The following is a 461,373-nucleotide window of genomic DNA, read 5'->3' on the forward strand; positions in this document are numbered from 1 at the left end:
TCAATATACCAACCTGGTACATTATTACTTTTCATGTCATCTTCCCATTCTTCCGGTACACCTTTACCTTTACGAACTGACTCCATGATTTTGAAGGCTAATGATGGGTCTAAACCTTGATAGATTAAATATACCATGATGTCATCACGACAACCGATAACTTCACTCAGCGTACATGTACCGTTATAAATTAACTCGTTTGCATTACCAAGCCATACGTCTGTACCATGTGATAGTCCAGAAATTTGGACTAACTCAGAGAATGTCGTAGGTTTCGTCTCTTCTAACATCTGCCTTACGAATTTCGTACCAAACTCTGGTATACCAAGTGTACCTGTTTTACAGTTAATTTGTTCTTCCGTTACCCCTAACGTTTCTGGCCCAGAGAAAATTTTCATTACTTCCGGATCGTCTGTCGGAATTGTTTTCGGGTCAATACCACTTAAATCTTGTAGCATACGAATAACAGTCGGATCATCGTGTCCTAGTATATCAAGTTTCAATAAATTATCATGAATGGAGTGAAAATCAAAGTGTGTCGTTCTCCACTCAGCCCCTATTGAATCCGCCGGAAACTGAATTGGTGAGAAATCAAAGATGTCCATGTAATCTGGCACAACGATAATCCCACCTGGATGCTGTCCGGTTGTACGTTTTACGCCTGTACATCCTGCTACTAAGCGGTCAATCTCCGCATTTCGAATCGTTAAATTATGATCGTTTGCATAACCTTTTACATATCCATAAGCAGTTTTTTCCGCAACTGTACCTATTGTACCCGCACGGTATACGTAATCTTCACCGAACAGTACTTTCGTATAGTTATGGGCACGCGGTTGGTATTCCCCGGAAAAATTCAAATCGATATCGGGTACCTTATCTCCTTTAAATCCAAGGAACGTTTCGAACGGAATATCATGTCCATCTTTCACGTATGGAACATTACATGCAGGACACTCTTTATCCGGCAAGTCAAAACCAGAACCTACAGAACCATCATTAAAGAATTCTGATTGCTTACACTTCGGACATACATAGTGTGGTGGTAATGGGTTTACTTCTGTAATTTCCATCATCGTTGCAACGAATGATGAACCTACCGATCCACGCGAACCTACTAAATATCCGTCTACTAACGATTTTTTCACAAGCTTATGTGAAATTAAATAAATTACGGCAAATCCATGCCCAATAATACTTTTTAATTCTTTTTCTAAACGCGCTTCTACAATTTCAGGTAACTCTTCACCATAAATGCTACGCGCCATTTTATAACTCATGTCACGCGTCTCATCATCTGCACCTTCAATTTTCGGTGTATATAGATCATCTTTCACTGGATGAACATCACCAATTAATGATGCAACCTTTTGTGTATTCGTTACAACAATTTCTTTCGCTATGTCTTCACCTAAGAATGAAAAACACTCTAACATTTCATCCGTTGTACGGAAATGTACAGGCGGTAATGAATGTCGGTTTAACGGATTGGCTCCGCCCTGCGAACTGACTAAAATTTTGCGATACATCGCATCCTCTGGGTCTATATAATGCACGTTTCCTGTAGCAACAACTGGTTTATCTAACGTCTCACCTAGTTTTACTAAGTTAGAAATAATTGTTTTTAATTGCCCCTCATCTCGAACAAGTTCACGCTCTACTAAATGACGTAACACCTCTGGAGGCATTACTTCAATGTAATCATAGAACTGCGCAATTTCTTCTACCTCTTCAGGAGCTTTTTGCATCATCGCCTCAAACACTTCACCTTTATCACAAGCCGTTCCTACTAAAATTCCTTCACGATATTTTTTTAATAGTGACCTTGGTACTCGTGGTACACGGTAAAAGTAATTTAGGTGAGAATAGGAAACAAGTTTATATAAATTTTTCAATCCTACATCTGATGTCGCAAGTAACGTCATATGACTTGGACGTCCACGCTTATACGCATCCCCTTGCCCCATGCTATCATTTAATTGATCGTGATATTCAAATCCCTTTTCAATCACATCTTTTAACATTTTCACAAGTAAGTATCCCGTTGCTTCTGTATCATAAATCGCACGGTGATGTTGCGTTAATTCAATATCAAGCTTTTTACACATCGTATTTAATCGATGGTTTTTCATTTCCGGGAATAAGAATCTTGCAAGTTCTAACGTATCAATAACAGGATTATTCGTTTTTTCTAGTCCAGCCTTTTTAAAACCTACGTTAATAAAACCCATATCAAAACTTGCGTTATGAGCAACAAGTGTATGGTCGCCCATCCATTCTTCAAACTTTTTAAACACTTCGTCCACTTCTGGTGCATCCGTTAACATATCATCTGTAATACCTGTTAATTCAATAATCGTCGCAGATAATGGTTGATGTGGATTTGCGAAAGATTCAAAGCGGTCAATAATTTCGCCACCTTTTACTTTTACAGCCGCTAACTCGATAACTGTATCATATACAGCTGATAAACCTGTCGTCTCAACGTCGAAAACAACATACGTTTCCTCTGCAAGTAAACGATGCGCTTCGTTATATGCAATCGGTACACCATCATTAACTAAATTCGCCTCAACACCATATATAACTTTAACCCCAGCCTTTTTACCCGCAGAATATGCCTCTGGGAAAGACTGCGCAACAGCGTGGTCTGTAACAGCAATCGCCTCATGTCCCCATTTACCTGCTTGGGCAACAAGTCTAGAAACAGGAGTAACAGCGTCCATTTGGCTCATCGGTGTGTGAAGATGCAGTTCTACACGTTTTTCACCTTCTGGCGCTTTATCTTTACGAGACGGTCCTGTTATTTCATTTATATCATTTGCAATCATTACTAAATCTCGAACGAATGTATCATTTTGAACAGAACCACGCGCTTTCACCCACATTCCTTTTTTCAAGGATTGCAGCATTGGAATATCTTCTTTGTCACGCGAGAACATTTTGATCATAATTGAATCCGTATAGTCTGTTATTTTTAAAGTTAATAACGTACGGCCGCTACGTAGCTCTTTCGTTTCTACATGAAAGACATACCCTTGAACTGTTTTTCTTCTTTCCTCATCTTGAATTTCTCGCATCGGTGTAATCTCTTCATCCGGCTTAATAAGATATCCGAGTACAACCGGTCCTTCATGCACAACGCTACTTTCTTCAGCTTGCTTCTTCGCCATTTCTTCCATAGCTTGTATAACACGTTCACGATCTTCTTGCTGCGTTTGCTCACGAAACTTTTGCATTTCTTCTGTATTTTGCTGTATATGTGTGTCTAACTGAAAACGCGGGAATCCAAATGTTTCGTATTGATCCCCTACTGGTTTCGCAACGTTTTTCTTTAAAGCAGTAGATTCCAGCTCATTATTCACATTTATTAGCAACTTCACTCCATTCACCTGCGGAAGCTGCTTTTTTAAGTAAGCAAACATAGGTGAAAATGTAATTCGTTCCGTACAAAGTGGCCAATACGCCCTCACTTCTTCTTCTGTAAATTGTTTATTCTCTGTTTCTAATGCAAATGTTGTTCTTGCAATATGAGAAAATGATTGCTTAAGCTTTGTTTCTAGCAATTCATATAATTCTGTAGGCAAAATACGTGGCACTTGTAAATCAAAATGCCAACTTTTATTCGCTTTATCAATAACGAGCCTTTCAATACCACCACCTTGTAAATATTGATTTATAAGGTCGTCTGGTATTTGCAACTGCTGGAGCAAAATTTGAAATCGCTCTTGTTGTTCATTTGTTAAAGACATAAGCACTCTCCTTCCATTTGCTATTATAAATTGAAACGTACTACAAAGAAAGATTTCTCACTTCTTCTTTTACAAAATACGTTTACAAAGAAAGAGAAGGTACCTCATTACGAGGTACCTCTTCTTATTTTAAAATATTTGCAATATATGTTTGAAGTTCTTCTACTTTCACTTCTTCAGACTCGCCTGTAGCACGTACTTTCACTTCTACAATACCTTCGTCTGCTTTTTTACCAACTGTCACGCGAACTGGAAGGCCAAATAAATCTGCATCCGCAAATTTAACACCTGCACGTTCTGCACGATCATCTAGTAATACTTCGTACCCTTGCTCTTGTAATGAGTTGTAGATGTTTTCACCCATTTCACGTTGCGCATCAGATTTCATATTTACTGGAATTACATGCACATGGAATGGTGCAACAGCTTTTGGCCAAACTAAACCGTTCTCATCATTAAACTGCTCTGCGATTGCTGCCACTGTACGAGATACACCGATACCGTAACAACCCATAATAAGTGGTTGTGTTTTTCCGTTTTCATCTAGGAATGTTGCGTTCATTGCTTCACTATAACGTGTTCCTAATTTGAATACATGACCAACTTCAATTCCGCGTGCGAAAAGAATTGTTCCATTTCCGTCTGGAGATTGGTCTCCTTCTTGAATGAAGCGTAAATCTGTATATTGACTTACTTTAAAGTCGCGTTCTGGATTTACATTTACATAATGGAATCCTTCTTCGTTTGCTCCTGAACATCCGTTAACAATTGATGCTACAGCATGGTCAGCGATAATTTCGATATCACCTGTTACACCAATTGGTCCTAGAGAACCAACTTCACAGTTTAATAATTCTTTCACTTCTTCATGAGAAGCAAGCTCAACAACTGAAGCGCCGTATACGTTTTTCACTTTTACATCGTTTACTTCATGATCACCACGAACAAGTACAACTACTAATTTCTCATCTACTTTAAATACCATAGACTTAATGCACTTGTCAGCTTCAATGTTTAAGAATGCAGATACTTCTTCAATTGCTTTTTGATCTGGTGTTGCTACTTTTTCAAGTGCCTTTTCTGCTTCATCACTCTTCGTATACGTAGCTACCACAGGAGCCATTTCGATGTTTGCTGCATAATTAGATGTATCAGAGTATGCAATTGTATCTTCACCAACTTCAGATAATACCATAAATTCATGCGTATCTTTTCCGCCCATTGCTCCAGAGTCAGCAATAACTGCACGGAAATTCAAGCCACAACGAGAAAAAATGTTAGAGTATGCTTTGTATAAGCGATCGTATACTTCATCTAAGCTCTCTTGTGTAGCATGGAAAGAGTATGCATCTTTCATTAGAAACTCTCTTCCACGTAATAAACCGAAACGAGGTCTTTGTTCATCACGGAATTTTGTTTGAATTTGGTACAATGTTAACGGTAATTTTTTATATGATTTCACTTCATCACGTACAAGATCCGTAATTACTTCTTCATGTGTCGCTCCTAATGCGAATTCACGAGCGTTACGATCTTTCATACGCATTAATTCAGATCCGTAAGAATACCAACGGCCTGATTCTTGCCATAATTCTGCAGCTTGCATCGCTGGCATTAATAATTCTACAGCTCCTGCGCGCTCCATTTCTTCTCGAACGATACGTTCTACTTTGTGTAGTACTTTTAATCCAAATGGTAGAAAACTATAAATACCAGAAGCATTTTGACGCATAAAACCTGCACGAAGTAATAACTGATGACTCTTAATCTCCGCATCAGCTGGAACTTCACGTAATGTAGGACTGAATACCATACTTTGTTTCATTTATTCGCACCTCTTCATTTTACTCTTACACGCAGTAAAACCCCTCACCTCGAGTTAGGTGAGGGATTTTATTCTACGAGCTCTATTTCATTATAAGTTTCACTTTATTTTACAAGAAAAACTTACGAATGTCATTCCAAGTTACAACTAACATAAGTAACATTAATAATGCAAAACCAATAAAGTGAACCATTCCTTCTTTTTGGCGGTCAATTGGTTTCCCTCGTAACGCTTCAATTAAGAAGAAGAACAAACGTCCACCGTCTAAAGCAGGGACTGGTAGTAAATTAAATAAACCAAGGTTAATACTTAAAACTGCTGCTAAACTTAATACACGCGTAAATCCATAATCTACAACTTGATCTGTTAGATTATAAATTCCTACTGGACCTGACAACTCATTAATAGAGAATTGACCAGTTACTAATTTCACAAGTGAATCAAAAATTAGTTTTGTCCATTGGTATGTTTGTTCAAATCCTGATTTAATCGAACCCATTACTGTTTTCTCTACTGGAGAGTAAACACCAATTCTACCTACTTCGTCTTTTCCTTCTTTATCAAGCGTTGGCGTTACTTTTACATTAAACTGTTCACTATCACGCTTTACTTGTAACGTAATTTCTTTATTTGGGTTTTCACGTACAATGGTAACAACATCTTTCCATGTACTTGTGTTTTTCCCATCGATTGCTTGAATTGTATCATTTTCTTTTAATCCAGCTTGCTCGGCTGCACTATTCTCCATTATTTTTCCGACCATTGGCTTGTCAACAGGAACACCTTGTACAAATCCAAGAATCACAAAAATAACAAATGCTAAAATGAAGTTCATTGCAGGACCTGCAAAGATTGTTAAGGCACGTTGACCCAATTTTTTGGAGCCGAATTGCCTATTATACGGAGCAATTTGTATTTCTTCACCAGCAGTAATAATACGAGCCTTTTCATTCACTCGGAATGTTTGAAGCTCTTCCTCGTACTCTTCATAGCCCGAAATCGTTAAATTATGCTCTAAATCAGCTTGTTCGACTTCAATGACACGAACATTTGGATACTTTTCATATCCATCAAAAACTAATTTCGCAACTTCGTCTTTTTCATTTAATACAAGGCCAACCTTTTTTCCAGGCTTTAACTCAACTGTGTCTGCATCTTCGCCAGCCATTCTTACATAGCCGCCAAGGGGCAGTAATCGAATCGTATACACCGTTTCATTCTTTTCAAATGAGAATATTTTCGGACCAAAACCAATCGCAAACTCACGGCATAAAATACCTGCTCTTTTTGCGAAATATAGATGCCCTAGCTCATGGAAAAATACGAGTGCACCGAAAATTAATATAAAGGCAATCGCTGTATTCAATTCCATAACCACCTTTGCTAAATTTGTTCCATCACAAACCGTCTTGTGGCTGCATCAATTTCCAGAATTTCCTCTAAGCTCGGACGTGCAATGACATTGTGATGGTTCATTGCTTTTTCAATGAGGTCTTCCACTGTTAAGAAACCAATTCTCTTTTGCAGAAAAGCTTCAACAGCTACTTCATTCGCTGCGTTCATTACAGCTGGCATACTTCCACCTGCTTTTCCAGCTTCATACGCAAAACGTAGGCAACGGAATCGTTCTTGGTTCATTTTCTCAAAATGTAACGTCCCTATTTCCCATAAGTTTAACTGTTTTGTGTCTGTTAGAGGCAATCGATCAGGATATGTAAGCGCGTATTGAATTGGTACTCGCATATCAGGTGAGCCAAGCTGTGCCATTACACTACGATCTTCAAATTCAACCATAGAATGGATAATACTTTCTTTATGTAAAACAACATCGATTTGCTCATAAGGGATACCAAAAAGCCAATGTGCTTCAATTACTTCTAGCCCCTTATTCATCATTGTAGCAGAATCAATTGTAATTTTCGAACCCATTGACCAGTTTGGATGTCGAAGCGCATCTTCTACGGTCACATGATGCAATTCATCTCTCGTTTTATCACGGAAACTTCCACCGGAAGCCGTTATAATTAGTCGAGAAATTCTTTTTTCATTTTCACCATTCAAACATTGAAAAATAGCTGAATGTTCACTATCTACCGGAAGTAACGAAACATTATGTTTTCGTGCTGCTTCCATTACAAGATGCCCTGCAGTTACTAACGTTTCTTTATTTGCAATTCCAATTGTTTTTTTCGCCTCAATTGCACGAAGTGTTGGTAACAACCCTACGCTACCTACAACAGCATTTACTACAATCTCCGCATCTGGATGTAATGCTACTTCTAAAAGCCCTTCACTACCATACACAACTTTTGTATTACCAGAGACAGCTTGTAATTTTAAAACATCTTCCTCTCTTTGCACAGAGACGATTTGCGGAGAAAATTCTTGAATTACATTTACTGCGTAGTCAATATTTTTCCCTACAGAAAAAGCAACGAGACGGAATTGGTCTGGGTGCGAGCGTAATACATCTAAAGTTTGTGTACCAATTGATCCGCTTGCACCTAATAAACTAATGTTTTTCATGACTCCAACCCCTCGTTCATTTATTAATTGTATTGTAATAAGAAGTAGAGAATTGGTAAAACAAATAACCAACTATCTGTTCGATCTAATATACCACCATGTCCAGGTAAAATTGTACCTGAATCCTTTACGCCATAATGACGTTTAAATGCAGACTGTACTAAGTCACCAATTTGTCCAAAAATAGAAATGATAATTGTTAACACAATTAAAATCCCTACATTAGCCTCAACAGGGAAGAACATATTGTAAACGAGTGCCACAACAATTCCACAAACGATGCCACCTAATGAACCTTCAATCGTTTTATTCGGACTAATTTCTGGCCACAATTTCCTCTTTCCTAATGCCTTTCCTACGAAATATGCGCCTGAATCAGTAGCCCATATAACAAATAATGCACAAAACACATATTTAATTCCTAATATTCTCGTTTCATTCAAATATAGGAATCCCATTCCAACATATGTTGTTGCCATTAGTAAAAATGAAGCATTGTCAAAAGTAAATGTATTCTTAGAAAGGACTGTATATGATAAAAGTAATAAAACAATCACAAATGTGATTTCTAATTTACCTAATCCAATCTGAGTAAACAGTTCTGATGCACTACTTGGAATTAAAATAATCCATAATAATACTGCAGCTAAAACTGTTGGTATTGAAATAAGCGTAAGCTTATTCATACGAATTAATTCATATAAACCTATAGAAGCAAGTGCATACACTAAAACCGTAAAAGGCACGCCACCGTAAATTACGATGGGAATGAATAGCGCGGCAGCAACCACTCCAGTAATAATTCTCTGTTTCACTACCAAACCCTCTCTTTCTACACGCCTCCGAATCTGCGCCCTCTATGCTGAAAGTCTGTAATCGCATTTAGCAAATGTTCCTCGGTAAAATCTGGCCAATACACATCTGTAAACCAAAATTCCGAATATGCAATTTGCCATAACATGAAATTACTAATACGTAGCTCTCCGCTCGTACGGATTAACAACTCTGGGTCAGGTAAAGAACTCGTCATTAAATAAGAAGAAAGCATTTCTTCACTTACATCTTCAACACGAATTTTTCCTTCCTCACTATCTTTCACCATATGTTGCACAGCAGAAACGATTTCATCTCGACTTCCATAGTTTAACGCGAAATTAAGAATTAATCCCGTATTCTCTTTCGTATCTTCCATGGCCTTTTCCATCGCTCTGCGTGTATGCGTAGGAAGACGATCTTGTTGTCCTATTACTCGGACTTGTACGTTCTCTTCAATCAATTCTGGTAAAAATGTACCTAGAAATTCTTCTGGAAGCCTCATTAAATAGTCAACTTCCTTTTTCGGTCTTTTCCAGTTCTCAGTTGAAAAAGCATAAAGAGTTAATACTTTTACATTAAGTTTGCTTGCAAATTTTGTAATTTTCTTTACAACTTGCATGCCTTCATGATGTCCCGCAATACGAGGCATCGCTCTCCTCTTTGCCCATCTTCCATTACCATCCATAATGATGGCAATATGTTCTGGGATGTATCCTTTTTTCACTTTTTCAACGAGATGATCAAACGATGCGACCTTTTTATTTTTAAAAAAAGGAAAGTTTTTAAACATCATTCATACCCTCCAGCAAGCAGACGTATGCCTAAAAGTGTAAAAAGACCCCCTTAAGAAGAGGGTCATATTTGCGAAGGTATCGCTATTACACTTCCATGATTTCTTTTTCTTTGTTTTTTGCGATTTCGTCAACTTTTGCAATATATTTATCTGTTTCTTTTTGGATATCTTCAGTATATCCTCTTAAATCATCTTCTGTAATATCGCCAGCTTTTTCAAGCTTCTTAAGATCATCGTTACTGTCACGACGTACATTACGAACAGCAACTTTTGCTTCTTCAGCATATTTTTTCACAACTTTTACAAGATCACGACGACGCTCTTCTGTTAATGCAGGGAATGCAATACGAATTACAGTTCCATCATTAGAAGGATTTAAGCCTAAATCTGCTTTTAAGATTGCTTTTTCAATATCACCGATAGAAGTTTTATCATAAGGTTGAATTACAAGTAAACGTGCTTCTGGAACTGTAATGTTCGCTAATTGCACAACAGGTGTTGGTGCACCATAGTAATCAACTTGTACCTTATCTAATACAGACGAGCTTGCACGACCTGCGCGAACTGTTGCCAATTCACGAGAGTAAGCAGCAACTGCTTTTTCCATTTTTTCATTTGAAGACTTCAATACTTGTTGTCCCATATTTATTTCCCCCTTACAACTGTTCCGATATTTTCGCCTAAAACGGCACGTTTAATGTTACCTTTTTCCATAACCGAGAATACAATTAATGGAATATCATTGTCCATACATAAAGAAGAAGCTGTTGAATCCATTACACCTAAACCTTCTTTTAATACATCTAAGTAAGTAAGTGTTTCGTATTTCGTAGCTGTTGGGTCAAGAGATGGATCTGCATTATATACGCCATCTACATTGTTTTTCGCCATTAAGATAACGTCTGCTTCGATTTCCGCTGCACGTAGTGCTGCCGTTGTATCTGTAGAGAAATATGGGTTACCTGTACCTGCTGCAAAGATCACAACACGTTTTTTCTCTAGATGACGAATTGCTTTACGACGAATGTAAGGCTCTGCTACTTGACGCATTTCGATTGAAGTTTGAACACGAGTTTGAATTCCAATGTTCTCTAGGCTATCTTGAAGAGCTAATGAGTTCATAACTGTTGCTAACATACCCATGTAATCTGCTCCAGCACGATCCATTCCCATTTCACTTCCGATTTTTCCACGCCAAATGTTTCCGCCACCAACAACAACAGCAACCTCTACATCAAGTTCTGCAATTTCTTTCACTTGTTCCGCAACTGATTTAATAACAGATGGGTTAATTCCAAATCCTTGTTCGCCAGCTAACGCTTCTCCGCTTAGCTTTAATACGACACGATTATATTTCGGTTTACTCATAATGAACCTCCAATTGCTTACATCTTTATTTTAAAAAAGGGAACACAATGTGTTCCCTAATCTTTATTAGTTGCTACCTTTTACTTGGTTCATTACTTCTTCAGCAAAGTTATCTTCGCGTTTTTCGATACCTTCACCAACAGCGTAGCGAACGAATCCTTTTAATGTTCCGCCTTTAGACTCAACGAACTGACGAACTTTCATATCAGGGTTTTTAACGAATGCTTGGTCAAGTAAGCAAATTTCTTCGAAGAATTTGCCTAGACGGCCTTCAACCATTTTTGCAACGATTTTTTCAGGCTTACCTTCGTTTAAAGCTTGTTGTGTTAATACTTGACGCTCATGCTCAACTTCTTCAGCTGTTACAGCATCGCGGTCGATGTATTTAGGGTTAACTGCTGCGATGTGCATTGCTACATCTTTAGCAGCTGCTTCATCAGTAGAACCTTCAAGAACTGTTAGAACACCAATGCGTCCACCCATGTGTAGGTAAGCACCGAATGCATCTGCATCAGTTTTTGTTACGATTTCGAAACGACGAAGTGTAAGTTTTTCACCAATTTTAGCGATTGCTTCGTTGATGTGCTCTTCTACTGTTTTGCCGCCTTCGATTGTTTGAGCCATAGCTTCTTCAACGTTAGCTGGTTTGTTAGCTAATAAGTGAGCAGCTAATTCTTTAATTAATGCTTGGAAACCTTCGTTTTTCGCAACGAAATCAGTTTCAGAGTTTAATTCTAAGATTAAACCTTCGTTACCGTTTGTTTCGATGAAAGTTAAACCTTCAGCAGCGATGCGGTCTGCTTTTTTAGCAGCTTTCGCAATACCTTTTTCACGTAAGAAGTCAATTGCTTTCTCCATGTCGCCATTAGTCTCAGTTAAAGCTTTTTTGCAGTCCATCATACCTGCGCCTGTTTTTTCACGAAGTTCTTTTACCATTTGTGCAGTGATTGCCATATTTTTCATCCTCCTAAAATATGTATTTATACCTTTTGTAAAGGTGTTTATACCTTAAAAAAGGTGATAAAAGGCCGAACCCCTTATCACCTTTCCAAATTTGTTACGCAGTAACAGTTTCTTCACCTTGTTTTGCTTCAAGGATCGCGTCTGCCATTTTAGATGTAAGAAGTTTTACAGCACGAATTGCATCATCGTTTGCTGGGATAACGTGATCGATTTCGTCTGGATCACAGTTTGTATCAACGATACCGATGATTGGAATGTGTAATTTGCGTGCTTCAGCAACTGCAATACGCTCTTTACGAGGGTCTACTACGAATAATGCACTTGGAAGACCTTTCATATCTTTAATACCGCCTAAGAATTTCTCAAGACGCTCTAACTCTTTTTTAAGTTGAACAACTTCTTTCTTAGGAAGTACTTCGAAAGTACCATCTTCTTGCATTTTTTCGATGTCTTTAAGACGCTTGATACGCTTTTGGATTGTTTGGAAGTTTGTTAAAGTTCCACCTAACCAACGTTGGTTAACGAAGTACATACCAGCACGAGTTGCTTCTTCTTTAATAGCTTCTTGTGCTTGTTTTTTAGTACCTACGAATAAGATGTCTCCGCCTTCAGCAGCGATGTCACGCATCGTTCTGTAAGCTTCCTCAACTTTTTTCACAGTTTTTTGTAAGTCGATGATGTAGATACCGTTACGCTCTGTGAAAATGTAACGCTTCATTTTTGGGTTCCAACGACGAGTTTGATGTCCGAAATGAACACCAGCTTCAAGCAATTGCTTCATAGAAATTACTGACATAATATAGTTCCTCCTAAATGGTTTTTGATATCCTCCGTTTACTTCATCTCTAAGCGAAACTACAAACGTAGCACCAACACTTAAATCAGTAAACGTGTGTACTTTGTACTGACACCACTGCTTACTATATCATACTGAAATATTACAATCAAGTCGAAAATGCGAACAATGTAAAACTTTCTTTGTTCACACTCGAATTCTAGTATTACCAACCTGTATTTCCTTTAAGCAAAAAAATAAAATTCAATTCATAGCTTTTCCGTAAAATACGATTATGACGCTATTTACAAACAACATCAATCTTTTATACACAAAAAAACTCTCCTCAAAAAATGAGGAGAGTTTTATAAATTAGTTTGTTTTTAATTTAGCAAGTTCCTGTAGAAACTTGTCGTTTAGCACTTTAATGTATGTTCCTTTCATACCTAAAGAGCGAGACTCAATAACACCAGCACTCTCTAATTTACGAAGTGCATTTACGATTACAGAACGAGTAATTCCTACGCGATCAGCAATTTTACTTGCAACAAGTAAACCTTCTGTTCCATTTAATTCTTCGAAGATATGCTCGATTGCTTCTAACTCACTGTAAGATAATGAGCTAATCGCCATTTGAACAACAGCTTTACTACGTGCTTCCTCTTCGATTTCTTCTGCTTTTTCACGTAAGATTTCCATACCTACTACAGTTGAACTGTATTCAGCAAGGATTAAATCATCGTCTAAGAACTCTTGACCAAGACGAGCTAACACTAATGTGCCTAGACGCTCACCGCCACCAACGATTGGTACGATTGTAGTTAAACCTTGACCGAATAATTCTCTATTTTCTACTGGGAATGCTGTGTAAGCACTGTTTACATCTAAGTTTGAAGATGTTTCTGTAATGTTGAATAAGCTTTGCGTGTATTCTTCCGGGAATTGACGCTCTGCAAGCATTTGTTTCATACGCTCATTCTCAATTTGTTGGTGAATTGCATAACCTAGTAATTTACCACGACGGCTTACTACGAATACGTTCGCTTCGATTACTTCACACATTGTGTCAGACATTTCTCTAAAGTTTACAGGCTTTCCTGCTGCGCTCTGTAATAACGCATTTAATTTTCTTGTTTTTGCTAATAATTCCATTTCAAAAGTTCCTCCTACATGTTACTTACATATTTTTTCATCACTTGGAAACTAGGGCGAGTCACCTGATGACACTATTACAAAATAAACTGGCTCACATCTTTATTTTTAGCAATCGTTGCTAATTTCTCCTCAACGTATTGAGGTGTTATCGTTATTTTCTCTAACGTAATTTCAGATGCTTCAAACGATAAATCTTCAAGGAGTTTCTCCATAATCGTATGAAGTCTTCTTGCTCCAATATTATCTGTATCCTGATTAACTTGATAAGCAATCTCAGCAATCTTACGAATAGCTTCGTCTGAAAATTCAATTTCTATACCTTCAGTCGCTAATAAAGCCATATATTGTTTAATTAACGCATTGTCAGGCTCGATTAATATTTTAACAAAATCATCTGTCGATAATTTTGTTAATTCTACTCGAATCGGAAATCTCCCTTGCAGTTCCGGAATTAAATCCGACGGTTTAGACATATGAAACGCTCCAGCTGCAACGAATAAAATATAATCCGTTTTTACTGATCCGTATTTTGTCGCAACATTCGATCCTTCTACAATTGGTAAAATGTCACGTTGCACACCTTCACGTGATACATCTACGCTATTCGACTGCTTACCAGCAATTTTGTCAATTTCATCGATAAAAATAATCCCGAGCTGTTCAGCACGATAAACAGCCTCTTGTGTAACTTCATCCATATCAATTAAGCGCTGTGCTTCCTCATTTGTCAAGAGTTTTCTTGCTTCTTTCACAGAAAGTTTACGTTTTTTTGTTTTTTTCGGCATAAAACTTCCTAATGCATCTTGGAAATTCATCCCCATTTGTTCCATGCCAGTTCCTTGTAACATATCGAACATGGAAGACTGTTGCTCAGTCACTTCAATCGATACAATTTCATCTTCAAGAAGTCCTGCAGCAAGCTTTCTTTCCACATCTTGACGTTTCTTTTCGATTTCAACATCTTCCTGTGCATCAGATGTTTGATTCGAATTTTGAGCACCGCCAAATAGCATTTCTAATGGGTTTTTAAATCCAGATTGTTTCTCCGGACTCGGCACTAAAATTTCAACAAGACGTTGATTCGCTTGTTCTTCTGCTTTGTCTTGTACTTTAATTACCATTTCTTCTTTCACGATACGAACTGACGTTTCCACAAGGTCACGTACCATTGATTCTACATCTCTACCTACATATCCAACTTCTGTAAATTTGGTAGCTTCAACCTTAATAAAAGGTGCTCCAACGAGTTTCGCCATTCGTCGTGCTACCTCTGTTTTACCAACACCTGTCGGTCCAATCATTAAAATATTTTTAGGCGCAATTTCATCACGTAGATTTTCAGCTAATTTACTTCGACGATATCGATTTCTTAAAGCTACAGCAACCGCTTTCTTCGCATCTTTTTGACCGATAATGTATTGATCTAATTTTTCCACAATTTGACGCGGAGTAAAATGTAAATGCATATAAAATGCCTCCCTTACGATTCTACAATTCTTCCACAATTATATTGTGGTTTGTATAAACACAAATATCGCCAGCAATGTCTAAACTCGCTTTCGCAATTTGCTTCGCTGTTAAATGTTCACTTGCATATTGCTTTAAAGCACGACCTGCAGAAAGCGCATAATTCCCACCAGATCCAATCGCTAAAATACCATCATCCGGTTCAATCACTTCTCCTGTACCTGAAACAAGAAGCATAGTTGTTTTATCCATGACAATGAGCATCGCTTCTAGCTGACGTAACATTTTGTCGCCACGCCATTGTTTTGCCATCTCAACTGCAGCACGCTGCAAGTTCCCATTGTACTCTTCTAATTTCCCTTCAAACATTTCAAAAAGAGTAAATGCGTCAGCAACGGAACCTGCAAAGCCAGCTAAAACTTTCCCTTGGAAAAGTTTACGGACTTTACGAGCTGTATGTTTCATTACAACTGCATTTCCCATTGTCACCTGACCATCTCCAGCCATTGCACATTCTCCATTATGATGAACTGCAAATATCGTTGTAGCGTGGAAATTTCCCATAGAAAAAACTCCTTTATATGTTTTTATAGCTTTAAAAGCAATTTATGCCCGCGGGTGATGCTTCATGTAGACCGAACGCAATCTTTCTTTAGAGACATGCGTATAAATTTGTGTCGTCGACAAATTCTCATGACCTAGTAGCTCCTGTACAGTACGTAAATCTGCCCCTTCATCTAACATGTGTGTAGCAAATGTATGCCTTAACATATGGGGACTTATCCGCATTGTCAGTGAAGCCTTCTTAATGAGTTCGTTTAATACATAGCGTACCCCTCGACTTGTTAGCGGCGTGCCTTTCGCATTTAAAAATACCATATGAGAGTGTTCTTCAGTTTTGTGAGCTAACTGTTTTCTCCCGTTCTCTATATAAGTAATTAAAGCATCTTGCGCATAGCTTCCGAACGGAATATACCTTTGTTTTTTCCCTTTTCCCATTACTAAAATTGTTCCCACCGCGAAGTCAATATCGGTAAGTTGTAAATTGACACATTCGCTCACACGGATTCCAGTCGCATACATCAACTCTAATAAAGCTTGATTCCTTTGACCTAGCGGCGTTTCCGTATCAGCAACTTCAAATAATTCCTCTAATTCTTCAGCATATAAAAACTTTGGGATTGACAATTCTTTTTTGGGGAGTGACGCAAGTGCAAACGGATTATCTTTCCGATAACCTTCACGCATCAAAAAACGATATAAACTTCGTAAGCTTGATACTTTTCTTGCGACAGATTTACGGGCTAACTTTTCATCGTGCAACGTCGTTAAGTACAAACGAACATCCGCGTATGTAACATCTAAAAAAGAGGATATGCCTTCTCGCTCCATAAATTGCACAAAATGTTCTAAATCATTTTGATAACTTGCAATTGTATATTTTGAATAATTTCTTTCAATTTGTAAATATCCAACGAATAATTGTAACAATTTCTTCACATTCACACAATTCACCTCAATAAAGGCTACTAAATCGTATCACAACTTAGTAGCCTTTGCAAGAAATTTAACTAAATATTTACAAAATTTTGAATTGTTTCTAAAGCGCGTGTTGCATATGCTTCATTTCGTTCTGCTTTCCTCTTAATTTTCTTCTCCAACGGTGCAAACAAACCGAAGTTTGCATTCATTGGCTGGAAGTTTTTCGCGTTTGTCGCAGTAATATAATTCGCCATACTTCCCATTGCAGTTACAGGCGGTAATACAACCGGTTCTTCACCTTTCACAAGTCGAGCAGCGTTAATACCCGCTAGTAATCCTGACGCCGCTGATTCAACATATCCCTCTACTCCAGTCATTTGACCTGCGAAGAATAAATCATCACGTTGTTTATATTGGTATGTTGGACGAAGCAAGTTAGGTGAATTAATAAACGTATTACGATGCATTACACCATAACGTACAATCTCTGCGTTTTCCAGTCCTGGAATCAACTGTAACACTTCTTTTTGTGGTCCCCACTTTAAATGCGTTTGGAAACCTACGATGTTGTATAACGTTCCCGCTGCATCATCTTGACGTAACTGAACAACAGCATATGGCGTTTTCCCTGTTTTCGGATCTTCTAATCCAACAGGTTTCATCGGTCCAAATACTAACGTCTGTCTTCCTCTACTTGCCATAACTTCTACTGGCATACAACCTTCAAAGAAAATTTCTTTTTCAAATTCTTTTAAAGGTACTGTTTCAGCAGCAATTAAAGCCTCGTAAAAACGGTCAAATTCCTCTTCCGTCATTGGGCAGTTTAAATATGCAGCTTCACCTTTATCGTAACGAGACTTTAAATATACTTTATTCATATCAATGCTATCTTTCTCAACAATCGGTGCTGCAGCATCATAGAAATAAAAATAATCTTCACCTGTTAATTCTTTTAATTGTGCAGCAAGATCAGGAGACGTAAGTGGACCTGTCGCGATAACAGTAGGACCTTCTGGAATTTCAGTAATTTCCTCATTCATCACAGTTACGTTCGGATGGTTTTTCACATACTCCGTTACCTTTGCCGCAAATTCATGACGATCTACAGCTAAAGCCCCTCCTGCTGGTACAGAGCACTCATCAGCTGCACGAATAATAACAGAGTCCATTAGACGCATTTCTTCTTTAATAACACCAACAGCGTTTGTTAATGTGTTTGCGCGAAGCGAGTTACTGCATACTAACTCTGCAAATTTATCTGTGTGATGAGCTGGCGTTTGCCTTACTGGTCTCATTTCATATAATTTTACTTGGACACCACGTTTTGCAATTTGGTAAGCTGCTTCACTTCCTGCAAGACCTGCGCCAATGACGTTTACTACTTGTGTTGTCATATTTATCACCTTTCCTTTTCTTCCCGAAAAAAATGTGAGCAGTTACGCTCACATTTGTTGTTCTTCTTCATAATCACACGAAATACATTGTACTTGCACGCCTTTTTTCAACTTCTTCTCTACAAGCATACCTTCGCACTTCGGACATTTACGACCAATTGGTTTATCCCAAGATACAAAGTCACACTCTGGATACGTACCGCATCCATAGAAAAGACGTTTCTTTTTATTACTACGGCGTTCAATAATTTGACCTTTATCACACTTCGGACAAGTAACACCGATTTCTTTCACAATCGGTTTTGTATTACGACAATCTGGGAAATTCGAACAAGCCATAAATTTCCCGTATTTACCCATTTTAAAGACCATTGGGTGATCACACAGTTCACAATCTTCCCCAGCTGGTTCATCTTTAATTTCCACTTCACGCATTTCTTTTTCCGCTTTTTCTAAACGCGGTTCAAAACCTACGTAGAAATCATCAACAATTTTTACCCAATTCGCATTTCCTTCTTCTACTTCATCAAGACTTTGCTCCATGTTAGCAGTAAATTCAATGTTAATAATTTCTGGGAAAAACTCTAAAATAAGTTCAATTACTATTTCACCAAGTTCAGTTGGAACGAAGCGTTTATTATCCAAACCTACGTATCCACGTTTTTGAATCGTTTCAAGTGTCGGCACGTAAGTCGACGGTCTTCCAATTCCAAGCTCTTCAAGTGTTCTTACTAGACGAGCCTCTGTATAGCGCGGCGGAGGTTGTGTAAAATGTTGCTTCGGTTCTAAATCCTTAGAAAATACCGTTTCCCCTACTTCTAAAGGTGGCAACATTTTATCCTTTTCTTCAGCCCCGTCATCTTTCGACTCTACATACACTTTCATAAATCCTGGAAACTTTACAACCGATCCACTTGCACGGAACTGAACATTGTTATTAATGAGTCTAGCTGTCACAGTATCCATTATAGCAGACGCCATTTGACTTGCAACAAATCGCTCCCAAATCAGTTTATACAACCGAAGTTGATCACGACTTAAGAAACTCTTTAGTTCCTCTGGCCTTCTCATTACCGAAGTAGGACGAATTGCCTCATGCGCATCTTGCGCGTTCGACTTTTTCGTTTCTTTCTTCTTTTCTGTCCCTATGTATTCCGCACCAAACGCCTCAGTAATGTAAGTACGCGCCTCTGTTTGAGCTGTTTCTGAGATACGTGTTGAGTCAGTTCTCATATACGTAATAAGACCTACAGTCCCTTGCTTTCCAAGATCTATACCTTCATACAATTGCTGCGCGAGCATCATTGTTTTCTTTGCTCGCATGTTTAACTTACGAGCTGCCTCTTGTTGCAAGGAAGATGTTGTAAACGGTAATGCAGGATTACGTTTTCGCTCTTTTCGCGTTACATTTTCAACTGAAAACGCATTATCTTTCATCTGTTCAATTATTTCATTCACTTGCGTTTCATTCGTTAATTGAACTTTTTCACCATCTACACCGTAAAAACTTGCTTCAAATGTGTCTTTCCCTTTCACAAATTCTGTCTTAATTGTCCAGAATTCTTCAGGCTCAAAGATTTGAATTTCTTTTTCACGTTCGATAATTAAACGAACTGCTACAGATTGTACGCGTCCTGCACTTAATCCTTTTTTTACTTTCTTCCATAATAAAGGACTAATATTGTAACCAACAAGACGATCTAGTATACGCCTTGCTTGTTGTGCATCTACTAAATCCATATTAATCGCACGAGGATGTTTAAATGATTCTTTTATTGCATCTTTTGTAATCTCATTAAACACAACTCGGCAATCTGATTCAACGTCCACATTTAACGTATTGGCTAAATGCCAAGCAATTGCTTCCCCTTCGCGGTCTGGATCGGCCGCGAGATAGACTTTCTTTGCTTTTTTTGCCGCTGATTTTAAATCTTTTAAGACGGGACCTTTACCACGAATGGTAATATACTTCGGGGTGAAGTTGTTCTTTACTTCTATCCCCATTTGGCTTTTAGGTAAATCGCGAACGTGTCCCATAGACGCGACAACTTTGTATTTTTTCCCTAAATATTTCTCAATGGTCTTCGCCTTAGAAGGCGACTCCACGATTACGAGGTAATCTGACATGCTAGTGCCTCCTTAAGAGGTGGATTCAAGTCTTCATCAATCTTATTGATTTCTCTTGTTTTTGTCAATCAAGAATGAATATACCATACAGTGCCTATCTACCATTTGTCAATAATTGTTTAATAAAAACATAAAAATATAAGGTTAATTTAAAACCTCTTCCAAGATATCTTCTGCATTTCTTACTAGTTTCGCTCCTTGTTGAATCAGATGATTCGTTCCTGATGCACTATCTATAAATATAGGTCCAGGAAGTGCAAATACCTCTCTATTTTGCTCTAAAGCAAGGTCCGCAGTAATAAGTGTTCCACTTCTTGATTTCGCTTCTACAACTAAAACACCCTTACTTATACCACTAATAATCCGGTTCCTTTTTGGAAAATACCATTTTTTCGGTGCATAGTGCGGCGGATACTCCGTTAATAACAATATATATTCATTCCACGTTTCATATAAATGTCTATTCTCTTTTGGATACATATACGATAATCCATGTCCTAGTATTGCAATAGTCGGGCAATGCCGTCTTACTGTAATTTCATGAGACATTGTATCTATCCCTCTTGCAAACCCACTGACAATAAGCCATTCCCTTTCTAATAATGGGTGTAAAATAAATTTTAAACTCTCATGTCCATATAAAGTCGGTTCTCTCGTTCCAATAACCGCTAATTTATTCGCTTTATTGAGAAAATCCTTCTCTCCTTTTCCATATAACACAAAGGGGGGATCTTGTATTTCACGTAATAATTGTGGATAATCTTCATCCCATATAGTCATATAAAAGATTCGATTTTTCTCTAAATAAGATATATATTGCGGGAGATTTGAACTTTGAAGAAAATTTACTAATTCTGAAGATTTTTTCGAGGATATTCCAGTGTAGTATTCCATTTGTTTTGTATTAAACGTGTATATTCCCTTCAATTCAGGATCGACATATAGTAGTCTTTCCATCGCCTTCCAATGATCCGCTAAAAAATAATGAAGATGTAACAATCGTTCTCTTTTCATCTTAATTCTCCTTACCCATAATTTTTATTATGTAAACAAGAATTACGTAAAAAGACACCTTCAAGCAAGAAGGTGTCTTTCAACAGATTAGTAGTTTTTACAAGTCTCAAATAGACCTTTTTCTTTTAAGACAGAGATTAGCGTTTCGCCCATAACCGCTGGAGTTTCCGCTACTTTAATACCACAAGCTTCCATCGTTTTAATCTTTTCTGCAGCAGTTCCTTTACCACCAGAAATGATTGCACCAGCATGGCCCATACGTTTGCCAGCAGGCGCTGTTTGGCCACCAATGAAGCCTACAACAGGTTTTGTCATATTAGCTTTCACCCATTCAGCTGCCTCTTCTTCTGCTGTACCACCGATTTCACCAATCATAATTACAGCATGCGTTTCTTCATCTTCATTAAATGCTTTTAACGCATCAATAAAGTCCGTACCGTTAACTGGGTCTCCACCGATACCTACAGCAGTAGATTGGCCAATACCTTCTTGTGTTAACTGATGTACAGCCTCATACGTTAATGTACCAGAGCGAGATACGATACCTACATGGCCTTTTTTATGAATATACCCTGGCATAATACCAATTTTACATTCATCAGGCGTAATAACACCAGGACAGTTTGGTCCAAGTAAACGTGTATGTTTACCCGCCATATATCTCTTTACGTTTACCATATCTAATACAGGAATTCCTTCAGTAATACATACTACTAAATCGATTTCTGCATCAACTGCTTCCATAATTGCATCAGCCGCAAAAGCGGGTGGAACGTATACAACTGAAGCGTTTGCGCCTGTTGCTTTCACTGCATCTTCTACAGTATCAAATACTGGTACACCTTCAATATCAGTGCCACCTTTACCTGGCGTTACACCACCGACAATTTTCGTACCGTATTCAATCATTTGTTTTGTGTGGAATAAACCTTGAGAACCTGTAATACCTTGAACAATAACTTTTGTATCTTTATTAACTAATACGCTCATTTTTCTCCCCCGCTTTCTATTAGCCCACTAGTGAAACAATTTTTTGTGCACCGTCTGCCATAGATTCTGCTGCAACAATATTTAAGCCAGACTCATTTAAAATTTTCTTACCTAACTCGACGTTTGTACCTTCAAGACGTACAACTAAAGGCAATTCAAGACCCACTTGTTTCGTCGCTTCAATAACACCTTCTGCGATAACATCACACTTCATAATGCCACCAAAAATGTTAACGAAGATACCCTTTACATTTTTGTCAGAAAGGATAATTTTGAATGCTTCTGTAACTTTTTCAGCTGTTGCACCGCCACCAACATCTAAGAAGTTAGCTGGATCGCCATGGTAATGTTTAATGATATCCATTGTAGCCATCGCTAAACCTGCACCATTAACCATACAACCGATATTTCCATCTAAAGGAATGTAGTTTAAGTCATATTTAGAAGCTTCAATTTCTTTTGAATCTTCTTCATCAAGATCACGAAGTTCTAAAATGTCTTTATTGCGATATAAAGCATTAGAATCAAAGTTTAATTTCGCATCTAATGCCATAACTTTACCGTCACCTGTTGTAACAAGTGGATTGATCTCCGCGATAGAGCAATCTTTTTCGATAAACGCACGGTATAAGCCCATCATAAACTTCACAGTTTGTCCTACAAGCTCTTTTGGAATATTAATGTTAAATGCGATTCGGCGCGCTTGGAAGCCTTGTAAGCCTACTGCTGGATCAATATATTCTTTAAAGATCTTTTCAGGTGTTTGCTCTGCTACTTCTTCAATCTCTGTTCCACCTTCTTCAGATGCCATTAAAACAACTTGAGAAGTTGCACGATCTAAAACTAGACCAACATAGTATTCTTTTTTAATATCGCAACCTTCTTCGATAAGTAAGCGTTTTACTTCCTTACCTTCAGGACCTGTTTGATGTGTCACAAGTGTAGTTCCTAAAATGCTCTCTGCATATGTACGAACTTCATCTAAATTTTTTGCAACTTTTACTCCGCCAGCTTTGCCGCGTCCACCAGCGTGAATTTGTGCTTTTACTACACATACATCCGTTCCTAATTCTTTCGCTGCTTCTACAGCTTCTTCTACTGTAAATGCAACCTTCCCGTTCGGAACGCTAACCCCATAGCTTCTAAGGACTGCCTTACCTTGGTACTCATGGATATTCATGGTCCCATCCTCCCCTGTTTTCCTGTTTTACTCGAAAAGTTTTTTAATGTTTAAAAAACATTACATTGCCATTGTATAAGATGATTGGCACGCTGTCTACAATAAAGTGTCAGAAAACTGAAATCGCTTTATTCTTTTTTGGAAATAATAATGTTCATATACCAAAATAAAAAAATAAGCTGCATATTCGCAGCTTATTTTTGAATCATATCTTTAATTGGTGCAAACGATTTCCGATGTTCTTCTAATACTCCATGCGCTTCAATCGCTTCTAAATGTTGTTTTGTTCCATATCCCATATGTTGTTCAAATCCATATGCAGGATACTTTTCTCCAAGCTCTTTCATCATACGATCTCTCGTTACTTTCGCAATAATGGATGCAGCTGAAATAGAAATACTTTTCGCATCACCTTTAATAATGGATGTTTGCGGAATTGGTGTAGGAAGTTTCATCGCATCAATTAATAAATATTCTGGTGCACAAGATAAATTCGCAACAGCATCTAACATCGCTTGTTTCGTCGCTTGATAAATATTTATCTCATCAATAATTTGCGGTGATACAATTCCAACTCCAATTGCAATTGCTTGTGCTTTAATTTCATCATAAAAACGCTCTCGCTTCGCCTCACTCAGCTTTTTCGAGTCATTTAACCCTGGAATATAAAAATCTTCCGGAAGGACAACAGCTGCAGTCACGACAGGCCCAGCTAGCGGCCCACGCCCTACTTCATCTATACCCGCGATAAGTGTGAGCCCTTTTTCACGTAATGCAATCTCGTACTTGGACATTTCGAAAAACTTTTCTTTTTCTTTCTGCGCTAACTCTTTTTGTTTATGCCACTTCAAAATGAGCTTTTGTATTCCTTTTCGCTCGTCTTTCATTAATATTTGGAAGCGGTCATCTTCTTCACTCATTATTTCATGCAGTAAACGTTCCGCTTCTTGAATAGTCACTTTTTGCATTCATGCCACTCCCTTTATATACAAAAAAGAAAAGACGTACAAACGCACGTCTTATACTTCTTCTACTTTTTCTGCATCTTCTGTCTGCTCCGCAAACTCTTCTGGTGTTTCAAACGTCATTTTCCCAAGTTTTCCACCACGAAGCTCACGAAGTATAAGCTCAGATGTTTTATCATAATCAATCATTCCGCCGCCCATTAAACAGCCTCTATTTTTTCCAATTGCATCGAATAACTCCACAATATCTTCTGGAATTTCATTTAAATTATATCGATCTTTCAAACGTTCTGGATAATGTTTTTCCATAAAACGTAAAGCGTAAACAGCAACATCTTGTAAATTTAAAATTGAATCTTTAATTGCGCCCGTTGTCGCTAAACGAAGACCCACTAATTGATCTTCAAATTTAGGCCATAAAATACCGGGTGTATCTAACAGTTCCATTTCCTTCCCAACTTTAATCCATTGTTGAGCTGTTGTCACACCAGGACGATCTCCTGTTTTAGCAATATTTTTCTTCGCCAACTTATTAATTAACGTAGATTTACCAACATTCGGTATACCTACAATTAATGCACGAATTGCTCTCGGTCTAATACCTTTTGCAACCATTTTATCAAATTTTTCTTTCACCAACACTTTACAAGCCGCAGCAATTTCCTTCATACCTTGTCCAGCTTGTGCGTTAATTGAAATTGCCATCTGGCCTTTTTCTTTAAAATATGCGATCCACTGCTTTGTTAAACGATCATCTGCCATATCCGCTTTATTTAAAACAACAAGCCTCGGCTTATGTGTAATAATCTCATCGATCATTGGATTTCGAGAAGATAAAGGTAATCGAGCATCTACAAGCTCAATTACAACATCAATTAACTTTAATTTCTCTGTTACTTGGCGTCTAGCCTTTGCCATATGTCCCGGGAACCATTGAATTACCATGTTGCCACCTTCTTTTTCTTTTATTTCACAATACGAGCATCTTTTAACGGCCAATATAGTATATTTGCTTTTCCAATCACTTGGTCCATTGCAATTGTACCAATCGAACGGCTATCTTTACTAAAGCGACGATTATCGCCTAAAACAAATAATTGACCTTCTGGAACAGTTTTCTTCCCTGTCATTTCTTCAAGAGTAAAATCATATGTAAGCGGTCCGTCAGCAATTTGTTTTTTCTGCTTGTCTAAATACGGCTCCTCATAAGCCTTTCCGTTAACATATAGTTTATCATTACGATACTCTATTTCATCACCTGGCAGGCCGATAATGCGCTTAATATAATCTTTATCCTCCGTCGCTCGGAATACGATAATATCAAATCGCTTCGGATCTCCTATGTGATAACCAATTTTATTGACAATCATTCGATCGCGATCATGTAAAGTAGACGCCATCGATACTCCATCTACGAGAATTGGCGCAAAGAAAAACTGTCTAATAACACCCGCTAATACAACAGCAATCAAAATTGCTTTGATCCATTCCCAAAGTGAACTCTTTTCTTTCTTCATGCATTTCCCCTCCACGATTATGTAAGCTGCTCGTATTATATCAAAATTTTATATAGATTGGAAAAAGGGAGCTTGTGTATTTACAAGCTCCCATACATGTCTTATCGAATTTCTTTAATACGTGCTTTTTTACCGCGAAGGTTACGTAAGTAGTATAACTTAGCACGACGTACTTTACCACGGCGAAGTACTTCAAGTTTCGCGATTCTTGGCGTGTGAACTGGGAATGTACGCTCAACACCTACACCGTAAGAAATCTTACGAACTGTGAATGTTTCACTGATTCCGCCACCACGACGTTTAATTACAACACCTTCGAAAAGCTGAATTCTTTCACGAGTTCCCTCAACTACTTTTACGTGTACACGTAAAGTGTCTCCAGGACGGAATGAAGGAAGGTCAGTTTTTAATTGGCCTTGAGTAATTTCTGCGATTAATTGTTGCATATTAAATTCTCTCCTTTAAACAGATGCTCTTATAAAGTCTTAATAAATTACAGCGGAACATCGTTAATACGGCCACTGATTTCAGTAGCACAAGTGTTATAATAGCATATTGCTAGGACTGTTGCAATAGCAAATATATCAAGCCCTTACTTGTCTTCTTTAATCTGTTCTAGCCATTTCGCTTCTTGCTTAGATAATTCTCGTTCTTCCAGTAAATCCGGTCTACGCGTGTACGTACGACGTAGTGATTCTTTGTGTCGCCATTCATCAATATTTTTATGATTTCCTGACATTAGTACATTCGGTACCTTCATACCACGAAAATCAGCTGGACGTGTATAATGAGGATGTTCTAATAAACCTGTACTAAACGAATCCTCGACTTGTGAAGCATGATTTCCTAGCACTCCCGGTAGGAGACGCACGACACTATCAGTAATAACCATAGAGGCTAACTCTCCGCCGGTTAATACGTAGTCACCGATAGAAATCTCATCTGTCACGAGATGCTCACGAATTCGTTCATCGTACCCTTCATAATGACCACACACAAAAATAACATGCTCTTCTTCAGCAAGTTCTTCTGCCTTCTTCTGCGTAAAACGCTCTCCTTGTGGACACATTAGGACAACTCTCGGTTTACGGTCTGTTTCCTTCGTTAACTCTTCCACTGCGTCAAAGATAGGCTGGGGGGTTAATACCATCCCAGCGCCACCGCCATACGGATAATCATCTACGCTATTATGCTTACTCGTTGTATAATCGCGGAAATTGACAACACGAAGCTCTACCGCTTCTTTTTCTTGTGCTTTCTTTAAAATTGAAGATCCAAACACACCCGTAAACATATCTGGAAACAATGTTAAAATGTCAATTTTCATTATAATAACCCTTCCATTACATGAATGGTTACTAATTTATTCTCAATATTAACTTGAAGTACAACATCATCAATATAAGGAATTAATAGATCTTGACCTTTTGGACGTTTAATTACCCAAACATCATTTGCACCAGGAGATAAAATTTCTTTTATTGTTCCTAACGCTTCTCCTTCTTCCGTTACAACACTGCAACCAATAATTTCATGGTAGTAGTATTCGCCTTCAGCTAGTTCGCCTAACTGCTCTTCTGGTACTTTTATTAAAGAACCTTTAAACTTCTCTGCTTCTTCTACATTGTTGTATCCTTCAAATGTTAATAGATCAAATGTCTTATGTTGACGATGAGAAGTTACTTTTACCGGAAGGTAGTCTGTACTTTTCTCATTACTTATGTATAACGTGTTTCCTACTTTATATCGCTCTTCTGGAAAATCAGTACGAGAAATAACACGAATTTCTCCTCTTACGCCATGAGTATTTACAATTTTCCCTACGTTAAACCATTTTGTCATAAATAGTATGTCACCCCTGGTTTCTATATAAATTAAGCATCTCCATTTCACATATGGAACATGCAACTTCTCTTTAAATGTTAAAAAAGGGAGAGGAAATAACTCCTCGCCCTTTTTACGTTTATTGAATTTCCAGTGTTACTTTTTCATCATTATGATGTCCCACTGAATACAAGAGCATTCGAATTGCTTTCGCAACTTTCCCTTGCTTTCCAATGACTTTTCCAACATCCTCAGGATGTACAGTTAATCGATACTTTATCTCTCCGTTGTAAAGTTCCTGTGTAACTTTTACATCTTCAGGATGATCGACAAGAGGCTTGACAATCGTCTCGACTAACTTCTTCATAGTCATTGCCTCAATTACTTACCTTGTTTAGATAAGTGGAATTTCTCCATGATACCTTGGTTAGAGAATAAGTTACGAACTGTATCAGATGGTTTAGCACCATTTCCTAACCATTTTAATGCTGCTTCTTCGTTGATCTTAACTTCAGCTGGTTGAGCAACCGGATTGTAAGTACCGATTTCCTCAATGAAACGTCCGTCACGAGGAGAACGAGAATCTGCAACAACTACACGATAGAAAGGAGTTTTTTTAGCTCCCATACGTTTTAAACGAATTTTAACTGCCATTTATAAAGCACCTCCGAATTTATTTCACACAGATAATTATATTAGCAAAAAGACTATTGCTTTGTAAAGTATTTTTTCTTAACAGAGCCATCTTTTTTCCTTACATGAATGGAAACTTCAATCCACCTAGTCCTTTTTTCTTACCTTTTTGCATTCCCGTCATCGTTTTCATCATCTTTTTCATATCATCAAATTGCTTGATTAAACGATTGATCTCTTGTACCGTTGTACCGCTACCTTTGGCAATGCGCTTTTTGCGACTAGCATTGATTATTTCCGGTTGTTCTCGCTCTAATTTAGTCATAGAACGAATAATTGCCTCAATATGCCCAATTTGTTTTTCATCAACTTGCGCATTTTTCAGCCCTTTAATTTTATTTGCACCAGGAAGCATTCCTAACAATTCATCAAGCGGTCCAAGTTGACGCACTTGTCCAAGTTGTTCTAGGAAATCGTCAAGCGTAAACGAAAGCGTACGCATTTTTTGCTCAAGTTCTTTTGCTTTCTCTTCATCAACTGTAGCTTGCGCTTTTTCAATTAATGTTAAGACGTCTCCCATCCCTAAAATTCGGGATGCCATACGCTCTGGATGGAACGCTTCAATCGCATCTAGTTTTTCACCCATACCAGCAAATTTAATCGGTGTATTTGTTACCGCCTTAATAGATAATGCCGCACCACCGCGCGTATCACCATCTAATTTCGTTAATACAACACCTGTTAAACCTAACTGTTCATGGAAACTTTGTGCAACATTTACCGCATCTTGTCCCGTCATCGCATCGACAACAAGGAAAATTTCATCCGGTTTCGCAACTTCTTTCACTTTCGCTAATTCATCCATTAGTTCTTCATCAATATGCAGGCGACCTGCTGTATCAATTAAAACATAATCGTGATGATCTTCTTTTGCTTTTGCAATCGCTTGTTTCGCAATTTCAACAGGACTTACTTGATCTCCTAAAGAGAATACAGGCATGTCCAATTGCTTCCCTAATGTTTCAAGCTGTTTAATCGCTGCTGGACGGTAAATATCCGCTGCAACAAGCATCGGTTTACGATTATGCTTTTTACGAAGCAAATTCGCAAGCTTACCTGTCGTCGTTGTTTTACCCGCACCTTGCAGACCAACCATCATTATAACAGTCGGTGGCTTATTAGCAACAGCAATTTTGCTTTGCTCTCCGCCCATAAGTTCTGTAAGTTCTTCCTGTACGACTTTAATTACTTGTTGTCCAGGCGTCAAACTTGTCATTACATCTTGTCCGACAGCACGTTCAGACACACGCTTTACAAAATCTTTTACTACTTTAAAGTTAACGTCCGCTTCTAAAAGAGCTAGACGAACTTCTCTCATCATTTCTTTCACATCGGCTTCAGAAACTTTTCCTTTGCCGCGGATTTTTTGCATTGTCTGTTGAAGTCGGTCGGCTAATCCTTCAAATGCCATATTGCCGCCCTCCTAATCTAATTTTTCGATAGCTTCAACAACTTGTTTCATTTCTTCATTCACATGCTCTTCTTCGCTGATTAGCTGTTTTAGCTTTGCAACAAGTCGCTGTCGCTCTTGAAACTTTTGAAGTAATACTAATTTATCTTCATATTCTTCAAGCATCGCTTCAGTCCGTTTAATGTTATCATACACGGCTTGGCGACTTACATCAAATTCTTCCGCAATTTCACCAAGAGATAAATCATCTAGATAATAAAGCGACATATAACTTCTTTGTTTTTGCGTTAACAACGATTGATAAAAATCAAATAAATAGTTCATTCTCGTTGTTTTCTCGAGCATGTTGGATCATCCTTTGTTAAGTGATTTCCCTTTACATCAATTAGTTTACATGGAGTACAAAAGAGTGTCAAGTTTTTTTCTTAACATCACATATTTTTATAGAAAAAGAAGCGGAAAATACCGCTTCTTTCACTTACACTTCTTCTGTTTCTACTAAGTTCGCAAATAAACCATACACATATTGTTCTGGATCAAACTGCTGTAAGTCATCCATTTGCTCTCCTAATCCAACGAATTTCACCGGTACATCCATTTCGTTACGAATCGCTAATACAATACCACCTTTAGCAGTTCCATCTAACTTTGTTAAAACAATACCAGTAACATTCGTTGCTTCACGGAATGTTTTCGCTTGACTTAAACCGTTTTGTCCTGTTGTTGCATCAATAACAAGTAATACTTCGTGAGGAGCCCCCGGTACTTCACGCTCAATTACACGCTTCACTTTCTCTAACTCTTTCATTAAGTTTACTTTGTTTTGTAAGCGTCCTGCTGTGTCACATAGTAACACATCTACTTTACGTGCTTTCGCGGCTTGTACAGCGTCATACATAACCGCCGCTGGATCAGATCCTGACCCTTGTTTAATCACTTCTACACCAACGCGATCGCCCCATACTTCTAATTGTTCAATCGCTCCCGCGCGGAATGTATCTCCTGCCGCCAATAGGACAGACTTACCTTCTGATTTGAATTTATGTGCTAGTTTACCAATCGTCGTCGTTTTTCCTACGCCGTTAACACCGACAAATAAAACAACTGTTAATTGATCCTCTTGCATATTAATTTCGTTACTAAACTCACTGTCACCTTTGTAAATTCCTACTAACTTTTCTGAAATAACAGCTTGTACTTCTTTTGGATCTTGGATGTTACGACGTTGCACTTCTTCTTTCAATTGATCAATTAATTCCATTACCGTCGAAACTCCGACATCTGCACCAATTAAAATTTCTTCTAATTCCTCAAAGAAATCTTCATCTACTTTACGATAACGATAAACTAAATCATTTACTTTATCTGCAAACGAATTTCTCGTTTTTTCTAATCCATTTTTAAATTTCTCTGTTACCGTATCTGTTTGTTTTGAAATTTTTTCTTTTAATTTTTTAAAAAAGCTCATACTGTCCCATCCTTCCTAATTACTTGCAACTAGTTCTTCTCCATCATCTAAACGAACCGAAACAAGTTTAGATACCCCTGACTCTTGCATTGTTACACCGTACAATACGTCAGACTCTTCCATTGTACCTTTTCTATGTGTAATGACAATAAACTGTGTCTCATCACTAAATCTCTTTAAATACTGCGCAAAACGGGCAACATTCGCCTCATCAAGAGCCGCTTCTACCTCATCTAATACACAGAATGGGACTGGGCGCACTTTTAAAATACCAAATAACAGCGCAATTGCTGTTAAAGCACGCTCTCCACCAGAAAGTAAACCTAAGTTTTGCAGTTTCTTCCCTGGCGGTTGCGCTACAATATCAATACCAGTATTTAATAAGTCCTCTGGATTCGTCATGACTAAATCCGCTCTACCGCCTCCAAATAATTCAGAGAATACCGATTGAAACTCCATTCGAATTCCTTCAAACGTAGTAGAAAAGCGTTTTTTCATTTCTTCATCCATTTCAGTAATAAGTTGGTGCAATGTCGTTTTCGCTTCTTCTAGGTCATCTTTTTGCTCTAGTAAGAATGTATGACGCTCTGCTACACGCTCATACTCTTCAATTGCCCCTAAGTTCACGGTGCCTAGCTCTTCGATGGATAATTTAATTAGTTTCACCTTTTTACGTGCATCCTCTGCAGGCATCATCATTGTATACTTCAGTTTTGCTGCTTCAAATGAAATCGTATATGTTTCACGTAAATGTTGTAATCTATTTTCTAACTCTACATCAAGTCGGTTTATTTTTACTTCTTGATTTTTCAGCATCTCAAGAATGTATTTATGTTTACCTGTTGTTTCTTTCAGATTACGTTCTAAATGTTCTACTCTCTCTTGTAACGATACGCGTTGTTCACGACGAGAGCGAATTAACTCTGAAGTTTGATTACGATCATATGCTTTCTTCTCAATCATATTCGTAATCTGTTCTTCACCACTTGAATTAGATGTCATTTCTTGTTTTAAGAATGCTAAATCCTCTTTCGTTTTGACAAGCGTTGCATCCGTTTCTTCTTTTTCCTTCGTCAATCGTTCAACTTTTTCTTTTTGATTAGATAAGCGTTGTTGCTTTTCAGCCGCCAACACTTTTAACTCAGTCATTTCCTTTTGCACTTTTTCTTTCGAAGAATGCTGCTCACTTTTTTGTTTTGTTAAAGCGACAATTTTGCTATCTAATTCCGTAATCTCCGCTTGAAGCGTTGCTAAAATCTTTTCTAGCTCTTCTTTACGTCCCTGTATTTTCACTTGATCTTGTAAGAATCCTTCAATCTCTAAATCGTAAATAGATAAACGATCATTAATACGATGTTCTTCTAATTCTAAGCGACTAATTTCTTCTCTTAATTTCTGTTCATCTACACGCTCTGCTTCTACACTTTGCCTTAGTTCGCGTATTTGCACTTCTTTTTCTTGAATCTCTTGCTTTACTGCTTTAACAAAGTTTTCTAACTTTGTCGTTTTTTCTTCCATATCAGTTAACTTGTTCGTCCACTCTTCTAGCTCACGTTGACGTCCTAATAAAGAAGATTTCGCCTGTTTTACCGCTCCACCAGTCATAGAACCGCCAGGGTTCACTACATCACCTTCGATTGTTACAATGCGATATCGGTATTGCAGTTGTTTCGCCAACTCATTCGCCCCACGTAAATCTTTCGCAACAATAACAGTACCTAATAAATTTGAAACTACATTTTCATATTTATTGTTATATTGCACAAGTTCTGCCGCCACACCTACAAACGATGGGTGTTGATTTACAATACGTAATTGTTCAAATGATAACGATCTACTTTTAATAACAGCTTGCGGTAAAAATGTTGCTCGTCCATGTTTATTTTGTTTTAAAAACGTAATTGCATTACGAGCATGTTCTTCTTTTTGTACGACAATATGCTGCATCGCTGCACCTAGAGCAATTTCCATTGCAATTTCATATTCTTTCGGTACCGTTAGCAGTTCTGCAACAGCACCCTCGATACCTTGCAACCTATCTTCTCTAGCTTTTAATACTTCACGTACCCCTTGATAGAAACCAGAGTAATCCTCTTGCATCTCTTCTAGCATTTCTTTTCGAGAACGTGCCTGTTGTACAAATTGATACGCTTGATACAGTTTTGTTTCATTTTCACTATACTGCGTCTTGCATTTCCCAAGTGCAGCTTCTGTCTTGTGTATATTCGAAAGGATACCAGCTACTTTTTCTTTCACTTGTTCATAACTTTCCACAAGTTTCGTCTTTTTCGCTGTAATTTCCATGCGTATTTCTACATATTTCGCATTTTCTTCATCGAGGCGTTCATTTTTTGAGTTTTGTTGTTTAGATTGTTCTTCAATCATAGATAACTCATTACGATGACTAGCTTGTTGATTTAAAAGTTCAATATAGTCACCTTTTAAATTCTCAATTTGTTCCTCTAAATTGTCAGCAAAAGTTGCAAGCAGTAGCTCATTATCATGCAATTTTGTCTCCAACTCTTTTACTTGATTTACAAATTGCATCAACACTTCTGTACTGGATTCAATTTCACCATCATAACTTGTAGCTTTCTCTGTTAATTCAACAATTAACTGTTCGAGTTGTGCACAGTGCGTCGTTGCATTTTGTTTTCTCTCTTTTAATAACTCACGCTGTCCTTCTAACTTTTCTAGCTCTTTACTAGAAAGAAGCAGTACTTCTTGTAAGGAATCTACAGACTCATCTACTGCTTGTAATTGTCCTCGTAATTCCTCAAGCTCTTCTTCACCTTTTTGTAAATGCGTTGACATTTTAGCTTCTTCGTTTTTATTATGCCCAAACTGATTTCGAAGCGCTTCCCATTTCTCATGTAATTCTTCAATTTCATGTACAATAAGCGCCGCTTCTACTTTCTCTAATTCTTCTTTTTTCTCGAGATAATCTTTCGCAATAGAAGCTTGTCTTTCTAAAGGTTCTACTTGACTACTTAATTCGTGAATGATATCTTGTACACGATTTAAGTTTTCTTGTGTGTCTGCTAATTTCACTTCAGCTTTCTTTTTACGAAGTTTGTATTTCAGCACTCCCGCAGCTTCTTCAAATACACCACGACGTTCTTCTGATTTACTACTTAAAATTTCTTCAACTTTCCCCTGGCTAATAATCGAAAAAGCTTCTCTACCCATACCAGAGTCCATAAATAAATCGATAATATCTTTCAATCTACATGATTGTTTATTAATATAAAAATCACTATCACCTGAACGAGATACACGACGCGTTACACATACCTCATTATATTCAATCGGTAAACGTTGATCTTCATTATTTAAAGTTATTGTTACTTCAGCAACATTAACTGCTCTTCTCGTATCACTGCCTGCAAAAATAATATCCTCCATCTTTGCACCACGTAATGATTTTGCAGATTGTTCACCAAGTACCCAGCGAATCGCATCAGTAATATTACTTTTCCCACTTCCATTAGGTCCTACTACAGAAGTTACACCTGGGACAAAATCAACAGATACACGCTCAGCAAAAGACTTAAACCCTGCTATTTCTAATCTTTTTAAAAACACGAAAGGCCTTCCTCCTATTCTCCGTTGTTATAACTGTTGTCTATACAAAAACAAGCTATTATACGGATTTCCCTTCCCTTTATTCACAAACAAAAAGAAAGTTTCATTCTATGCATAAGGAATCCCCCTCATTCAAAGGGGGATTCCTTATAGTTGTTCTTTTAATTTTTTCAATGCTTCTGCAGCAGCTTGTTGCTCTGCTTCTTTTTTCGACTTGCCACTACCAAGACCTAAAGCCACGTTATTTAACGTAACACGTGACACAAATTCTCGATTGTGGGCCGGTCCTTTTTCCTGCAAAATTTGATACTCAATATTGCCACTACCATCACGCTGAATCAACTCTTGTAATTGACTCTTATAATCCATCACATGAGAAAAAGCACCTTCATTAATTTTAGGGTATACAATTTCTTTTAAGAATCCCCATACTGTTTCTAACCCTTGATCAAGATAAAGGGCACCAATAAACGCTTCAAAGACATCCGCTAATAAAGCTGGTCGTTCACGTCCACCTGTCATTTCCTCACCTTTTCCTAATAAAACAAGGCTACCAAATGACAACTCGTTTGCAAAACGAACAAGAGATGGTTCACATACAATAGCTGCACGTAGTTTCGTTAACTCTCCTTCGCTCATTGTCGGATATTTTTGAAACAGATACTGTGACACAGTAAGTTCCAATACTGCATCTCCAAGGAATTCGAGACGCTCATTGTCTTCATGCGGTTTTTTTCGATGCTCATTCACATACGATGAATGCGTAAATGCTTGAATCAATAATTTTTCATCTGAAAACGTAATACCTATCTCTTCTTGAAATACTTTAAACGCTTCACGATATTTTGTTTCGTATTTTTTTTCTCTATGTTTTCGGTACGGCATAGGTCCCTCCAGATATAAGCCGAGAAGCCCCGCTAAAAAACGGGACTTCACTTAAGCATTATAGATGACTCTCTATGTAAGTCACAGCATCGCCAACAGTAGCAATCTTTTCAGCATCTTCATCAGAAATTTCCATTTCGAATTCATCTTCCAATTGCATTACAAGTTCTACTACATCTAGGGAGTCTGCGCCTAAATCTTCTTTAAAGCTCGCAGCTGGTACTACTTCAGTTTCTTCTACACCTAAACGATCAACGATGATTTTTGTTACACGCTCTAAAACATCTGCCATTCCATTCACCTCCCCTCAAATATTATATTAAATATTGGACAAAAAAACTAGTTGAAATCGATTCTTTTATTACATTACCATTCCGCCATCAACATTTAACGTTTGCCCTGTAATATATTTGCTTTGATCAGAAGCAAAAAACGTTACAGTATTTGCGATATCTTGCGCTTCACCAAACTGAGCTGCAGGAATTAACTTTAACATTTCGGCCTTTATATTTTCATCTAATACATCCGTCATATCAGTCGCAATAAAACCTGGAGCAATTGCATTTACAGTAATATTACGGCTCGCTAATTCTTTTGCTGATGTTTTTGTTAATCCAATTACACCCGCTTTAGCAGCAACATAGTTTGCTTGTCCTGGATTACCTGTTACTCCAACAACAGAAGCGATATTAATAATACGGCCATGACGCTGGCGCATCATATATCGAGATACTGCCTTCGTACATAAGAATACACCTTTTAGGTTTGTATTAATAACTGTATCCCATTCTTCTTCTTTCATACGCATTAATAAATTATCTTTCGTTACACCTGCATTATTTACAAGAATATCAACTTGTCCAAATGTATCTACAGTTTGTTTCACCATATTCGTAACGTCTTCAGCATTTGCAACATCTGCTCTTACTGCAATTGCATCCGAACCTAATTTCTTTATTTCATCAACTACTTCATTTGCCTTTTGCTCATTACCAGCATAATTTACTACAACATTTGCCCCTTGTTTCGCTAAATCAATCGCAATCGCACGACCAATTCCACGTGAAGCGCCAGTTACTAATGCTACTTTCCCTTTTAACATCAGTTTTCTCCTCTCAAATTTGAAATGGTATCTTTTAATGTCTCTTCATCATATATCGCATATGCTTTCACTGATGAATCAATTGACTTCATAAGTCCAGCAAGTACTTTCCCAGGTCCAATCTCAATAAATGTATCTACCCCTTGACGCACCATATTTTCAATGGACGGGTACCATAAGACAGGCGAATAGAGCTGTTCAATTAGCTTTTCTTGAATATGTGCACCACTTGTAATAACGTCTGCTGTTACATTTGCGATAACAGGAATATTCGTATCTTGAATTGTAATTTCATTTAAGACACTTTGGAACTTCTCCGCTGCTGGCTTCATAAGCGAAGAGTGGAACGGTCCACTTACCTTAAGCGGAATTGCTCTCTTTGCACCATTTTCTTTCGCTCTTTGAGAAGCAATCTCGACTCCTTGCTTTGTTCCAGAAATCACAATTTGCTTCGTACTATTCATATTAGCGATTTGTACTGCATATCCTTCACTCGTTACTTCTTCTGTAACTTGTTTCAGCATATGTGGATCAGCACCTAAAATAGCCGCCATTGCACCTTCTCCGCCAGGAACAGCTTCTTCCATATATTCCCCACGTTTCCTTACAGCATATACAGCGTCTTCAAAAGTTATTGCACCCGCTGCTACAAGAGCGCTATATTCACCTAAACTATGCCCTGCAACAAAGTCTGGTGTAATATCATACTCTTTCAAAGCTGTCAAAATAGCAAAACTCGTTGTTAATAAGGCAGGCTGCGCATTTGTCGTTAACGTAAGCTTTTCCTGTGGCCCTTCAAAAATCACTTCTGAAAGTGAATCTTGCAACACCTCATCTGCTTTTGCAAACACATTTGCAACCTCTTTATTATTCTCCGCTAACTGTTTACCCATTCCAACTGCCTGTGAACCTTGGCCCGGAAAAAGAAATGCTAGTTTTCCCATTTCAAATCCTCCTCTTATTGGAGTGGCTCTTTCTCCATTACGCTTGAAATAGTAGGAATAACTTCTTTCGCTACCATTTCTCTCGTTTGACGAATCGCACTAAATATTGATTGGTCATTGGAAGAACCGTGAGCCTTAATGACAGGAGCTTTCAATCCAAATAATGCTGCTCCTCCATACTCCGAATAATCCATTTTATCTTTTAATACCATAAGTTTTGGCTTTAATACCGCTGCCGCTAATTTGCTCGTAAACGAACTCATTAACTGCTCTTTTAACATAGAAAATAACGCAAGTGCTGTTCCTTCTAATGATTTTAGCGCTACATTCCCTGTAAAACCATCACATACAACAACATCTGCTACACCTTGCAATAAATCTCTTGATTCAACGTTCCCAACGAAATTAATTGGGGCATCCTTAAGCATTGCAAAGACTTGTTTTGAAAGCTCGTTCCCTTTGCCATCCTCTGTTCCAACATTCAAAAGTCCAACGCGAGGATTTTTAATTCCTCTTACTTTCTCAGCGTATACAGATCCCATTACTGCATATTGATATAAATGAATTGGTTTTGCATCAACGTTCGCTCCAACATCTAACATAACAAAACCTTCTCCATCAACAGTTGGCATTGTAGGGGATAAAGCTGGTCGCTCAATTCCTTCCATACGACCTACAACAAACAATCCAGCCGCCATTAAAGCTCCTGTACTACCCGCTGATATACAAGCATCGGCTACGCCGTCTTTCACTTGCTGCGCTGCTAGTACCATTGAAGCTTGTTTTTTTCGACGAACCGCTCTTACTGGTTCATCTGTCGATTCGATTTTTTCATCTGTATGAAGTATAGTAATTCGTTCTTCACTCGTTAAGTATTGACGAATTTCCTCTTCTTTCCCTACTAACGTAATATGTAAATCAGAATATTCCTTAATAGCTTTCATTGCTCCTAATACGACAGCCTTTGGAGCATGATCGCCGCCCATTGCATCTATTGCGATTTTCATAAGTTGTTACCTTCCTCACTATAATTACTAGATCGATACATTTCAAAAGTGCCTGTAAAAACAAGTTCTTCTCCAACAAAGCTACGCACTTTGACAACGGTCCGTCCTTTATCATTCTCTACATCTTCAACGCGCGCTTTTGCAACAACACGCTCTCCTAATTTTACAGGACGAATGTATCGAATGGTAGACTTTGCAGTTAAAGCTAATTCTTCATCAATAACCGCAACAGCTAGTGAGTTTGCTTGTGCAAACAAATGATGCCCACGGGCAATCTGATTTCTTTTAAATACGTGTTCTACCTTCACTTCGAAGATAGAAATCGCATGTCTATCTAATTCTATATCGATAATTTCTCCGACAACCTCTTCTAACGGTAAAGATTTCACATCTTCTTCATGTTGCTTTGTAGCTACATGTTTAATTCTTTCTCTTAATTCAGGAATAGATAATTCCATACGATCAAGACGTACGGTTTGTATACTCACTTGAAATTTTTCCGCTAAATCTTCATCCGTAATAAAAGGATTCGTTTCTATTGTTTGTTGTAATAATTCTTGTCTTTCTTTTTTACTTCTTCTTTTTTTCATACCGCACCATCCATTTTTATGACTAGGTACTAACAGTAGTATATAATCATTAAAAGTAGAATGCAACAAAAACTTTCGTTGCCTCCCTTTAATCGAGCTTCTCTCCTTGGAACACACCTGTCCCGTCAAGATAAGTACGCAGCGAAGCATACTGATCATTATGCCAAAACGCTTCTGACTCTACTAGTAACGCCGCATCTTGTCTAGCTGTTTCTAACGCTCGATAATCATGTACCATATCAGCAACCTTGAATTCTGGTAAACCACTTTGCTTACTTCCAAAGAAATCTCCAGGACCTCTTAACTCTAAATCTTTTTCTGACAATACAAATCCATCATTCGTTTCGGTCATAATACGCATTCGCTCTTTTCCCGTTTCCGATTTTGGATCCGCGATTAATAAACAATATGATTGTTCACTACCACGCCCAACACGTCCCCTGAGCTGATGGAGCTGCGATAAACCGAAACGCTCCGCATCATATATAACCATTACAGTCGCATTCGGTACGTTCACACCTACTTCAACAACTGTTGTCGACACAAGAATTTGCACTTTATTTTCACTAAATTGTCCCATTATCTCTTCTTTTTCTTGAGATGAGAGTCTGCCATGCATTAATCCGACTTGACATTTCCCTTGATAATGATGAGTCAGCATACTATGTAAGTCGATCGCATTTTGTACATCAAGTTTCTCAGATTCTTCAATAAGGGGACAAATAACATATGCTTGTCTTCCTTTTTTTATCTCCTTCTCTACAAAACCGAGAACTCGATCTAACATATCATGTTTTGCCCAGTATGTTTCAATTACCTTTCTACCAGCTGGCATCTCATCGATTATAGAAACATCCATCTCTCCAAATGCAGTAATTGCTAACGTACGCGGAATTGGCGTCGCCGTCATAAATAAAACATCCGGACTTTCACCTTTCTCCCTTAAAACCCGTCGCTGCGCTACACCAAATCGATGTTGTTCATCAGTAATAACGAGACCTAACCTATGAAAGATAACTTCATCTTGAATTAAAGCATGTGTTCCAACAAGGATATCTATTTCTCCTTGTTCTAATTTTGCCAAAATCTCTCGACGCCTTACACCTTTAACAGAACTGGTTAACAATTCAACCTTCATACCAAAGTGCGAGAACGTCTCTGCGAGCGATTGATAATGTTGCTCTGCTAAAATTTCTGTAGGAACCATTAAAGCACCTTGATAATGTGCTAACTTCGCTGCATAAAGGCCAATCGCTGCAACGACTGTTTTCCCAGAACCTACATCACCTTGCAACAGACGATTCATCCGATAAGGAGATGTCATATCTTTCATAATTTCATCTACTACCCGACGCTGTGCACCAGTTAAAGGAAACGGAAGAGCATCGACAAACTCTTGCAATTCTGCTGAAGGAATTTCTTTTTTCGTCCCTTTCGAATTTTCCCTCTCCATTTTCCGTAATGTTTGCATTTTTAGCTGAAATAAGAAAAACTCCTCATATACAAAACGGCGACGTGCTTGCTTTAAATCTTCCTGTCCTGCTGGAAAATGCAATGCCCGAAGCGCTTCATAACGCGGCAATAATTTATATCGACTTAGCAATCCATCAGGTAACACTTCAACTATAGATTCCCCATACTCCTTGAAAGCTTGGGCAATAAAACGACGCATTTGTTTTACTGTAAGTTTCCCTTTCACTGAGTATACAGGCTCTACTTCTTGTTGACGTACAACTGGTCCAAAATGAAGCTCTGATACCGCAATCGTTTGACGGTGCTGATCCCATTTACCAGTAATCGTTACCGTTTCATCTAAATTTAACTTCTGCTTATAGTACGGCCTATTAAAACATACAGCTGTAATTAAATAACGACCGACGAGGACACGAACCGTAAGACGCGACTTCTTTTTCCCATAATATTGCAGTAAAGGAGCACTATGAACTTTTCCCTCAACTGTTACCCGTTCATCATGCTTTACTTCAGCAAGATCTTTCATCGCATAATCTTCATAACGGTACGGAAAATGTTCTAATAGATGAGAAACTGTATAAATTCCCATCTCGTGTAGTAATTCAGATGTTTCTCCTCCGATTCCCTTTACATCCGTAACAGGAACTTGTACAACTTCATTCAAGATTCTCACGCTCCGTCACATTATTTTCTTTGATTCATTCTGTTCATACTATTGACATCTGTAATCGCTCTCTTTCACCCTATATATTCTATCATAGGCATTCTAAGAGAAACTACTCAAATCCCTCGTAAGCAACACGAAAGAAAAGAGCCTCACTATTAGCAGCAAGGCTCTTTTTTATCTTCAATATGCTAGCCTTTTGAATAAAAACTAGTAATGAACTTCATATTACTACTTCTTATCCATTAGCAAGTAAGTAATCCATTTATTTTCAAAACGAATTTTTTCTTATTCTACAGAGAAGATGAACGAATACACCGGTTGGTTTCCAACATGTACTTCTACTTCTGCATCTTCAAAGTTCTCTTCTACAAATTCAACTAACTCAGCTACTTCTTCGTCAGTTGCATCTTCACCTTGTAGAATCGTTACAATTTCAGAATCTTCATCAATAAGTGCTTCTAGTAATTGCTTTGCAGCTCCTACTTTTGCAGCATTTGTTGATACGATTTTTCCATCTGCAATACACATGAAATCATCTTTTTGAATTGGTACACCATCAATTTCCGTATCACGTACAGCATACGTAATTTGACCGGTTTTCACATGAGATAAAGCTTCTTTCATGTTTTCTTCATTCTCTTCTAACGTTCCAACTGGATTAAATGCTAACATTGCAGCCATACCTTGAGGAACTGTTTTCGAACGAACTACAATCACTTCTTGATCAACAACTGACGCTGCTTGTTCTGCTGCCATCACGATATTTCCGTTGTTCGGTAAAATAATGATTTTTTCAGCGTTCGCTTCTTCAATCGCCTTCACAATATCCTCCGTACTTGGATTCATCGTTTGGCCACCTTCGATCACTTTCGTCGCGCCAATGCTCTCAAATAAAGTTTTGATACCAGATCCCATAGCTACAGTTACGATACCGTACGGTTGTTTCTCTTTAGACTGGCTAGTCGGCTCAGGCATCATAGTAGGCTCATCTAATAAAGCAGTATGCTGTTCACGCATATTTTCTACTTTAATCTTAATTAAACTACCATAACGTTGTCCATAATTCATAGGATCTCCAGGATGTTCCGCATGAATATGAACCTTAACAACCTCATCATCTGATACAACAAGTAGTGAATCTCCGTACACGCTAATATCTTCACGGAATTTTTGTTCAGAGAAATTATGTTCTTTCATTTTTTCAGGCTCTAATTTCACCATGAATTCCGTACAATATCCATACTTAATATCTTCTGTACTCAATTGGCTTTGTACACTACGGTGATGTTCTGCGCGTACCATGTCATTCATAGATGGTTGGGCAGACACATTAGAAGAAATCGTTTCTCCTTTTAAGTCAGCTAAAAATCCTTCGTATACAACAACAAGACCTTTACCACCGCTATCTACAACGCCAACTTGTTTTAATACAGGTAATAAATCTGGCGTACGATTTAACGATGCATTCGCTTCTTTCACAACGTCTTCCATAAACAAAACAAAGTCGCGCTGTTTTTTCGCAACTGTCACTGCATATTTACCCGTTTCTCTTGCAACCGTTAAAATCGTTCCTTCAATCGGTTTCATAACCGCTTTGTAAGCCGCTTCTACCCCAGCATCTAAAGCTGCAGCAAAATCAACTGTTGTTAATTCTTCTTTTTGTTCAATGGATTTAGAGAAACCACGGAATAACTGAGATAAAATAACACCAGAGTTACCACGAGCTCCCATTAATAATCCTTTGGCTAAACTTACGCCGACTTTACCAGCATGCTGTGAAGGATTCGCTTTCACTTCACGTGCGCCTGAAGTCATTGATAAGTTCATGTTTGTACCGGTATCGCCATCTGGAACTGGAAATACGTTTAATGCATCAACAAGCTGAACATTATTTGTTAAATTATTCGCTCCTTGCATGATCATTTGTGATAAACGTTTCCCATCAATTTTTTGAATTGACACAGATTTTCCTCCTTAATGCACATTACAAGTTTATTACTTTAACTCCTTGTACGTAGATGTTTACAGAATCTACTGCTAGTCCTACAGTTTGATCTAATGTATATTTCACTTTCGTCTGCACGTTATGTGCTACTTCTGAAATTTTCGTACCATAGCTCACAATAATATACATATCAATATGTACTTCATCTTCATCTTTACGAACAATAACACCTCTAGTGAAGTTTTCTTTTCGTAAAATGTCTGTTAAACCATCTTTTAACTGATTTTTTGATGCCATACCTACGATACCGTAGCAATCTACTGCGGCACCTCCAGCAATTGTTGCAATTACATCTGTACTAATATCAATTTGACCATACTTTGTTTTAATTTCAATTGACATCTCGTTTCCCCCTTCATAAATGGTGAAAGTGAGCTAGACTACTTTAGTTACTATCATATAATCTTTTTAAAGAAAATTCCATCGTTCTTTCTTTTCACTCTCATATTTTATGTTTTAAATCACATTTTTTATGATGAGCAAAATAGTCCATTGTTATTATACAACATGTACCACTATAATATGTCAAGCAATTTTTCTTGATTTCGACTTTTCATCATCGACATATGGTGTCAAGTAATTTTTCTTGATTTCTTTTTTCTACGGTGTTGCATTCTCTTTTTAGTTGTGTTAAATTATAGTAGTGTTTTTAGCATCGCAAAAAAGACTAACATTGAAAAATTACGTATGGTAAGGTATCAAGGGAGGGAAATATAAATGGCTCGTGTTTGTGCTATCACTGGAAGAAAAGCTCGTTCTGGTAATTCTCGTTCTCACGCAATGAACGCTACAAAACGTAAATGGGGCGCTAACCTTCAAAAAGTTCGCGTACGCATCGACGGAAAAGTTCAACGTGTTTACGTTTCTGCTAGAGCATTAAAATCTGGCAAAATCGAACGTGTTTAATAATAAAAAAAAGAGCCGATAGGCTCTTTTTTTACTATGACAATGGAAAAAGCACCGGTAATAGGTGCTTTTTTTAATCTTTTTTGAAGGTATTTAACATGGCACGAACAATTCCACCAAGAAATTTAGGTAACTTAATTGTATAAAATCTCATGGTTTCCCTCCTAATCCCCATTACTCCACTTGTTCACTATATGATGTAAGGAGCAAAATTGTTTCTTTAATCAGTGCTTCTTATCACCATTAATATGCCAGAAGTAAATGAAAAAGTACCTTTTTCCTCAAGGAGTTCATTACTAATACAAAGTGTTGATCCCCATTCTATTGTTTTATTAGTTAGAGGATACTTAAAACCAAGTAATGTAATACCTTCTACTATTTCAGTAACCGGCACAAAAGATACATAAGGGAAATTTTTATTTTCTTCAATTATATGTGTACCCACTTTTTTCACGCTTATTTCATTTTTATTGTCTACAATACACATTTCTATCCCTACTTCTAACCCTCTTAAAAGCATCTGTATATTTGCTAAACCGTGATCCAGCCTTCCACCGGTGGCACCAAAAATACGAATCAATGTCGGATTTTGTTCCAACGCCCAGTTAATCGCAATTTCTAAATCTGTTTGATCTTTTTCACGAGGAACAATATGTAAGTCATTTGTTTGCTGGCCCATCCATACTAATTCCTCTTCAGTAACTGAATCGTAATCTCCAAACGCAACAGCTGGAGTAATTCCTCCTTTTAATAAACGATATACTCCTCTATCAACTGCCGCCCACACTACTTTCTCATTTTCATATCGAGAAAAATCTGCACAATATTCCGCAGGTCCACCCGCTAAAATATGAATAATCATATTTCCTTCCCCTTCTATTGTAAAAAGGCAATCTGCCATTCGGTAGATTGCCTTTTTACATATTTTTTCTCTATCCTTTATAAATAGTGAAAACTTACTACACTAGAAGTTTCACTGGGATAAAGACTCGTTCATTCATTATCCACGAATGACACGAATTGCTTCACCGCGGTCTTTTTGATTGTATACTGCTGATCCAGCTACAAGTACATTTGCTCCTGCTTCAACACAAAGTCTTGCTGTTTCAGCATTCACACCACCATCAACTTCAATTTCTACTTCTAGATTGCGCTCTTTAACCATTTCTGCCACTTGTTTAATTTTCGGTAATACAGAATGAATAAACTTCTGTCCACCAAATCCTGGATTTACTGTCATAAGTAATACCATATCTATATCTTCTAATACATGCTCAATCGTTGAAACTGGCGTATGCGGATTTAATACAACTCCCGCTTTAATGCCATGAGATTTAATTAACTGAATTGTACGATGCAGATGAGGGCAAGCTTCTACATGAACAGTAATAATATCCGCTCCCGCTTTTGCGAAAGTCGGGATATAGTTATCAGGATTTTCAATCATTAAATGTACATCTAATGGTAACGATGTAATCGGACGGATAGCTTCTACAATTAATGGTCCAATCGTAATATTTGGTACGAAATGTCCATCCATTACATCGATGTGAATGTAATCCGCTCCGCCTTTTTCTACATCTTTAATCTCTTCCCCTAATTTTGAAAAATCTGCTGATAAGATCGATGGTGCAATTTTAATCATAACTAATACCTCGGCTTTCTCTCTCTAATTTCTTCTACGAATTGTTTGTAATTTTTATAACGATATTCTGTAATTTTTCCTTCTTCAACCGCTGTCTTCACAGCACATTTCGGTTCAGAAAGATGTGTACACCCTCTAAATTTACAGTATTGGCTCGCTTCTTTCAACTCCGGAAAACAATATGTAAGATCTTCTACCTCTATATCTATGAAATCAAGTGAACTAAAACCAGGTGTATCTGCAACTAGTCCGCTTCCAACCGCAATTAATTCCACGTGTCTTGTCGTATGTTTCCCGCGTCCTAAATGCGAGGAAATATCATTCGTTTTCAGTTCTAACTCTGGACGTAAAACGTTAAGCATAGAAGATTTTCCAACACCAGATTGCCCTGCAACGACAGAAATACAACCTTCTAAGAATGGTTTTAAAATATCAATACTTTCCGATGTATTTATAGAAGTAAATAATACATCATATCCCATCTCACGATAGTCATTTGCATAAGATTCAACAGTCTCTCTCATTTTTTCATCCACTAAATCCATCTTACTAATGCAAATAATCGGCTTAATGTTATGATATTCAATCAGCACTAAAAATCGATCTAATAGTCCCGGATTAAAATCTGGTTCTACTGCAGAGAAAACGAGAATTGCTTGATCAACATTAGCGATAGGAGGCCTAACAAGTTCATTTTTCCGATCAAATACTTCAAGCACATATCCTTCAGTTGGATTATCTGCTTGAAAAACAACTTGGTCTCCTACCAGTGGTGTAATTTTATTTTTTCTGAACACACCACGCCCGCGACATTGTGTAATCCCTTCTTCATGCTGCACATAATAAAATCCACTTAGAGCTTTTACAATTTTTCCTTCTGGCATATAATTCTCCTTTATTTTGTATAAAGTGAAGCTGTCATTAATATTGAATGGCTTAAAATTCTTTAAATACTTATTTCAAAACCCGTCATATACAAGTTAATATATTTAATCTACCATCAAATTTAAAATATTATTTATAACAGTATCACTTTTATAACTTTTTGAATCATATATTTTTGCCTGTTATACAGTCCACTATATGTAGACAGCATAACAGGCAAGAGTAATACATTCCATCCCCTCTAGAAAGAAAATGGAAGTCATTATTATTGAGTTGGGTATGGTACTTCTTTGTCGATAATCGTTACACCATCTCGTACAATTTTATAGTGTCCTTTTGTACCTTCTTGAATTACAAATTCTAAAGAAATAGTTGCCGACTCTGAAATTGTTCTAGTTTCAATTGGTCTATCCATTTTTTGTTGCATATCTTCTTTATAAATTTCTATTGTTTGCGGTTTTTTCTCACCAATTATAGAAGACTCATACGGAATAGAAATATTATCCACTTTCACTGTTTTCGTTACTTTCGGCTTAGGCCCCTCTGAGATGATAATCGTCACTTTATCTCCTTCTTTTAACGGCGTTCCTGGTTTTGGAGATTGCGAAATTACAAGTCCTTTATCAACAGTATCGGAATACTCCCGTTTTATATCTGGAGTTAGTTTTCTCTCATTCAAATAACCATTTACGCTATTTTCAGTCCATCCTGAAAAATCACCTGGTCTAATTTGATAAGGACCTTTACTTACCCAAATTTTCAGTTCTTGTTCCGCCTCTACTACCATTTGATCAGGCGTCGGAATTTGCTCTACGATTTCACCTTTTGGCCTATCATTTTCAATATAATTTATTGTAACTTGTTTATATTTTTCTTCTAATTCATTCCTTATACTCTCAAAATCTTTTCCTGTGAGATCACTCATCTTACTTTTCTTTTTTCCGCCTGATTGATAGATAGTAATTTTAGAGTTTTCTTTCACGACTCTACCTGCCACAGGATCTGTTTTTATCACATCACCGGATTCAACATCATCTGTATATACAATGTTAGGTTCCGTAACCTCAAAACCCTTTTCAACTAATTTATTTACTGCTGTCGTATACTTCATACCAGCCACATCAGGGACTTTTACATCTTTTGGAATAAAGAATCCCGGAATAACAGTAAGCGCTAACGTTATTCCAATTGCTAAAAGTAAAAATGTCGTAATTAAAACTTTGATCCATTTATTACTTCGTTTTTTCTTCTTATTTAATTCCGTTTCTTCTTTTCTTTTCTGTTCATCCACTTTACTTCCTTTTAAAACAATTGTTTCATCAGTTACATTTTCAAATAATTGTTCTTGTTGAATAATAGGAATCGCTTTTGTCGCTTCCATATCTTCCGGTATGTAAAATGGCTGCTCATTTATCCTCTCTGGATATAGCGCAGTTTCAATATCTCGTTTCATCGCATTGGCAGATTGATATCGGTGAAACGGATCTTTCGCAGTTGCCTTTAATATAATATTTTCGACACTTTGCGGAATATTTTCATTCCATCTCTTTGGAGACGGAATTTCACTTTGTAAATGTTTTAAAGCTATAGCAACAGCAGATTCGCCAGAAAACGGTTGTCTTCCTGTTAACAACTCAAACATAACGATCCCTAGGGAATAAATATCTGATTGTTTATTTGCTATCCCGCCGCGTGCTTGTTCTGGTGATAAGTAATGCACCGAACCGAGTACCGAATTTGTATGTGTAATTGTTGTTGCACTTGTAGCTGTCGCAATTCCAAAATCTGTTACTTTTATTACTCCATCAGCTCGAATTAAAATATTGTGCGGTTTAATATCACGGTGCACAATTTCAAAATGATGGGCGTGTGCCATGGCGGATGTTAACTGCTCCATAATATCAAGAGCTTCTCCTATAGGTAACATCCCTCGCTCAATTATGTATTGCTTCAATGTTTGTCCTGGTACATACTCCATTACAAGATAATATATACCATCTTCTTCTCCGACATCATACATATTCACAATATTTGGATGCGACAACGTTGTAACAGACTGCGCTTCTCGATGGAAACGTTTAATAAACTCTTCGTTATTTGAATAGTCGAGTCTTAATATTTTTACCGCTACATCTCGGCCAAGTATATCATCATGAGCTAAATACACATTGGCCATTCCACCACCACCAATCATTTTTAGCAGCTTATAACGGTCATTTAAGCGTTTTCCAATCAGCACGTTGCACTTCACCTACTTTCGTTTGTCGAACCCGCATAATCAATAAGAACAAGGGTGATATTATCTTCCCCGCCACGATCATTCGCCAATTGAATGAGACGTTGTCCCTTAGTTTCAAGCTGTTCATTTAACTGTAAAATTTGTTGCATATCAGCAATAGAAACTTTGTTAGATAACCCATCAGAGCAAAGAAGTAACTGATCATCTTCCTCAAGCACCAATGTTTTAACATCTAATCCGACTTTTTCTTCTGTTCCTAATGCCCTTAACAAAACATTCTTTTTCGGGTGATATTCTGCGTCTTCTTTTGAAATTTCCCCATGTCTCACAAGTTCATTTACAAGTGAGTGATCTTCCGTTACAAGCGAGATTTCTCCCTCTGATACCATATAACAACGACTATCTCCTATATGACCTATTGTCACAAAGTTTGGCGTACAAATCGCTATTATAAGTGTTGTTCCCATACCATTACATTCTACATGTTGCTTAGAGTACTCATATATACGCTCATTAATAATCCCAACACTCGTATGTAACCACTCTTCTACTTTTTTGGGTTCATTCATATTATGCGTTTGCTTCCAATAATCATGGAATAATTGAATGGTCATCGAGCTAGCTACATCACCAGCTCGATGACCTCCCATTCCATCTGCTACTACCGCTAAAATATTTCCATCTAAATTGTGAAAAACTCCCGCACTATCTTCATTATGTTGACGAACTTTTCCTTTATCCGATAGAAACACGGCTTTCATCTCGTCACCTCGTCTCTTCTTTACGCTCCTTCGCACGTAACTGACCGCAGGCTGCATCAATATCATGACCTTGTTCACGGCGAATTGTTACATTCACTCCACGATCTTTTAACGTTTTTTCAAATAAGAAAATTTGTTCACGTGGGGTACGTACATAATCACGTTCAGGTACGTAGTTTACCGGAATTAAGTTTACATGACATTTTACACCTTTTAAAAGCGCAGCAAGTTCTTCAGCTTGCTCAACTTGGTCATTTTCTCCTCCAAATAAGCCATATTCAAACGTAATACGACGCCCTGTTCTATTTACATAGTATTTAACAGCTTCCATTAAGTCTGGTAGCTTATAAGCACGGTTAATCGGCATTAATTTTGAACGTAACTCTGTATTTGCAGAATGCAATGAAATCGCAAAATTAATTTGCATATCTTCTTCAGCGAACTTATAAATTTTTGGAACAATTCCACTTGTTGAAACTGTCATATGTCTTGCACCAATATGAATTCCTTTTTCATGGTTTACAATGCGTAAGAATGACATTAAGTTGTCGTAATTATCAAACGGTTCTCCAATTCCCATAACAACAAGCGAACTTACACGTTCTTCTGTTTCATCAAGTGCACGTTGCACTTCTACTACTTGCGCTACAATCTCTCCAGCCTCTAAGTTTCGTTTTAACCCACCAAGTGTAGATGCACAGAACGTACAACCGATACGGCATCCGACCTGTGTTGTTACACAAATAGAATTTCCATATTCATGTCGCATTAACACTGTTTCAATAGAATAACCATCATATAATTGGAATAAGAATTTAATTGTTCCATCAGAAGATGTTTGTTTTACCAATGTATTTAAAGTAGTAATATCAAAGGAATTCGACAATTTATCGCGTAATCCTTTAGAAAGATTCGACATGTCGTCATAATTTTTTACACGTTTTTTATATAGCCAATCAAAGATTTGTCCTGCACGGAATTTAGGTTCTCCTTGTTCCTTTAACCAATCTTGCATTTCATGAAGTTGTAAAGAATAAATTGATGGTTTTTTCGTTTCTAGATTTTTCTTTTGTTTTCTCACAGTCGTTTCCACGATGCTACACCTTCTTCCTTAAACAAGCAATATAAAAGCCATCTGTTGCAAAATAGTGCGGTAAAATTCGTACTTGACCTTCATCAATATACGGATTTAACTTTTCTGGCATGCGATCTTTTATCGTAGTATCCCATTCAAATTCAGGATGCTCTTGTAAAAATTGCTTTATTACTTGTTCATTTTCTATTTTTTCTATTGTGCACGTACTATAAACAAGGCGACCACCTTGCTTTAACAACGGTGCTATTTTTTCTAGTATTGCAAGTTGAATCGTCGATAATCTTTCACTATCGCCTTTATTTTTCCCTAACTTAATATCTGGTTTACGTCTAATCACACCAAATCCAGAACATGGTGCATCTACTAATATTTTATCAAATGTTTCATTCGCAAAGTGTTCTTGCACTTTTCTAGCATCTAGTGCTTTTGTTTCGACATTTTCTAGACCAAGTCGCTCTGCTTGTTGTTTAATTAAACGTACTTTGTGTGCATGTAAATCAAGAGACATAACTTGACCTGTTCCTTTTAATCGCTCTGCAATGTGCGTTGTTTTTCCGCCCGGAGCAGCACAACTATCAAGAACTACATCTCCCTCATTCGGTTCTAAAGCGCGTGCTACAAGCATAGAACTTTCATCTTGAATAGAAAGAAAACCTTTTTTGAACGCATCTGTATGCGCTACATTCCCTCTTTCAATTTGAATCGCATCCTCTGATAAATCGCCGCGCTTCGCTTCTATACCTTCACTAGCCAATAGCTCAATTGCTTCTTCTACTGTTATTTTATCCACATTTACACGCGCTGTTGGTACTGGGGGTAACATGTTTACTTCACACATCTTCTCTGCTGTCTCTAAACCATATTCAGAAGCCCAGTCTTGCACAAGCCACATTGGATGACTTGTTGCGATTGCCAAACGTTCTACTGGATCCTTGATTTCATCTACAGAAGGTACCCCTTCTCTCTGAATCGAACGTAATACCCCGTTTACCATACCAGCAATCCCTTTATGCCCGCGACGCTTTGCAATCTCAACTGCTTCATGAATAGCCGCTCTTTCAGGCACTCGGTCTAAATAAATCATTTGGTATAAAGATAAGCGAAGTAATACTCTTACCCACGCCTCAACCTTCTTTTTTAAAAAAGGCTGTAAATAATAATCTAATGTGTCACGACGTTGAATCGTTCCATATACAATTTCAGTTAACAAACCAATATCTTTTCTATCAATTGCATTTTTTTCAATTAGATTATTTAAAAGTAAGTTACTGTATGCACCACTTTTTTCTACTTGAATTAAGCCATCAAGAGCTAATTCACGAACATTTTGTCTCATGCATTTTCTCCTAACTTCGTTCCAATTTCAGGTTTTGTGCCACGTAAAAATTGCGAACAACTCATACGTTTTTTACCAGAAGGTTGCAATTCAGTGATTTTAACAGCTGTCTCATTCCCTGTTGCAACAACAAATCCATCTTCTTCAAGAGCTACTATTGTACCTGGTTCAGCTTTCTCTGCAATAGAGACCTTCTCTCCCCACCATACTTTAATAACTTGTCCTGCCAAAGTCGTATAAGCAACTGGCCATGGATTCAATCCGCGAATGTGATTGTATACTTCTTCACCTGTTTTTGTCCAATCAATTTTCTCTTGCTCACGTTTTATATTATATGCAAACGTTACTTCTTCTTCGTTTTGTTTAATCGGTTCTAACTTACCTTGGATTAATAAAGGTACTGTTTTAGATAGAAGGTGTGCCCCTGCTTCACTTAACTTATCGAATAAAGAGCCTGTCGTTTCACGCTCTTCAATCTCCACTTCTACTTGCGTTAAGATATCACCAGCATCCAATTTCTCTACCATATACATAATTGTAATACCCGTTTTTTCTTTACCTTCCATAATTGCATAATGGATTGGTGCACCACCACGAAGTTCAGGTAGTAAAGACGCGTGGACGTTAATACATCCATACTTCGGTGCTTCTAAAATTTCATTTGGTACAATCTGACCGAAAGCAGCTGTTACAATTAAATCTGGCTCTAATGCCAAGACTTGTTCATATTCGTCTTTTTCACGAATTCTTAATGGTTGTAACACTGGAATACCATGTTTTTCTGCTTCAACTTTAACAGGTGTAGGTGTTAATACTTTTTTTCTACCTACCGGACGATCAGGCTGCGTCACAACACCTATTACATCATAGCCATCTTCGATAAGACGACGAAGCACCGGCACTGAAAAGTCCGGTGTTCCCATAAATACTACTTTTATCATTAAAAAACCGCTCCTTTTAATACCTATTCTAATTCGTTTTCCTCATAATATCTTGTCACTTTCGATGTAAATAACACACCGTGTAAATGATCGATTTCATGTTGAATGGCACGTGCTAAAAATCCTTCTGCTTCTAGTAAAAATACTTTACCTCTGCGATTTTGCGCACGTACTTTAATATAATCCGCACGTTCCACTTCACCATAAAGTCCCGGGAAGCTTAGACAACCTTCGGGACCTACTTGTTCACCACGTTTTTCTAATATCGATGGATTGATTAACTCGATTTTCCCCGTATCATCATCGATATCAACTACCGCTACTTGCAAGCTTACACCTACTTGAGGCGCAGCTAAACCGACTCCGTCCGCAATTAACATTGTTTCATGCATATCTTTCAACAATTTCACTAACTTTTTATCAAAGTTAATTACTCTTTCGCATGGTGTTTCTAACACTTCATTTGGATGCTTTACTATTTCTAAAACTGCCATATTTCCCTCCGCTACATTAACATTGTTGGATTAAAATCAATTGAGATTTGTAGCTCTTTTTGCATTTCTGCTTGATAATGTTCATTTACCATTTTGAGCACGTTCTTTAAGTTTGGTTCCCGTTTGTATTTTATCATGCATTGATAACGATATCTATCTTTTATCCTTGGAATTGCTGAAGCAACCGGTCCTAACACCATCGCTTGCTGCGTGCAGTGCGCCCGTAAATGACCGACAATTTTTTCCGTCACTTGCACTGCCTTTAATAATTCTGGATGAGATACTGTTACAAGTACAACATAGTAATACGGTGGATATTGTCTTGTTCGTCTCATTTGCATTTCTTGGTCAAAAAACACATCATAATGTTGGTTCTTTGCTAACTCTATACTGTAATGTTCTGGCGTATACGTTTGAATTATAACTTCCCCTGGCAATTCATGTCTGCCTGCTCGTCCACTTACTTGCGTCAATAACTGATACGTCTTTTCACTCGCTCGAAAATCAGGTAAGTGAAGCATCGTATCTGCAGTTAAAACCCCGACAAGCGTTACTTTAGGAAAATCTAATCCTTTCGCAATCATTTGTGTTCCAAGTAGTATATCTGCTTTTTCTTCCCCGAACGCCTTTAATAATTTTTCATGCATTCCTTTGCGACTTGTCGTATCTACATCCATTCGAATGACTCGTGCCTCTGGAAATAGTTTTGTAATTTCTTCCTCTACCTTTTGTGTACCTGTACCAAAGAAACGAATATATGTACTTTGACAAGCAGGACACGCAGTCGGCATATTCTCTTCGTGACTGCAGTAATGACATTTTAAACGATGGTTCATTTTATGATATGTCAGCGAGATATCACAATGCGGACATTGTACAACATACCCACAATCACGGCACATAACAAATGTAGAATGACCTCTTCTATTTAAAAAGAGCACCATCTGTTCTTTCTTTTCTAATCGATCTGCTATTTTTTCATGCAATGCTTTCGAAAACATGGAACGATTCCCGTCACGAAGTTCCTCACGCATATCAACAATCTCTACTGTTGGTAAAGCTTGTTTATTCATACGTTTTTCCATCGTTAGTAATTCATACACACCTTTTTTCGCTCTTGCAAACGATTCAAGTGTCGGTGTTGCACTACCAAGAACGATAGGACATTTATGATATTGTCCCCTCCACACAGCTACATCCCTTGCATGATACCTCGGATTATCTTCTTGCTTATAGCTCGATTCGTGCTCCTCATCAATAATAATAATCCCTAAATTTTCAAAAGGTGCAAATACGGCTGAACGTGCACCAACTACAACCTTCACTTCTTTTCTTAAAATCTTACGCCATTCATCATATTTTTCTCCAACAGACAGCGCACTATGAAGAACCGCAACTTGCGAGCCAAATCTACCTTTAAAACGATCTACCATTTGAGGCGTTAGTGCAATTTCAGGAACAAGCACAATAGCTTCTTTCCCTTTCGTAAGCACCGCTGCTATAGATTGTAAATATACTTCTGTTTTTCCGCTTCCTGTAACACCATATAGTAAAAATGGATTGTAAGTTTCATTTGTAATTGATGATAAAATCGGTGTAATAACTTGCTTTTGTTCCTCCGTAAGTGGGAATGGTTTCGTTTGTTCAAAATCATCATCGTCATACGGATTTCGGTACACTTCCACATACTTTTCTGAAATTAGCCCCTTTTTAACAAGTGCTTTAATCGGAGCGTCTGTTATTTGCAACTCTTCTGTTATTACTTTCAACGGCACACTTTTATAATTTTCCACAAAATAATAGAGTACATCTTGTTGTTTTTTACTTTTCAGTTCAAATGCTGCTAATTCCAATTTATCTTCTGACAACTCCGGTTGAACGACTCTTTGTTTCTTCTTTTGCACTTTATCTTTTACCTGATAAACAACTTCAATCGTGCCATTTTTAATTTCTTGTTGAATCGTGCGGTATAGATGCGGCTGCGTCTCAATCGCTTCCCAATCTATCGCCTCTTTGTCCTGAAATAAAAACAGTAGTTCAGGTGCTACTTCTTCTTGTTTACGAAGTTGTAGACGCTTTTTATACGTAGCTTTTATCGCCGTTGGAAGCATGACTTGAAAGGCTGAAATCATATAACATAACGTTTCGCTTGTAAGCCAATATCCAAGCTTTAATAATTCCTCGTTTAAAACTGGTGTTACATCTAATATTTCATGGATTGTCTTTAGCTTCTTACTTTCTACTTCAGCCGAATCTTTGATTCCAATAATAAATCCTTGCAATTTCCTTGGGCCAAATGGAACTACTACACGCATGCCTGTCTGGACAATATCTTCCCACTTTTTAGGGATAATATAATCAAATGGTCGATCTGTCTGACGTGCAGGTACATCAACAATTACACTTGCAAATTTCATAGACGATCATCTTCTAACATCATTTCAATTTGCTTTAATATTTCACGAGCAACCTCTTTCTTCGTTAAAAGCGGTAACTTGATAACTTCTCCATCTTTTCTATACATTGTTACAATGTTTGTATCTGTACCAAATCCAGCTCCTTGTGCCTTTACATCGTTCGCAACAATCATATTCGCATTTTTCTCACGTAATTTTTTTGTTGCGTATTCCTCTACCTTTGTCGTTTCAGCCGCAAAACCGATAAGTAACTGTTTATCTTTCATCTCACCTAACGTTTTTAAAATATCTACTGTTCTCTCGAGTTCGATTACAGCATCACTATTTTTCTTTTTCATTTTATTATCATGAACATATTTCGGGCGATAATCTGCCACTGCTGCTGTTTTAATGACAACATCTACGTTTTGATACTGTTGCAGAACTACTTCTAACATATCTTGTGCAGATTCCACTTGTACCGTATTTACATGTAATGGTGGGTTTAATGCTGTCGGTCCCGAAACAAGTATGACATCAGCACCTAAGTTCGCTGCCACTTCCGCAATTGCATATCCCATTTTCCCAGAAGAAAAATTAGTCATAAAACGCACTGGATCAATCTTTTCACGAGTTGGGCCAGCAGTTATTAATATTTTTTTTCCTTGCAATGGTTTTTGTTCTGAAAAAGCCTCTTCTAACCGTGCAATAATTGCTTCCGGTTCTTCTAGTCTTCCCTTCGCAACATAACCACACGCTAAAAAACCTTCTCCAGGCTCAATAAATGTATATCCTAACGTTTTTAACGTCATCATATTTTTTTGTACAATTTTGTTTTCATACATATGCACATTCATAGCAGGTGCAATCCACACTGGGGCTGTAGTAGCTAACAAAGTAGTTGTAATCATATCGTCTGCAATACCACCAGCTAACTTCCCAATACAATTGGCAGTAGCAGGTGCAACAAGTACTACATCTGCCCAATCAGCTAAATCGATATGTGCAATAACAGCCGAGTCTTTCTCATCGAATGTATCTGTATATACGTCATGGCGAGAAAGTGCTTGAAATGTAAGAGGCGTAACAAACTTCATTGCAGACTCACTCATCATTACTTTTACAATAGCACCAGCTTGTGTCAATTTACTAGTTAACGCAGCCGCTTTAAAGACCGCAATGCCTCCTGTTACACATAGAAGTATCTTTTTCCCTTTTAGCATATGGCTCGTCCTCTTTCTTTTTCAAACTTATAATACTGAAACAGAATTCCCAGCTCATCAGTACCAATATTTCTTCCCTATCGTAAAAAAATAACAACCTACTTGTAAATAGGTTGTTACCGTTACATAGAAAATTATAAAGTCTATGTTTTAATTTGTCGAAAAGAATGTCTTAATCGATGATTTTGTCTTCGCTTGGTACATATTTTAATACTTCTGCATCGATTTCTTCTAATGATTTACCTACACATTTATGAGAAACAGGTTGCTCGATAACACAGTTATCAGCAAGTTGCATTTCACGCGCACGTTTTGCAGCTACTGTTACAAGTGTATATTTAGAATCGATTTTTGTTAATAATGAATCAATTGATGGATTTAACATAATTATAGACCCTCCGTCATTTCTTTATAATATTTTGCTACTCTTTCGCGGCGGCAATGTTCACCAACCACAATTGCTTTAATTCTTTCACAAGCTAATTCAACTTGATCGTTTTCTACAACATAGTCGTAAGCGTCCATCATTTCGATTTCTTCTTTCGCTACCGTTAAACGATTTTCAATAACATCTTCAGTTTCTGTACCACGGCCGACAATACGGTTCTTTAGTTCAGATAAACTTGGAGGTGCTAAGAAAATAAATACACCTTCTGGGAAAGCTTTCTTAACTTGAATTGCTCCTTGCACTTCAATTTCTAAGAATACATCTTTTCCTTCTTGTAATGTTTTTTCAACATAGTCAATCGGTGTTCCGTAATAATTACCTACGAACTCAGCCCACTCAAGTAATTTTTCATTACGAATCATTTCCTCAAACTCTTCTCTCTCTTTAAAGAAATAATCCACACCATCTACTTCACCTTCACGTGGCTTACGTGTCGTTACTGAAATGGAGTACTGAAAACGTGTATCCTCATGACTAAACAGCTCTTTTCGAACCGTTCCTTTACCAACCCCAGAAGGTCCTGAAAGAACGATGAGCAATCCTCTTCTGCTTCTCATAAATATGTAAAACCTACCCTTCCTCACTTAAATCTTCTTTATTATTCAAACGATGTGCAATCGTCTCTGGCTGAATTGGACTTAATACCACATGCCCATCATCCATAACAATAACCGCCCTTGTTTTTCTCCCATACGTAGCATCAAGCAAAGCATTATGTTCGCGTGCTTCCTGTACTGTTCGTTTAATAGGAGCTGACTCCGGACTTACAATAGCAATAATTCGATGAGCAGATACAATATTTCCGTATCCAATATTTAAAAACCGCATGGCCATAGTTTGCGCCTCCTAGTAAGTCTATCCGATTTCTCCACCACGTATAACTTTATATATTTTTTGAAAGCTACTCAATATTTTGTACTTGTTCACGAATTTTTTCAAGGTTATTTTTCATTTCTACAACATATTTTGAAATTGTTAAGTCATTTGCCTTAGAACCAATCGTGTTAATTTCTCTATGCATCTCTTGCACGATGAAATCCATTTTCCTTCCAACAGGCTCTTCAATCTGCAGTGTTTCACGAAATTGCTCTAAATGACTTTGCAAACGAACTAACTCTTCGTGAATATCACAACGCTCTGCAAAGATTGCGACTTCTGTTAACAATCTTTGTTCATCTAGATCTTGATTATGTAATTCTTTTAAGCGATTTTCTAATCGTTCACGATATTTTTGTGTAACAATTGGTACATGCGGAATAATTGCATTTACACAATTGTGAATCTCTTGTAAACGATACGCTATATCTTTATGTAATCGTTCTCCTTCGCCATCTCTCATCGTTTTTAACATATGAGCAGCTTGGCGAACAGCCTCATATAAACCGTTCTCAAATTGTTCATTTACATTTTCTACTTCTTCAATCGCTGTTACTTCTGGCATTTCCATTAATTGCTGAAGTGTAATAGAATCTTGTAATTGAAATTTTCCTTTTATATCTTCCATAATCGATTGGTACTGCTCAAGAAGCGACCAATTCACACTTAATTTTCTTTCAACAAGCCCTTCACCCGTTATACTAATAGACACTTCAATGCGTCCACGCCGAACTTGTTCTGCAATTATTTTACGAATTTTGTCTTCAAATATCATCATTTGCTTCGGAAGTCGAATACTCATCTCTAGAAAACGGTGGTTCACCGATTTCATTTCTACTGTAATTTGAAAAGTATCATTTTCTACTTTTGATCTTCCAAATCCTGTCATACTACAAATCATTTTTATCACATCCAAGCCATGAAATAACTCAATGAAAAAGGTAATAGAGACAAGGCTCTACTACCTTCTGTAAATTATATCACATTTTCATATCATTGACTATTTCAAGTTTAATCCCTTCTTATATAATATTGGCTTTTCCTTCTTCCCCTTTTTCCCTGTTAATAAAGAACCTACTAGTAAGAAGGTCGGAATTGATGACAAACCTCCAATTAACAACCAATCTCTCGCTTGTATTGGCATTGTACTAAAGATCGGTTGTAGCGGTGGGTAATATATAACCACTAACATTAACAGTAAAGAAATGATAACCGCTCCTACTAAATACACGTTCCCAAATGGATTACGGTGGAAGATAGAATGTTCACTTCGGCAATCAAATACATGAATAAGTTGTGCAAGCACCAACGTCGCAAACGCCACAGTTTGTGCATATTTCAGTTCATTTGGATGTTGATTATATGCAATAATAAACGCCACTAACGTCACTGCTCCAATTAAAAAGCCACGACTTATAATTTTCCAGGCAAGCCCTCTAGCAAATACACCTTCTTTCGGATGACGCGGCGTTCTCTTCATCACGTCTCCTTCCGCCTTATCCAATCCTAATGCCATCGCCGGTAAACCGTCAGTAACTAAGTTCACCCATAAAATTTGAATGGGGACCATCGGCAACGGTAATGCAAGTAACATTGCAAATAGCATGACTAAAATTTCTCCTACGTTCGATGCTAATAAATAACGAATAAACTTACGTATATTCTCGTATATATTTCTACCTTCTTTAATCGCTGATTTAATCGTAGCAAAATTATCATCTAGCAAAACAAGAGAAGAAGCTTCTTTCGCAACGTCTGTCCCTGTAATTCCCATTGCTATCCCAATATCCGCTGTTTTTATAGCCGGAGCATCGTTTACTCCATCACCTGTCATCGCTACTATATGCCCTTTATTTTGCAACGCCTTAACAATTTTCAATTTATGTTCAGGTGATACTCGAGCAAATACATATGTGTCTTCTACAACACTTTCTAGTTCCTCTACATCCATATTCGCGAGTTCTACTCCTTCAACAACACGTCCACCAGGTGGTAAAACCCCTAATTGTTCCGCAATTGCCATTGCTGTCACTTTATGATCTCCTGTAATCATCACTGTTCGAATACCAGCTTCTCTGCACTCTTTTACAGCCTGTTCTACCTCTGGTCTTGGCGGATCAATCATTCCCTGTATCCCGACCAACATAAAATCTTTTTCAACGTCTCTTTCATGTTCAATAGAATCTGTTACTTTTAATGGCTTAAATGCAACCGCAATGGTTCGAAGCGCTTGACTACCTAAACTATGAATAGCCGCCTGTACTTCTTTTCTATACAACTCACTTATCGGTTGTTGCTTATCCCCCCATAAAATCGTTTGACTCATTTGCAAGAGGACATCTGGTGCTCCCTTCGTAACAAGAAACTTTTTCCCCTCTCTATCTCGCACAATAACACTCATCATTTTTCGAGTTGAATCGAATGGAAATTCACGAATAATTTCAAATTTCCCTTTCAGTGCCTCACGCGTTATCCCCGCTTTCATTGCTGCAGCTACTAGTGCTCCCTCAGTTGGATCTCCATCTAATACATACGCCTTTTTCTTTTGAATAATATTTGCGTTATTACATAGTGAACCAAATGTGAGTAGTTGATACAATGCTTTCGTTTTAGCTGGATCGCATTCTTTTTCACCTTTCAAAAAAGAGCCATTAGGTTCATACCCTTGCCCCGTCACTTTCCATAACTCTCCACCTGACCACATATGTGTTACCATCATTTTGTTTTGCGTCATTGTTCCTGTTTTATCACAGCATATAACAGAAGCACATCCTAACGTTTCTACCGCTGGTAACTTCCTTACAATTGCTCTCTTTTTAATCATACGCTGTACACCAAGCGATAAAGCTACTGTAACGATTGCTGGTAATCCTTCAGGAATAGCAGCAACAGCTAGCGACACGCCTGCTAAAAACATATGATACACTTCATTCCCTTGATACACACCGGCTAATACGACAAGCGCTGTCAAAATAAGAGCCACAATAATTAATATTTTCCCGAGTTGCTCTAATCTTCTTTGCAGTGGTGTTTCCATTTGCTCTGCATTTTGTAACATATTTGCAATTTGGCCCATCGCTGTATTCATACCAGTTGCTACAACGACCCCTGTTCCAGCTCCTCGTGTAATCATCGTACCCATAAAAGCCATATTTTTTTGATCACCAATTGAAACATCTTGCCCCTGCAGAGCTTCTACCTTCTTCTGCACAGGTACTGACTCTCCTGTCAAAGCTGATTCTTCGATATATAAACTTGATGCCTCAACAAGACGTACATCCGCCCCAATACGATCACCACTAGAAAATTTAATGACATCACCTAAAACAAGTGCTTTAGACGGTGCTTTTACCCACTTTCCATTCCGCATTACAGTAACTTGCGGGGCGGCTAGCTCTTTTAAAGCTTCCAGTGACTTTTCAGCCTTTCTTTCTTGAAAAAAGCCAAGAATACCATTGATAATAACAATCGCAACAATCGCAATAGAATCAATGTATTCACCTAAAAAAGCCGAAACTATTGTTGCACCAAATAAAACAAGTACCATAAAATCTTTAAACTGCGCCAAAAATACCATCAGTGCAGAAGGCCTTTTGGCTTCATCTAATTCATTTGTACCAAATTTTTTTATTCGCCCTTCTGCTTCCTTCTCTGTAAGTCCAACCTTCACATTCGTATTCGTTCTTTCTTCCACTTCGTGTGCGCGCATTCCATACCAGTTCATCCCGCTATCGACCTCCTGATTCCAGACATACTCTATTGAAAGCTTATTCAGCCTCGTCCAAAAAAATGCTATAATTAACTTTTAGTTAGAAAGGAGTGTTCATTTATGGCATTCGATGGATTATTTACAAGAGCAATTACACATGAAATTGCAAATTCTCTTTACACAGGAAGAGTTTCCAAGATATACCAACCTTCAAAATACGAGATTTTATTACATATTCGAGCAAACGGAAAAAATCAAAAACTGATTCTTTCCGCTCATCCGACATATGCACGTTTACACTTAACAAATCAAAATTACGATTCACCTGCACTTCCGCCAATGTTTTGTATGCTTCTCCGCAAGCATCTAGAAGGTGGTTTCATTGAAAAAATTGAACAAATTGATTTAGAGCGCATTATTCAAATCACCGTTCGTAGCAGAAATGAAATTGGTGATGAATCGCTAAAAACATTAGTAATTGAAATAATGGGACGACATAGTAACATCATTTTGGTAGACACAAAAACAAACAATATTTTAGATAGCTTAAAACACGTTTCTTTAGCAGTAAACCGCCATCGAACTGTATACGCTGGAGCTGAATATATTGCACCACCAGCACAACATAAAATTAACCCACTTCAGATTGAAACAAATGATGAATTTATTAGACCGCTAGACTTTCTATCTGGAAACATGGATAAACAGCTTGTAGGCACCTTTACGGGAATATCGCCGTTATTCGCAAAAGAAGTAGTGAAAAAAGCAGGTATGGTAAATGAAAAAGCATTAGCGGACGCATTTTTCTCCATACAAAAACCATTACTAACTCATACATATTCACCAACAATGACTACTTCAAATGGGAAAGAATTCTTTTATCTTTTCCCTCTTGCACACTTGCAAGGAGAAGATAAGATATTTTCATCTGTTAGTGAATTGCTAGACCGTTTCTTTTTCGGAAAAGCAGAGCGCGACCGTGTAAAACAACAAGCTTATGATTTAGAGCGCTTTATGCAAAACGAAAAAAATAAAAATGAGAAAAAACTCATTAAACTAGAAAAAACATTACAAGATGCCGGAAAAGCAGATAAATATCAACTATTTGGAGAACTACTTACAGCCAACATGTACGCTTTGAAAAAAGGGGATAAAGATATTGAAGTCGTTAACTATTACGACGAAAATGGCGGAACTGTAAAAATTACATTAGATCCTTTAAAAACACCATCTGACAATGCGCAACGCTATTTCCAAAAGTACCAAAAAGCGAAAAATTCAGTTGTTGTTGTAGAAGAACAAATCGAAAAAACAAATGAAGAAATTCTTTATTTTGATAGCTTACTTCAACAAATGGAAGCTGCTTCTTCAAAAGATATTGAAGAAATTCGTGAGGAATTAGCTGAAGAAGGTTATATGCGCAATCGTAAAGCAAAAAATGCTAAGAAGAAACCAACTAAACCGGTATTGGACAAATATTTAGCTAGTGACGGAACAGAAATTTTCGTCGGTAAAAACAACAAGCAAAATGATTATTTAACAACGAAGTTTTCCCGTCGTGATGAAATTTGGTTACATACGAAAGATATCCCTGGGTCTCATGTTGTCATTCGTTCTCTTGAACCTACCGAAGAAACTGTGTTAGAAGCTGCTAAAATCGCTGCCTATTTCAGTAAAGCAAAAGATTCTAGTTCTGTTCCTGTAGATTTCACCAAAATACGCCATGTCAAAAAACCGAGTGGTGCAAAACTTGGTTTTGTTACGTACGACAATCAGCAAACCGTATATGTAACACCGGATGCTGATACTGTAATGAAACTAAAAGCGTAAATAAAAAATGCGTTGCTTATAAGCAACGCATTTTTTACATTCGTTCACACTAGTTCATATACCCATTCACTAATTCATAGCATCTTTCTTTTGTCATCTTGTATTTTTCATCTGCAGCTTCAATATATTTCATCGTTCCATTATTTTCATCCGTAGCAATGGCTTTAACCTTACTTTCCTTTTCTTTAACCCATGCAACTTGTTTCGTTTTCAACGACTGAAACGCATCAGCTGACATCGTATTTTTTAATGTACTGTAAATTTCATTTAGTTTATTATCCCACAGTTGATAATTTCCTTCTATTTCATTTACTATGTCATTTGTTGACATAACATTTGTATGTTTTTCTTCGTTTTCTAGAGCTGCTAACTCATTTAAAACCTTAGTTTTACCTACTGCTGACGAAGTTTCTTTTTTTGAACTAGTAGACGTACTAGCATCATTCCCTTTAACTGTTTCTTGCTCTTGAACAAAATCTTTTTTCGTTACCTTTTCTTGCTCTTCATCATCTACATTATGAGCAATAACCGAGTTTTTGGCGTCGACAGCAACTACTTCATTACTTTCTTTAAAAATATATTTCTTATTTCCACTATTCTCTTCTCTAACAAAAGAGACATTCTTGAAACCTTGTACTCTAAGAAGTTCTTTAGCTTCTTCTTTAGTTAACTTTAAATCTACTGGGGTATTTGATGACCATCTATCCATTAACCATTTTCCATCGGTATACACGAAAACAAATTCCCACATCTCCGCTTCATTCCCCATATCATTTGCAAGAGTAAGCGTCTCAATCTTTAAAACATCATTTTTCTGTGAATAAGTTGTCCTCACGTCCGGCTCAATATGAATCGGAAATGGTAACATATCTGTTTCCCTTGATCTATTAAATGTATCAAGCAATCCTGGAAGCGCCTTCTCCACAAACTTATCTGAAACTAATCCCTTAACGCCTTTTTTAGCTGTAGCTAAATCTCCAGGATTATTTCGGCTCCATCCATTTTCTTTTTCCATCTCACTAAATGCATCTGCTATTGCATCTACACTCTTTCTTACAATCTTTTTCACTTCTTTTTCTGTCACTTCTGGTGCTTCCTCAAGCTGTTCAATCGTTTCATTTACTTGAACTTTATTTTCACCTTTTTCACAACCTGCTACAACTAACATACTAGCCACCAAGCAACATGACATTACTTTACTTAATTTCTTCATGTATTCACAATCCTTAACTCTATTTATTCGTTACGTATCGTTACCTACCAGAAAATACATAACAACCCCTTATTATACCAATTAATATTATTTATTTATATAAAAAATATAATATTATAATTAAAAGGATTATCATGTGCAAGTTTACATTACTCTAAAAAATTTTGACATATTTATTTTATATTTGTCTAGTTTTTTTGACACACAACTCCCTCTCCTCTTTTATTATAAATAAACATACTGGCACAATTCTTGCTTTATTAATATAAAAAGGAGGAATTAAAATGAATATAAGAATAACTAATATCCAAAAACAACTACATAATTACGGAATTGACGGGTTACTCATTACAAAAAAAGAAAATCGTCAATATGTAACTGGCTTTACAGGTAGCGCTGGCGTCGTCTTAATCTCTGCGGATAAAGCTGTTTTTATAACTGATTTTCGCTATGTAGATCAAGCGAAATCACAAATAAAAGATGCTGAAATTATTATGCATAAAGGAAATTTAGAAAAAGAAGTTGCACATCAAGTATCGAAATTAAACATTCAAAAACTCGGAATTGAAGAAAACAACATGACATTGCAACAATATAAAAACTTACAAAAATACGTGCATGTGGAAATGATTCAAGTGTGCGAAATCATCGAAAATATTCGTATTATTAAAGACACGCCTGAAATAGAAACAATGAAAATCGCAGCTAATATTGCTGACGAAGCATTTCACCACATCATTACGTTTCTAAAACCAGGAATAAGTGAAAATGATGTACGAGATGAGTTAGAATTTTTCATGCGTAAAAAAGGGGCTACCTCCTCATCATTTCAAATCATTGTAGCTTCTGGCGTTCGCTCTTCACTTCCTCATGGAGTTGCATCAAATAAAATAATCGAGCGAGGCGACATCGTTACATTAGATTTCGGTGCACTTTACGATGGATATTGTTCCGATATAACTCGTACTGTAGCAATCGGAGAACCATCAGAAGAATTCAAAAAGATATACAATGTTGTACGAGAAGCGTTAAAACGTGGGACGGAAGCAATTAAACCTGGGGAAACTGCGAAAAGTATCGATGATATAACGAGAGATTACATTACTGAGCATGGATACGGCCAATATTTTGGACACTCTACTGGTCATGGTCTTGGGTTAGAAATACATGAACCTCTTCGTCTATCCCAAGAAAGTAAGGCTACTTTAGAAGAAGGTATGGTCGTTACAGTTGAACCTGGTATTTACATACCAAACTGGGGCGGTTGTAGAATTGAAGATGATATTGTCATCACAAAAGACGGATATGAAGTTATTACAAAATCAAATCGGGAACTAATTGTGATTCCTTGTTAAAAACATGACCTTTTTAAAAGGAGTTTTTCTCTGCACATAGAATTCTTTCTCTGGAGTCATCGTTTAAAGAGGGGGAATTTAAATTGAATTTTGTAATTGATAAAATAGATGGTTTGCAAGCTGAATTTTCCAAACTTGTTTCCATGATGAATTACGCTCGCTATACAACAATGCAAGCGGTGAAAGGTTTAACAATTGAAGAACTTGATTATTTATATGATGAGGAAGCAAACTCAATTGGTATGCTTTTGTACCATATGGCTGCTATTGAATTTTACTACCAAATTCATACTTTTGAAGACCGTGAACCAACGGAAGCTGAATTAGAACGGTGGTTACCTGCTATTGAGTTAGGAGCTCTTGGCCGCGAGAAAATAAAAGGAAACTCTATAGAATTTTACATAAACACATTACAAGAAGTACGTTCCAAAACGATCGAGACTTTTCAATCGTTACCTGATGAATGGCTATTTAAAACGACAGACTTTTGGTATGACAAACCAGCAAATAACTACTTTAAGTGGTTTCACGTATTTGAAGATGAAATCAATCATCGCGGACAAATTCGTTTAGTTAAAAAGATGCAAAAATCTCATTCAGTAAAATGAGAAAATGCCACCGAATAAGGGTGGCATTTTCTTTTATTCATTAGCGAATAGCTTTTCATTTACTTTTTTGGCGACTACCGCTACCAACATTAAAATGCATATTAAATATATCAATTTCGCAATAAATAACCAGCCTTGAAACATTACAATTCCATCTATTATCTCATTTCCTTTCAATAACAAAAAAGGAATCGTGCTAATTATAATGACAAACTCGATGCTGAAAACAATTTTCTTTTTTCGGCTATACGCTTTCCATTCATCCCAGCGATACATAGGAGCAAATATCAATACTCCTATACATAATATAATTGGTACCCATTCACTTTTAAGAAATTGCCCTGAAATAACTGATAATAATAAACAAACGAGCACACCATAATAACCTATTTTCTTTCTCATTCGTACTCCCCCATTCTACTTCTCCTTTAATATGTAACTTGCTACGCTTATAACAATTCTTAGAAAAACAACAACGACAATTACAAGATAAAGACCTTTTGCAGAAGACATCCATTCTTGAAAAATAGACATTTTCTCCATTTGCTTCTGCCCCTCTATTAAAATAATCCCTGCGATAAATGAACAAATAACAATAATGACTATCATAAATCCGATACTTTTCTTACTATATTGTTTCATATCATCCCAGTTATATAACAGTATAAATACAAACCCGAAAACAGGTATAATACTGATCCATTCATTACTTGTAAACGGATTCAAAATGATTAATAGACTACAAGAAAGGATGAATCCCCAAAACCCATTTTTTTTGCGCATAAGCCCTCCCTAAATTTCATGTTTAGGATTAATTGTGTTGTAACATCAATTTCCACTTATTACCATTACAGTATATGAAATTTCACTTTTTTTCTTTTTCCTATACTCACATACTTTTACTGCTTTCATACAATAAACTACACGAATGCCTAAAGGATGTGAATGTTATGGGAGTTGAATTAACGCTATTGCACGCTCTCTATATTCTTTGTTTACTCACTATTATTACTTTTTTTATTCTCCGGAAAGATACGACGATTATTTGTATCGTTTTTATCTTTTTATTAGCATTAACCGCTACAAGTTCTATCCCTCTTGCCATTAGCGGTATTTTTCAAAGTTTCATTTACGCCATTACCGAGCTATTACCAACTATATTAATCATCTCCATTATCGTATCAATAAGCAATCTACTCGTTCATACTGGCATAAATGATACGATGATTTCACCATTTACAAAGATGATTCGTACCCCTACCCTCGCCTACTGGATTATCGGCCTTTTAATGATGACAATTTCTTTCTTCTTTTGGCCTTCTCCAGCTGTCGCCTTAATGGGGGCTATTTTATTACCCGTCGCTGTACGCGTCGGCCTTCCGCCAATTGGGGTTGCCATTGCTATGAACTTGTTCGGACACGGTATCGCCTTATCTGGTGACTTCGTTATTCAAGGTGCACCGAAATTAACAGCGGATGCTGCTGGTCTTCCTGTTTCCAGCGTTGTTTCTGCCAGTGTTCCGCTCGTTATCGTTATGGGCATTGTGACAACTTCCGTCGCATTTTTCTTCTTACGAAAAGAATTTCATACAGGCTTATCGATGCAAGAATCTACTCCATCAACTGAGTCTTCTAAAACGCTCACTTCATTATCTTCTCGGACAAAAAAATGGCTCGCTATTTGTATTCCGGTCGTATATGCCATCGATATCCTTTGCATGATTCAATTTAAACTACAAGGAAGCGATGCAACTGCACTTATCGGCGGGACAACTGTTATTATGATTATCATCATTTCCCTTATCGCCTACAAAGGTAATGGACTAAATAAAACGACCGATTATTTTATAGAAGGGCTCCAATTTGGATTTAAAATCTTTGGTCCAGTTATCCCAATTGCTGCACTCTTTTATTTAGGAGATAGCGGCTTTGTAAAAATTATCGGGGACTATTTACCGAAAGGTTCACACGGAATCATTAACGACTTAGGAATCGCTTTGTCTCAAACTGTTCCTTTAAATCAATATGTATCGGCGGGAACATTAACTATCGTTGGTGTCATAACAGGATTAGATGGATCTGGCTTTTCTGGTATATCACTTGCTGGTTCAATTGCCAATCTTTTCGGAACAGCACTTGGGCATGGAACAGCTACATTAACAGCACTCGGGCAAATTGCTGCAATCTGGACCGGAGGCGGGACTTTAATTCCTTGGGCGCTTATTCCTGCCGCTGCCATTTGTAAAGTAGATCCATTTGAACTTGCACGCCGAAACTTTTTACCGGTTGTGATTGGCTTAATCGTCACCACCATCGTTGCGATGTTTATTCTATAAAGTAAGCAAGTGTTCTCTTGCTTACTTTTTTATTGTGAAATCAATCATTTATTACGGACTTTCAAAAGGGATTATGTATATGTTAGCGAAGTTATATTAGGAGAGTATTTATTTCAAAACGTTTACGAGAAACAGATTACTTCCATTCGAAAAGGGGACATAACTATGAATGAATTGATTTTCGTCTTATTAATTTGTCCGTTACTTATCTTTATCGTTTCTGTTATCGGAACACGCAAGACGAAAACGTATTACGTAATGCCGATTGTAACGTTTGCTAGTTTTTTAATAATAGGTGTTATCGCCTTTACTCCAAAATTTTTCTTTTGGGTTGGCATGTATAGTATTTTCTCATTTATTGTTTCTTATATGACTCTATTGTTTGTAAGAGGGTATGAGATTGTAGAAAGCACTAAGTAGTTCTTAGTAAGGCGATTGTAATATGATTTTCTTTGATATTGATGGGACTTCACATGAAATTTTAGCAATGATATAAAAAAACGACCGCGTTCCCCCGCGGTCATTTTTTTCGTGTTACGCTGTGATCCAAGCTTCATTCGCTGGATTTTTACGCCACTCTTGTAATTTTTTCGTTTCAGCTTGTCCGATCATACCTTTTTCTGCTGCTACTTCAGTTAATGCACTGTAGTCGCTTAAAGAGTATGATGCTACGTTAGCTGCTTCTAGTTTTTCTTTTCCTGATTCTAGCTCGTATGTGAAGATTGATACGATTCCTAACACTTCACATCCAGCTTCGCGAAGTGCTTCTACACATGTAATTGCACTACCGCCAGTTGAAATTAAGTCTTCTACTACTACTACTTTTTGACCTTTTTCAGCTTTTCCTTCGATTTGGTTCCCTTTACCGTGACCTTTTGCTTTACTACGTACGTAGCACATTGGTAAATCCATACGATCGCTTACCCATGCAGCGTGCGCAATACCAGCAGTTGCTGTTCCTGCAATAACTTCTACAGTTGGGAAGTGCTCTTTAATTAACTCTTCTAATCCAGCTGCAATCGCTTGACGTACTTTTGGATAAGATAAAGTTAAACGATTATCACAATAAATTGGTGATTTCATACCTGAAGACCAAGTGAATGGATCATTCGGTTGTAAAAATACTGCTCCAATTTCTAATAAATGCGATGCGATTTCTTTTTTCATACTGTTACACCTTCCCACTGTTGTTTTACTGTTTTATACGCTTCAAGCGGATTTTCTGCTTTTGTAATACTACGTCCAACTACGATGTAGCTTGAGCCAAGTTCCCTCGCACGTTTCGGTGTTGCTACGCGCACCTGGTCATTTACATCATCGCTTGCAAGACGAATCCCCGGTGTTACTGTTACAAATTCATTTCCGCATACTTCACGTAATTTTGGAACTTCAAGTGTTGAACAAACAACGCCATCAAGTCCACTTTCTTTCGTTAGTTTTGCATAATGAGCAACCGCTTCTTCTAACGTTTTCTCAATGCCGATCTCTTTTTTCATCATAGCTTCCGAAGTGCTTGTTAGTTGTGTAACTGCAATACAAATCGGTCTCTCTTTTCCTTCTTGCTTACCTTCCTCTAATCCCTCAATCGCAGCTTTCATCATACTGCTTCCCCCAGCAGCATGAACATTTACCATATCAACATCTAGACTAGCTAGGCTACGCATAGCGCTTTTTACTGTATTCGGAATATCATGAAGTTTTAAATCTAGGAAGATCTTATGCCCTTTTTCTTTTAAGTACGTAATAATCGCAGGGCCTTCTTTGTAAAATAACTCCATACCAACTTTGACAAATAACTCTTCCCCTTCAAAGTGGTGTAAGAATTGTTCTACATCTTGTTTCCCTGGAAAATCTAGTGCAACAATTAACGACTGTGACATGTTTGCTTCCAGCTCCTTCCTTGACATTCCGAAATGTGATCAAATCCTAATTCATCTAGTAATGCTGGTAACTCTTCAATAATTGTCGGACAAACGAACGGATCGATAAAGTTCGCTGTTCCAACTGCAACCGCACTTGCACCAGCATAGAAGAATTCAATTACATCTTCCGCCGTTTCAATACCACCCATTCCAATAATCGGAATGTTAACCGCTTGACTTACTTCATGTACCATACGAATTGCTACCGGCTTAATCGCAGGCCCTGATAGTCCGCCCGTACGGTTTGCTAAAATTGGTTTTGCAGTTTTTAAATCTAGACGCATACCAAGCAATGTATTAATCATCGTTAAACCGTCTGCACCCGCATTTTCAATTGCTTTTGCAATCTCCACAATGTTTGCCACGTTCGGTGACAATTTCACATATACCGGTACTTCAGAAACCTCTTTTACTCGCTTCGTTAAATCAGCAGCAATTTCAGGATTCGTACCAAAAGCGATACCACCCGTTTTTACGTTTGGACAAGAAATATTTAATTCTAGCGCATGAACATTAGGTGCCTTTGAAATTTCCTTCGCAACTGCTACATAATCCTCAGCTTGTGAGCCAGCAACATTTGCAATAATCGGAAGATCAAATTGCTCGAGAAAAGGTAATTCAGAATTCATTACCTTTTCTAATCCAGGATTTTGAAGCCCGATTGCATTTAGCATTCCGCCTGGTGTTTCCGCAACACGAGGCGTTGGGTTTCCGTAACGAGGCTGTTCTGTTGTCGCTTTAATCATAATTGATCCAAGTACACTTAAATCATAGAACTGTGCATACTCACGACCAAATCCGAAGCAACCAGATGCTGGGATGATTGGATTTTTTAATGATAACCCTGGTAATTCAACTTGCAATCTGTTCATAGTACAACCTCCCCAATTGGAAATACTGGTCCGTCGCTACACACCTTCTTGTAAGAATGTCCACTCGGATCTGCTTGTAAATGACATACACATGCGAAACATGCTCCAATGCCACAGCCCATACGCTCTTCTAATGAAATGTAGGCTTTTCTCTCTTTATAGCGTCCTTCTAATGCACGAAGCATCGCTAAAGGTCCACATGAGTATAGAATGTCAAAGTCGATTCCATAGCTATCAATTACATCTGTTACAAAGCCTTCTGTACCATGCGTACCATCAACTGTTGCAACATACGTATCACCAAGCTCTACGAATTTCTCTTCATAGAAGACAACATCTTTCGTTTGGAAACCTAAGATGTGAATAACGCGTACTCCCTTTGCTACAAGACGCTGTGATAATTCATATAGTGGTGGTACACCAATTCCCCCTCCAACTAATAGAGCCGTTTGTCCAGCTTCCGCTTCTTCTACAGGAAAACCATGTCCAAGTGGTCCTAACACATCTACAAGTTCACCTTGTTTTCTTTTCGCTAATGTTTTTGTTCCTTGTCCTTCCGCACGATATAGCATTGTAAATTCGTTCTTATCTTGATCGACATTACAAATACTAATTGGGCGGCGCAGAAGGGGCGTAATACCCTCTGCTACCTTAATGTGTACAAACTGCCCTGGATCGTTCATTTGCTGCACTAGATCCCCTTGAAGTACTAATTCGTAAATGTTTTTTGCGATTTCTTTTTGGTTAACGACGATCATATTTTGCTTTTGCATCATGCATGTACCACCTCGTGACGCTTCGTTTGCGTAATTTCTTTCATTGAATGAGCTGAGAATGTCATAGATTCTAGTACTCGTAAGATTGCTCTCGTTGTATCCAGTGATGTTAAGCAAGCCACACCATTTTCTACTGATTCACGGCGAATGCGGAAACCATCACGCGCTGGTTGTTTGCCTTTTGTTAATGTATTGATTACAAACTGTGCTTTTCCTTGACGGATAATATCTAGTAAGTTGTATTCTTCAGAATCAATTTTATTTACAACTTGCACTGGAATGTTTTGCTCTGCTAACGATTGTGCTGTTCCAGCTGTTGCTAATAAGTTATAGCCGATTTCGTGGAAACGTTTTGCAATTTCCATTGCTTCTTCTTTATCTTTATCCGCTACAGTGATGATTACTGATCCGTGCGTTGGGATGTTAATTCCTGAAGCAACTAACCCTTTGTATAATGCTTTTTCAAGTGTTAAGTCTTTCCCCATTACTTCCCCTGTTGATTTCATTTCAGGTCCTAATGTTGTATCAACTGAACGTAGCTTCGCAAATGAGAATACCGGTGCTTTTACATACACTTCTTTCTCTTCTGGGTGATAACCAGTTCCATATCCTTGTTCTACAAGATCTTGACCTAAAATAACTTTCGTTGCAACATTGGCCATCGGTACGCCTGTAATTTTACTTAAGAATGGTACTGTACGGCTCGCACGTGGATTTACTTCAATTACATACACTTCATCTTTGAATACTACAAACTGAATGTTTAGTAATCCAACAATGTTTAAACCTTTTCCAAGTGCAATTGTATGTTCAATAATTTGTTCTTTCAGTTTTGCAGATAAGCTTTGTGGTGGATATACTCCGATTGAGTCACCAGAGTGAACTCCAGCGCGTTCAATATGTTCCATAATACCTGGAATGAATACATTCTCACCGTCTGAAATTGCATCTACTTCAATTTCTTTACCAACCATGTAACGATCGATTAATACTGGGTGATCTGCGTGAACTTTAACCGCATTTTTCATGTAGTGCAGCAGTTCTTCTTGACGATATACGATTTCCATCGCGCGTCCACCTAGTACGTAAGATGGTCTTACTAATACTGGGTAACCAATTTTGTCAGCGATTGCTACCGCTTGCTCTACAGTCGTTGCTGTTTTACCAACTGGTTGCGGGATACCAAGCTGTGTTAGAGCTGCTTCAAACTTATCACGATCTTCTGCACGGTCTAAATCTTCAAGTGATGTTCCTAAGATTTTCACACCGTGAGCCTCTAATTTAGCAGCTAAGTTAATTGCCGTTTGTCCACCGAATTGGACGATAACACCTTCTGGCTTTTCTAAATCGATAATGTGCATTACATCTTCGATTGTTAATGGTTCAAAGTATAATTTGTCAGAAATACTGAAGTCTGTTGAAACTGTTTCTGGATTGTTATTAACAATAATTGCCTCATATCCAGCTTCTTTAATTGCCCATACAGAGTGAACTGTTGCATAGTCAAACTCAACACCTTGACCGATACGGATTGGACCAGATCCTAGAACTACTACACTCTTACGATCTGTTCTAACCGATTCATTCTCGTCACCATATGTGCTGTAGTAGTATGGTGTTGCAGATTCAAACTCTGCCGCACAAGTATCTACCATTTTATAAACAGGAGTTATATTGCTTTCTTTACGCATATCGTAAATTTCACGCTCTGTTTTGTTCCAAGCATTGGCGATGTAATGGTCACTGAAGCCCATTTCTTTCGCTGATTGTAATACTTCCATATTTCCTACATTTGCTTTTACTTCGCGTTCCATATTTACGATATTTTCAACTTTTTGTAAGAAGAAGAAGTCCATTTCACACCAATTGTTGATTTCTTCTTTCGTTACACCTTGACGAATTGCTTCTGCTACAATAAACAGTCGCTCATCATCCGCTTTTATAATGCGTTTTTTCATTGTCTCTTTATCAAGCTCTTTTAAATGCTCTAACTCTAAGTGATAAACACCAAGTTCTAAAGAACGAATCGCTTTTAATAATGATTGCTCTAAGTTACGTCCGATTGACATAACTTCACCAGTTGCCTTCATTTGTGTACCCAGTGTTCTGTTCGCTGATTCAAACTTATCAAATGGCCAGCGTGGAATTTTTGAAACAACATAGTCTAATGCTGGTTCGAAACAAGCATATGTTTTTTGTGTTACTGGATTTATAATTTCATCTAATGTTAAACCGACTGCAATTTTTGCCGCTAGCTTCGCAATTGGATATCCAGTTGCTTTAGATGCTAGTGCAGATGAACGACTTACACGTGGGTTTACTTCGATTACATAATATTGGAAACTATGTGGATCAAGTGCAAGCTGAACGTTACATCCACCTTCAATTCCTAATGCACGAATAATTCGTAATGAAGTGTTTCGTAACATTTGATATTCACGGTCACTTAATGTTTGGCTCGGTGCTACAACGATAGAATCACCTGTGTGAACCCCAACTGGATCGATATTTTCCATGTTACATACTACAATCGCGTTATCATTTGAATCACGCATTACTTCATATTCAATTTCCTTACAACCAGCAATGCTCTTTTCTAATAAACATTGTGTTACCGGACTATGTTTTAATCCACCTGATACGATTTCAATTAGTTCTTCTTCATTACTACAGATTCCGCCACCTGTTCCCCCCATTGTAAATGCTGGGCGAACAATAACTGGATATCCAATTTCTTTTACAAATTCATATGCTTCCTCTAGCGTATGAATAATGGTACTAGATGGAATTGGTTCATTTAATTCCTGCATTAAGGTACGGAATAAATCACGATCCTCCGCTTGCTCGATTGCTGATAATTTTGTTCCTAAAATTTCAACTCCGCACTCTTCAAGTATGCCTGATTTCGCAAGTTCAACAGCCATATTCAGGCCTGTTTGACCACCTAATGTTGGTAAGATTGCATCTGGACGTTCTTTACGAATGATACGGCTTACGAATTCTAGTGTTAATGGTTCTATATATACTTTATCTGCTGTTGCAGTATCTGTCATAATTGTTGCTGGGTTAGAGTTAACAAGGATTACTTTGTAACCTTCTTCTCTAAGAGATTGACAAGCTTGTGTACCAGAGTAGTCAAACTCTGCTGCTTGCCCAATTACAATTGGTCCTGATCCGATTACTAAAATTGTGTTAATGTCTAGGCGTTTTGGCATAACTCTTCCCCTTCTTTCTTGAAGTTTTCAATCATTGCTAAGAAATCTTCGAATAAATCGTTTGCATCTTCTGGTCCTGCAGAAGCTTCTGGATGGTATTGCACTGTAAATGCTGGGAACTTCGTATGACGAAGACCTTCTACAGTTCCATCATTTAAAGCAACATGTGTAATTTCAAGTTCCGTATTTCCAACTGATTCTTCTTCTACTGCGTAACCATGGTTTTGAGATGTAATTGCTACTTTTCCAGTTGCAAGATTTTTTACTGGATGATTTAAACCACGGTGACCGAATTTTAACTTACTTGTATTCGCACCAGATGCTAGCGCAAATAATTGATGTCCTAAGCAAATTCCGAATAAAGGAACTTTACCGATAATGTCTTTTAACATTTCAATTGCTTCTGGTACATCTTTTGGATCCCCAGGTCCGTTACTTAACATAATTCCATCTGGGCTAAGACGTAAAATCTCTTCTGCTGTTGTATTGTAAGGTACAACAATTACATCACAGTCACGCTTATTTAATTCTCGTAAAATGCCATGTTTCATTCCGAAGTCTACAAGGACAACTCGGTGTCCACGGCCTGGACTTGGGTATGGATCTTTCGTTGATACGCGTTTCACATGATCTGTAAAGACAGTTGCTTTCAATTGGCTAACGATGTCCTCTACATCCACATCCATATTGCAAATACGTCCACGTAATGTACCGTATTGACGAATTTTTCTCGTTAATTTTCTCGTATCAATTCCTGCTAATCCTGGGATATTTCTTTCTTTTAAGTAATCATTTAACGAAATTTCATTACGGAAGTTTGATGGGTGATCACAAATTTCATTTACGATTAAACCATTTACAGATGGGTGAATCGATTCAAAATCGTCACGGTTGATGCCGTAGTTTCCGATTAATGGGTACGTGAATGTTACGATTTGACCGCAATATGATGGATCAGATAATGTTTCTTGATATCCAGTCATTCCTGTTGTAAATACAACCTCACCTGACTTTTCGATTTCTCCTCCGAAACCTTTTCCAATTAATACTGTTCCATCTTCTAAGATAAGTTGTCTTTTCATACTAATGCACTCTCCTTTTGCCATGCGATCTTACCACCAACGATTGTCATTACCGGCCATCCTTGGCACTTCCAACCTGCGAATGGTGTATTTTTTCCTTTTGATAAGAATGTTGTTGGGTCAATCTCTTCTTCTTGTTCTAAATCAATGATTGTAATATCAGCTGTTCTACCTTCTTTCAGGCGACCTGCTTCTAAGCCGAATGTATCAGCTGGCTTTTCTGTTAAGAATTGAATTAACTGCTCTAATGTAATAATTCCTTTTTTCACAAGGTTTGTGTATAGAAGTGGGAATGCTGTTTCAAAACCAGTAATTCCGAATGGTGCTCTTTCAATTCCTTGTGCTTTCTCTTCCGCTGTATGCGGCGCATGATCAGTTGCGATCATATCAATTGTTCCATCTAATAAACCTTCAATTAGTGCTGCGTGATCTTCTTTTCCACGAAGCGGTGGATTCATTTTAAAGTTAGGATCAGCTGATGGGATATCATCTTCACATAACACTAAGTGATGAGGTGTTACTTCTGCTGTTACTTTAATTCCAGCGCGTTTCGCATCTCGAATTACACGTACAGAACCTTTCGTACTTACGTGACATACGTGATAGTGACAATCTGCCGCTTCAGCAAGCAGTATATCCCTTGCAATATGTACAGATTCACATACTGATGGGATACCGTTTAATCCGTGTTTCTCAGAAAACTTCCCTTCATGTACACAACCTTTATTAATAAGAGTATTCTCTTCACAGTGCGCAACCACTGCCATATTTAATTTCGCTGCACGCTTCATAGCAGCTAACATCATGCTAGCATCTTGTACGCCTACACCGTCATCAGTGAAAGCAAATGCTCCAAGTTCTTTTAATGTTTCGAAATCTGTCATTTCAGAACCAGCTTGGCGTACTGTAATTGCTCCGTATGGTAGTACGTTGACATGCGCTTTTTCTTGAATACGATTTTGCAAGTCTTCCATATGTTCTCTGCAATCTGGTACTGGGCGTGTATTTGGCATTGCACAAATTGTAGTGAATCCACCTTTTGCCGCTGCTAGTGTACCTGTTTCAATTGTTTCTTTATGTTCACCACCTGGTTCACGAAGATGTACGTGTACATCTACTAATCCAGGTGCGATTAACTTTCCGTTCACATCGATTACTTCAGCATTATCTGCCGTAATATTTTCTGCTACCTTAGCGATTTTACCGTCTTGTACGAGAAGATCTGTTGCTACGATTTTTCCTTTTTCATTCATATAACGACCATTTTTAAACAAGTAATTCATGTTTCATTCCTCCTAATACATTTGGTAAGGCGCGTTTTAGTACAGCCATTCTTACGTAAACTCCATTTTCCATTTGTTTAAATATGCGTGAACGCTCACACTCAACAAGTTCACTTGCAATTTCAACATCACGGTTTACAGGAGCTGGATGCATAATAATGCTTCCTTCTTTCATACGTTTTTCTCTTTCCACTGTTAATCCGTGTTTCTCATGATACTCTTTCATAATGTCTGTTTCATAATGATCATGACGCTCATGTTGTACACGAAGTAACATCATTACATCCACTTCTGGAACAAGTTCATCTAATGGTTTGTATGTTCCAAATGTGCTGTCTTCATCTTTCCACTCTTCTGGACTTGCAAAGTAAATTGTTGCACCCAGTTTCGTTAATGCTTCTGCATTAGAACGTGCTACTCGGCTATGACGAACATCTCCTACTATCGCAATCTTTAATCCTTCAAATCTTCCAAACTCTTGTTTAATTGTAAGAAGATCGAGTAGGCACTGCGTTGGATGGTTTCCACATCCATCTCCAGCGTTTAAGATTGGGATATTCACCTGATCTTTTAGTTCATCGAAGTAGCGATCTTGCTCATGGCGGACGATCACCGCTTTTGTTCCGATTGATTCTAGTGTTCTTATCGTATCGTATAAAGTTTCTCCTTTTTGTACGCTAGATGCATCAGCTGAAAAGTTTAAAACTTCAAGTCCTAATCTCTTCTCAGCAACTTCAAAGCTAAATCTCGTTCTCGTACTATTCTCAAAGAACAAGTTCGCAACAAAAGTTTGCTCTGTCGTTTTGCTCTCTTTTCCATTCGCGAAATCTTCTGCGTCTTGTAGGATTTCTGAAATTTCTACTTCCGATAATTCACTCATCGTTAACAAATGGCTCATCGTCATCCCTCATCTTTCTGATTTTTATGTTACCACTTTTGTATTTTTATAACAACTTTTGCATAAAAATACCCTAGTCATTTGAGACTAGGGTGCAAGGAAGAAGCCACCCTTTCCGGTCTCACAGGACTGAATTAAAAGGTTATTATGAAGCAATCTGCTTAGATTGTTTTATTTGTTTCGTTTCCGGTAGTAGTAGATTTAATAGTACACCTACAATTGCTGCTAGTGCCATTCCTTCTACTTGGAACGATTCTCCTACATGAAGTACCGCTCCACCAATACCGATTACTAGTATTACTGATGCAATCATTAAGTTTCGTTTGTCACTTAGGTCTGTTTTATCATCTACCATCATGCGTAATCCGCTTGATGCGATTACACCGAATAGTAAGATTGATACTCCGCCCATAACCGGTGTTGGTATGGAGTGAATCAGCGCGGAAATCTTACCGATAAAACCAAACATGATTGCGAATACTGCTGATCCGATGAATAAGTATACGCTGTAAGCTCTCGTAATTGCTAGCACACCGATGTTTTCACCATACGTTGTATTCGGTGGTCCACCTATTAGTGATGCAATCAATGTCGCTATTCCATCACCGAAGATTGAGCGATGTAAACCTGGTTTTTCAATTAAATCTCTTTTAATAACATTTCCAAGTACAATTTGATGTCCGATATGTTCTGAAATTGTTACTAGTGCTACTGGTACCATCAAGAGTACAATCTTCCACGAAAACTCCGGAGTATATGTTACAAATGGTACTGTGAAATCTGGTACAACAAACCATTTCGCCTCAGCTACCGGCTTTAAGTTTACTAGCCCTTGGAAGTAAGCGAAAATATATCCGCCGATAATGCCCAGTAACACTGGTATGATACTGAAAAACCCTCTTCCGAATATAGAGCAGATAATTGTAATTGCTAATGTTACTAATGCTACTGAAAAGTGTGTAAAGCTATATTTGCCATCCGCACCGTTCATCGCCATGTTAACTGCTGTATGTGCTAAAGCTAGACCGATTACCATTACGACTGGACCAACTACGATTGGCGGAAGTAATTTCATAATCCACTCTGATCCTGACTTCTTAATTCCGAGTGAGATTAAGATGTACACAAGTCCTGCAAACAAACCACCGAGCATTGCTGCTCCAGGTCCACCTGCTGTTTTCGCTGTTATAATCGGTGCGATAAAGGCGAATGATGATCCTAGATAGGCGGGTACTTGACCTTTCGTTATAAGAAGAAACGCTAGCGTTCCTAATCCACTTGATATTAATGCTACTGACGGATTCAATCCTGTTAAAAACGGAACAAGCACTGTTGATCCAAACATCGCGAACAAATGTTGTATACTTAAAAATAACCATTTTCCCGGTTTCGGTACTTCATTAACGTCTAACACTGGCTTTTGTTCCATTGTTACATCCTCCTTCAGTTTAAATCTTTGCAATAAAAAAACTCTTTGTGCCTGTGCACAAAGAGTCCTACACTTTCGTATGCCAAATTTGACATATGAAAGCCAAGACCCTTTGGCAGCCTCACAGGACTACATTTAAAAGGGCTTTACTTATCGTATATGCTTACTCGATCTTGTTGATCTGTCTCTTGCAAATCAACTTCGATACGCTCTTCACTTGATGTTGGAATGTTCTTTCCTACATAATCAGCGCGAATTGGTAGTTCACGATGACCTCTATCAACAAGAACCGCCAGTTGGATTTGTGATGGTCTACCTAAATCCATAAGAGCATCCATTGCTGCTCGAACTGTTCTTCCTGTATATAATACATCATCCACCAGGATAACTTTTTTCTTCGTAATATCTACAGGGATATCAGAACCTTTTACAAGTGGTTCTTCATTTTTCGATTGTAGTGTTAGATCATCACGATATAACGTAATATCTAGCTCTCCAACTTCCATTTCTTTTCCTTCAATTTGACCAATTCGTTCTGCCAAACGTTGTGCAATAAAAATTCCACGAGTTTTAATTCCGACAAGAACACAATTATCGACACCTTTATTTCGTTCCACGATTTCATGACTAATTCGTGTTAAAGCGCGGCGAATCATTTGGTCATCTAAAACGACAGCTTTCTCTTGCATGCTCTACACCTCCAAGCTTTTTTTCTTGCGTGAGAGTAATGGTATAAAAAAAGTCCTCTCAGCGTGTGCGAGAGGACTTTTGAAAAAGGGTACAGCATACCCTATGTATTTCAAACCGTTACCTTCTCAACCTCACGGGGCTGTGTTAAAGGATCATTATTTAACTGTTGTCAGTATCTCAGTTTTCTTATGATTTGTCAATACTATTTCCGTAAAATATTTAATGCGTCTTCAAACACTTCTGGAATCGGTGCCTCAAACTGAATATATTCACCAGTACGAGGATGGTCAAACCCTAAAATACCTGCGTGAAGTGCTTGTCCATTCATGTCTAATGTTTTCTTCGGACCATACTTCGGATCTCCTGCAAGTGGATAGCCAATATATTTCATATGAACACGAATTTGGTGCGTACGTCCCGTTTCTAAGCGACATTCTACAAGTGTAAAATCTTTAAAGCGTTCCAACACCTGGAAGTGCGTAACAGCATTCTTACCATTTTCATCAACTGTCATGCTTTGACGTTCTTTCTTATCGCGACCAATTGGCGCATCGATCGTTCCTTTATCATGCGGTATCACACCGTGTACAATCGCTTTGTAACGTCTTGTTACTGTTTTTGCTACAAGTTGATTTACAAGTGACTCATGCGCCACATCATTTTTAGCAACCATTAATAGTCCAGATGTATCTTTATCAATACGATGCACGATGCCAGGACGCATTACACCGTTAATACCTGATAAATCCGTACAATGATGCATAAGACCATTTACAAGCGTACCGCTTGTATGCCCTGGAGCTGGATGTACAACCATACCACGTGGCTTATTAACAACGAGTACATCTGCATCTTCATAATAAATTTCTAAGCTCATATCTTCTGCTTGGATATCTAATTCTTCTGGATCAGGAATCGTTACTGTAATTTCATCGTTTTCTTTAACTTTATAATTCACTTTTACCGACTTTCCATTAACTGTAACGACATCATCTTTAATCCATTGTTGTACTTGTGAACGTGACCATTCACTGTTTATTTCTGCAACGAATTTATCAATTCGCTCACTTTTTTGTTCTTCTGCAACTGTTACTTGTACTACTTCACTCATTCAATTACTCCTTCGTTTTCTTGCCTTCTAATAATGTTTGAATAATAATTAATACAACACCAATACATAATGCTGAATCAGCTATATTAAATACTGGATAGTTGTACGAGAAAATATACACGTGAATGAAATCCACTACTTCTTGTCTAAATACACGATCAATGAAATTACCAATTGCTCCGCCTAATATTAGACCTAATGAAATCCCTAGAAGTTTGTCTGTTTTCGCATATTTTTGCATATAAATTACGATAAATACTACAAAAACGACTGTAATAATGTAGAAAAACCACATTTTATTTTCTAAAATCCCCCAGGCAGCTCCTCTATTTCGATGTGATGTTATGTATAATACATTATCGATAATCGGAATGCTCGTACCCAATTCCATGTTCTTTACAATTAGCCATTTCGATATTTGATCGATGGCAATGACAAATAACGCTATTACATAATATATCATTTTCATTTCCCCCACAAAGACAGTGTACCTCAAAATTTTAGCATAGCTGCAACCTTTTCACAATGAACCTTTATAGAAGAATAAAATAAATTAAAAAAAGGTAATATAATATCGTTGTGCGCATTCATACATTTACTTTTTCATAGAAAAATTCATGAATGGTACGGGCAGTCGGCATCGTCTTCATTTGTTTTACCGAAATTGCTCTCCCCGTTTCTTCACAAATACCATACATATCTATTTCCATTTTAAATAATGCACGTTCTACATCTTTTAAGTCCTCTTTTATATCATGTAATAGGAGTTTTTTCTTTATCTCTTCCTTAATTTCATATCCAAGCTCTTCGCTAAACTCTGTATCATATTTGTACATGACCTCTTTAGCTAGCCTCTCTTGTAACTCTTTTCGCATCAATTGCAATTCTTCTTTGATTTCCATATACATTTCATTCACGTGTACATTCCTCCCAGCTGCAATGTACGATTAGTGTGTCCGAAATTTCTATGCTTACCTCACACACATTTTTCCTTCATAGGAAAGAGAGTGAAAGTTATTTTAATATATCATCAATAAAAAAACTGACTGTACTTACGCACAGTCAGTTTTTTATTATTTTACATAGTTTTCTTTAACAACTGTTGCACAACGCTCACATAATGTTTCATGTTCAGCGTCTTTACCAATTGTTTCTGAAACTACCCAACAACGTTCACATGTTTCACCAGTTGCTTGAGCAACAACAACCGCTGTATGCTCATACTTCGGCGCATCTGCTGGCGCTTCTTCCATCATACCACCAAGTTTATACTCAGAAACGATGAATAATTGCTTTAAGTCTTCGCTAATAGACTCTAACATAGTTTTCATTTCTACAGTCGGATATAGCGTAATACTTGCATTTAATGACTTACCGATTACTTTCTCATTACGAGCTACTTCTAACGCTTTTAATACGTCATCACGCAGCGTCATAAATGCATCCCATTTTGTTTTTAATGCTTCCGCACCATCTAATTGTACAGCTTCTGGCATATTAGTTAATTGTACACTTTCTTCTGTTACACCCGGAATATATGGCCATACTTCATCAGCTGTATGCGGTAAGATTGGTGTTACAAGTTTCGTCAATGCAACAAGAACATCATATAATACAGTTTGAATTGCACGACGATCTTCATGGTTTGCACCTTCAATGTATAAAATGTCTTTTGCAAAGTCTAAGTAGAATGAACTTAAATCAATTGTACAGAAGTTATGAATTGCATGATACACAGCAGCGAAGTCGTATGTTTCATATGCTTCTTTTACTTTTGTAATTAGGTCATTTAATTTCACTAACATGTAACGATCTACTTCACGAAGTTCAGCTACAGCTACTGTATTTTCACTTGGCTTAAAGTCATCTAAGTTTCCTAATAAGAAACGGAATGTGTTACGGATTTTACGATACACTTCTGCTACTTGTTTTAAAATATCATCTGAAATACGTACATCAGATTGATAGTCAACAGAAGATACCCATAAGCGTAAAATATCTCCACCTAATTGATCCATAATTTTCTTCGGTACGACGATGTTTCCAATCGACTTACTCATTTTACGTCCTTCACCATCTAATACGAAACCATGGCTTAGTACGCCTTTATATGGAGCTTTACCTGTTACAGCAACTGCTGTTGATAATGAAGAGTTAAACCAACCACGATACTGGTCTGATCCTTCTAAATATAAATCAGCTGGACGTTGTAAGTCTTCGCGCTCTTCTAATACCGCTTGGTGAGAAGAACCTGAATCGAACCATACATCCATGATGTCTGTTTCTTTACGGAATTCACCATTTGGGCTACCTGTATGTGTAAATCCTTCTGGTAATAGATCTTTCGCTTCACGCTCGAACCATACGTTAGAACCGTGCTCACGGAATAAATCTGCTACATGGTTAATTGTTTCATCTGTAATAATTGGATCACCATTCTCTGCATAGAATACAGGGATTGGCACACCCCATGCACGCTGACGAGAAATACACCAGTCACCACGGTCACGAACCATATTATGAAGACGAGTTTCTCCCCATGCTGGTACCCATTTTGTTTCCGCAACAGCTTCTAATAATTCTTTACGGAACGCTTCAATAGATGCAAACCACTGTGCTGTCGCACGGAAAATAATTGGTTTTTTCGTTCTCCAATCATGTGGGTATGAATGCGTAATGAATGTTAGTTTCAGTAACGCGCCTACTTCTTCTAATTTTTCTGTAATTGGCTTGTTAGCTTTATCATAGAATAGGCCTTCAAATCCAGGTGCTTCATTTGTTAATACACCTTTATCATCAACTGGGCAAAGTACTTCTAATCCATACTTCTTACCAACAACGAAGTCATCTTCCCCGTGTCCTGGTGCTGTATGAACACAACCTGTACCTGCATCTGTTGTTACGTGATCTCCTAGCATAACTAATGAATCACGATCGTAGAATGGATGTTTTGCAACTGTGTACTCAAGTTCGCTACCTTTTACCGTTTTCACAACTTCAGCATTTTCCCACTCTAACGTTTTTGCAACTGTCTCAAATAGTTCAGAAGCAATAATATATTTTTCATCATTTACTTTTACAATAGCGTATTCAAGTTCTGGATGAACAGAAATACCTAAGTTTGCAGGTAACGTCCAAGGTGTTGTTGTCCAGATAATGAATTTCTCATCACCTTCTAATACGTTCTTTCCGTCTTTTACAGGGAATGCTACGTAAATAGATGCTGATTTTTTATCTTGGTATTCAATTTCAGCTTCTGCTAAAGCTGATTCACTCGTTGGAGACCAGTAAACTGGTTTTTGCCCTTTATAGATATAACCTTTTTTCGCCATATCACCGAACACTTTAATTTGTTGCGCTTCATAAGCTGGCTCTAAAGTAATATATGGGTTATCCCAATCAGCACGTACACCTAAACGCTTAAATTGTTCACGTTGACGTTCTACTTGTTCATATGCATACTCTGCACATAACTTACGGAACTCAGCAACTGTCATTTCTTTACGCTTTACACCTTTATTTGTTAAAGCTTGCTCAATTGGTAAACCGTGTGTATCCCAACCTGGTACATATGGTGCGCAGTAACCAGTCATGGATTTATAACGAACAATAAAGTCTTTTAACACTTTATTTAATGCATGTCCCATATGAATGTCACCATTCGCATATGGAGGTCCATCATGCAGTACAAATAAAGGACGACCTTTCGTATGTTCTTGTACCTTTTCATAAATATTCATTTCAGCCCACTGTTCTTGCATTGCAGGCTCACGTTTTGGTAAATTCCCACGCATTGGGAACTCTGTTTTTGGCATTAGTAATGTATTTTTGTACTCCATGCTCAATTCCTCCTTACATGTATAAAAGAAACACTTAAAAAACGGAATAAAAAAGAGACCTTCTCATCCCAAAAAGGGACGAGAAAGTCTCCCGCGGTACCACCCTAGTAGATCCTATACGTATGTATACAATCCTCTTTATATTCTTAACGCGAATATACGCCTACGCTTACTCTATTGGTTCAGCGCGGAACTCCAGGGTGATATTCCCATTATCTCCTTATCCTGAGCTTACACCATCCTCAGTTCGCTATATAAGGTATGAAAAAGGTACTTATCCCTATCTTCGTTTTTCTTAATAAATATGTTGTTTAAAATTATATGTAATAATGAGAAAAACGTCAAGCTTACACTGTTTCTTCTTTTTTCAACAGTTCATCTACTTCGTCTTCTAACTCAATTAGTTTATCCCAATCATCGTTGTTTAACATTTCAAGCTGTGTTTCTAATAACATACGGAAACGAGTGCGGAATACTTTCGCTTGTTTCTTTAGCTCTTCAATATCAAAAGCAACTTTTCTTGATTTTACTAACGCTTCGTTAATAATACGGTCTGCATTCTTTTCAGCTTCACGTACGATTAATTTTGCTTCTTTTTGCGCATTACGTTTTACTTCTTCCGCTGCTTCTTGTGCAACGATGATAGATTTGTTTAACGTATCTTCAATATTAGAGAAATGATCTAACTTCCCTTCTAATTGCGCAACTTTTTCTTCTAAAGCTTTTTTCTCACGAATGACTAATTCATAATCTTTGATAATTTGATCAAGAAACTCATTTACTTGATCTTCATCATAGCCACGGAATCCGCGACCAAATTCTTTGTTATGAATATCTAATGGTGTTAACGGCACAACGCCACCTCCAAGTAGTTATCTAAATTTCCTCTTTCAATTATATCTTTTCTTCGACAAAATAGGAGAATTTCCTTCTAAAAAACCAATCATTTTAGTATACCATACAAAATTCTCCATTTGTCGCGCTTTGTTCTACCTTCTACAGAAAACAATTTACTTCGTCCATATCCTCTCACTGAAAAAACATCTCCTGGATAACATTCATAAGAAGTTTGCTCCACTGTTTTCCAATTAACTTTTACTAAACCATTTTTTATGAAAGGTTGTACTTTTTGTCTGGATATATGTAACATTTCAGCTAACATAACATCTAAACGAAGTGAAGAAACCGTTCCAGATTTCTCTCCCCACGTTTCTTGCATCTGTATAATTTTTTCTCCTTGCACTGATGATAAGGAGACTTTCACTTTCGCTATAGATTGTAAGTTCATCTCAATATAAGATACAACTTCTTTCGCGACTACAATTTGGGCACGATCTTCTTGAAGCAAAATATCACCACATTTTTCTCTCGTTAAACCAAGAGACATAAATGTACCTAATATTTGCCTATGTTCTAGCGTATAAAACTTGGAAGGATAGTCAATTTCCAATACTTCCACTTGAAATTCCTCTTCATTCATTACTAGATAGTCCGGATAAATGAGTGCTCTCTTACGCTCTGCATAAGGCGTTGCACCATCAAACTGTACAGCAACATCCCCTTGTCCTATTACCATAGTGACAATTTGTTGTTGTCTTGGATCAAGGAAGTCTGTTAACTTCACTTGATGGTACTCCGCTGCTCGCTTCCACTCTAACACCTTATCCACAAAGACCTCTTCATCGGGTCTGAAATGTTCATAGATGCTCATTTATTTAACCTCTTACTATAAGAAATAGTTGAATATACTTATTAAACCATTCGTAGCAAGCTTTAACGTGAAAATCGCAACGAGTGGAGAGATATCAATCATACCAAGCGGCGGAATAAATCTGCGAAATGGGTCTAAATACGGTTCACAAATACGCGCAAGAATATCTCCGAAGGTTGATTCCTTTGCACCTGGGAACCATGATAGGAGAATGTAAATAATAAGTGCCCACGAGTAAATCTCGATAGCATAAACTAAAAGCCTTAAAACTGTTTCCATGGCGTATTACCACCTCTTTATATTTGTGTCTTCTTCTTCACCGAACAACTCTGAAATTGCACCAACAATATCTACATTTTCAGGTGTACACATAAATGTTTTCGGTCCTATTTTTTGAATATCCCCGCCTATAGCGTATACAGTACCACTTAAAAAGTCAACGATACGTACAGCTTGATCAGTAGACATTCGTTGTAAATTAATCACAACAGCTCGTCTACCTTTTAAATGGTCCGAAATCCCTTGCGCTTCCGAATATGTGCGTGGTTCTAATAAAACAACTTTTGAAGATTGCTTTGCCGTTTCAATGCTCACAACATTTTGTTTCGGTTGCGCTTTTGGAAACGTAACATCTTGTTGTTCTGGCGGATCTTGCTGCTTCTTCATGTCTGTTTGCTCCTTTTCATAACTATATTGAGCTGCTTCTTTTTCTTCCGGTGTATCAAAAAAGAAGTATTTTACTTTTGACCAACTCATAATAAGATTCTCCTTCCTTTTACGCTTTTCCTACTAAAATCGTCCCCAAACGAATATATGTAGCACCTTCTTCAATTGCAATCGTGTAATCATTAGACATTCCCATTGATAATTCTTTACATGGCGCATGTAATAATTCTAGCTCCTGCACCTCTGTTTGTAGCATACGTAACTCCTTAAAACAGCGTCTGATTTCGTCCTCTTCTTCTGTAAACGGAGCCATTGTCATTAGTCCAACCACTTCAATCTTATCTAATTCTTGCAAACTTTGAATGAAAGAAACGGTTTCTTCTATTGCCAATCCTTGCTTTGATTCTTCAGATGATGTTTTCACTTGAATAAAACATTTCACTTTCTTATCAGCACGTTTTTGAATTTCTTTTGCAAGTGAAAGTCGATCTAACGAATGTAAATAATCAATTTCATTAATGATTTCTTTTACTTTTCTCGTTTGTAATGATCCAATAAAATGCCAATTCACTTTTGAACCGAAATGTTCGTACTTCTGTAAGAAACTTTCATTTCTATTTTCACCTAAATCGCTAATTCCAGCTTCAATTACTTCGTTTGTCTTTTCAATTCCTACCGTTTTTGTAACTGCAACGAGTTTAATATCTTGCAAAGAACGTCCCGCTCGTGCACAAGATTGTTTAATTTCTTCGTTTACAGTTGTTATTTTTTTTTGTACTGTCACTTGCTTTCTTCCTCCTTAAAACCTATGAAACTCAACATTCTCCCTGTCTTACCTTGATCACGACGATGAGAGAAAAATAGTTGTTCTTCACAGCTTGTACAAAGAGATGACATTACAATATTCTCTTCTTTTATGCCTACTTGTACACATAATATACGATTAATTTCTTTTAAATTAATTGCGTACTGCCCATCGGAAATTTTTTTATAAGGGACAGAACCGTTTACTACTTGCTCTGCTGCTGTTAACACTCTATCATCAACAACGTAACAACAAGACCCAATTGCTGGTCCAATTGCAACATGAATTTCATCGCTTGAAATCCCTTCTGCATTCCATTTTTGAATCATTTCCTTTGCAATCTCTTTTACAGTCCCTTTCCATCCAGCATGCGCAAGTCCTATCATACCATGTGATGGCGCATAAAAATAGAGTGGAACACAATCCGCGTAACATGATGTTAGAAGAACATCATTATTAGTCGTATAAATGCCATCTGTTTTTGAAATGCCGTCTTCATATGAATAGACGCCACTTCCTTTTTCCTGTTGTCCTACTTTTTCAACATGATGATCATGAACTTGTTCAGAGCAAATCCAGTTTTCTAATGGTTTTTGTAACTTATTTGCTAAAATGCGTCTGTTTTCATGAACGTTCTCCACGATATCATTCACATGTAATCCTAAATTCATCGCATGAAAGGAGCCCGTACTTACCCCACCATCTTTTGTCGTAAATCCAGCAGTAATGTTTCCAAGTTCTTTCCACGCTTGTAAATACAGTATACCGTCCACATATTTAAATGGTTCTCTCATAACAAAGCGGCTCCTTTTAATTAAAATAACATAAAAAAGCATGGTACTTCCTGTCTATTTTACCATACTTTTATTTTTTCATAATGCCAACAGAAAAAAAAGAGGAATTTGTAATATTCTTTATGAAATTGTCGGTGTTTGTATTGATTCTGTTACAGAATTAACAGGATTTACTCTAACAAGTATGACATCTTCCCCAATTTTCATAATTTCCTCCCAAGGAATTACAATTTCTACATCCTTCCCAAAGATCCCCAACATACGTGCCTGTTTGGAAATAATAATAGACCCGATCTTCCCTGTGTTCATATCAATTTCAATATCTCCAATATTCCCAAGCCTTTTTCCATCTGAAACATTTATTATCTCTTTCATCTGCAACTCCGAAATTCTTATCATTTTCATTCTCTCCCTTATATATGACGAATTGAAAAAACACTGTTTCTCAAATTAACAGGAAGCACCCTCTACTAATCCCATATTATTTTCATTATATGAACACAGCTTCCCTACTATGAGCGAGGACAAACTATATTACATATAAAAAGGTTTCACCATAAATGGTGAAACCTTATCCTTGGATCGTTTTATTCATTTGTTTAATAGCTGATTTCTCTAAACGTGACACTTGTGCTTGAGAAATCCCAATTTCTTCTGCAACTTCCATTTGTGTCTTTCCTTGAAAGAAACGTTTTCGAATAATCATTTTCTCACGATCATTTAAACGCTTCATCCCTTCTTTCAGTGCTAACTCTTCAACCCACTGCTCGTCCTTTTGTTTTTCATCACTTAACTGATCCATTACAAAGATAGGATCTCCCCCATCGTTATAAATCGGTTCAAATAATGAAACTGGATCTTGAATCGCATCTAATGCAAAAACAATTTCTTCATGAGTCACTTCAAGCACTTTTGCAATATCCATTGCTGTTGGTTCTTTTGAATTTTCTGCAATCAATTTCTCTCTTACTTGTAACGCTTTATACGCAATATCTCGTAATGATCGAGATACACGAATCGGATTATTATCACGCAAATATCTGCGTATTTCCCCAATAATCATCGGCACAGCATACGTTGAAAATTTTACATTTTGGCCTAAATCAAAGTTATCAATGGATTTCATAAGTCCGATGCAACCAACTTGAAATAAATCGTCAACATATTCTCCTCTGTTATTAAATCTTTGGATGACGCTCAGTACAAGACGTAAGTTTCCATTCACTAATTTCTCTCTTGCGCTTATCTCTCCACTTTGCATTTCACGAAATAATTTACGCATTTCATCATTTTTTAGTACGGGAAGTTTAGCTGTATCAACACCGCAAATTTCTACTTTGTTTCTCGTCAAAGTGTTCCCTCCTATCGGGAGTTGCTGTACAGTGTAAAGTATTTCCTTTGAAGGGGATTTTATGCATGCGGTTTTCTCTTCATTTTTCATTTTCGTTGTCTCTTCTCATACAACGAAAGAGAATAAGACCAGCCTAGATAACGGCTGGTCTTATTCTTTACACCATTTTATTAAATTCTTTTCTTAATCTTTTTATGATTCTTTTTTCTAAACGCGAAATGTATGACTGTGAAATCCCAAGCATATTTGCCACATCTTTTTGCGTCTTTTCTTCTTCTCCAGCAAGCCCAAACCGAAGTTCCATAATTTGTTTTTCACGATCATTTAATTGATGCAATGCTTTCATTAGAAGATGACGATCTACAGTAGCTTCTAAATCTTTTGTAATAATATCATCATCTGTACCTAATACATCTGATAGCAAAAGTTCATTCCCATCCCAATCGATGTTAAGCGGTTCGTCAAAAGAAACTTCTGAACGATTTTTATTATTCCGGCGCAAATGCATTAAAATTTCATTTTCTATACAACGTGAGGCATATGTTGCTAATTTTATTTTCTTTTCCGGATTAAATGTATTCACTGCTTTAATAAGGCCGATTGTTCCTATACTAATCAAATCTTCAATATTTATCCCTGTATTTTCAAACTTTCTTGCTATATATACAACTAACCGTAAGTTGCGTTCAATCAGTAACGATCTTGCTGCCTGATCTCCTTTTGGCAATTTATTCAAAAGAACTTCCTCTTCTTCTTTCGTCAACGGTGGTGGCAACGCTTCACTTCCACCGATGTAATAAATTTCATCGGTCTTAATTCCTAATTTCAGCAATACTTTATACCAAAGGTATACTAAATAAAATTTTAATTTCATCATATTATCCCGCCTCCCATTATTAAGCAATGACCATTTTTTGCGAAATTAACATTTTCGGATGCACAATACATTGATACTCTCCATTGGTTGACAACTGTTGTGTATTTAATCCAATCAATACTTTGCTGACTACAATAGAACTACCTTCATGATAAATTTGCACACTGTCTGGCTTAATTGCCCATAAAAATTGATTCTCTACTCCTACTGCTCTGAAAGGAATTAAGCGTAATTTTGTCGCCCATCCAGAATCATTTTCTGGTATTTGAGGAATCTCTGTTTTGGAATAAATTTGTTCTGTTAACCAAGCTGGCAAGCAATGCTCTAATGATGAAATATGCATAATCATAACGGGTGTTTTTGTTAACGGGTCGTAAAGTTGGTTTCCACTATCAATTAAACCTGCGAGTTCTAGTTCCTCTTCAGCTAATTGAATTTTCAATTTCACAATTTGATCATAGTGTATTTTTGTAACCTCTACGCTTTCAATACGCTTTTTAGAAAAATAATAAATTACTGGAAAACCAAAAACAACAAACAACCAGCTAATTGGATCACCGTAAGAAATTGATTGAGATTGAACCAACCCATTTACCATTTCATTCGTTTGCAAAAAGAAATGAGTGCCAATTAACCCTCCGCCAACCATAAAGGTTACAAAGTAAAAAGTAAAAACAGTTTGTGCATAGTTTCTAAACGTTGTAAACCCAAATGCTGTATACACAATAAGTAACGAATACAGTAGTTTCATAATTGGATGTGTCATCATAGAAGCAAAAGGAGTAAAGGCAAAAATAACAATGGTTGAACCTATAAATGCCCCTAACACAAGCCTCCATCTTTTGATCTTCTTTTTTAACACGGTAGCTGTTAATAAAAGTAAAAGAAAATCAATGCAGGCGTTTAACAACCAAACAACGTCGGCGTAAACAACCAAACAATTCACCTCTTTTTTTAAGTTGAGACTAGTATAATGCATATCCAATAGGAAAGTGTGTCAATTTGCGGAGGTGTTTTTTTGTTATTTTGTGCTTTCTAGACAGAATCTGTCGGTAAAAAATAAAAGTATATGTTTCATAGAATAGAATACTATACTTTTTTACTTACATATAAAGTGAAACTTTAATTAGCCCTCACCAATCAGGCTTTTACGGGCAGCCAAGCACATAGCTGGATAAATCGAAATATATAAAATAAAAAAAGACCTGCTTAGCAGATCTTTTCCCTGTATAAAACAAAAAAGGAGCATGAAAGCTCCTTTTCTTTTATCGTCTACGACGGTTACGTAAAAATGCTGGAATATCGATATCATCTGAATCTGAATGACGCTCATGAACAACCGGCTCTTCACGCTTCATTTCACGTTTTACTTCACGTTGTTTTGAAGGTTGAGCTACTGGCTGTTGCTGTTGTTGCGTATGATTCGCAGTCGGACGGATAATTGGTTTTGGTGGCTGCGTCGAAGCACTATCATCAAAACCAGTTGCAATTACAGTTACAACGATATCATCTTTTAATCCTTCATTAATAACAGAACCGAAGATCATATTTACTTCTGGATCTGAAGCTGAAGCTACAATGTCTGCCGCTTCTTGTACTTCATATAAGCTTAAGTTAGCTCCACCCGTAATGTTCATGATAACACCTTGAGCTCCATCAATAGATGTTTCTAATAATGGACTAGAAATCGCTTTTTTCGCAGCTTCAGCAGCACGGTTTTCTCCATTACCAGAACCAATACCCATTAAAGCAGAACCTCTATTAGACATAATTGTCTTTACGTCTGCGAAGTCTAAGTTAATTAAACCTGGTGTTGCAATTAAATCAGAAATACCTTGAACACCTTGACGTAATACGTTATCTGCTTCACGGAACGCTTCTAACATCGGCGTATTTTTATCAACAATCTCTAATAAGCGATCGTTTGGAATTACAATAAGTGTATCTACATTTTCTTTAAATGCCGCAATACCAGATGCTGCTTGTGTTGCACGCTTACGTCCTTCAAATGTAAATGGACGTGTCACAACACCAACTGTTAATGCACCTAATTCTTTTGCAACTTGAGCAACAACTGGAGCTGCACCAGTTCCAGTTCCGCCGCCCATACCAGCAGTTACGAAGACCATATCTGCACCACGAAGTGCTTCTTGGATCTGTTCTTTACTTTCTTCTGCAGCTTTTTTCCCTACTTCAGGGTTTGCACCTGCACCAAGTCCACGTGTTAATTTTCCACCAATTTGCATTTTTGTTTCAGCTTTTGATAGATTTAATGCTTGTGCATCAGTATTCACAGCGATAAAGTCTACACCTTGTACACCGTGTTCAATCATACGGTTTACAGCATTGTTTCCGCCACCGCCGACACCGATAACTTTTATATTCGCTAATTGATCTTGAGTAGTATCAAACTCTAACATGTCGAAATCCCCCTAGAACCTCATTTTTCGTGTCCAATTTTAATCCCATAAATAACGGAATACACGTTTTACTTTTGACATCATACGTTCATCATTTTGATTATTATTGTTTTGATTACGAGTTTTTTGTTTCGCAGGTTGCTGTTGTACCGGCGTTGGTGCTGGTGCTGATACTGCTTCAAAATGTTCTTGCTTTTCCTGCACATTTTTCCCACGTAATTTAGCTTTTTGATAAGAATGTTTAATTAATCCTACTCCACTTGTATATTGGGGCTCACGCACACCAATATAATCAGGAGTCGCTATACGAACATTTTCATGTAAAATATCATATGCAAGATCAAGAACACCCGGCATAGAAGCAATTCCACCAGTTAGTACATAGCCAGAAGCTACTTGCTTTACTCCTAACTTACGCACTTCATCTTGAACAAACATTAAAATTTCCTCTACACGAGCCTCTATTATATCCGATAATTCCAACTGAGAATATTGTTCTGTTTGATCGCTTCCCATAATAGGAACCGTAAACATCTCTTCTTCAGATGCTGTATCATAAAAAGCATGTCCATATTTCAACTTAATTTGATCTGCATTTTCTGTTGAAGTTTTCAACCCAATCGCAATATCCTTCGTTATATGGTCTCCACCTAACGGTAATACGCTCGTCGCTTGTAACTCTCCATCTTTAAAAATAGATAAAGTTGTAGATCCTCCCCCCATATCAACAAGGGCTACTCCTCTATGTTTTTCATCTGAAGATATAGCAACTGTTGCAGCCGCTAAAGGTTGAAGACAAATATCAACTATTTCAAGACCTGCTTTTTCTACACAACGAAGTAGGTTATGTAGTAAAGTTCTCGAGCCTGTTATAAGTGTACCTTCCATTTCTAATCTTACACCGATCATCCCACGTGGATCGTTAATCTCGTCAAGACCGTCTACGATGAACTGTCGAGGTACCACATCAATAAACTCACGTTCTGGAGCAATTGACACAACTTGTGCTGCATCTAGAACGCGTAAGACATCTTCATTCCCGATTTCACGATCTTCATTTGAAACAGCGACTACTCCGTGACAAGGAAGTAGCTGTACCTGGTTTGCATTGACACCTACTACAACTTGCTCAATGTGGATTCCCACCATGCGCTCAGCTTGTTCAATTGCTTTTTTAATTGATCGAACAGTCTCGTCTATATCAACTATCGATCCCTTCTTTAAACCATTTGATTTTACATTTCCAACACCAATAATGTTTAAGCTGTCATTAACCATTTCACCAATGATGACTTTAACATTGGATGTACCGATGTCAAGACTAACATATATTTCATTGCTGTTCATTCTTTGGCACCTCCTTCTTTATTTATACCATACAACTCAATATATGGAACAACAATCGCAACTTTACTATTTATAAGAAAAATATTCAACGTCTTTATACGTTTCCCTTTTTTAACCCTATATTTTTCTTATTTTTATTTAACATTCATTTAAGAATATCGCAGTAAACTGTGAATAACTGCTTATCTTGAAATAATTCTATTTCAAGTGTAAAGATTACCGCCAAGTATAAGTCTACACTAAGATGTACTCATAGAAAAGTGAAACTTGTACCAATCCTAGTATGAAACTAAGAATTTTTACATCTTTTTCATCAAATGAACCATTCTTGTAAATTCAGATGCATCAAGTAGAACGTTCGTTTCGTTTTTTCTACAGGAACGTAGTAAAAACTATCGTTCTATTCTTTTTTTTCTTCCGCTCCTAATTCTTTCGTATATGCCCCTACTTCTAAATCAATTAATACCTTTTTACCCGGCTCAATTGTTTTTAAGATAAGCGGATAAGCTTCCATACGCTTTGCGAAATTTTGAATCGTAGTGCTCACTTCGTACCCTTCGTTCATATATAAAGTAAGGTGATCTTCATTCGCATTCGTCGGTGAATAACGAATTTCAGAAATAGACCTTAAAATAGTTGGTGTTAATTTTTCAAGCTCAGCAATTAACTCCTTCATTTTTTCCTCTTTAAAAGGTTCAAAAATTGGTGCTGCAACAGGAAGTTTTCCGTTCGGAAGTACATCGAGTGTTTTCCCGTTCTCTAGTAACGGTTGTAATTTCCCATCTTTGTTTATATAACCAATCGTTAAATATTCTTCAATATGAACATCAATTTTATTTGGAAAACGTTTTTTTACATTTACTGCTTTAATTTCTTTTCGTTTCGTTAGGTTTTCTTCTGCTTTATGTGCTGTCACTCGGAAATAACTTGTATCATACGTCACACCTGATTCCTGCATCACTTGTTCATCTGTCATATAATGATTTCCAAACACACTTATCTTTTTGATATTGCTTAGTGGAGACCGAAAATAAATTAAAAAGAGCACTAATAAAAATAAAATTGATATGTATAAAATCAACCGATGATTAACATTTTTCTTGTTTTTCTTCTGTTGATTTTTTAACTTTGGTACACGATCCTGTAGTTTAATCACTTTACTATTTTTCATGTACGATCCCCCTACGTAACATAAAAAACGGCATGTTCCTCATGCCGTTCTTATCTTCTTATTATAACATAAATGATAATGAGCGGAACGAATAACCGTTATCTTCCAATGATTTCTACTTCTGTATGCATTTCTACGCCAAATTTATCCTCGATTGTTTGTTTTATTAATGCAATTAAAGATAAGACATCTTGCGCACTGGCTCCCCCAGTATTAATAATAAAATTCCCATGCATTTCAGAAATTTGAGCTCCGCCTATTTGATAACCACGAAGCCCCGCCTTTTCTATTAAGTCTCCTGCAAAGTATGGGATTGGATTCCGAAATATGCTTCCTGCACAAGGATGATTCCACGGCTGTGTTTCACGGCGGTAGTCTTTATTCTTTTGCATGACGCTTACGATTCCCTCACGCTCTCCTACCTGCAATTGAAACTCAGCTTCCAAAACAATACCAGGACGTTTCGTTTGCAATACAGAAGTACGATAGGAAAACTCCATTTCTTCATGTGTTAACCAATTAATTGTTCCGTTTTCAAACAAAATAAGAGCTTTTGATAATATGTTTGATATATCCGATTTATGTGCTCCTGCATTCATATACACTGCACCACCAACACTTCCTGGAATACCACTGGCAAATTCCAGGCCGGATAACCCTTGACGACTAAGTAAAGTTGATAATTTAATAAGGGGATACCCACCACCAACTCTTACTCTATGTTTTTCGACTTCTAAGTGGTCTAATCCTTCTCCTAAACGAATAACGACACCTTCTATACCTAGATCAGATACAAGAAGGTTCGAACCTCGACCAATTACAGTCCACTTTGTTTTATATTTTTTTACTAACTGCAACGTTTTTTCAATACTGGCAACATGCTTTGGCACAATTAAAATATCAGCTGGTCCACCTATTTTCATAGTGGTATAACGCGCTAACGCTTCATTTACTAACACGCGACCAACATTTGCTTCTATAAGCTCATTTACTAATTGCTCCATAAACAATCTCCCCCATACTAAGTATCCTTATTACAGTAGTATGCAGGGCGTTCACCTAACGTTATTTTTTTACAAGCTTATTCATTACTTCATACAGCTTATTTGCTGCATCTGGAATACCTAATTGCCCCGCAGCCAGCTTCATATTTTGTAATGTTTGTGCATCTAATAAAATCTCATCAATATCACGAATAAGCATTTCTGCTGTTAAATCTTTTTCAAGCAACATTTTTGCTGCTCCTTTATCGACAACGGAACGTGCATTCTTTTCCTGATGGTTATTTGTTACGTAAGGACTCGGTATTAACACACTTGGCTTACCTAACGCGGTTAATTCAGCAAGTGTTGTGGCCCCCGCTCTTGAAACAACAAGATCTACACCTGTAAGTACCTCTGGCATATTATGAATGAAAGGTTTAATAATAACATTATTCGGATTCCCTTTTTGCTTCACTGCTTCCATCACTTTGTCATAATGAACTTCACCTGTTACATACAATATTTCGTAACTTTTATTTCCAAACTGTTCAATTGCCTCTACGAAAGCATCGTTAATCGGTCTAGCCCCACGACTTCCACCAAAAATAAGTACCGATTTTTTAGGAAGAGATAAACCTACTGAACGTTTTCCTTTCATTCCATTCTGATCCATCACTTCTGATGCTCTTGGATTTCCTGTCATCACCACTTTTGACTGTGGAAAATGTTCTGCAGCCGCTTCAAAACAAACCGCAACTTTATCAACATAGCGGCTTAAAAATTTATTCGTTACACCAGGTACACTATTTTGTTCATGTACAATGGTTGGAATACCTAATTTTGCTGCAGCATATACAACTGGTCCACATACATATCCACCCGTTCCAATCACAATATCCGGATTAAAACGACGAATATATCGTTTACTATCTTGTACACCCTTTAGGAAACGCATCACCGTTTTCACGTTATCTAACGATATTTTACGCTTAAATCCACTTATAACAATAGATTGAAACGGTATGCCTGCTTTTGGAACGATCGTGCTCTCTAATCCACTCTCCGTACCAATATATAAAAACCTTGCTTCCGGATTTAATTTTTTTATTTCTCTTATTAGAGCAAGAGCCGGATAAATATGACCTCCAGTGCCCCCACCACTTACTAATACACGCACTACTAACTCCTCCGCTTCTCTTTTCTTATTTCAGTCGTATTTATTTCTATATACATCATGTTTCTTCGCGCACATACGAAAAACCCTGTCTTATAAAACAGGGTTTAGTAGCGAGAATGGCGACTTATATTTAATAATACACCTACTGCCATTAACATTAATGTCAAACTTGATCCACCATAACTTAAAAACGGCAAAGTAATACCTGTTACAGGCATCAATCCTGTTACAACACCAACATTAATCATTACTTGAATCGCAATCATCGCCACAATACCTACTGCTAAAAACGTACCATATAAATCTGGCGCTCCTAAAGCTATACGAATCCCACGCCATAATAATAGACTAAATAATAATAACACAAATGAACCACCAATAAAACCTAATTCCTCGGATAAGATTGCAAATATAAAGTCTGTTTGCGGTTCAGGTAAATAAAGAAACTTTTGTCTACTTTGTCCAAGTCCAAGCCCGAATAATCCACCAGGTCCAATTGCGAGTAACGATTGAATAATTTGAAATCCACTTCCAAGCGGATCTGACCACGGATCTAAATATGATGTAATACGCTTCATTCGATACGGTGCTGATGCAATTAGCCCTACAAATCCTGCTACACCAAGCAAACCAAACATTGCAAAGTGAAAGACCCTTGCTCCCGAGATAAATATCATAATAATACATGTCCCAACCATTACCGTTCCTGTGCCAAGATCTGGCTGTAACATAATCATCCCAAAAGCAAGAAATACAAAACTAAGAGCTGGTAGTAAACCACGTTTAAAAGAGGTAATTAATTTTTGTCGTTCCGCTAAAAATTTTGCTAAGAAAATAATCATCGCAAACTTCATAAATTCTGACGGTTGAATGGAAAATGCCCCGATTCCAATCCAACTTCGCGCTCCTCCTCGAACAAGTCCTACCCCAGGAACAAGAACAAGAATAAGAAGAATGAAGCAAACTAGCAAAATTACTTTTGAATACGTACGCCACACCCAATAATCAATTTTCATAATTAAAAACATAGCCACTACACCAATACTTGCAAATAGCAATTGCCTTTTTGCAAAAAAGAATGAGTCCCCCATTTTATAAGAGGCCCAAACCGCACTCGCACTATACACCATAACCATTCCGATTGTTAACAACGCAAGTGTAACGATGATGAGAATAAAATCAGGCGTTTTCTTCATTAGCCATAAACACCACCTCTTTAGGCAGAAACTTTTGCCCTATGTAACAAAACATCAGTAGGTGTTAGCCTACTGATGTTTTGATTTACTTTATATAAGTTTATGCACAGCTTGTATAAAAATGTCTCCTCTTTCTTCAAATGTTTTAAATTGATCCCAGCTTGCACATGCTGGAGAAAGAAGAATTACATCGCCATCTGTAGAATGAGCATAAGCTTTCACTACCGCTTCACCTAAAGTATCGACACTTTCAATTGTATCTAATCCCGCTTTTTCTGCAGCTCTTACTAATTTGGGAGCTGTTTGTCCAAATGTCACAATTGCTTTTACATTTTTGAAATACGGAATTAAATCATCGAATTCATTTCCACGATCAAGCCCACCTGCTAATAACACAATCGGTTGTGTAAACGCAGATAAAGCTTTCTCAGTCGCTAACATATTCGTTGCTTTTGAGTCATTATAAACCTTACGATTGTTAATAGTTGTTACATATTCTAAACGATGTTTTACACCTGTAAAACGTTTTAACACCGCCGTAATCGCTTCATTAGAAACACCTAATAATTTTGCGATACTCATCGCTGCTAAAATATTTTCTAAATTATGTTGACCAGGTAAAACGATATCGCCTACTTCAACAACTTTTTCACCTTTAAAACAAAGAGCATTCTCTTTTATACACGCACCATCTTCAATTTCTTTCGTTGTCGAGAATAGTACTTTTTGCCCTTTACTATAAGCAGATAAAGCCATTACATCTGCATCATCTGCATTTATTACACTATAATCATTTTCTGTTTGGTTTTTAAAAATATTTGCTTTTGCTAAACCATATTCCTTCTTCGTCCCGTGATAATCTAAGTGGGCCTCAAATAAATTTAAAAACGCAGCAATTTTAGGTTGGAACAATTCTACTCCCATCAGTTGGAACGATGAAAGTTCTGTAACTACAACTTCATTTTCTTTTGCATCCTTTGCTACTTCACACGCTACAGTTCCTATGTTCCCTGCAATTATAGGATGCTTTTGTCCTTCTTTTAGCATTTCAAATGCAAGCATTGTCGTCGTCGTTTTACCGTTAGACCCCGTAATCCCAACAAATGGTGCTTCTGAAATACGATATGCTAATTCAACTTCCGTAACAATTGGAATTTGCTTTTCTGTCGCAGCAACTAATATTGGATTAGAGTACGGGATTCCTGGGTTTTTTACTACAAGAGAAATATTTCTCTCTAACAATTCTAAAGGATGACCACCGCATACAACGTCCATTCCTTTTGCTTGTAATTCTGCAGCAAGTACATTATCTGCTAAAGGCTTTCCGTCATTTACAATAACATTTGCCCCTAATTCTTGTAACAACGTAGCTGCTGCATAACCACTTTTTGCAATGCCTAATACAAGAATATTTTTATTTTGAAATTCAGTTACAGTTTTCAATTACATCCACACCCCGATATAAATTCCTAACACAGCTAATAAAAATCCTACAGACCAAAACGTCACAACAACACGCCACTCTGACCAACCACATAATTCATAATGATGGTGTAATGGACTCATTTTAAAAACACGTTTTCCTGTTGTTTTAAACGAAATGACCTGAATAATAACAGATAAAGTTTCCATTACGAATACTCCACCAATGATTACAAGTAGTAATTCTTGTTTTAATAAAATCGCTACAGCTGCAATGGCTCCACCTAAAGCTAAGGAACCTGTATCTCCCATAAACACTTTCGCTGGATTTGCATTGAATACTAAAAATCCAAGTACAGCTCCTACAACTGCCATACAGAATATCGCTACTCCAAATTGCTCTTGCGCTACTGCAATAATACTAAACGCTCCAAATGCAATAGCAGCTGTTCCTGATAATAAACCATCTAAACCGTCAGTTAAGTTAACTGCATTTGATCCACCAATAAGCATAAATAATACAAGTACAAAATACGCCCAACCTAGTTCAAACTTAACATCTGTTCCCGGAATCATGATGTATGTGTGGAACGCTTGCCCTTTTCCAATTAAAAAGAACGCAATAGCAATAACAAGCTGACCTACTAATTTTTGTTTTGATGTTAAACCAAGATTTCTCTTCTTAACTACCTTTATGTAGTCATCTAAAAATCCAATCAATCCGTAACCAAATGTCACTAATAATAATAACGAAACCTCTGCACCTAAATGATTAAACTTAATCGCCATAATAAGTGAAGTTACCATCATAGATACATATATGACAATACCACCCATTGTAGGTGTCCCTGATTTTTTTTGATGTGACTTTGGTCCCTCATCACGAATACTCTGTCCGAACTTTAATTTCCTTAAAAATGGAATAAACAATGGCGAAAGGGCAACAGAAATTAAGAATGCTACCCCAGCCGTTACTAATAAACCTTGCTCAAGCACATGTAGTCCTCCTCTCACGTTGTTACTCTTCGTTGTTTAAACGCTCTGTAATTGCTTCTTTAGCGACTTCACGATCGTCAAAATGATGAACGTCTTTACCAATAATTTGATACGTTTCATGACCCTTACCAGCAATAATTATGATATCTTCAGCTTTCGCATTAGTAATTGCATGGTATATCGCTTCTTTTCTATCAATAATTACTTCATAATTATTCCCATTTGCACCTTGCACCATATCATCTAAAATAGCCCCTGGCTCTTCACTTCTTGGATTATCTGAAGTGTAAATTGCATGAGTTGCATATTTTGTTGCAACACTTGCCATGATTGGTCTCTTTGTTCGATCTCTATCTCCGCCACAACCGACGATACAATATACATCGCCTTTTGCAAACTGTTTTGCTGTTTTTAATACATTTTCTAAGCTATCTGGTGTATGTGCATAATCAACAATAACTGTATAATTTTGTCCACCATCAACTACTTCAAAACGTCCTGGAACTCCAGCTAGTTGCTTTATTACATCAATAACCGTTTCTAAACTTACACCAGAAACAAGTCCTGCCGCTGTTGCCGCTAGTACGTTATATACATTAAATTTCCCAATCAATTTCATCGTAACATTTACACTTTCATACGGTGTTACAAGCGTAAATGTAGTTCCACCACTCGTCATAACGATATCTTTGGCCATAATATCACTTGTTGTATCAATTCCATACGTTACAACAGTTGCCGCAGTACTTCTCATATATTCCGCAGTTACAGCATCATCGTTATTCAGTACCGCGTACTTTTCACGATTATGATTATAACTATTGCCAAGTTGTGCAAATAGCAACCCTTTTGCATGTTTATATTCTTCCATCGTTTTATGATAGTCTAAATGATCTTGTGTTAAATTTGTAAACACTGCTACATCGTAATCACATCCGTGTACACGACCAAGATCTAAAGCATGTGACGAAACTTCCATTACTGTACTATCTACACCGTGCTCAACCATTTTTGAAAATGTGTGTTGAAGTGTTAGTGCATCTGGTGTTGTATTTTTCACCTCAAATGTTTCATCACCAATTTTCATATTAATCGTTCCAATTAGCCCTGTTTTATGACCATGTGCGCGCATAATCTCATCCATAATATGCGATGTTGTTGTCTTTCCATTTGTACCTGTAATTCCAATTAAATGTAACTTGTGTGTTGGTTGACCATAAAAATAATCAGCTAAAACCGCTAACGAACGAAAAGTGTTTTTCACAAGTACAACTGGAACGTCAACATCAATTGGTCTTTCCGCAACAATAGCAGCCGCTCCTTGTGCCGCTGCTTGCTTAGCAAAATCATGGCTATCAACCGTATATCCTTTCATACATACAAATAAGCTTCCCTCTTTCACTTTACGTGAATCAGCTTCTATAGATGTGATTTCTGGATTTTCTTTTGGAACAACTGGAAAATCATGCAAACATGATAAAAGTGTATGCAACTTCATTTCACTAAACCCTCTCTACATTGTGTATTTATCTCTTTTTTAATAAGCAACACGTTACCTCCTAATTATGTAAAATAGGAGGTAAGTGCTACTGTGTCTAATAAATAGACCTATTTATAATTGAGGCTCTTACAGCCTCAAATTAAGTAACTCTTCTATAAAGAACTCACTTCCACCAATTGTACCATAAAACGTACTAGGTTACCTTTAATTCCCGAAGTAAATTCTAATTTTTGAGCCTTCTTTCACTTTAGCTCCTGCTTCTGGCGATTGTTTAATTACTTTCTCCCCGTCTCCACTTATATCAAGCTTCAAATCGACGAGTTGTGTCTGTAAGTCTTTCTTTTTCATACCAATTAAATTCGGAACTTCCACAGTTGGTGTATCGCCCCATTTATATTCTCTCTCAACTTGTTCTTGTCTCGGTTTCACTCCCATAACAGGAAGTGCATCCCGAAGAATATTCCCAACAATTGGAGCTGCTACTACTCCACCAAATTGCGTAACACCTTTCGGATTATCAACAGCAACATAGACAACAATTTCCGGATCATCTGCTGGAGCAAAACCGATAAAAGATACTATATAATTATTCTCTAAATATTTACCATCTTTCACCTTTTGAGCCGTACCTGTTTTTCCACCTACACGATACCCATCAATGAAAGCACCTTTACCAGATCCCTTTGCTACAACATTCTCTAATGCATACCGAACTTTTTCTGAAGTTTCCTTGGAAATAACTTTTCTTTTTTCCACAGGTGTCTTTTTACTTACAACTTGATTATTTTTCGGATCAATAAATTCCTTAGCTATATACGGTTGATACAATGTCCCACCATTTACAGCCGCTGCTACTGCTGCTACTTGTTGAATTGGTGTTACAGAAACCCCTTGACCAAATGAAGTAGTTGCTTGCTCGACTGGACCAACCTTATCTAAATTAAATAAAATCCCACTACCTTCACCTTGCAAATCAATTCCGGTTTTCTGTCCAAAGCCGAAATTACGAATATATTTAAACAATCGGTCTTTACCAAGACGATCACCAAGTTCGATAAATCCTGGGTTACAAGAGTTTTGAACTACTTCTAAAAACGTTTGGCTACCATGGCCTCCCGCTTTCCAGCATTTCAATCTAGCTCCACCCACTTCAGCTGCTCCATCATCATAAAATGTATCTTTCTCTAAGTCTACTAAATTTTCATTCAAGGCTGCGGCTAACGTAATGATCTTAAATGTTGAACCAGGCTCATACGTACTCCATACTGGTAAATTTCTATTATACACTTCTGGAGAAACACTTTGAAAATCTGCTGGATCAAAGCTCGGCCGACTCGACATGCCTAAAATTTCACCATTTTTCGGATTCATTGCAATCGCAATCATACCATCTGGATTATATGTCGACTCCGCAATATTCATTTCTCTTTCCATAATTCTATTAATACGTGCGTCAATTGTTAATCCTAAATTCAAACCAGCTTCTGGTTTTTTGAAATCATCGCCAACATTAGGCATCCTTTGTCCTTTTGCATCTGCAAAAAAACGCACATGACCTTCATCACCATTTAGCTCTTTATCATAATATTTTTCTAGTCCCATAAGACCTTGGTTATCACTACCAGCAAACCCTAATACATGTGATAAAAAGTTTCCAAATGGATAGTACCGGATAGAGTCCTCTGCGATATAAACACCTTTCAAACTTAATCCTCGTACCTCTTTCGCTTTATCATGTGATATTTTCCTTCCGCCTTTATCTAACCTTACAATTGATTCTTTTTTTGTAATCCGCTTATAAACCTCATCTTTTTCCACACCTAATACTGCAGCTAACTTCTCTGCAGTCTCTGCTGGTTTTTCAATTTGCCTCGGTACAACAAAAACAGTTGGTGCACTTTTATTCGTAGCAAGTTCCACACCATTCCGGTCTAAAATTTTCCCACGTTCAGGTTCAAAAGTAATATTACGACTCCATGAATCCTTCGCACGATCCGTTAACATATTGCCAAGAAAAAATTGCACATATCCAAGACGAATATCGATGATAGTGAAAATAAGTATACCTGATATGAGTATAAAAATAAGTCGTTTTCTAACTGTTACATTTGATACACGCATATTGGAACAAGCCTCCCTTACGCCTAGCTTGTTCCAATATATGCTTGTACTTATTTAATTAGAACTTCTTCTCTTTTACCATTACTGTTTTTCTGCTTCTTGTTGTGGTTCAAGTGGCGGTACAAGTGTTACACCTAACTCTGTACCAGGTTGCAACAATGTTCCTTCTGCCACACTTTGTTCAGTTACGTATCCGGTACCAGTAGGTTTTAGGTTAAGCTTTAATGTTTTTGCTAAATTCATAACATCACGCAGTGCCCAGCCTTGTATATTTGGCATTGTAGGTTTATCTCCTACTAAGAAGACTCGATCACCTTTTAATGTTTGCTCAGTTGCTTTCGGCACTTGCTGCTGCACTTTCCCTTCACCTAATACGATTGGACGAAGTTTTGCTTTATCAATTGCTTTTTTCGCTTCTTCCATCGTTTTCCCTGTTACATCCGGAACGACAGTTTGTTGTTCTTTCACATATTTTTTCGGGTCTTTTATTTCATTTGGCTTAATCTTTAAATACTCTAAACTATTTTTAGTTACATATTTAAAAATATCAGCTAAAGGCTGTGCGCCATTCTCATCATCTTTCAATTTCGGCTGTTTTACAGCTACATACACAACAAGTTGCGGATCGTCCATAGGTGCCATCCCTAAGAATGAGAATATATAATTCTCTCTTCCCGTCATATAGCCACCTTTGCCATCCGGAATTTGCGCTGTCCCTGTTTTACCACCAACTGAATATCCATCGATTTTATAAGCAGTTCCTGTTCCTTTCGGCGATGTAACAACGCGTTCTAATAACTGTCTTACTTGCGCTGCTGTTTCTTTCGTAACAGGTTTTCCCACTTCTTCTGGCTTATGTTCTAATTTTACTTCGCCTGTTATTGGATCTACAATTTTATCAATTGTATAAGGTTTCATCATTTTTCCATCATTTGCAATAGCAGTTGCAGCTTGTACAAGCTGTATTGGCGTTACAGTAGAACCTTGTCCAAAAGCTGTTGTTACTTGCTGTATTTGCTGATCGAATCCAATTGTATTTGAACCTTCACCAGGTAAATCAATGTTCGTTTTTTCATCTAATCCAAAACTATGAATATATTTTCGGAAACGTTCGGGGCCAAGTTTTTGATCCCCTAAAATTGCAAACGCTACGTTGGAAGAGCGCTCTACCCCTTCATCAAATGTGATAGATCCCCATCCAGCGCCGCCGTTATGATCTTTTATTTTTCGGTTTCCGACTTGATATGTACCAGACTGATAATAATCTTGTCCTTTATACACACCTTCATTAATAGCTGCTGCTAGCGTGAAAATTTTCATTGTTGATCCAGGTTCAAATGCATTTGCAATTGCATCATTGAAGAAATATTTAATTTGACGATCATTTGGATCATAACTAGGTTTACTAGACATCGCTAATATTTTCCCTGTTTTTGGATCCGCAACAATCCCTATTAAACTTTCTGGATCGTAATGCTTACTTGCAGCTTTCATCGCATCTTCTAAGTAACTTTGAATACGCTGATCTATCGTTAAATACGCGTTATCTCCGTTTTTAGGTGCCTCTACGTTCACTTTCCCACCGTCAAGAGACACACCTTTACGATCACCTGTATAAGCTACTTTTCCGTTAGAAGCACTTAAATACTTATCTAAACTTTTTTCTAAACCAAATTGCCCTACCGAAGTTCCCTCTTCATTCGGTTTAGCATGACCTATAACGTAAGATGCAAAATCACCGTTCGGATACACTCTTGCATTTTCAGTAATAAAAGATATGCCTGGCAATTTCAATGCTTCTATTTGTTCCTTCTGTTCTTTCGTCAAATCTTTACCTAGCGTTCCAAATTCGACTTGATTTTTATCTTTTTTATTTAACGTGGCTAAAATCTTCTCTTCGTCTTTTCCGAGTACTGCCGCAATTTTCTTTGCAGTATCCTCTTTATTTTCAACATGATTCGCACCTTTTAATTCCGCTACAAGTTTATAAGAGTTTGCATCTTGCGCTAATACATGACCGTTTTGATCATAAATCGTCCCGCGATTTGCTTCCAGAACTCCTGTTTTACTATGTTTTTGCTTAGCAAGTGCATCCAAATCATGATTATGAACTGACCCTGTTGCTTGTATGTAAAAAAAACGGGCTAACAATAGCAAAAAGAGCAGGAGGAATAAAATCATAAAATACCCTGCTCCCTTATTGGTATGAAATTTAGTCATATTTCTCTTCATTTTCCCTTCACACCTATTGCCTTATTTGAGGCCCTTCACATTATTCGCATTAATTTCTAGCCCGTGTTTTTTTGCAACTTCAGCGATTCGTTCATAGCGACTTAACTTCTCTACTTCAGCCTGTAACTCTTGATTTTCTTTTTGCTGCTGTACAATTTTTTGTTCTATCGTCGCTGCTTCTACATTAACTTGATAAAGGCCTGCTTTATTTCCAATAAACGCTACACAGGCATACAATAAAAAGCCAATAAATGCTACATACAACAGTTTTTCGATTCTTGTAATCTTCGCTTTAGCTTTTGGCTGAACCATCTGCTGTGGGGGCGTTTGAATCTGTACCTCTTCTTGCACTTGTTGTTTGTACTTTACAGCTAAGTTACTCATACCTCTCTCCCCTTTTTATCGTTTTTCAGCGATTCTCAATTTCGCAGAACGCGCTCGATTATTTTCTTCTAACTCTATATCAGAAGGTAAAATCGGTTTTCTTGTAATAAGCTTTAATTTTGGCTTAAATTCATCAGGAATAATTGGTAATCCTGGTGGCAATTGTGGCGTTGTACTATTTCGTTTAAACGTCGTTTTACAAATACGGTCTTCTAAAGAATGGAATGTTATAACACTAACTCTTCCGCCCGGCTTGACCATCTCAATTGCAGATTCCAACGCTTCTTCAAATACTTTCAATTCATCATTTACCGCAATACGGATTGCTTGGAACACTCGCTTCGCAGGATGTCCACCGGTTCTACGAGCAGGAGCTGGAATACCCTCTTTAATTAGTTCTACTAATTCTCCTGTCGTTTCAATAGCTTTATTCTCACGATACGCTTCAATTTTCCTTACTATTTGTTTTGAAAATTTCTCTTCACCATACTGGAAGAAAATTCTTACAAGTTGCTCATATGACCAGCTATTTACAACATCATATGCTGTTAATGGAGCATCTTGATCCATCCGCATATCTAACGGTGCATCATGATGATAACTAAAGCCACGCTCTGGTGTATCTAATTGTGGGGATGAAACACCTAAATCAAATAAAATACCATCTACTTCTGTTATACCTAATTCCTGTAGTTTTTCGGATAAATAACGGAAATTACTCTTTACTGTTATGAACTGCTCACCGTATGAAGAGAATCTTTCTTTCGCATTTTGAATCGCTATCTCATCTTGATCAAACGCGATTAATCTTCCACCTTCAGTTAATTGGGATAATAAATAAGAACTATGTCCTCCCCCCCCCAGTGTACAATCTACATATGTACCACCTGGCTTTATATCTAAGCCGTCTACCGTTTCCTTCAAAAGCACTGTTACGTGTTTAAACATTGTTGCACCTACTCTTTTTCCAATTAATTATGTTGAATGCATCTCCTCCTCCAAACGCATATTTCACGATTAGAGAACGAAATACTATGAAAGAACGACTCATTTAACTTGCCTACAAAGGCAGCATACTATACAAATCGCTATTTTCTTTTATTATATACTAAATTTTATCATCTTTTGCGGGAATTTAAATAAAAAACTGTCGAAAAAGATGATAATACGTTTACATTTTGTGCTATTTTGTCATATATTTAAGTATCCTGCATAATTATGATATTCACCGTTTTTAAAATTAATAATTCAGAAAAATTTCACTTCACAGTAAATTCAACAGGACAAAAATAAAATCCTGCTCCTAAGAGCAAGATTCTATAGTTTTATAACATGATGTTTTCCGTCCCAAGAAAACGGTTTTTCCATTACACGATCAACGAAATCCAAACCGAACTGATTTAAATAGTAACATATATTCCACACACGCTCTTGCGGCGCCCCTAATGGACGAAGTGCAAATTGTATGCGACGGAATTTATTTAGCTGTACTTCATGTTTTTTCTCAACATTTCTTTTCAACATTCTTTCCAACAGTTCAATTTGTTCATTAATTTTGAATTCATTTTTCCCTGCAAACGCACTTAATCCAGGATCTATTTTCTTCACAAACTGTTGTAATGACGTATGGATATCAATTATTTCTTTTTTCGCCTCTACAAATCGATCATCTATCGGTTCCTCTATTTGATTAGATAACCAGTTTTCACGCAACTTATCTACGTTATTTAAAAACGGATCACTGTCTTGCAATTGCAAATCGTATAAATCTGTCGCTATATCCCTCTCTACATAAGTGATTGTAATACGCGGAACGACAGGCGGCATTTGGAAACCGATCGTATGGAAAACTTGTTGCAATTCACTCCAGTAAGCTAATTCCCCTGGTCCTCCAATAAACGCGAGCGTAGGAAATAGATACTCTTGCATAAGAGGGCGCGTTACAACATTATTACTAAAGCGTTCCGGACTTCTTTCCATCTCTTCCATCAATTCCTCATATGAAAAGGAATACGCTCCATCCTTCCCTACAAACTTCCCTTGATCATCTTCAAGTAATACTCGCTCATTATCAATTTCCATGAATATATGTACTGCATTATACTTCGTTTCAATAATCGGTTTATATCCTAATTCTTTAATTATTTCCTGTTGGTTATGAAGCCCCTCTTGCACTTCTTTATACTTACCTATAATTTGCTTGAAAAACGGCACTTCTAATTTTCTTAATTCAGGATGATGTGAATCAACAAGAATTAAACCAGAATTAACGAACATTTTCATAATAAGATGGGCAAAGAAATCTACATACGTATTCGATTCCCCCAAAGAATCATCAATAAATTGCAGTACATCCTTTGTAAAATTCGTTTCAGGGTATGTTTTGAAAATTTCTTCAATCCACTTTCTACAGTCTTCCAAAGAAAGCTCGGACTCTGAAGCACTCGCCTTTTTCGGATTACGATCATGAAAAATAGTCTTTTTTATTTTTTTATTCTTCGTTACAAAAGTATGATTAATTTCATCCATATCATGGTCTTCACCAGCAATCCAGAAAACAGGAACAACTTTAACACCTAAACTTTCTTCCTTTTCCCTCGCAAGCTGTAAAACTGAAATGATTTTATGAATTGTATAAAGTGGTCCAGTTAATAACCCGGCTTGTTGTCCAGCTATCACAACATATGTATTTTCTTCTCCAAGCGCTTTTACATTTTGAATCGTAGCGTCTCCCGCTTGTAATTTTGTATTATATTCTAATAAATGCGCTACTAAATCTTGGCGTAAAAACTCCCTCTCACGCAAATCATGTACACGCTGTTTAAAAGCATCTTCTGTTAACATATAGTCAAAACACGACTGTATCTCTTTTTTACCGTTCATATAGTCCGCTACAACACCTTGTTGCGGAACAGAGATTTCTTTTATCTCCATATAATTCTTCCTTTCGTATCCTGTTCTCTCACCAATCCACATTGTAGTCAATGTTGCACGTAAAAGCAAAGAATTACACTTATTCTTTTACTTCTAATCCTTTTATTGCATCGAACAAAAATTGAAGTGTCGGAACGGATCGTTGCTGTTTCTTAGCTTCCTCTAATACATATCCAACAATCGCACCAATTTCCGTTTGTCTATTCGCCCTTACATCTGCCAGCATAGATGATGTATTATGAGACGTTCTTTCACATACGTGACGTACCATTTTCCATACCATTTCTTTTTCTTCTTTAACAAGAAAAACGACTTCCTGAAATACTTGCTCCATCAATCGATAAAAAAACGGGTTCGTAATCAACTCTCCGTTCTGGACTTGTAATAATGCTGTCAATGGATTGATACATACATTAACTACTAATTTTTTGTGCATGACATCCTTCCAATCATCTTCTATTTGAATCGGAAAATGAGGAAATGGAAAGCACTTAAATATTTTTTCAAAATGTATAGACTGGCCGTGCACGATTCCAAACTTCGTTACACCTATCCCCGTATGATAAACGGTATGTCTTGCTTCTTTTTTTGCACCATGCTCAACAATCCCAACTGCAATATTTTCATTCCCTATTTTCTGCATAGCATGAAGATGCGACATTCCGTTTTGCAAAAAGATTAATGAGGATTCCCCTCGCACAAAAGGCAGTATGTCAGTTATATGATATTGCTTAACAGCAATAAATATATAATCTAGCTTCTGGTCTAGCATACTTTCTATTGGCAAAACAGGCGGGAATACGGTTTCACGTTTTTCCTCACTCATACAAGTTACACCCGTTATATTCAATTCCTCAGCCTGTTTAGCTGTCCTTGTAAACAACGTAACATCTTGATTACTTTTTTGTAAATAAAATGCATATAACAGACCGATAGCTCCTGGTCCCACAACTCCGATTTTCATTTTCACACAAGGAACTCATATAAATACGATACACAAGTCCCTTTTCCCTCCCCCTTTTTATCCCGCAAACGCCTGATTGGTACGGAATCATAATTAACTAAAGGTGAACAAATCCCACCGATTACAGTTTCACTTTATCTTTCTCAATTCCATGAACACAGTTTACAATTTCATTGCTCTTTACCAAACAAATGCAACCTCTTCTTTCAATATGTATATACTACCTATTAATATGCTTCTACTCTTAGTTTAGCAAATCCTCAAAAAAATAATAAAAGAAATATACTATCTTCTTCATAAAAATAAAAAAATGAGTTATAATATTATTATAAATATTTTTACTTTTCTGCATTCAACGAGACAAGAAAAGGATGTGATGTTATGGGATTCCCAAAAGTTGAGCGCTTGCTCATCAATTATAAAACATTAGACGAATTTAAAAAATTTAAAGGTTGCGGAGCTCAAGAATTATCCATGCTAGAAGAATTACAGGCAAACATTATTGAAAACGATAGTGAATCTCCATTTTACGGCATTTATTATGGCGGATCACTAATTGCACGTATGAGTCTATATATGAAAAGGAACGGCGGGGAACCATTCGAAATTACAGGTACTTACCTAGAACTCTATAAACTTGAAGTGTTACCAACTTTCCAAAAACAAGGATTCGGAGAAATGCTTGTAAATTATGCGAAGGGGCTACAGTTCCCAATTAAAACGATCGCACGTATCCATTCAGCTGGTTTTTGGGATAAATTAAATTTCCAGCCTGTATCAGTACCTGATGGTGATTTTTATGTTTGGAACCCAGAAACAAATTTGAATACAATTACAAATGAAGAGTCTGCATAAGAAATAAAAAAAACAGCTACATAGCAGCTGTTTTTTTATTTCTTTAACTTTTCTAATTTCCCATTCGAACGAGCGCTATTTCTTTCTGCTACCATTACACTTCTTTTTTGATCGATATAATCAAGCAACGTTCTATACTCTTCCTCATATACTGATAATCGCTCCAAAAGACTCTCTCTCTCTGTTTGTAACGATTCAATTTGCTGTTGTAACACCATTAAAGAGTTTTCATCTTTATAATTTTGCAAGAAATCAATAACATCATTCAATGTAATTGACATAGGCTCTACTACCTTTGTCTCTTTTACTTCATAATTTTCTACTTTACGTAGTTGCTTCGCTTCTTCAATACGTTCTTTGTATTGCTTTCTAACGTAAGAATTCCATCTAAAGCCACATGCTGCTGGTGTACGAGATAAATGTCTTCCCACTTCTTTAAAGGCAGATAATTGCGTTCCACCTTCTTGAATATGCCGGAGTACTACTTCTGCCAGAAGCAAATCTTCATCATCAGTCCAAGCATCTTGTCTTGTTGTCGCCATCTCTCTAGTCCTCCCTATGCATTTTTTATTAAGCATATGCAGTTACTAGAAAAGATAGAATACAACAAATAAAGAATAAGACAAAAAAAAATAAACGTAGAAGATATCTTCTACGTTTATTTTCCCGCAATTACTTGCTGATTACTTCTTTACCTTTGTAAGTACCGCATGCTTTACATACACGGTGAGCTAATTTCGCTTCACCACAGCTTGGGCACTCTACCATACCAGGTACTGATAATTTGAAATGCGTACGACGCTTTCTTTTTACTGTTTTAGAAGTTCTTCTAAAAGGTACAGCCATTCTTCCCACCTCCTTAAAAGAAATAGTTATTTTCATATGAAGGCCTAAACCAGTCTTCCGATTATTTGTCAAAAAACTTTGCAAGTCCTGCTAATCGTGGATCAACAGTCTTTTCTTTGTTTTCTTCCGAAATCACTTGCCAGTCTTGACCTTGCATCGGTGCTCCACCAGAAACATCATCACTGAAAATTTGCATTGGAATCTCCAAAAGTATATTTTCCTTGATTACGGGCAGTAAGTCAAGTACTTCTCCTTCTAAACAATGAATTTCAGCTTCAGTTTCAAATTCTTCTTGTGAAGTTTGGAACACCTCAGTTGTTTTAATGTCAAATGGTAATGTCACATCTACTAAAGAGCGAGAACATGGTAAAACCATGCTTCCAGTTATATGTAGATGGAACGTAAACTTACCGGAGCCAAAATCAACTCTTCCTGTTACATGAGCAGGATTAATTTCACGAATATCTTTCTCGACCTCTTGTAGCTCACTTACATCTACCATCTCATCCAATGTCAATCCTTTATTTCTCAATTTATTCAATTGATGGATGGACCATTTCATATCATATCACCTCAAGGCAACAAACAAAATTATAGCTAGCCATTTTATATTTGTCAATGTTTTTTCTTTACACTATAATGAAGTCATCATAGTAAATAATATATAGAGTATCACGTTTTTGAAAAAGATGCTACATCGAAAGGAGAGATTACCATAAAAGCCAGTGGTATTGTTGTTGAATATAACCCTTTTCATAACGGTCATGATTATCATGTGCAACAAACAAAAAAGTTAACACACGCCGATATTACAATCGCTGTTATGAGTGGCCCTTTTTTACAGCGTGGTGAGCCAGCACTCCTATCCAAATGGTATCGTACCAAAATGGCCTTATCATGCGGTGTAGACCTTGTTGTAGAGCTTCCATACGCCTTCTCAACACAAAAGGCTGAAACCTTTGCAAATGGCGCTATTTCTATTTTAAACGCCCTGCGTGTTTCTGAAATTTGTTTCGGTAGTGAAGATGGGCAGATTGAAAATTTTCATAATACCATCTCTGTGCAAAAAAATGAAGAAGATACTTTTAATCGTCTTGTAAAGCAATTTATGAATGCAGGTAACAGTTACGCAAAAGCTACATCTGAAGCCTTCCTACACATTTTACCATCCGAAAAAAACATAGACATGTCACAACCGAATAACATATTAGGATTCCAATACATGAAATCAATTTTCTTACAAAATAGTTCTATGCAAGCACAAACGATAAAAAGATTCGCATCTCATTATCATGATGAAACATTTAGCGACCAACACATTGCAAGCGCAACCAGTATTCGTAAACAACTTTTTAGCGAAAATAGTTCTTTTACAGAAATTGAGCCTTTTATCCCAAAAGCGACTGCTTCTCTTTTAGCAAGTTACAAACAAAACTACGGGATATTACATAATTGGGAACAATACTTTTCATTTTTCAAATACAAACTCATGACGATGTCTCCAGAAGACTTACGACATATATATGAAATAGAAGAAGGTTTAGAGCATCGTATTTTATCAAAAATACAAAACAGTTCCTCCTTCCATTCATTCATGGAAGCATTAAAAACGAAGCGTTATACATGGACTAGATTACAAAGAGCTTGTACACACATTTTAACAAATACAACAAAAGAAGAAATACATAGCGCAAATATAGAGCAGCATGCACCGTACATTCGTCTACTAGGCATGTCACAAAAAGGACAAACTTACCTTTCAAAAAACAAGAAAAAAATAGAACTTCCCATCCTTACCCATACAAAAACATTTGACCATCCTACTTTACATATAGAGCGAAAAGCCAATTCTGTATATTTCTCCATCATGCAAGAACCATTACGAACACAACTACTAAAACAAGATGCAACACACCATCCAATTCGTTATGATGAAACAACTGCAAAATTTCTATAAAAAAACCTCTCTTTTTCAGAGAGGTTTATTTTTTCTCGCCCATTTTTTCCAAATACAGCAATGCGTCATCCAGCGTATCAACTGGTACAACTTTCATTTTTGTTTTAATATCTTTCGCAGCCTCAAGCGCATCTTTATAATTCGATTTCTCCGCACCTTTTTCATTTGGCGCAAAGAACACTTCAGCACCAGCATCACTTGCAGCGACCACTTTTTGCTGAATACCACCAATCGGACCAATTTCTCCCTTTTCATTTATCGTCCCTGTTCCAGCTATTTCATGCCCTCTTGTTAAATCATCTTCCACAAGTTGATTATATATTTCTAATGTAAACATTAGGCCTGCCGATGGTCCGCCTATTTCATGAGAATCAATTTTCACTTTCGGATCTACCACTAATTCTCTTTCAGTAACGATAGAAACCCCTATACCAACACGCCCATTTCCATTCGGAATAGTCTTTACATTTAAATTTTCTTTTAACTGTTTTCCATTCCTCTTGTACTCAATATTTACTGCTTCCCCTTCTTTTTTTCCTGTCATATATTCAATAAATTGCTCCGTCTTTTCAAATGTTTTTCCGTCGACAGCTATGATGACATCTCCAGGCTTAAGCTTTCCTTCTGACGGCATCCCTTTCGCTACTCCTGCAACCAATACACCTTTATTTTCAAAAGAAACAGTACGGTTTGCACGTTTATAAGCATTATAGATTGCTGCATTTTGCGAATCTTTCATCGCATAATTTTGGCGAAATTGATATTCTTCATCACTCTCACCTTTTTGCAATATTTCTTCCGCTTTTGAAATATGTGTATATTTATTAAACTGTGCCGCTATTAAATTCACCACATTTGCTGGTCCCATTGAAACCGTAACAAGCATAAAATCACCGGATTCTTTCGTTCCACCCTCAACTTGAACGTAAGGCTCTAATTTTGCCGCCATTCCTGGTTTTGTTACATAATACGGTAAACGTACGTAAACAAGTAACATCGCCAATATAACCCCTATTAAAATTGCATATATAAACCGAAAACGCTTAAACATTATGTTTCTCCTTCCACTGCTCAATTAATAAATAAATATTTGCAACATGTTTTTCCGCCTCTACTTCTCCAACTCGAATAATGTCTTCAATGTTTGTAAAAGCACGTGAACTAAATTGTTCTACAGCTGGTCGCATCATTAAATCCGATGCAATTTGTCGATTCATCACCAGCTCATGTTGCATAATTTCAATACTCTGCATAATTACATCATAAATAGACGTAACCTCTCCATTCACTTTAATCGGGGATACATCAACAGCAATAACAATATCGGCACCTAACTCTTTCACAACCGATACTGGAATGCGATCAATCACTCCGCCATCCACCAATAATCGTCCATCTATTTTTTCTGGTACAAACACTCCTGGTACAGATATGCTAGCTCTCACAGCCTCTGCAACAGGACCACTTGTAAAAACTACTTTTTCCCCCTTCAAGATGTCAGTAGCCACAACAGCCGTCGGGATATCTAACTCTTCTAAATTTTTATTATATGTAAACATTTTAATCATATCTTTGACACGTTTTCCAGCAATAAATCCCATTTTCGGAACTGTAAAATCTAAATAATATTTCCTCTTAAAAACATTTGCCAGTTTATACAACCTTTCAACGTTTGAGCTAGCTGCATAAAACGTACCTACTAAAGCCCCCATACTACTTCCTGCAATCATATGAATCGGTATACCATTTTCTCTTAAAACTTTTATAACACCAATATGCGCAAACCCTTTTGCGCCCCCAGATCCAAGAGCTAAACCAATTTTCGGTTCTTTCATTTTTCTCACCCTTTAATTTTTTTCATTCCTTTTTCATACTTATGGTCTAAATGCACTACGTATCCACGTATACTGAAATGAACGTTTTTTGGGACAAAGGGGGATTTACTTACATGTATGAAAAATGGAAAACGACTTTTCTTACCATATCAACACTGTTTTTAACCTTTTCTCTTGTACTTCACCCCCAAGCTGCTTTGCAAGCTTCCATTCGAGGGTTAAATATATGGTGGGAAGTTGTATTCCCTTCACTTTTACCGTTTTTCATCATTGCGGAACTTCTAATTAGTATTGGTGTTGTAAAATTTATAGGTGTTATATTAGAACCACTCATGCGACCACTTTTTCGCGTTCCAGGGATAGGCGGATTTGTTTGGGCAATGGGAATGGCTTCAGGATTCCCTGCTGGCGCCAAATTAAGCGCTAGACTGCGTAAAAGTAATCAGCTAACACAAATCGAAGCAGAACGCCTCGTATCTTTTACAAACTCATCTAATCCACTTTTTATTTTTGGAGCTGTTTCTATCGGTTTTTTCAATAATCCGAAATTAGGAATCGTATTAGCTGCTGCACATTATTTAAGTAACTTTGCCGTCGGGTTATTGATGCGTTTTTACGGCAATAACAATATTTCCACGAAGGATCAACATCCTACTAAAAAACGTCCTTTTCAAAACCCTTTTTCAGTCCTCCACGAGACGCGCATGCAAGAAAAAAGACCAATAGGAAAAGTACTTGGGGACGCTATCGTTTCTTCTATTCAAACGTTACTTATGATTGGTGGATTTATTATTTTATTCTCTGTTTTAAATAAAATGATTACTGTATTTCATATTACAGCAGCACTTTCTTTTATTATGCAACATATTTTATCATTCTTCCAACTAACTACCGAATTTAGTATTCCAATCTTATCAGGCATTTTTGAAATGACACTCGGTAGTCAAATGATTAGTCAAATAAATGAAACACCCCTCCTGCAGCAAGCTATGGTAACAAGCTTTATTTTAGCATTTAGCGGCCTTTCTATACAGGCACAAGTTGCTAGCATATTAGCTGAAACAGACATCCGATTTAAGCCCTATTTTTTCGCACGAATTATCCAAAGTATTCTTGCTCCTATTTTTACTTTTATATTTTGGAAACCATTTTATGAAAAAGCAAGCTCTTTTACACCTATGCAAAAAGATATCCCCGTATTTTTATCGAATTCTTCTATACTGCATGAAATTTGGACATCTTTTGTACACTATGGACCGATTTTTACTTTATTTTGTTTATATGTATATGTTATCTTATTATTTTTTCGTAGCAACAAAGAAAAACCCCGTTCACTTTAACGGGGTTTGAAACTTTTCTTTTAAAGCACGTTCTACAACAGGAGGTACAAGATCTACTACGCTTCCTCCATATCTCGCAACTTCTTTTACAATGCTTGAGCTTAAAAATGAATATTGGTTGTTTGTCATAATAAAAAAGGTTTCAATATTTTCATCTAATTTTCGATTCATAGAAGTAATTTGCATCTCATATTCAAAATCAGAAACCGCTCGTAACCCACGCAAAATCGCATTTGCATTACGCATTTTCGCATACTCCACTAATAGTCCACTATGTGAATCTACTTTTACATTCGGGATATCCTTTGTTGCTTCTCGAATTAAATCTAAGCGCTCTTCAACTGAAAAGAACGGTTTTTTTGACGAGTTGTTTAAAACTACTACGTATACCTCATCAAATACTTTTGCTCCCCTTTTAATAATATCCAGATGCCCAAGGGTAATTGGATCAAAACTTCCCGAAGAAATAGCTATACTAGTCATTCCGTCCCCTCACCTTCATACTTATAAATCGATATTGCTGTAATCCCATAATTTTCAGCTCTTACTTTTACAAGACTCCCTATAGAATCAGGTAAAACCACATCATTACCATGCTCTGACATAATTAATCCATCTCTATGTAGCAATCCATGTTGATCCATCACACTAATTAAAGATACAATTTTTTGATCTTTATATGGAGGATCAATTAATATAAGATCGAATGATATTTCACGTTTTATAAGGGCCTTTACCGCACGTTCTGCATCATTTCGATATACTTCAGCTTGTTCCTGTATTCGACAACTTTCTAAATTTTGATGGATTACTTTTATCGCTTTATTATCTCGATCAACAAAAATCGCTTTATCAATTCCTCTACTTATAGCCTCGATTCCAAGACCACCACTACCGCCAAATAAATCAAGAGCGATACCACCATCAAAATAAGGACCTATCATATTAAAGATTGATTCTTTTACTTTATCTGTCGTTGGACGTGTTGTATTACCTGGCACCGCTTTTAGTGGATGCCCTTTACATTTTCCTGAAACTACTCTCATCTGTTGTCACTACCTTTATTTCAATCTATCGAGCAATTATAGAAAACCTTTCTCCCTTCGGTAACCGCTACCAAACTATACTATTCCATTCATTTCTCAACGAACAATAGGAGAACTTTGGCTTAAAATAACCGCTCTGCATTTTTATGTATTCATCTCACCATGTGCTAACACGAACCCATTATGTACATTCGTTTCACTTTATCTTTTTTATCCTATCATAAAATAAAAAAAAGAAAAATAAAAAGCCAAACATAAAATTTAATTTCATGATGTATATCTTCATTTAGATTGGACATAAATAATTATAACAACATCACCTTCGATGTTGTTGCCAACCGCGGAGAAGACTTACGTTTCCCCATAAGTTCTTCCTCCGGTTTCTCCTCTCCCTTTTCCTTCTTACTAGTACATGCTAGTATAAGAAGGGCCCTGCTTTGCAGGGTTTTTTTCTTTGTCTCCTTTTCATTTAAAAAGTGAGATGATACAGTAAGTAAAAGAAAGAGGAGGAAAAAATATGATTCAACGCTTTATAGAACTCGGAGAAGGCTACTCTGATTTATATGAATTACTTGAAATTGCCAAAGCAAATCAAGAACGTATAACACATATGTTACAATTTGAAACGATTAAAAATGAAAAAAAAGTGTGCTCACTTGTTGTAATATTAAAACCAACTACTACTGGTGATTTCCAACCATTATACATATGTCGCGAAGGCATTCCTGTACTTGAAAACAAAAAAAGTAAACGCGTCATTTTATTTGAAGAAACGGCAGAACAACTAGGAAGAAAAGTGACTACCTTTACGGTAAAACCATCCACAACTTTCCCAGAAAAAGAACTGTTTTTCAATCATTTAATTGGTATTTTACGAATGAATAATTTCATTCCTCCAATGAAATAAAGTGTTATTTCAAGTAAAAAAAATCCCCTGCTAAAATTAGCAGGGGATTTTTTTATTAGCTATAATCGTATTCTTTTGCCCGATCAGGACGTGAATTTTCAAATTCCGTTTTTAAATACGGGCGGTACGACTGTTCTATCTTCTTCACAAAAGGAAGTTTGTTCAACTTTTGCATCATATGCTCAATTTGTTCCATATCACAATATACTACTGCGTATTTTAAGCGTTTTGATATGTAATGTATGTTACCATATTTCCTTAAAATCTTGGCATGTTTCAATGAATGTAAATAAACAATCATACTTTGTCGTTGCCCGAACATAATCTTCTCCATCTTCTCCTTTTAAAAACATATATTTTATGAAAACCAATCAGAAATTTATGACATTACAGGACAAACTCTGTATACGTTTTCTTCTATCTTCTAAAAAACGGGGTAATTTACCCCGTTTTACAGCCGCAACCTCCGCCGGTACCACAACCGCCACCACAGCCACCAGCATCAAAAAATGGATTTCCTGTTGGAACTTTGATGGAAGAAGACACCTCCGAACCGATTGCTACACTAACTTCATCTAACAACTTTTGCAAAGTCGTTTCTACTCGTTTAAAAGTTGCAACCTTATCATGTAAGTCTACAGAACGCTTTAACTCCCTCATTTTCGTCGAAACGAAAGTATAATCAGGATGGTATTTACCAAAACGTTGCACTTCTTCATATCGTTCTTTCATCGCTGTAAATTGCTGAATTAACGTCTGAACTTCCATATCTTCATGCAATTCTTTATAACACTTACGATAGTCTTCTGCTATATCTGAACAGATAATCGCTTTTGCAAGCTGCTCTGCCTTATCTAATATCAATACGCTTTCCAGCGTCGCTACAATCATGAGAGACACCTCCGAATATTCATCATACCACATTTAGAATAGAACTACTAATTGAAGTGTCTCACTAAACAGAAAGATATCATTCTAACTATTTCCCATATAATTCTAGCACATACTTATACATTAATATGTTCCGCAATATTATATTTCAGAACATCCCATTTCCCACTATTTTCTTTCACATAACTAATACATGCATTTTTTAATGGCGTCTTAAACGAAACATCTTCCGGTGCAATTGCATGTAAAATTGCTTTTATCGCATGTGAATGCGCTACAATGATAATACGTTTGCCAGAATGAGTTTCTGCAACATCTTTTACAGCAACAAAACAACGCGTTACAATCTCTTCATCTTGCTCCATACCTTCTACTTTACCTTCTGCAATTAACTCCCTAACAGTCGCAACTGGCTTCCCAGAAGCTTCACCAAAATTACGTTCAACAAATCGCTCATCTAATAAAATCGATTGCAATCCTGTAGCCGCTGCAATTTCCTTAGCTGTTTCGTGCGCTCTAATTAATGGGCTACTTATAATTACATCCCATGCTTCCGCTTGCAAAGCAGCTGCACTTTGACTTGCTTGCTTCTTTCCCACTTCGTTAAGTGGAATATCTTCACGTCCTTGAATAATCTCTTGAAAATTCCAATCAGTTTGTCCATGTCGTACTAAACAAATTTCCGTCATGCTCATGCTGCAACTCCTTTTTAAATAATCCGCTTCTATTGTATCAAAAGTTCTGCATGACGGACATAGTTTTCCCTTCCAATTATGTTGTATTTTGCTGCTTCATATACTGAAACATATCGATCATAATGGAGGCAACTGCCAATTGATTTTGGAATTTCTCAACTTTATCTGGTATCGTTTTTTTGAAATGCTGCATAGCCGCTAACTCAAATGCCTCTTTTTCTTCAGGGTTTCGCGTTAGTTTTCTATACCAGTACGGTTGCTCCCTAATATAGCGAGATAAATCCTCATCAGCCTTTATAAACTCCATAATTTCTGCTCTCATCCGCTTTCCCCCTAATCCTTCTGAAAGAAAAATGGATTATTTTCGGAAGTACTTTCTTCTTGCCGCGCGGGCTTCCCTTGAAATTGTTGAAAAACTTGTTGCACACTACCAATAGCACTCGTCACATTAGCTAAATGGTGTTGCATCTGTTCCACATCTAGCTTTTTAAAGAAAGAAAGCATTTGTCCCATCACATCAGCAGTTTTTTCCTCTTCAGTTCGATTATCTTTTTCTTGTTTATTTTCTTTTACCGAAGAAAAAGCTGGCGCTCCATCAGGCCTAAAAGTTGCCCATATTGGATCTTCTTCACCAAGTAAGTACCATTCTTCATAAAACTGTTGCCAAGTTTTGTGACCACTTCTAACCTCATGAACCATTTTAGGGTGATGGTTTACAAACTCTTTAAACTGTTGAACCGATGGATGTAACGGTCCTTTTGTTGTTGGCATAATCCTCACCTCTTCATGTATATCTACTATATAGTAAGAAAAAAAAGGCACATGGTTCGCCTATTTTTAGACGATTCATGCACCTTTTTATCCTGCTATTTGCATACGGGAAGATTCTGACCTACACTTCAGTGAATATGAAGTACTTAAACGGGAGGTGTCCCTTACACAACTTGAAATTTCACTTTATTTTCGAATAAAGTTTTGTGTATAAAACTTATCGTATACCCCAACACCTAATCCTGTAAATTGTTCATTTAATACATTCTTTCTATGTCCTTCACTATTTAACCAACCTTGCACCGCCGCAATTCCATCACTATGTTGCGCCGCTATGTTCTCACCAGCAAGTTGAAATCCTACTTTCCCACGCTGCAAACGATCTCCTAACGTACCTAATGTAGGTGAATCGTGTGAAAAGTAATTATTATCCTTCATATCTTTACTATGACCTATAGCCACCTCTGCTGTTTGTTGATCCCAAGCTAATAACGGTAACTTATGACGACTTCGAATAATATTTGTTAAATCAAAAATTTGTTGCATATTCCCATTCTCTATTTGTTTCATTTTATCTGGAGTCAATGGTTGTTCTGCTAGTAATTCACCTGAATAAACAAGCTGATACGGTCTTTGGCGTAATAACGTTTCGTCATCCATATAACGAACACCAACAAGCTCATGTGTAAAATGATCAAAATATAATTGTGCCCAGCCATCTTCTACAGGTATTAATGGTTGTTCCATCACTTCCGTGTCAGATAACTCAAATTGATAACTATTCTTCCCTCTTTTTAACGAAATCTCATGGGAGAGTGGATTCTTTTTATACACTTCTTCATACTTTTCATTTATATAATAAGGCGGCACCTTAACTTGCTCACCAGCAACATACGCCGTTACAACTTTTCGTTCTGCAACCCCAAATTGCACATACTGAGTTAAATCTTGATTGTATACCCACCATTCATATCCGTAAGCAGATGGCTCTATCCGAGATGGTTCGCCCCATTTTGCTAATAAATTTTCAGAGTCCCCACCAATCATATTTAAAACAGTATCGGAAGAGTCTTCATTTACTTGTTTTTTCTTTTTCACAATTTTATTTTCTTGCTTTGATTGAGATGGGGTTAATATATATTGTGAAACGAGTAATTTCCCGTATAAATCAACAGCTAAAATTAAAAATGTAATCATTACGATACGCAATAATTTCTTCAATCGATATACCTCCTGCACAAAACATAAAATTGAGATATACACAAATCCTTTTCTTTCCTTTTTTGTGTGTACCGTACTCTTTTCACTATATCATATTTTCGCAAAAAAAGTCTGGATTCTCCCTTTTCTCTCAATATGAATTGCACTTTCTTATTATTCATACTATTATAAAAATAATGATGTAACATGAAAAGAGGAGGTATTATATGCAATTTACAAATACGAAATTTAATGGGGCAGTCGTTGATTTAACACTATTAACTGAGATTATGGAAAAGAACCACTTTGTACTTGCTGGACAGTGGGATTATGAACGAGTTACATACGATTATAAATTTGAAATATTAAATGATATTTATTATTTGCGCGTACTAGGTTTGGCTGTTGAAGGTGATGTTGGTAGCAGACACGCTGAAATAAAGCTACTTCCTCCCTTATTAGGAAAACATTATTATCCTCACGGCGTTGAATATGGTGATGGTGAAACTTTCCCAACGAATGTACTTCAAAAAAGCGAACAACTCCTACAAAATATCGAAAAAGAGTTAAAAGAATTCCAAATCATTGAATAAAATAAAAGTGAGTGCATCAATATGATGCACTCACTTTTATTTCGTTTGTAAATAAGGCGGCAATTGTTGCAACTGCTCTTTATCCTTTTCACGCTCTCGACGCGCCCATCGAAAGAATACATAACCGATAATTGTGCCATACACTATTTCCTGGACAATTTTCATAATGATGCCGCCTGTTTGTTGGTCTTGTACGACTGGCATCCAGTGTAAAAATTCTGGTCCCGTTATATTTAAATCTGATAAAGTTCCCGCTGGTACACAAAGTTCCATCGCCTTCATCCAAGCAGCCGGATCCGTATACGTTGCAAATAACGGTGCAGTCGCAAAAATGATTAACGCGCAAGCTGGCGTTAATAATATTCCGTTAGCAAACATATAACCAAGTTTCTTTATATCACTTAACGTTTGATATTCTGGTAATGGATTTAGCATCGGCCACCACATCATGATTGCCGTAAAGAACAATATAGCGAGACAAATAGGATGAGCAATTTGACTTTGTTTTACTGCATCAAAAACAACTGGTAAATGATAAAAAGAAAACAGGCCATTAAATACAAACAATGCAATAAGTGGCTTAGCAAATATCTTTAATATAATTTGAACGAACTTAAAAGAAGTAATATAACGATATAACCAATTTGGTATACCTAGCAACAATAACGGTGGAACTGCAATATACATAACTGCCATTTCAAACATATGTGCACTAAATATAATATGACCAATTAAATCAATAGGCCCTCCCTTTACAAAGTACAAAAGAACAATTCCAGTCGTAAAATAAAAAATTTGCTTCTTACTTACCTTCGTCGCATTTTCAAATCGCATTCTATATGGCCCAATAATTAAAAAGTACCCAATAAGAATCGCAAGCATAAATAATAAAAAGATTGGACTCCATAGAGCTTGAAAACCAAATATCCACAAGTTACTCATTGTCACACCCACCTTCTGAAGGTTACCCTTTCACATAATATGAAGAGGGAGCTGTGACAACACAAGCTCCCTTATTTTTCACTTTTCAAATCCACACAATTGTCATAAAAGCTAAAATTGTAATTAACCCGATTAACAGACCCGAATAAAGAAAGAAACTTGCCGCTTCATGCCCTTTATGACTCATATGCATAAAATAATACAATTGAAAAATTACTTGTACCACTGCTAATAGTAAAATAAATGGTACTGAGAAAGTCGGACTAAAAGTTTTCGGATATGCTACAGCTACAAATGCAACTAATGTTAAAAAAATCATTAATGCAAACGTAATAACTTGATGTTTCATTTCCTCCGCGCTTTTTCTCTTTCGATAAACAAGATCAACTTTAGGATTATTCATTTGCTTTATCGCCATTGTTTATCCCACCATTCCCATTAAATATACTACAGTGAAAATAAACACCCAAACTACGTCAATAAAGTGCCAATAAATCGATGCAACATAAAACTTCGGTGCATTGTATAAATTTAGACCTCTCTTCGCATTTCTAAAGATTAATGTTAAAATCCAACACAATCCAAACAATACGTGGAGTCCATGCGTACCAACAAGAGCATAAAACGCGGAACCAAACGCACTACTTCTCATAGTATGCTTAAATTCATGCGTATAATGATAAAACTCATATATCTCAAACCCTAAAAACCCTAAACCTAGCAACACTGTTACTAATAGCCAAAGTTGCATTTTCTTAAAGTTAAAATTTTTCATATGATACATCGCATATACGCTCGTTAAGCTACTCGTTAATAAAAGCATCGTCATAATGAAAACGAGCGGCATTTGGAACATCTCTTGAGATGTTGGTCCACCATTTGTAGAATTCTTTAACGCTAAATATGTGCCAAATAAGGAAGCGAACAATACTGTTTCGCCTCCAAGAAATAACCAAAAACCGACAAACTTATTTTTTCCCTCAAGGGTTGCTTTTTCAGGCTCTGCTGGAAATGTTTCATTCGTTAATTTTTCATCTACATGCATTATGCCTTGCCCCCCTTATCTTCTAAATCTTCCTTATGAATATGATATCCATGATCATCGATTACTGAACGTAGGAACATTGTACCGAATGTAATGATTAAACCAATAATTGCTACTAATAACCAAAACTTATCTTTTCCACCCTGCATATACATTGCACCGAATGCCGCTATAAACAATCCTAAAGAAATGATAAATGGTGAAAACGATGGATTTGGCATATGAATATCACCAACTGGTTCCGCCGCTGTCATCTCTTTATTCCCTTCACGTTTTTCAATCCAAAACGGATCTAACCCGCGAACAAATGGTAATTGTTTAAAGTTATATTCCGGTGTAGGTGCTGGCATTGTCCATTCTAATGTACGTGCATCCCACGGATCACGACCAGCCTTTTCTTTTGATACTGTTGTTTTGATTACATTGAATAGAAGAACAATCGTTCCAAGAGCCATAAATACCGCTCCAATAGAACTAATCATATTCCCCATTTCCAACCCTTGACCTTCAAGATATGTGTAGTAACGACGTGGCATACCAATCAATCCAAGGAAATGCTGAATGAAGAACGTTAAATGGAAACCGATAAAGAATAGCCAAAATGTTATCTTTCCTAACGTTTCATTCAATACTTTATTAAACATCAGTGGCCAATAATAATGAGCTCCTGCAAGTAAACCAAATACAACACCGCCGACGATTACATAATGAAAGTGCGCTACTACGAAATAGTTGTCATGAAATTGATAATCAGCAGGTGCAGATGCTAGCATAACACCTGTAACTCCTCCCATTACGAATGATGGAATGAAAGCTACTGCCCACATCATTGGTGTCGTAAAACGAATACTTCCACCCCACATCGTAAAGAGCCAGTTGAATATTTTAATACCGGTCGGAACCGCAATCGCCATTGTTGCAACTGAGAAAATAGCATTTGCAACTGGACCAAGCCCGACAGTAAACATATGATGCGCCCATACCATAAATCCTAAGAATCCAATTAATACTGTCGCAAACACCATCGATGAATAACCAAATAATCGCTTTTTCGAAAATGTCGCGAAGATTTCTGAGAATATTCCGAAAGCTGGGAGTATAAGAATGTATACTTCTGGATGACCGAAAATCCAGAATAAATGCTCCCATATAATTGTATTCCCGCCCAATGCTGGATTAAAGAAACTTGTTCCAAATAAACGATCTAACATTAAAAGTCCTAATCCTACAGTTAACGGCGGAAAAGCGAATAATATTAGCGAAGATGTTACAAATGTCGTCCATGTAAACATCGGCATACGCATATACGTCATTCCTGGCGCACGCATATTAATAATGGTTACAAGGAAGTTAATACCTCCAATTAATGTACCAATACCGGAGATTTGCAAGCCGAGTACATAAAAATCAACACCATGGCCTTTTGAGGCTAAAGCTAAAGATGCATAAGATGTCCATCCTGCATCAGGTGCTCCACCTAAAAACCAACTTAAATTTAAAAATACTCCACCAAAGAAAAATAACCAAAATCCAAGTGAATTCAAAAACGGGAACGCTACATCACGTGCACCAATTTGAAGTGGTACAGCGGCGTTCATAAATGCAAACACGAGTGGCATAGCTGCGAGGAAAATCATTGTTGTACCGTGCATCGTTAATACTTGATTATAAGCATCCCCAACAAGAAAAGCGTTGTTAGGAATCGCTAATTGAAGGCGAATAAATAGAGCTTCTATTCCGCCTATTATAAAAAACAATCCACCTGCAATTAAATAGAGAATGGCAATCTTTTTATGGTCTACTGTCGTTAAATAATCCCATATGACAGCACCCATCCCCTGTTTTTTTGCTACAGAACTCACGTTTTCAACCTCCCCTTCGCGAATAATCCCTCTTTACTTTTCAACTTTTAACGTTTGTAAGTATGCATTTAATGCATCAATTTGATCATCCGTTAAGTTGCCATATTTACCAGTCATTTTATTTCCTGGTTTCATATTTTCAGGATCTTTCAGCCATTTTTTTAAGTTTTCTTCATTGTTTTCGGCAATACCGGCAACCATATCGCGATCCGCAAAGTTTGCTAAGTTTGGTGCGATACGAGCGGAAGGTGGTCTACTATCATTAGATCCAACTGCGTGACAACCAATACAGCTTTTATTAAATATTTCTTGGCCCTCTTGCGCCTTTGTTGAAGCTACTTCCTTCTTCCCATCAATCTTCTTCATATCAGCAAGCCACTTTTTGTACTCGCTTTCATCCAAAGCTTTCACTTTGAATTGCATTAAAGAATGTGATGGGCCGCAAAATTCTGTACAAAAACCATTATAAGTGCCCGATTTATCTGCCTTTAACCACATTTTGTTCACATTATCTGTATTTGTATCCATTTTCCCAGCTAAAGATGGAACCCAAAACGAATGTTTAATATCGGCACCCTTCAAATTCAAATACACTTTCTTACCTGTGGGGATGACTAAATCTTGAGAAGTGACTATTTTTTCTGATTTATAAGAAAATTCCCACCAATAAAGATTCGCTGTTACATCAACAACGATAGTATCTTTATCAATATTCTTTTTCTCCATCGCACTTACATCAGCAAGTTTGAATGTATATGTAACCGTCGGAACAGCTAAGATTAACAAAAGAATAATCGGAATAACTGTCCATATAATTTCTAGCTTGTGATTCCCTTCAACTTGCTCCGGAATATAATCTTCCTGACCTTTCTTTTGTCGGAAACGCACAATTACATATAAGAAAATAATAGTAACTACTAGTACTACTCCTACCATGATCGCAGTTGCTAGTAAGAGCAAATCATATTGCATTTTTGCTACTTCTCCTTGCGGAATTAAAGTAGATTGAAAGGCTTTACCGCATCCCCCTAACAGTAAAGCCAGCAGTGAAACGAACGAAAGCAGTCGCCACTGTTTCTTCATACAAACAACCCCCACTTTCCTTGTGAATTAGATTGTACTTTATAGTTAAGTAAAGTAAATCTCAACGTAAAGAAATCCAATTATGTCGTTGTCTTAGAAGAATGTAACTACAATCATTGATACAAATAAGATTGTTAAATAATTTAGGGAATAAACAAACATTTGTACGGACCATTTGATGTCATCTTTCTTACGGAAGCCATAAAATCCTAAAACGATCCATCCGATGTTTAACAATGTTGCAATTACCATAAATGTTATCCCTAGTCCACTCATATAAAATGGTAGTGGTAATAAACATACTGTCCAAATCATAATTTGGCGTTTCGTAATTTCAAATCCATGAACTACAGGAAGCATTGGAATTCCTGCATTTCGATATTCATCAACACGTTTCATTGCTAATGCAAGGAAATGTGGGATTTGCCAAATAAACATAATTAAAAATAACATCCAAGCAATTGGATGACCTAAAGATGGATCGATTGCTGCCCATCCAATTAAAGGTGGAACTGCACCAGATATACTACCTACAACAGTATTTAGTGTATACTTTCTCTTTGTCCATAAACTATATAGAACAACATATGTGAAGGCACCAATAAATCCCATTAAAACTGCCATTGGTGTTGTTAATAATAAAAATACAAACCCAAGAAGTAATATAACTAGTCCAAATGTAAGTGCAAATCCTGGTTTATACTTTCCAGTAACCGTTGGACGGGTCTTTGTTCTTTCCATTAATGGATCGATGTCTCGATCAATGTAGTTGTTTAAACAACATACCCCTGCCATAACTAATCCAGAACCAACGATTGTAAAAAATAACTTATCCAAATTGTCCATTACACTTAATCCATTAAAGTGTAATGCCAACCAAAATCCTGTAAATACAGTAAGTGTATTTGAGTTTACAATCCCCATTTTAACGAGTGCTTTTAAATCTTGTAACCGAGTTGTTTCCGGTACACTTGTAACAGCAGACTCATCATGCAGCTCACTTGTTGCATGGTTCATCACTTTAACCCCCTCTTAAAACTTTCATCTTTCTTTTTGCGCCTATTTCGTATGAAATATTTCGCTTCTATATAGCAATATTATTACAGTAGAAATATTGTTAATCCATTCTACTACTAATCTACGCCCATACTCCAATATATTAAATCATATTTCCCGAACATTTTGTGAAGAAAACATGAACTTTTTGTGTCGAATATAAAAACTTAATTCTTACTTGTCCTTATCATAACATGATGTTACCTTCTATCATAAACTTTTTTGTCATATTTAACACGTATTCTCCCCATTTCTTTTCAAAACAGCCTGTTTTTCACCTAAAAATTCCCTTATACATCCTATTTCCACACCCATTTTCTCTCCCCTGTCTTCCCCCGCCATTTCTTTGCTATTTTATTATTTTTTATATATCATAGGAACTAGCGCGTTTTATTCTATACATAATGGAATGAAAATATTTCGCAATAACTTCATAGCAGAAAGATGGTGAAATAGATTGCAACGCTTTATTAAATGGTTAGCAGTCATTACGAGTCTTGATTTATTAATAGTTTTACTAGGAGGCGCCTTAGTTACAAAAACAGGTTCTGGCCAAGGGTGCGGTAAATCATGGCCACTTTGTAACGGTGAATTTGTTCCATCTAATTTATCAATGGAAACTATTATTGAACTAAGTCATCGCCTTACATCAGGATCAGCAGGAATTCTTGTCACACTCCTTTGTATTTTGTCCTGGAAATATTATAAACATGTGCGCGAAACAAAAACGTTAGCAATTTTATCCTTCGTATTTTTAGTTGCACAAGCATTAATGGGAGCTGCAGCAGTTGTTTGGGGACAAATGCCAGCTGTACTGGCTATCCATTTCGGTATTTCCTTAATTTCATTTGCTTCTGTCATTTTATTAACGTGTCTTATCTTTGAAATCGACCAGAAATTTGATGCACGTTCACTTATTATGGACAAAAAAATGAAATTTCATATTTATGGTGTAACAATTTACAGTTATATTGTCGTCTACACAGGCGCTTTAGTACGTCACGAACGAGCTAGCTTAGCCTGCCCAGACTTTCCTTTATGTAGCAAAAATAGACCTATGCCAACTCAACTACATGAATGGGTTCAAATGGGACATAGAGTTGCAGCGATGTTAATTTTCGCTTGGATACTATACGCGATGATTCTCGCTATTCGCCATTACAAGCAGCAACCTGTCGTATACTGGGGATGGATCATTTCATTTATCCTTGTTACACTTCAAGCGATCGTAGGAATTTTAGTCGTATTTACAAATGCTAATTTAGTAATGGCATTATTACATTCACTATTCATTTCTTGCTTGTTTGCTGTACTATGCTATTTAGTTATGTTAGGTACAAGAAGTAAAGCGAATGCAAAAGAAGCTGAATCAACTTCTGAACAAACAAAATAAATTTAAATTAAAATACCTTGCCGAATTGGCAAGGTATTTTTTGCGATAAAGTGAAACTTTAATCAGTGGGGGTTTTCTTCATCCCCACTGATTATTAGCCCGCACCAATCGGGCTTTTATGAGCAGCCCGACCCCCACCTAACTTCTTTGCTTTCACTGAATTTTAAGGTGGGGGCTTACTGCCCGCAAATAGCGGGATAAAGAAAAAGAGCTGCATTTACACAGCTCTTTTCTATTTTAGTGATCTAATTCAATGAGTAAGTCACCCGTTTGAATTGCATCTCCATCGTTAACATATACTTTTTTCACTTTACCATTGAACGGCGCTTGAACTGTCGTTTCCATTTTCATCGCTTCTGTAATTGCCATAGAATCGCCTTTTTTCACTTCATCGCCTTCTTTTACAACTACTTTAATAACCGTTCCTGGCATTGTTGCACTAATGTGGTTTGGATTTTCACGGTTTCCTTTCACACGTTGTGCCACTGTTGCTTTCACACTTTCGTCTTTCACAACAATCTCACGTGGTTGACCGTTAAATTCCAAGTAAAGAATACGATTTCCATCTGGCTGAGGCTCTCCGATTGATACTAGTTTAACCATCAATGTTTTACCTTGTTCGATTTCCACATTGATTTCTTCACCAAGTCTCATACCATAGAAGAATGTCGGTGTATCAAGTACAGACACACTTCCATAAATCTCAGCAACTTTTTCGTAATCCATAAATACTTTTGGATATAATGCATAGGCAACGACATCAAAAATCGTCACTTCGCGTCCAAGCTTATGGAATAGCTCTTCTTTTAACGCGTCGAAATCTACTGGCTCTAATAATTCACCCGGTCTTACTGTTAATGGCTCTTTCCCTTTTAAAATAATTTCTTGTAACTTTTTCGGGAAACCACCATAAGGTTGTCCTAAATCTCCTGAGAACATTTCAACAACAGATCCTGGGAAATCCATCGAATGCCCACGCTCTAAAACATCTTGTTCTGTTAAGTGATTTTGAACCATAAATAATGCCATATCACCGACAACTTTAGATGATGGTGTTACTTTCACAATATCGCCAAACATGTCATTCACACGGCGGTACATTACTTTCACTTCATCGAAGCGATCTCCTAAACCAACCGCCTTCGCTTGTTGTTGTAGATTACTATACTGTCCGCCTGGCATTTCGTGCATGTATACCTCTGTATGAGGAGCATTCATACCACTTTCAAACGGTGCGTAGTATTTACGGACATCTTCCCAGTAATGAGATAGTTTTTCTAATGAATCTACGTTAACGTCCGGCTGTCTTTCGTTTCCGCCTAACGCATAGTATAGCGTGTTTGCGCTTGGTTGTGACGTTTGACCAGCCATAGAACTTACTGCTACATCGACAATATCAACACCTGCTTCAATTGCCTTTGTATACGTTAATATACCATTTCCACTCGTATCGTGTGTATGCAAGTGAATCGGAATCGATACCGTCTCTTTTAGTGCAGAAACTAAATCATATGCCGCATTAGGTTTTAATAAGCCTGCCATATCTTTAATTCCTAATATATGTGCTCCTGATGCTTCTAACTCTTTTGCTAAGTTTTTATAGTAATTTAAATCATATTTACTACGTAATGGATCATGAATATCTCCTGTGTAGCACATTGTTGCTTCTGCAATTTTACCAGTATCTCGCACAGCATCAATCGCAACTCTCATACCTTCTACCCAGTTTAAGCTATCAAAAATACGGAATACATCAATTCCAGCTTGAGCAGAACATTCCACAAATTTTTGAATTAAATTATCTGGATAGTTTTTGTAACCAACTGCGTTTGAAGAACGAAGTAACATTTGGAATAAAACGTTTGGCATTTTTTCACGAAGATCTAGTAATCGTTCCCATGGATCTTCCTTTAAGAAACGATATGCAACATCAAACGTTGCACCGCCCCACATTTCCGCTGAGAATAGGTTCGGTAGCATTCTCGCTGTCGGCTCTGCAATTTGATGTAAATCTTTTGTACGAATACGCGTCGCCAGTAATGACTGATGTGCATCACGGAATGTTGTATCCGTCAAAAGTACACGCTTTTGATCTTGTACCCATTTTACTAATCCGTCCGCTCCACGCTCATCCAAAATTTGTTTCGTTCCATTTTGAATCGGTTCTGAGTGTAATACATTCGGTATACGAGCATCCGGGAAAATTGGTTTCTCTTTTTTCCCTACTCCTGGGAAGCCATTTACTGTTACTGTCCCAATGTAATTTAACATTTTCGTTCCGCGGTCTTTACGTTTCGGGAATAGGAATAGTTCAGGTGACGCATCAATAAATGAAGTGTCATATTCTCCTGATAAGAAGTTTTTATGTTTTACTACATTCTCTAGAAATGGAATATTTGTTTTAATACCACGAATACGGAATTCTTTTAAGTTACGTTCCATTTTCGCAGCAGCTTGTTCAAAAGTAAGTGCCCATGTTGTAACTTTTACAAGTAAAGAATCATAGTACGGTGTAATAACAGCACCTTGGAAACTATTACCTGTATCAAGACGAACACCGAAACCACCACCTGATCGATATGCCATAATTTTCCCTGTATCCGGCATGAAATTATTTAATGGGTCTTCAGTCGTTACACGAGATTGGATCGCAAATCCATGTACAACTACTTCCTCTTGCTTCGGAACACCTACCATTTTACTATGTAATGCATGTCCATCAGCTATTAAAATTTGTGATTGAACGATATCCACTCCTGTGATCATTTCTGTAATCGTATGTTCAACTTGAACACGCGGATTTACTTCTATGAAGTAAAACTCATCACCTTTTACAAGAAATTCTACTGTTCCTGCGTTTAAATAATTTACATTTTTCGTTAACTTAACAGCAGCATCACAAATACGCTGACGCAAATCATCTGAAAGTGACACACTAGGTGCAATTTCTACCACTTTTTGGTGACGACGTTGTACAGAACAGTCTCGCTCGTATAAATGAACAACATTGCCCTCTTCATCTGCTAAAATTTGAACTTCTATATGTTTAGGTTTTTCAACGAATTTTTCAACGTACACTTCATCATTACCAAAGGCTGCTTTCGCTTCTGATTTCGCTCGATTATACGATTCTCTTAATTCTTCACTACTACGTACAATACGCATACCACGACCGCCACCGCCAAGGGAAGCTTTAATAATAATCGGGTAATCATACTTTTCAGCAAATTCTCCGACTTCTTCTACTGAATTTACTGGCCCATCACTACCAGGAATAACTGGAATTTGTGCTAGCTGCGCTTGTGTTCTCGCTTTCACTTTATCTCCAAACATATCTAAATGCTTACTCTTTGGACCAATAAAGATAATCCCTTCTTCTTCACAACGTTTTGCGAATTGAATATTTTCTGACAAGAAACCATATCCAGGGTGGATTGCATCTACATGATTACTTTTCGCAATCTCAATAATGCCCTCAATATCTAGATAAGCATCAATTGGCTTTTTCCCTTCCCCAACTAAATAGGACTCATCGGCTTTATAACGATGATAAGAACCACTATCCTCTTTAGAATAGATTGCAACTGTTTTTAATCCAAGTTCCGAACAAGCTCGAAACACACGAATTGCAATCTCTCCACGGTTAGCTACCAATACTTTTTGAATACGTTGCAGCTTTGTCATGATTTTCCCCCTCTACTTTCCTACCACTCTAGAGATAAAATATATACACACCATAAAGAGCGTGAAGTTCTTCACTTTCTACATTATATTATACTTAGAAAGCTTCACTTTATTTTTATCCATCATACCTTATTTTTTAATAAATGATAAGTTTTCTGATCAATTTGTTTCACAAAAATAGTATAGCATACCTCTTCCTTTTCTAACAACTTAATTGTATATCACATTTGATTGAATGTGATATATTTTTTAATGTATATACCAATTAATGCATCCTATTCGATGTTTCTTGAACATAAAAAAACACATCGCGCTCTAAAGCACAATGTGTTTTTTATTTTACTACAACAAGACGCGGTCCATCTTGCTCTCTTTCTTTCATTATCTCATTTTGTTGTTTCTCTTGTCGTTTTACATGACTAGCAACATTTAATAATATACCCATCGCAATTAGATTAGCCAATAAAGAACTACCACCATAACTAATAAACGGTAAAGGTACTCCTGTAAGTGGTATTAATCCAGACATACCACCAACATTAACAAAAGTTTGTATCCCAATTAAACTTGCAATTCCGATTGCAATTAAACTTCCAAATGGATCTTTACACTTTTGTGCTACTCTAAACGAACGAATGATAATAAGTAGTAAACAGATTAAAATAATAGCTACACCTATAAAACCTAGTTCTTCAGATATAATCGCCATAATAAAATCCGTTTGCGGCTCTGGTAAGTAGCCATACTTTTGTATACTATTTCCTAGTCCTCTACCATTTAACCCACCTGAGGCAATTCCAATAAATGAATTTATTAATTGAAATCCATCTTTTTGCGGATCGCTAAATGGATCAAGAAAAACTGAAAATCGAGCTTTTTGGTATAGACTTAATTTATAGTTTCCGATAAAATACAACGCCGGAATCCACACGACAGATGTTAATAAAAATCTTTTTATCCACAAGTTAACATTAACTCCTGAACAGAAGAACATAATTAACACTGTTCCACCTATTAATATGTCAGTCCCTAAGTCATTTTGTAATAAAATTAATACCATCGATCCACCGACAACAAATATAGGAGGTATTATCCCTTGAAAAAAAGGGGTTTGCCTCTCTTGTTTCTTAGCAAAAAAACTTGCTAGCGTAATAATAACTGCTATTTTTACAAACTCAGCTGGTTGTATACCTAGTATCCATCCTTTTGCCCCATTGATTACCTTACCGAAAAGGAAAGCTGCTGTTAGTAATCCAATACTCCCTAACCCCATCGCTGTAAGAACTATTTTTTTCCTCCACAATTTGTAAGGGATTATAACGACAATCACAAGCATTACCGTTCCAATAGCCAGAGCAACTAATTGTTTTTTAAAAAAGTGATCTGCTGGCCAGTTATATTTCGACGAAATCGCGACAATGGAACTAGAACTATATACCATTATAACTCCCAACACACATAAGATAACAAGAGGAAGTAATAATGAATAATCCATTGATTTCCATACTCTTTTCATTTCATTTCCTCTTTCTGTTTCAATTTAATTATTGTTGTATTCCATATGTACATTGATTCTTCCTGCTTTATTATACAAATAAAAAGCCCAAACTATTTCAGTTTGAGCCCCCCTATTTGAACCCGTTATTGTTGTTTGTTCGTAAATGCTTCATGAAGTGCAGATAACTCACGTTCAAGCTCTCCTAACATTGCTTTCCCTTGTTCTTCTGCAATAAGACCAAGGCGAACTGCAAAATCGACCTCGCGGGATAGTCCAAACATTTGTGTGTCTAACACTTCTTCATATAATGGACATTGCGGCATTGTAAGATTGTCCATTTGCACCTTAATAAGTCTTAAAATCTTCTCCGCATCCGCTTGTAGAAGGGCTAGTGCCTTTTCCTGATGATTTGATACTGTCTCAGACGCCAAATTGATTCCCTCCGTTTCCGTCCTACTCTCTCCTATCTATTAATATTAGCGATAGTTTTAGTAAATTGCAATAGAAACATTTTTTGTGACAACCGTGTCTAATGCTATTATACTGAAAAGTGGGAGTATAACACAAATGGGGGAACAACAATGAGCGAAATTTTATTTATTAATGGAAAAGTTCGTTTTCCAATCACTATCGATCCAACTGTTTGGATCTTTGATGATCGAAAAGTAGATTTGACAACTTACTTTAATGAAACAAGAGAAAACACTTCAGAACTAGAAGCTTATTTAAAAAACACTTCAGAGCATTGGGATCGCGAAATCCGTGATGGTGCTGCGTTTCCACCGATACAACAAAGTGTAAAGAAATATAAAAAAGAACAACTAATTACTGGAACGTTCGGTATACCATTTCATCCATTTCTTGCTAACGCCGAAATTTCAGAGGACGCTACGCAAGTCGAAATTGAAACAGTAGATCAAACAATAATACTTCCATTAGAAACTGTAGAAAATGCTATTCTTGGTTTTTCAAAAGAAGGAAAGCCATTAAAAGAGGATGGACCTGTTCATCTATATTACAATGATGGATCTAATAGACAAAATCCAATCCGTAACATCCGTAAATTCACCATTATTTAACATGTATACTTGAAAGAAAAAAGGAGTGAGCTTCAGCTCACTCTTTTTTATAATAAATCTGCTGCTAGTTGAGCTAAATTAGACCGCTCCCCTTTAACAAACTTTACATGACCACTAATACGTTGCTCTTTAAACTTCTCTACAACATATGTTAAACCATTATTATATTCATCCAAATACGGGTGATCAATTTGCTGAGGATCTCCCATTAATACAATTTTACTTTTTTCTCCTACCCTTGTTAATATCGTTTTCACTTCATGCTTCGTTAAATTTTGTGCTTCATCAATTATAATGAACTGATCTGGAATACTTCTCCCACGTATATAGGTAAGGGCCTCTACTTCAATCGAACCCATTCCAGCTAAAATAGCATCTAACTCTCCTGGCTTTTTCGTATTAAATAAATACTCTAGATTATCAAAAATCGGCTGCATCCACGGTCTTAACTTTTCTTCTTTTTCTCCTGGTAAATAACCGATATCTTTTCCGACTGGAACAATTGGCCTTGCAACGAGTAGTTTTTTATATAGCCCTAAATCTTCCGTTTGCATGAGTCCTGAAGCCAGCGCGAGTAATGTTTTTCCTGTACCAGCTTTCCCCGTTAACGTTACTAGCGGAATATCTTCACGAAGCAACAATTCTAACCCCATAATTTGCTGCACATTTCGTGGTCGTATCCCCCATACTTGTTCATTGTGAAAAATAAGTTTCTTTACCTTCTTACCTAAATGATCCACAATGCCAAGTGCTGAACTAGATCCCCCTAATGCATCTTTCATTACTACAAACTGATTTGGATAAAATGGGTGATTCGCAATTTCGGATAAAGGCAATTCACCTTTTTCATAAAAATAATCTAATTGCTCTTTTGATATATACCCTTCTAAAAATCCTGAATATATATTATCTACTTCAATTACACGATCACTTAAATAATCTTCCGCCTTCAAACCAATTGCATCAGCTTTTACCCTTACGAGCACGTCTTTACTTACTAAAATAACAGACTTCCCGTCCTCTTTTTCTTGTTCTTCTAAAGATAGATTTTTTGCTACAGCTAAAATTCGATTATCATTCGTTTTTTCTACAAAAATATCTTGTAGTTGAACAAATGAACGATGATTTAATTCAATACGAAATGTACCGCCGTTTTCTAACGGAATACTTTCATGCAGCTTTCCTATTTCACGAAATTTGTCTATTAACTTAGATACATAACGAGCGTTTCGTCCTACTTCATCCATATAACGTTTTTTCGAATCAACCTCTTCTAATACAACTGCTGGAATCACTACTTCATTTGTTTCAAATGAAAAAATAGATAAAGGATCCTGCAAAAGTACATTCGTATCTAACACATAAATTTTATCCAACCTGTTACCCCCTGACTCCACTTTTAAATTTGTAGAACAAGGGTTTCATCCATAAAATATGGACGAACCATTGTTATAATTATATGTACCGTATAAACGAGGTAGAATCGAAATTCATAGCCATTAAACCTTTTATTTATTTTTTATTCATTTCTATTCAATATATTACTTTTAATTATAATTATTAACATAAAATCACAATAACCGATTACAAAAGTTAATATCTGAATTTCTTATTTATCACATTTATAATTCTTTTATTCCTACTAACACTTGGTTATCCAACTTTTTCGCTGCGCGAATATCATATGTTTTTTCATACGTTGGTTCAGTTGCAAGTTTCGCTCCATAAAACATAACATCACGTACTTCTTGTACATTTACTTCTATTACAGTTAATTTTAGAGGAATGCCTTCCATTCTATCAGTCAAGATTTCACCTGCACCACTTATGGAAAATACGGATTCGTTCGCCATTATAGTCAATACTAGCCCAGTACTATGCCGTATATTTTCCACAATACGTGAACGTTGATCTACTGCAAATCGAATACTAGTTTTACTCACTGCATACACCCAAGAAATAGCACTTACGTTAGGAACTTGTTTTTCGAAGTCTGTTGTTGCTACCATAACAATACATTCTTTACGTAACGTTTGTACTAAATCATCTGTTAATGTAGGATCTACTACATTCGCCATATTTCCACCTCCAAATATAATTAACATATCCTTATCATAACTTATTTTTCGAATTGCGAAAATATTATTTTTTCCCGCTATTATTCAAAAATATTACACTTCCATGATATACTTATACTGATAGAATTCGTATTGAGGTGACGAAATGAGAGTCAAATGTATGATTTGTGATAAAAAAGATATGTTAGATGATGAAAATCCTATGGCAAAAAAACTGCGTAACCGCCCTATTCATACATATATGTGCATGGAATGTTCGGAACGAATTGCAGAACGTACGATGGAACGTCATGCAAGCGGTAATTTCCGATTATATCGTGATAAAAAAGTCGAAGACGATTGGTAAAATGTAAATAAGTCCTTAATCATATAGATAAGGACTTATTTATATTTTTCAGGTTCACGATTCATTTGATCCAAAAAGCAATCAATAGCTTCTAATGGAAACCTGGCAGATTTTTTTTCTCCATTCATTTCATATGTAATCAAATACATTTCTTCGTTCTTTTTAACTTCCACATTCTTTAATTTATGTTCATCATATATCATATTTTGAAATAACAAATACGTTTCTTTTGCAGCACGATCATCTGGACGTGCTTCAGCAACTGTTTTAATCGTTAACCAATTATATAACGCATCTTGTACTGATCGCATAAAAGTTCGCCTCCTCACCCAGCATTTTGTTGTCTTGCTTGACGTAAACGCAACCTATAAATCCCAAGTACAATTGCCGCTACAACAAGGCCCTCTCCAACAGGTAAAAAAACTGCAAAAAAAGTTAAAACTGTACACCCAATCGCTAACGATATATATATCACTATATTTTTTATTATTGATAGTTTTCTTGCAAAACCTAAATTATACACAAGTGCACTTAATATAATAATGATACCATATAGCAACCACATCCCTAGTTCTGGATTTTCATCAACTTTACATAATTTCGCAAAAAACGACATTCTTTCTAACATCATTCATCCCCCTTTCTCACAAAAAACAAATTTTATTTATGTACTTAATACAAGAGTAACCTGCAAAAAAAATACTGTCCACAAAAAAGAGTAAATATTCCAAAAATAAATACAATAAAAAAACAGCTACCCCTCAAAGGTAGCTGTTCTATTATTTTACGCTTCTACAGATTTCTTTTTCTTAGCAGCTCTTTCGCGCTCGCTCTTATCAAGAATCTTTTTACGTAGACGAATTGATTCTGGAGTTACTTCACAGAACTCGTCATCGTTTAAGTACTCTAATGACTCTTCTAAAGTCATTAAGCGTGGTTTTTTCATTGTTGAAGTTTGATCTTTCGTCGCAGAACGAATGTTAGTTTGTTGTTTCATTTTTACAACGTTAACTGTTAAGTCATTCTCACGAGTGTGTTCTCCAACAATCATACCAGCATATACTTCTGTACCTGGTTCAACGAAGATTACACCACGGTCTTCAACTTGCATAATACCGTATTGTGATGCTTTTCCTGTTTCAAGTGAAACTAGAACACCTTGGCGACGTCCACCAACTTGTCCAGCGTGTACTGGTTGGTAGCAATCGAATGTATGGTTTAAAATACCGTAACCACGAGTTAATGTTAAGAATTCTGTTGTGTAACCAATTAAACCACGTGCTGGAACCATGAAAGTAAGGCGAACTTGACCGTTTCCGTTATTCACCATATCTAACATTTCACCTTTACGTGCACCCATAGATTCCATAATAGAACCAGTGTATTCTTCAGGTACATCGATTTGCACGCGCTCTACAGGCTCACATCTTACGCCATCAACTTCTTTAATAATTACTTCAGGCTTAGATACTTGTAGTTCATAACCTTCACGACGCATGTTTTCAATTAGGATAGATAAATGTAATTCCCCACGTCCAGATACGATCCACGCATCAGGAGAATCTGTATTATCTACACGTAAACTTACATCTGTTTCTAATTGTGAACGAAGACGCTCTTCAATTTTACGAGATGTAATGAATTTACCTTCACGACCTGCAAATGGGCTGTTATTTACAAGGAATGTCATTTGTAGTGTTGGCTCATCAATACGTAATAATGGTAAAGCCTCTTCATGCTCAACCGGACATACCGTTTCACCTACGTTAATGTCTTCCATACCTGAAACAGCTACTAAATCTCCAGCTTTTGCTTCTTCAATTTCTTGACGTTTTAATCCAATGTAACCAAATAATTTCGTTACACGGAATTGTTTTACAGTTCCGTCAACTTTCATTAATGCAACTTGTTGTCCTACCTTCATTGTACCACGGAATACGCGTCCAACCCCGATACGACCAACATAGTCATTGTAATCAAGAAGTGCTACTTGGAATTGAAGTGGCTCTTCGCTGTTATCAACTGGTGCTGGAATATGTTCAATAATTGTGTCAAACAATGATTTCATATTCTCTTCTTGATTTGCTGGATTTGAATCTAAGCTTGCTGTTCCGTTCATTGCTGATGCAAATACAACTGGGAACTCTAATTGATCTTCGTTTGCACCAAGTTCGATGAATAAGTCAACTACTTCATCAACTACTTCATCAGGGCGAGCGAAGTCACGGTCAATTTTGTTTACAACAACGATTGGAGTTAAGTTTTGCTCAAGAGCTTTCTTTAAAACAAATCGTGTTTGTGGCATACAACCTTCATATGCATCAACAACAAGTAGAACACCATCAACCATTTTCATGATACGTTCTACTTCTCCACCGAAGTCAGCGTGACCAGGTGTATCTAAAATGTTAATTCGTTTATCTTCATAGTGAATCGCAGTATTCTTCGCTAAAATTGTAATACCACGTTCTCTTTCTAGATCGTTTGAGTCCATTGCGCGTTCTTCAATATGTTCATTCGCACGGAACGTCCCCGCTTGACGTAATAACTGGTCAACAAGTGTTGTTTTACCATGGTCAACGTGGGCAATAATTGCTATATTTCGTAAATCTTGTCGTTTTTTCAACATGTCCAACTCCTAATGTCTTTTTAATCCTTCTCTATTATAAGAGCGAAGGGGATACAATGGCAATCAAAATAAAATCAAGAATGAAAATATAGTTGTATTCTTACTTTTGTGAAAGTAAAATGAAATTGGAGGGTGAAGAAATGGAACACATTCAATATCGCTTTTTATTAACTGCAATTATCGGTGTTATTTTCTTAATCGGTATCGGCATTATGGTTGCTGAAAATAGTCCCATCGGTATTATTATTTGCATTATCGGCACATTTGTTACAGTTGGATACGGTTTTGTAACAAAAAGAAAAATGCGTAAATCGTAATAACGTCAAAAAGTAAGAAGCGCTTATTCAGCCTCTTACTTTTTTTGTTACTCCGCTATAAATCGTAACACCTCTTCATACACTCCTGGTTTTGCAACTAATACGCTGCTCTTCTCTACGATAGAAAGCGGTGATCCAGAAAATGTTGTCACCTTGCCTCCAACTTCCTCTACAATTATCTGTCCCCCACCAAAATCCCATGGTGATAATCTCGGCGTTACATATGCATCTATTCTTCCTGTTGCAACGTATACCATCTCTAACGCTGCACAACCATATGATCTCGTGCCTCTTGCTTTCTTAACCAGTGCCATCATACTTTCCTTATTAAGCAATGGATTGTCGGTAAGCCATATCGCATTTAAAGCTACAATACCTTGCTCTACAGTTCCTTTTTCCAATAAAGGTATTGGTACTTCATTACAAAATGCTCCAGCTCCCTTTACCGCATGGTATAATTCAGCATGAACTGGATCATAAATGAGTCCAACCTTTCCGATACCGTTCTCATAAATTCCAATTGAAATTGCGAAATTTCTTTTTTGATGAACAAAGTTCATCGTGCCATCAATTGGATCAATTAACCAAACAACCCCATCAGAAGAAGTTATCTCATCTCCATAACCTTCTTCTCCTAAAATATTATGGTTCGGGAATGTTTCTTTAATTTTCCCAATTAAAAACTGTTCTATTTCTCGGTCCATATTTGTTACTAAATCAGCTGCATTGGATTTCGTTTCTATAATAAGCGCTTTTTCCATTGATGCCATTAAAAACTCTCCTGCATCTCGAATCCACTGTTTGGCGTGTGCATCGATGTCTTTCCATACTTCTTGCATGTTTAAACACTCCGATCTATACTGTTCACAGAAAAAACGAACCCTTTATAAGGTTCGCACCAACTAATTTTTTATACATATACTATTATTACGCTTCTAAACGGATCATTTCAAGTCTTAACACTTCTAACTTTTGTACACACTCTTCTTTTTTCAGTTTATCATTTTCCATCATCGCATCATATAAAGTTGCTAATTCATAATCTAGCTCCAAACGTAGCACCGGTATTCTCTTTTCAGCATCTGTTCTCTTTAACGCATTAATCACCTGTCTCATATTATTTGCCTCCTCCCAATATTCGTCTGCCCTCGGACTAGAATTAATTAAATTTTCTGATTTTTTGTTTTATACTATACTATGTTGGATAAATCATCTATGCAACAAAATTATATTTTTTTATTTAAATTTTTTTGTGCTGTTTTTTTTATGAATAGTACAAGCTATGCTAAAATAAAAGCAAAATAGGAGTTGGAGGAACAATCATGACACTACAAACATTCAAGTCAACTGATTTTGAGGTCTTTACAGTTGATGGTCTCGAAGAACGAATGAGTGCAATTAAAACGAACATTCATCCTAAGCTGGAAGCTTTAGGGGAACAGTTTGCAACGTATTTATCCAAACAAACTGATGAGAACTTTTTTTATCATGTAGCAAAACATGCACGTCGCAAAGTCAATCCACCAAACGATACTTGGGTTGCTTTTTCAACAAATAAACGCGGTTATAAAATGCTGCCACATTTCCAAATTGGGTTATGGGGTACTCATGCCTTCATATACTTTGGTTTAATCTATGAGTGTCCACAAAAAGTGGAGACGGCTCACGCCTTCTTAGAACATTTAAATGATTTAAAAACAAATATTCCAAATGACTTCGTTTGGTCCATTGACCATACTAAACCAAGTGTAAAATTACATAAAACCCTTGAAACAGAAGACTTACAAAAGATGATTGAGCGTCTAGCTACTGTGAAAAAAGCAGAATTATTAGTTGGTATTCATATATCACCAGAGGAGTTTTCAGCAATGACCAACGAACAATTCCTTGCTAAGATTGAATCTACGATGCAATCACTCCTTCCTCTATATGCACTTTGTAATCGATAGTAGAAAACGGACAATTTATATTGTCCGTTTTTAGTTGTTATCACATTATATCACTTCAGTTTTCATTTTTCAAAATATTTTTACATTTTCACAAGCTTTTGTTCTTCAGTTTCTTTCGCCCTTTGAATCGCACGGTATATAGAATATCCACTTACTTCTTGAAACTCTTTATCAATTTTCTTCTCTTCTGCTTTAGATGGAACAATCTCTTTAAAACGACGATATAATCCCATTAATTCTTCTCTTATAATTCCTTTTTCGTATGCTTTCTCAATTGCTTCATAAAACTTCACAATTACAACCATTTCCTCATTTGACCAATCATAATCTAACGGATATTGATATTCCATTTCGCACCTCATTTATCATTTCTTCTTATTTCAATATGCTATCTTAAAGGGATTTTTTTCTTCTTCACTATAGCCACTTTGCATTATACACTATTTATTCATTGTGATGGAATTGTCTTCCTCTATAAGTTAATTGGAAATAACTATTTAACATACTCACTGTAAAAATATTTTTTTCTATACATCTATAATTATTGGTGATATAATGCTTTTGTTTTATAGAAAATAAAGTGAACCTACCATCTCAAAAATGCTTTTGTGATTGGCAGAAAAACAAGTCTCATTCTAAAAAGCACTTAACTTTTTTAGAACAAGATTATATAAAACAAACTCTAATAAATATTATGAAAAAGAAGGGGTGTATAGATTGTCCCAATACGAAACACCATTGTTTACCGCTTTAGTTGAGCACAGTAAGCGAAATCCAATTCAATTCCATATTCCTGGTCACAAAAAAGGACAGGGCATGGATCCTACATTTCGCGAATTTATTGGGCATAATGCATTAGCAATTGATTTAATTAATATTGCGCCGCTCGATGATTTACATCATCCAAAAGGTATGATTAAAGAAGCACAAGATTTAGCAGCCGCTGCATTTGGTGCAGATCATACTTTCTTTTCTATTCAAGGTACAAGTGGTGCAATAATGACAATGGTGATGAGCGTGTGCGGTCCTGGTGACAAAATCCTAGTGCCACGAAACGTGCATAAATCAGTAATGTCAGCTATTATTTTCTCAGGTGCAAAACCGATTTTCATGCATCCTGAAATCGATCCAAAACTTGGTATTTCACACGGAATCACAATTCAATCTGTCAAAAAGGCACTTGAAGAGCATTCAGATGCGAAAGGCTTACTTGTTATTAATCCAACATACTTTGGCTTTGCTGCGGACTTAGAACAGATTGTCCAATTAGCGCATTCTTATGATATCCCTGTACTAGTTGATGAGGCTCATGGTGTTCATATTCATTTTCACGATGAATTGCCGATGTCAGCGATGCAAGCCGGTGCAGATATGGCAGCAACAAGTGTTCACAAATTAGGAGGATCTTTAACGCAAAGTTCTATTCTTAACGTGAAGGAAGGCCTTGTGAACGTAAAACATGTTCAATCTATTATTAGCATGCTTACGACGACATCAACTTCTTACATCTTGTTAGCATCCCTAGATGTTGCTAGAAAACGTCTTGCTACAGAAGGAACAGCACTCATAGAACAAACAATACAATTAGCGGAACAAGTTCGTGATGCTATTAATGCTGTTGAGGATCTTTACTGTCCTGGGAAAGAAATGCTAGGTACGGATGCTACTTTTAACTATGATCCTACAAAGATAATTGTATCTGTAAAAGATTTAGGTATTACAGGACATCAGGCTGAAGTATGGCTTAGAGAGCAATATAACATTGAAGTAGAACTCTCAGATTTATACAACATACTATGTCTTGTCACTTTTGGGGATACAGAAAGTGAGACAAATACACTTATTGCAGCATTACAAGATTTAGCAGCAACATTTAGAAATAAAGCCGATAAAGGTGTTCAAATACAAGTAGAAATTCCAGAAATTCCAGTGCTAGCACTTTCTCCTCGAGATGCTTTTTATTCGGAAACAGAAGTCATTCCGTTTGAAAATGCAGCAGGTCGTATTATAGCTGATTTCGTTATGGTTTATCCGCCAGGGATTCCAATCTTTACTCCGGGGGAAATTATTACACAAGATAACTTAGCGTATATTCGTAAAAACTTAGAAGCAGGTTTACCTGTACAAGGTCCTGAAGATATGACATTACAAACATTACGTGTGATTAAAGAGTACAAGCCTATCAGTTGATAGGCTTTTCTTTCACCCTTTTTCCCTTTTCCCATACGATATTAAGTAATGTAACGTATAGGTGGGGATACGATTATGATTGTAATAGGCCGTTCTATTGTACATCCTTATATCACAAATGAATATGAGCCATTTGCAGCTGAGAAACAACAAATTTTATCGATAATGGCAGGAAATCAAGAAATTTATTCCTTCCGAACATCTGATGAACTCAGCTTTGATCTAAATTTGCGAGTGAGTATTATTACTTCTGCATTAGAACTTTTTCAAAGTGGATTTCAGTTTCGCACATTTCAACAATCCTTTTGCAACCCCCAGTATTGGAAAAGAACGTCACTTGGAGGATTCGAGCTACTACCAAACATACCCCCTTCCATTGCCATACAAGATATTTTCAAAAACGGAAAACTATATGGAACTGAATGTGCCACCGCTATGATCATTATTTTTTACAAAGCTTTACTATCATTATATGAGGAAGAAACTTTCAACCGTCTCTTTGCAAACCTTTTACTTTATACATGGGACTACGATCAAGATTTAAAGCTCATAACAAAAACGGGTGGTGATCTTGTTCCAGGTGATCTCATTTATTTTAAAAATCCACAAGTGAATCCAGCTACGATCGAGTGGCAAGGAGAAAATGCAATCTATCTAGGAAATTTCTTTTTTTACGGACATGGCGTAGGTGTAAAAACAAAAGAAGAAATTATATACTCATTAAATGAGCGACGAGTCCCTTACGCTTTTATTTCAGCTTTCTTGACCGATACTATTACCCGTATTGATAGCCGTCTTATGAGCCACTACGCTTCTCCTAGCACTCCACAGACATCGATAGGGTTTATTCCGATTAGAGATGATGCAATCGTTGCAACAGTTGGTCATACAACTACAATTTATTAAAAAAGCGCCTACATATACATATGTAGGCGCTTTTTCTTATTTAAGCTTTTGTATGTTCTTTATGGTCACATTCGCAATGAGATCCACATTTCCCGTATAGTACTGTTGATTTTTCATCTTCAAAATGTCCGATTGTTCCTTCACATACTTGGCATACGATTGTTCCCATTTTTCATTTCCCCCTGAGTTTTAATAATAATCTACTTATTTATAATTAAGCTTTCGCCTTATCTCTATTAGCACATTCACAATTTGTACCACATTTTCCGTAAAGCACTGTCGTTTTTTCATCTTCAAAATGACCGATTGTTCCTTCACATACTTGGCATACAATTGTTCCCATTTTTCATTTCCCCCTAAGTTTATGGTCCTAAAAACTTTTAGCTGTCCATTTCCTATCAATTATTGGGCTTTTGTATGCTCTGTGTGATCACATCCGCAAGATCCACATTTCCCGTAAAGTACCGTTACTTTTTCATCCTCGAAGTGTGCAATTGTACCTTCACAATCTTGACATACGATCGTTCCCATTTTTCATTTCCCCCTAAGTTTATAATCCCAAAAACTTTTTTGTAACCGCTTAACTTTCTGTCTTCATTTTAATATGTTATACTTTTTACGTCAATAGGTTTTTAGTATAACACATTAAATATTTTAAATTTAAATTAGTATGCGATATTCAAATAAAAAACAGCCATATTTATACGTACGACTGTTTTACATTAATTATTCTTCATACTCCGCATGCAAAGAAGTAGATGGGACTAAAAATTTGAAAAACTGAGCTAACTCTACCGCTTCCTCTTCTGATCCTAATTTAAAAATCTCCTGTATATGTTGAACATTTTCTACATCATCTCGCCCAAGTAAAGTAGACCTTCCTGTTTGCATGCAAACAATGAGTGGCTTTCCAAAAAACATATTTGTATAAATAACACCAAAATCATAACGAGTATCATGTGTCATAAACCCCAAAAATCGTACCTTCACACTTTCATGCTCATCATACAATTTTTCAAACATCGGTTTCCACCTTTCTCCATCACCTTTCATTAGTATATTAAACAAAAAAAGGAATACTCCTTTTAATTGTCAAAAAATTCAGTAGGATGTAGAATAATAGTATTCTACTAAGGTTAGGGGGAACTTATATGCAACATGCCTTTATTACGCTTGTACCTAAATCCAATCAACAATCTGTTTCAATAGATGAAATAAAACAACTTTTTCATTACTATCAAACAGTTACTTCCAAAACTGGTGTTCAAATTAATTACGCTTATACAAATACCGCTTTTCCTTATGAAATTTTAGATACATCAGCAACAACATTAAAACTACAATCTACTCACGATCGATATGACTCCATTTATGTTGGTGTTGGTATTGAAAAGGAACAATCTTATATTCAGATTTCTTTACCACCTAATGCAACATTTGGTGATAAAGGAAAAGCAAATGAATTTTGCCGTTTTCTAGCGAAGAAATTAGAAGGAGAATTACAATTATTTAATGGAAGAACGATGTATTTCTATAAACGTTAATTTAAAAAATAGAAAATATGATTAAGAAAAGTATGCAATTTGAACACGTAAGGAATAATGACTGCTTTCTAGTTTGCAATACAAAATAAGCGATTACATATGCTAAATAAAGAAATACAAAAAATAGAATGACTTTGTAATGCAACTTATCACCATTTGATAATGCTAATACAACAGAAAAACCACTCCATAATAATAAATGATAAAATATAACATGCAATATTCTCATGAAACCTTCTCCTTTGACATGCTCTATTTTATTAATATATGGGATTAAGTTTGAATCAATTACTTATTATACGAAAGCGTATATATGGCTTTTGGATTAATATATGTTCTAACGATTCAATTAAAGTATTATATATTCATTCGACAAGTACATATAAAGACCTTGCAAGCCATTTTTTATTAAAATAAAAAATAGCCCATCTCTTTAAATAAGAGATGGGCTATTTTCATTACTTAAATTATTTTACAATGTGAATTGGCATTCCAAGAGCAACTTCAGCTGCTTCCATTGTGATTTCACCTAATGTTGGGTGAGCGTGGATTGTTTGAGCGATATCTTCTGCTGTCATTCCAGCTTCGATAGCTAAACCAATCTCAGAGATAATATCAGAAGCGCCTGCACCTGCAACTTGAGCACCTACAAGAAGACCATCTTCTTTACGTGTTACAAGTTGTAGGAAACCGTCAGTGCTGTTTAATGATAATGCACGACCGTTAGCAGCGAATGGGAACTTAGATACAGCTACTGTCATTCCTGCTTCTTCAGCTTGTTTCTTAGTGTAACCAACAGATGCTAATTCTGGATCAGTGAAGCATACTGCAGGAATTCCGATGTAATCGATTGCTGATGCATGGCCACTAATTACTTCAACAGCTACTTTACCTTCGTAAGAAGCTTTGTGAGCTAATGGTGGTCCAGGAACGATATCACCGATTGCATAGATGTTTGGTACGTTTGTACGACATTGCTCATCGATTTCGATGATGCCGCGGTCAGTCATTTTAACTCCAACTTGCTCAAGACCGATTTCTTGAGTGTTTGGACGACGACCTACAGTTACTAATACGTAATCTGCTTCTACAGTTTGGATTTCACCTTTAACTTCAAAGCTAACTTTTACGCCAGTTTCTGTTTCTTCAACGCCTTTAGCCATAGCTTTTGTATGGATATTTACGTTACCTTTCTTTTGAAGAGCACGTTTAACAACAGAGCTCATAGCTTTTTCGAAACCAGCTAAGATTTCGTCGCCAGCTTCTACTACAGTAACTTCTGTACCGAAGTTAGCATATGCAGTTCCTAATTCCATACCGATGTAACCGCCGCCGATTACAACAAGTTTTTTAGGAATTTCAGGTAAGCTTAAAGCACCTGTAGAGTTGATAACACGTTTAGAGTATTTGAATCCTGGAATTTCGATTGGTGTAGAACCAGTTGCAAGAACAGCATTTTTAAACGTATACGTTTGTGCTGCATCTTCAGTCATTACGCGTAATGTGTTAGCATCTACGAAGTAAGCTTCACCGCGAATGATTTCAACTTTGTTACCTTTAAGAAGGCCTTCAACACCGCCAGTTAATTTCTTAACTACGCCGTTTTTCCATTCTTGAACTTTTGTAAAGTCAACTTTTACGTTCTCTGCAGTAATACCCATGTCATCAGAATGCATTGCATTCTCATAACGATGACCTGCATTGATTAACGCTTTTGAAGGAATACATCCAACGTTTAAGCATACGCCACCAAGGTTAGCTTTTTCGATAATTGCTACCTTTTGACCTAATTGTGCTGCACGAATTGCCGCAACGTATCCACCAGGACCTGCACCAACAACGACTGTATCTAATTCAATTGGGAAATCTCCTACTACCATTGTTATTACGCCTCCATTACTAATAATTGTGGGTCATTCAATAGACGTTTAATTTGGTTTAATGCTTTTTGAGCAGTTGCGCCGTCAATTAAACGATGGTCAAAGCTTAGAGATAATGCTAATACTGGAGCTGCAACGATTTCACCGTTTTTCACAACTGGCTTCTCAGCGATACGGCCGATACCAAGGATTGCTACTTCAGGGTGGTTGATAACTGGAGTGAACCATTGTCCACCTGCAGAACCAATGTTTGTGATTGTGCAAGAAGCACCTTTCATTTCAGCCGGAGCTAAACGACCATCACGTGCTTTACCAGCAAGATCATTGATCTCGTTAGAAATAGTGAAGATAGACTTGCGATCTGTATCTTTAACAACTGGTACTAATAGACCTTTGTCTGTATCAGCTGCGATACCGATGTTGAAGTAATGTTTATGAACTACTTCTTGAGAAGCATCATCTAAAGAAGTGTTTAACATTGGGTATTCGCGTAATGCAGATGTTAAAGCTTTAACAACGTATGGAAGGTAAGTTAATTTAATACCTTTGTCAGCTGCAACAGCTTTGAACTTCTTACGGTGAGCAACAAGCTCAGTTACATCAACTTCATCCATTAATGTTACGTGAGGAGCTGTATGCTTAGAGTTAACCATTGCTTTTGCAATCGCTTTACGGATACCACTCATTTTCTCACGAGTTTCTGGATATTCACCAGCTGGGATTGGTTGTGCTTTTGGTGCTTCTTCTTTCGCTGCTGCTGGAGTAGCTTCTACTGCTGCTGGAGCCTCAGTTGCTGCTACTGCTTGTCCACCATTTGCAAATGCATCGATGTCAGCTTTTACGATACGGCCGTTCTTACCAGAACCAGCTACTTTATGAATGTCTACGCCGTTTTCACGAGCATATTTACGAACAGATGGCATAGCGATTACGCGCTCATTTACTACTTCTGCAGTTGCTGCTGGAGTAGCTTCCGCTGCTGGAGCTTCTACTGCCGCTTCTTCAGCTTTTGGAGCTTCATCATGATCGTCACCTTTAAATTTAAGGTTTTCGTATCCAGGAGCATCAAATTTAATTAATGTATCTCCTACAATTGCAACTGTTCCTTCTTCTACAAGTACTTCAAGTACTTTACCTTTAACAGGAGAAGGGATTTCTACTACTGCTTTATCATTTTGTACTTCAAGAAGTACATCGTCTTCGTTTACTTCATCGCCTGGTTTAATAAACCATTTTACGATTTCACCTTCGTGGATACCTTCACCGATATCTGGTAGTTTAAATTCAAATGCCACGGAATTCAGCCCCCTGATTCATTTCATTATTATGGAATATGTACAAAAGAAACCAGCATGTGCTGATTTCTTTTGCACATGAAAAACTAAAAATTAGAAGTTCATTACTTTGTTAACAGCTTCAACAATATCTTTATGGTTTGGTAACCATACGCTCTCAGCTTGAGAGAATGGGAATACTGTATCAGCAGCTGCAACACGTACAACTGGAGCTTCTAAGTTTAAGATTGCACGGTCGTTAATTTCCGCTACAACGTTAGCTGCAATACCAGCTTGTTTTTGTGCTTCTTGAACTACAACTACGCGGCCTGTTTTTTCAACAGAAGCGATGATTGTTTCGATATCTAATGGTTGAACTGTACGTAAGTCAACTACCTCTAAAGAGATACCTTCTTTTTCAAGTTCTTCAGCAGCTTTTAATGCAGCATGAACCATAGCACCGTAAGCGATAACAGATACATCTGTACCTTCACGTTTGATATCAGCTTTACCTAAATCAATTGTGTAGTCGCCTTCTGGTACATCTTGACGGAATGAACGGTACAATTTCATATGCTCTAAGTAGATAACTGGATCGTTGTCACGAATCGCAGAGATTAAAAGACCTTTTGCATCGTATGGAGTAGATGGAATAACAACTTTTAGACCAGGTTGTTGAGCCACTAATCCTTCTAAGCTATCAGCATGTAGTTCAGGAGTATGAACACCGCCACCGAATGGAGAACGAATTGTTACTGGAGCAGTCCAACGTCCACCAGAACGGTAACGCATACGAGCTAATTGACCAGAAACTGAATCCATTACTTCATAAATGAAACCGAAGAATTGGATTTCTGGAACTGGACGGAAGCCTTCTAATGCAAGTCCAACTGCAAGTCCACCAATACCAGACTCTGCAAGTGGAGTATCCATTACACGATCTTCACCGAATTCAGCTTGTAAACCTTCAGTAGCACGGAATACACCGCCGTTTACACCAACGTCTTCACCAAACACAAGTACGTTAGGGTCATTTTTCATTTCAACGCGTAAAGCATCAGTGATTGCTTGAATCATTGTCATTTGAGCCATGGCTTACTTCGACTCCTTTTCTTTGTAAATTTCATATTGTTCAGCTAAGTTGTAAGGCATTTTTTCGTACATGATTTCCATTAAATCAGTAACTTTTTGTTTTGGAGCTTGGTCAGCCTTAGCAATTGCTTGTTTGATATCTTCTTTTGCTTCTTCGATTACTTTCTCTTCAACTTCTTGAGACCATAGGCCTTTGTTTTCTAAGAATGCACGGAAGCGTACGATTGGATCTTTTTGTTCCCATTCGTTCTCGATATCTTTTGTACGGTAACGAGTTGGGTCATCACCAGCCATTGTATGTGGACCGTAACGGAATGTTAAAGTCTCGATTAAAGTAGGACCTTCGCCGTTTACTGCACGCTCACGAGCGAAAGCAGTTGCTGCGTATACAGCTAATGGATCCATACCGTCTACTTGAATTCCGTAAATACCTGCTGCTACTGCTTTTTGTGCTACAGTTTTAGCTGCAGATTGCTTTTCTACTGGAGTAGAGATTGCATAACGGTTGTTTTGTACAACGAAGATTGCTGGAGCTTTGAATGCACCCGCAAAGTTCATACCTTCGTAGAAGTCACCTTGTGAAGCACCACCGTCACCAGTGTAAGTAATTGCAACAGATTTTTTACCACGTAGTTTCATACCTAACGCAACACCAGCAGTTTGGATGATTTGCGCACCGATAATGATTTGTGGAGCAAGTGCATTTACATTCTCAGGCATTTGGTTACCCATGAAATGTCCACGAGAGAATAAGAATGCTTGGTATAATGGTAAACCGTGCCATACTAATTGTGGCACATCACGATATCCTGGTAAGATGAAATCTTCTGCTTCAAGTGCGAAATGACTTGCTAATTGAGAAGCCTCTTGTCCAGCTGTTGGTGCGTAGAAACCTAAACGTCCTTGACGGTTTAAAGAAATAGAACGTTGATCTAGTACGCGAGTATACACCATACGGCGCATTAATTCTTTTAATTGATCATCAGATAATTCAGGCATAGCTGCTTCATTCACAACTTCGCCTTTTTCATTTAAAATTTGTAATGTCTCAAATTGAGCTGCGATAGCTTTCATTTGCTCATCAACATTAAATAGGGTCTTTTTTGTTTTAGTACCCATTCCGTTCACCTCTTCCTCTCTTGAACCATATTCTGAAACGCTTTCACTATCTATTAGCTAGACTGAAAACGCAACAATGTAAACCAACAAATTTATCTGTCGGTTGAGAATAATTTTGTGTACCTAACAATCTGTACTAATGTTTTTTCAGAAACATATTAATACAATCTTGATCACGTTTTTTAGTTTACAACTATTCTAATTACGATGTCAATTACTTTGGTTACGTTTTTTTATAAATAATCTGCAGGTTTCTTCTACACAAACGTGTTTTTATTTTTCACATCTGTATTAGTAAGCATTAACCTACTGTTATATTATTCCCTTTTCAACTTATTTTTTCTCTTAGAATAATATGTAAACGATTTAATTCTCTTTAGTTTTTCTCTCTTCTTAGCAAAAATATACAAACTCTTCTTCCTTTTATAGGTAATTACCCATACATTTCTACTCTTCCCTCCATACATTATAGTAACCGCAGTGTTAGCGGGAAATGATAAAGGAGGTCATCTCATGTACGGATACTCATATTGCTATCCAACTTGTTCAAATCCTTCCTACGGTTATGGCGGTTCTTGTGGCGGGTCTGGACGCGGCTTCGCCTTAATCGTTGTGTTGTTTATTCTTTTAATTATCGTTGGTGCTGCTTGCATTCGCTAATGTAAAATGAAACAACTATGGAAAGAAACAGACGGCTTTGCCGTCTTTTCTTTTTATTACATACATAAATATTCTATAGTAAAACACTTTCCAAAGTGCTTCCCTACTTGTCGATGACTTTTTCCACCTCCTTTGGTAGACTAAAGAAGAAAGGAGAGATTACATATGCTTACAATGAAAGATGTAATTCGCGAAGGAGATTCTATTTTGCGCAACGTTGCAGAAGAGGTATCAATGCCGGCGAGCGAAGAAGATACAACTGCCCTTAAAGAAATGATTGAATTTGTAATAAATAGCCAAGATCCTGAAATGGCTGAAAAATATAGTTTGCGCCCTGGAATCGGATTAGCTGCTCCACAAATCGGTATTTCAAAGAAAATGATTGCGGTTCATGTAACTGATACGGACGGTACGTTATATAGTCATGCATTATTCAACCCAAAAATCATTAGTCATTCTGTTGAACGTACATATTTACAAAGCGGGGAAGGCTGTCTATCAGTAGACCGCGAAGTACCTGGTTATGTCCCTCGTTACACAAGAATTACAGTGAAAGCAACATCTATCAACGGTGAAGAAGTAAAATTACGTTTAAAAGGTTTACCAGCAATTGTATTTCAGCATGAGATTGACCATTTAAATGGTGTTATGTTCTATGACCACATTAATAAAGAAAATCCATTTACTGCTCCTGACGATTCAAAACCTCTAGAGCGATAATAAAAAAAGGCGGAAGTTAATCTTCCGCCTTTTTTTATGAAATGGGTTCCATATTCACTTATAGCAATCCAGCCCATTTTAATCCATGATATATGCCGTCTTCACTAACATCCTTTGTCACATGATTTGCAAGTTTTTTCAAGTCTTCATGACCATTACCCATCACAATACCTGTCCCAACTGCTTCGATCATTTCTAAATCATTTAAGCCATCTCCAAATGCATACACTTGTTCACGGTTAAATCCTAATTTTTCAATGAATTTCTCAATTCCTTTTGCCTTCGAACCACCATTCGGAATAATATCCATTGAATATGCATGCCAGCGAATAAAATGAAAGTCTGGGTAATGATTAATAAACTTTTCCTCTTCATTCACTTCACAGAAAAGAAGTGTTTGATAAATATTACGTTTCTCATAGAAATCAGGTTCATATGCCGGATGCTCAAAATTTAAGCTTCCAAAACCTTCTTTCACATAATCATGATATTCCACTGATGCTCTCATTTCTTGATGATCCAGATATACAAGTGGATATCCTTCTTGTTTTGCAAACTGAGTAAACTTATGTAAGGCAGCTGGATGTAACGGGTTATTAAATATTACCTCATCTTCAAATACAACGTACTGTCCATTAAAGCTAACATAATTATGTATATTGAGTTCCTCACGAATATCTTCAAACATAAATGGCGCACGTCCTGTCGCAATTGCTACATGCACACCTTTTTCTTGTAAATGTCTTACTGCATCTCGTGTAGATTGCGGAATCTTCTTATCGTGATCTAATAATGTTCCATCAATATCAAAAAAGACAATTTTATCATTCATTTGTCAAAATCCTTTCCGTTACTCTATATTCCTATTTTGATTATCACTTTTCAAATTCTAAAAAAAAGTATAACATATTAAACATCTGTGAAGAAAGCGTTCACTTTCTGACCTTATTTATCAAACCTGCATATATATATTAGTAAAAAATGTGGATACTTGTTCGTATGAATTTTCTTTTCTATTCTTTCTCATACTATACCTATAACTAACGGCTACTAATCGTTACTATAGAATAACTTTTCCTGTATGAGAAAGGACAAGATTCAACATCCACTTTTGTCTTCTTTCTTATGTCAGAGACGGAGTTTTCACTAGTAATATGCATGTTTAAAATAAGGAAAGGAAGGAGTAATCATGCTGAAGAAGCTGAAGAAAAAGCTCAAGCGTTATTTAAAAGATCTAGTCCGTAAAAAGACAATCGCTTAAATTGTGCCCATTTCGGGCTTTTTCTTCATTCTCATTCGAAAAAACATGAAAATCGTGACTGTTTGCTTTATAATAAGTAACAGATAATGCAAAACATAGACAAGGAGAGGTTTTCCAAATGATTTTTAAAGTATTTTATCAAGTAAAATTGACTGAGGTTCCAGTACGTGAAAATACAAAAGTTTTATATTTAGAGGCTACGTCTGAAAAGGATGTTCGTAAGAAATTAAATAAGTTCGCATATAATATCGAGTTCGTTCAGTCTGTTACTGGTGCTCATCTTGAATATGAAAAAGAAAACGCTGATTTAACATTAGCGGAAATCGTATAGTCATATGAAATTTCTAAAGAATGATCAAGCTGCCGTTTTTGCTTTAGGTGGACTTGGTGAAATCGGTAAAAATACATATGCTGTTCAATTTCAAGATGAAATTATTATTATTGATGCTGGAATTAAATTTCCAGAAGACGAACTCCTCGGAATCGATTATGTAATACCAGATTACACTTATTTTGTGCGAAACGAAGATAAAATTAAAGGATTATTCATTACACATGGTCACGAAGATCATATCGGTGGAATTCCTTACTTATTACGTCAAGTAAACATCCCGATTTATGGTGGAAAATTAGCAATTGCACTAATTAAAAACAAATTAGAAGAGCACGGATTACTTCGTAAAGCAAAACTTTATGAAATTCAAGAAGATGATGTTATTAAATTTAAAAAGACATCTGTTTCCTTCTTCCGTACAACTCACAGTATCCCAGATTCATACGGAGTTGTTGTGAAAACACCTCAAGGACAAGTTGTTCATACTGGTGATTTCAAATTTGATTTCACACCAGTCGGTGAACCAGCAGACTTAACAAAAATGGCTGAAATCGGAAAAGACGGTGTACTTTGTCTCTTATCTGATAGTACAAACAGTGAAGTTCCAAACTTTACAATGTCTGAGCGCCGTGTTGGTGATAGTATTCAAGATATTTTCCGCAAAGTAGAAGGTCGTATTATCTTCGCAACCTTTGCATCAAATATCCATCGTCTACAACAAGTTGTTGAAGCAGCTGTTGAAAACAATCGTAAAGTGGCTGTATTCGGTCGCAGTATGGAAGCAGCGATTGAAATCGGACAAAACCTTGGTTATATTCGCTGTCCGAAAGATACATTCATAGATACATCTCAACTAAACCGCCTACCAGCTAATAAAGTTGTTATTTTATGTACAGGTAGTCAAGGTGAGCCAATGGCAGCACTTTCACGTATTGCTAATGGTACTCATCGTCAAATTCAAATCATTCCTGGCGACACAGTTGTTTTCTCTTCTTCTCCAATCCCTGGTAATACAATTAGTGTAAGTCGTACAATTAACATGTTGTATCGTGCTGGTGCTGATGTAATCCACGGAAAACTGTCAAACATTCATACGAGTGGACACGGTGGACAAGAAGAACAAAAACTAATGCTTCGTCTAATTAAACCGAAGTATTTCATGCCAATTCATGGTGAATATCGCATGCAACGTATGCATATGAAGTTAGCAAACGATTGTGGTATTCCAGAAGAAAACTGTTTCATCATGGATAATGGAGATGTTCTCGCTCTTCGTTCTGATGAAGCAAGCGTGGCTGGTAAAATACCATCTGGCTCTGTCTATATTGACGGAAATGGTATTGGAGATATCGGTAATATCGTATTACGCGATCGTCGTATTCTTTCTGAAGAAGGACTTGTTATTGTAGTTGTAAGCATTGATATGAAAGAGTTTAAAGTTGCAGCAGGACCTGATATTATCTCACGTGGTTTCGTGTATATGCGCGAAAGTAGTGATTTAATTAATGATGCTCAAACATTAATTACAACTCATTTAGAAAAAGTAATGGAGCGTAAAACAACACAATGGTCTGAAATTAAAAATGAAATTACAGACACATTAGCACCATTCTTATATGAGAAAACAAAACGTCGCCCAATGATTTTACCAATCATTATGGAAATATAAGAAAAAGGACAATACCTTCATGGTATTGTCCTTTTCTCTTATCTTAAAAAGTGTTTAAAACGATCTACTTCATCGTCATGACCAATTACAATTAATATATCTCCCGCTTGAATGTTTTCCGTAGCTCGAGGAGATACAATAACTTCTTTACCACGTTTAATCGCTACAATATTCAATCCAAACTTCGCACGAATATCTAATTCGATTAAAGAATGACCATCAATTTTTTTATTTGCAATAATCTCTACAATACTATGCTCATCTGATAGCTCAAGATAGTCTAATACATTACTTGATGCAATATTATTAGCAATCCTTTTTCCCATATCACGCTCGGGGTGCACAATGTGGTCTGCACCTATTTTACTTAACACTTTTTCATGGTAATCATTTTGAGCTTTTACAGTAATATTTTTTACACCTAACTCTTTCAGAATTAATGTTGTTAAAATACTTGAATTTAAATTGTCTCCAATAGCAACGACTACATGATCAAAATTACGAATACCAAGACTTTTTAATACCATCTCATCTGTTGAATCTGCAATTACAGCATGTGAAGCTATATTTGCAAACTCATTAATTTTATCCTCATCTGAATCAATTGCCATTACTTCCATACCTAATTGAGCGAGTTCTCGGCAAATACTTCCACCAAAACGTCCAAGCCCAATGACAGCAAATTCTTTCTCTTTTTCACCCACAGGAATTCCTCCAATAACATCGAATACTATGTATTTTTATTGTAACATACTTTAGATTTGCTACAAAAACCTGTATATCATTCTTATTTTTGTTTTTGCATATAAAAATACTGTTGTAAATAAAATGCGATACTGAAAATTAACATACCAAATACGAATATATTTCCAAATGAACTAAATGTTTCAAAAACGAATAATAACGTTTCTTGTCCGAAGAAAGCAAATAATAGTTGTGTAAATGCGAATAGCAATGCCAATATATAATGATGTTGATGGAATAAATAATGTGTTGCACCTAAAAAAGCGATAAACGAAATGATGAAAATCCACCAATTTTCTAAAAACAGTTGCCAATTAGTAAATTGATATCCATTTACTAATATCGCAATAATTCCTATAACAGCCATCGTTGGCACACTCCAAAATAATGCTCGCCCTCTAAAGAAGCGTGTTCCTTTAACATCACCTTTTTCATGTGCAATGTATGTGAGTACTACCGTACTTATGTACAAAACTGAAAGAATTGTTAAAACGATAATAAGCCAAAAATGTAATTGATAATACTCATGCTCTATGTTTGTCACGATAGCCGCTAACATACACGGGATTAACATTCCAGTCCAACCATCTACTTTTCTTTCATTCCAAAACACTGTGTTACCAATCCGTATCCCTAACAACATAAAAATAATGATACCTAGTACAAATAATGTCGTTTTATTCCCTACTAAACTCGTCGAGAAAGCAATTAATCCAATAAATAAAAAGAGCACAAACCCATTCATAATTTCTAATACAGGTGATAAATATCTTTTCACCCATTTATATGTTTCGTCATATTCGTGATTATCTACTAAACGGTAGGCATAAAAACTTATCCCAAAATACACCGCCGCAATAATAACATACGCATATAAGACGAAACACAACATTGCACTGCTAATTTGCACGTAATTCCCCACCCTTTTTTCTATGTTTCACCTTGATTTTACACACTTTCTACACGAAATGTAAACATATATAAGCTAGTTAACTAATCATCTTCTCAATAAGCGATAATGAATAATGAGCAGCGGCTCAAAACCGCTGCTCATTACTTTATCCATTTGTATGCCAATGTGTATCCAAAACAAATATGAAAGATGTTTTCGTCTTGGAACTAACAAATACCCGTTGTAAGTTTTTGCAAAGTTGGCGAGCAAGTTTACTTTCTAGTTCCTTTCCACTTTACATAATGATCTAAAAATGCGATAGCTTTCTCAATAACCTCTTCATCTGGTTTTAATTTTGCATGGTGTAAACCATATTCTGAATTTACCCCAAGCCAAAACATAAATCCAGGAATCTCTTGAAGCATATAACCAAAATCTTCCCCTGTCATTGCCTCAGTACATGTAATTACATTCATATCAGTTTGTTCACTTACAAACTGCATAAACTCTCTCGTTAATACTTCATGGTTATATACTTGATGATACATCGCTCCATAGTCAATAACAGCTTCACATTGGAAGGAAGCTTCTATACCTGCAACAATTGCCTCAATCCTACTTTTAACACGCCTCATTGATTCCACTGATAACGTTCGGATCGTTCCTTCTAACCGAGACTTTTCTGCTATGATATTTTGAACTGTACCACCTGTTATTTTTCCGATTGTAATCACTGCACTATCAAGAGGATTCACATTACGACTAATAACGGATTGAAGTTGTGTAACAAGGTGACTTGCTGCTACAATCATATCATTTGCAGTATGCGGGTAGGCTGCATGTCCACCTTTCCCTTTCAAATCAACATATAACTCTGATGTATTTGCAAATAATAGCCCCTCTTTTGTGGCAATTGTTCCTACAGCGTATTCAGGTGCAATATGAAGACCAAGAATTATATTCGGCTTCCATTCTTTTAACTCTTCACTCTCTAACATAGGAAGAGCCCCTCCTGGCCCTTCTTCAGCTGGTTGGAATAGAAACACAAGGTCATCATCTATTCTTTCTGTTACAGCTGCTGTTAGAAGGCCTAAACCGATTGTTGTATGCAAATCGTGTCCACATGCATGCATCATTCCTTCATGAATTGAAGCAAACTCATATCCAGTTTCTTCGGTAATTGGTAAACCGTCTATATCTGCGCGATAACCGATAATTTTTTCTGGATTTTTTCCATTTACTTTAACAATGACACCCGTTTTCCATACTTTCACTTCCACATATTCATTCGAAAGCGTTCCTATGTAATCTAAAATATACTGTTGTGTTTTCCACTCTTTAAATCCAATTTCCGGTATTTTGTGTAAGTCTCTACGAATTTGAACGAATTTGCTTACTGCCATTTTTGCACCTCTATCTATAAAAAGCGCAAGAGCCTGTTATGCTCTTACGCTTTTTTTGTGTTTATTTCTCTGGGTTTAATTGACGAAGCTCTTGTTTAATTTCAGTTTTTGCTTTTGTCTTCTCATCAATCTCTTTAATTACACGTGCTGGAGTACCGGCAACAACTGTATATGGAGGTACATCTTCTGTTACAACAGCTCCTGCTGCTACAACTGCACCCTTACCTACTGTAACTCCCTCTAACACAACTACGTTTGCACCAATTACAACATCATCTTCAACGATAACTGGTTTTGCTGAAGGCGGCTCAATAACACCTGCAAGTACTGCACCTGCACCTACGTGACAGTTCTTACCAACAGTTGCACGTCCACCAAGTACCGCGTTCATGTCAATCATAGTACCTTCACCAATTACAGCACCGATATTAATTGTTGCATTCATCATAATAACAGCATTGTCGCCGATTTCAACGTGATCACGAATAATCGCGCCTGGCTCAATACGAGCTTTAATACCTTTTAAATCAAGCATTGGAATTGCAGAATTACGACGGTCATTTTCAACAACGTAATCAACAATGTGCTTGCTATTTTCATCAAGAATTGTCTTAATTTCAGACCATTCTCCAAATAATACACCAGACTTTTTATTTACAAATGCTTGTACCGTTTCAGGGAATGTTACTTCTTTTAAATCCCCTTTTATGTATACCTTTACAGGAGTTTTCTTTTCACTTTTTTGAATAAACGAAATAATTTCGTTAGCGTCCATCATTTTCATTCTTGTTGCCTCCTAAATCCATTTATAATGTTACTCTACCAAACGATAGAGCGAGTAGCAAGATAATAATCCTATTTTTCCATTTGAATTTCTTCTATAATTTCTAAAAATGCCCTTACTTGCTTCAATTGTCTGGCCGATTCACTCGTCAATAACCATGTTTCTCTCGTTAATTGAACAGGTGTTTTATACATATTTTCCTGTACTTCTTTTAAAACAGTAGAAGGTAAAAGAGCATAACCTATACCATTTAAAACGAGTTGTTTGCAAGTCTCAATTTGATCAACCACAATTGTTCTCTTAGGTGGATTAGAAAATAAACCATACCACCAATTTTGTATTTGTCCATAATAAGTCGAATCACTTTTAAATTGAATAAAAGGTCTATTTGTTTCTTTTAACATCGTAATATCTTTTATTTCTTTATCCACTAAATAAAGTTCATCTTCAAATAATTGTTGCTTCTGACCTTTATATTCTTGTGTTCCTCTCAATATAGCAACATGAACGTCTCCTTCATAAAATTGCTTTTGCACTTCACTACTCCAGCCAGTAAACAGCGATATTTTCACAGAAGGGTATTTATGTACAAACTTCTTCAAAACAGGAGGAAGCCAATATTGACCAATAACTGATGCAACAGCTATTTTTAACGTTCCGTGAGTTTCTGTTCTAAAAACAGCTAGCTCACTTTTAATATCCTCTTCCTTTTGCAGCATTTCTTTTGCATAATTTGCGACTTTTTCCCCTTCAGGTGTAATTGTCAATCCTTTTTGTGAGCGAATAAAAAACTTCATTCCCCATTGTTTCTCCATAGATTGTAATCGTTGACTAAGCGCAGGTTGTGAAACAAATAAACGTTCCGCCGCTTTTCTCATATTTGATTCCTGAGCTAACACAACCATCATTTGAAAATCATCAATTTGCAACTTTCTCCCTCTTTCCTTAGCTTCCATACACCTTATCTCAATAAGCTTTTCATCCTTAATTTAACTATATACTCTTATATTTTTTATCTTTTTAAATATAATACATACACAACTGATATGCACGAAAAAAAGTGACTTCTCCGCTTCTATGAAGTCACTTTTCTCACATTATCGATTATGTTGCCTTACTTTTTTATTCAACAATTTCAAAATAGCCCGACGTGTTAAAATCCCCTCAAAATACCCATCTTCATTGACAGCGCAAATAAAAGGATGATCAATTGTCATTTCTAAAGCTTTTGCAAACGAATCTTCTAACTTAAGAACCGGAATGTCTTCCTTCATCACCTGTTCTACTTTCATTTCGTCAAGTCTTTCAAACTCAATACGTTCTAACCCTAACATACCGTCTAAAATCATAGCAGTACTAATTAACCCATGCAATTTATACATCGGGTCCAAAACAGGTATCGCCGAATATCCAGATTTCACAAGAACGAGTAAAGCATGCTCTAAACCATTCCCCATTTGGACATGTGCTACTTTTTCTGATGAAATCATTAAATCTTTCACAAAAATTTGTTGAAACTCGTCTTTCGGAATACTAATCATATTACAACCTCCATTTTCCCTTTTTCCTACTTTTAATCACCGAATCTATTCATATTTTATGACAGCGTTTTCATGTTATTATTTTGTCCTTACTTTATTTCAATAAAAACAAAATTACACAGCTATTTTAGCATACAACACAAAAAAAAGACTACCATTCCGGTAGCGCTTAATACCCCTTATTTTTTAACCTGTAAAATAACCTTGTGATTTTTTTATATTGTGTCACATCTGTCTGTTTTAAACCATTCTCAATATCTGTAATTTCCACAGATAAAATTTCACTCGCATAATTTTGCTGAAATAGAATATCTAGTAACAAACTCTCTTCTTCTTCTGTTAAAACAAATTCCCTTTTCATATACCCCTCTCCTTATACTCGCATCGTTACTCTTATTATATATAATTTCCAACCTATTTAATAGATGTAATATTCAGTTTTTAACGAAGGATATATAAAAATTGTTTTTTATTTCGTATATCGATTTGCATAACTAAACGCCGCATAAGCATCTGGCTTAATTTTTGCTGTTAATCCCATCGCTTGAATTTTCGCTGTCATATCTAGAATAAATTCTTTTGTTAAACCATCATTTCCGATATCCAAGTGAATTTCCATTATAAATCCAGCTCCCTCTTGAGCATATGGATGCAATAAATCCCATATTGTTTGTATATGGTTCGGAGTAAATAGGCATGCAATTTCTTGGCTAAACTGCGTTTCTAAATATATTTTCTCACGTAAAGTTGCTGGCTTATCTTTTACTGATTTATGGTGTAAACACCCCCAGGCACCTTTTCCAACGCGATGAATATGAATTGCCGTAATAAACCTCGTATCCTTTTGATGTGCTTGTGAGTCTGTCCCAATGGATAAACGATATAAATTTCGTGGATCCTTTTCAATGAAACTGCAAATACGGCTAAAGACCATATCAAAATTTAAATGTCTCTCTGAAACATTATAAAATGTATGTTCACCGGCCACATAGTCACGTCCTTTCAATTAGACAGACTTTTCGTATTCTCATTGTATGGGACAAAAATAAAAATTATAACTTCCTATCCTTTATTCGTTTCAATATTTCGAATTACATAATGGCAAACTTGGCACGTATAAATTACATTTTGATTCGATTGAGCCGTTAATACATGAATAATCTCAGCAGAATTGTGACATTTAGGACAAACCACAACTGGTAAACGTTCCATACAACACACCTCCTCGTTATTTTTATCCCGCTATTTGCTACCCGTAAACACCCAATTGGTGATGGCTAATAATCAGTATAGGACGAAGAAGCCCCACTGATTACAATTTCACTTTATTACCATTGTAGGAAAAATGAAAAATCTCTATACATATATGCTAAAAAGTAATAGAACTAAAAAAGGTGTTGCCATATGGCAACACCTTTTTTATATGTATCAAGAAATGATATCGTAAATCTCAATTGCAACCATATCGATATTATCGAATTGATACACTTGAGGTTTTTCACCTTGTTGATACACTTCTAACTCATACATTTCACTTTTATCGAAAAATTTCACGCTACATTTGCGCTCACCGTTCACTTCAAAATAGCGTTGTGCTACTTCACCGCTTTCAGCTTGTTCTTGTAGACTAACAAGTCGAGTTAAAATTCCTTGGAGTAGAGACATGAAATCTCTCCTTTCTCTGATCTTCCTACCAATAGGTTTTACAGCTATACTCATTCTATCCGTCATAACAGAAAAAATGTTCCACAGTCTAGGATAAAGGTTATTGGCCAGAAACTCAACTAAAAATTTGTCGAAATGCGAAGGAAAAAACAGAAAGAACATCTTTTCCCTTCTTTATTGCGATTTTTATACTGGAAGAATATAATAAAAAACAGAAAAAAGGAGGAATTACAATGAGAAAAATTGAGGTTTACACACAACCTGATTGTCCGCCATGTGTCATTGTGAAAGAATTTTTAAAGCATAATAACGTTGTATATGAAGAATTTGACGTGAAAAAAGACGCTGCTGCACGCAATCGTCTTTTATACGACTATGATTCGTATTCAACTCCAACAGTTGTAATTGATGGAGAAGTTGTTGCTGGTTTTCAAATTGAAAAATTACAACAGCTACTCAATATTGAATAAGAATAGGTAAAAACCTATTCTTATTTTTATCCCACTATTTGTGGGCAGTAATAGCCCGATTGGTGCGAGCTATTACTCAGTGAGAGATGAACATCCCCCACCGATTACAGTTTCACTTTATAATTGTTGTAATCGTTTTATTTCAGTTAAAAGTTCTTGGCTTTCATGATATCCGGCCAATTTCCATTTCCCTTGATCTCTTTGCAATGTTACAATTTGATATTGTCCACTTTTCGCCCGCTCATATACATATAAAATTTTATGCTCTTCATCATATGACATTTTCGTTTCTGAATGAAAAGAAAACGGCGCTTCTTTTGCTGGAAGTAAATATTCACCACTTTGTTTATCACTTCTACTATTTTCATCTGTAAATACTTGAAGGAAATTCTCTGTAAAATATGGTGATAACGTTTCTATCATCTTATTCATCGGCAAATGCTTCCCACGAATTGAAAATTGGGTTTCATAGCCCTTTTGTATCGTTGTAAACACTTCTTCCCGATCGACTTTCGCTTCCTCTTTTCCTAAAACAGTTGTGACACTATAACCAACTAGAAAGGCAACGCATACAAATAGAACTAACCATATTCCATATTTCCTCATTTTTTCACCTTCCTTTTAAGAAAACTTGTCTTTGTAGTATTCATTGTAACAATGATTATGCAAAGACAGGGGTGGTTTCGTTCGTAAAATCTTTACAACGATAGACAGCATTTTCATCACCATTTTCACTATTACCAATTTATGATAAAAACAAACAAAAAATGCACGAATCTCTTCGTGCATTAAAATAAAACATCTTCTTCATATAAATATTCATACGATAAATCTATAAATAAAAAGTTTTCATCATCAATTGGGAAGGAAAATGTTCGTACCATCTCACCGGTTTCAATATCAGCATATAAATCTGAAAGTCTTGCCTTATTCTCAAAACGCATTTTCATAATATTTTCTAGAAAATACGGACGCCAACTCCAGTTCTTCATATAATACTCAGGCATCACAATCCATTCCCCATCTTTTTTCATAACGTTTCCTGATTGTTGGAAACCATCTTCGTTACAAATAAATATGCGAAAACTACACTGTGATACACTTTGGCTAAATTGTAATAACCAATCATTCATATCTTCATTCTTTTTCTGTTTGGCTAGAACATCACCAATTCGATCACGTAACATTTCTGTTAAATTATAAATCTTTTGTAACTTTTTCTTCTCATGTTGAATAAATTGATGACACTCATTACCAAGTCGTTCTTTCAAAACGTTCGTTTCAATAAAATCAGGTAAGCACTCTTTCAAATAATTCCCTTGATAATATCTACCACCGTTTTTCCAAGCATATTGTAGTTGATAAAAAGCATCTATTTCTTCATATAACAATGTTGCACCAATTCTTCTAGCAAGTAATGATAAAGAATATAAAATATCTTGATAAGATTGTAAAAGTGCAGTTTGCCTTAAGTTTGTTAAATCTACTTTTAAAATATCCGGTGCTAACACGCTAATACGTTCTAAATTACTTGTACCCGTTCCGACTTTATTAATCGAAATTTGAATACCATATGTACGATAATACATAAGCAAATGATTAAATTGCTCTATATCTTCTTGACATTCATGTTCTGTAATTTCTAAAACAATGTGTTTCAAATTTAAACCTTGCTCTTCATACATCAATAAAAGTTGAAGTAAACTTTCATCATCATCGTTCATTAATACGTTAGCATTTCGATGTATAAATAATAATAGTTTTTGATCACTTTCTAAATAACGATTTAAAGCTTTTTCTACTATAATGTTATCCGCTTCCAGTTGAAACTCACTCGGAATAGAATCATCATGAAAGAAAGAAGCTAGACTTTGTATGCCCTCTTCTGTTTGAATACGTCCTACTACTTCATATCCAATTACAGTATGCTCATCAGCACTAAAAATAGCTTGATAATAAGGAAGGACTTTATCCAAGTTACTCATTACATCTAATGCATCTATCAACGCGCTTCCCTCCCTTTACTTTTCAAAAATTATAACATGATATTTACGGAAAAATAATAAAAAATCCCTTCAGTTTTCCTGAAGGGATTAGAGGGGTAAAATGCTAAGGGGAATTAGCAATTCTACTATGAAGAAAAAAGAGGTCTTAAATATAACGTATATATGACCTCTTGTAAACACTTTTCTTTCACATGTCACAATTCCGTCACATTTAACCGTAAGAATATGAATCAAACATTCATTTTCTTATCCCTTTTAAAATGGATATTGATGTAAATGTTGTCCTCCATCCATTGTCATACAAGTTCCATTTATGTAAGCAGCTTCATCTGAACATAAATAATAAGCTAGACCTGCAATTTCTTCTGGCGTGCCCAGTCTTCCAAGCGGAACACTTTGTATCGTACGCTTAGCCATTTCTTCTGAAATCCATAATTTATCAGCACCGCCCGTACGTTCAATTGGTCCTGGCGCGATAGCGTTAACTCGTATTCCATATTTACGGCCCCACTCAACAGCGAGTGTCTTCGTCATTGCTAATACTCCAGCCTTCGCTGCAGCCGAATGAATAACTCCCGGACCTGCATCCCATGCATATGTTGCTACCATATTAATGATATTCCCTTTTATACCTTTTTCAATCCAATATTTTCCGACAGCCTGACTACAGTAAAATGTACCATTTAACACAATATTTATGACCGAATTCCAGCCATTCACGGATAAATCTTCTGCTGGACAAATAAAGTTTCCAGCTGCATTATTTATTAAAATATCAATTCGTCCAAACTTCTCATCAATATGTTCAATCATTTTCTGAATATCATCAGTATTTCTTACATCCATTTGTACAGGTAATATTTGCCCTGGAAATTGTTCAATTTCCAACTTTGTTTCCTCTAGTTTTTCCTTTGTACGTCCTGTAATAACTACTCGTGCCCCTTCTTTCGCAAAACGAATCGCCATTCCTTTTCCCATTCCACTTGATCCACCTGTTATAATAACTACCTTTTCTTTCACATACATCCCCTCCCAAAAATGAATACACATTCATTTTATCATTTTATTTAATAGAAATCTTTATATTTTTAAACTTTTCTGATATTTTAACGTAAAGAGGTTTCTTTTCATTCATTTTTTTCGTAATCTATACTACTTTTTTATGATTTAAAATATATTTCAAATAAACTGAAAGGAGATTTGGGTAACCTGTAAATGTAACGAACACATGTGATGTAAGTCAAATAGGTATACTCATATTTTTATGAAGAAAATTACTAGAAGAGATTTTTTAAAAGTTGGCATGCGCACTTGTCTATATTCATTTATAACTACTAGCATCGGATACTATTACGCTAAATATATTGAGCCTCATTTACTCTCTTTTACAGAGCATACACTTAAATCTCAACTCATACCCAAAAGTTTTCATGGTATGAAAATTCTTCAATTTAGCGATTTACATCTCGGATACTATTTCTCTCTCCAACATTTATCTCAAATCGTTTCTAAAATTAATGCTGTAAAACCCGATATTGTTCTTTTTACTGGTGATCTCATTGATAATTATCAAACATATACTGACACCCCTTTCGTTGCATCCATTTTAAAAAATATACAAGCACCCTTCGGTAAATTTTCTATTTATGGTAACCATGATCACGGCGGATATGGAACGGAATACTACGAGCACATCATGCGTGAATCTGGATTTGAACTATTACTAAATAACGAAAAGAGAATCCGTCTACTGGATAATAGTGAAATTTCAATTTTCGGGCTCGATGATATACTACTAGGCAAACCCAAAATAGAAGAAACACTACAGCACGCGAGGCAAAACACTTATAACATTGTTCTTGTTCACGAGCCAGATATTGCACCACAAATCGCTAAATATCCAGTTAACTTACAACTTTCTGGTCATAGCCATGGCGGACAAGTACAAATTCCCTTTTTAGGTGCTATTATTACCCCATCACTTGCTAAAAACTATGTTGAAGGTTTCTATACGATTCAAGATTTAGCTCTCTATGTCAATCGAGGTCTTGGCAGAACACGCGTCCCATTCCGATTTATGGCAAAACCTGAAATTACAATTTTTACGCTCCAACATTCGTAATAATTCGCCTATTTTCTTACATATCCTTTCTTGTACGCGCTCATCCACGTTTCATTTACCATATGATAAAAATGAGTCCAATAAAGGAGGTTTGTTCATGTATCCATATTATCAACCAATCCCAGTCCGTTCAGCACCTATTGGTCCAGTAGGCGACTCACGCTTCTTTCCGTTTTTTGGTGTTCCATTTCTAGCTGGGATTGCTGGTGGACTGCTCGGCGGTGCATTAGCTTTCGGCCCTAGACCGTATTACCCACCATATCCACCACCTTTCCCACCGCCAACACCTTATCCTTGTTATGGCGGACCTTGTCAACAACCATTCTATTATTAATGTACTCCAACAATTCTACCAATGTTATTCCCTCTCTTAACTGATCCATTAACATGCTTATAATAAAAACTATTCTCTCTACGCATCCTTCTATTTAGAGAATGTATAATAAGTAGAGAACAAAGTAAAAAAACCTCTTAAAAAAAGAGGTTTTTTTACTTTGTTCTCATTATTCAGCATCCGTGTTTTGATACGCCATCTTAAACAACTTCACTTGGCTATCAATTTCTTCTGTACTACTATTAATAACATAGTAGTACTCACCAGATTTATTCTGTTCACGTGTTTTCACATTATCAGCTAATATAAGTTGTAAAATCGCCTTAATTCTCGCCTTCATTTCAATATCTAATATCGGGAAAGATATTTCTACTCGCTTCTCCATATTCCGCGTCATCCAGTCAGCTGAAGATAAGTATATTTTCTCTTCTCCATTATGATGGAAATAATAAATTCGGCTATGTTCTAAATATCTCCCGACAACACTAACTACCCGAATATTTTCACTTACATTTGGAATACCAGGCCTTAAACAACACGTTCCTCGAACGATGAGCTCTACCTTTACTCCAGCTTGTGATGCTTCATACATTTTTTTGATTAATGGTTTATCTGTTAATGAATTCATCTTAGCGATAATATATCCATTTCCATATTGCCTATGATAACGGATTTCTTCATCTATTAAATCCATAAATTGCTCTCTTATATCAAATGGTGCAACCGATAAATGATGAAAATGTGGCTTGCTTGTATAACCACTCAAATAATTAAAGAAATTTGTTGCATCGACCCCAAAGTCTTTTCGTGATGTAATATACCCGAAATCAGTATATAACTTTGCTGTTGCGTCATTATAATTTCCAGTCCCGAGATGTACGAACCTTTCGATTTTTCCGTTTTTTCTTCTTACAACTAGCGTAATTTTACTATGTGTTTTCAAGTGGCTTACACCGTAAATAACGTGACAGCCTGCCTTTTCTAATTCTTTAGCCCAATGCACATTATTTTCTTCATCAAATCTTGCCTTCAATTCAACTAATACCGTAACTTGCTTCCCTTTTTCAGCTGCTACCTTTAGCGCCTGAATAATCGGCGAATCCCCACTTACTCGATATAATGTTTGTTTGATTGCAAGTACATTCGGATCGTCTGCCGCATCACGGACAAAATCAACTACTGGCTGAAATGATTCAAAAGGATGATGTAATAAAATATCATGCTCAATTGCTTTTTCGAATACATCTTCCGCATCCCCCAAGTCTTGAGGCCGTTGCGGAATAAGAGCCGGATATACTAGATGTTCATATAAAGGAGCTAGTTTTTTATATAAAGAAAATAGACATGTTAAATCTAATGGTCCATCCATTATATACACATCTTCATCTTTTACTTCCAACACCTCATATAATAATGCTAATACTCTTTCATCAATATGCTCTTTGCCAACTTCTAAACGTACAGCAGCTCCCCACTTACGCTTTTTTAATTCTTTTTCAATTACCTTTAATAAATCCCTCGCACCTTCTTCATGAATCGTTAAATCCGCATTGCGTGTAATACGGAAACGAGTAACAGACGATACTTTATATCCTGTAAATAATTTATGGGTAAAACCACTAATTACATCTTCTAATAAAATAAATTTATGCTTTTGCCCCTCACTCGGTAAAAATATGAAACGTTCAAGTAATGAAGGAACTTGTACAATTCCTAACTTCGTGCGGTTTTCTTCCTCCACTTGTTTCTCATCATATAAAAGAGTAGCTAAATTCAAACTTTTATTTAATAACATTGGAAATGGACGATATGCATCAATAGCTACAGGTGTTAAGACTGGAAAAATCTGCTCATCAAAATACTCTTCTATAAATTCCCTCTGTTCTTTCGTCAAATCGTGGAATGTTAAACGTTCAATCCCCTCTAACTCCAGCGCTGGCAACACATAATTTTTAAACGTATCATATTGTACAGTCATTAATTCATGGGCCTTTATCGCAATTTTATTTAATTGCTTTTTTGGTGTTAAGCCAGCCTTATTTTCTGGTTGGTTAAACCCAGCACTCACTTGATCCTTCAATCCTGCTACGCGTACCATAAAGAATTCATCTAAATTGGAACTGAAAATGCTAATAAACTTTAATCTTTCCAAGAGCGGATTTGTTTCATCCTGTGCTTCTTGTAGTACACGTTCATTAAATGCTAACCAACTTAATTCTCGATTATTGTAATAAGCTGTATCATTTAAATTTACTATATTCCCCATCAACATTTCCATCCTCTTCACACTTCCCCTGAAACTTTTTTACTATAATTTAGTTACTTTTATTTTAGCAAATTACAATATTCCAAGGTGTTAATTTTTTGTAAAGACATCCGTACAACTTAACGTTTTGATTCGAAGGATAAATTAATAGTCGTTTTCAACACTCTTTCCAGCTGCTTTTTTTGTTTTTCAGCTTGCACTTTTTCCGCTAATGCCGATTGCTCACATACAATTTTAAATGTTAATCCTTCTTTACTTTCTGTTATAGATATCGATTCAACAAGCGATCTTTGTCTTATATTTAGAGCTGCTGAAAATTGTAAAACAGCTCCTAATAGGCGGATTTTTTTTTGTTCATTTTTATCAAACCATCCTTCAAATGGAGACAAGTGTTGTTTGAATAACATTTTTGATTTATAAGACGCAATAAGCGCTAATCTAACTCGCTCTTTATGCATCATCCCATCAATTGTTTTATTCGCTAATAAATAAAACGTATGTAAGCGGCTCGCTTCTTCATCTATATATTTACCTATATTAAATACTTTCGCCGCTTGATGGAATACTTCCCAGTCTTTTGCTGACATAGAAATTAGCCCTGTTTCCTCAAGCTGTTGACAAATCAATCTTCCATGTTTAATAAGCTGAATTACAAATTCCATATCCATTTCATATTCATGTGATAATAAATGTAAACTTTCTTCGACTACGTTCGGATAATATGAAATCCCCAAATCTTTTGTCAACTCTTCATAGAAAACACCTTCTCGTAACCCTTTTCTACTTAACACAAATGCTGGTGCTTCTATAACATTAACAAGCGTATGAAAAACTTCGACTGCTGGAATAATTGTATCTGCTCGATCTTTTGCCAATCCTTCCAATTTTTGAAGTTCTATGAACGACAATGCTTCCAATTCTTCTTTCACATTTTTAATATCTTCTTCTTTCATTTTATATAAATGTACCCCTGCTATAGGATAACAAATTAAATTTTGATGGATTTTCACTAAGTTCCTCGCACTACCACCAATTGCAATAAGAGGCAATTTCTTATCAATTAACCATGGTAATGTTCGAAATTGATATTCTAAGTACGTTTGAATCTTTTCCAACTCGTCTTCAGTAGGTATATCCTCTTTAATAAATTGTTGCTTTAAAGAAAGTGCTCCAAAAGGAAAGCTATGGTACTCTAGAATCTCTCTATTTCGAAAGTATGTAACTTCTGTACTTCCTCCACCAATATCTACTGTAATTCCTTCAGAGAACGAAGTTGAATTCATAACTGCTAAATAGCCGTAACGTGCTTCCTCATATTCTGATAAGACTCTAAGAGTAAAGTCTGTTTGTCCTTCAACCAGTTTTTTAATTGCCTCTTGATTCTCAGCCTGTCTAATTGTTGCTGTTGCAACACAAAGTACATGATGCAACTGGTGGAATCGTGTACTTACTTGAAATTGAAATAATGTTTGTAACAATACCTCTATTCCTTCTTCAATCAACACACCATCAATTAAGTAATTCCTTAACCGAGCAACCACTTTCGTATTTTCAATCTCCTTATAAAAACCACCGTTTTGCTTTTCATAAATAACTAAACGCATTGTATTAGATCCAATATCTATAATGGCATATTGCTGTTTTAATATTTCTTTCAAACTTCTCACTCTTTCATTATCAAATTTCTAAAGCACATTCTATTACTATTATACAAAATAGTTGTTTTTTGTAACAATATTGCTTTAATATTGAAAATATATACAATCACTTTTTGCATATAATAAAAACCTCTTTTATTTATGTTATAATAATGAAAAATTGAAAGGAGATTCAATATGAAACCTTCACAACCACAATCTCAATTACAAAACCAACATTCTATTAATCGACTAGCTCAATCTATTTTCGTTGTGAATCGTCATGCTAAAGCTGCAACTAATCCGAAGTATTTATACTGGTTAAAAAAGACGGCTTTAGAGCGCTTAATTGCTGAAAAAAAAGCTATTAAAGAAGGATTACATTTTTCTAGAAATCCACGTTTTAGCCAACAACAATCTGATGTTCTTATACGTTTAGGTGATTATTTTTTCCATATTCCTCCTACGAAAGAAGATTTTCGAATCCTACCACATCTTGGTCATCTTGAATCCTCCTATCGAAATCCGAAAACAACCTTATCTTTAACAGTAGCAAAAAAAACACTTCAAGATTATATTGGTCCTGAAGCACTGAAACAAGAAAAAAAATTAAGTGAACCTGTCCCATGGTATAGTCGTACTTATACAAAAAAATAAAACAGTTTGGCCAATTGTAGGCCAAACTGTTTTATTTTTTCTCTTCTTTAATTTTAATATTTGCTTGTTTATAAAAAGCTATTTTTTCTGTATTGTAAGATTTTGTGAATTCATTAAACTTGTCTTTTTCTGATTCAATATCCTTATAAGATTGATTTACTACTTTTACTTTTTCACTAATATCTTTTAATTTTGTACCTTTATCTTGTAACATTGTATATAATTCTTTTTCTTGTTTTAACGATTTATTATAGCTATCATACATTTTGTTAAATGAATCTTGTCGTTTCTCATATGTGCTTTTCACTTTATCCGCTTGATCTTTCAATTTCTTATCTTCAATTTTCTTCACATATTTATCTGCTGATTTTACTTCTTCTTGTGCCTTACTTAAAGATTCTTTTTCTTTTTTAAGCACTTTGTCTCGTTCATCTGTATTTTTCACTGCTTGGTTCAATTTTTCCTTAACAGTTTGATTATTATCTTTTCCTTCTTGAACAATTTGGTTATATAATTCTTGTCCCTCTTTTTCTAAAGTTTCAAGTTTCTTTGCATCTTCAAACATTGTTTTTTCTTGCTTTGCAGCATTTTCAAATGCAACATATAATTCCTCTTCTGGTTTCGGTCCGAAACAACCGACTAATAAAGTCATTGATAATGCAATTACAATTGCTAATTTACTATATTTCAACATCTTCTTCCTCCTACTTATATACGATCATCGTGTAAAAAGCTATGAAAATTATATATCCTTCTATAAACTCCATACTCGCACCTTTTCTACGAAAATCATTGATATTGTTTATAATGCTTGTACAAATTGTATTACTTAAAATTACATTTTACTTTTTTGAACCAATTAGCAGTTTCATATCCATCTTTTATTTAGCACTTTTTAAAGCCTGTTCATACTATGTATTACATAAAAGTACAACGGAATTCATCACAGCCATAATAATTTGAAGAACAACAGTAATAATTCACCTGATAAAAGATGTTCGTTGTTCTCTCACGTCTATCATTCTATCATTCCCTTTCCGCTTTCTATCAAATAATTTCTTTGTTCATTTTACACAGTATAAATGCTATCTTGCAACAACTTACAATTATTCTTGTCATTCCCTAAAAAGGAAAAGTGTAGAGCATGCTTCCCTCTACACTTTTAAAATGAAACACATTGTGCAAAATGCATTGACACATCCATCATAATTATATGCTTATTCCATATATTTTTAAAGACTTTTATTACAATAAAAGTTCTTTTTGTAATAAAAGTCAAAAAAATGTTACATTAAAAACTTCTTCATATCATATTTCTTTAAATCAAAGTTTCACTCATTTTCTTACAAATCCCTATGCTGGTACAATTGATTTTGTGCCTTTCTTAACAATTCTTCAAAAGTTTTTCCTTCTATTGGATAACTAGCAGCTCCAAATAATAGCGTCATACTTAACAAACCATTTTCTATTTCACTTTCAATATTTATCATTAATCGGTTTGTTATTGTCGACTTTTCATGTCCGTTATCAATCGCCACAATAACATACTTATTTTCATCCCACCTAGTAACGACATCTCCTTTACGAATTGTCTTTACAATCGTACTCTCCAATTTTTGTACTAACACCTCCAATTTTTTTTCTTGCACTGTTTCTTTTAGTTCTTTCCATTCTTTCACAGAAAGAATGTACACTGTAATATTATGAGAATCCCGTTCTGATAAAGCAGCTACTTTCTCAAAGAAATCAACTACAAAATCATTACTTGCCATTCCTCCTACTTCCGTATCCATATGCTTACTCGCTCTTTTATCATACCAATGTCCAAAATAATAGCTGAGTATCATTTGCAATATATAAATAATAAAGACGGTATAAAATGATCGCGAATCCAGTTTTGTAATTACATCTTGAAGCGCAATCCATTCTGTAACTGCCACTGTATTCCCAAGTAATAATCCACTAATTTTCCCTTTATGTTTCATACTTCTCCTCCTTTCTATACCAATATATGTTTCTATAACAATTATGTTTTTCTACAAAATAAAAAATGTACATATTGAGTGTACATTTCCGCTTAAGCTTGTCTACCATTTCTATTCTATTTCATATATATACTATATATCGTTTTAGAAAGAGGTGACTTATATGCTACAAAAAGAGAATCTATCAGATATTATACGTTTACTAGCAGGTTTTCTATTATCATTAAAATTACTGTTTAATTCTTTCGGAGTGAACTTTATTACAAACGATCAAATTGATGCTATTGTAAATGTTGCTTCCTTTCTTTTCATTTTATATTTTGGTTATAAAAATAATTATGTAGGAAAAAAAGGAATCGAGCAAAAAAAAGTACTCAAAAAACACAACCTTCATTAAAAAAGGAACCTTTCTTACAGGTTCCTTTTTATCATTGCCGCACTACAACTTCATTTGTTTGCAGTGGACCATATGATACTCCTTTATATTGAAATGTATATGTAGCCTGAAATAATGTGTTTTTGATTGCTTTATCTTTATTTGCTTTTATTTTACAAATTAGTTCTACTTTCTCATTCGGTAATAAATTTTCGATTCGCCACCTTACAAGCTGGAACAAAAACTCGCTCATCCCCTTATCAGCCTTTAATGAATTTGGGATATATGCAAAATAATCTCGAATCATATGACTTACTACAACTCGTGAAATCATTTCCATTCCTTTATTTTCTACTTCAATTCGAATAATAAGTATGTCGTTTACATCATAGGTCAGTTCATATGAAAATTTTTCTTTATACATACTACGGATTTGTAATGTAACTGCTATATTAGGACATTCGCTTTCCTTTTTTGAGCCATCAATCCATAATACTGGTTGTAGCGGTATTGAATGCCTTCCTTGATCCGAATTTCGTTTCCATATTTTCATAATAATATTTCACCCCATTTCAGATGCATCATCCATACAACCTTATTCTGCCTCTCTACACCATATTAATAAAGCTTGTTACAAATGATATATAGTTATTGCTCTTCCTTTTATCCTATTCGACAATATAACGAAAAAACCATTTTTCCTCTGTTAACAGGCAATATTCTTACTGAAATATTTTTTTACAATTTCCTTCATTGGCTTTATACCAATATTCAGTATTACTCACTCTTTCGCTGTCCATACAACAGAATATTTTGACGGAAGAAAAAGTTTGCCTTTTAGTCAAATTTGACTATAATATTCTTTATGGCTTTGTCAGTGCACTTGTTTAAATTAATTTGAAAGAACTATACTTTAAATTTTTATGTGTTGCACTCAAAACTTCATATAGTTTACTTATTATTAAAGGAGGGTTATATTTGGAATCTCAATTATCAAAAAAAGACTCCAACAATACAAAATTTGTTGTTGCTGGTTTACTACTTGGTATTTTAATGGCAGCAATGGATAATACAATCGTTGCAACAGCAATGGCAACAATTGTTGGAGACCTAGGAGGATTTGACAAGTTCGTTTGGGTCACGTCTGCATATATGGTAGCAACAATGGCAGGGATGCCTATCTTCGGAAAACTTTCTGATATGTATGGACGGAAACGCTTTTATATTGGTGGTCTCATTCTTTTCTTATTCGGTTCTGCACTTTGCGGGACAGCATCTAGTATTGAGCAACTAAGTATTTATAGAGCAATTCAAGGGATCGGTGGCGGTGCTCTTATGCCTATCGCCTTCACGATTATGTACGATATATTCCCACCAGAAAAGCGCGGAAAAATGACAGGGCTATTCGGTGCGGTTTTCGGGACATCTAGTGTATTTGGCCCTTTATTAGGTGCTTATATTACAGACTATATAAGTTGGCATTGGGTCTTCTATATTAATATTCCATTAGGAATTATCTCCTTCTTCTTCATTACTAAATACTACAGTGAATCTCTAGAATTTAGAAAACAAAAAATTGATTGGGCTGGCGCTATTACACTTGTTATTAGTATCGTTTGCTTAATGTTCGCCTTAGAACTTGGTGGTAAAGAATACGCATGGAATTCCACTGTAATTATCGGTTTATTTACAACAGTTGTTATTATGCTTATTATTTTCTTCTTCGTAGAACGAAAAGCAACTGAGCCTATCATTTCTTTCCATCTATTTAAAAAACCTTTATTCGCAGCTAGCCAAGGCGTTGCCTTTTTCTATGGTGCCGCTTTTATTATCTGTACAGTTTATATCCCAATCTTCGTTCAAGGTGTTCTCGGCGGTTCAGCCTCAAATGCTGGATTAATTTTAACACCTATGATGGTTGGCTCTGTAATTGGAAGTCAAACAGGTGGACAGTTAGCTTCTCGAACAAGTTATCGTAACATCATGATGGTATCTGGTGTTTTCTTCGTAATTGGTATTTATTTACTAAGCACTTTAACAATGGATACACCTCGTCTACTTGTAACGCTATTTATGGTTCTCACTGGACTTGGAGTTGGTTTCTCGTTCTCAGTTTTAAGTATGTCTTCTATTCACAAGTTAGAAATGCGAGACCGTGGTTCTGCTACATCAACAAACTCATTCTTCCGTTCACTCGGTATGACTCTTGGTGTAACGATTTTCGGTACAATTCAAAACCATATTTTTACTACTAAATTAAACAATGTGTTCCCTCCTGAACTAGCTAAATTAGCTCCAAAAGGCGGAGACACAAGTTTCTTATTATCACAAGGTGCTACCGAGAAGATTCCAGCTGAAATATTAACTGGTATTAAAGATGCTCTCGCTACCTCTATTGCCAGTACATTCTTCTGGGCACTGATCCCGGCTGTACTAAGTATTATTTGTATTTTACTTATGGGAAATGAACGCCTCTTTACAGGTCCAAAAACGAAACAAAAACAAAAGAAAGTAAGTTAATATAGAGAAAAGAAACGGCATATCCCTTTATGAAAACGGATATGCCGTTTATAATATGTATAAAGTTTTTATTTATAGGAGTTGAGACAGCATGAGCATGAAATTAGTCATTCTCGGCTTGCTACTCGAAGGAGATAAACATCCATATGAAGTGCAGCACATCATGAAAGAACGACAAATGGATTGTTATATTAAATATGCAAAAGGATCACTTTACTACGCCTTCGAGCAATTAGAAAAGCAGGGTGCAATTCGTATTACCACGATTGTACGAGATACGAATAGACCCGATAAAACAATCTTTCATATAACAGAAGCAGGTAAACGGTTATTTCACACGTTACTATTAAAACAATTCGAGGCAAAAAATCAAATATATAAACCAATTTATTCAGCACTCTCTTTCGCTCATTTTGGCGATGATCAAGAGTTAATTCCTATTTTAGAAAAAAAGAAAAATGATACCGTTCAATATTTACATAAAATGCAAACTATTTATGATTGTAGCAAAGGACAAATTCCACGTGCACAACTATATATTTTACAAAGCGTGATTGAACATATTACAGTTGAATTGCAATGGTTAAACACCCTGCTTACAGATGCAGTTGCAGGGCGACTTTCAGAAATTGATATAGATGAAGGTTGAACTTATAAAGAAGAAACAGTAACAAGGCAATAAAGTTATTTCATTGTAAAACCTAAAACAAGCACACCCCCGTTCTAATTTAGGACGGGGTTATGCTTGTTTTATTTTCTATATAAAATACTCCACTGCTCAAAAATATAACAAAGATTTATTCATCACTGGTGTCCCATAATGGAAAATCGTTTCTTAAAATTCTATATAAAAAGGTTGCTGATTTTCATCCAAACTGTATTCAATTCTTTGTCTGAAATTCATAAATTTCACCATTTCTAACGCCTGCTCAATAGGATAGAATCCTACTTCCAAACTTTCTGGTGTAGTCGTTAATTTACCGCCAACTGGTCTAGCTAAAAACAACGTATTACATATTGAATGATTCACATTTTGGAATACCCCACAAAATTTTAAAACCTCAATATCAATACCTGTTTCCTCTTTAGTTTCCCTTATTGCAGCATCTTTCAAAGACTCTCCTTCTTCAACTTGTCCACCTGGCATTTCCCATCCTCTTCTAGGTCCTTTAATTAATAGGATTTCTTTTTGTTCATTCATTACAATTGTCGCTGCTGAAACTATATGTTTTGGTGGTGAATAAATATTTTGTGTACTTTGTTCCAATTGAAATTCCCCATTTCTATAAACTTAGTATATTTATCTTTATACAGGAACTTTGTTCTTTCTTGTGATAAGTTACTATTTCAAAATGAACCACCTACTTCCCTTCTTTGTACCAGAATATGAGCCGATTGTTAAATAACATAATTGGCATCTTATCTCTGTACAGATACCCACTTCTTTACAAGTTTAATCGCAATTCATTTCAATTTCCCCAACCTCTCTTCCCTCTAAAAAATCATAATAATCAGAACGATAAGAATGATAAGAATAAAAAACTTTAGAATTTTCTTATTTTAAAACAGTAGACAAAATTCCAAAAATTGTGTTAGAATTTGTTTCAATATCATATCGCTTGTTAACTTCCTTTCAAAAGGAAAATAGGTACACGAAAATTTCGTTTCGTGTTTAAAAGGGAAGCTTGGTGAAACTCCAACACGGTCCCGCCACTGTAAATGCTGAGATTTCTTGTTTAGTGCCACTGTGAAAACGGGAAGGTGAAAGAAATTATATGAAGCATAAGTCAGGAGACCTGCCTGTTTTAGCAACACTGATAGATTCACGGATGATGATGAGGTGTTAAAACAAAAAGGAAGGCTTATTTTCTATGCCTTTATGCTTTTTGTTATAGGTATTTCCTAGTAAACGGAAATGCTTACTTTCAATTAGGGAGGAATTTAAAATGGCAATTCAAACAAGTAACTTAGGTTATCCACGTATCGGACTACAAAGAGAGTGGAAAAAAACATTGGAAGCTTTTTGGTCCAATAAAATCGATGAAGAACAATTTTTAACAACGATGAAAGAAATTCGCCTTCAACACGTAAAAGTACAGCAAGAAAAAGGGATTGAACTCATTCCAATTGGCGACTTTACATATTATGATCACGTTTTGGATACTGCTTATATGCTAGGATTTATCCCATCACGTTTTTCTGAATTTACATCTTACCTTGATGTATATTTCGCAATGGCGCGTGGCTCTAAAGATCACGTAGCTTCCGAAATGACAAAATGGTTTAATACAAACTATCATTATATCGTTCCTGAATATGAAGAGGGATTACAAATCTCTTTAAAAGATAATCGTCCACTTCGCTTATACGAAGAGGCAAAACAAGAATTAGGAGTAGATGGAAAACCTGTTATTTTAGGACCATATACTTTCTTAAAATTAGCTAAAGGCTATACACAAGAGCAATTTACTACGATTTTAAAACAGTTAGTTGCACCTTACGTACAACTGCTTTCAGAACTACATGCAGCTGGTGCACAAGTCATTCAAGTTGATGAACCGATTTTTGCTTCTTTAACGAAAGAAGAAGTTCAACAAGCAAAAGAAATTTATGAAGCTATTCGTAAAGAAGTTCCAAATGCGAATCTTCTTTTACAAACATATTTTGATAGTGTAGAAGAAAACTATGAAGAAATTATTACATTCCCTGTATCCGGTATTGGATTAGATTTCGTTCATGGTAAAGAAGGTAATCTACATGCTATTTCAAAATATGGATTCCCAGCTGATAAAACTTTAGCTGTTGGTTGTATAGATGGCCGTAACATTTGGAGAGCTGACCTTGATGAAGTTCTTACGTTATTTACAACGTTACAAAAACAAGTCCAAACGAAAGATTTCATCGTTCAGCCTTCTTGTAGCTTATTGCATACACCAATCGATAAAACAGAAGAAACTCACTTATCGACTGAGCTATTCGATGCGTTAGCATTTGCAAATCAAAAATTAGAAGAGTTAGTTCTCATTCATTCTGCTCTCACTCAAGGTACAGAAAGTATTAGTAATGAGCTGGAAACATATCGAAATGCACATCATACAATTCGTTCATCTGCTGTACGTAACCGTGAAGATGTCAAAGCAGCACGAACAGCACTAAAAGAAGAAGATTTTTCACGTCCTCTCCCATTTGAAAAACGATACGAATTACAACAAGTTGCCCTGGAGTTACCTTTATTACCAACAACGACTATTGGTAGCTTCCCGCAAACAACTGAAGTTCGTCAAACGCGAAAAGAATGGCGTAACGGTGTTATTTCAAATGAACAATATGAACAATTTATTGAAAAAGAGACAGAAAAATGGATTCGTTACCAAGAAGAAATTGGTCTTGATGTCCTTGTACATGGTGAATTCGAAAGAACTGACATGGTCGAATATTTTGGTGAGCGCCTTGCTGGTTTCTCATTCACTAAAAACGGTTGGGTACAATCATACGGTTCTCGCTGCGTAAAACCACCTGTTATTTATGGTGATGTTGCCTTTATTAACGGAATGACTATTAAGGAAACTGTTTATGCACAAAGCTTAACAGAGAAAGTTGTAAAAGGAATGTTAACTGGACCTGTTACGATTTTAAATTGGTCCTTCGTTCGAAATGACATTCCAAGAAAAGAAGTTTCGTATCAAATTGCATTAGCTCTTCGTCACGAAATTGAACTACTTGAATCTTCCGGAATTCGAGTAATCCAAGTCGATGAGCCAGCACTTCGTGAAGGAATGCCACTAAAAGAAAAAGATTGGGACGCTTATATTACATGGGCAGTACAATCCTTCCTTTTAGCAACTTCTTCTGTAGCAAATGAAACACAAATTCATACGCATATGTGTTACAGTAATTTCGAAGATATTGTTGACGCGATTCGCGCATTAGATGCAGATGTGATTTCTATCGAAACATCAAGAAGTCACGGAGAATTTATTGATACATTAAAACATACAACATATGAAAAAGGCATCGGTCTAGGTGTATATGATATTCATAGTCCACGTGTACCGAGTAAAGATGAAATGTATAAAATCGTGGAACAATCTTTAGAAGTATGCGATCCTAAATATTTCTGGATTAATCCTGATTGTGGTTTAAAAACGAGAAGAACGGAAGAAGTTATCCCGGCTTTAGAACACATGGTGCAAGCAGCAAAAGATGCTCGTTCCCTACTAAAAACAAACGCATAACAAAAATGGGTTATCCTTTTTGAGGATAGCCCATTTTTTTATTCTTTACTTTCAAAAAAGAATTCGTATTGTATTTTATATAATTCATCATCCGTTGGCTCTTCAAGAGGAGTTGCCTGTAATACGACTGTATACTCACCATTTGGAATAGGGATTTGAAATTTATTCGAAAGAATACTCGTTACAACGATACATTCATTTTCAACTGTAAAAGGAACCGTAACCGTTCGAATCACTTCTTCTTTCTCAATATGTTTCCCACAAGTCACTTTTACTTCACAAGTATAATCAGAGAGTGCTTCAAAAATAACAGTTCCATCCGCCTTAGCATAACCTCTTTCAAAATCTTCATCCGTCCAGTCTACGTAAGGCTGCTCACCGTTATAGTTCATCAACATTAATTGTGAATAAGAAATTGTTAACTCCATTGTTCCCCTTCTCCTTCATTATGAAATGTGCAACTACTACTTTACTTCAAATTTCACACGTGTACCATCTGGATATTTATCTAACTTATTTCCTACCCATGAACCTGCTCCGCGGTTATCCGCTGGACTTATATATTCAATATGTGCTCCTTTTCCGCCTTCTTTACACATCGCCATTGGCCATTCATCACGATCATAACCTTTCTTCGTCGGATATGGCGCTAACGATAATTTCCTTCTATCCGCTGCACCATTACGATCAATTGTACACATTTCTGAATGCCCTTCTTTTATAGCATCCGTAATATGTTTCCCTGTCTCTGGATATCGCTCTTTCGGAAATTCTAGAACTTGATCATACGCATTCGTTTTTTTGATACTTGTTTCTTCTGGAACAAGTACTTCATACACCGCTACTAGAATAGAAAGAATTGCAATAATTGAAATGATAATACCTTTTAATTGCTTCATGTATACCTCCATGATTCTACCAGTTTCTTTTCCTCCGTTATTATAACAAACTTCTCCTGTATATGTTTTCAGACATTATTTTAGCTCTTCTTCGCCATTCCGCCAAAAAACTCTCATTTTCCTTCATCTTTTCACTAATGCTGTAGAAAACTAATAACCTTCCGACATTCTTTTTCAAAGGAAGTCCTCATAAAAGATTGAAATGATATATACGATACTTTTTGGGGAGGAAATATTATGGAAGCTACCTATAAAACGAAAGATGTCACGAATAAAACAGGCATCCCAAAACATATAGTTCGCAAATATAGTCAACTGTTAGAGGATCATGGTTATATCATTTCCAAAACAGCTGATGCTCGTATTTATAAACTGGATGATTTAAAACTATTGAAATCTATACATGAAAGAGCTGCTACACTGCAAGAAGATATTTCAGAAACGATACCTATTATTTTAAAAGAAAAAGAGGTCCCGCCTGTACCAGTTATACAAGATACGCAAGAAATACAACCGAAAGAAAAAGAAGATGGGCGTAACTTTGAGGAGTTCATGTTAAAACTTGAAATGCTCGCTCAATTAAATGAAGCAATTATTCATCAAAATTCTACCCTTATTACCCAAAATCGTTTAAAAGATGAAAAGCTAGATGAATTGATGCAACAAGTTTATGTAAAAGAAGGTTCTCAAGAAAAAATGCTACAAGAGTTAGTGGATCATGCCGCTCAAACAGATGCCCTGCAAAAAGAAAAGATGGACTTATTAATGAATCATATGTATAAACGCGAATCTAAGCAAGAGGAAAAAATGAATAAACTCGTAAATCAAATTTATAATAAAGACAGCAATCGGGATGCACAACTTATGCAAGTGATTCGCGAAATTCAAGAAACAAAAAGAATGGTTGCTGCTTCAAAAGAGCAAGGATTCTTGCAATCATTTAAAAGTTTATTTAGCCGAGCAAAACAAGAAAAAACAAATGAATAAACAATATAAAATAAAAAGTTACCTTGCATCGGTAACTTTTATTCCTTATTTTTTACAGCTGGCAATATAATAATCGCTTCAGTTCCTTTCCCACTTTCGCTTTTATATTCCAGCGTACCATTATGCGCTTGTAAAATACTAAATGTTACCATAAGCCCTAATCCTGTCCCTTTTTCTTTTAAAGAATAATATGGTTGTCCCAGCCTTGCTAACTGTTCTGTCGTCATTCCAACACCACTATCTTTAACTCTTATTACAATCGTTTCATCTTTTTGCATAGCCGTTACTTTTAAATATCCTTTATTTCCTTGGATTGCTTCAATACCATTTTTAACAACATTCATAATAGCTTGCTTCAATTTCGTCTTATCACCGATCGTATAAAGACTTTCAGAAATCTCAACTTGCAAATATACACCTTGCATCGCTGCAAATGATGACATAAGAGTTGTCATTTCTATTAATTGAGCGGATAAGCAAATGTGTTCTTTTTTCTCAATTTGTGGCCTTGCTAAATTCAAATAATCTGAAATAATTTGTTCTGCCCGATCCAATTCGGCTAATACGAGACGCATATAATCCTTATTTTTTACATCTTCCGTACTTTCTAACAATTGAATAAAACCACGAACAACAGTGAGTGGATTTCGAACCTCATGTGCAACACTTGCTGCCAACTCACTTACAATATTAAGCTTTTCTGACTTTTGCATCTCTGTACGTAATATCGCATTTTCATTTAAATATTCTGTTAAGTACACTTGAAATACCATAGTCATAACCATAATAAGCGAAGCAAATATATATCCGCTATATAGGTGCGAAATATGTGGTGTAAACCCCGTTTCTAACAGAACTTTAATCATGCCAATCACTAAAGAAACAAGTACGTATAGTGATGAAATCATAAATGCTAAAATTAGCTTCTTATCCCTTGAAAATAGAGACCATTTCTTTGATAAAAATAATGGAACTATTAATAGAAATATTACTTCTATGACTGGAAGAAGGCTCATTCCCTTTAGCGCCCATTCATATGCAACAAAAATAACGGCCGGGATTAAACCAACAATCCCACCATATAGAAAGCCACTAACAATCGGGATTGGGTGAAAGTTATACCCACAAATGTCACCAAAACAAATAGAGTATGTCATGGAGAGAACGAGTGTAATGCTGGATAAAAACATAATAAAGTAGCGGTTCGGCTTCGGAGGCATTTCTTGATAACGATTTAAACGAATCGCTTCATATAAAAATAGTGGCAAAATAATGATGGCAATTTGGATCATTAAATCACGGATCAGCTCCATAGCCTCTCATCCCCTATATGTATTTTGATATGATTATATCATTTTACGGGTTTATTTGTTTTAAAATTTTGATTTTTCTTAACATATTTGTTAATTCTTTGTTAACAACACATAATAATTGTTACAGATTTTCGAAATGAATGTAAACCCTGTACCAAATTTCTGCCAGGCAGTATACAATGAATACGGATTACAAAGAAAATAAAAAATACTTCATGAGACGGACAACTATAGCAAAATACAGCATATAATCCATACTATCTATGTTTACAAATAAGTGATCATTATTTTAGTAGGAGGAAGATAAATATGGCGGGTACTACGCTTGTTTTAAAAGAAGAAAATTTGGTCGTTCTAGAAAATGTTGAAAAATCAGTATATGAAGAGTTACAGCATAAAACCGGAGAAGAAAATTGCACATGTGCTGTGAATGAATCAGTTGTTCACCTTGGCAAAGTATCCTCTGTACTTTGGAATGAAGATGAAATAGATTGGGAGTACGGATATTAAAAAGTCGCTTACAGCGGCTTTTTTTCTATTATCCCTCTCTTTCTACATAACATATACGCAAGCGAAATCATAGAAAATATGTTAAAATGAACTTAATTTTCAAACGGAAGAAAGGGAGATACAATGGAACAATTCATTAACCCTAGAGTGAAGGACATCCAAATTTCTGGAATCCGTCAATTCTCTAACATGATTCAAAACTATGATAATCTTATCTCTTTAACAATTGGACAACCCGATTTCCCTACGCCTTCTCTCGTAAAAGAAGCGGCAAAACGGGCTATTACAGAAAATTATACAAGCTATACACATAACGCCGGTTTACTAGAATTACGCAAGGCAGCTTGTAACTTTGTAAAAGATAACTACGATTTACAGTATTTACCTGAAAACGAAACCATCGTTACAATCGGTGCCAGTGAAGCAATTGATATTGCATTCCGAACGATTTTAGAGCCAGGAACAGAAGTTATTTTACCTGCCCCTATTTATCCAGGTTACGAACCAATTATTCGATTATGCGGTGCTACACCTATTTTTATCGATGTTCGTGAAACTGGCTTCCGTTTAACAGCCGAAGCGCTAGAAAATGCTATTACAGAAAAAACAAGATGCGTCGTACTGCCATATCCTTCTAATCCAACTGGTGTAACTTTATCAAAAGAAGAATTACAGGATATTGTAACTGTTTTAAAAGATAAAAATATTTTCGTCCTTTCTGATGAAATTTATAGCGAACTTGTATATGAACAAAAGCATACATCTATCGCTCATTTCCCAGAAATGCGTGAAAAGACTATCGTCATTAACGGTTTATCAAAATCTCATTCTATGACTGGCTGGCGTATCGGTCTATTATTCGCACCAAGCTATTTAGCAGGACATATACTAAAAGTTCATCAATACAACGTAACGTGTGCTACTTCAATCGCTCAATATGCTGCAATTGAAGCATTAACAGCTGCTAAAGATGCACCAAAAATGATGCGTCATCAATACAAAAAACGTCGTGATTACGTATATAATAGACTCATTCAAATGGGCTTAACAGTTGAAAAGCCAACAGGTGCATTTTACTTATTCCCATATGTTGGTCATTTAACATCTTCATCATTTGATTTTGCACTTGACCTTGTCAAAGAAGCTGGACTAGCTGTCGTTCCTGGAACTGCATTTTCTGAATATGGTGAAGGCTATCTTCGCTTGTCCTATGCGTATAGTATTGAAACTTTAAAAGAAGGCTGTGATCGATTAGAGGCCTTTCTACAACAAAAAGCTAAGAGTTAAACTCTTAGCTTTTTTTATGCATAATGATCGCAAGTTTGGCGCTTTAGTAATTTATGAGGAATAATAATACACTTTGCAGTAGACTCCGCATTCTCTACTTTATCCACTAAAGCTTTTGCTGCCTCATATCCTAGTTGATAAATATTCACATCAACTGTCGAAAGGGGCGGACTCGCAATTTCTGATAATAAAGCATTGTTAAAGCTTATAATGGAAACATCCTTTGGTACAACGAATCCTTTTTTAGAAAGAGCACTTAACACACCAAGTCCAATTAAATCATCCGTTGCCACAATTGCTGTCGGTGGTTGCTGTAGTCCCATTAACTCCTCAACGGCTTGTTGACCACTTTCCCTCGAAAAATCAAAATGTAAAATATACTCTTTTGGTAATACAATGTCCGCTAATTTTAAAGCATCACTCATACCAGCCAAACGATCTCTCGTTACAAGTAAATCTGATCCACCGCCGATGAACGCGATTTGTTTATGACCTAATGAAATCAAATATTCTGCTACTTCTCTTGCAGCTGTATAATTGTCATTATCTACATATGTAATTTCATCTTTTCGATCATACGGTTTCCCAATTAAAACAAACGGGAAATTTTGTTTATGCAAATATTGAATAATCCGATCATTCTCTCTTGAATATAAAAGAATAATGCCACCAATTTGGCGCCCCTGTACCATCTTTACAACACCATTAAAAATTTCATCTTCCGTTTCACCTGTCGACATATAAAGCGCATACCCTTCCACATGTGCAAATGAACTAATCCCTCTTATAACTTCTGGGAAAAACGGATTTTGAAAAGCTTTACTTGCAGAACTTGGCATAACAAGACCAAGTGTTTTTGTTGTTTGGTTAGCAAGATTTCTTGCGTTTAAATTGGGATGATACCCTAGTTCACTCATTACTTTCCGAACACGACGCTTTGTTTTTTCACTTATACTTGGATTATCAGCAATTACACGAGAAACGGTAGATGGTGCTACATTTGCCTTCTTCGCCACATCTTTAATTGTAACTGTCATAAAAATCCCCCTCCTCTCACTTCTCTGTCATTTTGTTATATATTTTAATCTTGCACCCGTTGCAAGTAATAGGAGAAGTCATAAACTTTCATTGATTCTATTTTGTAATACCTATCATATTCTCCCTCTCCATGTATTGTAAGGGATATAGCTCTTTTTTCCTATACTATAATATACTATTTATTTCACTTCTTTGCATATGTGATGTCAAATCTCTTTTCATCTCCCTATAAAATTTTTTATAGGGAGATGAAAAGAAAAATGGGACGTAACGTCCCATTTTTCATCCTTTCGTACCTCCAGCAGTTAAACCAGAGATAAAGTATTTTTGTAGTGATAGGAATAAAATTGAAATCGGGATTGCAATCAATACTGAACCCGCTGCGAACGTTGTAAATTCATTACCAAATTTCTTCGCTACCATTTCATATAACCCAACTGCTAACGTATAATTTTCTGGTGTGCGCAAAATAACACTCGCTAAAATGAAATCTGTAAATGGACCAATGAAAGTGAATAATGCCACAACCGCTACGATTGGCTTTGCAAGTGGCATAATGATTTGCCAAAAAATACGGAAATGTCCTGCCCCATCCATACGAGCTGACTCATCCAATTCTTTCGGAATCGTATCAAAATATCCTTTCATAAGCCATGTATTCATTGGAATTGCCCCGCCTACATAAATTAAAATTAATGCAAGGTGCGTATCGATTAACCCTGTTAACTGTGCTAATACGTATAGAGCGATTAGCGCCGCAAAGTTCGGAATCATTTGCAGAATTAAAAACGTTAATAAACCATTTTTCCTTCCAACAAAACGGTATCTCGAAAATGCATAAGCAGTAAAACTAATTGCTAACACTGAGAAAATCATCGTTATAACACTTACTTTTAACGTGTTTTTATACCATAGTAAATAATTACTATTCTCTAAATCTAATAACTTACGATAATGATCTAACGTTGCATTTTGTGGAATAATACTTGATCCGGATAAACTATCACCTGGATTAAACGATGAGCCAATAATCCATAATAATGGATAGAAAATGATGGCACACATTACGAAAATAACAAAATAACTTAATGAGAGACGTAACATCTTTTGTTTTTTAATATTCATTTACATCATATCCTCTTCTTGGAATGATTTTGTTCTCTTAAATTGCCATAACGCAACTGTAATAACGATTAACGATAATATCATTGTAAGAGCTGCTGCTTTCCCGTACTGCGCTGAAGTCATCGTTAACTTATAAATCCATGAAATTAAAATATCTGTTCCACCTGCGTCTTGTCCAGCTACAGCAGGACCTCCGCCGTTAAATAGATAGATGATACTAAAGTTATTAAAGTTAAATGTATATTGCGTAATTAATATTGGTGCTGTTGCATATAGAACAAGTGGCAATGTAATTTTACGAAACTGTTGCCAAGCTGTAGCTCCATCTACTGTAGCAGCTTCATATAACTCCCCCGGAATCGATTGCAGTATACCTGTTGTCATTGCAAAGACGAACGGGAATCCAAGCCACGTTTGAATCATAATTAAAGCGATTTTTGCCCAAAATGGATCTGTCATCCAAGCAATCTTTTCAATTCCAAATAAAGCTAATACTTGATTGTTAATTGCTCCAAATGTCTCATTAAACATACCAGAGAAAACAAGAATAGATACGAATGCTGGGACCGCCCACGGTAAAATGAAGATTGTTCGAATAATTGCCTTCCCTTTAATACCAGGCTGATTCACGATAATCGCTAAGAAAATACCAAGCGCAACTTGTAATGTCGTTGCAACGAATGTCCAAATGACAGTCCAAGAAAATACGCTTAAAAATGTCTCTCTCCACATCGGTAATGTAAAGATATCAATAAAGTTTTTGAAGCCCACCCAATCTACTAATTTAGCTGGAGGAGAGTGGTATAAATCATAATTCGTAAATCCAATTAAAATTACGAAGATGATTGGAAATACAACTACAAAGATAAGTAATAGAAAACCTGGTGAAACCATTAAATATGGAAAACCTTGATCTAGTAAATTACGATATTGCTCTTTTACAGAGTTTAAAGGTGTTCCTATATCACGTTTCTTCCCGTTTTGGTATGCATCATATAAATTAAATGCATATATTCCGAGTCCAAACACGATGACAATGAGTGCCAAGATTCCTTCTACTAATAGAAAGACAGAATGATCACGTGGAACTTCTGTACCAAGCGTTACAATTCCCCATAATCCCATATTTAATAAATCAGCAAAGGCTACAATAAATGAACCTGTTAATACTAGAAAAATAAGACCTTTTACAAATTGCTTATTATACATTTGGCCCACGCCTGGAATGATAGATAACATGGTTGCCATTTTCCTATGCTTTGAACCGTTTAAACCATTTGCTGGTTCCATAGATGTTTGCATGTTCCTTCCCCCTTTTTTCTGGGAGAGAATTCGTGCCCCTCATATGAGAGGCACAAATTTCACCTTATTTTTTCTTACTATGATTTGCCTCAATATTACCTTTTATTTGCTTCACTGCATTGTCAAGTGCTGCTTTTGGTGCCTCTTTTTCCGTAACAACTAATTGAAGCGCATCTCCAGCTGGTTTCCATACTTCTTGCATTTCTGGAATGTTTGGCATTGGAATTCCATTTTCAGATTGTGTTGCAACTGCTTTTGCAGCTTCATTATCTTTAATAATTGAATCTTCCATTACTGCTTTTACTGGAGGAATTTCTTTTGTTTTCTCAAATCGAATTTTTGCGTTTTCTTCATTCGTTACCCATTCAGTGAACTTTGTAGCTAAATCATTTTGTTTAGAAAAACTTGTTACATGCCATCCTTTAACCCCAACAAACGTTTTCATTGGTTGACCATTTGGTAATTTCGGCATTGGAGCAACACCATAATCAATTCCGTTCTTTTCCATTGCTTGGAACGCCCATGGGCCGTTCATGATAGATGCTGCTTTTCCTTCGTTAAATAGTCCATCAGCAGCTGGTCCACCAGATTCACCGATAATACCTTTCGGGAATAGCTTTTCTTTGTACCATTTTTGAAGGTATTCCGCACCTTGTACTGCTCCGCTATTATTTAATCCAACATCACTTGCATTTGGCTTTCCATCTTTTTCACCAAACACATAACCACCCATACCTGCCATAAATGCATTAGCAAAGTAGAAGTTATCTCCTAGTGTTAAAAATCCGTACTTGCCATCCTTCGTAAATTCTTTTGAGAAGTTAAACAGCTCGTCCATCGTTTCTGGTGCTTTTGGCATTAATTTTTTATTGTAAATAAAGATTGGTGTCTCAATTGCTTTTGGTAAACCATATAATTTTCCGTTATATGTCTGTGCCGCTATTGATGATTCAGTAAATTTACTCTTTACAGCATCATCAGCTTTCACTTCAGAAAGTAAACCTTCTGTTACTGCGTTTCCGATTTGATCATGTGGCAATGTTACAACGTCTGGTCCAGTCCCCGCTGGTCCATCAAGGCGTAACTTCTTCACTTGATCTGTCATTTGCATTTCAACAACTTTTACTTTTACTTTATATTTTTCCTCAAAGCTTTTCACTGCTGGTTCTAAAGCAACACCTTTTTTATCATCTTCCCAAACGAGAAGATCGTAATCTTTCTTTGCTTTACTTTCTTCTTTTTTCCCTGAATCTTTCGGTCCACATGCAGATAACATACCAATTGATAATGCTGAAATCGTTAATAATGATAATGCTTTCTTCATCCCAAAAACCTCCCTAAGTTGTATATGTACCTCACTAATTGAAAACGTTTGCATTGAATTGTTTAATAGAAGCGCAAACAATATCTCAATCTATGAAAACGTTTGCGCTATTTGTCTATCATTATACATTCTTTTATTCATTTTGCAAATATTAATTTTAAAATATTATTACTATACTCCTTATACATTGACTTTACATGAAATGAATACTACTCTTATAAGCAATATTAAAGATATGCAAAAAGCAATCGTTTGCAACATATACTTTATTATTATACTTAAGGGAACAATATGCACGGAGATATTAAAGGGGGATTTTCTATATGCTTAAAGAAGCCATTTATCATAGGCCAAAAGATAATTACGCATACGCTTACGATGAAAAAACGGTTCACATCCGAATACGTACTAAAAGAGAAGATGTTCAAAGTGCCACTCTTATTTACGGTGATCCTTATGACTGGAAAGATGGGAAATGGATTACATCAAATACACCGATGAAAAAAACTGGTTCTACCGCATTGTTTGATTATTGGTCCATTTCTATCGAACCAAAATTTAAGCGCTTACGTTATGGATTCGAATTAAAAAATGATACAGAAACGCTTATTTATGCAGAGCGGGGATTTTTTTCCAATATTCCAAATGATGACGTTGGTAACTTTTTCTGTTTGCCATTTATTCATGCAAATGATGTATTCAAAGCACCTTCTTGGATTAAAGACACCGTTTGGTATCAAATTTTCCCAGAACGGTTCGCTAATGGAGATCGTGCACTAAATCCAGAAAACACTCTTCCTTGGGGAAGCGCTGAGCCAACTCCAACTAATTTTTTCGGCGGAGATTTTGCTGGTATTATTCAAAACCTCGATTACCTTGTTAAGCTTGGAATTTCGGGAATATACTTCACACCTATTTTCAAAGCACATTCCAACCATAAATATGACACAATTGACTACATGGAAATCGACCCACAATTCGGGACGAAAGAAACGTTCAAAGAACTCGTTCAAGCATGTCATACACACGGTATAAAAGTAATGCTCGATGCCGTGTTTAATCATAGTGGATACTTTTTCGATAAATTCCAAGACGTACTAGAAAACGGCGAGAAGTCTGCTTATAAAGAGTGGTTCCATATTCATGAATTTCCAATTATAACTGAGCCACTTCCGAATTATGATACTTTCGCGTTTACACCGTATATGCCTAAATTAAATACAGCACACCCAGATGTAAAAGAATACTTACTTGAAGTTGGGCGTTATTGGGTAAGAGAATTTAATATAGACGGTTGGCGCCTTGATGTAGCAAATGAAGTCGACCACAGCTTTTGGAGAGAATTCCGAAGCGAGATAAAAGCATTAAATCCTGAAGTATATATTTTAGGAGAAATTTGGCACGATGCACTTCCATGGCTACAAGGAGATCAATTTGATGCTGTAATGAGCTATCCTGTTACAAATGCTCTACTGTCTTACTTTGCCAACGATTCCATTAAAGCAAATGAATTTATGAAACAAATTACAGAATCTCTCCATTCCTACTCTATGAATGTAAATGAATCAGCGTTTCATTTATTAGACAGCCATGATACACCAAGAATATTGACAACATGTAACGGAGATAAAAATAAGTTACAGTTACTTTATGTATTCCATCTTTCTTTCATCGGCTCTCCTTGTATTTATTATGGAGACGAAATTGGTATGGACGGCGGTATGGATCCAGCTTGTCGCAAATGTATGATTTGGGATACGAAAGAACAAGATCATCTATTATTTACACATATACAAACATTAATTTCATTACGAAAGCAATATAAAGCATTTGGAGGACATGGTACTTTCCAATTCATCGAAGCAAATGATGAACATAATTATATTTCTTATACGAAAACATATGAAGATGAAACTATCTTTTTCGTTTTAAATCCGACTAATAGCGAAGTTACTGCTTCACTCCCTCTCCATGTTACTGGAAAGAAAATCATTAACATTTATACAAACGAAGAATTTTCAGCAGAAGCAAGTGTATTACAAGTTACACTTCCTCCATATGGATTCTCAATCTTAAAATGGTAATAAAAAATCCTTATGCCAAGGTATGGCATAAGGATTTTTCTTATTTTAATTTAAATACCATCGCTTCATATGGACGTAATGTCATATTATCTATCGATCCATTCTCTACGCCGTAATTGTGTATTAATAACTCTGATTCACTATAACTAATGTCCTCAGGCAATTCAAATACACATTCTGCCGCCGTAAAGTTTGCAATAACAAGAAGTTTTTCTTCTCCATATGTTCTTACGTATGCAAAAATAGAAGGATTATTCTCTAATAGTAAATCATATGATCCATACACAACTATTTCATTATTTTTACGTAACTCAATTAATTTTTTATAGTAATAAAAAATTGAATCTTTATTTTGGATCGCTTGTTTCACATTGATTTCTTTGTAGTTAGGGTTTACCGTAATCCAAGGTTCACCTGTTGTGAATCCAGCATGATTCTTATCATCCCACTGCATCGGTGTTCTAGCATTATCTCGGCCTTTTATATAAATAGACTGCATTACTTTATCTATATCTTCACCGTGCTCTATCACTTTTTCCTTATACATATTTAATGTTTCAATATCTCGATATTCATCAATCGATTCAAATCGAACGTTCGTCATTCCGATTTCTTCTCCTTGATAAATATATGGTGTTCCTTTCATCATATGAAGCACCGTCGCTAACATCTTCGCAGATTCAATGCGATACATTCCATCATTACCAAAACGAGATACAACGCGTGGCTGATCATGGTTATTCCAATACAGGCTATTCCATCCTGTATGCTCTAATGCTTTTTGCCACTTCGTTAAATTCTCTTTTAAAGTAAGGAGTGAACATGGTTTTACATCCCATTTTCCGCCTTCTCCCGAATCTAAATCCATATGTTCAAATTGGAATACCATCTGCAGTTCTTTTCGTTCTTCCCCAGTATACATTTTCGCTTCTTCTGTCGTTACACCAGGCATTTCACCAACCGTCATAATATCATAATGAGACAATACTTCTTCATTCATTTCATGTAAATATTTATGAATGTTTGGACCGTTCATAAAATGCTTATGACCTGAAACATACCCCTCTTCTTCCGTTTCAACAACTGGTAATCCCTCTTCTTTAGAAATAAAATTAATAACATCCATACGGAAGCCATCAATTCCTTTTTCTAACCAAAATTTCATCATTTCATAAACATCTTGTCTTACCTTTTCATTATCCCAATTTAAATCCGGCTGTTTTTTAGAAAACAGATGTAAATAATATTCATCTGTCATTTCATCATACTTCCATGCGGATCCACTAAAAGCTGCTCCCCAATTGTTCGGCTCTTTTCCTTCTTTTCCAGGACGCCATATATAGTAATCTCTATATTTATTATCTTTTGATTTACGTGATTCAATAAACCAATTATGTTCATCCGAAGTATGGTTAACAACTAAGTCCATCATAAGTTTCATATTACGTTCATGCATTTCATGTAATAGCTCATCCCAATCTTCCATTGTTCCGAACTCATTCATAATTTTACAATAATCACTTATATCATAACCATTATCATCATTTGGAGATTCATAGACTGGCGATAACCAAATGACATCAATCCCTAATTCTTTTAAGTAATCTAGCTTTGAAATAATACCGCGAAGATCCCCAATACCATCACCGTTACTATCCATAAAGCTACGAGGGTAAATTTGATATACTACACTTTCTTTCCACCACTGTTTTTCCATTATGCTACCCCATTTCATTAATAATTCGATTTTCTATTTCCCTTAAGGCGCAAACGTTTTCATTAATGAATGATAACAGATTCTATCTTAATTTAAAATAGCGCTTACAACTTTTATTCTTATTTTTCTAGGAAAACATACGAAAATTACTAGTATTACTCTAATAAATGAAAACGTTTTATTTTTTTGTTTATTTTTTGAATCTATTAGTTTATAATGAACTCAAAGAAAACGTTTGCATAATATTTTCTAGGGGGCAATACCATGGCAGAATTGAAATTAGAAAACATTTATAAAATATATGATAATAACGTAACAGCTGTAACAGATTTTAATTTACACATTCAAGATAAAGAATTTATCGTATTTGTCGGTCCTTCTGGATGCGGAAAATCTACAACATTACGAATGGTCGCTGGACTTGAAGATATTTCAAAAGGAGCGTTTTCAATTGATGGTAAGCTAATGAATGATGTCCCTCCAAAAGATCGCGATATCGCAATGGTCTTCCAAAACTATGCTTTATATCCACATATGAGTGTGTATGATAATATGGCATTTGGATTAAAACTTAGAAAAATACCAAAAGATGAAATCGACCGTCGTGTGACAGATGCAGCAAAAATTTTAGGACTGGAACAATATTTAGATAGAAAACCGAAAGCGTTATCTGGTGGACAACGTCAACGTGTTGCGTTAGGTAGAGCAATCGTTCGAGACGCGAAAGTGTTCTTAATGGATGAGCCTTTATCCAACTTAGACGCTAAATTACGTGTTGCAATGCGCTCAGAAATTTCTAAATTACATCACCGTCTTGGAACGACAACAATTTACGTAACACATGATCAAACAGAAGCAATGACAATGGCTTCACGTCTCGTTGTTATGAAAGACGGAAAGATTCAACAAATTGGAACTCCAAAAGAAGTATATGAAACACCTGAAAATATTTTCGTTGGTGGATTTATTGGCTCACCGGCGATGAATTTCTTCCGTGGTAAATTAACTGAAACCGATTTCGTTATAGATAATTCATTAAAAGTCAAAGTAACTGAAGGAAAAATGAAGATGTTACGTGATCAAGGCTATGTAAATAAGGAAATTGTTTTAGGTATTCGTCCTGAAGACATTCATGATGAACTATTATTCTTAGAAGCTTCACAATCTACTGCCTTCACAACAAAAATCGAAGTTGCTGAGTTACTAGGTGCTGAATCTATTTTATATATGAAACTCGGAGATCAAGATTTTGCAGCACGTGTTGATGCAAGACATACATTTTCACCTGGTGACCAAATTAAACTAGCATTTGATATGAATAAAGCGCATTTCTTTGACAGTCAAACTGAACAACGTATTCGTTAAATTTTTTTCCTATATAACATACAAAAAAACCGTCCACATAGTTTGAGGGCGGTTTTCATTATTATACGAGGGCTTCTACTGTATGAAATGATTGTCCTTTCGTGCCAATGATACCGGAAATCGGTAAGTCACTCAGTACCACTTCTTCTTGCTGTTTCATAAAAGATGACGTTAATTGTTTTATCTCTATCCAAACGTCATTAATACAAAGTACATTGGAATCGTTCTCTTGTTGGCGAGAAAAAATAGAATCTATTTTATATAAACCAGCATTTTGAAAAAGCATATCAATGCGACTAAATGCATTCAAAGTAATACTGATAACGCGTTGCCAATCTCCTTGCTTTCCCATATCATAGAATACAAAAAGTGCTTCTCCGCCTAGATTCGTAATTTCCTCCACTGTTGCTTGTCCACTTTCTTGATCAATGTCCGTCACAATTACTTTTGCGCCTTGTTTAGCCAACAAAAGAGCTGTATTACGTCCAATACCGATGCCACCGCCAGTTACGATAGCAACTTTTCCTGCAAGCTTCATTTTCATTACCCCTTCTATAAGTCTTACCGTCATTCAGTATACTCCTTTATGAGATTAGTCTGCAAGCAAGAAAAGTTGCTCATTCATTTGTAAACGATTACTTTTTCACTTCTTCTTTTTTCTTACTATTACGCTGATCGAAAACTAAACCGATGAAAATTAAAATCCCCCAAAAGATTACGCTACCTCCAGTCATTTCAATTTCCCCCTTATTATATAAAGATATTATTTTAATTATTATAACATTTTCTTAATTTTCAATCTATTAAAATCAAAAATGATATGGATTAACTTTTTCTTATTATATATCCTTTAAAATATATTTGTATAATAAAGTGAAACTTTAATCAGTGGGGGTTTTCTTCATCCCCCACTGATTATTAGTTGAACCAATCGGACTTTTATGGGCAGTTGATCCCCCACCTAACTTCTTTGCTTTCGCTGAATTTTGAGGTGGGGGTCTTACTGCCCATTAAAGCGGGATAAAAAAAGACCTTCTTATTTTATGCATAAAAAGGTCTCTGTTTTATTATACAAGACTTATCACTTTTGTTTTTGTAATTAAATCTTGAAAACCACAATTATCTTTGCGGAATAACATCATATATACGTTACATAATATCGGAAGTCCAAGTAGCAATATGTTCGGTAATAACAATACAAAAAATCGTATAATTAATGTTTGTAATGTTAACTTTTCACTCTTCAATGAAATTAATTTTATTCTCGTTACCTTTTTACCAAGTGTAACACCGTTCCAAATAAAGGGTACCAAAATAAAATATATCGCCATTAATATAAAAACTACTGCGAGATCATATCTATAATCACCAAAACTAATATTAAAGCGATTAAAAATAGCACTATAATTTCCGGTCATAATAGCTACTACTGCACCATACATAACCGAGATTAAAAACATATCAATTAGGGAAGCACCTATGCGATTCATTACAAGCGCTGGACGATGCATCTTTAACTTCATTTTATGTCGACTCCTTCATATCCTTCTTTACCCGTCTCATCGTACCACTTCTAAAAAACATTGTAAACTAGCGTTTCTCTTACTTTTCTTGTACAATGTGTTACAACAGCATTGTAAAGGAGGTTCCCATATTGAAAAAATGGATAATCCTATTCGTCGCATTCCTATTAGCCGGTTGTGCTGGAAATACAAATCATATAACTTATACGATTAACGATGAATACGAACTCATACGTACTTCTGGAAATGCATTTGAACTTTTCCCATCGCAAGATGCTGTATATGCCACACAATACATTCCTGCAAAAATTACAGACATTGCTTGGGATGATAAATACATTATTGCAAAACAAATTGAGGAAAAGTCAGATCCGAATAACCCTGACGGAGCAATTGCAAATAAAAAAAGTGAGCATTATTGGATTATTGACGTAAAGCATAATAAACGTTTTGGCCCTTATAATGAAAAGCAATTTAATGAACAAAAAGATGCGTTTAAAATTAAGGTACCTTTTCAAAATGTAGATTCATACATAAAAGAACAGAAAAAACAGTCAGCATAATATTTTTAGCGCTGACTGTTTTTTCTTATATGTTTTTAAAAATCCCCTACTCAGAAAGTGAGATATTAAAAGTTTGTGCCTCTTTTACAACATCTTGCGTTTCTGCATCTGCTGCAACTACATTATCTGTTGTAAACTTAATATTCTTTACCTTTTCTTTTCCATCATCAAGTATTAAGCCGATAATACCATCTCTTGTTTCACCAGGCTTATAGTCTTCTCTTGATACATTTTTTGTACCAACGAGCGTATCTTCATCATATAAAAAGTTTTGAGTTGCTACTTTAAAGTGTTGCTTATCATTAATCGTAACATCATTCATAGAGAAAAATTGCATATTTTTATTCCCGGTATTTTCCACCTTATATGTAATTTCAACGTAACGAATCGTATCACTAATCTCTGTACCACTGATCGATGCATATAACTCCGCATCTTCTTGACTTACTTTATCTCCTAATCTACGCTTTACTTCTTCAGGAGTTAATGCCGTATATACTTTTAATGTATTTTTTGCATCTTTACTCATCTGCGATAAAGAGATTACTTTCACATCTTGTATGTGAATTTTCATTGGTGCTACTTCAAATGTTTGATTCACAGATTGAATCTGGTCTAACTTAAAAGTACCCCACCCTGTTTCTTTCACTTTTTGTCCTACTTTTTTCAGCTCACGCCCACCATATTCTTTTGTTTCAGGAATAGATTCTTTCTTCTTCGGTTCAGCTTTCTTTTCTTCTTGATGGAAGCAACCACTTAACATAAGAAGAAAACTACATAAAACAAAAATACTTTTCCATGCTTTCATCATATAATTTCTCCTAACACTATCATTCATTAATATAAATTAGTCCTTTGCTTTGTAAACTATAGAAACAATGAGAAGTCCACAAAACGAACTTGTCAGTCCAGATACTATTATACCTCCTATTTGGAAAATATGAAAATAGGGATCTACGAACGCGTGAACGATAAATATAAGAGCTGCGACAATTATTGCCGAAACCCAATACTTCCTTTTTTCTGAAGCTATCATAATATCTTTCCCTGTTTCATCTTTATACTTCCATAGTACGTATAATAGTAACAAGAAACCAACACATGTACTCCCATGTTGCATATATTTATACACTGGAATACTATGTAATCCTCTTTGTAACAATAGTATCTTCGTAACAAAATAGCCTGTATTATGAGTAAATGCATCCCAAACGACATGCGTGAGCATACCAAATAAAGCAGAATAGCAAAATACAAAGAAATCCTTCCATGTATGAAGCCCCCACCTCTCATCTACTGCATATGCAAAATAGCCAGCAAACGGTTTAGGTAAATGTATTATAAACGGCTTTTTTAAAATGTAATGATATATGTATGCGAGTAGAAATACAAGCGGTAAATTTAAATATAAGAACCCAAGCCATGTATGGCCAATAACACCATACGGTCTAAAGTATAAAAAATATTCAAAATCAGGCGCCATACTCCCTAATATAAGAGCCGTTACTGAAATATATTGAGAACGCTTTTTCACCAAAGGAAGAATTGCTGCTGGATGCGCAAATGTAAACGGCATGTTTGAACTCCTTTTCATATCTTCAATAGAATACCATCTATCATAACGAGAGAATTGATCTTGATGCAATATTTATTTTCACATTGGAATATGATAGTTTACATGTTATAATCCACATGAAATATTCAGAAAATAAGGAGAGGTTCACGTTTCATTAACACTTGTATTTACTGTTTTTTACAATCAAAATCCGTTATGAATTGAGGTTTATATATTGATTGACGTACCCTTTTTAAAAAATGTCACATTAAAAAAAGAAAATATCTCTAGTTTTTCCGCATATCCTTACTGTCTACCCGCTATCCGAACTTTACAATCACTTGCCTTCCACCCAAATGTAACATTCATTATTGGAGAAAACGGAACGGGAAAATCAACATTACTCGAAGCAATTGCAATCGCTTTAGGATTTAATGCAGAAGGTGGAACGAAGAATTTCCGCTTTAGTACAAACGATTCACATTCATCTTTACATGAATACCTTCGAATTTCTAAAAGTTTCAATACACCAAACGACGGTTTCTTTCTTCGCGCTGAATCATTTTATAACGTTGCTTCTTATATTGATGAGATGGATGCTGATCTAGAAGCACGCGGTAATCCAGTTATTGACTCATATGGTGGTATCTCACTACACAAACAATCACACGGCGAATCATTCTTTTCCTTATTTATGAATCGTTTTTCAGGACAAGGTTTATACATTTTAGATGAGCCTGAGGCCGCTCTATCACCAATGAGGCAACTTTCCATGCTTATTCGAATGCACGAACTAGCGGAACAAGGTTCACAATTCGTTATCGCGACGCACTCTCCTATTTTAATGGCTTATCCTGAATCCACTATATATTCTTTAACACAAGAAGGGATTCATGAATCCACATTAGAAGAAACCGAGCATTACCAAACGACAAAACTTTTCTTTGAAAATCGTGATCGATTATTTCATCATTTATTTGATTCTTAATAAAAAAGAAGCAGCGATTGCTGCTTCTTTTTTATAGTGCTTCTATAAATAATGCTACCCCAATACCGCCACCGACGCATAGAGAGGCAATTCCTTTTTCTAAACCGCGTCTCTTCAATTCATGAATTAAACTTACCGTAATACGAGCTCCTGTACAACCGATTGGATGTCCAAGTCCTACACCGCTACCGTTTACATTCACTTTTTCACGGTCTAAACCTAATTCTTTCTCTACAGCTAGGTATTGAGCCGCGAAAGCTTCATTAATTTCCAGTAAATCAGCATCTTCTAATGACCAATCTACTTTTTCTAGTCCTTTACGAATTGCTGGTGCTGGTCCAATACCCATAATTTTCGGATCTACCCCAGCTACTGAATATCCAACAATTCTAGCTAACGGCTGTAAGCCTTTTTCTTTCGCTTTTTCTTCGCTCATTAATACTAGAACCGCACTTCCATCATTAAGGCCAGATGCATTCCCTGCCGTTACAGATCCATCTTTACGGAAAGCTGGTTTTAATCCTGCTAATTTTTCCGCTGTAATATCTGCACGTGGATGTTCATCCTTCGAAAATACTATTTCTTTTCTACGTTCTTTTATCGTAATAGGAACAATTTGCTCGTCAAAATATCCAGACTCGATTGCTTGCAGTGCCAATGTATGACTACGAAGCGCAACTTCATCTTGTTCCTCTCTTGTAATTTCATATTGGTCAACTAAATTTTCAGCCGTTTCACCCATCATAATATGGTGAATCGGATCTTCTAGTACTTCCCACACCGTATCACGAATTTCTCCGTGCTGTAGACGTTGTCCCCAGCGGTGCTGTTTTAATGCATAAGGGCTTGAACTCATTGCTTCTACTCCACCTGCAATTACAACATCACTTACACCTAATTGAATTTGCATTGCAGCTGACATAATTGCTTGCATACCTGAAGAACATTGGCGTTGGATTGTATAACCCGTAACTGTGTCAGGAAATCCTGCCGCTAATGCAGCTGTTCTTGCAGTATTTGCTTCATCAGTTCTTTGAATACAATGACCTAAAATTACTTCATCAACTTCGTGTGGTTCTACCCCGCCTCGTTTTACAGCTTCCTGAAGTACAGGAACCGCTAATTCTACTGGCGTTACATTTTTTAGCGCTCCTCCAAAAGTTCCAATTGGCGAACGAACTGCAGCTGTAATAACAACATTATGCATTTTGCACTTGCCCCTCTCTTATGTACCCTAGTAAGTTTTTAGGTGAAATTCCATAAGATGTATGTCTACATCTATCATACTATAAACATACTAAAAAATCAAAATATTTAATATAATAAAAATAGAAGGAATTAACCTTCTATTCTGTTAATGCATATAAAAATTTTTGTAAAATTTTCTCTGTCGTTTCATTCAATTTTGGTAACTTATCTACCGGAAAATATTGAAGCTTCAATCCCTCATGATCAAGCCTTAATTCTCCACTCACATTATGCCCCTGATACAGATGAATAACATTAAAAATTTCATCCCCATTAGGATAACAGAAGTATACTTCCTTTCCTGATAAGACACCTAGAAATTGCATGATTTTTGCAGTTAATCCCGTCTCCTCGAATAATTCTCGGCGAGCAGTTTCTTCCGTCGTTTCTCCTAGTTCCATCGCGCCGCCAGGTACACCCCAATCATATGTATCTGAACGATATTGAAGCAATACTTCTTGATTATCATTTAGTATAATTATTGCTGATCCAACAAGAATAAGTGGTCTTGTCCCAACGACTTTGCGTAACTCTTCAATATACCCCAATATGTAAACTCTCCTTTCCTCACCCTCCCTTATCATAACAAAATTTTTCTCCTTTTGTTGATGTAATTTCCAAGAAAAAAAAGGAAGCTTTCGCTTCCTTTTTTCCATTTTTATTTCTTAAAACTTTCATATTTCACAGCTTCAAAAGCTTCTTCAATTTCATCATTACGATAATGAACGTATGTAAAACGCCCTAATTCTACTAATCTTGCTATTTCTTGTAACGCTTTATGTTGCTCATATGTTTCCCCCAGCTTAATATGTACATAAAACTTCATTAATGGATGTTCATATAAAGGTTCTCCCACCTCTACATATACATCTTCCACCCCTTGCACAACTCTTACATAACTTGCAAATTGATAAAGAGCTTCTCTGTCTGAAACGATTTTTAATGTATACATATATTCTCCCCCTTTTCTTTACTATATCAAAAAGATGATCACACTACGTTATAGAACTATGAAATTTTTTCGACTTGTAATAAACAAGGCGTTTATCCATACATAGGAGCTTTTCTCCACATATATTATAAGAAGAATTTTTTCAGTTGAGGTGTTCCTTATGGATCCATACGTCAATATATGTATTTGCATTACTCCAGGCGCCGATATTTCTGATGACCGTATCGCAAAAGATTTAGCAGTAGCAGAATCAATTTGGCACCCGATTACATTTCAAATTACAGACGTAATTATTTTAAATGAACTTTTCCGTTTTTCTGACCGTGAAATTAGTTATAAAAATTCTATTCAAAGTCAGGAAAAATTAGCAGCCTTTTTCCAAACATGTGTAAATGAAGCTCCTGAATGCGACCTTTACATTTGTTATATTGGCAGTGATTATTTCAAAGAAACAGCCGTAATTGCCTGCGCTTACTCTTTAGCAAAACAACAGCAACTTACTGGTTATATCGTTTTAACAAATTCAGCTGCTCCCATGAAAAATATATATACGCTCGCTCACGAAATCGGTCATATTTTATTTACAAGACGTGTTCACGGAAAACTTACTCACGCAGATCCTCATTCCCTAACTGGATCGGAGCACCATCCGTCTCCATCAAATCTTATGTACCCTATCGTACCTCGTCCTGAAAACGTCCATATTCAGTCCCTATTAACGAACGAACAAAAAGCACTCTCTTTACAAAGTTCTTTATTACAAAGAAAAAAACAGTAACTGTCCTGTTACTGTTTAAAACAATTTATTCCAATCTACAAACCAAATCCCGGCTGCAAAGGATACACTATACACCAAAACGGCATCCCTCTAAAAATCAAAATATAGTATTTCTTTGGAAATAATTTTTTGTATATCCAGAGCAGCCACTTTTTTGAACTACTCGTTTATACTTTTTCTCTCTTCAATTTTTAAAGACCATCTCATTAATCCATATATACTTCCATACATAAGTAATATCTTTGCAATTCCCCAAAATACATTTTTTTCTTCTAATCCTTTAAATATAAACATAATCGCTAAAGGAACAATTAGCACCAAAACACCCATCCAACCAAGGACATACACTTCTCCAACGAAAAGTAATAAAAAGATACTTGCTGCTAATATATATGTTTGCATTGTCGATAATTGCAAAATAGGTGTACCGTACCATTTATCAATAAACATCAATAATACTAATAATAAGATGGGAACCATTACTATTACGTAAATAATCCCGAACTCTACAAATTTATTTTTAAAAGAAGACATTCTAAACGCAACAATGGTTCCAATAATCGTAATGATTAAGACGATAGGATAGCCAATTAACTGTATATTCGTTAGTATAAATTGCTGATTTGGATTATTAAATAAAATATGAGTTAATATCCAATACCCGCCAATACCAATTATCATCGCAAGAATACTCTTTATACTCCCGCCTGTATCCTTCTCCATCTCTTTCGCTAATTCTTCCGCATATTCTTTTGGTGAATCACCGAATATATCGCTTACCGTCTTTCCCTCTTTCTCACCTTCTATTAAATGAAGTTCTGCATCCTCTATAAAAGCGTCCACATCTTCTTCTTTCATGCCTTTTGTTATTAAATACACTTTCGTATCGATTAAAAACTTTTCTCCTTCTTTAGAAATTTGCATGATAACCCCTCCCTCATTTAACCGTTTCTCTTCTATTCATCTTCATCATAATTTCAAGGAAAATTAAAATAAACAAACTTCCGTATAAACATATAATTTGAAATAACATTGGCATAAGATCTTCCGATGTAAATGTTTTAAACAGTAACATAATAGAAAGAGGAATGATTAAATATAAGTTTTTAAACCATCCTTCAAAATATATATTTATCGCTACTGTGATAATAAAAATAGCTCCAGCTAATATATAACTTTGCGTTTGGGTGAATGTAAACATTTTGGTAGGATAGATCACATCTAATATCGTAACAACTCCTATTAAAAACATTGGCGCAATCATAACTAAAAACCACATAGAAAACCACGTTTTTGTAAAGCTTGTTACGAAGGTCATTTTACGAAGTAGAAAATTAGGACTTATTACAGCTACGATCAATGTAAAGCTATAGCCAATGCACTGAATAAGTGAAATCTGTAACATTCCGTTATTCACTATTAAGATAGAAGCAATAATCCAAAACAATACGATATTCATTACTGTAAAGCCAATTTGCTTCCACGTTTCCTGTCTATCCTTTTCCATTACTTTTACAAGTTCATTTGCATATTCTTTCGGTGAGCTTCCGAAAATATCTTCTACACTTTTCCCATCACTCTCACCCTCGATTAAATGAAGTTCTGCATCTTCTATAAAATTTTCAATATCGCTTTCTTTCACACCCTTTGCCACTAAAAATAATCTCATATCTAATAAAAACTTTCGTGCTTCACTTGATAACATTATTTTTTTCTCCCCTTCCCTTCAAGTAGACGCTCTACACTACTTTGCATCGCTTCCCAGCGATCCATAAATTCATGAAGTGCTTCCTCGCCTTTTTCTGTTAATGTATAATATTTTCGCTTTGGGCCAGATGGAGATTCCTTCATTACACTTGTTATTAATCCTTCCTTTTGCATTCGTATTAATAACGGATAAATACTTCCCTCACTCGCCATAGTAAAGCCATACTTCGCTAGCTTTTCACTCATTTCATAACCGTATATTTCACCTTCAGAAATAATAGCAAGTAAGCATCCTTCTAAAATCCCTTTCAGCATTTGACTTGTCGACATAATTCAAATCCTCCCACTATCTTGTTTTACAAGATAGATAAGCGTAAGTATCTTGCTTTACAAAATAGTATAGCAGAGACTATTTTGCAAAACAAGATAGCTAACAATATTTTTCCAAATCTTTGCAGGATTTTTATTATCACCTCTCTAAATAGAGCAATATGAGAACTTTATTACGAAGGGATGTTTTTCATCATGGTTACAAATCGAGTTGTCTTTTTAACAGGTGCTGCAAGTGGTATTGGTTATGAAATGGGAAACGCTTTTGCAAAAGAAGGTGCAAAAGTTGTGATTACCGATCGTCTTGAAGAACGTGCAAAAGAAGCTGCTGAAAAATTACAAAAAGAAGGCTATCAAGCTATCGGTTTAAAATGTGATGTTACATCTGAAGAAGAAATTACCGCTGCAATTTCTCAAACCGTTACGCATTTCGGTTCATTACATATATTAATTAACAACGCAGGAATGCAGCACGTGTCACCAATTGAAGATTTTCCAACCGAAAAGTTCGAACTACTTATTAAAATTATGCTAATCGCTCCTTTTATCGCAATTAAGCATGCCTTCCCGATTATGAAAAAACAAAAGTATGGCCGAATTATTAATGTCGCTTCCATTAATGGCCTCGTTGGATTTGCAGGGAAATCCGCCTACAATAGCGCGAAACATGGCGTAATTGGATTAACAAAAGTTGCCGCTTTAGAAGGCGCTACTCACGGAATTACCGTTAATGCGCTTTGTCCTGGTTATGTCGATACCCCTCTTGTACGTAATCAACTACAAGATTTAGCTACTACACGAAACGTACCACTTGAAAATGTTTTAGAGGATGTTATTTATCCACTTGTACCACAAAAACGCTTATTACAAGTACAAGAAATCTCTGATTATGCTATATTTTTAGCGAGCGAAAAAGCAAAGGGTATAACTGGTCAAGCAGTTGTTATTGATGGTGGCTATACTGCTCAATAAAAATAAAGTTTGCTCACGAAGAGCAAACTTTATTTTACTTTCTATCGCGAGGACCTTCCTACTTTAGTAATTGTTTAGGGAGTTTCTCGATTGCAACAATTACCCCATCTAATTTACTTTCAATACGATGGAGTAAATATAATGTTACAACAATCGGAAACCCTACATTACCTATCATCCTGATCCACTCTTCCATCTTTCTCTCCTCCTTTCATTATATAAATAAGAGTGAGAAATACATTTAGGCATAAAAAAACAAGCTATTATGTATTAGCTTGTCTTTCAAATAATGATGCAATTTCCCGTTTATAATCTCCACGTATGATGCCTTTTTCAGTAATAATACCTGTAATTAATTCATTCGGTGTTACGTCAAATGCAGGATTATAAACATCAGTTCCAATTGGCGCCACTTGTTTTCCAAAAATTTTTGTAACTTCTGTTTCATCTCTTTCTTCAATAACAATTTCTGTACCTGTTTGTTTCGTAATATCAAACGTAGATAACGGAGCTGCAACGTAAAATGGAATATCGTAATACTTTGCTAATATAGCTAAATTCATTGTTCCAATTTTATTTGCTGTATCTCCATTTGCGACAATTCGGTCCGCTCCTACTATAATCGCGTTTATTTCTTTCGTTTGAATAGCATGAGCTGCCGTATTATCGGTAATAAGTGTTACATCAATATTTGCCTGTTTTAATTCCCAGGTCGTTAAACGCCCGCCTTGTAAAACCGGTCTCGTTTCACACGCATACGCATGTAAACGTACACCCTTTTCTTTCCCAATATAAAACGGTGCTAATGCAGTGCCATATCTAGCAGTTGCAATACTTCCAGCGTTACAAATTGTTAAAATGTTATCACCTTCTTTAAAGCATGTTAATGCATGTTCTCCAATACGCCGGCATACCGCTTCATCTTCTTGCTGAATGAGAAGCGCTTCTTCTTCTAATATTTTTTGTGCTTCTTTTATTGTAGTAATTTCTCGAATCGATTCTCTCATACGATCGATTGCCCAAAATAAATTGACTGCTGTCGGGCGTGACGTCCCTAAATAATTACAATCTCTATTAAACTTCTTTTGAAATTCTTCAATATGTACAGTGTCATATTTTTTTGATGCAAGCGCCAAGCCAAATGCAGCTACAATTCCAATTGCAGGTGCTCCTCGTACTTCTAGCATGACAATACTTTTCCATACCTCTTCAATCGTCGTTAATGTTTTGTATTCTGTGCTATGCGGCAACTTTGTTTGATTTAATACTGCAATGGCATCACCTTTCCAACTGACAGACCTCGGAACAGTAACAATTGTACTCATGCTTTTATACCTCCTGGAACTGTCTGTTGAAATAGTGTTCGGAACAGTTGAATATCAGCGCTCTTAGATTCATATTTTATTAGTTCTTTACCTAAGGATAGCGCTTGTTTCTTAGCTTGAATTCTCGTTTCTTTATTTGCTATTTCATCTAAATCAGCTACATGCGCTAAGCCAATTGTTCTACGGATAAGCTCACATCCAGCAAATCCAACGGCATCCTTAAAAATATTTTGCAAAATAATCGGCAACCATTGTTTCTCTTTCGTATATGCTTCTACACCTTCTCCAATCCATAACTTCGTAAAAGTTTCTACAAAATAACTCCACGTCTTCTCAATATGGAAAAATAGCAAACTTCTCTGTTCTTCTTCTCTGGATAGAGCATTTAATAATAGATTTGCAATAAATTGACCAAGATCAAATCCAAATGGGCCATATGTTGCAAATTCCGGATCAATCACTTTCGTTTCAGAAGGTGATGAAAAAATACTACCAGTATGTAAATCACCGTGAATAAGCGCTTCTTTTCTCGTTAAAAATTTATATTTATATTGCGCGACTTTTAACTTTAAAGTTTTATCACTCCACAATTCATCCACCGCTAGTTGTAACTCCGGCTCATAATCATTCGTATCGTAATGACCGAACGGATCTGTAAACACTAAATCTTCTGTAATCTTACAAAGGTCTGGGTTTACAAATGCACCTTCTAGTACCCTTTTCTCTTCTGACTCTAACCCGAAATCTGAAGTATAAAACAAAACATGTGCTAGAAAACGACCAATATGTTGAGATAAAAGTGGGTACTCCTCTCCATCTATTAATCCTTTTCTTGCAATTGTTAGCCTTGATAGATCTTCTATGACTGTTACTGCTAACTCTTCATCATGACTGTACACTCCCGGCACATATTCCGGCACATACTTCGCAAAAATTTGTAATGCTTTACTTTCAATCGTCGCTCTTTTTATAGACAGTGGCCAGCTCTCACCAACTACTTTTGCATATGGCAGTGCTTGTTTTATTATAATAGACTTCTCTCCATCATCTAATTTGAACACGTAATTTAAATTTCCATCTCCAATTTCATGACAAACTACATTTGCTTTCTTTTCAAAATAACCGTGTTCTTTCGCATATTGTATAGCTGTCGTTTCAGTTAATGAATAATATCCCATCGTCTTCTCCCCCTTTTTTAAATTCAGAGGTTTTTCTGACGTAGAAAAACCTCTTTCCACAAAGAAAGAGGTTTGAAGTTTATCTTCTCCCCTCTTATCTGCCAGAAAGGTTTACTTTCTGCTGGAATTAGCACCGTGCCTTTTGGCGTAAATAAACGCCCCATTTCACAATGGTATTACGGTCGGTTGCTGGGCTTCATCGGGCCAAATCCCTCCACCTGCTCTTGATAAGAGTTGTATAATTTTTCGAATTTTTAACTTTATGTTGAAGACTATACCAAGAATAAAAATCACTTGTCAACATTTTATTTGTATAATTCTGGACGACGATCTGCAAAAACTGGAATTCCTTTGCGTACTTCTTTAATTTTCTCAAAATGAAGCTCTCCAAATAAAATTGATTCTTCTTCATTCGCTTCTACAACAATTTCGCCCCAAGGATCGACAATTAAAGAATGACCGGCAAACTCATTATCCGGATCCTTTCCTGCCCTATTACATGCAACAACATAACACTGATTTTCAACTGCTCTTGCTTGCAATAACAAACGCCAATGAGCTAAACGAACCAATGGCCATTCTGCTGCAACAAATAAAACTTTTGCACCTTTAGCAGTATGAACGCGCATCCACTCTGGAAAACGAATATCATAACAGATTGTGCCGGCGCACTCTACATCATCTAGCTTAAATTCACCTGTACTATTTCCAGCGATTAAATATTTATGTTCATCCATAAGCTGAAATAAGTGCACTTTACTATATTCATTAATTAGTTCTCCTTTATTAGTTACAACATACATTGTATTTGTAACACCTTGCTCTGTTTGCTTCGCTATAGACCCACCGACAATATGTACACCATATTGCTTCGACCATTCTTTCAGCTTTTCTTTCGTTTGCAATCCATCCCTATCTGCAATTTCAGTAAGCCTCGTTAAATCATATCCTGTTGTCCACAGTTCTGGTAAGACAATAACATATGGTCTTTCTTTCATCGCTTCACTTATTTTATTTTTAGCATTCTCAATATTTTTTTCTACATCTCCAAAGACAATATCCATTTGAATACATGCGACTTTCATTTTGTCAGCCCCATTCTTAATTTTTTCTTTACAAAATACTGGAAAGATTATATCATTTGTCACTAGAATTGTAACAACTTTCAAAAGAGGTGGAAAGTATGAAATTATTTCAACCTTCTGAGATAGTAACATCATTGCCAACACAATTTTTCGCTTCACTTGTTGCAAAAGTTAACAAAGTCGTTGCAGCAGGTCACGATGTTATTAATCTAGGACAAGGTAATCCAGATCAACCAACACCGCAGCATATCGTAAAAGCTTTACAAGACGCTGCTGAAAAGGCCATTCATCATAAATATCCGCCATTTCGCGGACACGAAAGTTTAAAAGAAGCCGTGGCAACATTCTATCAACGCGAATATGATGTAGTAGTAAATCCAAAAACAGAAGTTGCTATTTTGTTTGGTGGAAAAGCTGGATTAGTAGAATTACCAGTTTGTTTTACAAACCCTGGTGATACTATTCTCGTTCCAGATCCAGGCTATCCAGATTATTTATCAGGAGTTGCTTTAGCTAAAGCACAATTTGAAACAATGCCGCTTATTGCAGAAAATAATTTTTTACCAGATTATACGAAAATCGATGACTCTATTGCCGAGCGTGCAAAATTAATGTTTTTAAACTATCCAAATAATCCTACCGGTGCTACTGCATCAAAAGATTTCTTTGATGAAACCATTCATTTTGCTAATGAACATAATATATTAGTCGTTCATGATTTTGCTTACGGTGCTATTGGATTCGATGGTCAAAAACCTGTTAGTTTCTTGCAAGCAGACGGTGCTAAAGATACAGGTATTGAAATTTACACTCTATCGAAAACTTTCAATATGGCTGGATGGCGCATCGCTTTCGCTGTGGGGAATGAAAGTGTGATTGAGACAATTAACTTATTACAAGATCATATGTATGTTAGTATTTTTGGTGCAGTTCAAGATGCTGCCCGCGAAGCACTATTAAGTTCACAGTCTTGCGTAATAGACCTTGTAAATAGTTACGAATCTCGAAGAAACGCTCTTGTTTCAGCTTGTCACTCAATTGGTTGGAATGTAGACATTCCAACAGGCTCATTCTTTGCATGGCTTCCTGTTCCGAAAGGATATACATCTGAGCAATTTTCTGATATTTTACTAGAAAAAGCACACGTTGCAGTTGCTCCTGGTGTTGGATTTGGTGAACATGGCGAAGGATATGTCCGTGTTGGTCTCTTGCATACAGAAGATAGATTACGAGAAGCCATTAATCGAATTGATAAATTAAATTTTTTCAAAAAGTAATTGACAACATGAAAAATATCTGACAAAATTCAGTTATCTTAAAAATTTAAACATTTCTAAATACTTCTTATCAAGAGCAGGTGGAGGGACGAGCCCGACGAAACCCGGCAACCGATCTACAATTGTAGACACGGTGCTAATTCTCGCAGCATTATGCTGACAGATAAGGAGCTGGTTGTAAAAAAACCTCTCCTTAGCTGAGAGGTTTTTTTATTTAACTAGGAGGTTTTAACAATGAGCGGAATTATAGCAACGTATTTAATCCATGATGATTCACATAACTTAGAAAAAAAGGCCGAGCAAATTGCACTCGGTTTAACAATTGGCTCTTGGACTCATTTGCCACACTTATTGCAAGAACAATTAAAACAGCATAAAGGCAACGTCATTCATGTTGAGGAACTAGCTGAACAAGAACATACCAATTCGTATTTACGTAAAAAAGTTAAACGCGGGATTATTAAAATCGAATATCCGTTATTAAACTTCAGTCCGGACTTACCAGCAATTTTAACAACTACATTCGGCAAGCTATCACTTGATGGTGAAGTGAAATTAATCGACTTAACATTTTCAGACGAGTTAAAACAATATTTCCCTGGTCCAAAATTCGGGATAGATGGTATTCGAAATCTTTTACAAGTGCATGAACGTCCCCTTTTAATGAGTATTTTTAAAGGAATGATTGGACGAAATATTGGGTATTTAAAAACGCAATTACGCGATCAAGCAATTGGTGGTGTAGATATAGTAAAAGATGATGAAATATTATTTGAGAATACATTAACACCACTTACGAAACGCATTGTATCTGGAAAAGAAGTTTTACAATCCGTATATGAAACATACGGACATAAAACGTTATATGCCGTAAATTTAACAGGACGAACTTTTGATTTAAAAGAAAATGCGAAACGCGCAGTGCAAGCTGGGGCAGATATTCTATTATTTAATGTATTTGCTTACGGACTAGATGTACTACAATCACTTGCAGAAGATGATGAAATCCCAATTCCTATTATGGCACACCCTGCTGTAAGTGGTGCTTATTCAGCATCCAAGTTATATGGAGTTTCCTCTCCATTATTACTTGGAAAGCTACTACGTTATGCCGGGGCTGACTTTTCATTATTCCCATCTCCATACGGAAGTGTTGCACTAGAAAAAGAGGAGGCTCTTGCCATCTCAAAACATTTAACTGAAGACGATGCATTTTTCAAGAAGAGTTTTTCTGTTCCGTCTGCTGGTATTCACCCTGGTTTCGTTCCCTTTATTCTACGGGATTTCGGTAAAGATGTTGTTATTAATGCTGGCGGCGGGATACATGGACATCCGAGTGGGGCGCAAGGGGGCGGTAAAGCTTTCCGTACTGCAATTAATGCTACTTTGCAAAATACACCACTCCATGAAGTAGATGACATAAATTTGCATAGTGCACTACAAATATGGGGAAATCCTTCTCATGGGGTGAAATTATGAGTATTCAAGTATTTTGTGATTTCGATGGCACGATTACAAATAATGATAACATTATGTCCATTATGGAAAAATTCGCACCACCAGAAGCCGAAGAAGTAAAGAATAGAATTTTATCACAAGAGCTGTCTATTCAAGAAGGTGTTTCTCAATTATTTCAATTAATACCTACTAGTCTACACGATGATATGATTCAATTTTTAATAGAAACTGCTGAAATCCGTAGTGGTTTTCATGAATTTATACAATTTGTAAATGAAAATAACATTTCTTTTTACGTTATATCAGGTGGAATGGATTTCTTCGTCTATCCACTCTTACAAGGAATCATTCCAAAAGAACAAATTTACTGTAATGAAACAGACTTTTCAAGTGAATTCATTACAGTTAAGTGGCCTCATCCTTGTGATCATCATTGTCAAAATCATTGCGGATTATGCAAATCATCTTTAATCCGTAAATTAAGTGATACGAATGACTTCCATATTGTGATTGGAGATTCCATTACTGATTTACAAGCTGCGAAACAAGCAGATAAAGTATTTGCTCGCGACTTCCTTATTACAAAGTGTGAAGAGAATTATATTGCTTATACACCGTTTGAAACATTTCACGATGTTCAAACCCAATTAAAACATTTGTTGGAGGTGAAATCATGAAACAACTTTTTCGTCAATGGTATGACTTAAGCGAGATAAAAAAAGAATTAACAACACGAAATTGGTTTCCAGCAACAAGTGGTAATATTTCTATAAAGGTTAGTCATGAGCCACTTACTTTTCTTATTACAGCAAGTGGTAAAGATAAAACAAAAACTACTCCAGATGATTTTCTATTAGTAGATCATCTAGGGATTCCCGTATTAGAGACTGAATTACGCCCTTCAGCAGAAACAATATTGCATACACATATTTATAACAATACGAATGCCGGGTGCGTACTTCATGTTCATACAACTGATAATAACGTCATCACAAATTTATATAGTGATGCAGTCACCCTTCAAAATCAAGAAATTATTAAGGCTCTCGATATTTGGGAAGAAGGTGCAACAATTCACATTCCTATTATCGAAAACCATGCCCATATCCCAACGCTTGGAGAAAACTTCCGAAAGCATATACAAGGAGATTCGGGAGCAGTATTAATCCGTAACCACGGTATTACCGTATGGGGCCGAGATAGCTTTGATGCAAAGAAAAGATTAGAAGCTTATGAGTTTTTATTCCAATTTCATATAAAACTATTATCAATTCAAGGAGGCGTTTCTAATGGCGCAAATTCGTATTCATGAAGTAAATACTCGCATCGAAAATGAAGTGGAAGTATCTAAATTTCTACAAGAGGAAGGCGTTTTATATGAGAAATGGAATATTTCTAAGCTTCCTACTCATTTAAATGAAAATTATTCGTTAACAGATGAAAACAAGGCTGAAATATTAGCTGCGTTTTCAAAAGAAATCGCTGATGTTTCAGCGCGCCGAGGTTATAAAGCACATGATGTAATTTCACTTTCAAATAGCACACCTAACCTTGACGAATTATTAATTAATTTCCAAAAAGAACACCATCATACCGATGATGAAGTTCGCTTTATTATTAGTGGTCATGGCATCTTTGCTATTGAAGGAAAAGATGGGAAATTCTTTGACGTTGAACTTGAGCCAGGCGATCTCATATCTGTTCCTGAAAATGCAAGACATTATTTTACCTTGCAAGATGATCGTCAAGTTGTAGCTATTCGTATTTTTGTTACAACTGAAGGCTGGGTTCCAATTTATTAAGGTAGTTAGTTGAATAAAAGGACTTGGATCCCCTTTTCCAACCTTTTATTCACTCTACATATATACATCCTCCTATGGAACAGGCTTATTTCATTTTTTGAAATAAGCCTGATTTTTTATTTTCTCAAACATATGAGTCCTTCTATTCCAAAACAATCTCCCCTTCTATTTTTTAAGCAAATTTTTTAACACTTTTTGAACATTTATTGAACTTTTTTTGAATTTTTTCTGAAAATTCTGTTTTATGTATGATATACTACAATTAAATAAAAGGAAAAGAATATCGCAAACAGAGGGGGATAATCATGAGTTTACTTATCGCACTTATACTAGGGGTTACGTGTGGAGCACTTCCTGTTATTCTAGGAGCTATTATGGAAGAGTTGGAAGTTGGTGTTTTAGGTTTTGTCGCATCCTGTGTAAGCGCTTTATTTTTTGGCTTATTCGGTGCTATTCCTGTTTCAATTCTGTGTGCATTTTATATAATACGCCATGCTCGTGCAAAACAATTCGGTCCTAATCACATCGCACAAGTTATTCCATTCCCAATCGAACGATGCCGCCGGGCTTCTAGCTTATAATTATAAAATTAAAAATAAATAAAAGTCCTCAAATGAGGACTTTTATTTATTTTCTTCTAGAAATTGAAACAATTCCTGTAAATGTAGGACATCTTCACTATAGCTAACAGATACGTGACAAATACCGTCAATCTCTGCTTGCATATAAAGGTCAACTCCATCTTGATCATATTTCAATGCCAAATAAAACTCCATTTCTTCTAACATCTTTTTTGAAGTTCGAATAACATAATGCCCCTTCTCATCTCTTCCATATTCGAATTCCGGCTCAAAATCATACTTTTGTTTAAAAGCTTCTTTTTGTTTTTCACTAATTTGTATACAAGTTGCTCGTTGTACAGTATCAATCATCTCATCAAATTTTTGAAGATCCATCTCATTTACCCCTTTATGTATTTTTTGTATAACACTTGTGTTCCACTATTCTCTTCTCCATCTTTTATTAACTCTTCATACAAGTCCTTCGCCAAACTTAAACCTGGTACTGGTAATTGTAATTTTTCAGCCTCATCTAAAGCTATCTTCATATCTTTCATAAAGTGCTTTACATAAAACCCTGGTTCAAAATCTCCCTTTAACATTCGAGGAGCTAAGTTACTCAATGACCAACTACCTGCTGCTCCCGTTGAAATACTTTCTAATACTTTATCCGGATCTAGTCCAGCTTTTTTTGCATAAGCAACAGCTTCACATACTCCAATCATGTTAGATGCAATCGCAATTTGATTGCACATTTTTGTATGTTGTCCACTTCCAGCTGGTCCTTGCAACTGAATGTTTGTTCCTAGTTTTTCAAATAACGGTAAACATTTTTCATATATTTCTTTTTCACCACCGACCATAATTGCGAGCCTTGCTTCTTTCGCACCAACGTCTCCTCCAGATACAGGCGCATCTAACGTATATACATTCTTACTTTTACCGGTTTCATTAATACGTTTTGCCAATGTTGGTGTAGATGTCGTGAAATCAATTGCTATCGTATCTTCATTTGCATTCTCCAAAATCCCATCTATCCCAAAGTACACTTCTTCTACATCATGTGGATATCCAACCATAGTCATTACAACATCAACTTGCTTCACTAACTCTTTCGGTGTATCACACCAATTCGCACCATCTTGCACTAAAGAGTCTGTCTTCGTTTTCGTTCTATTATATACATATACTTGATAGCCGTCTTGCATTAAATGACGCACCATACTTTTTCCCATTACACCAATACCGATGAAACCTATTGATACATTTTTACGTTCCATTTTCTCATCCCCTTCGTTCTAATAAATCACTTACCATCTTTCGAAACTCATTATTAAAATCATCATCTATACTATTTTTCACATTTGAAAATAAAATAACAAAAGTGCCTTTTTCTTTATTAAAATTATTGAACGTGTTCCAACCAGATAGTACACCATGATTATGAAAATAATCCGGATATATGTAAAAACTAAATGCATATTTTCGTTCTGTTGAAGGTGAAAACATCGATTGTATACTTTGTTCAGAAAGAAGTTTCCCATTTATAATCGCTTCGTCTAATTTCTTCATATCGCCAACTGTCGTATACATCTCACCGCATCCGTATAACCACTCCATTAACAATTTTTGTGCAGGTTCAAGTACATTCTCTTTCTTTACATATCCTTTAGCAACATGCTGATCTCCCTGAGCCATATTTCCCATACCAGATTCATGCATTTCTGCTTTAGTAAATATATTTTCTTTTATGTAATCTCCTAAAGGTTTTTTTGATATGCTTTCTATAATATAGGCAAGTACCATATAATTATAATCTGTATATCTCCAGCCTGCGCCTGGTGGAAATTCTAATTTTTGACTTCCAATCCAATTTACTAAGTTTATACGAGAAGCGGCATTCGCCTTCCCTTTTCCACTTTCTGGCAAACCTGATGTGTGTGTTAACAAATGATATAAGGTGATATTTTTATCTACCGGAAAAGAGGGAATATATTTATTTACATTATCTTGAATATTTAGCTTCCCTTGTTCCTGTAGCTGTAAAATAGATGTGGCCACGACTGTTTTCGTAATAGAACCGATACGATATTTTGTTTGAGGCGTATTTTCTATCTTATTTTGAACATCAGCATACCCATATCCTTTATTCAATATAACATGCTCTTTATCTGTTACTAAAACTGTTCCATTAAATTGCTTTCCTATTAAATATTGATCTAACTTTTGAGATATACTAGCATAATCAATTTGTTGTTCTTCTTTTTCTTCTTCTATATTCTCTTGTACTTCTGATTCAATAGTAGGATTCACCTTAGTTGTTAATACAGTGCTTTCCTTTATATTGGGATTATAGAGAAAATAGTATACTCCACCACAAACTACAGCAGACAGCGAAGCCATCATCATTATTTTTTTTATCATGTTGTTCCTCCATAATTCCTTCGTCCAAAATACCCCCCACATTCTATTATCGAACAATAAAAAAAAATCGCAACAATTTGTTGCGAAAAATCACTTTTTTTCTTTTCTATATACACACACTTGATTTTTCCCATTTTTTTTCGCTTCATATAATGCAATATCCGCTCTTTGCATTAATTCTTCTCTTGTAATCCCTTGTTCATATAACGCGACTCCAAAACTCGCTGTTAATTTCGAAATTCCGGAGAAATGCTTTGTTTCAATGAAAAATCGTAATGATTCCGCAACCTGAAATGCTTCTTTTTCTACTGTATTAGTTACTAATATGATAAATTCTTCTCCTCCCCACCTTGCAAATACATGTTGCTGCTCCACTTTAGATTTCATAAGCTCTGCAAGCTGAATTAATGCTAAGTCACCAAAATCATGGCCATACGTGTCATTTACTGTTTTAAAATTATCTATGTCAAATAAAATAAGTGCTATTTTTTCATCGTTACGCATTGCATTATCCCATTCTGCCTCTAGTATTTGTTGGAACTTCAAACGATTATAAATCTCTGTTAACGAATCTATCATAGCAAGCCTTTCTTGTTCTTGATAGATTTCATCTAATTCTGTAATCTCTGTACACTTCACAATAAATCTTGATAAATCTTCTGGCAGTGGTGTCGCACGCAATAAAAAAGTTGAAACTTCCCCTTCATAATTGGACATCTTAATTCTTCTATCATATGATAATGTATCATCTAACCATGTTATATCATGGGTTGTTGAATAGTATCCGTTTTCTCTAATAAAATGTTCAGCAAATACTAAATGTTGCTCACGATAGGCAAATAAATTTTCATATCCGAAAAACTCTAAAAAGTTTGTATTACAATCAACAATCTCATCGTCTTCTACTATAAATAATAGATCATTTTGAAAATCAAACATCGTTTGAAGTAGTTCTTGTTGCAAACTTACTTGCCGCACTAAAGAAAGCTGATACAAACTCTTATTCACTTCCTCTAACACCATTTGTGGGGTCACAGGGGCTATCACAATATTACGTATTCCTAACGTAAGCACCTCTGCAAACTCGCTTGTTATCTGTTGATCCCAAATGACAATAAATGTACTCTGTGGATTATACATATTCTTTATATATTTTATTTGAGAAAAATCTGTTATATACATAATTACAATATGTGGTTTAGTCCTCTGATACAATAATTCTCCTTCTTCAAAACTATTTGCTATAAACATACATTTTGGATGAATATTTTCTATCGTTTGTTGATGTGTGCATCCATTTTCTATATAAAGGACATTTAACTGAAGATCTTGTAATACATTTTGGAAAACCGTATTCTCTAATAAAAAATGTAGTATGTTCATCACTAGTCTTCACTCACTTCATATATCTTGTTCTACTGCATTCCTCACAAATATTTTATAAAAAGACTGTTCTCTAAATACTTTAATGAGTGAGGGATACATATTAACAAGCTAATTGAGAATGCTCTCTTCGCTTTTTCTCTATAAATTCCTTTTTTAGTGTATGATTATAGGAATTGTATCGTTTGTATGAATGCCCTAGCTTCCTTTTTAAAACTTGACAATTAAAATAAAGATATTATATTCTTAAATTCAACAACTTACAAAATGTAAGTAGAATATATTACATGTATTTTTTATAATTTGATATGTTACTTGGAGGATATATAATGACAAACGACAACTTTTTTAATGTTCTATACGAACGCACATCTACACGTGCATTCAACCCAGAGAAAGAAATTTCATCTACAGAGTTACACGAGATTTTAAAGGGAGCTGCTCAAGCACCTTCTGCTTGGAACTTGCAGCACTGGAAATTCCTTGTATTCCAAGGTGAAGATGTACAGAAACGATTGCATCCAATTGCTTATAACCAGCAACAAATACTTGATGCTTCTGCTGTAGTCGCTATTTTAGGTGATTTAGAAGCTTATAAAAACGTTGAACCAGTTTATGGTCCAATTGTAGAACAAGGATTTATGAAAGAAGAAGCAAAAGAGCGCTTAGCTAAAAATATTGAGTCTGCATATGCTCGTGAGCAATTCCCAAGAGATGCAGCCTTTTCAAATGCATCTTTAGCAGCAATGCAACTTATGCTTGCGGCTAAAGCAACTGGCTGGGATACTTGTGCTATTGGTGGTTTCAACCCACAAGCACTTACAGAAGAATTCAATGTTTCATCTCGTTACGTACCAATTATGCTTATTACAATTGGTGAATCAACTTTAAAAGGCCACCCTGCACCACGAATGAGCGTAGAGCAAGTGAGTGAATGGGCAAAATAACAAAGTGAACCTTTAATGAATATTAGGGGCTTACTGCGTTAATACGGGACAAAAAAGAAACGAAGGCAATTTCATTGCCTTCGTTTCTTTTTTATCCTGTCACACATCCGTAATATTACAATGTATTATTCGACATCTATACATAAAAAAATAGTAAATTTCATGCTATTCCCATACACATAAATGGCGTTTCGTGTCGAATTTTGTTAAAGCATCGAAATATAACCGTGTGTTTTTGTTACAATTATGATACAATGATAACAAATAGATAACAAGAGAGGGATTTTCATTGAGTTCATACGGAAGCTTTATCGCACTTTTAAGTTACATAGTAACTGTACTGCTGTTATATTTTATTGGTGATGCTACAAACATATCAGTGTTACAATTCCCAAAAGAAGAAACTTTCCAATTAGACGCAGAAAAACATACTGCAAGATCCATTGCACCATTACTCTTAGCTCTCCCTGTATATATCATCGTTTTATATAAAAGTAAAAAAGTGTAAAGCCTACCTATTTCATTCATTTCGGTGGTCTTTACACTTTTTTGTGATATTTCCCCTATTTTAAACATCATTCCGTACTAAACACCCAGCTAGTCTTTTAAAATGAGAAAATCCCCCAGAAAAAATTCCACTCTCTGTCCAGTCACTCATTACCGAACTTACATAGATTATAAGTGTGAAGGGGGTGATGAGGATTATGTTTGGATCATTTGGATGCTGTGATAACTTTAGAGACTGTCATCATCGTGAAAGAGAGTGCGACCATCGTGACCATCGCGAGAAAGAGAGAGAGGTAAAACCACAACAACCAGCTGTATGTAACGTACTTGCTAGCATTTCAGTTGGAACAGAACTTTCTCTTTTAAGCATTAGAGGTAACGGAACATTCAACAATGTAATTTTTGAAGGTTTCGCTAACGGCGTTGCTCTTTTCTCTGCTTTAGCTCGTAATAACAAAGACGATAAAGATAATAATAAAGACGATAAGAACAATCAAAATCGAAATACTTTTACTGGTATTTTACGTGTATGCCCAACTGATATCGTTGCTATCGCTATCTAATTCCGTTCCTTATCCTCTATAGTAAGAAAATAAGATTTACTTTTCTCATAGAAAAAACCTGAGACCGATTTCAAATCGACTCAGGTTTTTTTATTGATTATATGCTTTTAACTAGTTCAACAACTTCTTCAGCAGTTGACATCATTAATGCTTTTTCTGCTAATGTTTCCATTTCTGCTTTTGACAACTTGCTTAGCTGTGTTCTTGCAGGAAGAATAGATGTTGCACTCATACTGAACTCATCTAAACCTAATCCTAATAATAATGGGATAGCAAGTGAATCTCCCGCCATCTCACCACACATACCAGCCCATTTGCCTTCTTTATGAGCCGCATCAATAACCATTTTTACAAGACGTAAAATAGATGGGTTATACGGTTGGTATAAGTAAGCTACTTGTTCGTTCATACGGTCTGCAGCCATTGTGTATTGGATTAAGTCATTTGTTCCGATAGAGAAGAAATCAACTTCTTTTGCGAATTGATCTGCTAATACTGCTGAAGCTGGGATTTCAACCATCATACCCACTTCAATAGAATCAGAAACAGTTGTACCCACTTCTACAAGTTTCGATTTCTCTTCTAATAAGATTGCTTTCGCTTGACGGAACTCATCAAGAGTTGCAATCATTGGGAACATAATTTTTAAGTTACCGTATACGCTAGCACGAAGTAATGCACGAAGTTGTGTACGGAACACATCTTGCTCATCAAGACATAAGCGAATTGCACGGTATCCTAAGAATGGGTTCATTTCTTTTGGTAAATGTAAGTATGGAAGTTCTTTATCTCCACCGATGTCAAGTGTACGAACAACAACAGGTTGACCTTCTTTTACACCTTCAAGAACTGCTTTATACGCTTCGAACTGCTCTTCTTCTGTTGGAAGATTGTCACGGCCCATGTATAAGAATTCTGTACGGTATAAACCAACGCCTTCTCCGCCATTATCGATAATACCTTGTACATCATTTGGTGTTCCGATATTTGCAACAAGCTCAACGTGATGTCCATCACTTGTTACAGTAGCTTGGTCTTTTAATTTTGCCCATTCAGTTTTTTGCTCTTCAAATTTCGCTTTCTTTTCTTCAAAAGAACGAAGAGTTTCTTCTGATGGATTTACAATTACTTCTCCATCTAAACCGTCGATGATTACGATATCGCCATTTTGGATTTTCTCCATAACAACTTTCGTACCAACAACTGCAGGAATTTCCATAGAACGAGCCATAATTGCAGAGTGAGATGTACGTCCACCGATATCAGTTGTAAAACCTTTTGCATACTTACGGTTTAACTGAGCTGTATCAGATGGTGTTAAATCTTCAGCAATAATGATTACTTCTTCAGAAATTGTACCAGGATTTGAGAAGTTAATTCCTAGTAAATGTGCAAGAACACGTTTTGTTACGTCACGAATGTCCGCAGCACGTTCTTTCATATATTCGTTATCCATGTTTTCAAACATAGAAATAAACATTGATGCAACTTCATCCATTGCAAATTCAGCATTTATTTTTTCACTATTCACTTTATCTTTTACTGGGTTTACTAGTTCTGGATCATTTAACACTAATAAATGTGCTTCAAAGATCGCAGCTTTATCAGCACCCAGCTCAGCAAAAGCATGGTCCTTAATTGCTTCTAATTCAGTTTTTGCTTTCTCAAGCGCAGCGTCTAAGCGTGCAATTTCAGCAGCTTCGTTTGTAATTGATTTCTTTTCGATGTTAAATTCAGGATTCTCAAGTCTGAAAGCCTTTGCAATAGCAATCCCACTTGATGCAGCGATCCCTTGAATGTTAAGAGTCATTATTCTCCTAATCCTTCGTTTTTCATAGTTTCTTCGATAGCTGCTAGTGCTTGAGCTGCATCATCACCATTTGCAGTGATTTTAATTTCTGCGTTTTGTTGAATGCCTAAAGACATAACGCCCATGATTGATTTTAAGTTAACGTTTTTTCCGTTATACTCTAAGTTAATGTCAGAACCAAATTTGCTTGCAGTGTTTACAAGTAGAGTTGCTGGACGAGCATGAATTCCTGAGTCGCTAGTTACTTTAAAGATTTTTTCCATGATAATTTATCTCCTTTAAATTACAGTATTTTTTAGTTGTATAGACGTGAGTACTACATCATCTATTGTATATAATAGGCGATGTTCGGTCAACCACATCGCCTATTATAATTATAAACATTTTGCGTCAAATTCCTACTGAATGTCAATAATAGCGTTTTCGCCCTTCTTAACATTTCCATCTTTTTTCAATTCTACTTGTTGTCCTTGTTGTAAATTCGTAAAGACAATTGGTGTAATGATAGATGGTGCATTTTCTTTTACAAATGCAAGATCTACTTTTAATAATGGTTGTCCTTGTTTCACTTTGTCGCCTTGTGCTACAAGTGCTTCAAAACCTTCACCATTTAATTTTACAGTATCAATACCAAAGTGGATTAAAATTTCTTTTCCGCCTTCAGATTGAATACCAATCGCATGCTTTGTAGGGAATACGTTGACGATCTCACCGTTAACTGGAGAAACTACTGTTCCTTCTGTTGGCTCAATTGCAAATCCGTCTCCCATCATTTTTCCTGAGAATACTTGATCAGGTACTTCGGTAATCGATAAGATTTTTCCTTCAATTGGTGATACGATTGTTTCGTTTTCATCAACTTGTTTAGGAGTTTCTTCTACCTTTACAGGCTCTTCTTTTTCAACATGAGGTGTACGACCTGACATAATATCATGAATTTGTGATTTTAATGTGTCAGATTTCGGTCCAAAAATAGCTTGAATGTTATTTCCAACTTCAAGTACACCAGCTGCTCCAAGCTCTTTTAAGCGATCTTTGTTTACATTCTTTTGTTCGTTAACTTGAACACGTAAACGAGTAATACAAGCGTCTAAAGAAGCAATGTTTTCTTTACCACCAAGTGCTACTAATACTTCACGTGGAAGTTCTCCTGCTTCTGTTTTACCTGCGCCGTCATTCGCAGTTGCTACTTCACGACCAGGTGTTTTTAAATCCCATTTACGGATTGCAAAGCGGAATCCGAAGTAGTAAATAACTGCTAGTACAAGACCAACAATAATTACCCACCACCATGCTGTACGGCCTGGTAGTACACCGAATAACATAAAGTCGATTAAACCACCAGAGAATGTCATACCAATTTTAACACCTAAAATTTGCATTGTCATAAATGATAGACCAGCGAATACTGCGTGAATTCCGAATAGTACTGGTGCTACGAATAAGAATGAAAATTCAAGTGGTTCTGTAATACCTGTTAAGAAAGATGTTAATGCAGCAGAGCCTAAAATACCTGCTGCTAATTTTTTATTTTCAGGACGTGCTTCATGGTACATTGCTAATGCTGCTGCTGGAAGACCGAACATCATGAACGGATACTTACCAGTTGTAAATGTACCTGCTGTTAATTCTACACCGTCTTTTAACTGTGCCATAAAGATTTTTTGGTCACCACGGATTAATTCGCCAGCTGCATTTGTATACTGACCGAATTCGAACCAGAACGGTGAATAGAAAATGTGATGTAATCCAAATGGAATTAATGAACGTTCAATTAAACCGAATATGAATGCTGCTAATGTTCTATTTGCATCAATCATTTGATGTGAGAACGTATTTAAGCCACCTTGAATGTATGGCCAAATGAAACACATGATTATACCTACTACTAAAGAGAATGTTGCAGTTGCGATCGGTACGAAACGCTTACCTGCGAAGAAACCTAAGTATGATGGTAATTCAATGTTGAAGTATTTATTGTAGCAATATGCCGCTACTATACCGACGATAATACCACCAAACACTCCTGTTTGTAGTGTTGGAATTCCTAATACGTTTGCATATGCTGGATCTGTAAATCCAATTTTTACTGGGTCTGCTCCAGAACTTGTTACTTTTACTAGCTTATCTACTTCTAAGAACACACTCATCGTTTTGTTCATAATTAAGTAGCCGACGAACGCTGCTAATCCAGCTACTCCGTCTCCACCAGCTAAACCAATTGCCACCCCAACTGCGAATAATAATGCAAGGTTAGCGAAAATAATATCACCAGATTGTTCCATAATTTTTGCTACCATTACGAACCAATCTGCTTTTAAAGCAGGAATAACATTTGTTAACTGTGGATTTTGAAATGCATTACCAAATCCAAGTAAAATACCTGCTGCCGGTAAAATCGCTACTGGAAGCATTAACGCTTTTCCGACTTTTTGAAGAACACCAAAGATCTTCTTAAACATGGAAACCCTTCCTCTCTTATCTATATTGATACCTTCCGACAAACGTCAAAAAGACATGTGGAAAAAAAGATAGAACGATAGCTATACAAAGGGTAGTATATCCCTTTCTCTAGCTTACATTCCTTACTTTTCTCCACTCATGCCTGATCGAATCAGTAACACGTGTCAAAAATAGGTTTACGTATAAGTTCACTATAATTAAGGCAAACGTTTTCGTTACTTACCTTAATGTGTTTGTCGAAATTTGTATAACTTTGCAATAGTTATTATACATAACTATTGTAAGCGATTCAATGATTTTTTTTAACGTTTTCATTTTAGACAAAAATATATGTCTTTTTACACATGCTCTGCTTTCACTAAGCGCTGCAGGTGCATCGTTAAATATATGCTCTCTGCTTCATACACAGGAAGTTGCAATTCTTTTTGCATGACCTTAACTAGCTTCCAAGCTAAATTATAACAGACGGGATATTCCGCCTTTAATAAATCAGCAAAACTTTGTGATTCCTCTACTTTCTCCCCTTTTTTCACCCGTTCAATAGCATATTGTAAATGACGAATAAGGCGTAAGTAGTGGATACTTTCTTGGTCTAATGTAATTTGTAAGTTTGTCTCAATTAAAGATACAAGATGTGCAATGAGACGGGAGTTTTGATTAACTGAAGATAAATCTGAATTTGTAAGTGAACTGTAAATATGGAGTGCAATAAAACCAATTTCTCCTTCTGGCAATGTAATTTGCAAACGAGAATTTAAAAGGTCTACGACTCCTTCAGCAATTTCATATTCCTCTGGATAGAGCATTTTCGTTTCAACTAAAAAAGGATTATCAATTGTAAGTCCTTGTTTTAACCGCTTAATCGCAAAAGAAATATGATCTGTTAAAGCGATATGAATATGTTCATTCAATGGTGATTTTGCTTTTTCTTGAATGTAGAACATAATATCATTCATTAATTCAATTAATTTTTCACTCACATGCGGCACTAACAGTTTGTATTGTTCACGATCACGTTCATTTTTTAAAACAAACATTTTTTCAATTTGTTCTTGCTCCAATATGTCTTTCGCTTTTTTCCCAAATCCAATTCCTTTACCGATCACTACTACTTCCTCATGTTCAGGATGGCTAGCAATGATGACATTATTATTTAAAACTTTTTTAATTTCTAGATAATTACTCATATAACACCACCCTCGTACTTAAATAGCCTGCTTTTATGTTACAGAACATTCTTCTTTGTCGTCAATGTAAAACATCTACCATTTCATAAAAATTCATTTTTTAGACATGTTTATATATGATGCGTATAATGTAAGAGCAACTGTACATAGAAAGGGGATAACAACATGATTAAAATGTTTGTAAGTGATATCGATGGTACAATGATGCAACACGGAGGATTAATTGACGAACAGGATCTTGTAGCACTTCGTAGTCTTGCTGAGCAAAATGTTATTCTTTGTTTCGCTTCTGGCCGACTAGATAATGAAATTGCAGATTTAATGAAAGCTGTAAATACAAATTTCCATCGCATTAGTGTAAATGGTGTTTTCGTGTACACACATGAAAACAAGCAACTATTATCTGCAACATTTGATTCGAGTATTCTACCTGATCTGCTAGCAATGACAAATGAAGATCCTTATTTTCGTTATGTAAGTGATGAGCATAATTATTACATTGAAGAGAAAACACCATTTATTCATGAACTTGAACAACAAGTAACGATGACTTCTGTTGAAGAACCGCATCTATTACAGAAAATTGATGATACAATTTTTCCAAATAAAATCTCTGTCGGTGGAACAAAGGAAAGCTTACAACTCCTTCAGAAAAAAATTGATGAACAATTCCACGGAAAAGTTAGTACATTCATCTCAGCAGAACAATGTTTAGATGTAATGCCACCTAATATTAGTAAAGGGGCTGCTATTTCTGTTTTATTAAAAGAGTTTCAACTACAACCAGAGGAAGTTGCTTGCATAGGGGATTCTTATAATGATATCCCGATGTTTTCTTTAACTCCTCACAGTTTTGCTATGTCTCAAGCAGATGAAGCAGTAAAAGAACACGCTCACTATGTAGTAAATACAGTTAAAGATGCTGTTAACCACGTAATTGCTCATAATAAAAATACGACTCACTCCTTATAAGGATGAGTCGTATTTTTTCTTTACATGTTAAACAATTTGACATTAACTGTACTTCACGAACTGAAATATATTATTTGTTACGTGCGATGTTTGTAATAAACTTATAACGATCTCCACGATAAATACATTTCACATACTCTAACGGTACTTCACCTTCTGAATATGACCATTGACGCATTACAAGCACTGGCGCCTTTTTAGGAATATGCAGATGTTCAGCTTCATTATCCGTTGCAATTGAAGCTTCAATTGATTGAGTAGCGCTAACGAGTTTAAAGCCCAGTTTTTTCTCTAAATGTTCATATAAAGATTGTTGCAATATTTCTTCGTTAATATCTTTTACAAGAGCTGGCGACAAATATGTCGTCTCAAAAGCAATCGGTTCATCATCAGCTAAGCGTATACGCCTCACTTCATAAACCGACTCTCCCTCCTGTATTCTCAACCGGTCTGCTATTTTCGCAGTAGCTGGAACTAGGCGGAAACTAAGTAATTGACTACTTGGGTTCATCCCACGAGAAATCATATCTTCTGTGAATCCCGTCATTCCTTGCAATTTTTGTTCCACTTTCGGAAGTTGGACAAACGTACCGATTCCACGTTTCCGATATAAATAACCTTGTTCCACTAAATTATTAATCGCCTGTCTGATTGTCATACGACTCACTTCGAACTTATCACAAAGTTCATTCTCAGATGGGATTTTATCTCCCGGCTTCCATTCGCCGTCCTCAATTAGCTGTTTCACCCACTCTTGAATCTGATAATAGATCGGAAATGGTGAATACTTGTCGATGTTCATCAGCAATCGCCTCACTGCATAAAGATAGAGCTTCTTGATCAGCGATTACGGTTACATTCGGATGACGTTGTAAAACTGTAGCAGGACACGCTTCGCTATATTCACCTTGCAATAATTCTTTAAGAGCTTCTGCCTTTTTAGAACCCATAGCAACAAGTAGAATTTGTTTCGCTTTCATAATGCTTCCAATTCCCATTGTAATCGCATGCGTTGGCACATCTTCTTCTTTTTCGAAGAAGCGAAGGTTTGCTTGGCGTGTAGATTCTGTTAATTCAACAATGTTTGTTGGAGAATTAAACAGTGTTCCTGGTTCGTTAAATCCGATGTGACCGTTTTCACCGATTCCAAGAATCTGTAGGTCAACTGGGTTAGCAGCTAGAATGCCCTCGTAACGTTTGCACTCTTCCTCTAAATCACTTGCCATCCCGTTTGGTACATAAGTTTGTTTAAATGGAAGATGATCAAACAACTGTTCTTGCATGAAATAGTGATAGCTGTTTTTATCTTCATGTGGTAAATTTACGTACTCATCTAAGTTTACAGTGGTTACACGGCTTGTATCAAGTTTATTTTTTCGCATTTCTGCATAAATACCTAATGGAGAGCTTCCTGTAGCCATTCCTAATGTTGGATTTTCTTTTGTGTTTACAACTTCTTCAATTAATTTATAACCTGCTTCAGCTAGTTCTTCTGGAGTTTTTACAACAAGAATATTCATTTAATTACTTCCCTTCCTTCATATGAATTCCTAAACGAACCGTATCATATACATGTAAATCTTCATTCATCACAACAAAGTCTGCATCTTTTCCTACCGCTAATGCACCTTTATGATTTAATCCAAACTCTTCTGCTTGGTTTACTGATGTCATCAGTACTGCTTCTTCGATTGAACAACCTGTAAATTCAATTACATTTCGGAAAGCTTGATCCATTTTTAGAATACTACCAGCTAACGTTCCATCTTCTAATCGAGCACTACCATCTTTTACATGTACTGGCTGTCCGCCAAGCTCATATAATCCATCTTCAAGACCTTTTGCACGCATTGCGTCAGTAATAACACTTACTTTTTTCGGTCCTTTTAACTTATATGCTAATTTCACCATATCAGGGTGAATATGAATACCATCTGTAATTACTTCAACCATTACATCTGGACTTAATAACACATGACCAACAACTCCTGGTTCACGGTGATGTAATCCACGCATTTGATTGTATAAATGCGTTGCATGTGTAATGTTTCTATTTTTTAGTTGCGCATCAATTGCATCTGTATGCCCCATTGTGCCAACAACACCAGTTTCAGCAAGATACTGCTCAAACTCTAACGCACCTTCTTCTTCAGGTGCATATGTTACTAATTTAATTAGATTCCCGCTTGCTTCCTGCCATTGTTTAAATTGTTCAATATTCGCAGGAACAATATGTTCAAGTGGTTGTGCACCTGCACGTTTTTTTGAAACATACGGTCCTTCTAAGTGAATATATTCGAAATGTGCTCCTTTTTCTTTCGCTTCCTTCGCAGCATGTAGTGCCGCTTCGATTGCTTCTGGAGCTTGTGTCATTGTTGTTGGAAAGTAAGTTGTAACTCCTTCTTTTAACATTTCTTTACCTAGAGTTACTAATCCATCGCTATTTGCATCCATCGCATCAATATCGTATCCACCATGAATATGAACATCAATCATACCTGGAATCACAATCTTCCCTGCCGCATCTAAAACCGCTTCATTTTCTTGTGATACATATTGAGCCATCAAACCAATTTCTTTAATTGTTTCTGCGTAACGAATAAATCCGTTTTCCACTACTTCTTGACCTGTATAAATTTTGGCATTGATGACAACTTGCGTTTTCATTTTCATCGATCCTTTCCCATGAAATACCTACTTGTTATTATTACCTTATTCGCCTAATTCCATCTTAATATATGCACGAGTAGTTGTCTATACATTCGAATAAAATTTCCTCTTTGTTTAACAAAAAGGAAATTTAGTACGTCTCTTGCAATTATAATATATGTTATTCAGTTTTCCCAAAAGGGAGAATATCCCCTATCATATTACTCACTTAAGTAATGGCATTAATCCACTAGAGCCTATTGTAATATGCTCGCCGTCTGTTTCCATTTCTACTGTACGTTTATTTGTTCCATATATCATTATACCATGCTGTTTTAAACGTCTCACTACACTTTGATGCGGATGGCCATACGGATTTCTGCTTCCATATGAAAGAATCGCAAACTGTGGTTCTACTTTCTTTATAAACATTTCACTTGTTGAAGTATAGGAGCCATGATGTCCCACCTTTAACACATCTGCATGTACATCAAATTGCTTTAATATTTCAGTTTCCGTCCGCACATCAGCATCACCCATTAGTAAAAAATCCGCTTTTCCGTATCGTACCTTTAACACAATTGAAGATTCATTATTTTCATCTTTTGATTTCCCATTGTTTAATACTTGTATGGAAACATGCGGATCTAGCGGTATGTATTGTCCCTCTTTTACTGAAACGAAAGGAATTCCTCTTTTTTTAATATGATTCCGGTATGTGTGATACGTAAAAGAACTATATGTTTTTCCACTATCTAATATAAGTGATACTGGCATTTGCTCTACAATCGGAATGAGTCCTCCAATGTGATCCATATCAGGATGCGTACTGACGATAGCATCTAAATGGTTAATCCCTTTTTCGATTAGTTTTTGAATGATAACCTCACCTGCTTCATAAGGTCCCCCATCAATTAACATCGTTTGTCCATTTGGCAATGTAATAAGTGTCGCATCACCTTGCCCAACTTTTAAAAAACTCACTTTCATTTTACCAAAATGTTGCCGCTGCATATGTAAAGGAGACGCGGTATGAATAGACATCATATATCTTTTGGCCGATGCACTATTTAAAGAAAAGCATAACAAAACAGAAACTAACAATAAAATACTTCGCATACTTCTCATAACTCGTCTCCTTTTTTCAATTAGTATGGCACGGTATATAATTGATATACAAAAAAAGCTTAGCAAAATGCTAAGCTTTTATTTCGATATCTCCTGTAAAGAACCAAAGAATAAATCTGCTTCATTCATTTGTTCATTCTCTTCAGAAAGTGCCGGTAAATCATCTAATGTTTTCAATCCAAATGTATCCAAAAATTCTTTCGTTGTTCCATATAAAATAGGACGCCCTGGCCCTTCTGCTCTTCCCATTTCTTTTATAAGTAAGTGTGAAACTAACGTTTGTAACGCCTTATCGGTTTTCACCCCTCTAATCTCTTCCATTTCAGTCCTTGTAATAGGTTGACGATATGCCACAATCGCTAACGTTTCTAAAGCAGCCTGAGAAAGTGAAGCAGCTGTTGGGATATCTATTAATTTTTGATAGTACGAAGCATGTTCTTTCTTTGTAGCAAAACGATATACTTTTGCATACTGCACAATTTGCAAACCACGGTGTGCACCTTCACATTCTTTTTGCATTTCTTCTAAAATATCGATTACTTCATTTCCTTCAATTTCAAGCACTTTTGCTATTTGTTCTGGATAAATCCCTTCATCACCAGAAACAAATAAAAGCCCTTCAATGATTGATTTCTGTTCTTTTCTATCCATTTTACGAGCTCCTTCCTCCAATTTTCTCCATAAAAATACACATCAAAAAACCGAATCACAATCAATGCGTTCGGTTCAATATTTTTTCTCTTGTTCCAAACGATACATTCAAACCTAGCATGAGATATATTATTTCCATCCCATTTTCCATACTAACTCTATGCAGATTTAGTAGAGCTTGATACGAAAATTTCATCAAAATTATGTTCTTGTTCAATTATGATTTGTTGATTTTTCATAAGCTCAAGAACCGCTAAAAATGTTACAACCATTATTTCTCGTTCATCATCAACAAACAAATCATAAAAACTTTGACGACCACCTTGTATTTCTAACTGTTTTAAAATATCAATCATGCGCTTTTCAATTGGTATTTCTTGACGAGTAATACGTGTTGTTACAGGTTTCTTTGCTTTTTTACGGCGCATTAATTTTTGAAATGCCGCTAGCATATCATATAACGTAACATCAAGAGGCAAGTTTGTCTCCTCTTCTTGTTGTAACGATGTAAAATCAATTGGCGGACGTGTATATAGCTGTGCTCTTTCTTGTTCTCTTTCTTTTAGCTCAGTAGCAACTTGCTTATATTTCTTATATTCAATTAACCTCTCCATCAATTCTTGACGAGGATCATCTATAAAGTCATCACCGTTATCAAGTACATCTTCTTCATGTTTCGGCAACAACATTTTACTTTTAATTTGTAATAAAGTCGCAGCCATTACTAAATACTCACTTGCAACATCTAATTGTAGTTCTTTCATCGTATGAACATAAGATAAATATTGCTCTGTAATTTCCGCTACAGGAATATTATAAATGTCAATTTCATAACGATGTATTAAATGTAACAATAAATCTAAAGGCCCTTCAAAAGCCTCTACTTTAAAATTATACTGCACAAAGCATCCCACCACATTTTTTCTATAACAACATAAGTATAGAGCATACTCATGTTCTATCCAACCTTTTTAAGAAATTTAATTAAAAATAGACCTATGCCTATGTCATCATGCCCACCGCTTCATATGATAACAGTGTAGTAAGAACAATGTAGGAGGTCAAAAAACTATGGGTCACGTTGATTGCGGTTTTAGCGGTGGGTTCGCATTACTTGTTGTATTGTTTATTTTACTAATTATTGTAGGGGCAGCTTGCTTCTGCTAATATGAACAATAACGGCTAGGGAAAATTCCCTAGTCGTTTATTGTTTATATTTCTATGATACACTTGTATTTATAACCGTTAAACAGGGGTGAAGAAAATGTATCCTACCGAATACATCCAATTTTTAATTCATTTTCACGGAGATTATGATTATTTTGAATGCCACGAAATACTTGAAGAATATTGGAAAATAAAACCGAGAGAAAATCGTGATAATTATTTAGTCGGTCTTATTCAAATTGCAGTTTCTTTATACCATCAAAGACGCTCTAACTGGAATGGCGCAGAGAAAATGATGAAAAGCGCCATAAAGATTTTAGAAAAAAACAGTGCATCTTTACTACGTTTAGGAATAAATCAGACACAACTTCTATGCTTACTCCAGGCTAGATTGCAATCTATACAGAAAGAAGAGAGTTTTACACCGTTATTTTTACCATTATCGGATACAGCATTAGAAAAGTACTGCATGGAATTATGTCAGAAACAAAACCTTACTTGGAAAGACGTGAATGCTACTTCTAATGAATATATAATACATAAGCACACATTACGTGATCGAACAGAGGTCATCGCTGAACGAAACGAACAATTACAAAAAAGAAAGCAGAGATAATAAACTACTTATCTCTGCTTTCACGAATGTATATTTTGTTCTAGCCCTTTACACTTTTTGCAAAAACTTGCTGTTTGCTCATTTCCGCAAATTGTAAACTCAAGAAATTTACTCTTTAACTCTTGAACCATCTTCGTCCCAATACCCATATGACGGTGAGACGGGTTCACACTCAAATGCTGAATTTCCAACACTTGATTCTCTTTTTTTACAATCCCCATTATCCCAACAAAATCTTCGTTTTGTTTCCACAAATACAATTGCCAATCATCTTTTGCTTCATAATCTTTCATAGTCAATTGTAATGTTTTCACATCTTTTTCGGTTGGCATAAATGAAAGAAGCCCCATTGCAATCTTTTCATAACTTTTTTTAAAACGAATTAACATAACCCTTATCCCTTCTTACAAAAGTTACAAACTATTAATCCCCTCAACCACTCTTTTCATATCACATTCATTTTACAATATTTTCAACAGAGTGAGAAGGGCCTAAAACAACTTGATAATCATACAAAGCGAAAAGAAGAAAGTCAAATATATGTTTCAGTACTATTTTTTCTAAGTAGATAGAAGGAGAAACGTTGTTATATGAAAGCGAAAAGGAACATCCATCGCTCATTACCACTTCAATATTCATCACCTGAGAGCAAATGAATTCTAGCAAAATTAATGTAATAAAAATATTTATTGAAACATGTAATCTAATGTATTCTATGTAATTTGTTAAAATTTTGTTCTCATAAGCGACATATTTTCACTACAAAAACATTACTACTTGTATCATGTACTGTAACCGAAATACCCATTCCTATTAAAAAACAAAAAAGAGAGCAATAGCTCTCTTTTCCCATTAACTTATTCTTCCCAAACTTTAACTTCTTTCATTACATCGCCTTGACGCATGTTTAATACTGTTTCAATACCGCTTGTTGCTTTACCGAATACAGTATGTACACCATCTAAATGCGGTTGTGGCTCATGAACAACAAAGAATTGGCTACCGCCTGTGTTACGGCCAGCATGAGCCATAGAAAGTGAACCTACAAGGTGTCTATGAGGATTTCCATCAGTTTCACATGGGATAGAGTAGCCTGGGCCACCTGCACCTGTTCCTGTTGGATCTCCACCTTGGCTTACGAAGCCAGGAATAACGCGGTGGAATGTCACACCATCATAAAATCCTTGCTCTGCTAGTTTTTTAAAGTTTTCTACTGTTTTTGGTGCCTCTTCTGGGAAAAATTCTAAATCGATTTTTTCACCATTTTCCATTAATATGTATCCTAAAGTTTTCATACGTATATGTCTCCTTTCAACTATCTCAGCACTATATTACCACATTCATGACTAGAAACAAAAAGAATCCGACAATCTAGATACTTCTTTTTTGAAATGTGGAAAAAGCTAGGTGACAAATAAAAAATATATACTATAATAACTGTGTTGCCCGAAAATTTTAGAAAGAGAAAGGGAGCGATTTTTCGTGAAAACGAAATTACTAGCTCTGCTATTAGCTGTAACGGTATTTATGATGCCAACAGCTTCGTTTGCAGACATCATCGAAGGAGAATCAATTGTTACACTAGGAGAAAACTTGTCTGAACAACAAAAACAAGATCTGTTAAAAGAAATGAAAGCACCAAAAGATGCTACAATCATTACTGTGTCTAATGCGGAAGAACATAAATTTCTAGAAGGGATTGTTCCAAAAGCGCAAATTGGTACGAGAGCAATTTCCTCTTCTATGATTACATACACAAAGCCAGGTTCTGGTCTCATTGTACGTTCAAAAAACATTAATTCGATAACAGATGCAATGTACACAAACGCACTTATTACAGCAGGTGTGAAAGATGCAGAAATTCAAATTACTGCACCATTTAAAGTTTCAGGAACTGCTGCTTTAACCGGTTTAATGAAAGCCTATGAAACAACATCGAACAAAGCAATTCCTGAGGAAGTAAAAAAAGTAGCCAATGAAGAAATGGTGCAAACAGCCCAGCTCGGCGATAAAATTGGTGAAGAAAAAGCAGTTCAACTTGTTGCAAAAATTAAAGAAGAAATTGCCAAAGAACAGCCAAAAACGACTGAAGATTTACGTTCATTAATTCAAAAAATTGCGGATCAACTTGGTATTACATTAACGGATGAACAGTTAAATAACTTAGTTGCGCTATTTGATAAAATGAAAAATCTTAATATCGATTGGAATCAAGTTGGCAGTCAGTTAAATAAAGCAAAAGAACACGTTTCTGCCTTTTTAGGATCTGAAGAAGGGCAAGGTTTCCTAGATAAAGTTAAAGATTTCTTCTCAAGTATCATTGATTTTGTTAAATCGTTATTCAAGTAAAAAGAAGCTCGTCAGTGACGAGCTTCTTTTTTATACAAGTAATGGCAATTTCATAACAGCTTCTTCGACCGAACGAACAATATGATTTGCCTTCTCCTTCACATATGGATGAGCATGATGTAGAGTAAATGAATGCGGAGTTACTTCAAACATAGAAATATCATTGAAAGAATCTCCAATGCACGCAACTTCATTTGCTTCAATTTGTAAATGTTCCATTAGTCGCCTTAAAGCACTCCCTTTACTTACTCCCCTTGGCATAATGTCAACATAGCGTTTACCAGACATAAAAACTTCCGCTTCGCTCTGAAATGTATCTCGTAACTCTTGATCTAATGCTGCAATTGTCTCTTCTTCCCCAAAAACAAACAATTTCGCAGGATGCACAGTCTTACCAAATTCCTCTTCTAATGCTTCTATCTCAGCAATATGCACGCCCATATACGTTTCAAAAGTATGATGATGTTCATTCTTTCTTTTTGTATACCGGTGCTCATTTGCACAAACAATATCTGCTAGTCCCTTTTTATGGATATATCGATATATTTCCTGGGCAATCCCATCTTCAAAACTTGATTCATGAAATATTTTTCCATCCGGCAGTAACATCGTTGCTCCATTTAAACTAGTTGTGTAATACGGGAAGGCAAACCTATTTACGACTTCATTAATTCGATGAGTAAAGCGGCCAGAGGCAAAACAAATATTTGTCCCTTTTTCAGCTAACCAACAAAGTGCACGTTCATCTTCTTTTTGCATATGATTCACATTGTAAACGAGCGTATCATCTAAATCACTTACAAATAATTTAATCATGTCCTCTTCCCCTTCCATACACAATATCTACTCTAAGTGTACACAAAAAATGTTTGATTTTTGTTAAAAAACTATAAATTTTCGATAAAAAATAAGCAGGAGATTAATCCTGCTTATTTTTGCCTTCTTACATTTTGAGGTTTTACAATACTTGGGCGCACTTTTAAACTAGACATCGTTGGACGGAGTAGAATTTTTGTTAACGCTCCCCAATCAAATGGTAAAAACGGCCATAAATACGGTGTTTGTAAACTTTTTATAGACGTTAAAAATAAAATCAGTATCGTCATTCCAACTACAAATCCCATTTCATGAAATATACCTGTCAAAATAATGACAAATAGCTTTCCGACTTTATTCCCAAGCCCTAGTTCATAACTCGGTGTTGCATATGCTCCAATCATAGAAACTGCTACGTATAAAATTACTTCTGGTACAAACAAACCTACATCAATGGCAATTTGACCAATTAATATGGCAGAAATTAATCCTGCTGCAGACGACAATGATGTCGGTGTATGAATGGCAGCCATCCTTAAAAATTCGAGTCCGATTTCGGCCATCAAAATTTGTAATAAGATTGGTAAATGTGTCATCTTGTTCGGTCCAATGAAAGCAAGACTTTCCGGTAAAAGAGTTGGATCAAAAACAAACACTAACCAAAATGGCAATAAGAACAGTGAAAATATAACACCTAAAAAACGTACCCAACGTAAAAATGTACCTACAGCTGGATTTTGCCTAAACTCTTCTGCATGCTGTAAATGATGAAAATATGTTGTCGGTGTAATCATAGCACTTGGTGATGTGTCAACGAGTACTAACACATGTCCTTCTAGTAGATGATTTGCTGCTACATCTGGTCTTTCTGTGTATCGAATAAGCGGGAAGGGATTATAGCCTTGTTTAACTACAAATTCCTCTATCGTTTTATCCGCCATCGTAATCCCGTCTACTTCAATGTTATTTAATTCTTGTTTTATAATCTTAACTAAATCCGGATTTGCAACATCTTGTACATATGTAATACAAACATCCGTTTGTGATCTATCTCCTACTCGAATCATTTCATTTCGAAGACGTGGGTCACGTATCCTTCTACGAATTAACGCTGTATTTACAACGATATTTTCAACAAATCCATCCCTTGCACCACGTACTACCTTTTCTGTATCTGGTTCTGTCGGCGTCCGGCCCGGATAACTACGAACATCTATTGCGAACGCTTCCGTTTCACCTTCCACAAATATAACGATGAGTCCTGATAATACTTGAAGCATTACCTCATCCATCGTTTTCACTTTACTTACTTGTTGATGGATTAATCGATTCTCTAAAAGCTTCACTGTATCTTCTTCTACATCCCTTATCTCATTTGTATCCACCGCTTCTTCTAAAATAGGGATAATATAATTTGTATCACAAAGTCCGTTTACAAATAACACACCAATTTCTTTATTTAAAATTTGAAATTTACGAATGCCAACGTCATATGTAACACCTAGTCCAGCTGTTTGCTTTAAGTAATTTTCATTATCACTTATGAAAGATGAAATAGGGATTTCCACTTTTTTAGGTTTCGTCATAAAAACCACTCCTTTCCAAAATTAATTGAATCGCTTTTCTAGTAATAGGTGATCCTCTCTCCCATTCATCGTTTCCACACATCTTACCAATATCACCAACTCCCACAATGACAGGAACATTCAGATCATCTAAACAATAAATTGTATCTCCGCTAATTCTGCCAATTTCACCATCTGGAAGTCCAAATTTATCAACACCGTATTCGGTTAAATCCCCGTTCCGATCTACACTGACATCTACACGTGCCCATTCCCAATGATGTGTATTAGACGCTACTGCCAAAATCCCCAGTACATCAATTTGTTTATGTGTGGCTACATATTTTAAAGCCTTTTCACCAGATCCTTCTCCAATAAATCCACTGTCATCAAACATGACAAATACAGGGTCATATGGCGTTTGCATAATAAGCTCAACAACTTTCTTCCCTGTCAATTTGGTTGGATTACTTTGTGATGCTGAAATACACCTTCCCCCAAATTCCTTCGTTAAAAGCTCAATTGTCCGCTTTGCATATTCATCTCCATCTGTGACCAAAACAACCCTTCGTCTCATTTGATTTATCCTTTCGGTTTACATATAAGTGCTACAAAAAATGAAAATAATATCGCTGCAGAAATGCCTGCAGACGTTAAACTAAACATACCCATACCAATCCCAATATATCCGTGTTTTTCTGCCGCATGCATTGCCCCATGTAATAGTGAATGTCCAAAACTTGTAATAGGAACTGTCGCACCAGCACCAGCAAACTTTATAAGCTTATCGTACAATCCGAATCCATCTAAAACTGCTCCTATAACTACAAAGGTAGCCATTAAATGGGCTGGTGTTAACTTTGCGAAATCTAACAATACCTGTCCAATTACACAAATGGCGCCTCCTACAAGAAATGCATATATAAAATCCACAATTCACTCTCCCTTCACTCTCTCAAATACGACACCATGTGCAATTGTTGGAATGGTTTCTTTCTGCTGCATCATCATCGGACTTAATAACGCGCCAGTAGCAACGACAAAAATTCGTTGTAAATTCCCTTTTTGCATCTCGCTTAATAAATGACCATATGTGACAACAGCTGAACAAGCACAACCACTACCACCGGCAAATACTTCTTCTTGACCGGAATCATAAATCATTAATCCGCAATCATTATATATATGCCCAAGATCATAACCTTCTTCCAGTAACAGTTGTTTTGCGATTGGTGTCCCAATAGATGATAAATCACCGGTAACAATCAAATCATAATCTGCTGCACTCCTCTTCAAATCTTCAAAATGTTGTTGAATTGTATGAGCAGCAGCAGGTGCCATCGCCGACCCCATATCTAAAGGATTCGCAATCCCTAAATCTTGCACTTTTCCAATCGTAGCTGCCGTAATTTTAATGGCACTTTTTTCTTTACTAATTAATATGGATCCCGCACCTGTAACAGTGGAATTTGCTGTTCCTGGTTTTTGTCCCCCATACTCTGTTGGATAACGGAACTGTCTTTCAGCCGTTGCATTATGACTACTTACCGTCGCTAAAACACGATTTGCGAATCCACCATCTATAAAGGCTGATCCAACCGCTAAAGTCTCCATCGAGGTTGCACAAGCGCTAAACATCCCTAAAAAGGGAATCCCCCACTTACGCGCAACATAATTTGCTGTCACTGTTTGATTTAATAAATCACCCGCTAAAAAGAAATCAATTTGTGATGTCTTTACATTTCCTTTTTGCAAGACTTGTTGAATTGAATCTGACATTAATCTTCGTTCAGCAAGTTCCCAGTTTTCCTCTCCGCAATGTAAATCATCGTATGAAATATCAAAATCCTTCCCAAGAGGGCCTTCAGCTTCTTTTGGACCAACAGCAGTACCGGTTGCATTCACATAAATATCATTTTGAAATACCCACGATTGTTTTCCGGTCAACCTCATACTAGCCCCTCCTTTAAGACATAAAAATGTTAAAAGTATATCTTATTAATCCAATAACGTATGCACCAACGACCCCAAAAACGATAACACTTCCCGCTAGCTTAAACATATTTGTAGCAACCCCAAGCACAATTCCTTCACTCTTATGTTCTAGCGCAGCGCTCGCCATAGAATTTGCAAATCCCGTAACAGGTACGGCCGATCCCGCTCCAGCAAATTGACCGATTTTATCATATACACCACAACCTGTTAAAATCACCGATAATAATACAAGCGTTGCAACTGTCGGATTTCCTGCCTCTTGTTCACTGAAATGAAAATAATGTATATAAAATTTCATCAATACTTCTCCGACAGTACAAATGAATCCACCTACAAGAAATGCCTTAACACAATTTAGGAAATAGTTTGGTTTTGGATGGTACTCCTTCACTTTATTTATGTAATCATCCTTTAGTTTTCGCCCTGTCATTTATATATTGCCTCCTACTTTACGAAATAAATCCAGTGAAACAATGAGCCTATTACTTTGCCAAGTACAAGAGCAACGAGTAAAACAACGATTTTCCCTTCTACCCCTACTCGTTTCGCTAAAATAGGTAAAACATTTAACACTTCTGTTAATGCGGCTGCAAGCATTCCAATGAATGTGCCACAAAATATTCCTAATATAACAAGCCAATATTGCGACGTTTGAAATGTAATGTTTTTCAAACTACACCAAGCTCCTGTTAACGTACCTGCAATAACTGCCCACTCAAAATATTGAATGTGCTTTCCACTCCTCGTTAATTGAGCTAGGCGGGGGATTATACCAAGTACAGCTAAAAATGCGACATATCCGCTACCTACTGCAATCCCTCCCGCTAAACCAATTAAAATAACAAGCCCAGACTCAATCATCGGCAAGTTGTTTCATATTGTCCTTGTTTTCATGAACAATTACATATTGGTCAAGTGACTGTTGGTATTGGAACATCTCCACTTCTAACGGACTCGGCTCTTCATTAATTCGCTTTTGAAATACATGATTAAAAAATAAGACCATACCTAACCCAAGACCTACTGAATAAGGAATTTGAAATAGAAGTGGTTGTGCCTTAAATTCTCCCGTAATCATGTAATATAACCGCTGGTGCACTTGTTGCATGCTCACATCTTCATGGAAATAAATGATCGCAAGAGCCGCTCCAATAAAAAGTAACAACCATACAAGTCCGAAGAAAATCGGATGTACTTTCTTTTTTTCATATATAATTTCAACAAGAGTTTGTCCAGAACCGAGTAAATTAATTTGTATATGAGCCGCTTTTCGCCTAATAATCTCAATAATTTTCATAACATCAATTACAACATGCGTCTTATCATGCGCTGTTATTTTGTAAACTACCTCATTCTGTAATGATTCAACTACCATAGCATCTCCAGCAAGTTGAGCGACATCACTCAGTTTCACTTCATACGTAGGAGAAACTTTTAATCGATTACGCATTTTAATATAAATTGTTTGTTCCAATTTCCATTCACCTCTTCACTCTTCCTCGTAGTTGTAGTATGGTTATTGAATTTTTTTCTAATACAATTTTTTCATAAAAAAACATCTGTACCGTTTCGGTACAGATGTTTTTTAGTTTATGCCTTTTTCTTAAATAAATTTGCAATACTTAATGCAAGTCCTCCCCAAATGACTACCATACCAATAACCATCATCATAATCGCTGATCCGCTCATTATGAAACACCCCGATCTTTCCATTCTTTTTCAAGCTTAGCAGAATCTGAATGTATTTGTGCATTCCATTTCTTTATACTAATGATTAGTGCAACGATAAGGAACGCTGCTGCAATTGACCAACCATATGTTACGACAAACTCCGTTGGATAATCTCCGTAGTTCTTTTTAATATTTTGGATTGTACCATCAATTAACATGTATCCTAACATAAGCGGGGTAATAACGAGTAAACTTACTCTCCAAAACGTCCCTAACTTAATATCAGATACGAAGTTTGCGTGATTTTGATAAACTGGTAAACGGCGTAGAATGAGCCCTATCGTAACTACTTCCACTAATGCAATTGAAATTAACCCGAAGTTATTAGCGAAATAATCAACAACATCTAGGAACATAAGCCCGCCACGTGTTGCAAAAACAAGAGAAACTAGTACGAGAAGCGTCCCCATAATTCCAATTGTTTTTTGGCGGCTTAAGCTGAACTTTTCAGATACGGCAGCAAAACATACTTCCGCAAGCGAAATGAGGGATGTAATTCCAGCAACCGTTAATGATAAGAAAAATAATACGCCAAATACCGGTGACATCGGTAATTCATTAATAATTTGCGGGAATACTACGAACGCAAGCCCTACACCAGCACTTGCTACTTTATCAACCGGTACCCCCATATTGTTTGCCATAAATCCAAGAGCTGCAAAGACCCCAATCCCTGCTAATAATTCAAATCCTGAGTTTGCAAAGCCAGTAATAAAGGCATTATTTGTTGTATCTGAGTTTTTCGGTAAATAACTAGAATACGTAATCATAATTCCAAATGCTAAAGATAAGCTAAAGAAAATTTGACCATAAGCAGCAAGCCATACCTTTCCATCAAAAATACGACTCCAATCTGGTTTAAAGAATGCATCTAATCCTTGCATCGCACCTTCCATCGTCACTGCACGAACGACGATAATAAGGAACATAACAACTAGCAAAGGAATGAAAATACGGTTAACCACTTCGATTCCTTTTTTAACTCCTTTAAATGCTACACCAAGCACAATAATCCAAACGAGAGCTAATGGAATTAATACTTCCGGTACGAGCCCTCCAAACTGTCCAGGCTTATCTGCAACATGTAAGTACTCTTTAAATAAAAATGATTGCGTGTCTTTCCCCCATGCTCCAGTAATTGCAAAGTACGTATATGAAATAGACCAAGCAATAATTACTGCATAATATGTTGAAACGATAAACGTTACACACATTTGCCACCATCCAATGAATTCAGCACGCGGATGAATACGGAAGAACGTAAGTGGCGCTGAACCACGGTGACGATGCCCAAGAGCAAATTCAAACGCCAATAATGAAATACCAGTCGTTAATAATGCGAATAAGTACGGTAAAAAGAATGCGCCTCCTCCATTTTCATACGCTGTATAAGGAAAACGCCATATGTTTCCTAATCCAACAGCAGAGCCGACCGCTGCGAAAATAAATCCAGCCCTCGTTCCCCATTGTTGCCTCGTTTCCATATTTCCTTCCCCCTTTGGACAAGTTCATACTTGGATTATATTTTAAATTTACTAAATTATCAATAAATTCTGTTAATTTTTACGAAAGTTTACAATCTCCTCCTATTAAAGTCATAAAAAAAAATCGAATAGATAGCTACTCATCTATTCGATCTTTCATCTGTTTTAATATTTTCTTTTCAAGTCTTGAAACTTGCACTTGCGAAATACCTATGCGCTCCGCTACTTCTGATTGGGTTTGGTCTTTATAGTAGCGTAAATATACAATTAAACGTTCTCGATCATCTAATTCTCTAATTGCTTCTTTTAAAGCAATTTTATCAAACCATTTCGTTTCAGATTGATCAGCAATTTGATCTAAAATAGTGATTGGATCTCCATCGTTTTCATACACCGTTTCATGTATGGATGAAGGAGCACGACTCGCTTCTTGCGCTAGAACCACTTCTTCTGGCGTTAGTTCTAACGCTTCGGCTACTTCGTTAATCGTTGGTGCCCTTCCGAATTCTTTCGAAAGCTCGTCTCTCATCTTTCGAATTTTATTTCCTGTTTCTTTTAAAGATCTACTTACTTTCACTGATCCATCATCACGTAAAAATCGTTGTATTTCTCCAATAATCATTGGAACTGCATATGTTGAAAATTTCACGTCGAAAGATAAATCAAATTTATCTACCGATTTTAAGAGCCCAATACATCCAATTTGAAATAAATCGTCTGGTTCGTATCCTCGATTAAGAAAACGCTGCACAACCGACCATACGAGACGCATATTACTTTGAACGATTGTATCTCTCGCTTGTTGATCTCCATCTTGACTTTGTTGAATTAACGCTTTTAGCTCGTGGTCCTTTAACTGAGGTTTCTTCTTCTCATTTTTGACCTCTATGTCCATAGGCTATTCTCCTTAATTGCATAGAGCGTTACTATTTGATAAGTATTTTGTCAAATGGATTGTTGTCCCGAAAGATTCGTTTGAAATAACTTCTACTTCATCCATAAAATTTTCCATGATAGTAAATCCCATTCCGGAACGCTCTAATTCAGGTTTAGTTGTAAAAAGGGGTTGTCTTGCTTCATCTAAATCAAAGATGCCAATCCCTTCATCTCGAATCGTGAGTTTCACCATTGCTTCTTCCAAAATTACAGAAATATAAACAACACCTTCTGCATTTCCATCGTATCCATGAATAATTGCATTCGTAACTGCTTCTGACACAACTGTTTTAATCTCCGTAAGTTCTTCCATCGTTGGATCTAGTTGCGCAATGAAAGCAGCTACTGTAACGCGAGCGAATGATTCATTTTGACTTAATGCTGAAAATTGAAGGTTCATTTCATTTCTCATTTATGCCACCCCCAACGTCGCGAGCGCATGCGCTTCACTTTCTTCTAAGCGAACAATTTTAAATAAGCCCGACATTTCAAATAAACGTTTAACAGGCGGTGAAATTGCACAAACAACCATTTCTCCACCTAATCCCTTTACATGCTTATATCGGCCTAATATAACACCTAAACCAGAACTATCCATAAACGATAAGTTCTCTAGGCTCAAAACAATATGATGAACACCATGTGTCTCAATCATATCTGTTACTTTCGTTCGCAACTCTTCAGCAGTATGATGATCTAATTCACCCGCTAGTCTCACACATAGGACGTCACGTTTTACTTCTAATTGCATGGAAAGACTCACACGATTTCCTCCTTATGCTCAAACTTTACTCATTTACATACATAAAGATTTTCGTGATACAACATAAGAATCCTTCCTACTGACAAAAGAAGAACTATTTCGCCATAAAGTGAAACTATTCAGCAATTATTTACTTTCATACGAATAGAAAAGCGGCAAAATATTTGCCGCTATTTTGATGTTGAAAACATCCCAAAACTTCTTTTAAATAACTCCCACCAGCTCGCTGCAGCAACATCTTCTTTTGCTACAATGGTTTGCTTTAATAAAACATCTTTATCTTTTTTAATAACAAGTGTACCAAGTGCGTCACCTTTTTTAATCGGCGCTTTCACTTTCTTTTCAGCAATTACTTCTTGCTTTACTTTATCCATATTTTCGCCTTTCTTCATAAGAAGAGACACATTGTCTGACGCAACTAAATCTACTTTTTCTTTTTTACCTTTTCCTACTTGTACAGTCTTAATTTTTTCGCCTCGTGTATACAATTTCTTTGTCATATATTGACCAAATGCGTAGTCAAGAAGCTTCGTTACTTGATTGTTCCGTTCTTTCGATGTAGGTGCACCCATAACAACTGAAATAACACGCATCCCATTCTTTTCAGCCGATGCTGTTAAACAATATTTTGCTTCTGTCGTAAAACCAGTTTTCACACCATCTACTCCAGGATAAAAACGTACTAACTTATTCGTATTCACGAGCCAAAACTTCTTATCCGTATCTTCACGTAAATAGTCTTCGTATTTACCTGTGTATTTGCGAATAAGTGGGTACTTCATTAATTCTTTTGCCATTATTGCCATATCGTTTGCTGTGGAATAATGGTCTTTAGCCGGAAGACCTGTTGGATTTTGAAAATGAGTGTTTTTCAGTCCTAAGTCTTTCGCTTTTTTGTTCATCATATTTACAAAACCTTCTTCTGAACCAGCGATATGCTCCGCTACTGCAACAGACGCATCATTTCCAGATGCAATTGCAATACCTTTTAGCATTTCATTTACAGTCATCTCTTCCCCAGGCTCTAAAAAGATTTGTGATCCACCCATTGAAGCCGCATGCTCACTTGCTCTAACTTTATCGGTCAGTTTTAGTTTTCCTTTTTCAACTTGTTCCATAATTAATAGCATTGTCATAATCTTCGTCATACTAGCAGGTGGTAATTTCTCATTTGGATTTTTATCAAACAAAACTTTACCTGTATCTTGTTCAATTACAATTGCTGACGACGCTTGTTCCGCTAACTTCGGCGCTGTTTCTTCTGTTTTCTCCTGCTTCGTCTTCTCAGATTGTGCGAAACTAACTGAAGTACCAGAAAGCAATAACATGAAACAAACAAGTATTCCAAAAACTCGCTTCATGACTAACCCTCCATTCTATATCAGACCTATTTTTTCCAATTTCTTATTTTTTAATACCATATTTTTCTAATATTTTTAGTTGACAAATACATTCATCACCTATATTGTATTAAGTGTATTACACGAAGTAGTACACTTAATACACGCCAGAAAGGAGACATTGCTCTTGCATATTCAACTTGATCCAAGAAGCAACACTCCGATATGGGAACAAATTGTTCAAAATATAAAAGAACTCGTATTGAAGAACATGTTAGCTCCAAGTGACAAACTACCTTCTGTACGCGAACTCGCTTCTTTACTCGTTATAAATCCAAACACAGTGAGTAAAGCGTACCAAGAGTTAGAGCGACAAGGGATTATTGAAACATTACGAGGAAAAGGAACATTTGTATCCAAATCGATTACCCCAACATTAGACGAAAGGAAAATCGCTATGGTTGAAAAGCAATTTCATCAATTACTATTAGAAGCTTCTTATCTTGGTGTTACGAAAGATAAAATTCATGATTGGATAGATTCATACTACAAAGAGATTGGAGTAAATGCGGATGCTGAAAGTGACAAGCTTGAAGAAAACAATTGATAATCAAACAATTTTAGATGATGTTTCTTTCACATTACAAAGAGGAAGTATCATCGGATTACTCGGAAGGAACGGTGCGGGGAAAACAACTTTATTACGAACGATGGTCGGCATTTTAGACCCTGATGCAGGGACTGTTACATATGAAGATACAAACATTCATCAGTGTCCTGAAATAAAGCAAAAAATTGTATATGTCCCTGATTCCACTAGCATACTGAACGGATATACGGTAAAAGAAATTGTAAAGTTTTATAAAGAAGTTTATACCGCATTTGATGAAGCATATTTCTATGAACTGTTAGAACGTTTTAACTTACCAAACAAACGAATTCGTAGTTATTCAAAAGGCATGAAAGCACTACTTGCCATCATTTTAGCTGTTTCTACAAAAGCAGAATATATCATTTTAGATGAACCGACAAACGGACTTGATCCTATCGTTAAAAGACAGATTTTACAGTTTCTCGTTGGAGAAGTTGCAGAAAAAGAGATTACCATTTTCATCTCAACTCACCATTTAGATGAAGTGGAACAAATTGCAGATACAATTATTATATTAAAAGGCCATACTATATCTTCTATTACATCACTAGACGATGCCAAATCACGATTTGCAAAAATACAAGTAGCTTACGAACGTTCATTACCTCAAAAACTAGAAAACTTAAGCAATATTAAAATATTAAATCAAACAGGTAAAGTATTTACAATCTTAATTGAGGGAAATGTGGCTACAACACTGGAGAAGTTTTATAAAGAACAACCTATACTCATTGAAGAATTAACAATGTCACTTGAAGATGTCTTCGTTACGACACTGGAGGAGGATGGGTATGTTTCATAAGGCGTTGTGGATGTGGAATTGGAAGCGCGGGAAATATGCTGTGTTACTATTCTTCTTTAGTTCGCTTTATTTGTTACCTTTTGGCTACTATAGAAGTTCTCAGCAACAACTTGATGTGTATTACGAATTACAAGAAAAGGGGAAACATTATTATTATTTTTATACCTTTTCTTCAGGAGAAAGTAATAGTTTTTGGTTAACTATTCTTATCATTGCTTTAGCCTGCTTATTAATAGGATGGGAACGTAGCAACCAATCTAATACACTACTTATGACAATGCCATTTAAAAGAAAAGATGTTTTCTTATCTAAATGGACTTTCGGTTCCTTTTGTATTGTGATCTCGTTACTTGTAAATTGGATTCTTATGTATGTTATTTATAGAACAACTATTCATTTTGATTATCAATCATTTAGTCCATTTCACCGATACTTTCTTTATGCAATTGTTTCTTATATCGCAGTCTATACAGCTGCACTATGCATCGGTACTTTTACTGGCAGTGTTGTTTCACAGATTGTTTTTTGTATTCCGTGGTTACTAGCAGGGGTTACATTTATTACATTACTATACACTTTTACAACAAACCATTTGTACGCTGCAGATATTAAAAATGAAAACTTATATCGACAACTTTATGAAATCAATCAAAAAACAAATATAGTTGCACCAATTAATCACTTTTCTATCAATTATTACTACGATCCGGAATCCCGTAAGATCGAGAACAATCCAACTGCTTTAAGAGATCCAGCATCTCATATATATTATTCAGCCAAGTCAATGTTAGTCCCTATTTTCTATACGATATTTTATTTACTACTTGGGACATATTTATATAAACGATCGCCAAATGAAAACGGTCAAAAGATATTTATTTTCCAAAAGCATTTAAAAATATGGATATGGGGGACAACCATTTACTTTGCATTACTAGGCGGCTATAAAATAAACAATTTTAATTTCTTACCTAGCTACTATATCGGTTTGTTTCTATCTGGAATCATTACTTATGTTATATTATCACGCCTAACAAATTATAAAGTTTTTTAAAGGAGAGATCCTATGTTTCAAAAAGCACTGTGGCTAAGAACGTATCAGCAAAGTAAATATGTTGTATGGTTATTTTGGCTCGTCAGCTTCTATACTTTTTCATATAAATACTACATGACTTCTATTCAAGAGCAACAATTTCTAAATGACATTAAAAAGTGGAACTATGTATATCATTACCACTTTGATTTAACACTTCTAGATCCTGTCATGCTGTTAGGTAGCGTACTGATCGTCCTAGCTTGTACGTTAATTGGATGGGAAAGACAAAATAACGCTAGCGACTTGTTATGGTCTATGCCATTTAAACGTTCACACCTCTATATAACAAAATGGTTGTTTGGAGTCTGTAATATTGCCGCTGTTGTCATTTTAAACTGGGGGCTATTTGCTATTATGAAAAAGGTAACTTTTCATAATAAATATCAAGTATTTTCCCCTTTTCATAGTTATTTTATATACATGTTAATTGTATTAATCGCTATTTATACACTTACCTTATGTGTAGGTACAATTGCAGGGAATATTATATCGCAAGGATTTCTCACTGCAGTTATATTAATCTTCCCTGCTTTACTTCCATCACTTATCTCAGGAGTCATCGCTGTTCACTCAAACACTGAATTTCATGAGGACACTGGCCTTATACATGATGTGATGAAAAGCATACGTATTTCTAGTCCAGCAGAAGATTTTACTATTAACTTTAATTATGATCCACAAAGCGCTTATACCGATCAAAATGGAGTACGTCATAACGAACCAAACTTTACAAAGATTCCACCGGCAAAAACATTGATTGGACCTATCGCACATATTATTATTTTATTACCACTCGGTATATATTTATATGCCCGTTCAGTTAATGAGCGAAATGGTAACTACTTATTATATCCAAAACTACAAAAAGTAGTTTTAGCTTGTGCGATTTTCTTTGGTGGGATCGTTGGAGGTTTAATGCTAAGTCGTGCGCAGTCATTGTCCAGCTTTTACATCGGATTTTTAGTGACTAGTTTCATTACGTATTTCTTCCTACCTAAAATATTAAAATGGAAAGTTTCTTGGAATTTCAAATAAAATAACCTCCTCTCGATGAGGAGGTTATTTCACATTCTCTCTTCTTTTCCCATACTCTTTTTCTTGCTTCGTTCCAAACCCGTCACCATTTGCGACGATTTGATCTGTTGGAGCAACTATGCTTTCAGCAATTCTCCATTCTCCCCCTTGTTGAATAAACACTTGCATAAAATAATTCATGCCATTTAACTGATACGAATTTTCTTTTTTCACTTCATAACGCGCTGCAACATAATACACTTGCACATTCTCAGCTTCAAACTTAGAAATATATTGCGATAATCTCGGGATATACTGTGATGCTTTCTGAAGTGGAAGTTGTTTTACTTTTATAAGAGAAGACTTTGTTACATTACTGATCGTATCTTCATGCCGAATGTTATCACTATGATGAAATAGAATGGCATTCTGCATAGAGCGAATCCATAGTTTTGAATATAAAACAGGTTGCTTATTTGAAATATGTTGTAATTCTTTCTGAACGACTTGAAGAGGCGTAGCGGCATCCGCGAATTGATTAAAACAGAAAAAACTTCCAATCATAATGAAAAGCGTACAAATACGTTTCATAATTTTTCACTCCGATTCTTTTTAATTAAAGTATTGGAGTTTCAAAATGTTTTTATTCAAAAGAAAAAGGATAGGAAAGCTTTCGCTTCCTATCCTCATTTATTATAATACGCGGCCAAATAGATCTAAAACCATTTCTATTTCTTGGTCGCTCCAACCTTTAAATCTCTCTTTATAATATTCTTTACGCACAGCTTCAAGTTTTTCAGTTACTTCTCTTCCGTGTTCTGTAATTTCTAGATACACGATACGACGGTCTGAATTTGAACGCTTTCTTTCTACAAACCCTTTTCGTACGAGACGATCAGTAACAGCTGTAATATGACTAGAGGTTACGTTTACTTCACTCGCAATTTGCGAAGCCATCTGTGGACTGTTTAAAAATAACGCGCGTAATACAGAAAATTCATTGTATGGCATATGTTCTGCAAAACGTGTATTAATATCATTTTGTAATAAACGTATCATCTTTCGGAATGATCCGGATAACTCTAAAATCAGTGTTTCTCTTTTTTCGTTCACTAGCCTCGTCCCTTTTTTATCATATTTACACATATTATAATCTATAAATACCTATGTTGTATATGCTTTCTTCCCTCAACATTCTCATTTATGTAACTTTTTTCATATAAATTTCTTTTTTGTTCACACATATACATATAAAAAGGATGGTGATGGAAAATGCAAGGTGGAATGAATCCCTATTTACACAACGTACGTACAGCTAATACTAGTAAAGAAGCTACCATTACAGTGCAAGGTGAAGGCGTTGTAAAAGCAAAACCAAATGTTGTTATATTAACGATTGGTATTCGTACAGATCATAAAAATGTAAAACAGGCACAAGAAGAGAATGCAGTGCAATCAAAACAATTACTAGATTCCCTTAAACAACTAGGTATTGCCGACAAAAATATAGAAACCATTTCGTATACGATTACGCCCCAGTACGAATATGTTAATGATAAAGCATTACTACAAGGATATCGTGTGGAACATTTGTATGAAATTACCGTTTTAAATGTACAAAAAGCAGGGGAAGTATATGATATAGCCGTTTCAAATGGAGCAAACTTAGCAAAAGGATTACGTTTTCGAATATCTCATCCAAATAAATATTATGAGCAAGCTCTCATTCAAGCTCTGCAACAAGCGGTAGAAAAAGCTCGTGCTATTGCGAGTACATACAATTTAAACATTAATCCAGTTCCACTCTCATTCGTTGAAGAATCTGCCCAATTACCACGGGAAGTGACGTCCTATGCTACTTTACATGCGCAAGCAGCTCCGCCCATTCAATCAGGAGAATTAGAAATCATTTCAACAATACGAGCCATTTTTACGTATTTATAAATAATTTCTTTTATAAGTAAACGTTATCATTTTCCTTGTTGTAAAAACATGATGTTCTGATATAATAAAGGACGGTGAGCTCTTACGAAAGAGATATCACGGGTGGGAGAGGGATATGAAAAAGAAGGTTTAACATGAAAGGAATACTTGAAAGAACATTTAAATTAGGTTTACACGAAACATCACCAAAACAAGAAGTCTTAGCTGGAGTTACGTCATTTTTCACAATCGTATATATTATGATTGTAAATGCATCAATTTTATCCGATGCTGGCATTCCTCTTGAAGCTGGAATTTTAGCAACTGTTTTCAGTTCATTTGTCGGATGTCTGCTCATGGCATTTTGGGCAAATGCACCTGCTATTCTTGTCCCTGGTATGGGCGTAAATGCATTCTTCACGTACACTGCTGTGCATACGCTCGGATTAACTTGGCAGGAAGCATTAGCAGCTGTCTTCATCTCTGGTATTATTTTTGCAATTGCTGCGTTTACACCAATCGCTCGCGTGCTTTCAGTATCGATTCCAAAGTCATTAAAGGAAGCTATTACTGTCGGCATCGGATTATTTTTAGCATTTATCGGATTGCAAAAAGGTGGTTTAGTCGTTTCGAATCCAAATACTGCTGTTGCAATGGGTAAATTAAGTAACCCTGTCGTTCTTGCGACACTACTTACTCTTATCGTTGCACTTGTACTATTTATTCGTAACGTACGTGGAAGCTTTTTATGGACGATTGCAATAGGAACTGGTATTGCATGGCTATTTGGTCTTGTTGATACAAGTCAAATCGGAAATAGTTCATTCTCATTCGCTAATTACGGCGATGTGTTTGGAGCTATGTCATTTGGCAAACTTTCTTCCTTACCATTTTGGATTGCAACATTCTCCTTAAGCATGGTGCTTATTTTTGAGAACATGGGACTTCTACACGGTTTATTAGAAGATGACCGTAAATTCCCACGTGCTTACCAAGCCAATGCGATTTCAGCAATGACATGTGGTCTATTTGGCACAAGCCCTACCGTATCAACAGTAGAGAGTGCCGCAGGTATTACTGCAGGCGGGAAGACAGGTCTGACGTCTATCGTTACAGGGTTGCTATTCTTTGCATCACTGTTTGCACTTCCGTTTGTGAAACTAATTCCTGATAGTGCCATTGCACCAATCTTAATTATTATTGGCGGCCTGATGATTACAAGCATCCAGCAAATTCCTCTGAACGATTTTTCTGAAGGATTTCCAGCGTTCTTAATTATCGTCATGATTCCGCTCACATATAGTATCGCTGATGGCATTGCGTTCGGATTTATTGCTTATCCTATCTTAAAAGTTGCTCTTGGAAAGCGTAAAGAAGTCGCACCGTCTATGTATATCGTTACATGCTTATTCTTAGCCATGTTTGTATTACATGCTATTGGTTAAGTAAAAACACCGAGGAAGTTTCCTCGGTGTTTTTTTACTTAAACCATCCTTTTTTATAAAACCAAGCCATCATGCCACCGCCAATTAGTGCCATTAGAAGTAGACAAACAAAATAACTATATTGTCCACCAAGCTCCGGCATATGCGTAAAGTTCATTCCGTATACTCCCGCAATAAATGTTAATGGCATGAAAATAGTCGAGAATACAGTTAATGTTTTCATAATGTTATTCATATGATGTGAGTTTAATGAAAAATAGCTATCTCGAATATCTGCCGTTAACTCTCGGCTTGCCTCAATCATTTCTGTCAGTTTCAGCAAATGGTCATGTATATCTTTAAAGTAGATCTCATGATCACTTATACCGTAAAAACGAGTCGAATTTAAAATACGATACAATAAATCACGCATCGGAATGATTGTGCGCCTTAGCTTCGATAAATCTGCACGTATATCGAATACTTCTTCTAATACACTTCCTGCTGTCTCACCCGTTAAATTATCATCAATTGCATTTAAATGATCCTCAATGTAATATACAGGCGCAAAATAGTCATCTACAATTTGGTCGATAATTGTATGAGCTACGTGTAAAGGACTATTTTTAATACGCTTCTTTTCTCCAAGTGTTTTCCATACTCTTTCGATTGCATTGTTATGAGAAAAGTGGAAAGAAACAATAAAACGATCACTAATAAATAAATCGATCTCGTGCGGTTCTAATCCATCCTCACCAAATGCATGAAGAACTAAAAAGTTATATCCATCATAAAAATCAACTTTTGGCCTCTGTACATATTCTATACAGTCTTCAATTGCAAGGGGATGGAACTTAAAATGATCTTGCAAAATGTATGTATACTCTTCTTTCGTTGGCTTATATAAATCTAGCCAATACCATACAATATGGTCTTTCGTTGTTTCTTCTAGCGAAACATCATATAATACTTCATCTGTTTTTGTTATTGCACAAATTCTAATCATAATTTCACCCATTATTATTATAAACAAAAAATAGCAAAAAAAGCCAAGGAGAAATACTCCTTGGCCCTTTTTTATTATTCGGTAACGATGCCGTGCACTAATGTTGGTGCATCTACATGTTCGTTAGCAATCTTCATATTCTCATAAATTTTTGCTTTTACATCTTCCACATTTTCACGGTTTGCGTAAATTGTAACAAGGGATTCACCTTTTTTCACGCTGTCCCCTACTTTTTTGCGAAGCATTAAGCCAACTGCTAAATCAATTTCAGATTCCTTCGTCGCACGGCCTGCTCCTAAAAGCATTGCTGCTGTTCCGATTTCATCTGCAACGATTTCTGATACATAACCGTCTTCCTTCGCTTCTACTTCAATTTTAAACTGTGCTTGTGGTAATTTAGAAGGATCATCAACAACAGAAGCATCGCCGCCTTGCGCTGATAAGAACGTTTTAAATGATTCTAGCGCTTTACCGTTGTTCATTACTTCAATTAATTTCTCACGTGCATCTTCTAAAGATGAAGCTTGTCCAGCAAGGTATACCATTTGACTTCCAAGTGTTAAACATAACTCTTCTAAATCTTTCGGTCCTTTACCTTGTAATGTATCAATTGCTTCTTGTACTTCAAGTGCGTTACCAATCGCCTCACCAAGTGGTTGACTCATATCAGAAATAACAGCCATCGTATTACGACCAACGTTATTACCAATGCGCACCATTGCTTCTGCTAAACGTTTTGCATCTTCATCTGTTTTCATAAATGCACCTGCTCCAGTTTTTACATCAAGAACAATTGCATCTGCACCAGCAGCAATTTTTTTACTCATAATCGAGCTTGCAATAAGCGGAATTGAGTTTACTGTTGCCGTTACATCACGAAGTGCATATAACTTTTTATCGGCAGGTGTTAAGTTTCCACTTTGACCAATAACTGCGATTTTGTTTTCATTTACAAGTCGCATGAATTCATCATTTTCGATTTCAACATGGAATCCTGGAACTGCTTCTAATTTATCAATTGTACCACCTGTATGTCCTAACCCACGTCCAGACATTTTTGCAACCGGTACACCTAAAGCGGCTACTAATGGACCTAACACAAGTGTTGTTGTATCACCAACACCACCTGTTGAGTGCTTATCTACTTTTACCCCTTCAATAGCTGATAAGTCGATTGTATCACCGCTATTTACCATTGCCATCGTTAAATCAGCACGTTCTTGATCGTTCATATCTTGGAAGAAAATTGCCATTGCAAGTGAACTTACTTGATAATCAGGAATATCACCATTCGTATATCCTTCAACAATAAAGTTAATTTCTTCTGTCGTTAATGCATGTCCGTCACGTTTTTTTGCAATTAGGTCCACCATTCTCATTGTGAGGTCACCCCTTCATTTGTTTTACGATTGCTTTTACTAATGCTAAGAAGTTAGCTTTAACACGTTCTGTCGTTTCAATTACTTCATCGTGGTGAAGTGGCTGATCTAAAATACCAGCTGCCATATTTGAAATACAAGAAATACCAAGTACTTTCATACCAGCATGACGCGCTACAATTACTTCTGGTACTGTTGACATACCAACTGCATCTCCGCCAAGTGTACGAAGCATACGAATTTCAGCAGGTGTTTCATATACAGGACCTGTCATTCCAACGTATACACCTTCTTGTACTTTAATATTTAAGTCCGCTGCAACTTGTTTCGCCATTTCACGAAGTTCTGGTGTATATGATGTAGACATATCAGGGAAACGTACACCCATTTCAGAATCATTCGGTCCGATTAATGGATTTGTACCCATGAAGTTAATGTGGTCTGAAATTAACATAAGATCGCCTGGCTCAAATGATGTATTTACACCACCAGCTGCATTTGTTACAACAACTGTTTCTACACCTAGTTCTTTCATAACACGAACTGGGAATGTTACTTTTTGCATGTCGTATCCTTCATAGAAGTGGAAACGTCCTTGCATTGCTACTACTGTTACACCTTGAAGTGTACCGAATACTAGTTGACCTGCATGACCTTCTACAGTTGATACTGGGAATTCAGGGATTTCACTGTAAGGTACTGTTACTGCGTTCTCGATTTCATCTGCTAATACACCTAGTCCAGATCCAAGGATTAGTCCTACTTGTGGCGTTTCTTGAAATTTCTCTTTTAAGTATGAAGCTGATTTTGTAATAAGTTCACGATTCATTTGTTTATCCCCCTATTTCTTTAGCTCGTTTAAGAAGCTTGTTCCGTGTTCTGGCATTTTCACGCCGAAGTTTTCTGCTACCGTTGCACCAATATCAGCAAATGTTTGACGAAGTGCTAATTCTTGTCCGCCTTCTTTCATGCTTGGGCTATATGCTAATAACGGTACATATTCACGTGTATGATCAGTACCAGGATGTACTGGATCATTACCATGATCTGCTGTAATTAATAATAAATCATCTTCTTTTAGTTTTTCGAATACTTCTGGAAGACGTGCATCATAGTCTTGCAGTGCTTCTCCGTATCCTTGTGGATCACGGCGGTGACCGAATAATGCATCAAAGTCAACTAAGTTTAAGAAGCTAAGACCTGTAAAGTCCATGTTTAATGTATCTACAAGCTTATCCATGCCATCCATGTTAGACTTCGTACGAAGTGATTCAGTTACCCCTTCACCATCATATATGTCAGAGATTTTACCGATAGCAATAACATCGTAGTCACTATCTTTTAATTCATTCATTACCGTACGCCCGAATGGTTTTAACGCATAATCATGACGGTTTGGTGTACGTGTGAATTTCCCTGGTTCTCCAACGAATGGACGAGCGATAACACGACCTACCATGTACTTTTCATCTAACGTTAATTCACGTGCAATTTTACAAATTTTATATAACTCTTCAAGTGGCACTACTTCTTCGTGTGCTGCGATTTGTAATACGCTATCAGCAGAAGTGTAAACGATTAAAGATCCTGTTTCCATTTGTTCTTGGCCAAGTTCATCAAGAATCTCAGTTCCAGAAGCTGGTTTATTACCGATGATTTTACGACCTGTTTTTTCTTCTAATTCATCAAGTAATTCTTTTGGGAATCCTTCAGGGAACACTTGGAATGGTGTATCAATGTAAAGACCCATGATTTCCCAGTGTCCTGTCATTGTATCTTTACCAGTAGATTTCTCTTGCATTTTTGTATAATATCCAAGCGGTTTTTCTACTTTAGAGATACCTTTCATTTCACGAATGTTACCAAGACCTAACTTCACCATATTTGGCATTTGTAATCCATTCATATGTTCAGCAATGTGACCAATTGTGTCAGAACCTAAATCACCAAATTGTTCAGCATCCGGTGCTTCGCCGATTCCTACAGAGTCCATTACGACTAGGAATATACGTTTATATTTATTCATAACTGCGACCTCCTATAAGTTCAGTTCTACTTCTTGTAGTATGTTCAAAACGCTATAAAGTGAAACTGTTCTCCATAAGAATTCTCTTTCGTTCTCATTGTCAAACAGTACTTCTTTAATTGATTCTCTAACCTATTTCGTTTACTTTGAAACGACTCAAAAACATTTCTAGTTTTTTCTAAGTCAGATGTCAGACATCTGATACTGATATCATAACATGTTTACGCTTTCTTTTTAATACATTTTCGTAGAATTTCTCATTTTCTTCACACTTCTATTGTAATCCATTATGCAAATAAGTGCTAATTATTTTATGATTTATTTCTTCATATAAAACGAAACTTTGATTAACAGATGTTTCGTTCGTCTCCAATGATTATTAGCCCTCATCAATCGGGCGTTTGCGGGATAAAAATAAAAAGCAGCTCTAAAGAGCTACTTTTTATTTTACTTCTACTGTTTCTTCTTTATGTTCATGTAGTTCACCTTTTTTAACATGAACTTTCACTTTGTAAGCACCGTTTTCTTTAAAAGTATGTTTCGTTTCATACTCTCCTTTATTTCCTTCTTTCGCTGGAATAAATTCGTGTTTTTCAACACCATCTTTCCAAATCTCAAGTTGTACTTCAGCACCAGTTAACGCTTCTTCTTTTTGTTTTAAATGAACTTTCATAGTTGATTCAGCATTTGTTTTTATATCACCAGCCATAAGATGGATCATTGTATCGCTTTTATGATCGCCATGCCCTGCACCGTGATCACTATTTTCTTTTTTCGCATCTTCTACTTTCGCATTTCCTACAGCCACTTTTACTTCTGGCATAACATGCATTTCACGTGCATTTGTGTGAGCGATAATATGGTATACTCCATCAGTTTCAAATGTTTTCTCTACTGCATAAACACCTTTTCCTTTATGCTTCCCATCTAACATCTCGTGCTTTTCGTCGCCAGCTTTCCAAATTTCAAACTTTACATCATCAGCATCTGTTACTTTTTCTTTTCCTTGTGTAACAAGTGCTTGTACTTCTGTTTTTTCACCAGGTTTAATTTCTTTCGGATTTGTTTGAACTGCTACTTTTACAGCTTCTAGTTTCTGTTCTTTTTTCGGTTCTTCTTTGTTTGTATTACAGCCAGCCAATGCTAGCATCGCGATAAATAAAGTCATAATAAGTTTTTTCATCATCATTTCCTCCTTCATACCTTATTTAGTATAGAGGAAATACATTGTAATATTCTAGTCTTCTGCTGAAAACAATGTACGAAATGTTTGTGAAGTTTTTGTGAAGTACTATAGCCTTTTGAATCTATGAAAAAAAGAGCATAGTAACTATGCTCTCGGATGAAACTGTTTATATACATCTTTTAATCTAGCTTTTGAAACATGCGTATAAATTTGCGTCGTTGAAATATCTGCATGTCCTAGCATTTCTTGCACAGCACGCAAGTCTGCTCCATTTTCTAATAAATGCGTAGCAAAAGAATGGCGCAACGTATGCGGTGTAAGCTCTTTTTCAATATTTGCTTCTTTCGCTAATCGTTTTAAAATTTTCCAAAATCCTTGTCTTGATAATCGATTTCCATGATGGTTTAAAAAGAGTGCATCTACTACTTTTTTACCCATCAATTCTCTTCTTCCCTTTTCAATATACTTTTGAATCGCTTCCGTCGCTAAACTTCCTAGTGGAATAATTCTTTCTTTATTCCCTTTCCCTATGCAACGAACAAATCCCATCGTTAAATGTACATCTTCTAAATTTAAGGCTATTAATTCCGAAACACGAAGTCCTGTTGCATAAAGTAACTCTAGCATCGCTTTGTCACGAACCCCAAAAGCACTCGTCATTTTTGGTGTCTGAAGTAACGCCTCTACTTCATCGATTGATAGTACTTTCGGTAATTTCCGTTCTCCTTGCGGCGTTTCAATATGTACGGATGGGTCGTGCTCTACCGCTCGTTCACGAAGTAAAAATTGGTGAAACGAACGAATCGATGCAATATGACGTGCTAATGTTTTCGAAGATTTTCCGTTTTCTTTTAAGTGCTGCAAAAAATTAACAATGTGCAAGCGTGTCACTTCATGAAAGCTTTTCGCCTGTTCTACATTTTGCAAATACTTTACATAACTTTTTAAATCACGTTCATAAGATACTACTGTATTTTTCGCTAGCCCTTTTTCGACAACCATATAATGAATAAAATCTTTTAATTGATCTTCCAATCTACACTACTCCCCATTTTCATAGAAAAACATCATTCTATTTACGAAAGCATCCTTTGCCGGCTCTTCATTCCCTGATACTTTTTCTACAGTCTCTTCTTTTGGCTTTTCATAACGATGATAGCTTTCATATTCTTCATTTATCCATAGTATAGCGAAATAAAACAAAATCGTACAACTTGTAAATAATAAAAATACTTTTATCCCATCAAAAGTTAATTTTAAAGCTCGGCGCATTGTAAACTCCTCCAAAATATAAGTTATTACAACATATGCCAAGCTTTCACCAATTTATACCTTATTCAAATAAAAAACCTCTTCCTAGATAAATAGGAAAAGGTTATTTTTCATCCGTTTCATTTTCTTGACAATTTTTACAAATCCCATGGAATGTTAAACGATGATCTTTCACCTTAAAGCTCCAGTCACGTTCTACTTTCCTTTCCACTTCACCAAGTAAATCTTCTTGTATTTCTTGTACAGCACCACATTGTGTACAAATCAAATGATGGTGAAAACGCTGCGCACCTTCTTGGCGTAAGTCATAGCGTGAAACACCGTCTCCGAAGTTAATCTTATCGACAACTTTTAACTCAGATAATAGTTCTAAAGTTCGATAGACGGTTGCTAATCCGATCTCTGGCGACTTTTCTTTTACAAGGAGGTAAACATCTTCTGCGCTTAAATGATCTTCTTCATTTTCTAGCAGCACACGAACTGTTGCTTCACGTTGCGGTGTTAATTTGTAGCTCGCTGCATGTAATTGCTTCTTAATTCGTTCAATTCTTTCTTCCATTCGGTACTACTCCCTCCTCGCCACTCTTACACCATTATATCAGAAGAAGGGCTTCTGTCAAAAGAAAAACAATAAAAACAAATTGATAATTATTCTCAAAAAGTATTTATTGTTTATTAATAGCCTCAACGACTTCTTTCATTAAAACTGGTGATGCATAAGCTTCTACACTAGAAGCAAGAGCTAACACCGCTCCAATTACAAGAAAGAAGCATGTATAACGAATTAATAATGGTAATAATGGCTCGGTTATTTTCCGGATAAATTGATGCCTAATCATGCGTAAGGAAAAGCTTGCGGCAATTGTTGTCATAACGAGAAATACTGGAATAATAATGAGGTTTTGTGGCAATACAGAAACGAATGCTAATAATAATCCATTCCATCCATGCTGACTGACTAAAAAACCTACTGTAAATCCGACAACTACTCCTTTTACAAATAATAAAATAAAAATAAGTGGCAATCCAATAATCGAAATCCCCAAAATCCAAATAAATCCAATGTATTTTAATTGCGAAAAGTAACTTTCTCGAAACATTTCGCTCGCAATAGCAAATTCTCCTTTAGAAACTTGTCCAAAAAAACGTTGTAAATAAAATGATAAATCTTGTTTTTGATTTAATTGTAAACTATTTACAAGAATAGCCCCAAATATTACTCCCATCAATAATAAAACAGCGTTAAATATATATAATGAAGAGTTTTCCTGTATGTGAGACATTACACGGTTTTGCCAAGTTTTTCTCCACATTTTTCTTCCCTCCGTTCACACTCTTACTAAAAATGTATGAAAGAAAGAAAAAAGTATGACGAATTAACATTGAAATTCCGCTCTACTTTGCTAAACTAAAAAGTAGAGAATAGGAGGGATTTCTCTTGAAACCATTATTATTAGATTTTCCAACATTATTTCAAACTGAACGCTTACAAGTTCGTAAGCCATTTCCAGGTGATGGTGCAGAAGTGTATGAAGCAATCCAAGCTTCTCTAGAAGACTTAGTACCTTGGATGCCAATTAACGCTGAAACAGAAGAAAGTGCTGAAGAAATCGTTCGTAACGCTCACGGGCAGTTTTTACTTCGTGAAACACTTGATTTTCACTTATACGATAAAGTATCTGGTACATTCATCGGAGCTATAACGCTCAAGCCTGAAAACTGGGATATTCCAAAGTTTTCACTTCACTTCTGGCTGCATAGCGCTTATACAAAACAAGGCTATATGACTGAAGCCATTAAAGGTGCCATTCAATTTGCCTTTGATAAGCTAAGTGCTAGAAGAATTGAAATTCGTACTGATGCAACAAATGCAAATGCATGTAACCTAGCAGAACGTTTAGAATTTATTCTAGAAGGTACAATGGAAAATGATTTCATAGCACCAGATGGTAGCTTACGTGATGCACGCGTATACGCAAAAATCAATTAAAAAACACTCGCCTTTGGCGAGTGTTTATTTTTGTAGTTGTAAATATTGTACTGCAAACATCGTCTTCGCATCATGAATACGAAGATCTTTCATAAGAATAATCGCTTCTTCTAACGATACTTCCATCAATTCCACAAATTCATCTTCATCTAACTCGGCTTTATTTTCTTTTTTCGTCAAACCTGTCGCTTTATATACATATAAAATTTCATCTGCAAATCCTGGAGATGTATAGAAAGAAGTAATAAGCTCCATATTTTCACACACATATCCTGTTTCCTCTTCTAATTCACGAACTGCTGTCACCTCAGGTTTTTCACCAGGTTCTAACTTGCCAGCCGGAATTTCTATAATCGCCTTTTCAAGCGCTTTACGATACTGCTCAACAAGCACGATTTTCCCCTCATCAGTAATAGCAATAATAGCAACTGCACCAGGGTGATTTACAATTTCACGTTTACTCATTGCTCCATTTGGTAATACTACATCATCAACACGAACTTTTATAACTCTACCATCAAAAATCGGCTCAGTTTTTACTGTTCTCTCTGCAAGATTACTCATACTACTTCATCTCCCTGTTCTATTTCCTATTCTTTCCTCATACATTTTACCACATTGAAAGGAGCGTGATAGAAATGAAAGTTTATATTTTACCAAATCGCGTCACTTTAGTCGGAAAAGCATGGCAAATCCGCCATAAACTAAAACAATATGGCAAAGAGTATACAACTGTACAAGAGTGGATTACAGCAAATAAAAAGTAAACGTTTGTCAACCTCTTTTCCCTTGCGTACAATAAAGGTAAGGAGGTTGACCTATGAAAAAACGTCAATTAGGAAACTCAGATTTGTTTGTGACAGAAATGGGACTTGGCTGTATGTCTCTCGGTACATCTGAAACAGAAGCTATGCGTATTATCGATGAAGCAATCGATTTAGGAATCAATTTTTTTGATACAGCAGATTTATATGATTATGGATTAAATGAAGAATTTGTTGGAAAAACATTAAAAGGGAAACGAGACCAAATTATTCTTACAACAAAAGTTGGAAATCGATGGACAGAAGAAAAAAACGGGTGGTCTTGGGATCCTTCTAAAAATTACATAAAGGCTGAAGTGAAAGAAAGTTTACGTAGACTTCAAACTGATTATATTGATCTTTATCAACTTCACGGCGGGACAATTGAAGATCCAATAGATGAAACAATTGAAGCCTTTGAAGAATTAAAAAAAGAAGGTATCATTCGCCATTACGGTATTTCTTCTATACGTCCAAATGTCATCCGTGAGTATGCAAAACGTTCCAATATCGTTAGTGTACTAATGGAATATAGCCTTTTAAATCGTCGCCCTGAAGAATGGTTCCCGCTTCTAAATGAACATCAAATTAGCATTATTGCTCGCGGGCCACTTGCAAAAGGAATTTTAACTGACAATAATGCAAGAAAGATAGAAAGAGTAAAAGAAAAGAATTACCTTTCTTATTCTTACGATGAATTATATGCGACACTCGCGAATGTAAAAGAAATAATCGGAGAAAGCTCTTTAACAGGAACAGCTATTCAATATTGCTTACATAACGAAACTGTTGCAGCTGTTATACCTGGTGCAAGCTCTATCCAACAATTGAAAGAGAATGCCCAGGCTAGTAAACAAACACAGTTAACAACAGCTCAATATATACAACTTCAGCAAATTGCTAAATGTGATACTTACGCTTTACATCGTTAAAAAGACGCTACCATACTGGTAGCGTCTTTTTATAGCGTATCATATTTATCCGGATTCGTTCCTACATGTAAATTACGATTTAACGTATTAATTTGAGTCATCTCTTCTTCTGTTAGTGAAAAATCGAAGATAGAAAAATTCTCTTTAATACGTGATGGTGTAACAGATTTAGGAATCGTCACTACCCCGCTCTGAATCTCCCATCTTAATATAACTTGTGCAGGTGTTTTTTCATATTTCGTAGCAATGGCCTGAATAATTGGGTTCTCGAATACTTCCCCGCCTCTCATTAATGGGCTCCATGCTTCCATTTGAATTTGCTCACCTTGACAGAAATTACGCAATTCAAATTGCGCTAACATCGGATGAAGTTCCACTTGGTTGACCATCGGCTTCACTTTACAATTTGGTAATAACAGTTCTAAATGATGTTTATGAAAATTTGAAACACCAATCGCGCGCACTTTACCTTCTTCATACAGTTTTTCTAGCGCTCGGTACGTGTCGACATACTTTCCTCTTATTGGCCAATGTATTAAATATAAATCTACATAGTCCATTTGTAATTTCTTTAAGCTTTTTTCAAACGCCTCAAGTGTTTCCTCGTATCCTTGATCGTCGTTCCAAACTTTTGTTGTAATAAATATGTCTTCTCTCGGAATCCCTGATTCACGAACCGCTTCTCCGACACCGCTTTCATTTTCATATACAGTTGCCGTATCAATCGAACGGTATCCAACTTCTAACGCTGTTTTTACTGCTTGTTTTACTTCGTCGCCTTCTTTCGCTTTATAAACGCCTAGACCAATCATCGGCATTTTTACGCCATTATGAAGTGTAGTTGTTGGAATGTGCACAGTCGTCTCCCTTTCATTCTTACATTTTTTATAAGCCACCACTTTATTTCAACAAGATTCAACCAAAAAGTCAAAACATATGTACAGTTTACATAATAATTTTATACACGAAAACGCAAACTCAATTATCCATATTTCCTTCTCTCCATTCTTTTGCTTTTTCATCAACACTACGCACGAACTCATTTTTTCCTTCCGTATATAACGTGCCATCATATGTATATTTTTCGGCTAATTCTTTCTTTAAGGTTGCATATGCCTCTGCTTCTTCACAATGAGCCATCATATAATCACGAAACGCTAAATGCCTTACTATCTCAGGATTTCCTTTTTCAAAAACGTGTAAGTGATACGAGCGTTTTTCCTCCGTTCCATGAATAAAATAACGACGTCTTGAAATACCATTTTCCCCTTTTACGATATAACCAAGCTCTTCAAAACGTTCATTCCAATGATCTACTCTGTCGATACTCTCTACTTCCATAATCATATCTATAATTGGTTTAGCTGCCAGTCCTGGTACTGATGTACTTCCAATATGATGGACTTTCACCATTTCTGGCATCGCCGATTTTAATCGTTCGGCCTCTATTTGAAATTTTTCATTCCAATGATTTTCATGCGGAACGACTACAATTTTTCTCATTAAAACTCCCCTTTTCTTACAAGCTCGTCAAAAAAATGATCAGCGGTATGCACTGATCATTTTTTATATTATTTAAAGTCTTTCCAAGTAAGGCTACTTTCACTTAACAGTTCTTCAAATGATTTATTCTTTTCACGTTCTTTTTGTTCTCGACGCTTTCTTTCCAGTTCAGCTGCCTCTTTTTCTTCTTCTCTCACTTGCAATTCTTTCTTCTTATTCTTTAATTGCTGCATGAGTGAATCATTTAATTGATCGCCTAATGTAAGCAACTCTTTCTCTGGATTATTCACTTGCGATTGTCTTTGCACTTGTCTTTGTTTCTTTTTCTTCATGCTACTCACCTTTTACTTTTTTCTCCATTATAGTAGATACACAATGAACTCGACAATAAAAAAGGTTCATTACTCTATTATTCACTTTTTGTAAATATGTTAATTTTTCGAAAAAACTAAATTTTTATATAGATATAATCCTATGAATCTATTAAAATTATGTCGTATGATGTCAGATTATAAAAAAAGGAGAAATGAATTATGTGGAAAAAAATCATTCCTGCTGTTGCCGTTTTAAGCACCATAACTTTTTCAAGCGTATTTGCCGCTCCCCCATCCCAGACTCCAGCTGAACAAAATCGCTACGTAGACGTACAAATGCTTGGTATTAATGATTTCCATGGACAACTAGATACGGTTAAAAAAATTAATAACAAAGAAGCCGGTGGCGCTGATTACTTAGCTACTTATTTAAAAGAACGGAAAAAGCAAAACCCGAATACACTTCTCGTACATGCGGGCGATATTGTCGGAGCTAGTCCACCAGTTTCAGCATTGTTACAAGACGAACCGACGATTGAATTTTTAAATGACTTAAAGTTTGATGTTGGTACAATCGGAAACCATGAATTTGATGAAGGTATCGATGAAATGAAACGCCTCATTTACGGTGGATATCACGAGAAAACAGGGAATTTCAAAGGTGCTAACTTCCCTTATGTCGCTGCTAACTTCTATAACAAGTCAACTGGTCGCTTATTTTTACCACCATTTACTGTAAAAATGGTAGATGGTGTTCCTGTAGGATTCATTGGCGTTGTTACAACTGATACACCAAATGTCGTGATGCCTACTATGCTTAAAAATGTACAAATCACTGACGAAGTAGAAGCAATTAATAAATCAACGCAACAATTAAAGCGTCTCGGTGTTAAATCCATCGTCGTCCTTGCCCATGTCGGCGGAACAACTGATGAGTCTGGCGTGACAAATGGAGACCTTACTCGAATTGCAAATGAAACGGATCCAGAGGTTGATGTTATTTTCGGTGGGCATAGTCACACGTATGTAAATGGTACTGTAAATAATAAACTAATCGTCCAAGCGAACTCTTATGGAACAGCTTTCTCAGACGTAGATGTAACAATTGATCGTAAAACAAAAGATATTGTAAAGAAAAAAGCTGAAGTCATCACAACATATCATGAAGGTGTGGAACCTGATAAACAAGTAAAACAAAAAATAGATCAATATAAAGAAAAAATTGCACCACTTGTAAATGAAGTTGTAGGAAAATCTACAGCACCTATCGACCGTAAACAAAATGATGCTGGTGAATCTACTCTTGGGAATTTAATTGCCGACGCACAGCGTCAAACGATGCAAGCTCAAATCGCACTTATGAATCCTGGTGGCATTCGTAATGACTTAGATGCTGGCGATATTACTTGGGGCGAATTATATGGCATTCAGCCTTTTGGAAATCAATTGATTAAAGTAGATTTAACAGGTCAAGATATTCGCGACATTTTAAATCAGCAATGGCAAAAAGGTACAACAAGAATGCTTCAAATTTCAGGTATTCAATATACGTGGGATGCAAATAAACCAAACGGTGAAAAGGTTACGAATATACGCTTAACAAATGGTGAAGAGTTATCTCCATCTAAAACGTATAACGTAGTTGCGAATGCTTTCTTAGCTTCTGGCGGTGACGGATTCGTGTCATTTAAAAATGGGAAGAATTCAGAAACTGGTCCAAACGACTTTGAAGCGCTAGTCGATTACGTAAAACAATTAAAAGAACCAATTCAGCCAGTTATTGATGGAAGAATTCAAAAGGTAAATTAAGTATTTCCCTAATATGCGATCCAGATTTTTATTGTAAAGGATACGCACTTATTACTTACTTAATCCACAATATTAGTAAAACCTAAAAAGGATACTCGTTCTTACAATGAACATAGTATCCTTTTCTTTAGTTATCAAAATGTGATGTTTTGTTAAAATCATATTGTTGTAAAAATTGTTGTAACGCCTCTTCTACAAGTTTAGATTTTTGAATTCCTTTCGCTTCTGATATAACGTCTAGTTTTGCTAATATTTCTTTATTAATAGAAAAGGTACGTTTCTTTTTCTCTGTACTTATACTCATAATAGGCACAATTACTTCTTCTCTCTTTCTTAATAACTCATAAATACTTTGTAATTGCTCATAAATTAATAATTGATAATCCGTTGTCGCATATTGAAGGGCTGTCGCTTCTTGGAGTTGTAAGTGACGCGGTTCTTCTCCATCTCCTACAAAAATACGTTTCTTCTGTTCTCCATCATATTCGTATCCAATCAATCGTAATTTCTTTGATAATGTATATGGGCTTATTTCAAGACGTTTTGCTATAATAGCGATGGATTCACGTCTATTTAAGCAATCTATAATTTCTCCAATCGTCACAATTTCCCTCCTCCCGTGTTGAAATGACACTAGTATGGTATGTTACAATGATTTTCTAACAGTATATGCAAAACGAATAGCCTGTGCGATTCATACGATTTCAGAAAAGGAGGTTTTCCATATGCTTTTTCGTAGCTATACCCCACAGTTTTATAATGAAAATAAACAACTCATTCCTAATAGTATTGCTACGATGGAAAGCGTTATGATTCATAATCAAAAACAAACTCTCCTTATGCGCGGGCAAAACATAGAGCAGCCAATTTTATTATGCTGTCATGGCGGACCTGGCATGGCACAAATTGGATTTATTCGTCATTTTCAAATAGAATTGGAGAAACACTTCATCGTTATTAATTGGGATCAGCGCGGGGCAGGTAAATCCTTTTCAATGAAAGATTTCGGAGCAAATTTTACAATCGAACAATTCGTTTCCGATGCAAAAGAAGTGATTCAATATGTACTTAAAAAGTTCAATAAACAGAAACTATTTCTCGCAGGTCATTCTTGGGGAAGCATTATTGGGCTTAACATAGCACATCAATATCCACAGTATATCGAGGCTTACATCGGTATTGGGCAGATTGTACATATGAAACAAAACGAAGAATTGCTATATCAGCATTTAATTCGTTCTGCAAAAAAACATGATCATAAAAAAGCATTAGCGTCCCTTTTAAAATTAGGCAAACCACCATTTTTAGATACGAGACGCCTTATTATTCAAAGAAAGTGGCTTGGCACATTCGGCGGAGCAATCCAAAACGGATCTTCCTTTTCTTTCATACGAAAAGGCTTCTTTTCTCCTGAATATACGCTATTAGATTGGTTCAAGTTTCTCGCAGGAAATTTAAAATCTGGCGTTTTATGGGAAGAAATGTTGACAATCGATTTCTTTTCTTCTATTTCAAGCTTATCTATTCCGGTTTATTTTTGTTCTGGTCGCTATGATTATCAAACTCCTTATGCTCTCGTTCAGGAATATTGTGATGTGATAGAAGCCCCCATAAAAAAAATGATTTGGTTCCCAAATTCAGCACATTCTCCTGATTTAGAAGAACCAGAATTATTCGCCAATTCTTTACAATCAATTAAACAAGAGCTAGCTTTTCAGCATTAGTGACAAAAGGCTCTTTTACATTTCATAGAAAACAATTTATAATAATATGTCGCAACTATGTATAAATATAGCAAAGTGCTTCATATTTACTTGCCTTAGCACAATAAAATTTTAGGGAGATTACATTTATTATGAATGCTGTACTCATCGCAGTAGCAGTTATGCTATTGCTTAGTTTGTTACGTGTCCAGGTCATTGTCGCCATCATTGTTGGAGCTTTAACAGGCGGAATTATCGGTGGACTCGGTATTTCAGAAACTATTAACACTTTTACAACCGGTCTTGGAAACAGTGCTCCAATCGCTTTAAGTTATGCAATGCTTGGCGGTTTCGCTATTTCCCTTTCCAAAACAGGACTTCCAGATGCCATGATTCAAACTGCACTAAAATGGATTGGCAATGAACAAGACACGAAAAAACAAGTTTATTCTAAAATACTTATTTTATTCATCATTTTAACGATGGCTTGTTTCTCACAAAATGTGATTCCTGTTCATATCGCTTTCATCCCTATCTTAATTCCAGCACTTTTAAAAGTATTAAATGAGCTGAAAGTGGATCGCAGACTTGTTACATGTATTATTACATTCGGATTGATTACTCCTTATATGTGGATTCCAGCAGGGTTCGGAAAAATTTATCATGACGTATTGCAAACAAATGCTGCGCAAAGTGGTCTTACATTTGATGTCACACTTATTCCAAAAGCAATGACTATTCCAGCAATCGGTATGATTATTGGATTATGTGTAGCGGTATTCATTACGTACCGGAAACCTCGTACGTATGAAACGGAACAAGTTCATACTACCGCAAATGAAATCGTTCCCTATACAAAACGTAGCATTACTTTCGGATTGTTATCTATCATAGCCACATTAACTGTTCAATTAGCAACAGAATCAATGATTTTCGGTGCTTTAGCAGGGATTATCGTCTTATCAGTAAGTGGTAGTCTACCTCTTAAAGAAGCAGATGCGATATTAACAAGCGGAATGCGCATGATGTCCTTTATCGGTTTTGTTATGATCGCTGCCGCTGGATTTGGCGCTGTTCTTCGAAAAACAGGACATGTTGAATCTCTTGTGCAAACAAGTGCACATATAATTGGAAATAACAAACCACTCGCTGCATTTCTTATGCTTGTGATTGGACTTCTCGTTACGATGGGAATTGGTTCATCCTTTTCAACCATCCCTATTTTAACAACAATTTTTGTACCCCTTTGCATGCAGCTCGGATTTAGTCCAATGGCCACAATTGCAATTATCGGTACAGCCGGAGCACTAGGCGATGCAGGATCACCAGCATCAGATAGTACACTTGGACCAACATCTGGTTTAAATGCTGATGGTCAACACCATCATATATGGGATACATGTGTACCAACTTTTCTGCATTATAATATACCGCTACTTATATTCGGATTTATTGCCGCAATTACATTATAAAAGGTGCGTTTTATACGCACCTTTTACTTTTTTATTTTTTCTTTTAATTGTTGTAAAGCTATTTTCCCATTTTCTTCGGCACAACTTTCAAATTTCATGAGTGACGGGCCTATCCATTCACTGTCTATGCTCCCGTTCGGTCCAATAATTTTCAACTTATCGGGTATACGGATATTGAAATTTTTCGCTGCTTGAATTAACTCAAAAGTAACCTTTTCACTTGAAGTTACAATTCCATCTATATACGGGTAAGTTTGCAAGAATGTAATAAACTGTTTATTCGTATACCCTTGTACACATACTTCTCGATAAGAGATCCCTTCCTCCCAAACAGCGTCTAAAAATCCTGATATGTGCTCTTCCATTTCTTCACTATCTTCTCCCTCATCGAAATAAGCAAGAAATTGACAGCCTTTTTCTTTTAATAAAGAAGCCGTTCTTTGTCCACTTTCATAATAATTTGCATCGGATTTTTTTTCATCAATCACAGCAAACGGAAGTGGCATTTCTCCTATACTTTTAAAAACTGATTTTGTTAAAATAACACCTGCAACGTTATTTTCCTTCAACATATGTATGTATCTATCTTTATTCTCTATATTACAAACAATGATTTGATATCCTTCTTTATATGCTATTTCCTCAATACAATGTAGCAAAGTGATGTTTGATGGGTCATATAGATTATCTACAAGTAATGCAATTATCGTTGAATTCTCTTTAAATAATGGCTTTGCTGCACTATTTGGCCTATAACGTAATTCCTCAATTGCTTCCTTTACTTGTTTTACTGTGTCCTCATGAACGTATCCTTTTTCATTAATAACTCGTGAAACGGTTGCGACTGAAACACCTGCCAATTTTGCAACATCACGTATAGTTGCCACATCGTCACCCCTTAATATGGTAATAGATTACAATTTTACGGTAACCTAAATTACAATATTCGTCAAGATTAATAACTTATATTTCTGAAAATTGTTACATCAATTTATTAAACGATACTCCAACTGTATTTCATGTAAAATTGGGATGTTATCATATCCGATACGCGGAATTTCTTTCTTTATTTTTCGTGCCTCTTCCACTGCATTCACATATAAATTAGTCATCACAAAATTACGTTTTTGGTAAAAACGTAACGCATTTATATTATCATTTGTGGTTATGAGCCAAACCTGCCCGCACCGTTCTTCTTCTGCAACTTGTAATACACAATCTACAAGTTTCGTCCCTATTCCTTTTCTTTCTTCAAAGCTATCTAAAGATACAATTTCACACATATTTCCGATCACTTCATACGTTATAATTCCGATTATTCTGTCATCTGAGAGCGCAACAAATCCTGGCAACTCTTCTAACTGATGCCCCTTACCACGTGAAACCATCAATGAACTCCCCCAGTTCTCACACATGAACATTCGGATTGTTTCTTTCATCGCTGGCGTAATTTTTTGTATATACACCATTTCCTATTTCTCCCCTTTTCTATCATTGTGATACAATGTAAGTGTATCACATGTAACGGTATTTGGAGGATGAGGTAAAGTATGAAACGTTTTTTTGCAGCATTGTTTACTATACTAGGTGCGATAACTGCCCTTGGGATTTTCTTTACAAATAAAGTGATGTACTTAAAGAAAAAAACAGAGGAAGAAGTACTCGAAAGAGAAACGAAAAAACATTTTCGTTTAGAGGATTTTGATGCTCTTCATAAAGAAGAAATTCATATTCCTTCGCAATTCGGATATGATCTTCACGGATATTACATCCCTGCTGGTCATTCCAATAAGTTTATGATTTTTTGTCACGGCGTAACTGTAAATAAAATGAACTCTGTAAAATATGCAAGGTTATTTTTAAACAGAGGGTATAATGTCGTTATTTATGATCATCGTCGTCATGGTAAAACTGGCGGAAAAACAACAAGCTATGGATACTATGAAAAACATGATTTAAAATCTGTAGTTGACTGGCTAAAAAGTCGCTTTGGAACAAATATAACACTCGGTATTCATGGTGAATCTATGGGAGCTGCAACACTTCTTCAATACGCAGGACTTGTAGAAGATGGTGCTGATTTCTATATTGCAGATTGTCCTTTTTCTGATTTCTACGGACAATTACAACACCGTTTAAAGGTTGAATTCCATTTACCTAAATGGCCTTTATTACCTTTAGCAAATGCTTTTTTAAAAGTGCGTGACGGTTATACGATTCGCGAAATTTCACCAATCGATTGTATAAAAAATATTAACAATCCTGTCCTCTTTATTCATAGTAAAGATGATGATTATATTTTAGCTGATATGACGAAAGCACTATATGAAGCAAAAGAAAACAATAAACAACTTTATATTGCAGAACGCGGTGCACACGCTTGCTCTTATAACGAAAATAAAGAAGAGTATGAAGCAGCCGTCGATCATTTTTTAAACTCATATGTAAAAGAAACAAAAAACAGGCTTGCATAAGCCTGTTTTTTTACTGCGCTAAAACGTCTGTAACTTGTTCCATATTTTCAGAAATCCATTGCATTGCATCATCTAACGTTGGAAATTCTGTCGTTTGAAATGTTACTTCATCTTGAAGTAACCAAACATCCTTTGCCTCTTGCCCTACACCTGCAATGGACCAATGTAACAAACTATATGGATGATTATCATTCAAAAATGATGCCCACGTGCGCTCATTTGCAATGTTTCGTAATGTATGTAATTGTTTATCCATCTCTCGTCACCTTACTCTAGTCAGTTATAAAAAACATTATAACACTCTCTTCTCTCGTAAAGAAAGTGCTCATTTGATATTGTCAAGTACTTCTCTTAATTATATGATGAAATTAAGCGTTTGGGAAGGAGGGATAGCGTTGGCGAAAGTACAAATTAAAGTAAATGATAATGGCTCTTTTCGTGTTACAGGGGACGTGGAATTAGTCGATTCACAGGGGAATGTATTCCCAGCAAAACCGGCATTTTCTTTATGCCGTTGTGGTTTATCAAAAAATATGCCTTATTGCGATGCTTCGCATAAAGGGAAATTCGAGTCTGTTGTTAGAGCACCAGAGGCAGAATAATTTCACATGTGACATGCACATTTTTTTGTGCATGTTTTTTCTTTTCATTAACTCTCGTCCCCCCTTTTCCTTACAACATTCCTCATACTTTTGTCCTCATTCCAACTTACATATATTTTCACACAATTCTTCACATTCGAATATTTTTTACTAGCCTTTTGTCTTTTTTGTGCTATAATTTGAGCAAACAACATCCTTCGGGGTCGGGTGAAATTCCCAACCGGCGGTGATGAAGTGCAAACTTCTAAGTCCGTGACCCGTTTTCAACACGAAAACGGTGGATCTAGTGAAACTCTAGGGCCGACAGTATAGTCTGGATGGGAGAAGGATATGTTTTCTAGTAATTTTATATAGCGAATACACTTTTATTTCAGTATGCATATTTTTAAAGTTTCATTTTGAATCTTTATATATGTTTTATTTTGTATACTTATGTTTCTATACTGAAATAAAAAGATACGACTAGCGTTTGAAAAATTTGATATTTTGCTAGGTTTTTTCCTTATGCCAAAATATCAATCATCGTTAGGTTTCTTTCCTATACTTTCGTATTCGAACTATATTTCTAGAAATCACGTCTCCCAAACCCCAAGGATATAAAATCCTTGGGGTTTTTTGATTTTTTCAGGAGAGGTGAAGAAAATGACAGATCAAGAATATATGAGGATTACCCTGCAGTTAGCAGAAGGAACATCCGGACAAACAAGTCCAAATCCTATGGTTGGTGCTGTTGTTGTAAAAGATGGAAACATCGTCGGTATTGGCGCTCATTTACGCGCAGGTGAAGAACACGCAGAAGTTCACGCTCTTCATATGGCTGGTAAAAAAGCAAAAGGAGCTACCGTTTATGTAACACTTGAACCGTGTAGCCATTTTGGAAAAACACCACCTTGTTGTGAATTGCTCATCAAAAAAGGAGTCAAACGGGTTGTAATTGCTACTCTTGATTGCAATCCTCTCGTTTCTGGTACTGGAAAAAGGAGATTAGAAGAAGCTGGCATCGAAGTAACTACCGGTGTTCTTGAAACAGAAGCCACCTTATTAAATCGTTTCTTTTTTCACTACATGAAAACGAAACGTCCATTTGTAACAATAAAAACAGCGATGAGCTTAGATGGAAAAACAGCAACTGTCACTGGTGAAAGTAAGTGGATTACAGGTGAAGAAGCACGAGCTGATGTTCACCAATATCGCCATACACATGATGCGATTCTCGTTGGAGTAAATACAGTTATAGCTGATAATCCGCATTTAACGACAAGAATTCCTAACGGGGGTAAACATCCTATACGCATCATTTTAGATACCCATTTACGAACACCACCATCTTCTCATGTCATAACAGATGGTTTAGCACCGACATGGATTTTTGTCGGTAAGGATGTAAATAAAGAGAAAATAGCTTCTTATGAATCTGAAAATATAGCTATATTCCAAATGCAAACGAAGCAAATTGAAATTGAGGACCTCCTTTTCTTTCTTGGAGAGAAGCAAATTCTTTCTCTATTCGTTGAAGGAGGCCAAACAGTTCATGCAAGCTTCTTACAAACAAAGCATTTCAATGAAATTGTAACTTATATAAGCCCCAAATTAATTGGCGGGAAAGATGCCCCTACTTTATTTGGAGGAAATGGTTTCGCAGCATTGCAAGATGCACTTTCCTTAGAAATTCAAGAGATGAAACAAATTGGTGATGATATAAAAATCGTTGCGAAGGCCCGAAGTGAGGTGACGGAATGTTTACAGGAATTGTAGAAGAATTAGGAACGATTGCAAACATGCAACAAAGCGGAGAAGCGATGAAGTTAACGATCCATGCGAATAAAATTTTATCAGATGTTCATTTAGGTGATAGTATCGCGGTTAACGGTATTTGCTTAACTGTAACGAGTTTCACAACAACTTCATTCACAGTGGACGCAATGCCTGAAACGATGCAATCAACATCACTTCGCATGCTTAAACCACGCTCTAAAGTAAATTTAGAGCGGGCGATGGCTGCAAATGGACGATTCGGTGGACATTTCGTTTCAGGACATATTGATGGCATTGGAACGATATTAAACAAAAAACAACACTATAATGCCGTCTATTACAAAATAGCTATTGCTGATGAATTGCTGCGCTATTGTTTGCATAAAGGATCCGTTGCTGTTGATGGAACGAGTTTAACAATATTTGATATAGACGAATCTTCCATCACAATCTCACTCATCCCGCACACAGTAAGTGAATCTGTTATCGGAGAAAAGAATGCCGGTGACATCGTAAACATTGAATGTGACATGATCGGTAAATATATCGAAAGCTTTATTTCTAAACCTGTAAAACGAACAGGTTCAATGAGCGAAAGCTTTTTACAAGAAAACGGATTTCTATAAGGGGGAAGCATTATGTTTCATCGTATTGAAGAAGCTCTAGAAGATTTAAAACAAGGAAAAGTCGTTATCGTATGCGATGACGAAAACCGTGAAAATGAAGGCGACTTTATCGCTTTAGCAGAGTATATTACGCCAGAAACGATTAACTTTATGATTACACATGGGCGTGGTCTCGTTTGTGTACCGATTACGGAAGAATACGCAGAACGTCTACACTTAGAACCAATGGTAGCTCATAATACAGATTCGCATCATACTGCATTTACAGTGAGCATTGATCATGTTTCTACAACAACAGGAATTAGCGCTCACGAACGGGCAACTACGATACAAGAATTATTAAACCCTGCATCAAAAGGTGCTGATTTCAATCGTCCTGGACATATCTTTCCATTAATCGCGAAAGAAGGCGGTGTCCTACGCCGAGCTGGCCATACAGAAGCTGCTGTCGATTTAGCCAGACTTTGCGGAGCAGAACCAGCTGGAGTCATTTGCGAGATTATCAATGGGGACGGTACGATGGCACGCGTACCCGATTTGCTACAGTGTGCAAAACAATTTGATATAAAAATGATTACAATAGAAGATTTAATTGCTTATCGCCGCCACCATGAAACATTAGTGACGCGAGAAGTGGAAATTACATTACCTACAGATTTCGGTACTTTCCATGCAATTGGCTATTCTAATTCATTAGATACGAAAGAACATATCGCACTCGTAAAAGGTGATATTTCAACAGGAGAGCCTGTACTTGTACGCGTTCATTCAGAGTGCTTAACAGGAGATGTATTTGGCTCCTGCCGCTGTGATTGCGGACCACAACTCCATGCTGCGCTTGCTCAAATTGAGCGTGAAGGAAAAGGCGTTCTTCTCTATATGAGACAAGAAGGACGAGGCATTGGCCTTCTTAATAAACTTCGCGCTTATAAGTTACAAGAAGAAGGCTTCGATACTGTAGAAGCAAACGAAAAACTTGGGTTCCCAGCTGATTTGCGTGATTACGGTATTGGTGCTCAAATTTTAAAAGATTTAGGTTTACAACATTTACGATTATTAACGAATAACCCGCGAAAAATTGCTGGCTTACAAGGTTACGATTTAGAAGTAATCGAGCGTGTTCCATTGCAAATGCCAATAAAAGAAGATAATAAAACGTATTTACAAACGAAAGTAAACAAATTAGGACATTTACTAAACTTATAATAAAGGGAGAGATTCATTATGGTATTCGAAGGTCATTTAGTTGGTACAGGATTAAAAGTTGGGGTTGTTGTTGGACGTTTTAATGAATTTATTACAAGTAAGTTACTCGGCGGAGCTTTAGATGGATTAAAGCGTCACGGTGTAGAAGAAACTGATATCGATGTTGCTTGGGTTCCTGGCGCATTCGAAATTCCTTTAATCGCTAAAAAGATGGCTAATAGCGGAAAGTATGATGCTGTAATTACGTTAGGTACTGTAATTCGTGGTGCTACAACACATTACGATTACGTTTGTAATGAAGTAGCAAAAGGAGTTGCATCTTTATCACTACAAACAGACATTCCAGTTATTTTCGGTGTATTAACGACTGAAACGATCGAGCAAGCGATTGAACGCGCGGGCACGAAAGCTGGTAATAAAGGCTATGAATCCGCCGTTGCTGCGATTGAAATGGCTCACTTATCAAAACAATGGGCATAAAAAATAAAAAAGAGGCTGCGGCCTCTTTTTTATTTTTTTACTTTTTTCCGTACATCTTTTATTAATTCATCCATTGTTTTTCCTTCTGTTTGTATACGAAGCGTTTGTGCTGTTCTCCATACATTCTCTCTTTTCTTCGCTTCTTCTATAATAGTAATTTCTTTTCGTACTTCCTTTAAATCTTTTCCTTCTGTTTTCAATCCAAAATGTTCAGCTTTCGTTCGAAAATGTTGTTCAATTCGTTGTTGCATCTCTTTTTGTTCAGGATTTTCGGCAGCCTTAACTGGATCAGCACTTATTGCTTTTAGTAAAATTAGACAAGTCATAATCGCTAATATATATTTGTGCATGTAAAATCCTCCAACCCAATATAAATTACATATTTACTATGTACAATTGGGGCTTGGAAAATTCGTCCACAAAAATTCTTTTTTTCGCTCAAAAACCAATAGTATCAAGCATTAACAACTATTTATTACATTTTATTTACAAAAAAGCAAACTCTTTTACAAGTTTGCTTTTTATCTATCTTATAATGCACATTCTTCAATCTCAAACCCTAAATCTTCAATCATACCCCAGTCTGCAGTCGGTTCTTGTCCAGCTGTCGTTAAGTAATCTCCAACAAAAATAGAGTTTGCTGCAAATAAACCGATTGGCTGTACAGAGCGTAAATTGATTTCACGTCCTCCTGAAATGCGAATTTCTTTCGTTGGGTTTACAAAACGCATCATCGCCAGTACTTTTAAACATTCTATCGGCGTTAATTCTTTTTGTCCTTCAAGCGGCGTACCCTTTACAGCAACAAGGAAATTACATGGAATTGAATCTGCATCTATACGTTGTAATTCAAATGCAATTTCAGCACGTTCTTCTATTGTCTCCCCCATTCCAAAAATCGCCCCAGAGCACGGTGAAATACCTGCTTGTTTCGCTTTTTGAACTGTATCAACACGATCGTCATACGTATGAGTTGAGCAAATACTATCGTAATTATTTGCATGTGTATTTAAGTTGTGGTTATAACGATGTACACCCGCTTCCGCTAAACGTCCTGCTTGATCTTCGTTTAAGAAACCTAAACAACAACAAATCTTCAAATCTGTCGTTTCACGAATCTCCTTAACTGCTCCAATTACGTGATTCACCTCTTTATCCGTCGGGCGACGACCAGATGCTACAATACAATATGTACCCGCTTTACGGCGAATTGCTTCGTGTGCTCCTTCTACAATCTTTTCCTGTGTTAGCCATGCATATTTATCAATCGGTGCCTCTGAAATAATAGACTGTGAACAATATCCGCAATCTTCAGGACATAATCCAGATTTCGTATTAATAATCATATTTAATTTTACTTTCTTACCAAAGTAATGATGGCGAATGATGTAAGCAGCATTCATAATTTCTAAAACTTCTGTCTCATCAGCTTCTAATATCGCTATTGCATCCTCTTTCGTAATCATTTTCTCTTCCACTACGTCATATGCAAGTTTTTTCCAATCCCTTTTTGTTTGTACTTGTTTCATTTCATCTCTTCCCCTCTTTTGTTATATGCATAAATAAAGCGTGATACGTCGCCATTATCCCTTCATTTCCCGTGAAGTCTCTTTCGTATATGCGAAGCATCGCACGAAAGAGTGAGGGACTTTGACAATAGGATTCTTCATTACTATTAGTCGCTCCTACTTTTCGAATAGAGTGTAGAAACTCCCTAACTTCTGTAAATCTCTCTATGTAACATGTTTCAGAAACATGCACATCCCCTGCTTCTATTTCACATATATGGCGCAACTGATTCTTCGAATAAAAACGTTGCCCAATCGATGTTTCATTTTGTATATTTTTTTCTTCTTTCGCCCGCTGGAACGAAGCATGCAATTCTTGAAATGTTTCATGTCCAAACGTTGAAAAGAGGAATATCCCATCTATAGACAAATGATGAAATAAATTTCTTATCACTTGTTTTAAATCATTTAGCCATTGAAATGTAGCATTCGAAATAATAACATCATACGTTCCTTCTAGTCGTAATCTTTCGATATCCTCACAGTAAAACATTACATTTTTCACATTTTGTCTAGTTTTCGCAACCTCAATCATACTTTCAGCAAAATCAATGGCTGTAATATGCGCTTTCGGAAATAAGTTTGATAATTGCTCTGTAACATATCCTGTCCCGCATCCAAGTTCTAAAATACGTATCGTTGAATTTGCACTATATCGCCGATTCAATGTAGAAAGTAATGAATGTGCCATCTCTTTTTGTACATTTGCATATTGATCGTAGGATACAGCTGCCACGTTAAACCGTTTTTGAAGTAACGTTTTGTTGATCATGTCGTATCCCCTCTACAAATTGAATTATCTCATTTACGCAATATTCGAAATTCGTTACACATAATGCGTGTCCAGCCTCGCTTACTACCTTGAGCGCGGCAGTACCATTCTCAGCCATACTACGCGCTGCAGACAATGGACAAATTACATCCTGCTCTCCGTGAATAAGTAGTATAGGGACTTTAATTTCTTTCAGTTCTTCTCTCATATCTGCTTCTATTAAATACTCCAAACCTAATTGTAAAGACTGAATAGAATCACCTTTAAAGTGTTTTATCATATCTTCAAACCTTTTATTCTCTTTCAGCTCATCTTTTGTAAACATATTTTCATAAAACCGCTTGAGTGTATCTTCTTTCTTTCTCGCTAAATTATTTTTCAGCCGTTCTACATGCAACGCATTCCATCCACTCGTATAATCGCTCGTATTTGTAAATTTGGCAGTACCACCAATTAGTACGATACCTTTTGCCTTAACCTTTTTATGAGCTTGAACTGCTGCTAACGCTCCTAGTGACCATCCAACTAAAATTATATTTTCATCTTTTGCTACATCTATTATTCGCCCCGCAAATTCACTTTGTTCTTTCACATTACGCCAATTGATACATTGAACAGAATATCCTTTAAAATAGGGCAGAACTAAAGTCCAAACACCTTCTTCCATTCCCCACCCAGGAATAAAAATAATCTTTAGCTCTTTCATACGAAAAACCCCTCTTCTTTACCAATGCGTATAATATGCTGAATAGCCCATTTCAAATCAGCTATTGTATGTTGGGACGTAACCGCAAAACGGACCCGTGAACTATTAACTGGAACCGTTGGTGGACGAATTGCAATTGCTGCAATACCTACCTCTTGCAACCTTCTACTAAACCGTAAAGCTGTTTCATTTGAACCGACTACAATCGGTACAATATGAGTTGAGCTATTCCCAATATCAAAACCAGCTTCTTGCAAATGTGTCCTAAAATATGCTCCATTCTCTATAAGTCTCTCTCTTCTTTCATTATCTTCTTTCACAATTTCAATTGCTTTTTGTACCGCCCCTAACATTCCTGGTGGTAAAGCAGTAGTAAAAATAAAGCTTCTCATCATATTTTGTAAATACTCTATATAAATTGCATCGCCTGTCAAATACGCACCATAACACCCTAGAGCCTTGCTAAACGTCCCCATATGTATATCAATGTTTTGAGCAATATCTTTTTCTATATGAGACAACCCCGCTCCATCAATTCCATATATTCCACTCGCATGTGCTTCATCAACTATCATAATTGCCCCGTATTTCTCTTTCATTTGCACTAAATCTCTTACATATGCAGTATCACCATCCATACTAAAAACAGTATCTGTTACGATTAATTTCTTCTTTTTTGGCGGTGCTACTTGCAACAGCTTCTCTAAATGATCTAAATCATTATGACGATATCTTTTATGCTCTGCCCCGCTTAATATAATTCCATCAACGATGCTTGCGTGATTTAATTTGTCACTAAACACAATATCGTGACGACAGGCTAATGAAGAAATCACTCCAACATTTGCGGTATATCCACTATTTACAACTAAGGCTTTTTCAGTTCCTTTCCAATCGCATATATTTCTCTCAACCTCTTCATACAGTGAATAATTTCCTACAACGAGCCTTGATGCTGTCGCCCCAGTTCCATATTTTCTTGTACATGCTATAGCAGCTTCTTTTAACCTCTCATCTCCAGCTAATCCTAAATAATTATTTGACGCTAAATTTAGCATCCTTTTTTCATCTCGAATAAGCCATGTCTCTTCTGCTTGTTCTGTTACATGCAAATTGCGATACTGCCCTTGCTCATTTAATTGTTGCAATTTAGATTGAAGATGTGTGCGCCACGTTTGATTCATTTCGGATGAACTCCTCTAATTTCGAAATCATTATATACTCTTTTGCAGATTCCAAGACTTCTTCTTTTGTAAACACACCTTCAAAGAATGGTAATAAACCTAAAACCGGTACCCCACTTAGCTCTTCAATCATTTCTTTATTTTCTTGTACTCTTTCCATTTCACATTCTTTGCAGCCGGATAAAATTACACCTGCTACTGTTAAGCCATGTGCCTTTGCATAAGCAATCGTTAAAACGGTATGATTTACTGTTCCTAATGTAGGACGCGCTACTACAATAAGAGGAAGCTTTAATTCCTTTGCGAAATCAATTACTAAAGCATCTTCTGTGTACGGAACAGCCAGTCCGCCTGCTCCTTCTACAAGTAGGCTATTAAACTCTTTCAATCGTTCATTATAATGATCCATAATATCTTTTAAATGTACTACTCTTCCAGCTCTTTTCATGGCAAGTCTCGGAGCAAGAGGTTCTTCAATAGAATACGGGCAAATTTCATCTTCTTTTGTCGGTACACCTGATAATGCTTTTAACCTTGCTGCATCTCCCTCTGGATTTGATGCAACATGTCCACTTTGCAACGGTTTGTATACCCCTATGTTATATCCCAATTCTCTAAATACACCTGCTAATGCACCTGCAACTACAGTTTTCCCCACTTCAGTATCCGTTGCTGTTACAAAAAAACCGTTCATTATTCTCCCTCCGTAACATCCGAGATTGCTTTATACAAAATACGTAACATATCATCAATCTCATCCATTGTAGAAGCAAGAGGAGGCATAAATACAATCGTATTACCGAGCGGCCGCAAGATCATGCCCAGCTCTCTTGAGCGTTTACATACTTGAACACCAACTCTCTCTGTCCATTCAAACGCTTCTTTCGTTTCCTTATTCTTCACAAGTTCAATTCCAACCATTAACCCGCACTGACGAATATCCCCTATATGTTTATATGCAAAGAGCGCTTCTAATTGCGTCGCCACATATTCTGTCTTACGTGCCACTTCTTCTATTAAATTTGTTTTCTCGTATAGTTCTAGATTCGCAATTGCTACCGCACACCCTAACGGATTCCCTGTATAACTATGACCGTGGAAAAACGTTTTTTGTTCTTCATAGTCTCCTAAAAAGGTATTATAAATTTCATCTGTCGTTACGGTGATTGCAACTGGTAAATATCCACCTGTTAAACCTTTTCCGGCTGTTAAAATGTCCGGCGTTACATTTTCATGTTCACATGCAAACATTTTCCCGGTACGCCCAAATCCAGTCGCTACCTCATCTGTAATAAATAAAATGTTATATTTTGTACATAAATTACGTAGCCCTTTTAAGTATCCTTTTGGCATTGTAATCATACCGCCAGCACCTTGCATTAAAGGTTCTACAATAATTGCTGCAATTTCTTCATGCTTTTCTTTCAGCAGCTCTTCCATTTCCTCTAAATGTCTTTTCACAATTTCCTCCTTATTATTTCCATAAGGAGAACGATATGTATATGGATACGGCATTTTAATTGCCTCAAATAAAAGTGAACTATACACTTGGTGAAACAAGTCTATCGCTCCTACTGAAACAGCTCCAATTGTATCACCGTGATACGCTTCTTTTAATGTAACAAATCTTTGTTTCTCTGGTTTTCCTTTATGCTGCCAATATTGAAAGGCCATCTTAATTGCAATTTCAACAGCGCTAGAACCGGAGTCTGAATAGAATACTTTCTTCAAACCTTCTGGCACAACTTCAATTATTTTTTCTGCTAATAAAATAGATGGAACGTTAGCAAGTCCTAGCATAGTAGAATGGGCAATTTTATTTAATTGCCCACGAATTGCTTCATCTAGTTCTGGTACTTGATGTCCGTGAACATTTAACCAAATAGATGAAACACCGTCCCAATATTCATTTCCATTTACATCGTATAGCTTTCTTCCCTCTCCACGTTCAATAATGACAGGATCTTCTTCTAAATAATCTTTCATTTGTGTAAACGGATGCCATACATAAGCTTTATTTTTCTCCGATAATTCTTCATATGTATAAGACGATTTTTCAGTAGTATTACTATTAACAGTCACAATTGCCACCTCTAATGTTAACTATTTTATAAATAAAGTTAACATTAAATTTAAATGACTGTCAATTATTTTTAAATCAAATAGTTCTTAAAAAAGAACAACTTATCATACGATAAGTTGTTCTACTTTCCGTGTTGTATCTTTCCGATTTCTAAAATAATCTCTTCATCTTTTTTTCCTTCTGTATCAATTCCAAGTTGTTTTGCATGTTCAATTAATAAATCATGGCGCTTCTCAAATCTTGCAGTATTCACTTCTTTCGTAACCTCTTCTTTTGTTTTCCCTTCAGTAGAAACTCCTAGTTTCTCAGCTGCTTTTTCCATCGACTTCTTCTCTTCAGCTTCTTTCACTTTCTTCACTTCTGACTGCTGTATTTGCTTTTGTTTCGCCTGCTCTGATTCAGCTGCAAAAGCTGTGTAAATTCCAGCACTTCCGCCAATGACTAGTAAGGTGGTAAAAAGAATTATTTTTTTCTTCACTCTTTCCTCCCCTTTCAAATTCATTATAACGTACAAATTTAGAACATTAAAAACATTTAACCTTTATTTCCCTAAAAAAATATTGAACATTTTTATTGACATATAAGATGAAAATGTGATAAAAATTTAACTAACATCATATGAATCGGCATTGATAGGATTTAGTAGTATTTCGGTTTCTGATTTCAGAGAGCTGGTGGTCGGTGCGAACCAGTACAGAGCGAATTATGAATTACCCCCTGGAGCTTCTTTTGCGAAACGTAAGGAGTAGTGAAAGACGGTTATAGACCGTTATATCTAAAGAGTGGTGAAACGAAACTGTTTCACAATTTAGGGTGGTACCGCGAATTTTTCGTCCCTGCATATATTGCAGGGGCGTTTTTATTTTATTAGCGCATATCATACGACCCTTTATTTTGTGATACATTCATTTCACAAGCTAGGGTGGTACCGCGATTTCTTCGTCCCTGCATAATTATATGCAGGGACGTTTTTTTATCCAATCATTTCCGTATCATATTGAAGGATCAACAATTACCGGTAATTTGTCACAAAATTCTAAAATTTAGAAGGAAATAAACAATATTGGCGAATTTTATATAAAAAAGAGCTATTTTAGATTACTTAGGAGGAAAAAACAATGGTTTCAAAAATTGAATCTGTTCTTTTAACATTATTTATCTTTTTCTGTATTGGCTTTAGTGTTATCCAATTAGAAGTTTCACCACACATCCCAATTTTATTTGGTATCGTTCTTTTATTAGCATTTGGATTTATGAAAAAAATCTCTTGGTCTACTATGGAAAAAGGGATGATCAGTAGTATTTCAGCTGGTATTCCATCTATTTTTATTTTCTTACTGGTAGGCGTATTAATTAGTGTTTGGATCGCTGCTGGAACAATTCCAACTTTAATGGTATACGGCTTCCAGATTGTATCTCCTAAAATTTTCGTTCCAACTGTTTTTGTAGTTTGTGCAATTGTTGGAACAAGTATCGGTAGCGCCTTTACAACTGCCGCAACTGTAGGACTTGCCTTTATGGGTATGGGTAGTGCTCTCGGATACGATCCGGCTCTAATCGCTGGTGCAATTATTTCTGGCGCATTCTTTGGAGATAAAATGTCTCCTTTATCTGATACAACAAACTTAGCTCCTGCTGTAACGGGTGTAGATTTATTTGAGCATATTCGTAACATGCTTTGGACAACAGTTCCAGCTTTCATCATTGCTTTTATCGCATTTTTCATTTTAGGAAGCGGTACGAGTGGAGACGTTGACTTCACAAACTTTATTAGCACATTAGAGAAAAATGCAACGATTTCTATCGTTACACTTATTCCAATTTTATTACTGTTCCTATTTGCATTTAAAAAAGTTCCAGCAGTCCCAACATTGCTTGCAGGAATTGTGGTAGGAATTATTATTCTCTTTATTTTTAAACCTAGCACTTCTTTAGCTGATTTAATGAAAATCATGCAAGACGGCTACGTTTCTAAAACTGGGATTAAAGATATTGATAGCTTACTATCTCGCGGTGGTCTACAAAGCATGATGATGTCGATTGCGCTTATTTTCCTAGCACTTTGTATGGGAGGATTATTACAAGGAATGGGTATTATCACGCAGCTCATGAATATCATCTCTAGCTTTGTAAAAAATAGCACACGCTTAATTATTTCTACTGCTTCAACTGCAATTGGTGTAAACTTCTTACTTGGTGAGCAGTACTTATCAATCGTTTTAACAGGACAAGCATTTGCTAACAAATACGATGAAGTCGGTTTAGAGCGTCGTAATTTATCACGCGTATTAGAAGATGCAGGTACAGTTATTAACCCGCTCGTACCATGGGGTGTAAGTGGCGTATTCTTAACAAACGTCCTTAGCGTTCCAACATTCGATTACCTTCCATATGCAATTTTCTGTTTAGCTTGCCCAGTCTTAACAATTATTGTTGGTTTCACTGGATTTGGTCTTTCATGGAAGAAAGAAAAAGCAGTAACAATTTCATAATATACTAAAAAGGATTACCTAAATCGGTAATCCTTTTTTATATTTCTCGACTATTTATTTGCTTTCTTTCTTCTAAATAACAGAAGTAATCCCGCTCCAACAAACGCCAAACCTGCTCCAATTGTAGAAGCAACACTTGTACCTGTTTTCGGTAAATCACGTTCTTCTTTATTTTCACTTACAGTTATTGTTTCTTTTGAGTTTTGATTATCCGTTGTAGTTTGTCCAGATCCTGCATTATTTCCATTATTACCTTCATTTGTTGGTGGTGTCGTTGGATTTTCTCCATTACTGCCTTCACCTGTTGGTGGTGTCGTTGGATTTCCTCCATTATTCCCTTCACCTGTTGGTGGTGTCGTTGGATTTCCTCCATTATTCCCTTCACCTGTTGGCGGTGTCGTTGGATTCTCTCCACCAGTTTCCTTATCATCATGGTTCTTCTTCGTTATATCAATTGCATATTTAGCAAATTCATTTTCAGATGGTCCAACATATGATATTTTCCCATCTTTCTTTATATACTTTTGTGCATTTGGTGAAGAATCGAATGTTGTGTGTAATTTATCTGCAACAATCGGTTTAAACGTCCAATTTTTATCTGCTGCTGGATCAATAACTGGTGTTTCTTGCATATACTTCACAATGATTTGACGTGTTTCATCTTGTGATTGGTATACAACTTCTCCTTTACTTACACCTGGGAACGTTTGGCTACTTCCGCGATAGTTATTTGTAGCGACGATGAACTCTTGATTGTCAGCTACTGGCTTACCTTCATATGTCATATTTATAATACGATTCGTATTTGCATTTACAACTTTTCCATCTTTATCGTATTTCGTTGGTTGTGTTACATCAATTTCGTATTTTAAGCCATCTAAAATATCGAAGTTATATGTAGGATAGCCTATATTTACTAACGGCTGTTCTTCTGTTTTCTTTGGATCAATTTGATTAAACTGACCTGCAGACATTTCAAGCCATTCTTTCACTTGTGCACCATTTACTTTTACAGCATATAACGTATTTGGATATACATATAAATCTGCGACGTTTTTAATCGCTAACGTTCCAGCTGGAATATCCGTATAATATGTAGCACCGTTTCGGCCACCTGCTTTAAATGGTGCGCCTGCAGATAAAACTGGAATTCCTTTATATTTGCTATACTGTCCATTTTCAGCAAATAACTTTTCTACATACCATTTTTGTGCATTTGTTACAAGTTGTACAGAAGGATCATCTTGTACTAATGAGAAATAACTATTAATTGGCGCTGTCGTTTTCCCTACAGCTGTATTCACATAATCAATTGTCGCTTGGTGATCATCTTTAATTTCATTAACTAATTTTTCATCAGATTGTACAAATGGTTTCCCTTTACTATCAGCAATCGGACGAAGTTGCGGCTTCGATTGCTCTTTTTGTATTTCCCATTCTCCGTTTACCTTTTTCAATTGCATATCAATAATACCTAAGTTACTTCCAAAGACACCAGGCATTACAACTGGAACACCATTAAATACATCCTTCACTTCAGTATGTGAATGTCCCATTAATACTGCATCTACACCAGGAACTTCTGTTAAATAATACGACGCGTTTTCCATGCCAACGTTGTATCCACTCTTATCAACGCCCGAATGCGCTAGTGCAACGATAACATCTGCACCTTCTGCTTTCATTTTTGGCACCATTTTCTTCGCTGTTTCAACTATATCTTTCGCTTTCACTTTTCCTTCTAAATTCGCTTTATCCCAGTTCATAACTTGAGGTGGAACAAATCCCATTACGCCAATTTTCACTTTTTGTTTTTGCCCTGATTCATCTTCTACTTCTTTTTCAAAAACATGATATGGTTTAAAGTAATTTTGGTCGTTCTCTTCATTATTATCTTTATCATCTTTATAGACGTTCGAGTTAATAACTGGGAACTCTGTTTTACTAATTACTTTGTTTAAATAGTCTAAACCGTAGTTAAATTCATGATTCCCAAGAGAGATGACGTCATACTTCATTAAATTCATTAAACGATATAATGGATGTGTATAACTAGGATCCACAGGCTTCTTCGGATCATTTATTTTATTCGCTACATAATCTCCAAGCGGTGTCCCTTGTAATGCATCCCCATCATCGAATAGGACAGAGTTCTTCGCTTCTTCACGTGCTTTATTAACAAGTGTTGCCGTTTGCACGAGACCTACTTTATTATCTGTTTTCGTTTGATAATAATCGTAATTCATTAAGTTAACGTGAATATCTGATGTTTCTAGAATTCGTAAGTTAACCGTACTCTCCCCATTGTTTTCATCCGCATGAGCTGTTGTTGGCAACACTTGTGGTGCTATTACACCAATAGCAAGAGTTGCTCCAGCTAGCATTTTTTTTGACTTTTTCACAAAAAATCCCCCTTATACAATTACCAAAAATAATGAAATAAAACTCTATTTGCCTCTAACCACATACCTTTTTTCTTCTATTAGAGACAAGATTTCCATTTCATCCTGCGCTAATGAGTAGTCCCCTTAAACGCCCGATTAGTGAAACTTTAATTAGTTGGAAATAAAGCCCTACTCATTAAAATTTCACCTTATCTGACATTATCATATATAATGTACTTTCATATCGTCAATATTTTTTGACATACTTCTACAAATTTTCTGTAAAGTTGTTGTAAACTTTTCATAAACATTTAATATGCCCTTACATTGTTAATACTGCTGAATATGATACAATTACCAATTACAAGGAGGATGAATTTATGAAAAAAGTCATCTTAACAATTGTTTGTCTCCTCCTTCTAATCATTTCTTATTCTTATTTTGAAAAGAACGATGAGACAAAACAAAATGAACCAGAAGAAAAAACAGAAAAAACATCTACTCCAAGTTGGATTGATAGGCAAACAAACGATTCCTTTTATCATCTCGTATTAGGTGATTCACTCGCCAAAGGATATGGGTCGACACAAGGGGGATTTGCTGAATTAGCTTCTAGACAAATAGAAGCACAAATTCATAAACCAATTACCGTAGAAAATCTTGGGATAAACGGTCTTACAACAGATCGTCTCGCTAAAAAAGTGCAATCAGAAGATGTAAAGCAAAAGATTAGAGAAGCAAATATCATTACGATTAATATTGGAGGAAATAATTTATTTCGCTTAAATCGTGATGTCGGTGTTATAGACGGTATTAAAATGTTAAATAAAGAAAAAGCTCATTTTGAAGCGGATATAAAAACTATTGTAAAGACAGTTCGCGATCAAAATCCGAACGCTTTACTCATTCTCTCAGAACTCTATAACCCGTTACAACTCGATGACTCCATCGCCAGTTATGCAGATATGTTTTTAGATGGCTGGAATGAATCCGTTTATTCCATTTCAAAAGCAAATCAACCATCTATCGTTTTGCCAGTTCGTAAATTAATATCGAATGATAAAAAAGATTTACTCTTTGACCAAGTACACCCAAATGATAACGGCTATGCAATTATTGCTAATGCGTTTACAAAGCAAGTGTTATCCTACAAATATTAAAGCGATCATGAAACAATTCTATTTTTATACCCTGTCTTTTTTGTTACAATGATAGTGGAAGGGGGCCTTTATATGGAATCACGCGAGTGGGAACGTATTGTTGATCATCTTCTTTCGCTAGTGCCTCTTTTTTATCGCAAATTTATGCTTCCTGGAGAATTTTCTTCTCAAAGACATATGCCGCCATCACATACACAAGTATTGCTGCTTCTGCATGAAAATGGCACATTAGCAGTTTCCGAAATCGGCAAGCGGCTAGCGATTTCACGGCCTAACATGACACCTCTATTAAACAAACTAATTCAAGAAGAACTAATAGAGCGTCATTATAGCGAAAAAGATCGACGGGTCATTTTAATTTCCCTAACACCTGAAGGGAAATTGTTAGTAAATCAGTATCAACAATTCATTTTAGACAAATTAAAAGAAAATTTCCAAACATTATCTGAGGAAGAGCGCGAAAAGCTCATTCACTCTCTTCAAACCATTCAAAATTTAATTTTGAAAACAAACGCATAAAGCTGCTTCTACATAGAAGCAGCTTTATGATTCGTAATAATTACCGTAGTACACATTTGAATATGGCCATGTCGTTAAATATGGTTTTTGTTCTTGCGTAGGCTGTTGTTGTGGTATTTGTGATAATTGCTGTAATCGTTGTTGTCGATATAATTCTTCGTATTGTCTACTCATATCATAAACCGGATAATAATTTACATATGGGTATACTTGCGGTACGTAATAATAATACATTCATTCTCTCCCCCTTTTTTTTAAACATATTCAAAGGAGAAAATGAATGTGACACTCTTTATATTTGCACGAGTGGTTCTCTCACTCGTTTCTTTCTGTTCTTCAAGCGTAGCTTACGGTTCTTTTCATATAAATAATGCACAACGAAATATGAAATTCCCCCAAACACAACTCCTAAAATCGTCATTCCAATTAATACATACACTTCACTCTGCAATAAACCCTTTAATATCGTAAAAATATGACTCGAAAACAAGTCAGATATCGTAAATGGTTCATGATGTATTTTTTGTACATGAAATGGATATATCATTTTTCCTAACGCATAAGCAAATGGAAATAAAAATATCGGTAGAAACGATATTTTCCCAATAATATTGCCAATAACCGCAGCAGGAAAAGATCCCTTTGCTAATCGAACGATCGGATAAAATATTACATATACGAGCGATGCCGTATATATAACCAACATCTCTAAACCAAAACCAATCGCAAAACCTAATGATACTTTCTTCGCTCCTTCTGGCGATCGAAGCAACTTATAATATTGAAACTTTAATATTCTCCACATCCGCTGAAAAAACGAATATGTTTTCTTAGTTGTTTTCAAATTCATCATCTCTTTAACTATATTTTTTCTATCTAGTATGTCCTTACATGATATGAAAAACAAATGTAGTTTACTCTTTTTATTATAAATGATATAGAGATGATTAACCAAATGTACATACGACATTTCAATATAAAAAAGCACACCTCCAATTGTTATTCGTACCTAACAATTGGGGTGCACATCATTCAGGAAAGTTCTTCTACATTTTTAAATAAACTTACTAATAATGCTTTTTGCGCGTGCAATCGATTACCAGCTTGCTCAAATACGATAGACTGTGGTCCATCTATAACTTCTCCTGTTACTTCTTCTTCACGATGGGCAGGTAAACAGTGTAAGAAACGATATGTTTGCTTCGCATGCATAACAAGTTCTTTATTGATTTGGTAAGGTTGAAATAAAGTATATTTCTCTTCTTCTCCCTCTTGCCCCATACTCATCCAAACGTCAGTATAAATGAAATCTGCTTCACTCACTGCTAATTCAGGGTTATGCAAAATTTCAATTTCAGCTCCTGTTTCTTCAGCAATCACTAACGCTTTTTTTACAATTTCCTCATTCGGTTCATATCCTACAGGCGTCGCAACAGTCATATTCATTCCAACTTTTGCACTCGCTAACAACAATGAATGACATACGTTATTCCCGTCACCTACATAAGCCAATTTTATTCCTTTAAATGTATTTATTTCTTCATATATTGTCATTAAATCTGCCAACGCCTGACAAGGATGGTGATCGTCCGTTAATCCATTAATAACAGGAATGCTCGATTCTTTTGCAAGCTCTTCTACATCGGCATGTGAAAATGTACGTATCATGATCCCATCAATATAATGAGATAATACTTTCGCAGTATCTGAAACGCTCTCCCCTCTTCCAATTTGCATCTCTTTCCCACTTAAAAACATGCCATGTCCTCCGAGCTGTACCATTCCTGCTTCAAAAGATACGCGAGTACGAGTTGAATGTTTATCAAAGATAAGCCCTAATATTTTTCCTTGTAATAAAGGCTCTTGCTTATTCTTTTTTAAATATATAGCGAACTCAATTAAAGAAATGATTTCTTCTTGCGTCAGTTCTTCTAATGTTAACAGATCTTTCGTATTTAATTTCGGTACTTGTACAGTTGACATGGAATTTCCCCCTTATATGATTGATACGTTTTTTGTACAAACTACTTTTTTTATCATATATACTGCCTGTTCTAGCTCTTCATTCGTTACAATAAGTGGTGGTAATAGTCTTATCACATTAGGCCCTGCTTGTAATACGAGAAGCCCTTCTTTCTCTAGTTTTTCTATAAAACTTGCAACTTCATGCTTACACTCAATCCCAATCATAAGTCCCTTACCACGTATATTTTGAATACATTCAACATGTCGTAATTCCTCTCGCAACTTCTCTAATACGTACTCGCCCTTTTCCTTTACCTCTTTTAAAAATGATGGATTCTTACTTACTTGCAATACTTCTTTCGCTGCAGCCATTGCAATATAATTTCCACCAAACGTTGAACCGTGTGATCCTGTAGTAAACGATGTTCCAAGTTCTTTCCGGCCAATCATCGCTCCAACGGGAATGCCATTGCCAAGCGCCTTAGCGGTAGTAACGATATGAGGATGTATTCCCATTTGTTCATAAGCAAATAATGTCCCTGTTCTTCCAATCCCTGTTTGTACTTCGTCAATAATAAATAAGGAACCGAATTTATTGCATAATGTTTCAATTGCTTTCAAAAAAGATAGATTAGCAGGTATGACTCCTCCCTCTCCTTGAACAACTTCTACCATTACCGCCGCGGCTTCTTCATTCATTACTTCCTCTAACGCCTTCACGTCGTTAAAAGGGGTATGTAAAAAAGACGGAAGGAGCGGACCAAACCCTTCTTTCACTTTATTTTGACCCGTCGCACTCATCGTTGCGAATGTTCTACCGTGAAAAGACTGCTGGCATGTTACGACGAGAGATTTTCCAGTATGCTTACGAGCTAGCTTCAACGCAGCTTCATTCGCCTCTGCCCCGCTATTACAGAAAAAAACAGAATCTAATGCTATATTTTCTGTTAATAATGACGCGACTTCTTCTTGTAAGCTGTTTGTAAACAGGTTAGATATATGCCATAAATCATTAAGTTGCTCTTGTACAGCTTTCATAACAGTAGGGTGACAATGACCTAAATTACATACGCCAATTCCTGATGTGAAATCTAAATATTGCTTACCATTTTTATCAATGACTTCCGTTCCACTTCCCTTTACAAACTCAATATTTCTTCTCCCATACGTTTGAAAAAGATGACTTGTCATACGATACTTACTCCTTTCGTTACCGTCGTTCCGATACAATCTCCCGTAACTTCAGTAAAATCTTTTGTACCGTTCACAATACTTATCTTTTGCACTCCCATTTTTAATGACGCTAGTGCCGCCTGTACTTTCGGAATCATCCCGCCTGTAATAACTCCTTTTTCTATAAAAGTAACAATTTCAAATTCATCCGTTTTCTTTACTAATTTCCCTTCATGTAATATCCCATCTACATCCGTAATAAAAATGAGTTCTTTTGCGGATAACGCGGCCGCAATTCCAGCTGCAGCTGTATCCGCATTTATGTTATAAATCTCATTATCATGTATCCCAACCGGAGCAATAACAGGAATATAATTCAAATTTATCAATCCTTTTAATAAGGCTGTTTCAACATAACTTACTTCTCCCACATATCCTATTTCTTCGCTGACAGGTTGAACTTGAAGTAAATTGCCGTCACACCCTGAACAACCTACCGCAAGTAAATTATGCCTTTGCAACTTCATTACAAATTTTTTATTCGTACTTCCGCATAGCACCATTTGAACAATATCCATAACTTCTTTTGGTGTTACTCGTAACCCATCTCTTTTTTCTACTTTGATGTTACAATCTTTTAATTTTGCATCAATTTCTGGGCCGCCACCATGGACAATCACTACTTTATACTTCTGTTGCAATTTCTTTATACAGTCAAAAAACACATCATTTAATTGATCCAACATACTACCGCCGCATTTCACTACAATATAATCGCTCATCTTCCCTCTCCTTATGTACGATAACAAGCGTTTATTTTCACATATTCATAGCTTAAGTCACAGCCCCAAGCTGATCCGGTCTCTTCTCCTAAATGTAAATACACATTAATCATAATTTCATGTTCTTTTAATTTCCTTTTCATTTCCTCTTCAGAAAACATTTGAGGCTCACTATTTTTTAACACAGCGATAGATTGCAGAGTAATATCAATTGTATCCGGATGAATCGCTACTTCACTTTGTCCCATACTGCTAATAATTCGCCCCCAATTTGGGTCTTCACCATGTATTGCTGTTTTCACAAGACTCGAACCGACTATTTGCTTTGCAATTTTCTTTGCCTCTTCATTCGTTCGAGCTCCTAGCACATTTACTTCTATTAACTTCGTAGCACCTTCACCATCTTGTGCAATTTTTTTTGCTAAATCTTCACATACCTTCTGTAAAGCAAATACGAAAGTTTCCCAATCTGCATGTTCCATATTGATTGGTTTCGTTTCTGATAATCCACTTGCCATAACGATGACCATATCATTCGTAGAAGTATCTCCATCCACCGTAATTTGATTAAATGTATGATTCGTTATTTGTGATAATGCTATTTGCAATACATCATGCTCTACATGAGCGTCTGTCGTAATAAAACTCAGCATCGTTGCCATATTAGGATGAATCATCCCTGAACCTTTAGCAACACCAGCAAGCACCACTTTCTTCCCATCAATCATCATCTCATAGCACGTTTCTTTCGTTATAAGATCCGTCGTTAAAATCGCTTCAGAAAAAGAATGAGCTTCACTTACTTCCTTCGTCGGGATAAGATTTGCAACTCCCTTTCGGATTATATCCATCGGTAAAGGAACACCAATTACACCTGTTGAAGCTATTGCAACGTAATTTTCTTTCACTCCAAAATGTTCGGCACCTAATGCACGTATCTCGTAAGCATCTTGTAATCCTTTCATTCCTGTACAAGCATTTGCATTTCCACTATTGACGATAATTGCTTGTAATTTCCCCTCAGCTGTTATACTGTCTTTCGTTACTTGCAGCGGGGCTGCTTGTATTTGATTCGTTGTATAAACGGCGGCACATGATGCCGGTACATCACAAACGATTGCCCCTAAATCCTTTTTCTCCTTTTTCAGACCAATTGCAGTACCAATAGCCGAGAAACCTTTCGGAGTTACAATCGAACCATTTTCTACTTTTGTAATAGACGCTACTTTAATCATCATGTCCCCCTTATAGATAAAGCGGCATATGTTGTAAACCTGTTGTTTCTTCTAGTCCCGCTACTATGTTTGCATTTTGAATTGCTTGCCCAGCCGCACCTTTCATCATATTGTCTATAACAGAAACGACTGTCACTCTTCCTGTCCTTTCATCGTAAGCTATCCCCATATCACAATAATTTGAGCCCCTCACTTCTTTCGGACTTGGAAACTCTCCTTGCCTGCGAATTCGAATAAAAGCCGATTGTTCATATGTTTCTTCATATAATTTTTGAAGTTTTTCTATTTCCATTTCTCGTTTTACTTTCGCATACAGTGTAACCATAATCCCCCGTGATATTGGTATTAAATGTGTACTAAACGTGATTGGCCTCGTTTCCTTATTCCACTCTGCAAGCATTTGTTCAATCTCAGGAACGTGTTGATGCTCATTTACTTTATAAATGTGCAAGTTATCGTATAACTCAGGAAAGTGAGTCATTGTTGTTGGCGTTTTGCCCGCTCCAGATACTCCTGATTTCGCATCAATAATAATGGAATCTTCTTCAATCATGCCGCTACGTACTAACGGCAATATCGCTAATAACGCGGCTGTAGCAAAACATCCTGGGTTTGCAATTAAATTTGCATTTTGAATCTCGGACCTTTTCCATTCACTTAACCCATATACAGCTTCCCTAAGGACCTCTTCTTTTGCAGCTGTCCTTTTATACCACTGTTCATATGTCGAAGGATCTTTCATACGAAAGTCTCCAGATAGGTCAATTACTTTTAAACCTGTTGCTAATAATTTTGGTGTTAACTCTGCCGACACTCCTGCTGGGGTTGCTAAAAATACAATTTCTGCTTTCTTCTTTATTTCCTCCGTATCAATTTCTTGTAACGTATGAACAAGAACATTTTGAAAATGCGGATATACATTTGTTATACATTCGCCAACTTGCGAAAAAGAATGAAGAGATGCTATCGAAAAATATGGATGTTGCTCTAATAACCGAATTAACTCAATACCTCCATACCCAGTTGCTCCAATAATTGCGACTTTCATATGCTCCTCCTCATATCGATTCTTTAAATTAAGTATGATTATAATATTGTATATTTATAGAGTCAATTAAATATTTATAAATTTTACGAACTTAAAAAACTTAATTTTACTAGAAAAACAATATACACAACCGAATTTTTATACAAAAATAGTGTATAGTAGTTTTTTTATTTCACTTCAAGTACAATAAAACAATACATGTATACATACAGGCGGGGAAAAACATGAATGAGAAATTAATTGAGAAAATGATCATAAAAAGTTTTCAGCAATATCAATGTAATCCTATGTCAAATGAGGATCTGGAAATGCTAATTAAACATATTCAAACGATAATTCATTCAAATACTGAAATTGATGTATACGAGGCAGTTGAGGATATCGTTTACGATTATGTGACTGGAAAATAAAAAAATAGGAGATTTCCATATGGAAATCTCCTATTTTTTACTTAATGATTTGCCTGCAACACGCTCAAATATACCTGGGAATAGAGCATAAAGTTTCGGACCAATGCCCATCCATTTCGGTAAGTTTACTTCACGCTTTTTCGTTTGTATCGATTTTACAATTTGCTCTGCTACATACGTCGGCTTTAACATATACCGTCCCATATTTTTCACATATGTACCGGATTGATCAGCTATTTCAAAAAAGTTCGTATCTATCGGACCTGGATTAATTGCTGTTACGAAAACATTTGTACTAGACAACTCCATACGTAAACTATTCGTAAATCCTAGTACTGCATGTTTCGTCGCTGCATACGCACTCGATTTCGGAGTTGCAATTTTTCCAGCAAGTGAAGCAATATTAATAATATGCCCTTCGTTTCTTTTCACCATATAAGGTAGTACCGCTTTCGTACAAGCTACTAATCCAAATACATTTACTTGGAACATATCTTTCACTTCATCCATTGACGCATCTTCAAACGTTTTAAAAATACCAAATCCCGCATTGTTTACTAATATATCAATACGTCCCACTTCTTGTAATACCTTTGAAAAAACAGATTGTACCTCCGTCTCTTCACTTACATCTAATACATAATAATAGCAAGGCGTATTATAAGTTTCTTTAATTTTCTCTGCTAACGCTTTTAATTTCTCTTCTGTTCTAGCCATTAATACTGGAGTCGCCCCCTGCTCTGCAACTTGCATTGCAACTTGCTCTCCAATTCCACTAGAAGCACCTGTAATGACGATTACTTTATTTTGTAAACGTCCCGTCATTGCTGTCACCTACTTTGCATAATAAATCAATTGTTGCGAAGATTCATCAATCATCACTTGTTGATTATATGCTAAAAAATCTAATTGTCCAACAGTTTCTGAAATAGTAAGCGGCAATTGCTCCTTATACAATACCGGAAATAGTTTTACACATACTTCAAATGCTGTCATTGGTTTTTCCTTTAATAACTCAAGCACTTTAAACGCACGTGTTTCTTGCTTTTCTAATCTCGTTTCAATAAGTTGTTTCACATTTAGAACATCTTCTCCATGTCCTGATAAAATGCGCGAAATATTCATTTCACTTAAACGCTTTAACGTTTGATTATATTGTAATAACGGGCGTGCCCTTTCTGTTTGTCCTTCATAAGGTGGTTCTAATATGGGATTCGAAGAAATATGACTAATGAGAGCATCCCCGCCAATTAATATTCCATCAGATTCTCTATATAATGAAATATGAGTGGAAGCATGACCTGGTGTTTCGATTACTGTAAAACCAGGTAAAGAATCGATACGATCTCCCTCTCTCACAGTATGCGTTAGCGATCTATTACAAGAATATTTCAGTGTCCTTGTCGTCAATAACGCCTCTTCTTTCAAAAATGCTGCTGGAACACCAAATTGCAAAGCTGTCTCTCTAAAAAACTCATGATACCGCTTTAAAAATTCTGGATTTTTCGTGATCCAAGGCTCATTCCAAGGATGTCCAATAATGTTCGTTTTCTCAGAAAATATATTTAAAAGCCCACAATGATCCGCATGATGATGCGTAATGACTACTGTTTTAATATCTTCTATCGCATATCCTAATGCACCTAATTGTCTTTCTAACGCACTTCTTGCCTCTTCTGTATTCGTCCCTGTATCAATTAATGTTAATGTCTCCCCCTCAACTAAAAACACATTTACAGTTTCAACTGCAAATGGTACAGGAATCTCCATTCGGTGAATCGCCGTCATGCTTAGCCCCCCTGTCTCTTTCCGGTTCAAAAATGAATACTTCTTCAGTTTACAACTTCTATATATATTTGTCATTATTTTCAGATAAAAAGAGGTGTTTCCTATAAAAAAACGAATGTATGTACATTTATAAGAATTTCTAACCAAATTTAAAGGAGGAACATCATGTCTATTCAAAACATTTCCTTTCTCGGTGCAGGCTCTATTGCTGAAGCTATTATTGGTGGCTTGTTACATGCAAATGTTGTGAAAGGCGAACAAATTACCGTAAGTAATCGTTCTAACGAGACAAGATTGCAGGAGTTACATAAAAAATATGGCGTCAAAGGTACGCATAATAAAAAAGAGCTACTTACTGATACAACTATTCTTTTTCTAGCAATGAAACCGAAGGATGTTGCAGAAGCGCTTACTCCTTTTAAAGAAGATATACATAATAACCTGCTTATTATTTCCCTATTAGCAGGTGTTTCTACTCACTCGATTAGAAACCTACTTCAAAAAGATGTTCCAATTATTCGTGCGATGCCAAATACATCTGCAGCTATTTTAAAATCAGCTACTGCTATCTCGCCTTCAAAACATGCAACAGCGGAACATATTCAGACTGCCATAGCTTTATTTGAAACAATCGGTCTCGTCTCTGTTGTAGAGGAAGAAGATATGCATGCCGTCACTGCATTATCTGGAAGTGGGCCTGCTTATATTTATTACGTAGTGGAAGCGATGGAAGAAGCCGCAAAAACAATTGGTTTAAAAGAAGATGTTGCAAAGTCACTTATTCTTCAGACGATGATTGGTGCTGCTGAAATGCTAAAAGCAAGTGAAAAACACCCTTCTGTTTTGCGAAAGGAAATTACTTCTCCTGGCGGAACGACCGAAGCAGGCATTGAAGTATTACAAGAACATAAATTTCAACAAGCACTTATTTCTTGTATTACACAGGCTACACAACGATCACATAATCTTGGGGAAACATTAGAACAACTAACAAAAGAAAAATAAAAAATGGAGCTCAATCTTACTTGAGCTCCATTTTTTTATTAACATATATTGTTTAGTTATTAGTCTTCCCAAAAATCTCTTCTTGCAGACGGCGACCAGTTGGTGTTGCTGCAAGTCCACCTTCAGCTGTTTCACGAAGTGCTACTGGCATCGTTTGTCCGATTCTAAACATCGCCTCAATCACTTCATCACATGGAATTGTACTCGTTACGCCAGCTAATGCTAAATCAGCTGAAATCATCGCATTCGCAGCTCCTGCTGCATTACGTTTTACACAAGGTACTTCTACAAGCCCTGCAACAGGATCACATACTAAACCAAGCATATTCTTTAATGAAATCGCCATCGCTGTAGCTGCTTGATCTTGTGTTCCACCAGCCATCTCAACTGCTGCCGCCGCTGCCATTCCACTTGCTGAACCTACTTCAGCTTGACAACCTCCTGCCGCACCGGAAATACAAGCATTATTCGCAACAACCATACCGAAAGCTCCTGCTGTAAATAAAAATTCGATCATCTCTTCGCGTGTCGGCTGTAATTTTTCTTGCAGTGCAAACAGTACACCTGGCACTGTTCCAGCAGACCCTGCTGTTGGTGTTGCACAAATAATTCCCATCGCTGCGTTTACTTCATTTGTTGCAACAGCTTTACTCACCGCGTCCAAGATCGTATCTCCAGATAAGCCTTTTCCGCTATTCATATACGCCTGAACTTTTACAGCATCTCCGCCAGTTAAACCAGTTGGTGATTTCACTCCGCGAATACCACGTTCTACTGCTTGCTCCATCACGACTAAGTTCTTTTCCATACCAGCAATTACTTCTTCACGTGAAATATTTCTTGTTTCCATTTCACATTGAATCATAATTTCTGCGATTTTTACATTTTGTTCTTTAGCTTGCGCCACTAGTTCCGCTGCGTTCCGAAACATGGTGTGTCCCCCCTGCAATTATTCCATAATAGTTACTTGACAAATATTTTGTTGCGCGTTTATTTCTTCAATCACTTCATCTGCTAATAAGTCATCTGTTTCGATAACCATAAGCGCTCTTCTTCCTTTTTCTTTACGAGAAACACTCATTGTACTAATGTTAATTTCATGTTTCGCAAGGATTGAAGCTACTGCTGCAATAGCACCGAAGCGATCGTTATTTACAATAAGTAGTGCTGGACTCGTGCCTGTTAATTGAAGATCGAATCCGTTCAATTCTACAACTTCAATTTTACCGCCACCAATTGAGCAAGCAACAACTTCAATTTCTTCTTCACCTTTATACAAACGAATTCTCGCTGTATTTGGGTGAGGTGCATTTGCATCTTCTTCAATGAATTCTACTTCGATTTTGCGCTCTTTTGCTATGTCTAGCGCCTCTGGAATACGTAAGTCATCTGTTTCAAACCCTAATATTCCACCGATCAGTGCTACATCCGTACCATGCCCTCGATACGTCTTTGCAAATGATCCATATAATGAAATGCTTACTCTTTCTGGTTCATGACGAAACAGCTGGCGAGCAACTTGCCCCATTCTTGCTGCGCCTGCTGTATGTGAACTTGATGGCCCAATCATAACTGGACCAATAATATCAAATACTGAGCGATACTTCATCATAACTCCCCCTAAACCTCTATGAAAAAAATTTTTACTATTCTATTAAGCTACCGAATCGGTTGCTTTTCCAGTTGTACGACGAATTTTTTCCGCTGTACGAATTGGATAGTTTTTGAATAACAGTGAAACAATATATCCTGAAATAATACCAGCTATCATAATAAATAAGAAACTTAGCATTACCTTCATTTAAAAATAATATAAGATAATCCACAATAAAGTCTTGTAGCAATCCAAAGTTTAACACAGAACCCCTTACAAGCATAGCATAAACAAGTGAAACGCCCATTGCTTTCATACCTTTTCGTGCTTTAAAGCTAAAAAGTAAAAAAAGACTTCATACAAATAATAGTAATAACTTTCCTATTATAAATTCCATGTTGCTCTCTCACGATTTAGTCAACTTCACTTATTACGACAAATGGCTAAAACGTATGTGGCCTACAATAAATTTTGATCTGCCCTCATTATAGCTCGTTTTTAATAAAACGCTTACTTTTAATGAATTTTAAAAGTTCTGAATAACGATCTGTTTTTGCTATTTGTACCACTCGTATGTCGTCTGACTTATATAACAGTTTTTCTAAACAATCGGTACTATGTATTTTTATCCTATCTCTTCACATCATTAAAACTTTCTGTTTCATCCAATATAAACATAAAATGATAACAGTTTTATTTTAAATTTTTTTTAGAAATAAAAAAATGGCAACCTTTCGTCACCATTTTTTCACACCATTATTATCTTTCTACCGGAAATATTTTCAAGTCTGTAGCTATTTCTGTATTAGAAAATAGCTCTCTTGCCTCTTTCCATAATTCCTTATATGTATCCCCTTGATAACGAGAACTAATATGAGTCAATATTAATCGTTTTGCATTTGCCTGAAGTGCAATACTCGCAGCTTGCTTAGATGTGGAATGAAAATAATCATACGCTTGTTGTTCATCTTCTGCTGCAAAAGTTGCCTCATGAACAAGTACGTCAGCGTCTTGTGCCAGCTCTCTACTCGCTTCACAATATCTTGTATCACCTAAAATGGTAATAATTCTTCCCTTTTGAGGCGGACCAATAAAATCTTTTCCATTTAGTATCGTACCATTTTCTAATTCAACTATTTCTCCATCTTTTAAACGTTTAAAAAGTGGACCGGGTTTCACACCCATCTCCAGCAATTTATCGACTAAAAGAGCACCTTGTATATCTTTCTCTACAATACGATACCCAAAACATTCAATACCATGTGACAATCTTTTCGTTTCCACGTGAAATCCATTATCTTCAAATACAGTACCTTCTTCTGTTATCTCCACAATTTCAAGTGGGTATTTCACATGTGTCGTACTTACTGATAATGCCACTTCAATAAATTGTTTAATTCCTTTTGGTCCATACACAGTTAAAGGTGTAGTCCCTCCTTGAAACGAACGGCTTCCTAATAAACCTGGCAATCCAAAAATATGATCACCATGTAAATGCGTAATAAATATTTTTTCAATGCGGCGTGGGCGTACTGATGTATGTAATATTTGATGTTGCGTCGCCTCGCCACAATCAAATAACCAAGTCTGTCCTCGTTCTTCTAACAATTGCAAAGCAATTGCCGAAACGTTCCTTCCTTTCGAAGGAACACCTGCACCAGTTCCTAAAAATACAAATTCCACTTTCTTTCCTCCAGCTCTTTATATAATCTACCTTTCATCTTACGGAATGTTATTTCAAATGGCAAATCGAATTTACATAACCAATCGTCTAGACAACTATATATCACGAACATTATACTCGAAAAACTTAGTAATCGTTCGTGTTTTATGTTAAAATGATTATACTACATTTTAAGGGAGCGTTTTATTATGAAAGAAGCATTTCGTTTACAAACTGATTTTTCATCTTCATTTGATCGCTGGGTAAGTTCTTTCGTGTCTGATCACCCAGCACAATTAGAATGGACGACTTTGAAAGAATTAATCCATGAATATACAACAACACATACAAATGATTCATTACCAACATATATTTCTTCAGCTTTAACATATTACGCACAACGCGTTTCAACAACAAACAGCTCAGAAATTGTTATTTTTGAAAATGCTACAATCTCATAATCTATAATAAAAAGCACTGTAATCAGTGCTTTTTATTTATACTTATTTAACAAATGATCCTATTCCGTCCAAAAATCTGTATACATACTTCGATCAAACGCATCTAAAATTATCTTTTCACTTCATTTATTAAATAATTCTTTTGCTTGTAGCACAATTGAAGTAACTATACTGTAACTGTTTTGTAAATAGCTTCTATCAAACAGGGTTGAAAATTTTAACTGGCGATAATGAATAGTAAGTTTAATACTTTTAGCGGCGTTACTGCAGCTGGGTGGAAAACTTCATTAGATTTTGAAGCAAGTTAAAAATGAAAGGTGCCATGTTATTTACAGCTTCATGACACCTTCTACATAAACTTATTTTCTAATTTTTGCTGAAAAGACTTTTCTTGCTTACGTAATAATTGACTACCTCGTTGTAAAATCGGCATTCCGTACTTATCATTAATTTGATCGATGACAGCAAGTAGCGGCTCTTCTTTCGCATCTTCTTCAAATGAAAACAAATCTAATTGTTTCACCGATTCTGTCTTCCACTCTATTTCAGTAGCTGTAACACCTAATAAACGAACGGAATCACCGTCCCAATGTTGCTTCCATAAACGAGATGCTGCCTGAAAAATATCTCTTTCTTCCCAAATCGCATTTTTCAATTGCTTACTCCGCGTTACTGTCCTCCTATCATGATATTTAATCATAATTTGAATATTATAGCTGACAAGAGTTCGCTTTTGTAATCTTTTACTCACTGATTTTGATAGCCGTTCTAACATATCAAGTAATTCTTTCTCTTCATCCATATCCTTTGAAAAAGTCATCGAATTACCAACGCTTTTATGTTGTCCCATTTGACTCGGATCAACTTCCCTATCATCCATACCTTTTGCCCGCCGCTTTAAATCAACACCATGCTTTCCAATTTTAGCGCGAATGATATGTTCGTTTCCTTTTGCTAACTGCTCAATCGTTTGTATATGAATATCATTTAATTTTTCAGCTGTTTTTTCTCCAATTCCATGCATCGCTCCAACTGGAAGTGGCCAAATCATCTCTGGAATATCTCGTTTTCGAAGCACCGTAATACCGAGAGGTTTTTTCATATCAGAAGCTGTTTTTGCTAGGAAAAGGTTAGGAGCAATTCCGATACTACATGGAAGCTGTAACTCTGCTAATAACGCCTGCTGGATCATCTTTGCTATTTCAAGAGGCGAACCGAGTGCGTAGCAATCTGTAATATCTAAATACCCTTCATCTATTGAGACTGGTTGTATTTTTTCTGTAAAACGGGAAAGGATTTGAAACATCTGAAATGAAGCTTCACGATATAATGTAAAATTAGGACGCCTTACAACTAATTGCGGACATAACCTTTTCGCTTCCCAAAGAGGCATCGTTGTACGTATTCCATAGTCTCTCGCCTCATAACTACATGTTATGATAATTCCTTTTCTTTCTTTTTCATTTCCAGCAACTGCTAACGGCTTCCCTTGTAATGATGGGTCATGAGCAATTTCAACAGATGCGAAAAAACAATTCATATCTACATGCAAAATAACACGGCCATTTTTCGGATACATTTCTCGCATAGTGCTCACCCCTTCAAAGAACATTTGTTCCTTCATTATATCAAATTTTGCATAATAGTTATAATAATTACTTGTTCTTTTCCTTTTATACACTTGATATAATTTACATAAAATGTATAAAAAGGGGTGATTATGATGAAATCAACTAATAAACTCAACTATACGTTCCTTGTGATTATATTAATCATAGCCATTAATTATTTACTGCTTCCTATTTTCAATATTAATACGTTTGGATTCTTCCCTCGCCTAGTACATATAGCAACAACTTATATATTGCCATGGATTTTCTTATATTGGCTGATCCGCCTTGTAAAAGCAATTGAATCAAAATAAAAAGCGTGTAAATCAATTGTGATTTACACGCTTTTTCTATTACATTACTTCGCTACTTCTTCAATAATTGCTATAACTAATTCTGCTGTTTTCGCTAATTCTTCAACAGGAATCTTTTCGTTTGTTGTATGAATTTCTTCATAACCAACCGCTAAGTTAACTGTTGGGATACCGTGTCCTGCAATTACGTTTGCATCACTTCCGCCACCACTTTGGTGAAGAGAAGGTGTACGACCAATGTTTTCAGCTGCACGTTTTGCAACTTCTACAACGTGATCACCATCAGCAAATTTAAATCCTGGATACATAACGTTTACTTCAACGTCTGCTTGACCGCCCATTTCTTTTGCAGTTGTTTCAAATGCTTCTTTCATTTTCGCAACTTGTACTTCCATTTTCTCATTGATTAAAGAACGCGCTTCTGCAAAGATTTGTACATGATCGCAAACGATATTTGTTTGTGTACCACCTTCAAAACGTCCAATATTTGCAGTTGTTTCAGAATCAATACGACCAAGTGGCATCTTCGCAATTGCCTTCGCTGCGATAGTAATTGCAGATACACCTTTTTCTGGTGCTACACCAGCGTGAGCTGTTTTCCCACGAATAATTGCATTCACTTTCGCTTGCGTTGGAGCTGCAACAACGATTTCACCAACTTTTCCATCGCTATCTAATGCGTAACCGTATTTCGCTGTAATGCGCTCACGATCTAATGCTTTTGCACCAACAAGACCAGATTCTTCTCCAACTGTAATAATAAATTCAATTTTACCATGAGGGATGTTTTTCTCTTTTAAAACACGAATTGCTTCGAACATTGATGCTAATCCAGCTTTATCATCCGCACCTAAAATCGTAGTACCATCTGATACGATATATCCATCTTTAATAGAAGGCTTAATTCCATTACCAGGAACTACTGTATCCATATGAGAAGTAAAGTAAATTGTATCAACACCATCTTTTGTTGCTGGTAAAGTACAAATTAAATTACCTGCACCATGCCCAGTAACAGCCATTGTGTCATCTTCAAATACTTCTACACCTAAATCTGTAAATTTCTTTGTTAATACTTTGCAAATTTCTGCTTCAAATTTCGTTTCAGAATCTACTTGTACTAATTCCATAAATTCATTTACTAAACGTTCTTGATTAATCATAAGACTGCGCCTCCTGCACTACCATTATGTATGTAACACTATTAATTATAACAGAATTTCGCAAAAGTTTCGAAATACAAGACAAAAAACAGACGGTTTATATGTCTAGATAACCATCTGCTTTCTATTACTCATTTAACAATACCCAGCGCATATGATCTTCCCATACTCCATTTACCATTAACATCTTCCTAGACACGCCCTCATATTGAAAGCCTATCTTCGTCACTACTTGTATAGATGCTAAATTTCGTGGCATAATCGGTGCTTCTATACGATGTAACTGAAATTCTTCGAAAGTAACTTGAATCGCTTTTCTAAGCGCTTCTGTCGTGTAACCTTTATTCAACTCTGCCTTATCTAATTTATAGCTGAGCACACAAGATTGATAAATACCGCGAACGATTAGATTAAATGAGATACACCCAATAATTTTTGTATCATCACCCTTTTTAAAAATCCAAAGCCTGATGATTTTACCTTCTGCAAACTCTTTTCTATCCTTTTGTAACTTTTTCTTCTGATAATCTAACGTAAAAAAATCATCCGGCCTATACTCTTCCCAAGCTTTTAAAAATTCACGATTTCTGTCGTAATATTGAAGAACTTTTTCAGCATACGACTCATCAATTTCCCTTAAATGTAAACGATTTGTTTCATATATTTTCATCATCGTATCTCCATTCTTCAGCTTGCATAACAAAAAACTTATACTCTATCATTATTATATATTCTCTACATACATACAAATTTCCTGTTATACTTTACACGCACTTCTCGAATTTTGTCACTTCTCTCCCCTTGTCCACAATATCATTTCTCGTTACAATGATATTGTACTGATTTGCAAGGAGGTTTAACGATGCATAAAAAAGCTCAAAAAGTTATGATTTATGTAATGCTAATTTCTATGCTTGTAACAACATTACTTGCTGGCGCAAGTATGTTTTGGTAAAAAGGACGATCTGTTCGTCCTTTTTTTACTTTTTACACATAACATAATAAAATAAACCATCTCGATATCGAGATGGTTTATTTTATATAAAGCACAATCGCTACAATACTAAAGGAAAATGACATTACAAGTGCTGTTATAAAACTTGTATATTGTTTCTGCTGAAATGCTCCAATAACAAAAGTAAGATTGAGTAACGCCATACATACAATTGCTACAAGATAAGAACATATATTAAAAGTTGCCAATATGAATGTAATAACAAATAGAAATCCCATAAAAAATTGCATATATGAAATTTTTGGATTCAAGTACATATGAGCAACCCCTTTATCTAATTTTTTATCCCGATTGGTGAGGGCTGATAATCCGCGGGTAAAAAACCTCCCACTGATTAAAGTTTCACTTTATCTTTCTATACTCTCATTAACGCATGGTTATGTACACATGTCAAGACAACTTATTACAATAGAAAAAACCAACCTTTTCGTTGGCTTTTTCATATGCAATGGCTCCCTTTTGTTTTGCCAATTGCTGAAATGATTTTTTCGACTTCACAATCCATACCTTCGTTCCAATTGGAATGCGATCAAATAAATACTCCACATCGTTTTTCTTCATTCTTATACATCCTTGTGAAATATACTTTCCAATTGAACTAGGTTGGTTTGTTCCATGTATTCCATATTTACTTCCATCAGTTCCTCTTGCATTAAATCCAATCCACCTTGACCCAAGTGGATTTTTCGGTGACCCACCTGGAATATCCTTCGCAATATAATACGGATCCTTCGCTTTCATTACAACATCAAAAGTTCCCTCTGGAGTTAATTCATTTGTTTTCCCTGTCGCTACTGGAAAAACCTTTTGAATCTTTCCATCGTCAATATAAGCTAGTTTATTCGTCGCTTTATTTACAATAATAAAAGGATCTCCGGCACGTGGATTATCACCAAGAGGCCAAATAGGCGATAAAGAAAGAAATAATATGAAAGAGAGAAGATACGGCATAATAATTCCTACCTTCTATATAAGTTCTTTTATATTATCCTTTCCCTTAAAACGGCTTTTAATGAGTAAATATTGTTCCATTTCATACACAAGTTGAACAAGCTTCGCACGTATCTCAAATTCTTCACGTGTAACGGGCAATGGCATGTCTCTAAATAATTCTCTCATTTCTTGAAGCTGTCTTAAGGAAATAACCCCAGTACTCTCAGGGCTAATAGCATTTCCAATGTTTTCAACGACATCCGCAATCATATCAGCTTGTTCATATGTCCATGATAAAGAAGCTGCTAATGGTATCATCCGTTCTAAAATTTCGAATTGTTGCATGCGCATATTAAAATAACGATAGTAATAGCCATCTTCTCGCATAAATGCATTCTCAAGTTTCTTAAACGATAAATCCCTTGCTTCATTTAGCATATTTTCAGTTTCAATAAGTTCTGCCCCGCTCCAGCTACTTTCTCTGTTTCGTAAATACACGACCATTTCAAACAAAATTGTTTTAAAGTTACTTTCTATTGTATCCTGATACTCTTTTAGCTTATTTTCACTACTTGGCATATACATATTCACTAATAAAGCCACGCTAATTCCTATCGTTAATATCGCAATTTCATTCCCAACAATAAGCCATGTAATTTGTTTCAATGAATATAGATGCATCACAATAACTGAACTCGTGACAATACCTTCTTGAATTTTGAGCATAACTGCAGTCGGAATAAATGTAAGTAATAATATACTAATTGCAAGTGGTGTATATCCAATTGTTTCAAAAATACAAAACGCGAATACCATTGATACTACACAAGCTAAAAAACGATGTAACGACACTTGAAGTGATTTACGTTTCGTATTTTGTACACATAATATAACTAAAATGCCCGCTGAACTATAAAATTCTAATCCTAATAACTGCGCAATAAAAACTGCTGCGCCTGTCCCTATTGCTGTTTTTACTGTACGGTATCCAATTTTGAACATAGCACTGCTCCTATATGTATAAACGTATTTAAAGTTAGTATAAAAAAAGGATGACACAATGTCATCCTTTTCTACTTATTATTCACGCAACCTTTACATATTACAATATTTTTTGTAAAAATTGTTGCGCACGTTCACTTTTCGGTGCTACAAAAAATTCTGCTGGCGCACTATCTTCTACAAGCTTTCCACCATCTAAAAAGAGAACACGATCTGCTACTTCTTTTGCAAATCCCATTTCATGTGTAACAATCACCATTGTCATTCCTGTCGTAACTAATGATTTCATAACTTCTAACACTTCTTTTACCATCTCTGGATCTAGTGCCGATGTTGGTTCATCAAATAACATAACTTCTGGTTCCATCGCCAACGCTCTCGCAATTGCTACACGTTGCTTTTGTCCTCCCGAAAGACGATTGGGATACGTATCTTTTTTATCTAATAAACCGACCTTTTCTAAAAGTTTCTCGGCTTTCTTGTCAGCTTCTTGCTTCGTTACTCCTTTTACATTGATAGGGGCATACGTAATATTTTCTAATACAGTCATATGAGGAAATAGGTGAAAATGCTGAAATACCATTCCGACATTTTCACGAACGTGCATAATATTCGTTTTCGGATTCGTTACTTCTTCCGTTCCAATCCAAATGTGACCATTTGTCGGTGCTTCTAGCACATTCATACAACGTAAAAATGTTGATTTCCCTGATCCAGACGGTCCAATAATTGCTACTACTTCCCCTTTTTCAATCGTTGTTGTAATCCCTTTTAATACTTCGTTTTTTCCAAATGATTTATGAAGGTTTTCAATTTTAATCACTTTTCTTCATTCTCCCTTCAATTGCCTTCCCGACTAATGTAAGAATAATGACTAGCATATAATAAATTAGTCCAACAAAAAGTAATGGTTCAAGATATTTAAACGTCTCACCGCCTACAATGTAAGCACGGCGCATTAAATCGGTCGCTCCTATTACTGTTACTACAGCCGATTCTTTCGTAAGTGTCGCAAACTCGTTCACAAGCGCTGGTAATATATTTTTTAATGCTTGAGGGAAAATAATATTTCGCATCATTTTCCCGTAAGGAATCCCTAAAGCCATCGCTGCTTCTGTTTGTCCTTTATCAACCGCTTGAATGCCAGCACGAATTACCTCTGACATATATGCACCTGAATTTAAGCTAAATGCTAATACAGCTGCTACGAATGCTGGTATTTCATAACCAATTATTTGCGGGACACCGAAATAAATAATCATTAATTGCAATACAAGTGGTGTACCACGGAAAATTGATGTATAAAAATCTGCCGCTATATTTAATGCTCGTATTCTAGCAATTTTGCAAAGCGCTAATAACGTTCCTAAAATAAACCCAACTAACGCTGATACTGCTACAATTTTTAAAGTAACTTCTAGGCCTTTTAGTATATATGGTATTGAAGGCGTAATCGCCGAAAAATCTAAGTTCATTCTTTTCATTCCCCTCACAGAAAAGTGAAAGGCAGCTTATTTCTCGCTGCCAAACCATTTCTTCACTAATTTATCCATTTCTCCATTTTCTTGCATTTTTTTAATTACTTTATTAAATTCTGCTGTTTTATCACTGTTTTTCGGAAGGGCAATTGCTGCTCCTACTTCTTCTGGTGCTTCTTTAATTTCAATTCCTTGTAATTCTTTCATTTTTTCTAAATAATTTTTAGCAACTGTGTCTTCTATAATTGCAGCGTCAAAACGACCAGCTTTAATTTCTTGTACGATTTCTGGTATACGGTCACGTCCCTCAACTTTGAAATCTACTTGTTTTTTAAATTCTGCTGCTTTCTCTTCTTGGATAGATCCTGTTTGTACCCCTACTTTTTTCCCTTTTAAATCCTCTACAGATTGAATATTAGAATCCTTTTTAGAAACGACCATGTTTTTAGCAACAAAATAAATATCTGTAAAATCAACATTATTTTTACGCTCTGCCGTTGGCGTCATACCTGCCATTACGAAATCAACTTTTCCTGAGCTAAGAGATGCTAATAAACCACCAAAATCCATATCTTTCACTTTCACTTCATAACCAAGTTCTTTTCCGATATATTTAGCAACATCAACATCAAAGCCGATAATTTCATCACTTTTTGAGGCTTCTACGTATTCATATGGTTTATAATCTGCTGAAGTCCCCATAACCAGTACTTTCTTATTTTTTCCAGTAGCCTTTTCTTCCCCATTACTACAAGCACTGAACATACTTACAATTAAAATAAGTGCAAACGATATTGATAATAACTTCTTCATCTTTCTTCCCCCTAATAATGTATATTTAAAAGTTTAATAGAATATTTATTCGATGTTTGTATTGTATCAGTACTTTCATTTTTATGCAATATACAAAATAAAAATAAATGAAATAACAATATTAATACCGTTTATGATGTATAAAATAATGCATAAAACAACATAACTATGCATGTCCCATAAATTTTAATACTAAATAAAAAAAAAGGCGGTACATCCACTTCATTGTGGACGTACCGCCTTTTCGTTTATTTTTATAGTTCTTCACAATTCTCTTCGAAATAAGATTGTAGTTTTGCAATAACTTGCATTGGTTCATGACCTTCAATTTCATGACGTTCTACCATCGTTACAATTTTTCCATCTTTTAATAAAGCGAATGATGGAGAAGAAGGTGGATATCCTTCGAAATATTCACGAGCTGTTGCTGTTGCTTCTTTATCTTGACCTGCAAACACCGTTACAAGATGGTTAGGACGTTTATCATAATGTACGGAATGCGCAGCAGCAGGACGAGCAATACCACCTGCACAACCACATACAGAGTTTACCATTACAAGTGTTGTTCCATTTCTTTTAAACGCTTCTTCTACTGCTTCTGGCGTCGTCAATTCTGTATATCCAGCAGAGACGATCTCTTCACGCGCTTGGCGGACAACATCATTCATAAAAAAGTTAAAATTAATCAATCTTTTCCCTCCTCTAAAACTACCTATTTGTATCTTACCAGTTAATGTTTATGAAATACAAGTAAGTTTACTTGTATTTGGGTATAGAAAAGGTGTTAGAGCTCTTGCTCTAACACCTTTTCTTAATGGCCACGATGCTTTTGCTTTGCTTTTTGTACTTTAATTAAACGTCTTCTTTGTTTTTCAGCTTCTCGCTTCTCTTTAGACTGCACTTTTTTTTCTTGTTTATGCAGTTCATAAGATAAGCTAATTGCCTCTTGTGCCTTAGTGAAACGTTTTACATTTACTTCTTTTGCCGCTTGTCGTATGATACGTTTTATATTTTTTGGACGCTGTTTTTCTTTCACTTCCACACCGCATTTTGCAACGTGCTGGAAATATGCTAACATTGGACCATTCACAAATATAAGTACTTCTTCATCTGAAGGTTCCATTCCAAAAATATACCGCGCTCCATACAATTTCCCTGTTTCTTTATGCGTAATAATTCCTACGAAAAATTGACCATCGTGATATACTGTCAAATCCATTGACAGCCCCTCCTTTAAAAAAATTAGAAATACTGGACATCCCGGAGGGGAAGGTTACTGACATGTAATCATGCGTCTGGACTACCGACCAGAACTGTGTTTTTGTATTTCTTTCACTATTATTATATCTCTTTTTCCATAATCTTCATATATTCACCAATCATTTTTTTATGCGATCCTACAATATAGTCAGGTAGTTCTGTTAGCGGGAAGAATGTAAGCTGAACCGCTTCTTCTTTGTTCATAACAAAGTTCCCTTCGTATTCATCCGTATAATAAGCTGTTGTGACAGATTGAAACTCATCACCATTTGCTAGTTTTGTAAAATAATTCGCTCCCGAAAATACATTAATTAATCGCAAGTTCTTCACTTCTATTCCTGTTTCTTCATATACTTCACGGCAAGCTGTTTCTTCTGGTGATTCGCCAAGCTCCATTAACCCGCCAGGCAATCCCCATTTTCCGTAAGGCTCTGTTCTTTGCTGCAATAAAACATCCCCATTTTCATTTATAACGAGTACAACAGCACCAACTAAAATTAAAGGGCGATGACCAACTACTTTTCGTAACTCCTCTACATATCCCATCGTATCCCTCCTTTTTCGTTGTCCACACTATTGTATCATATGTATGAAACGACAAAATGCGTATATTTTTCATTTTTTTAACAAAATATTTATTTTATGAGCTTCATCTACTGTAGCTAACATAATGGATTCAACTTCTGCACTCTTCTCTAGAAATTCTCTCGCCCACTCTTCTGTTTTTCCTAATAAAGCAAGAACATCTTGCTGAATGCTCCCATCCTTTACTAATATAAAAGAAACTCGAGATTTTTTTCCTGCCACTTTCAGATCAAGCCGCGAAACTGCTTCATATTCTGGATACCGAAATATAGAAACAACACCATTCGCTTCCCATAATGCTAATTTAATCGTTTGAATATCACTCACATTTCGCATGCGAAGTTCCGAAAATAAATATTCCACCGTAATTCTCGCTTTTTTCAAATTGCTAAAATCAATGGAACCATTGTGTATAAGAATAATAGGTGCTGGCTCTAAAAAGCGTCTCCATCTATCCCATTTCAACATTAAGACTGAGCTTATAATGTGAAGTACAACGAGTATGAACGTTGTAATCATCGAGCCGAGTAATCCCACTTTTTCATCAGATAATGCGTTAGAAATATTCCCACCAAGCAATAACACTAATACAACATCTAAAAAACGAAGTTGCGCGATGGACCTTTGCCCCATCGCTTTCGCAACTAATATTAAAAATATGTATGCTATGATAGCTCGAATAACCCATTCACTATTAGAAAGATGCCGTGCCCCTTCAAAAATATGCATATGCATCACTTTGCACTCCTTACCCGTCTCAAACTGCTACTTTGTTTTAGTTTGCAACGTTTAAGAGCATATATGTAAAAAAGCTGATTCGTTTTTAAACGAATCAGCTTTTCTTACTTGACGGAAAACATATACTTTTTATACGTTTTTCGTACGGATAATATGAGACCCATCATAATCATATTTGAGAATAAGGAACTTCCCCCATATGATAAGAACGGTAATGCAATCCCTTTTACAGGCATTAATCCAACGATCATACCGATGTTTTGGAATATTTGAACCGTTAATATCCCAATTGATCCAGCACATAATAATGTGCCGAATAAATTATCAGCAGAATAACCAATAATAATTGTTCTATATAGTAGTAATAGGAACAAGAATACAACTAACGCTGCTACGATAAATCCACCTTCTTCAGCAATTGTAGCAAAAATAAAGTCAGTATGCTTCTCAGGGATATAGACGTTCCCTTCACCAAAGCCTTTCCCTTCCATACCGCCACTACCTACAGCTAAAATCGATTGCTGTGTTTGATAACCTTGATCTGCATTTTCAAATGGATTTAACCAACCTACAATACGTGATTGTTGGTGAGGTTTTAGTAACGTAACTAACTTATTAAAGAAGAAATCCTCATACCTTACGTAAATAAATATTAACGTAGATAATACGGTCACCGGAATAACTGTACATAACGCTATCAATTTCTTCTGAATACCTGACATAAATAAAATACATGCAATTGCAGCAGCATATAAGAACACCATCCCTGTATCCGGTTGGCTATATACAACAGCCATAGGCGGAAGGGATACAAGCACAATTTTACCTACTAATTGTAAATCCGTTTGGAATGTCCTTGCCATATACTGTGCATTATGTTTCACTGCTATACTTGCTACTACGAGAAGCAATGAAATTTTGAAAAACTCAGATGGTTGAATTTGTCCAACTAACGGAAATACAAACCATCTTTTTGCACCTAATTTTTCAGGTGTGAAAGTGGAAACCGGTAGTATTTTCAAAAGAATAAGTGAACCAAATCCGACGATATAAAGTGGCCAAGACAATTTTTGTAATTGATCTAAGTCGATGCTTGCAACAAGCAATAACAATACAACTCCAATTATGTAGTTCAAACCCTGTTTCATCGCAAAGTTTGCCTCTCCATATTGGCCAGTTTGCTGACTGCTATATATAGCAGCTATACTCGTAACACATAATGCTAACAAAATTAATATTAATTTTACATCTAAACTTTTTAGAAACTCGGTACTTCTTTTCATGACATCCTCCTGAAACATTGTTACAGCAAAATAAAAAACCAGGAGTCAACATTCTTCATGTTTTGACGACTGATTACACATTATCTATAAAACACTTATATAGAATAACTCTCTTTTTCATACAATACAATATATTATACTACAGTTTCATCAGTAAGATTTGCCAAAAAAATTATTCTTTTCTTATTTTATATCCATATACCATATATCAGCAATGTATTTTCATAAATTCCTAATACATAATCGTTCATTGTAAGATTACTGGGAAAGATATTATACATATAGTAGGATGTAGCTGAAGAAATAAGATGATAAAAAGCTCGCATAAGCGAGCTTTTTATTAATATACAGATGTATTATTTTCTGACGTATTTTCTAAAATTTCTTTTACACGTCCTAAGAACTTACCACAAATTAAGCCATCTAGTACACGGTGATCAAGTGATAAACATAAGTTAACCATGTCGCGAGCACCGAACATACCATTATCCATAATTACTGGGCGTTTTACAATTGATTCAACTTGTAAAATAGCCGCTTGTGGGTAATTAATAATACCCATAGATTGAACAGAACCAAATGATCCTGTGTTATTAATTGTAAATGTTCCACCTTGCATTTCGTCCGCTTTTAACGATTTCGTACGTACTTTTCCTGCAAGCTCTGTAATTTCACGAGCGATACCTTTAATCGTCTTCTCATCCGCATGTTTAATTACTGGTACAAATAGCTCGTCCTCTGTTGCAACAGCGATAGAAAGGTTAATATCTTTCTTCTGAACGATCTTATCGCCAGCCCACATTGAATTGATTTGAGGATACTCTTTTAACGCTTGCGCTACTGCTTTTACGAAGAAAGCAAAGAACGTTAAATTAAAGCCTTCGCGCTTTTTGAAATCACCTTTAATTGAATTACGGTATGACACAAGGTTTGTCACATCTACTTCAATCATCATCCAAGCATGTGGCGCTTCGTGTTTACTACGTAACATGTTCGCTGCAATTGCTTTACGCACACCTGTTACTGGAATTTCGATATCGCCAGGCATTGTTGGTACAGAAACTGGTTTTGCAGCTTCTACTTTTTGTGTTACTGGCGCTGCTTTTGGTGCTTCTGGACGCGCTTCTACTACTGCTGCTACCGCTTCCTCTTTCTTCGCACCTGCTTGCGGAATATTTCCAGATTCCACTAGCTTTAAAATATCTTTACGAGTGATACGGCCATTTGCTCCCGTACCTTCTACTAAATCTAAATCAACATTATGCTCACCTGCAAGTTTTAAAACAGCTGGTGAAAAACGTGGTTTTCCATCAGTTGGTTGTTTTGCTTTCGGTGCTTTTTCAGGTGTAGCTACTTCTGCCTTTGGTTCTTCTTTTGTTTTTTCCTCAACAGCTGTCGCTGCTACTTCATCTGCGCCTTCTACTTGAATAACACAAACTACTTCACCTACAGCTAACGTCTCACCTTCACCAGCAATTAATTCTTTCACAACACCAGTGAAAGAAGATGGTACTTCAGCATTTACTTTATCAGTCATTACTTCTGCAAGCGGATCATACTTGTTTACGTGATCGCCAACATTAACGAGCCATTTACTAATTGTACCCTCTGTAACGCTCTCCCCGAGCTGAGGCATTGTGATATTTTCTACAGCCATGTATAGTCCCCCCGATTAAAATTCCGCAAGTTCACGCATTGCTTTTTCAACTTTATCTGGATTTACCATAAAGAATTTTTCCATTGTTGGTGCATATGGCATTGCTGGAACGTCTGGACCTGCAAGACGTGCGATTGGCGCATCTAAATCAAACAGACAGTTTTCAGCAATAATTGCTGCCACTTCACTTATAATACTTCCTTCTTTATTGTCTTCTGTTACAAGAAGAACTTTACCTGTTTTAGAAGCTGCTTCAATGATTGCTTCTTTATCTAATGGATATACAGTACGTAAATCAAGAACATGTGCAGAGATGCCATCTTGCGCTAACTTTTCAGCTGCTTGAAGAGCAAAGTGAACACATAATCCGTACGTGATAACAGTAATATCATCACCTTCGCGTTTTACATCTGCTTTTCCGATTGGTAATACGTAATCATCCTCTGGCACTTCACCTTTAATTAAGCGATATGCACGCTTATGCTCAAAGAATAATACTGGATCTTCATCACGAATTGCTGCTTTTAATAAACCTTTTGCATCATATGGTGTAGAAGGAATAACAATTTTTAAACCTGGTTGGTTCGCAAACATCGCTTCCACAGATTGTGAATGATACAATGCACCGTGAACACCGCCGCCAAATGGCGCACGAATTGTAACTGGACAAGTCCAATCGTTATTAGAACGATAACGAATTTTTGCTGCCTCAGAAACAATTTGGTTTACCGCTGGCATAATGAAATCAGCAAACTGCATTTCAGCGATTGGACGCATACCATACATTGCCGCACCAATTGCTACCCCAGCAATTGCAGATTCTGCAAGTGGTGCATCAAGCGCACGATCTTCACCAAATTGATCATATAATCCGTGTGTCGCTTTAAATACGCCACCTTTTTTACCAACATCTTCACCTAAAACAAATACTTTCTCATCGCGTTCCATTTCTTCGCGCATTGCTAATGTAATAGCATCAATATAAGACATTACAGCCATGAAACGTTCCCCCCTATTCTGCGTATACGTGCTTCAATGCATCTTCAGGTGCTGCATACGGAGCATTTTCTGCATATTCTGTTGCTTCATTTACGATATGCATAATTTCGTCTAACATTTGTTTTTCAAATTCCTCAGTTAACACGCCAGCTTCTTTTAAATAAGCTGCAAATGTTATAATTGAATCTTTTTTCTTTGCTTCTTCTACTTCTTCTTTATCACGATAAACACGATCATCGTCGTCACTAGAATGTGCTGTTAAACGATATGATACTGTTTCAATTAAAGTTGGGCCTTCACCACGACGGCCGCGGTCTGCTGCCTCTTTTACAGCTTTATATACTGCAAGCGGATCGTTTCCGTCTATTGTATATCCAGGCATACCGTAACCAATTGCACGATCTGATACGTTTTTACATGCTAATTGTTTTTCAACTGGAATAGAGATTGCGTATTTATTATTTTCACACATGAAAATAACAGGTAGTTTGTGTACACCAGCAAAGTTTGCCCCTTCATGGAAGTCACCTTGGTTTGAAGAACCTTCTCCAAATGTAACAAACGTTACTAAATCTTTCTTTTCCATTTTTCCAGCTAATGCAATACCAACTGCATGTGGTACTTGCGTTGTTACTGGAGATGATCCTGTCACAATACGATTTTTCTTTTGACCGAAGTGACCAGGCATTTGACGACCACCAGAGTTTGGATCTCCAGCTTTCGCGAAAGCAGACAACATAAGCTCTTTAGCTGTCATACCGAACGCTAGTACAACACCCATATCACGGTAGTATGGTAATGCATAATCTTTCTCTCTATCAAGAGCGAATGCTGCTCCAACTTGTGCAGCCTCTTGTCCTTGACAAGAAATTACGAATGGAATTTTACCCGCACGGTTTAATAACCACATACGTTCGTCGATTTTACGTGCAAGTAACATCGTACGGAACATTTCTAATACTTGCTCATCACTTAAGCCAAGCTCTTCATGGCGCTTTTCTTTTACTTCTGCCATTTTTCATAACCTCCTAAATCCACATTTTTATGCGTGCAACGCTTTTCCATCTACAGCTAATGCTGCTTCACCAATCGCCTCAGATAATGATGGATGCGGATGAATTGTATGTGCTACTTCCCACGGTGTTGCATCAAGTACTCTTGCAAGACCAGCTTCAGAAATCATATCTGTTACATGTGGTCCAATCATATGAACACCAAGAATGTCATTTGTTTCTTCATCAACTACAAGTTTTACGAAACCATCTGATTCGCCGTATACAAGTGCTTTTCCGATTGCACGGAATGAGAACTTACCTACTTTTAACTTATAGCCTTTTTCTTTCGCTTCTTGTTCTGTTAAACCGACAGAAGCAACTTCCGGACTGCTATATACGCATTTTGATACCATAGAGTAATCAATTGGTGTAACTTCTTTACCAGCAATATGTTCTACTGCAACAATTCCTTCATGAGAAGCAACGTGAGCAAGTTGTAAGCCACCGATTACATCTCCGATTGCGTAAATATGAGATTCTTTCGTTTGATAAAACTCATTTGTTTGAATGTATCCTTTTTCCACAACGATATCGGTATTCTCTAAACCAATATTTTGCGTATTGGCTTGTCTTCCTACAGATACAAGCATTTTTTCTGCTTTAAATTCTTTATTCTCACCGTTATGTTCAGCTTGAATTGTTACTCCATTATCTTTTACCAATGTTTCTGGTAATACTTTTGCACCAGTTACCACTTTAATACCTTTTTTCTTGAATAGACGTTGCATTTCTTTTGAAACGTCCTGATCTTCTAGTGGTAATATCGTTTTCGCATACTCTAATACTGTAACTTCTACACCGAAGTCAGCAAGCATAGATGCCCACTCAATACCGATTACACCGCCACCAACGATAATAATTGAGCTAGGAAGCGTTTCCATTTTTAGGGCATGATCGGAAGACATTACATACTCTCCGTCTAATTCTAAACCTGGTAATGAATTCGGACGAGAACCTGTTGCAACAAGTACATTTTTTGGAATTAACATTTCATTCTCTTCTCCACTTGCAAGTTCAACTGAAATTGTCCCTGGCATTGGAGAGAAAATAGATGGGCCAAGAATACGGCCGATACCTTCAAACACATCAATTTTACCTTGTTTCATTAAGTGTTGAACACCTTTATGAAGTTGCGTTACAATCTTCTCTTTACGCTCTTGCACTTTCGCAAAGTTTAGTTCTACATTACTTGCAATAACTCCGAACTCTTCGCTTTTTTTAGCAGTTGCGTATACTTCTGCACTACGTAAAAGAGCTTTACTAGGAATACATCCTTTGTGTAAACAAGTACCACCAAGATTTTCTTTTTCAACAAGTGCTGTTTTTAATCCTAGTTGTGATGCGCGAATAGCAGCAACATATCCACCTGTACCACCGCCAACGATGACTAAATCATATTCTCTTGCCATTATCTCAACCCCTAGCTACTGTTTGTTTTTCTCTTACAACATACTCTTTCGGCGCTTCTTCTTCACGTAATACACGAAGTGCCCCTTCTGCTAACGCTTCTAACTCATCTTCCCCTGGATGTACGATAACATCTGCAATCCAGTCCACTCGTTCTTTTATTTCATCAACAAGAATTTTACTGTACGCGAGTCCACCAGTTAATACGATTGCATCGATTTTCCCGTGAAGCACAGCACTAGCTCCGCCAATTTCTTTTGCAACTTGATATGCCATTGCTTTATAAATAAGAGTTGCTTCAGGATCACCTTTTTCAACCATTTGTTCTACTTTAATCGCATCATTTGTACCGATTAGACTTACAAGTCCACCTTGTCCGACAAGCTGTTTCACCATTTCGTCTCGGTAATACTCACCAGAGAAACACATTTCAACTAGCTGTCCTACTGGTACTGTACCAGCACGCTCTGGGCTAAATGGTCCTTCTCCGTTTAAGCCATTATTTACATCGATAACTTTTCCTTTTTTATGAGCACCAACTGTAATACCGCCGCCCATATGTGTAACTAATAAATTTAAATCCTCGTATTTGTGATTTAATTGGTCAGCTACTTTACGAGCAACTGCTTTTTGATTTAATGCATGGAAGATACTTTTGCGTTCCATGCCAGCAATACCACTTATACGAGCAATTGGCTCCATCTCATCTACAACGACAGGATCCACAATGAATGCAGGAATATTTAATCCAGAAGCAATTTCATAGGCTAAAATGCCTCCGAGGTTTGAAGCGTGATGACCACTAAACCCATTTTTTAAATCTTCTAACATCGCATCGTTTACTGTATACGTACCGCCTTCGATTGGACGAAGTAATCCACCACGCCCACAAACAGCGTTTAATTTTGAAATGTTAATACCATGAGAATGTAGAACTTCTAAAATTGTTTCTTTACGAAACTCATATTGGTCAATAATTCGCTTATATTTTCCAATCTGTTCTACGTCATGACGAATCGTTTCTTCTAGAACAGGTCTTTCATTATCAAAAACACCAATTTTTGTGGATGTACTACCTGGGTTAATAACAAGAATTCGATTTACAGACAATGTTGCTACCTCCACTAATAAATTTAAAAGGAAGTGGAAACCTCATAAGAGGTAACCACACCTTTTGTAAAAGTTATATATGAATGATTAGCGACGGCTAATAATGTCATGACCGTTGCGTAAGTATGTGCTACGAGAGTTTTTCAAACTTGCAATGCGCTCTTCAGCTAGACGATCTGCTGCTACATAAGTTGCTATGCCATCACGTTTTGAAATTTCGATTACTTTTGCAATTGTGTCATAAATAGACTCAACACGTTTTAGTGCACGTTCTCTATTGTATCCATATAATTCGTCTGCTACGTTAATTACACCACCAGCATTAATAACATAGTCTGGTGCGTATACAATACCCATTTCATGAATCATGTCGCCGTGACGATTTTCTTTTAATTGGTTATTTGCAGAACCTGCGATTACTTTTGCTTTAAGTTGTGGAATAGTTTCGTCATTAACTGTTGCGCCTAATGCACATGGTGCGTAAATATCACATTCAACACCGTAAATTTCATTTGGCTCAACTGCTGATGCACCGAATTCTTCTACCGCGCGTTGTACAGCTTCTTTATTAATATCTGTAACGATTAATTTTGCTCCTTCAGCATGTAAATGTTTGCATAGGTGATACGCTACGTTACCAACACCTTGAACGGCAATTACTTTTCCTTCTAAATTATCAGTACCGAAAGCCTCTTTCGCAGCTGCTTTCATACCACGATAAACACCGTATGCAGTTACTGGAGATGGGTTACCAGAAGAACCGAATGATGGTGAAATACCTGTTACAAAATCAGTTTCTTCGTGAATAATATCCATATCATCTACTGTTGTACCAACATCTTCAGCTGTAATGTAACGTCCGTTTAGTCCTTGAATGTATCGTCCTAATGCACGGAACATCGCTTCGCTCTTATCTTTACGTGGATCACCGATAATTACTGTTTTCGCACCACCTAAGTTTAAGCCAGCTGCTGCGTTTTTGTATGTCATCCCTTTTGCAAGACGCAATGCATCTTCAATCGCCGCTTCTTCAGAATCATATGTCCACATTCTTGTTCCACCAAGAGCTGGTCCAAGTGTTGTATCATGAATTGCAATGATTGCTTTTAAACCAGATTCTTTATCTTGACAAAATACTACTTGCTCATAATCATATTTTTCTAAGTATTCGAAGATTTCTAATGTCATTGTCGTTTCCCCCTAGTGTTTTACCCTGTTTGGTTTATTTTGAAGCAGTCGTAACTGCCAATGCTAATGAATATACTTTTGTTTCTGCTGAATCAGCACGAGATGTTAAAACAATCGGTGCTTTTGCGCCAGCAATCATAGCTCCTACCTTTGCATCCGCAAAGTATACGAGTGATTTGTATAGCACATTTCCAGCTTCAATCGTTGGGACGAGTAAAATGTCTGCCTTACCTGCTACATCACTTACTATGCCTTTATGTTCTGCTGCAATTTGTGATACTGCATTATCTAAAGCAAGTGGTCCATCAACGACACAATTTTTAATTTGTCCGCGGCGATTCATTTGAGTTAACATCGCTGCATCAATTGTCGCTTGCATCGCAGGATTCACAACCTCTACCGCTGCAATTGGTGCTACCTTTGGCAAATCTATTCCTATTGCCTGGGCAACTTCTACAGTATTCTGTATAATAGCAGCTTTTTGTGTTACATCAGGTGCAATGTTCATCGCTGCATCTGTAACAAAGATAAGACGATCGTAATTTGGAACTTCAAATGCTGCAACGTGTGAAAGTACGCTACCTTTACGAAGTCCCCACTCTTTATTTAATACAGCTTTCAAAATATTTGCTGTTGGGATGTTCCCCTTCATAAGAACATCTGCTTCGCCATTTCTTACAGCTTTAACAGAAAGTTCTGCAGCCTCAGCACTTGACGCTGCTGCAATCACTTCAATGTGTTCTGAAGTTTGTAAACCATGTTCTTGTAGCATCCCCATTATTTTTTCTTGATTTCCATATAGACGAAATTGAGCTAGCTGTAATGTAATTGCTTTCGCTACAGCTTCAATTACTTCATGATCTTCAGCTACTGCTACAGCCACAGTTTTTTTAGGCTGTCCTGCTGCTTGATCAATTAAGTGTTCTAACTTCATATTTTGTAATCAACCCTTTCCGTCGTCCCTCGTCTATTTATAAAGCAAATACCGTGCCAACTTTTAAAAGTGGTCTTACCAATAATGAAAACGCATTCAAAATGCAGTAAAATCAATACTTTGGAAAATAACAAAACATTCTGTCTTATTTTGTCGCATTTTGTATACCATGCAATAAATTGCACGGTACGCAATTTATTGCATGCTATTTTTTGCACACTCATACTTTTCTAGCTTGTAATATAAATTTCGAACCGAAATTCCTAACGCTCTTGCAGTTTTTGTTTTATTTCCATCAAACCTCTCTAAACATTCATGAATGATATGCCCTTCAAACTCTGTCACTAAATGTTCAAGTGGCTTTTCCTCTAATTCAGGTAATAAGTTATTTTGTTTTACCTCAGTCTGCTCTTCTGTATGTAAAGGTGGTAAATGATGGACATCAATATATATTTCGTTATAATTCATAAAGATAATAGCTCGTCCTAAAATGTTTTCAAGCTCCCTCACATTCCCTGGCCATTCATATGATTGTAAATATGAAATAGCCGAATCAGTGAGCCCCTCTACATTCCGGCCATAATCTTGGTTAATTTTTTGAATCAATCTGTCTGCAATTGCCGGTATATCTCCTTTTCGCTGACGAAGAGACGGAATTTGAATTGGAATTTTATTTAATCGATAATATAAATCCTCTCTAAACTCTCCTTCTAGAATGCCCTTTTCTAAATTCACATGTGTTGCTGCAATTACCCGGACATTTATAGGTATCGCTTTCGTTCCACCCACTTTTACAATTTCTTTTTCTTGCAACACGCGAAGGAGTTTCGCTTGCGTATTTGCAGACAATTCTCCTATTTCATCTAAAAAGATACTACCGTTATTCGCTTCCTCAAAAAAACCTCGTTTTCCGCCTCTTTTTGCTCCTGAGAATGCACCTTCCTCATAACCGAATAATTCACTTTCTAATAAAGTCTCGGAAATAGCAGCACAGTTTACCCGGACGAATTTATTATATTTTCGATTACTTCCATTATGAATTGCATGTGCAAACAATTCTTTACCAGTTCCAGATTCCCCTCGTAGTAATACTGTTGCTGGTGTATTCGCCCCAAGTTTCGCCTGCTCAATAGCAGCCGTTGTTTCATCTGAATTTCCGACAATGTCATCAAATGAATATTTCGCTTCTAACGTTCGAATAATTTGCCTTGCCCTATTCAATTCATTTGTTAACTTTTGAATTTCTGATACGTCACGAATTACACCAACGCTTCCTTTCAATATCCCATCCACTATAACTGGCGCTACGTTTACAATTACATCACGCTTCTTTTGTCCAATCTTCATATGTATTCCGCGTACCGCCCTACGCGTTCGAAGTACTTTCATATGCATACTTTCACCTTCTACAATATCAGTTGTAGCCGGTTTCCCAATAATGTCCTCTTCTGTTAAACCTGTTAATTTCGTATACGCAGGGTTAATTACTAATCCTCTTCCCTTTTCATCCACGACCGAAATTGCTTCCTCAGACGAGTTGATAATCGCCTCAAGTAACGTTTGAATCTCCTTTAAATCTGTAACTTCTTCCGCAAGATCTACAACCTCTGTTATATCTTTAAAAATCGCAAATGCCCCTTGTACCTCTCCTCCCTCTTTTAATATTGGAATACGAGTTGTAATAATTTTCTTTTCATTCTCTAATGTCAGTTCATAATTTACTTCTATTTGTTTCGTACGTATAATACGAAGCAACTTACTAGTCGGAATAACTTCTAAAATATATTTCCCTACCGCATCTTCTTTTTTATATCCGATAATACGCTCTGCACTTTTATTAAATAGGCGTACTTGTCCCTCACGATCAATCACAATCATACCGTCATGCGTAGAATTTAAAATTAAATCCCCTTGCTGCGTCTGTTCTTCTAACTTTCCAATTAAACCTTCCTTCTCATGCGCTAATCTCGTAACAATTTTCGCAATGTCACCCGGTATAAGAAGAGTATCTTTATGCTTTTTCTTTAATAAAACTTTATGTAAATCATCATCACCCGTCATATCAAACATTACATCAATATGCATAGAAAGAAACGGCGTTACACTCTCTCCAATCGTAACCCCGTATTCCTTAGCCATTTGTAATCCCTTCGCTATCGGATTTATATCAATAATCCCTATAATTTGAAATATATTCGAACTTTGCAACAGATTCAGCAGTGTACTGCCACCTTCACCTGCACCAACAATTAAAACTTTTTGTTTCATATATTACACTTCCTCTCGAAGTATCTCTGCAAAATTTTTCACACCCTTATCTTACTCGTTCAGCCCCCTCTTGACAAACCCCCTTTTCATATAACATCATTGAAATAAACAAAATAATCTGAAAAGGAGCGTTTATATGCAGCGTTACCTTGCTCTATCATTAGCACTCATCCCTATTTCATTAGCTGTGTTTGGCATTAAGTTAATGAGAGATACTGTATTCGGGATTCTATTTCCTCCACTCTCTATACTGTGGTTACAATTTTTAATTGGCGCTCTCTGCTTCGGGCTTGGGTTTTATATCTTCGGAGGCTTCGTCTTACACCGAGACCGTAAACGAAATAAAGTACAAGCTCGCTTTAGAAGGTAGGAAGGTCCCACTATTTATAAATAAAAAATGAGACCGTTACACGCGGTCTCATTTTTTTATTGGCAATAACATTCTTGCTGTTTCGGGGTAATCAGTAATAATCGCCGAAATATTCATATCAAAATATTTACGCATAAGCGTTTCTTCATTTATTGTATAGGGCCGAACCTCTACACCACTTTCCATCGTTAATTCAGCAACAGCATCTTGAAGATAACGATAATTAGGGTGCACTGCTGTAGCGCCCATTTTTTTCGCATATGCCCATGGACTATGCAAACCTTCGCGATATAAAATCGCTGTTTGAATATCAGGAGCCATCATATGACACCTTTTCATACTGTAGTGATTAAATGAGGAAAATATAACACGATCTTCTAGATTATATTTCCGTACAAACGTTATAACTTCTTCCTCTAAACCTCTGTATGGAATTTTATTATTTTTAAGTTCAATATTAAGTAGCAATTCTGTTTTATCAATCCATTCTAACACCTCTTCTAAAAGAGGTATTTTACAAAAACCTACTTTATCACCGAATTTATAGCTCGCATCTAATTTACATAAATCCTCATATAAATAATTACGAACCGCACCTTTTCCATTTGTTGTCCGGTCCACTGTTTCATCATGAATGACGACAACTTTTCCATCTTTCGTTAATTGAACATCGAGCTCAATTCCATCTGCTCTAAAAGATTCAGCTGCTTCAAATGAAATCATTGTATTTTCTGGGTACGTTCCCGCTGCACCACGATGTGCAAATATAAGAGTCATCCTCACTCCCCCAATCTTATGCTATACTATACGAAAAAGGAGGTACTTCTATGAGACCATTACAAATTTCTCCAGACACTGCAGTCCGCCTATCAAAAGCATTAGGTGTTCCACTTGAACAACTTATGCATATGCCGCAGCACATTCTAATTCAAAAGTTAGTTGAATTAGAAAAACAAAATAAAGACGAAGAATAATACAGTCCTGTTTTGCAGGGCTTTTTATTATTTTCTATTATATCACGGATGACTTCCCTACTAAAATCCTTTAACAGATATACTATGATGCGATTTAGCCTTCACTTCATCATTTAATAATGATGATATACCTTCTTTTTTGTTACAATTCATAAAGAAAGAAAAATATTTATTCACAAGTACCCATTGCGCCCTTAAGCAAGGTAATAATAAAACTAGAAGCCCTTATATTATTTTTTATTGAACGTGCGGAGCATCTCCTGAATCGTATAGTTCTTTCGCTTTTTCCTCCCCGAATGTAGTTAAAATATAATGTTGCTCTTCTACCGCATCCATCGCTCTAGTGGCTTTACAAGTGCTACCTTCTTGGGCATCCGAGAAATAATTGTGATCTTCTACAATTTGACTAAAATCTTTTTTCGCCCATCTATCAGCAATCTCTAAAAGCTCATTTTTTTTCGCAAAGCTACTCTTATTTATGATTTTTTTTAATTTTTCAGCATTATTTTGAATCATTGGAATGGATTCTGATTTTCGTTCTGCCACTACTTTTTGATGAGTCATGTGATGCATCACTGTAATAACTTCGCTTTCAGTAGAATTTTCAGTAACATACACATCAACAAAGACTCCATCTACCTCTCTACCTACTATCGTTGGATCTTCTTTTTTCTCTATTTGAGCATTTACTTCTTTATCTACTGGATTATCGGCAAGTTCTAACATTCCAAATGTAACTGCAACAGCAAGGACTCCCATAGCTGCTACTATTCCTAGCCAGGTTAATATTTTATTTTCCATTCCCCTTCTCCCTATCTATACCTATTTAATTGTCTTATAAAAAAACTCACTTATATGTAATATTACTAAAAACAGGATTTATTTTCCATAATATCAAACGAGCGATTTTCATCTATCCAAATAATTTCGATAAAATTGATATTACTTCCTCCTCTTTTTCTCAGCAAAATAAAAAGACCAACGAATTCTAAAATTCATTGGTCATTAAATAAAAAGTTCATTGGTTTTACATTTAATATCGAGTATAAATTTAAAGAATGATTAAGCTTTACTAAAACCTAAGTCCCTTACTATCTTTACTCTCAGCTAGCCTTATGTTCAAGTCTCAGCTTATCCGCAACCATTGCGATGAACTCGGAATTTGTAGGTTTTGCTTTTGACATGGATACTGTATAACCAAATAAGGACGAAATAGAATCAATATTCCCACGACTCCATGCTACTTCAATCGCGTGACAGATCGCACGCTCGACTCGGCTTGCTGTTGTATTATATTTCTTCGCGATATCTGGATACAATACTTTCGTAATAGATCCAAGTAATTCGATATCATTGTACACCATAGAGATTGCTTCCCTTAAGTACATATACCCTTTAATATGAGCAGGCACACCGATTTCATGAATGATACTCGTAATGCTCGCGTCTAAGTTTTTCGGTTTTCCATCTATTGTAGTTGCTGAACGGAAAGATGGAAGTGGACGTTTAATGGTAGCGTTCGCCTTACCGCTCACTTGACGAATATGACTCGTTAAATTCTCCATATCAAATGGTTTTAATATGAAATATGAAGCACCTAAGTCAACTGCTTTTTTCGTCACATCTTCTTGTCCAAATGCTGTCAACATAATTACGCTAGGCTGTCTTAACCTTTCAATATGTCGCATTTTCTCCAGTACAGCTAAACCATCTAAATGTGGCATAATAATGTCTAAAACAAGTACATCCGGCTGCTTATCATTTAATAAATTTAAACACTCTTGACCATTATAAGCAGTACCGATTACTTCCATATCATCTTGAGCAGCTACGTAACTCTCTAGCATTGATACTAATTCTTTATTATCATCCACAAGACATACTTTAATTTTCTCCACAGCTTTTCCTCCCTTACCGAATCGATTCTCCGACATGTGTATCCTTCTAGGCTACATGAATTGTTCGACAATTGTGTGAAAATTCCCTTTTAAAGTTTGTTACTTTCCGATAAAATCACAAAAAAATATGTTTATCGTTCATTTATTCCCTTTCGCAACACATTCCATCATAGAAATACAACGAAACGTTCAACCCTTTTCTTTTATTTTACAACAAAAAACACCTCTTGCGGAGCTTTTACAAAATTTCAACGAATTTTTCAACAGAAAAGCGAGCTAATTAATAATTAGCTCGCTTTTCTTTCTTGTTCATAAATGTTAATTCCAGCCTCATGTAACATCCATTCAATATGAACACCATATCCTGATGTTGGATCATTTACGAATACATGTGTAACAGCCCCAATTACTTTCCCGTTTTGCACAATTGGGCTTCCGCTCATGCCTTGTACGATACCACCCGTTTTCGCTAATAAACGTTTGTCTGTTACTTTTATTACCATGCCTTTTGTCGCTGGAAACTTTTGCGGTACTGTACTTACAACTTCAATATCAAACGCTTCCACTTTATCTTTATCAATAACTGTTAATATTTTTGCCGGTCCCTCTTTCACTTGATGAGATAGTGCAATCGGCATCGCTTTATCCATTACGCCATTTGGTATATTTGTATTTAATTTCCCAAATATACCAAATGGACTATTTATTGTAATATTACCAATCACTTCACGATCTGGTGAGAACCTCGCTAATTTCTCTCCTGGATTCCCATGACTACCTCTTTCAATTGATGTAACTGTCGAACGCATAATTTGTCCATCTTCGACTTGAATCGGCTTTTTCGTATCGTTATCAGAAATGACATGACCAAGTGCCCCATATTTCATAGAATCAGGATGCACAAATGTCATTGTTCCGATTCCAGCTGCCGAATCACGAATATATAAACCAATGCGATAAGACGATTCTCCACTGTCTTTTTGTGGTGTTAACTTAGTGCGGATATGTTTTCCATCTCTTAACAAAACAAGATTAAGCGGTTCACCCGTTTCACCACTATTATGAATAAATGGTGCTACATCACTCATTCTTTCAATTGTTTTACCATTAATTTCAGTAATCATATCTCCAATTTGCACACCAGCTGTTTCACCAGGAGATACTTTCCCTTTTTCAGTTTGAATTAAATGATGGCCTACAACAAGTACCCCTTTTGTATTTAACTTCACACCAATTGATTGTCCACCTGGAATAACTTTAAAATCTTTCAATACTTTCACATTTACTTTTTTCACTGGAAAACCAGCAAGCTGAAACACCATATCTGCTTCACCATTTTGATGAGGATTTACCATAAGTCCTTGTTTTTGTTCATTGGAACTTACTGTAAACACATGATGATCTGTAGATGAAGCTTGAAAAACTGGTAATGAAGCTATTTCTGATTGTTGCCCTTCAAAAACAACAAGTTGCTTCGGGGATGAAATAAATGTCCGAAGCGGTTTAAAACACCCAATAAAAACTAAAGAAACAAGGAGGCAAAGACCTATTATTTTGCGAAATCTTTCTAATCTCAATTTGTTCACTCTCCTCGCTCCTACCCCACATTCAGCCTCTTGGCTTCACTTTTTAATCTCTCCTTGCAGTGCTTTATTTATAACCGGAAGAATTAAGAAATCATTATTTGAGAAAAAAAGCTATCCATTACTGGATAGCCTCTGCTGTCTGTTTAAAATGATGCGCTTGCGTAAGTAATTCTTTCGCATGTTCTGTCGTTAAATCTGTAATTTCCACACCAGAAATCATTCGAGCTATTTCTGTTACTTTATCCTCCATAGTTAAAACGGTAACTGATGTAATTGTCCGATCATTCGCTACTTGTTTTCGAATAAATAAATGTGAATCCGCCATTGAAGCTACTTGAGGTAAGTGCGTAATACAAAGTACTTGCGAGTTTACTGATACTCGATAAATTTTTTCCGCAATAGCCTGTGCAACTCGACCACTTACACCAGTATCCACTTCATCAAAAATAACAGATGCAACACCTTGATGCTTAGAAAAAATGCTTTTTAAAGCTAAAATAATACGAGATAACTCTCCGCCAGAAGCGACCTTTGAAAGTGGTTTTAGCGGCTCACCTGGATTTGTTGAAATATAAAATTCCACATGATCGTAGCCATCCGCCGTAAGTCTTACCGGGGCACCCTCAACGAGAGGCTCTTCAGCATTTCCTTCTCTCTTCATGATTCTCACTTCAAATTTTGTTTTCTCCATATATAATTCTTTTAATTCCTGATGAATGGCATTTGTAAGATGCTCTGCAAGCTCATGACGCATATTACTTAACGAAGTTGCTTCTTGCAGAATAACACTTTCTAATTCCTTTAATTGCTTCTTCGTCGTTTCAATATGAACGTCTTTATTTTCAATCGTAAAAATTTCTTGTTCAATTTTATCAGCATACGCTAAAATCTCTTCTACAGTATTTCCATATTTTCTCTTTAGCATACGAATTTCATTTAAACGCGTTTCAATTTCGTCTAAACGCTTCGGATCATATTCCATCATATCGAGCTTTTCTCTAAGTTGATATGCAACTTCTTCTAATAAGTAGTAGCTATTTGCAATTGAATCATGATTTTCTTGATACACTTCATCTAAATGTGTAATACTCTCCATTTGTCCCATTGCGCTTCGTACATTATCTAACCCTTGTCCGTCAGCACTTAACGAGCGATATGCATCGCCTAATGCTTTGTAAATTTTTTCGAAATTAGAAATTTGCAATCGTTCTTCAGTTAATTCAATTTCTTCATCCATCTTTAAATCCGCCTTACTGATTTCTTCATGCTGGAATTGAATTAAATCTAAGCGATGCGCCATTTGTTGTTCATTTTCACTTAACGATTTTAACTGTTTTTTTAATTTCTCATAGTCAGCGTATACATTTTGATATATACCCAATTGTTTAACAATGCGATCTCCATCAAAATGATCAAGCATAAACATATGACGCTCTTCATTCATTAAATCTTGTGTTTCGTGCTGCCCATGAATATCAACAAGTGTTTTTCCAATTTCCTTTAATATACTAAGGGTGACCAGTTTCCCATTTACACGACATACACTTTTTCCGTTCGCAGCGATATCACGCTTCAAAATAATCATGCCGTCTTCTATTTCTATATCCAACTCTTCTGCCTTTTCAATACATGGATGCTTATCATCTTCTACATAAAATAGCCCTTCTATCTCAGCTTTTTCTGTTCCGTATCGAACAAATTCCGCTGAACCACGGCCACCTACAAGTAAACTAATCGCATCAATAATAATCGATTTTCCGGCCCCTGTTTCACCACTTAAAACCGTTAACCCTTTTTGAAAAGAAATATTTAATGCCTCAATAATAGCAAAGTTTCTAATCGATAATTCCGATAACAATGCCCCATTCACCTCGTTATAAACTAATCCCCTATTAAGGGCTTTTCTCAGTTCTTCATTCAAATAGTCATACTATATGTTTGTATGTATAAATTACTTTTCTAACCGCTCCATTGTACCAAACATTCGTTTTACGGGTCAATCCACCTATTTTCTAATTTTATGCAAAGAAAATATTATATTACAATTAAGAATTCACATTTTTAACCAATAAAAAAATCCTGTTCACTTTCCACTTTACAGAGGAAAGCAAACAAGATTTTTTTTACAACATATTTAAGAAACGATCAGAGACAACACCTGTATCTTCAGGTGTACGGCAAATAATTAAGCAAGTATCATCACCACAGATGGTTCCGATGATCTCATCCCACTCTAAATGATCAATAAGTGCTCCAAGTGAATGAGCGTTACCAGGCAGTGTTTTTAGCACAAGCATATGTCCTGCCGTGTCTAATTTTACAAATGAATCCACTAGATTGCGTTTTAATTTTTGTAACGGGTTAAATCGTTGATCTGCTGGCAAGCTATATTTATAGCGCCCATCATGTAATGGCACTTTCACTAAGTGCAGTTCTTTAATATCGCGCGATACTGTTGCTTGCGTTACATTAAATCCCTCATTACGTAAAATATCAACTAATTCATCTTGTGTTTCAATTTCTTTGTTCGCAATAATTTCCCTGATTTTAATATGGCGCTGACCTTTATTCATACATTTGCACCTCACACTATCTCTTACCATAGTTTAAACATTGGTATACTTCACTTATTTATGTTAACTTATAATTCGTTGCTTGTACACAATTGTTTTTACAATCATTATACAATTACAACAAAAAGAGGAACAACATATGTTATTCCCCTTTTCCTTTTTGTTTTAGGACATCATGCGCCTCTGTAACTAATTGCTCAACAGAAACTGGAGAATGATTTTCGCCATTCTCACGTTCACCATGCCATTTCAGATGAATTAAAAATTCAATATTACCATCCCCGCCCGTAATTGGTGAGAATGTTAAACCTTCTACGTCGTATCCTTCTTTTATAGCAAAGTCGACAATCATTTCTACGACAGCCTCATGTACTTTTCGATCACGAACGATACCTTTTTTCCCAACTTGCTCTCTTCCAGCTTCAAACTGTGGTTTAATTAACGCTGCTACATCCCCATTAGGCATAAGCATTGTTTTTAAAACCGGCAGTATAAGCTTTAATGATATAAACGAAACATCGATACTAGCAAATTGCGGTAAACCACGTTCTAAGTCTGCTGGTGTCACGTAACGGAAGTTTGTCCGTTCCATTACGACAACACGCTCATCTTGACGCAATTTCCACGCAAGTTGATTGTATCCTACATCTAATGCATAAGATAATTTCGCTCCGTTTTGAAGCGCACAATCTGTAAAGCCACCAGTTGATGAACCAATATCTATCATAACTTTATCTTGTAAATCCAGGTGAAATGTCTCCAATGCCTTTTCAAGTTTATAACCACCACGGCTTACATACGGCATAACTTGTCCCTTCACCGTAATCTCTGTATCTTGTGGGATCTTCTCTCCTGGCTTATCAAGTCTCATCTCATTCGCATATACAAGTCCGGCCATAACGGCGCGTTTTGCTTTCTCACGTGTTTCTATAAGTCCTCGCTCTACTAATAGTACATCTACTCTTTCTTTTTTTGCACTCATTTGTTACGCCCTTTTTTGTTTTGATGGAATCATTGTATGAATACGGTCTACAACAGCATCTGTCGTTAAACCAATTTCTTCTAATAATTTTGTTACACTACCGTGCTCTATGAAACGGTCTGGAATACCCATTCGTTCAATTAACGCACTATGGTACCCGTTCTCAGATGCAAATTCAACTACTCCCGTTCCAAAACCACCAATTAAGCAAGCTTCTTCAATCGTTAAAATCGGTATATTTTTCCCTAAGAGATCATGTAAATATGCTTCATCCATCGGTTTAATAAAGCGAGCGTTCACTACTTTCACTGAAACTCCAGCCTTTTCAAGACGCTCAGCTGCTTCCATTGCCATTGGTATTGTCGTACCAAATGTTAAAATAGCCGCTTGTGTACCTTCTTTTAACGTTTCCCAAGTACCGATTGGAATCGCCTTTAATTCTTCATCCATATGAACACCAAGTCCATTACCGCGCGCATAACGTAATGCGATTGGTCCATCTTCATATTGCATCGCCGTATATACTAAATGTTGCCCTTCATTTTCATCTTTCGGCATCATAAGTACCATATTCGGCAAATGACGTAAGAATGAGATGTCAAATACACCTTGATGCGTTTCACCATCTGCTCCTACTAAACCAGAGCGATCGATTCCGATGAAGACATTTAAATTTTGGCGGCATATATCATGAACAACTTGATCATATGCTCTTTGTAAAAATGTTGAATAAATCGCTAAGAATGGCTTCATTCCTTGCGTTGCCATACCCGCTGCCATTGTTGTAGCATGCTGTTCTGCAATACCTACATCAATCATACGATCTGGGAATTCTTTTTGGAATTTCTCAAGTTTCGATCCAACAGGCATTGCAGGTGTAATTGCAACGATACGCTCATCCGTTCTCGCTAGCTTAAGTACTGTATCACTAACAACAGCACTCCATGCTGGTGCAACTTCTTTCGGTTTAACGAAGTCACCTGATTCAATTTTATAAGGTCCTGTTCCATGCCAAGTTCCAATAACATCACTCTCAGCTGGTTTATAACCTTTTCCTTTTTTCGTAATAACATGAACGAGCACTGGGCCTTTTGTTTTCTTTGCATATTGCAACGTTTCGAATAACTTTTCATAATCATGCCCATCAACTGGGCCTAAATATGTAAAGCCTAATTCTTCGAAAAAGACACCGGATACTAGTAAATATTTAAGACTATCTTTTATTTTCTCTGCTGTCGCAGCAACTTTCCCACCGACTGCTGGGATTTTCTTTAATATATACTCTAGTTCATCTTTTACCCAATGGTATTTCCCTGCGGTACGTAGACGTCCAAGTACATTATGAAGCGCACCAACGTTTGGTGCAATTGACATTTCATTATCATTCAAAATAACAATCATGTCTGTTTTTTCATGTCCAATATGGTTCAATGCCTCTAAAGCCATTCCGCCTGTTAGAGCACCATCTCCAATGATTGGTATAACATATTCTTTCGTTTTCTTTAAATCACGTGCTAGAGCCATTCCCATTGCAGCTGATAATGATGTCGAGCTATGGCCAGTTTCCCATACATCGTGCTCACTCTCGCAACGTTTTGGGAAACCACATAGACCTTGATATTGCCTTAATGTACCGAATTCCTTTGCACGTCCTGTTAAAATTTTATGTACATAGGATTGATGTCCTACGTCCCATAAAAATTTATCTTTCGGACTATCAAATAATTTATGCAGAGCAATTGTGAGTTCTACTACACCTAAATTTGGTGCAATATGTCCACCTGTTTGAGAGAGCTCTTCAATTAAAAACTTACGAATATCCTCACTCAATCCCTCTAGTTCACCGATAGACATATCTTTCAAAAAACTAGGGTTTTGAATTTGCGTTAGATCCACATGGATCACTCACTTTCATTTCATAATCTGTCAACATGTCAAATATTATAAAAAACATTTACACAAAACAAGAAATTATCTTTTTTTATTTTTCACCTTGTCCTGCAATTAACCAGTCTATTGCGCCCTAATCCTATTATAAGCCATATTTCTTTAGGCGATGAAAAAAATAGCCGCTAACACGAAGTGATAACGGCAATGTAATCTACATATATTTTTGCCAATAACAAGAAAAGAAAAACCTTTTCCTACATTTATATCATAAAATGATGAATGACTCAACAAATGGAAACGCTGTTATATTAGTTATTACGTTTTGCAATCAAATCGCAAATAGATAGTAAATATTCATCTTGTAATTGCAAGGAACCAATAGCACCTTTTGCTTTTGCAATTGTTTCTTCTAAAATATCCTTTGCTCTATCTACAGTAAATAACGTCGTATATGTGCTCTTTTCGTTGGAAACATCACTACCAATCGGTTTTCCAATCTCTTCTTCGGTTCCTTCCACATCTAAAATATCATCTCGAATTTGGAAAGCTAGGCCGATATATTTTGCAAACGCAAGTAACTTTTCTTCTTGTTCTTCCGTGGCATCAGAAAGTATCGACCCTGCAAGTACAGCGAATTCAAGTAGTTTCCCAGTCTTATGCTTATGAATATACTCCAACTCATCAATTGTAAGTTGTTTCCCTTCAGCTTCCATATCTGCCACTTGCCCGCCAACCATTCCTTCTGGCCCTGCCGCTTTTGCAAGCTCAAGTACAAGCCTTACTTTTTTTTCAGCAGAGATTTCCTTTTGTTCATATGCCATAATAACTTGAAAAGCATACGTCAACAAACCATCGCCTGCTAAAACTGCCATCGCTTCACCGAATACTTTATGATTTGTGGGCTTCCCTCTTCTTAAATCATCATCATCCATACAAGGTAAATCATCATGAACTAACGAGTATGTATGTATCATTTCAAGAGCACAAGCTGCACCTATTCCAAGATTTCTGTCTTTACCAAACGCTTGTAATGTCGCAAATAAAAGTAACGGGCGGAGACGCTTTCCACCCGCTTCCAAAGAATATGCCATCGCTTCACGAAGTACATTTGGACATTGTAATTCATTTGCATAGCTTACAAGCTTCTCTTCTACGAAAGTTTTACTTTCTTTCAAAAAAGTATCAAAAGCAATAGTCACTATGCTTCATCTCCTAAAGCAGTAAACGGTTCAAGCTCTCCATCTTCCCCAAGAATAACTGCCATTTGTTCTTGTACGTTCTTCAACTTCTCATCACAAAGCTTAGATAATTCCATACCCTCTTTAAAATAAGAAATTGCTTCTTCTAAAGGTACGTCACCTTGCTCTAGCTTAGAAACGAGGTGCTCAAGTTGCGAAATTGCCTCTTCAAAGCTTAATTTATTTTCCATTATTCAATTCACGCTCCTCTATGCCTGATACGCTACAATCTAGTATTCCATCTTGTAATTGAACTGAAACAGCATCTCCAAGGCTGACATCTCTCACACTTTTTAACACTTGCTTCTCTTCATCATATACAAGCCCGTACCCTCTCATCATTACTTTAAGCGGACTTAACGCTTCAAGTTTTTGAGCAGCTCTTACAAAGGCAAATTCTTTCGTTTGAAGTAATGTTTGCATTTCACGTTGCAATTGCTTTTGCAATGTTTCAACCGCTACCTTCGTTTGCATAATTTTTTGAGCTGGGTGGTGCTTCTCTAAATAAAATGAAAGCTGTTTTAACTGATTTACCTTTTTATCAATATAGCGCTCTTTCGCTAAAACAAGCTGTTCTAACGCTCTATCTAATTGCTCTTCTTTTTGCTCATATACTTGTCTTGGATAACGGAACGCATACGATTTTTGCAATACTTGTAGTTTTTCTTCTTTTTTATGTACTAACTCTCTCATTGCTCTTTGCAATCTTAGAGTTCTTTGTAATACCTTTTCTTGTAACTCTATAATGTTAGGCGCTGCCAGCTCAGCTGCTGCAGTCGGTGTTGGCGCACGTAAATCGGCAACAAAATCCGCGATTGTAAAGTCCGTTTCATGGCCTACTGCCGAAATAATAGGGATCTCACTCTTAAAGATTGCCCTCGCTACCATTTCTTCATTGAAAGCCCATAACTCTTCAATAGAGCCTCCCCCTCGCCCAACGATTAGGACATCTATCTCTCCCATTTCATTCGCTGTACGAATCGCTTGTACGATTGAGGGAGCTGCTGACTCCCCCTGTACAAGTACCGGAAACACAATAACATTTCCAATTGGATAACGACGTTTAATTGTTGTTATAACATCACGAATCGCTGCCCCTGTTGGCGACGTAATCACACCTATTGTTTTAGCATAAGGAGGAATTGTTTTTTTATAAACTTGAGAAAACAAACCTTCTTCCTCTAAACGAACCTTTAATTGTTCGTAAGCTAAATGCAGGTTTCCGACTCCGTCAGGCTGCATGTCTTGAATATAAATTTGATAAGAACCACTCGCCTCGTAAACGGAAATTTTCCCTTTCACAAGTACCTTCATCCCATTTTCAGGTCTGAATTTAATATTACGATTATGACCCGCAAACATAACCGCTGCGATTCTTGCATTTTCATCTTTCAATGTAAAGTACATGTGGCCACGACTATGATTTTTAAAGTTGGAAATTTCACCTTTTAACCAAACAGACTGCAAATGCGGATCATATTCTATTTTTGTTTTTATATAGCGTGTTAACGCTGTAACGGTTAAATATTGTTTTTCCATTTCTCTCTCCTCATAGCCGACTCAAATTATTTACAAACGACACCTGCACGTTTAGCAGATTCAACAGTATTATGAAGAAGCATTGTGATCGTCATTGGACCAACGCCTTTTGGCACAGGTGTAATGTAACCCGCAACATCTAACACGTTGTCAAAATCAACATCACCACAAAGTTTGCCTGTTTCTAAACGGTTTACACCAACGTCGATTACAACCGCTCCTTCTTTAATATAATCAGCTGTTATCATCTTTGGTCGTCCAACTGCTACGATTAAAATATCAGCTAACTTTGATAACTCTTTCATATTTTGCGTCTTAGAATGACAGTATGTGACAGTTGCATTTTCATTTAAGAACAATTGTCCCACTGGCTTGCCGACAATATTACTTCTTCCAATTACTACGACATGTTTTCCCGAGATATCAAGATTTGTTTCTTTTACTAATTCTACAATACCGTGCGGTGTACATGGAAGGAATGTATCTTGTCCCGTCATCATACGTCCCACGCTGATTGGGTGAAATCCATCTACATCTTTTTCTGGTGAAATTCTTTCAATGATAGCTTTTTCTTCAATATGTTTTGGTAAAGGTAATTGCACTAATATGCCATTAATGCGGTCATCGGCATTTAAGCGATCGATTTCAGCAAGCAAACGCTCCTCAGTAATTGTTTCAGGAAATTCAATTAGCTCTGAATAGATTCCTACTTGTTCACAGCCCTTTTCTTTTCCTTTTACATAAGAACGAGATGCTGGATCTTCTCCAACTAGAATAACTGCTAATCCTGGTACAATCCCTTGCTCTTTCAACTTCACAACTTCTTCTGTTAATTGTGCTCGTTTTTTCTCCGCAACTTCATTTCCTTTGATGATTACTGCTACCATTTTAAGATTCCCCCTTAAAGAAATTACAGTGTATCTTTTATATTAGATAAAACGCCGTTAATAAAACGACGAGATTCCTCATCCCCAAATGTTTTAGCAATTTCAATCGCTTCGTTAATTGTTACGTTGTGTGGAATTTCTTCCATGTATTTCATTTCATACACAGCTACACGTAAAATACTGCGATCAACAATACTAATACGCTCCAGCTTCCATTTTTTTAAGTTTTGACGAATCGCTTCATCAATTACTTCTTTATTTTCTACAAAACCTACTACAAGTGATTCTAGAAACTCATTTGTTTCTTCACCTTCATCTAGCGTGTTCTCCACCGCTACTTTCGGTTCTAATTCACCTGTAATATCCATTTGGTATAATGCTTGCATAGCTCTTTCTCTAGCCGTCCTACGTTTCATTGTAACTCTCCTTTATGCTTCAAGTCTTTCCTTATGCTTTGTTATATTATTATAATTTATAAGCCGTCAATTCACTTACTCTTACAGTTTTCATTGATTTTCCAACCTTATAATACAATGATAATAACACAATTTATCGTTTCACACACGGGTTACAAGGCTGAAAAATAATAAAAAGATTAACTTCAAGTTCCATATCTTATCACAATGTACGTTTTTTGGAAAAACGAAACATCTTCTTTTTGATTTCTTATTTTTTGAAATAGTATAATAATTAGAGGGTTTTAATTTGTGAAGAAATGAAACGATAAAAAAGATGCCTATGTTACTAGGCACCTTTTTCATTCTTACACTGGTTCGATTTCTGTTTTCTGTGTTTCGAATGTTACGCCAACGATGTGAACATTCACTTCTTTTGGCTCAAGCCCTGTCATTGTAAAGAGTGCCTGGCGGATGTTGTCTTGAATCTTTTGTGCAACAACTGGAATTGCTACGCCAAAATACATCACAACATAAAGGTCAACGATAATATCTTCGTTTGCTAACTCAACCTTTACACCTTTACCATGATTTTTCTTACCTAACTTCTCAACAACATCTGTAGCAAAATTACCACGCATTGCCGCTACACCTTCTACCTCAGCAGCTGCAATACCTGCGATTACTTCAATTACTTCTGGTGCAATTTCTACTTTACCAAGAGTTGTATCTTGACCCATATCTAACATATGTTCAGCCATGAAAAAAACCTCCTTTAATGTATCACTGCGTCACAAGTTCATGCTCTTCCAAAAATTTCGTATTAAACTCACCTTTTACAAAATCAGGATGATCTAGCAATTGCAAATGGAACGGAATTGTTGTATGTACGCCTTCAATGACAAACTCACTGAGTGCACGCTTCATTTTTGCAATTGCCTCTTCACGTGTTTTTCCGTGAACAATTAATTTAGCAACCATCGAATCATAGAAAGGTGGGATTGAATATCCCGGATATACAGCTGAATCGACGCGAATACCAAATCCGCCTGGTGGCAAGTACATTTCTACTTTACCTGGAGATGGCATAAATTTTTTGGCAGGGTTTTCCGCATTAATTCGGCATTCAATTGCCCAACCATTAAATTGTACTTCTTCTTGCTGTAACGATAACTTTTCTCCAGAAGCAACACGAATTTGTTCTTTAATTAAATCCATCCCTGTTACCATTTCGGTAACTGGATGTTCAACTTGAATTCTCGTATTCATCTCCATGAAATAAAAGCTTTTCGTTCTATATTCATAAATAAACTCAACCGTACCAGCACCTGTATAATCAACCGCTACCGCCGCTTTAACTGCCGCATCACCCATCTGCTTGCGAACATTTTCATCAAGTGCAGGTGACGGACTTTCTTCTAGTAATTTTTGCAAGCGGCGCTGAATTGTACAATCACGCTCTCCTAAATGAATGGCATTTCCATGTGTATCTGCCATTATTTGAATCTCAACATGGCGGAAATCTTCAACGTACTTTTCTAAGTATACACCAGGGTTCCCAAAAGCGGTACTAGCTTCTTGCTGTGTAATTTGAATTCCTTTTACAAGCTCTTCTTCATGGCGTGCAACACGAATACCTTTTCCGCCGCCACCTGCAGTCGCTTTAATAATAACTGGATATCCAATTTGATTAGCAAGCTCGATCGCTTCTTCGGTATTTTTAATAATCCCTTGTGAACCTGGTACAATCGGAACCCCTGCTTCTTTCATTGTATCACGAGCAACGTCTTTTGTGCCCATCTTTGAAATAGCTTCTGGACTTGGACCGATAAAAATCAAGTTACATTCACGGCATAGCTCTGCAAAATCTGCATTCTCTGCTAAAAATCCGTATCCCGGATGAATAGCATCACAGCCTGTTAACTTCGCAACACTAATAATGTTCGTCAAATTTAAATAGCTTTCTTTCGAAATCGTTGGCCCTACACAATACGCCTCATCGGCAATTTGTACGTGAAGTGACTCTTTATCTGCTTCTGAATAAATTGCGACCGTTTCAATATCCATTTCTTTACAAGCACGAATAATTCGTACAGCAATTTCCCCACGATTGGCTATTAATACTTTTTTTATCATCACAAAGACTCCCTTATTACGCTTTTACAAGAAATAGCGGTTGTCCATACTCAACAAGCTGTCCATTATTAACAAGAATCTCAACAATTTCACCATCTACATCTGCATCGATTTCGTTAAATAACTTCATAGCCTCGACAATGCATACGATAGAATCTTTCGATACTCTGTCTCCTACACTTACATATGCAGGTGTATCAGGCGAAGATGAAGAATAGAATGTACCTACCATCGGTGATGTAATTTTATGTAGGTTTTCATTTTGAGCCACTTTTTGCTCTTCTTGTTTTGGTACTTCCACTTGTGCTGCCGCTACCGTTGTTTCAACTTCAACAGGTGCTACTGGTTGCATGACTTGTTTTGCTACAGGTGCTTGCACCGCAACAACTTCATTGCCACGCTTTTTCATTTTGATTGTCGTACCATCTTTTTTGTATTCAAATTCATCAATATTAGAGCTATCAATTAATTTAATTAATTCACGAACTTCTTGAATTTTAAACATGTAAAATCCACTCCCATACTCTTGTTTGTCCCGTTTTTACAGATTATCGTCACTAAAACTAGATTGACTGTAAAAATACGATGTACTCTATTAGAAAATGCATTTCATTTACTAATAGAAATAATTGCTATTTCCATCTTACGATAAATTTTTTAAACATTCCAATTTATATTTCTTTATAATAAATCGAAACTCCTGTAAAAATATTATTTCAATAAAAAATTTATTACCTAGTAATAATACCAAGTTTCACACAAAATTGGCAAGACCACTTCCTAAAAAACATTCCTTACTTTTTCAAAATGCTACACAATAAACAGATCATTACCGCTCCACTCTTCACCTCATCTATAGTCAACAACATATTTTTACCAAATATTATTTTTTTGTTTACACACCGTTCATCATTCCTTCATATAAGAATAGTATGTTCAAAGTGTAGAAAATATATCGTATCGAGGTGTGGACACATGATATGGCTCATTCTCTTCTTACCTGCCGTAATGGTCTGGGCATTCGTTCTCTTCATCCACGTCAAATCCGGAAAAAGCAATCATCGTTACCATGAACCGCTAATCTTTTACTCACAACGTATTTCTCCCTTCCGAGTTGAACATAGTAAAAACAACTACAAAGACGAAACAGAAAAAAGCTATCGAAAATGATAGCTTTTTTTCTATAATTATTTTCAAACAATCCGATTCGTAAAAACTAATAATCCGCGAAGGATTTCCCCACGGATTATTAGTTTTTATTTTGTTGGTGGATCAAATTTCACACCTACATCTTTTGATCCGCCTTCACTTCTTACAAGCTGTATAATTTTATTCGCTTCTTTTTGTGAATGCTTTGCTGCTTTCACAGTTACTCTAATGTCTGTTCCATCAGCTCTTACAAGGGCATCTTTATATCCTCCTTGAGACTTAATCACTGTCTCAAGTAATTCTTGCTTCGTTTCCATTGTAGTAATTGCATCAAAATTATCTTTCGCTTTACTCTTTTCTGTTGCTGAAGATTTTGCTGAATTCATCACTTCTTGTAATCTTGATTTTTGTTCACTTAGCTGATCTTCCATTTGCATACGTAACGCTGTGAAATTTTCATCACTTGATTGAACTGTTACGTTAGCATCTTTTTTACTTGTTTCTTTGTTAGCACTCTCTTTTTTGTCTGTTTCTTTATTTGATGTTTCCTTGCTTGTATTTTCTTTTTTTGGCGTTTCTTTCGGTGCTTCATTTGTTACTGCTTTATCAGTACCTTGTTTTTCTTGTCCAATCTTTTCACCTGTTGCCGGCGATGCTGTATTCATCTTGTCAGGAGTTGTTACGTAATAAACAGATAGTACAACAACTAAACTTAACATCGTTAATAGCCAAACCGTTTGTTTTTTTAACACTTTATTTCCTCCCTATCAATTTTTCGGCGAAACTGAAACACGATGGGCTGGTACATCTAGCAGTCGTATTACAGCTTCTTTTACCATCGCTTTAACTTGTATATTATCCACTCCCTTTGCTACGACAAGAACACCTCGTACTTTCGGTTTCTCTGTTCGTAAAACAACGGGAGTTTCTTTATCACCTTCACGTATAATGACTGTCTTTTCATCAAGGGACTCATCTTCTACTTCCCTCTTACCACCTGTCTTATCTGTTTCACCTGTTGTTTGTGAACGTTTCACTGTATTTTTTTCTAATATTTTTTCTTCAGATGAATCTAAATTTACTTTAATCGTTACATTTTTTACTCCCGCTATTTCTTCTAAGGCTGCTTTTAATTCTTGTTCATACGCTTTTTCATACTTTTCTACATTTGACATACTATCGTTATTTTTTTGTCCAAAAGTTGGTACGTCTTTTTCTTGGTTTTGCGTTTTTTGTTCTTTAAATACAGGTACTTCTTCCTTTTTACTTGAAAAAAGACTACTAGAAAACATAAGCAAAATCCCAAGTATGAGTAGGACAAGTAAAAACTTAGGTGTTATCTTTTTTCCCTTCTCATTGCTTTCTTTTTCATCCCCATTCAATAAGTTTCGAAAAAATGAGAACTTCGAATTTTTATCTTTATTGTCCATTTACTCTACCTGTCCTCCCTTCCATTTGAACTTGGATTTGTTTATTCTCTAGTTGCCACCTGCTTGAAAAGAAATCTTTCATTTCTACATTCGTTTCTTCTACTTTTTTCGGAGGTTCCTTCGTGTTAATTTCAACTGGTTTTACTGTTTCGATTGCATCATTTTTACTACGTTCTTTTTCTTTCAACGTCACAACAACAGTTTGAATATCTTTTGCTGACTTTACTTCCGCTGTACTTTCCGCTGCGACTATTTGTATTTCAGAGACTGTCATACCATACTTTTTCTCGAATTCTTTTCCTACTTCTTTTTTCATTTTGGTAGCCATCTCTTCTAAACTATATGCACGTGTTAGAGCTTGTATTTCTTTTTTCTTCGAATCTATTGAATTTTTTACAGATCCTTCTGCTACGTACTTCTCTTCATTAAAATTTGCGATTACTTCATTCACATCTGTTTGCAGTAGTTTAAAAAGGGGCGTTAAGATTAAAACAACTAATAATAGACTTACAACGAATTTAACGTACTTTTGCAAATTTGAATTTGGAAGAATAAGATGAAGCATTGTCGCTAAGAGTAAAAAAACGATAATATTTCTAATCCACTCTGTAACAAATTGCATACCCTTCACCTCCTACCGCATCATAAGTGTAATGTTCCCCGCAGCGATAATAATTGTGATACTTAAAAAGAACATAAATGATACGATAGCTAAGCAAGCAAATACATAAATGATGCTTCGCCCAATAATATCTAAACATTGAATAATTGCTCCGCTGCCAACTGGCTGTAATACTGCTGCTGCGAATTTATAAATAAACGCGATACAAAAAATTTGAATCGCTGGAAAAGCAACAATTAAGCATAGAATGACGAGCCCTATAATTCCGACTGTGTTTTTTAATAATCCCGATGCACTAATAACAGTATCCGCCGCCTCTGTAAACATTCTTCCTACTACGGGAATAAAGTTCCCTGTTACAAATTTAGCAGTTTTCACAGCGATTCCATCAGCAACAGCTGTCGCTGTTCCTTGTACAGATAATACTCCTAAAAAAATCGTTAAAAAAATACCGATAATCCCAACGCTAACGTTTTGCAAAAGCTTGGACAATTTCGTAACTTTATATTGATCACTCATCGTACTTACAATACTTAATATCGTTGCAAGTAATAAAAGTGGTAGAACGATATAATTCATCAAAAGCCCGCTCGTGTTCATTAAAAAGATGATAATCGGATGAAAAAATGATACAGATACAACACCACCTCCAGTTGCTATGAGTGCAAGCAAGATTGGCAATAGCGCTAATATGAAATCTACCATTGTTTGTATCGTTTCTCTTGCATATGTCATAACGACATAAAAACTATTTAAAGCGAAAATAATAAGTACCATATATACAACTGCATCCGCAATTTTACTTACACTACTCTTTGAAAATGCAGATTGCAGTGATTGCAACAATGCACTAAAAATTGTAAGCATAATGAGCGTTCCTAGCAGCTTCCCATTTGCAACAAGCTCGTGAAATAAATACTTTAATAAACCTAGCATCCACTCTTTTATAGAAATTTCTTTTTCTCCCTTTACAAACTCCATAAAGCTACCTTTTTGACTCTCTGGTAAATAACCTCCATATTTTGTAACAAGCCCGTCCCAAAATTGCTTCACATCTTCAATTCCGAGCTTATCCAATTGTTGATCAACGACGTTTGTTTCTACAGGAGAAGCTTGTACAACAACCGGTAAAGAAAAGAAAAGGAAGCAAGCAAATAGCAGCTTAGCTCCAAACCCCCTCAACATTCACTCCCCCTTATCCCGTCGGTAAAAATCCGAGAATAGTTTCAATGACAACCGTCAAAATGGGAATCGCCATTACTAAAATTAAGATTTTTCCAGCTAATTCAATTTTTGAAGCGATTGCACCCTGCCCTGCATCTTTTGTAATTTGTGCTCCAAACTCAGCAATATAAGCAATCCCAATAATTTTTAGCAACGTTTCTACATATACGTTGCTAACTTTCGCTTCACTCGCTACTCTCTCAATCATTTGTAAAATAGAGTGAATTTGATCAATTAAAATAAGAAACATCACGCTACCTACGAACACAATAAATAACGACGTAATGCTAGATTTATGCTGATTCAATACAGCTGCTAAAAACGTAGCAACGAGGCCTAATCCGACAATTTGTATAATTTCGATTCGAACCGCCTCCTTTACTGGAAGAGAAAGACACTCTTAATCTTGTCGAATAGCGTATTAATTAAAAATGCCACATGAAATAAAATAACGACAAAACCGACAAGGATAACCCAATTTGCAATATCCTCTCGCTTTAATTCTTTTAGTACGGTATGAATGAAAGCTAAAACAATGCCGATTCCGGCGATTTGAAATATTAATCCAACATCAATGGACATCGCCTTTCTCCCTCCTATAGCAGTAAAATTACGATAAGTAGCCCCGCTAGTACCCCTAAGCTCTTGATCATTTTTTCGTATTGCAGTTGTAATGCTTTCGCTTCTTCTTCTTCTCTCTCTAAATGTGTAATGCATAAGCGAATATGTTTTTGTTGTGATTCACGATCATGTTGTCCAAGTGTTTCACCAAATTGCTGCAAAATCTCGTACTCAGTTTGTTGAAATGCTGTTAGCTTCCAATTTTCTTTCAAACTATCTATCCAAGCTTCTCTTACTGTTTGTTCTCCGCTTTCTAGCCTTCTAGCGAAACTTTGAAATATCCAATTTAACGGCTTCGGCATTTGTTTCACTAATCGCTCGGCAGCCTCAGATAAAGGTGTATGCCCATACATAATTTCTGCCTCTAATGATTGAAGTGCCGCTTTTAATAATCTAAGTTGCCTTGGTCTCTCACTGTATTTTTTAGCGTATGAAAATCCGAAAAAGGTGCTGACCGCAACGATTAACACTGCACCAAATATTTTTACCATACGCTTTGCGCCTTTCTATGAGGTAATACCGATTTTCCATATTTATCTTTCACTTGCATAACTGTTCCTGGCCCTCTTGCTTTTGATAGCTCCACAAACCTATCAAATATGCCGAGCTCCAGCACCGCCTTTAGCGATGGGCGTTTCACAACATCATCATAAGAAAATCCATGTGCGCTTATAAACAGCTGAACCCCTGCATGCACCGCCTCCATAATTGCTTCACTATCTTCTTTACGCCCAATTTCATCTACAATCAAAATATCTGGACTCATAGAACGAATCATCATCATCATTCCTTCAGCTTTTGGACATGCGTCTAACACATCTACTCGTGTGCCAAAGTCATATTGCGGGATGCCCTTCACACAACCTGCAATTTCTGACCGTTCATCTACAATCCCGACTTTACAAGAAGGTATTTTCGAAGCACTTACACCTTGACTCATACAACGTGCTACATCTCTTAAAAGTGTTGTTTTCCCCGTTTGCGGCGGGCCAATTACCATCGTGTTTAACCATCTTGACTCATACAAATACGGTAAAAGTGGTTCAGCAATTCCTATTTTTTGACGTGCAATACGAATATTAAACGAAGAGACATCTCGAATCATTTTCACTGCGCTTTTTTCTGTAATAACTTTTCCCGCTAAACCGATTCTATGTCCTCCTCGAAGTGTCACATACCCACGTTTTAATTCCTCTTCCATCGTATAAATTGAGAATTGACTTAACTTATTCAATAAGTAAATAGCATCCTCTGCTGTAACGATATAGTCATAAAAAAACACTTCACCATGAGCAATACACTCTAGCGGTCTTCCAATTCGAACACGAATTTCCTCTAGAGCATCATATTGCTTACAACTTTCCACTAGCTGCTTCATCGTTTTCGGTAAAACTTCTAATACTTCTTTCATCAGCTTCTCCCCACTATACTCGACTTACTATTTCAACAACGCGATAAAAATGCAGCCAATTCCAAGCGCTAGAAAAAAGAGTTTCAAGAAAGAAATCTCACTTGCCACACTCGCTATGCCTATTGTCATTGTTAAAATTAATACGGTCGGTCCAACAAACGCCAACATACCATTTATAAACAATGCTTTCTTCGCATCATTCACATAAAGCATAAGCAAAGCGGCGAATATTTCCGCGCTACCTGAAAACAACCGAAGTAACCCCATTACAAGCACGGATGTTTCCATTGCCGCTAGCCACTGTTTCATTCTCCCACCTTCTCCCATAACGGTTACTATTGCTACATTCCAAAAAAGAATATATTTGTACAACCATATGCAGGGGTTGTCTATTTCAGAAGTAAAAACATAATATTTCTCTATCGTCTATCCGTAGTCCGAATATTCGCATTATCCAATGGGGTATTATGGTATATTTAATGGTGATAGGGAGTATAAACGATGCAGCATGAGAGATAGAACTAACGTCATCTCGTGTACTACATATCGTATCGCCCATTTTTAAAAAATTGACTATATGTGCAAAATGAGGGGGGAAAATATGAAGGTATTAAAAATTAGTTTAACAATTGTAGTAGAATTAGCTCTTATTTATCTTTTTTCAAAATTGGTCGGTTGGTCATTTATGGAGACCTTTTTCCTTGGAAGTTTAGCGATATTTGCAATTATGTGGTTAATTATTATGAATACTCATAGAAACAACATTACAGATCACGCAATCAGTAAAACACTGACTGGCGTTGAGACTGGCGAAATAAAACCATTTCAAATTATTTTCACTCCATATATGGCGGGTACTCTTTCACTTGTTTTAGTTAGTTTTATTATCACTGCTATTTACTATCTACCCTATTTCCTATAAAAAAAGCACTCGTGATAATCACGAGTGCTTTTCTACTATGCACGAGAAACGTATTTACCTTCACCAGTGTTGATGATAAGCATTTCGCCTTCGTTAATGAAGATTGGTACTTGTACAACAAGACCAGTTTCTAATGTAGCTGGTTTTGTTACGTTAGAAGCTGTATCGCCTTTAATACCAGGCTCTGTTTCTGAAACTTTTAATTCAACCGTGTTCGGAAGTTCAACACCAAGTACTTCATCTTGGTATGTCATAATAGATACTTCCATGTTTTCTTTTAGGAATTTAAGTTCGCGCTCGATTTGGTTTTCACCAAGTTCGATTTGCTCGTAAGTTCCGTTATCCATAAATACGTGAGACTCACCGCTCGCGTATAAGTATTGCATACGACGGTTTTCGATGTGTGCTTTTTCTACTTTTTCACCTGCACGGAATGTTTTCTCTTGAACAGATCCTGTGCGAAGGTTACGTAGTTTAGAGCGAACGAATGCAGCACCTTTACCTGGCTTTACGTGTTGGAAATCCATTACTTGCCAAAGGGCATTGTCCACTGAAATTGTTAAACCTGTACGAAAATCGTTTACTGAAATCATGTAAAAAAATCCTCCTGTATATTACAAAATAATAAGTTCTTTTGGTGATTTCGTAATTACTTCATTACCTTCACTTGTTACAATGATATCATCTTCAATACGTACGCCGCCAATACCTGGAATATAAATACCTGGTTCTACTGTTACAGCCATTCCTGGTTCAAGTACTGTATCAGAACGGAACGCTAAACCTGGTGCTTCATGGATTTCAAGACCGATTCCATGACCAGTAGAGTGTCCGAAGTATTCACCATATCCTTTTTCCGTTATGTAATCGCGCGTTAACGCATCCGCTTCACGGCCTGTTAAACCAGCTTTAATACCGTTCACACCACGTAATTGTGCTTCTAAAACGATATTATAAATTTCTTTCAATTTATCAGATGGTTCACCAACTGCAATCGTACGAGTAATATCAGAACAATATCCTTTGTAATAAGCGCCGAAGTCTAATGTAACGAAATCTCCTGTTTCTATCACTTTTTCAGATGCCACGCCGTGCGGTAATGCCGAACGAAGACCTGAAGCAACGATAATATCAAACGAAGAAGATGTTGCTCCTTGTTTTCTCATGAAAAATTCAAGTTCATTTGACACTTCAATTTCAGATACTCCCGGGCGAATGAATGATAGAATATGTTCAAAGGCAGCATCTGCAATCTGTGCAGCTTCCTTTAATATCTTAATCTCTGAATCAGTCTTTATCAAGCGTAACTTTTCTACAAGCCCAGAAGTTGGGATAAATTCAGCATCGATCGCTTCTTTATGTGCTGAATAAGAACTATATGTAAGAGTATCTTGCTCAAAGCCAAGCTTTTGAATTCCCAGTTGCTTCACTTGCTTTGCAACTTCATCAATGATTAATCCTGCATGCTGTACAATCTCGTATCCAACCGCTTGTTTACTAGCCTGCTCTACATAGCGGAAATCTGTAATAAATTGAGCACGATTTTTCGAAATCAGTACAACACCAGCTGTTCCTGTGAAGTTCGCCATATATCTACGACTATGTTCATTTGTTAACAAAATACCGTCAATACCAGCCTGATCAAATGCGCTTCTTACTCTTTCGATTTTCTCCATTACTTTATGCCTCCCTCAATTTCTCCATTAATGCAAATAACGCTAACTTATAGCCATAAAAACCAAATCCAACAATTTGTCCCGTACAAACAGCTGCCGTCACAGATTCGTGACGGAACGACTCACGCTGGTGAATGTTAGAAATATGTACTTCAATAACAGGAATCGAAATGCTCGCAATTGCATCTCGAATCGCATAGCTATAATGCGTAAATGCTCCAGGATTTAAAATGATCCCTTCATATATATCTTCCGCCTCATGAATACGATCGATAATCGCACCTTCATGATTCGATTGGAAACATTCTAACTCCACTCCCATTGTTTCTGCTTCTTGCTTCATATCTGCTTCAAGTGTCGCTAGCGTGCCCTTTCCATATACATTTACCTCCCTGACACCGAGGCGATTTAGGTTAGGACCGTTTACGAGGAGTACCTTTTTCATATGCTTAAAACTCCTTAATATTAAATATCTATACAACATTTTAACATAGGAGTTACTTATTTGAATAGTTCGTCTTCTCTTCCCCTTCTCTCTCAGCTTTATTCGTATTGACTGCGTAGGAAACAGAGTATGCTATAAACACACCATACAATATAAAAATGCATATCGTCGTCACAATTGTTTCTTTCGGTAAATGGAGTGCACTTTTAATAGCAGGCGCTATTAATCCCATTCCGAAAAACAGTAACGCCCACCAAAATAGCCCATAAATCATCCCTGGAATAATCCCTTCAAACTTTGCCAAAAACGCTTTATACAAAAAGGCAATTAAAATCGAAAGTAGTCCCATACAAACAATTCCTGACACATTTCCCCATACCCCTTCTTTCCAGCTTCCAAAGGCAAATGGTAATAGTAAATAGTTCGGTCCCGCTTCCGTAAATGAAAATATATGAAGGAAATACCATATCCCGCCCCAAAAGATTCCACCAAATAAACCAATTTGTACAAAATTCCTTGTTCCTAATTGTTCTTGACTCACATCAACACCTCCGCTCAATAGTATGCCCGAAACTATTTTGAACCATGTTTAAATACTGCGAAATTTGTCTATAAAAAGAATAAGAAATGTCCGACTCTCGTAACATTTTTCCTTGTCATATACTTGTATTTGTCGATAAAATAAAGGAAACTCGGTGATTGTCTTATTTCAAAATGACAGAACCCAGTATGACAATTGCCTCTTTTTCTACATAAGAGAGAAACAAATACAGGTTGGTGTTAACATGGCAGAAGAGTCAAAACAAATATATGGCGGGCAAGCAGTCATAGAAGGAGTTATGTTTGGCGGTAGAGAATATACTGTTACAGCGGTTCGTCGTAAAGATAAATCGATTGAATTTTATCGATTACCACGCGTTCGTAATAAAGCATTATCTATCCTGAAAAAAATTCCATTTTTACGAGGGATTGCCGCTATTGTGGATGCAAGTGCGAATGGAGCAAAACATTTAAACTTTGCTTCAGAACGATTTGATGTCCACCCAGAAGAAGACGAACAAATTGCAAATAACAAAGAAGAACAATCGAAATTAACGATGGTATTAGGAGTTGCAGCAGTTGGCGTTTTATCTTTCATATTCGGTAAAGTCATTTTCACAGCAGTTCCTGCACTACTAGCTGAATTAACGAGACCGATTTTCCCTTCTCATACAGGGCAAATCATTGTCGAAAGTGTCATTAAGCTCATGCTATTATTGAGCTATATATACTTTATTTCTTTAACCCCACTTATTAAGCGGGTATTTCAGTACCATGGTGCGGAGCATAAAGTAATTAATGCCTATGAGAATAATCTTCCAATGACTGTAGAAAATGTTCAAAAACAAACTCGCCTTCATTATCGCTGTGGCAGTAGCTTTATTATATTTACAGTCATTATTGGAATGTTTGTTTATTTCCTTGTCCCTACAGATCCACTTTGGGCCAGAGTCGTAAACCGAATTTTATTAATTCCAGTCGTTCTCGGCATTTCTTTTGAAGTGTTACAATTTACAAATCGATTACGCGATATTCCAGTATTACGCATACTTGGATATCCCGGATTATGGCTGCAACTATTAACAACGAAAGAACCAACAGATGATCAAGTGGAAGTAGCCATTGCATCGTTTGAAGAATTATTACGTTTAGAAAACAAACAATAATTATTTAAAATTGGTGTTCAACTCCTTTCCTCATCGTTAATATACTAATTTTAATATATGTTTTTAGGAGGTGTCCCTTATGAACGGTCGTTCGTTTACATTCGCTATAGTTATGCTTATTATCGGATTAGCAATATTCGGCCTTGTTTCATCTGTCATTACAAATCCAATGGGTGTATTAAGAAATATCGGGTACATGTTACTTGTTGTCGGTATCTTTTATTTGCTATACAAGATGTTTACAAATTCTAGTGGTTCTGCAAATTCGCAAAGCTCTTATAAGCGTGCAGCGAAACAATCGAACCGCAAACATGGGAAACAAAATGTAGCACCCCTAAGCAATTCTTTCTTGAAATCAAACGCTTCTAATGACAAAGGTAAGAAAGGCGCTCCTTCCACTTTGAAGCGAAAAAGAAAACAATCTCATTTAACTGTCATTGAAGGCAAAAAAAACAAAAAGAAAGACCGTGCTTCCTTTTAGGAAATACGGTCTTTTTTTATATTTTGCAGTACTTCTTTCAGACTTTTATCTTTCATACTTTCAATTCGAAGGTGATGATCTTCAAATGGTAAATTCCTTGTCACATCATTAGGTACAACAACGCACTTTAATCCTGCCGCAATCGCTGCTTTTAATCCGTTTAACGAGTCTTCAAATACAACAGCTTCAGACGGATCAATCCCTAAATCTTCTATCGCAATTCGATAAAGTGCTGGATCCGGTTTTACCTTCTCAACATCTTCCCTTGTTTTAATGACTTCAAAATAATCTCGAATTTGTAGCTCTTCCAAAAAAGAAGTAACCCATTCTCTAGATGAACTGGAAGCTAATGCGATTTTCAATCCCATTTCTTTCGCTTCCTCTAAATATTCTTTTACCCCGTCACGAGCTTCTGGTATTTTCATTTTCTCTTTATGTAAAGTTTTCACTTTTTCTTTTAATGCATCCTTGTTAAACTTCTCTTTTAATTGCTCATTTAAATATGCGTAAAGTACATCGTCTGTCGTTCCAATACATTTCGCAAATTCCGCTAAAGGTAACTCCCCACCGTACTCACGAACAGCGTCTCTGAAAGAGTGAAACCATATTGTTTCTGTGTCCACAATTAATCCATCAAAATCAAAAATAATTGCTTTCATAATTTCCCCATCCTTTTCGGTTGAAATAAAAAAGGAAACGACATACGTTCCCCCTTAATTACTTTTCTCTTCATTTGCTTTTTGAACGCCACGGAGTGTTTCCACTCGAACCTCATCTTGTTCAAAATATTGCACTAGATCACCAATGCGGTCAATTGCTTCCCAACTTAAATGATGTTCAATTCCTTCTACATCATTGTAAATTTTACTTTCATCCAAACCGATAATACGCATAAATTGCTCTAGCAAGTCATGGCGGTATACGAGACGTTCTCCGATTTTTTTACCTTTTGATGTTAATATAAGCCCTCTATATTTTTCATAAATTAGATATTCATCTTTGTCTAATTTTTGCACCATTTTTGTTACAGAGGATGGATGTACACTCAGCGCTTCAGCAATATCAGATACGCGGGCATAACCCTTTTCATCAATCAACAAATAAATTTGTTCAATATAATCTTCCATACTAGGGGTAGGCATCGGTTTCCTCCATCCAATTTCATTTTGCTCATTCCGTACGAAGCAATCAATAAAATGATACACCAGAAAGAATAACGTGACAAGTTGAAAACAAGCCTAAATATTTAAAAGAAAAAAGAACTTGTATTCCAATACAAGTTCTTTTCATGTAAAGTATTGAATTTCTGCGTTAGGAAAAAAGTGATGAATATATCCTCTAATCGTTTCTTCCAATACTTCTGCATCATCTTTTTTATATACGTATTTCCCGATGCCATATCGTCCCCATTTATATTTGCGCTTCTCCTCATCCATTTCAAGCTTCGTACTCGGATAACGCTCTTGAATGACCTTTTTTGCCGGTTTTGTAAAGCGATGTTGAATTAATTCAAATGTTAAATTCGGTATCGACAAATCTTTTAGTGCATTGTACAGTCGCTCAAATAGTTCACGGTATCCTTCCTCCCATCCTTCATGCATATAAAGTGGCGCAACTATAAAGCCAAGTGGATAACCCGCGCCCGCTACTTTACGAGCCGCTTCAATTCGTTCTTCAAACGGTGACGTCCCCGGCTCAAAATTTTTAATCACATACCGTGAATTAATACTAAATCGAAAACGAGTTTTCCCATTATGTTTTGCATCTAATAAATGATCAACGTGCGAATATTTCGTAACGAAACGTAAACGGCCATACTCACTTTCTCCAATGAATTCAATCGCCCGCTTTAATGCATGTGTTAAATGATCAATTCCAACAATATCTGATGTACAAGCCGCTTCAAACCTTGTTATTTCTGGTGCTCTTTCATTCATATACTGCTTTGCCTTCTCAAATATTTCATCGAGATTGACATACACGCGAACGTAAGGCTTACTCCCAAGTGTTGTTTGCAAATAGCAATAATGACAATGTCCCATACACCCCGTTGCGAGCGGGATTGCATATTCAGCTGACGGTTTTGACGTATCAAACTTTAGCGTTTTCCTCACCCCAACGACAAGTGTTGCCTTTGCATTACGATACTTTTGTAAATCATTTTCACCTGGCAAATTTCTAATTTGATTATGGGATGTCGTTTCACGAATTTCTAATCCCATCTTCGTAAACTTCTCATACAGCTCTTTTCCAAGCGGATATTCGAGTGCCTTCGGTTCAAAGTAAACGAGTTTTGGCATAAATGGTTTCATATGCTCCCCTCCTCTCGTTAGTATGGGAAACGATGAAAAATTAACACTCATTAAAGTTTTCCACTTCAGTAACTTGCGTTGCAAGTTACTGAATATTATAATTTGGATAACAGCTACCTTGCAACGCAAGTTACCTGAGTAAAAGGTGGTGAAATCATGCACAGCCAAATGTTAAAAGGTGTGCTCGAAGGTTGCATCTTATACATCATTTCACAAGAAGAAGTGTACGGATATGAACTGAGTACAAAATTAAATAAACACGGATTTACATTTGTAAGCGAAGGAAGCATATATCCATTATTGTTACGTATGCAAAAAGAAAAATTGATTGAAGGAACCTTAAAAGCCTCCTCACTCGGTCCAAAACGTAAATATTATCACGTAACCGATAAAGGATTAGAACAACTTGAAGAATTTAAACAAAGCTGGGGAATGGTTTCAACAACCGTAAACAACTTATTACAAGGGGAGTGATAGGGATGAAGGCGAAAGACATGGTTGAATTAAACAACAAAAAACGAGAACTCTTAACACCTGAAAACGAAGCTGCTTATGGTGATATGTTAGTATATCTTCGAATATCAAACGTACCCGAGCAACAAATGGAGGAACTGTTACTAGAAATATTAGATCATCTCATCGAAGCACAAGCTGAAAATAAAAATGCTTATGACATCTTTGGAGATGATTTACAGTCTTATTGCGATGAACTTATATCGGCTTTACCAACCCAAACAAAGTTAGAAAAAACTTCTCTAATCGGTTTTGCTATTAGTTTACTTCTTGCTATACAGTTTGGAATCGATGCAATTGTTTCATTTTTCATTTTAACTTTTGGAAAGAATACGGAACACCTCACCCCAGCTTTTAGTGTCCCTGGAACTATTTTGTCTGTTTCACTCATTATTCTAGGAATACTGCTTATTTTGTATTTTTTAAAGCGTTACTCCTTTGATCAAAAAACGACTTGGAAAAGAAGAATTCTATTTGGATTTACGTTCGCTACTCCATTTTGCGCATCTGTATTTTTACATGTTTATTTTAAAAAGCAACCTTATCTCATTTATCATTTAACATTTTGGCAAAACGCCTTAATCGCTATCTTATTCTTTGTTTTATATAAATTCCTATATAAAAAATCAAATTTTTAACAGCCTTTCAAAAGGCTGTTTTTCTTCTGTCTAATTTTACAAATTGAAAAATTTCATAAAGAAAATAAGAAAAATGCAAAATAATTAAAGTTAATTGTTGACGTGATGCTTTTATTATCGGTATCATAAATCTTCGTGAGCAATTATTTTTCGTTATACGATTTTTTTATATTACTGAATTTTTGAGAGGAGAAATTAGATGTCAGTTAAGAAGAAAACGCAAGTACGCACCGGCAAAATGGTACGTGAACTAATGTTAGCAGACGAAGATGTAAATGCTTCGCTAATTATGGTATATAGTGAAAACGGTGTAAACGCAGAAATTAAAATCGAGGGCTTAACGCCGAAATGTAACGAAGAATTATTTTTGAGCGGAAACGTGGATTGGAACAAGAGTGTTATTTATAAAATTGTTGATTTCACTGGAAACGCTGAAGTTGGTAAAGTTACATTAACAGCGATGAACAAAAACAATGTTTCTCTAGAAGTTGAACGCGTTATGTGGAGCAAAGAAAATAAAGAAGCTGCTGAGCAAGAAGAAACTGTTGTAGAAGCTACTCCGAAAAAAGAAGTAGTTGTAGAAGCTCCAAAAGCAGTTACACCTGCTCCAAAACCTGTTACGCGAGCAGAAACACCTGCAGCACCTAAACCTACTCCGGTACCAACGCCGAAGCCAGTAAGTGTAGAAGCAGCTATGGAATTATCTACTCCAGCACCTGTGAAAAAAGCAGTACCAACTCCAGTTACAAAGCAAGAGACAGCACCGGTTGCTCCTGCAAAACCGAAACAACCTGCTTTGACTGAAACAAATACAAAACTACAAGAAAATTATGTGAAACTTGTGAAAAAGACAATTGAAGTTTGTCAAGATTACGAGCTTGGCATCGACATAGATGATTCTATTGAAAGCTTAAAAAAAGAACTACAAAGCCAAGGTATTAGCGTTACATTTGACAAAGAAATTATGGACGTTGTAAATCGCCTGCGTTCTTTACAAGATAAAGGAATCAAAGTAGAAAAAGTACTTAATTTACTATAAAAAATAAGAGGTGGCAATTGCCACCTCTTATTTTTTATAATTCCATTCCTTACTTTCATACTTCTCTTTTGCTAATGTTTGTACTTCATGTAACTGTTCTTCTGTTAATTCATACGGAACAAGCTCTACATCTAATCCTTTTTCAAACCCAACCTCAAACGCTTTAATTAACTGCTCGATTGTAAACGTGCGGTCTGTTAATTCATTTATGGCTACCGCTTTAGAAGAGAACATACTCTTCATACGCTCTTTTACACGTTCATTCGGGAATAAAAACAGATCGTATAATTCGTCTAAATCTATTTCTAACGGAATCGATCCGTGCTGTAAAATCACACCTTTTTGACGTGTTTGAGCACTACCTGCGATTTTTCTTCCTTCTACTACAATTTCATACCAAGACGGTGCATCAAAGCATACGCCTGAACGTGGATTTTTTAAATTTTCACGGTCTGCTTCTGTTTTTGGAACTGCATAATACGCTTCTAATCCTAATGCCTTAAAACCGTCTAATAAACCTTGCGAAATAATACGATACGCTTCTGTAACTGTTTTTGGCATATTTGGATGATCTTCAGACACAATAACACTGTACGTTAATTCTTTATCATGTAGTACACCCCTGCCGCCTGTTTGACGACGAACGAATCCATATTTCTTTTCGTTAACTACATCCATATTAATATCTTTTTCAACACGCTGGAAATACCCAACTGTTAATGTTGGTACTTCCCATTCATAAAAACGAATGGTTGGTGGCATTTTCTTTTCACTTTGCCAATTTAATAAACATTCATCTAACGCCATATTAAATGCCGGCGAACATTGACCAGAGTTAATATAACACCATTTTTCTTTTCCCATCCTGCACCTCATATAACCAATTATTTTTCACATTCTCTAGTCTACCAAATTCGACAAAATTTGTGAAAGAATACGAAATTTCTTCTTATTATGCAAATGAATCTGTTGCATAAATACATACGGTCATTATAATATTGAAAGTAGGATAAGAAAAAAGGGAGCGATAGAATCGTGTCAACAACTTGGATTATTTTATTAGCCGTAATCGTAGCGTTCATCGGCTACACTGTATGGATGTATTTCTATCAGAGAAAATTAATTAAAACACTTTCAGAAGAAGAGTTTCGCGCTGGCTACCGTAAAGCACAGCTTATCGATATTCGCGAAGCAGACGAATATACTGCAGGACATATTTTAGGCGCACGTAACATTCCGTTATCACAAATTCGCCTTCGTCATAAAGAACTTCGCAAAGATCAACCAGTTTACTTATACTGCCAAAGCGGATTCCGTACTGGTCGTGCAGCTCAATACTTAAAAAAACAAGGCTACAAAGATTTCTACCAATTACAAGGTGGATTTAAAACGTGGACTGGAAAAATTAAAAAGAAATAATAACATACAAAAACTAGCTGAATCATTCAGCTAGTTTTTTCATTCCATATTATTCGCAATGTATAATAAATTTTGCTTAATCACATCTTTATCATTCTCTTGTGTATTACGATACAGCAGCTGATATTCAAGTCCTTTCTCTTTCCAAATAAGCGTAGCGAATTCATCTCCTCGCCCAGAGTCATCCTTATTTTTAAAATAAGCGAATGCTCCACTATTCAATTTCATTTGTTCTTGAAATCGCTTCTCTTCCACGAGATCCGGAAAACTATAAGGAAAGTTCGCAACATTTAACTCAATATACTCATTTCTACCTGGCTCCCGCTGTTTATATTTAATCCTTAAGACAGCTTTCTTTTTCCCAATCGTTCTGACTTCCCCCTTCACATCACTCGTAATGTCATACGGTAAAAACGCAGGAACTTTAAATTTCACTGGAAAATATTTCGGAAGCTCCTTTAGCGGAATAGGATCCGTAACACGATCCATCACTCCTCCTGTTGTTCCCACAAAGTTTTTTTCTTCTTGCATCGTTTGCTGAAACGAACATGAACTTAGCACTAGACTAGAAAACACGAAACAAATGATTCTTTTTTTCAATTTGTTTCCGCCCTTTCTTCATACCGCTCTCTTTATGAATAAAGCGTTAATGCCCGACTGATTAAAATTTCATTTTGTATGCTATTCATATTCGCTTCATTAACAAACTCCCCCTTTGAAAACTTTCCACGTTATTCTCACACATTTTGACAAAACTTCTTTTATAGACGCAAAAAAGCCCCCTATCATTCTTACGCCCAAATAAAAAGGTTACGCGAATAAAAAGAAGCCTTATTTATAACATAGTTTGTGAAAAGCTTTTCAGGTCAAGATTTTTTCATTCTTATTATTTTCCCTTTATAATAAAGGAAAGAGGTGATACATATGGCCAATATAAAACAAATTGCAAAAACTGCTGGTGTATCCATATCAACTGTTTCCCGCGTCCTTAATAATCACCCTTACGTAAAAGAAGAAAAACGTAAGCGTGTTCTAGATGCTGTTGAAGAATTGAACTATGCAAAAAATATAAATGCTATTCATTTAATAAAGGGAAAAACATATACAATCGGGGTTATGCTCCCTTTCATTAATCTTCCATACTTCAGTACAATTATTGAAGGAATCGGAAACGAAGCGTTAGCAGCTGGATATCACATTAATTTATGTCAAACAAATTACGATAGCCTCGAAGAGATTCGCGTTCTTGAAATGATGAAAATGAAACAATTCGACGGAATGATTATTTGCTCTCGAACGAGTTCTTGGGAACAAATTGAACCTTTCGCAAAATTTGCCCCTATTATTTCATGTGAAAAGATGAAGCATCCCCTCATTTCATCCGTCTACGTAGATCACTATGAAGGCTTCCGTCTCGGCACTGCCTATTTACTCAGTAAAGGCCATGAAAAAATTGGAATCTGTTTAGCAAGAAAAACGAGTGCAAATTCTATGGAGCGCGAAAAAGCATTTGCTGATACGCTTCATAACGAAGGTAAAACGGTACATCCAGATTGGATTTTTCATCAATGCTATACGATGCAGGATGGTGCAAAAATACTTCATCGCATTTTAAACATGAAAAATCGCCCAACCGCTATTTTTACAGCGAACGATCAAGTTGCAGCTGGTTTATTAACAGAGGCGCGAAAACATGGCATTCGAGTCCCTGAAGAACTTGCTATCCTTGGATTTGATAATCATGAAATTTCAAAGGCGTTAGAAATTTCAACAATTGAGCATCCCGGCCTTACAATGGGCTCACATGCTTTTTCTTTATTCCATAAACAAATCCAAAGCGAGCAAATTGCCGGGAACGCAGAAGAGCATTCATTCCATTTAATTGAGCGAGATACTGTCTGAAAAAAGAGCGTTACCTATAGCGCTCTTTTTCAGCTCTTCACCTATTGACTTTATATTTTCCATCTCATATAATGAACCTAACGAACGGTAGGTAGGGGATGAAAATGACAGCAAACCGCATTAAAGCTGTAGCACTTTCTCATTTCGCACGCTACGGCTATGAAGGAACTTCATTGGCAAATATTGCTCAAGAAGTCGGGATTAAAAAACCATCGATTTACGCACACTTTAAAGGAAAAGAAGAGCTATATTTTATATGCTTAGAATCCGCTCTTCAAAAAGATTTACAGAGCTTCACAGACGATATCGAAAAGTTTTCAAATTCGTCTACTGAAGAATTGCTCTTACAGTTACTAAAGGGCTACGCAAAACGATTTGGTGAAAGTGAAGAATCAATGTTTTGGTTACGAACTTCCTATTTTCCGCCTGATGCATTCCGCGTACAAATTATTGAAAAAGCGAATGCACACATTGAAAACGTCGGAAAACTTTTATTCCCTATATTTAAACAGGCAAACGAGCAAAGTGAACTGCATAACATTGAAGTAAAAGACGCTCTAGAAGCTTTTCTATGCTTACTGGACGGACTTATGGTTGAACTACTATTTGCAGGTTTAAATCGCTTTGAGACTCGTTTAAACGCCTCTTGGCAAGTATTTTGGCGAGGTCTTTCAAACTGACGGATTGCTCCTTTGCAATGCGTCGTTTTTAAGCCCTTTACCTAACGACTGGTAGGAAGGAGAAATGACATATGGCATGGATTTATGTAATTATAGCTGGCATTATTGAAATCTTTTGGGTCATTGGACTTAAAAAAGCGGAGGCACCACTTGAATGGGCTGGTGTTGCGTTATTAATTACAATTAGTTTCGTCTTATTATTTAGAGCTTATAAAGATTTACCTGTCGGCACTGTATACGCAGTCTTTACAGGAATTGGAGCTGGTGGGATCGTTCTTACAGAAATTTTCGTCTTCGGAGAACCTTTCTCTATTGTAAAAGTTTTATTAATCGGTTTAATCTTCTTCGGAGTAATTGGGCTAAAACGAGTAACAGAAGAAAAAGAAGCGAAGGAGGCCGCATAAAATGGCTTGGTTATTTTTAATTCTAGCTGGTATTTGTGAAATTATTGGTGTACTCTTTATGAAAGTAGCCACTGAAAAGAAAGGCTGGGCACCAAAAGTTATTTTAATCGCTAACTTCGGCGTAAGCTTCTTCTTCTTATCTCTCGCGATGAACACATTACCGATGGGAACTGCTTACGCGATTTGGACTGGAATCGGAACTGCCGGAAGTGCACTTCTAGGTATTCTTATTTTCCGTGAATCAGCGGATTGGCGTCGTCTTGCCTTCTTAAGCTGCATTCTATGCGGCGCTGTTGGCTTAAAACTATTAAGCTAACGTGAGGTGAATGTCATGTGGAAAGAAAAAGGAAAACAAATGTTAGCATGGATTACACTCGGGATCGTCATTCTATTGCAAATCAGTTTTCATATAATAGAATGGTTGTTTCATAAAGTAGTATCCATTTTTACCTTCCTTCCTAGCATGGCACTTGAAATTGCATCTATTGTTTGGTCAGTTATTGCCTCCATTGCAATCGTCATTATATGGAGTATCGCCAAACTATGGAATACATTATTTAAAAAGGACAGTACTTCTGAAAAAGAGTAACTGTCCTTTTTTGTATTCATTCAGATTTTCTGTAGAAATTTGATGATATAAGACAAAGAAGACCGACTATGACAATACTTATACCAATTCCCTTATGCAAATTAGGAAATGGCGATGGTATATCTGAATAAAAATTTGCTAATATGAGACCGATTGAAAATAAAAATATCCCTATTCTATATAACCATTTTCTTTTGCTCATCCTTCTCCCTCCTAACATTTTTCATACACTCCTTTCCTTTGGACATACTACCTAAAAAAGGAGTGTATACTATGCAAAATTCTATACATAAGCAGATCCTATTTTTATTTTTCCTCTTTCTCATTCTCGTTATCGTTTTCAGCTTTATATTACATACTCCAAAAGATGTTGTACCGAATAGCCTCTCTGTTTATAAACTCTTACTTTCATATTGTCGTTATTGAATAAGGTGCCTTCTATAAGGCACCTTTTAAAATTCTCTCTTCTCATACAATTTCACTGAAACGAAGATCGATACTATGAACATGCAAATTGAACCAATGAATAACAAGCTGTTATAGAGTTGAATTTGTTCCAAATTGATTTGAAACAAAGCTTCTAAAACAACAATCGTTGCCATGAATATTACTATCGTAATAAAAATAGTTTTCTTATACCCTAGCCAAAACGATAGCGGTAAAACCAAACTTAAATACACTAAAATAAAGCTAATACTAGCAACCATTGTCGTTTCAATAAATTCAAATATATTAGTCCCATTCTTCATCCCCACCGTAAAACAACCAATTGATACGCTTATGAAAAGAATAATAATCGATAAGACATATTTTGCAAATACAATTTCTTTTTTCAATATCGGTAAACTATTTACTATTAATTCACTCTCATTTTTCCCATCGGCTTCAAACGTTTTTATCGTTGCCATAACTGTAAAAATAACCGACATAATTATGAATACATTTTCCGTATCTTTGAAGGCCATATAAAAGAGAATAGGATATAGTATGTACCACATTAAAAATTTCCATTGAATAATAAAATCCTTTAAAATTAATTGTTTCAAAACTATTCTCCTCTCCCCTACAAATCACGCTCACTATACAAATGAATTGAAAATAACATAGATATGATATATAAAAGAAGCAGCCCAGCTATAAAACAAACATTTACGACTAAACTCGTGCTCCAAGCATTCTCTACATCTAACCATACACTACTTACAATCACTCCACTTAATCCACCAACTATAATTCCCATAAAATAAGCAGCCTGTTTCGAACTGCCATATTCTACCGAAAATTCAATTGGAAGTACGATCATGCTATAAACCAATCCTCCCGTTATTCCGCCGAGAATTGCTCCCCACAGCATAAATCCAGTTATATGTTCATTTTGCAACTGAATTAGACCAACCAAAAGTGAGAAAATCACACCTAAAACAACTAAAATACTTACAAATATGTATTTTGCTATGACAATTTCCTTACGTTGAAGTGGTAAACTATTTAATATCTTTTCACTCTTATTTCTAGCCTCATAACTCGTCGACCAAATTGTTCCAAGGATAGGTATAGTTATACTAAGCGTCATAAGAAAATTTCCGCTACCAAAATCAACAATTAAAAGGAAAAGCAAGCATATAAAACCAACAAATCCTAACTTTCTTTGCAACATCATATCTTTTAAAACTAGTTGCTTGATCATGTTTTACCCTCCTAATATGAAAATGTCCCTTCTATAACTCTGCCTCCTGAAACATTTTCATTGAGAGAAACATTGATATGACTATACTTACTAACACTCCGATACCAAGAAAACTCATTGCTAGTGTAGCCTCTTGAGAGTGGAGTACTTTTAACATAATTATTTCATCACCAAAAATATTGCACATAAGGCCAATCATACCCACTAAAGGAAAAATCATAATCACATTCAAGACAGTAATAGCTTTATATCCCCCAATGTAATTAGCAGGTATCGTTACTACACAATAAATTAAAGTTGCTACTATTGCTGAAAACACTGCATATCCAGGCATGACTATATCCCTGCCCAATAAAATATTTCCTAATATTAAGACTATAAAAGTTACACACAAACCAGCCATAATAAATAATGTGCTTGAAATATATTTAGCTATAATTATCTCTTTTCTCGTTATAGGCAAACTCACTAATACTTTTTTTGCTTTACTTTTCTCGTCATAATAAAAAGAAATATATATAATCGTGCTACATGTTATAAATAATGCTATTGCAATCCCCATTGGTTCGATGGATTTCTTAAAAATAGATAAAATCGGGATTAAAAAATAAAAAGGAAACATCTTCTTCTGTAAGAAAAACTCCTTCAAAATCAACTGTTGCATATGAATTCCCCTCTCTATAAATCACGCGTTTCATAAATTTTAATTGTAAGAAACATAGAAGCGATATAAATACTAACTAATGTTATGAATCCAACTATAAATACACCAATATGCATAGGATTCATAATCCACTCAATGAATGAAGATGCTGTTTCATTCAGCCCATCACTAATAAACATCCAAAAAATTACACCCACTCCCATTGATGCTGCTGATACTATACTTCTTACTACCTTCGATTTTGTACCGTAATAACTAGGGAAAAGTATCACAACAAAAAACAAGGCGTAAATAGCTCCATTTATTACTTCATACCATGGAATTTCAATGTATAGATTAGGATGATAGGCACCGATATCACCAATGACCACAATGCCTCTTATAAGAAAAACAACTAACATCGTAGAGAGCATGCCACCTACAATGAATATTGCACAGGAAATATATCTAGCAATGACGATATCCTTTCGATTTACCGGTAAACTATTTATAATAATGTCACTTTTATTCCTTTCATCCATAAAGATTAACGTCATAACCGAAGAAAGTGTTATAAATAGACAACTCATCGGAAATAACCCTTCACCACTTGGATCTAACATAAATAACACAAGGGGCATAACAAAATTCACTAACCACGTTACCCGAAAAAAGAACAAATCTTTATATACGAGCTGACGCATAAGCACCTCTCCCTTTCGCGGTGTAAACGATAATATCATCTAATGTAGGCTTTTCTAGTACAACCTCATTTCCAAACCAATCGATAATTGCTTGTTTATCCTTCGCTAAACCTTCGAAGCCAAATTTATTTTTTCGTAATCCAACCAATAGCTCTTTTCCTTCTCGGTCTAATAAATCATTACTTCCTTTTACAATTATGTAGTGCTCCATTAGTTCATCTTTCTCACCAGTAAATATAATTTCTCCATCATTGATGAACGTAATATAGTCTGCGATGCGTTCTAAGTCTGTTGTAATGTGCGTTGAGAATAATACGGATACTTCATCCTCCATTACAATTTCTTGCAACATATCAAGTAATTCACTTCGAACAACTGGATCTAATCCTGCTGTCGGTTCATCCATAATGATAAACTCCGCGTGATGTGAAAGTGCAATGGCAATCGCAAATTTCATTTTCATCCCTTTTGAGAGTTCTTTAATTTTTTTATACTTCGGAACTTGTAATCTGTGCATATACGATTTGTATTGCTCTTCGTCCCACTTTTTATATAACGGTGCAATAATACGTTTCATTTGTTCACACGTTAAATCTTCGTAGTAATGATTTTCATCATATACAAAACCAATATTTTGTTTTATTTCCTTCTCGGATTTCTTATTGCCTTTGCCAAAAATTTTTATATCGCCACTATCTTTTCTAATTAAATTCATAATCATTTTGATCGTCGTACTTTTCCCGGCTCCATTTGGTCCAACAAATCCCATAATATATCCTCGTGGTAATGTAAAACTTATATTTTTCACTGCAAAATCTTGATAACTTTTACAAACGTTTTTTAGCTCTAACATCTCTTATTCCCCCTCATATAAACACGCTATCATCTGCTGTAGATCTTCAAGTGAAAGCTGCAACGCTTTACTTTCATTCACAATCTCTTCCGCTTTACTTTCCAATTGACGAAGCCTTTGTTCTTTTAGTAGTTCATTATTTTTACGTGAAACATAAGTTCCTTTCCCAGCAACAGTTTCTATATATCCTTCTTTTTCAAGCTCCTCGTACGCACGCTTCGTTGTAATTACACTAATTTGTAATTCTTTCGCTAAGCTACGAATAGACGGTAATTGGTCTCCACCCTTTAAACCACCATTTAAAATAAGCTGGCTTAATTGTTTTCTTATTTGCACATAAATAGGGTCTTGGGAAGAATTCGAAATAATAATATTCATGTTTTCCTCCAGTGTGTATATACTGTATATACCTTATATACACAGTATATACGCGATATCCTATTTTTGGCAAGAAAAAAAGACCAACATTTTCCTGTTGGTCTTTCGTATATGTATCACTTTTCAAAGCGATCTAACATCTCATCTCTCATTCCAAAACTCACTACGGCAATTCCTACATACATAAACAGAAGGAACGCCGGATGAACTGTATTGTACCAAGTGCTATCAACAATTAAATAAATCGTTAATGCTACAACAAGAACAAACGCTAAGATAAACATATAAAAGTGTCTTGTACTACCCATAATAAACTCCTCTCTTCTCTCGTCACCATTCAACAGTATATTGTATCGAATAATTCGATATGACTCAAGGTTAACTTTCTGTTATGTAATCAAGTTCCACCTTTACAATGTCCTCACATGCTATTGAAATGATTGTTCCTTTCTTATCAATTGCCGTCACTTCCCTATTATCCATTACACGATGTGCTACTCTTTCTAATACTTTTCCTTTATCTCGATAACAAAATTCTTTTACATCTTTAATCGTTTTTCCGTTTTCTAAATGGTATATCATTCTATAACACCGATATCCCACATTTTCACCCCCAGCTTGCTCGTTTTTTCACATATACATAAAAATGAGTCATTCCTATCTCATTACATCTTCTTAATTTCAATAAAATTCTAACAAAAATAAATACTTTTATCAAACCGACTTTTTCAACAAAATCACCTATGAAACTACTTCTTTACACCATTATGAAACAAAAAATATAAAATTTTAACATTTTCTTCACTAATTCTGCACAAATTCTCCATATAAAAAAAGAACCCGCATATAGCGAGTTCTTCCTTTGTTATGCTAATCAAACTTGTACAGGAGCTAGCTTTTCATAACGTAAAACTGGTTTACGAGCAGCCAATGTTTCATCCAAACGTTTAATTACCGTTGTATGTGGCGCTTCTTGTACAACTTCTGGATTTTCTTCTACTTCTTTAGCAATTTGAATCATCTTATCAATGAAACCATCTAATGTTTCTTTTGATTCTGTTTCTGTCGGCTCAATCATAATACATTCTTCCACATTTAATGGGAAGTAAATTGTTGGTGGATGGTAACCGAAATCAAGCAGGCGTTTTGCGATATCTAATGTACGTACACCAAGTTTCTTTTGGCGACGACCTGATAATACAAACTCATGCTTACAATGTCTATCGAACGGAAGATCATAGAATGGTGCTAATCTTCTCATCATATAGTTCGCATTTAATACCGCATACTCCGTTACTGCACGTAGTCCATCTGGACCCATAGAACGAATATATGTGTATGCACGAACGTTAATTCCGAAGTTACCATAGAATGGTTTTACGCGCCCAATTGCTTCTGGACGATCATAGTTAAAGTGATAGCCATTTTCCGTTTTCTCTAAAATTGGTTTTGGTAAGTACGGAATTAAATCAGCTTTCACACCTACTGGACCCGAACCTGGGCCACCGCCGCCGTGAGGACCTGTAAATGTTTTATGAAGGTTTAAATGTACAACGTCAAATCCCATATCTCCTGGGCGCGCTTGGCTTAATACCGCATTTAAGTTTGCACCATCATAGTATAATTTACCGCCTGCGTTATGGACGATTTCTGCCATTTCTAAAATATTTTCTTCGAATAGACCTAATGTATTAGGATTTGTTAACATAAGTGCTGCTGTTTCTTCGTTTACAACACGTTTTAAATCTTCTAAGTCAACAAGACCATGTTCATTTGATTTTACTGTAATTGTTTCAAAACCAGCTACAGTTGCAGATGCTGGATTCGTTCCGTGAGCAGAGTCAGGAACAATTACTTTCGTACGGTTAAAGTCACCATTTGCTTCATGGTATGCACGAATTAACATTAAACCTGTCCATTCTCCGTGCGCACCAGCTGCTGGTTGCAATGTAACAGTATCCATACCTGTAATCTCAATTAAGTGCTCTTGTAAGTCGTACATTAATTCCATTGCACCTTGTACTGTCTTTTCATCTTGTAATGGATGAATATTTGCAAATCCTGCGAAACGAGCTACATTCTCATTAATTTTCGGATTATATTTCATCGTACAAGATCCAAGTGGATAGAATCCAGAATCAACACCGTGGTTACGGTTTGAAAGTGCTGTATAGTGGCGCATAATGTCAAGTTCAGATACTTCCGGTAGCTCTGCATCTTCTACTCGAATATAATCGCTCTCAAACACATCTTCTAGTTTCACTTCTTCTACATCTAATTTGGGTAAGCTATATCCTACGCGTCCTTCTTTAGTCACTTCAAAAATAAGTGCTTGGTCTTGGTTCTTCATTGGATAGCCCCCATTTCGTTTACAAGTGTGTCAATTTCCTCTTTTGTACGAAGCTCAGTTACTGCTACAAGCATATGGTTTTCATGCTCTTTATAATCACGGCCTAGATCGTAACCGCCGATAATATTCTTTTGTAATAATGCATCGTTTACTTCTTTCACTGGACGCTTGCAATCTACAACAAACTCATTGAAGAATGGTCCAGCAAATGTAACTGTGAAGCCTTGCGCTTCAAATTGACGTTTTGCATATTGTGCTTTAGAAATATTTTGACGCGCCATTTCTTTCACACCTTGTTTACCAAGTGCCGTCATTGCAACTGATGCTGCTAATGCATTTAACGCTTGATTTGAACAAATGTTAGACGTCGCTTTGTCACGGCGAATATGCTGTTCACGTGCTTGTAACGTTAATACAAACCCACGTTTACCATCTGAATCTACAGTTTGTCCAACAAGACGTCCTGGAATTTTACGCATAAATGCTTTCGTTGTTGCAAAGTAACCACAGTGTGGTCCACCAAACTGCGTTGGAATACCAAATGGTTGTGCATCACCGATTACAATATCAGCACCAAATTTCCCTGGTGGCGTTAATGCGCCTAATGATAATGGATTTGAAGAAACGATAAATAATGATTTTTGTTGATGAACGATTTTTTCAATATCAGCTAATTTTTCAACTTGTCCGAAGAAGTTTGGATATTGAACGATTACACAAGCAACTGTATCATCTACTTCACTTTGTAATACGTCTAAATCTGTTACACCATCTTTATGATTAATTTCAACAACTTCAAGATGTTGACCTTTTGCATACGTTTCAAGTACTGCTCTTGATTCTGGATGAACTGCGCTAGATACAAGAATTTTCTTTTTGCGAGTATGGCCAGCCGCTAGCATTGCCGCTTCAGCTAAAGCTGTACCTCCGTCGTACATAGAAGAGTTTGCTACATCCATTCCTGTTAATTCACAAATCATTGTTTGGAATTCAAAGATTGCTTGTAATTCCCCTTGTGAAATTTCTGGTTGATATGGCGTGTAAGCTGTATAAAATTCTGAGCGAGAGATAACGTGATCTACAATTACTGGAGCGTAATGATCATATACGCCTGCTCCTAAGAAAGAAGCGTACTCTTTTAAGTTAGCATTTTTACTAGCCATTTGAGTTAACTCTTTTAACAGCTCTGGCTCTGATTTTGCTTCTTTAATTTTTAAATCCCCTTTAAAACGAACACTCTCTGGAATATCAGAGAATAACTCATCGATCGTTTGAACGCCGATCGTTTGTAACATTTCTTTTTTGTCTTCTTCTGTCATTGGAAGATAACGATGCAACATGAAATCTACCCCTCTCCCCGTTACTTTGAACGTTTATAAAATGGTGTTGGAACAACTACTGCTTTGACGCGTTTATTACGAATTTCAATTTCTACTTCTGTATCAACTGCTGCGTATTTTACATCAATTAGTGCTAAACCAATGCTTTTCTTTAACGTTGGAGATTGTGTACCACTCGTTACTTCCCCGATTTTTTCTTCTCCAATAAATACAGGGTAATGTGTACGAGGAATTCCACGTTCGATTACTTCGATGCCAACTAACTTACGAGGCGCACCGTTTTCTTTTTGCTCTTTTAACGTTGCTTTTCCAAAGAAGTCTGCTTCTTTATTTGGTTTTACCGCAAAGCCAATGCCAGCTTCAATCGGTGTAATATCTTTTGATAATTCTTGACCATAAAGTGGTAATGTTGCTTCGAAGCGAAGTGTATCACGAGCACCTAAACCACATGCTTTTAAGCCTTCTTCTGCTCCAACTTCAAGAAGTTTCTCCCAAAGTTTTGCAGCATCTTCACTCTTACAGTAAATTTCAAATCCATCTTCACCTGTGTAACCTGTACGAGATACAAGTGCTGGAATTCCATCTACAAGAATATCGTTTTTAAATTTAAAGAACTTAATTTCTTTCAAATCTTCTGACACAACTTTTTGTAAAATGCCTTCTGCTTTTGGTCCTTGAATTGCAAGCTGTGCAACTTCACTAGAAACATTGACTACTGTCGCATCGCCAATTATATGACTAGCTAACCATTCGTAATCTTTCTCGATATTTGATGCATTGATTACTAATAAATAGTCTTCTTCACCACGTTTGTAGATTAATAAATCATCTACTGTACCACCATTTTCGTAGCACATAGCTGTATATTGTGCGCCTCCTACCTTTAAAGTAGAAACGTCATTTGTAACAACACGTTGTAAAAATGCTAAACTATCTACACCTTTTACCTCAACTTCTCCCATATGAGACACATCGAACAAACCTGCAGCCGTACGTACAGCTTCATGTTCTTCTTTAATGCTTGAAAATTGAACTGGTAATTCCCAACCACCGAAGTCGATTGTTTTTCCACCATACTTCGCGTATACATCAAATAACGGTGTACGTTGTAATGTAATCATGCTCTCTCCCCCTTATGCTTTGACAAATCAATAAAAGTTGCTCGCCATATCTAAACATTTTCACTCTGAAAAGATAGGATATACGGAATCTCATTATATTTTTTTATGAAAGCGTAAATAAAAAATCACTTTCTTGGATAAAATACGAAAGATTCCACACATTTCACACCATTATCCTAACATCATTCGCTATATTTCATCAATATTCTAGCATAAAAAATAATTTAGAATTTTTCATTCTTAATCTTATTAAATACAACTTTCAAAATTTAGCCCTTTATCTTTGTCTATTCTTTAACTTTCAGTATGTGTAATAGCGCCTTATTACAAGGCTTATATAATAAAGATTTTTCTAATAATTACTTTAGTTTATAGAAGGTGGGAGAGTCGTAATGAATGTCGATATTTCCGTAGATCGAACGTGGCAAAACAATTTTTTAAATAGAATTAACGAAGATGGTCCTTGGACAAACTGGGATTTATATCATTTAGCTTATAAAACAGAAAAATCATTACTTGTTCCTACTTTCGATGGATTACAAGCACCGAAACATTTATCTCATTTCACACCACTTCCTCATCAATTAGAAGTCGCTCAAAATGTCATTGAACAAATGAATGGTAAAGCGATACTAGCAGATGAAGTGGGACTTGGGAAAACGATTGAAGCTGGGCTTATTTTAAAAGAATATATGGTCCGCGGCCTTGTGAAAAAAGTACTTATACTCGTCCCTGCCTCTCTCGTATCACAATGGGCATACGAATTAAATACAAAGTTTTTTATTCCAGCTGTAGCCCAAAAGAAAAGCTACTCGTGGGAACAAGCCGATGTGATCGTATCATCAATTGATACTGCAAAACGTTCACCGCATCGCGATATCGTTTTGAACTTAGAATATGACCTTATTATTATCGATGAAGCACATAAACTTAAAAATAATAAAACAAAAAACTATGAATTTGCACAGCGATTAAAAAAGAAATTTTGTTTATTATTAACCGCTACACCTGTTCAAAATAAGATTGATGAAATTTTCAACCTCGTTTCTTTATTAAAGCCAGGACATCTAGGCAATCAATCCAACTTTGAAGAATATTACGCTTCAAAAAATCGTTCAGCCGAATCTGATGAAGATTTAAAAGCTCTTATTAACAAAGTGATGGTCCGAAATCGACGTCATAATACCGGAATTGATTGGCCAAAGAGACATGTACGTACAATTTTTGTTGAGTTTAATGAAGAAGAGCAAGCTTTGTATAATGGTATTGAAAATTGGCGAGGACAAGATGCCTTCTCATCTGCCTTCTCATCGTTAACTTTAAAACGGGAAGCGTGTAGTAGTCGTGAAGCTGTTTACTATTCATTAAAAAAACATGTGGAAAAAAGGCAGAAAGAAAATGAGCATTACATAAAAGACCCGCATATTGATGTGCTAATGGACAAAATTAATCATATTCCTTTCAACTCAAAAGCGAATAAAGCACTAGAGCTTATAAAAGAAATTGACGATAAAGTCATTATTTTCACTGAATATAGAGCTTCACAAATGTATTTACAATGGTTTTTACAACAACACGGTATTTCTTCCGTTCCATTCCGCGGCGGGTTTAAACGCGGGAAGAAAGATTGGATGAAGGAGCTTTTCCAAAACCACGCACAAGTATTAATTGCAACCGAAGCTGGTGGTGAAGGGATTAACCTACAGTTTTGTAGCCATATGATCAATTATGACTTACCGTGGAATCCAATGCGTCTTGAACAAAGAATCGGACGTATTCACCGTCTTGGTCAAAAGAATGATGTTCATATTTATAACTTAGCTACAAAGCATACTGTTGAAGAACATATTTTGAAATTGTTATACGAAAAAATCAATTTATTCGAGCGTGTTATCGGTGAACTTGATGAAATTTTAACGAGAATTAATATGAAAAACATCGACGCACATATTCAAGAAATATTTGCGCAATCAAAAAGCGAAGGAGAAATCCGAATTAAGATGGAAAACTTAACATCTATTATCGACTTCGCGAAACGAAATGAAGCTGAGGTGCAAGGCTATGCAGCAACATGAAATTCATAATTACTTATACAATTTTTTCGAGGCGAATAACTGTGAAATTTTAGAGCATTCCCCTCATCTATTAGACGTGCAGTTAACAATTGAGATGGATAAATTATTAATGAACCGCCCTTTCTATTGGCACTATCTTGAGAAAACAGGAGGCGTACCGAATCCGATGCGCCTTACTCTTCTTACAAATCCAGAAAGTGAAGAAAGCGATGGTGAGCTTATTCACTACGGTTCACCACGTCTTCATCAAATTTTCCAAACGACAAAAGAATTAGGCTCTTACATACGTTTATATGAGGAAGTACGGCATAGCGGGGCAACGCATACACCACTCCATCCTTGGCTCGGTGTAAATATTAAAGTTTCCTATCAATGTGATCGAAAAAAAGACATTCTTCACTCTATTGGTATTCATCTCATTTCTGGCACAATGATTGCAAACTTTCATGAAACATTAGCTAAAATTAAACTTACACCGAAAATACCTGACTTTTGTTTTACGCTCTCGCCTATCATTAAACCGCAAAGCGGTTTACAACGTATAGAGGATGCTTTAAAGAATATAATTGCAGAAGATGACCATACGTGGGCGAAAGAAGCAAGAGTGCGCTGGAATCACGATTTAGATCTTTTAAATCGTTTTTATGAAGAAAGTGATGAACTTCCTGAAAGCTATGAAATTGAAAAACAAGCCTTGCAAGAACAATATGAACCCCGCATTACAGTGCAAATTATTAACGGCGGACTCTTTTATGTTACCGCGAATCATTTTCTTTCTTAAAAAGCCCCTTCTGTTTTAGAAGGAGCTTTATTTTGAGTTACTCTCTATCTTCATTACGCTCTTGTTGTTTTTGCTTTGCCATACGTTTTTGATACGCACGATCCTTTGCACTCACATGATTTGCATCAGTTGGAAGATTTTCTTTTGAACGGCCAATTCCATTGCTCATCTTTTCACCCCTTTTTATATCTTTCAAAATACCTCCTTATTTTCAGCAAGAGATGCAATCCTTATACAAAAAAATAAGAGCAGCCATTGGCTACTCTTACTCACTCACGTATTTTTGAAACATATCATGGATGCCTTTATTTACTAGGTTCGAGATCTGCTCGTCAGATTTATTCGGATAACGATCACGCAATCTGATAGATGCCTTCACCATTAAATTTTCTAATACAGAACGGCCACCTTCTCCATAAATAATTTCAGCATACTTAACAAGCCTTCCATCCTCTACTGTTGCTGGATTATGATTGAAGAAAAATTTACTCATTGTCTCCACCTCTCTATTTTGATAACGTTTACATTTATATAGATTATTTATGTTATTTATTTCACAATATTGTATGCATGTATATTTAATTAGTTTCATTATAAAGCAACATATCGATAGTAAATATGTGATTTTCCGTCCATTTTGTGAACAAACCAAAAATGAAAGCGTTTCCTTTATTATATACTAAAAAAACTTACTACGCTAGGGGCAATTTTTTTAATCTACTAATCCCTCAAAAAGTAATATATTTTTTCTTTTCCCCTTAAACCTTATACAATTTTCAGAAATTATATTATAAAATATATGTATGACTTAAGGAGGATTTATATGAATCAAAATAAAAAAGCTATATTAGATCTTGTCTTTTATCTCGTAATCCCATTCCTCATTTGGAAATTTGCAAAACCTTATATCGATCCTTATTACGCGATGTTACTTTCCTCTGTTCCAGGGATTATTTATACACTGTATACCTTTAAAAAAGAAAAACAGTTTAACGTGACAGGGTTCTTTATTTTAATTACACTCATTTCTAATACAACAGTAGACCTATTATCTGGATCAGCTGAACGAATGTTGTGGAACGATGCGTATTATCACATCGTACTCGGTATTATCGTCATATGTACAATTTTTATAAAAAAACCACTTATGTTATATTTCGCAGCAGATATTTCCGCATTGCAAGGCCATGACCGTGATAAAAGTCGTGAACTGTATCGTGATAGTCGTATCTATCCAGCACTACAATACTTAACGCTATTTTTCGGCCTACAATTCATATTAAAAAGCTTCTTAAAAATTTATTTCATCTCTGTTTTCGGTGTAGATGGCTATGGTGAAATGAGAGCAATTATGACCGCTGTTGGATGGGGCATTTCCATTTGTATCGGAATTGGATTTGTTTGGGTAAACAATAAAATACATGCCGTTACAGAAGAAAAGGAATCCGTACAGTAAATGAAAACCCCCTAGTAGCATCATACTACTAGGGGGGTTTCATTTTGCTACACATATTACGAAATCGTTAACTTGATTTTTTTCTTTTATCTTTTACGTTTCGATAAAACAAAGCAGCACTAAGCGGCATAACACCAAACCACTTATTCATAAATGGTTCTTTTTCAGCACGGCGTTGTTCTTTCTTTTGTTTACGATCTTCTTTTGGAGCATCCATGTACGACACAAACTGCTGTGTCACAAAGCGAACATAATCATTAGTAGACATATTATCATCACCTCTACTTGATTAGTATGTCCACTTTTTTATCCATTAATCTTTTCTTTTAATTCATTCATAATTTGCTTTACAGACTTATTCGTCGTATCGATATGAACATGAGCCTCTTCATAATGAGCTCGGCGCGATTCAAATTTCATCACAAATGCCTCTATATCTTTCTTCTGAAATAGTGGACGTGTCGTATCTTCACGAAGCCTTTCTGCAATTACATGTGGATCACAATATAAATACACGACAGTTCCATTTTCCTTCATCCACTTTCGGTTTTCTTCTCGCTCAATGATTCCGCCACCAGTTGTAATAATTACATTACAACTCGGTAGTGAACGTAACATTTCACTTTCATATTCCCGAAAAGCCATTTCCCCTTCTTCAGCAAAAATATTACGAATCGCCTTCTCCTGCTTCTCTTCAATTTTTTGGTCTGTATCGATAACCTCCATATGAAGTTCTTTACTTAACGCTTTTCCAATTGTTGTTTTCCCAGCTCCCATATAGCCGGTTATGTATATAGATTTCATGTTCGTTCCTCTCAATCATCCGTTATTATTTGTTATTATAACGAAAGATTATATTATTTAATAAAAAAACGTTTTGTTCTCCTTGTACAATGAAGAACAAAACGTCACATACACGTTTTTACTTATAAGCACCTCTTCTCACCCACTGCGTTGCAATCCATTTCTCGCCTTTCGTTACAGGTGCCCCTCCGTGTAACGTAAGCTCATTTAGTGATTGAGCTTGATAAAAATACTCAAAGTATACTGCCATTCCTTTTCTAGGGTGTACAGAAAGATTTAATTTCGGGAAGTACGTTTCCCCGCCTTCTTCTACATCATTTAAGTACATGACAAGCGTACTAATACGATTATTAGCAGCTGATCTACTATGTTCCGCAAAATAATCATAGTGTGCTTTATATTGTTGATCCACTTCATAATTTAAAATGTGTAATCCTTCTCCATGCGACGCAGGAACATTCATGATAGATGAAATTCGTTTTTCAATCTTCGCAGTAAGTTCATTATCGTCTAAAAATGCACCCTTACTCGTTCGAATATCATTTACATCACGTGATGAACCAACTTTAGAACGTGCTAACTTACTTTTAGACAATTCGATCAATTCATCACATTCTTCATCGCTTAATACATTTCCTAACACGACAATAAGAGGTTCTTCGAATTTTGAAATAATGTGTATTTCCCTATCTTCTGTCATAATTGCATTTCCTTTATGATCAAAAATAGTTTGTTCCTTATTTTCACCTATTTGATTGTTATTTGTCATTTCCCTATTCTCCCTAAAAAAATATGTTTGGATAGCTTGAATATATCATATTCTTTCTACCTTTCTCTTTTTTGAGAAAATTTAAACTTTCAATTGTTTTAAAATGAGAAATTATGGTTTTTGTTCACACATTCAACATACTATCCTTCTATCCAATCGAATATTTTTTCATCCTTTTTTCTATACCGAAAGCTTACTTTATAGAAAATTTCCTGTTTAATTTTGCACTGCAACGAAACGAGAATATCATCGTTTTCAAAGACGTAATTTCCACTTGCTTCGCCCTTTTCATATTGAAAGAAAAAAGTATCTTCCTTTTCTTTTTGCTGTAAGTCTTTTTTTATATTTGTAATTGATCGATTTAGTAGTTCTTCCAGTACAAACTTTTGCTCTATTTCAATATAAAATTTTTTATCTATAAGCAACATATTCGTTTCGTATACAAAGAACGAAGTTAATAATACAAGAAAAATGATTGTTCCTGGCATCGTAAATCCATCTTGTTTTCTCATATATTTATTTCCATTTCGCTATACCTGACAGCTACACCTTCATATATTTTCCCACTCATATCTTTCACATTTATAAAGAGCAAATGAGGTGTTACTTCGTAAGAAACCATTTCAACATTTTGTAATATAACTTCTCTTCCACGCATATTCACTTTTCTTATAAGATGGTTATTCAATTTTTCATATGTCACTTCATCTCCAGTACGAAGACGGAAGCGCAAAAGATTATCTTTATTTTCAGGGACTATTTTTTCTACAAATGATACTTCACGAAATTCTAATTGTACTTGTCCTAAAAACACATCCCATTCCCAATTATTTAATCCTTTCGATTGTTTATTTTCTATTCCAATAAAGTTTAAACGTGGCAAGAGTAAAAAGAACAGTGATAACAGAAAAAGACATACAATCATTTCTATTAATGTAAACCCAACTTCTAATTTATTTTTTCTCCTGCATAAAAGCATTGTTCCATCATTCTTCCTTTCACATCTTTCCACATAGCACAAACTTCATTTCCTCCCCAATATGTGTAATATACATTTCCGTTTACGACTTTTTCTTGCGGTCGTTGCGCCCCATTCTCATACATATATAAAGCTGCTTCCCTTTTTAATAATACAAATGCTTTATAACGAATTTGTATGTTTTTTCGTTCTTGCATAAGCAATACTGTTTGCGGAAGTAGTAAAGATACTGCCATCATTACTATACTTAATGCTACAAGCATCTCAGCCATCACTGACCCTTTTTGACATTTCACGATACGTAAATCTCCCTCTCCCAAGCTGAAATACAATCTCATATTTATAACTTCGATACGAAAGTAAAATAGTGCCACCTCTATTAATATTTCCACTCGAATTATATGTCATCGGATTTGGAAAAGTATTCAAATCAATTTGTATATCACTATCATATTCTCTTTTAATGATAGTAAGATTCTCACTTAGCTCCCCTATATAATACGTATGTCTATTTTTATACCATCGTAATGTATAGTGTTTTTGACGGTTTATCGCTAATTGTTGCATATACAAAATATCGTTTGAAAACTGTCTTAAAAATTGTTCCACTTTTTGTTTTTCATGTAATGAATGTACGTTAAAATACGTGACCATGCTTAGTACAGAAATTGCAAATAGAACGAGTAGCATTTCTAAAAGCGTAAAACCTTTTTGTTTCACAGTTTCCCAGTTGTTACTGTGCCATCATTTGAAATATGAATGGATTCACCATTCGGACACTCATCAGCTGTAATATATTTTTCATCCCTTAGCTCTTTTAGCGAGGGAATTTTATTATGTTGTAAATGGTACGCTTGTATTTGCGCTTCTATAGATTTCACATAGGCTTTACATCCTTTCCCTTCGACAGATGAACGCTGTGTAACTACATTCGGAATAATTAATAGTAATAATACAGTTATGACGACCATCACTAATAACATTTCTAAAAGGGTAAACCCTTCTTCATTCTGCATGTAAATGCCTCCTAAATAGAATTCATCATTTGAAACATTGGCATAATCATTGCTAAATACATAAGAACGACTATTCCTCCAATACACGTAAATAAAATTGGTTGAATGATCACTAACATACGTTTAACTTTTTGCTCCATTTTTTCCATGATAAGATCGCTATAGTCACCTAATTCAATCGCCAAATTACCGTTTGCTTGTCCATGCGTAATAATATAAGAAAGTTCTTTCTCATAATATCCGCTTTTAGCAATAATAGCTTGCAACGGTTCTCCCGCAATTAATTGACGTTCAATTCGGCCCGCTTCATATTGAAAGAACGGATGATAATGTTGCTCCATCATTATTGTTAGGGCCTCAAGTACTGATAGTCCGCCGTGTAATAAACCGCTCAATTGAGTGGCGAAATAATGTGAATGCTTTAAAATAAGAAATGTTTTTACGAGGGGGATACGAAGCTTAATTTTTACCTGCTTCATATGCGGGAGTTTCTGAAAGTAAAATATATATACACTACAGCCAATCATCACAATTAAAATAGTGCTAAAAATAAGATAGGGTAGTAGCTTAATTGCACTTAATATTTGTTCTGTAGATAACGGTGCTGTGGAACCAAACGAACTATATACCATGTCAACCTGTGGTAATAAAATGCGGTTAAAAATCAAAATCATGATTAGTAAAAAGAGCGCCAAAAACATGGGATACTGCATTATTTTCATCATATCTTTCCTATACTTATCCTTTTTATAAAGAAGTGCGCTCCCTTGTTGCAATGCAAAAGAAATATCACCATGTTTCTCGGCATAAAATAAATAACTTAACATCTCCTGATGAAACTTTAATTGATGAAAAGAATCGTGTAGACTTTTTCCATCTTTTAATCCATCAATCATACGCTGCAATTGTACTTTCTTTTCTAAAGGCAATTGAAACCGTAAAAATTCTAATGCCTGCAAAAGGGAGTATCCTTTTTCTAATAGTTCTCCTAATCGTTTCAGCAATACGACTTGATCACTTAAACTCCATATTTTCTTAAACATACACATCCTCTTCTAAAAATCCTAAAGCGTATCCTTTTCGTATCGAAGATTCTAATGTTTCATGCTTGTATGTGACACATTCCCCGTTTGCTTCTTTAATCGCTTGTTTTAACTCATACCCATATAACAACTCATAAATACTCGCTTGTCTTACCTGCCTCATTGATTTACATAAAGTTGAGCACTTTCTTTGGCAAAACGGACACTTCAATTCGACAAGTCGCTGTGCAGCTATAGCCAATAAAGATTGTTCAATCTCTTGCCTCGTTATGCCATAATCCATAAACCTGAGTATCGCTCCTTTCGCGTCACTAGTATGCAATGTCGTCATTACTAAATGTCCAGTCAAACTTGCTCTTATAGCGATTTTCGCTGTTTCTTCATCACGAATTTCACCGACTAAAATAATATCTGGATCATGACGTAAAATGGCCTTTAATCCCGCCTCATATGTGATACCTGCTTTTTCATTTATTTGAATTTGTAATACATCGTCATTTCTTTTTTCAACTGGATCTTCAAGTGTAACGATGCGACGTGTTTTCTTTTTTCTAATCACCTCTAATAATGCATACATTGTTGTTGTCTTGCCCGAACCAGTCGGTCCAGTAAATACGAGTAACCCATGTGAATAGTGTAAAAAAGAGAGTAGTTTTTTCGCTGTACTTGGAAATAACGAAAGATGAGATAACGGCTGAATAGATGCTTGTAAATGAAGACGAATAACGAGACTTTCTTGATATACGGTTGGAAGCGTGGAAAGGCGTAAATACACTTCTTGTCCATCCATTTGTAAATACAGTGAACCATTTTGTGGCTTCCGTCTCTCCCCTATATCCATGGATGCTAAAAATTTAAAGTGTGAAACAAGTTTTTCTCCAAATTCCTTTTCGATACAGTGTTTCGTCATTAAATCTTTTCCTATACGCAGTTGAACCGCTACATCCTTCTTCCGGGGCACAATATGCAAATCCGAAGCTTGTACCCTGCACGCCTCTTTCAAAATCATATTCGCAAAAATTTCAATTCCATTCATCATTTTTTCCCTCCCCACTATGTATATAGCATGAAAAAACAGATAAGAAAAATCGGCATTTTTGTATTTTCACTAGAGCAAAAAGGAAAAATATGTTTGTGAAATTATGAACAATTTCCGAATTATTGTCTGAAATTACCTATATGGAAGTTTATCTGTATTATAATGTTATTATCTTGGATAAAGTGATAAAGGTGGAGATCCTCATGGAACAAGCTTTAAAAATTACAGGCGTATTATCTGACCCAACTCGTTATTACATTTATAAATATATTTCTCAAAAACATAGTTACGTAACTGTACAAGAAATTGCAGATGAGTTTGACATTCATCCAAACGTAGCCCGTTTACATTTATCTAAATTAGAAGATGTTCATATGCTGAAATCGGAAACAAAGAAAACTGGAAAAGGCGGAAGACCAAGCAGATTATATGTATTATCTGAAGATGTGATTCAATTACAATTTCCATTCCGCGATTATCAATTGTTAGCAAGAATAGCATTTAATTCTTTACTTAGCCTTGGCGCCGCTGGTGAAAAAGCGCTATACGAAACAGGAAAACAATTCGGGGCCGAGTTAATGCAACAACATATGCAGCGTTTACATGTGAATGAAGATGCTTTAACAGTAGAGCAAAAAGTCCAAATTGCAAAAGAAGCTTTCTCAACAGCTGGTTTATCACCTGCATTTGAATTAAGTGCAGATGGAACGAAAATTTTCTACGATGTACACAATTGTCCATTTAAAGAAGTTGCTGTTCATCACCCAACTGAAATTTGTAATATGCACGGAGATATGATGAAAGGGATTTTTGAAATCCTATTCCCTAACACGGAATTAACTCGAAACGATAGTCTACTAGAAGGATGTAAATCTTGTAATTATAAACTAACAATTTAATTTCTCATATAAAAAGAAGCCAATTATAATTGGCTTCTTTTTATATGAACGAATATTTACAATAGTAAGAAAAATAAACTATAATGAGGAGAGGTTTACTTTTTTAGAAAAGGAGGGAGATGGCATGGAGCGCATGTTTCGCGTTCTCGGCTTTTGGACTGGAATTTTCTCGGTTATGTTTTACGTAGGGGATATGCATTCGACCGCACTACTATTTTTAGGACAAACAGGTTTCTTCGTACTTTTAAGCTATTTAAATTTAACAGAGCGTATGTATATATACGTATTCGGGGCATATTTAACTGTTTTCTTCATAGGATTTACATACTACACGACGTTTTTACTTGTCCCTGGAGCTGGACATTAAAGATGGCATTTTGCCATCTTTTTTTAATTCCGCAATTTCCTAGTTGACTTATAGGTTTTATTACCTTATATTCTATATAACAGATTGGAATTAGGGGGAATTAACATGAATACACTGCTTGTCGGAATTAACGTTGCAGTCATGATCATCTTAGTTGGGGTATTATATTATATGCAACGTAAGCATGTATCTTTTAATAAACGTGTATTTACTGCTTTAGGAGTCGGAATTATATTCGGTCTTATATTACAATTTATTTATGAGCCAACATCTAAAGTAATTATTGAATCAAATACTTGGTTTGGCTTAATCGGTAGCGGTTATGTGAAATTACTGCAAATGATCGTTATGCCACTTATTTTAGTATCTATTATTTCAGCCTTTACAAAATTACAGTTAACAAAAAATCTTGGTAAAATTAGTGGTCTTATTATCGGAATTTTAATTCTTACTACAGGAATTGCTGCAGCTGTCGGTATCGCTGCAAGTGCAGGATTTGATGTATCAGCAACAGGCTTGCAACAAGGTGATGCAGAGTCTGCTCGTCTGAAGCTAGTTGAAGAAAGATTTACTTCTATTGAAAAAACAACAATTCCAGATAAATTATTAGAGCTGTTGCCTACAAATCCGTTTCTTGATTTAACAGGTGCTCGTCCAACATCAACAATTTCTGTTGTAATATTTGCAGCCTTTATCGGTATCGCCTTTATAGGGGTAAAACGAAAATATCCAGAACAAGCAGAACTATTTAAGAAAATGCTAGATGCTGTATATGCAATCGTAATGCGTATGGTTACATTAATTTTACGTCTTACTCCATATGGCGTATTAGCTCTTATGGCAAAAACAGTTGCTGGTAGCGACATAAATGCTATTTTAAAACTTGGTAACTTCGTGTTAGCGTCTTACGTGGCACTTATCGTAATGTTCGTTATCCACTTATTATTAATTGCTCTATCTGGTTTAAATCCAATTCAATATTTAAAAAAGGTGTTCCCTGTATTAACATTTGCATTCACATCTCGCTCTAGTGCTGGTGCAATGCCATTAAATATTGAAGCGCAAAAAGAAAAGCTTGGTATTTCCGAAGGGATTGCAAACTTTGCAGCATCATTCGGAGTATCCATCGGACAAAACGGTTGCGCAGGTATTTATCCAGCAATGCTTGCAATGATGGTCGCTCCAACTGTAGGAATCGATCCATTACAACCACAATTTATTTTAACTTTAATCGCTGTCGTTGCTATTAGCTCATTCGGTGTTGCCGGTGTTGGTGGCGGTGCAACATTCGCAGCGTTAATCGTACTATCTACAATGAACTTACCAATCGGTATTGTCGCTCTTGTTATCTCAGTTGAACCATTAATCGATATGGGTCGTACAGCTCTTAACGTAAGTGGTTCTATGACAGCAGGTCTTATTTCTAGTAAATGGCTTGGTGAATTAGATCAAGATACGTACAATCAAGATGATACAAAAACTGGTGAAATTGCTTCATAATGAAAAGGACGCTAACAAAAAAATGTTAGCGTCCTTTTTTAGTTTTTTTCATCTTCCTCTTTGTCTTTTATACATAAAGCATAACATATTGTTTCAAACACTATGTATAAAGCTCTACCAATTACTTCAGCAATAGTAAAACACCACTTATATATCACCATGTATAGATATAAAGAAATTATACTTTTTTTCATTTTTTAATAACTATTAATTATAAACTAAAGACTAACTATTATTCCTCATCTGTAAACTGTAAAAACTCTTCCAACCGCTCCTTTAACTCCTCCTCTATCTCACAATTAGTTTCATCAACAAGTTCACCACTTAACTTACTTCCCCAAAACCTTATTTGAAGCGGTACCCCTAAAAAATAATTACAACATTCCCAGATAGGAACTGTATAAAATTCAATCATCTCTCCTTCTTCATCTAATACAGCTATCGAAATGGATGAAGAATATCCTGTTTCAAAAGGATCTTCTTTATCTCTGATGAGTTCTATAAATAATTCCATGTTTTTTTCTGTGTACAAATGTGAATAATCTTTAAAAAGTTTAAATGATATTCTCTCTGTTTCCTTCTCCATGCATTGAATCTTCTCTTTTAACTCCAATGTAAAATCTCGTTCTTTATACTTCATTTCCGTCTCCTTACACATAGAAAAAGAGAATACAATAACATATTCTCTTTTCTCAAATATATTTCATTATCTCACAGCCCGTCCTTCTTACAAATAACCATTTTGTTCGCACCATTTATGAAATTGTCCTACGTCTACTCCAACTAACACGATATCCTTTAGCTCTACATCAATGATTTGTTCTCCAATTACAATAGCAAACTGCGATTCTAATTTTGTCTCGCTGTTCTTTACAATTCCAATTCGGTTCCGATGCGGTCCATCTTTTATATATGCTTTTTGTCCTACAATATCAAAGTTCAAGTCTCTCACCTCTTTTATTGCGCTTAAATTTGAAATACGAACTCAAATTCGGAAAATTCCCTTTCCTTGCACTATTTCTCTATATATATGACGAAACAATAAAAGAGTCCTCCCTTCTTTACAATTATTTTTTCTTTGTTTCATTTTTGTGATTGAAACGTAAAGTTTATAATAAAATACACTTGGAAGCGCTTTCTATGTAATTTTTTATGTTATAATATATAAGTAGAACTTCGCAAAGAGGGTTAAAAAAAATGAATACAAAAATGATTAAAAAAGTAATTGACGCATTAAAAGTATATGGCTTTCAGAATGTATCATTCTGTGACAAAACGAAACAATTTTTATTTCATAACGAAATGGATATTATGAGCGGCTATGCAGAAATAACATATAGTAGTCAATTTGAAAAATTCAACGTACAAATTCATCCGATTGAAACACATCACCAAGCAGAGTTACAAGAGGTTGAAAGACATATACAGGCTTGTATAAGAAAAGTGGAATATTTAAACGCACTTCTTAGCGGGCAAACAAAACTAGATGACAAAATTATTATAATGTAAAAAAGAACGTGAGGATATCACGTTCTTTTTTCACATTATACGTTCATCTTTTCCTTCAGTTGTAATCCTGTAATGGATTCTAATACATCCATTGCTTCTCCAAATGTCATATCAAAAATTGTCTTATCTTCTATGTATGGAAATTGTCTAAAGCGTTTTTCTAACATTTTCACGGCGTCCGACGTAAAGTGTACACTATCAATGCCAAATTCTGTTTCAAGAAGAACGATCCAATCTAACACATGAAAACCTAATCCATTTACGAATGAAATAAGTTTTTCTTCTGGCTGTGAAGATAAGAATACGTGTCGTTCCATCTCATCGAAAAGTTCTTCCCCTAAAACTTCTGCTAATTCATCATCATGTTCGCGTTCAATGATTTCTTCATAACCATAATCATCAACAAGCTCTTCTACTTCTTCACTATCCTCACAAAGCAATTGACTAAGAACGGCCTCTTTCTTAAATTCACTATTTTGTACGACTTCTAAAAAGCTCGTTTCCCATCCATTTTCTAATTTCATATTAAGTACTCCTTTATATATGTTTCTTATCATCACTGTACCCAAAAGATCACTTTTATAACCTTTTAGGTCGTTACTATTATTTCACATGGTTCATAACATGAGATGCAAATTCAGTTACATCTCCTTCAAAAATATTTATTTCTGGCAAATGATAGAACGTTGTTTGAAGCGGGTTTCTTTCATGATATACATATATCTTTTTCTCTAGCGCAATCGCCATTCCAAACTCTGTATGGCTCCCATTTCCGCCATCTAATATAAGTAAAAAGACATCCGCTTCTTTTATAGCATTCTTTTCTGCCTGACCAATTTCTCTTAATTGATTTTGATTCACTGCTCTTTCGTTTTTAGTCCAATCATATGTATGGTGCCATCCTGCATGTTTCAGTTCATTTGCTATAGAACGTACAAGATGTTTATTTTGGAATCCTGAGGCGACATAAAAATTCATTTATATACACTCCTTCATTATGTACGGGAAACTCCTTTTAGCGTTACTTACTATAAACATAATAAAGAACGACTTCAAAAAAAAATCCCCATCTTTAAAACTTATTTGCGTTTAAATGATGGGATTCTTCATGCTCTTCTTTTATTTTCTTCTTTTTATAACTTTCATCAGCTAACATTTCTAGTTCAGCTGTGATTTCTGATTTTTCAAGCTCTCTTTCTTGCGAAAATTTCCTTGAAATATAAACAATAACACTACCAACGTACAACACAAAGCATATAATAAGTGCAGTATTTTCATAGAGACTTAGCTCCAACACAGTCACTCCTAATCCATTCGTATTTTCACGCTTCATTAATTGGAATTTCCCTACTAATCCATTTGCTATTGTAACATAAAAATATCAATCCTTGGAATCTTTCATCCTATTAAAAAAGACATGATTGTTTCATCATGCCTCTGAAATATGTTGAATGATTGTTTGAATTGCTTCTTTTCCATTATATTTTTTTAGAGCTGTTTTATACATCTCATTATTTTGATTTAATTCTTCGACATGCTTTATAAGAGATTTCACAGTCACATCTTCTTCATACAATACAGAAGCATATCCTTGTCTTTCAAAAGACTCTGCATTTAGTATTTGATCTCCACGACTTGCAAATTTCGATAGCGGAATTAAAACCATCGGCTTTTGCAATGTTAAAAACTCAAAAATGGCATTAGAGCCCGCACGTGAAATAACAAAATCTGTTATCGCTAATATGTCTGGCAGTTCTCCATGTACATATTCAAATTGTCTATATCCTTCTTTATTTTGTAAGCTTTCATCAAGATTACCTTTTCCACAAAGATGAACAATTTGATATTTTTTCAGAAGTTCTGGTAACGCTTCTCGAACCGTTTCATTAATTTTCTTTGCGCCCAAACTTCCTCCCATAATTGTAATAACTGGCTTTTTACGTGAAAAACCTAAAAACGCTAAACCTTTTTCACGATTTCCCTTTAACACTTCTTCACGTACAGGAGATCCTGTATAGATTACTTTTTGTTTCGGTAAATGTTTCGCAGCTTCTTCAAATGTAACAAATATTTTCGAAGCAAAACGGAGCGCAATTTTGTTTGCTAGTCCTGGCGTCATATCAGATTCATGTAATAAAACAGGGACTCTATTTAGCCACCCTCCAATTACGACTGGTACAGATACGAAACCACCTTTTGAAAAAATCACATCCGGTTTTAGTTTTCGAATCCCTACATACGCATCCATAACACCCTTCATTACAAGAAAAGGATCTTTTATATTTTTTAAATCAAAATAACGACGTAGCTTTCCACTTGCAATACTATAGTATGGAATGCCTTCCTGTTCTATAATCGTTTTCTCAATCCCTTGATGAGAACCAATATACGAGATATCCCAATTCTGTTCTTGTAAATGTGGAATGATGGCTAAATTAGGTGTTACATGCCCTGCCGAACCGCCACCTGTAAAGACTATTTTTTTCATACGTCTCCCCCTTCTACACTATAATACACTAAAGTATCTTGCTTCAGGGTGGGAAAATACCATAGCAGTCACAGATGCTTCTGGCTCCATCATAAATCCTTCTGTTAATGAAATACCTATTTCTTCTGGATGAATAAGGCTAAATAACTTTTCTTGATCTGCAAGTTCTGGACATGCCGGATAACCGAAGGACACACGTATCCCTCTATATTTCGTACGGAAACGTTCTTCCATCGTCAGTTCAGGTGAGTCCGGAATGCCCCAGCGATCACGAATGAGCATATGTGTTTTTTCAGCAAGACCTTCTGCTAGTTCAAGCGCTAACGATTGGATCGCATGGCTGCGTAAATAATCACCCTTCGCCTTCCACTCTTCAGCAATGTCCCGAACACCTTCCCCAACCGTAACAGATAGGAAAGCAACATAGTCCATCTCATCTCCAACTGGTCGTAAATAATCACCTAAAGTACGATATGGTTCTTTTCCTTGTCTTGGGAATGTGAAACGCTCTATAACACGTGTATGATCTTCTGGATCATATATTAAAATGTTTTGTCCGTCACTTTGCGCTGGGAAAAATTGATACACCGCTTTCGGTTTTAACCAAGATTGTCCTTCCTGCAATAATTCGTCTATTAAATCATTTAATTCGTGCGCTTTCTTATCTCCCTCTCGCAAAAGCTTCTTCACATTTCCTTTTAATCCAAGGTGATGTCCAAGTAGCATTTGTCTATTTAAAAATGGAGCGAGATGAAGGGCTGGAATATCACGTAATACAATTCGCTTTGTTGAATCAGGTATCATAACCTCAGCCTTCGGTAACGGTTCAATTACTGCTGGAATTTCTACTTTCTTCTCCTCTTTTTTTACGATATGAAGATGGCGCTCTTTTTTATCTTGTTTCATCTTCTCGCGCTCTTCTTCTTTTTGAAGCTTATTAATAATATCAAGCCCGGTCATCGCATCACTCGCATAGCATACGAGCCCTGTATATGATGGGGAAATACGATTATCTGTAAACTTTCTCGTTAACGCTGCCCCGCCTACAACGATTGGAATATCAATATTTGCCGCTTTTAAATCTTCAGCAGTCGTTACCATTTGTTGCGCTGATTTTACTAATAAACCAGAAAGGCCAATAATGTCAGGCTTCTTTTCTTGTACTTCTTGTACAATTCGATCCGAGCGAACATTGATCCCTAAATTAATAATCTCATATCCGTTATTCGATAAAATAATTTCAACGAGGTTTTTCCCAATATCATGTACGTCACCTTTAACAGTTGCTAATAATACTTTCCCTTTTTTCGCACTCTCGCTAGATTCCATATAGGGCTCTAAATAGCTTACGGCAGCTTTCATACTTTCAGCACTTTGCAATACTTCGGCAACGATAAGCTCATTATTATTAAATAATCGTCCCACCTCATCCATTCCTGTCATAAGTGGGCCATTAATAATATCCAAAGGTTTTCTTCCTTCTGTAAGTGCGAGGCTTAAATCTTCTTGTAGCCCTTGTTTCGTACCTTCTACAATATAATTTGCCAGTCTTTCATCAAGAGTTAATGTTTGTTGGATAACGACATCTTTCTTTTTTGCCGCGCGATAGAAATTTGTAAATTCTTCTAACGTCTCTTGCGTCGTTTCAAAAAGTAATGCATCTGCAAGACGTTTTTCTTCCTCTGGAATTGACGCATACCGTTCTAATTTTTCCGTATTCACAATCGCGTAATCTAATCCTGCTTTCGTTGAATTATATAAAAAGACGGAATTTAATACTTCGCGGCCAGCTGGTGGTAAACCAAATGATATGTTACTTACACCTAAAATCGTTAAACACTCTGGTAATGCTTCTTTAATAAGGCGAATTCCTTCTATCGTCGCCGCCGCTGAACCAATATATTCTTCATCACCTGTCCCTACTGGAAATACAAGTGCATCAAAAATAATATCTGACGGGCGTATACCATATTTCGTCGTCAATAACTCATAACTTCTTTTCGCAATTTCGAGTTTTCGTTCTGCACTAACCGCCATACCATCTTCATCAATTGTTCCTACAACAATAGCAGCACCATATTTCCGAAGAAGCGGTGTCACTTTTTTAAATCGTTCTTCTCCATCTTCTAAATTAATTGAATTAATAACAGCTTTTCCTTGAATATAAGTAAGAGCTCGCTCCATCACATTTTCATCTGTTGAATCAATCATAATTGGTACTTTTAACACTTTCGTAACTTCTGCCAAGAAGTTTTCCATATCTTCTATTTCATCGCGATCAGGATCTGCCATACAAATATCTATAATATGAGCATTTTTCTTCACTTGCGCTCTTGCGACTTCAGCAGCCTCTTCAAATTTCCCTTCTGCTACTAATCGTTTAAATTTACGTGATCCAATAACGTTTGTTCTTTCACCAACAAATAATGGTCTCATAGAGTCATCATATTGCAGTGCCTCTAATCCACTAACCCCGTGTCCAGCTCTTTCGTGGTGTTCACGCGGCTTAAGAGAAGCTAACGCGGATTTCATTGCTTTTATATGTTCTGGTGTTGTGCCACAACAACCACCGATAATATTAACCCATCCTTCTTCAGCAAATCGCTTCACTTTTTCAGCGAGAGAAGATGGAGATTCATGATAATGTCCATCTTCATCAGGAAGACCTGCATTTGGATAACAAGAAATGTAACACTCCGACAAATCAGATAGTGAACGAATATGGTCTCTCATAAACTCCGGACCAGTCGCACAGTTTAATCCAACAGATAATGGCTTCATATGTTCTATCGATAAGTAAAAAGCCTCAATTGTTTGCCCAGCCAGAGTCGTTCCCATCGGTTCGATCGTTCCCGAAATCATAATAGGTACAATTTTATTTAGCTCGTCAAAAGCTGCTTGAATTCCAATATAAGCAGCCTTCACGTTACGCATATCTTGACTCGTCTCAACGAGTAATACATCTACTTCGCCATTCAATAAGCCTCTAGCCTGCCGTGTATAGGCTTCAATTAATTCTTCAAACGTTACACCACCTGTAACACTAATCGCTTTCGTTGTTGGTCCCATTGCTCCCGCAACATATACTTCCTTCCCGCTCGCTTGGACCGCTTGCTTCGCTAAACGTGCTGCCTTCTCATTTAATTCCTCATCTAAATGAGACAACTCATAATCACTTAATACAATATTCGTCGCCCCAAATGTATTTGTTTCAATAATATCCGCTCCAGCTTCAATATAAGCTTTATGAATCTTTAAAATGACATCAGGCCTTGTTTCTACTAAATATTCATTACAACCTTCGTACTCTTCTCCTCCGAAATCTTCCGCAGTTAAGTCCTCTTGCTGAATCATTGTTCCCATTGCACCATCTAATATTAAGATGTTATTTTGTAATTTTTCTTCTATACATTTCATCAATTAATACCTTCTTTCACTTCTTGCTTTTCTCTCACATATTTAACAAGATGTTCTGTAATTTCATATTTTAGAAATGGTGTAATAAGATAAATACCGTTAAAATATTTCATCGCCGCATCGATCAATTCTTGTGAAATGCGAATCCCTTCCTCAATTGCTGCTTCTTTCGTTTCATGTCCATCCATTCTCTCTCTTATTTCTTCAGGTAGAGTAATACCCGGCACCTCAAAATGAAGGAAATCTGCATTCCTTTTACTTATTAATGGCATAACTCCAATAAAAATAGGTTGTTCCAAATGCTTTGTCGCTTCATACACTTCTTCAATTAACGCGATATCATAAATCGGCTGAGTTAAGAAATATTCCGCTCCAGCATCTATTTTCCGTTCCATTCGCTTAACCGCTGCTTTTAAATGCCTTACATGCGGATTAAACGCACCTCCCACTGAAAATCTTGTTGCTGGACCTATTGATTTCCCTAAAATGGAGCGCCCATCGTTCATTTCTTTAATCATTTTAATGAGCTCAATAGAGGACAAATCATATACAGAAGTGGCACCTGGAAAATCACCAACGCGTGCTGGATCACCAGTTAAAGCTAACACTTCTTCCATACCTAACGCTGATAAGCCTAATAAATGAGACTGTAGTCCAATGACGTTATGATCTCTACACGTTAAATGCGTCAATACCGGAATATCGTGCTTCGTTAATAATGCCCCCATTGCCATATTCGAGATGCGAGGCGATGCTAATGAATTATCTGCTAGAGTAATAGCATCTGCCCCAGCTCTTTTCAATGCTCTTGCACCTTCAAAAAATCGCTGCGTATCTAATGTTTTCGGTGGATCTAATTCCACTACTACTGTCGTTTGTTTTTTTGCTTTCTCTGCTAATGTGACATGAGCTTTTGAACGTTTCTCGTGTGTATGAACTACTTTCGGTCTTTGAATCGTATCTTTTTCTATTACAGGTGTAACATTTGCAATTGCACGTTTCATACTTTCAATATGTTCTGGAGTCGTGCCACAACAACCACCCAATAACCGAATACCTTGCTCAATAAATTTCGGTGTCATCGCTTCGAAATAAGCCGGACTCCCTTCATATACGTAACGTCCCTCCACATAATTCGGGAGACCTGCATTTGGATATGCTGACAAGTAGCCATTTTGAGGAATCGATATCATTTTAAAAGCTTCCGTCATGTGAAGTGGCCCTAGTTGGCAGTTCAATCCAACGACATTTGCACCGTAATCTAAAAGCTGTTTTAATATTTCATTTACATCATTTCCATTTTGAGTCGTACCTGCCTCATGTAACGCTAATTGAGCTACAATTGGAATATTCGTTTGTTTTCGTAACACCTGAACAGCATGAAGTAATTCAAACTCATCATAGAAAGTCTCTAATAGCAGTCCATCAACCTGTTCTTCTAGTAATGCACTTGCCTGTTCCAGTAACATAAATTCTCGCTCCATATCAGTTGTCGTAACAGCTCCGATATGTTTCATACCACCAATTGTCCCTAAAATTGCATTTCTATCTGTAACAGATGCTTTCGCAATCTTCACTGCCGCTTTATTAATTTGAACAACTTGATTCTCTAAGCCATACATACGTAATTTCGCTTCATTTGCTCCGTACGTATTTGTTTGAATCACATCTGCCCCAGCAGCTACATATTGTTTATGAATCGATATAATTAAATCTGGATCAGATATATTCAATTCTTCAAAACTACTTTGCAAACCATGTGAATGTAATAATGTCCCAACCGCACCATCGCCTATTACAATTCCTTTTGATAATAAATCTAGTAATTTCACAAATCTCCCTCATTTCTATCAATATAAAAAAACCCCTCTTCACTTTGAAGAGGGGGACATAATCGTTCCTCCTCTTATTATGCAAAACATTCGTTTTGCAGGTATTAGCACCGTTTCAAACATTTCGTTTGAAGGTTGCCGGGTTTCACAGGGCCTTTCCCTCCACCGCTCTCAATAAGAGTTTGTCTTTATTATTTTATTTATGTAGCTAAAAGGAAATACGTTCCCCTTTTAACAATGTTTGTTAATTTTTAAATAAATTTAGCATGCACAAATGCAAAAGTCAATGACACTTGCGGAAAAATAAAAATTATTTAAAATAAAGTTGCAATTCAATTATCTTTTGTTGTAAAGTTAAAAACATAATAAAATTTCATACGAACATTCTTATCTAGAGAGGTAGAGGGACTGGCCCTATGACGCCTCAGCAACCATTAACATTTGTTAATAAGGTGCTAATTCCAGCAAATTGTGAACGATTTGACAGATGAGAAGAAGACTCTATTCAAACCGAAAGCCTTCTTCTTTAGAAGGCTTTTTTTATTTTACATTCACTTAATTGTTAATTTAAAAAGGAGGAATTTTACATGTCAACTATTGAAACAAAACTAGCACAAATCGGAAACCGGAGCGAAACTACAACAGGAACTGTTAACCCACCTGTTTATTTTTCAACTGCTTATCGTCACGAAGGAATTGGTAACTCTACTGGCTTTGACTATTCACGAACTGGCAACCCAACTCGCGGTCTTTTAGAGCAGGCAATTGCAGATTTAGAGTACGGTGAACAAGGTTATGCCTGTAGTTCAGGGATGGCAGCTATTCTCCTCGTCCTTTCCCTATTCCGTTCCGGAGACGAACTTATTGTATCTGAAGATTTATACGGGGGCACTTATCGATTATTTTCTGAGCACGAAAAAAAGTGGAATGTTCGATGTAGATACGTAAATACACAATCTATTAAACAAATTGAGCAAGCTATCACAACTGAAACGAAAGCTATTTTCATAGAAACTCCAACTAATCCGTTAATGCAAGTTACTGATATTGCCGCTGTCGCAACTGTAGCGAAAAGACACGGACTACTTCTTATTGTAGACAACACATTCTATACGCCTTATATACAGCAGCCATTAACAGAAGGTGCCGACATTGTACTTCATAGCGCAACGAAATATTTAGGGGGACATAACGATGTCCTAAGCGGACTTGTCGTTGCAAAAGGAAAGGAACTTTGTGAGGAAATCGCTCATTATCATAATGCCTCTGGTGCGGTCTTAAGTCCATTTGACTCATGGCTATTAATTCGTGGTATGAAAACGTTAGCGCTTCGCATGAGACAACATGAAGAAAATGCAAAAGCAGTTGTTGCTTATTTAAATGATGAAGACGGGGTGACAGATGTATTTTATCCTGGAAGAGGTGGCATGATCTCATTTCGTCTGAAAGATGAAACATGGATTAATCCATTCTTACAATCTTTATCCTTAATTACATTTGCTGAAAGTCTTGGTGGTGTTGAAAGTTTAATGACGTATCCAGCAACGCAAACACACGCTGATATTCCTGAAGAAATCAGAACAGCAAACGGTGTATGTAATCGTCTTCTGCGATTTTCCGTTGGCATTGAAAATAGTAACGATTTAATTCAAGACTTAAAGCAAGCCATTAAAATTGTAAAAGCAGGTGTAAGAATATGAGTTATTCTATAGATACACTCTTACTGCACAACCAATATAAACATGACTCGCAAACAGGAGCTGTTAACGTTCCCATCTATAATACATCAACATTCCACCAGTTTGATGTAGATACGTTCGGAAAATATGACTATAGTCGCTCTGGTAATCCAACTCGTGAAGCTCTGGAAGATATCATTGCTTTATTAGAAGGAGGAACAAAGGGATTTGCCTTCGCATCAGGAATTGCAGCGATTTCTACTGCATTCCTCCTTCTTTCACAAGGCGATCACGTACTCATTTCAGAAGACGTATACGGAGGGACTTACCGAATTATAACTGAAGTGCTCTCCCGTTACGGTGTGTCACATACATTTGTTGATATGACAAATTTAGAAGAAATAAAGCAAAACATTAAGCCAAATACAAAACTCTTTTATGTGGAAACACCCTCTAATCCACTTTTAAAAGTGACAGATATTCGTGCTGTTTCTAAACTTGCAAAATCTATTGACGCCCTTACTTTTGTTGATAATACATTTTTGACACCACTATTCCAGAAACCACTTGATTTTGGCGCCGATGTCGTTCTTCATAGTGCCACAAAATTCATTGCCGGTCATAGTGATGTTACTGCCGGATTAGCGGTTGTAAAAGATGCCGAACTCGCTCAAAAACTTGGATTTTTACAAAATGCATTCGGCGCTATTTTAGGTCCTCAAGATTGTTCTCTCGTACTTCGCGGTCTAAAAACATTGCATGTACGTCTTGAGCATTCAGCTGCAAACGCCAATAAAATTGCACATTATTTACAAGAGCACGCTAAAGTTAAAAATGTCTATTATCCTGGCTTACAAACACATCTTGGATTTGATATTCAACAATCTCAAGCTACATCAGCTGGAGCTGTCCTATCTTTCACTTTACAATCAGAAGACGCACTCCGCCAATTTTTATCAAAAGTAAAATTACCTGTCTTTGCAGTTAGTTTAGGGGCTGTCGAATCGATTCTTTCCTACCCAGCTAAAATGTCCCATGCAGCACTGTCGCAAGAAGCTCGTGATGAAAGAGGGATTTCTAATTCATTACTTCGGTTATCCGTCGGCCTTGAAAATGTTGACGATTTAATATCCGATTTTGAAAATGCCCTTTCTTATGTAGAAGAACCTGTAAATGCATAGAACGAACAGAAGATATGAAATTAAGTTTTCATATCTTCTTTTTTATGCCGTTAAGTATATTTTTCACTTTTCGTATAGTTCATAAAAAAACGAAAGAGCACCATCTATTTCTAAATAATGAATTAATTGATATATTAAGAAGTAAAAAAAGGGGCAAAAATAATGGATACCTGTGCAGATGTTTTAATCGTTATCGATTTACAAAATGGAGTATGTTATAGCGAAGAGCATTTATTCGATTTACAAAATTTACTTACAAAAGTAAATAAAAGAATTTCTTCATACAGAAAATCAAATACACCAATCATTTTTATTCAACATTGTGATGATGATTTAGTACCCGAAAAAGAACTTTGGGCTATTCATGCTGATCTAGATGTTCAGGAACAAGATTTTTTTGTAAGAAAAACACATGCCAATTCATTTTATAAAACAAACTTGAAAGAGATTTTAGAACAATTATCTGTACACCGTATTGAATTTTGTGGTGCCCAAACAGAGTACTGTATGGATGCTACGATTAAATTTTCCCATGGACTAGAATACGAAAACTTCATGGTACAGAAAGCAACCTCTACGTTAAATAATCCGTTTATGTCCGCAAAAGAGACAATTGATTTTTATGAGAACATATGGAACCACAGATTTTTAAAGCTGATAAAAGATGAACTCTAGAATACATAACTACTTTCTTGGTAATTCTAAAATTTATCAGCTATACTCAAATATTTTGTTATCACCATAAAGAAGCTAACTACATTCAGCTTCTTTTCTTTTAACCTGTTTTATATTCTATATATAGCATTATAATTCCTTTTTCTTATTATTTTAAAAATTTTGTATATTCATTTGAAAGAATAAGAAAATCATGATAAAATTGTGTTACAAATATATCTATATCTTTCAATTTTTAAAACGCATCGAAATTTTCACCCAAAAGTGTCATTTTACAAAACCGTGCAAATTTATCTACTTTATTTACATCAGGGTCTCTTTTCTTACAATTTCTTTACTTTAGGAATTTTTTTCTGCAACAACTGTTTTCTTTTCTTTAATTTTTTGGTATGTATAGTATGGTATAACAGCTCACACGGAGGTGGAAAAGAACATGTTAGAAACCTTTCAAAAAGAAATAGAACTATATGAAAGCAATGCAGAATTATTGAAAGTACTTGCTCATCCTGTTCGCTTATGTATTGTAAAAGGATTAATTGAACGTGGTCCAAGCAACGTTTCTACAATGTACACTGGCTTAAACATGCCACAATCTACAATTTCACAGCATTTAGCAAAATTAAAAAGTGCTAAAATCGTTTCAAGTGAAAGAAAAGGATTGGAAATTTATTACAAAGTAGAAAACGAGACAATTATTCAACTCGTTCGCGTATTATTAGGTTAAGAGCTCATAAACAGAGAAAAAGGGCGTATTTTATATTTTTCATCTCATATCTTTAATATAAATATATATCATGAGAGGAAATATATGATGCTACATAATTAAAAAGTCGTATTAAAAAACAAGACACAGAAATATGCTGTGTCTTGTTTTTTTATATTTTCAAATACTGATCCAAGTGTAACTGTTGCATATGTTTCGTATGTATCACAACATCAAATGCACTCCCTAATCCTCCGCTCGAAATCATAGAACGAACTGCACGATTTTGTTTTTGAGTTTCAGAAAAAGGATTTCGATCTTGGTGACCCGTAAGCTGATCTAATATTCCTGCTGCTAACAAAAACTCCGATTGCTTCTTATGCCATACTATATTCATGCCTTGCAGGCTAAACATCTCTTTCAGTTCGTCCCAATGAATATGAGTAGTAAGATCCATTTCACCTGGATGCGCTAAAGGATTACGAATTAACTTATGCTCGTAATATCCTCGTAAACTTCCTTCTTGATGTGCAGGATGCATCCATTCTTCTTTTGTGTATCCATAATCAACGGTAATACATACACCTCGTTGAAACCATTTCGCAATTTCTTCTATATACTCTTCCATCGCAAGTGGCACTTCAAAACGCTGACCTTCAGCAAGATAAATATTGTATTTCAATAAGTATCGACCAATGCTTTTCTGTAGCGGTCTACATACTTCTGCGAGTTTCCCTTCCTCTGTGTACGTAACACGTACTTCATATAATATTCCATTTCTCTTCTCAATTACTTCAACAGGAAATGCATCAAATAACTCATTCGAAAAAAGAATCCCTTCGAACGATTCTCCCATTTCACTATGCGACGTATAATACGACACATTAGAAAACGAACAAAGATTTTTCTGCTGTAAGTTTCTATGAAAAGGGCTCATTTCAATCATTGAATAGTTTAAATCAATAAAGGTTTCTGGGGATACTTGCTTCCACTCTTGTAAAACATCATAGGCAAACCTTCCTGTCCCCCCACCAATCTCACAAATATTCGGAGCAACTTCACCATTTTCAACAAGACGAATAAAAAACTTAGCAAATGTTTTTGCAAAAACAGAGGATACGTTGCTACTTGTAAAAAAATCCCCCTGTCTTCCAATTTTTTCACGTTCCTTCATATAATAGCCATGTCCCTCTGTGTACAATACGAGATTCATATACGTACTATATGAAATTGAATAATCCTTCTCTTTCCCCATCCATTCTTTTAAAATGAGCTCCATCTCCATACTAGCTCCTTACTGTAAAAATGGATTATTTTCTTTTTCAAAACCAATGCTTGTTTCTGGACCATGTCCACATAGCACCGCTGTTTCATCTGGTAATACAAATAATTTTTCTTCAATACTTCCAATCAATTCAGCAAAACTTCCACCGGGTAAATCTGTTCTTCCGATGCTCATTTGGAACAATACATCTCCAGAAAATACAGCATTCGCCTCTTTACAATAATAAGAAATACTGCCTGGAGAATGTCCTGGCGTCTCAAAAATCTCAAAATTAAATGAACCAATTGCTAATGCACCTTCTGTATCAATAATATGATCTGCTGGTTTTGCTGTAATACTGCGATTCATCATAAAAATTTGAGAGCCATTTACAGTTGCATCGCCTAACCAATCTGCTTCTTCTTTATGTACGTACACAGGAATATGAAAAGCGTCTCTTACCGCGTCAACAGCACCAATATGATCAAAGTGAGCATGTGTTAATAAAACAGCCAGTGGCTTTAATTGTTCTTCTTGTAAATATGTAACGAGCTTCTCTCCTTCGTGACCAGGATCAAAGATAATACACTCATTTTGATTATTCTTTAAAATATAAGCATTCGTTTGTAATGGGCCTAACGGCATTTGTATCCATTTCATATGAAAATCTCCTCCAATTATTAAACTTACTTTCAATGATACAACATTTTTTTCTCTTAGGAAAAGAAAGGATGCTATCTCGACAATCATTTTTAAAACATGTACAATATAAAAGAGTTAATATTCTAAAAACTCATATTAAGGAATGGGTAGACAGAGGAGGATATTGTATGGGCCTTGTTATTATTTTTGCGCTAGTCACTCTGTTAGCTGTATTCGCTACGCTTAGAACTCTTCGCGAAAAAAACTTATTCGCGGGCGGCTTTGCAATTGCAACTGTACTCGTTTTCGGATGGTTTACGATCATGACTGTTCTATATAACGGGTACCCACCGGCAGCTTAATTCATTTACATGTTATTCTTCATCAAGATTTCACACAAAAAGAGGAAGGGTTTCCCCTTCCTCTTTTCATATTTCACAACTTATACCATCTTCGCTTCGTATTTGTGCTTTTTTACAAGCCAAGCTCCTCCGATAACACCTGCATCATTACCAAGTATTGCAATCGCTAACTTTGTGCTCTTTACAGCACGTGAGAAAGCATATTGCTCGAAATAACGTTGAATTGGCTCTAATAGTGCATCTCCAGCTTTAGACACGCCCCCGCCAATAACAATTTTCTCTGGGTTCAACGTACTAGCAAGGTTCGCTACAGCTAACCCTAAATAAGAAGCTACTTTTTCTACTACTTCGCCTGCTAGCTCGTCACCTTGTCCAAGTGCTTCAAACACATCTTTTGATGTAATACGCCCTTCTTCTGCTAACATAGAACGTAGAACACTCTCTTTATTAGTCTCTTGTATTTTTTGCATAGCAACACGCACAATACCCGTTGCAGATGCTACAGTTTCTAAGCAACCAGACTTCCCGCAATTACATGGGAAAGCATTCTCTGTAACTACTGTAATATGTCCAATCTCACCAGCAGCTCCGCTTACGCCGTGTACAATCTCACCATTGGCGATTACACCACCACCAACACCAGTGCCAAGTGTCATACAGATTAAATCTTTTGCTCCTTCACCAGCACCTTTCCACATTTCACCAAGCGCTGCCAAGTTTGCATCATTATCAATAACAACAGGTAATCCTGTTTCTACTTCTAATAAATCTTTTAACGGATAGTTTTTCCATCCTAAATTGACCGCTTCATAAATCATTCCAGACGCCACGTGTACAGGACCAGGAGCTCCCATACCAATACCGATTAACTTGCTTTTCAATTCACCTAACTCTTCTAACTTTTTATCAATAGCTTTCGCTACATCAAGCGTAATATGTTTTCCTTGCTCATTTGTATTCGTAGGGATTTCCCACTTATGTAAAATTTCACCGTACACATTAATAAATGCTACTTTAATTGTTGTACCACCAAGGTCAACCCCAACTAACCATTTCTCTTCCATGTTGCTTACCTACCTTTATCTAATTCTTATTTAGCTCTTTTTGAATTTCTTGCTTCAATAAAAATAAAGCTGTTTGATAGTCTTGTGGATCGATTAACTGTGATTGATTTAATTCACGCAATTCATCTTGCATTAATTGTAAATCTGCAATTCGATCACCCGTATAAATAATCGTACCAAATTTCTTTAGCAATTGCTGAATATCATAAATAGATACCATTTTATCACCCTCTATGCTCACTTACTATAAAAAATTATAATAAGAAAACGTTCACATATTTTATTATAATCAAGAAGAAAAAGTCTCGTCAATTTTTATTTGTCTATACAAGCCCATTTTTAACCATTGTTCCTTTTTCTGTAATAATTTTTTCTACGTTTTTATCAAACGGCTCTACTGGAATATGTTCGACTATTTGAAAACTATAAGCTAATGATAGCGTTTTCCCTTTATAATGCACGAGATAACGATCATAATACCCACCGCCATATCCAATCCGTTCTCCTCGCTCTGTATAAGCTACACCTGGCACGATTTGAAGATCAATGTCATCTGCATTCACTTCTTCCGTACACGCTGGAATTGGTTCACGTAAATTCATATACACTGTTTCTAATTGATCAAAATTACTAATTTGCCGGAAAGACATTGTTCGTGTTCCTTTATTACACTTTGGAACAACAACTTGCTTTCCTTCTTCCCAAGCTTTTTCGATAATAGAATATGTATTCACTTCATTTTCTATTGAGAGAGTGATTCCAATTGTTTTAGCTTCAGCCCACTCTTTTTGCACATACAACGAAAATGCAATTTGCTCTGATAAAGTTGTATACCGTTCTTCTGATAAAGAATTCATGTGCTCTATTATTTGTTTACGTAAACGTACTTTCTCTTCTCTCACACATTTTCCCCCTCACAGTGATACTTTGCTCTACGATGATAGTGTATCACTTTTAACAGAGGAATCGAATAAAAAAAGAAACAGTAGGAAAATATTCCTACTGCTTACTTTGTTTCACGGTGTAACGTAGACTTCTTGTCACGCTTGCAATACTTTTTAAGCTCGATACGCTCAGCGTTGTTACGTTTGTTTTTCTTTGAGATATAGTTACGATCTCCGCATTCTGTACATGCTAGAGTAATATTCACACGCATTCTTATTCCCTCCAGTACTAATAACTTAAATCAGACTATACTATAATACCACTTTTAAAATAAAAATTCTACACCTTTTGATATTGTCTAATTTTTTCTATAAGATTTTTCATGTTTTCCCTTGCTATCACTGGGTTTCTGGCATGCGAATACACTAAAAATTTCGGTTGTTTTGTGTCAGAAACGATATAAGACCACTCTTTTTCGGTATATTTGAACTGTATTCCTTCAAATATACCTTCTTCCTTTCTTTCTATATCAGCCAATAATTTCCTCATTACTTTCCCTTTTTCATTCCATGAACATACAACTTCATCACAAAGTAGATAGAGTGGAGGTGATTGCTCTACTATGCTGAGAAATGTTTTTCCCTGCAATGCTATTAGCTCGAATAATTTTCCAATTCGATATAAAATATCTCGTTTCCATCTCGCTTGAAACGACTTTTTTTCATCCTGCGTATAAAATAGAAGGTAACATTCTCCTAATTTCAAAGACATCGGGTAAATATTCCCTGCCGATTCAAGTAATAAATCTGGAATATCTACCTCTTCAAAATCTGTTCCTTGGTAAATATTACTATGATTATCATATAACTCGAAATAATTTCCTTGCTCCGAAAACATAAGTGCCATATTTGCTTTACTTGATTTCATCAAGGCTTTCACATGATCCTTTTGTTCGCCCGCATAAATCCATGTAATTGTGCATCCGAGCCTTTGTAAAAAGAGCATAAGTAAATGTTGTAACATATCATTGCTCTTATTAATAAGGAGATGAAACTTTTGTTTTTGTATTTTCTCCACATCAATGCGCTCTAATACAGCCTCTATATAATCATGTAAAGAAACGTGGACTAGCTTATTCCGCCCCATTTCTTTCTCACATACGTAATAAAACGACTCAGACATATATACTTGTTCTATCGCTTTTTGCTGCTTATACGTTAATTGTACCCCATCCTTACCATATAACTTTATCACAACCTCTTTTTCATTTTCCACTTGAATGAAAACCCCACCAGCACATTGTAAATCCTGAATGCTATACTGAAAAAGCGATTCGTTCATTTCTTTGCATTCCATCGTATGAACCCCAATACCATGAATCGCATGAAGAAAGAGATTTTTATAAGAAGTCGTTTCTATATGTTCTTGACTCCCAATTAATATACTTTCCCCTTTCGCAAAAAGGGACCCGTACGCCATTGCAACCTTTACAATAAATTGAGGAGTGATCTCAACATTACCTCTTCCTACAATGCGGCTTTTTTGCAGCCATCCTGCACTCTTTTCACTTTCTTGAACACCAGCCGACCCTACTACCGAATAGCTGTCAATCGCCTTATATGGCCATAGTTTTCCCTTTTGCTTAATTACCGTACTTTTCCCTATATGACAATGATCCGCTACAATGCTTTTTTGAAACAGTGTAACGTCATCTTCCACCATTGTATGCTCTCCTATTGTCGTTTCTAATAGCTCGCAATACTGCCCAATGTGCGCATTTGCAAAAACAATACTTTTTTGAAGATGAGAATAACTTGAAACAATACTATTTTTTCCGATAATAGAGTACGGTTCAATTACAGCTCCAGCACCAATCTTTACTCCTTCTCCAATAAAAGACGGACCGTGAATTTTCGTTCCTTTTCCTATCGTCACACCTTCTCCCATCCATACCATCGGCAATACTTCCGTATAAGGAATTGGTACTTGCAATTTTTTCGTTAACAAATCAAATTGCGCTTGTCGATATTGATCAAATGTACCGATATCTAACCAATAACCTTCTGACAAATATGCAAATAATGCGTTCTTATTTGCCAATAACGGAAACACATCTTGACTGAAATCAAAAAATTCTCGGGGCGGTATGTAAGAAAAAATTTCTGGCTCCATAATATATATACCTGTATTCACAATATTAGAGACTACTTCATTCCAGCTCGGTTTTTCTATATATCGTGTAACCTCTTGTTCTTTGTTCATTACAACTAAACCGAATGAGAGTGGGTTTTCTACTTCCTTTACAAACATAGTTACCATTCTTTTCTTTTGTTCATGAAACATAATTCCTTCTGATAATTGAAAATCAGTTAACGCATCCCCGCTTATCACAACAAACGTTTCATCTAAAAATGTTTCCGCTTGTTTAATACTCCCTGCGGTTCCAAGCGGTGGAGAGTCTTCAAAGTAGTACAAGTTAACGCCCCATTTGCTACCGTCACCAAAATATTGCTTAATTGCTGTACTCATATACTGAATAGTAATTGCAATTTCACGAATACCATGCTGACGTAATAATTCAATATTGTATTCCAAAACTGGCTTTTCTAATAATGGCAACATCGGCTTTGGAGTATTACATGTTAATGGTCTAAGGCGTCGTCCTTTTCCTCCAGCTAAAATAACCCCCTTCATATACTTCAGCCTCCACTTATATAATGTTAAGTAACTTCATATACGATATGTATATTATCTACCCCGCATTAACTAGCAGTATAAAATGAAACTTTAATTAGTAGGGGTTTTTGCGCATCCCCCACTGATTATTAGCCTTGACCACTCGACTCGAGCTTTTACAGGCAGTAAAACTCCCTATATACATGTACATTTTAAATACCACGAAAGAAAGCGCTTACTATTGACTCGGTAAAGTATTACTTATTAAATGAACAACATATGTGTCCTATTTTTTCCATTACATTATGATACATCTTATCATCATAAACTAAAGGAAACAACGAGCTTTTTTTGTCATGTTTTGACTAAAAAAGGCAGGTGATGTTTCACCTGCCTTTTTTCTTTATTTATTTATTCATTTAATAAGTAATGCTTTCCTTTTACTAAATAAAAAACATTTTCAGCAATATTTGTAATATGATCTGCTACACGCTCGATATATCTCGCCACAAAGGATAATTGTGTAATTTGTGTAATTGCTTCTGGTTGTTCTGGAACTGAAGATATAAATTCACGAATCGCTTTCCCATATATTTCATCAACTGAATCATCCATTTCGGCAATTTGTTTCGCAAAAGTTAAATTTTCTTGCTCATATGCTTCTAGCGCTAACTGTAGCATCTTATTTGCAATTGCAAACATTTCATCAAGATTGTGCAAACTAACAACCACCTCTTTTTCCCCAAGACGAATTGTTGATTTCGCAATATTAACAGCATGATCTGCAATACGCTCTAAATCTGTCGCTGTTTTAATTGAAATGAAAATCCTTCTTAAATCACTTGCTACAGGTTGCTGCTTCGTAATAAGCATAAGCGCAAGATCATTTATTTCCTCTTCTAAATTATCCATACGATAATCACCATCTATTACCTCTAACGCTTTCTCTACATCCCTTTTATGAAGACCTTCCATAGCAAACAATAAAGCTTCCCTCGCTAGCTCTCCAAGCTCAATCACCTTTTGCTGTAACATTTTTAAATCACATTGAAACTGTTCTCTTACCATTGTTTCTTCCCCCTCAATATTATGTGCCATTATATAGATCTCCTACCTAGCCTACTTGTAATAAACCTTAAGATAGGAGAAGCATTACTTCTCTAATTAAATGAGGTAAAAATAAGAAATACCCTCTGTTAAGAGGGTATTTACTCTTATCCTTGCAAAGATATCAACCGAATCGGCCTGTAATATAATCTTCTGTACGCTTATCTGAAGGTGTCGTAAATAATTTATTTGTATCTGTATATTCCACAACTTCTCCACTTAAGAAGAAAGCAGTTTTGTCTGAAATACGTGCTGCTTGTTGCATGTTATGCGTTACGATCACAATACTAAAGTCTTTCTTTAACTCTTGAATTAATTCTTCTACTTTTAATGTTGAAATTGGATCTAGTGCCGATGTTGGCTCATCCATTAAAATAACGTCTGGTTCAATTGCTAAACAACGTGCGATACATAGACGCTGTTGCTGTCCACCAGATAAACCGTATGCATTATCATGCAAACGATCTTTTAACTCATCCCAAATCGCTGCTCCACGTAAACTTTTTTCAACAATTTCATCCAATGTTTTCTTATCACGAATACCATGAATTTTCGGTCCATATGCTACATTTTCATAAATAGATTTCGGAAATGGATTTGGCTTTTGGAACACCATTCCCACATGAGTTCTTAATTCTTCAACTGGGTATGATTTTTCAAATATATTGCGCTCTCTATATTCAATTACACCTGTAGTTCGCACGATTGGTACTAACTCTACCATACGATTTAATGTTTTTAAGTACGTGGATTTACCACAACCACTTGGCCCGATAATTGCTGTAACTTCATTCTCATGAATGCTTAAGTTAATATCTTTTAAAGCATGGTCTTCTCCGTACCATAAATTTAAGTTTTTCGTATCAAATACTACTTTCTTTGGTGCAGTCTCGATTTTCTCCTCGTTTTTCACCTGTACATTTACTACTGTTGCTACCATTTGAATTCCCCTTTCATCCATTTCCAACTTATTTTCGATTTCGTAACCATAAGACAAATATATTGATAAAGAGTAATAAACCTAACAAAACAATCATCCCAGCAGCTGCTACGTACTGAAATTCTTCTTGCGGTCTACTCATCCAATTAAAAATTTGAATTGGTAAAACTGTAAATCTATCAAACATACTAAATGGAACATAATTTGCAAATGCAAGTGCCCCAATAACTAATAGCGGTGCCGCTTCTCCAATCGCCCTTGATATCGCTAACGTACAACCCGTTATAATTCCTGGGAAAGCAGATGGCAATACAATTTGATACATCGTTTGCCACTTCGTAGCACCTAATCCGTAAGAGGCTTCTAATAATGAACTTGGTACAGATCGTATCGCTTCTTGACTCGCTACAACAACTGTCGGTAAAACGAGTAAACTCATCGTCAGTGCCGCCGCAATAATACTCTCACCTAAATGAAGAGCATATACAAAAATAGTTAAGCCGAGTAATCCAAATACAACGGACGGTACTCCTGCTAACGTTTGATTATTAATTTCTATTACCTTTTTAAATATAGATTCCTTCGCATATTGCTCCAAATAAAGAGCAGTTCCAACTCCAAATATAAAGGAAACTGGTATAACAATACTCATAAATAATATTGTTCCTGACAAAGCTGCAGCAATCCCAGCTTCTTTCGGATTACGCGAAGCGAAGTTTGTAAAGAAATCTAACGAAAGGTAACTTATACCTTTTTCAAAAATTTGAAAAAGTAAAATAAGCAGTATTATGATTGAAAACAAAATTGCTATATAAAATAACAACTTGTAAACTCGGTCTTTTAAAAAACGTGATGCCATATTTTCTTGTATTTTTTTATGATTCAACATTCGCATATTATGTCACCCTCCTAAAGCGGCGCATAATAGAGTGTGAAATGATGTTCATTATAAGAGTAAACAAGAATAACGTTGCGCCTACAGCGTACATGCTGTAATACGTAATTGTTCCATGCGGAGCATCACCTAAGCTCACTTGCACAATATAGGCTGTTAGCGTTTGAATAGAATGTGTCGGATCGAGCGATACATTCGGTGTAGATCCCGCTGCAATTACAACTATCATCGTTTCACCAATTGCCCTGGAAGCAGCTAATATGATCGCTGCCATAATCCCTGTAAAAGCCGAGGGAAACACGACTTGTTTTACCATCTCAAACCGAGTTGCTCCAAGTGCTAACGAAGCTTCTTTCGTCCCTTTCGCTACAGCTCTCATCGCGTCTTCAGATAGAGATGCAATTGTAGGTATCATCATAAAGCCAATAACAATACCTGGACTAATCGCATTAAAAAACTGTAAATCTGGTATAATCCGTTGTAAAAGTGGTGTGACAACTGTTAATGCAAAAAAACCATATACAATTGTCGGAATACCTGCTAATAGTTCTAACATAGGTTTTAATACTTTCCTTGCACCGTTTGAAGCATATTCGCTTAAAAATACGGCACACGCTAAACCGATAGGAATTGCTACGAACATGGCAATTGCTGTTACAAGGAACGTTCCACATATAAGTGGTAATATACCGAATTTAGGATCTTCAAAAAAAGGTAACCATTCTTTTCCCGTCAAAAAGGAGTGTAATGGTATTGTTTGAAAAAACATCAATGTTTCATTTGCCAATGTGAAAATAATTCCAAGTGTCGTTACAATAGACACGCTAGCAATTATTTTTAGTAATAACGGAACTATTCGATTGATTCGCTGCGTTTTTTTTCTTTGTTTTGTATTTCTTTCAATCAAATGTTGTACAGAAAATGTAATTTGACTTTTGTCATTATGAGCCAAAGATGAAAACCCCTCTCCACCCTGACATTACCTTTTTATTTCTGTTAACATCCGCAGCTGTTCATTGTATTTTTCTTTTGGTAATTTTACATACCCAACCTCTTCAGCGAGATCACCAACATGTTGAATCATAAACTCAATATAATTTGCTACATTCATTTTTTTTCGGATAGATGCATCATTCACATAAGCAAATAGCGGCCTAGATAATGGCTTATACTTACCTGATTGAATGGTATCTTTCGTCGGAAGTACACCATTCACTTTTATTGCTCTCACCTTATCTCGATTGGCCATATAATAAGCATATCCTACAAAAGCAATGGCATTTTTATCATTCATTACCCCTTGCATAATAACTTGATCATCTTCAGACAAAGAGACTTTTTTTACAATGCGACTATTTTGTAAGATGACATTTTGAAAATAATCATACGTACCAGAGTCTACACCTGGCGCATAAAACTTCACCTGTTCACGTGGCCATGATGAATGAATTTGTGACCATCGCTTTCCGCTTTCATCTTCACTCCATAATAGACGTAACTCGTCTACCGTCATATTGTCTACCCAAGTATTTTGGCGATTCACAACGATCGTAAGACCATCGTAAGCGACTTCAAACGGTGTAAACTGAATGGAGTTTTTCTTCATTTCATTTTCTTCTACTTGTTTCATTGCTCTCGAAGCATTATTTATATCTACTTCTCCTTTACTGAAACGATTAAATCCTCCTCCTGTTCCAGAAACACTGATAGAAATTTTCACGTTTGGATGCGCCCTTGTATATTCCTCCGCTACTGCTTCTATAATAGGGAAAACTGTTGAGGATCCATCAACTCTCACTTCTCCCATTTCATTCACAGCAAATGCAGTAGACGTGCCAACATAAAGAAAACATGTCGACAGTATGAAAACTTTAATCGATGCACTTATCCATTTCACGTGTTCTTCCTCCTAGAAGTAACCGGAAATAACAGGATTACAGATATAAGAATACTGCTAAACTATTAATTCGGTTTTAATTGTTTGTAAAAGTTTTGTAAAGTTCCACAAGAATCAACATTAGGTAAAACTTTAATCCGTAGCCATTGTTCATTTTCACTGATGATTGGTCCATAAAACCGCTATCCTTCAGAGGGATGCATGAGTATCATTTGTGAGGCCTCTTAATTTTCCGATATGATATGCTTGTCCACTTTATTAAAACGTATGCATAAACCATAAAAAAAAGCACACTATCTTTTCAGATAGTGTGCTTTTTTTACAACTTTTTTATTCATCATCTTGCTCTTTATTTTTCTTTTTATTATCTATTTCCTCTTTTGAAGCTTCGCCATTTTCTATTTTTTTCAAATCAAAGTACGCGTCCATAATGTCACGGCTAATATATCCGTTAATACCTGATTTATCATCTACCCAAGGTACAACAACAGAAAATGCTACTTCAGGGTCTTCAAGTGGCGCATAACCTACTAACGTTAAGTTATATGTTTCTTTACGCTCACCGTTTGCCTTTCTACCAATCTCTTTATCTCCGCCATACACAGTTTGAGCTGTACCTGTTTTACCAGCAGCTTTATATTGTGCACCTGCAAAGTATTTCGCAGCTGTACCACCAGAATCGTTAAATACTTGTCTAAATCCTTCCTGAACACGTTTAATTTGTGATTCAGGCATATCAATACGATTCAGCACTTTCGGTTCCATTGAATGAACCACTTTTCCAACCTCATCTTGTTTCACTGCCGGTTGACGAATTTCTTTCACAACTTGAGGCTGCATACGGTAACCACCATTTGCAATTGTTGAAACATATTGCGCTAATTGAAGTGGTGTATACGTATCATACTGTCCAATTGATAAATCTAATAAGAAACCTGGCTGAATTCCTTTACCTGTTTGGCCCGCTGATTCATTCGGTAAATCAATACCTGTTTTCACACCAAGTCCAAACTGTCCGAAATAATAACGCATCGTATCAAATGCTTTTTGTGGTATATCTAACGTACCACCTCTCACATATTGAACACCTGCGAGATTCATCGCCGTTTTAAACATATAAACGTTAGAAGACATTTTTAATGCTGTCAGATCATTAATATATCCCATCGTCTTCCAAGAAGATTTTTTCGGCGTTCCTTTCAATACGATTGGTTCATCGAGTTGAACTGAACCTGGTTGAATCGCACCTGTTTGATAGCCTGTAAGTACTGTCGCACCTTTTACAGTTGATCCCATCGGATAAGAACTTGTCATCGTTCCTAATGCGAAATCTTGTACTTTCGTTTCGCCATTTTCATTCACTAACTGTTTCCCTGCCATAGATAAAACTTCACCATTTTTTGGGTTCATCATTACAACGAATGCACGATCTAAAAGAGGTTGTCCCCCTTTATATCTCAATAAATTTTTAGTGATAATTTCTTCTACACGCTTTTGTAATTCCATATCAATTGTTAAATTCAGATTGTTACCACTCTGCCCTTTTGATACATTAATCGTTTCTAAAATATTACCGTTTTTATCTGTAATATTTCTCACTTCCGCTTTATTACCGTGCAAACTATCTTCATATTGCTGCTCAAGATAACTTTTCCCTACACGGTCATTTCGATTATAATCACGAACAAGATAGTAATCTAGTCTTTCTCTCGGTAAACCTTCATCAGACGTTGACACCCCGCCAAGTACACTTCGGAATAAATCATCATAAATATACTTTCGATCCCAATCAACATTCGTATCTACACCTGGTAATGCTGCTAGGCTTTCACTAATAATCGCATATTCTTCTTCTGTAGCATCTTTTTTAATAACTTGAGGTGTCATTGCATATCCGCCGTCCATTTTGCTTTTAATCGCTAGTATTTCTAAATCTTTTGCGGATAATTGATTCACTTCTTCTTCTGTCACGCGACTTCGTTGACGTTCATCTAATTCTTTATCGTCAATTTTTTTATCTTTTAACTCTTGACGATCTTTATTCGTAATCTTTTCTTTAGCTTCCTCTTTGTGCATAGCAAGCCAATAATCTTTTTTATCGCGATCTGTTAATTTATCAGTCGGTACTTCAATCAAATCTGCTAGCTTTTTCGCTGTTTCTAAGCGAGCCTCTGCAGTTGATCCTTTCATTTTTGTAAATGTAATCGTACGAACAGCTGCATTATCTACTACAGCTCGCCCATAACGGTCAAATATTTTCCCACGTGGTACAGGATTACTTATCGTCGAGTTCTCTTTCCTCTCCACTTCATTCTTATATTCCTCACCGCGAACAATTTGTACATATCCAAGCCTTACAATAACCGCGGAGAACAATAAAAACACGCAGAAAAACAGCACGTTTAACCGAAAAGGAACGTGAGTCTTTTTCTTTTGTTGTTTCTGCTTCTTGCTCATACAAACCCCCTCTACCAACAGCTATGTAATGTGAAAGGGACACCTTCATACAGGTGTCCTCACTGCTGTCTTACATCTTTTTCTATTCTAGCATAAAACAACCGAGAAGTTAACCTTCTGGTTCTGTTTGATTCTGTGCATTCGCTTGCGTTACAACACTTGTTTTACTTGCATTTCCCTCATCATATTTGACATTTTTAACTGCAAAATAAATAAGAAAATGTCCTGCACCTAAAATACATAATAAGTAAGGCAAACTTTTTTCAGGCGGAAAGAATAATACAGCACATAAAAAACTTAAAACCGAACAAATTCTTCCTGCATTTAACCATAATTCCCGGACTACTACATACTCTACACGCCACTCTCTCGCGTTTTTCGCTCTGCCAATTACATCATATGTCATGGACCCATACGGAACGAGCAAAATAGGGTATGCAACCGCAATACACGCTGCATAAATAAGTAATTTTGCATATGTAACATTGAATATAACTAAAAATACGACAGCATATAAAATAATGCCTCCAAGCAAAATTGCTTTTTTCCGCCACTCTTTCTTTAACATACGAGTGACTAAGTAGTAACATACAAATGATACAGCAGAATTTACTAAGCTATATTTTCCTAAGGCGAGTTCGCTATCCGTCGCTAAATACACGTATACGGAAATCACAAAAATAAACGTTCCCTCTCTCAACCCTTGGAAAAAATGAGCACGTGTAATTCTTCCCCAATTTTTATCAATCTGCCGCTCTTTCAATACTTGTACAATTTCATACCGTCCTTCACATTCTCTCTTAGATACAAAAAAGCTTAAAATGACAGCAATTGCAAATAACAGTAACGAAAGAAAGAATATGACCGTATAGCCACTCCATTTTTCCATACGTGAAATTGTGTATCCAGCTGCTATCGGTCCAATCATGCCAGAGAAGGATGTAAGAAGTCCAAGAAACCCATTAAAGAAATCTCTTGTTTCTGGTTCTGTAATCTCAAATGTTAATAAGTTAAACGCGAGCCAGTAAAAACCATATCCGACTCCTAAAAGAGCCCCCATTAATAAAATATAGTGAGAAGCGCTTTTTCCCGCTACTAAAACAACGATAAAAAAAATTGCTAACGTGCCTACGCCTATTCGTAACAAGATTGAGCGATCAATACGCTTCGCTAATTTCCCACCTATAAGAAATGTGAGAGGCTGTAATACAACGCTGGCCAAATTATACAAGCCAAGATTCACATAATTTTGTGTTTGTTTCCATAAATAAATGTTAACAAACGTATTCGATAAAGAAATTGCGAGCGTGTATAAACCTCCAATAAGGAGCAATAACACTAAATCCCGATTCACTTCAACGTCACCAATTATATGTTTCCACTTCATACACAACTCTCCTTTACTTCATGTTCTAGTCTTCCAAAGACAAGCCCAATTATGTAAAAGGAAAGCATAGAAAAAAGCTAGGAGCATTCTCCTAGCTTTTTTCTATTGTTATTACAATTATTTTGCTTCTTGGTAACGTTTTTCAGCAGCGTTCCAATCTACAACGTTCCAGAATGCACCGATGTAGTCAGGACGACGGTTTTGGTAATTTAAGTAGTAAGCATGTTCCCAAACATCTAAACCTACAACTGGAGTTTTACCTTCAGTTAGAGGAGAATCTTGGTTTGGCGTGCTTGTTACTTCTAACTCACCATTGTTTACTACTAACCAAGCCCAACCAGAACCGAAACGAGTTGCGCCAGCTTTTGCGAATTCTTCTTTGAATGCATCGAAGCTACCGAATTTCGCTTCAATTGCAGTTGCAAGTTCGCCTACTGGTTGTCCGCCGCCGTTTGGAGATAAGATTGTCCAGAAGAATGTATGGTTAGCATGTCCGCCACCATTGTTACGTACTGCTGTACGGATTGCTTCTGGTACTTCGTTTAAGTTTGCAACTAATTCTTCTACGCTTTTGTCAGCTAATTCTGCATGACCTTCTAAAGCAGCGTTTAAGTTTGTAATGTACGTGTTATGGTGTTTTGTATGATGGATGTTCATTGTTTCTTTGTCAAAGTGAGGCTCTAAAGCATCATACGCATAAGGTAAATTTGGTAATTCGTGTTTTGCCATTGTTATATTCCTCCCAGTTTATGTATTGCCACTTAAGTGACATACAACTTCATTCTACCCTAATTGCCATAGGGTGCAAACAAATAAATCACATTGTCTTGCTATCATTAACGTAGCAAAAATCCCACTTCTTTTCAATTAAAATGCTCATATATTCCGTAAAAAAGCTCCCTTCTACAAGGAAGCTTCCCGCTGACATAATAAACATGTGAAATGGATATGGACCCTGTAGGACTCGAACCTACGACCGGACGGTTATGAGCCGTCTGCTCTAACCAGCTGAGCTAAGGGTCCACAATTACGTATGTAACATACATATCAAATAAAGGAATTCCTATCAGATATATCCTTTAAGAAATGTAAGATAAATTTACCATATGGCAAAGAAAAGTGTCAATTGTATTTTTCTCATATAAAAGAAGAAAATTAATAAAAGAAATTTAGTTATCTCCACTATATGTAAATATAATATATCTTGAGATTCTCTAGATTCCTACGTTACAATGATTTTATACATACATAAAGGAAGTGAATCTATGTCCATATTTACCCAATTAGCAAAAAGCGTATATTCGCCTAAAGATATGGCGCTATTCCGTTTTCAAAAAATCGGAAAAACCATTTTGTATATTATGCTACTTTGTCTAATCACTACTATTCCAAGAACATTCTTTTACGGTAGCTTTATTCAAGATAGTGTTACCATGGTAAATCAAGCAATTGAAAAAGATTTACCTGATTTTAAAATCGAAAACGGTGAACTAAAAGCAGATATTGAACAACCTATTCTAAAGGAAGAGGGAGATGCTCTTTTCGTATTTGATCCTAATACAACAGATATAGAAACATATCAAAACAAAACTGGTTTATTTATTTTAAAAGATAAAGTAGTTTCTATAGGAAATGGTCAAACACAAACATACTCCTATAATGATTTATTAGGGACATCTCTTGAGAAGAAAGATTTGCAAGATTTCATTTCTGTATTCGATAGTATTTATCCAATTTTACTAGCTGTTATCGGCGTGTTAGTATACCTATTCCAATTGTTTATTACTTTCTTAGGAATTACTTTACTTGCGTTTATTGGTTCTGCTATGAGCGGTCAACGTAAATTATCTTATAAGCAAGTATGGACGTTAACTGCATACAGCTACACAATTCCAACAATCTTCTTTATGATTATGGATCTATTCAAAATTGTTGTACCTGGTTCAACATTCATTTATATCGCAGTTGTTTTAATTGTTCTTTACTTAACAATTAAAGAAGTTCCAAAACCAAAAGAAAAATAAGAACGAAAAAAAATGCCTAAATAGGCATTTTTTTTTTGGACAAGCATATATTCCTAGCAAAGGAGTGAAGAATATGAAGAGATTAGGTATATTCTTATTCGTGCTTGTTCTTGGTTATATATTTTATTACGATATAAAAATCGGCACTTTACCGATGTTAAGTTCATATAAAAAAACAAATGCGGCCCAAACGATAAAACAAGAAAGTACAGATACAAAACAAAATAAAGAGAACAAAGCAGAAAAAGAAACAGATGTAACTTATAAAACAATTGAAGTCAAAACAGGTGAGACAGTTCTTTCTATTACCGAACAAATTAATAAGAAAAAAATCCCTTCCATTGAAAAGGTAATTGATGACTTTAAACAACTAAACAAAAGTACATCTGCTACAAAAATACAAATTGGAAAGTCTTATAAATTCCCGTTATATCAATAAGCAATCACTTAATCCTTGTCAATTACATAAAGGCGCTGATACAATAGTAAAAGTGAAACCGAGCACTTCGGTTTCTATAGCCCTGTATCACGTATACTTTCATTGATATGAGGGACTAAATAAGAAACTTCTTTTATAAGGAGAGCGATCTATTCGTGAATGAAATGACTCATCGTACAAAAACACGTCCAGTTAAAGTCGGTAATTTAACAATTGGCGGTAATAATGAATTAATTATACAAAGTATGACAACAACAAAAACACATGATGTTGAAGCAACAGTTGCTGAAATTAAACGTTTAGAAGAAGCTGGCTGTCAAGTCGTCCGTGTTGCTGTTCCAGACGAACGCGCAGCAAATGCTATTGCTGATATTAAAAAACAAATCAACATTCCACTTGTTGCTGATATTCATTTTGATTATCGCCTTGCTTTAAAAGCAATTGAAGGTGGCATTGATAAAGTACGTATCAATCCAGGTAACATTGGTCGTCGCCATAAAGTAGAAGCTGTTGTAAATGCAGCAAAAGAACGCGGTATTCCAATCCGTATCGGTGTAAACGCAGGTTCATTAGAACGTCACATTTTAGAAAAGTACGGATACCCAACTGCAGATGGTATGGTCGAGAGCGCCCTACATCACATTAAAATTTTAGAGGACTTAGATTTCCACGATATTATCGTATCTATGAAAGCCTCTGATGTTAACTTAGCAATTGAAGCATACGAAAAAGCTGCTCGTGCTTTTGATTACCCATTACATTTAGGTATTACAGAATCCGGAACATTATTTGCTGGAACTGTAAAAAGTGCCGCTGGTCTTGGCGCAATCTTAAATAAAGGCATCGGAAATACACTACGTATTTCATTAAGTGCTGACCCAGTTGAAGAAGTAAAAGTTGCGCGTGAACTATTAAAGTCATTCGGTCTTGCATCTAATGCAGCAACACTTATTTCTTGTCCAACTTGTGGTCGTATTGAAATTGATTTAATTAGCATCGCTAACGAGGTGGAAGAATACATCTCTACACTAAAAGTACCAATTAAAGTTGCAGTACTTGGTTGCGCTGTAAACGGTCCTGGTGAAGCTCGTGAAGCTGATATCGGTATTGCCGGTGCACGTGGAGAAGGATTATTATTCCGTAAAGGGCAAGTTGTTCGTAAAGTACCAGAAGAAATAATGGTAGAAGAACTAAAAAAAGAAATCGATGTAATTGCTGCTGAAATGGCTGCTGAACGAGAAAAAGAAAAAGAAACACAAGAACAATAAAAAGAAGGTTGCCACAATATTTGTGGCAACCTTCTTTTTTACGTAAAAAAGCTCGTCAGTTATGTAACCGACGAGTTCTTATTTTGCACATTTTGGACAACGGCCGTATATTTCAAACTTATGCCCGGTTACTTCATAACCGTTAAAATCTTTATTCATAAAATCCATCGGGCAGGAAGTAATCTCTTTCGTCCCCCCGCAATCTAAACAAATAAAATGATGATGATGTTCCATAATAGAACATGTAAAACGAAAATGTTTTTCACCATTTAATTCCGTTTGTTCTAAAACACCGATTTCAGCAAACACCGTTAAGTTACGATAAATCGTATCAAAGCTAAGACCTGGATAATCATCCTTCATATGCTCTAAAACGTCTTTCGCCGTTAAATAACGATTGTGAGCTGCAAATAACCTGAGCATTTCTTCCCTTTTTCCAGTATGTTTGTATCCTTTATCTTTCATTAGGCGTAAAGCTTCTGTTAGATTCATATCTATCCCTACTTTATGCAGTTTTTTTCTTTTTCCATAAAATCGCACCAATTAAAATAAGAACTGCTATCATAACAATTGTACCACCTGGTGCTAGATCAAGTTGATATGAAGCAAACATTCCACCAATTACTGCAATTTCACCAAATAAAATGGAAAAGAAAATTGTTTGTTTAAATCCATTCGCAATACGAATACTTGCTGCAACTGGTAACGTCATTAATGATGATACGAGAAGAACCCCTACTACACGCATTGATACTGCAATGACAAGTGCAACCAATATAATGAAAATAAAGTGAATCCACTTTGCACTCAAACCGGTTGATACAGCATATTCCTCATCAAACGATAGTAAAAATAACTCTTTATATAATAAAGTGATCGTTACAATAACAACAATTGCTACAATGCCGATGATTATTAAATCCGTACTTGTTACAGCACTTACACTCCCAAATAAATAACTAAATAAATCAGTGTTAAATCCATTTGCAAGTGATATAAAAATAACCCCAATCCCCATTCCTGCTGAAAGAATAATCGGAATTGCTAATTCTTGATAATGTTTATATACAGTACGTAATTTTTCGATTAGTAACGCTCCACCAATAGAAAAAATCATTCCCATATATAACGGATTTAAAAATCCTCCTGTGAAAATTGTTTTTTCTAGTAGTAAACTTGCAGCAATACCCGATAATGTCACGTGACTTAATGCATCCGCAATAAGCGACATTCGGCGAATGACAACAAATACACCGATAAGCGGTGCAACAAGTCCGATTAAAATCCCTGCATATAAAGAGTTACGTAAAAAGTCATATTGTAAAAAATCTTGTATCATTATATCCTCCCGTGATGCTCATGCTCGTGTTCTAAACGATGAACATGATGTCCATATAAGACGGACATTTCTGCATCTTCTAACTCTCGGAACTTCTCTACATTTCCATGGAAATGTAGATGTTGGTTTAAGCATGCAACATGTGTTACCTTCTCAGTAACAGCTCCCATATCATGAGTAACGAGAATTAATGTGATTCCTAACCTTTTGTTTAAATCCTCTAATATCTCATAAAAACTTTCTACATTCTTCACATCTATTCCAACAGTGGGCTCGTCCAAAATAAGTAATTCAGGATCACTAACGAGCGCACGAGCAATAAATACACGCTGTTGTTGTCCACCAGAAAGTTCTCCGATATTGCGCCCTTGAAACTCACTCATTCCAACATCAGCAATCGCTTTTTCTACCTTTTCCTTATCGTTTTTCGTGAAAAAGCGAAACAGCCCTTTTTTAGAAACGAGTCCCATTGATACAACTTCAAAAACAGTTGCCGGAAAACCAGAATTAAAGCTATTTGCCTTTTGCGACACATAACCAACTTTGTTCCATTCTTTAAACTTCTTACTATCAACACCAAACAAACGAATACTTCCCTGTTTTGGCTTTAAAACGCCTAATAAACATTTTAGCAAAGTTGATTTCCCAGAACCATTCGGCCCAACTAAACCTAAAAAAGCTCCCTTCGGAACTTGCAAATTAATATCTTCTAACACATTTCGATCTTCATATCGAAATGACAATCCTTCTATTTCTAATATATTATTCATATCATCTCACCTATTTTAATTCAGAATGATTCCGATTTATATCTATTTGAATTATAGTACAGCTTATTATAGTTGTAAACCAATCTGCCTAAAATATATCAATTTTTTCAAGAAACCTTTCTATTATAACAAAAAGCAGAGAAAAATTCTCTGCTCCCGAAAAATGTTCCTATAAAATGAAACCTTAATCAGATAAGGCCATCCCCTACCGATTATTTGCCCTCAAATAGCGGGATACATGTTTTTTAGTGGATAGCCGATTTAAACTTGCCACCATTTGTCTCTTGTGTATTCATAATCGTAACAAACGCATTCGCATCAATTTCATACACAATTGATTTTAACTTCGTCACTTCCAGACGCGTTACAACTGCATAAATAACTTCTTTTTCTTTATCCGTGTAACCGCCTTTCGCTACAAGCTTTGTAGTTCCACGACCAAGACGATGCAAAATCGCATTTGATACTTCCTCATATTGATCTGATACAATTAAAACCGCTTTTGTTTCATCTAAACCTTGAATGACTGTATCAATTGTTTTGAAGGCGATATAGTACGCCATAACAGAATACATAGCTTGTTCAACACCAAATACAAATGCTGCCCATGCAAAAATGAATAAGTTCACAAACATTACAAATTCGCCAACAGAGAAAGGCAATTTCTTCGTTAATAAAATACCCATGATTTCTGTTCCGTCCATTGATCCACCATGGCGAATAACGAGCCCTACACCAATACCTAAAATAAGACCCCCAAACACTGTTGCTAAAATCGGCTCTGTTGTAAATGGCGGAACAGCATGTAACGTTGATTCAATAAACGCTAAAGCTACAATACCGAACGCCGAAGATAGCATGAATGTTTTTCCGATTTGCTTATAACCGGAATACATAAATGGGATATTGAGAATAACGACTAAAGTAGAGAAACTTAACCACCAAATATTAGGAGTAAGATAATCTAATATAAGAGAAATACCAATAATTCCACCATCAATAATTTTATTTGGCATTAAAAATAGTTCAATCGCTACCGCTGCGCATGCTGCCCCAAAAATAATCATAACTAAACGATAAATAAGATGGATAACACTTTCTTTTCGATGTTGCTTTTGTTCCATAAGTCCTCCTTATACTCTTTTTCTATAGTTTTGTCCTTATATTATAACATACGCTTCTTTTTCTCATGAAAAAAGAAACTCTACATGAATATGTACAAGCTACGTACTCATATATTTCGATAGAAGAACGTGTGAAGGAGGATAACTCGATGAACCTCATTAAACAACTTGTAAATAAAAAATTAAATCATATTTCTACAAAAGAGTTATTGAAATATAGTAAAGAGTATGCAGTTTCTATTACGACTGCACAAGCGGATCAAATTGTTTTACTTATGAAAGGTAAGAATATTAACATTTACGATAATGACGAACGGCTAGAGCTCTTAAAACAAATAGCAAAAGTAACCTCCCCTGCTACTGCCCAACAAGTAAATACTTTATTTCAGCAACTACTAAAATAAGGAGGGGAAAATCCCCTCCTTATTGCTTATTGCGCTTTAATTTTCTCAAGAATTCCTTCATCAAAATTACCATTTTTCAGCATTTCGATTTCTAATTTATATGGTGGCTTCGTATCTTTTTTATCTTCACCTACATATGGCGTTTCAAGAATTTTTGGTACGTGCATTAACTGCGGGTGATGCACAATATGATGTAACGCTTTATAACCGATATGACCGAAGCCGATATTTTCATGACGGTCCTTTCCTGCGCCGCATACATTTTTACTATCATTAATATGAAGTACTTGCAAACGATCAATACCAACAATCTTATCAAATTCGTTTAATACGCCGTCAAAATCATTTACAATATCATATCCTGCATCGTGCGTATGACACGTATCAAAGCATACTGATAATTTTTCATTATATTTGACACCATCAATAATCTTTGCAATTTCTTCAAAGCTACGACCGCATTCTGTTCCTTTTCCTGCCATCGTTTCTAACGCAATGTTAACCGTCTGCTCTGGCGTTAATACTTCATTAAGCCCTTTAATAATTTGTTGAATACCAGCATCTGCTCCTGCACCAACGTGCGCACCTGGGTGAAGAACGATTTGTTTCGCTACACCTAATGCCGATGTTCTTTCAATTTCCATGCGAAGGAAGTCTACACCTAATTGGAATGTTTCTGGCTTCGTCGTATTCCCAAGATTAATAATATATGGCGCATGTACGATAATTTCCTCAATACCGTTTAGTTCCATATGTTTTCTTCCTGCTTCTATGTTCAATTCTTCAATTGGTTTTCTTCGTGTATTTTGCGGTGCACCTGTATAAATCATAAACGTCGTTGCACCGTATGAAACAGCCTCTTCACTTGCTGCTAATAACATTTTCTTACCACTCATAGAAACATGAGATCCAATCTTTAACATACAATCACCTCTTCAATATACAATAGATATAATGATAGCATAATTTGTAGAAATATGTAGCGAATTGTTTGTTGCTAAAACACTACGCAAATTGTAACTAGCTACACCGAAACTTTAATCAGTGTTTTTCCATTCTCCACCGATTATTATCCCGCAAATAGCCGGATAAAAAAAGATAAGGGGGCTCCCCTTATCTTTTTTTATGGCTATATTTTTTCTTCACTTTGTCACGTTCTGTTGCAAGTTTACGTTTATAGTTTGGTTTTACTTTTTTCGGCTTTTTAATAACTTTCGTTGCCATAACGTCAAGTTCATCATTTGGTTTTTTACGGCTCTTACGACGACGACGTTCACCTAGATCCGCCCACTCATCTCCACGTAACTCTACATGCTTGAACTCAATATGACGTTGTTTTTCTAAACTATCTAACGCTTCTTCGTTTGCTGGATCATAAATCGTCACTGCAATACCTGAATGCCCCGCACGTGCTGTTCTTCCAACGCGGTGAACGAAGAAATCTAAATCTGATGGAAGTTCGTAGTTAATAACATGACTAATCCCTTCAATATCAATACCACGTGCTGCTAAATCAGTTGCAACAATATATTGGAATTCAAGATCACGAATTTGTTTCATCATTTTTTTACGATCACGCGGTGATAAATCTCCGTGAATTCGTCCAACTTTTAAGCCACGTTCCATTAATCCGTCAGCAACCTGATCCGCCATCTTCTTCGTATTCGTGAAAACAACTGCTAAATACGGTTTAAATTGTAGCAACATTTTGTTCACTAAATCGATTTTGTTACGATGTTTAGAAGGTACTAAATAATGCTCAATATTCCCAGCCGCAACTTGTTTTGGATTGATATGAATATGCTCTGGATTCTCCATATATTTCTTCAGAAACGGTTTTAGTTTTTGAGGAATTGTTGCAGAGAAAACTAGCATTTGCAAGTTTCTAGGCATGCGTGATGCAATTTTGTCTACATCATGAATGAATCCCATATCAAGCATTAAGTCTGCTTCATCGACAATAATAGTATTTGCTTTATGAACAAATAATGCTTGCGCTTCTACTAAATCTTTAATACGCCCTGGTGTTCCAACTACAATATGAGGTTGTTTTTTCAACTTTTCAATTGATCGTTGTTTATCAGTTCCACCAATTAAACAACGTGCTGTAATCATTTGATCTTCCGCACAAAACTTTGTTAATTTCACGATTTCTTCGTAAATTTGTTGTGCTAACTCACGAGTAGGCGCTGTAATAACAAGTTGTACTTCTTCACGACTTGCATTAATTCTGTTCAATGTAGGAAGTAAGTATGCATGTGTTTTCCCAGAACCTGTTTGGGATTGTCCAATTACACTTACACCTTTTTTCACGACCGGGAAAATTTTCTTTTGAATTCCTGTCGGCTCTGTAAAGCGTAGTTCACGAACTGCATCTATTAAAAATGGTTTAAAATCATACTGTGTAAAAGTTTGTTGTGTCATAAGTTACACCTTCTTTCTAAATTTCTACTGCGCGCACAAATCAGTCAAGTCTACATTATATCGAAATCTACAAGTAAAATCCATCTTTAGTTTAGGTTTTTACTTCAAAAACTAACCTTCTTCCCTCTTATTGCATATTGTATGTGTATATACCTAACTGAAGAAAGGAGGATTTCTCACATGTTTCCAAAATCCCCTACAAGGCAAATGTATCCGAATCAAGGACAGCAACCTTATACACCATATCCAATTCCACAACTACCACCGATGGCACAAAAAAAGAAAGGGTTCCTTGCTAAACTCTTTAAAAAACACGATCCAACCGAGCCTTTCATGCAAATGGTTCCACCTTATCGACAAATGGATGGACCGCCGCCAATGATGCACCAGCACCAGCAACCGCCGCCCCAATATCAACAACAATATCAACAACAATACCAATACCAACAACAATACCCGCAGCAATACTCACAACAATATCAACCATACATGCAGCAACATCCAGAGCAAATGATCCCCCCTCAAATGTATGAATCAAATGAAACGCGCGGTGGTGCAGCAACTACAGCAGCATCAAGTAGCGGCATCGGCAGTTTTTTGGCGAATTTAATTTCGAATCCAACTAATATGATAAACAATATTGAAAAAGTATCCCAAGTCGTTCAATCTGTAAGCCCTGTCGTCGAACAGTACGGTCCTATTATGCGTAACCTACCAAGCATTGTTAAAATCCTCACCTCTGGAAAAAGTACGGAAGAAGATCCAACTGAAAATCCAACTGAAGACATAACAGAAAAGGTTGAGGTAGCAACTCCGCCGCCTCCACAAAAAAAAAGAAAAAGAAAAAAAATAGTGATTGAGCCTGTCATAGAAAAAGAATTACGAGAGGAGCCTGTTCAAAAAATAGCAACAAAACCAAAACTATATGTGTAACAATCCTTTGTTTTCTATCCATTCCTCCTTTATAATGTAAAAGACTATGCACAAAAGTATCCCTTGTTTAGAAGGAGAGGATTACTCATATGAAAATTGTTAAAATTTCCCCTCGTGGTTATTGCTACGGTGTTGTGGACGCGATGGTTATTGCACGTAACGCCGCATTAGATACATCATTACCGAGACCTATTTATATTTTAGGTATGATTGTTCACAACAAACATGTAACAGATGCATTCGAAGAAGATGGCATCATTACATTAGACGGTCCAAGTCGATTAGAAATTTTAGATAAAATTGAATCTGGTACTGTTATTTTCACTGCACACGGTGTTTCTCCAGAAGTTAAACAACGTGCAAAAGAAAAAGGTTTAACGACAATCGATGCCACTTGTCCAGATGTTACAAAAACACATGACCTTATTGAAGCAAAGAAAGCTGAAGGTTACCATGTCATTTATATCGGCAAAAAAAATCATCCAGAACCAGAAGGCGCAGTTGGTATTGCACCTGATATCGTTCACCTTATCGAAAGAGCTGATGATTTAAAAACATTAGAAATTCCAACAGATAAAATTTTAGTTACAAATCAAACAACGATGAGCCAATGGGATGTTCAACATTTAATGGAGGACATTCAGAAGAAATTCCCAACAGCAGAATTCCATAAGGAAATTTGTTTAGCAACTCAAGTTCGCCAAGAAGCTGTCGCTAAACAAGCTGATGTTGCAGACTTAACAATTGTTGTTGGTGATCCGAAAAGTAACAACTCAAACCGTTTAGCACAAGTATCACAAGAAATCGCTGGTACGAAAGCATACCGCGTTGCAGATGTAAGTGAAATCAAATTAGAATGGCTACAAGGTGTAGAAAACGTAGCTGTTACAGCAGGTGCTTCTACTCCAACTCCAATTACGAAAGAAGTTATCGCTTTCTTAGATCAATATGATCCAATGAATCCCGCTACATGGGAGACAGTTCGAAAAGTACCATTACAAAAAATATTACCTCGTGTAAAAGTGAAAAAAGAACAATAATAAAAACCGTTGCCTATATGAGCAACGGTTTTTATTTTTCTTATACAAATGTAAATGGATCTGTATGTAATTGCGAAGCATGAATGTGTACATTGAGTTTCTTTTCATCCACTTTTTCTTGTAATTGCTTTTGTACTCCTTGCTTCATTACTTTTTCAACGTTATGTCCTGGGTCAACTATATTTAAACCGAGCATCATCGCATCATGAGCAACATGATAATACATGTCACCTGTTACATATACATCCGCTCCTTTAAATTTAGCCTGATTGATGTATTTATTACCATCGCCACCAAGTACAGCTACTTTGCGCACTTTATCATTTAAATCCCCAACAACTCGTGCCCCCTTTACATCTAATGATTTCTTTACATGTTCCGCAAACTGTCCAAGTGTCATTTCTTCTTGTAAATATCCTATTTTTCCAAGCCCTAATGTTTCACCTTTGTTATCAAGTGGATACACATCATATGCTACTTCTTCATATGGATGTGCCGTTACCATTGCTTTAATCACTTTTCGCTGTAGTGAAGCTGGAATTATCGTTTCGATTCGCACTTCTTCTACGCGTTCTAACTGCCCAGTTTCCCCGATATAAGGATTTGTTCCCTCATGAGGTACAAACGTACCTGTACCCTCGCTATTAAACGTACAGTGGCTATAATTGCCGATATGACCAGCACCTGCGTCTCCTAATGCTTTTCGTACTTCTTCTGCATGAGTTACTGGCACAAACACAACAACTTTTTTCATTTCTTCTGCATATGTCGGTGCCAAAACTTCTGTATTTTGCAATCCTAACGCCTCAGCAAGTAAATCATTTACCCCGCCCTTAGCAACATCCACATTTGTATGTGCTGCATAAATGGCAATATCATTTTTAATACACGTTTCAATAATTCTTCCGTACGCTTTATCTGTATGAATCGCTTTTAACGGATTAAAAATTAAAGGGTGATGTGCAATAATGACATTCGCCCCTAATTGAATTGCTTCATCCACAACTTCCTCCGTTACATCTAACGCAATCAATACGTGTTGTACGGGTTTATTAAGCGCTCCAATTTGCAGGCCAATCTTATCTCCTTCCATCGCCAAATGCTTCGGATACATACTTTCAAATAAAGAAATAATTTCATGGCCATTTGGAATTTTACTCATGATAAAACCTCCCGTATCATTTTCATTTTCGCTTCTACTTCCGCACGCTTCGCTTTTGTTTCTTCAGAATCAGCCGCACGTTCTAACTGCTTTAAAATATTTTGGAAGTTTTTCAATTCCCCTTCCCATTTTTCAACGAAAGCTTCACCTTTTTCTTTTATTAAAAATGGCCCCATAAATAATTCCGCTTGTTTATTTTCAGAATAAGGCACCGCGATGTTTCCTCGCTCGCCTACTAAAATCTCGTAAATTTTCCCATCTTCTTTTACGATTTTTTCATGGATAAGCTCCCATCCATTCTCAATAAACCATTCACGAATGTGATGCGCTGCAATATTCGGCTGTAAAATTAAACGAGTTACCCCTTCTAATTTTTCTTTACCACTTTCTAAAATGTCACGAATTAACGCTCCGCCCATTCCAGCAACCGTAATTACATCTACTTCTCCTGGCGCGATAACAGCTAATCCATTCCCTTTACGCACGTCTACTTTATCTTGTAAGCCACTTTCAGCTACAGTTGCTTGCGCAGAGCGAAATGGCCCATCTACAACCTCTCCAGCAACTGCTTTTGTAGCAATATTATTTATAATTGTATAACACGGTAAATACGCATGATCCGATCCAATATCAGCAACTGTAGATCCTGCCGGTATTTCACGCACAACTTCTTCTAATCGTTTTGAAAGCTTTACTTCATTCATGTATTTCCATTACTCCTTCTCTTGTCAGTCTGTCTCCATGATAATGAATTTATGGTAGTTGTTGCAAGCCTATAACAACAATTCCATTCTCTATCACTCATCGTATTTTAGAAAATATAGAAAAACAAGCCCTTTGCATAAGCAAAAGGCTTGTCATACGGAACTTTATTTTTTCTTCGATAACCAATCAGCTACTTTAGCGGCTTGATCAGCCGGAACTAAATTGGCAGGCATATTTCCTTTTCCTTTCGAAAGAATTTCTTTAATTTCATCTTTTGAAAGTTTTCCACCAATTTTTTGTAAATTAGGCCCTACTGCCCCTTGTAACTGATCACCGTGGCAGCTCGTACAGCTTTGCTTCACAATATCCTCTGGTTTTGATGCTGTTTGTGCTGGCTTCCCGCCATTTTTTGCATCAGCTAACTCTTTAGATTTATTTAGCCCCTGAAATGAAAATACAAACATAACGATAATACCTAATGCTGCAATAAGAGCGAACGGAATCAGCGGATTACGTTTCATATCTCTTCTCCCCCCTCTATACCCCTGAATAGTTAGATGATTCAGTCATTTCCATTGTACTTGAAAACGCTCTATCAGAAAAGAGTAAACTACTAATCGTTAAAAATATTCCATAAATTCAGTTTATTGTTTTTTATTGTTATATCGCTTATTATTTCGATAATTATTAACGTTTCTCATCATATTTTTCACTTTTCTACATATATTTTTGTATAGAATACACAAAATTAATCGAAAAATCGAAAAATGAGCATTTGCAAATCAAAAGACAATTCTGTAAAATAAATTACAAGAAATTGTAATCGTTGCCGATAGCTAAAGTTTAACAAAAGTTAACAAAATAAAAAAGTTTACTTCACAAAGGTGAAGTAAACTTAAAGGTAGCCTATTCTAAGAAATCCTTAAGACGCTTACTACGGCTTGGATGTCTTAATTTACGAAGTGCTTTTGCTTCAATTTGACGGATACGTTCTCTCGTTACGCCGAATACTTTCCCAACTTCTTCAAGCGTACGAGTTCGTCCATCATCTAAACCAAAACGAAGACGTAGAACATTTTCTTCACGATCTGTTAGTGTATCTAACACATCTTCTAATTGTTCTTTTAGCAATTCATACGCTGCATGGTCCGCAGGCGATGTTGCTTCTTGGTCTTCAATAAAATCACCTAAATGGGAGTCATCTTCTTCACCGATCGGTGTTTCAAGAGAAACTGGCTCCTGTGCAATTTTTAAGATTTCGCGTACTTTTTCTGGAGCAAGATCCATTTCTTCACCAATCTCTTCAGGAGATGGTTCGCGTCCTAAATCTTGTAGTAATTGACGTTGTACACGAATTAACTTATTAATCGTTTCAACCATATGAACTGGGATACGAATTGTTCGTGCTTGGTCTGCAATCGCACGTGTAATCGCTTGGCGAATCCACCAAGTTGCATACGTACTAAATTTGAAACCTTTACGATAATCGAACTTTTCAACCGCTTTAATTAGACCCATATTCCCTTCTTGGATTAAGTCTAAGAAAAGCATACCACGGCCCACGTAGCGCTTTGCAATACTTACAACAAGACGTAAGTTTGCTTCTGCAAGACGACGTTTCGCTTCTTCATCGCCTTCTTCAATACGCGTTGCAAGTCGAATTTCTTCTTCTGCAGATAGTAAATCTACACGACCAATTTCTTTTAAATACATACGAACGGGATCATTGATTTTAACCCCAGGTGGTACACTTAAATCATTAAGGTCAAATTCTTCTTCCGCTTTTGTAATTTGGCGATTATTAGGACCTTCGTCGTTATCATTGTCACCAACTAAGTCAATCCCTTGTTCACCTAAATATTCATAGTATTCATCCATTTGATCGGATTCAATTTCAAATCCATTCATGCGTTCTGCAATCTCTTCATATGTAAGAACGCCACGTTTTTTTCCGAGCTCAGTGAGTTGTTCTTTCACTTGCTCAAGGGTCATTTCAGTTTCAATTTGTTTAGAACGAGCTGGTTTGTCAGCCATCTGTTCCCCTCCTTACGCGAGATACAAACATTCATTATACTAAAAATTTATCAAAAAAGCTATTTTCTCGCTTTTTGATTTTGTAAATATGCTACATAATATTTAGCAGCCTCTACAGGATCTGTTTTTTCCATTTGTTTTACCTTAAAGATGATTTCCATCTTTTCAAGTTTTTCTTGATGACGGCTGAGCGTCTCCAAATGGCCTTGTAACACTTCTTCTGTGTATTCTGGATTAATAAATTCATCCGTCGAAATATCAGTGATAATATTTTTCAACTTCTCATCAGAGAGCCAACTTAAAAATGTTCCGACTGAAGGTTCATTTCCCTTTTCATAATATGCGTATAGTTCATATAAAATCCCTTTATGTTCTTCTGTATGAAAATCTTCTATGTGGGATTCCATACGAACAGCCACTTCTGGACTTTGCAACATATGATAAATAATTTCTCTTTCTGCCCTTTCAAAACCTGTTAACTTCGGTTTTGTTTGAACAATTTGAGACGGCTTAGAAACCTGCTTTACTTGTTTTTGCTGTACCTTTTGTTCTTTGCGATATTGGTGCAATTGATTCAAAAGAGTTTCCATTGAATACGAAAATTCTTGCGATAATGATTTCAAATATGATTCTGCCTGCATCGCATCCTGTAGCAACGATAACTCTTTTAAAACACTTTTCACATATTCTTCTTTGCCAGACTCATCTTGCAAATTTTTCCCTAAACGCAAATAATTTATTTTAAAACCAACAAAACTTATACTTGATTTCACAAGATTTTCAAAAGCAGTTGTCCCATATTGTTGCACATATTCATCAGGATCAAGCTTATCTGGCAAGGATGTAACTTTCACTTGGCAACCAACTTTTAGCAATAATTGCCCTGCTTTCATCGTTGCTTCTCGCCCTGCTTTATCACCATCATAGCAAAGAACAACAGTTTCAACGTTACGTCGCAGAAGTTTTGCTTGTTCTTCAGTTAAAGCTGTTCCCATTGTCGCAACAGCTTCTTCCACACCACTTTTTACCGCAGCCATTACGTCAGCATACCCTTCAAAAAGGACCACTTGCCCACGTTTTCTAATAAACGGCCTCGCTTGGTGGAAGTTATACAACAATTTACTTTTATGAAAAATCGGTGTTTCAGGGCTATTTAAATATTTCGGAGTGTCATCTCCTAACGCCCTTCCACTAAACGCTATCACTTTACCTTGTAACGTATAGATTGGAAACATAACTCTTCCACGGAAGCGATCATAATGACTACCATCCTTCTCGCTCCTTATGAGAAGACCAGCTTGTTCCATACTAGACAGCGATAAACCTCTTTTTTGTAAAATTTTCGTTGCTGCATCCCAAGCAGGTGACGCATAACCAATTTCAAACTTCTCAATCATCTCTTTCGTAATACCACGTTTTAACAAATACGAAAGTGCTTCATTTCCTTCTTCTGTATTTACTAATAAATGATGATAATACTTTTTCAAAAGTTCATGAGCCTGTTGCATGATGACAGTGTCATCAGATATGTCTTCTTGTTGTCCTTGCCCTGATGTATACTCTGCAACTGCAGTTCCATTTCTTTCACCTAGCTTTTGAACAGCCTCGGTAAAAGCCAATCCTTCCATTTTCATTAGAAAGGAAAATACATTTCCACCTTCTCCACATCCGAAGCAATGAAAAATTTGCTTATCAGATGAAACAGAGAATGAAGGAGAATTCTCACCATGAAATGGACAAAGGCCAAAATAGTTACGCCCCTGTTTTCTAAGTTGAACGTATTCACCAATCACTTCTACAATATCCGATGACGTCCGAATCTGTTCAACAACTTCTTCGGGAATTCTGTTCCCCATAAATCCATCTCCGTGTCGTATTTTGTATTCGATAAAAATTAAAAAATTCCTTTATAATTCGACAATATTTTTTCTAAACTTATTAGAAAGTGTTGTCGATCACGTTATCAAACGATTTTGTAGGCCCTTTTCTGCGTCATTTCGCACATACGTACCTACTATATAAAATTGTATCCATTTGCTCACCTGTTACAAATGTACCTCCTGGAGACAATACATATACAATTTTTTACAAGAAGACTAGCAAGCACCATATCCTATGTGATCACGAGATCTGTTTTTTGCATGTTGATACATATAAAAAATCAACTTTAGCTTATTCAGCATCTACATAGATCCAATTTTCCTTGCTACTTCCTTAAACGATGAGCATACGATGTGACAAACAAAATTTCGACATGAACTTTCGTTCCAGCTTGCACAATTTTCAGCATTCACAGGATGTGCATCTGCATCAACTAATACGATATTGATGTTTTGCATATTTCTGTATTCTACATCCCTTCTGCGAATCCTTCCATAATGTGCGTTTTCTTGTATAGATTTTGTCGATTTAACGTAATTACATGTCTTTTCGTAAATCCTATCCCTAGTTTATTCTGAAAAATTAAAGTCTAAACGTAAAATATAGGTTTTTATCACAATTTTTTATTATAATATATTTTCTTCAACTACGCTACATATCCCTTTATTTTTTCATCTTCTATTTCAGGATAACGAAACCCTGCCTTTAGCATAATAAAAAGACAGAAGAATATAAGTATAACCACTCCGCTATAATCTATTACGAAATCAACAGGTATTGTGTTTCTCACGAGCGAAAAAAGCACATTCACCTTTGGTAAATGTGCTAAAACAATTTTTGGTTTTGCACTGCATTCACAATAATGTTGGCTGTTTCTTCAATCGCTTTATTCGATACATCAATTACTTGACAATTTATTTTACCAACTACATTCTCAAAGTGATCAATTTCTTCTTTAATACGATTAATATTGGCATATGTTGCACCATCACTTAGTCCAAGTGATTTCAATCGCTCTTTTCGAATATGATTCAACTTATCTGGCGTAATTTTCAAACCGAAGCATTTTTCTTTAGCTACTTGATATAATTCTTCAGGCGGATCTACTTCTGGTACGAGCGGTACATTGGCAACTTTCAAACGTTTGTTATGAGCTAAATATTGAGAAAGCGGTGTTTTTGATGTGCGCGAAATTCCAATCAACACGATATCTGCTTTTAAAATACCACGTGCGTCTCTACCATCATCATACTTTACAGCAAACTCAATCGCTTCAATCTTTTTAAAGTATTCTTCATCTAATCTACGAACAACACCCGGTTCATATCTTGGTACTTGCCCTGTAATTTCTTCAATTTGATCGATAAGAGGCCCGATAATATCATATGCCTCTACGCCTTCTTTCGCAGCCTCTGTCACTAAATACTGACGCATGTCAGGCTTTACTAACGTAAAACAAATAAGCGCTTGATTGTTCTTAGCAATCGAAATCACTTCTTTTAATGTCCCTGTATCTTCTACATACGGTACACGTCTAATATCAGGAGCAAATGGGAATTGCCCCATCGCTGCTCGAACAACCAAATCAGCCGTTTCTCCAACAGAGTCAGATACGACATATACGATTTTATTATCCATTACATTACCTCACTTTAAACAAATTACACTTATTCGTTATTTACTAAGTTTACAAACGCACGTGTAATATTTGTTTTTGTAATTCGTCCAATCACTTCTAAACCTTGTTTCGTATCTTTTACAACTGGCATCGCATCAATCTGTCTTTCTATTAATTCCATCGCAATATCATATAAAGAATCTTCTCTACGGCACATCGCAATGTTCGGCATCCTTGTCATGATAATATTAACCGGAAGAGAGGTTAAATCCTGCTTTCCAAGGCTAGCTCGTAATAAATCTTTACGAGATACAACGCCAACTAATAGCGTCGATTGATCTACAACGAACAATGTACCTACGTCCTCTAAAAACATAGTACAAATCGCATCGTATACTGATACATTTTTATCAATTACAGCTGGTCTAGATTGATAATCTTGTACTTTAATTTTCTTAACAGCTTCAGATAATAGCTGCCCCCCGGTTTTACCCGTATAAAAATAACCTACGCGTGGACGCGCTTCTAAATAACCAGCCATCGTTAAAATTGCTAAGTCTGGTCTTAGCGTTGCACGTGTTAGTCCTAATTGCGCAGCAATTGACTCCCCTGTAATAGGACCGTGATCTTTTACAATCTGAATGATATGTTCTTGCCGTTTATTCAGCTCTATGATAATCACCACCTTTAATGCACAACGAAAAAAGTTATACTATCTCTTAAATATTATATACTAAATATGCTATTTGAAAAAGATAGGATGTAAAAAGGACCGTATACGGTCCCAAATTATATTTGAAACTTATCAAGTTGTTCTAAGAAACGTCTTGACTTCAAATAAATCCCGCAATATTCATCATAATATGTATTCAATACTAAACGCATTTGTTTTTTTGTGCTATCCTTCACTGATACATTGCCAAGTCTATGTAAATCGAAGTGGTAGAAAAGACGTAATAATTTATGAACAGCTTCCCCCACTGGTATACGATACTGATCTTGCTCAGCATGACGCGAGCACAGAAAACCGCCTTCCCGGACAGAGAAGGCGACAAAATCTGTTTCTTGATGACAAATCGCACATGTATCAAAGTACGGGCGCATCCCTAATACCGGAAGCATTTTCGTTTGATAAATTAATGATAATACTTCTGAATCAACACCCTCACACATATAATGCAACGTTTGATATAACATTTCAAATAAATATGGATTATGTTTTTTATCTTCTGTTGCTTTATCAGTTAACTCAACAATAAATGATGCATAAGCAGTTAAAAATATATCCTCGCGAATTTCTTTCATAGTTGAAATAATCTCGCCTTGTTGCAAAGTTCCAAGTCCAGATCCCATTTGAATAAGAAAATTACCATGGGTCATAAGTTGCGAAACAGATGCTAACCGGCTTTTCGGTTTTTTCGCTCCTCTTGCCATTGCACTTACCTTACCCAATTCTCTTGAGAATATTGTAACAATCTTGTTCGTTTCTCCGTAATCTGTCGTACGGATAACGATGCCCTCAACTTTTTGAAACATGTTCGTCACCATCCAAGGTTTGAACAAAACGGGTCAAGAAATTGGAGAGTCTAGATGCGCTAACTCCTCTTCATGTTGATCCATCTCATCGTTTACGTCTTTTTCCATTTCTTTCAAAAGCAAGTACGTTTCAATGCTTCCTGTTTTGGAGAAAAACTTCCAGGTAAAATCTAGCATAAGAATCCACCTTTCTCAATAAGCGTAGCCTATAAACCAATTTCCTTTGTTGTTATTAAATTGACCCATTTTGTCCATTTTCATGTGAGAAAAATTTTTCCTAATTTATCAAAACTCATAAAAACCAATAATCAGCGGATGAACAAAACATCCGCTGATTACAGCTTTACTCTATTTTAGTACTCGTCTTCGCGGAAACCAAGGTCACGAAGCTGAGACATTTTATTACGCCAATCTTTTTGCACTTTTACCCATACTTCTAAAAATACTTTAGAACCAAGTAATGCTTCAATGTCAAAACGAGCTCGCTTACCGACTTCTTTTAACATCTTTCCTTGCTTACCTATAATAATTCCTTTTTGTGATGCACGTTCAACAACAATCGTTGCGTTTATATAAACCGCTCCGCCCTCACGTTTTTGAATTGCATCAATAACAACAGCCACAGAATGCGGCACTTCTTCACGTGTTAAATGTAATACTTTTTCACGAATAAGCTCTGAAATAATAAATCGCTCTGGATGATCCGTTACTTGATTATCTGGGTAGTATTGCGGTCCTTCTGGTAAATACTTTTTAATTGTTCCAATTAAAGCATCCACATTATTGCCGTCTAATGCAGAAATTGGTACAATCTCTGCAAATTCATATAGTTTACGGTATTGATCAATTAACTCTAATAATTGCTCTGGATGAAGTTGGTCAATTTTATTAATTACTAAAAATACTGGTTGTTTCGTTTCTTTTAATTTCTCAATAATGAATTCCTCACCACGACCAAATCCTTCAACTGCATTGACCATAAACAGAACAATATCAACTTCTTTTAATGTCGTTTGAGCCATCTTCACCATGAAGTCGCCTAATTTATGTTTAGGTTTATGTATTCCTGGTGTATCAATGAAAATTACTTGTGAATCATTTTCTGTATATACGCCTTGAATTTTATTACGAGTTGTTTGTGGCTTGTCACTCATAATGGCAATTTTCTGGCCGATAATACGATTTAAAAATGTAGATTTCCCAACATTCGGTCTGCCAATAATAGAGACAAAACCTGATTTATAACCTTTTCTATTCATGTAAATCCTCCGCTAAAAATGCTCCTGGTAACAATTCTCCGACTGTCGTCTCTTGAACGTCACCACGTAAATTTGATAGGTATACTTTCGTATCCTGTTTACATAATTCTACCATAACTTGTCGACATGCTCCACAAGGAGGTACTGGACGCTTTGTATCCGCCACAATCGCGATAGCTACAAACTCTTTATCTCCTTCAGAAACCGCCTTAAATAAAGCTGTTCTTTCTGCACAGTTACATAAGCCATATGATGCATTCTCAACATTACATCCACGATATACTTTTCCATCCTGTGTTAATAATGCTGCACCTACTTGAAATTTAGAATATGGTACGTACGCTTGTTCACGCGCTTCGATTGCTTCTTGAATTAATTGTTTACTATTCATATTCTCGCATCCTTCCTGTCCACAGCTGTGAATAGATACACTCTCTTATTAAAGGCCTTTACAGCACTTTCAAAGCTTCATAAAAGCTTTGGAATGCAACTATACCACATACGGTAAAAAGATAATAGCACCAATTATAACGGCTATTATCGCAAACAATAAAACCGATCCGGCTGCGACATCCTTTGCAATTTTCGCAAACGGATGTATATCGGTAGTCGCTAAATCTACTGTTTTTTCCACAGCCGTATTTACCATCTCTAAACTCATTACAATTCCTATTACAATAAGTAATACCGTCCACTCTACTTTCGTAATATGGAAATAAAAGCCGCAGCATATAACAATGACTGCGGCTAAATAATGAATTTTCATATTTCGTTCATGACGAAGACAAAAGAATATACCTGCTATAGCATACCCAAAACTATTTATAAGTTTTCCTTTTTTCATCGACCTAATCCAAATGCCTCTAAAATTTCTTTTTGTCTTCCAAACATTTCTTTTTCATCCTCTTCTGTCATGTGGTCATAACCAAGTAAATGTAAAAAGCCATGTAGCGCTAAAAAGCCAAGTTCACGATCAAAAGAATGTCCATACTCTTCAGCTTGTTCTTTCGCTCTCGGAATAGAAATAATAAGGTCACCTAACATACGAGGCATCTCTGCACCTACAATTTCCATTTCTCCTTCTCCCATTTCTTCCATAGCAAAGGAAATGACATCAGTAGGCTGATCCTTATCTCGGTAATCACGATTAATCTCGCGAATGCGTTCGTTATCTACAAATGTCACTGATAACTCCGCACCATCCTCTATTTTTTCCATTTGAGCTGCTTTTTCTAATATCTCACGAATTAAATTCACATATTCTTCTTTCACTTCTTCAGTTTCATCAATGAAATCAATTAATAAACTCATTCTTTCTCCTTCTCTTCCGGTGGTTCCGGATATGTAATACGCGAATGGAAAATACCATTTAACGTTTCACATAACGTTTTTCCAACGATTTGTAGTTCCTTAAACGTCAAATCACATTCACTAAATTGCCCATCTTGCAGGCGATCTTTAATAATACTTTGTACTAAATTATTAATTTGATCTGGCGTTGGGTGATTCATAGAACGTACCGCCGCCTCAACACTATCAGCAATACCAACAATTGCCGACTCCTTAGAAGTTGCTTTTGATCCCGGATAGCGAAACATCTCTTCTGTATATTTTTCTTTATCTTCTTTAATCGCCTTATAATAAAAATATTTAAGTAATGTTGTACCATGGTGTTGTCCAGCAATATCGATAATTTCTTGCGGAATATGGTATTCTTCGAGCATTCTGACTCCATCTGTTACATGAGCAATGATAATATCTTTACTCGTCACAGGATCTAATTTATCATGTGGATTTTCAATTCCCATCTGGTTTTCAATAAAGAATTGCGGTTGTACTGTTTTTCCTACATCATGATAATACGCCCCTACACGTGCTAATACACCATTTGCTCCAACCGCTTCACACGCTGCCTCAGAAAGATTCGCTACCATTACACTGTGGTGATACGTTCCTGGCGCTTCTAACAAAATTCTACGCAAAAGCGGATGATTCGGACTCGATAGTTCCATAAGCTTCATGCTTGATACAATTCCAAGTCCACTCTCTAAATATGGTAATATTCCCATCGCTAAAACGGATGAGATAATTCCTGAAACGGAAGCCATCAATAATTGCGTTCCAATTTCAAGAGGTGAAAAATTCCCATTACGTAATAATAGTAACGCCGCTAAGACGACTACATTTAAAATAGAAACGAGTATACCAGCTTGCAAAATCATCGTACGACGATTTTTTTCTCTTAAGAAAATGCTTACTGATAATGAACTTAATAACACATAAATACCTACACTATAATTCAGTGTACTTGTTACTCCTTCATTAAACATAATACTTCCGCACACAGAAAAAATCATACTTGTTAAAAATACAAATCGATCGCCAATCATTAGTTTTACAAGTATTGTTCCCATCGCAACTGGGACAACATACGCAATTCCTGCATATTCAAGCTTTTGAAACAAACTAATAGTTTTCATTAAAACAATCGTGATAGACAAAATTGTAATATATGCTAAAATATACGGTCTATCTTCTCTTTTACGCTGTAAAAATACTTCAAACTGCTTATGCATAAAGTACAGTAACACACCAATGAGCACTGCTAATCCAACATAAGGCTGAAAACTATTACCTTTCTCTAATAAACCGACTAATTTCAACTGATTATACATATCACTTGAAATTGTTTCACCTTCTCTAACAATAACTTGTCCTTGAAGAATATAAACAGGTGGAACTAAATCTTCTTCCGCTTTCTTCTTCTCTTTCGTTACAGCCGGATCATAAAAATAATTTGCTGTAATCGCATATGATCCTAGCGCGTTCACAGCTTCCTTCAATCCGCTATTCACATTGAGGCTTTTCATTTCATTAACAAATCGCTCTTTTGCTGCTATTTCTTCGGACATTTTAATATTTCCACCCATAATAACACTAACAGACGTTAGAGCCGCGTTCTTTGCTAATTCTAATTGATCCGGTTCTGCATTAATAAAATATAATAAATTCTCATCAGATAATTCCTTTGTTAAATTAGATGGCAACTTCTTCTTCAACTTTTCTAATTTATTTGCATCGGTCATCTTTTTTTGCTCTTCAGGTCCAGCAGCTTTCATCTCTTGAATTGCTTCATTTACCTTAGCAAAAACATCATTTACAATATCTACTCTATTTTGTTTATATTCACTTCTATATGTATATTGATCCCCAACTTTTTGAGCGGCCTCTTGTTTTTTTCTGTCCGTTATAACCTTATCTTCAATTTTAATAGGAGAATGAATTGTTTTTTTCGCAATAGAATACATATCAACATCTAATTGCTCTGGTTTTACATTATTCATAAGTGCAAAAAATAGCACTGCTCCTAATAAAACGTAAGAAATCCAACTTAGTTTTTTCGAATGTTGTAAATTACGAAACCACTTAGAAATTTCTTCAGATCTTAACATGATTTCAATACCTTCTCCTCTCCAGAAATAAAGTGAAACTATTTATAGCTTTCATTTCTTCTAGCCAACGATACTTTTAAGTAACATTTTGATACACCAGTACCTATAGTTTATTGCTCTTATCTTTTATGATAGTAAAAAATATGCCGTTCGCCAACCTTAATACAAAAAGAAATGATCCTGACAAATAGGATCATTCCATTTTATCATATGCCTCAATAATACGTTGCACCAGCGGATGCCTCACAACGTCCGTTTGTTCTAATGTAATAAATGAAAGACCTGATACACCAGATAAAATGTTAGAAGCTAGCGAAAGCCCTGATTTTACCCCTTTTGGTAAGTCTACTTGTGAAGGGTCCCCCGTAATAACCATTTTAGAACTAAAACCTAATCTAGTTAAAAACATTTTTATTTGTGCACCCGTTGTATTTTGCGCTTCATCTAAAATAACAAATGAATCATCGAGCGTACGCCCTCTCATATAAGCAAGAGGTGCGATTTCAATTACCCCTCGCTCCATCATACGTTGCGTATATTCTTGTCCAAGAATATCGTGCAAAGCATCATACAATGGACGTAAATACGGATCTACCTTCTCTTTCAAATCTCCTGGTAAAAAACCTAAACTTTCTCCAGCCTCTACAGCCGGTCTCGTTAAAATAATTTTCTTTACATACCCTTGCTTTAAAGCTCTCACAGCCATTACTACAGCTAAGTATGTTTTCCCAGTCCCAGCAGGTCCCATTCCAAATACAATATCATTCTTCTTCATTGCATGAATATATCTTCTTTGCCCCATTGTTTTTACACGAATGGATTTACCTTTTGCCGTTTTAAAGATTTCTTCTTCATATAACTCTTCAAATTGAGCAATTTTCCCTTGTTGTGCGAGCTGAATTGCATACGCAACATCTCTTTCTGTAATTGATATACCTTTTCGAATAACAACAAGTAATTGCTGTAAGATTTTTTCTACGAGTGTCACGGTTTCAACTGCTCCAGATGCATGAACAGTTTCACCTCTAGTTACAATCGATACATTCAGTTCCCGTTCAATTACTTTCAAATGAGCATCATTGACTCCAAAAAGAGCGATTGCTTCGTTAGCATTTTCCAATTGTTGGTTCATTTCTACTAATTGTTCTGCCATTACTCAGTCTCCTTGAATATCGGATTCGGATATTGGTTGTGGCTCTGCAATATTTTCGATCACAGTATAATGCAATGTGACTTTTAGTTGATCCGCCTCAACCTCTTTACTCAAAATCTTATCACTTACAATCATAGCATGTTCATCCAATTTTTTCTTTAGTTCTTTTTCAGCCATCTCTTTCGCTACTTTCATTGCCTGTTTTTCTGTATATTCCCGATTCGCTTCTTCCTCTTCTCGCACGATATCTTTTTCGTACGCGATCGGCAGTGTAAAACCAAATAGTTTCACATCGTGTTTTACACTTTCAGTACGAGAGCGTTTATACTTATCATGTTGAAATCCCCATATTTTTATTTTCGCACTCCCAAATGTAAGGTAATGCTCATTATATGCATTGCCAGTATATACTTGAAATTGCGTCTTTAGCGGCACATTCACCTCAGATGTGTACCACGTTTCTCCATATACAATACCTTTCGCCGAAACAATCGTCGGACTCTCCTCATTACCGTATATCCCTGATACGAGAAGTTGCCCTTTTTCGACATGGTCATTTTTCAAGACGACCGGTTTTCCTACTTCAACAAATGTTTTTGTCACAATCGCTTCTTTTTTTGCTACTAAATTTTGCGGCCTTTGTTCCTTTTCTTTTTTTGGCTCGTTTTTTTCAACAATTTTAAAATGATACGTCGTTCCTCTTATTTCTAGTCCCGCCCAAGTAATCGCATTAATATTGTCTGTCAAATGACGTTGTACATCTTCTACATTAGGCATTTGGAATTGTAATTTCCCTTTTTTAATACCCATTTTGTCCAATTCTTTCATCAATATATATTCTGTTTCAGGTTTCGCCCCTGTAATTTCAATTTTCCAAACCATATTGGATAATGCAATCATGCCAAAAAAGAAAATTAAAAAACCAATTAAGAATCCACTATTTTTAATTAAACGCTTATTCAAAAAGGGAAAACCGTAACGCCCAATAAAATATAGTTTACATTCATTTTTTCTATAAATTAGTTTTATTTTCTTCACATCTCGTAATAACATACAAAAAACTAACGTTTCATCAGCAATCTTCTTAACATCCCAAACTAATAATTTTCTACGTACACATTCGTTAACGAACCGTTCCGCACCTCTACCTTCAATTCGTACTTTTACATATCCAAGCCACTTTATAAACCATTTATTTTTCATCTACTACCTCCACTACCTTTCCAAAAGTATACACACTACTTTTTTCACTTTAATTAGCAAAATAGCTCGTACGAAAATAAAATATAGAGTTCTACCACCCATAAATAGCGAGATAAACTGAATAGTAAGGTCGAATCACGAAAATAACGAAGAAAAACTTCACATATGGAAGTTTCCCTCACTCCTCTTTTTTTTCGTTTTCTAAAAATGTCACTTGCTCAATTATGCCTTCAAGCAAAAGTTCTTCTGGAAGGATTGTTTTAATAATAAAGGATTGCCCTTTAATTAATAATTGACCGTGCTTTAATAACAATCTTACTTCTTTATCTGAAAACACTAATAAACCCCGATGATTTTCTATATAGATATGCACTTGCCCAACAAGCGTGATCCGAGGTAGATCCATTAGCACATCCACTGGCAGGTCTATTTGCTTTGTTAACCAATTCTTCATTTGTTCTAATTTTTTCATCTCAAAAGACCCCCTCTCATCCCATATGTATGAAAAAAGAGCTTGTAATATCACGTCCAAACTGAAAAAAAGCATAAAAAAACGTCTCATACGAAATGAGACGTTTTTTTATGCTAATAGCTGGATAACCAGCTTATTCACAAGTGATCCGTCTGTTTTACCTTTTACTTTCGGCATAACAGCAGTCATCACCTTACCCATATCTGCTTTAGAAGTCGCACCAACTTCAGAAATAACTTGCTTAATTACATTCGCTAGTTCTTCTTCTGTTAATTGCTCCGGCAAATATGCGCTTAAAATCTGAATTTCACTTTGCAGTTTATTAACAAGGTCTTCACGACCAGCTTTTTTAAATTCAAGGAGGGAGTCCTTATACTGTTTTACTTCACGAGCTAAAACTGTTAATTCCTCTTCTTCAGTAAGAGTATGTTGCAGTTTAATACCTTCATTTTGTAAAGCAGCCTTAACCATACGAATAACGGTTAATTTTTCTTTTTGTTTATTCTTCATCGCTTGTTTCATATCATCGTTTAAACGACCGAGAAGACTCATAACTTACACCCTCTCTTAGAATTTACGCTTTCTTGCCGCTTCAGATTTCTTCTTACGTTTTACACTTGGTTTTTCATAAAACTCGCGCTTTCTTGCTTCAGCAAGTGTACCAGTTTTAGAAACCGATCTTTTAAAACGGCGAAGTGCATCCTCCAAAGACTCGTTTTTACGAACGACTGTTTTTGACATTCTCTTTCCCTCCCTCCGAAACATCACACTTACATACTAATTTCAGCATGCAAAAAGAAACCCTTCTTCAGCATGTCTTTTACGATTATAATACATTTTATCACTTCAGGTCAACTATTTGGCAGAATAAAAGAAGAATAGATGCCCTTCCCTGTTCAAAAGCTATGTAGATAGCTTTTATCCTTTTCCCCTGAAGACAACTATATTTTTATCATTACATCTTTTTTAATACAAGAAAATATTAAATAACTACTCTTTCGACCTACCTGCCTTTTCAGTACTTAACTTCTCCACGAAAAAAAGAAAGCATGCAAATCGTTTCCGTTTGCATGCTTTTTTTATCCCGCTATTTGTCGGGCAGTAAGACCCCCACCTCAAAATCCAGCAAAAGCAAAGAACTTAGGTGGGAGTCCGGCTGATAATTAGTTGGGAGGAACAAAAACCCCACTGACTAAAGTTTCATTTTATGCGCTTGCTGATTCTTTTTTTACATCGTCTTCAAGAACACGAACAAATTGCGCTTCGTTATATGGATAACCAGCTTTCGTAATTTTCACTTTCACTAGCTTACCAATTAATTCTTCTGATCCTTCAAATACAATTTTTAAGTAGTTATCCGTATAGCCTACATATAACCCTTTACGGTCACCCTCTTTAAATTGCTCTTCCGGAATGATTTCAAGCACTTCCCCTTCAAACTGTGACGCATACTCTTTCGCTAATTGGTTAGATAGTTCAATTAAACGATGAACACGATCATTCTTCACATCTTCAGGAACTTGATCTTCCATACGCGCTGCAGGTGTTCCTGTACGCTTTGAGTAAGGGAATACGTGTAACTCAGAGAAGCGATTCTCTTTAATGAAATTGTATGTTTCCATGAATTCTTCTTCTGTTTCACCTGGGAAACCAACAATTACATCCGATGTAATCGCAAGGCCTGGTAACGCTTCTTTCAATCGATCTAAACGCTCTTGGAAAAATTCCATCGTATACTTACGACGCATACGCTTTAATACAGTATTAGATCCAGATTGCAATGGAATGTGCAAGTGACGTACAACTACTTCAGACTTATCTAACACTTCAATTACTTCATCTGAAATCTGACTCGCTTCAATAGAAGAAATACGAAGACGTTTTAATCCGCCTACTTCCGCTTCCATATCACGAAGTAATCCAGCTAAGTTATAATCTTTAATATCTTCACCGTACCCACCTGTATGAATACCTGTTAATACAATTTCTTTATAACCTGCATCTACTAATTGCTGCGCTTGTTTAATAACTTCTTTTCCATCACGAGAACGCATTAAACCACGTGCCCAAGGAATAATACAGAATGTACAGAAATTATTACAACCTTCTTGTATTTTTAAAGATGCACGTGTACGATCCGTGAAATAAGGTACATCCAGTTCTTCGTATACACGTGTTTTCATAATGTTGCGGACAGCATTAATTGGTTGACGCTCTTTGCGGAATTCTTCAATGTATCCTAACATCTTTTCACGATCCTGTGTACCAACTACAATATCTACACCTGGAATCGCCATAATTTCCGCTGGAGATGTTTGTGCATAACATCCCGTTACACAAATAACCGCATCCGGATTTTGACGAACGGCACGTCTAATAACTTGACGGCTTTTCTTATCTCCCGTATTCGTTACTGTACACGTATTAATAACATATACATCAGCTTTCTTTTCATATTCTGTTCTTTCATATCCACCTTGTTTAAACAATTGCCAAATGGCTTCTGTTTCATAGTGGTTTACTTTACAACCTAACGTATGGAACGCAACAGTTGACATTGATCATCACCCCATCAATTCAAAATGATACGAAGCAGCACTTAACGCGTATAACGGCGCCGTTTCTGTTCTTAAAATTCTTGGTCCTAAACTACATGGTACAAATTTATGTTCACGAAGCGTAGTAATCTCTTCCTCCGCTAAACCACCTTCTGGTCCAAATACAATCAATAGTTTTTGGCCTGGTTTCATCGTCGTTAAAGCTTTAGCAAAATTGGACTTCTCACCTTGTTTTGCTTCCTCTTCATACGCAACAAGACATACATCATACTCATTACTCATTGAAAGCAATTGCTTAAATGATGCCGGAGCATGCACTTCTGGAATTTCGCTTCTATGCGATTGTTCCGCAGCTTCTTTCACAATTTTTCTTAAACGCTCAACTTTTTTATCAGCTTTTTTCGCATCCCATTTTACGATAGAGCGAGATGCTTGAAATGGTAAAAATGCGGCTGCCCCAAGCTCAGTTCCTTTTTGGAAAATTAACTCTAGCTTGTCTCCTTTCGGCAGTCCACTTGCAATCGTCACGAAAACAGGAAGTTCACTTGACGCCTCTACCCATTCTACAATAGCCGTATTAATAAATTCACTGGTAATTTCATCAATTGAACATACTGCTGTTTTTCCGTTTACACAGCAATAAATGTGATCACCAGCTGACATACGCATCACTCTTGCGATATGATGTACGTCATCACCTACAATGCGAATACTTGTCTCATTTACATATTTCTCTTCTACAAAATAACGTTGCATATAATCACCTTAGTAGAGTTTCGTTCCTTTCGTAAGTCAACACTTACGAAAAGAACGAAACGTTATCATTTTTTCATATAACAAACGGCAAGTCCCTCACCTTATAGTGAGAGACTCCCCTTTTCATTATAAACTAAAATCTATATTACGCATTTCGTGCAATAATTGCTACCCAATCTTCCATTCGTAATACTTCTTCAATTGTAAATCCAGCTTTTTCTAGCGCTTCAGAAATTATCTTTTCCTTCGCTGCAATAATGCCCGATGTAATAAATAATCCACCCGACTTCACAACTCTTGCTGCATCCTCAGGGAATAAAAGAATAATTTCTGCTAATAAGTTAGCTACGATTAAATCAACAGGACCTTCAATACCTTCTAAAAGACTATTTTGCCCAACAGACACGATATCATCTGTTTTATTTAAACGTACATTCATTTCTGCACTTTCCACTGCAACCGGATCTAAATCATACGCTTGAACAGAAGACGCACCTAATTTTGCCGCTGCAATACTAAGTACACCAGAACCTGTTCCTACATCAATGACAGTATCACCTGGCTGAACTGTTTTTTCTAAAGCACGAATACACATCGTTGTTGTCGGATGAGTTCCTGTCCCAAACGCCATACCTGGATCTAATTCAATAATTTTTTCTTCCGGAGAAGCTGGTGTATATTCTTCCCACGTCGGCACAATTGTGAATGTATCAGAAATTTGTACTGGATGGTAATATTTTTTCCAAGCAGTAGCCCAATCTTCTTCATTGACTTCGTTAACAGTAATATTTCCAGTACCAATTTCGATGTCGTAAGATGGAAGCATATCAATAGATGATTTTACACCCGCAATCGTTTCCTGTAAAGAATCCGTTTGTGGGAAATATGCTTTTATTAATACACCTTCCGCCGGATATTCATCTGGGTTCAATGCATAAATTTCACCATATTGTTGCTCGCGCTCTTTCGTCAACTCCGCTGGATCCTCAATCGCAACTCCACTAGCACCAGCTTCATGTAAAATATGAGAGACAGCTTCTACTGCTTCTTCTGTTGTATGAATACTAACTTCTGACCATTTCACAATTTACCAACTCCATTTTTCATTTCCATTATTCCCCTTTGAAAGCACGTTTAAGCTTTCCAAATAAACTATCATCCTGCTCTTCTTGTCCCGCAAATTCACGTAATAACTCTTTTTGATGTGAAGTTAATTTCGTCGGTACAACAACACGAACGACTACATATTGATCTCCTTGACCGTATCCACGTACGTTCGGAGCACCTTTTCCTTTTAAGCGGAATTCTGTTCCTGTTTGTGTTCCTGCTGGAATTTTCAGCTTCACTTTCCCATGAACAGTAGGAACTTCCACTTCAGCACCAAGTGCCATTTGCGCAAATGTTAATGGCATTTCGCAAATAATGTGATCTCCTTCACGCTCAAAGAATTCATGATTTCTCACATGAACAACAACATATAAATCTCCTGCCGGTCCGCCATTTACGCCCGCTTCACCTTTTCCAGATACACGAATTTGTTGACCATTATCGATACCTGCCGGAATCTTAACGTTGATTTTTTTACGTTTACGTACTTTACCAGAACCGTGACATGTCGTACATTTTTCTTTAATCATTTGACCAGTTCCTGAACAATGACCACAAGCTTGACGGTTTACGATACGACCAAATGGTGTATTTTGCTCTACACTTACTTGCCCTGATCCTGAACAATGTTTACATGTTTCTTTTGAAGTTCCTGGTTTCGCTCCGCTACCTTTACAAGTATCACATGGATCTTCTACTGGAATCTCAACATTTAATTCTTTACCAAAAATAGCTTCCTCAAACTCCAAAGTAACTTGATATTGTAAGTCAGCACCTTGACGCGGAGCATTTGGATCACGACGTCTACCGCCACCGCCGCCAAAGAACGAACTAAAGATATCTTCGAAACCGAAGCCACCGCCGAAGTCTCCTCCGCCGCCAAAGCCACCGAAACCTTGATTTGCACCAGCATGACCAAATTGATCATATTGTGCGCGCTTTTGATCGTCGCTTAATACTTCGTATGCTTCTTGTACTTCTTTAAACTTTTCAATTGCATTTTCTTCTTTACTCACGTCTGGATGGTATTTTTTAGCCAAACGACGATACGCTTTTTTTATTTCATCTTTTGAAGCACCCTGGCTAAGTCCAAGGACCTCATAATAGTCTCGTTTACTCATAAATTTACAACCCCCGAATCTTTCACATAAACGTAATTTTAACACCGAAAGAAAGTGCTTTGCAACAAAGTTTCCTCACTTACAGTATGCAAAGTAAAAAACTTAAGAACCTCACACTTTTCTTTTCATTCGTGAAAAAAGCCAAAGTCAAGGCACGCTTGACTTTGACTTTTTGTCATCTTACTTATTTATATTACTTATCTTCTTTTACTTCTTCAAACTCAGCGTCTACTACATTGTCTTTCTTCGCGCCAGCATCTTGTGCTCCTTGTGCACCTTCTGCTTGCCCTGCGGCTGCTTGAGCTTGCTCGTATAATTTAACAGTTAATTGTTGTACGATTTCTTGTAAAGCGTCTTTTTTCGCACGGATTTCCTCAAGCTCGTTCTTCTCGATCGCAGCTTGTAATGCTTCTTTCGCTTCTGTTGCTTTTGCAACTTCAGCCGCATCCACTTTACCTTCTAAATCTTTTACAACTTTATCCGTTTGGAATACAAGTTGGTCAGCTTCGTTACGAAGTTCAACTTCTTCCTTACGTTTTTGGTCAGCGTCAGCATTTGCTTCTGCTTCTTGTACCATACGATCTACTTCTTCATCAGAAAGACCTGAAGAAGATTGGATTGTAATAGTTTGTTCTTTGCTTGTTCCTAAGTCTTTTGCACGTACGTTAACAATACCGTTCGCATCAATATCGAATGTTACTTCGATTTGTGGAATACCACGTGGTGCTGGTGGAAGGTCTGTTAATTGGAAACGACCTAATGTTTTGTTGTCAGCTGACATTGGACGCTCACCTTGTAATACGTGAATGTCTACTGCCGGTTGGTTATCAGCAGCTGTTGAGAATACTTGTGACTTACTTGTTGGAATTGTAGTGTTACGCTCGATTAATTTCGTGAACACACCACCCATAGTTTCAATACCTAAAGAAAGTGGAGTTACGTCTAATAATAGTACGCCTTCTACATCACCAGTAAGTACGCCACCTTGAACTGCAGCACCTAATGCTACAACTTCATCAGGGTTTACACCTTTATATGGTTCTTTACCAGTTTCACGTTTAATAGCTTCTTGTACAGCTGGGATACGAGTAGATCCACCAACAAGGATAACTTTATCTAATTCACTTGGAGCAAAACCAGCGTCTTTTAATGCACGACGAGTTGGCTCTAACGTTCTTTCAACAAGACCTGCTGAAATCTCTTCGAATTTCGCTCTTGTTAACGTTAATTCTAAGTGTAATGGACCAGCAGCTCCAGCACTAATGAATGGTAATGAAATTTGTGTTTGTGTTACGCCAGAAAGATCTTTTTTCGCTTTTTCAGCTGCATCTTTCAGACGTTGAAGTGCCATTTTATCTTGGCTTAAATCAATGTTATTTTCTTTTTTGAACTCAGCTACTAAGTGGTCAATAATAACTTGGTCAAAGTCATCTCCACCAAGACGGTTGTCACCAGCAGTTGAAATAACTTCGAATGTTCCATCTGCTAACTCAAGGATAGATACGTCAAATGTACCGCCACCTAAGTCATATACTAAGATTTTTTGCTCTTCATCTTGTTTTTCTAAACCGTAAGCAAGCGCTGCTGCTGTTGGTTCGTTAATGATACGCTCAACTTCTAAACCAGCGATACGACCAGCATCTTTTGTTGCTTGACGTTCTGCATCGTTGAAGTATGCAGGTACTGTAATAACAGCTTTCGTTACTGTTTCACCTAAGTATGCTTCAGCAGAAGCTTTTAAGTTTTGTAAAATGATTGCAGAAATTTCTTGAGGTGTATAATCTTTACCTTCAACTTCTACTTTGTAGTCTGTACCCATATGACGTTTAACAGACATGATTGTATTTGGGTTTGTAATTGCTTGACGCTTTGCAACTTCCCCAACTTGACGCTCTTCATTTTTGAAAGCTACAACAGAAGGTGTTGTACGGTTTCCTTCTGGATTTGGGATAACCTTTGGTTCTCCACCTTCCATAACAGCTACACAAGAGTTTGTTGTACCTAAGTCAATACCGATAATTTTACTCATGGCGAATCCTCCTACTTTTATGTAAATTATTGATTTACTTTTACCATTGATGGGCGAATCACACGGTCTTTTAGTTTATAACCTTTTTGGAATTCTTCAACTACCGCGTTTGATTCAAATTCACTATCTTCCACTTGCATAATAGCTTGGTGTTCATTAGGATCAAACTGTTTACCAACAGATCCAATCACTTCAACACCTTCTTTAGTCAACGCTTCTAACAATTGACGATGCACCATTTCCATACCTTGTAACAAGGATTTCGTTTGCTCATCAGTTGCTTCCACTTGCATCGCTCTTTCAAAATTATCAAGAGCTGGCAAAATATCTGAAACTAGACTTTGTGCTCTATATTTTTCAGCAGCCTGTTTATCCATTTGGACACGACGCTTATAATTTTCAAAATCTGCTTGTAGACGTAATGTGCGACCTTCCGTTTCCGTTAGTTTCGCTTGTAACTCATCTACTTTTTCTTGTAAAAGAGCAGCCTCACTTTTTTCTTCTACAGTTTCTTCACTGTTTTCTGTCGTGACAGCTTCTTCAACTTGCGCTTCTTTTACTTCTTCTACCACTTGTTCGTTACGCTCTTCCACAATATTCACCTCCTTAAAAGGTATTAGGTATTATGCTGAACACAATTCCCTAAGCATTATATATTACACACAGCAATGAAAATTTCATTACTTGAGCGAATGTATTACTCTCATTTACTTTCTAAGTCCATCAGTAAATTGTCTCGTAAATAACTGTAACAAACTAATTACCCGAGAGTATTGCATTCTTGTCGGACCTAAAATAGCAATTGTTCCAAGCTGTTCTTCTCCAATCGAATATGTTGCAGAAATTAAACTACAATCTTCCATGGCCGTCGCAGAGTTTTCCCTACCAATTTTCACTTGAATACCTACTTGTTTATGACGCAAAATGTCATAAAACTCGGCTTCATTATCAATCATTGTCAGCAAGGATCTTACTTTGTGAATGTCATGGAACTCTGGTTGCGAAAGCATATTTGCTTTCCCTCCAAAGTATATCTTTTCCGATAAAGGAACTTGAAATGTACCATCTAACATTTTTATTGCACTATCGTAATTATGAACATACCCACGTAAAACTGTAACAATCTCTTTCAAGATTTTGTTATGCAGTTCTGCCATTGGTACGCCCGACAGCTTTTCATTTAAAATATTAACCATTTTTTCTAAATCTGATAAATCAACAGATTCCGGAACGGTAATCGTTTTGCTTTGTACATGCCCTGTATCCGTTACAATAATAGCGACTGCAGTTTGACGATCAAGCGGTACAATTTGTACGTTTTTAAGTTTATTTGTGCTTAACTTCGGTCCAAGAACAATGGCCGTATAATTCGTAAGCTCTGATAAAATTTGAGCCGATTGCTGTGCAATCTTTTCCGCTTCAAAAATTCTTTCAGCAAATAAATCTTTAATTTGTACAATTTCATCGTTCGGTAAGTTTTGCGGCGCTAAAAGATGATCTACATAAAAACGATATCCTTTTTCAGAAGGAACACGTCCTGAAGAACTATGCGTTTTCTCAATAAATCCTAGTTCCTCTAAATCAGCCATTTCATTTCGAATAGTAGCTGAACTAAACGTAATTTCATCTTTCTTAGCCAACGTCCTCGACCCAACAGGTTGCGCTGATCCAATAAAGTCATCAATAATTGTTTGTAAAATTAAGAGCTGACGTTCCGTAAGCATCTCATCATCACCTCTGTTAGCACTCTTTGTCTTCGAGTGCTAAATCTATTAATAACTTACCAAAATTGACATTCAATTGTCAACGGAAACGTCACGAAATAATGAAACTTTTTCACGTTTATGGAACATTTAATTAGTCAATCAAAAACGATTGGAATACTTCATTCCCTAATAATTTTCCTTTTCGCGTTAAACGAACATATCCATCTTTCTCTTCAAGCAATCCTTGTTCTTGATTTTTTTGCAACTGCTTCGCGAAAACTTGATCCATCTCCATATTAAATTTCTTTTGAAACGCTATTTTAGATACACCTTTTGTTTTTCGAAGTCCTAAGAACAACTCTTCTTCCATTCTTTCTTTCTCCGTCACCGCGTGAACATCTAAATACGGAAATCCAGTTTCATCGATTTTATTGAAATATTGCTTGAGCGGACCTACATTTTGGATACGTTCTCCATTTACATAACTATGCGCTCCAGCTCCAAATCCATAATACTCTTCATTATTCCAGTATGTGAGATTATGTCTACTTTCATTATCACCTTTTGAGAAATTGCTAATTTCATACTGGGTATAGCCGTGTTTCTCCATTTCATCCATTACCATTTCATACATTTTCGCTTCATGGTCTTCACCTGGAAGTCTTAATTTCCCTTTATTCATTAAGTTATAAAACACAGTTTTCGGTTCCACAATTAATGAATATGCTGAGAAATGTTGTACGCCAAGCGTAAAAGCAATGTCTAATGTTTCTTTAACATCTTCTATCGTCTGCCCTGGCAGAGCATAAATAATATCTACATTTATATTTTTAAAGCCCACTTCCTGCGCTTCTCTAATTGCTACAAATGCATCTTCCCTCGTGTGCTTACGCCCAATTTTCTCAAGCAACTCATCCCGAAATGTTTGCACGCCAAAACTAATTCGGTTCACTCCACCTTCTAGCAATACATTTAACT

502 protein-coding genes, 1 tRNA gene, 2 pseudogenes, 6 riboswitches and 2 other annotated features (2 of these 513 cut by a window edge) are annotated in these 461,373 nt (G+C 36.2%); of the genes and pseudogenes, 113 read left to right on the plus strand and 392 right to left on the minus strand.

Annotated features, from left to right (window positions below; all coding sequences use genetic code 11):
- The 40 genes from J0835_RS18655 to J0835_RS18850 all read right to left on the minus strand — a co-directional run.
- Positions 1-3,752: the 5' portion of a PolC-type DNA polymerase III gene (locus J0835_RS18655; protein WP_087981656.1), read on the minus strand. The gene continues 550 nt to the left of window position 1, outside the view; only the first 3,752 of its 4,302 coding nucleotides appear in the window; the start codon lies at positions 3,750-3,752; its stop codon lies off the left edge, out of view.
- A 124-nt stretch (positions 3,753-3,876) separates the two neighbouring features.
- The gene (locus J0835_RS18660) at positions 3,877-5,577 is read right to left on the minus strand and encodes a proline--tRNA ligase (RefSeq protein WP_087981657.1); all 1,701 of its coding nucleotides are present in this window, start codon (positions 5,575-5,577) and stop codon (positions 3,877-3,879) included.
- A gap of 109 nt (positions 5,578-5,686) precedes the next feature.
- Entirely contained in the window at positions 5,687-6,943 is a 1,257-nt protein-coding gene (gene rseP / locus J0835_RS18665; RefSeq protein ID WP_001090237.1) for an RIP metalloprotease RseP, read from the minus strand.
- Positions 6,944-6,960: 17 nt separating this feature from the next.
- Positions 6,961-8,103, minus strand: coding sequence for a 1-deoxy-D-xylulose-5-phosphate reductoisomerase (dxr, locus tag J0835_RS18670; protein ID WP_064475014.1), 1,143 nt, complete (start codon positions 8,101-8,103; stop codon positions 6,961-6,963).
- A gap of 23 nt (positions 8,104-8,126) precedes the next feature.
- On the minus strand, positions 8,127-8,918 hold the full coding sequence (cdsA, locus tag J0835_RS18675) for a phosphatidate cytidylyltransferase (RefSeq protein WP_076539685.1): 792 nt from the start codon (positions 8,916-8,918) through the stop codon (positions 8,127-8,129).
- 17 nt (positions 8,919-8,935) lie between these two features.
- Positions 8,936-9,712, minus strand: coding sequence for an isoprenyl transferase (gene uppS, locus J0835_RS18680; RefSeq protein ID WP_087981658.1), 777 nt, complete (start codon positions 9,710-9,712; stop codon positions 8,936-8,938).
- Between the two features lie 85 nt (positions 9,713-9,797).
- A complete protein-coding gene (frr, locus tag J0835_RS18685; protein ID WP_000531506.1) occupies positions 9,798-10,355 on the minus strand; it encodes a ribosome recycling factor in 558 nt (185 codons plus the stop codon).
- 2 nt (positions 10,356-10,357) lie between these two features.
- Positions 10,358-11,080 carry a UMP kinase gene (pyrH, locus tag J0835_RS18690; RefSeq protein ID WP_000042666.1) on the minus strand — a complete coding sequence of 241 codons (723 nt, stop codon included), beginning with the start codon at positions 11,078-11,080 and terminating at the stop codon, positions 10,358-10,360.
- A 66-nt stretch (positions 11,081-11,146) separates the two neighbouring features.
- Positions 11,147-12,034 carry a translation elongation factor Ts gene (tsf, locus tag J0835_RS18695; protein WP_064475011.1) on the minus strand — a complete coding sequence of 296 codons (888 nt, stop codon included), beginning with the start codon at positions 12,032-12,034 and terminating at the stop codon, positions 11,147-11,149.
- 103 nt (positions 12,035-12,137) lie between these two features.
- Positions 12,138-12,839 (minus strand): 30S ribosomal protein S2, encoded by a 702-nt coding sequence (gene rpsB, locus J0835_RS18700; RefSeq protein WP_000111484.1) that lies wholly within the window; start codon positions 12,837-12,839, stop codon positions 12,138-12,140.
- A gap of 351 nt (positions 12,840-13,190) precedes the next feature.
- Entirely contained in the window at positions 13,191-13,970 is a 780-nt protein-coding gene (codY, locus tag J0835_RS18705; protein WP_000421290.1) for a GTP-sensing pleiotropic transcriptional regulator CodY, read from the minus strand.
- Between the two features lie 77 nt (positions 13,971-14,047).
- Positions 14,048-15,439 carry an ATP-dependent protease ATPase subunit HslU gene (gene hslU, locus J0835_RS18710; protein WP_000550070.1) on the minus strand — a complete coding sequence of 464 codons (1,392 nt, stop codon included), beginning with the start codon at positions 15,437-15,439 and terminating at the stop codon, positions 14,048-14,050.
- A 22-nt stretch (positions 15,440-15,461) separates the two neighbouring features.
- On the minus strand, positions 15,462-16,004 hold the full coding sequence (gene hslV, locus J0835_RS18715; protein ID WP_000526271.1) for an ATP-dependent protease proteolytic subunit HslV: 543 nt from the start codon (positions 16,002-16,004) through the stop codon (positions 15,462-15,464).
- 42 nt (positions 16,005-16,046) lie between these two features.
- Complete coding sequence (xerC, locus tag J0835_RS18720) at positions 16,047-16,946, minus strand: tyrosine recombinase XerC (protein WP_001101235.1); 900 nt, start codon at positions 16,944-16,946, stop codon at positions 16,047-16,049.
- A gap of 65 nt (positions 16,947-17,011) precedes the next feature.
- The gene (gene trmFO / locus J0835_RS18725) at positions 17,012-18,316 is read right to left on the minus strand and encodes an FADH(2)-oxidizing methylenetetrahydrofolate--tRNA-(uracil(54)-C(5))-methyltransferase TrmFO (protein WP_000211996.1); all 1,305 of its coding nucleotides are present in this window, start codon (positions 18,314-18,316) and stop codon (positions 17,012-17,014) included.
- A gap of 48 nt (positions 18,317-18,364) precedes the next feature.
- Positions 18,365-20,443 carry a type I DNA topoisomerase gene (gene topA, locus J0835_RS18730; protein ID WP_001286953.1) on the minus strand — a complete coding sequence of 693 codons (2,079 nt, stop codon included), beginning with the start codon at positions 20,441-20,443 and terminating at the stop codon, positions 18,365-18,367.
- A 144-nt stretch (positions 20,444-20,587) separates the two neighbouring features.
- On the minus strand, positions 20,588-21,457 hold the full coding sequence (gene dprA, locus J0835_RS18735; protein WP_048563176.1) for a DNA-processing protein DprA: 870 nt from the start codon (positions 21,455-21,457) through the stop codon (positions 20,588-20,590).
- Positions 21,458-21,544: 87 nt separating this feature from the next.
- Complete coding sequence (sucD, locus tag J0835_RS18740) at positions 21,545-22,447, minus strand: succinate--CoA ligase subunit alpha (RefSeq protein ID WP_000115178.1); 903 nt, start codon at positions 22,445-22,447, stop codon at positions 21,545-21,547.
- 19 nt (positions 22,448-22,466) lie between these two features.
- Positions 22,467-23,627 (minus strand): ADP-forming succinate--CoA ligase subunit beta, encoded by a 1,161-nt coding sequence (gene sucC, locus J0835_RS18745; protein ID WP_076539696.1) that lies wholly within the window; start codon positions 23,625-23,627, stop codon positions 22,467-22,469.
- A 194-nt stretch (positions 23,628-23,821) separates the two neighbouring features.
- Positions 23,822-24,595 (minus strand): ribonuclease HII, encoded by a 774-nt coding sequence (locus J0835_RS18750; protein WP_087981659.1) that lies wholly within the window; start codon positions 24,593-24,595, stop codon positions 23,822-23,824.
- Positions 24,596-24,646: 51 nt separating this feature from the next.
- Positions 24,647-25,537 carry a ribosome biogenesis GTPase YlqF gene (gene ylqF, locus J0835_RS18755; RefSeq protein ID WP_000236708.1) on the minus strand — a complete coding sequence of 297 codons (891 nt, stop codon included), beginning with the start codon at positions 25,535-25,537 and terminating at the stop codon, positions 24,647-24,649.
- A gap of 20 nt (positions 25,538-25,557) precedes the next feature.
- Positions 25,558-26,109, minus strand: coding sequence for a signal peptidase I (gene lepB / locus J0835_RS18760; RefSeq protein ID WP_087981660.1), 552 nt, complete (start codon positions 26,107-26,109; stop codon positions 25,558-25,560).
- Between the two features lie 101 nt (positions 26,110-26,210).
- On the minus strand, positions 26,211-26,555 hold the full coding sequence (rplS, locus tag J0835_RS18765) for a 50S ribosomal protein L19 (protein WP_001186518.1): 345 nt from the start codon (positions 26,553-26,555) through the stop codon (positions 26,211-26,213).
- Between the two features lie 146 nt (positions 26,556-26,701).
- Positions 26,702-27,436, minus strand: a complete 735-nt coding sequence (gene trmD / locus J0835_RS18770) for a tRNA (guanosine(37)-N1)-methyltransferase TrmD (RefSeq protein ID WP_064475006.1) — start codon at positions 27,434-27,436, stop codon at positions 26,702-26,704.
- Positions 27,436-27,951, minus strand: coding sequence for a ribosome maturation factor RimM (gene rimM / locus J0835_RS18775; protein WP_087981661.1), 516 nt, complete (start codon positions 27,949-27,951; stop codon positions 27,436-27,438). Before rimM ends, trmD begins: the two co-directional genes overlap by 1 nt.
- 121 nt (positions 27,952-28,072) lie before the next feature.
- A complete protein-coding gene (locus J0835_RS18780) occupies positions 28,073-28,300 on the minus strand; it encodes a KH domain-containing protein (RefSeq protein WP_000737397.1) in 228 nt (75 codons plus the stop codon).
- Positions 28,301-28,314: 14 nt separating this feature from the next.
- Positions 28,315-28,587: a 30S ribosomal protein S16 gene (gene rpsP / locus J0835_RS18785; RefSeq protein WP_000268750.1), complete on the minus strand. Its 273-nt coding sequence runs from the start codon at positions 28,585-28,587 to the stop codon at positions 28,315-28,317.
- Between the two features lie 100 nt (positions 28,588-28,687).
- Positions 28,688-30,037 carry a signal recognition particle protein gene (gene ffh / locus J0835_RS18790; RefSeq protein ID WP_076539707.1) on the minus strand — a complete coding sequence of 450 codons (1,350 nt, stop codon included), beginning with the start codon at positions 30,035-30,037 and terminating at the stop codon, positions 28,688-28,690.
- A gap of 12 nt (positions 30,038-30,049) precedes the next feature.
- Entirely contained in the window at positions 30,050-30,382 is a 333-nt protein-coding gene (locus tag J0835_RS18795) for a putative DNA-binding protein (RefSeq protein ID WP_000891061.1), read from the minus strand.
- Positions 30,383-30,515: 133 nt separating this feature from the next.
- On the minus strand, positions 30,516-31,505 hold the full coding sequence (gene ftsY, locus J0835_RS18800; RefSeq protein ID WP_087981662.1) for a signal recognition particle-docking protein FtsY: 990 nt from the start codon (positions 31,503-31,505) through the stop codon (positions 30,516-30,518).
- Positions 31,506-31,520: 15 nt separating this feature from the next.
- Positions 31,521-35,090, minus strand: a complete 3,570-nt coding sequence (gene smc / locus J0835_RS18805) for a chromosome segregation protein SMC (RefSeq protein ID WP_087981663.1) — start codon at positions 35,088-35,090, stop codon at positions 31,521-31,523.
- 147 nt (positions 35,091-35,237) lie between these two features.
- Positions 35,238-35,975 (minus strand): ribonuclease III, encoded by a 738-nt coding sequence (gene rncS / locus J0835_RS18810; protein WP_001146867.1) that lies wholly within the window; start codon positions 35,973-35,975, stop codon positions 35,238-35,240.
- A 58-nt stretch (positions 35,976-36,033) separates the two neighbouring features.
- Positions 36,034-36,267, minus strand: coding sequence for an acyl carrier protein (acpP, locus tag J0835_RS18815; protein ID WP_000786062.1), 234 nt, complete (start codon positions 36,265-36,267; stop codon positions 36,034-36,036).
- A gap of 69 nt (positions 36,268-36,336) precedes the next feature.
- Positions 36,337-37,077 carry a 3-oxoacyl-[acyl-carrier-protein] reductase gene (gene fabG / locus J0835_RS18820; RefSeq protein WP_000911778.1) on the minus strand — a complete coding sequence of 247 codons (741 nt, stop codon included), beginning with the start codon at positions 37,075-37,077 and terminating at the stop codon, positions 36,337-36,339.
- The gene (gene fabD / locus J0835_RS18825; RefSeq protein WP_087981664.1) at positions 37,077-38,021 is read right to left on the minus strand and encodes an ACP S-malonyltransferase; all 945 of its coding nucleotides are present in this window, start codon (positions 38,019-38,021) and stop codon (positions 37,077-37,079) included. The genes fabG and fabD overlap by 1 nt, the downstream gene beginning before the upstream one ends.
- 14 nt (positions 38,022-38,035) lie before the next feature.
- Positions 38,036-39,028: a phosphate acyltransferase PlsX gene (gene plsX, locus J0835_RS18830; RefSeq protein WP_000684108.1), complete on the minus strand. Its 993-nt coding sequence runs from the start codon at positions 39,026-39,028 to the stop codon at positions 38,036-38,038.
- Positions 39,025-39,618: a transcription factor FapR gene (gene fapR, locus J0835_RS18835; protein ID WP_000747352.1), complete on the minus strand. Its 594-nt coding sequence runs from the start codon at positions 39,616-39,618 to the stop codon at positions 39,025-39,027. The genes plsX and fapR overlap by 4 nt, the downstream gene beginning before the upstream one ends.
- An 88-nt stretch (positions 39,619-39,706) precedes the next feature.
- Positions 39,707-41,755 carry an ATP-dependent DNA helicase RecG gene (gene recG / locus J0835_RS18840; protein ID WP_087981665.1) on the minus strand — a complete coding sequence of 683 codons (2,049 nt, stop codon included), beginning with the start codon at positions 41,753-41,755 and terminating at the stop codon, positions 39,707-39,709.
- Positions 41,756-42,043: 288 nt separating this feature from the next.
- Positions 42,044-43,720: a DAK2 domain-containing protein gene (locus tag J0835_RS18845; protein ID WP_087981666.1), complete on the minus strand. Its 1,677-nt coding sequence runs from the start codon at positions 43,718-43,720 to the stop codon at positions 42,044-42,046.
- Between the two features lie 22 nt (positions 43,721-43,742).
- Complete coding sequence (locus J0835_RS18850) at positions 43,743-44,105, minus strand: Asp23/Gls24 family envelope stress response protein (protein WP_000021109.1); 363 nt, start codon at positions 44,103-44,105, stop codon at positions 43,743-43,745.
- 375 nt (positions 44,106-44,480) lie between these two features.
- Between J0835_RS18850 and rpmB the strand changes: the two genes are divergently transcribed.
- Positions 44,481-44,669, plus strand: coding sequence for a 50S ribosomal protein L28 (gene rpmB, locus J0835_RS18855; RefSeq protein WP_000124776.1), 189 nt, complete (start codon positions 44,481-44,483; stop codon positions 44,667-44,669).
- 73 nt (positions 44,670-44,742) lie between these two features.
- On the opposite strand, the gene spoVM is transcribed toward rpmB, so the two are convergent.
- The 17 genes from spoVM to J0835_RS18940 all read right to left on the minus strand — a co-directional run bounded on the left by spoVM (position 44,743) and on the right by J0835_RS18940 (position 62,733).
- The gene (gene spoVM, locus J0835_RS18860; protein ID WP_001213599.1) at positions 44,743-44,823 is read right to left on the minus strand and encodes a stage V sporulation protein SpoVM; all 81 of its coding nucleotides are present in this window, start codon (positions 44,821-44,823) and stop codon (positions 44,743-44,745) included.
- A 66-nt stretch (positions 44,824-44,889) separates the two neighbouring features.
- Positions 44,890-45,570 carry a thiamine diphosphokinase gene (locus tag J0835_RS18865; RefSeq protein WP_140386877.1) on the minus strand — a complete coding sequence of 227 codons (681 nt, stop codon included), beginning with the start codon at positions 45,568-45,570 and terminating at the stop codon, positions 44,890-44,892.
- A gap of 99 nt (positions 45,571-45,669) precedes the next feature.
- Complete coding sequence (gene rpe / locus J0835_RS18870) at positions 45,670-46,314, minus strand: ribulose-phosphate 3-epimerase (RefSeq protein WP_087981668.1); 645 nt, start codon at positions 46,312-46,314, stop codon at positions 45,670-45,672.
- Positions 46,315-46,316: 2 nt separating this feature from the next.
- Positions 46,317-47,198, minus strand: a complete 882-nt coding sequence (gene rsgA / locus J0835_RS18875; RefSeq protein ID WP_001113945.1) for a ribosome small subunit-dependent GTPase A — start codon at positions 47,196-47,198, stop codon at positions 46,317-46,319.
- Between the two features lie 266 nt (positions 47,199-47,464).
- Positions 47,465-49,438: a serine/threonine protein kinase PrkC gene (gene prkC, locus J0835_RS18880; RefSeq protein ID WP_087981669.1), complete on the minus strand. Its 1,974-nt coding sequence runs from the start codon at positions 49,436-49,438 to the stop codon at positions 47,465-47,467.
- Positions 49,439-49,446: 8 nt separating this feature from the next.
- A complete protein-coding gene (locus tag J0835_RS18885) occupies positions 49,447-50,199 on the minus strand; it encodes a Stp1/IreP family PP2C-type Ser/Thr phosphatase (protein ID WP_000648694.1) in 753 nt (250 codons plus the stop codon).
- 4 nt (positions 50,200-50,203) lie between these two features.
- Positions 50,204-51,292, minus strand: coding sequence for a 23S rRNA (adenine(2503)-C(2))-methyltransferase RlmN (gene rlmN, locus J0835_RS18890; protein ID WP_000450539.1), 1,089 nt, complete (start codon positions 51,290-51,292; stop codon positions 50,204-50,206).
- A gap of 4 nt (positions 51,293-51,296) precedes the next feature.
- Complete coding sequence (gene rsmB, locus J0835_RS18895) at positions 51,297-52,631, minus strand: 16S rRNA (cytosine(967)-C(5))-methyltransferase RsmB (RefSeq protein ID WP_087981670.1); 1,335 nt, start codon at positions 52,629-52,631, stop codon at positions 51,297-51,299.
- The gene (gene fmt, locus J0835_RS18900) at positions 52,628-53,572 is read right to left on the minus strand and encodes a methionyl-tRNA formyltransferase (protein ID WP_087981671.1); all 945 of its coding nucleotides are present in this window, start codon (positions 53,570-53,572) and stop codon (positions 52,628-52,630) included. The genes rsmB and fmt overlap by 4 nt, the downstream gene beginning before the upstream one ends.
- Before the next feature lie 23 nt (positions 53,573-53,595).
- Positions 53,596-54,066 (minus strand): peptide deformylase, encoded by a 471-nt coding sequence (def, locus tag J0835_RS18905; protein WP_061678221.1) that lies wholly within the window; start codon positions 54,064-54,066, stop codon positions 53,596-53,598.
- An 11-nt stretch (positions 54,067-54,077) separates the two neighbouring features.
- Positions 54,078-56,483: a primosomal protein N' gene (priA, locus tag J0835_RS18910; protein WP_087981672.1), complete on the minus strand. Its 2,406-nt coding sequence runs from the start codon at positions 56,481-56,483 to the stop codon at positions 54,078-54,080.
- On the minus strand, positions 56,480-57,685 hold the full coding sequence (gene coaBC / locus J0835_RS18915; RefSeq protein ID WP_087981673.1) for a bifunctional phosphopantothenoylcysteine decarboxylase/phosphopantothenate--cysteine ligase CoaBC: 1,206 nt from the start codon (positions 57,683-57,685) through the stop codon (positions 56,480-56,482). The genes priA and coaBC overlap by 4 nt, the downstream gene beginning before the upstream one ends.
- Before the next feature lie 172 nt (positions 57,686-57,857).
- Positions 57,858-58,070 carry a DNA-directed RNA polymerase subunit omega gene (rpoZ, locus tag J0835_RS18920; protein ID WP_000933964.1) on the minus strand — a complete coding sequence of 71 codons (213 nt, stop codon included), beginning with the start codon at positions 58,068-58,070 and terminating at the stop codon, positions 57,858-57,860.
- Between the two features lie 2 nt (positions 58,071-58,072).
- Positions 58,073-58,690 (minus strand): guanylate kinase, encoded by a 618-nt coding sequence (gmk, locus tag J0835_RS18925; protein WP_001257740.1) that lies wholly within the window; start codon positions 58,688-58,690, stop codon positions 58,073-58,075.
- A gap of 13 nt (positions 58,691-58,703) precedes the next feature.
- Positions 58,704-58,967 (minus strand): extracellular matrix/biofilm regulator RemA, encoded by a 264-nt coding sequence (remA, locus tag J0835_RS18930; RefSeq protein WP_001251456.1) that lies wholly within the window; start codon positions 58,965-58,967, stop codon positions 58,704-58,706.
- A 67-nt stretch (positions 58,968-59,034) separates the two neighbouring features.
- Positions 59,035-59,910, minus strand: coding sequence for a YicC/YloC family endoribonuclease (locus tag J0835_RS18935; RefSeq protein WP_087981674.1), 876 nt, complete (start codon positions 59,908-59,910; stop codon positions 59,035-59,037).
- Between the two features lie 99 nt (positions 59,911-60,009).
- Entirely contained in the window at positions 60,010-62,733 is a 2,724-nt protein-coding gene (locus J0835_RS18940) for a calcium-translocating P-type ATPase, SERCA-type (protein ID WP_087981675.1), read from the minus strand.
- A 105-nt stretch (positions 62,734-62,838) separates the two neighbouring features.
- On the opposite strand from J0835_RS18940, the gene J0835_RS18945 reads away from it, so the two are divergent.
- Positions 62,839-64,548, plus strand: coding sequence for an Rqc2 family fibronectin-binding protein (locus J0835_RS18945; protein WP_087981676.1), 1,710 nt, complete (start codon positions 62,839-62,841; stop codon positions 64,546-64,548).
- 49 nt (positions 64,549-64,597) lie between these two features.
- Here J0835_RS18945 and J0835_RS18950 read toward each other — a convergent pair whose 3' ends face one another.
- Positions 64,598-65,761 (minus strand): lysozyme inhibitor LprI family protein, encoded by a 1,164-nt coding sequence (locus J0835_RS18950; RefSeq protein WP_087981677.1) that lies wholly within the window; start codon positions 65,759-65,761, stop codon positions 64,598-64,600.
- 284 nt (positions 65,762-66,045) lie between these two features.
- Here J0835_RS18950 and J0835_RS18955 point away from each other — a divergent pair, with 284 nt between their 5' ends.
- Both J0835_RS18955 and J0835_RS18960 read left to right on the plus strand, forming a co-directional pair.
- On the plus strand, positions 66,046-67,116 hold the full coding sequence (locus tag J0835_RS18955) for a M24 family metallopeptidase (protein WP_087981678.1): 1,071 nt from the start codon (positions 66,046-66,048) through the stop codon (positions 67,114-67,116).
- Positions 67,117-67,199: 83 nt separating this feature from the next.
- The gene (locus tag J0835_RS18960; RefSeq protein WP_087981679.1) at positions 67,200-67,724 is read left to right on the plus strand and encodes a DinB family protein; all 525 of its coding nucleotides are present in this window, start codon (positions 67,200-67,202) and stop codon (positions 67,722-67,724) included.
- Between the two features lie 33 nt (positions 67,725-67,757).
- Here J0835_RS18960 and J0835_RS18965 read toward each other — a convergent pair whose 3' ends face one another.
- A complete protein-coding gene (locus J0835_RS18965) occupies positions 67,758-68,126 on the minus strand; it encodes a YoqO family protein (protein WP_087981680.1) in 369 nt (122 codons plus the stop codon).
- A gap of 15 nt (positions 68,127-68,141) precedes the next feature.
- Positions 68,142-68,507 carry a YoqO family protein gene (locus tag J0835_RS18970; RefSeq protein ID WP_087981681.1) on the minus strand — a complete coding sequence of 122 codons (366 nt, stop codon included), beginning with the start codon at positions 68,505-68,507 and terminating at the stop codon, positions 68,142-68,144.
- A gap of 167 nt (positions 68,508-68,674) precedes the next feature.
- On the opposite strand from J0835_RS18970, the gene J0835_RS18975 reads away from it, so the two are divergent.
- Positions 68,675-70,060, plus strand: a complete 1,386-nt coding sequence (locus J0835_RS18975) for a hypothetical protein (protein ID WP_087981682.1) — start codon at positions 68,675-68,677, stop codon at positions 70,058-70,060.
- A 165-nt stretch (positions 70,061-70,225) separates the two neighbouring features.
- Positions 70,226-70,480, plus strand: a complete 255-nt coding sequence (locus tag J0835_RS18980; RefSeq protein ID WP_087981683.1) for a YbeF family protein — start codon at positions 70,226-70,228, stop codon at positions 70,478-70,480.
- Between the two features lie 114 nt (positions 70,481-70,594).
- Here J0835_RS18980 and pyrE read toward each other — a convergent pair whose 3' ends face one another.
- The 39 genes from pyrE to panE form a co-directional block, all read right to left on the minus strand.
- Positions 70,595-71,227: an orotate phosphoribosyltransferase gene (pyrE, locus tag J0835_RS18985; protein WP_000711457.1), complete on the minus strand. Its 633-nt coding sequence runs from the start codon at positions 71,225-71,227 to the stop codon at positions 70,595-70,597.
- A complete protein-coding gene (gene pyrF / locus J0835_RS18990; RefSeq protein WP_000083488.1) occupies positions 71,224-71,940 on the minus strand; it encodes an orotidine-5'-phosphate decarboxylase in 717 nt (238 codons plus the stop codon). The genes pyrE and pyrF overlap by 4 nt, the downstream gene beginning before the upstream one ends.
- Positions 71,925-72,854, minus strand: a complete 930-nt coding sequence (gene pyrD, locus J0835_RS18995; RefSeq protein ID WP_001081053.1) for a dihydroorotate oxidase B catalytic subunit — start codon at positions 72,852-72,854, stop codon at positions 71,925-71,927. The genes pyrF and pyrD overlap by 16 nt, the downstream gene beginning before the upstream one ends.
- Complete coding sequence (pyrK, locus tag J0835_RS19000) at positions 72,851-73,630, minus strand: dihydroorotate oxidase B electron transfer subunit (protein WP_087981684.1); 780 nt, start codon at positions 73,628-73,630, stop codon at positions 72,851-72,853. The genes pyrD and pyrK overlap by 4 nt, the downstream gene beginning before the upstream one ends.
- Positions 73,627-76,845, minus strand: a complete 3,219-nt coding sequence (carB, locus tag J0835_RS19005; protein WP_087981685.1) for a carbamoyl-phosphate synthase large subunit — start codon at positions 76,843-76,845, stop codon at positions 73,627-73,629. The genes pyrK and carB overlap by 4 nt, the downstream gene beginning before the upstream one ends.
- A complete protein-coding gene (locus tag J0835_RS19010) occupies positions 76,830-77,927 on the minus strand; it encodes a carbamoyl phosphate synthase small subunit (RefSeq protein ID WP_087981686.1) in 1,098 nt (365 codons plus the stop codon). The genes carB and J0835_RS19010 overlap by 16 nt, the downstream gene beginning before the upstream one ends.
- Positions 77,924-79,210: a dihydroorotase gene (pyrC, locus tag J0835_RS19015; RefSeq protein ID WP_087981687.1), complete on the minus strand. Its 1,287-nt coding sequence runs from the start codon at positions 79,208-79,210 to the stop codon at positions 77,924-77,926. Before pyrC ends, J0835_RS19010 begins: the two co-directional genes overlap by 4 nt.
- Entirely contained in the window at positions 79,194-80,108 is a 915-nt protein-coding gene (gene pyrB / locus J0835_RS19020) for an aspartate carbamoyltransferase (protein ID WP_000018868.1), read from the minus strand. Before pyrB ends, pyrC begins: the two co-directional genes overlap by 17 nt.
- Before the next feature lie 145 nt (positions 80,109-80,253).
- A complete protein-coding gene (uraA, locus tag J0835_RS19025; RefSeq protein ID WP_000435919.1) occupies positions 80,254-81,537 on the minus strand; it encodes a uracil permease in 1,284 nt (427 codons plus the stop codon).
- 146 nt (positions 81,538-81,683) lie between these two features.
- The gene (pyrR, locus tag J0835_RS19030) at positions 81,684-82,226 is read right to left on the minus strand and encodes a bifunctional pyrimidine operon transcriptional regulator/uracil phosphoribosyltransferase (protein WP_001156490.1); all 543 of its coding nucleotides are present in this window, start codon (positions 82,224-82,226) and stop codon (positions 81,684-81,686) included.
- A gap of 203 nt (positions 82,227-82,429) precedes the next feature.
- Entirely contained in the window at positions 82,430-83,338 is a 909-nt protein-coding gene (locus J0835_RS19035; protein WP_087981688.1) for an RluA family pseudouridine synthase, read from the minus strand.
- 4 nt (positions 83,339-83,342) lie between these two features.
- Positions 83,343-83,801 carry a lipoprotein signal peptidase LspA gene (lspA, locus tag J0835_RS19040; RefSeq protein ID WP_000642186.1) on the minus strand — a complete coding sequence of 153 codons (459 nt, stop codon included), beginning with the start codon at positions 83,799-83,801 and terminating at the stop codon, positions 83,343-83,345.
- Positions 83,802-83,925: 124 nt separating this feature from the next.
- Positions 83,926-84,255, minus strand: a complete 330-nt coding sequence (locus tag J0835_RS19045) for a TraR/DksA family transcriptional regulator (protein WP_087981689.1) — start codon at positions 84,253-84,255, stop codon at positions 83,926-83,928.
- 156 nt (positions 84,256-84,411) lie between these two features.
- Positions 84,412-87,177 (minus strand): isoleucine--tRNA ligase, encoded by a 2,766-nt coding sequence (gene ileS2 / locus J0835_RS19050; protein ID WP_000455964.1) that lies wholly within the window; start codon positions 87,175-87,177, stop codon positions 84,412-84,414.
- Between the two features lie 71 nt (positions 87,178-87,248).
- Positions 87,249-87,473 (minus strand) — a binding site (T-box leader).
- A gap of 51 nt (positions 87,474-87,524) precedes the next feature.
- Positions 87,525-88,031 carry a septum site-determining protein DivIVA gene (gene divIVA / locus J0835_RS19055; protein ID WP_001131609.1) on the minus strand — a complete coding sequence of 169 codons (507 nt, stop codon included), beginning with the start codon at positions 88,029-88,031 and terminating at the stop codon, positions 87,525-87,527.
- Positions 88,032-88,120: 89 nt separating this feature from the next.
- Positions 88,121-88,888 carry a YlmH family RNA-binding protein gene (locus tag J0835_RS19060; protein WP_087981690.1) on the minus strand — a complete coding sequence of 256 codons (768 nt, stop codon included), beginning with the start codon at positions 88,886-88,888 and terminating at the stop codon, positions 88,121-88,123.
- Positions 88,889-88,903: 15 nt separating this feature from the next.
- Positions 88,904-89,167, minus strand: a complete 264-nt coding sequence (locus J0835_RS19065) for a YggT family protein (protein ID WP_087981691.1) — start codon at positions 89,165-89,167, stop codon at positions 88,904-88,906.
- 6 nt (positions 89,168-89,173) lie between these two features.
- Entirely contained in the window at positions 89,174-89,644 is a 471-nt protein-coding gene (locus J0835_RS19070) for a cell division protein SepF (protein ID WP_064474974.1), read from the minus strand.
- Positions 89,645-89,663: 19 nt separating this feature from the next.
- A complete protein-coding gene (locus tag J0835_RS19075) occupies positions 89,664-90,338 on the minus strand; it encodes a YggS family pyridoxal phosphate-dependent enzyme (protein ID WP_087981692.1) in 675 nt (224 codons plus the stop codon).
- The gene (gene pgeF, locus J0835_RS19080) at positions 90,335-91,153 is read right to left on the minus strand and encodes a peptidoglycan editing factor PgeF (protein ID WP_087981693.1); all 819 of its coding nucleotides are present in this window, start codon (positions 91,151-91,153) and stop codon (positions 90,335-90,337) included. The genes J0835_RS19075 and pgeF overlap by 4 nt, the downstream gene beginning before the upstream one ends.
- Positions 91,154-91,273: 120 nt before the next feature.
- Complete coding sequence (locus tag J0835_RS19085; RefSeq protein ID WP_000619414.1) at positions 91,274-91,552, minus strand: YlmC/YmxH family sporulation protein; 279 nt, start codon at positions 91,550-91,552, stop codon at positions 91,274-91,276.
- A gap of 172 nt (positions 91,553-91,724) precedes the next feature.
- Positions 91,725-92,504, minus strand: coding sequence for an RNA polymerase sporulation sigma factor SigG (gene sigG / locus J0835_RS19090; RefSeq protein WP_000197753.1), 780 nt, complete (start codon positions 92,502-92,504; stop codon positions 91,725-91,727).
- Between the two features lie 157 nt (positions 92,505-92,661).
- Complete coding sequence (gene sigE / locus J0835_RS19095; RefSeq protein WP_333728158.1) at positions 92,662-93,381, minus strand: RNA polymerase sporulation sigma factor SigE; 720 nt, start codon at positions 93,379-93,381, stop codon at positions 92,662-92,664.
- Positions 93,382-93,400: 19 nt separating this feature from the next.
- Positions 93,401-94,318, minus strand: coding sequence for a sigma-E processing peptidase SpoIIGA (spoIIGA, locus tag J0835_RS19100; RefSeq protein WP_000261976.1), 918 nt, complete (start codon positions 94,316-94,318; stop codon positions 93,401-93,403).
- Between the two features lie 328 nt (positions 94,319-94,646).
- The gene (gene ftsZ / locus J0835_RS19105) at positions 94,647-95,801 is read right to left on the minus strand and encodes a cell division protein FtsZ (protein WP_087981694.1); all 1,155 of its coding nucleotides are present in this window, start codon (positions 95,799-95,801) and stop codon (positions 94,647-94,649) included.
- A 39-nt stretch (positions 95,802-95,840) separates the two neighbouring features.
- Positions 95,841-97,148, minus strand: a complete 1,308-nt coding sequence (gene ftsA / locus J0835_RS19110) for a cell division protein FtsA (protein WP_087981695.1) — start codon at positions 97,146-97,148, stop codon at positions 95,841-95,843.
- A 400-nt stretch (positions 97,149-97,548) separates the two neighbouring features.
- Positions 97,549-98,319, minus strand: coding sequence for a cell division protein DivIB (gene divIB, locus J0835_RS19115; RefSeq protein WP_087981696.1), 771 nt, complete (start codon positions 98,317-98,319; stop codon positions 97,549-97,551).
- A gap of 98 nt (positions 98,320-98,417) precedes the next feature.
- Positions 98,418-99,323 carry a UDP-N-acetylmuramate dehydrogenase gene (murB, locus tag J0835_RS19120; RefSeq protein ID WP_087981697.1) on the minus strand — a complete coding sequence of 302 codons (906 nt, stop codon included), beginning with the start codon at positions 99,321-99,323 and terminating at the stop codon, positions 98,418-98,420.
- Positions 99,324-99,384: 61 nt separating this feature from the next.
- Positions 99,385-100,479 carry an undecaprenyldiphospho-muramoylpentapeptide beta-N-acetylglucosaminyltransferase gene (gene murG, locus J0835_RS19125; RefSeq protein ID WP_087981698.1) on the minus strand — a complete coding sequence of 365 codons (1,095 nt, stop codon included), beginning with the start codon at positions 100,477-100,479 and terminating at the stop codon, positions 99,385-99,387.
- 104 nt (positions 100,480-100,583) lie between these two features.
- A complete protein-coding gene (gene spoVE, locus J0835_RS19130) occupies positions 100,584-101,675 on the minus strand; it encodes a stage V sporulation protein E (protein ID WP_000753517.1) in 1,092 nt (363 codons plus the stop codon).
- Positions 101,676-101,765: 90 nt separating this feature from the next.
- A complete protein-coding gene (gene murD, locus J0835_RS19135) occupies positions 101,766-103,118 on the minus strand; it encodes a UDP-N-acetylmuramoyl-L-alanine--D-glutamate ligase (protein ID WP_087981699.1) in 1,353 nt (450 codons plus the stop codon).
- On the minus strand, positions 103,119-104,093 hold the full coding sequence (gene mraY, locus J0835_RS19140; protein WP_000893058.1) for a phospho-N-acetylmuramoyl-pentapeptide-transferase: 975 nt from the start codon (positions 104,091-104,093) through the stop codon (positions 103,119-103,121).
- A 22-nt stretch (positions 104,094-104,115) separates the two neighbouring features.
- Positions 104,116-105,591 carry a UDP-N-acetylmuramoyl-L-alanyl-D-glutamate--2,6-diaminopimelate ligase gene (murE, locus tag J0835_RS19145; RefSeq protein WP_087981700.1) on the minus strand — a complete coding sequence of 492 codons (1,476 nt, stop codon included), beginning with the start codon at positions 105,589-105,591 and terminating at the stop codon, positions 104,116-104,118.
- Positions 105,592-105,798: 207 nt separating this feature from the next.
- A complete protein-coding gene (locus tag J0835_RS19150) occupies positions 105,799-107,715 on the minus strand; it encodes a stage V sporulation protein D (protein ID WP_087981701.1) in 1,917 nt (638 codons plus the stop codon).
- An 81-nt stretch (positions 107,716-107,796) separates the two neighbouring features.
- Entirely contained in the window at positions 107,797-109,947 is a 2,151-nt protein-coding gene (locus J0835_RS19155; protein WP_087981702.1) for a penicillin-binding protein, read from the minus strand.
- 21 nt (positions 109,948-109,968) lie between these two features.
- The gene (gene ftsL / locus J0835_RS19160) at positions 109,969-110,331 is read right to left on the minus strand and encodes a cell division protein FtsL (protein WP_087981703.1); all 363 of its coding nucleotides are present in this window, start codon (positions 110,329-110,331) and stop codon (positions 109,969-109,971) included.
- A 15-nt stretch (positions 110,332-110,346) separates the two neighbouring features.
- The gene (gene rsmH, locus J0835_RS19165) at positions 110,347-111,279 is read right to left on the minus strand and encodes a 16S rRNA (cytosine(1402)-N(4))-methyltransferase RsmH (protein WP_000472512.1); all 933 of its coding nucleotides are present in this window, start codon (positions 111,277-111,279) and stop codon (positions 110,347-110,349) included.
- 369 nt (positions 111,280-111,648) lie between these two features.
- Complete coding sequence (gene bshC / locus J0835_RS19170) at positions 111,649-113,265, minus strand: bacillithiol biosynthesis cysteine-adding enzyme BshC (protein ID WP_087981704.1); 1,617 nt, start codon at positions 113,263-113,265, stop codon at positions 111,649-111,651.
- 79 nt (positions 113,266-113,344) lie between these two features.
- On the minus strand, positions 113,345-114,235 hold the full coding sequence (gene panE, locus J0835_RS19175) for a 2-dehydropantoate 2-reductase (protein WP_087981705.1): 891 nt from the start codon (positions 114,233-114,235) through the stop codon (positions 113,345-113,347).
- A 375-nt stretch (positions 114,236-114,610) separates the two neighbouring features.
- Between panE and J0835_RS19180 the strand changes: the two genes are divergently transcribed.
- The gene (locus tag J0835_RS19180) at positions 114,611-115,084 is read left to right on the plus strand and encodes an N-acetyltransferase (protein ID WP_087981706.1); all 474 of its coding nucleotides are present in this window, start codon (positions 114,611-114,613) and stop codon (positions 115,082-115,084) included.
- Positions 115,085-115,119: 35 nt separating this feature from the next.
- On the opposite strand, the gene J0835_RS19185 is transcribed toward J0835_RS19180, so the two are convergent.
- The 3 genes from J0835_RS19185 to J0835_RS19195 all read right to left on the minus strand — a co-directional run bounded on the left by J0835_RS19185 (position 115,120) and on the right by J0835_RS19195 (position 116,492).
- On the minus strand, positions 115,120-115,626 hold the full coding sequence (locus J0835_RS19185) for an RsfA family transcriptional regulator (protein ID WP_087981707.1): 507 nt from the start codon (positions 115,624-115,626) through the stop codon (positions 115,120-115,122).
- Between the two features lie 130 nt (positions 115,627-115,756).
- Entirely contained in the window at positions 115,757-115,930 is a 174-nt protein-coding gene (gene rpmF, locus J0835_RS19190; RefSeq protein ID WP_001984764.1) for a 50S ribosomal protein L32, read from the minus strand.
- Positions 115,931-115,991: 61 nt separating this feature from the next.
- Positions 115,992-116,492 carry a YceD family protein gene (locus J0835_RS19195; protein WP_000872150.1) on the minus strand — a complete coding sequence of 167 codons (501 nt, stop codon included), beginning with the start codon at positions 116,490-116,492 and terminating at the stop codon, positions 115,992-115,994.
- A 153-nt stretch (positions 116,493-116,645) separates the two neighbouring features.
- Here J0835_RS19195 and J0835_RS19200 point away from each other — a divergent pair, with 153 nt between their 5' ends.
- Entirely contained in the window at positions 116,646-117,887 is a 1,242-nt protein-coding gene (locus J0835_RS19200; RefSeq protein WP_176373383.1) for a nucleotidyltransferase, read from the plus strand.
- Positions 117,888-117,912: 25 nt separating this feature from the next.
- Here J0835_RS19200 and J0835_RS19205 read toward each other — a convergent pair whose 3' ends face one another.
- Entirely contained in the window at positions 117,913-118,938 is a 1,026-nt protein-coding gene (locus J0835_RS19205) for a SepM family pheromone-processing serine protease (RefSeq protein WP_087981709.1), read from the minus strand.
- Positions 118,931-119,722 (minus strand): patatin-like phospholipase family protein, encoded by a 792-nt coding sequence (locus J0835_RS19210; protein ID WP_000662602.1) that lies wholly within the window; start codon positions 119,720-119,722, stop codon positions 118,931-118,933. Before J0835_RS19210 ends, J0835_RS19205 begins: the two co-directional genes overlap by 8 nt.
- Positions 119,723-119,835: 113 nt before the next feature.
- Between J0835_RS19210 and ylbJ the strand changes: the two genes are divergently transcribed.
- The gene (gene ylbJ, locus J0835_RS19215) at positions 119,836-121,062 is read left to right on the plus strand and encodes a sporulation integral membrane protein YlbJ (RefSeq protein WP_087981710.1); all 1,227 of its coding nucleotides are present in this window, start codon (positions 119,836-119,838) and stop codon (positions 121,060-121,062) included.
- Here ylbJ and coaD read toward each other — a convergent pair.
- Positions 121,054-121,545: a pantetheine-phosphate adenylyltransferase gene (gene coaD / locus J0835_RS19220; RefSeq protein ID WP_000200598.1), complete on the minus strand. Its 492-nt coding sequence runs from the start codon at positions 121,543-121,545 to the stop codon at positions 121,054-121,056. The two genes, ylbJ and coaD, sit on opposite strands and share 9 nt — an antisense overlap.
- The gene (gene rsmD / locus J0835_RS19225; RefSeq protein WP_001266975.1) at positions 121,542-122,108 is read right to left on the minus strand and encodes a 16S rRNA (guanine(966)-N(2))-methyltransferase RsmD; all 567 of its coding nucleotides are present in this window, start codon (positions 122,106-122,108) and stop codon (positions 121,542-121,544) included. The genes coaD and rsmD overlap by 4 nt, the downstream gene beginning before the upstream one ends.
- A gap of 517 nt (positions 122,109-122,625) precedes the next feature.
- On the opposite strand from rsmD, the gene J0835_RS19230 reads away from it, so the two are divergent.
- A complete protein-coding gene (locus J0835_RS19230; RefSeq protein ID WP_000616012.1) occupies positions 122,626-123,015 on the plus strand; it encodes a DUF7147 family protein in 390 nt (129 codons plus the stop codon).
- A 55-nt stretch (positions 123,016-123,070) separates the two neighbouring features.
- Here the strand turns inward: J0835_RS19230 and J0835_RS19235 are convergent, their stop codons facing one another.
- From J0835_RS19235 to J0835_RS19260, 6 genes are all read right to left on the minus strand, one after another.
- Positions 123,071-123,337 (minus strand): YlbG family protein, encoded by a 267-nt coding sequence (locus J0835_RS19235; RefSeq protein WP_002080814.1) that lies wholly within the window; start codon positions 123,335-123,337, stop codon positions 123,071-123,073.
- Positions 123,338-123,456: 119 nt separating this feature from the next.
- A complete protein-coding gene (locus J0835_RS19240) occupies positions 123,457-123,906 on the minus strand; it encodes a YlbF family regulator (RefSeq protein WP_087981711.1) in 450 nt (149 codons plus the stop codon).
- Between the two features lie 116 nt (positions 123,907-124,022).
- Entirely contained in the window at positions 124,023-124,595 is a 573-nt protein-coding gene (locus J0835_RS19245) for a histidine phosphatase family protein (protein ID WP_140386918.1), read from the minus strand.
- An 82-nt stretch (positions 124,596-124,677) separates the two neighbouring features.
- Positions 124,678-124,923 carry a YlbE-like family protein gene (locus J0835_RS19250; RefSeq protein WP_001200991.1) on the minus strand — a complete coding sequence of 82 codons (246 nt, stop codon included), beginning with the start codon at positions 124,921-124,923 and terminating at the stop codon, positions 124,678-124,680.
- Positions 124,924-124,934: 11 nt separating this feature from the next.
- Positions 124,935-125,372, minus strand: a complete 438-nt coding sequence (locus tag J0835_RS19255; protein WP_061678261.1) for a YlbD family protein — start codon at positions 125,370-125,372, stop codon at positions 124,935-124,937.
- 186 nt (positions 125,373-125,558) lie between these two features.
- Complete coding sequence (locus J0835_RS19260) at positions 125,559-126,593, minus strand: CAP domain-containing protein (RefSeq protein WP_087981713.1); 1,035 nt, start codon at positions 126,591-126,593, stop codon at positions 125,559-125,561.
- 206 nt (positions 126,594-126,799) lie between these two features.
- Here J0835_RS19260 and J0835_RS19265 point away from each other — a divergent pair, with 206 nt between their 5' ends.
- Complete coding sequence (locus J0835_RS19265; RefSeq protein ID WP_064474955.1) at positions 126,800-127,165, plus strand: YugN family protein; 366 nt, start codon at positions 126,800-126,802, stop codon at positions 127,163-127,165.
- 36 nt (positions 127,166-127,201) lie between these two features.
- Here J0835_RS19265 and ctaG read toward each other — a convergent pair whose 3' ends face one another.
- The 6 genes from ctaG to ctaB form a co-directional block, all read right to left on the minus strand.
- Positions 127,202-128,107, minus strand: coding sequence for a cytochrome c oxidase assembly factor CtaG (gene ctaG / locus J0835_RS19270; RefSeq protein WP_087981714.1), 906 nt, complete (start codon positions 128,105-128,107; stop codon positions 127,202-127,204).
- 85 nt (positions 128,108-128,192) lie between these two features.
- A complete protein-coding gene (gene ctaF, locus J0835_RS19275; protein ID WP_087981715.1) occupies positions 128,193-128,525 on the minus strand; it encodes a cytochrome c oxidase subunit IVB in 333 nt (110 codons plus the stop codon).
- A 3-nt stretch (positions 128,526-128,528) separates the two neighbouring features.
- Positions 128,529-129,152 carry a cytochrome c oxidase subunit III gene (gene ctaE / locus J0835_RS19280; RefSeq protein ID WP_000557861.1) on the minus strand — a complete coding sequence of 208 codons (624 nt, stop codon included), beginning with the start codon at positions 129,150-129,152 and terminating at the stop codon, positions 128,529-128,531.
- A complete protein-coding gene (gene ctaD, locus J0835_RS19285; protein ID WP_000501451.1) occupies positions 129,152-130,987 on the minus strand; it encodes a cytochrome c oxidase subunit I in 1,836 nt (611 codons plus the stop codon). The genes ctaE and ctaD overlap by 1 nt, the downstream gene beginning before the upstream one ends.
- A gap of 60 nt (positions 130,988-131,047) precedes the next feature.
- On the minus strand, positions 131,048-132,097 hold the full coding sequence (coxB, locus tag J0835_RS19290) for a cytochrome c oxidase subunit II (protein ID WP_000745278.1): 1,050 nt from the start codon (positions 132,095-132,097) through the stop codon (positions 131,048-131,050).
- 93 nt (positions 132,098-132,190) lie between these two features.
- Positions 132,191-133,114 carry a protoheme IX farnesyltransferase gene (gene ctaB / locus J0835_RS19295; protein WP_001015058.1) on the minus strand — a complete coding sequence of 308 codons (924 nt, stop codon included), beginning with the start codon at positions 133,112-133,114 and terminating at the stop codon, positions 132,191-132,193.
- A gap of 496 nt (positions 133,115-133,610) precedes the next feature.
- Here ctaB and ctaA point away from each other — a divergent pair, with 496 nt between their 5' ends.
- Entirely contained in the window at positions 133,611-134,546 is a 936-nt protein-coding gene (gene ctaA, locus J0835_RS19300) for a heme A synthase (protein WP_087981716.1), read from the plus strand.
- A 237-nt stretch (positions 134,547-134,783) separates the two neighbouring features.
- On the opposite strand, the gene pyc is transcribed toward ctaA, so the two are convergent.
- From pyc to J0835_RS19315, 3 genes are all read right to left on the minus strand, one after another.
- Entirely contained in the window at positions 134,784-138,230 is a 3,447-nt protein-coding gene (gene pyc / locus J0835_RS19305) for a pyruvate carboxylase (RefSeq protein ID WP_087981717.1), read from the minus strand.
- 334 nt (positions 138,231-138,564) lie between these two features.
- Positions 138,565-139,746 (minus strand): FtsW/RodA/SpoVE family cell cycle protein, encoded by a 1,182-nt coding sequence (locus J0835_RS19310; RefSeq protein WP_087981718.1) that lies wholly within the window; start codon positions 139,744-139,746, stop codon positions 138,565-138,567.
- A gap of 125 nt (positions 139,747-139,871) precedes the next feature.
- The gene (locus J0835_RS19315; protein WP_000135698.1) at positions 139,872-140,159 is read right to left on the minus strand and encodes a YlaN family protein; all 288 of its coding nucleotides are present in this window, start codon (positions 140,157-140,159) and stop codon (positions 139,872-139,874) included.
- A 150-nt stretch (positions 140,160-140,309) separates the two neighbouring features.
- Here J0835_RS19315 and J0835_RS19320 point away from each other — a divergent pair, with 150 nt between their 5' ends.
- Positions 140,310-140,807, plus strand: coding sequence for a hypothetical protein (locus J0835_RS19320; RefSeq protein WP_087981719.1), 498 nt, complete (start codon positions 140,310-140,312; stop codon positions 140,805-140,807).
- A gap of 47 nt (positions 140,808-140,854) precedes the next feature.
- Here J0835_RS19320 and J0835_RS19325 read toward each other — a convergent pair whose 3' ends face one another.
- Together J0835_RS19325 and J0835_RS19330 are read right to left on the minus strand one after the other, a co-directional pair.
- Positions 140,855-142,183 (minus strand): PhoH family protein, encoded by a 1,329-nt coding sequence (locus J0835_RS19325; protein WP_000358079.1) that lies wholly within the window; start codon positions 142,181-142,183, stop codon positions 140,855-140,857.
- Positions 142,184-142,429: 246 nt separating this feature from the next.
- Complete coding sequence (locus J0835_RS19330; protein ID WP_000024571.1) at positions 142,430-142,885, minus strand: pyridoxamine 5'-phosphate oxidase family protein; 456 nt, start codon at positions 142,883-142,885, stop codon at positions 142,430-142,432.
- Between the two features lie 145 nt (positions 142,886-143,030).
- On the opposite strand from J0835_RS19330, the gene J0835_RS19335 reads away from it, so the two are divergent.
- Positions 143,031-143,231, plus strand: coding sequence for a YlaI family protein (locus J0835_RS19335; RefSeq protein ID WP_001995040.1), 201 nt, complete (start codon positions 143,031-143,033; stop codon positions 143,229-143,231).
- A 35-nt stretch (positions 143,232-143,266) separates the two neighbouring features.
- On the opposite strand, the gene J0835_RS19340 is transcribed toward J0835_RS19335, so the two are convergent.
- The 3 genes from J0835_RS19340 to typA form a co-directional block, all read right to left on the minus strand.
- Positions 143,267-143,542, minus strand: coding sequence for a hypothetical protein (locus tag J0835_RS19340; protein ID WP_087981720.1), 276 nt, complete (start codon positions 143,540-143,542; stop codon positions 143,267-143,269).
- A 14-nt stretch (positions 143,543-143,556) separates the two neighbouring features.
- The gene (locus J0835_RS19345) at positions 143,557-143,859 is read right to left on the minus strand and encodes a YlaH-like family protein (protein WP_000893657.1); all 303 of its coding nucleotides are present in this window, start codon (positions 143,857-143,859) and stop codon (positions 143,557-143,559) included.
- A 156-nt stretch (positions 143,860-144,015) separates the two neighbouring features.
- Entirely contained in the window at positions 144,016-145,860 is a 1,845-nt protein-coding gene (gene typA / locus J0835_RS19350; protein WP_000914755.1) for a translational GTPase TypA, read from the minus strand.
- A 140-nt stretch (positions 145,861-146,000) separates the two neighbouring features.
- Between typA and J0835_RS19355 the strand changes: the two genes are divergently transcribed.
- Entirely contained in the window at positions 146,001-146,177 is a 177-nt protein-coding gene (locus J0835_RS19355; protein WP_048563222.1) for a DUF5325 family protein, read from the plus strand.
- 47 nt (positions 146,178-146,224) lie between these two features.
- On the opposite strand, the gene J0835_RS19360 is transcribed toward J0835_RS19355, so the two are convergent.
- Together J0835_RS19360 and J0835_RS19365 are read right to left on the minus strand one after the other, a co-directional pair.
- Complete coding sequence (locus J0835_RS19360; RefSeq protein WP_087981722.1) at positions 146,225-147,016, minus strand: inositol monophosphatase family protein; 792 nt, start codon at positions 147,014-147,016, stop codon at positions 146,225-146,227.
- Positions 147,017-147,104: 88 nt separating this feature from the next.
- Positions 147,105-147,293, minus strand: coding sequence for a hypothetical protein (locus J0835_RS19365; protein ID WP_001250166.1), 189 nt, complete (start codon positions 147,291-147,293; stop codon positions 147,105-147,107).
- 206 nt (positions 147,294-147,499) lie between these two features.
- On the opposite strand from J0835_RS19365, the gene J0835_RS19370 reads away from it, so the two are divergent.
- On the plus strand, positions 147,500-148,126 hold the full coding sequence (locus J0835_RS19370; protein ID WP_000175087.1) for a YktB family protein: 627 nt from the start codon (positions 147,500-147,502) through the stop codon (positions 148,124-148,126).
- Between the two features lie 80 nt (positions 148,127-148,206).
- On the opposite strand, the gene J0835_RS19375 is transcribed toward J0835_RS19370, so the two are convergent.
- Positions 148,207-148,476: a UPF0223 family protein gene (locus J0835_RS19375; protein WP_000456565.1), complete on the minus strand. Its 270-nt coding sequence runs from the start codon at positions 148,474-148,476 to the stop codon at positions 148,207-148,209.
- A gap of 367 nt (positions 148,477-148,843) precedes the next feature.
- On the opposite strand from J0835_RS19375, the gene speA reads away from it, so the two are divergent.
- On the plus strand, positions 148,844-150,316 hold the full coding sequence (gene speA / locus J0835_RS19380) for an arginine decarboxylase (protein WP_140386878.1): 1,473 nt from the start codon (positions 148,844-148,846) through the stop codon (positions 150,314-150,316).
- Between the two features lie 75 nt (positions 150,317-150,391).
- Positions 150,392-151,222: a protein-glutamine gamma-glutamyltransferase gene (locus tag J0835_RS19385; protein ID WP_087981724.1), complete on the plus strand. Its 831-nt coding sequence runs from the start codon at positions 150,392-150,394 to the stop codon at positions 151,220-151,222.
- Positions 151,223-151,262: 40 nt separating this feature from the next.
- On the opposite strand, the gene J0835_RS19390 is transcribed toward J0835_RS19385, so the two are convergent.
- The 4 genes from J0835_RS19390 to J0835_RS19405 form a co-directional block, all read right to left on the minus strand.
- A complete protein-coding gene (locus J0835_RS19390) occupies positions 151,263-151,391 on the minus strand; it encodes a GapA-binding peptide SR1P (RefSeq protein ID WP_000536796.1) in 129 nt (42 codons plus the stop codon).
- Positions 151,392-151,436: 45 nt separating this feature from the next.
- Positions 151,437-151,565 carry a GapA-binding peptide SR1P gene (locus J0835_RS19395; protein ID WP_064474947.1) on the minus strand — a complete coding sequence of 43 codons (129 nt, stop codon included), beginning with the start codon at positions 151,563-151,565 and terminating at the stop codon, positions 151,437-151,439.
- Between the two features lie 59 nt (positions 151,566-151,624).
- Positions 151,625-151,753 (minus strand): GapA-binding peptide SR1P, encoded by a 129-nt coding sequence (locus J0835_RS19400; RefSeq protein ID WP_000536778.1) that lies wholly within the window; start codon positions 151,751-151,753, stop codon positions 151,625-151,627.
- Between the two features lie 195 nt (positions 151,754-151,948).
- Complete coding sequence (locus J0835_RS19405; RefSeq protein WP_087982715.1) at positions 151,949-152,245, minus strand: DUF3055 domain-containing protein; 297 nt, start codon at positions 152,243-152,245, stop codon at positions 151,949-151,951.
- Positions 152,246-152,373: 128 nt separating this feature from the next.
- Between J0835_RS19405 and J0835_RS19410 the strand changes: the two genes are divergently transcribed.
- A complete protein-coding gene (locus J0835_RS19410; RefSeq protein ID WP_087981725.1) occupies positions 152,374-152,766 on the plus strand; it encodes a DUF1885 family protein in 393 nt (130 codons plus the stop codon).
- A 1-nt stretch (position 152,767) separates the two neighbouring features.
- Here J0835_RS19410 and J0835_RS19415 read toward each other — a convergent pair whose 3' ends face one another.
- From J0835_RS19415 to pdhA, 5 genes are all read right to left on the minus strand, one after another.
- Positions 152,768-152,995 carry a hypothetical protein gene (locus J0835_RS19415; protein WP_087981726.1) on the minus strand — a complete coding sequence of 76 codons (228 nt, stop codon included), beginning with the start codon at positions 152,993-152,995 and terminating at the stop codon, positions 152,768-152,770.
- Positions 152,996-153,233: 238 nt separating this feature from the next.
- Positions 153,234-154,646, minus strand: a complete 1,413-nt coding sequence (lpdA, locus tag J0835_RS19420; RefSeq protein ID WP_000260105.1) for a dihydrolipoyl dehydrogenase — start codon at positions 154,644-154,646, stop codon at positions 153,234-153,236.
- A gap of 5 nt (positions 154,647-154,651) precedes the next feature.
- The gene (gene pdhC, locus J0835_RS19425; protein ID WP_071713168.1) at positions 154,652-155,941 is read right to left on the minus strand and encodes a pyruvate dehydrogenase complex dihydrolipoyllysine-residue acetyltransferase; all 1,290 of its coding nucleotides are present in this window, start codon (positions 155,939-155,941) and stop codon (positions 154,652-154,654) included.
- 93 nt (positions 155,942-156,034) lie between these two features.
- A complete protein-coding gene (gene pdhB, locus J0835_RS19430; RefSeq protein ID WP_000068162.1) occupies positions 156,035-157,012 on the minus strand; it encodes a pyruvate dehydrogenase complex E1 component subunit beta in 978 nt (325 codons plus the stop codon).
- A gap of 3 nt (positions 157,013-157,015) precedes the next feature.
- Positions 157,016-158,131: a pyruvate dehydrogenase E1 component subunit alpha gene (gene pdhA, locus J0835_RS19435; RefSeq protein WP_000536893.1), complete on the minus strand. Its 1,116-nt coding sequence runs from the start codon at positions 158,129-158,131 to the stop codon at positions 157,016-157,018.
- A gap of 513 nt (positions 158,132-158,644) precedes the next feature.
- Between pdhA and J0835_RS19440 the strand changes: the two genes are divergently transcribed.
- Together J0835_RS19440 and def (J0835_RS19445) are read left to right on the plus strand one after the other, a co-directional pair.
- Entirely contained in the window at positions 158,645-158,791 is a 147-nt protein-coding gene (locus J0835_RS19440) for a YjcZ family sporulation protein (protein ID WP_000274561.1), read from the plus strand.
- A 165-nt stretch (positions 158,792-158,956) separates the two neighbouring features.
- A complete protein-coding gene (gene def, locus J0835_RS19445; protein ID WP_087981727.1) occupies positions 158,957-159,511 on the plus strand; it encodes a peptide deformylase in 555 nt (184 codons plus the stop codon).
- Positions 159,512-159,569: 58 nt separating this feature from the next.
- Here the strand turns inward: def (J0835_RS19445) and J0835_RS19450 are convergent, their stop codons facing one another.
- Positions 159,570-160,343, minus strand: a complete 774-nt coding sequence (locus J0835_RS19450) for a Cof-type HAD-IIB family hydrolase (protein WP_000998280.1) — start codon at positions 160,341-160,343, stop codon at positions 159,570-159,572.
- 547 nt (positions 160,344-160,890) lie between these two features.
- On the opposite strand from J0835_RS19450, the gene J0835_RS19455 reads away from it, so the two are divergent.
- The gene (locus tag J0835_RS19455) at positions 160,891-161,103 is read left to right on the plus strand and encodes a DNA-dependent RNA polymerase subunit epsilon (protein WP_000576445.1); all 213 of its coding nucleotides are present in this window, start codon (positions 160,891-160,893) and stop codon (positions 161,101-161,103) included.
- Positions 161,104-161,107: 4 nt separating this feature from the next.
- Complete coding sequence (gene rnjA / locus J0835_RS19460; RefSeq protein WP_000670372.1) at positions 161,108-162,775, plus strand: ribonuclease J1; 1,668 nt, start codon at positions 161,108-161,110, stop codon at positions 162,773-162,775.
- Positions 162,776-162,813: 38 nt separating this feature from the next.
- Here the strand turns inward: rnjA and J0835_RS19465 are convergent, their stop codons facing one another.
- From J0835_RS19465 to J0835_RS19510, 10 genes are all read right to left on the minus strand, one after another.
- On the minus strand, positions 162,814-163,479 hold the full coding sequence (locus J0835_RS19465; RefSeq protein ID WP_000504032.1) for a potassium channel family protein: 666 nt from the start codon (positions 163,477-163,479) through the stop codon (positions 162,814-162,816).
- A gap of 83 nt (positions 163,480-163,562) precedes the next feature.
- Positions 163,563-164,429 (minus strand): hypothetical protein, encoded by an 867-nt coding sequence (locus J0835_RS19470; protein WP_046956446.1) that lies wholly within the window; start codon positions 164,427-164,429, stop codon positions 163,563-163,565.
- A gap of 254 nt (positions 164,430-164,683) precedes the next feature.
- Complete coding sequence (locus tag J0835_RS19475; protein ID WP_087981728.1) at positions 164,684-165,814, minus strand: N-acetyldiaminopimelate deacetylase; 1,131 nt, start codon at positions 165,812-165,814, stop codon at positions 164,684-164,686.
- Between the two features lie 61 nt (positions 165,815-165,875).
- Positions 165,876-166,598, minus strand: coding sequence for a 2,3,4,5-tetrahydropyridine-2,6-dicarboxylate N-acetyltransferase (gene dapD, locus J0835_RS19480; RefSeq protein WP_000783245.1), 723 nt, complete (start codon positions 166,596-166,598; stop codon positions 165,876-165,878).
- Positions 166,599-166,669: 71 nt separating this feature from the next.
- Positions 166,670-167,554: a LysR family transcriptional regulator gene (locus tag J0835_RS19485; protein WP_002008407.1), complete on the minus strand. Its 885-nt coding sequence runs from the start codon at positions 167,552-167,554 to the stop codon at positions 166,670-166,672.
- A gap of 141 nt (positions 167,555-167,695) precedes the next feature.
- Entirely contained in the window at positions 167,696-168,139 is a 444-nt protein-coding gene (cbpB, locus tag J0835_RS19490; protein ID WP_000623572.1) for a cyclic-di-AMP-binding protein CbpB, read from the minus strand.
- Between the two features lie 169 nt (positions 168,140-168,308).
- Positions 168,309-168,500 carry an antirepressor AbbA gene (abbA, locus tag J0835_RS19495; RefSeq protein ID WP_000817795.1) on the minus strand — a complete coding sequence of 64 codons (192 nt, stop codon included), beginning with the start codon at positions 168,498-168,500 and terminating at the stop codon, positions 168,309-168,311.
- A 108-nt stretch (positions 168,501-168,608) separates the two neighbouring features.
- Positions 168,609-169,127 (minus strand): ribonuclease H-like YkuK family protein, encoded by a 519-nt coding sequence (locus J0835_RS19500; protein WP_000896655.1) that lies wholly within the window; start codon positions 169,125-169,127, stop codon positions 168,609-168,611.
- A 74-nt stretch (positions 169,128-169,201) separates the two neighbouring features.
- Positions 169,202-169,351: a hypothetical protein gene (locus tag J0835_RS19505; RefSeq protein WP_064474939.1), complete on the minus strand. Its 150-nt coding sequence runs from the start codon at positions 169,349-169,351 to the stop codon at positions 169,202-169,204.
- Between the two features lie 216 nt (positions 169,352-169,567).
- Positions 169,568-169,804: a YkuJ family protein gene (locus tag J0835_RS19510; RefSeq protein ID WP_000055151.1), complete on the minus strand. Its 237-nt coding sequence runs from the start codon at positions 169,802-169,804 to the stop codon at positions 169,568-169,570.
- A gap of 233 nt (positions 169,805-170,037) precedes the next feature.
- Here J0835_RS19510 and J0835_RS19515 point away from each other — a divergent pair, with 233 nt between their 5' ends.
- Positions 170,038-170,274: a glutaredoxin family protein gene (locus J0835_RS19515; RefSeq protein ID WP_001225788.1), complete on the plus strand. Its 237-nt coding sequence runs from the start codon at positions 170,038-170,040 to the stop codon at positions 170,272-170,274.
- Between the two features lie 117 nt (positions 170,275-170,391).
- Here J0835_RS19515 and J0835_RS19520 read toward each other — a convergent pair whose 3' ends face one another.
- From J0835_RS19520 to fadH, 3 genes are all read right to left on the minus strand, one after another.
- Complete coding sequence (locus J0835_RS19520; protein ID WP_046956444.1) at positions 170,392-170,880, minus strand: DUF3993 domain-containing protein; 489 nt, start codon at positions 170,878-170,880, stop codon at positions 170,392-170,394.
- Between the two features lie 182 nt (positions 170,881-171,062).
- Positions 171,063-172,280: an EAL domain-containing protein gene (locus tag J0835_RS19525; protein WP_087981729.1), complete on the minus strand. Its 1,218-nt coding sequence runs from the start codon at positions 172,278-172,280 to the stop codon at positions 171,063-171,065.
- 255 nt (positions 172,281-172,535) lie between these two features.
- Positions 172,536-173,300, minus strand: coding sequence for a 2,4-dienoyl-CoA reductase (fadH, locus tag J0835_RS19530; protein WP_087981730.1), 765 nt, complete (start codon positions 173,298-173,300; stop codon positions 172,536-172,538).
- 244 nt (positions 173,301-173,544) lie between these two features.
- Between fadH and J0835_RS19535 the strand changes: the two genes are divergently transcribed.
- Both J0835_RS19535 and J0835_RS19540 read left to right on the plus strand, forming a co-directional pair.
- The gene (locus J0835_RS19535) at positions 173,545-174,402 is read left to right on the plus strand and encodes a metallophosphoesterase (protein WP_087981731.1); all 858 of its coding nucleotides are present in this window, start codon (positions 173,545-173,547) and stop codon (positions 174,400-174,402) included.
- A gap of 97 nt (positions 174,403-174,499) precedes the next feature.
- Positions 174,500-174,736: a hypothetical protein gene (locus tag J0835_RS19540; protein WP_000283744.1), complete on the plus strand. Its 237-nt coding sequence runs from the start codon at positions 174,500-174,502 to the stop codon at positions 174,734-174,736.
- A 169-nt stretch (positions 174,737-174,905) separates the two neighbouring features.
- Here the strand turns inward: J0835_RS19540 and J0835_RS19545 are convergent, their stop codons facing one another.
- Positions 174,906-177,014 (minus strand): polyphosphate kinase, encoded by a 2,109-nt coding sequence (locus J0835_RS19545; protein WP_046957435.1) that lies wholly within the window; start codon positions 177,012-177,014, stop codon positions 174,906-174,908.
- 107 nt (positions 177,015-177,121) lie between these two features.
- On the minus strand, positions 177,122-178,660 hold the full coding sequence (ppx, locus tag J0835_RS19550; protein ID WP_087981732.1) for an exopolyphosphatase: 1,539 nt from the start codon (positions 178,658-178,660) through the stop codon (positions 177,122-177,124).
- 177 nt (positions 178,661-178,837) lie between these two features.
- Between ppx and J0835_RS19555 the strand changes: the two genes are divergently transcribed.
- On the plus strand, positions 178,838-179,296 hold the full coding sequence (locus tag J0835_RS19555) for a YkyB family protein (RefSeq protein WP_000804864.1): 459 nt from the start codon (positions 178,838-178,840) through the stop codon (positions 179,294-179,296).
- Positions 179,297-179,327: 31 nt separating this feature from the next.
- Here the strand turns inward: J0835_RS19555 and J0835_RS19560 are convergent, their stop codons facing one another.
- Together J0835_RS19560 and J0835_RS19565 are read right to left on the minus strand one after the other, a co-directional pair.
- The gene (locus J0835_RS19560) at positions 179,328-179,990 is read right to left on the minus strand and encodes a YkyA family protein (protein ID WP_087981733.1); all 663 of its coding nucleotides are present in this window, start codon (positions 179,988-179,990) and stop codon (positions 179,328-179,330) included.
- A gap of 649 nt (positions 179,991-180,639) precedes the next feature.
- Positions 180,640-181,281 carry a diguanylate cyclase domain-containing protein gene (locus J0835_RS19565; RefSeq protein WP_087981734.1) on the minus strand — a complete coding sequence of 214 codons (642 nt, stop codon included), beginning with the start codon at positions 181,279-181,281 and terminating at the stop codon, positions 180,640-180,642.
- 163 nt (positions 181,282-181,444) lie between these two features.
- On the opposite strand from J0835_RS19565, the gene J0835_RS19570 reads away from it, so the two are divergent.
- On the plus strand, positions 181,445-181,678 hold the full coding sequence (locus tag J0835_RS19570; protein WP_000939452.1) for an SPP1 phage holin family protein: 234 nt from the start codon (positions 181,445-181,447) through the stop codon (positions 181,676-181,678).
- Between the two features lie 31 nt (positions 181,679-181,709).
- Here J0835_RS19570 and J0835_RS19575 read toward each other — a convergent pair whose 3' ends face one another.
- Positions 181,710-182,210, minus strand: a complete 501-nt coding sequence (locus tag J0835_RS19575; RefSeq protein ID WP_087981735.1) for a hypothetical protein — start codon at positions 182,208-182,210, stop codon at positions 181,710-181,712.
- Between the two features lie 425 nt (positions 182,211-182,635).
- Here J0835_RS19575 and J0835_RS19580 point away from each other — a divergent pair, with 425 nt between their 5' ends.
- Together J0835_RS19580 and J0835_RS19585 are read left to right on the plus strand one after the other, a co-directional pair.
- Positions 182,636-184,177: an MDR family MFS transporter gene (locus tag J0835_RS19580; RefSeq protein ID WP_087981736.1), complete on the plus strand. Its 1,542-nt coding sequence runs from the start codon at positions 182,636-182,638 to the stop codon at positions 184,175-184,177.
- Between the two features lie 91 nt (positions 184,178-184,268).
- A complete protein-coding gene (locus J0835_RS19585) occupies positions 184,269-184,826 on the plus strand; it encodes a PadR family transcriptional regulator (protein WP_087981737.1) in 558 nt (185 codons plus the stop codon).
- Between the two features lie 186 nt (positions 184,827-185,012).
- On the opposite strand, the gene J0835_RS19590 is transcribed toward J0835_RS19585, so the two are convergent.
- Complete coding sequence (locus J0835_RS19590; protein WP_087981738.1) at positions 185,013-185,444, minus strand: NUDIX hydrolase; 432 nt, start codon at positions 185,442-185,444, stop codon at positions 185,013-185,015.
- 362 nt (positions 185,445-185,806) lie between these two features.
- A riboswitch (cobalamin riboswitch) is annotated at positions 185,807-185,995 on the plus strand.
- Positions 185,996-186,123: 128 nt separating this feature from the next.
- On the opposite strand from J0835_RS19590, the gene metE reads away from it, so the two are divergent.
- Positions 186,124-188,412 (plus strand): 5-methyltetrahydropteroyltriglutamate--homocysteine S-methyltransferase, encoded by a 2,289-nt coding sequence (gene metE / locus J0835_RS19595; protein ID WP_144536348.1) that lies wholly within the window; start codon positions 186,124-186,126, stop codon positions 188,410-188,412.
- 38 nt (positions 188,413-188,450) lie between these two features.
- On the opposite strand, the gene comJ is transcribed toward metE, so the two are convergent.
- Positions 188,451-188,840, minus strand: a complete 390-nt coding sequence (gene comJ, locus J0835_RS19600; RefSeq protein ID WP_087981740.1) for a competence protein ComJ — start codon at positions 188,838-188,840, stop codon at positions 188,451-188,453.
- Positions 188,841-188,876: 36 nt separating this feature from the next.
- Positions 188,877-189,311 (minus strand): DNA-entry nuclease, encoded by a 435-nt coding sequence (gene nucA, locus J0835_RS19605; protein ID WP_087981741.1) that lies wholly within the window; start codon positions 189,309-189,311, stop codon positions 188,877-188,879.
- Between the two features lie 237 nt (positions 189,312-189,548).
- On the opposite strand from nucA, the gene J0835_RS19610 reads away from it, so the two are divergent.
- Positions 189,549-190,298, plus strand: coding sequence for a DUF3967 domain-containing protein (locus J0835_RS19610; protein ID WP_087981742.1), 750 nt, complete (start codon positions 189,549-189,551; stop codon positions 190,296-190,298).
- Positions 190,299-190,336: 38 nt separating this feature from the next.
- Here the strand turns inward: J0835_RS19610 and kinB are convergent, their stop codons facing one another.
- Complete coding sequence (kinB, locus tag J0835_RS19615) at positions 190,337-191,611, minus strand: sporulation sensor histidine kinase KinB (protein WP_087981743.1); 1,275 nt, start codon at positions 191,609-191,611, stop codon at positions 190,337-190,339.
- Between the two features lie 309 nt (positions 191,612-191,920).
- Between kinB and J0835_RS19620 the strand changes: the two genes are divergently transcribed.
- Both J0835_RS19620 and J0835_RS19625 read left to right on the plus strand, forming a co-directional pair.
- Positions 191,921-192,121: a hypothetical protein gene (locus J0835_RS19620; RefSeq protein WP_000929285.1), complete on the plus strand. Its 201-nt coding sequence runs from the start codon at positions 191,921-191,923 to the stop codon at positions 192,119-192,121.
- Between the two features lie 123 nt (positions 192,122-192,244).
- Complete coding sequence (locus J0835_RS19625) at positions 192,245-193,408, plus strand: aminotransferase A (protein WP_087981744.1); 1,164 nt, start codon at positions 192,245-192,247, stop codon at positions 193,406-193,408.
- Positions 193,409-193,422: 14 nt separating this feature from the next.
- Here the strand turns inward: J0835_RS19625 and malR are convergent, their stop codons facing one another.
- The 4 genes from malR to J0835_RS19645 all read right to left on the minus strand — a co-directional run bounded on the left by malR (position 193,423) and on the right by J0835_RS19645 (position 198,197).
- Positions 193,423-194,445, minus strand: a complete 1,023-nt coding sequence (gene malR / locus J0835_RS19630) for a maltose operon transcriptional repressor MalR (protein ID WP_000219036.1) — start codon at positions 194,443-194,445, stop codon at positions 193,423-193,425.
- A 283-nt stretch (positions 194,446-194,728) separates the two neighbouring features.
- The gene (malD, locus tag J0835_RS19635; protein ID WP_064474923.1) at positions 194,729-195,571 is read right to left on the minus strand and encodes a maltosaccharide ABC transporter permease MalD; all 843 of its coding nucleotides are present in this window, start codon (positions 195,569-195,571) and stop codon (positions 194,729-194,731) included.
- A complete protein-coding gene (gene malC / locus J0835_RS19640) occupies positions 195,572-196,873 on the minus strand; it encodes a maltosaccharide ABC transporter permease MalC (protein ID WP_001194989.1) in 1,302 nt (433 codons plus the stop codon).
- A 64-nt stretch (positions 196,874-196,937) separates the two neighbouring features.
- Positions 196,938-198,197 (minus strand): extracellular solute-binding protein, encoded by a 1,260-nt coding sequence (locus tag J0835_RS19645; RefSeq protein WP_087981745.1) that lies wholly within the window; start codon positions 198,195-198,197, stop codon positions 196,938-196,940.
- A gap of 323 nt (positions 198,198-198,520) precedes the next feature.
- On the opposite strand from J0835_RS19645, the gene J0835_RS19650 reads away from it, so the two are divergent.
- Complete coding sequence (locus tag J0835_RS19650) at positions 198,521-200,281, plus strand: alpha-glycosidase (protein WP_087981746.1); 1,761 nt, start codon at positions 198,521-198,523, stop codon at positions 200,279-200,281.
- Positions 200,282-200,321: 40 nt separating this feature from the next.
- Here J0835_RS19650 and malL read toward each other — a convergent pair whose 3' ends face one another.
- On the minus strand, positions 200,322-201,998 hold the full coding sequence (gene malL, locus J0835_RS19655) for an oligo-1,6-glucosidase (protein ID WP_087981747.1): 1,677 nt from the start codon (positions 201,996-201,998) through the stop codon (positions 200,322-200,324).
- 264 nt (positions 201,999-202,262) lie between these two features.
- Between malL and J0835_RS19660 the strand changes: the two genes are divergently transcribed.
- The gene (locus J0835_RS19660; protein WP_087981748.1) at positions 202,263-203,363 is read left to right on the plus strand and encodes an ABC transporter ATP-binding protein; all 1,101 of its coding nucleotides are present in this window, start codon (positions 202,263-202,265) and stop codon (positions 203,361-203,363) included.
- Between the two features lie 61 nt (positions 203,364-203,424).
- Here the strand turns inward: J0835_RS19660 and J0835_RS19665 are convergent, their stop codons facing one another.
- The 3 genes from J0835_RS19665 to J0835_RS19675 all read right to left on the minus strand — a co-directional run bounded on the left by J0835_RS19665 (position 203,425) and on the right by J0835_RS19675 (position 204,886).
- Positions 203,425-203,934: an SDR family NAD(P)-dependent oxidoreductase gene (locus tag J0835_RS19665; protein WP_087981749.1), complete on the minus strand. Its 510-nt coding sequence runs from the start codon at positions 203,932-203,934 to the stop codon at positions 203,425-203,427.
- Positions 203,935-203,998: 64 nt separating this feature from the next.
- Positions 203,999-204,097 (minus strand): flagellar motor protein, encoded by a 99-nt coding sequence (locus J0835_RS19670; protein WP_087954423.1) that lies wholly within the window; start codon positions 204,095-204,097, stop codon positions 203,999-204,001.
- Positions 204,098-204,430: 333 nt separating this feature from the next.
- Complete coding sequence (locus J0835_RS19675; protein WP_087981750.1) at positions 204,431-204,886, minus strand: RDD family protein; 456 nt, start codon at positions 204,884-204,886, stop codon at positions 204,431-204,433.
- 131 nt (positions 204,887-205,017) lie between these two features.
- Here J0835_RS19675 and J0835_RS19680 point away from each other — a divergent pair, with 131 nt between their 5' ends.
- A complete protein-coding gene (locus J0835_RS19680) occupies positions 205,018-205,449 on the plus strand; it encodes a DUF3997 domain-containing protein (protein WP_000758774.1) in 432 nt (143 codons plus the stop codon).
- A 46-nt stretch (positions 205,450-205,495) separates the two neighbouring features.
- Here J0835_RS19680 and J0835_RS19685 read toward each other — a convergent pair whose 3' ends face one another.
- Positions 205,496-206,260 carry a hypothetical protein gene (locus J0835_RS19685; RefSeq protein ID WP_087981751.1) on the minus strand — a complete coding sequence of 255 codons (765 nt, stop codon included), beginning with the start codon at positions 206,258-206,260 and terminating at the stop codon, positions 205,496-205,498.
- A 36-nt stretch (positions 206,261-206,296) separates the two neighbouring features.
- Positions 206,297-207,025, minus strand: coding sequence for a DUF4184 family protein (locus J0835_RS19690; protein WP_087981752.1), 729 nt, complete (start codon positions 207,023-207,025; stop codon positions 206,297-206,299).
- 214 nt (positions 207,026-207,239) lie between these two features.
- Here J0835_RS19690 and J0835_RS19695 point away from each other — a divergent pair, with 214 nt between their 5' ends.
- Positions 207,240-207,992, plus strand: a complete 753-nt coding sequence (locus J0835_RS19695; RefSeq protein WP_087981753.1) for an AAA family ATPase — start codon at positions 207,240-207,242, stop codon at positions 207,990-207,992.
- Between the two features lie 31 nt (positions 207,993-208,023).
- Here the strand turns inward: J0835_RS19695 and J0835_RS19700 are convergent, their stop codons facing one another.
- The 3 genes from J0835_RS19700 to J0835_RS19710 form a co-directional block, all read right to left on the minus strand.
- Entirely contained in the window at positions 208,024-209,199 is a 1,176-nt protein-coding gene (locus J0835_RS19700; RefSeq protein WP_000552069.1) for an acetyl-CoA C-acetyltransferase, read from the minus strand.
- Positions 209,200-209,338: 139 nt separating this feature from the next.
- A complete protein-coding gene (locus tag J0835_RS19705; protein WP_140386879.1) occupies positions 209,339-209,788 on the minus strand; it encodes an NUDIX hydrolase in 450 nt (149 codons plus the stop codon).
- 110 nt (positions 209,789-209,898) lie between these two features.
- Positions 209,899-210,192: a DUF3928 family protein gene (locus J0835_RS19710; protein WP_000288329.1), complete on the minus strand. Its 294-nt coding sequence runs from the start codon at positions 210,190-210,192 to the stop codon at positions 209,899-209,901.
- Between the two features lie 160 nt (positions 210,193-210,352).
- On the opposite strand from J0835_RS19710, the gene J0835_RS19715 reads away from it, so the two are divergent.
- Entirely contained in the window at positions 210,353-210,970 is a 618-nt protein-coding gene (locus J0835_RS19715; RefSeq protein ID WP_087981755.1) for an ImmA/IrrE family metallo-endopeptidase, read from the plus strand.
- A gap of 15 nt (positions 210,971-210,985) precedes the next feature.
- Here the strand turns inward: J0835_RS19715 and J0835_RS29245 are convergent.
- From J0835_RS29245 to J0835_RS19730, 4 genes and pseudogenes are all read right to left on the minus strand, one after another.
- Positions 210,986-211,122: pseudogene (locus tag J0835_RS29245) on the minus strand (DNA-binding protein); the annotation flags it as partial.
- 7 nt (positions 211,123-211,129) lie between these two features.
- Positions 211,130-211,894: a DUF1129 domain-containing protein gene (locus J0835_RS19720; protein ID WP_087981756.1), complete on the minus strand. Its 765-nt coding sequence runs from the start codon at positions 211,892-211,894 to the stop codon at positions 211,130-211,132.
- A gap of 13 nt (positions 211,895-211,907) precedes the next feature.
- Positions 211,908-212,675, minus strand: coding sequence for a DUF1129 domain-containing protein (locus J0835_RS19725; protein ID WP_087981757.1), 768 nt, complete (start codon positions 212,673-212,675; stop codon positions 211,908-211,910).
- Complete coding sequence (locus J0835_RS19730; protein WP_000107986.1) at positions 212,675-213,007, minus strand: PadR family transcriptional regulator; 333 nt, start codon at positions 213,005-213,007, stop codon at positions 212,675-212,677. The genes J0835_RS19725 and J0835_RS19730 overlap by 1 nt, the downstream gene beginning before the upstream one ends.
- Before the next feature lie 195 nt (positions 213,008-213,202).
- Here J0835_RS19730 and J0835_RS19735 point away from each other — a divergent pair, with 195 nt between their 5' ends.
- On the plus strand, positions 213,203-213,979 hold the full coding sequence (locus J0835_RS19735) for a 3-hydroxybutyrate dehydrogenase (protein WP_087981758.1): 777 nt from the start codon (positions 213,203-213,205) through the stop codon (positions 213,977-213,979).
- A 58-nt stretch (positions 213,980-214,037) separates the two neighbouring features.
- On the opposite strand, the gene J0835_RS19740 is transcribed toward J0835_RS19735, so the two are convergent.
- From J0835_RS19740 to J0835_RS19755, 4 genes are all read right to left on the minus strand, one after another.
- A complete protein-coding gene (locus tag J0835_RS19740; protein ID WP_000393342.1) occupies positions 214,038-214,175 on the minus strand; it encodes a YvrJ family protein in 138 nt (45 codons plus the stop codon).
- A gap of 67 nt (positions 214,176-214,242) precedes the next feature.
- Positions 214,243-215,304 carry an S-methyl-5-thioribose-1-phosphate isomerase gene (mtnA, locus tag J0835_RS19745; RefSeq protein WP_087981759.1) on the minus strand — a complete coding sequence of 354 codons (1,062 nt, stop codon included), beginning with the start codon at positions 215,302-215,304 and terminating at the stop codon, positions 214,243-214,245.
- Positions 215,301-216,482 (minus strand): S-methyl-5-thioribose kinase, encoded by a 1,182-nt coding sequence (mtnK, locus tag J0835_RS19750; RefSeq protein ID WP_087982717.1) that lies wholly within the window; start codon positions 216,480-216,482, stop codon positions 215,301-215,303. Before mtnK ends, mtnA begins: the two co-directional genes overlap by 4 nt.
- Positions 216,483-216,573: 91 nt before the next feature.
- Positions 216,574-216,716, minus strand: a riboswitch (SAM riboswitch).
- Positions 216,717-216,787: 71 nt separating this feature from the next.
- Positions 216,788-217,651: a carbon-nitrogen family hydrolase gene (locus J0835_RS19755; RefSeq protein WP_333728187.1), complete on the minus strand. Its 864-nt coding sequence runs from the start codon at positions 217,649-217,651 to the stop codon at positions 216,788-216,790.
- 14 nt (positions 217,652-217,665) lie between these two features.
- Between J0835_RS19755 and J0835_RS19760 the strand changes: the two genes are divergently transcribed.
- The 6 genes from J0835_RS19760 to J0835_RS19785 all read left to right on the plus strand — a co-directional run bounded on the left by J0835_RS19760 (position 217,666) and on the right by J0835_RS19785 (position 222,685).
- A complete protein-coding gene (locus J0835_RS19760; RefSeq protein WP_087981760.1) occupies positions 217,666-218,844 on the plus strand; it encodes a pyridoxal phosphate-dependent aminotransferase in 1,179 nt (392 codons plus the stop codon).
- Between the two features lie 64 nt (positions 218,845-218,908).
- Positions 218,909-219,014: riboswitch (SAM riboswitch) on the plus strand.
- Between the two features lie 64 nt (positions 219,015-219,078).
- The gene (mtnW, locus tag J0835_RS19765) at positions 219,079-220,323 is read left to right on the plus strand and encodes a 2,3-diketo-5-methylthiopentyl-1-phosphate enolase (RefSeq protein WP_087981761.1); all 1,245 of its coding nucleotides are present in this window, start codon (positions 219,079-219,081) and stop codon (positions 220,321-220,323) included.
- Positions 220,320-220,979 (plus strand): 2-hydroxy-3-keto-5-methylthiopentenyl-1-phosphate phosphatase, encoded by a 660-nt coding sequence (locus tag J0835_RS19770; protein WP_087981762.1) that lies wholly within the window; start codon positions 220,320-220,322, stop codon positions 220,977-220,979. Before mtnW ends, J0835_RS19770 begins: the two co-directional genes overlap by 4 nt.
- Positions 220,976-221,614 (plus strand): methylthioribulose 1-phosphate dehydratase, encoded by a 639-nt coding sequence (locus J0835_RS19775; RefSeq protein ID WP_047957113.1) that lies wholly within the window; start codon positions 220,976-220,978, stop codon positions 221,612-221,614. The genes J0835_RS19770 and J0835_RS19775 overlap by 4 nt, the downstream gene beginning before the upstream one ends.
- A complete protein-coding gene (locus tag J0835_RS19780; protein WP_087981763.1) occupies positions 221,592-222,104 on the plus strand; it encodes a 1,2-dihydroxy-3-keto-5-methylthiopentene dioxygenase in 513 nt (170 codons plus the stop codon). The genes J0835_RS19775 and J0835_RS19780 overlap by 23 nt, the downstream gene beginning before the upstream one ends.
- 305 nt (positions 222,105-222,409) lie before the next feature.
- The gene (locus tag J0835_RS19785; RefSeq protein WP_060632128.1) at positions 222,410-222,685 is read left to right on the plus strand and encodes a hypothetical protein; all 276 of its coding nucleotides are present in this window, start codon (positions 222,410-222,412) and stop codon (positions 222,683-222,685) included.
- 42 nt (positions 222,686-222,727) lie between these two features.
- Here J0835_RS19785 and J0835_RS19790 read toward each other — a convergent pair whose 3' ends face one another.
- The 4 genes from J0835_RS19790 to J0835_RS19805 form a co-directional block, all read right to left on the minus strand.
- Positions 222,728-223,060: a DUF3909 family protein gene (locus tag J0835_RS19790; protein WP_087981764.1), complete on the minus strand. Its 333-nt coding sequence runs from the start codon at positions 223,058-223,060 to the stop codon at positions 222,728-222,730.
- Between the two features lie 5 nt (positions 223,061-223,065).
- Entirely contained in the window at positions 223,066-223,944 is an 879-nt protein-coding gene (locus J0835_RS19795; RefSeq protein ID WP_087981765.1) for an NAD(P)-dependent oxidoreductase, read from the minus strand.
- Positions 223,945-223,948: 4 nt separating this feature from the next.
- Entirely contained in the window at positions 223,949-225,088 is a 1,140-nt protein-coding gene (locus J0835_RS19800) for a serine hydrolase domain-containing protein (RefSeq protein ID WP_140386880.1), read from the minus strand.
- Between the two features lie 90 nt (positions 225,089-225,178).
- Complete coding sequence (locus J0835_RS19805) at positions 225,179-226,471, minus strand: GGDEF domain-containing protein (RefSeq protein ID WP_140386881.1); 1,293 nt, start codon at positions 226,469-226,471, stop codon at positions 225,179-225,181.
- Positions 226,472-226,800: 329 nt separating this feature from the next.
- On the opposite strand from J0835_RS19805, the gene J0835_RS19810 reads away from it, so the two are divergent.
- The 3 genes from J0835_RS19810 to J0835_RS19820 all read left to right on the plus strand — a co-directional run bounded on the left by J0835_RS19810 (position 226,801) and on the right by J0835_RS19820 (position 228,488).
- Positions 226,801-227,418: a nitroreductase family protein gene (locus J0835_RS19810; RefSeq protein ID WP_000180385.1), complete on the plus strand. Its 618-nt coding sequence runs from the start codon at positions 226,801-226,803 to the stop codon at positions 227,416-227,418.
- A 289-nt stretch (positions 227,419-227,707) separates the two neighbouring features.
- Entirely contained in the window at positions 227,708-227,926 is a 219-nt protein-coding gene (locus tag J0835_RS19815; protein WP_000100492.1) for a hypothetical protein, read from the plus strand.
- A gap of 196 nt (positions 227,927-228,122) precedes the next feature.
- Positions 228,123-228,488 carry a DUF3915 domain-containing protein gene (locus J0835_RS19820; protein ID WP_000468033.1) on the plus strand — a complete coding sequence of 122 codons (366 nt, stop codon included), beginning with the start codon at positions 228,123-228,125 and terminating at the stop codon, positions 228,486-228,488.
- 97 nt (positions 228,489-228,585) lie between these two features.
- Here the strand turns inward: J0835_RS19820 and ptsP are convergent, their stop codons facing one another.
- From ptsP to glcT, 4 genes are all read right to left on the minus strand, one after another.
- Positions 228,586-230,298 carry a phosphoenolpyruvate--protein phosphotransferase gene (gene ptsP / locus J0835_RS19825; RefSeq protein WP_087981767.1) on the minus strand — a complete coding sequence of 571 codons (1,713 nt, stop codon included), beginning with the start codon at positions 230,296-230,298 and terminating at the stop codon, positions 228,586-228,588.
- Positions 230,298-230,561, minus strand: coding sequence for a phosphocarrier protein HPr (ptsH, locus tag J0835_RS19830; RefSeq protein ID WP_000411080.1), 264 nt, complete (start codon positions 230,559-230,561; stop codon positions 230,298-230,300). The genes ptsP and ptsH overlap by 1 nt, the downstream gene beginning before the upstream one ends.
- A 135-nt stretch (positions 230,562-230,696) precedes the next feature.
- Entirely contained in the window at positions 230,697-232,760 is a 2,064-nt protein-coding gene (gene ptsG, locus J0835_RS19835; RefSeq protein ID WP_087981768.1) for a PTS glucose transporter subunit IIABC, read from the minus strand.
- A 339-nt stretch (positions 232,761-233,099) separates the two neighbouring features.
- Positions 233,100-233,948, minus strand: a complete 849-nt coding sequence (gene glcT, locus J0835_RS19840; protein ID WP_048546230.1) for a glucose PTS transporter transcription antiterminator GlcT — start codon at positions 233,946-233,948, stop codon at positions 233,100-233,102.
- Between the two features lie 165 nt (positions 233,949-234,113).
- On the opposite strand from glcT, the gene J0835_RS19845 reads away from it, so the two are divergent.
- Positions 234,114-234,920: a Cof-type HAD-IIB family hydrolase gene (locus J0835_RS19845; RefSeq protein WP_087981769.1), complete on the plus strand. Its 807-nt coding sequence runs from the start codon at positions 234,114-234,116 to the stop codon at positions 234,918-234,920.
- A 70-nt stretch (positions 234,921-234,990) separates the two neighbouring features.
- Here the strand turns inward: J0835_RS19845 and phnF are convergent, their stop codons facing one another.
- From phnF to scpA, 6 genes are all read right to left on the minus strand, one after another.
- Positions 234,991-235,722, minus strand: coding sequence for a phosphonate metabolism transcriptional regulator PhnF (gene phnF, locus J0835_RS19850; protein ID WP_002194085.1), 732 nt, complete (start codon positions 235,720-235,722; stop codon positions 234,991-234,993).
- A complete protein-coding gene (gene nagB / locus J0835_RS19855) occupies positions 235,652-236,440 on the minus strand; it encodes a glucosamine-6-phosphate deaminase (RefSeq protein ID WP_087981770.1) in 789 nt (262 codons plus the stop codon). Before nagB ends, phnF begins: the two co-directional genes overlap by 71 nt.
- A gap of 4 nt (positions 236,441-236,444) precedes the next feature.
- Positions 236,445-237,587: an N-acetylglucosamine-6-phosphate deacetylase gene (nagA, locus tag J0835_RS19860; protein WP_087982723.1), complete on the minus strand. Its 1,143-nt coding sequence runs from the start codon at positions 237,585-237,587 to the stop codon at positions 236,445-236,447.
- Positions 237,588-237,794: 207 nt separating this feature from the next.
- Complete coding sequence (locus J0835_RS19865; RefSeq protein ID WP_046957457.1) at positions 237,795-238,697, minus strand: ComEC/Rec2 family competence protein; 903 nt, start codon at positions 238,695-238,697, stop codon at positions 237,795-237,797.
- A 78-nt stretch (positions 238,698-238,775) separates the two neighbouring features.
- Positions 238,776-239,348, minus strand: a complete 573-nt coding sequence (gene scpB / locus J0835_RS19870; protein WP_000375162.1) for a segregation/condensation protein ScpB — start codon at positions 239,346-239,348, stop codon at positions 238,776-238,778.
- Between the two features lie 158 nt (positions 239,349-239,506).
- Entirely contained in the window at positions 239,507-240,250 is a 744-nt protein-coding gene (gene scpA / locus J0835_RS19875; RefSeq protein WP_001199757.1) for a segregation/condensation protein A, read from the minus strand.
- A gap of 169 nt (positions 240,251-240,419) precedes the next feature.
- Here scpA and J0835_RS19880 point away from each other — a divergent pair, with 169 nt between their 5' ends.
- Positions 240,420-240,515, plus strand: coding sequence for a YjcZ family sporulation protein (locus J0835_RS19880; protein ID WP_000510194.1), 96 nt, complete (start codon positions 240,420-240,422; stop codon positions 240,513-240,515).
- Between the two features lie 97 nt (positions 240,516-240,612).
- Entirely contained in the window at positions 240,613-241,131 is a 519-nt protein-coding gene (locus J0835_RS19885) for a DUF309 domain-containing protein (RefSeq protein ID WP_087981771.1), read from the plus strand.
- Between the two features lie 20 nt (positions 241,132-241,151).
- On the opposite strand, the gene ribT is transcribed toward J0835_RS19885, so the two are convergent.
- The 3 genes from ribT to J0835_RS19900 all read right to left on the minus strand — a co-directional run bounded on the left by ribT (position 241,152) and on the right by J0835_RS19900 (position 242,426).
- Entirely contained in the window at positions 241,152-241,520 is a 369-nt protein-coding gene (ribT, locus tag J0835_RS19890; protein WP_000908397.1) for a GNAT family N-acetyltransferase RibT, read from the minus strand.
- A gap of 67 nt (positions 241,521-241,587) precedes the next feature.
- The gene (locus J0835_RS19895) at positions 241,588-241,770 is read right to left on the minus strand and encodes a hypothetical protein (RefSeq protein ID WP_087981772.1); all 183 of its coding nucleotides are present in this window, start codon (positions 241,768-241,770) and stop codon (positions 241,588-241,590) included.
- 218 nt (positions 241,771-241,988) lie between these two features.
- The gene (locus tag J0835_RS19900; RefSeq protein ID WP_000853785.1) at positions 241,989-242,426 is read right to left on the minus strand and encodes a peptidylprolyl isomerase; all 438 of its coding nucleotides are present in this window, start codon (positions 242,424-242,426) and stop codon (positions 241,989-241,991) included.
- Positions 242,427-242,613: 187 nt separating this feature from the next.
- Here J0835_RS19900 and J0835_RS19905 point away from each other — a divergent pair, with 187 nt between their 5' ends.
- Positions 242,614-243,480, plus strand: a complete 867-nt coding sequence (locus J0835_RS19905; RefSeq protein WP_087981773.1) for a DUF1002 domain-containing protein — start codon at positions 242,614-242,616, stop codon at positions 243,478-243,480.
- Between the two features lie 30 nt (positions 243,481-243,510).
- Here the strand turns inward: J0835_RS19905 and J0835_RS19910 are convergent, their stop codons facing one another.
- The 14 genes from J0835_RS19910 to dacF form a co-directional block, all read right to left on the minus strand.
- Entirely contained in the window at positions 243,511-244,314 is an 804-nt protein-coding gene (locus J0835_RS19910; RefSeq protein WP_140386882.1) for a Cof-type HAD-IIB family hydrolase, read from the minus strand.
- Between the two features lie 95 nt (positions 244,315-244,409).
- Positions 244,410-245,882: a spore germination protein SpoVAF gene (gene spoVAF, locus J0835_RS19915; protein WP_048562394.1), complete on the minus strand. Its 1,473-nt coding sequence runs from the start codon at positions 245,880-245,882 to the stop codon at positions 244,410-244,412.
- Entirely contained in the window at positions 245,869-246,438 is a 570-nt protein-coding gene (locus J0835_RS19920; protein ID WP_087981775.1) for a stage V sporulation protein AE, read from the minus strand. The genes spoVAF and J0835_RS19920 overlap by 14 nt, the downstream gene beginning before the upstream one ends.
- Positions 246,439-246,443: 5 nt before the next feature.
- Positions 246,444-246,794 (minus strand): stage V sporulation protein AE, encoded by a 351-nt coding sequence (gene spoVAE / locus J0835_RS19925; protein WP_000345909.1) that lies wholly within the window; start codon positions 246,792-246,794, stop codon positions 246,444-246,446.
- A 3-nt stretch (positions 246,795-246,797) separates the two neighbouring features.
- Positions 246,798-247,814 carry a stage V sporulation protein AD gene (gene spoVAD / locus J0835_RS19930; RefSeq protein WP_087981776.1) on the minus strand — a complete coding sequence of 339 codons (1,017 nt, stop codon included), beginning with the start codon at positions 247,812-247,814 and terminating at the stop codon, positions 246,798-246,800.
- 13 nt (positions 247,815-247,827) lie between these two features.
- Positions 247,828-248,286 carry a stage V sporulation protein AC gene (gene spoVAC, locus J0835_RS19935; protein ID WP_000147731.1) on the minus strand — a complete coding sequence of 153 codons (459 nt, stop codon included), beginning with the start codon at positions 248,284-248,286 and terminating at the stop codon, positions 247,828-247,830.
- Between the two features lie 14 nt (positions 248,287-248,300).
- Positions 248,301-248,717 (minus strand): stage V sporulation protein SpoVAB, encoded by a 417-nt coding sequence (gene spoVAB / locus J0835_RS19940; protein ID WP_000572948.1) that lies wholly within the window; start codon positions 248,715-248,717, stop codon positions 248,301-248,303.
- Positions 248,710-249,330, minus strand: a complete 621-nt coding sequence (spoVAA, locus tag J0835_RS19945; RefSeq protein WP_087981777.1) for a stage V sporulation protein SpoVAA — start codon at positions 249,328-249,330, stop codon at positions 248,710-248,712. Before spoVAA ends, spoVAB begins: the two co-directional genes overlap by 8 nt.
- A 116-nt stretch (positions 249,331-249,446) precedes the next feature.
- Entirely contained in the window at positions 249,447-249,545 is a 99-nt protein-coding gene (locus tag J0835_RS19950) for a methionine/alanine import family NSS transporter small subunit (RefSeq protein WP_000016829.1), read from the minus strand.
- Entirely contained in the window at positions 249,545-251,071 is a 1,527-nt protein-coding gene (locus tag J0835_RS19955) for a sodium-dependent transporter (protein WP_087981778.1), read from the minus strand. The genes J0835_RS19950 and J0835_RS19955 overlap by 1 nt, the downstream gene beginning before the upstream one ends.
- A gap of 136 nt (positions 251,072-251,207) precedes the next feature.
- Entirely contained in the window at positions 251,208-251,966 is a 759-nt protein-coding gene (gene sigF / locus J0835_RS19960) for an RNA polymerase sporulation sigma factor SigF (protein ID WP_000350733.1), read from the minus strand.
- Between the two features lie 12 nt (positions 251,967-251,978).
- Positions 251,979-252,419 (minus strand): anti-sigma F factor, encoded by a 441-nt coding sequence (gene spoIIAB / locus J0835_RS19965; protein WP_048546248.1) that lies wholly within the window; start codon positions 252,417-252,419, stop codon positions 251,979-251,981.
- The gene (gene spoIIAA, locus J0835_RS19970; protein ID WP_000059133.1) at positions 252,420-252,770 is read right to left on the minus strand and encodes an anti-sigma F factor antagonist; all 351 of its coding nucleotides are present in this window, start codon (positions 252,768-252,770) and stop codon (positions 252,420-252,422) included.
- A 170-nt stretch (positions 252,771-252,940) separates the two neighbouring features.
- Positions 252,941-254,131: a serine-type D-Ala-D-Ala carboxypeptidase DacF gene (gene dacF / locus J0835_RS19975; protein WP_048562388.1), complete on the minus strand. Its 1,191-nt coding sequence runs from the start codon at positions 254,129-254,131 to the stop codon at positions 252,941-252,943.
- 166 nt (positions 254,132-254,297) lie between these two features.
- Here dacF and J0835_RS19980 point away from each other — a divergent pair, with 166 nt between their 5' ends.
- The 4 genes from J0835_RS19980 to J0835_RS19995 are packed head-to-tail and all read left to right on the plus strand — an operon-like array spanning position 254,298 to position 257,695.
- Positions 254,298-254,717: a GntR family transcriptional regulator gene (locus J0835_RS19980; RefSeq protein WP_087981779.1), complete on the plus strand. Its 420-nt coding sequence runs from the start codon at positions 254,298-254,300 to the stop codon at positions 254,715-254,717.
- The gene (locus J0835_RS19985) at positions 254,683-255,564 is read left to right on the plus strand and encodes an ABC transporter ATP-binding protein (protein WP_087981780.1); all 882 of its coding nucleotides are present in this window, start codon (positions 254,683-254,685) and stop codon (positions 255,562-255,564) included. Before J0835_RS19980 ends, J0835_RS19985 begins: the two co-directional genes overlap by 35 nt.
- Positions 255,554-256,618: an ABC transporter permease subunit gene (locus J0835_RS19990; RefSeq protein ID WP_087981781.1), complete on the plus strand. Its 1,065-nt coding sequence runs from the start codon at positions 255,554-255,556 to the stop codon at positions 256,616-256,618. Before J0835_RS19985 ends, J0835_RS19990 begins: the two co-directional genes overlap by 11 nt.
- A gap of 12 nt (positions 256,619-256,630) precedes the next feature.
- Positions 256,631-257,695 (plus strand): ABC transporter permease subunit, encoded by a 1,065-nt coding sequence (locus tag J0835_RS19995; protein WP_087981782.1) that lies wholly within the window; start codon positions 256,631-256,633, stop codon positions 257,693-257,695.
- 24 nt (positions 257,696-257,719) lie between these two features.
- On the opposite strand, the gene J0835_RS20000 is transcribed toward J0835_RS19995, so the two are convergent.
- Positions 257,720-258,265 (minus strand): hypothetical protein, encoded by a 546-nt coding sequence (locus J0835_RS20000; protein ID WP_087981783.1) that lies wholly within the window; start codon positions 258,263-258,265, stop codon positions 257,720-257,722.
- Positions 258,266-258,367: 102 nt separating this feature from the next.
- Positions 258,368-258,787 (minus strand): MarR family winged helix-turn-helix transcriptional regulator, encoded by a 420-nt coding sequence (locus tag J0835_RS20005; protein WP_001003312.1) that lies wholly within the window; start codon positions 258,785-258,787, stop codon positions 258,368-258,370.
- A gap of 159 nt (positions 258,788-258,946) precedes the next feature.
- On the opposite strand from J0835_RS20005, the gene J0835_RS20010 reads away from it, so the two are divergent.
- Both J0835_RS20010 and J0835_RS20015 read left to right on the plus strand, forming a co-directional pair.
- On the plus strand, positions 258,947-259,618 hold the full coding sequence (locus J0835_RS20010; protein ID WP_087981784.1) for an SIMPL domain-containing protein: 672 nt from the start codon (positions 258,947-258,949) through the stop codon (positions 259,616-259,618).
- 134 nt (positions 259,619-259,752) lie between these two features.
- Positions 259,753-261,042, plus strand: a complete 1,290-nt coding sequence (locus tag J0835_RS20015) for an NCS2 family permease (protein ID WP_087981785.1) — start codon at positions 259,753-259,755, stop codon at positions 261,040-261,042.
- 34 nt (positions 261,043-261,076) lie between these two features.
- Here J0835_RS20015 and corA read toward each other — a convergent pair whose 3' ends face one another.
- The 9 genes from corA to spoIIM all read right to left on the minus strand — a co-directional run bounded on the left by corA (position 261,077) and on the right by spoIIM (position 269,173).
- Positions 261,077-262,039 carry a magnesium/cobalt transporter CorA gene (gene corA / locus J0835_RS20020; RefSeq protein WP_064475085.1) on the minus strand — a complete coding sequence of 321 codons (963 nt, stop codon included), beginning with the start codon at positions 262,037-262,039 and terminating at the stop codon, positions 261,077-261,079.
- 62 nt (positions 262,040-262,101) lie between these two features.
- Positions 262,102-263,406 carry a pyrimidine-nucleoside phosphorylase gene (locus tag J0835_RS20025; RefSeq protein WP_001243077.1) on the minus strand — a complete coding sequence of 435 codons (1,305 nt, stop codon included), beginning with the start codon at positions 263,404-263,406 and terminating at the stop codon, positions 262,102-262,104.
- Positions 263,407-263,413: 7 nt separating this feature from the next.
- Entirely contained in the window at positions 263,414-264,235 is an 822-nt protein-coding gene (locus J0835_RS20030) for a purine-nucleoside phosphorylase (RefSeq protein WP_001078443.1), read from the minus strand.
- Between the two features lie 12 nt (positions 264,236-264,247).
- Positions 264,248-265,432, minus strand: a complete 1,185-nt coding sequence (gene deoB, locus J0835_RS20035) for a phosphopentomutase (RefSeq protein ID WP_001046086.1) — start codon at positions 265,430-265,432, stop codon at positions 264,248-264,250.
- 442 nt (positions 265,433-265,874) lie between these two features.
- Positions 265,875-266,618, minus strand: a complete 744-nt coding sequence (locus tag J0835_RS20040) for a FixH family protein (RefSeq protein WP_140386883.1) — start codon at positions 266,616-266,618, stop codon at positions 265,875-265,877.
- Between the two features lie 144 nt (positions 266,619-266,762).
- Positions 266,763-267,653, minus strand: coding sequence for a site-specific tyrosine recombinase XerD (gene xerD, locus J0835_RS20045; protein WP_000390083.1), 891 nt, complete (start codon positions 267,651-267,653; stop codon positions 266,763-266,765).
- Positions 267,654-267,659: 6 nt separating this feature from the next.
- Entirely contained in the window at positions 267,660-267,890 is a 231-nt protein-coding gene (locus J0835_RS20050) for a YqzK family protein (protein ID WP_001250432.1), read from the minus strand.
- A 103-nt stretch (positions 267,891-267,993) separates the two neighbouring features.
- Positions 267,994-268,449, minus strand: a complete 456-nt coding sequence (gene fur / locus J0835_RS20055) for a ferric iron uptake transcriptional regulator (protein WP_000392657.1) — start codon at positions 268,447-268,449, stop codon at positions 267,994-267,996.
- 106 nt (positions 268,450-268,555) lie between these two features.
- Positions 268,556-269,173: a stage II sporulation protein M gene (gene spoIIM, locus J0835_RS20060; protein WP_226544967.1), complete on the minus strand. Its 618-nt coding sequence runs from the start codon at positions 269,171-269,173 to the stop codon at positions 268,556-268,558.
- 155 nt (positions 269,174-269,328) lie between these two features.
- On the opposite strand from spoIIM, the gene J0835_RS20065 reads away from it, so the two are divergent.
- The gene (locus J0835_RS20065; protein WP_000803489.1) at positions 269,329-269,880 is read left to right on the plus strand and encodes a GNAT family N-acetyltransferase; all 552 of its coding nucleotides are present in this window, start codon (positions 269,329-269,331) and stop codon (positions 269,878-269,880) included.
- A 24-nt stretch (positions 269,881-269,904) separates the two neighbouring features.
- On the opposite strand, the gene J0835_RS20070 is transcribed toward J0835_RS20065, so the two are convergent.
- Positions 269,905-270,444 (minus strand): NUDIX domain-containing protein, encoded by a 540-nt coding sequence (locus tag J0835_RS20070; protein WP_000067040.1) that lies wholly within the window; start codon positions 270,442-270,444, stop codon positions 269,905-269,907.
- Between the two features lie 74 nt (positions 270,445-270,518).
- Between J0835_RS20070 and mciZ the strand changes: the two genes are divergently transcribed.
- Both mciZ and lolS read left to right on the plus strand, forming a co-directional pair.
- Entirely contained in the window at positions 270,519-270,647 is a 129-nt protein-coding gene (mciZ, locus tag J0835_RS20075) for a Z-ring formation inhibitor MciZ (RefSeq protein ID WP_000870295.1), read from the plus strand.
- Between the two features lie 53 nt (positions 270,648-270,700).
- Positions 270,701-271,615 carry an aldo/keto reductase gene (gene lolS, locus J0835_RS20080; protein WP_087981788.1) on the plus strand — a complete coding sequence of 305 codons (915 nt, stop codon included), beginning with the start codon at positions 270,701-270,703 and terminating at the stop codon, positions 271,613-271,615.
- A gap of 29 nt (positions 271,616-271,644) precedes the next feature.
- Here the strand turns inward: lolS and J0835_RS20085 are convergent, their stop codons facing one another.
- The 3 genes from J0835_RS20085 to J0835_RS20095 form a co-directional block, all read right to left on the minus strand.
- Entirely contained in the window at positions 271,645-272,472 is an 828-nt protein-coding gene (locus J0835_RS20085; protein WP_087981789.1) for an aldo/keto reductase, read from the minus strand.
- Between the two features lie 121 nt (positions 272,473-272,593).
- Positions 272,594-273,118, minus strand: coding sequence for a GrpB family protein (locus J0835_RS20090; protein ID WP_087981790.1), 525 nt, complete (start codon positions 273,116-273,118; stop codon positions 272,594-272,596).
- Between the two features lie 68 nt (positions 273,119-273,186).
- A complete protein-coding gene (locus J0835_RS20095; protein WP_087981791.1) occupies positions 273,187-273,450 on the minus strand; it encodes a YqkE family protein in 264 nt (87 codons plus the stop codon).
- A gap of 201 nt (positions 273,451-273,651) precedes the next feature.
- On the opposite strand from J0835_RS20095, the gene J0835_RS20100 reads away from it, so the two are divergent.
- Positions 273,652-275,241, plus strand: coding sequence for a bifunctional metallophosphatase/5'-nucleotidase (locus J0835_RS20100; RefSeq protein WP_087981792.1), 1,590 nt, complete (start codon positions 273,652-273,654; stop codon positions 275,239-275,241).
- 127 nt (positions 275,242-275,368) lie between these two features.
- On the opposite strand, the gene J0835_RS20105 is transcribed toward J0835_RS20100, so the two are convergent.
- Positions 275,369-275,845 carry a ribbon-helix-helix domain-containing protein gene (locus J0835_RS20105; RefSeq protein WP_060488345.1) on the minus strand — a complete coding sequence of 159 codons (477 nt, stop codon included), beginning with the start codon at positions 275,843-275,845 and terminating at the stop codon, positions 275,369-275,371.
- A 121-nt stretch (positions 275,846-275,966) separates the two neighbouring features.
- Here J0835_RS20105 and J0835_RS20110 point away from each other — a divergent pair, with 121 nt between their 5' ends.
- Positions 275,967-276,965 (plus strand): alpha/beta fold hydrolase, encoded by a 999-nt coding sequence (locus J0835_RS20110; RefSeq protein WP_087981793.1) that lies wholly within the window; start codon positions 275,967-275,969, stop codon positions 276,963-276,965.
- Between the two features lie 131 nt (positions 276,966-277,096).
- On the plus strand, positions 277,097-278,416 hold the full coding sequence (locus J0835_RS20115) for a Na+/H+ antiporter family protein (RefSeq protein WP_087981794.1): 1,320 nt from the start codon (positions 277,097-277,099) through the stop codon (positions 278,414-278,416).
- 23 nt (positions 278,417-278,439) lie between these two features.
- Here the strand turns inward: J0835_RS20115 and J0835_RS20120 are convergent, their stop codons facing one another.
- Both J0835_RS20120 and J0835_RS20125 read right to left on the minus strand, forming a co-directional pair.
- On the minus strand, positions 278,440-279,303 hold the full coding sequence (locus J0835_RS20120; RefSeq protein ID WP_087981795.1) for a LacI family DNA-binding transcriptional regulator: 864 nt from the start codon (positions 279,301-279,303) through the stop codon (positions 278,440-278,442).
- 99 nt (positions 279,304-279,402) lie between these two features.
- Entirely contained in the window at positions 279,403-279,885 is a 483-nt protein-coding gene (locus J0835_RS20125; RefSeq protein ID WP_087981796.1) for a GNAT family N-acetyltransferase, read from the minus strand.
- A gap of 81 nt (positions 279,886-279,966) precedes the next feature.
- On the opposite strand from J0835_RS20125, the gene J0835_RS20130 reads away from it, so the two are divergent.
- Positions 279,967-280,890 carry an alpha/beta hydrolase gene (locus J0835_RS20130; protein WP_087981797.1) on the plus strand — a complete coding sequence of 308 codons (924 nt, stop codon included), beginning with the start codon at positions 279,967-279,969 and terminating at the stop codon, positions 280,888-280,890.
- A gap of 10 nt (positions 280,891-280,900) precedes the next feature.
- Here J0835_RS20130 and J0835_RS20135 read toward each other — a convergent pair whose 3' ends face one another.
- A complete protein-coding gene (locus tag J0835_RS20135) occupies positions 280,901-281,146 on the minus strand; it encodes a DUF2552 family protein (protein ID WP_000360793.1) in 246 nt (81 codons plus the stop codon).
- A gap of 139 nt (positions 281,147-281,285) precedes the next feature.
- On the opposite strand from J0835_RS20135, the gene J0835_RS20140 reads away from it, so the two are divergent.
- From J0835_RS20140 to ribH, 5 genes are all read left to right on the plus strand, one after another.
- Positions 281,286-281,492, plus strand: coding sequence for a CDGSH iron-sulfur domain-containing protein (locus tag J0835_RS20140; RefSeq protein ID WP_001151582.1), 207 nt, complete (start codon positions 281,286-281,288; stop codon positions 281,490-281,492).
- A gap of 189 nt (positions 281,493-281,681) precedes the next feature.
- Positions 281,682-281,825, plus strand: a riboswitch (FMN riboswitch).
- Positions 281,826-282,134: 309 nt separating this feature from the next.
- Positions 282,135-283,247 carry a bifunctional diaminohydroxyphosphoribosylaminopyrimidine deaminase/5-amino-6-(5-phosphoribosylamino)uracil reductase RibD gene (ribD, locus tag J0835_RS20145; protein WP_087981799.1) on the plus strand — a complete coding sequence of 371 codons (1,113 nt, stop codon included), beginning with the start codon at positions 282,135-282,137 and terminating at the stop codon, positions 283,245-283,247.
- On the plus strand, positions 283,229-283,873 hold the full coding sequence (ribE, locus tag J0835_RS20150; RefSeq protein ID WP_087981800.1) for a riboflavin synthase subunit alpha: 645 nt from the start codon (positions 283,229-283,231) through the stop codon (positions 283,871-283,873). Before ribD ends, ribE begins: the two co-directional genes overlap by 19 nt.
- 12 nt (positions 283,874-283,885) lie before the next feature.
- Positions 283,886-285,079, plus strand: coding sequence for a bifunctional 3,4-dihydroxy-2-butanone 4-phosphate synthase/GTP cyclohydrolase II (gene ribBA, locus J0835_RS20155; RefSeq protein WP_087981801.1), 1,194 nt, complete (start codon positions 283,886-283,888; stop codon positions 285,077-285,079).
- An 18-nt stretch (positions 285,080-285,097) separates the two neighbouring features.
- Positions 285,098-285,559 (plus strand): 6,7-dimethyl-8-ribityllumazine synthase, encoded by a 462-nt coding sequence (gene ribH / locus J0835_RS20160; RefSeq protein WP_000230900.1) that lies wholly within the window; start codon positions 285,098-285,100, stop codon positions 285,557-285,559.
- Positions 285,560-285,588: 29 nt separating this feature from the next.
- On the opposite strand, the gene J0835_RS20165 is transcribed toward ribH, so the two are convergent.
- The 8 genes from J0835_RS20165 to J0835_RS20200 all read right to left on the minus strand — a co-directional run bounded on the left by J0835_RS20165 (position 285,589) and on the right by J0835_RS20200 (position 292,350).
- Positions 285,589-285,909, minus strand: coding sequence for a hypothetical protein (locus J0835_RS20165; protein ID WP_000549778.1), 321 nt, complete (start codon positions 285,907-285,909; stop codon positions 285,589-285,591).
- Between the two features lie 180 nt (positions 285,910-286,089).
- Positions 286,090-287,088: a biotin synthase gene (bioB, locus tag J0835_RS20170; protein WP_087981802.1), complete on the minus strand. Its 999-nt coding sequence runs from the start codon at positions 287,086-287,088 to the stop codon at positions 286,090-286,092.
- 1 nt (position 287,089) lies between these two features.
- Positions 287,090-287,899, minus strand: coding sequence for a malonyl-ACP O-methyltransferase BioC (gene bioC / locus J0835_RS20175; RefSeq protein WP_087981803.1), 810 nt, complete (start codon positions 287,897-287,899; stop codon positions 287,090-287,092).
- Positions 287,865-288,605: an alpha/beta fold hydrolase gene (locus J0835_RS20180; RefSeq protein WP_087981804.1), complete on the minus strand. Its 741-nt coding sequence runs from the start codon at positions 288,603-288,605 to the stop codon at positions 287,865-287,867. The genes bioC and J0835_RS20180 overlap by 35 nt, the downstream gene beginning before the upstream one ends.
- Positions 288,602-289,789 carry an 8-amino-7-oxononanoate synthase gene (gene bioF, locus J0835_RS20185; RefSeq protein ID WP_087981805.1) on the minus strand — a complete coding sequence of 396 codons (1,188 nt, stop codon included), beginning with the start codon at positions 289,787-289,789 and terminating at the stop codon, positions 288,602-288,604. Before bioF ends, J0835_RS20180 begins: the two co-directional genes overlap by 4 nt.
- A complete protein-coding gene (gene bioD, locus J0835_RS20190) occupies positions 289,755-290,483 on the minus strand; it encodes an ATP-dependent dethiobiotin synthetase BioD (protein ID WP_087981806.1) in 729 nt (242 codons plus the stop codon). Before bioD ends, bioF begins: the two co-directional genes overlap by 35 nt.
- Positions 290,483-291,871: an adenosylmethionine--8-amino-7-oxononanoate transaminase gene (gene bioA, locus J0835_RS20195; protein WP_087981807.1), complete on the minus strand. Its 1,389-nt coding sequence runs from the start codon at positions 291,869-291,871 to the stop codon at positions 290,483-290,485. Before bioA ends, bioD begins: the two co-directional genes overlap by 1 nt.
- A 122-nt stretch (positions 291,872-291,993) precedes the next feature.
- Complete coding sequence (locus tag J0835_RS20200; RefSeq protein WP_140386884.1) at positions 291,994-292,350, minus strand: hypothetical protein; 357 nt, start codon at positions 292,348-292,350, stop codon at positions 291,994-291,996.
- Positions 292,351-292,492: 142 nt separating this feature from the next.
- Positions 292,493-292,713 (plus strand) — a binding site (T-box leader).
- 277 nt (positions 292,714-292,990) lie between these two features.
- Here J0835_RS20200 and nhaC point away from each other — a divergent pair.
- Complete coding sequence (gene nhaC, locus J0835_RS20205) at positions 292,991-294,364, plus strand: Na+/H+ antiporter NhaC (protein ID WP_061672343.1); 1,374 nt, start codon at positions 292,991-292,993, stop codon at positions 294,362-294,364.
- A 50-nt stretch (positions 294,365-294,414) separates the two neighbouring features.
- Here nhaC and cpdB read toward each other — a convergent pair whose 3' ends face one another.
- Positions 294,415-296,766: a bifunctional 2',3'-cyclic-nucleotide 2'-phosphodiesterase/3'-nucleotidase gene (gene cpdB, locus J0835_RS20210; RefSeq protein WP_144536345.1), complete on the minus strand. Its 2,352-nt coding sequence runs from the start codon at positions 296,764-296,766 to the stop codon at positions 294,415-294,417.
- Between the two features lie 362 nt (positions 296,767-297,128).
- Between cpdB and J0835_RS20215 the strand changes: the two genes are divergently transcribed.
- Positions 297,129-297,908: a GDSL-type esterase/lipase family protein gene (locus J0835_RS20215; protein ID WP_087981809.1), complete on the plus strand. Its 780-nt coding sequence runs from the start codon at positions 297,129-297,131 to the stop codon at positions 297,906-297,908.
- Between the two features lie 72 nt (positions 297,909-297,980).
- Complete coding sequence (locus tag J0835_RS20220; RefSeq protein ID WP_087981810.1) at positions 297,981-298,427, plus strand: MarR family winged helix-turn-helix transcriptional regulator; 447 nt, start codon at positions 297,981-297,983, stop codon at positions 298,425-298,427.
- A gap of 24 nt (positions 298,428-298,451) precedes the next feature.
- Here the strand turns inward: J0835_RS20220 and J0835_RS20225 are convergent, their stop codons facing one another.
- From J0835_RS20225 to argC, 7 genes are all read right to left on the minus strand, one after another.
- Complete coding sequence (locus tag J0835_RS20225) at positions 298,452-298,661, minus strand: hypothetical protein (RefSeq protein ID WP_087981811.1); 210 nt, start codon at positions 298,659-298,661, stop codon at positions 298,452-298,454.
- Positions 298,662-298,719: 58 nt separating this feature from the next.
- A complete protein-coding gene (locus J0835_RS20230) occupies positions 298,720-299,280 on the minus strand; it encodes a DUF2062 domain-containing protein (protein WP_087982726.1) in 561 nt (186 codons plus the stop codon).
- 179 nt (positions 299,281-299,459) lie between these two features.
- Positions 299,460-300,410, minus strand: coding sequence for an ornithine carbamoyltransferase (gene argF / locus J0835_RS20235; protein WP_087981812.1), 951 nt, complete (start codon positions 300,408-300,410; stop codon positions 299,460-299,462).
- Between the two features lie 12 nt (positions 300,411-300,422).
- Positions 300,423-301,583 carry an acetylornithine transaminase gene (locus J0835_RS20240; RefSeq protein WP_087981813.1) on the minus strand — a complete coding sequence of 387 codons (1,161 nt, stop codon included), beginning with the start codon at positions 301,581-301,583 and terminating at the stop codon, positions 300,423-300,425.
- Positions 301,580-302,347, minus strand: coding sequence for an acetylglutamate kinase (gene argB, locus J0835_RS20245; protein WP_087981814.1), 768 nt, complete (start codon positions 302,345-302,347; stop codon positions 301,580-301,582). The genes J0835_RS20240 and argB overlap by 4 nt, the downstream gene beginning before the upstream one ends.
- Positions 302,348-302,358: 11 nt before the next feature.
- A complete protein-coding gene (gene argJ / locus J0835_RS20250) occupies positions 302,359-303,582 on the minus strand; it encodes a bifunctional glutamate N-acetyltransferase/amino-acid acetyltransferase ArgJ (protein WP_140386885.1) in 1,224 nt (407 codons plus the stop codon).
- A 10-nt stretch (positions 303,583-303,592) separates the two neighbouring features.
- Complete coding sequence (gene argC / locus J0835_RS20255; RefSeq protein ID WP_087981817.1) at positions 303,593-304,630, minus strand: N-acetyl-gamma-glutamyl-phosphate reductase; 1,038 nt, start codon at positions 304,628-304,630, stop codon at positions 303,593-303,595.
- A gap of 224 nt (positions 304,631-304,854) precedes the next feature.
- Between argC and J0835_RS20260 the strand changes: the two genes are divergently transcribed.
- Complete coding sequence (locus J0835_RS20260) at positions 304,855-305,040, plus strand: YqzH family protein (protein WP_087981818.1); 186 nt, start codon at positions 304,855-304,857, stop codon at positions 305,038-305,040.
- Between the two features lie 30 nt (positions 305,041-305,070).
- On the opposite strand, the gene J0835_RS20265 is transcribed toward J0835_RS20260, so the two are convergent.
- Together J0835_RS20265 and J0835_RS20270 are read right to left on the minus strand one after the other, a co-directional pair.
- Positions 305,071-305,865, minus strand: coding sequence for an SDR family oxidoreductase (locus J0835_RS20265; RefSeq protein ID WP_087981819.1), 795 nt, complete (start codon positions 305,863-305,865; stop codon positions 305,071-305,073).
- 9 nt (positions 305,866-305,874) lie between these two features.
- On the minus strand, positions 305,875-306,828 hold the full coding sequence (locus J0835_RS20270) for an MBL fold metallo-hydrolase (protein ID WP_087981821.1): 954 nt from the start codon (positions 306,826-306,828) through the stop codon (positions 305,875-305,877).
- 165 nt (positions 306,829-306,993) lie between these two features.
- On the opposite strand from J0835_RS20270, the gene proI reads away from it, so the two are divergent.
- Positions 306,994-307,833, plus strand: a complete 840-nt coding sequence (gene proI / locus J0835_RS20275) for a pyrroline-5-carboxylate reductase ProI (RefSeq protein WP_087981822.1) — start codon at positions 306,994-306,996, stop codon at positions 307,831-307,833.
- 52 nt (positions 307,834-307,885) lie between these two features.
- On the opposite strand, the gene sdaAA is transcribed toward proI, so the two are convergent.
- From sdaAA to rnz, 4 genes are all read right to left on the minus strand, one after another.
- Complete coding sequence (gene sdaAA, locus J0835_RS20280; RefSeq protein WP_087981824.1) at positions 307,886-308,764, minus strand: L-serine ammonia-lyase, iron-sulfur-dependent, subunit alpha; 879 nt, start codon at positions 308,762-308,764, stop codon at positions 307,886-307,888.
- 18 nt (positions 308,765-308,782) lie between these two features.
- Positions 308,783-309,442, minus strand: a complete 660-nt coding sequence (sdaAB, locus tag J0835_RS20285; RefSeq protein ID WP_087981826.1) for an L-serine ammonia-lyase, iron-sulfur-dependent subunit beta — start codon at positions 309,440-309,442, stop codon at positions 308,783-308,785.
- Between the two features lie 45 nt (positions 309,443-309,487).
- Positions 309,488-309,625 carry a hypothetical protein gene (locus J0835_RS29250; RefSeq protein ID WP_240516358.1) on the minus strand — a complete coding sequence of 46 codons (138 nt, stop codon included), beginning with the start codon at positions 309,623-309,625 and terminating at the stop codon, positions 309,488-309,490.
- Positions 309,626-310,186: 561 nt separating this feature from the next.
- The gene (gene rnz, locus J0835_RS20295; RefSeq protein WP_087981830.1) at positions 310,187-311,110 is read right to left on the minus strand and encodes a ribonuclease Z; all 924 of its coding nucleotides are present in this window, start codon (positions 311,108-311,110) and stop codon (positions 310,187-310,189) included.
- Between the two features lie 189 nt (positions 311,111-311,299).
- On the opposite strand from rnz, the gene J0835_RS20300 reads away from it, so the two are divergent.
- Complete coding sequence (locus tag J0835_RS20300; protein WP_000656495.1) at positions 311,300-311,551, plus strand: DUF3932 family protein; 252 nt, start codon at positions 311,300-311,302, stop codon at positions 311,549-311,551.
- A gap of 59 nt (positions 311,552-311,610) precedes the next feature.
- On the opposite strand, the pseudogene J0835_RS20305 reads toward J0835_RS20300, so the two are convergent.
- Positions 311,611-311,718 (minus strand): annotated as a pseudogene (locus J0835_RS20305) (DNA polymerase IV); the annotation flags it as partial.
- A gap of 182 nt (positions 311,719-311,900) precedes the next feature.
- A complete protein-coding gene (locus J0835_RS20310; protein ID WP_087981831.1) occupies positions 311,901-313,139 on the minus strand; it encodes a DNA polymerase IV in 1,239 nt (412 codons plus the stop codon).
- A gap of 135 nt (positions 313,140-313,274) precedes the next feature.
- Here J0835_RS20310 and J0835_RS20315 point away from each other — a divergent pair, with 135 nt between their 5' ends.
- Entirely contained in the window at positions 313,275-313,475 is a 201-nt protein-coding gene (locus J0835_RS20315) for a hypothetical protein (protein WP_046957503.1), read from the plus strand.
- Positions 313,476-313,519: 44 nt separating this feature from the next.
- Here the strand turns inward: J0835_RS20315 and J0835_RS20320 are convergent, their stop codons facing one another.
- Together J0835_RS20320 and J0835_RS20325 are read right to left on the minus strand one after the other, a co-directional pair.
- Positions 313,520-314,638, minus strand: a complete 1,119-nt coding sequence (locus J0835_RS20320; RefSeq protein ID WP_000609806.1) for a tripeptidase T — start codon at positions 314,636-314,638, stop codon at positions 313,520-313,522.
- A 127-nt stretch (positions 314,639-314,765) separates the two neighbouring features.
- On the minus strand, positions 314,766-315,311 hold the full coding sequence (locus tag J0835_RS20325; protein WP_132131111.1) for a GNAT family N-acetyltransferase: 546 nt from the start codon (positions 315,309-315,311) through the stop codon (positions 314,766-314,768).
- A 189-nt stretch (positions 315,312-315,500) separates the two neighbouring features.
- Here J0835_RS20325 and prli42 point away from each other — a divergent pair, with 189 nt between their 5' ends.
- Positions 315,501-315,593: a stressosome-associated protein Prli42 gene (prli42, locus tag J0835_RS20330; RefSeq protein WP_000549038.1), complete on the plus strand. Its 93-nt coding sequence runs from the start codon at positions 315,501-315,503 to the stop codon at positions 315,591-315,593.
- A 77-nt stretch (positions 315,594-315,670) separates the two neighbouring features.
- Here prli42 and J0835_RS20335 read toward each other — a convergent pair whose 3' ends face one another.
- The 19 genes from J0835_RS20335 to J0835_RS20425 all read right to left on the minus strand — a co-directional run bounded on the left by J0835_RS20335 (position 315,671) and on the right by J0835_RS20425 (position 334,363).
- A complete protein-coding gene (locus J0835_RS20335; protein WP_000281162.1) occupies positions 315,671-315,910 on the minus strand; it encodes a DUF3894 domain-containing protein in 240 nt (79 codons plus the stop codon).
- 133 nt (positions 315,911-316,043) lie between these two features.
- On the minus strand, positions 316,044-316,604 hold the full coding sequence (locus J0835_RS20340) for a L,D-transpeptidase (RefSeq protein WP_087981835.1): 561 nt from the start codon (positions 316,602-316,604) through the stop codon (positions 316,044-316,046).
- A gap of 15 nt (positions 316,605-316,619) precedes the next feature.
- On the minus strand, positions 316,620-317,588 hold the full coding sequence (locus J0835_RS20345; protein ID WP_087981837.1) for an aromatic acid exporter family protein: 969 nt from the start codon (positions 317,586-317,588) through the stop codon (positions 316,620-316,622).
- Positions 317,589-317,688: 100 nt separating this feature from the next.
- Entirely contained in the window at positions 317,689-318,411 is a 723-nt protein-coding gene (locus J0835_RS20350; RefSeq protein WP_000590214.1) for an amino acid ABC transporter ATP-binding protein, read from the minus strand.
- Positions 318,404-319,063, minus strand: a complete 660-nt coding sequence (locus tag J0835_RS20355) for an amino acid ABC transporter permease (RefSeq protein ID WP_001046922.1) — start codon at positions 319,061-319,063, stop codon at positions 318,404-318,406. Before J0835_RS20355 ends, J0835_RS20350 begins: the two co-directional genes overlap by 8 nt.
- 36 nt (positions 319,064-319,099) lie before the next feature.
- Positions 319,100-319,879, minus strand: coding sequence for a transporter substrate-binding domain-containing protein (locus J0835_RS20360; RefSeq protein ID WP_000735475.1), 780 nt, complete (start codon positions 319,877-319,879; stop codon positions 319,100-319,102).
- A 254-nt stretch (positions 319,880-320,133) separates the two neighbouring features.
- Positions 320,134-320,547, minus strand: a complete 414-nt coding sequence (locus J0835_RS20365) for a BrxA/BrxB family bacilliredoxin (protein ID WP_002008492.1) — start codon at positions 320,545-320,547, stop codon at positions 320,134-320,136.
- A gap of 143 nt (positions 320,548-320,690) precedes the next feature.
- Positions 320,691-321,098, minus strand: a complete 408-nt coding sequence (locus tag J0835_RS20370) for a YjdF family protein (protein WP_002073035.1) — start codon at positions 321,096-321,098, stop codon at positions 320,691-320,693.
- 122 nt (positions 321,099-321,220) lie between these two features.
- Positions 321,221-321,685, minus strand: a complete 465-nt coding sequence (locus J0835_RS20375) for an NUDIX hydrolase (RefSeq protein ID WP_087981839.1) — start codon at positions 321,683-321,685, stop codon at positions 321,221-321,223.
- Positions 321,686-321,754: 69 nt separating this feature from the next.
- Positions 321,755-322,459 carry a DUF421 domain-containing protein gene (locus tag J0835_RS20380; protein ID WP_087981841.1) on the minus strand — a complete coding sequence of 235 codons (705 nt, stop codon included), beginning with the start codon at positions 322,457-322,459 and terminating at the stop codon, positions 321,755-321,757.
- Positions 322,460-322,566: 107 nt separating this feature from the next.
- A complete protein-coding gene (locus tag J0835_RS20385; protein ID WP_087981842.1) occupies positions 322,567-323,745 on the minus strand; it encodes an FtsW/RodA/SpoVE family cell cycle protein in 1,179 nt (392 codons plus the stop codon).
- Positions 323,746-324,085: 340 nt separating this feature from the next.
- Positions 324,086-325,402 carry a dihydrolipoamide acetyltransferase family protein gene (locus tag J0835_RS20390; protein ID WP_087981844.1) on the minus strand — a complete coding sequence of 439 codons (1,317 nt, stop codon included), beginning with the start codon at positions 325,400-325,402 and terminating at the stop codon, positions 324,086-324,088.
- A 15-nt stretch (positions 325,403-325,417) separates the two neighbouring features.
- Positions 325,418-326,401 carry a 3-methyl-2-oxobutanoate dehydrogenase subunit beta gene (gene bfmBAB, locus J0835_RS20395; protein WP_000290073.1) on the minus strand — a complete coding sequence of 328 codons (984 nt, stop codon included), beginning with the start codon at positions 326,399-326,401 and terminating at the stop codon, positions 325,418-325,420.
- Between the two features lie 13 nt (positions 326,402-326,414).
- Entirely contained in the window at positions 326,415-327,416 is a 1,002-nt protein-coding gene (gene bfmBAA / locus J0835_RS20400) for a 3-methyl-2-oxobutanoate dehydrogenase subunit alpha (RefSeq protein ID WP_000852549.1), read from the minus strand.
- Positions 327,417-327,443: 27 nt separating this feature from the next.
- Entirely contained in the window at positions 327,444-328,865 is a 1,422-nt protein-coding gene (lpdA, locus tag J0835_RS20405) for a dihydrolipoyl dehydrogenase (RefSeq protein WP_000090438.1), read from the minus strand.
- Between the two features lie 4 nt (positions 328,866-328,869).
- Positions 328,870-329,973 carry a butyrate kinase gene (gene buk, locus J0835_RS20410; protein ID WP_060632217.1) on the minus strand — a complete coding sequence of 368 codons (1,104 nt, stop codon included), beginning with the start codon at positions 329,971-329,973 and terminating at the stop codon, positions 328,870-328,872.
- 87 nt (positions 329,974-330,060) lie between these two features.
- Positions 330,061-331,161, minus strand: coding sequence for a leucine dehydrogenase (locus tag J0835_RS20415; protein WP_000171359.1), 1,101 nt, complete (start codon positions 331,159-331,161; stop codon positions 330,061-330,063).
- Between the two features lie 34 nt (positions 331,162-331,195).
- Positions 331,196-332,095 carry a phosphate butyryltransferase gene (yqiS, locus tag J0835_RS20420; RefSeq protein WP_087981846.1) on the minus strand — a complete coding sequence of 300 codons (900 nt, stop codon included), beginning with the start codon at positions 332,093-332,095 and terminating at the stop codon, positions 331,196-331,198.
- A gap of 195 nt (positions 332,096-332,290) precedes the next feature.
- Positions 332,291-334,363, minus strand: coding sequence for a sigma-54 interaction domain-containing protein (locus J0835_RS20425; RefSeq protein ID WP_087981850.1), 2,073 nt, complete (start codon positions 334,361-334,363; stop codon positions 332,291-332,293).
- A gap of 136 nt (positions 334,364-334,499) precedes the next feature.
- Between J0835_RS20425 and J0835_RS20430 the strand changes: the two genes are divergently transcribed.
- The gene (locus J0835_RS20430) at positions 334,500-334,733 is read left to right on the plus strand and encodes a DUF2627 domain-containing protein (protein WP_001190198.1); all 234 of its coding nucleotides are present in this window, start codon (positions 334,500-334,502) and stop codon (positions 334,731-334,733) included.
- A 48-nt stretch (positions 334,734-334,781) separates the two neighbouring features.
- Here the strand turns inward: J0835_RS20430 and J0835_RS20435 are convergent, their stop codons facing one another.
- Positions 334,782-335,510, minus strand: coding sequence for a glycerophosphodiester phosphodiesterase (locus J0835_RS20435; protein ID WP_087981851.1), 729 nt, complete (start codon positions 335,508-335,510; stop codon positions 334,782-334,784).
- A 50-nt stretch (positions 335,511-335,560) separates the two neighbouring features.
- On the opposite strand from J0835_RS20435, the gene J0835_RS20440 reads away from it, so the two are divergent.
- Positions 335,561-335,707, plus strand: a complete 147-nt coding sequence (locus J0835_RS20440; RefSeq protein ID WP_001247671.1) for a YycC family protein — start codon at positions 335,561-335,563, stop codon at positions 335,705-335,707.
- Positions 335,708-335,944: 237 nt separating this feature from the next.
- On the opposite strand, the gene J0835_RS20445 is transcribed toward J0835_RS20440, so the two are convergent.
- From J0835_RS20445 to accB, 15 genes are all read right to left on the minus strand, one after another.
- Positions 335,945-336,508 (minus strand): PRK06770 family protein, encoded by a 564-nt coding sequence (locus J0835_RS20445; protein WP_087981852.1) that lies wholly within the window; start codon positions 336,506-336,508, stop codon positions 335,945-335,947.
- A 302-nt stretch (positions 336,509-336,810) separates the two neighbouring features.
- A complete protein-coding gene (gene spo0A / locus J0835_RS20450) occupies positions 336,811-337,605 on the minus strand; it encodes a sporulation transcription factor Spo0A (protein ID WP_333728159.1) in 795 nt (264 codons plus the stop codon).
- Between the two features lie 287 nt (positions 337,606-337,892).
- Complete coding sequence (gene spoIVB / locus J0835_RS20455; protein WP_087981856.1) at positions 337,893-339,191, minus strand: SpoIVB peptidase; 1,299 nt, start codon at positions 339,189-339,191, stop codon at positions 337,893-337,895.
- 118 nt (positions 339,192-339,309) lie between these two features.
- Positions 339,310-341,049 carry a DNA repair protein RecN gene (recN, locus tag J0835_RS20460; RefSeq protein WP_000947743.1) on the minus strand — a complete coding sequence of 580 codons (1,740 nt, stop codon included), beginning with the start codon at positions 341,047-341,049 and terminating at the stop codon, positions 339,310-339,312.
- Positions 341,050-341,314: 265 nt separating this feature from the next.
- Positions 341,315-341,764 carry an arginine repressor ArgR gene (gene argR, locus J0835_RS20465; protein WP_001032581.1) on the minus strand — a complete coding sequence of 150 codons (450 nt, stop codon included), beginning with the start codon at positions 341,762-341,764 and terminating at the stop codon, positions 341,315-341,317.
- A 142-nt stretch (positions 341,765-341,906) separates the two neighbouring features.
- Complete coding sequence (locus J0835_RS20470) at positions 341,907-342,746, minus strand: TlyA family RNA methyltransferase (RefSeq protein WP_087981858.1); 840 nt, start codon at positions 342,744-342,746, stop codon at positions 341,907-341,909.
- Between the two features lie 3 nt (positions 342,747-342,749).
- Positions 342,750-344,642 (minus strand): 1-deoxy-D-xylulose-5-phosphate synthase, encoded by a 1,893-nt coding sequence (gene dxs, locus J0835_RS20475; RefSeq protein WP_046956368.1) that lies wholly within the window; start codon positions 344,640-344,642, stop codon positions 342,750-342,752.
- A 302-nt stretch (positions 344,643-344,944) separates the two neighbouring features.
- Entirely contained in the window at positions 344,945-345,835 is an 891-nt protein-coding gene (gene ispA / locus J0835_RS20480) for a (2E,6E)-farnesyl diphosphate synthase (protein WP_087981860.1), read from the minus strand.
- Entirely contained in the window at positions 345,835-346,065 is a 231-nt protein-coding gene (gene xseB / locus J0835_RS20485) for an exodeoxyribonuclease VII small subunit (protein ID WP_000428423.1), read from the minus strand. The genes ispA and xseB overlap by 1 nt, the downstream gene beginning before the upstream one ends.
- Positions 346,055-347,413, minus strand: coding sequence for an exodeoxyribonuclease VII large subunit (xseA, locus tag J0835_RS20490; RefSeq protein ID WP_087981862.1), 1,359 nt, complete (start codon positions 347,411-347,413; stop codon positions 346,055-346,057). Before xseA ends, xseB begins: the two co-directional genes overlap by 11 nt.
- A gap of 26 nt (positions 347,414-347,439) precedes the next feature.
- Positions 347,440-348,300 carry a bifunctional methylenetetrahydrofolate dehydrogenase/methenyltetrahydrofolate cyclohydrolase FolD gene (folD, locus tag J0835_RS20495; protein ID WP_087981864.1) on the minus strand — a complete coding sequence of 287 codons (861 nt, stop codon included), beginning with the start codon at positions 348,298-348,300 and terminating at the stop codon, positions 347,440-347,442.
- A gap of 23 nt (positions 348,301-348,323) precedes the next feature.
- Positions 348,324-348,716: a N utilization substance protein NusB gene (gene nusB, locus J0835_RS20500; RefSeq protein WP_000830249.1), complete on the minus strand. Its 393-nt coding sequence runs from the start codon at positions 348,714-348,716 to the stop codon at positions 348,324-348,326.
- A 347-nt stretch (positions 348,717-349,063) separates the two neighbouring features.
- Positions 349,064-349,456: an Asp23/Gls24 family envelope stress response protein gene (locus tag J0835_RS20505; protein WP_000807630.1), complete on the minus strand. Its 393-nt coding sequence runs from the start codon at positions 349,454-349,456 to the stop codon at positions 349,064-349,066.
- 22 nt (positions 349,457-349,478) lie between these two features.
- Positions 349,479-350,831 carry an acetyl-CoA carboxylase biotin carboxylase subunit gene (gene accC / locus J0835_RS20510; protein WP_000592872.1) on the minus strand — a complete coding sequence of 451 codons (1,353 nt, stop codon included), beginning with the start codon at positions 350,829-350,831 and terminating at the stop codon, positions 349,479-349,481.
- Positions 350,832-350,847: 16 nt separating this feature from the next.
- Positions 350,848-351,336, minus strand: a complete 489-nt coding sequence (gene accB, locus J0835_RS20515) for an acetyl-CoA carboxylase biotin carboxyl carrier protein (RefSeq protein WP_087981866.1) — start codon at positions 351,334-351,336, stop codon at positions 350,848-350,850.
- 470 nt (positions 351,337-351,806) lie between these two features.
- Here accB and J0835_RS20520 point away from each other — a divergent pair, with 470 nt between their 5' ends.
- Positions 351,807-352,001, plus strand: a complete 195-nt coding sequence (locus J0835_RS20520) for a hypothetical protein (protein ID WP_033678013.1) — start codon at positions 351,807-351,809, stop codon at positions 351,999-352,001.
- 86 nt (positions 352,002-352,087) lie between these two features.
- On the opposite strand, the gene J0835_RS20525 is transcribed toward J0835_RS20520, so the two are convergent.
- From J0835_RS20525 to J0835_RS20565, 9 genes are read right to left on the minus strand one after another with little or no spacing between them, the layout of a single operon-like run.
- Positions 352,088-352,732, minus strand: coding sequence for a SpoIIIAH-like family protein (locus J0835_RS20525; RefSeq protein ID WP_000914706.1), 645 nt, complete (start codon positions 352,730-352,732; stop codon positions 352,088-352,090).
- 15 nt (positions 352,733-352,747) lie between these two features.
- A complete protein-coding gene (gene spoIIIAG, locus J0835_RS20530; RefSeq protein ID WP_000368870.1) occupies positions 352,748-353,410 on the minus strand; it encodes a stage III sporulation protein AG in 663 nt (220 codons plus the stop codon).
- On the minus strand, positions 353,400-354,032 hold the full coding sequence (gene spoIIIAF / locus J0835_RS20535) for a stage III sporulation protein AF (protein ID WP_001161039.1): 633 nt from the start codon (positions 354,030-354,032) through the stop codon (positions 353,400-353,402). The genes spoIIIAG and spoIIIAF overlap by 11 nt, the downstream gene beginning before the upstream one ends.
- Before the next feature lie 12 nt (positions 354,033-354,044).
- Positions 354,045-355,217: a stage III sporulation protein AE gene (spoIIIAE, locus tag J0835_RS20540; RefSeq protein ID WP_000943696.1), complete on the minus strand. Its 1,173-nt coding sequence runs from the start codon at positions 355,215-355,217 to the stop codon at positions 354,045-354,047.
- 10 nt (positions 355,218-355,227) lie between these two features.
- On the minus strand, positions 355,228-355,611 hold the full coding sequence (spoIIIAD, locus tag J0835_RS20545) for a stage III sporulation protein AD (protein WP_077393170.1): 384 nt from the start codon (positions 355,609-355,611) through the stop codon (positions 355,228-355,230).
- A gap of 23 nt (positions 355,612-355,634) precedes the next feature.
- Positions 355,635-355,838 carry a stage III sporulation protein AC gene (gene spoIIIAC / locus J0835_RS20550; RefSeq protein ID WP_000020914.1) on the minus strand — a complete coding sequence of 68 codons (204 nt, stop codon included), beginning with the start codon at positions 355,836-355,838 and terminating at the stop codon, positions 355,635-355,637.
- A gap of 14 nt (positions 355,839-355,852) precedes the next feature.
- Positions 355,853-356,368 (minus strand): stage III sporulation protein SpoIIIAB, encoded by a 516-nt coding sequence (spoIIIAB, locus tag J0835_RS20555; RefSeq protein ID WP_000238690.1) that lies wholly within the window; start codon positions 356,366-356,368, stop codon positions 355,853-355,855.
- Positions 356,362-357,288, minus strand: coding sequence for a stage III sporulation protein AA (spoIIIAA, locus tag J0835_RS20560; RefSeq protein WP_000665891.1), 927 nt, complete (start codon positions 357,286-357,288; stop codon positions 356,362-356,364). Before spoIIIAA ends, spoIIIAB begins: the two co-directional genes overlap by 7 nt.
- A gap of 27 nt (positions 357,289-357,315) precedes the next feature.
- Complete coding sequence (locus J0835_RS20565; protein ID WP_000816054.1) at positions 357,316-357,597, minus strand: YqhV family protein; 282 nt, start codon at positions 357,595-357,597, stop codon at positions 357,316-357,318.
- 292 nt (positions 357,598-357,889) lie between these two features.
- On the opposite strand from J0835_RS20565, the gene J0835_RS20570 reads away from it, so the two are divergent.
- Entirely contained in the window at positions 357,890-358,210 is a 321-nt protein-coding gene (locus tag J0835_RS20570; RefSeq protein ID WP_087981868.1) for a hypothetical protein, read from the plus strand.
- Between the two features lie 35 nt (positions 358,211-358,245).
- Here the strand turns inward: J0835_RS20570 and efp are convergent, their stop codons facing one another.
- Genes efp through J0835_RS20590 form a run of 4 tightly spaced genes read right to left on the minus strand, consistent with a single transcriptional unit; the run spans position 358,246 to position 360,872 of the window.
- Positions 358,246-358,803, minus strand: a complete 558-nt coding sequence (gene efp, locus J0835_RS20575; RefSeq protein ID WP_000626521.1) for an elongation factor P — start codon at positions 358,801-358,803, stop codon at positions 358,246-358,248.
- 21 nt (positions 358,804-358,824) lie between these two features.
- The gene (gene pepQ / locus J0835_RS20580) at positions 358,825-359,886 is read right to left on the minus strand and encodes a Xaa-Pro dipeptidase (RefSeq protein ID WP_087981870.1); all 1,062 of its coding nucleotides are present in this window, start codon (positions 359,884-359,886) and stop codon (positions 358,825-358,827) included.
- A gap of 4 nt (positions 359,887-359,890) precedes the next feature.
- Entirely contained in the window at positions 359,891-360,331 is a 441-nt protein-coding gene (gene aroQ / locus J0835_RS20585) for a type II 3-dehydroquinate dehydratase (protein WP_087981872.1), read from the minus strand.
- Between the two features lie 52 nt (positions 360,332-360,383).
- Positions 360,384-360,872, minus strand: coding sequence for a YqhR family membrane protein (locus J0835_RS20590; RefSeq protein ID WP_000076890.1), 489 nt, complete (start codon positions 360,870-360,872; stop codon positions 360,384-360,386).
- A gap of 244 nt (positions 360,873-361,116) precedes the next feature.
- Here J0835_RS20590 and J0835_RS20595 point away from each other — a divergent pair, with 244 nt between their 5' ends.
- Both J0835_RS20595 and J0835_RS20600 read left to right on the plus strand, forming a co-directional pair.
- Entirely contained in the window at positions 361,117-362,037 is a 921-nt protein-coding gene (locus J0835_RS20595) for a DUF1385 domain-containing protein (RefSeq protein ID WP_000807116.1), read from the plus strand.
- Between the two features lie 79 nt (positions 362,038-362,116).
- Positions 362,117-362,518 (plus strand): SA1362 family protein, encoded by a 402-nt coding sequence (locus J0835_RS20600; protein ID WP_001014467.1) that lies wholly within the window; start codon positions 362,117-362,119, stop codon positions 362,516-362,518.
- On the opposite strand, the gene J0835_RS20605 is transcribed toward J0835_RS20600, so the two are convergent.
- From J0835_RS20605 to splB, 3 genes are all read right to left on the minus strand, one after another.
- Entirely contained in the window at positions 362,515-363,177 is a 663-nt protein-coding gene (locus tag J0835_RS20605; RefSeq protein ID WP_140386886.1) for an HAD family hydrolase, read from the minus strand. The genes J0835_RS20600 and J0835_RS20605 overlap by 4 nt on opposite strands.
- A gap of 54 nt (positions 363,178-363,231) precedes the next feature.
- Positions 363,232-363,660: a transcriptional regulator MntR gene (mntR, locus tag J0835_RS20610; protein WP_087981875.1), complete on the minus strand. Its 429-nt coding sequence runs from the start codon at positions 363,658-363,660 to the stop codon at positions 363,232-363,234.
- Positions 363,661-363,804: 144 nt separating this feature from the next.
- Entirely contained in the window at positions 363,805-364,830 is a 1,026-nt protein-coding gene (gene splB / locus J0835_RS20615; protein ID WP_087981877.1) for a spore photoproduct lyase, read from the minus strand.
- A gap of 156 nt (positions 364,831-364,986) precedes the next feature.
- Here splB and J0835_RS20620 point away from each other — a divergent pair, with 156 nt between their 5' ends.
- From J0835_RS20620 to J0835_RS20630, 3 genes are all read left to right on the plus strand, one after another.
- On the plus strand, positions 364,987-365,304 hold the full coding sequence (locus J0835_RS20620) for a PadR family transcriptional regulator (protein WP_000556083.1): 318 nt from the start codon (positions 364,987-364,989) through the stop codon (positions 365,302-365,304).
- A gap of 5 nt (positions 365,305-365,309) precedes the next feature.
- Complete coding sequence (locus J0835_RS20625; RefSeq protein ID WP_140386887.1) at positions 365,310-365,981, plus strand: DUF1129 family protein; 672 nt, start codon at positions 365,310-365,312, stop codon at positions 365,979-365,981.
- 199 nt (positions 365,982-366,180) lie between these two features.
- Entirely contained in the window at positions 366,181-367,020 is an 840-nt protein-coding gene (locus tag J0835_RS20630; RefSeq protein WP_087981881.1) for a hypothetical protein, read from the plus strand.
- A 27-nt stretch (positions 367,021-367,047) separates the two neighbouring features.
- Here J0835_RS20630 and J0835_RS20635 read toward each other — a convergent pair whose 3' ends face one another.
- The gene (locus J0835_RS20635) at positions 367,048-367,884 is read right to left on the minus strand and encodes a lipoate--protein ligase family protein (protein WP_000514071.1); all 837 of its coding nucleotides are present in this window, start codon (positions 367,882-367,884) and stop codon (positions 367,048-367,050) included.
- Between the two features lie 171 nt (positions 367,885-368,055).
- On the opposite strand from J0835_RS20635, the gene J0835_RS20640 reads away from it, so the two are divergent.
- The gene (locus J0835_RS20640) at positions 368,056-368,439 is read left to right on the plus strand and encodes a rhodanese-like domain-containing protein (protein ID WP_000108656.1); all 384 of its coding nucleotides are present in this window, start codon (positions 368,056-368,058) and stop codon (positions 368,437-368,439) included.
- Positions 368,440-368,478: 39 nt separating this feature from the next.
- Here the strand turns inward: J0835_RS20640 and J0835_RS20645 are convergent, their stop codons facing one another.
- Positions 368,479-369,015: a DNA polymerase III subunit delta gene (locus J0835_RS20645; RefSeq protein ID WP_140386920.1), complete on the minus strand. Its 537-nt coding sequence runs from the start codon at positions 369,013-369,015 to the stop codon at positions 368,479-368,481.
- A 348-nt stretch (positions 369,016-369,363) separates the two neighbouring features.
- Between J0835_RS20645 and J0835_RS20650 the strand changes: the two genes are divergently transcribed.
- From J0835_RS20650 to J0835_RS20670, 5 genes are all read left to right on the plus strand, one after another.
- Positions 369,364-370,341: a LacI family DNA-binding transcriptional regulator gene (locus tag J0835_RS20650; protein ID WP_333728160.1), complete on the plus strand. Its 978-nt coding sequence runs from the start codon at positions 369,364-369,366 to the stop codon at positions 370,339-370,341.
- Between the two features lie 98 nt (positions 370,342-370,439).
- Positions 370,440-371,021 (plus strand): TetR/AcrR family transcriptional regulator, encoded by a 582-nt coding sequence (locus J0835_RS20655; protein WP_002107720.1) that lies wholly within the window; start codon positions 370,440-370,442, stop codon positions 371,019-371,021.
- A gap of 71 nt (positions 371,022-371,092) precedes the next feature.
- Positions 371,093-371,425: a DMT family transporter gene (locus J0835_RS20660; protein WP_000312344.1), complete on the plus strand. Its 333-nt coding sequence runs from the start codon at positions 371,093-371,095 to the stop codon at positions 371,423-371,425.
- A 1-nt stretch (position 371,426) separates the two neighbouring features.
- Positions 371,427-371,741 carry a DMT family transporter gene (locus J0835_RS20665; protein ID WP_046956356.1) on the plus strand — a complete coding sequence of 105 codons (315 nt, stop codon included), beginning with the start codon at positions 371,427-371,429 and terminating at the stop codon, positions 371,739-371,741.
- A 15-nt stretch (positions 371,742-371,756) separates the two neighbouring features.
- On the plus strand, positions 371,757-372,014 hold the full coding sequence (locus J0835_RS20670; RefSeq protein ID WP_087981887.1) for a DUF3975 family protein: 258 nt from the start codon (positions 371,757-371,759) through the stop codon (positions 372,012-372,014).
- A 16-nt stretch (positions 372,015-372,030) separates the two neighbouring features.
- On the opposite strand, the gene J0835_RS20675 is transcribed toward J0835_RS20670, so the two are convergent.
- From J0835_RS20675 to gcvT, 12 genes are all read right to left on the minus strand, one after another.
- A complete protein-coding gene (locus tag J0835_RS20675) occupies positions 372,031-372,216 on the minus strand; it encodes a hypothetical protein (protein ID WP_087981889.1) in 186 nt (61 codons plus the stop codon).
- Positions 372,217-372,466: 250 nt separating this feature from the next.
- On the minus strand, positions 372,467-373,060 hold the full coding sequence (locus tag J0835_RS20680) for an ABC-2 transporter permease (RefSeq protein WP_087981902.1): 594 nt from the start codon (positions 373,058-373,060) through the stop codon (positions 372,467-372,469).
- A 17-nt stretch (positions 373,061-373,077) separates the two neighbouring features.
- Positions 373,078-373,701: an ABC-2 transporter permease gene (locus tag J0835_RS20685; RefSeq protein WP_087981904.1), complete on the minus strand. Its 624-nt coding sequence runs from the start codon at positions 373,699-373,701 to the stop codon at positions 373,078-373,080.
- Between the two features lie 31 nt (positions 373,702-373,732).
- Positions 373,733-374,365 (minus strand): ABC-2 transporter permease, encoded by a 633-nt coding sequence (locus J0835_RS20690; RefSeq protein ID WP_087981906.1) that lies wholly within the window; start codon positions 374,363-374,365, stop codon positions 373,733-373,735.
- Positions 374,366-374,379: 14 nt separating this feature from the next.
- Positions 374,380-375,048, minus strand: coding sequence for an ABC-2 transporter permease (locus J0835_RS20695; protein ID WP_087981908.1), 669 nt, complete (start codon positions 375,046-375,048; stop codon positions 374,380-374,382).
- Positions 375,029-375,901 carry an ABC transporter ATP-binding protein gene (locus J0835_RS20700; RefSeq protein WP_087981910.1) on the minus strand — a complete coding sequence of 291 codons (873 nt, stop codon included), beginning with the start codon at positions 375,899-375,901 and terminating at the stop codon, positions 375,029-375,031. The genes J0835_RS20695 and J0835_RS20700 overlap by 20 nt, the downstream gene beginning before the upstream one ends.
- A 3-nt stretch (positions 375,902-375,904) precedes the next feature.
- Positions 375,905-376,279 (minus strand): GntR family transcriptional regulator, encoded by a 375-nt coding sequence (locus J0835_RS20705; protein WP_087981912.1) that lies wholly within the window; start codon positions 376,277-376,279, stop codon positions 375,905-375,907.
- Positions 376,280-376,395: 116 nt separating this feature from the next.
- A complete protein-coding gene (locus J0835_RS20710; protein WP_000535935.1) occupies positions 376,396-376,587 on the minus strand; it encodes a hypothetical protein in 192 nt (63 codons plus the stop codon).
- A gap of 70 nt (positions 376,588-376,657) precedes the next feature.
- Positions 376,658-376,861 (minus strand): DUF3929 family protein, encoded by a 204-nt coding sequence (locus tag J0835_RS20715; protein ID WP_140386921.1) that lies wholly within the window; start codon positions 376,859-376,861, stop codon positions 376,658-376,660.
- Positions 376,862-377,153: 292 nt separating this feature from the next.
- Positions 377,154-378,629 carry an aminomethyl-transferring glycine dehydrogenase subunit 2 gene (gene gcvPB, locus J0835_RS20720; RefSeq protein ID WP_002145761.1) on the minus strand — a complete coding sequence of 492 codons (1,476 nt, stop codon included), beginning with the start codon at positions 378,627-378,629 and terminating at the stop codon, positions 377,154-377,156.
- The gene (gene gcvPA, locus J0835_RS20725) at positions 378,626-379,969 is read right to left on the minus strand and encodes an aminomethyl-transferring glycine dehydrogenase subunit 1 (protein ID WP_000903245.1); all 1,344 of its coding nucleotides are present in this window, start codon (positions 379,967-379,969) and stop codon (positions 378,626-378,628) included. The genes gcvPB and gcvPA overlap by 4 nt, the downstream gene beginning before the upstream one ends.
- Before the next feature lie 20 nt (positions 379,970-379,989).
- Positions 379,990-381,090: a glycine cleavage system aminomethyltransferase GcvT gene (gcvT, locus tag J0835_RS20730; RefSeq protein WP_087981915.1), complete on the minus strand. Its 1,101-nt coding sequence runs from the start codon at positions 381,088-381,090 to the stop codon at positions 379,990-379,992.
- 392 nt (positions 381,091-381,482) lie between these two features.
- Between gcvT and J0835_RS20735 the strand changes: the two genes are divergently transcribed.
- Together J0835_RS20735 and J0835_RS20740 are read left to right on the plus strand one after the other, a co-directional pair.
- Positions 381,483-383,165: a DEAD/DEAH box helicase gene (locus J0835_RS20735; protein WP_087981917.1), complete on the plus strand. Its 1,683-nt coding sequence runs from the start codon at positions 381,483-381,485 to the stop codon at positions 383,163-383,165.
- Positions 383,152-383,946, plus strand: coding sequence for a YqhG family protein (locus J0835_RS20740; protein ID WP_087981919.1), 795 nt, complete (start codon positions 383,152-383,154; stop codon positions 383,944-383,946). The genes J0835_RS20735 and J0835_RS20740 overlap by 14 nt, the downstream gene beginning before the upstream one ends.
- Positions 383,947-383,983: 37 nt before the next feature.
- Here J0835_RS20740 and J0835_RS20745 read toward each other — a convergent pair whose 3' ends face one another.
- Together J0835_RS20745 and J0835_RS20750 are read right to left on the minus strand one after the other, a co-directional pair.
- Entirely contained in the window at positions 383,984-384,115 is a 132-nt protein-coding gene (locus J0835_RS20745) for a hypothetical protein (RefSeq protein ID WP_000064668.1), read from the minus strand.
- A 96-nt stretch (positions 384,116-384,211) separates the two neighbouring features.
- The gene (locus tag J0835_RS20750) at positions 384,212-384,439 is read right to left on the minus strand and encodes a hypothetical protein (protein WP_000032702.1); all 228 of its coding nucleotides are present in this window, start codon (positions 384,437-384,439) and stop codon (positions 384,212-384,214) included.
- Between the two features lie 73 nt (positions 384,440-384,512).
- Between J0835_RS20750 and J0835_RS20755 the strand changes: the two genes are divergently transcribed.
- Together J0835_RS20755 and J0835_RS20760 are read left to right on the plus strand one after the other, a co-directional pair.
- A complete protein-coding gene (locus tag J0835_RS20755) occupies positions 384,513-384,629 on the plus strand; it encodes a hypothetical protein (RefSeq protein ID WP_003279814.1) in 117 nt (38 codons plus the stop codon).
- A 140-nt stretch (positions 384,630-384,769) separates the two neighbouring features.
- Positions 384,770-385,402, plus strand: coding sequence for a VC0807 family protein (locus J0835_RS20760; RefSeq protein WP_087981921.1), 633 nt, complete (start codon positions 384,770-384,772; stop codon positions 385,400-385,402).
- Positions 385,403-385,469: 67 nt separating this feature from the next.
- On the opposite strand, the gene J0835_RS20765 is transcribed toward J0835_RS20760, so the two are convergent.
- From J0835_RS20765 to comGA, 10 genes are all read right to left on the minus strand, one after another.
- Complete coding sequence (locus J0835_RS20765) at positions 385,470-385,670, minus strand: YqzE family protein (RefSeq protein WP_000106080.1); 201 nt, start codon at positions 385,668-385,670, stop codon at positions 385,470-385,472.
- Positions 385,671-385,708: 38 nt separating this feature from the next.
- A complete protein-coding gene (locus J0835_RS20770; protein ID WP_087981922.1) occupies positions 385,709-386,206 on the minus strand; it encodes a shikimate kinase in 498 nt (165 codons plus the stop codon).
- 118 nt (positions 386,207-386,324) lie between these two features.
- Positions 386,325-386,975: a prolyl hydroxylase family protein gene (locus J0835_RS20775; RefSeq protein ID WP_087981924.1), complete on the minus strand. Its 651-nt coding sequence runs from the start codon at positions 386,973-386,975 to the stop codon at positions 386,325-386,327.
- Positions 386,976-387,115: 140 nt separating this feature from the next.
- Positions 387,116-387,487, minus strand: a complete 372-nt coding sequence (gene comGG, locus J0835_RS20780; protein WP_087981926.1) for a competence type IV pilus minor pilin ComGG — start codon at positions 387,485-387,487, stop codon at positions 387,116-387,118.
- The gene (comGF, locus tag J0835_RS20785; protein ID WP_140386888.1) at positions 387,484-387,954 is read right to left on the minus strand and encodes a competence type IV pilus minor pilin ComGF; all 471 of its coding nucleotides are present in this window, start codon (positions 387,952-387,954) and stop codon (positions 387,484-387,486) included. The genes comGG and comGF overlap by 4 nt, the downstream gene beginning before the upstream one ends.
- Complete coding sequence (locus J0835_RS20790) at positions 387,924-388,226, minus strand: competence protein ComG (protein WP_140386922.1); 303 nt, start codon at positions 388,224-388,226, stop codon at positions 387,924-387,926. The genes comGF and J0835_RS20790 overlap by 31 nt, the downstream gene beginning before the upstream one ends.
- On the minus strand, positions 388,219-388,674 hold the full coding sequence (comGD, locus tag J0835_RS20795) for a competence type IV pilus minor pilin ComGD (protein WP_087981928.1): 456 nt from the start codon (positions 388,672-388,674) through the stop codon (positions 388,219-388,221). The genes J0835_RS20790 and comGD overlap by 8 nt, the downstream gene beginning before the upstream one ends.
- Positions 388,671-388,970: a competence type IV pilus major pilin ComGC gene (gene comGC / locus J0835_RS20800; RefSeq protein WP_001178693.1), complete on the minus strand. Its 300-nt coding sequence runs from the start codon at positions 388,968-388,970 to the stop codon at positions 388,671-388,673. Before comGC ends, comGD begins: the two co-directional genes overlap by 4 nt.
- Positions 388,971-388,981: 11 nt before the next feature.
- Positions 388,982-390,013, minus strand: a complete 1,032-nt coding sequence (comGB, locus tag J0835_RS20805) for a competence type IV pilus assembly protein ComGB (RefSeq protein ID WP_087981930.1) — start codon at positions 390,011-390,013, stop codon at positions 388,982-388,984.
- Positions 390,006-391,049, minus strand: coding sequence for a competence protein ComGA (comGA, locus tag J0835_RS20810; protein WP_087982732.1), 1,044 nt, complete (start codon positions 391,047-391,049; stop codon positions 390,006-390,008). The genes comGB and comGA overlap by 8 nt, the downstream gene beginning before the upstream one ends.
- Before the next feature lie 206 nt (positions 391,050-391,255).
- Here comGA and J0835_RS20815 point away from each other — a divergent pair, with 206 nt between their 5' ends.
- The 3 genes from J0835_RS20815 (at position 391,256) to J0835_RS20825 (ending at position 393,818) form a co-directional block, all read left to right on the plus strand.
- On the plus strand, positions 391,256-391,951 hold the full coding sequence (locus tag J0835_RS20815; RefSeq protein ID WP_087981932.1) for a helix-turn-helix transcriptional regulator: 696 nt from the start codon (positions 391,256-391,258) through the stop codon (positions 391,949-391,951).
- 124 nt (positions 391,952-392,075) lie between these two features.
- A complete protein-coding gene (locus J0835_RS20820; protein ID WP_000440714.1) occupies positions 392,076-392,318 on the plus strand; it encodes a DUF2626 domain-containing protein in 243 nt (80 codons plus the stop codon).
- A 105-nt stretch (positions 392,319-392,423) separates the two neighbouring features.
- Positions 392,424-393,818, plus strand: a complete 1,395-nt coding sequence (locus J0835_RS20825; RefSeq protein ID WP_046956341.1) for an L-cystine transporter — start codon at positions 392,424-392,426, stop codon at positions 393,816-393,818.
- Between the two features lie 232 nt (positions 393,819-394,050).
- Here J0835_RS20825 and J0835_RS20830 read toward each other — a convergent pair whose 3' ends face one another.
- A complete protein-coding gene (locus J0835_RS20830; RefSeq protein WP_087981934.1) occupies positions 394,051-394,458 on the minus strand; it encodes a hypothetical protein in 408 nt (135 codons plus the stop codon).
- An 87-nt stretch (positions 394,459-394,545) separates the two neighbouring features.
- Positions 394,546-394,761 carry a DUF3912 family protein gene (locus J0835_RS20835; protein ID WP_001008334.1) on the minus strand — a complete coding sequence of 72 codons (216 nt, stop codon included), beginning with the start codon at positions 394,759-394,761 and terminating at the stop codon, positions 394,546-394,548.
- A 254-nt stretch (positions 394,762-395,015) separates the two neighbouring features.
- On the opposite strand from J0835_RS20835, the gene J0835_RS20840 reads away from it, so the two are divergent.
- Positions 395,016-395,327: a hypothetical protein gene (locus J0835_RS20840; protein ID WP_001093232.1), complete on the plus strand. Its 312-nt coding sequence runs from the start codon at positions 395,016-395,018 to the stop codon at positions 395,325-395,327.
- Positions 395,328-395,362: 35 nt separating this feature from the next.
- On the opposite strand, the gene J0835_RS20845 is transcribed toward J0835_RS20840, so the two are convergent.
- From J0835_RS20845 to J0835_RS20870, 6 genes are all read right to left on the minus strand, one after another.
- Positions 395,363-395,851 (minus strand): hypothetical protein, encoded by a 489-nt coding sequence (locus J0835_RS20845; protein WP_000764275.1) that lies wholly within the window; start codon positions 395,849-395,851, stop codon positions 395,363-395,365.
- A gap of 79 nt (positions 395,852-395,930) precedes the next feature.
- Entirely contained in the window at positions 395,931-396,305 is a 375-nt protein-coding gene (locus J0835_RS20850; protein ID WP_087981937.1) for a nucleoside 2-deoxyribosyltransferase, read from the minus strand.
- Between the two features lie 94 nt (positions 396,306-396,399).
- Positions 396,400-396,660, minus strand: a complete 261-nt coding sequence (locus J0835_RS20855) for a DUF3966 domain-containing protein (RefSeq protein ID WP_000817963.1) — start codon at positions 396,658-396,660, stop codon at positions 396,400-396,402.
- Positions 396,661-396,756: 96 nt separating this feature from the next.
- Positions 396,757-397,815: an undecaprenyldiphospho-muramoylpentapeptide beta-N-acetylglucosaminyltransferase gene (murG, locus tag J0835_RS20860; protein ID WP_087981938.1), complete on the minus strand. Its 1,059-nt coding sequence runs from the start codon at positions 397,813-397,815 to the stop codon at positions 396,757-396,759.
- 18 nt (positions 397,816-397,833) lie between these two features.
- Entirely contained in the window at positions 397,834-401,232 is a 3,399-nt protein-coding gene (metH, locus tag J0835_RS20865; RefSeq protein ID WP_087981940.1) for a methionine synthase, read from the minus strand.
- Complete coding sequence (locus J0835_RS20870; RefSeq protein ID WP_087981941.1) at positions 401,232-403,064, minus strand: bifunctional homocysteine S-methyltransferase/methylenetetrahydrofolate reductase; 1,833 nt, start codon at positions 403,062-403,064, stop codon at positions 401,232-401,234. The genes metH and J0835_RS20870 overlap by 1 nt, the downstream gene beginning before the upstream one ends.
- A gap of 71 nt (positions 403,065-403,135) precedes the next feature.
- Positions 403,136-403,245: riboswitch (SAM riboswitch) on the minus strand.
- Positions 403,246-403,448: 203 nt separating this feature from the next.
- Positions 403,449-403,558: riboswitch (SAM riboswitch) on the plus strand.
- Between the two features lie 93 nt (positions 403,559-403,651).
- On the opposite strand from J0835_RS20870, the gene metI reads away from it, so the two are divergent.
- The 4 genes from metI (at position 403,652) to J0835_RS20890 (ending at position 407,323) form a co-directional block, all read left to right on the plus strand.
- Entirely contained in the window at positions 403,652-404,764 is a 1,113-nt protein-coding gene (metI, locus tag J0835_RS20875) for a cystathionine gamma-synthase/O-acetylhomoserine thiolyase (RefSeq protein WP_087981943.1), read from the plus strand.
- Positions 404,761-405,924 (plus strand): cystathionine beta-lyase, encoded by a 1,164-nt coding sequence (metC, locus tag J0835_RS20880; RefSeq protein ID WP_087981945.1) that lies wholly within the window; start codon positions 404,761-404,763, stop codon positions 405,922-405,924. Before metI ends, metC begins: the two co-directional genes overlap by 4 nt.
- A gap of 162 nt (positions 405,925-406,086) precedes the next feature.
- Positions 406,087-406,599 (plus strand): cysteine hydrolase family protein, encoded by a 513-nt coding sequence (locus J0835_RS20885; RefSeq protein WP_087981947.1) that lies wholly within the window; start codon positions 406,087-406,089, stop codon positions 406,597-406,599.
- Between the two features lie 433 nt (positions 406,600-407,032).
- On the plus strand, positions 407,033-407,323 hold the full coding sequence (locus J0835_RS20890; protein ID WP_000894375.1) for an ArsR/SmtB family transcription factor: 291 nt from the start codon (positions 407,033-407,035) through the stop codon (positions 407,321-407,323).
- A gap of 151 nt (positions 407,324-407,474) precedes the next feature.
- Here J0835_RS20890 and J0835_RS20895 read toward each other — a convergent pair whose 3' ends face one another.
- Together J0835_RS20895 and J0835_RS20900 are read right to left on the minus strand one after the other, a co-directional pair.
- Positions 407,475-408,587, minus strand: coding sequence for a class I SAM-dependent methyltransferase (locus J0835_RS20895; RefSeq protein ID WP_087981949.1), 1,113 nt, complete (start codon positions 408,585-408,587; stop codon positions 407,475-407,477).
- Positions 408,588-408,596: 9 nt separating this feature from the next.
- Entirely contained in the window at positions 408,597-409,226 is a 630-nt protein-coding gene (locus tag J0835_RS20900) for an MBL fold metallo-hydrolase (protein WP_087981951.1), read from the minus strand.
- Between the two features lie 170 nt (positions 409,227-409,396).
- Here J0835_RS20900 and J0835_RS20905 point away from each other — a divergent pair, with 170 nt between their 5' ends.
- Entirely contained in the window at positions 409,397-409,570 is a 174-nt protein-coding gene (locus J0835_RS20905) for a DUF2759 domain-containing protein (RefSeq protein WP_000524847.1), read from the plus strand.
- An 80-nt stretch (positions 409,571-409,650) separates the two neighbouring features.
- Here the strand turns inward: J0835_RS20905 and glcK are convergent, their stop codons facing one another.
- The 14 genes from glcK to J0835_RS20975 all read right to left on the minus strand — a co-directional run bounded on the left by glcK (position 409,651) and on the right by J0835_RS20975 (position 423,901).
- A complete protein-coding gene (gene glcK / locus J0835_RS20910) occupies positions 409,651-410,634 on the minus strand; it encodes a glucokinase (protein WP_087981952.1) in 984 nt (327 codons plus the stop codon).
- A 19-nt stretch (positions 410,635-410,653) separates the two neighbouring features.
- The gene (locus J0835_RS20915; RefSeq protein ID WP_000253699.1) at positions 410,654-410,854 is read right to left on the minus strand and encodes a YqgQ family protein; all 201 of its coding nucleotides are present in this window, start codon (positions 410,852-410,854) and stop codon (positions 410,654-410,656) included.
- A 103-nt stretch (positions 410,855-410,957) separates the two neighbouring features.
- On the minus strand, positions 410,958-411,536 hold the full coding sequence (locus tag J0835_RS20920) for a 5-formyltetrahydrofolate cyclo-ligase (RefSeq protein ID WP_087981954.1): 579 nt from the start codon (positions 411,534-411,536) through the stop codon (positions 410,958-410,960).
- A gap of 104 nt (positions 411,537-411,640) precedes the next feature.
- Positions 411,641-411,790, minus strand: a complete 150-nt coding sequence (gene rpmG, locus J0835_RS20925) for a 50S ribosomal protein L33 (RefSeq protein WP_001265616.1) — start codon at positions 411,788-411,790, stop codon at positions 411,641-411,643.
- Positions 411,791-411,858: 68 nt separating this feature from the next.
- Entirely contained in the window at positions 411,859-414,213 is a 2,355-nt protein-coding gene (locus J0835_RS20930) for a sugar phosphate nucleotidyltransferase (protein WP_087981956.1), read from the minus strand.
- A 393-nt stretch (positions 414,214-414,606) separates the two neighbouring features.
- Positions 414,607-415,263 (minus strand): phosphate signaling complex protein PhoU, encoded by a 657-nt coding sequence (gene phoU, locus J0835_RS20935; RefSeq protein WP_087982734.1) that lies wholly within the window; start codon positions 415,261-415,263, stop codon positions 414,607-414,609.
- Between the two features lie 163 nt (positions 415,264-415,426).
- Positions 415,427-416,242 carry a phosphate ABC transporter ATP-binding protein gene (gene pstB, locus J0835_RS20940; RefSeq protein ID WP_000226689.1) on the minus strand — a complete coding sequence of 272 codons (816 nt, stop codon included), beginning with the start codon at positions 416,240-416,242 and terminating at the stop codon, positions 415,427-415,429.
- Between the two features lie 28 nt (positions 416,243-416,270).
- A complete protein-coding gene (gene pstA / locus J0835_RS20945; protein ID WP_087981958.1) occupies positions 416,271-417,137 on the minus strand; it encodes a phosphate ABC transporter permease PstA in 867 nt (288 codons plus the stop codon).
- Between the two features lies 1 nt (position 417,138).
- Positions 417,139-418,089 (minus strand): phosphate ABC transporter permease subunit PstC, encoded by a 951-nt coding sequence (pstC, locus tag J0835_RS20950; protein WP_087981960.1) that lies wholly within the window; start codon positions 418,087-418,089, stop codon positions 417,139-417,141.
- A gap of 27 nt (positions 418,090-418,116) precedes the next feature.
- Positions 418,117-419,034: a phosphate ABC transporter substrate-binding protein PhoX gene (phoX, locus tag J0835_RS20955; protein WP_087981961.1), complete on the minus strand. Its 918-nt coding sequence runs from the start codon at positions 419,032-419,034 to the stop codon at positions 418,117-418,119.
- A gap of 330 nt (positions 419,035-419,364) precedes the next feature.
- Positions 419,365-421,491, minus strand: a complete 2,127-nt coding sequence (locus J0835_RS20960; RefSeq protein WP_087981963.1) for a peptidoglycan D,D-transpeptidase FtsI family protein — start codon at positions 421,489-421,491, stop codon at positions 419,365-419,367.
- Between the two features lie 109 nt (positions 421,492-421,600).
- Complete coding sequence (locus tag J0835_RS20965; RefSeq protein ID WP_087981965.1) at positions 421,601-422,878, minus strand: MFS transporter; 1,278 nt, start codon at positions 422,876-422,878, stop codon at positions 421,601-421,603.
- 117 nt (positions 422,879-422,995) lie between these two features.
- Complete coding sequence (gene sodA / locus J0835_RS20970) at positions 422,996-423,607, minus strand: superoxide dismutase [Mn] (RefSeq protein ID WP_001052034.1); 612 nt, start codon at positions 423,605-423,607, stop codon at positions 422,996-422,998.
- Positions 423,608-423,827: 220 nt separating this feature from the next.
- A tRNA-Ile gene (locus tag J0835_RS20975) sits at positions 423,828-423,901 on the minus strand.
- Positions 423,902-424,143: 242 nt separating this feature from the next.
- Here J0835_RS20975 and J0835_RS20980 point away from each other — a divergent pair.
- The 3 genes from J0835_RS20980 (at position 424,144) to ispG (ending at position 426,609) form a co-directional block, all read left to right on the plus strand.
- Positions 424,144-424,902, plus strand: a complete 759-nt coding sequence (locus J0835_RS20980; RefSeq protein WP_000021902.1) for a DUF1189 domain-containing protein — start codon at positions 424,144-424,146, stop codon at positions 424,900-424,902.
- 73 nt (positions 424,903-424,975) lie between these two features.
- Entirely contained in the window at positions 424,976-425,341 is a 366-nt protein-coding gene (locus tag J0835_RS20985) for a hypothetical protein (protein WP_064474783.1), read from the plus strand.
- A gap of 164 nt (positions 425,342-425,505) precedes the next feature.
- Positions 425,506-426,609, plus strand: a complete 1,104-nt coding sequence (ispG, locus tag J0835_RS20990) for a flavodoxin-dependent (E)-4-hydroxy-3-methylbut-2-enyl-diphosphate synthase (RefSeq protein WP_075308387.1) — start codon at positions 425,506-425,508, stop codon at positions 426,607-426,609.
- Positions 426,610-426,687: 78 nt separating this feature from the next.
- Here ispG and J0835_RS20995 read toward each other — a convergent pair whose 3' ends face one another.
- The 4 genes from J0835_RS20995 to J0835_RS21010 form a co-directional block, all read right to left on the minus strand.
- Positions 426,688-427,101 (minus strand): Fur family transcriptional regulator, encoded by a 414-nt coding sequence (locus tag J0835_RS20995; RefSeq protein ID WP_001054512.1) that lies wholly within the window; start codon positions 427,099-427,101, stop codon positions 426,688-426,690.
- A 13-nt stretch (positions 427,102-427,114) separates the two neighbouring features.
- Positions 427,115-427,948 (minus strand): metal ABC transporter permease, encoded by an 834-nt coding sequence (locus tag J0835_RS21000; protein WP_000613823.1) that lies wholly within the window; start codon positions 427,946-427,948, stop codon positions 427,115-427,117.
- Positions 427,948-428,718 (minus strand): metal ABC transporter ATP-binding protein, encoded by a 771-nt coding sequence (locus J0835_RS21005; protein WP_001059649.1) that lies wholly within the window; start codon positions 428,716-428,718, stop codon positions 427,948-427,950. Before J0835_RS21005 ends, J0835_RS21000 begins: the two co-directional genes overlap by 1 nt.
- Before the next feature lie 245 nt (positions 428,719-428,963).
- The gene (locus J0835_RS21010; protein ID WP_087981967.1) at positions 428,964-429,842 is read right to left on the minus strand and encodes a YitT family protein; all 879 of its coding nucleotides are present in this window, start codon (positions 429,840-429,842) and stop codon (positions 428,964-428,966) included.
- Between the two features lie 149 nt (positions 429,843-429,991).
- Here J0835_RS21010 and J0835_RS21015 point away from each other — a divergent pair, with 149 nt between their 5' ends.
- Entirely contained in the window at positions 429,992-430,246 is a 255-nt protein-coding gene (locus tag J0835_RS21015; protein ID WP_087981969.1) for a DUF2624 domain-containing protein, read from the plus strand.
- Positions 430,247-430,272: 26 nt separating this feature from the next.
- Here J0835_RS21015 and J0835_RS21020 read toward each other — a convergent pair whose 3' ends face one another.
- Together J0835_RS21020 and J0835_RS21025 are read right to left on the minus strand one after the other, a co-directional pair.
- Positions 430,273-431,169: a deoxyribonuclease IV gene (locus J0835_RS21020; protein ID WP_087981971.1), complete on the minus strand. Its 897-nt coding sequence runs from the start codon at positions 431,167-431,169 to the stop codon at positions 430,273-430,275.
- A gap of 190 nt (positions 431,170-431,359) precedes the next feature.
- Complete coding sequence (locus J0835_RS21025) at positions 431,360-432,670, minus strand: DEAD/DEAH box helicase (RefSeq protein WP_087981972.1); 1,311 nt, start codon at positions 432,668-432,670, stop codon at positions 431,360-431,362.
- A gap of 180 nt (positions 432,671-432,850) precedes the next feature.
- Between J0835_RS21025 and vrrA the strand changes: the two genes are divergently transcribed.
- Together vrrA and J0835_RS21035 are read left to right on the plus strand one after the other, a co-directional pair.
- On the plus strand, positions 432,851-433,603 hold the full coding sequence (gene vrrA, locus J0835_RS21030; protein WP_087981974.1) for a VrrA/YqfQ family protein: 753 nt from the start codon (positions 432,851-432,853) through the stop codon (positions 433,601-433,603).
- A gap of 89 nt (positions 433,604-433,692) precedes the next feature.
- Positions 433,693-434,643: a 4-hydroxy-3-methylbut-2-enyl diphosphate reductase gene (locus J0835_RS21035; protein ID WP_087981976.1), complete on the plus strand. Its 951-nt coding sequence runs from the start codon at positions 433,693-433,695 to the stop codon at positions 434,641-434,643.
- 40 nt (positions 434,644-434,683) lie between these two features.
- Here J0835_RS21035 and J0835_RS21040 read toward each other — a convergent pair whose 3' ends face one another.
- The 27 genes from J0835_RS21040 to hemW form a co-directional block, all read right to left on the minus strand.
- Entirely contained in the window at positions 434,684-435,805 is a 1,122-nt protein-coding gene (locus J0835_RS21040) for a Nif3-like dinuclear metal center hexameric protein (protein ID WP_087981978.1), read from the minus strand.
- Positions 435,802-436,509, minus strand: a complete 708-nt coding sequence (locus tag J0835_RS21045; protein WP_001006530.1) for a tRNA (adenine(22)-N(1))-methyltransferase — start codon at positions 436,507-436,509, stop codon at positions 435,802-435,804. The genes J0835_RS21040 and J0835_RS21045 overlap by 4 nt, the downstream gene beginning before the upstream one ends.
- 165 nt (positions 436,510-436,674) lie before the next feature.
- Complete coding sequence (gene cccA / locus J0835_RS21050) at positions 436,675-437,031, minus strand: cytochrome c550 (protein WP_000828143.1); 357 nt, start codon at positions 437,029-437,031, stop codon at positions 436,675-436,677.
- Positions 437,032-437,416: 385 nt separating this feature from the next.
- The gene (gene rpoD / locus J0835_RS21055; protein WP_000764061.1) at positions 437,417-438,544 is read right to left on the minus strand and encodes an RNA polymerase sigma factor RpoD; all 1,128 of its coding nucleotides are present in this window, start codon (positions 438,542-438,544) and stop codon (positions 437,417-437,419) included.
- Between the two features lie 59 nt (positions 438,545-438,603).
- Positions 438,604-440,400, minus strand: coding sequence for a DNA primase (gene dnaG / locus J0835_RS21060; RefSeq protein ID WP_048562283.1), 1,797 nt, complete (start codon positions 440,398-440,400; stop codon positions 438,604-438,606).
- Positions 440,401-441,250: 850 nt separating this feature from the next.
- Positions 441,251-442,063, minus strand: a complete 813-nt coding sequence (locus tag J0835_RS21065; protein ID WP_087981980.1) for a pyruvate, water dikinase regulatory protein — start codon at positions 442,061-442,063, stop codon at positions 441,251-441,253.
- A 29-nt stretch (positions 442,064-442,092) separates the two neighbouring features.
- Positions 442,093-442,725, minus strand: a complete 633-nt coding sequence (locus J0835_RS21070) for a helix-turn-helix transcriptional regulator (protein ID WP_000583755.1) — start codon at positions 442,723-442,725, stop codon at positions 442,093-442,095.
- 107 nt (positions 442,726-442,832) lie between these two features.
- Entirely contained in the window at positions 442,833-443,579 is a 747-nt protein-coding gene (gene recO / locus J0835_RS21075; protein WP_000487012.1) for a DNA repair protein RecO, read from the minus strand.
- 33 nt (positions 443,580-443,612) lie between these two features.
- The gene (locus J0835_RS21080) at positions 443,613-443,756 is read right to left on the minus strand and encodes a YqzL family protein (RefSeq protein ID WP_000883924.1); all 144 of its coding nucleotides are present in this window, start codon (positions 443,754-443,756) and stop codon (positions 443,613-443,615) included.
- 176 nt (positions 443,757-443,932) lie between these two features.
- Entirely contained in the window at positions 443,933-444,838 is a 906-nt protein-coding gene (era, locus tag J0835_RS21085; protein WP_001080239.1) for a GTPase Era, read from the minus strand.
- A complete protein-coding gene (locus J0835_RS21090) occupies positions 444,831-445,229 on the minus strand; it encodes a cytidine deaminase (RefSeq protein WP_087981982.1) in 399 nt (132 codons plus the stop codon). The genes era and J0835_RS21090 overlap by 8 nt, the downstream gene beginning before the upstream one ends.
- A 99-nt stretch (positions 445,230-445,328) precedes the next feature.
- Positions 445,329-445,682: a diacylglycerol kinase family protein gene (locus tag J0835_RS21095; protein ID WP_048562281.1), complete on the minus strand. Its 354-nt coding sequence runs from the start codon at positions 445,680-445,682 to the stop codon at positions 445,329-445,331.
- Positions 445,679-446,149: an rRNA maturation RNase YbeY gene (ybeY, locus tag J0835_RS21100; protein ID WP_000054689.1), complete on the minus strand. Its 471-nt coding sequence runs from the start codon at positions 446,147-446,149 to the stop codon at positions 445,679-445,681. The genes J0835_RS21095 and ybeY overlap by 4 nt, the downstream gene beginning before the upstream one ends.
- Positions 446,146-448,290: an HD family phosphohydrolase gene (locus J0835_RS21105; RefSeq protein WP_087981984.1), complete on the minus strand. Its 2,145-nt coding sequence runs from the start codon at positions 448,288-448,290 to the stop codon at positions 446,146-446,148. Before J0835_RS21105 ends, ybeY begins: the two co-directional genes overlap by 4 nt.
- A gap of 193 nt (positions 448,291-448,483) precedes the next feature.
- Positions 448,484-449,443, minus strand: a complete 960-nt coding sequence (locus J0835_RS21110; RefSeq protein ID WP_000840500.1) for a PhoH family protein — start codon at positions 449,441-449,443, stop codon at positions 448,484-448,486.
- 3 nt (positions 449,444-449,446) lie between these two features.
- Positions 449,447-450,646 (minus strand): sporulation protein YqfD, encoded by a 1,200-nt coding sequence (yqfD, locus tag J0835_RS21115; RefSeq protein WP_087981986.1) that lies wholly within the window; start codon positions 450,644-450,646, stop codon positions 449,447-449,449.
- A 178-nt stretch (positions 450,647-450,824) separates the two neighbouring features.
- Positions 450,825-451,118 (minus strand): sporulation protein YqfC, encoded by a 294-nt coding sequence (gene yqfC / locus J0835_RS21120; RefSeq protein ID WP_000732264.1) that lies wholly within the window; start codon positions 451,116-451,118, stop codon positions 450,825-450,827.
- A gap of 108 nt (positions 451,119-451,226) precedes the next feature.
- The gene (locus tag J0835_RS21125; RefSeq protein ID WP_000054579.1) at positions 451,227-451,670 is read right to left on the minus strand and encodes a GatB/YqeY domain-containing protein; all 444 of its coding nucleotides are present in this window, start codon (positions 451,668-451,670) and stop codon (positions 451,227-451,229) included.
- A gap of 15 nt (positions 451,671-451,685) precedes the next feature.
- Entirely contained in the window at positions 451,686-451,859 is a 174-nt protein-coding gene (gene rpsU / locus J0835_RS21130; RefSeq protein WP_000048061.1) for a 30S ribosomal protein S21, read from the minus strand.
- Positions 451,860-452,323: 464 nt separating this feature from the next.
- Positions 452,324-453,676, minus strand: coding sequence for a tRNA (N(6)-L-threonylcarbamoyladenosine(37)-C(2))-methylthiotransferase MtaB (gene mtaB, locus J0835_RS21135; protein ID WP_000108688.1), 1,353 nt, complete (start codon positions 453,674-453,676; stop codon positions 452,324-452,326).
- 6 nt (positions 453,677-453,682) lie between these two features.
- Entirely contained in the window at positions 453,683-454,432 is a 750-nt protein-coding gene (locus J0835_RS21140; protein WP_064474770.1) for a 16S rRNA (uracil(1498)-N(3))-methyltransferase, read from the minus strand.
- Between the two features lie 145 nt (positions 454,433-454,577).
- A complete protein-coding gene (gene prmA, locus J0835_RS21145) occupies positions 454,578-455,516 on the minus strand; it encodes a 50S ribosomal protein L11 methyltransferase (RefSeq protein ID WP_000872122.1) in 939 nt (312 codons plus the stop codon).
- Between the two features lie 28 nt (positions 455,517-455,544).
- Positions 455,545-456,660, minus strand: coding sequence for a chaperone protein DnaJ (dnaJ, locus tag J0835_RS21150; RefSeq protein ID WP_000043954.1), 1,116 nt, complete (start codon positions 456,658-456,660; stop codon positions 455,545-455,547).
- Between the two features lie 193 nt (positions 456,661-456,853).
- The gene (gene dnaK / locus J0835_RS21155; protein WP_000034697.1) at positions 456,854-458,689 is read right to left on the minus strand and encodes a chaperone protein DnaK; all 1,836 of its coding nucleotides are present in this window, start codon (positions 458,687-458,689) and stop codon (positions 456,854-456,856) included.
- A gap of 26 nt (positions 458,690-458,715) precedes the next feature.
- Positions 458,716-459,282, minus strand: coding sequence for a nucleotide exchange factor GrpE (gene grpE, locus J0835_RS21160; protein ID WP_087981988.1), 567 nt, complete (start codon positions 459,280-459,282; stop codon positions 458,716-458,718).
- 114 nt (positions 459,283-459,396) lie between these two features.
- Positions 459,397-460,413, minus strand: coding sequence for a heat-inducible transcriptional repressor HrcA (gene hrcA / locus J0835_RS21165; RefSeq protein ID WP_087981990.1), 1,017 nt, complete (start codon positions 460,411-460,413; stop codon positions 459,397-459,399).
- A 133-nt stretch (positions 460,414-460,546) separates the two neighbouring features.
- Positions 460,547-461,373 carry the 3' portion of a radical SAM family heme chaperone HemW gene (hemW, locus tag J0835_RS21170; protein ID WP_087981991.1) on the minus strand. It continues 313 nt past the right edge of the window, so only the last 827 of its 1,140 coding nucleotides appear in the window; the start codon falls outside the window, past its right edge; the stop codon is at positions 460,547-460,549.

Origin of the sequence: Bacillus cereus group sp. Sample62 (assembly GCF_036851315.1) — a bacterium.
Taxonomy (GTDB): domain Bacteria; phylum Bacillota; class Bacilli; order Bacillales; family Bacillaceae_G; genus Bacillus_A; species Bacillus_A wiedmannii.

Bases quoted from the DNA above. Each gene is read 5' to 3' on its own strand.
- J0835_RS21000 (WP_000613823.1), bottom strand. From the start codon at position 427,948: ATGATACAAGATTTTTTACAATATGACTTTTTACGTAACTCTTTATAT.
- J0835_RS21005 (WP_001059649.1), bottom strand. From the start codon at position 428,718: ATGAATAATATATTAGAAATAGAAGGATTGTCATTTCGATATGAAGAT.
- J0835_RS20270 (WP_087981821.1), bottom strand. From the start codon at position 306,828: ATGACGGCGATTCACCGAATGGAGATTCCTGTACCATTTGCAGTTGAA.
- J0835_RS20445 (WP_087981852.1), bottom strand. From the start codon at position 336,508: ATGGAAAATAAAATATTAACCTGGCTAGGAATAGTAGCAGCTATGGGA.
- argB (WP_087981814.1), bottom strand. From the start codon at position 302,347: ATGAGCGATTATATTGTAGTGAAATGCGGCGGTAGTATGTTGGATCAA.
- sdaAB (WP_087981826.1), bottom strand. From the start codon at position 309,442: ATGAAGTATCGCTCAGTATTTGATATTATTGGTCCAGTTATGATTGGG.
- spoIIIAB (WP_000238690.1), bottom strand. From the start codon at position 356,368: ATGGTAAAAATATTTGGTGCAGTGTTAATCGTTGCGGTCAGCACCTTT.
- J0835_RS20385 (WP_087981842.1), bottom strand. From the start codon at position 323,745: ATGAAAAGAAGTACCGAGTTTCTAAAAAGTTTAGATGTAAAATTAATA.
- J0835_RS19790 (WP_087981764.1), bottom strand. From the start codon at position 223,060: ATGGATCTTCAAAAATTTGATGAGATGATTGATACTGTACAACGAGCA.
- J0835_RS19865 (WP_046957457.1), bottom strand. From the start codon at position 238,697: ATGAGAAGTATGCGAAGTATTTTATTGTTAGTTTCTGTTTTGTTATGC.
- sodA (WP_001052034.1), bottom strand. From the start codon at position 423,607: ATGGCAAAACACGAATTACCAAATTTACCTTATGCGTATGATGCTTTA.
- J0835_RS19515 (WP_001225788.1), top strand. From the start codon at position 170,038: ATGAGAAAAATTGAGGTTTACACACAACCTGATTGTCCGCCATGTGTC.
- J0835_RS20820 (WP_000440714.1), top strand. From the start codon at position 392,076: ATGGAGCGCATGTTTCGCGTTCTCGGCTTTTGGACTGGAATTTTCTCG.
- nucA (WP_087981741.1), bottom strand. From the start codon at position 189,311: ATGAAGCAATTAAAAGGTATTATCATTTCAATTATTGCAATTCTTTCT.
- metI (WP_087981943.1), top strand. From the start codon at position 403,652: ATGTCAACTATTGAAACAAAACTAGCACAAATCGGAAACCGGAGCGAA.
- yqfD (WP_087981986.1), bottom strand. From the start codon at position 450,646: ATGAAAAATAAATGGTTTATAAAGTGGCTTGGATATGTAAAAGTACGA.
- hslV (WP_000526271.1), bottom strand. From the start codon at position 16,004: ATGGGAAATTTCCACGCTACAACGATATTTGCAGTTCATCATAATGGA.
- J0835_RS20635 (WP_000514071.1), bottom strand. From the start codon at position 367,884: ATGGGAAAAGAAAAATGGTGTTATATTAACTCTGGTCAATGTTCGCCG.
- J0835_RS19805 (WP_140386881.1), bottom strand. From the start codon at position 226,471: ATGAACATACTACATTTTTTATTAGAGAATACGGTTTTCCAAAATGTA.
- efp (WP_000626521.1), bottom strand. From the start codon at position 358,803: ATGATTTCAGTAAACGATTTTCGTACAGGTTTAACAATTTCAGTGGAC.
- dnaJ (WP_000043954.1), bottom strand. From the start codon at position 456,660: ATGAGTAAACGAGACTATTATGAGGTCCTTGGACTTAGCCAGGGTGCT.
- J0835_RS19320 (WP_087981719.1), top strand. From the start codon at position 140,310: ATGAGCGAAATTTTATTTATTAATGGAAAAGTTCGTTTTCCAATCACT.
- rpmG (WP_001265616.1), bottom strand. From the start codon at position 411,790: ATGCGTGTGAATATTACTCTAGCATGTACAGAATGCGGAGATCGTAAC.
- folD (WP_087981864.1), bottom strand. From the start codon at position 348,300: ATGGTAGCAGTAATCATCAAAGGAAATGAAGTTGCGGAGAAAAAACGA.
- bshC (WP_087981704.1), bottom strand. From the start codon at position 113,265: ATGGAGATAAAAGAAATCTCTGTTCCGCAACAAGGTGTTGTAGCGGAC.
- coaD (WP_000200598.1), bottom strand. From the start codon at position 121,545: ATGACTAGTATAGCTATTTCTTCGGGAAGTTTTGATCCAATTACCCTT.
- J0835_RS20335 (WP_000281162.1), bottom strand. From the start codon at position 315,910: ATGTACTTGAATCCAAAAATTTCATATATGCAATTTTTTATGGGATTT.
- J0835_RS20685 (WP_087981904.1), bottom strand. From the start codon at position 373,701: ATGATCAAGCAACTAGTTTTAAAAGATATGATGTTGCAAAGAAAGTTA.
- J0835_RS19035 (WP_087981688.1), bottom strand. From the start codon at position 83,338: ATGAGTGAAGTAGTACAAGTAACAGTTGCAGAAGAACAAAAAAGTGAG.
- J0835_RS18885 (WP_000648694.1), bottom strand. From the start codon at position 50,199: ATGAAAGCCGTGTTTCTATCGGATAAAGGAAAAGTTCGTCAACATAAT.
- ftsY (WP_087981662.1), bottom strand. From the start codon at position 31,505: ATGAGCTTTTTTAAAAAATTAAAAGAAAAAATTTCAAAACAAACAGAT.
- J0835_RS19540 (WP_000283744.1), top strand. From the start codon at position 174,500: ATGTATCCATATTATCAACCAATCCCAGTCCGTTCAGCACCTATTGGT.
- ribD (WP_087981799.1), top strand. From the start codon at position 282,135: ATGACAGATCAAGAATATATGAGGATTACCCTGCAGTTAGCAGAAGGA.
- comGC (WP_001178693.1), bottom strand. From the start codon at position 388,970: ATGCAGAATGAAGAAGGGTTTACCCTTTTAGAAATGTTATTAGTGATG.
- J0835_RS20600 (WP_001014467.1), top strand. From the start codon at position 362,117: ATGAACGGTCGTTCGTTTACATTCGCTATAGTTATGCTTATTATCGGA.
- comJ (WP_087981740.1), bottom strand. From the start codon at position 188,840: ATGGAGTTAACAATTTCTTATTCACAATTAATGTTGATGAACTATAAC.
- rsmB (WP_087981670.1), bottom strand. From the start codon at position 52,631: ATGAGACAAAATGTTCGTGAATTAGCTCTTGATGGCTTAATTCAAGTA.
- J0835_RS19340 (WP_087981720.1), bottom strand. From the start codon at position 143,542: ATGCGATCAGTACAAGATGCGTTATATAATTGGTTAACGATTAAAACA.
- accC (WP_000592872.1), bottom strand. From the start codon at position 350,831: ATGATAAAAAAAGTATTAATAGCCAATCGTGGGGAAATTGCTGTACGA.
- J0835_RS19310 (WP_087981718.1), bottom strand. From the start codon at position 139,746: ATGAAAAGAGTATGGAAATCAATGGATTATTCATTATTACTTCCTCTT.
- splB (WP_087981877.1), bottom strand. From the start codon at position 364,830: ATGAAACCATTTATGCCAAAACTCGTTTACTTTGAACCGAAGGCACTC.
- rncS (WP_001146867.1), bottom strand. From the start codon at position 35,975: ATGCCGTACCGAAAACATAGAGAAAAAAAATACGAAACAAAATATCGT.
- lspA (WP_000642186.1), bottom strand. From the start codon at position 83,801: ATGATATATTATGTAATAGCGTTATTTGTCATTGCCATCGATCAAATA.
- nagA (WP_087982723.1), bottom strand. From the start codon at position 237,587: ATGAAAACGCAAGTTGTCATCAATGCCAAAATTTATACAGGTCAAGAA.
- ribH (WP_000230900.1), top strand. From the start codon at position 285,098: ATGGTATTCGAAGGTCATTTAGTTGGTACAGGATTAAAAGTTGGGGTT.
- J0835_RS20745 (WP_000064668.1), bottom strand. From the start codon at position 384,115: ATGAGCAATGGAATTGGCCGTTCAAAAGAAAATCTTCCAACTGATGCA.
- J0835_RS20125 (WP_087981796.1), bottom strand. From the start codon at position 279,885: ATGGTGTATATACAAAAAATTACGCCAGCGATGAAAGAAACAATCCGA.
- J0835_RS19760 (WP_087981760.1), top strand. From the start codon at position 217,666: ATGAAATTATTTCAACCTTCTGAGATAGTAACATCATTGCCAACACAA.
- metC (WP_087981945.1), top strand. From the start codon at position 404,761: ATGAGTTATTCTATAGATACACTCTTACTGCACAACCAATATAAACAT.
- J0835_RS19150 (WP_087981701.1), bottom strand. From the start codon at position 107,715: ATGCGTGTATCAAATGTAACAGTTAGAAAACGACTTATTTTTATACTC.
- J0835_RS19690 (WP_087981752.1), bottom strand. From the start codon at position 207,025: ATGCCGTTTACATTTGCGCATCCAGCAGCAATTCTTCCTTTGGTGAAA.
- J0835_RS19845 (WP_087981769.1), top strand. From the start codon at position 234,114: ATGATTAAAATGTTTGTAAGTGATATCGATGGTACAATGATGCAACAC.
- J0835_RS21080 (WP_000883924.1), bottom strand. From the start codon at position 443,756: ATGCTAGATTTTACCTGGAAGTTTTTCTCCAAAACAGGAAGCATTGAA.
- pstB (WP_000226689.1), bottom strand. From the start codon at position 416,242: ATGGTAGCAACAGTAGTAAATGTACAGGTGAAAAACGAGGAGAAAATC.
- J0835_RS20995 (WP_001054512.1), bottom strand. From the start codon at position 427,101: ATGAATCTAACAGAAGCTTTACGCCTAATGAAAGATAAAGGATACAAA.
- typA (WP_000914755.1), bottom strand. From the start codon at position 145,860: ATGTTGAAAAAACGACAAGATTTACGAAATATAGCAATTATTGCCCAC.
- vrrA (WP_087981974.1), top strand. From the start codon at position 432,851: ATGTTTCCAAAATCCCCTACAAGGCAAATGTATCCGAATCAAGGACAG.
- hslU (WP_000550070.1), bottom strand. From the start codon at position 15,439: ATGCATTTACATTTTACTCCGCGTCAAATTGTGGAAAAATTAGATCAA.
- J0835_RS20380 (WP_087981841.1), bottom strand. From the start codon at position 322,459: ATGCATATGCATATTTTTGAAGGGGCACGGCATCTTTCTAATAGTGAA.
- sdaAA (WP_087981824.1), bottom strand. From the start codon at position 308,764: ATGTTTCGGAACGCAGCGGAACTAGTGGCGCAAGCTAAAGAACAAAAT.
- J0835_RS18660 (WP_087981657.1), bottom strand. From the start codon at position 5,577: ATGAAACAAAGTATGGTATTCAGTCCTACATTACGTGAAGTTCCAGCT.
- metH (WP_087981940.1), bottom strand. From the start codon at position 401,232: ATGAAATGTATAGAAGAAAAATTACAAAATAACATCTTAATATTAGAT.
- J0835_RS20440 (WP_001247671.1), top strand. From the start codon at position 335,561: ATGAGACCATTACAAATTTCTCCAGACACTGCAGTCCGCCTATCAAAA.
- J0835_RS19675 (WP_087981750.1), bottom strand. From the start codon at position 204,886: ATGAAGTTAAAGATGCATCGTCCAGCGCTTGTAATGAATCGCATAGGT.
- J0835_RS19645 (WP_087981745.1), bottom strand. From the start codon at position 198,197: ATGAAGAAAGCATTATCATTATTAACGATTTCAGCATTATCAATTGGT.
- spoIIIAC (WP_000020914.1), bottom strand. From the start codon at position 355,838: ATGTCCATTGATGTTGGATTAATATTTCAAATCGCCGGAATCGGCATT.
- J0835_RS21105 (WP_087981984.1), bottom strand. From the start codon at position 448,290: ATGTTAAGATCTGAAGAAATTTCTAAGTGGTTTCGTAATTTACAACAT.
- yqfC (WP_000732264.1), bottom strand. From the start codon at position 451,118: ATGAAAAAATTAGAACAAATGAAGAATTGGTTAACAAAGCAAATAGAC.
- yqiS (WP_087981846.1), bottom strand. From the start codon at position 332,095: ATGAAGTTAGAACACTTAATTGATCAAGCAGCAGGACAGCCTAAAAAA.
- pgeF (WP_087981693.1), bottom strand. From the start codon at position 91,153: ATGAGAGAACCATTTAAATATGTGGACGGTATACTGTATTTACAAGCG.
- rpoD (WP_000764061.1), bottom strand. From the start codon at position 438,544: ATGGCTGACAAACCAGCTCGTTCTAAACAAATTGAAACTGAAATGACC.
- J0835_RS19505 (WP_064474939.1), bottom strand. From the start codon at position 169,351: ATGGAACGTTTACCAGTTGTGGTTTGTCCTAAATGTCACAATTCTGCT.
- mtaB (WP_000108688.1), bottom strand. From the start codon at position 453,676: ATGTCAACTGTTGCGTTCCATACGTTAGGTTGTAAAGTAAACCACTAT.
- ylqF (WP_000236708.1), bottom strand. From the start codon at position 25,537: ATGGTAATTCAATGGTTCCCGGGACATATGGCAAAGGCTAGACGCCAA.
- pyc (WP_087981717.1), bottom strand. From the start codon at position 138,230: ATGACAAAGCTGCAACGTATTCAAAAAGTATTGGTAGCTAACCGTGGA.
- J0835_RS19485 (WP_002008407.1), bottom strand. From the start codon at position 167,554: ATGGAAGCTAAGGAAAGAGGGAGAAAGTTGCAAATTGATGATTTTCAA.
- pyrC (WP_087981687.1), bottom strand. From the start codon at position 79,210: ATGAATTACTTGTTTAAAAATGGTCGTTATATGAATGAAAAAGGAAAA.
- ptsP (WP_087981767.1), bottom strand. From the start codon at position 230,298: ATGACTCTTAACATTCAAGGGATCGCTGCATCAAGTGGGATTGCTATT.
- phoU (WP_087982734.1), bottom strand. From the start codon at position 415,263: ATGGTAAGAGAACAGTTTCAATGTGATTTAAAAATGTTACAGCAAAAG.
- uppS (WP_087981658.1), bottom strand. From the start codon at position 9,712: ATGATGTTTAAAAACTTTCCTTTTTTTAAAAATAAAAAGGTCGCATCG.
- ylbJ (WP_087981710.1), top strand. From the start codon at position 119,836: ATGTATGAAAAATGGAAAACGACTTTTCTTACCATATCAACACTGTTT.
- J0835_RS20015 (WP_087981785.1), top strand. From the start codon at position 259,753: ATGAAAGGAATACTTGAAAGAACATTTAAATTAGGTTTACACGAAACA.
- ptsG (WP_087981768.1), bottom strand. From the start codon at position 232,760: ATGTTTAAGAAGATCTTTGGTGTTCTTCAAAAAGTCGGAAAAGCGTTA.
- J0835_RS20705 (WP_087981912.1), bottom strand. From the start codon at position 376,279: ATGAATATTATTATTTCGAATTCTTCCCAAGACCCTATTTATGTGCAA.
- spoIIAB (WP_048546248.1), bottom strand. From the start codon at position 252,419: ATGAGAAATGAAATGAACCTTCAATTTTCAGCATTAAGTCAAAATGAA.
- J0835_RS19230 (WP_000616012.1), top strand. From the start codon at position 122,626: ATGATTCAACGCTTTATAGAACTCGGAGAAGGCTACTCTGATTTATAT.
- J0835_RS19800 (WP_140386880.1), bottom strand. From the start codon at position 225,088: ATGATAAAAAAAATAATGATGATGGCTTCGCTGTCTGCTGTAGTTTGT.
- plsX (WP_000684108.1), bottom strand. From the start codon at position 39,028: ATGAAAATCGCAATAGATGCAATGGGCGGCGATCATGCTCCAAAGGCT.
- J0835_RS19775 (WP_047957113.1), top strand. From the start codon at position 220,976: ATGAAACAACTTTTTCGTCAATGGTATGACTTAAGCGAGATAAAAAAA.
- J0835_RS19355 (WP_048563222.1), top strand. From the start codon at position 146,001: ATGGAACACATTCAATATCGCTTTTTATTAACTGCAATTATCGGTGTT.
- J0835_RS18980 (WP_087981683.1), top strand. From the start codon at position 70,226: ATGAATGAATTGATTTTCGTCTTATTAATTTGTCCGTTACTTATCTTT.
- cbpB (WP_000623572.1), bottom strand. From the start codon at position 168,139: ATGATTAGTATTCCGAAAGACGAGTTTCAACAAATTTTTGTGAAAGAT.
- lepB (WP_087981660.1), bottom strand. From the start codon at position 26,109: ATGAAGAAAGAAAAGAGTTCACTTTGGGAATGGATCAAAGCAATTTTG.
- lolS (WP_087981788.1), top strand. From the start codon at position 270,701: ATGAAAAAACGTCAATTAGGAAACTCAGATTTGTTTGTGACAGAAATG.
- murG (WP_087981938.1), bottom strand. From the start codon at position 397,815: ATGAAAAAAATAGTCTTTACAGGTGGCGGTTCGGCAGGGCATGTAACA.
- rplS (WP_001186518.1), bottom strand. From the start codon at position 26,555: ATGCAACAATTAATCGCAGAAATTACTCAAGGCCAATTAAAAACTGAC.
- J0835_RS19985 (WP_087981780.1), top strand. From the start codon at position 254,683: ATGCTGAAAGTGACAAGCTTGAAGAAAACAATTGATAATCAAACAATT.
- J0835_RS21040 (WP_087981978.1), bottom strand. From the start codon at position 435,805: ATGAGTAAAATTCCAAATGGCCATGAAATTATTTCTTTATTTGAAAGT.
- J0835_RS20905 (WP_000524847.1), top strand. From the start codon at position 409,397: ATGGGCCTTGTTATTATTTTTGCGCTAGTCACTCTGTTAGCTGTATTC.
- J0835_RS19375 (WP_000456565.1), bottom strand. From the start codon at position 148,476: ATGGAATATCAATATCCGTTAGATTATGATTGGTCAAATGAGGAAATG.
- J0835_RS20850 (WP_087981937.1), bottom strand. From the start codon at position 396,305: ATGAATTTTTATGTCGCCTCAGGATTCCAAAATAAACATCTTGTACGT.
- J0835_RS19780 (WP_087981763.1), top strand. From the start codon at position 221,592: ATGGCGCAAATTCGTATTCATGAAGTAAATACTCGCATCGAAAATGAA.
- J0835_RS19330 (WP_000024571.1), bottom strand. From the start codon at position 142,885: ATGGCGAATGTAGTAGATCCTACATTAACAGATGATTTAGTACAAACG.
- bioC (WP_087981803.1), bottom strand. From the start codon at position 287,899: ATGATCAACAAAACGTTACTTCAAAAACGGTTTAACGTGGCAGCTGTA.
- J0835_RS20775 (WP_087981924.1), bottom strand. From the start codon at position 386,975: ATGACAAATAACAATCAAATAGGTGAAAATAAGGAACAAACTATTTTT.
- J0835_RS20315 (WP_046957503.1), top strand. From the start codon at position 313,275: ATGAAATCAACTAATAAACTCAACTATACGTTCCTTGTGATTATATTA.
- abbA (WP_000817795.1), bottom strand. From the start codon at position 168,500: ATGAAAAGGGAATTTGTTTTAACAGAAGAAGAAGAGAGTTTGTTACTA.
- J0835_RS20770 (WP_087981922.1), bottom strand. From the start codon at position 386,206: ATGAAATCTATATACATAACCGGCTATATGGGAGCTGGGAAAACAACA.
- J0835_RS20355 (WP_001046922.1), bottom strand. From the start codon at position 319,063: ATGAACTTAGATTTTTCGGCGATTACGCCTTCAATACCATATATACTA.
- ctaB (WP_001015058.1), bottom strand. From the start codon at position 133,114: ATGAACCATGCAACAAGTGAGCTGCATGATGAGTCTGCTGTTACAAGT.
- J0835_RS19155 (WP_087981702.1), bottom strand. From the start codon at position 109,947: ATGAAGAGAAATATGACTAAATTTCATACCAATAAGGGAGCAGGGTAT.
- J0835_RS18850 (WP_000021109.1), bottom strand. From the start codon at position 44,105: ATGTCAATTGAAATTAAAACAAAGTATGGTCAAATTGATATTAGTACA.
- J0835_RS19390 (WP_000536796.1), bottom strand. From the start codon at position 151,391: ATGGGAACAATCGTATGCCAAGTATGTGAAGGAACAATCGGACATTTT.
- dnaK (WP_000034697.1), bottom strand. From the start codon at position 458,689: ATGAGTAAAATTATCGGTATTGACTTAGGTACAACAAACTCTTGTGTA.
- ctaE (WP_000557861.1), bottom strand. From the start codon at position 129,152: ATGCATGTAGATGAAAAATTAACGAATGAAACATTTCCAGCAGAGCCT.
- rpoZ (WP_000933964.1), bottom strand. From the start codon at position 58,070: ATGTTAAATCCATCAATTGATTCATTATTAACAAAAATCGATTCTAAA.
- accB (WP_087981866.1), bottom strand. From the start codon at position 351,336: ATGTTTAAAATTCAAGAAGTTCGTGAATTAATTAAATTAATTGATAGC.
- J0835_RS20340 (WP_087981835.1), bottom strand. From the start codon at position 316,604: ATGCCGTATCTTCTCTCTTTCATATTATTTCTTTCTTTATCGCCTATT.
- J0835_RS20845 (WP_000764275.1), bottom strand. From the start codon at position 395,851: ATGAAATTAGAAAATGGATGGGAAACGAGCTTTTTAGAAGTCGTACAA.
- J0835_RS19455 (WP_000576445.1), top strand. From the start codon at position 160,891: ATGATTTTTAAAGTATTTTATCAAGTAAAATTGACTGAGGTTCCAGTA.
- spoIIIAF (WP_001161039.1), bottom strand. From the start codon at position 354,032: ATGCAATTTGTTACAGAGTGGATTAGAAATATTATCGTTTTTTTACTC.
- J0835_RS20220 (WP_087981810.1), top strand. From the start codon at position 297,981: ATGGAATCACGCGAGTGGGAACGTATTGTTGATCATCTTCTTTCGCTA.
- J0835_RS20365 (WP_002008492.1), bottom strand. From the start codon at position 320,547: ATGAATGATGTTGTCCGCCAAGCGCGTGAAGAGATCGTCTCTGCTGGA.
- ctaF (WP_087981715.1), bottom strand. From the start codon at position 128,525: ATGGCGATAAAGCAAATGAATAATCCTAAAGTTGATCTTGTTTATCGA.
- J0835_RS20430 (WP_001190198.1), top strand. From the start codon at position 334,500: ATGCAGCGTTACCTTGCTCTATCATTAGCACTCATCCCTATTTCATTA.
- rimM (WP_087981661.1), bottom strand. From the start codon at position 27,951: ATGACAAAATGGTTTAACGTAGGGAAAATTGTAAATACTCATGGCGTA.
- cccA (WP_000828143.1), bottom strand. From the start codon at position 437,031: ATGAAACGTAATCCGCTGATTCCGTTCGCTCTTATTGCAGCATTAGGT.
- rsgA (WP_001113945.1), bottom strand. From the start codon at position 47,198: ATGCCAGAAGGAAAAATTGTAAAAGCTCTAAGTGGATTTTATTATGTG.
- J0835_RS20320 (WP_000609806.1), bottom strand. From the start codon at position 314,638: ATGATTAATCAAGAACGTTTAGTAAATGAATTTATGGAATTAGTACAA.
- J0835_RS21045 (WP_001006530.1), bottom strand. From the start codon at position 436,509: ATGAATGAAGTAAAGCTTTCAAAACGATTAGAAGAAGTTGTGCGTGAA.
- J0835_RS19250 (WP_001200991.1), bottom strand. From the start codon at position 124,923: ATGAGAGCAGAAATTATGGAGTTTATAAAGGCTGATGAGGATTTATCT.
- sucC (WP_076539696.1), bottom strand. From the start codon at position 23,627: ATGAATATCCATGAGTACCAAGGTAAGGCAGTCCTTAGAAGCTATGGG.
- J0835_RS19735 (WP_087981758.1), top strand. From the start codon at position 213,203: ATGGTTACAAATCGAGTTGTCTTTTTAACAGGTGCTGCAAGTGGTATT.
- J0835_RS20660 (WP_000312344.1), top strand. From the start codon at position 371,093: ATGGCATGGATTTATGTAATTATAGCTGGCATTATTGAAATCTTTTGG.
- murE (WP_087981700.1), bottom strand. From the start codon at position 105,591: ATGAAGTTGCATACACTTTTATCATGTTTGCATGATTTTCCAGTTGTT.
- J0835_RS19730 (WP_000107986.1), bottom strand. From the start codon at position 213,007: ATGTCGACAAGTCAAATGCTGAAAGGGATTTTAGAAGGATGCTTACTT.
- J0835_RS20985 (WP_064474783.1), top strand. From the start codon at position 424,976: ATGAAGAGATTAGGTATATTCTTATTCGTGCTTGTTCTTGGTTATATA.
- pyrE (WP_000711457.1), bottom strand. From the start codon at position 71,227: ATGAAAAAAGAAATCGCATCGCATTTATTAGAAATTGGAGCAGTATTT.
- glcK (WP_087981952.1), bottom strand. From the start codon at position 410,634: ATGGAAGAGAAATGGTTAGTTGGGGTTGACCTTGGTGGTACAACAATT.
- corA (WP_064475085.1), bottom strand. From the start codon at position 262,039: ATGGGTGAAATTATGATTAGAATTTGTGCAATAACAAAAACAGATGAA.
- aroQ (WP_087981872.1), bottom strand. From the start codon at position 360,331: ATGAAAAAGGTACTCCTCGTAAACGGTCCTAACCTAAATCGCCTCGGT.
- sigE (WP_333728158.1), bottom strand. From the start codon at position 93,381: ATGATGAAATTAAAATTTTATTTAGTATACCTTTGGTATAAAGTATTG.
- spoVAF (WP_048562394.1), bottom strand. From the start codon at position 245,882: ATGACGAAACCTAAAAAAGTGGAAATCCCTATTTCATCTTTCATAAGT.
- J0835_RS19785 (WP_060632128.1), top strand. From the start codon at position 222,410: ATGAGTTTACTTATCGCACTTATACTAGGGGTTACGTGTGGAGCACTT.
- ribBA (WP_087981801.1), top strand. From the start codon at position 283,886: ATGTTTCATCGTATTGAAGAAGCTCTAGAAGATTTAAAACAAGGAAAA.
- J0835_RS19725 (WP_087981757.1), bottom strand. From the start codon at position 212,675: ATGTTATCAAGTGAAGCACGAAAGTTTTTATTAGATATGAGATTATTT.
- rpe (WP_087981668.1), bottom strand. From the start codon at position 46,314: ATGATTAAAATTGCACCATCGATCTTATCAGCAGATTTTTCAAAATTA.
- J0835_RS18970 (WP_087981681.1), bottom strand. From the start codon at position 68,507: ATGCGCAAAAAAAATGGGTTTTGGGGATTCATCCTTTCTTGTAGTCTA.
- acpP (WP_000786062.1), bottom strand. From the start codon at position 36,267: ATGGCAGATGTTTTAGAGCGTGTAACAAAAATCATCGTTGATCGTTTA.
- J0835_RS20655 (WP_002107720.1), top strand. From the start codon at position 370,440: ATGAAAATGACAGCAAACCGCATTAAAGCTGTAGCACTTTCTCATTTC.
- remA (WP_001251456.1), bottom strand. From the start codon at position 58,967: ATGGCCATGCGGTTTTTAAATATTGGATACGGAAATATTGTATCTGCT.
- J0835_RS19720 (WP_087981756.1), bottom strand. From the start codon at position 211,894: ATGCAAATTTCTAAAGAAGGAGAAAAGTTTTTAATCGATACGAAAGTG.
- metE (WP_144536348.1), top strand. From the start codon at position 186,124: ATGGCAATTCAAACAAGTAACTTAGGTTATCCACGTATCGGACTACAA.
- J0835_RS20565 (WP_000816054.1), bottom strand. From the start codon at position 357,597: ATGAAACAGTGGCTAGCGGCAATGGAAACATCCGTGCTTGTAATGGGG.
- fmt (WP_087981671.1), bottom strand. From the start codon at position 53,572: ATGATAAAAGTAGTATTTATGGGAACACCGGACTTTTCAGTGCCGGTG.
- J0835_RS20390 (WP_087981844.1), bottom strand. From the start codon at position 325,402: ATGGCTGTAGAAAATATCACAATGCCTCAGCTCGGGGAGAGCGTTACA.
- J0835_RS19265 (WP_064474955.1), top strand. From the start codon at position 126,800: ATGCAATTTACAAATACGAAATTTAATGGGGCAGTCGTTGATTTAACA.
- ftsL (WP_087981703.1), bottom strand. From the start codon at position 110,331: ATGAGTAACTTAGCTGTAAAGTACAAACAACAAGTGCAAGAAGAGGTA.
- sucD (WP_000115178.1), bottom strand. From the start codon at position 22,447: ATGAGCGTATTAGTTAATAAAGATACAAAAGTTATTGTTCAAGGTATT.
- J0835_RS19570 (WP_000939452.1), top strand. From the start codon at position 181,445: ATGCTACAAAAAGAGAATCTATCAGATATTATACGTTTACTAGCAGGT.
- J0835_RS19085 (WP_000619414.1), bottom strand. From the start codon at position 91,552: ATGATAAGAATTTCGGAGTTGCAGATGAAAGAGATAATAAATGTTTCA.
- argJ (WP_140386885.1), bottom strand. From the start codon at position 303,582: ATGATTAAAGTAGCGTCTATTACAAAAGTAGAAAATGGTTCGATTGTA.
- J0835_RS19195 (WP_000872150.1), bottom strand. From the start codon at position 116,492: ATGAAATGGTCCATCCATCAATTGAATAAATTGAGAAATAAAGGATTG.
- frr (WP_000531506.1), bottom strand. From the start codon at position 10,355: ATGGGACAACAAGTATTGAAGTCTTCAAATGAAAAAATGGAAAAAGCA.
- J0835_RS19245 (WP_140386918.1), bottom strand. From the start codon at position 124,595: ATGACGGAAATTTGTTTAGTACGACATGGACAAACTGATTGGAATTTT.
- J0835_RS18795 (WP_000891061.1), bottom strand. From the start codon at position 30,382: ATGCTCGAGAAAACAACGAGAATGAACTATTTATTTGATTTTTATCAA.
- J0835_RS18945 (WP_087981676.1), top strand. From the start codon at position 62,839: ATGGCATTCGATGGATTATTTACAAGAGCAATTACACATGAAATTGCA.
- rpsP (WP_000268750.1), bottom strand. From the start codon at position 28,587: ATGGCAGTTAAAATTCGTTTAAAACGTATGGGAGCTAAAAAAACTCCT.
- J0835_RS20345 (WP_087981837.1), bottom strand. From the start codon at position 317,588: ATGTTCAAAATTGGATACCGTACAGTAAAAACAGCAATAGGGACAGGC.
- J0835_RS20690 (WP_087981906.1), bottom strand. From the start codon at position 374,365: ATGCAACAGTTGATTTTGAAGGAGTTTTTCTTACAGAAGAAGATGTTT.
- J0835_RS21125 (WP_000054579.1), bottom strand. From the start codon at position 451,670: ATGAGTCTTCTCGGTCGTTTAAACGATGATATGAAACAAGCGATGAAG.
- J0835_RS19885 (WP_087981771.1), top strand. From the start codon at position 240,613: ATGTATCCTACCGAATACATCCAATTTTTAATTCATTTTCACGGAGAT.
- J0835_RS20710 (WP_000535935.1), bottom strand. From the start codon at position 376,587: ATGGGTAGTACAAGACACTTTTATATGTTTATCTTAGCGTTTGTTCTT.
- J0835_RS20755 (WP_003279814.1), top strand. From the start codon at position 384,513: ATGCATGTATATTTAATTAGTTTCATTATAAAGCAACATATCGATAGT.
- def (WP_061678221.1), bottom strand. From the start codon at position 54,066: ATGGCAGTTTTAGAAATAGTAAAGCATCCAAATGAAGTGTTAGAAACA.
- J0835_RS19920 (WP_087981775.1), bottom strand. From the start codon at position 246,438: ATGAGACGAAGGGTTGTTTTGGTCACAGATGGAGATGAATATGCAAAG.
- pyrB (WP_000018868.1), bottom strand. From the start codon at position 80,108: ATGAGCCATTTGTTAACGATGAGTGAATTATCGGAAGTAGAAATTTCA.
- J0835_RS19235 (WP_002080814.1), bottom strand. From the start codon at position 123,337: ATGTTCGGGCAACGACAAAGTATGATTGTTTATTTACATTCATTGAAA.
- J0835_RS20265 (WP_087981819.1), bottom strand. From the start codon at position 305,865: ATGACGGGACGTTTACAAAATAAAGTAATCGTCATTACAGGTGCTTCT.
- J0835_RS19370 (WP_000175087.1), top strand. From the start codon at position 147,500: ATGACACTACAAACATTCAAGTCAACTGATTTTGAGGTCTTTACAGTT.
- dnaG (WP_048562283.1), bottom strand. From the start codon at position 440,400: ATGGGGAACAGAATTCCCGAAGAAGTTGTTGAACAGATTCGGACGTCA.
- J0835_RS20100 (WP_087981792.1), top strand. From the start codon at position 273,652: ATGTGGAAAAAAATCATTCCTGCTGTTGCCGTTTTAAGCACCATAACT.
- J0835_RS19205 (WP_087981709.1), bottom strand. From the start codon at position 118,938: ATGTTTAAGCGTTTTCGGTTTATATATGCAATTTTAATAGGGGTTATA.
- bfmBAA (WP_000852549.1), bottom strand. From the start codon at position 327,416: ATGGCAGAAGTAAAAGAAAAGCGCCATGAAGAGCTTGGCTTAAGTGAT.
- comGB (WP_087981930.1), bottom strand. From the start codon at position 390,013: ATGTTTAAGAAAATATGGAGTTTAAGTGATCAAGTCGTATTGCTGAAA.
- ribE (WP_087981800.1), top strand. From the start codon at position 283,229: ATGTTTACAGGAATTGTAGAAGAATTAGGAACGATTGCAAACATGCAA.
- J0835_RS19060 (WP_087981690.1), bottom strand. From the start codon at position 88,888: ATGAGCATCTATGAACATTTCAGACCCGATGAAGAGGTCTTTGTGGAT.
- J0835_RS20165 (WP_000549778.1), bottom strand. From the start codon at position 285,909: ATGCACAAATATATATTAGCGATTATGACTTGTCTAATTTTACTAAAA.
- gmk (WP_001257740.1), bottom strand. From the start codon at position 58,690: ATGAGAAGCAGAAGAGGATTGCTCATCGTTCTTTCAGGACCTTCTGGG.
- J0835_RS19335 (WP_001995040.1), top strand. From the start codon at position 143,031: ATGAGAGTCAAATGTATGATTTGTGATAAAAAAGATATGTTAGATGAT.
- trmFO (WP_000211996.1), bottom strand. From the start codon at position 18,316: ATGACAACACAAGTAGTAAACGTCATTGGCGCAGGTCTTGCAGGAAGT.
- J0835_RS20470 (WP_087981858.1), bottom strand. From the start codon at position 342,746: ATGAGTGCAAAAAAAGAAAGAGTAGATGTACTATTAGTAGAGCGAGGA.
- priA (WP_087981672.1), bottom strand. From the start codon at position 56,483: ATGAAATTTGCAAGTGTAATTGTTGATGTACCTGCACGTCAGACAGAT.
- J0835_RS20885 (WP_087981947.1), top strand. From the start codon at position 406,087: ATGGATACCTGTGCAGATGTTTTAATCGTTATCGATTTACAAAATGGA.
- J0835_RS19910 (WP_140386882.1), bottom strand. From the start codon at position 244,314: ATGGAAGGGGAAGAGGACATGATTAAATTATTTGTAAGTGATTTAGAT.
- J0835_RS20050 (WP_001250432.1), bottom strand. From the start codon at position 267,890: ATGCGCCGAGCTTTAAAATTAACTTTTGATGGGATAAAAGTATTTTTA.
- mtnW (WP_087981761.1), top strand. From the start codon at position 219,079: ATGAGCGGAATTATAGCAACGTATTTAATCCATGATGATTCACATAAC.
- J0835_RS19395 (WP_064474947.1), bottom strand. From the start codon at position 151,565: ATGGGAACAATTGTATGCCAAGTATGTGAAGGAACAATCGGTCATTTT.
- J0835_RS19010 (WP_087981686.1), bottom strand. From the start codon at position 77,927: ATGAAAAGACAACTTATCTTAGAAGATGGAACAGTATTAATTGGAAAA.
- J0835_RS20240 (WP_087981813.1), bottom strand. From the start codon at position 301,583: ATGACAAGTCATCTTTTTCAAACGTATGGGAGAAGAAATATTGAGTTT.
- mtnK (WP_087982717.1), bottom strand. From the start codon at position 216,482: ATGGGATATTATTCATTAACTGAAACGACAGCTATACAATATGCGAAA.
- J0835_RS18950 (WP_087981677.1), bottom strand. From the start codon at position 65,761: ATGAAGAAATTAAGTAAAGTAATGTCATGTTGCTTGGTGGCTAGTATG.
- scpB (WP_000375162.1), bottom strand. From the start codon at position 239,348: ATGGATAGAAAAGAACAGAAATCAATCATTGAAGGGCTTTTATTTGTT.
- coaBC (WP_087981673.1), bottom strand. From the start codon at position 57,685: ATGCTAAAAGGGAAAAAGATACTTCTATGTGTAACAGGAGGCATTGCG.
- J0835_RS20325 (WP_132131111.1), bottom strand. From the start codon at position 315,311: ATGATGAAAATATATGAAACAAATCGTTTACATTTAAGGGAAATTGAT.
- nusB (WP_000830249.1), bottom strand. From the start codon at position 348,716: ATGAAACGTAGGACGGCTAGAGAAAGAGCTATGCAAGCATTATACCAA.
- coxB (WP_000745278.1), bottom strand. From the start codon at position 132,097: ATGAAGAAACAGTGGCGACTGCTTTCGTTCGTTTCACTGCTGGCTTTA.
- J0835_RS19810 (WP_000180385.1), top strand. From the start codon at position 226,801: ATGACAAACGACAACTTTTTTAATGTTCTATACGAACGCACATCTACA.
- spoIIM (WP_226544967.1), bottom strand. From the start codon at position 269,173: ATGTCTCACATACAGGAAAACTCTTCATTATATATATTTAACGCTGTT.
- J0835_RS20090 (WP_087981790.1), bottom strand. From the start codon at position 273,118: ATGAGAAAAATTGTAGTCGTTCCGCATGAAAATCATTGGAATGAAAAA.
- J0835_RS19255 (WP_061678261.1), bottom strand. From the start codon at position 125,372: ATGCCAACAACAAAAGGACCGTTACATCCATCGGTTCAACAGTTTAAA.
- J0835_RS20620 (WP_000556083.1), top strand. From the start codon at position 364,987: ATGCACAGCCAAATGTTAAAAGGTGTGCTCGAAGGTTGCATCTTATAC.
- spoIIIAA (WP_000665891.1), bottom strand. From the start codon at position 357,288: ATGAAAGAAGTATTAGAAGTTTTACCGAAAACGATGAAGCAGCTAGTG.
- J0835_RS20215 (WP_087981809.1), top strand. From the start codon at position 297,129: ATGAAAAAAGTCATCTTAACAATTGTTTGTCTCCTCCTTCTAATCATT.
- J0835_RS19950 (WP_000016829.1), bottom strand. From the start codon at position 249,545: ATGAGCGGATCAGCGATTATGATGATGGTTATTGGTATGGTAGTCATT.
- ctaG (WP_087981714.1), bottom strand. From the start codon at position 128,107: ATGAGTAACTTGTGGATATTTGGTTTTCAAGCTCTATGGAGTCCAATC.
- argF (WP_087981812.1), bottom strand. From the start codon at position 300,410: ATGTCAACTGTACAAGTACCGAAATTAAATACGAAAGATCTGTTAACA.
- J0835_RS20095 (WP_087981791.1), bottom strand. From the start codon at position 273,450: ATGAAGAAAAAGAAACAAAGACAAGTGCAAAGACAATCGCAAGTGAAT.
- ribT (WP_000908397.1), bottom strand. From the start codon at position 241,520: ATGTTAATTCGTTTTAAAAAAAGTTATGAAAAGATTGCAATGGGGCTT.
- spoVM (WP_001213599.1), bottom strand. From the start codon at position 44,823: ATGAGATTTTATACAATTAAGTTACCTAAATTTCTTGGTGGAATTGTT.
- dacF (WP_048562388.1), bottom strand. From the start codon at position 254,131: ATGAAGCGAGTTTTTGGAATACTTGTTTGTTTCATGTTATTGCTTTCT.
- ptsH (WP_000411080.1), bottom strand. From the start codon at position 230,561: ATGGAAAAAATCTTTAAAGTAACTAGCGACTCAGGAATTCATGCTCGT.
- J0835_RS19900 (WP_000853785.1), bottom strand. From the start codon at position 242,426: ATGAAAACTTTAGGATACATATTAATGGAAAATGGTGAAAAAATCGAT.
- J0835_RS20980 (WP_000021902.1), top strand. From the start codon at position 424,144: ATGTCCATATTTACCCAATTAGCAAAAAGCGTATATTCGCCTAAAGAT.
- J0835_RS19990 (WP_087981781.1), top strand. From the start codon at position 255,554: ATGTTTCATAAGGCGTTGTGGATGTGGAATTGGAAGCGCGGGAAATAT.
- J0835_RS19560 (WP_087981733.1), bottom strand. From the start codon at position 179,990: ATGTTGAAATATAGTAAATTAGCAATTGTAATTGCATTATCAATGACT.
- J0835_RS19385 (WP_087981724.1), top strand. From the start codon at position 150,392: ATGATTGTAATAGGCCGTTCTATTGTACATCCTTATATCACAAATGAA.
- J0835_RS29250 (WP_240516358.1), bottom strand. From the start codon at position 309,625: ATGCTAAGTTTCTTATTTATTATGATAGCTGGTATTATTTCAGGATAT.
- bioF (WP_087981805.1), bottom strand. From the start codon at position 289,789: ATGAATCAAACGTGGCGCACACATCTTCAATCTAAATTGCAACAATTA.
- J0835_RS20790 (WP_140386922.1), bottom strand. From the start codon at position 388,226: ATGGCTGAGATGCTTGTAGCATTAAGTATAGTAATGATGGCAGTATCT.
- fur (WP_000392657.1), bottom strand. From the start codon at position 268,449: ATGGAAGAAAGAATTGAACGAATTAAGAAGCAATTACATGCAGCGAGC.
- J0835_RS19715 (WP_087981755.1), top strand. From the start codon at position 210,353: ATGGATCCATACGTCAATATATGTATTTGCATTACTCCAGGCGCCGAT.
- J0835_RS20435 (WP_087981851.1), bottom strand. From the start codon at position 335,510: ATGACTCTTATATTTGCACATCGTGGTGCAGCGGGAACGTACCCAGAA.
- topA (WP_001286953.1), bottom strand. From the start codon at position 20,443: ATGTCAGATTACCTCGTAATCGTGGAGTCGCCTTCTAAGGCGAAGACC.
- pyrF (WP_000083488.1), bottom strand. From the start codon at position 71,940: ATGTCACAGTCGTTAATTGTTGCACTAGATTTTCCAGGGAAACAAGAT.
- J0835_RS18780 (WP_000737397.1), bottom strand. From the start codon at position 28,300: ATGAAGAAGTTAGTCGAGACGATTGTCAAGCCTCTTGTCGATCATCCT.
- rpsB (WP_000111484.1), bottom strand. From the start codon at position 12,839: ATGTCAGTAATTTCTATGAAGCAATTGCTTGAAGCTGGTGTTCATTTC.
- J0835_RS21010 (WP_087981967.1), bottom strand. From the start codon at position 429,842: ATGGAACAAAAGCAACATCGAAAAGAAAGTGTTATCCATCTTATTTAT.
- J0835_RS19070 (WP_064474974.1), bottom strand. From the start codon at position 89,644: ATGAGTTGGTCAAAAGTAAAATACTTCTTTTTTGATACACCGGAAGAA.
- J0835_RS20595 (WP_000807116.1), top strand. From the start codon at position 361,117: ATGGCAGAAGAGTCAAAACAAATATATGGCGGGCAAGCAGTCATAGAA.
- J0835_RS18750 (WP_087981659.1), bottom strand. From the start codon at position 24,595: ATGCAAAAAGTGACTATTCAAGAAGCGGAACGTTTACTGCATGAAATA.
- ftsZ (WP_087981694.1), bottom strand. From the start codon at position 95,801: ATGTTAGAGTTTGATACTACTCAAGATCAATTAGCGAATATAAAAGTT.
- malL (WP_087981747.1), bottom strand. From the start codon at position 201,998: ATGGAAAAACAGTGGTGGAAAGAAAGTGTAGTATATCAAATTTACCCT.
- rpmF (WP_001984764.1), bottom strand. From the start codon at position 115,930: ATGGCTGTACCTTTTAGAAGAACTTCTAAAACAGTAAAAAGAAAGCGT.
- pyrH (WP_000042666.1), bottom strand. From the start codon at position 11,080: ATGAGTAAACCGAAATATAATCGTGTCGTATTAAAGCTAAGCGGAGAA.
- J0835_RS20815 (WP_087981932.1), top strand. From the start codon at position 391,256: ATGGAACAAGCTTTAAAAATTACAGGCGTATTATCTGACCCAACTCGT.
- def (WP_087981727.1), top strand. From the start codon at position 158,957: ATGCTTACAATGAAAGATGTAATTCGCGAAGGAGATTCTATTTTGCGC.
- J0835_RS20665 (WP_046956356.1), top strand. From the start codon at position 371,427: ATGGCTTGGTTATTTTTAATTCTAGCTGGTATTTGTGAAATTATTGGT.
- J0835_RS19895 (WP_087981772.1), bottom strand. From the start codon at position 241,770: ATGAATATTGAAGTGGTAATGAGCGATGGATGTTCCTTTTCGCTTTCA.
- comGA (WP_087982732.1), bottom strand. From the start codon at position 391,049: ATGAATGGAATTGAAATTTTTGCGAATATGATTTTGAAAGAGGCGTGC.
- ftsA (WP_087981695.1), bottom strand. From the start codon at position 97,148: ATGAACAGCAATGAAATATATGTTAGTCTTGACATCGGTACATCCAAT.
- J0835_RS20895 (WP_087981949.1), bottom strand. From the start codon at position 408,587: ATGGAGATGGAGCTCATTTTAAAAGAATGGATGGGGAAAGAGAAGGAT.
- J0835_RS20915 (WP_000253699.1), bottom strand. From the start codon at position 410,854: ATGGTATCTATTTATGATATTCAGCAATTGCTAAAGAAATTTGGTACG.
- mntR (WP_087981875.1), bottom strand. From the start codon at position 363,660: ATGCCTACCCCTAGTATGGAAGATTATATTGAACAAATTTATTTGTTG.
- J0835_RS19625 (WP_087981744.1), top strand. From the start codon at position 192,245: ATGGAACAATTCATTAACCCTAGAGTGAAGGACATCCAAATTTCTGGA.
- J0835_RS20675 (WP_087981889.1), bottom strand. From the start codon at position 372,216: ATGAGCAAAAGAAAATGGTTATATAGAATAGGGATATTTTTATTTTCA.
- J0835_RS20040 (WP_140386883.1), bottom strand. From the start codon at position 266,618: ATGATGAAAAAACTTATTATGACTTTATTTATCGCGATGCTAGCATTG.
- glcT (WP_048546230.1), bottom strand. From the start codon at position 233,948: ATGAGTAATTATCTAGAAATTAAAAAAGTTTTAAATAATAATGTCATC.
- prli42 (WP_000549038.1), top strand. From the start codon at position 315,501: ATGCATAAAAAAGCTCAAAAAGTTATGATTTATGTAATGCTAATTTCT.
- J0835_RS20110 (WP_087981793.1), top strand. From the start codon at position 275,967: ATGCTTTTTCGTAGCTATACCCCACAGTTTTATAATGAAAATAAACAA.
- J0835_RS19240 (WP_087981711.1), bottom strand. From the start codon at position 123,906: ATGATTGTAGCGACGCTGGAAAGCGTATTGATATTAGATAAGGCAGAG.
- proI (WP_087981822.1), top strand. From the start codon at position 306,994: ATGTCTATTCAAAACATTTCCTTTCTCGGTGCAGGCTCTATTGCTGAA.
- deoB (WP_001046086.1), bottom strand. From the start codon at position 265,432: ATGAATAAATATAAACGTATATTCCTAGTCGTAATGGACTCTGTAGGA.
- fabD (WP_087981664.1), bottom strand. From the start codon at position 38,021: ATGGGAAAACTAGCATTTCTTTTTCCGGGCCAAGGTTCACAGGCAGTT.
- phnF (WP_002194085.1), bottom strand. From the start codon at position 235,722: ATGAACATCGACAAGTATTCACCATTTCCGATCTATTATCAGATTCAA.
- bfmBAB (WP_000290073.1), bottom strand. From the start codon at position 326,401: ATGGCTGTAATGTCTTATATTGATGCTATTACATTAGCAATGCGCGAA.
- J0835_RS20965 (WP_087981965.1), bottom strand. From the start codon at position 422,878: ATGAAGTGGAAACATATAATTGGTGACGTTGAAGTGAATCGGGATTTA.
- nhaC (WP_061672343.1), top strand. From the start codon at position 292,991: ATGGTTTCAAAAATTGAATCTGTTCTTTTAACATTATTTATCTTTTTC.
- J0835_RS20260 (WP_087981818.1), top strand. From the start codon at position 304,855: ATGAATGAGAAATTAATTGAGAAAATGATCATAAAAAGTTTTCAGCAA.
- J0835_RS19535 (WP_087981731.1), top strand. From the start codon at position 173,545: ATGAAGAAAATTACTAGAAGAGATTTTTTAAAAGTTGGCATGCGCACT.
- J0835_RS20630 (WP_087981881.1), top strand. From the start codon at position 366,181: ATGTCAGTTAAGAAGAAAACGCAAGTACGCACCGGCAAAATGGTACGT.
- era (WP_001080239.1), bottom strand. From the start codon at position 444,838: ATGAATAGAAAAGGTTATAAATCAGGTTTTGTCTCTATTATTGGCAGA.
- J0835_RS20625 (WP_140386887.1), top strand. From the start codon at position 365,310: ATGAAGGCGAAAGACATGGTTGAATTAAACAACAAAAAACGAGAACTC.
- J0835_RS19770 (WP_087981762.1), top strand. From the start codon at position 220,320: ATGAGTATTCAAGTATTTTGTGATTTCGATGGCACGATTACAAATAAT.
- codY (WP_000421290.1), bottom strand. From the start codon at position 13,970: ATGGAATTATTAGCAAAAACAAGAAAATTAAATGCGTTATTACAGAGC.
- spoIIIAE (WP_000943696.1), bottom strand. From the start codon at position 355,217: ATGTTGAGGGGGTTTGGAGCTAAGCTGCTATTTGCTTGCTTCCTTTTC.
- J0835_RS20840 (WP_001093232.1), top strand. From the start codon at position 395,016: ATGAATACAAAAATGATTAAAAAAGTAATTGACGCATTAAAAGTATAT.
- J0835_RS19620 (WP_000929285.1), top strand. From the start codon at position 191,921: ATGGCGGGTACTACGCTTGTTTTAAAAGAAGAAAATTTGGTCGTTCTA.
- pyrK (WP_087981684.1), bottom strand. From the start codon at position 73,630: ATGATGCAAAAGCAAAATATGATCGTCGTTAACCAAAAAGAAATCGCA.
- dprA (WP_048563176.1), bottom strand. From the start codon at position 21,457: ATGAAAAGAGAACGATTGTTACATCTTCATTATTTTTTAGCGGATCAT.
- J0835_RS20135 (WP_000360793.1), bottom strand. From the start codon at position 281,146: ATGGATAAACAATTACATACATTACGAAACATTGCAAATGAGCGCACG.
- J0835_RS19555 (WP_000804864.1), top strand. From the start codon at position 178,838: ATGAAACCTTCACAACCACAATCTCAATTACAAAACCAACATTCTATT.
- pepQ (WP_087981870.1), bottom strand. From the start codon at position 359,886: ATGGAGAAAATCGAAAGAGTAAGAAGCGCATTTGATCAGGCTGGTATT.
- J0835_RS20825 (WP_046956341.1), top strand. From the start codon at position 392,424: ATGAATACACTGCTTGTCGGAATTAACGTTGCAGTCATGATCATCTTA.
- J0835_RS21090 (WP_087981982.1), bottom strand. From the start codon at position 445,229: ATGAATAGTAAACAATTAATTCAAGAAGCAATCGAAGCGCGTGAACAA.
- J0835_RS19210 (WP_000662602.1), bottom strand. From the start codon at position 119,722: ATGAAAGAACCGAAAATTGGTTTAGCTCTTGGATCTGGGGGCGCAAAA.
- spoVAD (WP_087981776.1), bottom strand. From the start codon at position 247,814: ATGAGGTTGACCGGAAAACAATCGTGGGTATTTCAAAATGATATTTAT.
- tsf (WP_064475011.1), bottom strand. From the start codon at position 12,034: ATGGCAATCACTGCACAAATGGTAAAAGAACTTCGTGAAAAAACAGGC.
- J0835_RS18965 (WP_087981680.1), bottom strand. From the start codon at position 68,126: ATGAGAAAGAAAATAGGTTATTATGGTGTGCTCGTTTGTTTATTATTA.
- malR (WP_000219036.1), bottom strand. From the start codon at position 194,445: ATGACAGTTACAATTAAAGATGTGGCGAAGAAGGCAAATGTAGCACCA.
- J0835_RS20750 (WP_000032702.1), bottom strand. From the start codon at position 384,439: ATGAGTAAATTTTTCTTCAATCATAATCCAGCAACAGTAGAGGATGGA.
- J0835_RS20900 (WP_087981951.1), bottom strand. From the start codon at position 409,226: ATGAAATGGATACAAATGCCGTTAGGCCCATTACAAACGAATGCTTAT.
- dxr (WP_064475014.1), bottom strand. From the start codon at position 8,103: ATGAAAAACATTAGTTTATTAGGTGCAAGCGGATCAATTGGTACACAA.
- J0835_RS19405 (WP_087982715.1), bottom strand. From the start codon at position 152,245: ATGTTTGAAAAATTGTATGATGAGCATGAAAGTGTGAAGGTACGATTT.
- rsmH (WP_000472512.1), bottom strand. From the start codon at position 111,279: ATGTTTAAACACGTAACAGTGCTTTTGAAGGAAACGGTAGACGGCTTA.
- J0835_RS19795 (WP_087981765.1), bottom strand. From the start codon at position 223,944: ATGGAACGTAAAAATGTATCAATAGGTTTCATCGGTATTGGTGTAATG.
- xseA (WP_087981862.1), bottom strand. From the start codon at position 347,413: ATGGAAAAACAATATTTAACCGTTACAGCGTTAACACGCTATATAAAA.
- murB (WP_087981697.1), bottom strand. From the start codon at position 99,323: ATGGAGCAATTAGTAAATGAGCTTATAGAAGCAAATGTTGGTCGCGTG.
- J0835_RS19520 (WP_046956444.1), bottom strand. From the start codon at position 170,880: ATGAGGAAATATGGAATATGGTTAGTTCTATTTGTATGCGTTGCCTTT.
- J0835_RS20310 (WP_087981831.1), bottom strand. From the start codon at position 313,139: ATGCGAGAAATGTATCCGAAAAATGGCCGTGTTATTTTGCATGTAGAT.
- J0835_RS20505 (WP_000807630.1), bottom strand. From the start codon at position 349,456: ATGGCTGAACATATGTTAGATATGGGTCAAGATACAACTCTTGGTAAA.
- J0835_RS21035 (WP_087981976.1), top strand. From the start codon at position 433,693: ATGAAAATTGTTAAAATTTCCCCTCGTGGTTATTGCTACGGTGTTGTG.
- J0835_RS18975 (WP_087981682.1), top strand. From the start codon at position 68,675: ATGGGAGTTGAATTAACGCTATTGCACGCTCTCTATATTCTTTGTTTA.
- bioB (WP_087981802.1), bottom strand. From the start codon at position 287,088: ATGAAACAAGTACAAACAAAAAGGGATTGGAAAAAACTTGCATATGAC.
- malD (WP_064474923.1), bottom strand. From the start codon at position 195,571: ATGAATATTAAAAAACAAAAGATGTTACGTCTCTCATTAAGTTATTTT.
- comGG (WP_087981926.1), bottom strand. From the start codon at position 387,487: ATGAGAAAACAAGATGGATTTACGATGCCAGGAACAATCATTTTTCTT.
- ybeY (WP_000054689.1), bottom strand. From the start codon at position 446,149: ATGAGTTTATTAATTGATTTCATTGATGAAACTGAAGAAGTGAAAGAA.
- J0835_RS21020 (WP_087981971.1), bottom strand. From the start codon at position 431,169: ATGTTAAAGATTGGATCTCATGTTTCTATGAGTGGTAAGAAAATGTTA.
- J0835_RS21110 (WP_000840500.1), bottom strand. From the start codon at position 449,443: ATGGCAGAACAATTAGTAGAAATGAACCAACAATTGGAAAATGCTAAC.
- trmD (WP_064475006.1), bottom strand. From the start codon at position 27,436: ATGAAAATTGACATTTTAACATTGTTTCCAGATATGTTTACGGGTGTG.
- J0835_RS19065 (WP_087981691.1), bottom strand. From the start codon at position 89,167: ATGGAAACAGTTTTAAGGCTTTTAGTTTATGCTATCGAGATTTACTCG.
- J0835_RS19995 (WP_087981782.1), top strand. From the start codon at position 256,631: ATGTTTCAAAAAGCACTGTGGCTAAGAACGTATCAGCAAAGTAAATAT.
- J0835_RS19545 (WP_046957435.1), bottom strand. From the start codon at position 177,014: ATGGAAATGTTGATGGGGAATATAGTAAATTTAAATGATACAGCTTAT.
- J0835_RS20890 (WP_000894375.1), top strand. From the start codon at position 407,033: ATGTTAGAAACCTTTCAAAAAGAAATAGAACTATATGAAAGCAATGCA.
- pdhA (WP_000536893.1), bottom strand. From the start codon at position 158,131: ATGGGTACTAAAACAAAAAAGACCCTATTTAATGTTGATGAGCAAATG.
- sigF (WP_000350733.1), bottom strand. From the start codon at position 251,966: ATGGACATAGAGGTCAAAAATGAGAAGAAGAAACCTCAGTTAAAGGAC.
- J0835_RS19820 (WP_000468033.1), top strand. From the start codon at position 228,123: ATGTTTGGATCATTTGGATGCTGTGATAACTTTAGAGACTGTCATCAT.
- gcvT (WP_087981915.1), bottom strand. From the start codon at position 381,090: ATGATTACATTACAACGTACACCGTTATTTGATGTATACGCGAAGTAT.
- J0835_RS19665 (WP_087981749.1), bottom strand. From the start codon at position 203,934: ATGACGGTAAGACTTATAGAAGGGGTAATGAAAATGAAGCTTGCAGGA.
- uraA (WP_000435919.1), bottom strand. From the start codon at position 81,537: ATGGAACAAAAGCCAGTGTTAGACGTTAATGAAGTACCGAAACCGGGA.
- J0835_RS20300 (WP_000656495.1), top strand. From the start codon at position 311,300: ATGAAAGAAGCATTTCGTTTACAAACTGATTTTTCATCTTCATTTGAT.
- lpdA (WP_000260105.1), bottom strand. From the start codon at position 154,646: ATGGTAGTAGGAGATTTCCCAATTGAATTAGATACAGTCGTTGTTGGT.
- J0835_RS19510 (WP_000055151.1), bottom strand. From the start codon at position 169,804: ATGTCTCTACTCCAAGGAATTTTAACTCGACTTGTTAGTCTACAAGAA.
- J0835_RS19740 (WP_000393342.1), bottom strand. From the start codon at position 214,175: ATGGAAGAGTGGATCAGGATGATAGGTAATGTAGGGTTTCCGATTGTT.
- gcvPB (WP_002145761.1), bottom strand. From the start codon at position 378,629: ATGAAGAACCAAGACCAAGCACTTATTTTTGAAGTGACTAAAGAAGGA.
- J0835_RS20000 (WP_087981783.1), bottom strand. From the start codon at position 258,265: ATGAAACGTATTTGTACGCTTTTCATTATGATTGGAAGTTTTTTCTGT.
- fapR (WP_000747352.1), bottom strand. From the start codon at position 39,618: ATGAAAAAAAGAAGAAGTAAAAAAGAAAGACAAGAATTATTACAACAA.
- J0835_RS21095 (WP_048562281.1), bottom strand. From the start codon at position 445,682: ATGAAAAAAGGAAAACTTATAAATAGTTTTGGGTATGCTATAGCAGGT.
- J0835_RS20010 (WP_087981784.1), top strand. From the start codon at position 258,947: ATGCAAGGTGGAATGAATCCCTATTTACACAACGTACGTACAGCTAAT.
- rnjA (WP_000670372.1), top strand. From the start codon at position 161,108: ATGAAATTTCTAAAGAATGATCAAGCTGCCGTTTTTGCTTTAGGTGGA.
- J0835_RS19585 (WP_087981737.1), top strand. From the start codon at position 184,269: ATGAGCATGAAATTAGTCATTCTCGGCTTGCTACTCGAAGGAGATAAA.
- J0835_RS20855 (WP_000817963.1), bottom strand. From the start codon at position 396,660: ATGAAGCGTGAAAATACGAATGGATTAGGAGTGACTGTGTTGGAGCTA.
- ispG (WP_075308387.1), top strand. From the start codon at position 425,506: ATGACTCATCGTACAAAAACACGTCCAGTTAAAGTCGGTAATTTAACA.
- fabG (WP_000911778.1), bottom strand. From the start codon at position 37,077: ATGTTAAAAGGGAAAGTAGCATTAGTAACTGGCGCTTCACGTGGAATT.
- J0835_RS20130 (WP_087981797.1), top strand. From the start codon at position 279,967: ATGAAACGTTTTTTTGCAGCATTGTTTACTATACTAGGTGCGATAACT.
- J0835_RS19475 (WP_087981728.1), bottom strand. From the start codon at position 165,814: ATGGCAGTAAGCAAATTCGTTCAAATTCGTAGAGACTTACACAAAATA.
- J0835_RS20030 (WP_001078443.1), bottom strand. From the start codon at position 264,235: ATGAATCGTGAACTTATTACAAAATCAGCTTCATACTTAAAAGAGAAA.
- J0835_RS20225 (WP_087981811.1), bottom strand. From the start codon at position 298,661: ATGTATTATTATTACGTACCGCAAGTATACCCATATGTAAATTATTAT.
- J0835_RS19415 (WP_087981726.1), bottom strand. From the start codon at position 152,995: ATGAGAATATTGCATGTTATATTTTATCATTTATTATTATGGAGTGGT.
- spoVE (WP_000753517.1), bottom strand. From the start codon at position 101,675: ATGAAGAAAACGCCTGATTTTATTCTCATCATCGTTACACTTGCGTTG.
- J0835_RS19650 (WP_087981746.1), top strand. From the start codon at position 198,521: ATGCTTAAAGAAGCCATTTATCATAGGCCAAAAGATAATTACGCATAC.
- J0835_RS20375 (WP_087981839.1), bottom strand. From the start codon at position 321,685: ATGGGATATGTAGAGGAGTTACGAAAAGTAGTTGGTCATCGCCCTTTA.
- J0835_RS21025 (WP_087981972.1), bottom strand. From the start codon at position 432,670: ATGACACAACAAACTTTTACACAGTATGATTTTAAACCATTTTTAATA.
- J0835_RS20230 (WP_087982726.1), bottom strand. From the start codon at position 299,280: ATGATGAATTTGAAAACAACTAAGAAAACATATTCGTTTTTTCAGCGG.
- J0835_RS18955 (WP_087981678.1), top strand. From the start codon at position 66,046: ATGAATATAAGAATAACTAATATCCAAAAACAACTACATAATTACGGA.
- rpsU (WP_000048061.1), bottom strand. From the start codon at position 451,859: ATGTCAAAAACAGTCGTTCGTAAAAACGAGTCTTTGGAGGATGCACTT.
- J0835_RS19450 (WP_000998280.1), bottom strand. From the start codon at position 160,343: ATGAATGATAAAATTGTCTTTTTTGATATTGATGGAACATTATTAGAT.
- J0835_RS20760 (WP_087981921.1), top strand. From the start codon at position 384,770: ATGAATCAAAATAAAAAAGCTATATTAGATCTTGTCTTTTATCTCGTA.
- J0835_RS20605 (WP_140386886.1), bottom strand. From the start codon at position 363,177: ATGAAAGCAATTATTTTTGATTTTGATGGATTAATTGTGGACACAGAA.
- J0835_RS19565 (WP_087981734.1), bottom strand. From the start codon at position 181,281: ATGAAACATAAAGGGAAAATTAGTGGATTATTACTTGGGAATACAGTG.
- mciZ (WP_000870295.1), top strand. From the start codon at position 270,519: ATGAAAGTTTATATTTTACCAAATCGCGTCACTTTAGTCGGAAAAGCA.
- xseB (WP_000428423.1), bottom strand. From the start codon at position 346,065: ATGGAAAATAAATTAAGCTTTGAAGAGGCAATTTCGCAACTTGAGCAC.
- hrcA (WP_087981990.1), bottom strand. From the start codon at position 460,413: ATGCTTACGGAACGTCAGCTCTTAATTTTACAAACAATTATTGATGAC.
- J0835_RS20830 (WP_087981934.1), bottom strand. From the start codon at position 394,458: ATGAAGTATAAAGAACGAGATTTTACATTGGAGTTAAAAGAGAAGATT.
- mtnA (WP_087981759.1), bottom strand. From the start codon at position 215,304: ATGAGTACAATTGTTACTGTTCCGAGGTCTGTCAGTTGGAAAGGTGAT.
- J0835_RS19360 (WP_087981722.1), bottom strand. From the start codon at position 147,016: ATGCAAGAAGTATGGAAAGACATCGATGCACACGCCAAACAGTGGATT.
- J0835_RS19400 (WP_000536778.1), bottom strand. From the start codon at position 151,753: ATGGGAACGATCGTATGTCAAGATTGTGAAGGTACAATTGCACACTTC.
- J0835_RS20520 (WP_033678013.1), top strand. From the start codon at position 351,807: ATGATATGGCTCATTCTCTTCTTACCTGCCGTAATGGTCTGGGCATTC.
- rpmB (WP_000124776.1), top strand. From the start codon at position 44,481: ATGGCTCGTGTTTGTGCTATCACTGGAAGAAAAGCTCGTTCTGGTAAT.
- J0835_RS20650 (WP_333728160.1), top strand. From the start codon at position 369,364: ATGGCCAATATAAAACAAATTGCAAAAACTGCTGGTGTATCCATATCA.
- recO (WP_000487012.1), bottom strand. From the start codon at position 443,579: ATGTTTCAAAAAGTTGAGGGCATCGTTATCCGTACGACAGATTACGGA.
- J0835_RS19345 (WP_000893657.1), bottom strand. From the start codon at position 143,859: ATGTTAGAAAGAATGTCGTTTTTTGCGAAATTATGTAAAGTTGATGAA.
- J0835_RS20115 (WP_087981794.1), top strand. From the start codon at position 277,097: ATGAATGCTGTACTCATCGCAGTAGCAGTTATGCTATTGCTTAGTTTG.
- gcvPA (WP_000903245.1), bottom strand. From the start codon at position 379,969: ATGTTGCATCGTTATCTTCCAATGACAGAAGAAGACAAAAAAGAAATG.
- J0835_RS19685 (WP_087981751.1), bottom strand. From the start codon at position 206,260: ATGATGAAAGCATGGAAAAGTATTTTTGTTTTATGTAGTTTTCTTCTT.
- J0835_RS20960 (WP_087981963.1), bottom strand. From the start codon at position 421,491: ATGAGCAAGAAGCAGAAACAACAAAAGAAAAAGACTCACGTTCCTTTT.
- J0835_RS19710 (WP_000288329.1), bottom strand. From the start codon at position 210,192: ATGTATACATTAAAAATCGTTTCAGACAGAGAAGCTCTTTATCAATTT.
- J0835_RS20425 (WP_087981850.1), bottom strand. From the start codon at position 334,363: ATGAAACAAAAAGTTTTAATTGTTGGTGCAGGTGAAGGTGGCAGTACA.
- J0835_RS20695 (WP_087981908.1), bottom strand. From the start codon at position 375,048: ATGCGTCAGCTCGTATATAAAGATTTGTTCTTTTTTCGGGTAACGTGG.
- J0835_RS20735 (WP_087981917.1), top strand. From the start codon at position 381,483: ATGAATGTCGATATTTCCGTAGATCGAACGTGGCAAAACAATTTTTTA.
- J0835_RS20700 (WP_087981910.1), bottom strand. From the start codon at position 375,901: ATGTTAGAGCTAAAAAACGTTTGTAAAAGTTATCAAGATTTTGCAGTG.
- J0835_RS19365 (WP_001250166.1), bottom strand. From the start codon at position 147,293: ATGAGACAGGTGATTAATGCGTTAAAGAGAACAGATGCTGAAAAGAGA.
- argC (WP_087981817.1), bottom strand. From the start codon at position 304,630: ATGAAAGTCGCAATTATTGGAGCAACTGGGTATGGAGGTATTGAGTTA.
- bioD (WP_087981806.1), bottom strand. From the start codon at position 290,483: ATGAACGGTTTTTTTGTAACAGCAACGGATACTGAAGTGGGGAAAACT.
- argR (WP_001032581.1), bottom strand. From the start codon at position 341,764: ATGAATAAAGGTCAGCGCCATATTAAAATCAGGGAAATTATTGCGAAC.
- spoIIIAG (WP_000368870.1), bottom strand. From the start codon at position 353,410: ATGGACAATAAAGATAAAAATTCGAAGTTCTCATTTTTTCGAAACTTA.
- J0835_RS18865 (WP_140386877.1), bottom strand. From the start codon at position 45,570: ATGGCAGATTGCCTTTTTACAATAGAAGGGGAAGGAAATATGATTATT.
- lpdA (WP_000090438.1), bottom strand. From the start codon at position 328,865: ATGGCAAGAGAATATGATTTAGTCATCGTTGGCGGTGGTACAGGTGGA.
- spoVAC (WP_000147731.1), bottom strand. From the start codon at position 248,286: ATGACAGGGCGAAAACTAAAGGATGATTACATAAATAAAGTGAAGGAG.
- J0835_RS20070 (WP_000067040.1), bottom strand. From the start codon at position 270,444: ATGAGTAATCTTGCAGAGAGAACAGTAAAAACTGAGCCGATTTTTGAT.
- kinB (WP_087981743.1), bottom strand. From the start codon at position 191,611: ATGGAGCTGATCCGTGATTTAATGATCCAAATTGCCATCATTATTTTG.
- J0835_RS19880 (WP_000510194.1), top strand. From the start codon at position 240,420: ATGGGTCACGTTGATTGCGGTTTTAGCGGTGGGTTCGCATTACTTGTT.
- J0835_RS20765 (WP_000106080.1), bottom strand. From the start codon at position 385,670: ATGTCTACTAATGATTATGTTCGCTTTGTGACACAGCAGTTTGTGTCG.
- ctaD (WP_000501451.1), bottom strand. From the start codon at position 130,987: ATGGGTGCTGTCATATGGGATTATTTAACGACAGTAGACCATAAAAAG.
- J0835_RS19700 (WP_000552069.1), bottom strand. From the start codon at position 209,199: ATGCATAATGTTGTTATTACAGCTGCAGTTCGTTCGCCAATTGGAACT.
- J0835_RS19185 (WP_087981707.1), bottom strand. From the start codon at position 115,626: ATGGCGACAACAAGACAAGATGCTTGGACTGATGATGAAGATTTGCTT.
- rsmD (WP_001266975.1), bottom strand. From the start codon at position 122,108: ATGAGAGTAGTTTCAGGAAAATGTAAAGGGCATCCACTAAAAGCGGTG.
- J0835_RS19180 (WP_087981706.1), top strand. From the start codon at position 114,611: ATGGGATTCCCAAAAGTTGAGCGCTTGCTCATCAATTATAAAACATTA.
- divIB (WP_087981696.1), bottom strand. From the start codon at position 98,319: ATGAAAAATAGTAAAGTGATTAAACTACAGGATCGTGTACCAAAGTTA.
- dapD (WP_000783245.1), bottom strand. From the start codon at position 166,598: ATGAAAATGATGGACGCTAACGAAATTATTTCGTTTATTCAAAAAAGT.
- J0835_RS20415 (WP_000171359.1), bottom strand. From the start codon at position 331,161: ATGACATTAGAAATCTTCGAATACTTAGAAAAATATGATTATGAGCAA.
- J0835_RS19575 (WP_087981735.1), bottom strand. From the start codon at position 182,210: ATGAAAATATGGAAACGAAATTCGGATCAAGGAAGGCATTCAATACCG.
- J0835_RS19610 (WP_087981742.1), top strand. From the start codon at position 189,549: ATGGAAGCTACCTATAAAACGAAAGATGTCACGAATAAAACAGGCATC.
- J0835_RS20670 (WP_087981887.1), top strand. From the start codon at position 371,757: ATGTGGAAAGAAAAAGGAAAACAAATGTTAGCATGGATTACACTCGGG.
- malC (WP_001194989.1), bottom strand. From the start codon at position 196,873: ATGCAAACATCTATGGAACCAGCAAATGGTTTAAACGGTTCAAAGCAT.
- J0835_RS20930 (WP_087981956.1), bottom strand. From the start codon at position 414,213: ATGAAGGGGGTTATTTTAGCTGGAGGAAAAGGACGACGCCTTAGACCA.
- pyrD (WP_001081053.1), bottom strand. From the start codon at position 72,854: ATGAACAGATTGCAAGTTGAATTACCAGGGTTATCATTAAAAAATCCA.
- J0835_RS21140 (WP_064474770.1), bottom strand. From the start codon at position 454,432: ATGCAACGTTATTTTGTAGAAGAGAAATATGTAAATGAGACAAGTATT.
- J0835_RS19660 (WP_087981748.1), top strand. From the start codon at position 202,263: ATGGCAGAATTGAAATTAGAAAACATTTATAAAATATATGATAATAAC.
- J0835_RS19670 (WP_087954423.1), bottom strand. From the start codon at position 204,097: ATGACTGGAGGTAGCGTAATCTTTTGGGGGATTTTAATTTTCATCGGT.
- pdhB (WP_000068162.1), bottom strand. From the start codon at position 157,012: ATGGCTCAAATGACAATGATTCAAGCAATCACTGATGCTTTACGCGTT.
- J0835_RS19410 (WP_087981725.1), top strand. From the start codon at position 152,374: ATGCAACATGCCTTTATTACGCTTGTACCTAAATCCAATCAACAATCT.
- ileS2 (WP_000455964.1), bottom strand. From the start codon at position 87,177: ATGGAGTACAAAAATACATTACTAATGCCAAAAACAGAGTTCCCAATG.
- J0835_RS21065 (WP_087981980.1), bottom strand. From the start codon at position 442,063: ATGGATAATAAAATCGTATATGTCGTATCTGACTCTGTTGGAGAAACG.
- nagB (WP_087981770.1), bottom strand. From the start codon at position 236,440: ATGAATATTCTTGTTGTAAAAACTCCAGAAGAACTAGCTGAAGCAGGT.
- J0835_RS19955 (WP_087981778.1), bottom strand. From the start codon at position 251,071: ATGGAAACGAGGCAACAATGGGGAACGAGGGCTGGATTTATTTTCGCA.
- J0835_RS20370 (WP_002073035.1), bottom strand. From the start codon at position 321,098: ATGGATTTGACAGTATATCACGATGGTCAATTTTTCGTAGGAATTATT.
- carB (WP_087981685.1), bottom strand. From the start codon at position 76,845: ATGCCAAAACGCCTAGACATTAACACAATTTTAGTAATCGGATCAGGA.
- J0835_RS21015 (WP_087981969.1), top strand. From the start codon at position 429,992: ATGAACCTCATTAAACAACTTGTAAATAAAAAATTAAATCATATTTCT.
- pstA (WP_087981958.1), bottom strand. From the start codon at position 417,137: ATGCGAATGTTGAATCATAAAAAAATACAAGAAAATATGGCATCACGT.
- J0835_RS20570 (WP_087981868.1), top strand. From the start codon at position 357,890: ATGAAGGTATTAAAAATTAGTTTAACAATTGTAGTAGAATTAGCTCTT.
- J0835_RS20740 (WP_087981919.1), top strand. From the start codon at position 383,152: ATGCAGCAACATGAAATTCATAATTACTTATACAATTTTTTCGAGGCG.
- pyrR (WP_001156490.1), bottom strand. From the start codon at position 82,226: ATGCAAGAGAAAGCTGTCGTTTTAGATGACCAAATGATTCGCCGCGCT.
- J0835_RS20025 (WP_001243077.1), bottom strand. From the start codon at position 263,406: ATGAGAATGGTGGACCTAATTGCAAAAAAACGTGACGGACATGCATTA.
- J0835_RS20360 (WP_000735475.1), bottom strand. From the start codon at position 319,879: ATGAAGAAGTTATTATCAATATCGTTTGCACTTATTTTAATTGTAAGT.
- comGF (WP_140386888.1), bottom strand. From the start codon at position 387,954: ATGCTTTTATGCAGGAGAAAAAATAAATTAGAAGTTGGGTTTACATTA.
- spoVAB (WP_000572948.1), bottom strand. From the start codon at position 248,717: ATGATTGAGTCTGGGCTTGTTATTTTAATTGGTTTAGCGGGAGGGATT.
- J0835_RS18935 (WP_087981674.1), bottom strand. From the start codon at position 59,910: ATGATTTGTAGTATGACAGGATTTGGAAGATCAAAAGTAGAAAATGAT.
- J0835_RS20180 (WP_087981804.1), bottom strand. From the start codon at position 288,605: ATGAAAGAGCTAAAGATTATTTTTATTCCTGGGTGGGGAATGGAAGAA.
- J0835_RS18940 (WP_087981675.1), bottom strand. From the start codon at position 62,733: ATGAACTGGTATGGAATGCGCGCACACGAAGTGGAAGAAAGAACGAAT.
- ffh (WP_076539707.1), bottom strand. From the start codon at position 30,037: ATGGCATTTGAAGGATTAGCCGACCGACTTCAACAGACAATGCAAAAA.
- J0835_RS20715 (WP_140386921.1), bottom strand. From the start codon at position 376,861: ATGATATACCATTTAGAAAACGGAAAAACGATTAAAGATGTAAAAGAA.
- J0835_RS19440 (WP_000274561.1), top strand. From the start codon at position 158,645: ATGTACGGATACTCATATTGCTATCCAACTTGTTCAAATCCTTCCTAC.